Genomic DNA, 461373 nt, shown 5'->3' with positions numbered 1-461373 from the left:
CTTCTTTCGCCATTTCACGAATTTGCGGTTTCTTTAATTCACCTAACGGGAACATTGTTTTTGATAATTGCTCTTGGCTTAATTGATTTAAGAAATATGTTTGATCTTTATTGTCATCAACACCGCGAAGCATTTTATATTCGCCGTCCATATAAGCAACGCGTGCATAATGGCCTGTTGCCACATAATCCGCACCAAGCGCAATTGCATGCTCTAAAAATGCTTTAAATTTAATTTCTTTATTACACATTACATCTGGGTTTGGTGTGCGACCAGCTCGGTACTCATCTAAGAAGTACGTAAATACTTTATCCCAGTATTGTTTTTCAAAGTTTACTGCATAATACGGAATACCAATTTGGTTACACACTTCAATTACATCATTGTAATCTTCTGTTGCTGTGCAGACACCATTCTCATCTGTATCATCCCAGTTTTTCATAAAAATTCCGATTACATCATAACCTTGCTCTTTTAATAAAAGTGCTGCTACAGATGAATCGACGCCACCGGACATTCCGATGACAACGCGTGTTTCGTGAGGTAGTTTGTTCATCATGTCACCTCCCATACTAATTTTGTGTTAATCGCTTCACGATTTTCACTGTTTCGTACGCCGCTTTTTCAATTTGCTCTTTCGTATTTCCAAGTCCAAAACTAAAGCGTACGGATGAACGTATTTGATCGGAGTCTTTTCCAAACATCGCTACTAATACATGTGATGGATCAATCGAACCAGCTGTACAAGCAGAACCACTTGATACTGCAATACCAGCTAAGTCTAAGTTCACAAGAAACGGTTCAATGTTCATTCCTGTAAAACTTACATTAAGTACATGCGGTAAGCGATGTTCTAAGTTTCCGTTTACCTCGAAAGTAATGCCTTCATTTTTGAAGACAGATACCATTATATCTTTAAACTCTTCATATTGGGCATTTTTTTGCTCACGAGTTTTTTCAGCTATAAGAATTGCATGCTGAAGCCCAGCAATACTAGGCACATTTTCCGTACCAGCACGGCGTTTTCTTTCTTGCTCTCCGCCTATTAATAACGGTTCAAATTTCACATTTGTACCAGCGTATAAGAAACCTACACCTTTTGGCCCGTTAATTTTATGAGCTGAAATTGATAATAAATCAATACCAAACTCTTTCACATTAATTTCTACTAAACAGTAAGCTTGTACCGCATCTGTATGGAAATACGCTTGATGCTCTTTTAACAGCTTTCCTATTTCCACAATCGGTTGCATCGTCCCTACTTCATTATTCCCAAACATAACAGATACAAGAATCGTCTCTTCTGTTAATGCCTTTTGTATGTCAGAAACTTGAATGCGCCCTGTTTCATCGACAGGTAAATATGTCACTTCAAACCCTTCACGCTCTAACAATTCGCACGTATGCAAAATCGCATGATGTTCAATTTGCGTCGTTATAATGTGGTTACCTTTATGACGGTTCGCACGTGCTACACCGATAAGCGCTAAATTATCAGCTTCTGTACCACCGCTCGTAAATATAATTTCATTCGGATTCGCATGAATGCTGCGTGCACACACTCTTCTCGCCTCATCTACTGTGTGACGAGTTTGACGTCCATAAAAGTGAATACTAGACGGGTTCCCGAATATTTCTGTCATATATGGAATCATCTTTTCGACCACTTCTGGGTGAGTCGGAGATGTCGCAGCATGATCTAAGTAAATGCGTTCCATTAAATCTCCTTCTTTCCAAATCGTTTCACAAGGAATTAAATGTAAAACATATAGCCCCCGTGATTTTCTTCCTCATAACGTACTAAATCTTCTAACGTTGTACTATCTAACACTTCTTGCACCGCATCACGAACACGCATCCATAATTGGCGTTGTGCTGGTTCTTCTTCTTCTATCATTTCTACAACACTAATCGGACCCTCTAATACACGGATTACATCTCCAGCTGTAATGTTAGCCGGCTGATCTGATAGTACATATCCCCCATATGCTCCCCGCGTACTCTTTACTAGACGCGCGTTACGAAGTGGTGAAATTAATTGCTCTAAGTAATGTTCCGATAAGTCATGTGCCTGCGCAATTGATTTTAATGAAATCGGACCTTCACCAAACTTTTTTGCAAGATCAATCATAATTGTTAAGCCATAGCGGCCTTTCGTTGAAATTTTCATCTATTTTGCACCTCTTTTCAAATTTTCACTTCTATTGGTTATATCTTATTTATAAAAAGAACACAATTTAAAATCCTATGAAATTATAGCATAATATAGTATTATAAGAAATTTCAACTTGTGTATCAAAATGATAACATAAAATCGCATTGAAAAACTCGGGAATTATTACAATTGAAAGAAAAATGAAAATATTATCATTTATTTTTCCCATAAAACAGCATCCTATTTCAAATTTCGTAGAAAAAAATGATACGATAGAACGAGATTATATATTAAGGGAGACGGTCCAAATGAAACAACCACTCGCACATCGAATGCGCCCTACAAATATTCAAGAAATTATTGGGCAACAACATTTAGTTGGTGAAGGAAAGATTTTATGGCGAATGGTCCAAGCCAATCATTTTCAATCTATGATTTTATACGGTCCTCCAGGTACAGGAAAAACATCCATTGCCAGTGCAATTGCTGGAAGTACCGGTACCCCGTTTCGTCTATTGAATGCTGTTACTCACAATAAAAAAGATATGGAAGTTGTCGTACAAGAAGCGAAGATGCATCGACACCTCGTTTTAATTTTAGATGAAGTTCACCGTCTAGATAAAGCAAAGCAAGACTTTCTATTACCTCACTTAGAAAGCGGACTTCTTACTTTAATTGGTGCAACGACAAGTAATCCATTCCATGCAATAAACTCCGCTATTCGAAGCAGGTGTCAAATTTTCGAATTACACGCACTAACAGAAGATGATATTTTAATTGGGTTAAAAAGAGCTTTAGAAGATAAAGAAAAAGGCCTTGGAGAATATGCTGTAACGGTAACAGATGAAGCACTACATCACTTTGCAAACGCCTCTGGTGGTGATATGCGTTCCGCTTATAACGCACTTGAGCTTGCTGTATTATCTAGCTTTACTACAGACGATCAAGCGGCTGAAATCACACTCGAGATTGCAGAAGAATGCTTACAAAAGAAGAGCTTCGTTCACGACAAAGGCGGCGATGCTCATTATGACGTATTATCAGCATTTCAAAAATCAGTGCGCGGAAGTGATGTAAATGCAGCGCTCCATTATTTAGCACGCCTTATTGAAGCAGGTGATTTACAAAGTATTGGCAGACGCCTTCTTATTATGGCTTATGAAGATATTGGACTTGCTAGCCCACAAGCTGGACCACGTACACTAGCTGCAATTGAATCAGCTGAACGAGTTGGATTCCCAGAAGCACGCATCCCACTTGCAAATGCCGTTATCGAGCTATGCTTATCACCAAAATCAAATTCAGCTTATAAAGCACTTGATGCTGCATTACACGATTTACGCAACGGTCAAACAGGTGACATTCCAAGCCATTTAAAAGATAGTCATTACAAAGGCGCAGAATCACTTGGAAGAGGCATTGGATATTTATATCCACACGACCATCCAAACGGCTGGGTAAGGCAACAATACTTACCTGATAAAATAAAAAACAAGCAATATTATAAACCGAAAACGACAGGGAAATTTGAGCAAGCACTTTCTACTGTTTATGAAAGATTACAAACTTCGAATAAAACGAAAAATAAAGGGTAACATAAACGAAAACGTCACCATTATGGAGGCTTCGCTTATGAAAACACGTCAAGATGCATGGACAAAAGAAGATGATCTCCTTTTAGCAGAAACTGTTTTACGACATATTCGCAGCGGAAGTACACAAATAAAAGCATTTGATGAAGTCGGCGATACGTTGAACCGGACTTCAGCAGCTTGCGGCTTTAGATGGAATGCTGAAGTAAGACCGAATTACGAAGATGCTGTGCAGCTTGCGAAGAAACAACGTAAAGAATTAAAGCGCTCTGAAGCTAAAATAGAAAAAAATCAGTTCACGAAAACGAAACAACTCGTAATCGATGCTGAGTTTTCTGAAGATATTACGCCAAGTAAACAAGAACTTACGATGCAAAATGTCATCTCATTTTTGCAAAACTTGGAGCATAATAACCCTTCACTCGCAAAGTTGCAAACTGAAAATGATGTATTACAAGCTCAGCTCACTTCTCTGCAAAAAACGAATCATGAACTTGAAACGAAATTAGCGGTACTCACAAAAAAACAACAAGCAATCGAAGAAGATTACGCGATGCTTGTTCGAATTATGGATCGTGCTCGAAAACTTGTTTCAGTCGAAGAGCAAGAAGAGCAAATTGCCCCGATTTTCAAAACCGATCAAAACGGGAATTTAGATATTATTTATTCTGCTGAGAATTAAAAACAGGGATGTCACTTTTTTAACTGAGTGACATCCTTGTTTGTTTTCGGTAAATCATATATATACATGTCGGTAAATGAAATTATATTAACGATTTTTCGAATATATCTATCGTAACTTGCAATATATCAACGATTTTTCGAATATATCTATCGTAACTTGCAATATATCAACGATTTTTCGAATATATCTATCACAACTTGCAATATATCAACGATTCAATAAAGGATATCGATTTAACGACAAAGATTGACAATAACATTCCTCCTTGTCATACAAGGAAACTCCTAAAACGGATTAGATATTTTTTACTAAAATATTATTATAAACATATACCTTTAAAGGGGGATGGTTGCTATTTCATTAATAATCTTCAAAATAACTCTTGGCCTTCTCGTCCTAACTTTAGCTCTTTTCACCATTAACAGTCTAAAAAAGACATCCGCCTATAAATCAGATAAATATGATTTTTACTTACTAACCTTACTTACATTTGAACTAGTAGTAATGCAAATATCCATATTTCTTTAATACATATAAAAAAGCATATATCCAAAATGGATATATGCTTTTCTTTTATTCTTGCCCTACACGTTTCACTTCTACATTTTTAATACGTTCACGTACAACGTGACTTGCCATAATTAAGCCTGCCACAGATGGTACGAATGCATTTGATGAAGGCGGTAATTTCGCTTTACGAATTTTTGCATTTTCGTCTGGTACGATTTCTTTACGTACTTCTTCACGAATTACGATTGGGTTTTCGTCAGAGAAGACAACTTTTACACCTTTTTTAATACCCTCTTTACGAAGCTTCGTACGAATGACTTTCGCAATCGGATCTGTGTGTGTTTTAGAAATGTCCGCAATACGGAAACGAGTTGGGTCCATTTTATTTGCTGCACCCATACATGAGATAATTTTAATTTTACGACGTAAACATTGTTTAATTAAATGGATTTTGAACGTAATCGTATCAGATGCATCCACTACGAAATCTAAACCGTGTTTAAAGAACTCCTCATATGTTTCATCTGTATAAAACATTTCTAGTCCAATTACTTCACATTCCGGATTAATGTCTGCAATACGCTCTTTCATTAATTCTACTTTTGAACGTCCTACAGTAGATACTAAAGCGTGAATTTGACGGTTTACGTTTGTAATATCTACAACGTCTTTATCAACTAATACGAGACGTCCTACTCCAGAACGCGCTAACGCTTCAGCTGAAAATGAACCTACGCCGCCAATTCCTAAAATACCGACTGTACTATTTTTTAATATTTCAAGTCCTTCTTTACCGAAGGCTAATTCATTACGTGAAAATTGATGTAACATTCAGCTCTACACTCCTATTACAAAAATGGTCTACCATGTATTCTAGCGTTTTTCCGACTATTTGTATAGAAAAAGTTATAGAATTCCTAAAAATACATATTTCGAAAATGAAAACATAGACCAGAATTTCATTTCTTCCTAAATACACGTTTAAAAAAGAGGATTCAGAGAACCGAGCAGATCGAGGCGCTGAAGCCAGGAGGAGCGCAGTGTAGAAAAATACTACTCGAGCACCGGACTGGCGAAGCAACGATGAGATGCGACAGTTATCTAAACCGGACTTTTTAAACAACCTCTCAAAAAAAGTCTAGACGGTTATAGTATAACCATCTAGACCCTATTCTTACTTCTCTTCTTTTAAGCTTAATTTTAAGTTTAACTCTTCAAGCTGTGCTTCTGCAACTGGGCTTGGAGCTTCTGTTAATAAGCAGCTTGCGCTTGCTGTTTTCGGGAATGCAATTGTATCACGAAGGTTCGTACGGCCTGCAAGCAGCATAACAAGACGATCTAAACCTAATGCAATACCGCCGTGTGGTGGTGTACCGTATTCGAATGCTTCTAATAAGAATCCGAATTGCTCTTGCGCTTCTTCTTGTGAGAATCCAAGTGCTTTAAACATTTTTTCTTGTACGTCACGCTCGTAAATACGAAGTGAGCCACCACCAAGCTCATAACCGTTTAATACAAGGTCATATGCTTGTGCACGTGCTTTTTCTGGTGCTGTTTCTAGTAACTCAACGTCTTCACGGAATGGCATTGTGAATGGGTGGTGAGCTGCGAAGTAACGATCTGCATCTTCATCGTACTCAAGAAGTGGCCAATCAGTTACCCATAGGAAGTTAAATTTACTTTCATCAATTAACTCAAGCTCTTTACCTAGACGTAAACGAAGTGCGCCTAAGCTATCTGCAACAACGCTCTTCTTATCTGCTACGAATAGTAATAAGTCGCCAGCAGTAGCCTCTAATGTGCTCATTAACACATTTGCATCTTCTTCACCGAAGAATTTTGCAATCGGTCCTTTTAAACCGTCTTCTTCAACTTTAAGCCAAGCTAAACCTTTTGCACCGTATACTTTCACGAATTCAGTTAATGCATCGATGTCTTTACGAGAATATTTACTTGCGGCACCTTTTGCATTGATTGCTTTTACTTGTCCGCCGCTTTCTACAGCACTTGTAAACACTTTAAAGCCACAACCTGCTGCAAACTCAGATAAGTCTGTTAGTTCCATTTCAAAGCGTGTATCTGGCTTATCAGAACCGTAGCGAGCCATTGCATCAGCATATTTCATACGAGGGAATGGTGCACTAACTTCTACACCTTTTGCATCCTTCATAACTTTCGTCATCATACGCTCCATCATATCTAAAATTTCATCTTGTGTTAAGAATGAAGCTTCGATATCGATTTGCGTGAATTCCGGTTGACGATCCGCACGTAAATCTTCATCACGGAAACAACGTGCTACTTGATAGTAACGCTCAAATCCGCCGACCATAAGAAGCTGTTTAAATAACTGTGGTGACTGTGGTAATGCATAGAATTCACCATCATGTACACGACTTGGCACTAAATAGTCACGAGCTCCTTCTGGCGTGCTTTTCGTTAAAATTGGTGTTTCTACTTCTAAGAACTCTTCTGTGTCTAAGAAGTTACGAATTGTTTTCGTTACGTCATGACGCATTTTGAATGTGTTAAACATTACTGGACGACGTAAGTCTAAATAACGATATTTTAAACGCACATCTTCTGATGCATCTGTATCATCAGCAATGATGATTGGCGTTGTTTTCGCTGCATTTAGTACATTTACTTTCGTTGCTTGTACTTCAATACGACCAGTTGCCATATTGTCATTAATTGCGCCTTCACCACGTTCAACAACTGTACCTTCTACGTGTAATACGTATTCGCTACGAATTGTTTCTGCTACTTCTAACGCTTCTTTTGATGTTTCTGGGTTAAATACAACTTGCACGATACCTGTACGGTCACGTAAGTCGATAAAGATTAATCCACCTAAGTCACGGCGTTTTTGTACCCAACCTTTTAATTGAACTGTTTGTCCAACAGCTTCTACTGTTACTTTTCCACATGCATGTGTTCTTTCAGCCACTGTAAGTTCCCCCTATATTAATTTCTCTGCTACGTATGAAGCAAATACATCTAACGCTACTTCTTCTTGTTCACCTGTTGCCATATCTTTTAAGTTAATGATGCCTTTATCTAGCTCATCTTCTCCTAATACAGCTACAAATTTCGCCTTTAGACGATCTGCTGATTTAAATTGTGCTTTCATTTTGCGATCTAAATAATCTTTTTCAACTGACAATCCAGCTTTACGAAGATCGAACGCAACTTTTGCAGCATGGTCTTTCGCTTTTTCGCCAAGCGCCACAACGTAACAATCAATGCTATGTTCAAGTGGTAATTCAATGTTTTCAGCTTTTAGCGCCATAATTAAACGTTCAATACTCATTGCAAAACCGATACCTGGCATTTCTGGTCCACCGATTTCTTGTACAAGTCCGTTATAACGGCCACCACCGCTTAATGTAGTGATCGCACCGAAACCTTCTGCCTCACTCATAATTTCAAAAACAGTGTGTTGGTAGTAGTCTAAACCACGCACTAAGTTCGGATCTTTTTCAAACGGAACATTCATCATCGTTAATAGTTCTTGAACTTTGTCGTAGTATATTGCTGAATCTTCGTTTAAGTATTCTGTAATAGATGGTGCTGTTCCCATTAATTCATGGTTACGGTCCTTCTTACAGTCTAAAATTCGAAGTGGATTCTTTTCTAAGCGAGATTGACAGTCAGAACAGAATTCGCCGATACGTGGCTCAAAGTGTGCGATTAATGCATCACGGTGTGCTTGACGGCTCGCTGCGTCACCTAAACTGTTTAATACAACTTTAATATTTTTTAAGCCCATGCCGCGGTAAAATTCAACAGCAAGTGCAATTACTTCTGCATCAATTGCAGGGTCATTACTGCCGATTGCTTCGATACCGAATTGTACGAATTGACGATAGCGACCTGCTTGTGGTCTTTCATAACGGAACATTTGACCGATATAGTATAATTTCGTTGGTTGTGTTGCATCACCAAACATTTTATTTTCAACATAAGAACGTACAACAGGTGCAGTACCTTCTGGACGTAATGTTAAGCTGCGCTCTCCACGATCTTGGAATGAGTACATTTCTTTTTGTACGATATCTGTCGTATCACCAACACCGCGTAAAAATAGCTCAGTGTGCTCAAAAATTGGTGTACGAATTTCTTTATAATTGTAACGACGGCAAATTTCGCGTGCTTGCCCTTCGATATACTGCCATAACTCAACAGTGCCTGGAAGAATATCTTGCGTTCCGCGTGGGATTTGAATAGACATATTCAGTTCCTCCTCAAATTGTTTTAATCTTAATAAAAATAAAAAAACTCCCGCCTCTACTGTTTAAACAGTAGGGACGAGAGTATTATACCCGTGGTGCCACCCTAATTGAAGCACGTATGCTTCCACTTTTTTAATAACGCTTAAATGTGCGTTCATCCCTACTAAGCGTATATGCCGTTCAAGTTGAAACCTCTAGAGTGTCATTCAATCAGTCATCATGCAGAAATGTTTTCAGCCTAAGACATTCCTTCTCTTTCCATGTGTGTCTCATTTACTCTTCTCTATCAACGGTTATATTCATATGTAAATATAAAATTACTATACGTTTGTTAAGTAGGATTGTCAAGTGCTCTAAGAACGTTCAATCTGCTTCTTTAAACGCTTTACATCTTGAAGAGAAATCCCAAACTCGGAAGCAAGCTCCATTGAAGTATTGTTTTGCTCTTTTGAAATAAAATCATGAAAATTCACGTTAAATAGTTGATTTGCACCATTTGTAACAGAATGCCCTTTTTCATTCATACGCATACGTATATCCCTCACATTCAATATGGATGTTTTACTTTTTATTGTTCCATATTGATGGGAGAGTTATACATAACCGAAACTGCTATTAATTCCAAATAAATGAACAAAACATACAACAATGTATAAAAAAGAGAGGATTATATAACCCTCTCTTTTTTATCAACACTATTTACTTTCTACAATTAAGGTCACCGGACCATCATTGATTAAAGAAACATCCATCATTGCTCCGAACTTCCCTGTTTCCACATGTAATCCTTGTTTACGAACTTCTTCATTAAAGAAATCGTATAAACGCTCTGCATAATCAGGTTTCGCAGCATCCATAAAGTTTGGACGTCTTCCCTTGCGGCAATCTCCGTATAATGTGAATTGCGAAATAGATAGAACTTGTCCTTCTACATCAAGTACAGAATGATTCATCTTTCCGCTCTCATCTTCAAAAATACGTAAGTTTGCAATTTTTTCCGCAATGTAAGTTGCATCTTTTTCTGTATCTTCGTGCGTAATGCCAACTAGTAATGTTAAACCGAACGGAATTTGTCCTACGATCTCACCGTCTACTGTGACAGACGCTTTCTTTGATCGTTGTAAAACAACTCTCATCTTTCTACACTCCCTATTAATGCATCATGCGTCGTACTGCATAAATTTCTGGAACGCGTTTAATGCGTTCTACTACTTTTTTCAAGTGTTGTAAGTTACGAATCGAGATTGACATATTAATTGTTGCCATCTTATTACGGTCACTTCTACCAGAAACAGCTGAAATGTATGTTTTCGTCTCTGTAACAGCTTGCAGTACTTCATTTAATAAACCGCGGCGATCGTAACCTGAAATTTCAATATCAACGTTATACTCTATTTCTTTTTCAGGGCTACCTTCCCACTCAACTTCTAATAAACGTTCTATCGCTTCTTCTGTATGAACATTTACACAATCACGGCGATGAATCGATACACCTCGGCCTTTCGTAATATACCCAACGATATCATCACCCGGAACTGGGTTACAGCATTTCGATAAACGGATTAATAAATTATCAGCACCGCTTACCTTTACACCAGAATCCCATTTTCGAATTTTCATCGGTTTACGAACTTCTTTGACTTCAACAATTTCTTCTTCTTCGCGTTGCTTGCGGAACTTGTCCGTTAGTCGCGTAACAATTTGCGAAGCTGTAATTCCGCTATATCCAACTGCTGCAAACATATCTTCTTCATTTGCAAAGTTAAATTTCTCCGCGACGCGTTTTAAGTTATCAGGCGCTAATACTTCTTTCATCTCATACTCTAGACCACGTACTTCCTTTTCAACAAGTTCACGGCCTTTTTCAATATTTTCGTCTCTACGTTGTTTCTTAAAGAATTGACGAATTTTATTTTTCGCATGAGATGTTTGAGCAAGTTTTACCCAATCTTGACTTGGGCCATATGAATGTTTCGACGTTAAAATTTCAATGATATCGCCGGTTTTTAATTTATAATCCAGCGTCACCATTTTCCCGTTTACTTTTGCACCAATTGTTTTATTCCCAATTTCCGAATGGACACGATACGCGAAATCAATTGGAACCGATCCAAGTGGTAATTCCATTACATCGCCTTTCGGTGTAAAGACGAATACCATGTCAGAGAATAAATCAATTTTTAATGACTCCATAAATTCTTCTGCATTAGAAGCTTCATTTTGCCATTCTAATATTTGACGGAACCACGTGAGTTTCTTCTCTAATGTACCTGTTGTTTCTGCTGTTTTTCCTTCTTTGTATGCCCAGTGTGCCGCGATCCCGAATTCTGCAATTTCGTGCATTTCTTTCGTACGAATTTGCACTTCAAGTGGATCACCTTTCGGTCCAATTACAGTCGTATGAAGAGATTGATATAGATTTGCTTTTGGCATTGCAATATAATCTTTAAAACGACCTGGCATCGGCTTCCAGCACGTATGAATAATTCCAAGCACTGCATAACAATCTTTAATACTATTTACAACGACACGTACAGCTAATAAATCGTAAATTTCATTGAACTGTTTATTTTGCAGTGCCATTTTACGATAAATACTGTAAATATGTTTCGGTCTTCCAGAGATCTCAGGTTGAATTGCAACTTCTTTTAATTTCTCACGAATACCAGTCATTACTTCGTCTAAGTATTCTTCACGTTCTGCACGTTTACGCTTCATTAAATTTACAATACGATAATATTGTTGTGGATTTAAATAGCGAAGTGACGTATCCTCTAGCTCCCATTTAATAGTACTAATTCCGAGTCTATGTGCTAAAGGTGCAAAGATTTCTAGCGTTTCATTCGCTATGCGACGCTGCTTCTCTTGAGGCAAATGTTTCAATGTACGCATGTTATGAAGACGATCAGCTAGTTTAATTAAAATAACTCGAATATCTTGAGCCATTGCAATAAACATTTTGCGATGGTTTTCTGCTTGTTGTTGTTCGTGAGATTTATATTTGATCTTCCCAAGCTTCGTAACACCATCAACAAGCATAGCAATTTCTTTGTTAAATTCCCGTTCAATATCTTCTAACGTAATCTCTGTATCTTCCACTACATCATGTAAGAAACCTGCTGATACCGTAGCTGGATCCATGTGTAAATCAACTAAAATACCTGCAACTTGAATTGGATGAATAATATACGGTTCACCCGATTTTCTGTATTGTTCGCTATGCGCATCGCGTGCATATTCATAGGCACGTGCTACTAGCTCAATATCTTCATCCACTAAATATTGACTTGCTTTCTCGAGTACCTGTTCAGCTGTTAGTACCTGCTCATTTGCCATCGAATCACCTTTTATTGAAAATTGACTTTATCTTTATTTAATAGAATAAATTATATTCTATCATTATAACCCAATGATTGTGAATTGTGAAAAGGAAAAGATTTCACTGACATTTCACCATGATTTTTTGTTCAATTATACAAAAGTACCCGCTCCTCTCCAAGAGATTCACGGGTACTTTTTATCACCGTAGTTTTACCTATATAGTGATTAGTATTTTTCTAATACTAATACATCGTAACCATCTAACATTTTACGACCATCTAAGTAAGTAAGCTCTACTAAGAATGCAATCCCTGCTACAACTCCGCCAAGTTCTTCAACTAGCTTAATTGTCGCTTCGATAGTTCCACCTGTAGCTAATAGGTCATCTGTAATTAATACGCGTTGACCTGGCTTAATTGCATCTTTATGGATTGTTAAAACATCTTTACCATATTCTTTACCGTAGTCAACTGTAATTACTTCACGTGGTAATTTTCCTAATTTACGAACTGGCGCAAATCCTACTTCTAACGCATAAGAAACTGGGCAACCGATAATGAAACCACGAGCTTCTGGTCCTACTACAACATCGATATCTCTTTCTTTTGCGTATTCAACGATTGCATCTGTTGCTGCTTTGTATGCTTTACCGTCATTCATTAAAGGTGTAATGTCTTTAAACACAATACCTTCTTTCGGATAATCCGGTACAATTGCGATATGTTGCTTGAAATCCATATTTCTGAATCCTCCTCAGATCTAAAAGGTTTGTAAATACAAATCCTTTACCCTAACTGTTCTACTTCTTTATGATTACGAATCGTTTCAAACCATGTATATAGTTGCTGATATGTGCTATAAACCAATTCTTTTTCTAATTGTAAGTGGTTCATTTTCTCACGATATGTGTTCGATTCAATTAAATCACGCTTTTGTTTTTTGTCTGCCATAAAAATGACGCCATCTTTTATTGTAACAAATTCTAACTCAAAAAACACCTGTGTCATAAAATTTACTGTATCTTTTGACCAACCTTTATGACGACATAGTTGTTCTCCATATTGTCTTAAAGAAAATGGTGTTTTTTGGTTTAAGAAAGAATAATACCATTTAAAGTGTTCTCTCGTAGGAACTGTACTAAATAAGTGGTTATTCTCTTGATAAAATAGCGTATAAATTCGCGCTGGGAATCCTGCCTTAAATAACTCACGTAATTCATCGGTTCCTTTTGGTAAATCAAGTAACACGATATATTGATCATCTAAATGCGTTACTTCTGAAGCATGCATGAGCTTTTCTTTATAGCTCTCTAAAGAAAATTTATTCAATACCTCTTCAGAAAAATACACCATTGTTATTTTTTCTTTCGGAAGTTCTGCTAAATTTGCTTCTGCATTACGCATACTACGCCAATCAAATAATTGCCACGCCTCTACAGCAATATCTTGTACCATTAGTTGTGGCTTCTTAAAATTATTCCATTCATTGATGGATGCTTCTCCTATTACAGATACTTTTGCAACTGGAGAGATTTCTTTAGCATATGCACCAAAACCAAATCCAATTGTATCCAGTGTTGCTTGTCCATCACGAAGAGCCATTTTTAAATGAGAACCATCTGATCCGATTGCGCGAATGCTTTCTAACTCTGCATCTTTTACTGCAATACGTGGTTTCGGATTTCCAATACCAAACGGGGCTAGTTTTTGCATATCTTCAATTGCCGCTAGCGTTACATCCTCTACTTTGCAAAAAACATCAACTGCTGTAATTGGAATAAAATCTTCTTCTGTTAAAATCGCATCTGCTTGTTCATTTAATCGGCGACGTAATTCATCTACATCATTCATATGTAGCGTCATTCCCGCTGCCATCGGATGCCCTCCGAAGTGTGGCAATAACTCTCTACAATCTGATAAGTTTGCAAACAAATCAAATCCTGCAATACTACGTGCTGAGCCTTTTGCTGTTTCTTTTATAGGATCGATGCTTAATACAATCGTCGGACGATAAAAACGTTCAACTAATTTAGAAGCAACAATTCCAATTACCCCTGGGTTCCAGCCTTCTTTTGCAAGTACTAATACTTTGTTTTCTTCTGGCGGGAATTTATTTTCAACTTCAGCGATAGCTTCTTCTGTAATTTGCTTTACAATATCTTTTCGCAGTTTGTTCAGCTCATCAATTTCTTCGGCCAACTCTTTCGCTTCCTCTGGATCATCTGATAATAAAAGGTGTACAGCCGGCGCAGCATCTTCTAAACGCCCAACCGCATTAATACGAGGTGCAATTGAGAAGCCAATACTCTCTTCTGTAATTTCACTTTGCGAAACGTTAGCAACTTTAAACAATGCCTTCAAACCAATATTTCTCGTCATACGCATATGTTTTAAACCGCGTTTCACTAGCAACCTATTTTCACCATGAAGTGATACTAAATCGGCTACTGTACCGATTACTGCAATCTCTAATAAATGTTCTGGTACACGGCCTAATAGTGCATGCGCAACTTTAAACGCAACACCTACACCAGCTAAATAGTGAAACGGATATACGCCACCTTCTAATTTCGGATGTATAATCGCAAGCGCTTCTGGCAATTCTGGCGGTGGCTCATGGTGATCTGTAATAATTAGATCTATTCCAAGCTCTTTCGCTACATTCGCTTCATGTACTGCTGCGATGCCAGTGTCGACAGTAATAATCAGTGAGAAACCTGCACTATGCGCCCAACGAAATGCTTCTTCGTTCGGTCCATACCCTTCTGTAAAACGATTTGGAATGTAAAATTCTACTTCTGCACCTAATTCTTGAAGAGCAAGATATAAAACCGTCGTACTACTTACTCCGTCCGCATCGTAATCACCAAATATTAATATTTGCTCTCCATTTTGAATCGCCTTATTTACACGTTCTACCGTTCTATCCATTCCTTCTAATAAAAATGGATCATGAAATTCTTGATTTTCTGTATTTAAAAAATCTAAAATCTTATCTTCTGTATCTAGTCCTCTACCGAGGAATAATGAAACGACAAGTGGCGATAACTGTAATTTACTTGCTAATTCACTCACTCGCTCGTCATTATATTCTTTTTCTTTCCAACGCGTCTTCGGTTGTAACACGAAATCACCCCTTAACCTGTTCATTATACAAGACAGATTAAGGGGTGACAATATAATGCAAACTACGATGCAATATCTATATACTAAAATGTTAATGATGTTTAATTTGGAGAATACGGATTTATATGTACGAATACATTTTGTACATTATCTTGTTTCATAAGTATTTCTTTCACATGTTTTCCAATACGGTGTCCTTCTTCTACGGTAATGTATGGATCTACAGACACTTTAATATCGACAATAACATAATGACCATGCTCCCGTGCATATAAAGAACCAATTTTTTTCACACCATCTACTTGAAGAACGGCCTCTCTAAGCGGAATAACATCCTCCTCATGAAGAACATGGTCAAGCGTTGCATGAATTGCTTCCGCTCCAATGCTCCATGCCATTTTTACAACAAGAAGCGAAACAACTAATCCTGCAATCGGATCAGCATATACAAGCCAGTCTATACCAAGCTTACCACCGAGTATAGCTGCACAAATACCGATTAAAGCTGCAATTGAAGAAAACACATCCGAACGGTGCTCATATGCATTTGCAATAATTGCATCACTATTTACCCTTTTCCCTAATCGGAATTTATATTGAAACATTCCTTCTTTCACGACGATTGAAAGAACAACAGCAAATATCGTAATTCCTTTCGGCGGTTCTAGTTCTTGCGAAAAAGCTTTTATAGATGAAATCGCGATTTCAAGTCCCACAATAAATAATAATACCGCAACAATAATCGCTGAAATCGATTCCGCTTTACCATGACCATACGGATGATCTTCATCAGGTGGCTGCTTTGCCGCTCGCAATCCAAAAAGTACAGCTAGCGAACCAATTACATCTGATGCAGAATGCACGGCATCCGCTAATAGCGCTTTACTGTTCCCAATATAACCAATTACCGCCTTTACAATCGCTAATATAATATTACCAACGATCCCGACAATGGCACCAAACTCGGCCTGTTTAAAACGTTCATCTTTTTCCATAATTAAAATCCCTTCTTTTCTTAACCTATCTTTTTATTTTAACAAAAACAGCGATAACACCACCACTTTCTTCCATCTTCTTTCTGTTAAAAAGTTGCTATCTTATTGTATCCACAAACGAAAAAAGAGATGCCTCATAAAGAGACATCATCTTTTCTATACTTGCGGTTCAGATTCTACTTTCTCAACCTTCTTCTTGTTTTTTCCCTTTTTCAAACGACGGTTTTCAAGCATTAACCAAATTTGAGAGGCAACGAAAACAGAAGAGTACGTACCTACAATTAATCCAACAAGTAACGCAAACGAGAAGTTACGTAGTGACTCACTACCGAAGATAAGCAGTGCAATTACTGGGAATAACACTGTTAATACGGTATTAATCGAGCGACCAAGCGTTTGGCGAATACTTGCATTTACGATTTCTTCTAGATCTTTTATATCGCGCACTCGTTTTTTCTGTTTGTATAATTCACGGTTTCTATCAAATGTAACAATCGAGTCATTAATAGAATAACCGATGATTGTTAGTACTGCAGCGATAAACGTTAAGTCTACCTCTAGTTGGAAAATACTAAACATAACAACCATAACGAAAGCGTCATGTAATAATGCAAGTACTGCAGATAACGCATACGTAAATCGGAATCGAATACTTACGTATAAAATGATAACCGCAGAAGCAATCAGTACAGCGATAAATGCATTTCGTGCAATTTCTTTACCGATTGTCGGTGAAACTGTACTTATGTTTGGATCTGTACCATATTTATCGTGGAAGAATGTTTTTGTTTTCGCAATTTCATCTTTTGATAAAACACCTAATGTACGAACTGCGAAACCTTTATTGTCATCTCCAGTCGGTACAATATTTTCTTCCTTCACATCAATGTTCAGTTCTTTAAAATCTTTATGAACATCAGACACCGTAACGGCTTGTTTTGATTGCAAGTCAATACGTGTACCACTTGCAAAGTCAATACCAAGATTCAATTTGAAAATTGGTAAGATAATTGCACCCGCAATTACAACTACAATCGAGAAGATAAGGAATTTATGACCGATATTTACGAAGTTAATACGATCAAATCTCGTTGGCGGATGTACTACACCTTTTGTTAATGGAATAATATCCTTTTGTTTCACACCAAAATATCCTGGTTTTTTATCAAAGTAACGGCTCTTTACAAGTAAACCTAGTAAGAAACGAGTACCGAATACGTTCGTAATAAAACCAACTAAAATACTTACGATTAAACTTGTTGCGAATCCTTTTACAGAGCTATTACCATAAACGAATAACACACCAGCTGCCGCAAGAGTTGTAACGTTTGCATCTAGAATTGTTGCTAATGAACGATGGTTACCAGCGCGGAATGCCGACATCATGGACTTACCAATTTTCAACTCTTCTTTCAGTCTCTCGTACGTAATAATATTCGCATCAACTGCGATACCTACTCCGAGCACTAACGCCGCAATACCTGGCAACGTAAGAACTGCATGCATCCAGTTAAAGACAAGTAATGTAACGAAAATGTATAAACCTAACATAATAACCGCTACAAGTCCTGGTAAACGGTAGAATACAAGCATAAATAAGAAAATAAGAGCGATACCAATCGCACTAGCGAAAATCGTTTGCTCTAACGCTTGTTGACCAAACTTCGCTCCAACAGATGTTGAATACATTTCTTTTAAATCAACAGGAAGTGCACCTGCATTTAATAAAGATGAAAGTTGTTTCGCACTTTCAACTGTGAAGTTTCCACCTACGATAGATACTTCAGCTTGGTTAAATACTTGGTTTACTGTTGCTGCTGATAAGAACTTCGGATTCGGTTTTGCAGATTCTGCTTTGTACGAATCTTTTCCTTCTTCAAAATCAAGCCAAATTACCATTAAATTCGTTGGTGGTGGCATTTTTGAAATTTTTTCAGTTACTTCACGGAATTTTTCAGCGCTCTTTAGTGTAAGACCTACGCTCGCACGGCCTTGCTCATCAAATGTTTGCTTCGCTCCGCCGCCTTTTAAATCCGTTCCGTCCATAAGAAGATTATCATCTACATCACGGAATGTTAATTTCGCTTGTGTTGATAACATTTCACGTGCTTTTTGCTGATCTTGTACACCAGCAAGCTGTACACGAATTCGATCTTGCCCTTCGATTTGAATGTTCGGCTCACTTACACCGAGAACATTGACACGATTCTCAAGAGCACCTACTGTACTTACAAGTACGTCTCGATCGATTTTGTCCCCTTTTTTGGCTGGTTTTACTTCATACAGAATTTCAAAACCACCGCGAAGGTCTAGTCCTAGACTAATTCCTTTTGCTATGTCTTTTCCTGCCGCACCAATTACTCCACCGATTAATAAAACGATGAGGAAAAAGGCGGCAATTCTCGTACCACGCTTTGCCATATGTACCCTCTTTCCGCTACTAACACTTTAAATAAATCTCTTACGATTCACTTTTACACGTGTGCATACGTCTAGTTAGTAGACTTCCTTTCTATAATTTTGCTAGCTCATCACTAGCTGTGCCGGTACGTTTTCACGATACCTGCACTTTCATTATTTGTTTTCTCTCTTCACTACCTCCTTTATATATGATCTTAGACATAATTATTTCCTGATTATCAATACCTATCATTATACTGCAAAAGGAAGAACAAACCAATTGCAGTCGGTTATTTATTTTCATATTCATCAAATGACCAAAGTGGCGCTTGATATGCTTCAACAGTTAAATATGTCATATATTCATTAGCACTTACTGTTAATACGTCATTAACTAATTCATACAATCTAACATCGCTGTCTATCTTCTTCCACTTTTTCACTTTAAGAAACTTCCAAATGTCATCATCTGTCACTCTGTCGTAGCCGAACATTTGAAACTCTTCTACTTTACTTTCTAAAACGACTTGTAACTGTCCGCGGTATGATTCTACCAAAGCCTCTCTATCTAACATCTATAACATCTCCTTCTTATTTCGCACGAAAAGTCGCTTTTATTCCCGCTCTAATGGACAGCAATAACTACTTTCAAGAGCACTATCATATTTCACTCTCTTAAATGCTTGTCATTCTTGTCTCGTACGTGCATATAAATTATTGTAAATCATTCCATTGATTTTGAGAAGGTAGGAGAAGAACATGACGAGACAAAGCTTTTTAAAAGGCGCATTTATTTTAATGATAGCCGGCTTTATTACAAAAATACTCGGCTTTATCAACCGCATAGTAATGGCACGTATTTTGGGAGAAGAAGGCGTTGGTCTTTATATGATGGCCGTTCCTACATTCATTTTAGCAATTACATTGACACAAATTGGTCTTCCTGTCGCAATCGCAAAATTTGTAGCAGAAGCGGAAGCTGTGAACGATAAACAAAGAGTTAAAAAAATATTAACCGTATCACTAGCTGTTACATCCGTTATTAGTATCATTTTAACAATCGGAATTATGTTCCTCACACCTATTTTAGCAAAAACATTATTAACCGACGAAAGAACGTACTATCCATTAATGGCCATTTTGCCCGTTGTTCCTGTTATTGCTGTTTCTTCTGTTTTGCGTGGTTATTTTCAAGGGAAACAAAACATGAAACCTAGCGCTTATGCGCAAGTTCTAGAACAAGTCGTCCGCATTACCATTATCGCTATATGCATTCAATTATTTTTACCTTACGGCATAGAATACGCTGCAGCCGGCGCTATGTTATCAGCTGTTCTCGGTGAAGTTGCATCGTTATTATTTTTACTCACGTTATTTCAGCGAGAAAAACATTTATCAATACGCTCTGGATTTTTCACTACTGTAAAGGAAAGCAAAGGGACATTTTATTCTCTGATGGATATTGCCCTTCCAACTACAGGAAGTCGTTTAATCGGCTCCGTTTCATATTTTTTTGAACCTATTGTCGTTATGCAAAGCTTAGCAATCGCTGGTGTCGCTGCTTCTGTTGCAACCCAGCAATACGGTATATTAAACGGTTATGCATTCCCGCTTCTATCACTACCCGCCTTTATTACATACGCTCTCTCTACAGCGCTCGTCCCTTCTATTAGTGAAGCAATGGCAAAAAGACAACATAAATTAGTGGAGCACCGTTTACAACAAGCACTTCGAATTTCATTAATTACCGGCGGATGGTCTGTCGTTATATTATACGTATTCGCTTCTCCTGTTTTAACTCTTATGTATGGATCAGACAGCGCAACAGCATTCATTCAACTTCTTGCGCCTTGCTTTTTATTTCATTATTTCCAAAGTCCACTTACCTCTGTTTTGCAAGCTTTAAACTTAGCAAGAGCTGCAATGATGAATACATTTATTGGAGCCATCGTGAAATTAATCGTTATTTTTGTACTAGCATCCAGGCCAGAATTTCAAATGATGGGGGTTGCTCTCGCTATTGCAGCAAATATTGTAACAGTAACATTTCTTCACTACGCTACTGTTTTAAAAAAGATTACATTTACCATTTACGCAAAAGACTATATTTTCGGCGGACTTGCCATCGGTATCGCAGGCGCCTTCGGTTTTTATCTTCATAAATATATTATTTTCTCTCATGCCCTTGGCATACAAACATTATGGGAAATCACTTTAACAACAATTGTTTATATCGTACTTCTCTTCACTTTCAAACTCATTCGAAAAGAAGAGTTAAGTCGTCTCCCTATCATTCGTAAACTTTCATTTTTGAAATAAGGTGAAACTTTAATCAGTGGGGTAATCTCCACTGATTATTAGTTACACTAATCATTCTTACTCTTTCAAAGAATAAGTCTCTAATTTTCTTTTACATCAACAAAAAATTTTCCGTTTTGAAAACTACAGTATAAAATTTGTGTTACATCGTTATAACCTAAGTTTTTTAATTTCTCAATAAGCCATGCATCTGTATGTTCAATCATTTGTAAATGACTAGATTGAATTTCTCCATCAATAATAAGAGGAAGCGTAAACTGCAATGTATCTTGTTTATTTTTTTGTTTTTGAAAGACAGATAACTTCCCAGACGGTTCCAAAATAGCATATTCTACATCCCGAATATCTCCAACTCCTTGTTCCCTTAATTGCATCATTAAATCATCTATATTATAACGTTGCTTTCTCATCTTCTTTTCATCAATCTTTCCCGCGTTTACAAGAATAGCCGGCTCACCTTCTATTAAATGCCGAAAGCGTTGATACTTTAGGGAAATGACTGACAAAATAATTTGGATGCACATAAGAAAAGTCATCGGAACTAATTGATGCCAAAGTGATTTATCGGTATTTTCAATTGCCACTACAGCCATTTCTCCAAGCATAATAAATACGACTAAATCTAATACACTTAGCTCTCCTATCTCACGTTTACCCATAAGACGAAAAATAATTAAGATGATGATATACAAAAGCATTGTCCGTCCAATTATTGATATCCATTCCATTTCTACATCTCCTCGTATATTATATTTAAGCTGTAATTCAAACTTAGGTTTTCTTCCTACTATGAGACTTATAAATAATCCTTGGACGTCTCAAGATATTTCTAGATAATGGTCTTAGGATCATTTGGGACAATTCTTTCTTCTCCTGTGGATTTACCACATAAAAAGAGTGTTTCTCAGTGAACGTGCGGGACTTCCTACTCGCAGGCTGAGCAGCCTGACCCTCGAACTTAGATGTTAGTAGCTCTAGGGCGGCTTTCGATTCAGGACTAGCTCTCATACACGAGGTTGTTGATCGGCGTGCACACTAGAGATATCTCGAGACGTCCAAGCAATGATTCTAAATCGAAAGGAGGTCTCTTACATGAGATTATTTGTTGGATTAGATGTAAGTTCGTTTGATATAAAAACTTGTATTCTAAATGGTGACGGAGAAAAGCTAGACTCCTTTTCAGTCAATAATGATTTACCAGGTGCCATAGCGCTAAAAGAGCGATTATTACAGCGTATAGCCAATCAAAAAGTAGAAATTTTTAAAATCGGTTTAGAATCTACATCTGTTTATAGTTTTCATCCATCTATGTTTCTTCATTATGATAAAGAGTTACAAAGTTTTGGAGCAAAAGTATTTCTAATGAATCCAAAACAAATTACGAACTTCAAGAAAAGCTATTCTGACATGGATAAAACAGATGAGATTGATGCCTTCGTCATCGCTGACTATTTACGGTTCGGACGAAATCAAATGTCTATCGTAAAAGAAAGCCAGTACGTAGCACTACAACAATTGACAAGATCTCGTTATCAGCTCGTTAGAATGTTGACAAAGGAAAAGCAACATTTTCTACAACACCTAAGTTATAAGTGTAATACGTTCTCACAAGAGGTGGATTCTTCTATATTCGGCAACGCCATGATGGAGCTATTCCTTGAAAAACTTAGTCTAGAGGAATTAGCTGACATGCCTTTAAACGAACTCGCTGAGTTCCTACAAGCAAAAGGAAAGAATCGGTTCGGTGATCCAAAATGTGTTGCGTCAACCATTCAAAAGGCTGTTCGCTCTTCCTATCGTTTAGATAAGGTAGTGGAAGATTCAATCGATGTCCTTCTCGGAACATCAATTGCGGTCATTCGTACCTATCAACAACAAATTAAGGAAATAGAAAAGTCCATTAAGCAAATCATGGCTGGATTACCTCAAACACTTGAATCCATTCCTGGAGTGGGTCCCGTATTCGCTGCTGGTATTATCGCTGAAATTGGTCAAATCGAAAGATTTGATGATGAAACTAAGATTGCAAAATATGCCGGATTATATTGGCGCAAACATCAATCTGGTCGTTTCATTGCAGAAAACACTTCATTATCTCGTAATGGAAATCACTACTTACGTTATTACCTAGTTGAAGCCGCCAACTCTGTAAGAAAGTATGTATCTGATTACCAAGAATATTACGTAAAAAAATATAATGAAGTACCAAAGCATCAACACAAACGTGCACTCGTTCTAACCGCAAGAAAATTTGTGCGATTGGTGGATGCGCTACTACGCAATCACCAACTCTTTACGCCAGAAAGGTGCGTGAAAGTGTGACATAAAACCTGTCATCGCTACCTTTCAAATATTTTCCAGTAAATTACATACATTACTGGTCTAGTTTCGTAATGTCTTTTTTCAACAAAATGTCCTTTGATAACTTTGATTTCTGTTGTTTTTCCGTTGACATACTACCGCAGGTCTTTTTTACGTATAGACTCCCCTATAAAAAAGAAACTAGTCTAACTTAGACAAAAGGAAAATATGCTTGTATTAAAAAGGGGGAATGCATAAATGGATGGAACGAAAAAATTATCAACTGCAATTGGCTTCGGTATTGTTACACTACTAATTCTCGCATCTATTACTAGTATGATTATGGCTCTTTTATTAAAGTTTACGAATATAAACGAAGGGACATTAACCGTTACTATTTTTATACTCGCTCTTTTATCTATGCTTATGTCTGGATTTACTGCCGGCAAAAAGGCTCAAGGAAAAGGTTGGCTAGTAGGTCTCACAACAGGTCTCACGTTCACTATACTCGTTTTTCTAGTTAACTATTTAGGCTTTTCTCAAACTTTATCGAACTCACAATTACTTTATCAATTAGCATTAATGGGGGCGAGTACACTCGGTGGTATTTTCGGTGTAAATATGTCAAAGCAAAGTAACTAAAAAAGGCCCTGCATATTTCATGCAGGGCCTTCCAAATTAGTTTTTCACAACTTCACGAATCGCATTGCGATCGAACGTTAAGTGTGAACCACCAGATTTAATAACAATTTTCGTCTCATCTACTGATTCGATTGTACCGTGTAAACCACCGATTGTTACGATAGCATCACCTTTTGCTAACTCACTTTGCATTTGAGCAACTGCTTTTTGACGTTTTTGTTGCGGGCGAATTAATAAGAAATAGAAAATCGCAAACATCGCAACGATCATAACGATATTCATCATACCTGCATTCATCTTTTGTTCCTCCTTTTAAATTATGTATTAGAAGTTTTTAGCATTCGGTTTATTAAAGCCATACTGTTCAAAGAACTCTTCGCGGAAATCGCCAAGACGGTCTTCACGAATAGCTTGTCTCACCTGCTCCATTAAGTTTAACAGAAAATGAAGGTTGTGATAAGACGTTAAACGAATTCCGAACGTTTCATCACATTTCATTAAGTGACGAATGTACGCACGAGAGTAGTTTTTACATGTGTAGCAATCACAGTTTGGATCAAGCGGACCGAAGTCTCTTGCGAATTTCGCATTTTTTACAACGAGGCGACCTTCACTTGTCATACATGTACCATTTCGAGCGATACGAGTTGGAAGTACGCAGTCAAACATATCAATACCACGAATTGCGCCATCGATTAACGAGTCAGGAGAACCTACACCCATTAAGTAACGAGGCTTATTATCTGGAAGAAGTGGTGTTGTAAACTCAAGTACACGGTTCATAATATCTTTCGGTTCGCCTACAGATAAACCACCTACAGCGTAACCAGGGAAGTCCATTGAAACAAGATCTTTCGCACTTTGACGACGAAGCTCTTCGTACTCTCCCCCCTGTACAATACCGAATAAACCTTGATCTTGCGGACGTTCATGCGCTTTTAAGCAACGTTCTGCCCAGCGGCTCGTACGCTCTACAGATTTCTTCATATATTCAAAAGTAGCTGGGAATGGTGGACACTCATCAAATGCCATCATAATATCTGAACCTAATGCATTTTGGATTTCCATCGCTTTTTCTGGTGATAAGAATAATTTATCTCCATTTAAGTGATTGCGGAAGTGAACGCCTTCCTCTTCAATACGACGGAAGTCACTTAAACTGAATACTTGGAAACCACCAGAGTCTGTTAAGATTGCACGATCCCAGTTCATAAATTTATGCAAGCCGCCTGCTTCACGAATAATTTCATGACCTGGACGTAGCCATAAATGATACGTATTACTTAAAATAATGCCAGAATCCATTGCTTTTAATTCTTCTGGTGACATTGTCTTAACTGTTGCAAGTGTACCAACTGGCATAAATGTTGGTGTATCAAATGAACCGTGCGGCGTATGCACACGACCTAAACGGGCACCCGTTTGTTTACATGTCTTAATAAATTCATAACGAATTGCTGTCATAACTTACTCCTTTTATTTGTTTCTCATTTTAGCGTGAGATGCAACAAACATTGCATCACCGAAGCTAAAGAAACGATATTTTTCTTTTACTGCTTCATTATAAGCATGAAGTACATTATCTCTATTTGCAAATGCACTTACAAGCATAATTAATGTTGATTTCGGTAAATGGAAGTTTGTAATTAAACCATCAATTGCTTTAAATTCATATCCCGGATACATGAAAATATCTGTCCATCCAGAAGCGGCGCAAAGCTTACCTTCATGATCTGTTGCAATTGTTTCTAACGTACGAGTTGATGTCGTACCTACAGTAATAATACGTCCACCATTCTCTTTCACACGATTTAATAATGCCGCTGTCTCTTCAGACATATGATAATATTCTGCGTGCATATGGTGTTCTTCAATCGTGTCTGCAGAAACTGGTCTAAATGTTCCAAGTCCTACGTGAAGTGTAATGAATGCTAACTGAACGCCTTTTTGCTTTAACTTCTCAAGTAACTCTTCTGTAAAGTGAAGTCCCGCAGTCGGCGCTGCTGCTGAACCGATTTCTTTCGCATATACTGTTTGATAGCGATCGCGATCTTCTAGCGTCTCTTTAATATATGGAGGAAGTGGCATTTCCCCAAGTTCATCTAAAATTTCATAGAAGATGCCGTCATATGAAAATTCAAGCTGACGTCCACCTTGATCTGCAGTTCCTGTGCAAGTTGCTTTTAATTTCCCTTCGCCAAAAGAGATAACAGTTCCTTCTTTTACACGTTTCGCTGGCTTTACAAGCGTTTCCCACTTATCACCTTCTTCTTGTTTTAAAAGAAGTACTTCAATGTGCGCGCCTGTATCTTCTTTCACACCGTGCAAACGAGCAGGCATAACTTTCGTTTCATTTAAAACTAAGCAATCCCCCTCATGTAAGTAAGAAAGAATGTCCGTAAAATGTTTATGCTCAATATCACCTGTTTCACGGTCTAACACCATTAATCTTGATGTTTCACGCTCTTCTAACGGGACTTGTGCAATAAGTTCTTCTGGTAAATGAAAATCAAACAGATTTATATCCATAGCTATATCCACCTATTTCTTATTTAAATCGATTTATTATATACATAATAAAAGATAATACAATACTTAACACAATACATGTAATGATAGGAAAATAAAAGGTAACGTTTCCTTTTTTCACAAAAATATCGCCTGGAAGCCTTCCAATGAACTTCCAAGCTAATCCAACAACGATGAGTAAGATCCCGGCTGTAATAAGCAGCTTTGGCATCTCCGTCATACTTTTGGTATCTCCATTCCGAAATGTTCATACGCAAGCGGCGTTACAATTCGGCCCCTCGGCGTTCGTTGTAAAAAGCCAATTTGTAATAAATACGGCTCATACACATCTTCAATCGTATGAGATTCTTCTCCAATTGTTGCTGAAACCGTTTCTAATCCAACTGGACCGCCACGGAATTTCTCAATAATACCAAGCAGTAATTTATGATCAATATGATCTAGACCTAATTTATCTACTTGCAGTAGCTCTAATGCCATTTGTGTAATTTCCATCGTAACCGTTCCATTACCACGAACTTGTGCGAAATCACGTACACGTCTTAAAAGACGATTCGCAATACGAGGTGTACCACGAGCACGTCTTGCAATTTCTAATGCAGCTAACGAATCGATTTCAACTTCAAATACTTCTGCTGTACGTTCAACAATCGCAGAAAGCTGATCTACTGTGTAGTACTCTAACCTTGAAAGTACACCGAAGCGGTCACGAAGCGGTGCCGATAATGCTCCAGCACGTGTCGTTGCTCCAACTAATGTAAATGGCGGTAAATCTAGGCGTACAGAACGTGCTGAAGGCCCTTTTCCAATTACAATATCAAGGCAAAAGTCTTCCATCGCAGGATACAATACTTCTTCAATTGATCTATGCAAACGATGAATTTCATCAATAAATAATACATCACCTGGCTGAAGCGCTGTTAATACAGCAGCTAAATCTCCTGGTCTTTCAATTGCGGGACCTGAAGTTGTTCTAACATTAACGCCCATCTCATTGGCAATAATATTCGCAAGCGTCGTTTTACCAAGACCTGGTGGTCCATATAAAAGCACGTGATCTAACGTTTCTTCACGCATTTTCGCCGCTTCAATAAATACTTCTAAATTATGTTTCGCTTTATCTTGGCCAATATACTGACGGAGCGTCTGTGGCCGTAATGAATATTCTAAATCCGCATCTTCATATGCAGATTCCCCTGAAAGGAGACGTTCGTCCATTATACTCACCTCTTACCATTTAGTAAAAGACTAAGTGCCTTTTTAATATACTGATCCGTCGTTAATGCTTCTTTTAATAACTCTGGTACAACACGAGAAACTTCGCGTTCTGCGTATCCAAGTGCGCGCAGAGCTTCCAGTGCCTCATCAAGCTCAGCTGATGAACCTTTATTCTCATCAAAACGTTCTGTGTCTGAGAATAAATCAACAAATGCATCTGGTACGACATCTGCTAGTTTTCCTTTTAAATCTAAAATCATTTGGCGTGCTGTTTTCTTTCCGACGCCTGGGAATTTCACTAAAAACTTCTCATCTTCATGCTCAATCGCTTGAACGACCTGTCCTGTTTGACCAGAAGCTAAAATTGCAAGAGCGCCTTTTGGCCCAATGCCAGACACGCCTAACAACTTTGTAAATAATAAACGCTCTTCACGTGTTTTAAAACCGTAAAGTGCCATAATATCTTCTCTCACATAATGATATGTATAGACACGGATTTCTTGCTTACTTCTTTGAAATACATACGGATTTGGTGTGAAAATTTGATAACCAATTCCATTATGATCAATTACGACATATTCCGGCCCTACATACTCCACGTAACCTGTAACATATTCAAACAAAATACGATCTCTCCCTCTTAAATCATGTATTCCATTTTAACATATTTAATGATAGAAAAGCGAGACTGCCCCAACAAATGTTCTCCACTTGAAACTTCTGTTATTTTCCATTGACAGAAAGGTTAAAGCACCTTAATATACAGAAGTCGATAATGATTATCAATACTAATTAAAGGGGTTACATCAGGATGAAACGTAAGCTATTTATTTTATTTACTATTATGCTTGTTGTTCTTTCTATCGTTGGCTGTTCTTCTCAAAAAGAAGAATCGAAAGCAAAAGAACAACCGAAAACAAAAGTTGTAAAACATGCTAAAGGTGAAGCTACAATTCCAGTAAATCCAAAGAGAATTGTTGACTTATCTGGATCAACAGAAGAACTATTACTTCTTGGACATAAACCTGTTGGTACAGCAAATACATATAAAGATAAAATCCAAAATCACTTAACAGACAAGTTAGATGGAGTAAAAGCAGTAGGTTGGTACTGGGCACCTAAAGTTGATTTAGAAGCTGTTACTGCTTTAAAACCAGACTTAATTATTTTAAACAACCGTCAATTAAAAATTTATGATCAACTAGAAAAGGTTGCACCTACAGTTGTTCTAGAAACAAACTTAGAAGACTGGCGTGGTAAGTTTAAAGAAGTAGGTAAGCTATTTGACGAAGAGAAGAAAGCAGACAAATGGATTGCAGACTACGATAAGAAAGCAGACTCTTTATCTAAAAAAATTAAAGAGAAAACAAAAGATGAGAACTTTATGTTCGTTGCAGTTACACCACAAAACTTCCGTGTATACGGTAGCTTCGGATACGGTGACATCATCTTTAATGACTTAAAACTTCCAGCAACAAAAGGTACGGATTTAAAACAAACGATGGCGCAAGTATCACTAGAAGGTCTAGTTGCATTCCAGCCTGACCAAATGTTTATTGTAAACTTCGGCGGCGAAGCTGATAAAGTTTACGAAGACTACAAAAACAGTGCCGTTTGGAAAGACAATAAAGCAGTTAAAAATAATCACGTATATGAAGTATTAAATGAAGTCTTCAATACGAAAGCATTCAATCCAATCGGAAAAGATATGCTAATTGATGAAATCGCAAAAGAAATTTTAGCTAAAAATAAATAAGAAAAAAAGCAGCTCACCATGAGCTGCTTTTTTTCTTACTTTGAACTGCGTATTGCTTCATTTTTTCAATCGTCTTCACAAAACCTTCTTTTGATTTAATACGAATGCCACGTTTCAATTTCGCACGTTCATAGCTCTCAAGCTTTTTCATATCAATTTGAAAGAAAGAATGGATCGCATTATCATTTTTTGGCACACCTTTGAAAATTTGTAATATCCCTTCCTCTGAAACACCAAAATACCCGCTCGTTTTCAATAACGGGGAAATATCATCAACTTTCTTTTGCAATACAATTTGTACATCATCACGATCAACGAGCTGCCATTCTTTATACTGCTGTAAAAACTTTTCTAAATCCGTCACTTTTTCTGTAAGTATTTCTTCGCTTACTTCGCCATCAACATACATACGCTCTAATAAAATTGTAACCTCAGGTTCTTTTTTCGTCACTTCTGGTACTGGCCCTTCCGCCTTCACATTCGTTTCATAAACGAAACAAAACATTATAACGAAAGCTTGCATCGCAATCAGTATCCATTTCATTTCCGTTCACCTCTTTTAGGCAAGATCATACTTTCATTAGTAGTTTTTCCGGAAATGGGGGTTTTATCCATATTATATTTCTTTCGAAAATATAAAAAATGCAGATAAGGATTCACCTCATCTGCATGTATCATTTACTTTTATATAAAATGAAAGACGCCTGCAAAGCAGGCGTCTTGATGCGTTTACGGCGAGAGACCAGGCGACCACATTCGCGTGTTTAGCACTTAAGCATATCTCTCGTCTTACGTAAATTAGCTCATCGCTTTGCTAATATAACATTAATAAAGTATAAGTGCAACATGTTTATAAAAATATTTTATTTCCTCTTTCATCTAAACAAATTATATGTAAATTATAAATTGATAAATGTAATGTATATGTTACAATTAATGTAACAGCGAAATCATAATAAACAGGAGATGGGTAGTGTGAAAAAAATAAAGGATGAACGTCTCATTCTGCAAACGTTAAAAAACGTACGTATTGCTTTTCTTTTTCAATCACTTGGTATAATCGGTATTTTAGGCTATATCGGATTCACTGAAGGAATAGATCAAATTACGAAATCTCCATTATGGCTAGTATTTATTCTTACGAGTATAATCCTTAGTTATTTACAGTTAAGTGTTTCAATTGATGTAGAAGAAAGTGAAAAGGAGATAAAATTAACTCCTTATTACAAAATTGTTTTACGCTCTCTTATTGTAGGAATCGTTATGGCTATTATTTATATCATTTTCAGTCCAGAAAGCCCCCTATTTGAAGCTATTTTAACAGGTGGTATTCTCTTCATATGCTTTTTAGGTTCTTATTCCGTTAGTTATTTTATTAAAAAACGTCGTTTACAAGACGAAAATGAATAAAGAGGAAGGGCTCCCCCTTCCTCTTTTGTTTTGCTATCGCACTGTACCAGTTAAACCGTAACGAATGTCTCTGAACATATTTCCTATATCACGATTAAAATCGTTTGTAACTGTACCGTTACGTAGACGCGTACTCATTGCATCGACACGAGTAAACATATCATTTCTTACAGAAACATATACGTTTCTGTTTCCAACTTCATTTGCAACAGCTTGACGAATTTCGTTCGCCATCGCCGTTTCATTTGTCACTGTGTTACGTGGTTTTACCGCAATCGCTACATCGTTTCCATATACAACTGTAGACACACGGTCTACGTTATTCATACGTTTCACACGATTTGTTATTCTTTCAGCTGTTTTACCATCATTGTTAATGTATGAATTGTTCATTGTAATATTACGAGTTGGATGCGGATTAGCAATTTGTCCATTGTAATTTACATCACGGTAATAATTGTATCCTGTATCGTTACGACCATTTCTATATGTTACATAATCTGTATAACGATCATTACGCGTCACATTATCACGATACTGGTGTGTATCATTATAAGATGTACGCTCGTAATTGTAGTTACGTCCATCCATTGCATTGTTTTTTGGTGTACCACATGCAGCTAATGCACTAGTAACTAACAAAGAAGCAGCAATCACTTTTACTTTCGTATTCAATACAAAAACCCCCTCTGTTAGAATGAGCTTCTCTACTGAAAAGCTCCCTCTTATGATGAGTAACAGAGAAGGTTTTTACACTGTTAATATTTCACTGGGAATTTTCTAGCACTTCATAAAAAAACTGCCTTTTCTTAATTAACAGGAATGCAAAAAAGGCGGGAATACTCCCGCCTTTTTAAACTTCTTCTTCGTCCTCTTCTTCTGAAACGGGCTCTCCAAATACATTTGGTGGATCTGGTTGATAATACATCGTTCCTGGCTGTGGTGCATATGCAGACTGAGTTGGTTGATAATATAAAGGATTCGCATATTGCGGACCGCCTGGTTGTGGACTATATAGTCTACTTTCTCCTCCGCATCCACAATCTTCCTCACCCTGCACAAGCGGCGGCATGTTATTATCCATTGGCATCATATTCGGGTTTGGCATAGACGTATGTTGCGGTCCAAACGGCGCTCCTTGCTGATATGGCATTTGATATGGATTTGGTTGTTGATAATACGGATTCGGCGGCATCATGGGCATTTGATAGGGCATCATATTTGGTGGTTGATTGTTATCCATACTCGGCATCATATTCGGCATTTGATTGTTATCCATAATTGGCATTATATTCGGCATTTGATTGTTATCCATGATTGGCATCATATTCGGCATTTGATTGTTATCCATAATTGGCATCATATTCGGCATTTGATTGTTATCCATAATTGGCATCATATTCGGCATTTGATTGTTATCCATGATTGGCATCATATTCGGCATTTGGTTATTATCCATAATTGGCATTATATTCGGCATTTGATTGTTATCCATAATTGGCATCATATTCGGCATTTGATTGTTATCCATGATTGGCATCATATTCGGTGGTTGATTGTTATCCATAATTGGCATCATATTCGGCATTTGATTGTTATCCATAATTGGCATTATATTCGGTGGTTGGTTGTTATCCATGATTGGCATTATATTTGGCATTTGAATATTTGGCGGTATGACTTGTGGAATAACTACATTTTCTTTCGATACATTTGGCGATACTATATTTCCTACATTCTCTTTCTTCACTTGTGGTGACACTATATTTCCTACATTCTCTTTCTTCACTTGTGGTGACACTATATTTCCTACATTCTCTTTCTTCACTTGTGGTGACACTATATTCCCTACATTTTCTTTTTTCACTTGCGGCGACACTATATTTCCTACATTTTCTTTTTTCACTTGCGGCGACACTATATTTCCTACATTTTCTTTTTTCACTTGTGGTGACACTATATTCCCTACATTCTCTTTCTTCACTTGCGGCGACACTATATTCCCTACATTTTCTTTTTTCACTTGCGGCGACACTATATTCCCTACATTTTCTTTTTTCACTTGCGGCGATATTATATTATTTTTTTTCGTTTGCGGAGAAATGATATTGTTAGGTTTCATTTTACTAATTTGAGGAGCAATTAACTCGCTTCCTTTTTTTATTACATCTGAAATTTTATATTCTTTTTTCGGTTTTATTGGTGGTTGTGGCGGCTGCGGTAATACATTTACCGAAAACTTCGTGTTTTCTTTTTCCGCCGGTTTTTGTTTTTCTATCACAGGTGGTTTTTGAATAACAGACGGTTTTTCTTTTTGAATTGGCTGTTCTTTTTGCACCTCTTTTTGCGGTTTCACCTGTACTTCTTTTTGCGGCTTTACCTGCATCTCCTTCTGTGGTTTCACCTGTACTTCTTTTTGTGGCTTTACTTGCAGCTCTTTCTGCGGTTTTACTTGCACTTCTTTTTGTGTTTGTTGCATAGCTGGCTGCTGTGTAATTGGTGCTGATTGATACGTAACTTCTTCCTCATCTTCTATTCCAAGCGGAGTTGGTGTTGCTGCAAATTCTTTTTGCTGCACTTCTTTTACGTATTGCTTTGGAGGCGCTGAACCTGCTCCAGCCTGTTGTTTCATGTGAACACTCTTTGATGGCACTTTAATTTTCATACCTGGCATGATTAAATCTGGATTACTAAGTTGTGTATTTGTTTTTTTCAACGTGTCAAAATCCACTCCGTACTTTTTCGCAATTTTCCAAAGGGTATCCCCTTTTTGCACGATATGAATTTTCAAATTTTCCCCCTCCTGTATAACTTATCTATAAGTAACAAATCTCTTGAAGTAACTCTTTCTAAATAACATTAACTTCTTTTCACTTTTATCACTTCTTCGATTTTCAATATCATTCGAAGTGGAATAAGCATAAAGAACCACAATGATTTCTTCAAAACAATGTATGCCCATTTCGTTCTCGTTATGATTATATGTATGAAAAAAAGCAACGGGAATACCGTTGCTTTACACACGCTCTAACATACGATTTAATGCAAGAACTGCTTCTGCCGTTACTTGTTTGTCTACGCTAATAACGTTAATTTCTTCTCCTCTTTCTATCGTTTCAAGTGTCCATAATAAGTGAGGCAGATCAATTCGATTCATCGTTAAGCACGGACACATAAATGGATTAAGCGAAACAATTTCTTTATCTGGATGTTGCTTAATAATTCGATTTACTAAATTCATTTCTGTACCAATCGCCCATTTGCTACTAGATGGCGCTGATTCAATCATATCAATAATATATTTCGTTGAGCCTGCATAATCTGAAGCAGCTACAACTTCATAGCAACATTCTGGATGTACAATAATATTCATATTAGAATGATTTTTTCGTACACTCTCAATATTCTTCACTGTAAAATTTTGATGAACAGAACAATGTCCTTTCCATAAAATCACTTGAATTTCTTCTATATCCCCATCGTACTCTAATGAATCTGTGTGTGGGTCCCATACTGCCATTTTATCTAACGGGATACCTAGATTGTGCGCTGTATTTCTCCCTAAATGTTGGTCTGGTAAAAAGACGAGACGTTCTTTTTGAGTAAACGCCCAAGATACCATTTGCTTTGCATTAGAAGAAGTTACTGTTGCTCCTCCGTTACGACCACAAAACGCTTTAATTGCAGCTGTAGAGTTCACATATGTTAACGGAATCATCGTATCTCCAAATAATTTCGTGAGCTCTTTCCATGCTCTTTCTGTTTGTTCAATATCTGCCATATCCGCCATCGAACAACCTGCACGCATATCTGGTAAGATGACAACTTGATCATCTGTAGTTAACATATCTGCTGTTTCCGCCATAAAGTGCACCCCGCAAAACACAATATATTTTGCATCTTTATTGCTCGCTGCAACTTGCGCAAGCTGAAGTGAATCCCCTGCTGCATCTGAAAATTGTACCACTTCATCTTTTTGATAATGATGCCCTGGAATGAATAACATTTTCCCCATTTTCTCTTTAATTTCACGAACACGCTTTTCCATATCTTCCGTTGACATCGTGTAATAACGCTCTGGTAACATCGTTTCAATTGACTGTACTTGTTCTAAAATACTCATATACGTTTCTCCCCCTCTAAGCCACTTTCCTTACTCTTCAATATTGAAACTAATATCAAGTGCTTTCACTGAATGTGTTAACGCTCCAAGTGAAATATAATCTACCCCTGTTTTTCCGTATTTTGATAAATCTTTAATTGTAATGCCCCCTGAAGCTTCTGTAACGATAGCGCTTGGTACAATTTTTGAAAACTCCCGGATTTCATCTGGCGTACGATTATCGAACATAATAATATCCGCACCAGCAGCAACAGCCTCTCTCACCTGTTCCTCAGTTTCTGTTTCTACTTCTACTTTCACCATATGTCCTAACTTTTCTTTCACTGATGTAACAGCTTTTGTAATAGAACCAGCAAACGCAATATGATTGTCTTTAATCATGACACCATCATATAAACCGAAGCGATGATTAAATCCACCGCCGCACACGACTCCATACTTATCAAACATACGTAGTCCTGGCATCGTTTTTCGTGTATCACAAATGCGAGTATGACTGCTATCTAAAGCAAGAACCGCTTTACGCGTCATCGTCGCTATTCCGCTCATACGCTGAATAACATTTAATATAACGCGCTCTGCTGTTAATAACGATGCGATTGGACCTTGCACTGTTGCAATAATTTCTCCTTTTTCTACAAGATCCCCATCTTTTTTATGAAGCTCTATTTCAATTCTCTCATCAATTAATTTAAATCCTGATTCAATTACTAAACATCCTGCAAAGACCCCTGTATCCTTCGCAAGAAACGTTCCTTTCGAAAGCAAGTTATCTGGAAAAATAAGCTGAGATGTTACATCTCTTTCTCCTATATCTTCTAAAAAAAATCGGTTTAATGCTTCTTTAACTTTTATCGTGTTCATAAAGCCTCTCTTCCCCTCATCACACAAGTTGTAATTTTCTCTTTACTCGAACAATCTCTTTCTTTCCTATATTTCTATCTGGATAATCACTCCGGTAATGCCCGCCAATACTTTCTTCTCTTTGCAAGGCTGACACAACTATAAGCTCACAAGCCGTTAACATATTAATAAGTGTTATCTCTTCATTCGTAAGAACATCATGTTGTAATATCATATTTCGAACACCATACTTACTAAACCATCTCTTCGCATAAGATAAACTTTGCTCTGTTCGCACAATCCCAACATATTTCATCATGCATTTTTGTATTTCTTCTTTCGTCGGTAAATGATTCAGAACGATGAACTTTGGTTCCTTTTCAGCTAGCATGTTCACCTTTTCTTTTGTCTCTCTAGATAAAATGTGTCGTCCGGTTCTTTTTCCAAACACAAGACCTTCTAATAATGAATTACTAGCTAATCTATTTGCACCATGAACTCCGTTACAAGCTACTTCACCGACTGCGTATAAGTTCGGAATAGACGTCTCTCCATCACAGTTCGTTTTCACGCCGCCCATGTGAAAATGAGTACCAGGCACGACTGGAATAAGTTTTTTATTTATATCGACTCCATTTGTTTTACATATCGATGACACGGTCGGAAAGCGTTGTTCAAAGTTTTGAATCATTTCGATGTTTAAGTACACTTTTTCACCCGCAAGTAGCTGTTCATGAATAGCCCGTGCGACTACATCACGAGGTGCTAGATCCTGTTCGGAATGTATATCCATCATAAAACGCTGCCCTTTTCCATTTATAAGGACAGCTCCTTCTCCGCGAACAGCTTCGGACACGAGGCCGGAACAACGCCCACCCGCGTATAACATCGTCGGATGAAATTGTATAAACTCTAAATCTACAAGCTCTCCGCCTGCACGGTACACCATTGCAAGTCCATCGCCTGTAATCGTCTCATCATTAGAAGTAAAGGCGTATAAACCGCCAATACCGCCTGAAGCTAACACCGTACAATCTGCATTGTAACGTTTCAATTCTCCTTTATTGTTGCGAGTTAAAGCCCCAACACATTTATCTTTTTCTATAATAAAATCGAGCACCATTTCCTGTTCCACTACCGTAACGTATGGAGCTACTTCTTGAATAAGATGCTCTAATAAATTCTTTCCTGTTGCATCGCCACCTGCATGTAAAATACGACGTTTTCGATGCGCTCCTTCTTTTCCAAGATGAGGACCTGTTTCATCTCCATCAAATTTCATTCCATTCTCAATAAGGTTATTAATTTCTTTCGGTCCTTCCTCGACTAAATAACGGACCACTTCTTCATTGTTATAATGACACCCTGCTACTAATGTATCTTCAAAATGATCATTAGGATTGTCATATGTAGCTACCGCTGCGGCAATTCCACCTTGAGCTAAATGTGTATTATTATTACGTTTCGTCTCCTTTGTGATAATAATCACATTCTTTTCGTGACAAATCTCTTTTGCAACACGAAGTGCCGCAACGCCACTTCCAATAATTAAGACATCTGCGCTTGGCATAATTGTTGCCTCCTACTTTACACTTTTCAACTGTCTTGACACCTATATTTACATAATTTTAAAATAATGACAAGAGTTTTTTTATAATTCTTATTTTCACTACCATTTAAAAAGTAAAAGAAATGTAACTCTTACTAGAGAGAGGAACTTACATGATGATATATCTTGACTATGCAGCTACTACACCTATGAGCGAGGAAGCGTTACAAACATATATGAAAGCAGCGTCGCAATACTTCGGAAATGAACAAAGCTTACATGATATTGGAGGAACGGCTTCTTCTTTATTACAAGTTTGCCGAAAAACATTTGCGGAAATGATTGGAGGAAAAGAACAAGGAGTATTTTTCACAAGTGGTGGATCGGAATCGAACTATCTTGCGATCCAATCACTTCTAAATGCCCAAAATAAGAAGCATATTATTACGACACCTATGGAACATGCATCCATTCGAAGTTATTTTCAATCTCTAAAATCAAAAGGCTATACGATCACTGAAATTCCTGTTGATAAAAATGGACTCATTTGTTTAGTAGATTTAGAGGCAGCTATTACAGAAGATACTGTGCTAGCAAGTATACAGCATGGAAACTCTGAAATCGGAACCGTTCAAAACATTACAGAAATTGGGGCACTTTTAAAAAAATATAATGTTTTATTTCATACGGATTGTGTGCAAACGTTTGGTAAACTGCCTATCCATGTTTTTGAGATGGGGATTGATAGTCTTTCTGTTTCAGCACATAAAATATACGGACCAAAAGGTGTCGGCGCTTGCTACATAAATCCGCAATCGCGCTGGGAGCAAGTATTTCCAGGAACTTCTCACGAAAAGGGATTTCGCCCAGGTACAGTGAACGTTCCCGGCATCGCATCTTTTTTAACAGCTGCTGAAAATATATTAAAAACTCAATGGGAAGAAAGTTTACGTTTTAAAGAGTTACGCTCCTACTTTTTAGGGCAAATACAAACACTTCCGCTAGAAATTGAAGTAGAAGGTCATTCTACTTCTTGTTTACCACATATTGTTGGGGTTACAATAAAAGGAATAGAAGGTCAATATACTATGTTAGAATGTAATCGCCATGGTATCGCCATTTCCACCGGAAGTGCTTGCCAAGTCGGTAAACAAGAACCTTCGAAAACTATGCTTGCAATTGGAAAAACGTATGAAGAGGCCAAACAATATGTCCGCTTCTCTTTCGGACAACAAACAACGAAAGATCAAATTGATACTACTATTCATGCACTACACACAATTGGAAATCAATTTTATAGAGGTGTTAAATCATAATGAAACAAAATGAACAAAAAAAGATTTTAGGCGAAGAAAGACGACAGCTTATCCTTCAGTGGCTTCTCGCTGCAAATGAGCCGTTATCTGGGAATGAACTATCGAAGAAGACAAACGTAAGTAGACAAGTTATCGTGCAAGATATTTCCTTGCTTAAAGCACGAAACGAACCAATTATTGCGACTGCCCAAGGCTATTTATATTTAAAACCACAAGAGAAACAACAAGCTTTTGAACGCGTAATCGTATGCCAGCACAAACCAGCAGAAGTACGTCAAGAACTTACAATGCTTGTTGACCATGGCGTTACAATTAAAGATGTAAAAGTTGAGCATCCTGTATACGGCGACTTAACAGCATCAATTATGGTAAGTAATCGATTTGATGTAGAGCAATATTTACAAAAAATCGAAAACACAAATGCTTCCTATCTATCGCAACTAACAGACGGTATTCACTTACATACAATTGAAGCAGATTCTAAAGAAAAGTTAGATGCTGCTTGTGAGGCGTTAGATAAAGCAGGATTTCTCGTTTATTAATGTAAAGCACAGAGTTTTTTATCATCCTCTGTGCTTTTTTAATGCTATAATATTGTAATCAATCGTAAAGGAGATCAAACATGGGAATTGAACTCGTTCACTTTAGCATTGGCAAACCGAAACAAATGAAATATGGCGAAGATAAAGAAATGATAACAGGTATATGTAAAGATCCTACAGAAGAGGCCTTTCTCTCAAAAGACGGATTTCTTGGTGATGACGTAGCGGATTTAAAACATCACGGCGGTCCTGATCGTGCTGTTTGTGTGTACCCACACGAGCATTACGCACTATGGGAAGAGGAATTTCAAACTACGCTTCCAGCTTCCACATTTGGCGAAAACATTACCGTAACAAATATGTTAGAGCGTGATGTTTGCATCGGAGATACATATCAACTAGGTGAAACAATCATTCAAGTGACACAAGCAAGAGTACCTTGTAGCACAATTTCAAAACGTCTTGGCATCCCTGGCATACTGCCACGCATTGTAGCAACTGGATTTACAGGCTACCTATGCCGCGTTCTTCAAGAAGGTACTGTACGTAAAGATTCTAAAATTACATTACTAGAACGTCAACCGAGCAATGTTTCTGTCTTGTTCTCTAACGAAATTTATTTTCATAATAGAAAAGATAAAGATGGCATTGAAAAAATTCTTGCTGTTCCAGAACTAGCTGATATTTGGCGTGGTCAGTTAGAAGATCGTCTTGCGAAGTTAAAATAAAGAATCCCACCTTCTGCAGGTGGGATTTTATTAATCTATTAAAAAATATATTAGGCAATGAAATGATATTGACGATTAGACAAATACCAACATTCCATCTACATCTTACAACCAATAAGAAGAATAACTCCCCAGCACAGTAACAGAAAAACCGAGTGCTTCAAGTTCCATCGTTACGCCTGGCAATAATACGTCATCGTATGCTTTATCAACATCAATTAAGAAAAAGTAATTTCCAAGACCTGTTTTCATCGGACGCGATTCGATTTTTGATAAGTTTAATTTTCTCCATGCGAAAGCTGATAACACTTGATATAGGGCACCTGCATAATCTGCAGGTAACGTTATCATAAGCGTCGTTTTCTCTCCGCGATTCTCTCCGTTATTCGGGAGTACTGCTTTCTTTTTCTTATGGAGTACCAAGAAACGTGTGTGATTATTTTTATGCGTATGAATACTACGTCTCACAATTGTTAATCCGTATTTTTCTGCAGCCGCTTCATTTGCAATAGCGGCAATTTTCTCTTCAGGATGTTCTTTCACATATTGCGCAGCAGCACTTGTAGATGTCATATCTCGAACAGTTACTCCTTTTAATTCTTCATTTAAAAATTTATGGCACTGTGCAATGGCATGCGGATGAGAATGCACTGCATATACTTCATCCCACACTTCTGCATACTGCGGATGTACAAGTAAATGCTGCTGAATTGGTACTGTAATTTCTCCTACAATGGAAAGCGGCTGCTCATGTACAAGGTAATCAACCGTTATATTCACTGAACCTTCTATTGCATTTTCTAACGGTACAACTGCGAAGTCTACATTTTCATTTGCAGCTGCATCTATACAATCTGGAATCATTCGATATGGTACATGCTCTGCTTCCGGAAAAAAACGACTCACCGCCATATTTGTAAATGTTGCTTCTGGTCCTAAATATCCTACTCGAATCATCGTCTTTTCCCCTCTTTTTCGTTTTCTTACTGTTATACCATACTTTTTTATATTCTTCTATGTAAATTTCGAATATTAAAAAAAGACTAGCGTTCGCTAGTCTAAATGTTTCTTATATTCTCTTTGAGCGAAGAAGAAATAAATGATACATGCTGCGATATAAAACAGAATGAACAAACCTACTTTTCTTAATGATCCATCCATAAAAAGCGTATTATGAAACGTATATAACGCAACTGCACTATGCATACTCCCTACTATAATTGGCGCAAAAAATAGCATACATAATTGCCAACGAGAAATTTTCCATACTTCTTCCTTCGTCATTCCAAGTTTAGAGAGTGCACCATACTGCTTTCGGTCCGATGCAATATTATGGAACCATTTAAAATAAACGATACTACATGAAGTAAGAAAGAATAATATACTAATAAATGAGCCTACAAATAGAGTAATATCGCCGCCTTCTTTCACATTTACATACAACTCCATATTGCTTCGAAATGCATTATTATTATCTTGTTTCATATGTTTCCGTAAATCTTCATTTAATTTCTTCGTCTTTTCGATATTTGGTAATGTGTAGCCTCTATATATCATTTTTTCAGAATCAGGAACCTGATTTGCTATACTATCAAAATCTTCATCATTCATAACGAAGAACAGACCATTAATGTACGAAGGGTGATGGTTAAATTGAACCCCTTCTTTCTGACCGTTAAATACGAATTGATATGGTTGATTCATTACTTGCAATTCAATCTCTTTTTGATTATATACATTCGAATTATTGTATTTATTATAATAAACAAGTGTCACTGTACCTTTTTTAGGACGATACATTTTTTGTTTTTGTTTCCTTGCTTCTTGGTTATATTCACTTTCTTTTATAAGCGGTACTATTGTTGTTTCTCCTTTACTAGACTGAAAGGATGCATACACTCCAACAAAACTCATATATTGAAAATCGTCATACCCATATTGATGCAGTAATTTTTCAACCGCACCTTCCTCAAAGACTTCATGAGTAGAAATACCTTTTTCTATGTACGAAAACGAGTGTACCCCTCCAGTTCGCCACATATCTTGCATGCTAGAAAAATATAAGAACACCGTACCTGTTGCTGTAACTACAAACGTCGTTGCCATAGACATCAGAAAGAAAAAGCGACCATTTTCCTTCATTCGATGTGACAATTGATTCACTATAAATAAATAAGGATATGTATACATAATCTTTTTATTTCTCTTTATTATTTCTAACACTTGGGTAGCTCCATGTGTAAAAGAAAAGTACGTTCCAAAAAAGACAAGTATAGACACAGGGAAAAAGTATATCGCTATCGTAGCCATCGTCACTTGTAGCGCCAATGCATACCCGCCCACTAAACAAGCAAAACCGAATAAACAGAGCCACTTTGATGTTTTCTTCTCTTTTTTATCTGTTCGAAATTCTTTCAATAACCGAATGATTTTTATATTCCATATACGTAAAGCACTTATAAAAGATAACAAAATAAAAACGACCATATATGTAATAAATGTTACACCAATCGCCCTTACGTCAAATATGACAGGGAGTTCTTTCGGAAGCCCCAGTAACATACTAAATACCATAAAAAAGAGCTTTAAAAATATCATACCAAGCCCAATACCGAAAATATTCGCGAAGACCCCGATTAAAATTTGCTCGGTCATAATCACTCCTATTACGTTAGACTTCGTTGCTCCCATTAACATATATAACCCTAATTCTTTCTTACGTGCTTCTATGAAAATAGAAGTAGAGTACAAAATAAATATGACGAAAAAAGAAATGATTATAACATTACATATGATAAGTCCCCAGCGTACGTTTTGATACCACATCGTCTCTTGCATATATGGATGCACAATGACAGACATATATGCGTAAGAAGCAAATATTGCAAAACAACTACTTAAGAAAAACACTTTATAATTACGCCAATTTCCTTTTATATTTTGCAGCGCTAGTTGCCGAATGTTCATCTATCGTCCTCCTGTAACTTACTACATAGGCAAAAAGCTAGAGGTTCCCCTAGCTTTTTACGTGTTTTAAATATCCTCTTTGCGCGATCATAAAGTAAATGGCAGAAGCTAAAATGTATGCTCCAATTACAAGCGCACCTGATTTCCATAAATTAATATAAAGCATTTTCCCTAACGTATGAAGAGCAAATCCACTATGAATGGAACCGATTAAAATTGGGATAAAGAAGATAACTCCCATTTGTCGAATCGCAATTTTGCGAATTTCTTTATCTGTCATACCAATTCTCTTTAACGATTTAAATTGAATACGATCTTGTTCTTTATCGTTAAACCATTTAAAGTATGTCATACTACAAGCGAAGAAGAAGAACAGTACCGCTACGAAGAAACCGATGAACATTGTAATTGCTCCACCTTCTCTTATATCCTTATACGCAAACACTGAATTTCTCAATTCCCCTTGCTTTTCTGGTACAATTTCATTTTTCAAATCTAATACAAGATTTTCTGTACTTTTCCAATCCTCAATATAATAACCGTAATATTTCGACTTTTCTTCATCTGGTACGAGTTTTGCATATTTCTCAAAATCTTGATCATTTACAATGAGATATTCACTATCATTAAAAACAGAATACTGCGTTGGATTATTTAATTGAACAGACTGCTTTTGTCCGTTAATTGTAAATTCATACGGTTTCGTACGATCTATCTTCATCAGTTCATTTGACATATCAACCATAACCATCGTTGCACTACCTGGTGCATTATGAACTTCTGTAGGTTGCTCTCTCTTTTGTTTGCGCACTTCTGCATTATATTCTTTTTCTGAAATAATCGTCATCGGTACTTCATGTTCACTATTAAACAACGTTATTTTCTGTGTTGCCGGTAGTTTAACGTATGTTACTTTTCGCGCATCTTCAAACCCGTGTCTCTTCACAAGCTCCTGTACCTTTTCTTCATTAATAAGGTTATGCGTATTTAACCCCTTTTCCTCATATGAAATAGCATGTGGTGTAAGTTCTACCGTTTTCGCACTCATATTTTCAAAATATACGTACAGTGTACCCACCGCTGAAGATACTACCGCCGTAATGATAGAAATTACAAATAGAAAACGAGCATTATCTTTCATTTTATAAATAAGGTTGCTAAGGACGAACATATTTGGGTACGTATAAAAAGATTGCTTTCTTTTTTGTAATGCTTTTAATACAACTGTACTACCTTGTGTAAATAGTAAATACGTTCCGCCAATTGTCAGTCCCACCACCGGTAAAAAAAGGATGAGGAAATTCAGAAACGTTACTTGGAAGCTAAGTACATATGCAACAATAATACATCCTATACCAACTACACATAACCATGTAAATGCAAACGGCTCTACTTTTTGCTTTCTTGCCTCTCTTAATAAATCAATAATTTGCAAGCGTCCTACTGTCCAAACACTAAACAATGATAGGATTAAAAATAGAATAAAGTATACACCAGCTGTAATAAGAACTGCTTTACTATTCCAAACAAGTGGAAGTGTCTTATCTATTTTTAATAATACGCTTAACGCTTGGAAAAATAATTTTGAACAAAGCATCCCAACCCCAATACCAACTACAATTGCAATACTACCTAACATCAGTTGCTCTAATATAATCATTCGGCCGAGCTGCGATTTCGTTCCGCCTATTAATGTTAGTAGACCAAACTCTTTTTTTCTTGCTCGTAAAAACGTTGAATTTGCATATAAAATAAAGAGTGCCGAGAAGATGACCACAATATAATTCATCGATTCTAATCCTTTTGTGATCATCTTTCTCATACTAATATTACCGCTTACGACATCTGGATGATAAATAAAAGAAGCATACATGAAAAATACGACAATCGATAAACAACTACTTATAAGAAACGCTTTATAGTTACGCCAATTTCCTTTTACGTTATTAAGCGCGAGCTGGCGAAAGTTCATGATATTCTCCTCCTAGCATCGCAAGTACGTCCAGGATTTCTTGGAAAAAGGCTTGTTTCGTTCTTCCTTTATGTATTTCCGAGAAAATTTCTCCATCGCGTATGAAAAGGATACGTTCACAATAACTAGCCGCTACTGGATCGTGCGTAACCATTGCAATCGTTACTTTCTTTTGCTCGTGTAAATCTTGCAGAGCGCCCATTAGCGATTTTGCTGACTTCGAGTCTAAGTTTCCAGTTGGCTCATCTGCTAAAATTAACGTCGGTTCATGAATGATTGCTCTCGCTGCTGCTGCACGTTGTTGTTGTCCCCCAGATACTTCGTATACTTTTTTATTTAAAATTTCTTCGATGTTTAAAAACTTCGCAATTTCTAGTACTTTCGCATCGATTTCATTTACAGATTTCTTCGCCATTACAAGTGGTAAAATAATGTTTTCTTTAATGGATAACGTATCAAGTAAATTAAAATCTTGGAAGATGAACCCTAAATGTGTACGGCGAAACTCCGCTAATTTTGCAGCACGCATTTGATTAATTTCTTCACCATTTACAAGCACATGACCTGAAGTTTGCTTATCAATTGTTGCTAATAAATTTAAAAGCGTCGTTTTCCCACTTCCTGAAGGACCCATAATCCCTACAAATTCGCCTTCTTCTATTTTAAAATTTATATCGTTTAAAGCAGTCGTCGCTACTGAACCTTTTGATTGGTACACCTTCGTTAATCCTTTTACTTCAAGAACACTCATTTCTAATCCCCCTACGTGTTTTCTTCTTACATTTACTATAAGAAAAATAAGAAAAAGAAACGAGTGATTTCCCTTACAAAACGTTTTGTTATCTTACAGTTTTGTCATTTTTCTCATCAATGTATGATATTCTTCATCTTTTGCAAATTGGAACGTGAATGTTGTCCCTTCTCCTTCAGCCGATTGGACATACATTCCATGATGTAAATTATCGCAAATTTCCTTCGTAATATATAAGCCCATCCCAGTCGCTTCTCTCGTTTTACGTCCATTTATTCCCGTAAAAAATGGATCAAATATGCGCTTTACGTCTTGCTCTGGAATACCAATTCCATTGTCCTTAATATGTAATAACACCTTTTGATTTTTCTCTTCAATTTGAAATTGAATTTCTTTTTTCTCTGCCGCTGAAATTTTTGTATACTTGATTGCGTTTACAACAATTTGACCTATAGCAATACTCAGCCATTTTCTATCAGATGCAACCATACAAGTATCTTCTTCAAACATCACTTTCGGAAATACAGACGATTGAATAAAGGATTTCCGATTTTCATTAATAATACCTCGCACGACATCTATAACATTTACTACTTCTATCTTATAATCTTTCGCAAACTGCTCTAGTCTTGCCATATGTAACGCTAAATCTAAACCATTTAGTATACGGTTATTTTCTTCACGAATACTTTCAACTGTTGCTCTTGCCTCACGATGCTCTTTGCCAAACTTTTGCAGCAATAATTCAATAACAGATACTGGTGTTTTCATTTGGTGAATCCATTGGTTCATAAATATCATTTGCTGTTGCTCTTTCGCATGCTGTTTATGAACTTCATTCATATATTGCTGTCTTAATAACGTAAAAGATTCAACGACCATTTCTTGCTCTGATGTATAAGATTCATCAATAAGTAAAGAGTCATGTAATGTATTTCCATCAGTAACATACTTTTCGATCCTCTTTAAAAACACACTCCGTTTTCGGTAATCGTAAATGAGGTATACAGTAAACACAACTGTTCCTAATAAAAGTCCATATAACCACGTACTCCAATCAATGGATTTCTTTTCTAAAAGACTTTGCAGCTGTAAAACGAGCCCAAATAAACAAAGGCTAACAATATAAGAAAGAATTAAAGAAAAGCGGCCCATAAGGTAATTTTTAACCTTCATGCCCTTCGCCCCACTCCGTAAAAAGCGCATAACCATATCCACGTTTCGTTACAATTGCATTTTTAATGCCTAACTCCTCTAGTTTCTTCCTTACACGTTTTACATTTACGGTTAATGTATTATCATCCACAAATGCTACTTCATCCCATAGAGCTTCTAACAGTTCTTCGCGCGTTACATATTGATTCACCTGTTTCATTAAACACTCTAATAAGTAAAACTCATTTTTTGTCAGTTCAGTTTGTTGTCCTTGCCACTCAACAATATGCTGAGACGGGAATAACAACAGTCCATTTACACCTAAACAATCACTCTCAGCGGCAGAAGCATACTCTCCGTAACCACGGCGAAGTGCACTCTTCACCTTTGCCATTACGATATCTAAATGGAATGGCTTCGTAATATAATCATCGCCGCCATTTTCAATCGCCATTACTTGATCCATTTCTCCTGTTCTTGCAGAAACAAAAATAATTGGTGCATTCGATACAGTACGAATTTGACGACACCAATAAAAACCGTCAAAGTACGGTAAATTAATATCAAGTAACACGAGATGAGGATTCACTTTTACAAACTCATCTTTTATTTGACGTAAATCACTTGCTCTAAATGATTGATAGCCATACCTTTCTAAATGCTCTTCTAATATTCCCGCGATTTTCTCATCATCTTCTACAATTAATATTTTATACATGTTCGTTTTCTCCCCATAAAAAAATTCTTCTAAAACCACTCCCCTTTTTATTATAAATTGAAAATTTAATTAGTGGGGATTTTTTCCTATATAAATCCGATTTTTACGATATAAAAAAAGACTGCCGTATTTCGGCAGTCTTAATCGATAAATTCAAATTCATATTCAAGAATTTTTACAATATCTCCGTCTTTTGCACCACGTGCACGAAGCGCTTCATCAATACCCATTCCGCGCATTTGACGAGCGAAACGACGTACAGATTCATCACGTGAGAAGTCTGTCATCTTGAATGTTTTCTCAATATCGTAACCAGAGATAACAAACGTGCCATCACTTTCACGTGTAATTTCAAATTTAACACCTTCAGTATCAAATTTGTACATTACACTTGTATCAGACTCATCCGCAACTTCATGTATTGGGAATTCTGGTGTTGTTTCTATTAAGTTCGCTACTTCAAACAATAAGTCACGAACACCTTGTCTTGTTACAGCTGAGATTGGGAAGATTTTTACTTCGTCTCCCACTTTCTCTTTAAATGCTTGTAAGTTTTCTTCTGCATCTGGCATATCCATTTTGTTTGCAACAACAACTTGTGGACGCTCAGTTAAGCGAAGATTGTATTCTTTTAATTCATTATTAATCGTTACGTAATCTTCATATGGATCACGGCCTTCTAAACCAGACATATCAATAACATGCACGATTACACGTGTACGCTCAATATGACGTAAGAATTGGTGTCCAAGTCCGACGCCAGCATGTGCGCCTTCAATTAGTCCTGGAAGGTCAGCCATAACGAAGCTGCGGTTATCACCAGTTTCAACAACACCAAGATTTGGAACGATTGTTGTGAAGTGATACTCTGCAATTTTCGGACGCGCTGATGATACAACAGATAATAATGTAGATTTACCTACACTTGGGAATCCAACAAGTCCAACGTCTGCTAGTACTTTAAGTTCTAGAATAACATCACGCTCTTGACCTGGTTCCCCGTTCTCAGCGATTTCTGGCGCTGGGTTCGTAGCTGTTGCAAAACGTGAGTTACCACGGCCACCGCGGCCACCTTTTGCAATTACAGCAGTTTGTCCATGCGTTACTAAATCGGCAAGAATTTGACCAGTTTTTTCATCTTTTACTACTGTTCCTGGTGGAACCTTTACAAGTAAATCTTCAGATTTACGTCCGTGCTGACCTTTACTCATTCCGTGCTGACCGCGATCAGCTTTGAAATGACGTTGGTAGCGGAAGTCCATTAATGTACGTAAGCCTTCCTCAACTACGAAAACAACATCTGCACCTTTACCGCCGTCGCCACCTGCTGGGCCACCTTTTGGTACATACTTCTCACGACGATACGCAACCATACCGTTACCACCGTCGCCGCCTTTTACATATATCTTGACCTGATCTACAAACATTATTTCACCACACTTTTTTCAATTGGTTGTAATATAACTGAGACTTCTTCGTCTCGCACTGTATAAGAAATGGAATACCATTTATTGTTTTGGGTCGCAAGCCAATTCTGTAGTTCTTCTACACTCGTTAGCTTACCACGAAAATCAAAAAAGAAACGAGCATTATCCGCGTCACATTCAATTGTGATACAAACATAATTTTCAACATATACGTCTAAACTATGCTGAAGCATCGAGAAAAATTGATTCGTCCATGTACATACAGTCTCATCTAAGTGAGATAAGTTATGTAATTTCCCTAATACTTCGTACTCCAATAAGCACGGCTGCTGTTTCCAATTATATGTTAAAATCCACTCTGAAAATAAAGGCATTGATAGCCCCATCAGATTGGATTCTTGTCTCGCTTCTTGGACAAAACGATCGATGAGACTATGAATTTCTTCCACTTTTCCAAGGGAAAGGTTTCCTTTCACCATCTGCATACGATTGAGCCAATCATGTCTTGAATGGCGCAATGCATCTATAATTGTCCATTTTTCATTCATTTAGATACCCCTTAATATAGAAAAACTCTAACCTGCACTCAGGTTAGAGTTTTCCGTGAGTTCTTATGCTTCTTGAGCAACAGGATATACGCTCACTTGTTTGCGGTCACGACCAAGACGCTCAAAGCGTACTACGCCGTCAACTTTCGCGTATAAAGTGTCATCGCCACCACGACCAACGTTAACACCTGGATAAATTTTTGTACCGCGTTGACGGTAAAGAATTGAACCACCTGTAACCGTTTGACCATCTGCGCGTTTAGCACCAAGACGTTTTGACTGAGAGTCACGACCGTTCTTTGTACTACCTACACCTTTCTTAGATGCGAAAAACTGAAGATCTAATCTTAACATACGTTACACCTCCTGCACTTTTTCTATTAAACGGATATACTTTCCGTAATCAAGTTCGATCGTCTTAAGCGAAACAACTAATCCTTCTAAAAGCGTTTGTGCTTTTTCTGCTGTATGAACGTCTAAATCATTAGGCAATTCATATGTTAAGAATCCGCCATCACTTCCGAGTTCAATAGTTGCTTGCACATTACAAAGTTCTTCCACTGCATTTATAGAACCAAACACAACCGCTGTAGTTCCAGCACAGACAAGGTCTTGTCCATGTGGCGCATAATCGGCATGTCCAGTCATTTTAAATGATTGGATACTTCCTAATTTCGTGCGACTTATCGTAATTTTAATCATGTTAACCAGAATTAAGCGTTGATAGCTTCAACAACTAGCTTAGTGTAAGGTTGACGATGACCTTGTTTCTTACGATTGTTCTTTTTCGCTTTGTATTTGAAAACGATAATTTTCTTAGCGCGACCTTGTTTTTCAACTTTCGCAGTAACTGTTGCACCTTCTACAACTGGGCTACCAACTTTAACGTTTTCGCCACCAACGAAAAGAACTTTGTCAAAAGTAACAGTTTCACCAGCTTCAACATCTAATTTTTCAATGTAGATTGCTTGACCAGCTTCAACTTTAATTTGTTTTCCACCTGTTTCGATAATTGCGTACATACTTGCACCTCCTCTTAATTACTAAGACTCGCCAAAAACGAGGTAGACATAAATGCCTTTAGGGAACCTGTCTTGTGCGGTTGTAGCATATAGCCGTTTAGGTGCTATAAACTATAACATAAAGATGTTATCATGAATCATAGACGGTTGTCAATAAATGTTCTGCTAACTATTTTTTCCGCTCTACAATTTCTTTTTTACTTCCAAAACGAACGATAGCATACTTTTCGATATTATCATCTTTGAAATAAATTTCAAATGGAATATTTTTTTGTAATTCTTTTTGCAAAAACTGTTTTTGCAGTTCTTTAGGCGCAGCGATTAATACCGCTTCATCTTCTATATTGCCATATGTGATTAGTTCTCTCTCTAACTCATACGCAATTGTTTCATGCGACATCACATAACCCGTCGCTTTGCAAGGTACACACTCTTTTAATAATACGTCCCGTAAAGAATGCTTTTTACGTTTACGTGTCATTTCCAAAATCCCTAGCTCCGTAAAGCCGAGCACCCTTGTATATGTGCGGTCATCTTGCATAGCAGCTATAAGACATTCTCTTACCTTTTCTTTATCTTCTCTTTTTTTCATATTAATAAAATCAATTAATATCATACCACCAATATCACGAAGTCTTAATTGGCGTGCAATTTCTTCAGCTGCCATCTCATTTGTGCGAAGTACTGTATCTTGTAAATTTTGTTTTCCCGTAAACTTGCCCGTATTCACATCAATTACAGTCATCGTCTCCATTTGTTCTACAATTAAATAAGCACCATTTGGAAGCCACACAATTTTTTGGAGTGCTTTCTCAATTTCACGCTCTATTCCAAAATGGTTAAACATCGAAGACTTTTCATTATAAAAAGATACTTTTTCTTTTCCAACTTTGTCTTCTAATTCTTTTACTATACTTCTTGTATCTACAACTACTTTTTCAATGGTTTCAATTGGATTCTCTTGAAATACACGATCTAAAAAGGTCGCCGGTCGATGAAGTAATAACGGCGCCTTTCCTTGGCCCTCTTTTCTTTTTAACTCTTCATACAACTGTTGTAACCCTTGCATTTCAGCTTGTATTTCTTCAATTGCTCCTTTTTCAGAAGCAGAGCGGAAAATGTATCCCCCCGTTCCCTCTATTTCAATTTGGAGTAACTGTTGTCTTCTTTTATTATTTTTTATTTTTCGAGAAACAGCGCGCATCTCATCAAACGGCATATAAACGACATATTTCCCGGTAAATTCTATATTCGCTGTCAATTTAGGCCCTTTCGTATCAATTGCCTCTTTCACAACTTGTACGAGTATCGCTTGCCCTTCATGTATACGATAAGAAGATGGTACATCATCGTATGAAAGGTAAGCATGTTTTTCTAAACCGATGTTTACAAAAGCTGCATTCATTCCAGCAATTGTTCTTACGACACGTCCAACATAAATATGCCCAACAATCTCTTGCTCTTCATTACGTTTCCATAAAAACTCAACAATTTTTTTCTTCTCTTCAATTGCAACGCGCTTTTCCGAACCAGCGTAATTCACATATAACGTTTTCAAAATTATTTCCTCACTTTATAATCTTCTTTGCTTTTACAATAATAAAAGGTTAGTGCTATCGTCAACACTAACCGATTAATTCTTCAACTGATGAAGTTGTTCGTTTTTCAGTAAAATATGCATAGAGCAATTCATTTTCATCCAATGTGTAATGCTCTTTATATTTTCCACGGACGATAATAGAATGCTTATATCCTCTACGAAATTTTGTAAAGATCGTATATAAACGATCTTCCGTTTGCACTTCAATAGGTGCAATCTTTTCGATTCCTCTTTTGTTTCCATAATAACGTTCTAATAAAAAACGCATAAATGCATACCGTCTTTGTTTCCACTCTTGATATAATGACACTGCTAAAAATATGAGTAGTATCCACATCATAATATTGTTACTATTCCAGAGTAACTGCCATCCTAATATTACACCAAAAAAAACACATGACAATTGCATCATCTTTTCATGTGCTTGTAAATAAGGGAAACGATATGATAATACATTAAACAATACTTTCCCGCCATCTAACGGCCAAATAGGGAGTAAATTAAATGCTAAAATAATTATATTATTCCACATAAAGAAATAATATAAATCTGTATTCAGCCAACCGACTTCGAACAACATATAACCTACCAGCATCATCCAAACATGTTGAATCGGTCCTGCAATTACGACAACAAGTTCCTCTTTCAATGACTTATTACCATGTTCCTCAAGCTCGGCCACGCCACCAAACGGCAAAAGTTGAATTCTTTTTATACGCCAATTATAGTGTGCTGCTGCAAAAGCATGCCCAAGTTCATGAATAAGAACAATACAAAATAACAGTAGTAACTCTTTAAAACGCGCAGTAAAAATACCAATGACAATAATAACCCAAAATAATGGATGCACGGAAATTTTCGTTAAAACGTCCCTATATTTAATCAAATGATATCACCTGGATCGGATCAATAAATTTTTCATTCTTTTTTATCGCGAAATAAAACTTTCCGTTTTTATCATTTGTATCATTACTCACCGTTCCAATTTTTTGTTTCTTTGAAACGTAATCATATAATTTCACTGACATATCGTTTAAGTTTGCATACCATGACTCCGTACCATCTGCATGTTGAATTTGAACTGTATTTCCAAGTTCCTCTTTCTTGCCTGCAAAAACAACTAACCCTTCATTTACTGACTCCACTTTTGCATTTGTAGCTGTTTGGACAAATACACCTTGGCCATTTTTTTGAAACCCTTGCATTACCTTTCCAGAAGCAGGAATTGCATAATCCTTTTGCTGAATACTTCCTTCTTTTTTCTCGTTCGGCGAATGGAATACGAGCGGTTTTCCAAATTGCTTTTCATACCATTTCGCTACAGTAGCAAACTGAAATTCCTCTTTCATCACTTTTTCTGTAACAGCTTTAGCTCCATTGAATGAAGAAGGAGCATTCTTATATAAAATAGCAACCGAAAGAACTAATATTGCTGATAATAAAACTTTGAAGAAAAAGACTTCCTTTCGAAATAAAGGATGCATTTCCTTTTCTCCATCTTCAATAAATACCGCTTCACTATCGAAATTCCCTCCGTTAAAATACTGCTCTTCCTCCATCCTTTCTTGCTCGGCCTTCCTTTTTGCAATCCGCTTTTTAATTTCTTCTACGCGTCTATTCTTCATACTGTCTCCTTTCTTTCGTTAAGCTAATTTCATTAGAAACAGTTGTATACAGTTTGTACATATGTATGAGCTAAGAAAGAAAGATATTCGTGTGAAGAAAAAAGAAAGCACCTCGCATATGTGCGAAGTGCTCTTAACGGATTCCAAAGAAGTTTTTCACCTTTGCAAATACCGATACCTTTTCTTGTTCAAATGCTTGTAATGGTACATTCTCACCTAACAAGCGTCTTGCAATATTACGATAAGCCAACGCTGCTTTTCCGCTTGGTTGCAACGCCACAGGTTCACCTGTATTTGTAGCTCGAATAACTTCATCGTCATCTTCGACAACACCAAGAAGCTCGATTGACAATGTACGTACAATTTCATCAACATCTAACATATCCTGTTCATGAAGCATATGACTACGTACACGGTTAATAACAAGTTTCGGTGGTTCAATATCCTCTTTTTCTAAAAGCCCAATAATACGATCCGCATCGCGCATTGAGGATACTTCTGGAGTCGTAACAACGATTGCTTTATCCGCACCAGCTACCGCATTTTTAAATCCCTGCTCAATCCCCGCAGGACAATCGATTAATATGTAATCATAATCTTGACGTAATACTTGTATTAATTCATCCATTTGTTCAGGTGTTACCGCTGATTTATCACTCGTTTGTGCTGCAGGTAATAAATAAAGATCATCAAAACGTTTGTCTTTAATAAGAGCCTGAGGTAAACGGCAACGCCCTTCAACGACATCAACAAGATCAAATACAATACGATTTTCCAGCCCCATTACTACGTCTAAATTTCGAAGACCGATATCTGTGTCAATTAAGCACACTTTCTTTCCAGATAACGCTAGGGCCGTACCAATGTTCGCAGATGTAGTAGTTTTACCTACTCCGCCTTTTCCAGATGTAATTACTATTGCCTCTCCCACAGCTATACAATTCCCCTTTCTAACTTTGTTAAATTAGGTCTGAGATGAGTGAGAAGTTGCAGGCGATCGACAACAATGTGATTGTTCTCATTAATATACGCACATTCTGCCGCCTCCGCTCCGTCTTCTTTCTCTTCCGGAGCCCGCATTGCCACATCACTAATTCGAAGTTGCATCGGGTTCATAACAGATGCAGCGATTACAGCATCCGAATCCCCATAATACCCAGCATGTGCAATTCCTCTTAATGATCCTACGACAAAAATATTCCCCCCAGCGATAACCGTTCCGCCTGGATTAACATCTCCAATTAACAACAAATTTCCTTTTACATGTAAAACTTGTCCAGAGCGAACAATTTTGGAAATAGGGACAATTTCTGTTTCTTCTTTCCAAGCTATTGCTTCTGCTTTAGTGATAACATCACTTTCAATTGAATCCACAACAAGATTCTTTTTATTACGAATTAACGTACGAATCTCTTCTTGTTGGACTTCTGTTAAATAACGATTTCCTACTTTCACATGCACTTCAATTAAAGAGCGCCCATCACCATCGTAGTAATGTGTAGAAAGTTTTTCGTCTAATTCCACCAATAATTCTGAGAATGAACAACAATCATCTAAATGAAGCGTTATCCCATCTTTTGTCCCTTTTATCGTTACATTTTGTTGCTTTTTTTCTTCCACTAAAGTTCACCCCACCGATTCAATTCGACATAAAATTAGAAAATCCTTTTTTCTTTTTCTTCCATCGCTTTTGAAAGACGCACTATATATCGTCTCAGTGGGAAACAAACTATCAATAAGAAAATAGCATTTAACAATAAAGTAGAAAGGAGACGATCTGTGAAAAAGACATACGCTGGCATATGAGTACGTCCTAATAAAGTTAAGAATCCATACACATAATACTCTAGTGCTACAACGCTAGCTAATATGATAGAAACAACAATAAATAAATTCAATTGTAGTACTTTCATCACACTATATACTAAATAAGCTAAAATCGGATAAGCAAAAATATATATCCCGACAAGTTCTGTGTATACGGTATCAAATAAGAAGCCAAATAATAGTCCGTAATAAATCCCTTGGACCGGACTATAATACACTGTAATAAAACATAAGACGATTATAAAGAAATGCGGTGCTGCTATGCTGTCTTTCCAAAACACATCCGTTGGAACAACAGTAGCAAACATATTTTCAAATAGAAACACAAAAAGGAGCAAAAGAGGAAGAGCTGCTCTTTTTAATATCTTCATCATCTCTTCTTCTCCTCCTATTCTAATGGCGCTGAAGGTGTTGCACGTTTAGCAACCGTAATATGCTCTACGTCATTTAAATCAGCGGCAGGTTTTACATAAGCTGTTTTTGTTAAGCCATATGCATCTGGCTGAACTTCAACGATTTTTCCAATTACAAGACCTTTCGGGAAAATATCACCCAGTCCAGATGTTACAACTAGTTGATCTTTCACTACCGGTGCATCAGAGCCAATCTTTGTGAAAAGAAGTAATTGCTTTTCTTTGTCATAACCTTCAATCAATCCAAAGATTTTCTCTTGCCCTTGTACAATAGCAGAAACACGATTTGTTCGGCTCATAGAACTTAGTAATTCTACTGATGATGTAAACTGAGATACACTTTTCACTCTTCCAACTAACCCTTGTGAAGTTACTACAGCCATATCTTTTTTAATTCCTTGCTGTGCCCCTTTATCAATTCCAATTAAATCGTACCATTTATCTGGATTACGAGAAACAACAGTAGCTGGAATTTCAGTATACCCGCTATTTAACTCTTTTTTACCAGTTAGCTCTTGTAGCTTCTTGTTATCATCTTCTAATTGTTTTACTTTCCCTGATAGACCTGCATAATTATCTAATTTTGCTTTTAATTCTTTATTCTCTTCATACGTGCGCTTTACATCCTCTACATTTTCGAAGAATCCAGCTACGTATTTCGCTGGCTTTTGGAATACACGTTCTACAACACCGACAGTATCTTTAACAAACTGCTCTGGCCATGTTAAACTGTTCCGTTCTTTCAATGAGATTCCAATCAATGCCACGAGAAGAATAATACTAACCAACAAAACAATTAATCTTTTGTTTAAGAAAAACTGTGGCACGTTCACACCCTCTTAATTTCACTGATTTTTATTTTGCAATATTATCGAGCAGCAGTTTTGAAAAGATCGATATTGTCTAATGCTTTACCTGTTCCAATTGCTACGCAATCTAATGGATCTTCTGCAACAAGAACTGGCATTTTCGTTTCTTCACTAATTACTTTATCTAAATTACGTAGTAATGCCCCGCCACCTGTTAATACGATACCGCGGTCCATAATATCAGCCGCTAATTCAGGTGGAGTTTTTTCTAACGTATTTTTAACTGATTCTACAATCGCATCTACTGTATCTTTTAATGCATCTGCAATTTCTTCTGGCTGAATTAGTACTGTTTTTGGTAAACCACTTACTAAATCACGACCGCGAATTTCCATAGGCTCGATACCTTCTGGCTCGCCTGCAGAACCAATTTCTAATTTTAATGCTTCAGCTGTTCTTTCACCGATCATTAAGTTATAGCTTTTCTTAATGTACTGAATGATTGAATCGTCCATATCATCACCAGCAACACGGACTGACTGGCTTGTTACAATACCACCTAGAGAAATAATTGCAACTTCTGTTGTACCACCACCGATATCAACAACCATACTACCAGTTGGTTCCCAAACAGGTAAGTTTGCACCAATCGCTGCTGCAAATGGCTCTTCGATAGGATAAGCATCACGAGCACCCGCTTGACGAGTCGCATCGATTACTGCACGTCTTTCTACAGCTGTAATACCAGATGGTACACATACCATTACATACGGCTTACGTGAGAAGAAACCGTTTGATTTTTGAGCTTGTTGAATGTAATATTTCATCATTGTTGCAGTTGTTTCGTAATCAGCAATTACACCGTCTTTCATCGGGCGAAGTGCCACAACGTTCCCTGGTGTACGACCAATCATTTGTTTTGCGTCGCTACCTACAGCAACGATTTGTTTCGTATCAGTTTGTAACGCCACTACTGAAGGTTCACGTAAAACTACACCTTTTCCTTTTACATATACAAGCGTGTTCGCAGTTCCTAAGTCTATTCCAAGATCGCGAGTAAATCCACCAAATCCAAACATATTATTTATCTTCCTTTCTTGTTTTCACGGACTCATTTTTTCTTAATTTATATTATAAAAACAGTACGTTTTTTATATCTTTATCCTTTTTGTAGATAAATTTCTACAAAAAACTCATAAATCACATTATAAAACAAAATAAGTAAAAAGCATAGTCTTAAATATGACCTTTTTCCTTTAAACTCACGAATTTATGGTCACCTATTATAATATGATCAAGCACTTCAATTCCGATAATCTGGCCGCATTCTACTAAGCGTTTTGTTACTTCAATATCTTCACGGCTCGGCGTAGCCCGTTATCAATAGTAAATTTCGAAATAATTATTAAAATCAACGTTCTTACGTTAAGTACATGTATTTAAAGTGGGCAATCATTAAATTCTCCTATATATCTTACTTACATTTAAATATACATTGGAAAGTTATATTTTCATCAAAAATATTATTCGAAAAATTCAACCACTAACCCCCCCCGAAAATATCCAATTCTAATAAAGTTTTGGTAAAGTCATCTCTATATATACCGGATTTTTATTCAAAACAATTTTGCTATGATAAAAGAAAATAGTTTTGAATACTGGGACTAATAATAGTTGCCTTTTAATCAAAACTTATTTTAAAGTTATAAAAAGGAAGTTATTTATCTACAAAAATCAAAGCCACATCCATGAATACAGCACCTGTGCTAACGATCAATATCTTTCTTAAGACTAACCTTTGTAAGGATGTATTTATATTATTTAAGGAGATGAAGTAATTGTATTCACCAAAAATCAAGGAATTTATAAGAACTTATGTAAAAGCCATTGAAGGTTCAAATGCAGCTGTATTTGCTGGAGCTGGCTTATCTCAGCCAGCAGGGCATGTGAATTGGAAAGAATTAATGCGCGAACTTGCTGATGATTTAGGCTTAAATGTAGATTTAGAAACAGATTTAGTAGCTTTAGCCCAATATCACGTTAATGAATTTGATGGTAGAGGAAAAATCAATCAAATACTAATAGAAGAGTTTACCAAAGGGGTCCAAACAACAGAAAATCATACACTACTTGCAGATTTACCGATTTCTACGTACTGGACCACCAACTATGATTCCTTAATTGAAACCACTTTAAAAAACATGGGAAAAAAGGTGGATACTAAGATAGTTCCTGAAAACCTTGCTCATACAACTCCTAAAACTGATGCTGTTATATATAAAATGCATGGTGACAGCTCCTTGCCTCATCAAGCAGTTTTAACTAAAGATGATTATGAAGGCTATAATATTACACGTCAATTATATAGTACGGCGTTACAAGGTGACCTAGTATCTAAAACTTTTTTATTTGTTGGTTTTAGTTTCGACGATCCGAACTTAACTTACATTCTTAGTAGAATAAGACTATTATTAGGTGAGAATTCCAGAACTCATTATTGTTTTATGAAACAAATAGAAAGAGAGGACTATGAGTCTGAGGGAGAATTTCACTATGCACAAATTAAACAACAATTAAGAATAAATGATTTGAAGAGATATAAAATAACTGTTTTATTAGTAGATTCCTATCAGCAAATAACTGAAATCTTAAAAAAAGTACACGATATTGTTAAACGTGGTGGCATTTTTATATCCGGAAGTGCTACTTTCTTTGATAATTGGGAAGAACAACAAGCACTTCAATTCAGTACAAATTTAAGTAAATCTATAATTCAATCCGATTATAATATTGTCTCTGGATTCGGATTAGGAATTGGTAGTTGTATCATTTCTGGAGCGCTTGAAGAATTATACAAAACCCCAAATAGAAAAGTGGAGGAGCGCTTAAAAGCTCGACCTTTCCCTCAACAAACTACGGGAGACTTATCTTTAGGAGAACTTTGGACTAAATATAGAAATGATATGCTCTCTTCCGTGGGTATCGCTATATTTATATTTGGAAATAAAAAAGGTGCATCCGGTGAAAAGATAGATGCAAATGGTATGATTGAAGAATTTGAAATTGCTCTTACAAAAGGCGTAATCCCTATACCTATAGGAGCTACAGGAGACGCCTCATTAACTATATGGACCAAAGTAATGGAAAACTTCGATGATTATGTAGGAATAACTGAATTAAAAGGTCTATACGAACAATTAGGAGATACAAACAAAACGCCAGAAGAATTGATAACCATTACTATACAAATAATTAAACATCTAAAAAAATAATATATCTTTCACAAATATACAAAGGAGAGTGGGGAAGTATGGGGAGAAAAATATTTGTCTCATATAAATACGCGGATAGCGATGTATATCCATTAGAAGGCTTGGATTATACAACAACGGTACGGAATTACGTAGATGAACTTCAAGGGAAATTAAAAGATGAAGATCATATTAATAAAGGTGAAGCTGATGGTGATGATTTAAGTGATTTCAAGGATGAAACGATATGGACCAAATTAAAAGATAAGATTTTTGATAGTACCCTTACAATTGTCTTGATTTCTCCAAATATGAAAGGAATTTTCACTAATGAAGAGGACCAGTGGATCCCCTGGGAAATTTCATATTCTTTAAAATCACAAACAAGAAACGGTAAAGTTAGCGGAACAAATGCAATGCTGGCTATAGTATTACCAGATCAAAATAATAGCTATACTTACTTTATTGAGGATAATTCTTGTCAAAGTTGCAATTGTAGAACTCTAAAGACTAATACTTTATTTACAATACTCAAAAAGAATATGTTTAATATAAAATCTCCCACTTTTAACGATTGTGATAATCACAGCGACGACAATAAAGTTTATTTAGGAGAAGCATCTTATATTCGTTCTGTTAAATGGGAGGATTTTATTAACAATGTCGAGGGAAATATTCAGTCAGCATACGATATCAAAGATAATATAGACAACTATGAAATACATAAAAAAGTTTTATAGGAATACCTCTTTTTAATTTTATCGAACCTTTTCCTAAAATACTAAGCCTGTATCTAAGGTTACTAGCTTTCTCTAGATACAGGCTATTATTGCGTATTAGAAATAATATACAATCATGTATTAAAATTTAATATCAAATTTTAATACGAATTCCCTTTTACTTCTTGCTAAATTTTTAAATATTAGCCTTAAAAGAGTATTCCTGATTAAACTTTATTCAAAATTAATCCTTTTCTTTTACTGTAAAATACGTATTTATAATACATTTTTATCAAACCTTTTTCAGCGAAACATTAAAAACAAATAATATTTCATTGTAATTCGATATAGATAGCTCCTATTTGATAGTATTCTTTAATTTAGCTAATTCAAATAGAATAGCGACGCGGTAATCAAATACAGGATATAACCTTTCCTTTGTGTGTACATTATACCAATATGCTCCATCGGAAAATAAATGAGGAAAAGCCTTACTTATGTCTACTTTTTTAGACATTATTTCCCCTTTCATATGTCCTATTCCAGCTGCGATAGAATGGTTTCCGCTTTCAATATGGCAAACATCTATAGGAGTATAGTATGTAGATTCATGATTATATGGATCGAAGATAAAATCTCTTATATATATTTCTTTCACAGCATCTTTCATACGTTTTCGATTCCATGGTATTGGTATTACACATTCATCTTGAAGGTTTATATTTATGGATTCTTTATTCGATGGATCATGAATTTTCAATTCCTCACCATTCTCATTGTAATAGGACATCGGAAAAAACATTCGACGATTATAATCTTTAAAGTGTTCCTCTCTATAAAAAATAGTAGTTATTACACTAGTTTTAAAATCTTTTCGGATAACATCCATCATATAGTTTAATATTATGTTTTTTTGTGATAAGTCATTTTCTTTTTCTAACCAAATATGAGCAATTTCCATCGTGTACAAGAATCGCTGCTGTGGAGTCGGTTCGAGGTTGGGACTATTTTTTTCTTTACATAGGATATTTTTAAACATGCTTACGCTCTCCTTGTAACAATTTATTTGTAAAAAATCTACGATATTTTACATCTTTCAATAAAACGATTCTAAGTGAGTTTTAATCAACCTTTATTCTAAAACTACAATTATTGCACACAATTTTTTACCCTAACTCCATTGTTAGCAAAATTACTAACACTGTTAACTTTATAATGATTATGTAAACTCACAAAATCATTTTATTAAATTTAGAAAGTGGTATTGTTCGAATATTCATCTGCTCTGCCTTTTCTAAAAGTACGTAGTCGCCTCCATCGGCATAAACAATTAAATCCACCTTGTATCCATTTGCACCTTTGTTTATTCCCCTAACTTCCATATCATTCAGAAGAATTTGTTCTACTTGAGATTGAATTCTAGTTGGCATACATGCAATATTAACAGTTGTATCTTTAAACTCTGGCAACTTCTGAAATGATGTATTTGAACTTTCAATAAAACTCTTTTGAACTGGAATTTGATTTCTTTCAATTGAAACGGTATTTAAGTTAATTTCCTCCGAGACAGCATCCAGAAACCAGACATCTGTCCGAACTTCAATATCTAATTCCCGCGCTTTCTCCAATTTACTTCCAGGATTTTCACCACAAATCAAAAAGTCTGTTTTTGAAGATACACTTCCAGTTACCTTTGCCCCGCACTTCAATGCAATTTCCTTCATAAGTGCTCTGGGAAATGGGCTGGCACCTGTGAAAACAATTGTTTTCCCTTGAAAAATAGTGCTAACTCCTTCTATTTTTGCAATAGATTCAACAAAATGATTTAACTGTTTCGGTTTCACTTTATATAGAGGTATCCAAGTGGTAGGGTTTGCTCTTTTAATAACTTCAAAAAGCGCTTTCACATCATCTAAAGCAATATGATTCAGTGGTTGATCTAATTCATAAAATGAGACTAAGTATCCTAAAGAATAAGAAAATAAATTAGAATTTGCATATTTAATAGCTCTTATTGAATCATAACATTCATACTCAGCATCCAACCACCCATAATAAACCAGAAATTTCCTGTCAAAAGATACGTTGTGCGCAACAATTGGATAATTATATTGAGCCAATACACTAATAAAGGATTCTTTTTTTGTTGAATCTTCAGAAATATCCAAGTATCCTTTCCCCATACCCAAATGTATAGAAGATAAATCCTCTATTTCAGCTAGATGCACTTCCTTAACAATTTTACCATTCTCCACAACAAGTAAGGCAACTTCCAAAATTCCTGAATCTACATCAAATCCCCCTGTTTCAATATCAACTAAAATCATATTTTCCATGTTTTAATCCCCCCTTACTCAAAAATTTAAACTTGCTCCAAATTCTTCTTTTAAGAAATTTGTAATCAATTCTTTACTTTCAAAAACTCGTGACATTTTTTCACTTAAAAAGTGATAATGCTTACTATATACACTTTTTCTAATAGTAAATGTCATAGAAGTACTTTTCCCATCTTGGTTATCGTATTTAATTACACTTTTATACACTGGGATATATTGATATTTCCCTATTTCTTTTCCATCCTTCATAACAATAATTAAAGCGCTATTTTTAATGTTATGAAAATTCATTTCATGAATATCATACAGACCCTTAAAACTCCAATTTTTTTTATTATTATTTAGAAAAGACAATAACATCTTTTCACTTTTAAAACCTGTTACATGAACTCTATCTCCATCAAGATTTAAAATGCCACTTTCCAATTCATTAATTCTTTCCTGTAACATTACAATTCCCCCTTACTTTCTTATTAGCAAAAACAATATTTATATTTAACTATTCTTTATTGTACAACTCTCCATATAATTTTTGAATTTGATTCTTTAATTTTGTATTTTCTTCTTCTACTTCCTTAATTCTCATTTTTAAAGTTTTAATTAATACTTCTTCAGATCGGGAACTTTTTTTGGTCACAGGTCTAGTGCTTAAGTGATTATATTGTTGCTTACGGAGCAATTCAATTCTTTTTCTAATATCTGTTTCCTTGTAAAGCCATGACTTAGAAACATTTGCTTCTTTAGCTACAGTATTAAAATTTATAATCCTCCCTTCAAGTGATAACTTAGAGATTGCTTTGTCTACACTTTCTCTAGTTTGAGTAGCCTTTAGCTTGGCCAAACACACAATTTTCTCGGTATTCCGCACTTTCTTCCCCATATTAATCACTTACTCCTTTAAGCTACCTATTATTTGTTCTAAGCGTTCTTTTACACGGCTATTAGTTTCTATTTGCCTTTGCCATTGTTTGTCCTTAGCAATAGCTAATAACTCCTTTGTATGCCTTAAATGTTCCTGGTGCTGTGGTAAGAATTGTTTACTAGTACAAAAATGTGTACAATCTAAACATGCATTAGCATGGGGACACGATCCCGCTATTACCGGTAACCTGCAATATCCATTAGGAAGTACTTGGGCATTTATATTTTTTTTGAACCATTGAAGGTCAACGTCATCAACTTCATTATCATTATTCAATTCTAGTACATCACCGTGATTAGTGACTAACTTCTCCTTAAATTTCGTAAATTCCACTTTGAGAGTTTCGTCAAAAATATGTGCGTACCTACTTGTCATTTCAGGGCTTTCATGACCTAAAAATTTTTGCACAATGTGTTGAGGAACTCCATTGTTTATCATTCTTGTTCCTACTGTATGACGAAAAGCATGAGCATGAAACCTAAAAATAGCTCCCTCTCTGTCAACAATCGTACATTCATAAGCCAATTTGTTTAAATCATCTCTAAATGTACTTTGTTTTAATGGTGATCCATCTTTTCTAGGAAATAGATATTCACTATTAGAAAAATCCTTTGAAACTTTATTTTCTTGAACCTTAATTAATAAAGCCACTTCTTTTGAAATAGGAACAACATGCTCCTTTTTCATTTTCCATTGATAGTACTTTAAAAAATAATCTCCTTCTTTGTCCTCTAATAAACAACCCTTTTTTAAAGTGCATAATTCACTTACTCTCATCCCACATTCTTGAATAATCATTGTCATCGTTGCGATGTAAGGCGGAAGTTTATCCAGATGACCATTTAATTGTTCTAGTATATATTCATCTATAAATCGTGGTTTTGCATTTGGCACTTTAGGATAATCCTCTGGATAAATTAATGCCTTTGAAGGGGCATCGCCCCATTCTACTCTTAAAAGAGTACTAAATAACCCCTCCAATGTAGAAACTCTTCCAGTTATAGTACTAGGTTTTAATCCCATTATGTTTATTCTACTTAAATATGCTTCAATCTCTATTCTTGTTACTTGATGTATTCTCTGAACATTTTTAAAATTCATGTCTAAAAAATTAAAAAACTCTTTAAGCTTCTGAGCAATATCATTAACATGGGAAAAACTATTTGTATTCAACTTTAATTTACAATACCTTTTTGCAAGGTTTTTAAAATACGGATTACGATAATCCTTAAAGGAGACTAGATATTCATACGAAGTAGGATTAACTTTATCCTCTGGGATTGATAATTTACGTCTATCCCAAACATCTTTATCCCACTCCTCACCATCAAAATAATAGTCCTCATAAAATTCCATAAACTACTTTAAGTTAGTAACATAATATGAATTAGCTTCCACGGCTATTTTCTCTTGATTGGCATTAATCTTATAATTAGTAATTGTAGCCTTAACCCCTTGTTCAATCAGATATGTTCTATATTCATTCATTGCTTTTTCGATTGGCACTTCAGTTATTGAGCTAATGTTGGGATATTTAAAATCTAAAAATCCTAACATTTTACTTATCACTGTACCTTTTCTTATCCATACTGTTTTAGCTCCCCAAATCCCCTGTATTATGTGATAGTAATAGAAATATTTCAGTTCTGTTTTTAGCCATAAATTCTGAACACGATCAAAATGGACATAGCGATTTCTTAATTTAGGACTTTTTGCTAATTCTATAGCTGAAGGTTCAGGACATTGATGAATATCCCATTTATCCTTCGCCCAAAATCCTTGTAATTCATTATTCATTTCTGCTATTTTCTTACTAATTTCACTACTACTAACAATTCTCCTTCCATGATAAGCAGTCATAACTTTCCTTCCTTTCTCTCAAGATATTTTTTAAACTCGTTCTTCATATCTTGATTTGAAAGATGAACATACGTATTTAATGTAGTTTGAACGTTCGCGTGCCCTAATCTCTTTTGAACATAGGCTACATCCCAACCATTTCTGATTAATTCTGTCGCATGAGTATGACGCAATACATGTGGTGTAAACTTTATCCCAGTCCTCTTAGTTATTCTTCTAATTAGATCAAGAACACTTTGGTATTTTAGGGGGATTCCATAAAAATTTTTTTTCAAAGAGATAAAAACATAATCGTGCTCAATCTCTTCACTATACTCGTATACTAAATATTCTGTATATAAAGCCATTAATTCTTTACTTACATGTATCGTTCTTGCTTTCCTCAATTTTATATAAGCTCCATTTTCATTTACATCTCTAGGAGTTAAACAAATTTGATTATCCCAAGTAACAATATCTTCAAGTCTCAATGATAATACTTCACCAATTCGAAGCCCACCTTCATACATAAGCATTATAATTAATTTATCCCTAGTAGTACGACAAGCATCCATAATCCGTTTGACTTGATCTAATTCTAAAGTTTGTATCTGTTTCTTTTTTGCTCTTAACTTTAATACATTTTTTTGATATTTTCCTTTATTTATATGATGTAAAAAACTCTTAAAATTTCTCCCTTTTGCTTCTTTAAAAACATTTAACTCTCTAAATTCCCCGACCCTGTTTAAATACTCAATGTAGCTCATCACCGCATTTAAGATAGCATTTACTGTTGTCTCCTCTCTAACAGCATCCTTTAACTTAATCTCAATTACCTTATTTACAGTGGGGTACCTTAACCACCCCACAAAATTAGCTAATTCTTCAAAACTAATTTCATTAAGATTAATCTCCCTTTGGTCCATAAACTCATAATAGAGTTTTAAATGATAACAATATGTCTTAATGGTATTTGGTGATTTCCCAGTATTGTCTAAGTATTTGACAAACCTCATAACCGGTTCCACTAATTGGTATTCTTTATTTAACAGTATATAGAGTGGATAGGGCTTATTATCCACTTTTATCTTTTGAACTTTCACCAATTCCCCCTCCTTAAATACTTTAACAACTTTAAATTAAACCTATAATTAATAATAATTTAAAGTAAAAAAATATCCTAGCTTTCTTTCTTTAATTACTTTCAATACTATAGTTTATTGTACTATGGATAAGGGATCTCCTGAGGGATGGTTATGAAGACATATGATAGAGGCTGCTGCACGACGGAAGGCTTCTTTAAAAACCTCCCTCGGGTGTACAATTGACGTGTTTAAACTTCCAATAAAGATCGTTTGCCTATGTATAACTTGATTTTTTGTATTTAAATATAAACATATAAAGTTCACGTAAATACGAAAAATTACAAAACAAAAGAGCACAGCGTGTATAAGTAGTGCTACCAACACTCTTATACCGTTCACCTGAGCTGACCAGGTAAACACTTGCTATACTCTCATGAGTTATTGTACATCATGCAGGGTCTATTAAGCAACGTTTACCAAATTATTGGTGACGTTGCTTTTTTGTTTCCTAGAAGGAGACTTATAATATGGAAAAGAAATGCATAGATGTTATAGCAAGTGAAGAATCATTCCGTAACTTATCACCATTTATAGAATTAGAAGAATTGAACAAAACTATACGTACATATAGAGACATTATCCGTATGTCTATTAAGCGTACCGACGTAAAATCTAAACTAATTGCATTACTTGAAATTTTAAAACGCCACAGCTGCAAATATGTAGGTGTTAGTTTCCTATGTAAAAATTCAATTGCTCACATGATGGAAGTTTCATATAAAACTGTACAACGTTTAATGAAGAAACTTGAGGGTTTAAAGATGATTAAGCAAGTAGCGATGAAACGTAAAAAAGATATGCTTCAAACTTCTAATGCTATTATCATTCAACCAATTGTGGAAGTGTCCAACAAGAAACCTGGTAAAATGTCCGAGAAGTGTCCTACCATTAAAACAAAACCTGTTTTATTAAAACAAAATATAAAAGATATAAACAAACGTAATAGTAATGAGAATAGCAATACTCCAGAAGAGAATATGGAACAAGCTGACTTTGTTGCTCATTGGGTACCAGAACGTTTTATTTCTTTAGTTAACTTTTTTTACAGTGAATCTAAAACAATTCAAGAACTGTGGAAGGTCGTAAGACAGTGCAATAAAATCGTTAACCATACAACAGGTGATACAGCATTTACTAAAGAACAAGAGTTAACTATTGGCTTAAAAGCTATTAAAGAATTTGTTATGAAAATTAAATCCGGAGTAAAAATGAAAAAAGGTAAATTCGCTTATTTCAACGGGATTGTAAACAACTTAATGGACAAGTTCTACTTCGATAAAGAATTTATGGCCATATAAAAAACACCTAGCTAAATTAACTAGGCGTTTCGATTTTCAAAATATCCATGAATTGAATTTTATGTATTGCATTCGGTCCATCACTCACTACAATTCTATTCAGTTGTTGTTCCAGTTTGATTATTTTACCTTGGATAACATCTGGTTCTTTATATTTTCGATACACAGTAAATACTAATTCTGTATCATCTTGTACTGCCAATTGAATTAATTCAGCAGCCTCTTGTTGTTCGAATTCATCCATGTATGGTCTAGGTTCTTTTTTAGTAGCCTTTTTCTTTGGTGGTTTTGGAATTGCTGTTGACATATGACCTCACCTCATTATTTATTTTTAAGCATATTGATAGTTATTTCTTACTTTATCAACAGAAAGTATATTAGCTAATTTCAGCATTCTAACTTGTTGTTTTTGCATGCAATACACTAATACACGATCTTCATATATCTTTCTAACAATCACAGTTCTTTGAGAGAAATCTCCTGAACCGTTTAAATAAATTAATTCAATTGGTAGTTTTTGATTGAACGAGCATTTAAGTAAATGATTCATAAGATGACCTCCAAAAGAACGTTTGTTTGTATAAATTATAGAACAAACGTTCTTTTTCGTCAATAAATTACAAACGAACATTTACAGTTGTTGCATGAAATTGGTATGATTTAGGTATTATTTTAAGGAGGTTATTCCATGAGTTATGACACGATTGCATCACTACAACGCATGCAGCAATTAGAACAAGCTCAGGCTGCTGCGGGAAAAAGATTAGTATTACAGAGAGATCATAAAACTGATAATATACTAGCTGCACTTGCAATTATCTTAGCTATTCCAACATTTTGTTTATCTCTTATATTAGGAGTGATTATTTACTATATAAGAGAATTCACATGCAAAACATACTTAGTTAAAAATGTAGCTACAGGTGAAAAATTTCATGTGGATAAGCAAGAATTTAAAGAATATAAAAGGAATTTTAAGAAGAAGAAAAAACAAGTTAGAAGAATTTCTGATTTATAATAAACCCTATCCTTATTAAAGTTGACGGTGATTATATTGCGACGTACAAGTTTACTCAAGGAAAATACTTATCAAAAGATTGTTTTAAGAGCTGACTCAGAAAAGAAATTAATTGAGATTAAACAAGAATATTTTAAAACACAAAGCATAAATGAAATTAAAATGACTTATGATGAATATATTGAAATGGATAAATTAGTAAAAGAATGCGTTGATAATTCTTTAAGGCAACAATACAAATCAAATCCTAATAATATTTTTTGGGGAATGGGACCACATCTAGTGGACGATGAAAAAAGAATTGTCACAGTGACAGATAATAAAAACCGAAATTTATCTGTACAAATAACTAATAAACATGTTGTAAATGTAATTGAGACCTTTAAACATGAAAATCAAAGTTTTGTTCTAAAAATAAACTTTGACGAACTTAGAGGTATTTTTAGAAGACTCCATTACTTTTTTAATATACTCAATAAAAAAAGCCGACTCAATTAAGAGCCGGCACTTTTTATGTTTACTATTTAATTTCTACATAATAAGAACTAGCTGTAATATAGTACACATTACCTCTACTATTCTTTACTTTATATTGTGAAGAGCCATTTACAGATACTTTATCAAGGATAGCAAATCCTAATCCTTTATCGACAGTCCCTACTACATCCCTATCTAACCAGGAAGGTTTTGAATAGAATCGTAAGTCATTCACTTTAGAAACAACACGTTTACCTTCCACAGATGAAGATTCCTCTTTATAGCGAATGTATGATGAATCATTATAAACCCACTGATTCCCTCCAAGATTCAACCAATTTCCTACTTTACCCCAGACTTTATATGCCTCACCTTTTTGTAATTTACGAATAACACTATTTGTTGTGGATGGACCAGAACGAAGGTTTACATTGTATCCATCAATATACGCTACTCCCACTTCATTAATAACACCAGGTACTTCATTTGGTTGCTGTGGCTTTGGTTTAACTGTAACTGTTTCGCCTTCATACGCCTTTTGTACATCCGCTCTAAATTGTGATTCTGATACACCATGACTGTGAAGATAGTCAATCGGATCTTCGTGATCTGTGCCACCAAGCTTATACGTAATATCTTTATGCGTCCACAATCCAATGCTTGGATGGATATTTCTATCTTTTAAAATTTTAGCAAGTAACTTTACATATCTTTCATATGATTTTTTAAATTTAATAGAGTCACTAGTTTCAGAGAGCTCTACATGAACAAATCGCTTATTGGCCGCTGGACCTGCTCCCCATGCTTGATACTTAGTAGAAGCAATTTGGATTGTTTCATCCCAATCTGTCGCATAATGTACAAATGCAGAGCGCCATGTTCTTGCCTCGTAGTTTCGGATATTAATAGCAGGCGCTTCAGGAGTTGCTGTAGAATGTGCTACTACACCTTCATACGCTCCATATCCATTGCGATATTCAACTTTAGGTAACCCTGGAATAATCATTTCTCGATCAGCAAAAACACTACCTGTTGAAGTAAATGCAATGATAGCTGCCGTAGAAATTGAGGCTAATAATTTAATAGATTTTTTCATTTGTCGTCACCATTCCCCATAATTTTTTGTTTAATGTCTGATACATCCTTTGCAAGTGAACCGAATGCTTTTGCTTGTTCTTCGATGACTGCCTGGTTTTTTTCGATTACTTTTTGATACTGTTCTTCACGCTGTTCATTCTTTTTTTGCGTAGTAAAAAGCATCCACACAAATAACGCTGCGAATGCTCCTTGTTGAATCATTGAATTGAAAATCTGTTCCTCCACCGTACTCATCTCCTTTTTAGCAAAATAAAAAAGACCAGCTTATATCTGCTGCTCTGGTTTTTTATTTCTTATTTATTATTTTTCTAACATTACATCAAATGTTGAATGTAGCTGACATGTGGACAGTAGCATTTGTAGATAACCCTTGCAATACCATTCCGCCATCACCTTTAATTGTCAACTCAACTGATTTCGACACTGATGCATCTTGGACAGGAAATACCATGTCTTGAATAGGACGGAAACCGACTGGTAAAGTAGCGAAGGTCGTTCCATTTGTAGCGTTTGCGACTGATCCGGTAATTGTAACTATACCGTTGACCTTTTTATAACGCATCGGACGGCCGCCAACACTACCAAATGATGTGGATAGAGTACTCCAGTCTGTATCTGTCGCTTGTTTGATAGTACCATCCGGCCTAATTTCAACTCGTTTGGACCAATCCCAACTATCTCCTTGCTCTTCTGTTGAAGGTGCAATAATAAGGGCCCCTTGTGCTCCCTTGTGAAGAACTGTTTTAAACGAGCGGCTACCTAATACAATTGCATTATCGCTCTTAAATTCAAGAACTCCACTTATGATGTCGCCAGCTTTCTTAACAAGGTTTGTATTAGCAGAAACGCTAAACGTTTTATTGTTACGATTATAGTCCCAAACACCTTGATCACCCTTAACATCCCTAATCCCGTAATATCCATCGCCAGTTTGGTAGAAGTTGAGCTCTTCCACTCCTGCCGTAGAGAATGCTATTTTATTCGTCTTGTCTGTACTTGACCTGTCAAACAAAAGATTGCCAGGCATGGTGTCTCCACTTTTCTTAACGACATCCATTGTATTTAATTTTCTCTGTAACTCGTCTATCGTTTTCTTAAGAATCTCAAAATCAGAAATGTAATTTTCGATTTTAATATTCCCTTCTTTCACATCACGTCTTAATGTAATACGAATGTCTGGTGTACTCATTCGTTCTGTACTTTTTTCCATCACAAAATAAGCTGTCCAATCATCCGATGTAGAAACAGCTTGAGATGTAAATGTATATGAAAACACACCATTCTTTGCATCAACTATTTGAGCATCATCTCGAATGAACACTCCTGTATGATTTGTCGCTTCATATTTAACCGCATATCCTGTTAAATCCACCTTCTGTCCTTTTTCTCTTACGTACACAGTAAGCTTCAATCCATTCTTGTCATTCTGCCGAGAGCGAATTGTTTTTGTAAACACAGGATCTGCCAAATCTATCATAATTTCCTCATTTCGCATGACTACACCCCTTTCTAGCTACCCCTTTTTACGTGTCTAGACGGTCTTCTCTGACGTTTCACCCTGTTCCTATGCTTTATATTCCCTTTAGGTTTTAATGGCTCTAATTCTTCCAATCTAGCATCCGTTTTTATCACATGCTCTTGAAATGCGCTTGTCAATTGTGAAAGCATCCCGTATAGGCCTACACCATTTTCTTCTGCTTCCTTTGGAATAACTAAACCATAATGTGTAGGAATTGCATCTGTAGTAATTGTGGGATCTCCTTCTTTACGATTCATACGCATCTCATATAGTTTTGGAATATCAGTTTTCAAATTGTACTGTTTAATTTCCCATTCCATTACCTTTTCAAGTGCACTGAATGCAATAGGACGGATATTGGTTTTATAGGTTTCTTTAGAAGAAACTTTAAAGTCTGAGGCAATTACTCCTTGATAATATGATCCAAGTGCTGTCTTTATTTGAATATAACCATTTTCGTAACTCGAATTTCGTATCATCGCATTTGGAAGTATGACATCTGTATCCCCTCCAGATGAAACCCCAATACTCGCAATCCAATTGTCATTACGATAAAAGCGGAACTGATCTTTGACTTTAAACCTCATATCACTTTGAGCATTTAGGACAATCATTTTGTCAGCATCAAGCATTGCATTCCCTGTTTGCGAAAAGTATAAAGAAGCTGCATTCAAGTATCCATTGCCATCGAGTCCTTTTGTAATTCCAATTCCACCAGATTTAACACTTGTATCTGAGAATTGGTATACCATAATAGCTCCATTTGCACCTGTGGAATCTGAATCCCCACCTAAAATAAGAGTAGGTTGTATTTCATTTCTACTATTTTTGTAATACCCTACAAACACCCTTGTTTTAGATGACTCATACAAGCGTATAAATTGCTTTGAGATATTTACATAGTTCACACTATCTGAAGTTCGTAATGTTGAACCTGTTATTTCTCCACCTTGAACAAAGTTCCCACTTAACGTACCTGCAGTAATAAAATCAGCAACAATTCTGCCGTCACTTGTAATTGCAGTTCCATATGGTCCATTCACACCTGTGGAAGAATACCCTAATCCATTCAAGTTCCATTGCCAAACCTTTTTAGCACTCTTTTCATCTTTCGTGTCCATAATTAAAATACGATCTGGATAAATACGGACATGTCCTCCGAATCCTGAATTAATAAGACTTGTAGCATTTGCTTTTGCTGCATCCAAAATAGAGCCTGGCATATTGGATAACTCTTCTTGTACCAGATCAACTCTACCGGAAACGTCCGTAAAGGATTCTTTGAAGTTACCAATGGTTATATCCAGATACTCTTTTTTTATTGGATCATATTTATAAGCAATTACCTTCGCCTTTATATCAATACCATCTTCTTGATGCTCAACCGTAACCGTATCTGCCATATAAACACTTTGTAAATGCTTATAATCCTTATACTCTTCCGTTTGTGATAACTCCTGAAACTTAACGTTATAATTTGCTTTAGGCTGATCAACCTTTTGAATAGCAAACATATCCTTAGCTGCCTGGCGTAATAACCTATATGCTTCTTCTAACGGAACTGCATCTTCATCATCTGCATTTTCACCAATAGCTGCTTTAATATGTTTAAATTCAACCACTTTGATTTTAGGATGAGGATACTTATTTATAAGTGGGCTATCCACATACTTTTCAGGAAGAAATAACCCATCAAAACCTTGTGGCATGATTCTAGTTATGGGACTTTTCCAATCCACATTACCTTCATATCCTAATAAATCTTTCTTATGGCGAATCACTACCCCACGATCCATACCACGATTTAGTAGCATCTTCACATCAAAATTATCTCGTTTTAATTCGCCGCCCCAACGATTAACAAATGAATTGTCTTGACTAGAATCCAATAGTGCTTCCACAGGATTTTTTCGGACAATACGTGCACTCGCTATCTTTGGTACATCTGAATAAAACTGAAAAGGATGCTTATATTGGCATCCTGCTGACATACGATTCATTGCACCATTCCCATTTGTTGTTTCAGCAAAAATATCTTCAATTAGATTTTCTGTTAAGTCATAAAAAATGTGATAACATTGCGCTGTAATCTCACCCATACTGACCTTAGGCGCTGCCACTCGAAACAGTTGTTCACCATCAGGAGTTGGAACTTTAATGATGCTCATTCCCTCTATTTCCAGACCACGTGGTGCAAACAATGGATAACTAAATGAAAATAAAAATAAACCATTGAGTTCTTCCTCAACAGTTGCGTTATAAATATTTTTATCTAAAGCCCCTATACCATTGTGTGTAAAATCAGTCTCATTTGGTTTATATAAAGTAATCATTTATATCTCCACCTAGGTCGAATTTCCATAAATTGAATTGCTCCTGACCACTCTATTGTATTTTCTCCTACGTTGAATATAGGGAACTGCCCAACCATTTTATGATTCATTGATATGGTATCGGTATATGATTCAAGTATTTCTGAGTCTATGACAACAGAACCATTCACATCTTTTATTTGAAAAGAGACATTATTGATTGTTATACGGAAAGTACCATTTCCCACAATCCAAAACTTAGGATCAGACTCAATTGTACCTGGATTATAAATTACACCAGGTTTGGTGAGCTTTAAATTTACATCCTCTGTATACTCAAAGGGATCTAACTTAAAATCCACTTCAAATTCACCGTGTTCTTCAATTTCATTTACAATATCACCTACTACAACATGTTTAATTTTTCGATACACATCATCATCAGTAAAATATAATGTCTTTCCATTCATCAACCAAGCCTTCATACGTCGCACTAACGGCTTAATATTTTCTTCTTCAAGCATATTAAACTTTATTTTTAAAGGAACGTCTTTAAACGCCCCTTTTTTTGTAAGTGAACCATGTCTACCAGACACTTCAATATGTTCTACTTCTTGTTCTGCTGTAGGAATAACAGGGCGCTCTACCATACATATTCCATAGTCACTTGCTAACTGATTATCGATACCTATGTCTAGCAATTTAAGTCCTCCCTATTCCTATTTTTGAATTACGCCCTTTTTGAGCAAGTGCATCATCTATTTTTCCGACCATACGGTCGATATCACGATCATCCCTCACTGAAGGATTATAAATATTAATTACAGTTGGTTCAGTAGACATCGTTGCTGCAATCCCTTCACCAATCTCACCTAATGTCTTTTTATTCAACGGTAAAACTGCTTCTCGCCCCGCTTCTCCTGCACCTTGTAACTGACCATTACTCATACCGAAAATGGTAGGTCTAGTAAAGATACCTCCTTTTGCACGCCATTGCACATCGATACCGGATGGGAAAGTAATGTCTTTACCCAAAATATTTTTCGTACTAGTTTGCAGGCTAAAGTGTGGCATTTTTGGCATTTCTGGTTTTGGAATCTTTAATTTCAAATCACTGAAAAACCCTTTGATTTTATCAATGAATCCCTTTACTTTATCTACCGCATCTTTTATCGGATCAACGATAAATCTCTTTGCTGCATCAAATTTTTCTTGCGCTGCATTCTTTACAGAATCAAATTTTTCCCGTGCCGTATTGTACATATCATTGAACTTCTCTTTTGCAGAATTATAAGCTGAAATCACTGGATCAATAATATATTTATAAACTAGATTCCATGCCGTAAGTGTATAAGATTGGATTTTGGCCCAATTACCTAGTATCCAATTCGCTAAATCATTCAATTTTTCTTTCGTTGCATTCCACAATTCCTGAACAGGCTGAATGACATATTGTTTTACTAGATTCCACGCTGCGGAAGTATATGATTTCAATGTCTCCCACTGTGAATTTAACCAAGAAACAAGCGTACCGATCTGTTCTTTAACCCAATCCCATGCTTCTTGAACAGGTTGAGTAATATATTGTTTAAATAAGCCCCAAGCAACTTGTGCAGCAGCCTTTATAAGTTCCCACTGCGTACTAAGCCATGTGACTAATTCGCCAATTTTTGCACTTATCCAATCATACGCTTCCTGGATGGGTTGTATAATATATTGAGATATTGCAGCCCATGCAATTTGTGCTCCAGCTTGTATTAATAACCATCCAGCCTCAAGAACTGTAGAGATTAAAGAAATAATTGGATCTAAAACCGTAACAATGGTATTCCAAGTTTCTTGCCAAGATTGTACGAGTGTCCCCCATAATGCAGAAGCTGTTTCAACAATACCCGTCCACAATCCACTAAAAAATTCACCTAAAGGCGACAATATACTATTTGCTAGTTCAATGAATGAAGACCACGATTCTGAAAAATAATCAGTAATACCTGTCCAAATTTCAGATGCCGTATCAGAAATTCCCGTCCATAGATCCGTAAAAAATTGACCAATAGGTTCAAAGAATTCATTTACCATATTTAAAAAATCTGACCAAGCTCCAGAAAAGTAATCAACTGTGGATGACCAACCATCTTCACAAGTTTGAACTATGCTATCCCACAATTCGCCAAACCAATCTTTAAATTCCGACCACTTTTTTGAAAGCCAATCGGTTATTTCTCCCCAGTTTTTCACGGCCCAAATAACACCTGCAATTACAGCTGAAAGACCCAAGATAATTCCCAAAACAGGCCATAATGATAAACTCAGTGCACCAAACGCAAAAGATAACACACCTATCGCAGCCCCTATAGCTGTAATAGCAATTGTCAAGCCTGCAGAAATGGCAACAAAATCTTTAACTGGCCCAGGTAACTTAGAAAACCATTCAGCAAGATCAGAGATTCCTTTTGCAGCTTTCGGAAGAACATCTGCAGCTAAATCGGCAAGTTGTTTTCCTAACGGTTCCAGTGCTGCTTGCGTTTCTCGCAATGCACTTTGAAACTTTTGTCCAAGTGATTCTTCTTGAAGTTTTTTCATTTCATCCATACGTCCATTTACATCACCAAGTCCACCGTTTACATCAGTAAGCCCTAATACCGCTTTCGCGCCCATATCTTCCCAACGAGTGGCGAACAATCCAACACCAATTTGATTTTGTTTGACTTTGTCGTCCATACTTCCTAAATCGCCTATTACAGCTTTGAACACATCAGCGGCTGTTGCTTTACCATTGTTAAAAGCTTCCCAAACACCTTGAGTCTCTTTTGAAAGCCCAGCAAAAGCATCTGCAGTTCCTTTTGAACCGTCTTGTACTTTCTTTCCAAATTCAGCAACTGTGTCATTGATATAATCCAAATTATAAGCGCCGTCACGTGTCCCGTTTGCTAAGATTGTAAACATTTCATCCGCAGTAAAACCTGCCTGCTTAAATAACGGTGCATATTCTGAAAGGTTATCAAACAACTCATCCGAATAATTTAGACCTGCTTGAGCACCGGCAGCAAGTAAATCAAAAGTATGTTGTGTTGATAAACCAAATTGACTCATTAATTGTCCTGCACCACGTGTCGCTTCGTTTAAATCAACATCATACACTTTAGCTAGGGTTAAGACATTCTCCGATGCACCTTTTAATTCTTCATGTGGAACATCCCGCATATTTTGATAGACTTTTATCAGTGAATTATCGACCTCTTCAAGACTTTCACCAAATCCCTTTTTCCACACTTCCTTTGAAATCTTACCCAGGTTTTCAGCACCTTTTTGGGTCAATCCTAATGAAGATTGTATTTTTCTTTGCGATCTATCAAAGTCTATCGCTATACCCACGGTCGCTTTTCCGAGCTCAATTAACTGTTGCGATACTCCTTGTAGCATTTGAGTAGCTTCCATCATATTGTGCAAATCTAATTTCTTTCCTAGTTGCTCCATACCATCTGCGGCTTGTGAACCACTTTGACCGACACTATGCAACGAATTCTCAAATTGCTTCAATGTCGTTTTCGCTTGATTTAATTTCGTTTCAAGTTGCTGTACTTCTGTGGAATTTTCACCATACACACGCTTTGCTGCACTCAATTGTTGTTCTAAGTTGTGGACGACCCTATCAGTCATTTCCATTTGCTGACGTAGTTGTTTCTGCGCTAATTCCAACTTATCCGCTTCACTAGCATTTTGACCTAATTCAGCATTTTGAAGTTTGAATGAGCTTGTTAGTTTCTTTTGTTCTGCTTCAAGTTTCTTAGAATTCTCTTGTAAATCCAGTAAAGTTCCGCGTGCTTCCCTGGCTTCAATTGCTTGCTCGGAAAGACCTTCATTCACTCTTTTCATTGCATTATCAAGAGAAGTTTCAGCACGTTCTGCATCAAGCAACCTCCCGTACATCTTATTGAGTTGTTCGGCGGTTGTACTTGTGTCCTTAGACATAGCTTGATATTCAGCACGTAACATAGCTGTACGTTTCTTGGCTGCTTCCATTTGAATTTCAAGCTTCTTCTTTTCAGCAAGAAGTTTATCAGTCATTGTCGCATCTTGTCCCATTGCTGCAATATGATTTTTATATTCTTTCGCTGCATTATTCATAACCATATTGATTTGTTTCAATGTATTTGCATACTGAACTTGGCCATCCATTTTAAAATTAAGAACAACGTTTCTTTCTTTACTATTCCCAGGCATTTTCTCACCTCATTTCTTATAGGAATGGTGTTTGATCTAGCGTGTAGATTTGTTTTGTTTTCTGCTCATGTAATGCATCCGGATTGTTGTATCTGAGATGCATAATGAATTGTTTCAAAAAATGTGCAGGTGTTATTTTCCAGAAGTCATTCATACTTAAACCAAGCAACGTATTACCAACATAAAAATAAAAATCCCAGTCCAATTCGGACTGAGATTCCTCGTTTTTAGTCAGTATGTTTTTTACTTTTTTTCTTGCTTCAACTTCTCCATATCAGAAGTTTGGAAAGTTTGGCCACTGAAAATTTCGTATACAACGATGAAGATATCAGGTAAATCATTCATAGGAATGGCACCTTTCAATTCAGCTAATGTACATTCTGTACCGCCGCTACGTACCATCGCATAAATTAATGCACGCATCAATTTCGCTTCATTTTCTCCCAGGCTAAATTGACCTTTTCCTAACATATCATTCATTTCTTTTTCAAATTCATGATAGGGTGTTCCATACGCCTCTTCCACATAAGGAAAAGATTCAAAAGTGAAAATAACAGGGATTGAAACATCCTGTATCTTAATGCTGTTTCTAGTTATATTTACATTCACTAAATCACTTAAACGTGCCATAATTGCCCTCCTTATTTACCTGTTTGAGTTGTTCCACCTAGCTGCGCTAGTTGAGATTCATCACAAATTACTTGTTTTAGGAAATCTTCAGCTTTAATTCCTTTTGCCTCTGGATCACCAGTATCTAATTCAGCTTGTGTTACATCATTAAATAACAATGGATCTGCTGTAATTGTGTAAGCAATGTCATCCACAGTCATTTCATCACCTTGTGTTTTCCAAGATTCTTCTACTGGAGCAACCGTACATTTTGGATACCAACGTAATATTTTTGTTCCATCATTTAAAGGAAATACAACACCTACTGCGAACTTGGGATACGCCTTTGCCTTCGCTGTTTCAAAAGACACACCTTTTTTACGTGTTTTGGCAAAGATTTTATCTTTTACTTCACGATTTAGACCAGCAAGATTAAAAGCTAATCCAAACGCTGTATTTTTGACAATGTTAATAATTTTTTTGTTAGATGCCCACTTTGTAAAATTAGTAGAAGTAGTGGAAATCGTTAAATCAGAAATATTCGTTTGTCTATAAACGATATCCTCATAAGTTGGTAGTGCACTAGAAGTTTCATTTCCCTTCATCAAGCACAGATATAAATCTTCTATCCCTACCGAATATTGAATTTCTTTATTTTCAACTGTCATGTATATCATCCTCACATTCTATCAATTATTTTTTGTGCCATAATATCAGCAATTTTGTCACCTTCCGCATCAAAGGTATTCTGGACAAAGTGTTTTCCTTTCACACGACCCTTACCATTTGCTTTTTTATGGCCATGTTCAACTAAATACCAATACCAAGCTTCATCTTTAAACTCCACAGATACACGATCATCTTTCACAACAACCTTTAGGCTATCTCTTAAATGTGTCCGCTTGTTTTTACTGGATGCTTTGATTTTCGGTTTTAATTTACTAGCAAAATACTTTGCTGCTTCATCTAACACATCCAAACTTACTTTTTTATTCACACGTAATAGCGTATTGATATCTTCTAAGGCTTCAGCAAAACCATTGTTATTTGAAGCCATTACTGGATACACCTCACATACGTTATAAACTGCGTGATAGTGTCGTCGTTCTCGTCATAACCCATTCCATCAAATTGAGAATAAGACACGCCTGCTTCGTTAAAGACATCCTTTAATGGCTCATAATCTTTTTCAGTTCCATTTGTGATAACTGCAATTTGATAAAGTGGCATATCCTTTATAACCTTATTAGAAGCTCTTTTCTGTTGCTCATTCACAAATTCATACACAATATAAGGGTAATCTACCCCTGTAGGAGCACTATCACGAGAAACTGGAATTCCAGATTTCTTCATAAGACTTCGCAACTGTTCAAAATTAATTTGCATACGATAGTGACACCTCCATCAATCGGTCTTCTTCCTTCACATAAATGCGCTCGATATTATAAATACGGCCACCAACTTTTACACGGTAATCCTTTTGATTGTTTTCAATCTCCCGATCAATACGAACTTCAATTTTCTTTACAATTTCATTCGTATCTTTCGTTGTAAATTTATCAGTGGCCGTAACTCCAATGTTGTTATAACGAATATTACGTTCTAACGGATATCCCATCACAACTCGATCTGTTTCTGGATCAATTGTTTCTCCTAATTTAAGTAGCTCTCCTATCCATTTGAGTTTATTCGTCTTTCTCTTCATCGGCATAAACCTCCTGGACAAACATCGGTGTTAAGGCATCAAGAGCTTGTTCTAATTCTTTTTCAGCGACCCTGTAATCATAGTAAATTCCAGCGACCATAATAATTAAATACTCGGTCTGTTTGCCTGTTGCATTCTTTACATAAGTCTTTGCTTGAGTGATATAAAAAGAGAGCATGGTTTCATCCATACCCTCTTCCCAATGAATATGAGATTTTAATTTCTCAATTAATTCATTCATAATCAATTAACCTTGAGTTGCTGCTTTTACTTCAAAACGGTAAACAGCGGGTTCAAATGGAGAATAAATCAATTGACCATCTAATAAATTATAGATTTGGAAACCAACTTTATTTGTACCAGCAAATTTTTCAATCAATTTTTGTAATTCCATTGCACCAATAACATCTTGGATATGGAACGCTGAAAAATCACCAAAATATAATACTGGAACATCTGGTTTTCCTTTTACATCAGCCGCATCAGTGAATTCTACAGGATAGCCGGCAAGCGAATTACCAATACCACCCTCTACTTGTGTCATTGGACGTAGTAATGGTAATCCATCAGTAGTTTTCATTTTTTCAATTACTGTTAATGCGGCACGGTTAATAATCCAGCGACCTTTCTTCATTACTTCAGTAACAGGTGTATTCTTCATCTCAACTAATGCATCATACATTTTTTGACCTACATCCGCTGCTTTTAAATCCACTGGAACAGAAGGTGTGAACGCTACTGCTTTTTTTGCTAACGCACCAGGGTTTTCATTTCCAACATCATCACCATTAAACATAAAATTAATTTCTTTACGTACATAAGCCTTTTTCAGCTCGTCCACAACGATTTGTTCAATAGGAGCACCTGTCATTTTTAATAATTTTTTAGTAACAGTAGCAAGTGCATCGAATTCAGCTGGATCAAGTAAAACTTCATCAAATTCAATATCTGTTGCTACGATTTCATCACTATCTTTACGTTCCTTCTTACGTACATTTGCATCTGCTTTCTTAACAAGAACAGGATATTTCATATCACCTGCTGTCTTATGAACTGAACCATATTTACGTAATAAGTTCTCTTCTTGAGCATACGTGATGATTTCAGAAGCAATTACTTCTGGAATAGTTACTGATCCATTCCCAGCTTCAATACCAAGCGAACGAGCTTCAGCTTCACTAATTCGACCAACTACAAAATTAGCAAACGCTGAACGAATTTCTTTTTCTTTCTTTTTAGTGGTTTTATGTCCTCGAGTAGAAAGACCTGTTGCAATAGCTGCCATTGCTGCACTTCTTTGTTCAGGCGTTAATCCATTTCTATTTTCTCCACCTTCAGTATTGCTAGCACGCCCTTCTCCGCCTTCTCCAGAACCTTCAGTACCAGATCCCTCATCACCTTCTTCATTATCTTCGTTTCCTTCTTCACCTCCACCATCATCTTCAAGATTTGCTAAAGCATCCGCAACTTCTTGTAATTGTTTGTTAATTTCATCAATTTCTTCTTGAATTGCTGGTAAGTCTTCAGCACGTAACTCAGGATTTTCAACCTGTGTACGTAATTCTACTAATCTTTCATTGCTTCTTTTTTGTAATGCTAATAATAATTGTTTGTTCATTTTACTTTTCCCCCAAGATTTGATTTATTTGTTTAATCATTTTCATTCGCTGTTCTACTTCTTTACCGATTTCTTTACCACGAACTAATGATGCTTCAGTATCATCATAAGCTGGTATTGAAACGACTGATATTTCATAAAGTTCTACTTCTTTAACAGTCCTTAATGCTGGCTCAACATTATAATCCCATTCTTCTTCAGTTACCCAAAATCCAAATGAACACTGATTAATATCACCTCTGGACATACTTTCTGCTAAATCACGACCAGTAGAAGTGTTAGGTAATTCAACTTCAAATTTCAATCCCTTTGCATCCTCTTCTAATCGTAAAGTTCCGCTTTTGGTTCTACCCAAAACGTTATCCCAATTGTGATTAAATAAGGCTCTAATATCCCCATTCTCAGAAAGAGCACGAGCAAATGCCCCAGGGGCAATAATTTCATCAAACCAGCCACCAATAGATGTTTTTGAATTAAAAACGGCTGCATAACCAGTTATCATAGAAGGTTGTTCTTCTGTAGCATCTCTAGTATTTAATTTGGTGATGTCAAATGTCCGTGTTTCCTTTGTCTTTGCCATTTCCATCACCTCCCTTCAATGAATCATCAGTTGCGTTTTTCTTACCAATTTCAGTTAAATCATTAGAAATATAGATTGCTTGTGATTCAGGTGTATTTTGTTTTGGGAATCCAAGCATATCTGCAACATTATCTGGTGATGTAATACCAGTTCGAACAATGTTGTAAGCAATATTTGTTTTCATGCTATAAGTAACAAAATCAAGAATATTAATCTTGAATTTAATACGTTTATCCGAATTTTTTCCGAAAAAAAGAAGACTCAAATGGTCTTCAAAATTTTTCATTATTGGTCTAACTGCCTTGTTATGCAAATACATCATAGATTTCTCAAGATCTTCTTTAATTAAAGCTGTATATGTGTCCACATTTATTCCTAAAAACTTACCTAAATCCTTTTTGTATACATTTAGATATGCAAGAGTCTTTTCATCGTCTAGTGGACTTTTAAGTGTTTCTATTGAATATCCTTTTCCAAGTGGAATCATCTTAACAGACCTTGATTCATCAATTGACTCCAATTGATCTAAAATAGCTTTGATTAATATAGACTGTGCACCATTCTTAGGATTAATATGCGCATCCATCTTTAACATAAAGGCTAATAAACCGCCTTTTTTATATTTATCCGTTAAAGTTTTCTCGGCTGACATAACCCCTTCAAGCGTATCCTTCCCTAAATCAAGAATGCCTTTTCCTTTTAAGTGATCTGCACCAATGTTTTTTACATGACGGATCATAAATGATGAAATTTCTTCTCCACCTACTTTAAAATGCTCTATCAATCTATCATCTAATTCCGTATAAACATTTGAAGCTAAATGTAATTGATCTCCATCCAGAACCGGAAACGTTTCACCCTGGAGCAAATAGGTATTAGTCATTAACTTAATGAATTCTGATTGCGTAAGATAGTTATTCGGATTCTTCAACACTTTAAGAGCAAAATCATCTTTAATTTCTTTGCCTTCTTTATCTTCCACAACTATCTCAGCTAACATCATTTGATTACTTATATCTTGTAGCAACTCATAAACATCGCTAGATTCTAAAATATTTTCACTGCTTACATATCTACCACCATAACGAATGCTATTACCTAAAATGGTATCAAACAAACCGCGATTCTCTAACTTTCGATACAAATAATTTGAAAACCGATCTCGTAAACCCAATTTCTCACCGCCTTCCTATCTATAAATCTCACCAATTAATTCATCCATTCCCTCTTCACTCACATCATCCATAATCATCATGGTTTCTTTATGAGCAACTAAAAAAGCAACAAATCCATCAATCTTCTTTTTGGACTGTCGCTTACTAGGGGCTTTCATCCCGTTAATATTTGTAACTACTACAACATTAAGAGCACAATAAACAAATAAAGGATTGTCAGTAATTAAACGCTTTTCATAAATTAGTATTTCTGAATCATCAAGCATTGCATTCATAACGTTTGGATACTGATTTACTGCAATACATTCTAAACCAAGATTTTCAAGCTTCTCTATTAACTTTTGAGACATAGCTGGGTCATAGTTTATTTGTTGCACATCGTATAAATCCATGCATTCAACGATATATTCCATAACTTGATCTTGGTCAATCATCTTCCCATCACAAAACGTAGCAAAACCACGTTCAACCATATCGGTATATGGGACATTATCCTCTTTTTCTTTAAAATCAATGTTTTCATTAGGAAGGAAATACATCTGTTTCACTTTTATAATTGACCTTCCTTCGTCATCGTGTGAAGGAAAGTTTAAACTTACACATGTTAAATCTGTTGTTTTAGATAAGTCTAATCCTAAATAACAAGTTTCACCTGTAAGATCACCCAAATCTTCTACAAGAACATGTTGTACTTGATCGTGCTCAAAATAATTATCAGCGCCATTTACGAAAACATTTAAATGCTTGGAAAGAAATTCAGCTTTTGAATGTGCAGACTGCTTCGCCTTTTTAAATTCAGTCTCAAGTTGTTCCATCGTAACGGAAACACCAATATTCGGGTTAACCATTTCCCAAACTTTACGATCTTCCCAATCATAATTTTTATTCGGTTCCCAGATTGCAACAAATAAGGAATCATCATCATCATTTTCAAGAACAAGTTTCGCATATTTATAAACACGCATACCAACAGATGAAGCACCCTTACCAGCCGTTGAAATATTAAGCATCATTGGTTGTTCACGAGAAATTTGAGCTGACTTTAAGTTATCATACATGTCCATATTTTCTTGTGCATGGAGCTCGTCATTCAACACAAAATAAGGGTTCTTTCCTTCAAGACCCTTCGTGTTTTTCGTTAATACTTTGAATTTATTTTGATATGCAATTCCATTGATGCTATATCGATACATAGCACCACTAACTGTTCCATTCACACCTTTATAAATTTGTGTATGTCGTGCTAGAGGTTCGGAGTTTTCTATTGCTTGTGCAATTGGTTCAGCTGCATTTTGCGCTTGTTCATAATCCGATGCCGCACAATAACAATCCGCTCCAAGTTCAAGTTCTCCATACATAGCATAGAGCAATGCACCTGCTGCAATAATTGTTTTTCCGTTCTTTTTTGGTACTTGAACATATGATTCACGAATAACACGGACTGTTTTTCCTTTTTCGTTTTTATGATACCAACCATACATATTCGCAAAAACAAACATTTCCCAAAGCTCTAATTCCATCAATTGACCTGCAAGTGGTCCTTTAACATGACGGATGAACGATTGAACGAAGTCTAACATTTCATTCGCTCGATCTACATCAAACCAAATATCTTTACGCTTTTTCCACTTCTTATAACGTTCTACAGCAAGAATGATCGATTTCGGGTATTTCTTTTTGTTACGCATGACGTTATTCGCGTACTTATCAGCATAATTAACGCCTGGTGTAATAATCATTTAGATTTCCGCCATTTATTCCGATGAGCTGCTAATTCATCTTTAGGCTCATTAGTTTTGATATTCTCTGCATTTTTAGGTGTTTTTTGTACACTTTTCCCCTTATTCGTCATTCCAAGAGATTCTAACATTTTATTCTTCTTATCATTCCAAGTTTCAACTTGTTGAGCAAGTGGATGTTTCATTTCATTTGTTGCTCCAGCTTTGTTCTTATGCGTTTTTGTGGCTGCAAATCCATCAGCTTCCCACTCATCAAACATAGTTTTATAAATGATAAAAGCATCTAAATAATTTTCGATTAATGGTTCGAGTGAAGGTGTGAAATTATCCTCATCAGTCAATAATTTTATGATTCTATTTCGTTCTTCATCCCTTGCAATATCTAGCATTTCTAACTTTTTCTTCTTTGACATTCGAGCCATTTCCACACCCCCCTTCATTTTTTAAAAACGGTGCAACTATTGATGTGCCCCCTACGCTACCTATCCTCCCCAGAGGACAAATTTTAATTTTTGATAGGGGGGCTTCCAAAATAACTCGGAAAAACTTTTTTCGGTTTATCTTCATTTTCTTCAATTGTATGGCAAACTGGACAAAGTAACCTTAAGTTATTCTCTTCTAATTTAAGAGTTGGGTCTTCCTTGATTGGTATTACATGATGAACATGAGCACGCCTACCAAAGACGAACCTTCCACATCTTTGACAGCAGCCATTCTCTCTTTCATATACCTTTGACCTGACATACTTCCATGCATCAGTACGATAGAATGGTTTGTTCTCATGGTGATAGATATTCTTCTTATCTTTCTTCTTCCTTGGTTTGTTACGCTTATGCTCTTCACAGTAACATCCTTTACTTATCTTGTTATGGCAGCCGTTAAAGTCACAGTACTTCATGATAGTAATTCAATGATATCTTCTTTCTTTTTAACATCAGCTGGAATCTCAACGCCTAGCTCATCAGCATACTCACGTAACTCTTTTATTGTCTTATTACTCAAGATAAGTTCTGTACCTGCTTCACCAATAGCCAACGTATCTTTAGTCAAATATCCTCCTGTTGCAAATCCTTTATCAGCAATCATACTCTCAGGATTAACAGTTACTTCAAATCCTGGTTCTTCACCTGTAGGAACAAATAGACTCTTCTTCTTTTCATTATCCCAATACTCTGTACCTGATATTGTTTTTCTTGTTTCAGTAATCAATTAGATTCACACTCCTTATAATTATTTTCTTTCTTCCAAGTCTCGAACTCTTCTTTAGCAAGACCCAGGCCTTTATCTAACCATTGCAACTGTATCTTGTTTTGTTCCACAATCTCAGAGCTAGTTTTAATTGTTACTACAATCTGTTCTCTTCTAGCCTCTTGTTCTTTAATCCACGCATCCATTTGCTTTACATACATCTCATCTGGACTCATCTACTTAACACCATCCTTTTTAAATGCAACACGTTTGCGCTTATCTTTACCTAGATAACCTCAAGAACTCTCTCATGCCATCTACAACCTCTTTATCGTTTTCAATAAGCTTGCCTTTGACATAGATATCTCCATTACTCTTCAAAGATACAATCTCTTGTTCACCAACTTTTAAAATAATACTGTCATGTGAAGTATCTCTTGCCAACTTATTTAAATCTCCATTATGAAATATAAGACTCATCTCTTCACCACCTATGTAAATTTTATATAATAAAAAGCACTCCCTAAGGAATGCTTTCAACAACTTCAATATTAACTTAAATTATAATCCTAGCTTTTCGCCAAATGCTTCACGTAGATAATCTTCCAAGATCTCTATCGTGAACTTTTCATTTCGATCTAAAGCAACTAATTCTCCATCTTGTACAATGATTGTATCAATAGGAGTACGCTCTCCATCAATCTCTTTCGTTACCTCAATTGTATTCTTTTCAGTATTCACATTTGTTTCAAAAGTAATATTTTCCACTGTAAACTTTGAACTATATACATGCGAAACTAAATAATAGTTAGGATTTTTGACTGAACCAATCTTTTCTTTTAGTGATGAAAAATAAGGATATATTTGATTTAAATGTCCCTCTTTTAGAATCTTTTCATCTAAATCTTCACCTAAATATTGTTTTGCTCTTTCAGCTAATTCTGTTTGAAAACTCATGCTCTCAGCACCCTTTCTACAATTAATATTGGAATTATAAACCAATATAATTATAGCATAGCAGGACTTGTATTTTGTCAAAACCTTTACTCTTCTTTGAACTGACACTATAGGTAGGCATGTATCAGCTCAAAGAAGAGCAAAAGCTCTCCTAGACCGTTTAGACTAATAATCTAGTAATTCTAATTACGAATTAAGAAATCAAGAACATTTTATTTGCATAAGGTTCGTAACATCTTATACAGGTAGATTTTTTCTAATGGTTGCCAATTGAACTGCTGAGGTGAAAAACAACGCTCATTCAATCCTTTACCATAGAAACTGGTTTCGGCTTTCATATATAGGTGGCATTATGATGACAAATTTAATCGTTTCAAAAAAGAAACTCCCATCAATTCATACAAAAGAGACTTCCATTTACTTGTTGTGCGATTTTTCTATCCGCCCTACGCAAATTCTGTTGAACTGTCGACCTTGTAACACCTCTCATTTTAGCGATTTCTTCCTGTGTAAACATTCCCGCTTTATACATTACAAATATTTCCTTTTCTGTTTTAGTCAAAGTAGACAGAGCATCATCTAACTGTATCTTTTCCCATGTTGTAATTGCATTCTCTTTTTGTTCTTTATCCCATTCATACTCTGTTTCTTTACTTCTTAAATATCGTTGTATTAACAAGGGATTTACTTTTACTTCTCTTTGATAAGAAGCTCTCCTCTCTATCCCTCGTTTTAATCCAGGTTCTTTTCCTATACGCATCCACTTTAGAGAGTCTTCAATATCACTTATCATTCCATTTATGATTTTCTCATCTCTTTCATTTTCTTGGGCTTTTGCTTTTTCTTTTGCAACTAATAATTGATTCAACGTTTCTTTGTATTGCTTGATTAAGTCTATCATGCAGTTTGTCCTCCTTAGAATAAAAAAAGGACGCTGATTAGTTGTAAGAAATATTTTTTCTTACAGTTAATCACCGTCCTTTAATGTGGACTATTTCCTTTTTATTTTTAACTCTTATTTCGGTATATGAAATTATTTATTTTAAACCTCTCTTTTTCATTTGTATATGTAAGTTACCTGTAGTTATACTATATTTCTTTGCTATTTCAACGTATGTAAGTCCTTTATTACTAAGTTTTACTGCATTCTTACATATTCTATTCCATTCTTTAGCTGTTTTTGGTTTCTTTTGTTCAGTCCCTATCCGACCACCTAATAGAACACCTAGTTCATTGATTCGTATTCCTGTTTCACAATTTGTCCAACAATGCGCTACATCCCTACTATATCTATAAGCGCACCCTACACAGTGTTGCTCTTGTAAATCTAAAATTTGAATACGAGCTTCTTTTTTATTCATATTACAGACCACTTCAACTTATCAACATAGTGTAGGTAATCTACTAACGCTCTATCACTCGGCTTTACTAAATAAGATCTATCATCAAATACTGCTCGTGGAATTGATTTTCGTCCACCTAATTTTGCATCATGAATGTATTCTTTGATTACTTCAAATGGAACCAAGAAAACAGAATGCTCTATACTAAATTCAATTAAGAAGAAACATATTGCTCCGAGTTTTTCGGCTTGCTCTAAGTATTCAATTTGATGTGGTGATATATTCTTTAATGCGAAGCTTGTCTTATTTATTGTTGCTTTTGCTTCAAATGCTATCATTCTACCTTTATATATTCCGTCATAATCAACAGTTGATTTCTTTTCAAAATAACCTTCTTTAATTCTTCCATCTTTAAATAATTTTGTAACAACTACAGGTGTTGCCCGTTTTGTAATTAATGCTATGTTTTTTCGTTTATACATCTCGTTTGAAAAATTAATCAAGGTTTCAAACGCAGCTCCATGATCTCCACTGTATGCCATTTTCATTAACCTCACTTTCTAATACAATAACTATTTTGTTTGGTTTTTTGACTTTTCAAATGCTTTTTTCTCACAATCTACACATGCTACAATGTCGCCATCCTCATCAAATTGATAAATAGACTTTTCTTCAATATCCTTATTTAAAAAGCAAATATCACAATTGAATTGTCTTTTCTTATCCACTGACTCATCATTGATTTTCTTAGTTAATTTAACCGTTCCGATATCCTCATAAGGCTGAGCGATATATCCTTTACCATGTAGAACTTTAACAACTTCTTGCATATCCTTCCAAGCTTCTGTACCTTGGCCAAATTTAATAGTGATTGTATTCATTTTCCATTCTCCTTTACGAATAATCTTTTTTACATTACAAATACTATCTACGAGTCAGCTACACTCTTTCAAAACGGAGCTTTACCCCTCCGGACTGTTTAGGTTTAGGCACATGGCAGGTGATTTGGTCAATTACCTGCCATTTCCGATTAAAATAACGCTTTTGTTTAGTTTCATTACCAACCAAAATTAGTAGGAACATACACTTGTTGTTGCGTTCTAATGATTTGTCTTAAATCAGTTTGCGGCGGCATATGATCCGTTTCTGTTACTCGAATTAAATATCTCCATTCATGTTTCGTTGCTTCAATTCCACGATGAATATCGAACCAATCAAATTCAATTGGCGTACATGTAGGAGCTGTAAATACTTCTAATTCCCCTGCTGATACTTTTCCCCTCACTTGCTGATTCACCATGCTATATAGCTTTGTATTTGGTTCTTCCGGCACATCTAGCTCTACAGGTTGTCCAATAAATTCCGTTAAGCATCCTTCACCTGTAACAAGTAAATGGAATCTGCTGTCAGTTAAGTAATCTTGCGAAAAAATATTAGGAACTGCTTTTGCTTCTGGTCGTAATTCTTTTCCTCTTGGAACACCATCACTATGCCAATTAGGAATCGCTGGACACATACCAGGCATTAACATATGCACTTTTGTATCTACTACAATGTACTTACGGTCATGTCGCAAATTCATAGATCCAATGGCTGCCTTTGTTAGTTCTCCCCCGTACTTCAGTGCATCATCTAATGAAGCGTTCCATAATGCTGGTGTATTCTTTAATACATCAATACTTGGCTGTTCAATTGATTTATCATTACCTATATGAATTGGATTTCTATTGAATTGAAATTTAACTGTTTTCATCTTTCATTCCCCATTTCTATACAAAATTCTAATTTGGTCTTAATATCCGCTAACAAGACGATTAAAGTTTTCCTGATTTTTTTCTTTATACATTCTCACAACGTCATCCCATGTAAAACCTGCAAATTCAATAATTTTATAGAATAAATCCATCATCATTATTAATGGTCTTTTTGCGCCAATAGAGTCTTTGTATTCGGCTTTTCCAATAAGATGATTTGCATTCTTATCCATATGGAAGAACGCTTTATTAAAACCGTTTATTTTAGTTTCTGTAATATAAATTGTTCGAAGTAGATTTTTGATTTTAAAGTCCATAGCAACCGACAACCAAAAATGCAAAATATCAACCATTTCTTCTAAAAATGTATTTTTAGGTTGCTCAAATTTCGTGGACCACATTTTAAAAGAATTTGTTGCATTCCAGGCTTCATTCACTTCATTTTTTAGTGCATAAACCTTGTTATACAGCATGTCATAGCGAGCATAATTTTCTTTATGCTTCGCTATGATATTCTTATCTAAAACCCTTTGCATTTGGAATAGTTCCGTTAAATCTATAAATCGATTTTCCATGTAATTTCTCTCCTACTCTTGAAATTTATTTATCTGAACGATTTCTTTTGTTAACCTTACCTACCAATCTGAAGACAATCATAACCACCAATACACAGAATATTGAAACTACAAATCCCATGATTTAACCAGCCATATCTTCAGCAAAGAATAGAATTTCTAAATTTTCTATCGCAACCTCATATATTTGATGCGAGTTCATGATTTGTACAGTCGCTCTATCGGCTATTACGTGTAAAACACGAGATGCATACACATCATCAGTTACCACATCACCAGAACGATACTCACTCGGCTTACGTCCCTTTTGAGCAAATACACGTCTTAAACTTTCTTTGTTGATTTCTTCTACTGTTGCATATCTACATTTATTTGCATGATTATAGCCCCAATCACCATGTATCGCTCCTTCACATCCCCATGTTCCCCATAACTCTACTTTGTTGTTAAATGTATCTTTAATCACTCGTTTCACTTGTGCAATAAATTTGTTATCCTTCAATTCGCATACAACCCATTGACCAGCAGTTACTTTCTTTTCATCAATCTGTAAATTCATTTTCTATCTCTCCTTAATTAAAGATTTATGAATTCAAACTAATTAGCCATATAAGTTAACTTCCTGCGCTGCATCATCTCTTCTCTTGATGGAATAACCAACTTTGACCAAGGTGAAGCTTCTTTTGCCTTCTTTCCACATTGTGATCGTGTTAACACTGGAGTTGTTATGGCTTCTTCTACAGTCCACTTCAAACGTTTAACTCTGTCACGTGCCGTACTATAACTAATACCATTTAATTCAGCTTGTTCCGCTTGTCCATCAGTTAACACTTTATTTTTACATTTTGAATTGGCTTGTTCCGCCAATTTTAATGCTTGATATTTATCTATAGGTGGCTTACTGATTGCATCAATCAATCTCCAACCTTTTTTTATTCTTGCTGTATAAGTTGAATGAGAGATACCATTTTTCAAAGCTATTTCTTTAATGTTTTTCCATCTATTTGCGTTATATCTTGATGGTTTTGTCATTGCAATTTCTTTGTCCCATCCCAAATTTCTAATCCTACGTGTCAGTAATTCATTACTAATTCCATTCTTTGCAGCCGCCTCATATTCTTCTGGAGTTATATAATAATCATATGGATTCCGCATGAGTATCTTCTCCTATTCAATTGTTAGTTAAGTTCTTGAATTTCTTTTAACGATCTATTCGAAACTTCAATACTACGAATCTTAAAACTATAATTCTTACGATATTTTTCACGAATTTTTAACGCCGCTTCTTCTTTCGTTTCAGCTTCACAAAATTCTAATTTAAATCCTGATTCTGTAACAATATCCACCATGTATGTATCTATAAGTGGCTCATAAATAAAATCATGATCTATTGTGATTTGTTCAGTCATTTGATTCACCTTCTATCGGTGAAAGCGTAATAATCATTTGTTGATCTAACACATTCCCTATCACCGCATTCATCCATAGATTAGGATTCATTTTTCTCATTAAAAATTCGATGACTGTAATTAACTCTTTGGTAGATAAGGAAACACATTCACCTAAAGGTTCTTGATTAAACTTGCCACCACGTTTTTCAATCATTAGATCTACTCCGTTGTCAATCACGTATCTTTTTGCAGTTACTAAATCAAATTGACGGACTTTCTCGCGGCCGAATCCTTTTATTAATTCCTTTAGAACATCATGAATGACACGAAAATCTAACACTTTTACTTTCTGTTCAAGCTGCTCTCTACACTGCTTGCATAAAGTCCTTTCCAAACCAGAAATATATATTTTACTCATATCAGACTCAGGAAAAGGATTTTCGCATTTATAACACTCTTCTCCAATTACATCTTCAAATGGATTTAACATGTAAATCGCTCCTATGATTTATATTTGTTTAGCATTTCTTGCAATCTCTCACGCTCTTCATCAATAGATTGCGAGTTTTGCTTTTCAATTTCTTTTTTAGTTGGCTCAACATCTTCACGTAACCAATCTGGAACAATTTCTTTTCTATTTGAATGACCTGGTCCCGAGCCATTCAATCGCTTGTTCTTACTCATTTCAAAGCGTCTGTCTAATGCAGCAACATCATCTAATGTTTTTACTTTTTGCTTTTCCCAGCTTTTCAAAATGGCCTTAATGTAATTCCATTTTGGCTTATTTTCATCAATAGCTTTGTGAGCAGCATGTTTAATTAATTCGCTACCAAACGAATCACAAAACTCTCCTAATTCCGTAATGGCAATTTCACTTAACGGAATTCCTTCACCTTTTAAAAAGTTATAACTGATCTTAAATTCTTCATCGACTAATACATGTGATTTCGATTCTTTATTATCATCATGATAATAATTAGTATTTTGTATATTAGTATTTAATTTATTAGTACTTAGTATATTAGTATTTAGTAGTGTCGGATTTTCCACATGTAGGTTTCCCACAAGTGGCTTTTCCACATGTGGTTTTTCCATAAGTGGCTCTTCCATATATGGCTTTCCCATATCTGGCGTTTCATAAATTTCAGTTTCCCAATTTGTTATCTTCTTGCTCTTTTCATCACGAACAGGGTAACGCTTTATATACCCTAGCGCTTTTAACTCTTTAAACCCTGAACGTAACGAGTCTTCCCCGTCCTTGGCGTGTTGAGATAACTCACTTATATGAAAAGTCCAATTATCAGGTAATGTAAGCGCATAAGCTAAAATCCCTTTTGCCTTCCAAGACAACCTTTCATCTTTTAAACCGGTATTATTTATGACAGAATAATTGCTGTCTTTTTTCACTCGGATAATTCCCATAAAAGCCACCTCATAAATTCTCAAGAACTATATTTAATGCTATACTTATCAAGTAAATTTTTTTCTAATAGGACCCGTTGCAGCGGGTTCTTTTTTATGAATTACGTCGAATACTATCGACAACTTCTTTTCTTCCTCCCACTTCTTCCAAACGATCTGCTACTTGTAAAACCTTTTTTCTTTCTTTAGAAGAATCGTTTTTTATTTTTTTGAAGTACATGGCTGATAACTCCTTTGATATTTCTAAATCTCTGCTATTTTGCTTTTGATATAAATCATGAAGTTCAACATAAGCAATTTTGTCGCCGTTTCTATTGGCTTGCTCCATTTGTTTATATAAAAGTTGTCGGTTCTGTATGCATTCCTTACGCTCTTTTTCTAACTCTGATGCCATCATCAAATGTTCTGGAAGCACTCTGCTTTCGGTTCCCATTGTTTAAACGCTCCCTTTCTAAACGATCACTTTCATCAAACTTTCGTTCAATGAAAGTACCGCCTTTATAAACTCCATACGCAAGTACCGCTATCCCTAATCCAAAGATACAGACATTCGTTGTACTTTCTACCGTTATAATGTCCATTAGGCTAAAATAAACACCTTTTTAGATTCCACTTCTTGCGATAATGCTTTATTTAAGTACTCTTTAATGTTATTCATTGCTTCTAATTTCCAAGCCCCACCATCAGCTTCAAACAAACCACAACGAGCACCTTCACGCATCCTGAATACAAACTTACTTTCTGGTTGTTCTACTTCAACAAACGTTCTATATGGACTTAATTGAACTGGATTTGGTACTTTTGCATTCCCTCTACTAGCAACCCCTGTTTTCACAGTTACAGCTTGTGATACACCGTCATCTCCAATTTCCTTTACATCTTCTTCTACAACGGTACCAACTACCTGTAAAACGATGTCGCGATGATTGTTTTGTACAAAACCTGATTGCAATGCAATATTAAATTCTTCTCTGTCATAAAAATTTCCAAAATTAAAACGTGGAATGGATGCTTGTGCTTCGATATAAGTACTTCTAGCCTTATCTCCATTAACCGCAGTAAAGCAACTTACCGTTGTTGGATTTACAATATGAATCATTACAGGTTCAGTTGTGTCAAATTCTGATTTCACGTAACCTACTAAACCAGATAAACTACGAACAATAATCTCTGCTGGTGTTGGTTCTTGCACAAGATGTAATCGTTGTGTTGAATAAGTTTGTTCCCCAATTTTATGTGTTTCAATCGTTCCAATCTCTAATACTTTTTCAATTGCTTCTCTTGTCATAGTCATTTTTATTTCCCCTTTTCTTAATTAGATTTACTTTTCATATAATCGATTACTACTGTTTGCTTCTCAGCAGCCTGATTTTGTTCTTTTTCTTCTACTTCTTCTACAGGTTGTCCAACATCTGTTTTCACATCACCCTGTAGATCCATATAAAACTGTCCCTGGATCCCGGAAGCTAACTCTTGACCAACTAAATTTCCGTTTTGGTCCATATCTAATAGAATCTTAGACTCTACCGCTTCTGTTGGTGCTAGTTTCGAAGTGGCTTGAACCTGACAATTCCATACATCACGCTTTTTATCACCAGCAAACGAAAGTGTTAAAACAATCTTTCTTGCTTTTTTAGGATCAGTATTTAAATCCGCCATATTTTCCATTACACGCTCAAACTCTTGATGAAATCTTTCAGCAAGTGCTCCATCAGCAAATGTATTTAAATCAATCATGACTTCCATATTAATTGCCTCCTACATTCTTTTAACAATCTAGATCAACATTGCATTTTATAAATGCTATATCGTTATTTTTACTGTAAAATATACCTTTGAAGGGTGGTGATACATATGATAATCATAAATATGCTTGACGGTGAGAAAATTAAAATCCATGAAGATACTATCTTAGTTGGAATTAATAACTCATCGAAAACTGAAAAACCTAGTGAAACACAGTTTTATCTTCAACAAGCCTACATAGGTAATAGGCAGGGCGATTTTGAAAAAGAAGGATCTGCATTAGAGACAGTAGATGAAAGATTGGGAATTGGTGGATTCCTACTTTCACATGATATGTTCGCAATCAGCGATAGCCTCGATGCTGATTTCTATTTCACATCCGCTGTTAAGTCAATTAGCGTAGTCTAAAATTGTATTTGTGTGCTAGTTTACGAGCTAGCACACTATTTTCTTTTTCTAGCCTTTCCAATAATTCCGTACAATTTCGCACAAACTCTTGATATAATTGCACTTCATCCTCTGGCACTAAAATAACTACCTGATAATCTTTTTCGTACTGATATTGAACTGCAGAATAAATATCTCTGAATTTATCGTTTGCTTCTGGAACTTGACCTGTTAAGGTTTTAAATCGAAAAACCTCAATCATCTTTTTCTCTTCCATTGTTTCTTCTCACCTAAACCTTTCTAAATCTCAACATCTACTTGTATTTCAATATTCATAGGGATTTCTTGCGTTACACGAATTGATTTGGGACTTACACCTTTTTGAATCAACTTTTTAACTTCTTCTTTTGCAGCTTCTTTTGTGTGAAATTCACTGATACCTGGAAAACCTGCGAAATTACTAGTAATTACTAAAATCTTTTGTTGCATGATTGCTCCTCCTACTGAACTTCCGCCATATTTATTTGTGCATTTGTAGCTGTAATTTCTTCTTCTAAAATAATTGGAAGTGAATATTCTTCATTAATGATTTGAATCGCTCTATCTAAATGATGACGTTTAATAGCTTTATAACTACTAATTCCAAACTCTCTATGTAATTGACTATAAATATCGCTATATACTTTTTTTCTAAGGCTAACATCCCTATAAGCATTAGATTCCTTACCACCTAATAGAAGAACCCCTAACTTTCTTACAACCTTTGATACTTCATCACATTCGATAGCATATAAAGGAGCGTTTTCTCTTAAATCCTTCACATCTGATTTAATATCTTGAATTTCTTGTTTTTGACCTTCTAAAACATTAAATGTGAGTTTCAGAATACTCATCGGATCTTTAGGAAGTTGTTGCTGATTTTGTATGTGTTGTTTCATTCGTTTAAACTCTTCAATAAACTTAATTTTCATTTGAACAGCTTCTTTTGTGTTGTAACTCATTGCAACTAGCGTGAAAGCTTCTTCTGTTAAGTTGTACTTAAGGTATTTTCGCCCACGCTCATTTTCATAATTTGACTCGTGAAAATTTACGAGTGAAAATTCAGGTCCCGCATATTCAATTTGTTTTCTAATATCTTTTAATACATTGTCATGTGTCTTTTCGAACATTTCAGCAATCATTAAACTATCTGTTACTACTCTTCCGTTGTTTTCAAATACTAATGCTTGTTCGTTTGCTGCTGTTAATTGATTCATGCTACGTTCCTCCTAATTAATATACTTTTGCAATTACTTTAGTTGTATTTGTATAACGATGTAATAAATGTAATTCGTTACTTACTTTTTTAAAGATTAACCAATGTTCAGGATTTAAATTGTATGATTCGATATGCATTTTTTCCTTTTTTGTTGGATTTTTACCGTTTTTCATGATTATTCACCTTCCTTATCTAGTTTTTCTTTACGTTCTTCTTCTAAAATACGAGGGATAGATGTTTTCATGAAAAATTCCACCATTCTTAACTTTGTTTCTTCACTTGGTGGATTATCCAATACAGTTCGTTCCATTAATAGCACCATCCGTCTCTGAAACTTCATGTTTCATGAAGTTTGTTGGTAAAAAAATTTCTTCAATACCTTTGCCTAGCTTTTGAGCGATCAAGAACATTTCATTGGCTTTAAATTGAGTAACTCCATGCTCTTTATTAACATATGTTCTTTTATCAGTTCCTATTAAATTAGCCATATCTTGTTGTGTTAACCTATTATACATACGCAATGATACTAGTTTGTTTTGCAAAATAATCCACCTCACTTTCGACAACTTCATATTACATGAAGTTGTGACATAATTCAACAATTATTTTCATATTTTATGAAATTTATTATTTATTTTCTTGTTATATGAAATTTTTAGTTTAAAACTTCATGAAATATGATATAATGAAATAAGACAGGAGGTGAAACTTCATGAAACAAGATGTTTCTAAATATGTTGGTCAACAAATTAAAAACTTTAGGAAACTAAAGAAAATGACACAAAAAGAATTAGGTTTACAAATAGGAAAAAAACATAATACAATTTCATCTTATGAAAATGGCACAAATGAACCTGAACAAGATGTGCTATTCGCAATTGCACAAGCATTAGATATATCAATTAATGATCTGTTTCCATCTACAAATGAGGTGTATAAGACTACTAATCAAATTATTTCTTTAGTAAATGAATCTGATTACACTTATTTCCCAACTTCAATTTCAGCTGGTTTACCTATACAAGTTGACGGAATGACAGAAATGGATTTGGAAACTATACGTATTCCTGATTCATTAATGGGGAAATGGGCAGGTAGAGAAGATATTTTTATGACTCGTGTTAATGGTGATTCAATGAATAAAGTCATACCTCATTCTTCTTTAATTGCTGTAAAAGAAGTGACATTAGAAGAACTTTATGATAATGACATGGTTGTTTTTAGTAACGGTTGTGATTATTGTGTAAAGCGTTTCTTTAATGACAAGGATAATAAACGTTTAATATTCCGACCAGATTCTTATGATAATTGTTTCTTTGATTACACAGTATCTTACGAAGATGCCACGAATATAAAAATACACGGTAAAGTAGTAATGTACTTCGTTTCATTAGACTAATACAAAAGTAATTAAATCCTTAGCGCTAGGAATTTAATGGACAGCCCGTACAGCTGTCCTATTTTTTAAAAGGAGAGATAATAGTGACTGTTGGGATTTATATAAGAGTAAGTACAGAGGAACAAGCACGAGATGGTTTTTCTATCTCAGCTCAACGCGAGAAATTAAAAGCATATTGTGTAGCACAAGACTGGGATAATTTTAAGTTTTATGTGGATGAAGGTGTATCAGCAAAGGATACCAATCGACCACAATTAAGTATTTTATTAAATCATATTCAGCAAGGCTTAATCACTACTGTTCTTGTTTATCGTTTAGATCGTTTAACTCGTTCTGTTATGGATTTGTACAAGTTACTTGATACATTTGATAAATATAACTGTGCTTTTAAATCTGCAACAGAGGTGTATGATACTTCTACAGCAATGGGACGAATGTTCATTACAATTGTTGCTGCACTTGCTCAATGGGAACGAGAAAATTTAGGCGAACGTGTACGAATGGGGCAATTAGAAAAAGCTAGACAAGGAGAATATTCAGCAAAAGCTCCTTTTGGATTCGATAAAAATAAACATAACAAACTTGTAATAAATGAGATTGAGAGTAAAGTGGTTTTAGATATGGTAAGAAAAATCGAAGAAGGTTACTCTATCAGACAGCTCGCCATCCATCTAGACAGCTATGTTAAGCCTATAAGGGGCTACAAATGGCATATACGTACCATATTAGATATTCTTTCTAATAACGCCATGTACGGGGCTATAAGGTGGTCTAACGAAATAATTGAAGGTGCACATGAAGGAATCCTTACTAAGGAGCGGTTTATACAATTACAAAAAATATTATCTAGCAGACAAAACATAAAAAAGAGACAAACGCATTCAATTTTTATATATCAAATGAAATTAATATGCCCTAATTGTGGGAATCGTTTAAGTAGTGAACGATCCAGATATTACAGAAAAAAAGATGAGCAACATGTGGAGTGTAATCAATATCGATGCCAGTCGTGCGCATTGAATAAACATACAACTAAACCTTTTGCTACTAGTGAAAGAAAGGTAGAATCTGCATTAATGAATTACATTTCAAATTTACAATTTGAACAAGTACCTAAAATAAATAATGAAAATAACGAATTAGAAATACTAAAGAAACAAGTTAAAAAAGTGGAAAAACAAAGAGAAAAATACCAAAAGGCTTGGTCAAACGACTTAATGACAGACGATGAATTTACAGAACGGATGAATGAAACAAAAATATTATTGAATTCTGCTAAAAAAAAGTTACAAACTTTAGAGGTGAATAACCATCAAGAGATAGATGTAGATGTGATAAAAGAAAAAGTGAATAATATCAAAAAGAATTGGTTTCATCTATCTCCTGATGAAAAGAAACAATTTATGAGTATGTTTATAGAGAATATCAAAATTGATAAAAAAGACGGAGTTACAGAAGTATTAGATATAGAATTTTATTAGTGTTTATGTTACATTTACACAAACAAAATGCTCTTGTTGTAAAAAACGCATTTCTTCCATCATGTATTTCGCACAATCTTCTGGACTTCGAATACTATATCTATTTTGATATTCTAAACGTACCATTCTTCTGCCTAGTTCAAAGGCTGCCATAAGTTGCGATGCCTTTGAAATCCCAATACCATGTATACTAATTAGCTCCTCTAATGTTGCATCTTTCAACATACGTAAGCCATCAAATTGGTGTAAAATTTTATCTGACAACTTTAAAACTGTTTCTTCTTTAGAACCTGTTCTGAGTAACACTGCGAGAAGCTCTCGATTTGATAAACTTCCAGCACCTTCTAACAATAAACGCTCCCGTGGCTGTTCTTCTCTTACAACATCACGAATACCGTTCATCTCTCCACCCCTTTATTTGTTCTCTCAAAGAAAACCCCATGCAATTTTACGCATGGGTTACATCAATATCAAATTGTTTTAATTCCCGAACGAGGCGTGCGATTGGTAAGCCAACTACACTATAGTAGTCCCCTTGAATATTTTGAACGAAAATAGATCCTTTACCTTGAATCCCATAACTACCGGCTTTATCAAGAGGTTCTTTCGACGCGACGTATGTATCAATTTCCTCTTCTGTTAACTCCCAAAATGTAACTTCTGTACGCTCATAAAAAGTAACCGTTTTTTCTTTTGCTATAATCGCAACACCTGTATACACTTCATGTGTTTTCCCTGATAGTAATTGTAACATCTCTTTCGCCTCATCCTCATTAGAAGGCTTACCAAGAATACGCGACTCATATGTAACAATTGTATCTGCACCTAACACAATGTGATCACTATTATTTTCTGCCACCGCTGATGCTTTTTGCAAGGCAAGCGACATTACAATATCAGAAGGCGATGAATATGCACCAATTGTTTCCTCTACTTCACTTACAACGATTTCAAATGGCACACTAGCTAACTCAAGCAATTCCTTCCTCCGAGGTGATCCTGAAGCTAAAATTATTTTTCTCATATTTTCTCCTTCCTTTCTCACATGAAGCAGAACAATTTATATTAATCGTATCAAAGGAATAGTTTGCCCACAAATGAAAGAAATATTAATTTCTCTAACTAAAATAACACTTCTTTATTGCATACGATTATATTCCCATCATAGAGAAAGCACTTTGCTCTAAATTCAAAAGAAAAGAAAGAAGTACATGTACTTCTTTCTTACTCATTTTATTATCCTATCATTTCACTTTCTACGAAACAATTTTTTCATACGAGAGTAAACCATCAATAATAACTTGATTTAATTTCGCCAAAGATTCCTTATCCATCTTCCCATCTTTTACTGTTTGTACAGCTACCGACGTATACATATACAGTTTCTTTGCTTCTTCTCGTTTCATACTTTCCCCTTCTTTTTCAACCTTTTTCCATTCTTTTTCAATTGCTTCTATATCTTTTGGGCTGCTTTTTCCACCAACTTGTACGCTAGAAGCATATTTTGCTAAATGAGTGTATAATGGCTGCACTTTTGTTAAAAATGTCCCTACTTCTTTATCATCTTTCAGCAATGCTTTATCTGTTATATCCCAGCTCTTTTTTAAAACGGAGACACCATCATTTTTATACTTAGTCATTAATTGATTTATAGACTGTTCATCGCTAGCAATACCAACAACTATTGCATACTTATCACCGCTCGGTCTCAAAGCACCAATGCCCCCATTGCCTTTCCATTCTTCAAGAGCTGCCTGTCCCTTTTCTTCAGAAGAATAAAGCCCCCCTTGAACAAAAAATAATTTCATCGGATCCAATGACGTTCCTGCCTGTGCTTTTTGTTTTTCTTCTTTCGGTGCTGGTGTTTGTTCTGCCGTTCCACCCACCCTTGATTCTCCATTTCCAGTCGGCCTTGAAGCTGTCACTTCACTTCCTCCTGTCGTTCCTTGTCCAGTAAGTAAATGAAGCATCCCCATTCCAAACGCCGTACCGATAATGATTGCAGTTGCAACGATTACAATTAATGTATTACTCCACTTCTTTCGGTATTTTTCCACAGACATTGATTTCGCTTTTTGAAACGGAACAACATTTTTCGGTCGTTCACTTTCTACTACCATCCATTCAAATTCATCTTTCTTTTTTTCCTCATACTTCGCTTCTGTTCCTTTCACTTTCACTGAGATCGTTCGTGATTGCTTGTCCATACACTCACACCTCACCTCTTATCGTTGTCCGCATCATATCATATTCATTTCATAAAAAAACGAGATATTTGTCAGAGGAATTCGCCAAATAACCCTATATATTTATCTTATATGTATGCATTTGACTTCATTTGTAGAACAAAAAAACTAGATAGCAAAGACTATCTAGTTTTTCTCGCGAATATATTTTCGTACTTCAGAAATGAAATAAAGAGAACCCGTTATGATAAAAACATCATTTTCTGCTATCATTTCAACTTTTGTATCAATTGCCTCTTTCCAATTTTCAAAAACTAATTTTGATTCTTTCTGTGAATATGATGCAAGCTTATCAGCAGAAATAGCACGATCAAAGGCGAATGTTGTAAAAATAATTTCATCTGCAATGGTTTCTAATTGGCCTACCATGTTATGTAATTGTTTATCACCAAGAGCAGTAAATAACACTATTACATTTTTATCTTTGTAATGCGCTTCTACTGTTTTCACAAGGCTTTCGATACCTTCTGGATTATGAGCACCATCTATAATAATATCCGGGTTACTTTGCAACTTTTCAAAGCGCCCAATCCAATATGCTTCCAGTAATCCCGTTCTTATTTCCTCTTCTTCAATTAAAAATGATAAATATGTTTTTACATACATTACTGCCATAAGTGCTAACGCTGCATTTCCTACTTGATGAATGCCTTTCATTGAGATTTGCAAATCTTCAAATGCGGAAAAAGGACAAGTAAAATCAAACTGTTCCCCATCTTCATTAGACTGTTTATGTAACGCTGTAAAATGCTTGCTAAGTTCGTATAAGTTTGCATGGTTTTCCTTTGCAACATTTTGAATGACTTGCAAAGCTTCTTCATCTTGTACACCAGTAATTACCGGCACGCCAGACTTAATAATCCCCGCCTTTTCATATGCAATTTCCCCTAGTGTATTTCCTAAAATATGCATATGATCGTGACCGATATTCGTAATAATCGTGAGGACAGGGTGTATAACATTGGTAGAGTCAAAACGTCCACCAAGCCCTGTTTCAAATAAAACAACATCACAGAAATTGACTTTACCGAAATAGCAAATCGCCATAACAGTAATAATTTCAAACTCTGTCGCTTCCCCTAAATCCGTTTCATCTAGTTTTTCAACGACTGGTTTTACCATCTTTACAAGTTCAGTAATCTCTTCGTCTGCAATTGGTGTTCCATTCACACTAATGCGTTCATTAAATGATTCGATGTAAGGAGAGGTAAACGTTCCTACCTTATATTTCGCGCCTTCTAACATGTAACGCATATATGTTAACGTTGAACCTTTTCCATTTGTACCAGCAAGATGAACACATTTTATATGACGCTCTGGATTTCCAAGTTCTTCTAACATCCATCTCATTCTTTCTAATCCTGGTTTAATTCCAAATTTCAATCGGCTATGGATCCACCCTATCGCTTCTTCGTATGTATGTATCACGTATGTTTTTCCCCTTTCAATAGACAACTTTCATAGTTCTATTATACGCAAAGAAAAGAGACTCACCAATATAGTGAGTCTCTAAAAACATTTTTACTTTTCAAGATCTGCTAGACGTTGACGAACTGCTTCGCGTTTTTCTAGGTAATCTTGCTCTTTCGCACGCTCTCCTTCAATAACCGCTGCAGGAGCTTTCGCTACGAAACCTTGGTTAGAAAGTTTCTTCTGTACACGTTCTACTTCTTTATCGAACTTCTCAAGTTCTTTCTCAAGACGAGCTCTCTCTTCATCAAGATTGATAAGATCAGCTAACGGTAAGAATAACTCTGCACCTGATACGATTGCAGTCATTGCCTTTTCTGGCGCTTGTAAGTCTGTTTGAATTGTTAATTCGCTTGGGTTACAGAAACGCTCAATGTAAGAGCTGTTTTTCGTAAGTTGAGCAAGTACAGCCTCATCTTTTGCTTTAATTTGCATTTGAACTTTTTTGCTCATTGGCGTATTTACTTCTGCACGGATGTTACGAACAGAGCGAATGATATCAACTAGAAGGTGCATTTCTGCCGCAGCTTCCGTATCTTGTAAATCTTCGCGAACTGTTGGCCACGCAGCTACTGTAATAGACTCGCCTTCATGCGGTAAATGTTGCCAAATTTTCTCTGTTACGAATGGCATGAATGGGTGTAATAGACGCATTGTTTGATCTAATACGTAAGCTAAAATAGAACGAGTTGTTTTCTTAGCTGCTTCATCTTCACCGTATAGTGGAAGTTTCGCCATTTCAATATACCAATCACAGAAATCGTCCCAAATGAAGTTGTATAATGAACGACCAGCTTCACCGAACTCATATTTATCCATGTTACGTGTTACGCTTTCGATTGTTTCGTTTAAGCGCGTTAAGATCCACTTATCTGCTACTGATTTTTCACCAGTTAAATCGATTTCTTCATACTTCATATCATCCATGTTCATTAATACGAAACGTGATGCGTTCCAAATTTTATTAATGAAGTTCCAAGTAGATTCTACTTTTTCCATGCTGAAACGTAAATCTTGACCTGGTGCACTTCCTGTTGATAAGAAGAAACGCATTGCATCTGCACCGTACTTCTCGATAACATCCATTGGGTCAATACCGTTACCAAGAGATTTACTCATCTTACGACCTTGCTCGTCACGAACTAAACCGTGAATTAATACATCTTTAAATGGACGCTCTCCTGTAAACTCTAAACCTTGGAAAATCATACGAGATACCCAGAAGAAGATGATATCATAACCCGTTACTAGTGCATCTGTTGAATAGTAACGTTTGAAATCTGCTGAATCTTCATTTGGCCAACCAAGTGTTGAGAATGGCCATAACGCTGAACTGAACCATGTATCAAGTACGTCGTTATCTTGATTCCAGTTTTCAATATCTGCTGGTGCTTCTGTACCTACGTATACTTCACCAGTTTCTTTATGGTACCAAGCTGGAATACGGTGTCCCCACCATAATTGACGAGAAATACACCAGTCATGAATATTTTCCATCCAACGTAAATATGTGTTTTCAAAACGCTCTGGTACGAACGTTACTTTTTCTTCTTCTTTTTGTTGAAGCGCTACTGCTTTTTCAGCAAGTGGAGCCATTTTTACGAACCACTGTGTTGATAAATAAGGCTCAACAACTGCACCGCTACGCTCACTATGACCTACTGAATGCATATGTGGCTCGATTTCTACTAATACGCCAGCTTCTTGTAAGTCTTTTACTAATTCTTTACGGCATTCGAAACGATCCATACCGTTATACTTACCAGCTTTTTCGTTCATTGTTCCATCTTCGTTCATTACTAATATGCGTGGTAAGTCATGACGGTTACCTACTTCAAAGTCATTCGGGTCATGAGCTGGTGTAATTTTTACAACGCCCGTTCCGAAATCTTTTTCTACGTACTCATCAGCAATAATCGGAATCTCACGGCCTACGATTGGAAGTGTAACTGTTTTTCCGATTAAATGTTTGTAACGATCGTCTTCTGGATGAACTGCTACTGCTGTATCACCAAGCATCGTTTCTGGACGAGTTGTCGCAAGACGAATGTGACCAGAACCATCTGTTAACGGATAGTTCATATGGTAGAATGCACCTTGAACTTCTTTATGAATTACTTCAATATCAGAAAGAGCTGTACGTGTTGCTGGATCCCAGTTGATGATATATTCACCACGGTAAATTAAGCCTTTTTCGTATAATTGAACGAATACTTTATTAACCGCATCTGATAAACCTTTGTCTAATGTGAATCGTTCACGAGAATAGTCTAGTCCTAAACCAACTTTCCCCCATTGTTGACGAATGTGAGAAGCGTACTCTTCTTTCCACTCCCAAGCTTTTTCAAGGAATTTTTCACGGCCAAGATCGTAACGTGAAATACCTTCTTCACGAAGTTTTCCTTCTACTTTCGCTTGTGTTGCGATACCAGCATGGTCCATTCCTGGAAGCCATAGTACATCGTATCCTTGCATACGCTTCGTACGAGTTAAAATATCTTGAAGAGTTGTATCCCAAGCATGACCTAGGTGTAACTTACCAGTTACGTTCGGAGGTGGAATTACAATTGTATACGGTTGTTTCTTCTCGTCTCCTGTTGCTTCAAAATATTTGCCTTCAAGCCACCATTGATAAAGGCCTTCTTCAACGGACATATGATCATATTTAGTTGGTAAATTCTTTTCCGTGTTTGACATTATTTTCCCTCCTTAAAATAAAAAATGTCCCTCATCCAAAAAGGACGAGGGACATCGCGGTACCACCTTTATTTACAAACAAATTCATAATTTGCTTATACTCTTAATTTGATAACGGACAAATCCGTCTTTTCCTAATAAGAACTATTCCGTTCAGAAAAGATGCTCCAGGGCTACCTTCTAACATAACTATCTAGAGAATCTCTCAGCTAATGATTCTCCTCTCTGAAGACGTTTCATGTTATACTCTTCCCCTTCAAGGCATTTATATGATTGTTAATAATTATATACAATAGTGTAAAAAACGAAACCTTATTCGTCAAGATAAATTTAAAACTACAGCTTTTCGTGCAAAAAAAAGAAGATAAGTAGAATCCTCTACTTATCTTCTTTCCCCCGCTATTTGCGGGCAGTAAGACCTTCACCTCAAAACTCAGCTGAAGCAAAGAAGTTAGATGGGAGCCCTGCTGCCCGTAAACGCCCAATTGGTGAAGGCTAATCATCAGCGGAGAATGCCTTTACTTTATCCGTTCCCTTGCTGGGCAGCTTGTAATTGCGACAGGAAATATTCTATATTGCTAACGAGCCAATGCGATTGTTGCAAACTCTTTACTCCGCGCAGTTCATTTTCCTCGTTGCGATTATCTCTTCTTTTCTTATAAGACTGGATTTGCCGAATAAATTGCGATGGATACGTCATATACGCAAACATAAGTAGTTGCTCTTCTTTCGTAAAAGGGAAATTTTTTTGATACATTTGAAACCATTCAAACCGATCACTTCTTGCGATTGGATATGTGTTTAAAGACCGTGAATAAAAACCTACTATATCTTGCACAGGCGTTGCAAACTTCGATTTTTCTAAACTAATAAAATAGCCATTCCGCTCATAGTCAAATAAAAAATGATTAAGTGACACATTACCATGCACAAAAGTAATACGCGTTTTCTCTTTTTCTTTCATCGCATCGTTCCACTCATTTAATTGCTTCGTTGCAAATTCACGCGCTCTCATTACATGATGATAGTACGTACAATATTGCAATTCAAACGGGGACATATACCATTTTGATTCAGATTCTACGAGAAACTCTTCTAACATCTCACCATCATTTTCCCAACGATCGGATATACTTGTATAATGTTTTTCTAAATCTTCTTCCGTATACGTTTCTTCCTTCACAGTTTTTTGATGCAACGTTCCAAGTGTCTGAAACATTTTATGGTATTGATCATTGTCATCACCGTTTCCTTCTGCACGTTCTAACCAAGGCATTAAATAATAATTATACGTCCCGTCACTTAAAATATAACTTCCATCCGTCGCATGATATATAGGTACATAATTTGAAAAACCTTTCTCCTTCAAATATTGAATATGATGCAGAAAGTTATTCCGCTCTAACTTTCTGCCTTCTATTTTCTTGAGTGCATATGGACCTTGATTCGTATAAATTTTCATTACATTTCCGTGCTCTTCCATATGCTGCGTATCCAATCTATATTGCCTCACGATAGGTTCATAGTGATTTCGCAACTCAATATCCATACGAATAACCCTTTCTATTCAAAACATAGCCTCTAAGAAAGGAAGTGAGTGAAAACACTCACTTCCTTATTTCGTCTTTACCCTTGAAACGGGAATATAAATAATTTGCCCCGTATTTAAAAATATATCTTCTGTTTGATTGACACGGTGTAAATTTTGTACAGACGTTTCATAACGGTCTGCAATAGATTCAATTGTATCCCCTTCTTGCACGAAATACATTCTTAACTTTGTAAATTCTTCTTCCGGTTCTTTCGTAAATAGTTTTGTTAAATAAAGCGCATTTTCATCTCGCTGTGAGTACTCTTCTTCTTGTTCTTCCTGCTTTTTTGCTTTTTCTTTCTTGAAATCTTTTCGTCCGAACAGTTCAAATTGCGGCGTTGTTTCTTGCTCCTCTTCACGTTCCACAAATTCATGTTCTTCTATTTTCTCTTCTTCTAATTCCTGCTCTTTTCTTTCCTCTAATTGGAACGGTTCAAATGCGTAATCTTCCCACTCATCTGATTCCTTATATGCTGGTTCTTCTACATGCGGCGCCGGTCTATTTTCATCCTCTTGCGCTGAATCTTCTTCTAACTCAGCATACACCGTTTCTTCCTCTTCAACTTCATCCTCGCTTCTCTCTTCATCACACAAACCGGTAATAGATATATCCGCTAATAATTGTAAGCAACCATTTTCCTTTAATTCATAATCAAATTCCTCGATTGATACATATAGCTCTTCAATTACTTTCACTCGATTTCTCGGAATTGATATTTCAAGTGGAAAGGAATGAACAAGTTCATTAACCCCATCTTCTCTTGTTTCTACATAATCAATTGACTTTGCTGGCGATAGTTCTCTTAATGAATACGCTGAATCATCTTTTCGTGCAACATACTCTCCCGTTAAATCTAATTGTCCTCTCACGATTACTTCATGATCAAGCTCTTCTATCTCAACGTCTGGATCTAACGAAATTGACAAAAGTTCTTCGACTTCCTGTCCTTTTTGGAACCACACAGATTCTTTTAATGAAAATCGTAATGAATGATCTGCAGCCACTTCTTTTCCCCCTCCCAAACTATATGTCATTACAGATTTATGTGCGGAAAGCTTACTTTATGAATAAAAAAAATCGCTCCCCTTATGGAGAGCGATTTTCTCTAATACATTACGCTTTTAATTTTGACATTGCAATTTCAGCTGCTGCAATCGTCGCTTCAATATCTGCATCACTATGTGCTGTCGATAAGAATAAACCTTCGAATTGAGATGGCGGTAAGAATACACCTTGTTCTACCATTTCACGATAGTAAGCCGCAAAGAATTCTAAGTTTGAAGATTTTGCTGCATCGTAATTAATAACGGGTTCATCTGTAAAGAAAATACCAATCATAGAGCCTGCACGGTTAATATGGTGAGGAATGCCATGTTTTTCAGCTGCTTTACGTAATCCAGCTTCTAACATTTCAGCTTTACGCTCAAATTCTACATATGATTCTGGCGTTAACTGTACTAACGTTTCATAACCTGCCGCCATTGCAAGTGGGTTACCTGATAAAGTACCAGCTTGGTAAATCGGTCCGCTTGGCGCAACTTGGCGCATAATTTCCGCTTTACCACCGTATGCTCCTACTGGTAAACCACCACCGATTACTTTACCTAAGCATGTTAAATCAGGCGTTACGCCATAATAACCTTGGCCACAATTATAAGCTACTCGGAACCCTGTCATTACTTCATCAAAAATAAGCAATGCACCGTTTTGTTCTGTTACTTCACGAAGACCTTCTAAAAATCCAGGCTGCGGAGGAACAACCCCCATATTTCCTGCTACTGGTTCTACAATTACACAAGCAATATCATCACCGAATTGTTCAAACGCGTATTTTACACTTTCTAAATCGTTATAAGCTACTGTAATCGTATTTTTCGCTACACCTTCTGGTACACCAGGACTATCTGGTAAACCTAAAGTCGCCACACCAGAACCAGCTTTAATTAATAACGAATCACCATGACCGTGGTAACAACCGATAAATTTCAAGATTTTATTACGACCTGTATAACCACGAGCTAAACGTAGTGCACTCATTGTTGCTTCCGTTCCAGAGTTAACCATACGCACAATCTCAATTGATGGCACGCGCTCAATAACAAGTTTTGCTAATTTATTTTCAATTTCTGTTGGTGCACCGAAGCTTGTACCTCTTTCAGCAACAGATTTTAACGCTTCTACAACACGATCATTTGCATGACCATGAATTAAAGGACCCCATGATAATACGTAGTCGATGTATTCATTCCCATCGATATCATATACTTTAGAGCCTTTTCCACGCTCCATAAACAACGGATTCATCCCAACAGACTTAAAGGCACGAACCGGGCTATTTACGCCACCAGGCATTAAGTCTTGCGCCTCTTCAAACGCTGCAATTGACTTATCAAACTTTTTCATTATTTAGCGCCTCCTTCTTGTAACCATCTTGCTGCATCTTTTGCATGATACGTAATAATTAAATCTGCTCCTGCACGTTTCATACTAATTAATTTTTCAAGAACAACTTCTTTTTCATTAATCCAACCATTTTGCGCTGCCGCTTTAATCATCGAATATTCACCACTTACATTATAAGCGACAACTGGTAAATTAAAGTTATTTTTCACATCACGAACGATATCTAAGTAAGAAAGCGCTGGTTTTACGATTAAGAAGTCTGCACCTTCCATTACATCTGATTCTGCTTCACGGAATGCTTCCATACGGTTTGCCGGATCCATTTGATATGTTTTACGGTCACCAAATTGCGGTGCACCGTGCGCAGCATCGCGGAATGGTCCATAAAATGCTGATGAATATTTCACAGCGTACGACATAACTGGCACGTGTCCAAAACCATTTTCGTCTAATGCATGGCGAATTGCTGTTACGAAGCCGTCCATCATGTTTGATGGCGCAATAATGTCCGCTCCTGCTTTCGCTTGACTTACAGCTGTTTTCGCAAGAACTGCAAGAGACTCGTCATTTAAAATAATACCATCTTCAATTACACCGCAATGACCATGGCTTGTAAATTGACATAAACATGTGTCTGCAACTACTACTAGCTCAGGGAAATCACCTTTAATTTGCTGAATAGCACGTTGTACAATTCCATGATCACAATATGCTGATGATCCAACTTCATCTTTTTCAGCAGGTAAACCAAATACAATAACAGAACGAATACCTAAATCAACAACTTCTTGCATTTCAGCTTGCAATAAATCTAAAGACATTTGATATACGCCTGGCATAGAAGGAACTTCATTACGAACATTTTCACCTTCTAATACAAAAATAGGGTAAATAAAATCTTCCGTATGTAAAAACGTTTCACGCACAAGCGCACGCATGCCCCCGCTTTGTCTTAAACGACGATGACGATTAAATTGTAAAGAGTTCATAGATTTCTATCCCCATTCTTTCATTTTATAGATTCACAAACACATTGTAGTAATGCTTCTACAGTGTACTCTTTCGGCACAATAACAGACGGAAAATAAAGACTTGCCTCTTTTTCCGTAATAGGTCCTATACAAGCAATTGTACATTTTTTTGTCCATTCTCTCCAGTTTGTACCCTTAAGTAAACGAACAAAACTAGTAACAGTTGAAGGGCTCGTAAATGTAATAATGTCTACTTTCCCTAACTTCAATGCCGCTATAAGCTCTTGCTTTTTTTCTATATTCACTTTCGTACCGTATACGGTTAGCTCATCTAGAGAAATACCAATTTCCCGTAGGGCAACCGGAATTACCTCTCTTGCTAAATTCCCTTTCGGAAATAAAATACGTTCATTTCCACTTAATTCTTTTAGAAACTCTTCTGCAAATGCTTCTGCAACAAATGAAGTGGGAACAAAATGAACTTGATAGCCCCTTTTTTCTAACTCTAATTTTGTTTTCACACCTACCGCAGCGATTTTAATGGTTAGTGGTAGTTTCTTTTTTAAACTATCTATAAAAAAAGCTACACCATTTCTGCTCGTAAAAATAACCCAGTCGTATGAATGTAGCTGCTCTTCAATATGTTGAATTTGCCTATGAGACATACCTTCCATACGCAAAAGCGGAATTTCCAATGGAATTCCGCTCTTTTCTTTCACTGCTACACTCATTTGTTTCGCTTGATGCTGGGCACGTGTAATCAATACCGTTTTTCCAGCGAGAGCGTTCATATTTATTGTTGCTCCTTATTTGCAGCAAGAATGAGTTCTTTGGCGCCTTGCTTAATTAAACGGTCCGCGGCCTCTAATCCTACTTCCTCAGGATTAGTACCCACTACTGTCTCTTTTAATAAAACAGAGCCATCCATAGAGCCGACAAGAGCTGTTAATTCGATTGCATCGTTTTCTGTAAGGGTTGCATATCCAGCAATTGGAACTTGGCATCCACCTTCAAGTTTATGAAGAAATACTCGCTCCGCTGCCACTGTTCTTTCTGTTATCGTATCATTAATATGCGCTAACAATTGCAATAAATCCTTATCATCCTCACGACACTCAATCGCTAATGCACCTTGTCCTACAGCAGGTACACATAACGCTTCATCTAAATGTTCTGTAATAACTTCATCATCCCAGCCCATTCTTTGTAATCCAGCTGTCGCTAAAATAATCGCATCGTAATCTTCTTCTTTTAATTTACGTAAACGTGTATCGATATTCCCGCGAATCCACTTAACTTGTAAATCTGGTCTCGCAGCGAGTAGCTGTGCACTACGTCTTAAACTACTCGTACCTAAAATAGCACCTTCCGCTAACTCTTTAAACGATGCTCCATTTTTTGAGATAAAAGCATCACGAGGGTCAACACGCTTTGGTGTACAGCCAATCATTAAACCTTCTGGAAGTACGGCTGGCATATCTTTCATACTATGTACAGCCATATCGATTTCTTTCGTAAGTAGCGCATGTTCAATCTCTTTTACAAACAAGCCTTTGCCGCCTACTTTTGAAAGAGTAACATCTAAAATAACATCACCTTTTGTGACAATTTCTTTCACTTCAAATTCATATGGTAGACCTAGGGCTTTTAACTGATCAATAAACCAGTTTGTTTGCGTTAATGCTAGTTTACTCTTTCGTGATCCTACAATAATTTTGCGCATAATTCTCTCTCCTCATTATAAATACCAAAAGTGGAAATTGGATAAACTGCTTAATAGAAAAATGTTTACTAGCATTACGAGAAACGATCCGATATTCCACTGTACAATTTTCTTACCTTGCAACACATCTGCCGCTCGTAAATATAAACCTGTGCAATACACAAATAGAACGACAAAAGATCCGATTACTTTCGTATCATACCAATGGAAATTATCCAATTTTGTATATCCCCATATACATCCTAATAAAATTGCTAGTAAGAAAAATGGAACAGAAAATAAATTTAATCCGTAAGACATAGATTCTAGCTTCGGTAAATTCCCTAACCTTCTTAATCTCGCATTCCATTTTTTCTTTTTTAATAGGCGATATTGTAATAAGTACATAATAGAAAAAATGAACGATACAGTAAACGTTGCGTAAGAAATAATTGCCATACCGACATGCACGTATACAAGTTCTGAAACTAATTGTTCCGCAAGTACTGGCGACATCTTTCCGAGCGGTGTAAAAATAGAAAAAGCGCTTACGCCAAATGCAACAACATTTGTAAAAAAGACTAAAAAGTCGATTCTCATAAATCGATTAATGACTAACGACATCGTAATCAATAACCAAACATAAAAATAAATCCCTGATAATAAAGTTAAAATAGGATTCGTTTCTGAATCTGTAGCCCTAAGCAACATAAAAATAGACTGCAGGACCCATACAATCGCAAGTAACCAAAAAGCAAATCGGTTCGCCTTTCGGTTACTTTGGAAATAATCTATAAAATATAAACTAATGCTACAAGCATATAAAATAATTGCAATATGATAAATAATACTGTTATTTAAAAAACTCATCCGATCATCCTTCCAAATTATAAAGATGGAACGGATGGTGTCCACACTTTTTTATGTTCTACTTCTTCCGCACAACTCTCTACGTCTTCCGTTTCTAAATCGAAAATCTTCGCAAATAACGCTAATTTTTCGCTCGCTCCCTCTTCAGCAGCTATTTCTTTCGCTACTAAAATTGGGTCTTTTAATAATTGATTAATAATACTTTTCGTATGCTTACTAATGACTTTTTTCTCACGATCACTAAGGTTTGGTATTTTTCGCTCTAGGCTTACCATCGTTTCACTTTGGATTGCAAGTGCCTTATCACGAAGAGCTGATATTAATGGAACAACACCAAGTGTACTTAACCACGTTTTAAATAGAACAATTTCCTCTTCAATCATAAATTGAATTTTCTCTGCTTCTTTCAAACGCTCAGCACGGTTTGCCTCCACTACTCCTTGTAAATCATCAATATCATACAAGAAAGAACCTTCTAGCTCATCAATCGCTGGATCAATATCACGTGGCACTGCAATGTCAACCATAAACAAAGGGCGACCAGAGCGCATTTTCTCTACCTTCGTCATCATCTCTTTCGTAATGACATACTCCGATGCACCAGTTGAACTAATTAAAATATCTGCTTCTAATAATGCACATTGTAATTCGCTTAACGATTTTGCATGTCCCATATATTTCTCAGCCATTACTTCTGCTTTCGAAAGCGTCCTATTCATAACTGTTACTTTACGAGCACCACTTCCATATAAGTTTTGCAGTGCAAGTTCGCCCATTTTACCAGCACCAAGAATAAGCACATGACAATCTGTTAACTCGCCAAATATTTTCTTTCCAAGCTCAACAGCAGCATAACTAACAGACATCGCACTTTCCCCGATTGTTGTTTCTGAGTGGGCACGTTTTGCTAATGTAATGACTTGCTTAAACAATTCATTAAAAATTGTGCCTGTTGCTTTAACTTGTTGCGCTTCTAAAAAGCTATCTTTTATTTGACCTAAAATCTGCGTTTCTCCGACTACCATAGAATCTAAACCGCACGTTACGCGGAATAAATGATCTATTGCACCATCTTGTTCAAAAATAGTTAAATATGGCGCGACTTCTTCTATTTCAAGCTGAAACCAATCAGCTAAAAACTTCTTAATATAATACCGTCCCGTGTGTAATTGATCGACAACAGCATAAATCTCAGTGCGATTACAAGTTGATACAATGACATTCTCTAACACGCTCTTTTGATTTTGTAATGTAGTCATCGCTCGCTCTAGTTCTGCTGCCTGAAATGTGAGTTTCTCACGAAATTCTACAGGGGCTGTTCGATAATTTACACTAACAACAAGAATATGCACGCAGCATGTCCCCCTTCACCCGTTTTATCACTTTATCTACTATCATAATACAACTTTCCTCTTATGAATCTGACAATCGTGTGAACAACCGATTATTTTTTAATTATTCTCCGTATGTAATAAAGGAGATTCAGTAACACTAATAAAAAAACTTCTACTTTATAATGATTATAAATTAATAACTCTATTTGTACGTTACCAAAAAAAGCCCTCATAATCAAGTGATGGAAACTATTCCATATAAATTATAACATCATCTTCCCTATCTTCTTTCATCATGAAGGAAAATATGTATGATTGTTCCAAAATGCAACAAAGACTTTCTCAATACAATGTATTTGACATTGTATTTCTTTTTCGTTATATTGGTTTTACAAAATTAAATTGTGCACAACTTAATTGGAAGGGAGTTATTTATGACAGAGGACTCTTTGCATCTAGATAACCAACTTTGTTTTTCTATTTACGCCTGCTCTAGAGAGGTTACTCGTTTTTATCGACCTTATTTAGAAGAAATGGGTATTACGTATCCCCAGTACATTACTTTACTCGTACTATGGGAGCAAGATGGACTAACAGTAAAAGAAATTGGAGAACGTCTATTTTTAGATTCTGGTACGTTAACACCTATGTTAAAACGCATGGAATCATTAAAACTTGTAAAACGTGTTCGTTCCAAAGAAGACGAGCGAAAAGTTTGTATTGAATTAACAGAACAAGGCAACGATTTAAAGGAAAAGGCTTGTTCATTACCGACAACGATGGCTACAAACTTAGGAATTACAGAGCAAGAATATCGCTCTTTATTAATTCAACTAAATAAACTAATTGACACAATGAAAACAATTAATGATGGAAAAGGGGAATAAATATGGATAAATTATATACTGCTTCAGTAACAGCAACAGGTGGAAGAAATGGGAAAGTAGTTTCAGATGATGGCATATTAAATCTTGATGTAAAAATGCCGAAAGCACTAGGTGGTGCAGGCGGAGAAGCAACAAATCCAGAACAACTATTTGCAGCTGGTTATGCAGCTTGTTTCGATAGTGCATTACAACTTGTCATTCGTACAAAACGTGTGAAAGTAGAAAGTACAGAAGTAACTGCTCACGTTTCTATCGGAAAAGATACAGATGGTGGTTTCGGTCTATCTGCTGTACTTGATGTACATGTGGCTGGCGTTTCACATAGCGAAGCACAAGAACTTGTAGAAGCGGCTCACGGTGTATGTCCTTACTCGAAAGCAACACGAGGAAATATTGAAGTTACATTAAACGTACGCTAAAAAATTTAGCAAAACAAAAACGCGCGACATTCGTCACGCGTTTTTTGTTTTTGTAAATTTATGAATTGCTTTCCACGCTTCTTCTTTTCCAAGTCCTGTTTCAGAAGAGAATAGAACAATTTCATCGCCAATTTCAACAGCAAGCGTTTCTTTTACAACTTTTAAATGCTTTTGCCATTTCCCTTTCGGAATTTTATCGGCTTTCGTCGCAATAATAATTGTTGGGATTTCATAATGCTTTAAGAAATCATACATCATCACGTCATCACTTGTTGGTTGGTGACGTAAATCAACTACTAATACAGCTGCGTCTAATTGCTCACGAGTTGTAAAGTACGTTTCAATCATTTTCCCCCATGCAGCGCGCTCTGATTTAGATACTTTTGCATATCCATAACCTGGAACGTCAACAAAGTGCATCATCTCATTGATTAAGAAAAAGTTCAGCGTTTGCGTTTTTCCTGGTTTAGAAGAAATACGCACTAACTTTTTACGATTTAAAATTTTATTAATAAAGGAAGACTTCCCCACATTTGAACGACCTGCTAATGCAATTTCTGGTAAATCACTGTCTGGATATTGTTCTGGTTTAACAGCACTAATTACAATATCTGCTTTTGTTACTTTCATTGTTTCACTCCTACTAATGCGTGCTCCAATACTTCATCTAAATGAGATGCAAGCACAAACGTAAGGTTTTCTTTTACGCTCTCTGGAATATCATCTAAATCTTTCTCGTTTTCTGCTGGCAAAATAATTTTTGTTAAGCCTGCGCGGTGAGCACTTAATGTTTTTTCTTTTAAACCACCAATTGGTAATACACGACCACGAAGTGTAATTTCACCTGTCATACCCACTTCTTTACTTACAGGAATACCTGTTAGCGCAGAAATAAGTGCCGTTGCCATCGTAATACCTGCTGACGGTCCGTCTTTTGGAACTGCTCCTTCTGGAACGTGAATATGAATATCATTTTTCTCATGGAAATTCGGATCGATCTGAAGCTCTTCTGCACGAGAACGTATATAACTAAACGCAGCTTGTGCTGATTCTTTCATAACATCCCCAAGTTTCCCTGTTAAAATTAGTTTCCCTTTTCCTGGCGCTACAGAAACTTCAATGGCAAGTGTATCGCCGCCTGCTGCTGTGTAAGCTAGACCTGTTGCCATACCAACTTGGTCTGTTTTTTCAGCTTGCCCATAACGGAATATGTGTTTACCAAGTAAATCAACAATCTTTTTCTCTGTCACAACGATACGTTTACGTTCTGCTGTAACGATAATCTTCGCTACTTTACGGCAAACTTTTGCAATTTGGCGCTCTAGCGTACGAACACCAGCCTCACGTGTATAATAACGAATAATCTCAAGCAGCGCTTCATCACGCACTTGTAAATTACCTTTTCGTAAGCCATGTTCTTTTAATTGTTTCGGCAATAAATGCTCACGAGCAATGTGTACTTTTTCAAGTTCTGTATAGCCAGCAATCGAAATGATTTCCATACGGTCAAGTAATGGACCTGGAATACTTGAAAGTGTATTAGCAGTTGCTACAAACATAACTTTTGATAGATCATATGGTTCTTCAATGTAATGATCACTGAAGTTATGGTTTTGTTCTGGATCTAATACTTCAAGTAATGCCGCTGATGGATCTCCACGGAAATCGTTAGACATTTTATCAATCTCATCTAATAAGAAGACTGGATTAACTGTTTTCGCCTTTTTCATACCTTGAATAATGCGTCCTGGCATTGCTCCAACATATGTACGACGGTGACCACGAATTTCAGATTCATCACGCACACCACCAAGAGATACACGGACGAAGTTACGATTCAATGATGTTGCAATTGAACGCGCTAACGAAGTTTTGCCGACCCCAGGAGGGCCTACTAAACAAAGGATAGGTCCTTTTAATGAATTCGTTAACTTCTGTACAGCTAAATATTCAAGTACACGCTCTTTCACTTTTTCAAGACCGTAATGATCATTATTTAAAATCTCTTCCGAATGAGCAAGATCAATTATATCTTCTGTTGCCTCTGTCCACGGAAGCGCTAATAACCAATCAATATAATTGCGAATAACACCACTCTCCGCAGAACTTGCTGGTAACTTTTCATAACGATCTAATTCTTTCAGGGCAGCCTTCATTGTTTCTTCCGGCATTCCCGACTGTTCAATTTTCTCACGAAGTTCTTCTACTTCTCCGCCCTTGCCTTCTTTGTCGCCAAGTTCAGTTTGAATCGCCTTCATTTGCTCACGTAAGAAATATTCTTTTTGCGTGCGCTCCATGGAACGTTTCACTTTTTGCCCAATTTTCTTTTCTAGGCTAAGTAACTCTTGTTCATCTTGAATAATTGAAATAAGTGTTTGTAATCGTTCTTTTACAGATACAATCTCTAAAATCTCTTGTTTCTGCTTCGTTTTAATCGGCAAGTGAGAAGCAATTAAATCAGCTAATCTCCCTGGTTCTTCCACATCAGCTACCGTTGCAAAAGTTTCATTTGAAACTTTTTTCGAAACTTTAATATATTGTTCGAAATGCTCCAGTAACGTACGCATAAAAGCTTTCTCTTCTAAATCATCTTCTACTTCTTCAGTTACCGTTTTAATAGACACTTGTACTACATTTTCTTCTTCGATAAACTCTATTACTTCTGCTCTATGTAAACCTTCCACAAGGACACGAAGCGTACCGTTCGGCAATTTTAACATTTGCTTCACTTTCGCCACTGTACCTACACTATATATGTCATCTTCTTTCGGATCATCGATATTCATTTCTTTTTGCATTGCTAAAAAGATGATATTTTCATCCATTGCCGCCTGCTCTAGTGCTTGTATCGATTTATCACGTCCTACATCAAGATGCAAAACCATCGTTGGATATACGAGAACGCCTCTTAATGGTAGGAGGGGCACGATTCTTTCGTTCGTATTCATACTAGACATAGCACCTCCATAATAAATTAAACTCCTGTTCAACTATTTTATATTACAATACACCTAGATGCAATTGCTGAGATTCCGCGCAATTGTAAATAGCTTGTTTTTCTACCTCACGAAAAGAAAAAGACTCCGATTAAGCATACAAACTTAAACGAAGTCTGGCAAATTTTATTATTGTTTATTTTTACATAGATTGTGCATCTGTTTCGTCTACGTTAGTATGTACATCTAGCTCTCTATGCATATTTCCTTGCATAAACGTTAACTCAAATACTTCTTTTAACTTACGGACAGGAATAATTTCAATTCCCTTGATCGTATACAAAAATGGTTGCATATTTTCAGCAGGAATAATGACTTTCTTAGCTCCCGCTTTTTTCGCAGCTTTTATTTTTGCGTATACACCACCAATAGGCTTTACTTCTCCGTGTATACTTATTTCACCTGTCATCGCTACTTCATTATTTACATACGTGCGATGCACCGCAGAATATACACCTGTTGCCATAGCGATTCCTGCAGAAGGGCCATCAATTGGGATACCCCCTGGAAAATTAATATGTATATCGTATCCTTCTGGCAACACATCTAAAGAACGAAGTACTGTTAATACATTATCAACAGAGCCTTTCGCCATACTTTTACGACGAATAGATTTCGTTTGACTACCAATACTTTCTTCTTCCACAATTCCGGTAACATTTACCGATCCTTTATCTTTCGCCGGAATTGCTGTTACTTCAATTTCTAATAACGCACCTGTATTTGGTCCGTATACAGCAAGACCATTTACAAGACCAATCCTTGGAATCGGATAAATGCGCTTTTCATATTTCGGTGTAAGCTGACTTGAGTGAACAACCCACTCTATATCTTCATCCTTAATGAAAGAACGTTCTTCATTTATCGCCATACCCGCAGAGATTTGCACGAGATTAATCGCTTCTCGTCCATTCCTTGCATACATCCCAATCATCTCAATACCATTTTCACCTATTTGCATTTCCACTTTTTCCGCGGCATTTTTCGCTACTTTTTGAATTTCTTCCGTATCTAATTCACGGAAAAATACTTCTAAGCAACGTGACCGAATAGCAGGAGGAATTTCCTCTGGCGAACGTGTCGTTGCTCCAACTAAGCGAAAATCTGCCGGTAAGCCTTTTTGGAAAATATCATGTATATATGTTGGGATCATTGTATTTTCTTCACTATAGTACGCACTTTCTAAAAATACTTTTCGATCTTCTAACACCTTTAACATTTTGTTCATTTGAATCGGATGGAGCTCGCCAATCTCATCAATAAACAAAATACCACCATGTGCATCTGTTACAGCACCTTTTTTCGGTTGCGGAATACCTGCTTGCCCCATCGCCCCAGCACCTTGATAAATCGGATCATGCACCGAACCAATTAAAGGGTCTGCGATACCACGTTCATCAAACCGAGCTGTTGTCGCATCAAGTTCAATAAATGTTGCATTCGTACGAAATGGAGATTTAGGATTTCGTTTCGCTTCTTCTAATACAAGACGTGCTGCCGCTGTTTTCCCAACACCGGGTGGGCCATATATGATTACATGTTGCGGATTCGGACCACAAAGAGCCGCTTTTAACGACTTAATCCCGTCCTCTTGCCCTACAATATCTAAAAAGGTTGTAGGACGCACCTTTTCTGCTAGCGGCTCTGTTAAAGAAATCTCACGCATTTTACGAAGCTGTTCTAATTCTTTTTTCGATTCTCGATCAATTGAAACTTTTTGTGTTCGTTGATTTCGAAGTAAATGCCAGAAATACAATCCGACAATTACACCAAAAACAAGTTGAACAACTAAAAATATATTTGTCCAGCTCATTATTTATTTCCTCCCGCAATATTTTATCTCTTAGTATTTCCGCGGAGGAACGTAGCTAAACATAAAGAAAAACAGCAATTATAAAAATTGCTGTTTCCCTTTCGCATTATGCAGATGTTTTTGTATCAAGTACAGTACCGTCTTGTAACACCAATTTTGGCGGCTCATTATCAGCTACTGTTTCTTTTGTAAGAATACACTTCTCGATATCTTTACGAGATGGAAGTTCGAACATTACATCAAGCATTAAGCCTTCAATAATAGAACGAAGTCCACGAGCACCCGTTTTACGTTCAATTGCTTTTTTCGCAATTTCGATTAGTGCACCTTCTTCAAACTCTAACTCAACATCGTCAAGCTCCAATAGTTTTTGGAATTGCTTAACAAGTGCATTTTTCGGTTTCGTTAAAATATCAACAAGAGCATCTTCATCAAGTGGCTCTAGGTTCGCAATAACTGGAAGACGACCGATAAACTCTGGAATTAAACCAAATCTTAAAAGATCCTCTGGTAATACGTGAGATAAAACATGCTTCTCATTTACATCAGCATTTTTCTTCTCAGAACCAAATCCAATTACTTTTTCACCAAGGCGACGTTTAATAATCGGCTCAATGCCATCAAACGCTCCACCACAAATGAATAAGATGTTCGTTGTATCAATTTGAATAAACTCTTGGTGCGGATGCTTACGACCACCTTGAGGTGGAACGCTTGCTACAGTACCTTCTAAAATTTTCAGAAGTGCTTGCTGCACACCTTCACCAGATACATCACGTGTAATTGATGGATTTTCGGACTTACGTGCCACTTTATCAATCTCATCAATATAAATGATTCCTTTTTCCGCTTTCTCTACATCATAATCAGCTGCTTGAATTAATTTTAGTAAGATATTTTCTACATCTTCTCCAACATATCCAGCTTCTGTTAAAGATGTTGCGTCCGCGATTGCAAATGGAACATTTAGAATACGCGCTAACGTTTGTGCAAGTAATGTTTTACCACTACCTGTTGGCCCGATAAGTGCGATATTACTCTTCGCTAATTCTACATCATCAATTTTGCTGTTAGAATTAATGCGTTTGTAATGGTTATATACCGCTACCGCTAGTGCTTTTTTCGCGCTATCTTGCCCGATGACATACTCATCTAAGATTTCACGAATTTCTACCGGTTTCGGTACATCTTTGAATTCTACTTCTTCGTCCTTCGCAAGCTCCTCTTGTACAATTTCAGTACAAAGTTCGATACACTCGTCACAAATGTAAACACCTGGACCTGCCACTAACTTTCGAACTTGCGTTTGTGTTTTACCACAGAAAGAACATTTTAATTGCCCTTTTTCATCATTAAATTTAAACATATTTTCACACCCCTTACAAAGTGCTAACCTCTTGCCTTCGTATGTACACGATAAATGTATCGTATGTAAATACATATTATGTCACTACGTGGCGAGAAATACAAATAATATGACTAGTTATGTACAAATAAAAAATTTTTAAAACTTTTGAAATATGTATATTCGACTTGTAAAGGAACTTTTCCTTCTCCATCGAAAAGTTTTATAAATATATTTCTATATTTATAAAACAAGGCACGATTTTAATCGTGCCTTGTTATTTTATTATGCAGCGTTTTCTACTAAGAAGTCTACAGCTTTACGCACTTTAAGATCTTCAGCTAAAGCGTCTACGCTTCCAAGAGCTTGCTTGATAGCGTCTACTGGCATACCGTACATTTCAGCCATTTTTTCAACTTCTGCAGTTACTTCTTCTTCAGTAACTTCGATGTTTTCAGCTTCAATGATAGCTTCAAGAACAAGATTGATTCTTACACGTTTTTGTGCATCTTCTTTCATTTGCTCTTTTAATTTGTCAGCATCAGTACCTGTGAATTGGTAGTAAAGCTCAAGGTTCATACCTTGTTGGCTTAAACGTTGCTCGAATTCACGAACCATACGATCTAACTCAGTGTTGATCATAGCTTCTGGAATTTCGATTTCAGCGTTAGCAGCAGCTAATTCTACTACTTCGTCACGTACTTTGTGCTCAGCTTCGTGCTTTTTGCCTTCTTCTAAGTTTGTGCGAAGTTTTGCTTTTAATTCATCAAGAGTTGCAACCGCTTCGTCTGCTTCTTTAGCGAACTCGTCGTTTAACTCAGGAAGTTCTTTTGTTTTGATTTCGTGAATTGTTACTTTGAATGTTGCTGGTTTGCCAGCTAATTCAGCAGCATGGTACTCTTCTGGGAATGATACTTCAACGTCTTTAGACTCACCAGATTTAAGACCGATTACTTGCTCTTCGAAACCTGGGATGAATGTACCAGAACCGATTGCTAGAGAGTAGTTTTCGCCTTTTCCGCCTTCAAATGCTTCGCCATCAACGAAACCTTCGAAGTCGATTACAGCTGTATCACCGTTTTCAACAGTTCCTTCTTCTTTAACAACTAGTTCAGCTTGACGCTCTTGTAAAGATTTTAATTCGTTCTCTACATCTTCGTCAGTTACAGTTGTTTCAACTTTTTCTACTGCCAAACCTTTGTACTCACCTAATTTAACTTCAGGTTTCACTGTAACTTTTGCAGTGAAGATAAGGTTAGCATTTTTTTCGAACTTCTCGATGTCGATTTCAGGATGATCAACTGGGAAGATACCAGCTTCTTCAATCGCTTCACCGTATGCTTTTGGTAAAATGATATCTAAAGCATCTTGGTATAAAGATTCAATACCAAAGCGTTGTTCGAATAATGGACGAGGCATTTTTCCTTTACGGAAACCTGGTACGTTAATTGTTTTTACTACTTTTTTGAACGCAGCGTCGATAGAGTTGTTTACTTCTTTAGCATCAACTTCGATTGTTAAAACGCCAACGTTACCTTCTAATTTTTCCCATTTTGTAGACATTTATTCTTTCCCTCCAACTATAATAATGTATGCACATACCTCTATAGATTAAGATCTTCATTATCTCTTTTTTGAAATAACAAATACACAAATAATCCTCTAGCAAAAGCTTTCAGATATAATGTTCCAATCTACTAATTGCCCAGAAGACAACTACGGTATATTTTGTTCGAGAATAATATGAAACATATTAAGTAAGAGAATTACACTTCTCTTCTCTTACAAACAGGCAGTTTTCTGCCTTTTGCAACCCTTACATTATAACATAGAATATGCTCGTTTCAAGAACTGAACGATTCTTTTTCATAATTATACGGGCAAATATCCTTCTCTTTCAACACGTAATAACCATTGATAGGCAATATGAAACTCTTCCAATTCGATATTGTATGCTGCCATAAGCTCTTCTTCATCAATAGCCAATCCGAAACGCTTTCTTCCAATTCTCTCTAAAACAGCTGACCAAATCTCTTCTTTATCCATTAATAGAGCGAATGGGAAAATGCTAATTTGCAATTCTTTCCAATATGTAACCATCGCTTCAAATATATCGGGATATTTTTGCTCTAATCGACTTGATAATTTATGTATAATGTTATTGGATTGCTCCTCATTATGACCTGTAAATGCCGGAATTACCTTAATTGCATTCCCAAACTTTTCCACCTCTATTTCCTCTTCTACCTGACTTTCTATCATTTTATACAAAATAGAAGTTTTCAAATAGGGGTGTTGCTCTTCATCTATTAAAAATTTCTTTAAAACAGGTAATGCAAGATCTAAGTCTTTTAATGAAAGTCGCTGAATCGCTCTTAGCTTCTGTCCAAAGTTTTCTCCAAAAATTTCATTAGTAAACTCATTCAACTCAAAATTTGAATCCACTAGCGATGCGTCTCCCTCATTTAGCATACCTTCTGCAAATAAAGCAAGCTGCGCTAATTTTTCCTTTTGATCAGGCATTATATCTTTCGTTTGTAAAACCTTTTCAACAGTTTCAATAACACCTTCATAATCATTTGTTTGAACTAAAATAGTCACGTACGTTTCAAGAATATCACCAAATAAGACAACTCCTGTTTTAAGCAACTGTTCACATTTGTCTTTCGCTTCTTCCATACGTTTTAATTCGAGTAAACAAATAACTGAAGCTAATTCCGTTTGTTCCGTTTCCGCATTATACTGACGTAATATTTCAAAGCAGCGCAATGCATCTTCGAACTTCCGCTCTTTCAACGCTAAAAAACCTTCATCAATATAGCGCTCTGATAGCTGCGGAAACAATACGACCGTATTTTCTTTTTTATCCATACGTCCGCCTCTTTTTCTTGATTTTAATTATGTTCAAAGTAAATATATCAAATGCGTAATGAGAACACAACATCCCCAAATTATTTGTTTGAAATATAAAAATATTTAATTTTTACATTCCAATACAAATAAATCTCTACTAAAAATTAAAATTGTACAAGTAAAAATCCCCAGCAACAAACGCAGAGGATTCATCATTAATGGAAAGCTTTTATAATTGTGGGGTATATTACAAGGGTAATAATTTGGAGAACAATAATTGCCATAACAATCATGCTAAAATAGAAGATTGGTTTACTTCGCTTCATTAAAAACATAATAATAAGCATCGTACAAGCAAACAAACTTAAGAAGAACAAACTTGTTGTCGAACTAAGTATACCACTTGGGACAAAGAACAATAACACTACACTACAAGTACCTATAATTCCAAATAACCATTCCATTCATTCACTCATTCCCTTTCCCTCTCATGGCTGTTTTCTCTAAGCAATCAAATGTTTCACAACATCAACTACATACGTTAATTTCTCATACGCTACAAATCCAAAAGCAACCGTCAAGCCCGTTACAACTAATCCTTTCATCATTTCTGCCTCCTCGTTTTATCGTTGTTATCTTCATTATAAAAGATTAGCAATTTCTTACCATCGAACTACCTTACAGTTACCTTACAGAATTGTAAGATTTCAAAAAGAGATTGAAAAACACCTCATATCGCTTGAGGTGCTTTCACGGAATTTATTTATAATCACTTGCAAAATTAACTTTTTTCTCTTGGTTATTTTTCGGAGAATCCACTCTTAAACTAATAGATTTACTAAATAATTTAGGATCAAAATAATTATTCATTACTTTTCTTAACTTACCTTCAGATATTTTCGTATTACAAGAAAACAAAGGATGAAGATCATGTTAATATATTTTTGTACAATTAAGACTTTAATTTACAAGGGGGATTATATATGTTTAAAAAAATGGCCGCAGATGTATTAGGACTAAGCGATGTAGGTTCTGTTATTACACCTAAAGACTATGATAAGGTCGATGCCGATGATTATGTAATGCATGAAGATGGGGAGAAAATTTACTTTCTAATTAAATCGAAATCAGATGAATATTGCTTCACAAACAAAGGGTTAATTCACTTAGACGGTACAAGCGCAACAAGTAAAAAACGTACACTACGCCGCTTTAGCTATAGTAAATATCAAATTAAAAACGTAGCGCTTGAAACTGCGGGAACGATTGATTTAGATGTAGAAATTAAGTTCCAAATGGGCGATGAACACTATTCAATTGATGTCCATAAAAAACATATTGAAGAATTAAAAGATTTATATAAAGCTTTACTTAAAATTGAAGAAATTTCATACGACAACGATATTACATTACAATATGCACACAAAAGTTTAGATATGGCATCTAACGCTTTCAGCCGTATTTCAAACGCACAAGTAAACTTAGCAGAGCAATTTAAAGAGATGAACGAGATTGCCTTTAACTGGCTCGTTGATACGAAGAAACAATATAATGTGAAAGATTATGGTTTTGTCTTTGACAAGTTTATTAACAACTAATTTAAAACAAACAAAAAACCTTGTTATCAAAAGATAACAAGGTTTTCTTGGCGCCCCAGGAGAGATTCGAACTCCCGCTCCGCCCATTTCCGTACTATTTTATATATTTTGATCGCAGTCTTAATATATCTTCTCCTTCGCGAATGCCTGCCGATCCTTTCCTCACATTTTTTACGACAGTCCAATTCGGGTTAGTTTCATCACCGATGTTCTGTACTGTAAAATTGCCATCACCATATTTCCGGTGACCTTCCGCCAATTTCTCCGTTAAATCATTCTCATTTGATCTCGCCATCTTTGCGCCATCTCCCTTTTTTATACGACCTTCTTAAACCATCTAACCAATCACAGGTCCAGTCAATTGGAGATTCTCGTTTTCCGCTTCTATTAATTGTAACACACTACCGGGAATAAGTTCCGATAACTGCTGCTGAATTGTACTAGAATGGTAAAGAGTTTTATAATATTGTAAGTAAACAATTAAGAGAATCTGGATATGGATTTGAGTTCCATCATAAACCTATTGATTCTTTAAATTAAATAAGAGGAATAGGGCGCATAAATGGCGCTCTTTTTATTTAAGAAAAAGAAGTACATATGCAACTACTTAATATCAAAGGAAAGGTCGCAAATATCAAGAATGAACTACACCTATAACCCAAACATCAAATTTTAGACAAACAAAAAACCTTGTTATCAAAAGATAACAAGGTTTTTTTAGCGTCCCAGGAGAGATTCGAACTCCCGACCCGTCAATTACCTATGATATATAAACGATTCTTTCATCGCTTGCTGAACGTTCATTTGTGCGGTCAACTGACCGTTTTTGTTAATTAATATTATACGCTATATAGTAGTTCTGCGTCAATGTTGAAAGCACTCTTATTCTATCGATTCCCTCTCGAAGACTCTGATGCATTTAGATGACAACTATATACACGAGAGAAAAGATAATCCGCTTAAAATGCGAATCTCGGCGAATCTTTACGCAATTACAGCCGAAAAAAGACGCAGATTATAAATCCCACGTCCCTTTCACCGCTATTACACCTTATATTTCTCAAAGAACTCACGAAGTGCAATCTCTATAATATCATCGCGATTGATTCGAAGCACATCTTCGGCTATACCTAATTTCGAACATGTCTCCTTACCGAGATACACCGTCCTACTAACCTTTTCTTTCGACCCACTTTCCCTAATACGCTCATTTAACGAATGAATCGAATTAGTATTCTTCTGTGCCAAAACCTTTTTCTTTTGTTGCATTTTCCGTAGCCCACTTACCTCTTTTTTCTTAAGAGTATTATCTGTATTTTCCGCCTGCGCATCGTCAGTGCCTGTTATAAATTCTCGGATATCCGCTTTTAAAGGTGGTTCGCCTGCACCCGCAAAATACCAACCTCTACCACTTTTTCGACTATATTCATAACCTGCGGCTTTTAATGCTTTACGCAACTTTTTGTCATTCATATCAATTTTTTCCGCCACTGCCACAGTCCCATTCGCTTTCAATTCATTCACTATATATTCCACATTCATATTTATTCCTCGTTTCTTTTTAGGATTATATTTAAGTATATAATTTCGCAAATTGCTAAATTATTATATTATTCAAATAATTAATTTCATTTTCTAAATATACCACATAAAAATATAAAATGTAACGAGTCTGCCGTCCCCTCAATTTCATCATTCTCCTAATCTATTTAAATCGCCATAGAGCGCATATAGGCGTATAAACTGTTCATCACATTAAATCTAATCGCCTAGAATTGCGTTTCTCGACATCGTAGTTTTTGAATGTAAGATATAAAAAGAAAGGCGATGCCATTAAACACCGCCATTCGTTTCACGCAAGTCTATTAATTCGAATTCAGATGCCTAGACGTCGCCATACCTCGAACAATAGTTTTCTCTCGTGGTGCGTCGTTCCCTTTCGGCTGAATATCTCTCGATGTCATTTGGGTCGTTACCTTTTGCGCATCTTGTTTCTTCATATTATCTCTCCCCTTCGCTTAGCCGTTTAACTTCTTTTTCTAACTCTAGCACTCGCCCAACCGCTTTTAGTAGTACAACATCTGAAAGCGATGCGCCTTCGTCCTCTTTTGTGATTCTATCTATTTCCGTGTGTGCCGATGGTACTAACTCTATCTTGCTTCGTAATGCTTCGCCGATATCCTCGACAATGTCCACATTATGTAATCTTAGCGTTGTTTTGTTTACTTTCGTCATGTTATCTCTCCCCTTCTTTTTCCAGCGATCCGTTTTAGATTTAGATTGCGAAACTTAATTCGTTGCTTGTATAAGCTCGGTGACGTCGTTCGTATTTGTCAATCCCCGCATTTCCTTTATTGACTCTCTTTACTATTTGCCACTCGTTAGTCTTTGCGCATCGAATTAAATTAAATCCATCACGCCCGTACAAATGCGCTCCTACTCGTAGCATTATGTTTACGTCTTCTTTATCTGATTTCGTTAGTTGGTGGAGATTATGTAGAATTGCTTCGCCTTTTCTTTTGCTCATTCCGTTTCCCTCCGATTAGTAGAATAGGTGGGGCGATATTGTCCGCCCCGTTACGTTTGTTATTTCGCATTAACTACGACTTCGTTTGCCGTACCACTCGCCGAGAATTTAACCGTAATATCATTACCGTACTTCTCGTTTAGTGCGTACATTTGACGCTTAATGTTGTCGTGATTGATTTGCTCGCCTTTTGTTGCTTCGATTTCGATGATAGTTTTCATAGTTTTGTTTCCTCCGATATGTTTATATTTTTTATATTGTAAGAGTCGAGGGCATAACGCCCCCTTCTCGCTTGTTACTTGATAATTTGACCGAAGCGTTGCGCTTGCTCGTATTCCTCTACTCGGTCGGCGTGGGCTGATACATAGCCTTCGATGTTGTTAGCGTATTTTCGTGTTTCTTTGCTGATTTCCATTAATGCATCACCTAGTACTGCCGTGTTAACGAATTCCATCGCAAGATGACCTTCAATCGACTCTAGTAGGCTACTCGCTTCTTTTTGGTCTTCGCTAAATGCATTCGCTTCTATTTTCGTGTTTAGTCGTCCTAGTGCGTGAGTTAGTTCCGAGCGGTCTTCGGGTCTTGATGCGTTTACCATCGCTTGTTGTGACATCGCAAGGAAATCACCTTGAATTTGTTGTGCATAGGCTTGTCCTTTTTCGCCTAGTTGCGCGAATTCTGTTAACGCCTTGATTTTCTCGCCCGTTGTAGGTGCAAACATAACCGCCGATTGTAGCTTGTTCTTTTGCATGTCGAATAGTTTCTGACTAGTTTCGTCAGGTTTCTCGATGTCTTTGATTAGGATCGCTTCAGCCGATGCCTTTGCGTCCTGTAATAGTGATGTATACGTTTCTTTAGCTTCTGAGATTTCACTAAATAGTTTCACTTCTTGTTGCTTAGTGAATTTATCTTTCTTCTCGGCTTGTCCTTTAGTCGTTAAATTCGCATCTTTTCCGATTTTATAGCGTGTGCTTCGTACTCGTGGCATTACCTCATGAGCCATATGTCCAGTAAGCGCGTTACGTACTTCTCTCGCATCTAGTAGTCTTTCCTTGATTTCTGATACCGTTAGTTTGTTGTTGATAGTTTTAGTCATTTGAATTCCCCCATTAGTTGGTTTGGTTTGGTTTGGTTTGGTTTGGTTTGGTTTGGTTTGGTTTACTTCGCTGCGGGCGATCCGTTTCGCCTTTTACATTCGTTAATGCGTTTCTTAATGTCCTCCGCCACTTCCAGTAACGGTAAATTATGAATAAGTGTCGATTGTACGACTTGTAGGTTTTTCGCACCCACTAGCGATTCAATCCGCTTAATGCTCATTCGTTTTGGTTGTACGTGACCGCCCTCCCATCGATTGACGGTTAATTCGGACACTCCGATTAGTTGGGCGAATTCACTTTGTGATAACCCTATGAGTTGGCGAAGTGCCTTTATATCATACGCTCTCATTTTCCATACCTCCTGGTGTTGTTAATTGCATATTGAGTATTTGTGTTTTCCATACTTAGCGAGTAAATAAAGGAGAATGGACGGGTTATAGGGACGCCCGCCTATGCCAGTATAATCGCACCCGCTCGATAGTCGCTTCTTCGTAGCCTTGTTACTGGGACTTCTATTTGTTTGTACCCCTACGTTCTATATACAGGGCTAACGGTATGTAAATTGCATACATGTCCGTATTTGTAACAATCCTGTAATAGTAGTTTCTGTATTTTGCATCTTATTGCGTTGTGTGAAATTATTTGCGAAGAAGGCTAGGTATCATTTTGATACTCAGCCTGCATTTTCGTGATTTTAGCCGTATTCATTATGACGGTGGCTAAATTATTCACACCTTCTCGCCCCTTTTCGGCTGATTTTACGCATTTATTTCCTGTGCTTGCATAACCTCGTTATATAATTCAGTGATTTCTTTACGCCCCTTTGTCGTGATGTACGTATGAGTGTATGTGAAGTCGCTCCACTTCGATTTCTTCGTCAGTGTGGTGAACCATTTCATACCTTTGTACTTTCCGATTGGTCGATATACTTCACCTCTCGACTTTTGAGCCAATACGCCGTGCGTTTGTAAGAAGTCTCGCAATGCTTGTGCGGAAAGTCCGTCGATTTCTTCTCCAACTTCGCCCATCGTGTAAGTCTCGTCGGATTCAATGAATGCCGATACGGTTTCGCTTAATTCATCTCTTTCCTTTGTCACTTCGTTTAGTTTCGCTTCTACCTTTTTGATATGGCGGTTTTTATATTCGACTAGCTTCGCATTAGCTATGGCAAGCCCTTGAACGTCACCAGCCATCATTGCCCGCACCGCTTCCGTAGTTAATTCCTCTTCTTTATTGATTTCGGCAATCTTCGTAGACGCTTCTGCCTTCTCTTCGAGGTTTAATAGTTGCGTTCGAACTTCCCTAGCAACTTCACTATCTCGCAATAACATGCCGATTCGTAAAATCGAGCGTTTCGGATATAGTCCCACGGTTGCGTATGGTAATTGCGTTTCATGTCCATCATATTTTAGTAAAAGATGTCCATTTCCTTTTGATACGGTGGTGTGTGAATTTACTTCACATACCAACTTTTCCGCCAAACTCTTTCCCGTCATTGTTATATGCCCGTCTTCCTTTAATTCTTGTAAGTGCCTAACGTGAATCTGTCGAATTACCTCGGGTTGCACTTCGTAATATTCTGCAACCTGCCTTGTCGTTGCGAATTCCATGTTAGGAAGTAATAGTAACTTTCTGACCTTCTCTAATACGCCGATACGCCCCGCCAGTTCGTCACGTTGCGCCTTTGATTCGATTAAGTCGATTACTTCTGCATTCGGCTTTGTAGTATCTTCGACCCCGCTCACCATTTGATTATTAATCTCTAATACTAGTGTTTGCCCTTTGTATTTACCTTGCATGATTGATTTCGTCATTTCTCATTCTCTCCTTTAGTTAGTTGAATTTAGTAGTTTGTTACTTTCATAATCCCAGTTACTCAGTGCCTTCCCACCGTTCCACTCGATATTTATTTCGAGTTTTTTCGATTTCCTATACAAACAATGCTTCGTTTGTTGCTGGGAAATCTCTTCGGTAACTTTGCGAGTATTTTTGTGATTCTTTGCGACTTTCTTTTTCGGCTCATTTGTCCTCTTGTTAACTCTCACCGTATTATTTCCTTCGATGATAGTCACGCCTTCCGATGAGTTTTCAGCGGTGCTTCTCGTATTACGACGCCGTCGGCGACGTTTCTTCCGCACCTTTTCCGATTCAGGTAAATCAAGATAACGATATTCTGACTTCGGTATCTCTACGTATCCGTACATACTGCGCATTGCGAATCATCCTTTCTCGGGCGACTGTTTTCGGGGCGATCTTGTGGCGTGGAATTATTGGAAGTGCATGTTTTCGTAGTCTGCACCATCTTCCTGTTGGCGTTCAGCCTTCTCCTCTTGGCGCTTCTTGTTCGACTCAATCGTTGAGCGGTCAATACCTTCGTATTTGTCGATAAGTGCTTCATGTTCCTCAGCGAATTGCTTCGCTAGTGGGAAGCGCTCGTACATCGCGTGTTTATCGAGTGGTTTTAATGGAAGATACAGATTACTACGACCGATACCACGTGATTGCACCGCAATAAGTCCTACACTTCTCAGCGCTGATATATGTTTCTTGACAGTGGCTACACTTTTTCGGATTCTACGAGCGATAACGTATTGAGAAGGATATGCCGAACCATCTTCACGGTTGTACCAATCGACAATTAACTGATACACCCACATTGCGTCGGTTGTGATTCCATACGGGTACAAGTCCGTGTAATGCTTTAGTTGGGCTGGCGTCTTAATAAAACCCTTTTCGTCCGTGAAGTCATTCTTGTCGTATATTGGTTGTTGGGGATTCTTTTCTGTTAATTCCCTAGCTAACTTCCCATTTGCTGATATTTGCTTTACTGTTAATTTCATTTCGATTCCTCCCAGTTTATTTTAGGTATATGGACCATAGTCATTATGTTAGCTACGTAATAGCTAGTATGTTGACTTTATCATCGCTAATATGTTGGCTCTAAGATGGCTAGCATACTATACGGAATTCAGCTTTACTTCATTCAGCTTTATATTATTCAGCTTTACTTAATCATTTGAGTTTCGAGTATGAAAAGACTACTCTCACTCTGTTACGCATTAGTAGTTGATAGAATAGATAAGAAGAAAGAGGGAAGGGCGACGGGAAAAGCGCCCTATCCAGTGTTAGTAATTGACGACGTACTGTATTGCATCGTCTACGTTTATATAGGGGCGTGGCACTCGCTAAAAAGGTTAATACGATATAAGTCGTTTTCCTTCATCCCCTTACGTATCTATTGGCGCAACGTATGAGCCTTTTTGGTACACGTACATAAACGCTGATAACATTGCGAATCGGTTAAAAGCGTTCTCGCAAACATAGGCACGAATAAAAGAGTTATCGGGTATTACATCGACAAACTCGAATATACTTTTTCGATATTGCGGTGATACCTACACGTACATAAGGGCGATACGGCTACGCAATAGAGCGTAATGTTTTGACTCGTACGAAGAGATAGGCGCTAGTGAGGTCGTTTATTGGTGTCATTATGCGAAATAAAATTAAGAGTCGTTATACGGGACGATAGGGGCATTAAAACTCACGATAGGACTTGATAGGATGCGGGATTAACACATTAACAACACCTAGAATGCGCGTGAGGACACTCAAATTCACTTGTAACGTGTTTCGCTGCCATTCAGGTGCAATTTTCATTGATAAGCGTCAGGAGGACGATATAACCCCCCTGAGTTCCGCAACAATGCGCAAATATTTTTCGGAATACAATCGGCTGGAAACGACTTGCCTTGGGTAGATGCGTCAAACACCCCGAGTCAAAAATGGTGCGCGCTATTTCTAGACTACTGCTGACGGTGGTATTGACCCCCGCTTGGAGGGTTTGGCTAAAATTTCGATTTGGAACGACGACTCGGCTTCGGTTCTTGCTTCGTTCTTGATTATCAGCGGACAAAAGTGAGTCACAAAAGAAAGAAGATTCTTTTCTCTCGCAGAAGAAGAAACAAAGAAAGATTAAAAGAAACAATTCATTCAATTCGATGCGAACAATTTAATAGAAGAAACTAATTTGATTCCCTTTCATTCTCTTGATTAAGTTAGATAAGAAAGAAGACAGCAACAATAACGAAGAGCAAAGACAACCAAAGAAGACAATCAGAAGAAGAACAACTGAAGAAGTTGCAAGACTTTCAATATCTTTTCTCTCGCAGATAATAAACAGAATGAACAACGAACAACTTACGCTTTCCTCATCGACTGCTCACAACACTCTCACGCTGTTACCATGTGACATAGTGTAGCTACTGCGATGTATGGTGCGCTGGCTTATGATCGCCTGTATCCCTATGACCTCTCGTCTTCATACGCTTAGTCTTCGAGTAGTTAAGATGAATAGATACTTAATGTATTACGAATTATGTAACGACTATGTATGCGCCTTGTATGATGGCATAGGCATGCCGTGGTGTACGGATTAGGTATCGGGCTGTTGGTAATATGTATCTGCCTGTTGGTCGAAGGATATAAGCGCTTGGTAAATACGAAACATATGGCGGGCTATCCGTGGATATAGTAGCGCCTTGGTCAATAGATGCGCTGTCATATGTCACCACACTTATGTCATAACTCTCGAGATTTGACACAGATTTTAAAGTGTAGTAATATAGCATCATCTTGTTGTGTCATAACTTTATATCAAAAGTGGTGACGCAGAAAGGACGGATTAATTATGAAATATGGATACGCTCGTGTCTCAACGGTAACTCAAGATTTAGAATCACAATTACAAACGTTAAAAGCAGAAGGGTGCGAGGTCATTTATTCGGAAAAGTTCACGGGAACGACGACAGACCGCCCCGAACTATCCAAGGTACTCACAGTATTAAGCAAAGGAGATACACTGACAGTAACGAAGCTAGATCGCCTTGCACGTAATACAAAGGAAGGTATCGAGATAATTGAAGCGCTATTCAAAAGAGGTATAAGGGTTCACGTTCTCAACGTAGGACTACTAGAAGATACGACAATGGGGCGATTCTTCTTACAAACGTTATTAGCAGTCGCAGAAATGGAACGTAACCTAATCTTAGAAAGAACGCAGGAAGGTAAAATAGTAGCTAGACAGAATCCGAATTACAAGGAAGGTCGCCCGAAGTCACATTCAGATAAAAAACTAGTCGAAGCTATGCGTATGAAAGAGAAAATGGGCTACTCATTCCGCCAGTTATCGGACGCAACTGGTATTAGCATGAGTACGCTACAACGATTCGCTAGAAAGCAACGTGACCAGCAAGAAGCATCGGCAGAATAGGTCGGTGTCTTTTTATTATGCGCCGATTTCTTCCCCCCCTGAGTTCCGAAGTCGACGCTCTTCCTACCCTTTCAGCAGATATATAAGCGAAATAAAATCGTTAACCTACCGTAATTCATGCACATATACCCTCGGATAATTCCCGAATCGCAAACAAATGCAAACAAATGCACACTCATTTATATGCGTCTGACGCCTACTCTCGCAAGGGTTTCGGTTACTTACCGTTAAATTATCGCATTGTTTACATTTCAATTCATTTCACTACACTTGGCTACACTTTTATACAAACTAATACCCTTATACGATTCATATTGCGGCTAAATCAATGGATAATCCTTCATTTCACTACAGATAAATTCATTTCAATTCATTCGGATACAAATAATCAATTTCACTTGGAAAAATTAAGCATATGCAGTTATTATAATACTAAGAAAAAATGTATAATAATCTTAAATGAGGAAAGCCAGTGAACTATTAAACTTATAATTAAAGGAGGTGAAATGAATTGAAGCAGTTCTTAACTTTTATTTTCACTATACTACCTGCGTTTGCTGGAGTTCTAGGCTTCATTAATCCTTCATGGAGCATTACTGCAAAGTTGCTCTTAACATTCATATTCTCCACTGTTTATTTACTGGGAATAATAATATATTTGCACATAAAACTAACTAAAGTTCAAAAAAGTTCAACTTCTGTAAATACTGAACTCACCCAACTAAAAAACGAAAAAAGAGATTCCGATGAATCAATTGATAAGTATAATAATTTTGTACATAAAAGAAAGTTATTTATACATCATGACTTACCCGAGTTAGGTGTATTAATCACTGAATTTGATGCGTATGTAAAAAATACATACAGAGGGCAGCAACATCAAGAAGTAAGAACTATTGCAACACAAGTAAAAAGCAAAACAAACGAGATAATAAATAAGGAAAAGAGGGATTTTGATGAACAGTTATATAACATTCAAGGTGATTAAGATTATTGATGAATATAGCCTTGTAATAAATAGTGGGCTAAAAGATGGTATTTCAATAGGAGATAGTATTGAAATATTTTTGGAAGGAGATGAAATAGTTGACCCATTTAATGAAGGTAAGGTGCTCGGGACACTTGACTTCATAAAAGATACACTAGAGGTAACTGAAGTGTATTCAGAATTTGCAGTTTGCAAAAAAATAATAACTAACGAAGTACATATCCCTTCCCCTCTTCAGAAGGCGCTTTCTCATAGTATGTCTGGACTTAGTGGAATTACAGGAACTACAGAAACAAGGATAACAGTAAAAAAAATTAAAATAGATGAAAGTGAGATTACAGGGAGAAGAAAAGGCGATAGAGTTATACGGATTGGTGATATAGCCCGAATCGCTCTTAGTAATTAAGTATTGATATAACACTATTAATTAAGATTAATACCGAGGGCGTTGTGTACAGCGCTCTCTCTTTTTAATAGACACACTATACCTCTACTCTACCACTTGCAAACCAATGTCTTTCCACTTCTATATTAAAACTTTAACAATTACTCATGCCCTTTTGCATATAAAATCGGCGATCATATCCGAAACAGGCAACGCCACAAGTACGTATGTTATTACGTGATAGCAAATATGTTCATATGCAACAGTTAAATATCGATAAGAAGACGAAGACAGACGTTAAAACTGCGTATATTAACGAAGAATTAACGCTACAGGCTAACATAGGCAAAGCATTATATCATGCGCTATATTATCAGCTAGTGTACAGTCGATTAGTGTACGATATCCCAACGATTAACATACGTATTTGCATCGCTTATCATATAAAATTATACATATACGAAGTCATAAAAAGACGCTAATGTGGTTAGCCCATTCGCCGTTTCACCGAAAATATTACACGAGTTTACATTGAGGTTAGTACCAACGAAATGCTGACGCTCCTTTGTGTATATTATAGCAAATAAAAAAAGTACTCTTACGAGTACCTTTTCTAAAATAGACCTTAATCAAACCAACTATCAAGGCGGTCTTTTATATCATAAGCATTAAGTTGAATTAAGCGATGTAATTTAGAAATTGCTAATGTAAAAGCAACTTTCTTAGAGACCTCATCATCTTCTGTAAAAGTTACAGGATTTTCAAAATTGGAATTAGTAATTGAAAGGAAGAAATAATCTTCTATATAATATTCATCCTCACTATAATAATGTCTAACTTGATACTTCCCAATAATAACTCTACCTTTCGGGCTATCCGCATAGAATGCACCTTTAATGTTACCATCTGTGATTGTGCGGTCGAAAATTTTCGAAAAATAATGAGAAGAGACAAGATTCCAAGATACTTCGTTCTTCTTTGTTTTTTCTTCTAAATTATCAATAAAACCTAGTATGTCAATATTATTCATTTTGAAACCTCCTCTATAAATCGTGTATGTTCATCTAACTCGTTTTCTAAACGTTTTATAACTTCATATAACAGCCTTCTGATTTCGTCTTTTTCATCAGACGTTTTACTATTAATTTTTTTATCAATCTTTTTTAGTTTACTTTTGGTTGTGCGAGTAAGAATATCTTCATAAATACTTAAAGAAATAATAGATTCCTCGATAGCATGTACGTCTAAACGTTCATCCTCTTTTAACAGACGGTACGAAGTATGTAGTTGAATAATAATACTTCTTTTGGATTTTCGATATTTTTCTTCAAGGTGTTTATCCATGAATTTCTTTTTTATTTTTGCTGTATTATTGCTAATCCATATTGTAAAGAAGAAACCAATTACACCGATAACCGTTCCAAAAACGGTTATCCAAAACCCCCATATTGTCATTGTATCAGCTGACATAAAACCATCCACCATTTTTTTTAGAATAAAATAATTTTATATCAATTTGATACTTACGGTCAATTGTTTGCGAAGCTATTATCATTTGTATAACAAAATAATATATACGATATACATACGTGAAGGGGGAGTTTCGGAGGATGGACGTGCGTCACGAGCGGTCGGCTGGTGATATGTAACGTAATGTATAACGGCGAGCATGCACTTATTTGTTAAGTTTCGTTAACTATTCTTCATTTATATCAACTTAGTGTTACTTAATTATTAGTTATATAATTCTATTATTGGTATAATTTAAAATACAATTCGATATCGCTATACATTAGGAGGATAAATTAATGAGATTTTCTGAACGTATGGGATTTACCCCAGTAAAAGAGTTAATTCAAGTCGATTCGATGGACGACGATCTAAGAGTCGGTCTATGGAACACATTTAACTCTGTAATTATCGACTCGTACACAGCACGTGTACCATTTCCTTATATACAAACATCCAACCACAGAGACTTTTTTGAAAAGTTTATTGTACATCAATGGGGCAATTACTTTAAATATCCTTTGACTCAATTACCAGGGGAATTTCACCGTTGGTTCGATAACATTCACGAATACTTTTTTAGTACAGAATGGTACAACGTTTATGATTTCATGGAATTCCTTGTTCAAAATTATGAAATTGAATATATCGTTGATGAATTTAAGACGGAGTGTAATAAAATTTTAGAGCGTGAGTTATCTGCATATAGATTTGTCCAGAATACACTTGTTAGAATAAATTCACAACAAGAAATGGATTCTATCGAAAACGCCATAAACTTTAACAGTAGTAAAACTTTCGTAGATATGCACATAGCGCAAGCTTTGCGCTTGATGGCGAATCGAGAGAATCCCGATTACATAAACTCAATTAAAGAGTCAATAAGTGCCGTTGAATCTATTTGCAAAGTTATCGCAAATGACGAAAAAGGAACTCTCGGACAAGCTTTAGGTAAACTAGAACAAAAAGGAGTAGTAATTCACGATACATTAAAAGAAGGATTTAAACGAATATATTGGTATACAAGTGATGGCGACGGTATTCGTCATGCCCACAAAGACGTACCTAATGTTTCTTTTGAGGACGCTCAATTTATGCTCGTAACTTGTTCGGCATTTTGTAATTATCTAATTGAAAAAGCAAACAAAGTCGGTATTGATTTATCATAAAAGTAACTTAACAACCTAAAGGACGCTCTTATACAGCGTTCTTTTTTATTTAAATCTACACTATTATTTACATGCGGTGAATGTTCAGTATTTAGTTATGATTTAATTTCGTTATATAGGCGAGTGGTGTCGTCAGTTTTCGTTCGATGCGCATTGGATGGTTAGTTCCTCCGCCACGGCTTTGTCTTCTGCTGATTTTAGATTACGAGCCATTATATCTGTCCTCCGTTTTATTTATTAAATCACTCTCGAGTATCTCTATCTCTTCTTCTCAGTATAATTTCGGTTAAACACGCCAAGCCTACCGATAACGCGAATACAACACCGAAAGCTGATACGTATAGATTACCGAATGCCTTCGTTGCCCACATAAATAAAAATGCGAATATAATTAAATACCTCTCTTTACGCTTCCTCATAGCATAATTCCTCCGTCTTTTCCGAACCTTTATACATCTTCATCTTCTTTCCTCTTCCGCATAAACTCTCCAATCCTAGCAGTAATAACCGATGCGAGTACAGCCATTGCAAATGCTACTGCTAGCCCACCTATAACGGCGTTTCCAATTATCTTCGTAACAACCAGCAATACAAATGCAACTATTAACAGGTTCACCCTTGTATTTTTCTCTTTCTTTCTATCCTTCACACCTTATCTTCCTTTCTACTATTTCTTTTTCGGATTCTCTGCTTAAATCCCCTCACCGTACTTCTAGCAGAATCAAATGATCGCCCTGTCTTCTTCGATAATGCTCTAGAAATCGCAACCTCCGTAACTTTTTCATTATTCTCTACCGTATGTATCATAGTATCTAGTACAATGAAATCTATTTTCTTCTTGCATATGTTTTCATATAGCTTTGCGTAAGTATCTCGGTTAGTCATTATATTGCAGATCGCTTTCTCTTCCGCAGTTTCTGCACAACCCTCTAGTGTTTCAAGTACGTTTATATCACTTATAAATTTTAATACCGTTCTTCCTTTTCCTCTTTCTCCGCAATATTTACGTAAAGCTTGATAAATAAAACACTTAACCCTCTTATCGAAATCGCCCTTATTTATATCAAACGTTCTAATCGCATACCTTATTCTCCGAAAACAATCATCAATAAAATGTACCTCGTTATTTATCTTATACCAGTTATCTTTAGCTAAGCGTTCAATCAACGGTATGTAATGCGCTTCAATTTTTTCTACATACTTATTATCGTATATTCCAGTGTAATAATCTTCCACTTCTTCTTTAGCTAGTATCGCTATTCTATTTAATGTTTCTTTTATGTCCTCGTCTTTATTTGCGTATCGTCTTATAGTAAGTCTGCTTTCCATACGTAAGTCTTCCACCTCTTATAGCACCTGCATCCTCCGATATTCAACCCACTTCCGCTAGTGGCATTCAATATCGAATTTATGCTATTGACGATTGGCGGACGACGACTAGCCGAGGTGAGCGAAGCTAGGTTGAGTTGGGCGCAGTTTTCACCCCTATTCACATCGATAAAAAACAACAAAGCGTTTAAACTTTTTCATAATTTCGTAGTATCTATGCAAATAAGGGGTAAGGCGTTTTACTAGCGTCGGATCGCTTGTAGTGTATCGTAGTAACGCCCCTTCCGTCCCTGCACTTTCGCACACACTATCTCATATCCATACGTCCCAATATGCGCCCAATCTTACGATTAAGCCCGATAGTACACCCTGTTCCTTAGAACAACGTATTGCCACTCCTTGCCGTTAATGGTCGCAATCACCTAGCCTATACGCATGCGAAAGGGGATACATGTTGGTTGTATAGCGCTGATTTATTTGCGTTGGCTCTCGCTCACCTTTTACGTTTTTTAAGCGGTACGGCTTCCGCTTTTTGACTTACCGCATCAGTACCTAAAAAAGACATTACTAAAGACGCCTTGCAATCTTCGAATTTTTTCGATAGAATGCAAAGTAGATGGTCGAACTGATACGGCTCGTCCGTTATTTAGTTTCGATGTGTATAGTTTTGAGTCTCCGATTGCCGTCGGGGACTTTTTATTTACAAGAAATTCCGTAGACTTTCCGCTACTTCATTTTTATCTAAATGCAGATAACGTGTTGTAACAGATATGTCGCTATGCCCTAGCGCTTTAGATATCAGCGCGACATTTGCACCCTTCTTTAAGAGATTCTTCGCAAAACCTCTACGTATGGCGTGTGGATTAATATTTTTAAGCCCGTATTCCTTCGCATGTTTAGTCATTCGTTTTGATATAATGTTATTCGTCGGACTAGTTAAAACACTTCCACCGCTCTTCGTAATAAAGAGATAATCATTATTCTCTTGGTACTCTCTGCGAATAATTTCGTTTTGTTTCATAAGAACGTCTAGCAATCGTGCGAGAGCGTCATCAAACGGTAGATATATCGATTCATGATTCTTAATAATACCACCATCGACACTTAATACTTTCGCTTCTAAATTGACGTGTTTATGTTCGAGTTGCGCTAATGTACCGACCCGTATTCCCGTCTGATACATAAGTAAGATAGCGGTAGCATCTCGTAAATCTAAAAATCGTGTTAAATCGAGCACCGATAACAAGATATTAATTTCACGGTCTGTCGCACCTTCTTTAACAGGCGTATCCACTTTTATCTTCACATTGCGCCAAAAGTTAATATCAATCCATCCATTATCATGGCAACGTCCTAGAAATGCCTTTAGACACTTCAAACGGGTTAATTTCGTTTGATTACTAACATTCATAGACGACAACCACTCGTAAATATGATTAACGTTCAACTCTTCTATATAGTGCGTGTCTGTTATTTTCGCAAAATGACTAACGTGTATGTAATAATCGTTTATCGTACGCTCGCGTAAGCCTGTCGCTTTCATTTGACGCACAATTATCTCGAGCGCTTTGTCGATTGTTAAATTGAACGTATAACGATTTTCTGCGGTCTCTTTCTTTCGCTGATCGCTTTTCAATCTATCGCCAAAAACATTCGATAAATCCTCACTAATCGTTAAAGAATCGCGTTTTTTTGACATAAAAAAAATAAGCCCCCTAACTCGTTAGCGACCGCACATTGTACGATTCAACTTACGAATTAGAGAGCTTATATATTGCGGACTTTGACGTCACCGCAAAAGGTTTTTTTAGCGTCCCAGGAGAGATTCGAACTCCCGACCGTACGCTTAGAAGGCGTATGCTCTATCCGGCTGAGCTACTGGGACATGGAGCGGGTGAAGAGAATCGAACTCTTGACCAGAGCTTGGAAGGCTCTTGTTTTACCACTAAACTACACCCGCATATGTTATTTTCTTTTCTTCGTTAGCGCCGTTTCCCTATCGACAATATTTATTATATGTATAACCACACATAAAGTCAACACCTTTTTTAAAAGAGGATAAATTTTCTTATCCTCTTTTAAAAACTGCTTGTTCAACTAGTTGTCCGTCTAACGTTTCAAAACGAACTTCCATTTGATTTCCATCCATTTCTAATAAAGCAAATGTCTTTTCTACACGCTGACGTGGTAATAAAATACTGCCTGGATTAATAAATAAAACGCCCTCGATTAATTCAGCACCTAATACGTGAGAATGTCCAAAGCATGCAACTTGCGCTCCCACTTCTTCAGCATGGTACGCTAGCGTTTGTAATGTCATTTTCACATTATGGCGATGTCCATGCACAACTAAGAAGCGAATTCCATCTACATCAGTTACAATTTCATCTTGAAAGTTAGCATAATCACAGTTTCCTTTTACAACACGGAAACCTTGCAGTTCTTCATGAGCAGGCGTTAGCTCTGAATCACCGCAATGAATCATGATATCTACTTTCCCTTCATATTTCTCTTTCAACTGCTGTAATTCCTTCACAGAGCTATGACTATCACTTACGATTAAAGCTTTCATCATTCTCTCTCCCTTATTCTCCTAAAAACCATTCCGGGATTTTTTCTTCTAATTTACGAAGAGCACGGCCACGATGGCTAATAGCATTTTTCTCATCTGAACTTAGTTCCGCCATCGCTTTTTTATATTCTTCCACATAAAAAATCGGATCATATCCAAAGCCGTTTTCCCCGCGGCGTTGTTCTAAAATAAATCCTTCACATGTCCCGTTTACAATGACAGGCTTTTTATCACCTTCAGGGAAAGCAACTGCTAATGCACAATAGAAACGAGCTTTACGCTTTTCAAACGCTACTTCATTTAATTCTTGTAACACTTTATCAATATTCGCTTGATCATCTTTCGGCTCTCCAGCAAAACGAGCTGAATACACGCCTGGTTTCCCGTTTAACGCATCTACAATAAGACCTGAATCATCCGCAATTACAATTGCATTCAACTGTCTACTCAAACTATCCGCTTTTAAGATCGCATTTTCTTCAAATGTTTCACCAGTTTCTTCGACTTCTTCAATATGAGGAAAATCGTGTAATGATTTCACTTCTAAATCAAATCGCTCAAATAACTCAGCAAATTCACGTACTTTCCCCATATTTTTTGTCGCTACAACAACTTGTTTCATTTTTTCCACCTCTACTCTATATGAGATACGATGTCACCTAACGCTTCTTTTTGCATATCAATCAGTTGGAAAATGCCTTGTTCTGCTGCATCAAGTAGTTCATTTAACTGCGCTCTACTAAACGTCGCTTCTTCTCCAGTTCCTTGCACTTCAACAAACTGGCCTTTTCCAGTCATAATCACGTTCATATCAACGTCTGCTTTAGAATCTTCTGCATAGTTTAAATCTAAAACAACACCTTGTTCTTCAACAATCCCTACTGACGTTGCTGCTAAATAATCTTTTACTGGAATTTTAGATACTTTTTCTACTTGTAATAACTTCTCAAACGCTAATACCATGGCTACATATGCACCTGTAATAGAAGCTGTTCTCGTTCCACCATCCGCTTGAATAACATCACAATCAATCCAAACCGTTCTCTCACCAAGCGCTTCTAAGTCAACTACCGCACGTAATGCTCGTCCAATTAAGCGCTGGATTTCCATTGTACGTCCTGTTACTTTCCCTTTACTTGACTCCCTAATTGTACGTTGTTCTGTCGCACGTGGAATCATCGCGTATTCAGCTGTTACCCATCCTTTTCCTTCTCCACGCATAAATGGCGGTACACGCTCTTCAATTGTTGCTGAGCAAATCACCTTTGTATCCCCAACTTCAATTAATACAGATCCCTCTGGATGTTTTAAATAATTCGTATGAATATGTATATGGCGTAATTCTGTTTTCTCTCTACCATCTACTCGCATAAAAATAACCTCCTCTTAATTACTACTCGTTAGTATAGCCAAATTTAAATGTATGATATGTATACAATAAAAGAAGGAGAACCCAAAAAGCAATTCTCCTTTCTTACTTAAGTATATCAAATTATTCAAGATTAAAAACTACCTGTATTCACGTTTTCTGGACGATCTACAGGTTTTATTAACTTTCCGCCCTTTTCATCTATAAGATTTGCTTTTCCATTTACTTCAATAGAAATATTTTTCACACCTTTCTTTTCTGTTAAAGATAAAACTAACGACTTCAATACGTAATTTGAAATCATATTTTTATCTGGGTTTACAAATATATTTTCATTAAAGTTTAATGTAAGGTTTCCGTCTTGTAATTTCGGATTCGTAATAAGCTTAACGCCTGGATTAAAATCATTTAGGAGCGATTGATGGATCGGACCTTTTACAAGCTCATCTATAATTGCTGCATAGTCATTTTCTTTACCTTCCGCAACGCGGCGTGTGACTGGTACGTAGTATTGCTGTTTATTATTATTTTGCGCCATAAAATACAGTGTGACTGGTTTTGTATTTGTTACATCTGTTACTTGTTCATCATCGAAGTTAATACCATTTGCACGGCTCACTCCTTCACCAAGCGGTGTACCACCAACCGGCATTTTTGCCAATTTCTCACCATTTATTTGGAACTGCACTTGTTTTATCTCTGTAAATTGCGTCAACGTCCAAGCTATAGATTCAACAATTTGACGCTCTTCTTCTTTCGCATAGTTTTTCATTTCTTTAGAGAAATCAATAACTGCCGTTCCGTCCTTTTTCAAATCTAAGGTCATCGTTGTATTCGCCGGAATGACTGCACGAAACCCATTTGGTAATAAATTCGTTACCGGTCCATCTTTCACAAGGTATTCTAACGTTTGCTTCACAGTCTCATTTGCTTTCGGAGTAGGTATAGCTAACGTTTGTGGTACAACATAACCATTTTTATCAACAAGGTATAGTTCTCTATTTACCATTTGCCCTTGCTTATCTTTTTTAGCTACTTCTTTCTTCCCACCCTCTGTATACGTAACTTGTTTTGGTGGATCAATTTGTTCAGTTGCTTTCTCTTGATTTATAAAGCCACACCCTGTTAGTAAAACAGCGCTCACAGTAGCACCAACAACCCATTTAAAAGTGGATTTAGGCATGCCATTCCCCCCTAAAATCTAAGTTTGTACTATTATGTATACGAGCTGTTTCACGTTTTAGAACAAGCTGTGCCTCTTATAAATTGAAACTTTAATCAGCAGGGGTCTTACTACCCAGCAAATAGCAAGATAAAACAAAAGCTCCTGATTTCTCAGGAGCTCACTTATATAAATTCTACTATTATTCTTTTTCTAAATGAATATGCTTCACATTTTCAATCGGTTGACCGAACCATTTTGATGCAATTTCTTTAAACAAGCCTATTTTTCCTGTTGTTAAGAAGAGATGATCGCTTTGTTCTTCTCCTTCATTCAACATTTTACTATGATATAAGATTGTACTTACTTCACGTGCTGTTTCATCACCAGAACTAATTAGTTGCACTTTATCTCCCATTACTTTTTTAATAACAGGTCCTAAAATCGGATAATGTGTACACCCTAATATAAGTGTATCAATATCGGTACTTTTCAGTGGTTGCAGCGTTTCTCTTACAACTTCATACGCCATTTCACTTTCGAAATTCCCACTCTCTACAAGTTCAACGAAAGGTGGACAAGCTAAACTTTCTACCATAACACGGTTATTAATAGACTTTAACGCCTCTTCGTATGCACCACTTTTCACCGTTCCAATCGTTCCAATAATCCCAACGTGATACGTGTTTGTCACTTTTAAAGCTGTACGTGATCCTGGGTGAATAACTCCTACTACTGGAATTGGTAATTGTTTTTGCATCTCTTCTAATACAACTGCAGTTGCTGTATTACACGCAATAACTAACATTTTAATATTTAAATTTAGTAAATGCTCCGTCATTTCCCACGTAAATCGACGTACTTCTTCTCGAGAACGTGGACCATAAGGACAACGTGCTGTATCTCCTAAATATATGATACGCTCTTTCGGCAACTGACGAATTAATTCCTTCGCTACTGTTAAACCGCCAACTCCTGAATCGATAACACCGATTGCTCTATTCAACTTCATCACCCGTTTTCTCATTCATCATCTTTTATGTTTATCATTATATTTTACACACTTTAAGTTCGCTCACTTCAAATGCTTCTGTATGAAAATTTTCATTTGCCCATGTATAGACTAGGACCTTTTTTATTTTGCTCCTTTTTTTCGTAATTTGCAAGATAGAAAAATAACCGACCTTCTATAAGAAAGTCGGTTTCTTCTATATAAAGTGCATATTCATTGCTCCATCTTTTTTTGAAAAGAAGACATTCCCGTTAATAAGAAGAAATGAGCAGAAATTAAAATGACGATAATTTATTTACAGCCCTTTTTATAGCCTTACCTATTTCCACGCTAGACTGTGGATTTTGTCCTGTAATTAAATGACCATCTACTACTACATGCGGCGTAAAATTGGGGGCTACATAAAACAAAGCTCCTTCTTCTTTCAACTTACTTTCTAACAAAAACGGAACGCGCTTTTCTAAATGTACAGCTCTTTCTTCATCGTTTGTATAACCTGTTATACGCTTACCCGCAACAAAAAACGAGCCATCCTTATTTTTCACACCGACTAAAGAGCTTACTCCGTGACAAACAGCCGCTACAATCCGGTTATTGTTATACATATTCTCAATCAAATTTGCTACATATGGATTACCTGGAAAATCTACAATCGCCCCGTGCCCACCACCAAATAAAACCGCATCATAATCCGAAAAATGAACATTTGAAATCGGCCTCGTATTTTGCAATAAAGAAGCTACATGCTTGAATTCGCGAGGTATACCATTCGGAATAGACACTCTATCTATAGGTACTCTCCCACCTTTTATTGACACAATATCAACATCAAACTTAGCCTTTTTAAATACATGATAAGGAGCTGCGAGCTCTTCCAGCCACAAACCAGTCGGGTGTCCATTCATATCATGAGCACTTGTTGAAACTAACAGTATCCTTTTCAACATATCCCCTCCTTATTACCTATTTATGTATGGAGTGTTCTTATCATTCATATAGCAAGTGAAGCAAACAAAAAATAGCCGACTTTTATATAAAAGTCGGCTGCTTTCTTATAATTCGAGCTCTCCCATACGAAGAAGCTCCACAACTGCTTGTGAACGTCCTTTAACCCCTAGCTTTTGCATTGCGTTTGAGATATGGTTGCGAACTGTCTTTTCACTTATAAAAAGTTCACCTGCAATTTCCTTCGTTGTTTTATCTTGAACCAGCAATTCAAATACTTCTCTCTCTCTCTTTGTGAGTAAAGGTTTAGATTGATACGCTTTTTCCTTCAACTGGTATAACCCTCCTTGCTTAAGCCAGAGCTGTGTATGTGTAAGTTGGGTGTTTATTTAGTCAAGATATTGTATGAACGAAATGTGCAGGTGGTGAATGAAAATGGGCTTTATTTCCTATGTTATTTTAGACTTTTATACAGTGCGTACACTCTTTTTATCCACTTACTTTCCAACGCGCCATATTTGTTCTAGCAATATACTTACAACCGTACCTACAAATAAACCATTACCGAATATATATTGCATAACAGACGGCAAGGATTGGAGTGCTCCAGACGGTAAAAACATAACGCCGCTGCCAAATAATACTGCAACGCCTAAGATCGTTACATTCCTTTCACTCATCGGCACTTGTTTTATATTATTAAATCCAATTCCAATTAACTGTACGAACGAAGCCATTAAAACAGCCGATGCGACAGCTGATGGTAAAGATGCTAAGTAACGAATAATACTTGGAAAAAGAGACATTACGACTAGTAACGCACATGCCATTAAGAACGATCGTATATACTTTTGTTTTGTTAAACGTATGAATCCTGCCGTTGCTGGTAACGGAACGACACCTACAGTTGAAAATACAGAAGAGATGAGATGCGAAATCCCCCCAACCCATGTTCCATCTTTCAACTGTTTTTGTTCAATAGTCGCTTTATGAATAGTTGCTTGATTAATTGCTATAATAGCTGCCACCGTATTCGAAACTAAAATACATACCATAACGAAACTTGATACAGCCATACCTGTATTCCATTTTGGAAGTCCCCAAGCAAATATATGTGGAAGTTGCACAAAATGAGTTACTTGAGATGGGATTGTCACTTTTCCTGCAATGAGAAAAATAATCCACCCACTAATTAATCCTATTAAAACTGCATAACTTTTGACAAAGCCTTTTCCAAAATTAGATAGTATAATAACGAACAGAAATATACTAAACGCGATCATTGCTGTAAATCCGTCGATTTGAGAAATAGTAGCTGTAATTCCTAACATTCCTTTTAAAAATACACCACTTAATTGTAAACATAATAAAAGTAAAAACGTCCCTGTCACAAGCGGCGTAAATAAAAATAAAATACGTCCTATAAAACCAGTTACTCCTAATCCTATTAAAATAACACCGGAGATTATCATTCCTAATTCTAAAATTTGCAGTGTACTATGTAATTGATCCTGTCCGGCCGTTGCATAAGCAAGTACGGTAAATACACCAACCCAAGATCCAGCCGGCCCATCCGCAATTGGCAGTCTATGCCCAAGCCACCCTTGTAAAAAAGAAGATATACCAACTACAAAAAACGTACGCTGCATTAAATAAAATATTTCTTCCGTCGTAAGATGAAATAATCCGCCAACGACAATTGGTAGTGCTATTGAATTTGCTAATAAAAATATAAACCATTGCAAAGTTCCCATAATATGATTTTGGTTATGTTGATTGTCCAATTTTTTCATCCCTTCTAGCTTTCCTATAAAAATATATTGTAAGAATAAAAAAGAAGAGTTCTATACTCACCATTAGAACCCTCCTCAAAATATTTAAACGATTCTTCTACACAAGATTATTTAATTCCACCTCATTTAAACTTCCAACAACAATATTTCCTTTATACACGACTAAACGTTTTTCTGTTTGACGCGCTACTGCTTCAGCAGCGCATGTCGCATTCGTCAAAACAAAGCTCGCTTCATCCCCTACATTCGGCCATACTCGCTTCCCTTCATTATTTAACGTTTCTTTTCCCCCTGTAATAAAGCGGAGTGCTTTTCCTAAAGACCTTTCGTCACTCCACCCAAAACGCTCTGCTAATCGATTCGCCTTTTGAAGCATATCACCTGTTCCAAACGGTGACCAATGATCTGTAATGCTATCATTGCCTAATGCAACCTTAACACCTTTTTTATCTAATAACGGAATTGGGATTACTTGTTTACCAATTGGCACTGTTGAAGTAATATCAATATTTACATTTGCGAGTCTTTCTGCCACTTCTTCAGCCTCTTTACCAGTAACACCACCAAGTCCAAGTGCATGACTAATCGTTACACGGCCTTGCCATCCTGCTTCTTCTGTTAAACTTGCCAATCTCTTCATCGTAAACGTTCCAAGATTATTCGCATCGTGCAAATGAATATCAACATCCGCATTAAATTCTACTGCGATATCCATAATTGTATGTAATGACTTTTCAATGTCATTATCTACTGTAGCTGGATCTACTCCTCCGACTAGATGAGCACCCATACGCATCGCATCTTTCACGAGTTGCACAGAATCACTGCGCAATAATCCATGTTGCGGAAACGCAACAATTCTACTAGACACTCGATTTTTATATGTTTCTAATGCCGCTAACGTCGCCTCCAGATTACCAAGCCCAATAATCGGATCGACATTACAATGCGTTCTAATATTCGTTGCACCATTTTGCAGTAGTAACTCTAGCATATTTTCCGCTCTATTTCGGGCAGTCGCTAATTGCTTTGGTAAAATTTTTTCTTCTTCATTAAAACGTGTAAAAATACTTTCTGCTGGCATACAAGCTTTCCATGGGCCACTATAATATGTTTTATCAATGTGAATGTGCATCTCTTTGAAAGCTGGCAACATTAATAAGTTCTTAGCATCAAAAGTTACTATATCTTCCTCTTGAACAATCCCTTTTATAATTTTTTTAATTCGACCATCTTCAATAAGTAAACTGCATAATTCTGTTTCTGTTTTTGAAATTCTCTCTTCTTCATATGTATATCCTGATTCAAGCATTACGTTAGCCAACCAATATACTGTCATCTCTATTTCCCCACCCTTTATTAAAAATCACCTCATAACTACAATTTTAATATCCACTGAAAATTAAGACAATTAATACGATCACTTCTCACAAAAAAATGTAATACAACCCCATAGTCTTCTCATAAATTTCCATATAGAATAAAAGTATGCAGTTTGATATAAAAAGGAGTTGATTGGAATATGTCAAAAAAGTTATGTAAATCCGAAACTGATAAAATGCTATTTGGTATATGTGGTGGTTTAGGAGAATATTTTGATATTAGCTCTACTCTTATTCGTATCATTTGGGTTATTGCTGTTTTATGTTTTGGGACAGGATTTTTAGTTTATTTCATTTGTTTATTACTTATGCCACGTTCGTACTAACGGCATTATTTCACATACTTAAGAAGAGCAAATCACCTATAGAATCCTATAGGTGATTTTTTCATGAAGAATATTTCATCGTTAAATGTAATACCGCTACTTCTTCTTCTTCATTTTTATAAATATGCTTCTTATTCGCTTCAAATTGAATGGAATCAAACTCATTTAATTCGTATACATCATTCTCCACTTGAATAGACACTTTCCCTTTCATTACCGTTACAAGCTCAATCGCACCTTCATGATGAGCTTCTGGCTCATATATACTATTTGATCGTAAACAAGCACGGTGCATTTCCATCCCTGTTTCTTTCGTATAACGGAACATCGTTTCTAAATGCCACGCTTGTCCTTCATCTACTGCAAATCCTTCTCCACAGCGCGCAACAGCTACAGGTTCTCCAACAACCATTAATCTGGATAAAGGAATTGATAACCCTTTCGTTATTTTCCAAATGACAGCTAGTGTCGGATTTGTTTCCCCTCTTTCGATCTTTCCTAATGTTAATTTACTAACTCCTGTTTTATGAGCTAATTCTTCTAAACTTAATTTCTGTTCATTTCGAATTTGTCTCAATAACTGTCCAACTTGTTGAATGACTTCTTTCGTTTGCATATCTTCATTTTCTTTCATATATAAAACCACCTTAAAGTATAAAATAGTTTACTTTTAATAATTAAAAGTATATCATACTATACATAATTATTTATTTTCGAAAGGAGTGTTATACTTCATGCGCGCAATTTTATTAGGTCTTTTATCATCGGCCTTTTTTTCTGCAACCTTTATTATTAATAGAGCAATGAATGTATCTGGAACGAGCTGGGCTTGGACAGCTTCCTTCCGTTTTTTATTTGCTCTTCCTATTTTATTCCTTATCGTTTTATTTCGCAAAAACTTTAGGGGATTATGGGAAGAGTTAAAAAAACATCCATTGGCATGGATCGGATGGGGTTCTGTTGCCGGTATTGGTTTTTATTCTTTATTAAGTTTCGCAGCTGTCTTTTCTCCAGCTTGGCTCGTTGCTGGAACTTGGCAAGTTACGATTTTAGCTGGTTTACTACTATCACCACTATTTTTCGTGAAAATAGAAACAAAATCAGGTACGAAACTTGTACGTGGAAAAATTCCACTTCGTAGCTTATATGTTGCATTATTTATTTTACTTGGTGTAATTTGTATGCAAACAACTGCCGCAGGCCATATTACAATGACTCAGTTCATTTCAGGTTTTTTACCTGTCGTATTAGCCGCTTTCTTATATCCGTTCGGTAACCGAAAAATGATGGAGCTTGTTGGTGGACGCCTTGATACGTTCCAACGTGTATTAGGAATGGCAATTGGAAGTCTTCCTATAACAATCTTGCTTGGTATATACGGATTTTCTACTACTGGCATTCCAACATCCAACCAAATGCTTCAAGGATTTCTGTTAGCATTATGTTCCGGTGTTATTGCAACGATGACATTTTTCTTTGCTACTGACTTAGCAAAAGATAACCTCTCTCTACTTGGAGCTGTTGAAGCAACACAAGCTGGAACGATGGTCTTTACCGTGCTTGGTGAAATCATTTTCTTAAATGGTTCACTCCCTGGAGGACTTTCTCTCATCGGAATGATTATTATCATGTTAGGAATGGTTGCAAATAGTATTTTAAACCGTTCTGTTCCAGTCGTTAAACAGAAAAAATCAGCATAAAAAAAGAGTATGGTTCTATAGAGATGAACCATACTCTTTTTTATTGTCCCCCTATTTCGCCTTATCAGAATAGTATTTCATTGGCTCTTTATACTAAAACTTATGTTATAATACGTTTCATGCGCATTAATAGGAGGTAAATTATGTTAAAAAAAGCAATCGCTGAATTTATTGGTACATTTGTACTTGTATTATTCGGAACTGGAGTAGCCGTCACTGGCGGCGGAATTGAAGGAATTGGAACATTAGGAATCGCTATGGCTTTCGGTCTATCTATTGTAGCTATGGCATATAGCATCGGAACAATTTCTGGATGTCACATTAACCCAGCAGTATCAGTAGCTATGTTCATCAACAAACGAATGAACGCTATGGAACTTTGTTATTATGTATTAGCTCAAATTTTAGGTGGTTTATTAGGAACTGCAACGTTAGTAACAATTTTAAAATCTGCTAAAACACCTTTAGATAATTTAGGACAAAATGGTTTCGGAACTCTTGGTTTATCTGGAGCATTTTTAGTTGAGTTCATTTTAACTTTCGTATTTATTTTAGTTATCGTTGCTGTAACAGGTAAAAAAGGAAGTTCTTCTTTAGCTGGACTAGTAATTGGTTTCACATTAGTTTTAATTCACTTATTAGGAATTCCGTTAACTGGAACATCTGTTAACCCAGCTCGTAGTATCGCACCAGCTTTATTTGTTGGTGGAGAAGCACTTTCTCAACTATGGGTATTCATCGTAGCACCAATTCTTGGTGGTATCTTCGCAGCTATCGTAGGTAAATTCATTTTAAATACTGAAAAATAGAATTTTCAATATTTCTGAATAAAAAAAGGCGAGCCCTCATTATGAGGAAGCTCGCTTTTTTTTATTCTTTCATTTTAGACTTTAAATTTGTAACTAATTGATCTACCGTTACATTTGCAAGTACGTTTTCCATCGCTTCTTGCGCTTGCATTAAAATAATTTCTAATACTGATTGAATATTAGCTCCTACTGGACATTCAATGTTGGGATTTTCATGGAAGGAAAATAGCTGTCCTTCTTCTACAACTTCCACTGCTTTATATACATCAAGTAATGTAATTTCTTCTAAATCTCGAGCAAGTGTCGTACCACCTTTACCAGCTTGTACATCAACAAGTCCTGCTCTCTTCAACATTCCTGTAATGCGACGAATCACAACTGGATTTGTATTCACACTACCGGCAATCCATTCAGAGGTACAGCGAGAGTTTCGATCTATCGCAAGTAATGTCAGCATATGAACACCTACTGTAAAACGACTACTAATCCCCATCTGCACACCCTCCTTTTTATTCATTCTATTAAAAGACGACTCTTATCATTATATACTATTTTTAATTTATACATAAAGAAAAAGCATGATTTCAATAGGAAATCATGCTTTTCTCTCATTATTGACGCTTTATAAATTTCGCTAAATCTTTAAATTTCACTTTATCTGAGTAATTCATTACGCCGTTTACGTAAATGCGGCTTGTAACAGCATTTAATACCGCAATTGTCGCCAATAAGACTGCTAATGTTATCGTAATTTCTAGCATACCTGCTTCACCAGCTACAATACGTGAGAAGGTAACCATCGGTGTAAAAAAGGGAACGTAAGAACTTACAACGACGATAGTACTATTCGGATCACTTAATGATTTAATACTAATAAAGAATGCAGCCATAATTAAAATCATTACCGGGAAAGATACAGCTTGTAAATCCTCCGTCTTAGACACGACAGCTCCAGCAGCAGCATACATCATCGCATAAAGTAAATATCCCGTAATGAAATAAACAAGAAACATGCTGATAACCTTTGCATCTAATTTCGTAAAGTCAATTGGAATACCAAGTAGTGAGGCACTTTCTAAATCGACCCAACCTAACAAATATGGAATAAGATAACCACACGCCAATATGACAAGTTGCAATAACGCCGTTGAAACAACCGCTAAAATTTTCGCATACATCATCGTAAGAGGCTTCACTTTCGGAAGCATTACTTCCATTACACGTGACGCCTTTTCAGATGCAATATTCATTGCGATTGTATTTCCGAACGCTACAATAAACATATATAAAGCAAATGTAAAGAAATAGGCAATTCCGAAAGAAGATGTACGATCTTTTATCGCTTCTTGCTTTACTTGAATTTCTGTTTGTAATTGCTGTGCAATTTCTGGTGAAACATTATTTTTGGCAATCGTCACCATCGTATATTGTTGCTTTAAATATCCTGCCATAATTGCAGAAGTTGCTTGGCTTGGAAATCCATTATACATATATGTAATCGATGGAGCCCCATCCTTTTCCGTCACATGGAATAGACCATCTAAATCGCCTTCTTCTACTTGCTTATGCAGTTTATCAAAATCATCCTTTGAACCAATTGTTATTTTTGCTGATGGCAATAGCTTATTTAGCTCATCTTTTTGTACTTTATATGTGGAACTCTCTACTACAACTGCAATTTTATCTTTATCCTTATTTTTATCATCGCCTGAAGTAAAATGATTAAATGCAAAAATCCCAAACACAACTAAAAATAAAATCGCACTCGTAATTAATGATTTTTTAGATAAAAATGCTTCCCTAAAATAAAATGAAAATACGTGAGAAAATTTACGCATCGTTATTTCGCCCTCTCTACAAAGATTTCGTTTAACGTCGGCTCTAACATTTTGAATTGTCGTAAGCTAACACCTTGCTCTTGCAACTGTTGCAAAATCTTGAGAGCTTCCGCATCGTCTTGTACTTTCACATAAAGAAGGCCTTGTTGTTTTTCATACGATACATGTATAGCTTCTAATCCCTTTTCATTCTCTACTGTATCTTCAATCGTTAAATTACGGAAACCGTATTCTTTCTTAATATCACTTAGCTGTCCTTTTACGACTGCTTCACCTTTTTTCAAAATACATACATGTTGGCAAAAAGCCTCTACTTGTTCCATACGATGACTTGATAAAATAATCGTCTTTCCGCTCTGTACTTGTTCTTCAATAATACTAGCTAACATCCCAGCATTAACTGGATCAAGGCCGCTGAATGGTTCATCTAAAATGAGAAGTTCCGGATTATGAAGAAGAGCAGCAATTAATTGGATTTTTTGCTGATTCCCTTTTGAAAGCTCTCCAGCCGTTTTAAATTTATATTCTGGTATCGCTAAACGCTCTAACCAGTGATCAATAGCGTGATCCACTTCTTTCTTCGACATTCCTTCTAATCTACCAAAATATCGCAGCTGATCTATTACTCTACTTTTTGTATATAAACCTCTTTCTTCTGGTAAATACCCAATTGTTACACCACTATTTCCAAATGCTTTTCCATCCCATGTAATCGAACCTTCATTAGGCGTTAATAATCCGAGAAGCATTTTGATTGTTGTTGTTTTCCCTGCACCATTTCGTCCAAGTAACCCTAGTACTTCACCTTTTGGTAACGAAATTTGCAAACCGTTAACTGCTTTTGATTCCCCAAATTGTTTCGTTAAGTTTTGAATTTGTAAACTCAAGTATAAAGCCTCCCCTTTAGTATCATTCGTACTCTCTTTCAAAGACTATGTTTATTCAAGACAAAATATAGCACCGCGCTTCATCCTCTTATATGTAAACATCGTCATTAATCCATCATTTGTTCTATTTAGTTAAAATTGTAAATAACAAAGTTCTTTTTGTCAATTATAATTGTCATTACGACAATAAAAATTGTCAAAACAACTATTATTATTTTGCTCATCTTTCTAATATAGGACATACTACTATATATACAAAAGACAATATGCAAATGTTCATATAAAAATATTATATTTTAATATATAATATAAAATGATTTTCTAACATCAAGGAGGATACATATGAAGATGAAGAGGGGCATTACCACTTTATTATCTGTAGCGGTTCTATCTACATCACTTGTAGCATGTTCAGGAACACCAGAGAAAACAGTGGCAAAAGAAGAGAAAGTAAAATTAACAGAACAACAATTAATGGCTGATTTATGGTATCAAACAGCCGGTGAAACGAAAGCACTTTACTACCAAGGGTACAACATTGGTCAATTAAAGCTTGATACAATTCTTGCAAAAGGGACAGAGAAAAAACCTGCTATCGTGCTTGATTTAGACGAAACTGTTTTAGATAACAGTCCTCATCAAGCAATGAGCGTAAAAACAGGCAAAGGCTATCCTTACAAATGGGATGATTGGATTAACAAAGCTGAGGCTGAAGCCCTTCCAGGCGCAATTGATTTCTTAAAATATACAGAGTCTAAAGGTGTAGATATTTACTACATCTCAAATCGTAAAACGAATCAACTAGATGCGACAATTAAAAATCTTGAGCGTGTAGGTGCTCCTCAAGCAACGAAAGAACATATATTACTACAAGATCCGAAAGAAAAAGGAAAAGAAAAACGCCGTGAACTCGTTTCTCAAACTCATGATATTGTCTTATTCTTCGGTGATAACTTATCTGATTTCATAGGTTTTGATGGAAAATCTGTAAAAGATCGTAACCAAACAGTAGCAGATTCAAAAGCACAATTTGGTGAGAAATTCATTATTTTCCCGAATCCAATGTATGGCGATTGGGAAGGCGCTTTATATGATTATGATTTCAAAAAATCAGATGCAGAAAAAGATAAAATCCGTCGCGACAACTTAAAATCATTTGAAGTAAAATAAAAGAGGATGGCATTCGCCATCCTCTTTTATTTTACTTTCTCTGTTAAAGGCAAGATAAATACTTCCACACGTCTATTCTTTGCCTTTCCTTCTTGTGTATCGTTTGGAGCAATTGAACGGTATTCTCCGTATCCAATCGCACTAAATTTTTCTGGTTGTAATTCTTTATTTTGCAGTAATACTTGCATAAAATTAACTGCCCGCTGCGTACTTAATTCCCAATTCGACGCAAACTGCGCATTGGCAATAGGGACATTATCCGTATGACCCGATACTGTAATTTCACGAGGTGACGCTGAAACAAGTAAGCTAGACATCTCTTTTGCAATCCCTAAAGATTCTAATTTCACATCTGCTTTCCCCGAATCAAACAGTATATTTTCTAATATTGTCACCATTAATCCCTTTTCAGTTAATTTAGTTTGAAAAGAAGAGGATAATTGTTTTTCATTAATATATTGATCAATCTTTTTTTGTAATGCTTTCAATTCATCCATCTCTTTTTTTTCTTTAGCTCTAGCTTCTTCTTGTTTTTTTGCTTGTTCTGCCTCAAGGCTACTTGCTGATAATTCTTTTTCATCATTTGGCTTTTGATCACTTAAAAATTCTTTGTTACCTGTTCCCCCAGCTAATTCACTTCGAAAAGCAACTGCCATCTGTTTAAACTTCGCAGCATCTATACTACTCATTGCGAATAAAACGATAAACAATGCAAATAACAACGTTAACATATCAGAATATGGGATTAACCACGTTTCATCGATATGCTCATCATGTTTTTTCTTTTTGCCTCTTCTATTTTTCTTACTCCGCATTTTTTTCTGCTCCTTTTTCTAGCTTTTTACGCTCAGTTGCAGAAAGTGCACCTAAAATGCGGTTCTTCATAATAAACGGATATGTACCTTCTTGTAACATTAATAAACAATCAATGATTAAACGTTTTTTCTCAATTTCAGCTGAAGATTTTTGCTTTAACTTATTTGCAAATGGATGCCATAATACATAACCTGAAAAAATACCAAAAATCGTTGCAATAAACGCACCCGAAATAGCATGACCTAACTTTTCAATATCAGTTAAGTTACCAAGCGCAGCTACAAGACCGATAACAGCACCTAAAACTCCTAATGTCGGTGCATACGTACCAGCTTGTGAAAAAATAGCAGCTCCCTTTGCATGTCTTTCTTCAATTGCCTCTAATTCAGATTCCAAAATCTGCTCCAAATCTTCTGCGGATACGCCATCAATCACAAATTTCATACCGCGCAAAAGAAATTCATCTTGAATTTTGTCTAATTGTTGCTCTAAAGACAAAATACCGTATTTTCTACTTTCAGATGTCCAATGAACAAATAATTCTAGCAACTGTTCATAACTTAAATCCTTTTTATTTGAACCAAAAAGAACTTTAAATAGTTTTGGAACCCTTTTTAGTTGATTCATCGGAAATGCAATACATACTGCAGCAAATGTACCGATAAAAATAATTAATGCTGCGGCAGGATTTAATAAGGCTGTTATGTCAGCGCCCTTGACGACCATCCCTACTACCACTGCTACAAATCCTAAAATAAGTCCAATAATTGTTGCAAAATCCATTCCCATTCACTCCCAGTCTATACAAGAAGTTCTCTATTCTCGATAATCGCTACATCTTCTTATGTATATATATTACATAAAAAATGCATTTCATGAAAGATAAGAAATGAATTATATAAAAAAATACTACAAATTCACACATTTTCTGACATTTTCTTTGCATTTCTATTACGTTATGACTCTTATATTCCTTTTCCAACAAACTAGATTTATAATAAAAAAACATTACACATTTTATTAAGAAGGGACTGTGATTACAAGGCATCATGAAAAAGATAATAATTATTTCTGCCACTACTATTGTAATCGGGATCACATCTTTCGCTTACTTTGGTTCTAAAACACCACTACATAATGAAGCAAAAGCTGTCGAAAGTCAAAAGCATAATAACCATAAAAAAGAAGAGATTCCTGCTTTTCCAAAAGCTGATCATAATGCAAAGAAAATAGACAATGACTTTTCAGTGGTAACAAATCCCAAATCTAATCTTGTCTTAATTAATAAACATCGAAAACTACCAGATGGATACATTCCTGAAGACTTAACGAGACCAAATGTACCATTTATTAGTCCAAAAGATAAAGAAAAAACATTGCTGCGAAAAGATGCTGCAGAGGCACTTGAAAACATGTTTAAAGCTGCGAAAAAAGAAGGGCTTGATCTTACAGCTGTATCTGGTTATCGTTCATACAAACGCCAAAAATCGTTGCATGATACATACGTTAGACGCCAGGGAAAAGCCGAAGCTAATTCGGTAAGCGCAATTCCTGGTACAAGTGAACACCAAACGGGTTTAGCAATGGATATTAGTTCAAAATCAGCTAAATTTCAATTAGAGCCTATCTTCGGGGAGACAGCAGAAGGAAAATGGGTCGCAGAACACGCTCATGAATTCGGCTTTGTCATTCGTTACTTAGAAGATAAAACAGATACAACAGAATATGCATATGAACCATGGCACTTACGCTACGTTGGTAATCCATACGCTACATACCTATATAAACATCACTTAACATTAGAAGAAGCGATGGAAGACAAAAAATAAGAGAGCAAATTGCTCTCTTATTTTTCTTTCACTCTATTATTGTAGTAATTTCTTCTTCCATTCTTCAGGCCATGGTTCGCCTCTTCCTGTTTTTTTCGACGCTTGAACCATCATTCCACGACCTACTAAACAAACCTCTCCTGCTGCATTCTTCACCATATAATGTAAATCTAAAGAAGAATTCCCGACCGATCCTGCCTTTACATACACCTTCAGCTGTTCATCAAAATATATTTGCTTAATAAAATTACATTGTAAATCCGCAACAACGATCATCGTTTCTGATGATGCATGTGTCCACTCTTGCATAAATCCAAGTTCTTTAAACAACGCAATACGAGCTTCTTCAAAATAAGTAAAAGCAACGACATTATTTACATGTCCAAACATATCTACTTCACCAAAACGAACCTTTACAGGGTTGTAAAACGAAAAACCACTTTCCCATTGCTCAAAGTCTTCAATATAAGAAATCCTCTTCATTGTTATCTCCCCTTTTCACCTTTAAATAAACAGAATAAACAGAAAAATAAAGTTATAAATATTGCCTCTTCGATATGAAGAGGCAATATTTATTAATAGTTATTATCGCTACCAAAGAAATCTTTGAACGATTGAATTGTTGTATCACGGTTTAATGCCGCAATTGAAGTTGTTAAAGGAATACCCTTCGGACATGATTGCACACAGTTTTGAGAGTTACCACAGTTTGCTAGTCCTCCATCTCCCATAATTGCACGTAAGCGATCTGCTTTATGCATTTCACCCGTTGGATGTGAGTTGAATAAGCGAGCTTGTGATAACGGTGCTGGTCCAATAAAGTCAGACTTACTGTTTACGTTTGGACATGATTCTAAGCAAACACCACATGTCATGCATTTTGAAAGCTCATAAGCCCATTGACGCTTTTTCTCAGGCATTCTTGGTCCTGGACCTAGGTCATACGTACCATCAATTGGAATCCACGCTTTAACGCGTTTTAGAGCATTAAACATGCGACTACGATCAACTTGCAAGTCACGTACAACCGGGAATGTCTTCATCGGTTTTAAGCGAATTGGTTGCTCTAATTGATCGATAAGTGCCGTACATGATTGACGTGGTTTTCCGTTAATCACCATCGAACATGCACCACATACTTCCTCTAAGCAGTTCATATCCCATGCAATCGGAGTTGTTTGGTTCCCTTTTGAATCAACAGGATTACGACGGATTTCCATAAGTGCTGAGATAATATTCATATTCGGACGATATGGAATTTCAAACTCTTGGTCAAACGCTTGCGCATCTGGCCCGTCTTGTCTCGTAATGATGAAGCGGATTGTTTTCTCAGACATGTTGTTTATCCCCCTTCTCTTCACCCTTAGCAGCTACATCGTGTTTTGAAGAATAATCACGTTTACGTGGTTTAATTAACGAAATATCAACGTCCTCGTAATGGAATGCTGGTGCATTTCCTTCTCCCTCAAATTTTGCCATCGTAGTTTTTAAGAAGTTTGCATCATCACGATTTGGGAATTCAGGTTTGTAATGCGCCCCACGGCTCTCATTACGGTTATATGCGCCAATTGTAATAACACGTGCTAACTCAAACATATTTGCAAGTTGGCGTGTAAATGAAGCACCTTGGTTACTCCATCTTGCTGTATCGTTAATGTTAATACGTTTGTAACGAGCCATTAATTCTTCAATTTTCGCATCTGTTTCTAATAATTTTTTATTTTCACGAACTACTGTAACGTTATCTGTCATCCATTCTCCAAGCTCTTTATGAAGAACATACGCATTTTCGTTACCATCCATCGTTAAAATATTGTTAAATTTCTCTGTTTCGATTAATTCATTTTGCTCATATACAGTAGATGAAACAGCATCAGATGATTTAGAAAGACCTTTCATATACTCAATTGCGTTTGGTCCTGCTACCATACCACCATAAATTGCTGATAATAGTGAGTTTGCACCAAGACGGTTACCACCGTGCATAGAATAATCACACTCACCTGCTGCAAATAAACCTGGAATATTTGTCATCTGTTTATAATCAACCCATAGTCCGCCCATTGAATAGTGAACAGCTGGGAAGATTTTCATCGGTAGTTTACGAGGATCATCCCCTGTAAATTTCTCATAGATTTCAATAATTCCACCTAGTTTAATATCTAGTTCTTTTGGATCTTTATGAGAAAGATCTAAGTACACCATGTTTTCACCGTTAATACCTAGTTTTTGCTCTACGCAAACATCAAAGATTTCACGCGTTGCGATGTCACGAGGTACAAGGTTTCCGTAAGCCGGATATTTTTCTTCTAAGAAGTACCATGGTTTACCATCTTTATATGTCCAAACACGTCCACCTTCACCACGTGCAGATTCACTCATAAGACGTAATTTATCGTCTCCAGGAATTGCCGTTGGGTGAATTTGAATGAACTCACCGTTTGCATAATATGCGCCTTGTTGATATACAGCAGAAGCTGCTGTACCTGTATTGATAATGGAGTTTGTTGATTTTCCGAAAATGATACCAGGGCCCCCTGTTGCCATAATCACGGCATCTGCTCCGAAACTTCTAATCTCCATAGTTTGTAAGTCTTGTGCAACGATTCCTCGGCACACACCTTCATCATCAACAACAGCTCGTAAGAAATCCCAACCTTCATATTTCGTTACAAGTCCTGCTACTTCGTGACGACGTACTTGCTCATCTAATGCGTAAAGTAATTGCTGTCCAGTTGTTGCACCAGCAAATGCTGTACGGTGATGTTGCGTTCCACCAAATCGACGGAAATCAAGAAGTCCTTCTTCCGTACGGTTGAACATAACACCCATACGGTCCATTAAATGAATGATACCAGGTGCTGCTTCACACATTGCTTTAACTGGTGGTTGGTTCGCTAAGAAGTCCCCACCATAAATTGTATCGTCAAAGTGGATCCATGGAGAATCCCCTTCACCTTTCGTATTTACGGCACCGTTAATTCCGCCCTGAGCACATACAGAATGTGAACGTTTTACTGGTACTAAAGAAAACAGTTCAACATTTACTCCTGCTTCTGCCGCTTTAATCGTTGCCATTAAGCCAGCCAAGCCACCGCCGACTACTATAAGTTTCCCTTTCATGCTCTCCCACTCCTTACTGGTTTGCTAGCTGTGGATCGATGAACGCTAATAATGCACTCACACCTACATAAGATAAACCTAAGAAAATAGCTAATGTTACATAAGTAGAGATTCTTTGTGAACGTGGAGATACTGTAATTCCCCAGCTGATGCAGAATGTCCATAGTCCATTTGCAAAGTGGAAAATTGTTGAAACAACACCAACTAAGTAGAATGCAAACATAGCTGGATTGTTTAAAATATCTGCCATCATATCATAGTTTACCTCTTTACCTAACATTGCTTGAATACGAGTTTCCCAGACGTGCCAAGAAATGAAGATCAGCGTAACGATACCTGAAATTCTTTGGAAAACGAACATCCAGTTACGGAAATAACCGTAAGAAACCGCATTGTTCTTAGCTGTAAATGCAATATATAAGCCATATATAGCATGGTACAGTATCGGTAAAAAGATGATGAAAATTTCTAGCGCATACCGGAATGGAAGGAGCTCCATAAAGCCTGCAGCTTTGTTAAAAGCCTCTGCTCCTCGTGTTGCAAAGTTGTTTACAATTAAATGTTGCGTCAAAAAGACACCAACCGGGATGACCCCCATTAATGAGTGCCACTTACGAAACGTATACTCGCGGCCTTTCATGTCCCCATTACCCCCCTTGAATGTTTGACTGCTGTTTTCAGATTAGTTTATGACAATAATGTTTTTTCACTATTGGCATAAGAAAAACTGAAAAAATTATTCGAAATATTTCAGCATAATTTGATACCAAGTTCATTTTACTCCTATTTTTGTCGAAGCGTCAAGAAAACGTATACATAATTTGCATATAATTTGCCAATTCTTTTTTTCTTCTTATATATTCAGATTTTCCTAAAGAAAAATCTGTTTTTATAAATGTGAAATGTTATATAATAATCCCTATAGAAAGAGGGGAATATTGTGAGTAAAAATACAATCGATACAACATCTTTAGAAGATGTTTCATTGAACGCCTTCGCTTATGAATTGCTACGTGAAGAATTACTACCTGATTTAATCGGCAACGATTTAGATGGTATTTTATACTGGTCTGGTAGAAACCTTGCAAGAAAATATCCGCTAGAAACAATTGAAGAAGTCATTCAGTTCTTTGAAAAGGCTGGCTGGGGCACTTTAAGCATTGTTGAACATAAGCGTCGTGAAATGCAGTTCCAACTTAAAGGCACACTCATCGCAGAACGTCAAAAACAAAAACGACATTCTTCTTATCAACTAGAAGCCGGATTCATCGCTGAACAAATCCAAAAGCAACGGAACGTCGTTGCAGAGTCATACGAAGAAAAGAAAAAACGTTCTGACTCTATTACATTTCTTGTAAAATGGGATATAAAAGATCTCATTGAAGTGTAAGCATTACCTACAGTCAACTAGACATATCAGTTTAGTTGACTTTTTTGTATTTTCATTCAGATGCATTTATTTTAAATCTTCAGAAATTATACCAAAAAACAGAAGACGTTGTAAACTACAACGTCTTCTTATCTGTTAAATACGTATAAATCGTCTCCGCGACATTTTTCGGCATACCCGCTTCGACAAATTCCTCTATAGAAGCTTCTTTCATCTTCTTTAATGAACCAAAATGTTTTAACAATACCTTTTTCCGTTTATCACCGATTCCTGGAATATCATCCAATGCTGATTGAATAACAGATTTCCCGTGTAATTGACGATGGAATGTAATCGCAAATCGATGCACCTCATCTTGAATACGCTGCAATAAATAAAATTCTTGGCTATTTCTCTCAAGCATCACAGGTTCCGGTGGATCCCCAATAATTAAATGGGAGGTTTTATGTTTATCATCTTTTACAAGACCTGCCATCGGAATATATAATCCGAGCTCATTCTCTAAAATATCACTTGCAGCCGCTAGATGGCCTTTTCCTCCATCAATAATAATCAAATCAGGTAAAGGTGAATTTTCTTTAAGCGCCCTTGTATAACGGCGCCTCACAACTTCTCTCATAGACTCATAATCATCTGGTCCTTGAACCGTTTTAATTTTATATTTTCGATACTCTTTCTTCGCCGGTTTCCCATCGATAAAAGCAATCATTGCAGAAACGGGATTTGTTCCTTGAATATTTGAGTTATCAAACGCTTCAATACGATATGGCGTTTCAATCCCAAGCTGCTTCCCTAAATGATCTACCGCTTTAATCGTTCGTTCTTCATCACGTTCAATTAAGTAAAACTTCTCTTCAAGAGCAATCTTCGCATTTTTATTTGCCAATTCTACAAGGTCTTTTTTCTTACCACGTTTCGGCTGCGTCGCTTCCACTTCTAAAAAGCGCTCTACTAATTCCGAGTCTATACTTCCTGGAACGACAATTTCCTTCGGCTTAAAATGACTACTGTTTTCATAAAATTGGCCGATAAACGTTAAAAAACCCTCTTCTGGTTCATCGTAAATTGGAAACATAGAAACATCACGTTCAATTAGCTTTCCTTTTCGAACGAAGAAAACTTGAACACACATCCATCCTTTATCCACTGCATATCCAAACACATCACGATCCACTAAGTCACTCATAATCATCTTTTGCTTTTCCATAATCGCATCAATATGAGCAATTTGATCACGCAACTCTTTTGCACGTTCAAACTCTAGTTTCTCTGAGGCCTCATACATTTTTATTTCTAGTTCTGAACGAACTTCTTTATGTCCACCATTTAAAAACTTAATAATTTCATCTACAATTTCTTTATTTTGTTCTTCCGTCACTTCTTTCACACAAGGCGCTAAACATTGACCCATATGATAATACAAACAAACTTTATCTGGCATATTCGTGCATTTCCGAAGTGGATACATACGATCTAGCAGTTTTTTCGTTTCATGAGCAGATTGTGCATTTGGATAAGGACCAAAATATTTCCCTTTATCTTTTTTTACGTTTCGAGTAATGAGTAAGCGAGGTTGCTTCTCCGCTGTAATTTTAATAAAAGGATATGTTTTATCATCTTTTAATTGAATATTATATTTCGGATCATATTTTTTAATTAGATTTAACTCTAAAATAAGTGCTTCTAAATTCGAAGAAGTTACAATATATTCAAAATCAACAATTTCTCCTACAAGCCGCAGTGTTTTCCCATCATGTGAACCAGTAAAGTACGAGCGCACACGATTTTTAAGCACTTTTGCCTTTCCGACATATATAACCGTTCCTTGCTTATCTTTCATCAAATAACAACCAGGTTGATCTGGTAAAATAGCCAACTTCTCTTTCAAATGTTCGTGCACTCGTCTCCCTCCATTTCTACATACTTAGCATTTTTATTTTCCCTTGAAAACATACTATGCCCAAACACCCAACATACGTTCTTTTATTGTAACGGAAAGACTGTAAAAAAGAAAATAAAAAAAGCTACCAAATGGTAGCTTTTTTTATTTTAGAAGTGTTTAGAAACTAATTCTACTAACGCTTCTTTCGGTTTGTAACCTAACGCTTGATCAACTACTTTACCGTCTTTTAATACGAAAAGAGCTGGAATGCTCATTACTTCGAATTGACGAGCAGTTTCTTGGTTTTCATCAACGTCTACTTTTACTACTTTTACTTTTTCGCCTAGTTCTGCATCGATTTCCTCTAATACAGGAGCGATCATTTTACAAGGTCCACACCAAGGTGCCCAGAAATCTAATAATACAACACCTTCGCTAGTTTCAGCTGCGAAGCTTTGGTCATTTGCGTTTACAATTGCCATTTTATTTCCTCCTTCAAGTATATTCTACCAAGAGTATATCATTAACTTATATACGTGGCGAATAATATGTATCGTTATGTATTGTAACAAAAAAATGTTCCTTTATACTATATAAAAATACGGATTAAATACTAAAAAGATGAGAGACAGGGGATCTCTCACCTTTTTCTATATATAGGGGTACTTCACTTGGAACTCAAGGGTACTAAAATCATGAATGTACTTTTAACTTTTTAAACTCTTCTGTTAAAAGAGGTACAACTTCGAATAAGTCACCGACAATACCGTAGTCAGCTACTTTAAAGATACTTGCTTCTGGATCTTTATTAATCGCAACGATTATTTTTGAGTTAGACATACCTGCTAAATGCTGAATCGCACCAGAAATACCACATGCAATGTATAAGTCTGGGGTAACAACTTTACCAGTTTGACCAATTTGTAATGAGTAATCACAGTATTCAGCGTCACAAGCACCACGAGATGCCCCAACAGCGCCGCCTAGTACGTCAGCCAACTCTTTTAATGGTTTAAAACCTTCTTCACTCTTCACACCGCGTCCACCAGCGATAATAACTTTCGCTTCAGAAAGATCCACACCTTCTGCCGTTTTACGGACAACATCTTGAATGATTGTACGTAAATCTTTCACATCAACTGTAATAGAAGATACGTCACCGCTGCGAGACTCATCTTTTTCCAGAGTTGCAATGTTATTTGGACGCACTGTCGCAAATAAGATGCCGTCTGTTACAATCTTCTTCTCGAATGCTTTACCAGAGTAAATTGGACGAGTGAAGATAACATTTCCACCTTCAACCTCTAAAGCAGTTACGTCAGAAATTAAACCAGCTTCAAGCTTCGCTGCTAATTTTGGTGATAAATCTTTGCCAAGTGCTGTATGTCCCAAGACAATACCTTCTGGATTTTCTTCAGCATGTACAGCTAAAAACGCTTGTGCATAACCATCAGATGTATATGATTTTAATTTATCATTTTCAACTGTCACAACGCGATCTGCACCGTAATGAATCAATTCATTTGCAAAAGAGGCAACGCTGTCTCCAATTAGAAGACCTACTACTTCACCGCCTTCTGCAATTGTTTTTGCTGCTGCTACCGCTTCAAAAGAAACGTTACGTAGCGATCCATCACGAACTTCACCCATTACTAATACTTTACGAGCCATAGATTTTCCCTCCTGCATATATAATTTCGTATTTTATTAGATTACTTTCGCTTCTGTATGGAGCAACGATACAAGTTCTTTTACTTGATCTTGCAGCTCGCCTTGTAACACTTTTCCTGCATCTTTCTTAGGAGGCAAATAGATTTCAATTGTTTTTGTCTTTGCTTCCACATCATCTTCTTCTAAATCTAAATCATCTAATTCTAATTCTTCTAGCGGCTTTTTCTTCGCTTTCATAATACCTGGAAGCGATGGGTAACGCGGTTCATTTAAACCTTGCTGTGCTGTTACTAAAACTGGTAATGAAGTTGCAATCACTTCTGTATCACCTTCAACATCACGCTCAATCTTCACATTTGTACCGTCAATTTCAAGTTTTGTAATTGTCGTTACATACGGAATATTTAACGCTTCAGCTACGCGTGGTCCTACTTGTCCAGATGCACCATCAATTGCAACGTTTCCGCCTAAAATTAAATCTGCATCTTTATCTTTTAAATATTCAGCAAGCACTTTTGCTGTCGTGAACTGGTCACCATTTTCTACGTCATCTTCAATATTAATTAATACAGCTTTATCACAGCCCATTGCTAATGCAGTACGAAGTTCTTTCTCACTATCTTCGCCACCGACTGTTACAACTGTAACTTCTCCACCTTGTGCGTCTCTTACTTGAATTGCTTCTTCAATTGCATATTCATCGTAAGGGTTGATGATGAATTCCGCTTCGCCATCGTAAATTGCACCGTTTTTAATTACGATTTTTTCTTCTGTATCAAATGTTCGTTTCATGAGTACGTAGATGTTCATTCCATTTACCCCCTTGTTTTTCAGAAAGATTCTATCAATTTTAATTTTCTGTTAATTTATATTAAAAAAATAATTGAACTACCTGCCACTAAATGAAGGTTTACGCTTTTCTAAAAATGCAGCTACACCTTCTCTTCCATCTTCACTCGTAAATACTTCACCAAAAATCTGTGATTCACGTTGTACACCTTCATAGTAATGAGACGATTTTGTCGTTTGCAATAACTCTAGTACAGCACGAGTTGTTGCTGGACTTTTTCCAGCAATTTGTTTTGCAACTTTAAGCGTATCATCTAAAAGAGATTCTTCAGAGAACAATCCGTTAACAAGTCCCCACTTTAATGCTTCTGCACCAGTAATTGGTGTGCTTGTTAACATCATTTCACAAGCTTTCGCTTTCCCAACATAACGTGGTAAGCGCTGTGTACCTGCAAAGCCAGGAATTAATCCAAGTGTTAATTCAGGTAAACCAAGTTTTGCACTTTCAGTTGCAAAGCGCATGTGGCAAGACATAGCAAACTCAAGGCCGCCGCCCAGTGCCGCTCCATGAATTGCCGCAATAACTGGTTTTGAACATTTTTCAACACGCTCAAACGTAACTTGTCCAAGCTGTGCTAATTCTGTTGCTTGCTTCGCTTCAGTAACAGATGTAAATTCTTTAATATCTGCTCCCGCTGAGAAGAAACGTCCTTCACCATGAATAACAACAACACGAATGTTATCATCCTTTTCCACTTGATCAATTAATTCAGTAACGTCATGCATAACTTGTGAAGACATCGCATTCGCTGGTGCGTGATTTAACGTCGCCACCGCGATATGATCTTCAACTCTTACAGATAGGAATTTCAACATGATCCCTCCCATTATTGACGATAACCACAAGCTGCAATAAGTAGCCCGTGTACCGTTTTTGAAAGTGCGACCAGATCATACTTATGATCGCTCATTACCCAATTGGTCACAACTTCATCCACTGTTCCAAAGATCATTTGTCTTGCCACGCGAACATTTAAATCTGCTTGAAATTCACCTTGTTTTATACCAGTCTCTAAAATCTCATCCATAACTTGTAAGTAGCCTTTTAATACTTCATTTATTTTAAGGCGCAAGTCTTGATTGGACTGCCTCAGCTCTAATTGCGTAACGATAGCAAGAGGATCATTTTGCGACAACAGCAAGAAGTGCGTTTCTACCAACATGAATAACTTCGATACAGCGCTTTCAATTCCTGCTGTTTTTTGACGAATTGTTTCGACAAATTCTCCCATCTTCTCTTGGAATAAGGATATTAATATATCTTCTTTATTTTTAAAATATAAATAAATCGTGCCATCAGCTACCCCAGCTTGCTTTGCGATTTTAGAAACTTGCGCTTGGTGGTACCCATTCTCCGCAATCACAATGACTGCCGCATCAATAATTTGATTGTATTTCGGTCTATTTTTCTTCACTTTACTGTCCCCTTCAAGAAGATGACTGAATGAATAGTCATTCATATTCTTATAATACTGACTATTTAGAAAAGTGTCAATCCTATTTTTTCAAAAAGAAAGGGCCTTAGCCCGTTTGCTCATCCTCATTCTTTCTCTTCTCTTCATCTATTAGAACACGGCGCAAAATTTTCCCTACTGTCGTTTTCGGCAATTCATCTCTAAACTCATATACTTTCGGCACTTTATAAGCCGCTAAATATTTACGTGCAAACTGATTTAATTCTTCCTCAGAGCACTCCGTACCTTCTTTTAACACAACAAATGCTTTAACTGTCTCTCCTCGGTACGGATCTGGAACTCCAATTGTCACTACTTCTTGCACTTTTTCATGCTCATATAATACTTCTTCAACTTCACGAGGATACACATTAAATCCACTCGCGACAATCATATCTTTCTTGCGATCTTTTACATAGAAAAATCCATCTTCATCCATGTAGCCAACATCACCTGTATGGAGCCAGCCATCTTGCAATACAGCCGCTGTTTCCTCTGGCTTATTCCAGTATCCTTTCATAATTTGAGGACCTTTCACTACAATTTCCCCTATTTCTCCTGGCGGTAATGCCTCACCAGTCTCAAGTGACATAATGATTGCTTCTGTATCTGGCCACGGAACTCCAATGCTACCTGGCACTCGCTTTTCCCATAAAAAATTACTATGTGTAACTGGAGAGGATTCTGTTAAACCATATCCCTCTACTAGTTTACCACCTGTAACTGTTTCGAACTTTTCCTGTACTTCTACTGGCAGTGGTGCTGATCCACTAATACAAGCACGAATAGAAGAAATATCGTATTCTTTTAAAAGTGGGCTATTTAAAAGAGCGATATAAATAGTTGGTGCCCCTGGAAATAGTGTCACTTTATGCTTCTTAATCGCTTCAAAAACCATTTTCATATCAAACTTTGGAATAAGGACCATTTTGTATCCTTGCATAACACTCAAATTCATAACAGCCGTCATGCCGTACACGTGGAAAAATGGAAGAACCCCAAGAACGACTTCTTCTCCTTCTTTGCAATTATATAACCATTGAACTCCCATTAACGTGTTAGAGACGAGGTTTTTATGCGTTAACATAACGCCTTTCGGAAATCCGGTTGTTCCTCCTGTGTACTGTAAAAGAGCTAGATCATTTTCAGGATCACAAGGCTCCTCAACATCCGTATTCACTTCTTTTTCTACTGAATTCCAAAGATGAATCGTTTCACTCTCTGATACTTTCACAACTAAATTTGACTGTTTTTTCTGCACAAATGGATACAATAGATTTTTAGGGAATGGTAAAAAGTCCGCAATACGAGTTACGATAATATGCTCAATTTTTGTAGCAGATTGAACATTCGTTACTCTTGGAAACACTAAATCGAGACAAAGAATTACTTTTGCTCCCGAGTCATGAAGCTGATATTCTAATTCTCTCTCTGTATACAGTGGATTTGTTTGTACTACGATACCTCCCGCAAGTAATGTGCCGTAATAACCAATTACAGCTTGCGGACAATTCGGCAACATAATAGCAACTCGATCACCCTTTTCCACACCGAGCTTTTGAAGATAATTTGCAAACCTCTTCACCTTATCATGGAAGTCCGAAAACGTAATATCCTTCCCTAAAAAGTGAAGCGCTTTCTTTTCTGGGTAGCGAGAAGCCATCTGTTCTACATATCTATGAAGCGGCTGAATATCATAAGAAATCGTACTCGGAATTTCCTCTGGATAACTTTTCAACCATGGTTTTTCCACCTTCATTCCCCCTTCAAATACATAAAAATAAATGAATGTTCATTCATGATGGTTATTTTCATTATATTATAGTCACCATAGCGTTACAATCATAATATTCTGACTTTTGTATAACTATGCTTTACTTCATTAACTTCTTATTATATGTAGAAACTCTCTTAATCTTAAAAGAGTAAGAGAGTTATAGTTTAACTTAATCTTATTATCGTTAACACTGCTCCTGGAGTAGTTGTTGATAATGTTGCGACAGCTAACAAACCAAATAATTGCAAGCTAATAGCATCTCCTGCTGCAAGAGTTGTAATGATTGTTGCACTAAATGATGTGGTTGCTACCGCAGGAGCATTAATCGTCCCAGCAAGTGCCCCTCCATTAATTGTAATCCGTGAACTGACTAATAATGAAGCCGTTATATTAATTGTATATGAAATATAATAATTACCAGCATTTGCAACCGTAAATACTGTGTTTCCACCAGAAACAGTAATTCCTGGACCGATGTTTTGATTATTTGGAAGCGGGACATTCGTTCCACCAAGAACTACAGATATCGCTGTTCCCGACGTATTATTTGCAAATGCATATGTCGCCGTGATACTTGTACCTGTTGCTCCGGTTGGACCTGTTGAACCCGTTGATCCCGTTGGACCTGTCGCTCCCGTCGGACCTGTTGATCCTGTTGAACCCGTTGATCCCGTTGGACCTGTTGATCCCGTCGGACCTGTTGATCCCGTTGATCCTGTTGGACCTGTTGAACCGGTTGAACCCGTTGCTCCCGTTGGACCTGTTGATCCCGTCGATCCTGTTGAACCTGTTGCTCCCGTTGATCCTGTTGGACCTGTTGCTCCCGTTGGACCTGTTGGACCTGTTGAACCGGTTGAACCCGTTGCTCCCGTCGGACCTGTTGAACCCGTCGGACCTGTTGCTCCCGTTGGACCTGTTGATCCCGTCGATCCTGTTGAACCTGTTGCTCCCGTTGATCCTGTTGGACCTGTTGCTCCCGTCGGACCTGTTGATCCTGTCGCTCCTGTTGGACCTGTTGAACCCGTCGGACCTGTTGCTCCCGTTGGACCTGTTGCTCCTATTGGACCGGTTGAACCCGTCGGACCTGTTGCTCCCGTTGGACCGGTTGAACCTGTTGAACCCGTTGAACCGGTTGAACCCGTTGATCCCGTTGGACCTGTTGCTCCCGTCGGACCTGTTGCTCCCGTTGGACCTGTTGAGCCTGTTGAACCCGTTGGACCTGTTGCTCCTGTTGATCCCGTTGATCCCGTTGGACCTGTTACTCCCGTTGAGCCTGTCGCTCCCGTTGGACCTGTTGAACCTGTTGAACCTGTTGAACCTGTCGCTCCCGTTGGACCTGTTGCTCCCGTTGATCCTGTTGGACCTGTTGCTCCCGTCGGACCTGTTGAACCTGTTGAACCTGTCGCTCCGGTTGAACCTGTTGAACCCGTCGGACCTGTTGAACCCGTTGGACCTGTTGATCCCGTCGATCCTGTTGGACCTGTTGAACCCGTTGGACCTGTTGATCCCGTCGGACCTGTTGAACCCGTCGGACCTGTTGCTCCCGTTGGACCTGTTGCTCCCGTTGGACCTGTTGATCCCGTTGGACCTGTTGGACCTGTTGGACCTGTTGAACCGGTTGAACCCGTTGCTCCCGTTGGACCTGTTGATCCCGTCGGACCTGTTGAACCCGTTGGACCTGTTGATCCCGTCGGACCTGTTGATCCCGTCGGACCTGTTGCTCCTGTTGAACCCGTTGCTCCTGTTGCTCCCATTGCTCCCGTCGGACCTGTTGAACCTGTCGCTCCGGTTGGACCTGTTGAACCCGTTGCTCCTGTTGAACCCGTTGCTCCCGTTGGACCTGTTGGACCAAGCTTAGGGACTGTCCCATCACAACTAAAACAACACGAATCAACATGTACACCATTTTGATTATTACAACTACAATATCCATTTGTATTATTGAGCCATGAAGACATGTTGATTCCTTCCTTCAAATTCAATCTTATAAGTACAAGTAAGAAATTAAAAAACATTTATCAAATCAGACCGAAAGCTTTATTCAGTGGAGATAAATATAGATTTATCCCGTACATTCTAATAATTATTACATGCGATACTATCTCCTTTTGCTTGTACTTTCGCCTCTCTAGTTAAATGAAATTCCTTTTCTAAATTCTTCATACACATATGGATTTTAATCTTACATAACGATATTCGTATAATTCGTTATTTTTCAGCAAAATTTTAAAAATATAATTACGAATAAAAAACTTATTTTGGGAAAGAAGATGAAGAAAATTCTTAGTATTTTCATGGTTGTTCTTCTATTCGCTGTTGAATGCGGACAGCAAAAAAGAGGAGAAAAAGGTAACAACGATAGAAGATAAAAAGCAAACTATAACAATTAAACATACTGAAGGGGAAACAAAATTAGATAAACCGGCGAAAAAAGTTGCTATACTTGGAACACCTTATTTCTTATGGTTGATGAGGAAAAGTGGGAAGAAAGTTAATTAAAAGACGGCTTCATATATGTGAAGCCGTCTTTTCCTATTATGGCAGAAAATTAATATAGGCTTTGTACATAATATATATAACAAGTAAATACATGATTATATTGAATACACTTCGTTTTAAAGTTAACTTTCTCTTTAATTTCTTATCTTGTAATCTCAATTCTATTCCATTTGCTATTTTCAACCTACCTACTATTTGAAATAACTCTCTGTAATCATCAGCATTTCCCAATAATACGTATTCCTTATCATTTTTATACTTTATATGCAGAAACTCGCTTCCACCTTTACGGTCTAATATTGTTTTCATATAAGCTACTTCATTCAATACACATACCTTTAAATCAACTTCATTATAATAACGATCCATAAAAAACACATACAACCGTTTATTTGTAACGATTAACACATTATTAATACCGAAGTTCATTGCAAGAACGCCTACCCCTAATGTCATGGCTGTGCCTGTCTGCCAATTTTTCACATGATGATTTTCGGCAAGCATACTATATAAAATCTCTTCGCTTCCCTGTAACTCTTCTTGTACAACCTCATAACAACGTTTCATTAAAATTGTTTTGGTTACAGTTTCTTTTGTACGATCTATTTTCGTTTTATCTATTTTCTCATCATTTCTATAATCATCTACAAAATTATCGCTATACTGTAAGTTATTTAATTCCTGAAGTAACTTTTCTTTATTCATTGCTTTTCCCCCCCAACAGCTTCTTCAATTTCTTTCTCCCTCTTGACAGCCTGCTATATACCGTATCTCGTGTCATACCGAATTCAAGCGCTATTTCTTGTACGCTATATTCATCTAAATACCTTTTTATAAAAATTTTCTTATCTTCTTCATTCAATTCTTTAATTAAAACGTAAAAATTATAATCTCTCTCTTCTTTTGTTAAATTGACATTTTTTCTATCTTCATATCTTTCTTGCTGAAACTCTTGTAATTGATAAGCCTTATTACTTTTTCGTTTATAATCAATGGCTTTAAACTTAGCGACAGATATAAGCCAGTTTCTAAACTTCCCACGATTTTCATCATAACTACTAATGTTGTACCAAACGATTAATAAAATATCGTCAACACATTCATCCACTAACACCTTACTATGTGCCGTATCTAAAATACTATGAACTACCTTATAAATTAAATCTCCATATCGATCAATCGCTGTATGTAATGCTAACATATCTTGTTTTCGAAGACCTTCTACTATTTCTATATCCTTCACCCTTATCACCACTCTTTATCCCATTCTTTATTCATTATATATACGAATGAGCACATTCGTTTCCTGACACTTTTACAAATATTTTCTAATTGTTTTCATATTGTAGCAATGCTTAATTAATTATTTCTTGTGGAACAGGGATTATATTATCTCTCACGAATTTAATCTATGAACAAAAATAGGAGGGATAACTATGTACCAAACAATTGAAGGCTTTTTACAATCATGGACATACGAGGCTGAGTCTACTCAGAAAATGCTTGATTCATTAACCGATGCATCTTTATCACAGGAAATTGCACCTGGGCACTGGACGTTAGGAAGAATTGCTTGGCACATCGTGACGGCAGTTCCTGTGATACTATCTGGCACAGGGCTAAAGTTTGAAGGAGAAACGAAAGATTATCCTGTTCCAACTTCTGCAAAAACAATTGCAGATGAATACCGTAAAGTAAACGCGGCTTTTGTTGAAACACTTCAAAGTAAATGGACTGATAAAGACTTAGCTACTATTAATGACTTCTTTGGTCGCCCTATGCCGAATTCTATATTTTTAATGACACTCATTAATCATCAAAATCACCACCGCGGACAAATGACGGTTTTAATGCGACAAGCTGGCTTAACAGTTCCTGGCGTATATGGCCCCGCAAAAGAAGAATGGGCTGCGGCTGGAATGGAAGCTCCTAAAATGTAACGACAAAAAAGACAAGATGTTTACATATCTTGTCTTTTTCTGTAACTTGTTTCATGTGAAACTATTTTTTCTTAATAGTTGTTTTATGGAAAAGATAGGTTAAAATGAATACATACTATGAAGAGGAGTAACCAAATTGAATACAAAGAATAAAAAAATAGCTATGGGCACTATTTTATTAACTTCTATTATTGGAGTTATTAGTGTATCTCTTTATTTCACCTATTATGGTACCCCTTGGGGAAAACAAGCAGCAATTACGGAATCAAAAGAATATATTACAAAATATTTTAATCTAGATGCAGAAGTCAAAAACACTTCTTACGATGCTAAAATGAATAGCTATGCAATCGCCTTTGAAACAAGTGGAGACGGAGAGTTTACTATCGAATATAAAAGTCCTAATAACTTTAACATTTCTCCAGGAGTGCAAGAGTATTTAAGTAAACACTATAAATTTACAGAGTAGTACCGAAGCATACATATACAAAAAAAGAGTTGGTGTAACGCCAACTCTTTTTTTATTTATTCTTGTCAAACTGTTATATCTTCCTTCTCTATATTTTTAATTCCGTAATATGCAATCACAGCTCCAATTGCTGCGAGTGCTAGTTGAAGGGGAAGTAAAGTTGCTGTAGGAAACTCTGGGTTGGTATTCATTGCAATTGCTACAACGATAAGAGATGAAACAATTGTAGTTGGCACTGAACGTTTACGCATTCCGAAATATAATGGGATTAAACTCATCCCCGCAGTTGCAATGGCTAAAGGAACTAGTTTTATTCCTTCTTGCACCAATTGATCTACTGTGAATGAATGAGGAAGAATTGAAAAACAACTATCTATCCCAAAGAAAATTCCTACTACTAAAATGTTAGATACAATAACTGTTATAAATGTTACTATCGCTGTAATAGCCAACTTACTAGCCATCATTTTCTTTCGATTAATGGGATAAGAAAACATGAGTAGTATTGTTTTATTTTTATATTCGTCAATTATTAACCTTGCTATTAATACACTACCAAAAATAATAAATGTTGCTCTTACTACTGTACTAGCCATTAACAAAATCATCTGCGGATCTCTTATTTCTGGATCTCCTTCTATTTGTGCAATGAAACTAACAAAGATTAATAATGCCAGTATAATAATATTTGCAATAACTGCTCCCCTCACATACCATCCAAACTTAAATTTCTTCAATTCTAACTTCATAAGACGTAGCATGATATTCCTCCTTCCTCCTTGGACTTAATCAATATAAATGACTCCTGTTTCACTTAAAATCTTCGCTTCATTTTTTGCATCACCAATCGTTCCTACTTTTATTTTGTCTGTATTTTTATCTTTCTTAAGTCCTTTTAAATCCACTATTACGTCAGCCGAATTACTTTTAGCCATAAGCTTCAATGATGCAGGGACACCTTTATACCGTACGCCAATATCACCTGATTTTGTTTCTATAAATAATGATTTTCCTTCTGTCATATCTTTCAGTAATACTTCCCCAGATGTTGATGTGATGTTCATATTTGAGTTACTTACATTTGTTATATAGTTATCACCAGTCGTAGACTTTATATTTAATTCTTGTACTGAACTACCTTTTAAAACTAACTCTCCACTTTGCGATATAAATTCACCTTTCTCGGCTGATAGTCCTGTAATCATTTCATCTCCAGACTTGCCTTTTGTCATGATATTTTTTACTACTATATCTCTTATTTTCACATCACCCGATTTATTATTTACTACAATTTTATCTATTTCTTTCTTCGGAATAGCTATAGATATACTATTTTTCTTCCTAAACGTGAAACCATTAAAAAATCTGTTCATCTTTTGTTTTTGCTTAATCACAATTTTATTTTCATCATTTTCTATTTTGACAGGATCTATCTCTTTATCTGCTTGTTCACCTTGAGCGAAAATTACTATTTTATTAGCGTCTGTACTTTTAAATTCAAGATTCCAGTTTTCATTATCTACTTCTATTTCTTTTATATTATTTATCTCAAAAGACTTTTCTTTCTTAAAATCTTTCCCCTGAAATACCTTAATACCAAAAACTACACTAGCAATTGTAATGAATAATATTGCAATTACTATTATCTTTTTCACCATTCATACCCCAGTTCATTGTTGTTTTAAGCTTGCTTCACACCACATCAATCTTATCGATTTTACGATATGAAAGATAACTGATGAAAATTCCTAATAAACAGAGCACTATTGGGATAGCTATAAAATTAAACAGACTTACTTGACCGTTTCCAGGACCAAAGTTACTACTAATTAGCATTCCGATTATTACTGCAGAAGTAATTGTTGTGGGTGTCGATTTCTTTCTCATCCCAAAAAATAAAGGAATTAAACTTATACCAGATATCATAAATGCACTTATAAAAGTAGTTGGAACGATAGATATTATTTCACCTATCGTAGCTGGTGTTTCAATCAGTCCCATCATTGGACTCACAAAATATACAAGCAAACTGATACTGAAAGTAGCGATAATCGTGCTCACAAAACAAAAACAAAAAACAATTGTTAATTTCGCCCTCATTAGCATTTTCCTTTGCAGCGGGTACATAAACGATAATTGCATCGTTTTGTTCTTATACTCATCAATTACTAAACGTGATAAAATGACCGAACTAAAAATAATGAATGTTATCCTAATAAAAGTGTTTATTAAAACCATTTGTTGCGTGAAGTCAAAGAAGAGCACGTCTCCCTCGGCTTTCATTCCCAACGCCATAAGGCTTACTGCAGCGAAAATTGCTATAATACAAATTGCTACCCCTTTAAAGTAACTAGATAATTTATGTTTCTTCCATTCGAGCTTCATTAATCTAAGCATACAAACCACTCCTCCATTCTTTATATAACTGTCTTTATGCTGCTAACATTCTAATTCCAGCAGTAACGAAGCTTAACATTCCTATTACTATTAGAATTAACAACCATTTCCGCTCAGGTTTTCTATAATATAAAATCCCACTTATGAACATTACGATCAATCCACTTAGTAGATTCACTAACAATCCATTAAGCATGAATGCCCTCTCCATCCATTACATTTAAGAAATATTCTTCTAAGGAACTATGTTTCTTATTAATACTTTCAATTTCCACATCGTTCATAATAAGTGCTTTTGAAATGGCCTGCTGAGACGCTAACGTATCATACACACGAATCATGGTTCCACTCATTATTTTGTAGTTTTTTATACCAAGTTTATCTTCTAAAATATAAGCTGCACGTTTCACATCAGGAACAGTGATTTCAATGTACTCTGTTTGTTTTCCGTTAATACTCTTCATTGAAACTTCTTTTATTAGTTTTCCATTTTGAATCACACCAATTGTATCGGCCATTAGTTCCATTTCACCTAAAATATGACTAGAAACTAATAATGTAATGCCATATTCTTTGCAGAGCATTTTAAATAAGTCTCGTAACTCTTTAATACCAATTGGATCTAAACCGTTAATTGGTTCATCTAAAATGAGCAATTCTGGCTTTGTCACGATTGCTCTTGCAATACCGAGTCGTTGTTTCATTCCTAATGAAAAATCTTTTACTTTTTTATTATCTACCCCTTGTAGTTTCACTAAATGTAAAGCATGGTCAATTGCATTTTTATCGTAGTAGCCCATGTATTCACAATGTAGGTCTAAGTTTTCTTTCGCCGTTAATTTATCATAAAAGATTGGGTATTCAATAATTGTCCCCATTCTTTTTAATACTTCATAAGATGTATCTGTTAATTTCTCACCGAAGATTTCAATATCACCACTCGTCGGTTTTATTAAATTTGTAATCATTTTCATAATCGTTGTTTTACCAGCACCGTTTGGTCCTAAAAAACCGTAAATTTCTCCTTTTTTCACATGCATGTTAACACCGGAAATAACTTCTTTCCCTTTAAACACCTTCGTTAACTGGTTTGTTTTTAATATATATGTCATGTTACTTTCCCCTTTCGCAATACTCTATATTTCTATAATAGACAACGGAAATCTCTTTTTTCTTACCCGTTTCTTACAAATTCCTTACGCTGAAAAAAAGCTTGTAGAATCTACTGCTCTACAAGCTAAAACTGTATCTTTATTAATGCAATTGTAAAAATTGTTTTTTCATACGGTTTACTAGAAAGATGAATTTTTCCGTCCATCGCTTCCACAAGCCGTTTCGTAATCGTTAATCCTAGACCGCTTCCTTGGTACAATCTATTTCTTGAATCTTCAAGTGTGTACATACGCTCAAACACTTTATCAATATGAGATTCATCAATCCCTTTTCCTTTATCCCATACATCTATATACACGCCCGTGTCATCATCTCTTAACGTCATACCGAGTGCCTTTCCATCGTCTCCATATGTAATTGCATTTGATATTAAATTATTCAATACCCTACCTAATACTTCTACATTTCCAAGTGCATATATATTTCTTTCTGGTATATCAATATGAACCTGAAAACCTTTCGTCGTCACTAAATCATAAAATGATAAAATCTTCTCGCGGCAAACTTCATTCATATTTATTTTTGTCATTTCAATTGCTTTGTCACCAGATTCTAATTTCGCTAAATCAAAAAACTTATGAATTAATTCCATCACTTCTAGTGTTTTCGTATGCACTTTCTCAAGTAATATTTGTTGTTCTTCTTTGTTTATCGTTTTATCCTTATTTAACATTTCTGTATATCCAAGAATAACTGTTAGTGGTGTTTTCAAGTCATGCGAAATATTTGAAAGCATTTTTCTCATCGAAATTTCTACTTTTGCATGATCTGCATTCGTTTTCTGTTTTGCATCTAATAATTGATTAATCGCCACTAATAATTTTTGCAATTCTAGATCATCTGTCATAACGAGTAACGTCTCACCTGTTTTTTCATTTACAATACTTTCTAACTTTTCATATGTGTATCGTAAATTTTTACTACTATTTTTTCTCATTTTATATTGCATATAAATAACACATAACAATATAAAAATAATACCTATTAACAAATTGATCATATTACATCACTTCCAGCTTATAGCCGATGCCCCATAGCGTTTTAATATATTCTGGATTAGATGGATCACTTTCGATTTTCTCACGCAATCTTCTCATATGAACATTAATAACGTTATCGTCACCGTAATACTCTTCATTCCAAACTAACGTATATATTTGCGCTTTCGTAAATACACGATTTTGGTTCTTTACGAATAGCTTTAAAATCTCAAATTCTTTTAAAGTAAGTTTGAGAGGCTTCCCGTTTTTTTCTACAGTAAAATTAATTGGATCAATTGTTAAATCACCAATTTGAATCATTTTTTCTATTGTTTCTGTAGCCGAGTATTTCGTAGACCTCCGAATACCTGCTTTTACACGTGCAGCCAATTCAATCATAGAAAACGGCTTACAAATGTAATCATCTGCTCCAAGTCCTAATCCAACAGCTTTATCAACATCTGTATCTTTTGCCGACATCATTAAAATCGGAACTGCACTTTTTTCTCGAATGATTCGTACAACCTCTAAGCCATCTAGCTTTGGCATCATAATGTCAAGGATAATCAAATCAAATGAACCTTTTAAATATGTGTTCACGCCTTCTTCTCCATCAGACGCAATCGTAACTTGAAAGCCTTCCTTTATTAAATACTTTTCCACCATCTCTTGAATTGAGATATCATCTTCAACTAATAAAATATGATGTGACATATGTCTATCCCCTTTTTACAAACGTTAACAATCCAATTGTATCGTAACTACTACAGACTGGAAACAATTATATGAATTTTCAAACCAACTTCCCTTCCTTCCTTAACAATGATATGATGAAATTCACTACGATTGTTCATAATTAACTTTATATAAAGGAGACTTATCATGTCAGAAAACAAAAAAGTAAGCTTAGCTGATTTAATGCGTGAACAACTTGCTAAGAAAAAGCAAGGAAATGGAAATGGTCAAAATGCAAAAAATCAAAGCCAAGAAACAAAAAAATTACAAAACCAACAAACAAAGAAAACAAACAACCAACGTAGACGTACAGGTGTATAAATGAACGGACAAAAACGTTCTAATATCGCCCCCGGTCTTGAAGTTGATATTGTATTAAAACAAGATCAACGAACAGGCAAATTAACACGTGGAATTGTAAAAGATATTTTAACAAACTCCCCTTCCCATCCGCATGGCATTAAAGTGCGATTGCAGGACGGGCAAGTCGGTAGAGTACAAAATATCGTTCAATAAGAAAAGGAGCTCAAGTAAACTCGAGCTCCTTTTCTTTATTAACCTTTAATTTTCTCGATGAAAACTACTTTTAAGTAGTCTCCTTCTTTAAATTGATCAATGGTACGGAAATCTTCTGGTAAAGAATGTTCTTCTAATATTTTATATTTGCCATTCATTTCTTTAAAGGCTGTATCGATAAAGCCTTTAAACTTTTTCATATCGAATGCGCTACAATTTGTAGAAGCAACGATAATACCGTTATTTTCTGTAATAGCAATTGTTTCTTTTAATAAATTTTTATAATCTTTTGCTGCACTAAATGTATATTTTTTTGAGCGTGCAAAGCTTGGAGGGTCAAGTACGACCATATCAAATTTCATTTTTTTCTTCGCTGCATATTTGAAGTAAAGAAATACATCTTCTACAATAATATCTTGCGCTTCATAATCAACTTCATTTACACTAAACTGCTCAATCGTTTTACTTAAACTACGATTTGCAAGGTCAACACTCGTCGTTTTACTCGCTCCGCCAAGCGCTGCAAATACAGAGAAAGCACCTGTATAAGAGAACATATTTAACACTGTTCTTCCTTTTGCATATTTATCACGAATTTGTTTTCGAACGTTACGTTGATCTAAAAATACCCCAACCATTGCCCCATCATTTAAATAAACCGCAAAGTTTACACCATTTTCTTTTACGATAAGTGGGAACTCGCCGCGCTCTCCTGCTACGAAATCATCCCCCTCAATATATTTCCCTTTCGTATCAAAACGCTTTTTCTCATAAATACCTTTAAAGTTTGCTACTTTTTGAAGAGCGGCTATAATCTCATCTCTGAAAGTATAAATCCCTTCACTATACCAACTTACTACATAATAGCCATCATAATAATCGATAATTAGTCCTCCAAGACCATCACCTTCACCATTCACCACACGGAATGCTGTCGTATCACTTGATTTGTAAAATTGCTTTCGTTTATGTAAGGCAGATTTGATTTTACTTTCAAAGAAAGATTGATTAATTTGTTCACTCTCTTTTCTCGTTAAAATCCAGCCGTACCCTTTATTTTGTTTTCCATAATAGCCTTTTCCGATAAATTGGTTCTTCTCATCTACTACTTTAATGATTGTTCCTTCTTCACGAACATCATTTAAATTTTGAATCGCATCTTTTAAAATAAGCGGATATCCACTTTTAATTTCTTTTATAAATTTCGGTTTTATTTTTACAGTTACTTCTGATCGCATATAATAACTTCCTTTCCATTTGCATGCTTTCTCTACAGGAAGCATTTAAAAAACGAGACTGAAAAAACAGCCTCGTTTCACTATACCATATTATTGCTTTGCTAGTACAACTCGCTCATTCTCTCGCTTAACTGCCACATATTTACTACATTTTGAACTGGAAATCTTACTGTCCAATATAATATAAAAAACTTTTATATTTCACATTTAGCATTGACAATGATAATGATTTTCATTATCATTTAATGTATATGAGTTCTCGAAAATAAAGGCTATATTTATAGGAGGAATAAACATGATTATCGTTACAAATACAGCTAAAATTACAAAGGGAAATGGATATAAATTAATTGAGCGTTTTAATAAAGTAGGTAAAGTTGAAACGATGCCAGGCTTTTTAGGTCTAGAAGTTCTTTTAACGCAAAATACAGTTGATTATGATGAAGTAACAATTAGCACTCGCTGGAATGCAAAAGAAGATTTCCAAGGTTGGACAAAGAGCGCTGCATTTAAAGATGCTCACTCACATCAAGGCGGAATGCCAGAATATATTCTTGATAATAAAATTGCTTACTATGATGTAAAAGTTGTACGTATGCCAATGGCTGCAGCACAGTAAAAACAGTCCTTTTTTAAAGTATAGAATATGAGAAGCGTTATCTATCACTTCTCATATTCTATACTTTTTTCTTTAATTTCTTTTTATTAATTTTGCGTGTACAACTAGCCTTCCAGCCTCTGGATCAAGCGCATAGTCACAAGTAGAAAGTGTTACGATTTCATCATTAGCCGTCAATTCCGTATCCGTTTTGTACAGTGATTTTTCTTGAATTTCCTTTAAGAACGATGTATATGCTGCATCATTTTCAAAATCCGTTTCAATGTAATAAAAGTCCGTTGTTGTCGTGTATACTGAAAAAACTTCCACGTCGTATCCTTCAAATAATGTATCGTAATATAATTTACGATGAGACATAAAAAAGTCTTCATCCAACATCTTTTTTAAACTACCAAACATAGAACCGTCTTTCATACGATGGCCATATAAAATCGTATTTCGATTTTGAGATTTCACATCATTACGATGGTCCATAAAAATGCTTCCCGCTCTCATATCTTCACCTTTATAATTACGAAATAAATAGTAATCATTATCTTTTGCTTGAACGATTGGATAATTAATTTGTGTATCATCCATCGTAATCCATCCGACTATCTCTGGATTAATTTTCTGGAGATCCTGAAACTGTTTACGTACCTCTCCATCTTCTGATTTTTCTTCCATTGGACTTCTTTTATAAATATGTTGTGCCTCAGCCATTACTTTACGATTTTCATAATAATCCATGAAAATCCCGCCCAACTCATACATTGAATAGAAAAAGATTCCTAAAAACACAATTGTAAGTATGCGTTGAAAAAAAGAATTCTTTTTCCGTCCTTTCTTACTATTCAAATTATCACCTCAAAACGGATTATGCTCAGCCTTTAGATTCCCATAGGTACCATGTACAATCCGGTATCTTCATCCTGCTTTACAATGACATCTACACCATATATTGCTTTAATCATTTCTTCTGTTATTACATCATTAGGATTACCTTTCGTAATGATTTCTCCATCTTTCATAACGATAATATGGTCGCTATAACGAATGGCTTGATTAATATCATGTAATACCATTACAATCGTTAGTCCATGCACTTCATTTAACTCTTTCACTAACTCTAATATTTCTAGCTGATAGTAAATATCTAAATATGTGGTCGGCTCATCTAAGAAGAGCATTGGTGTATTTTGAGCTAATGTCATTGCGATCCAAACTCGCTGCCTCTCTCCACCAGATAAAGCATAAATTGGCTTATCACGCTTACTTTGTAAATTCGTACATACTAGCGCACGCTCAATCGCTTCTCTATCTTCATCTGTTTGCGGAGAGAATATATTTTTATATGGCATACGCCCGAAGCTTATTAGCTTTTCCACTGTAATATCTGCTGGAGCCTCATTTTGTTGATGGACAACCGCTAGTTTTCTAGCAAACTCTTTCGGTTTATATTCACTAATCGCTTTCCCATCAAGTATTACTTCTCCACTGCTAGGAGCGTGGTTTCTAGACATGACACTAAGTAATGTTGATTTCCCACATCCATTCGGTCCAATGATTGTTGTAATTTTCCCAATTTCTATTTCACTACTAACAGACTTTAATCGATTTGTTACGTTATCGTATGAAAAGGTTACATTTTTAATTTCCATGAACTTTATCACTCTTTCCAAGCAAGAATATTAAGAATGGACCACCAATAACCGCCATAATTGTTGCTGCTGGAATTTCGTTAGGTGGCACAATTAACCTTCCAATCGTATCTGCCGTCAAAATTAATAACGCCCCTGCAAGAGCAGAAAATGGAATTAATACTTTATGGTCTGAACCGACTAATTGTCTTGAAATATGCGGAACTAGTAATCCTACAAAAGCAATAACACCTGCAATCGCTGTTGATACTGCCGCTAAGAGTACTGCAATGGCAGAAATAATAAGACGAACTCTCGTCACGTGCAAGCCTAAGTTTTTCGCAGTCTTATCTTGTAGCGATAATAAGTTACACCAAGCTCCTACGAACAGAGCAAGAATAAGACCAATCGTTCCATAAGTCACCATTATTTCTACATCGCCCCACGTCTTCATTGTTATGTTAGAAGTCGTCGTTTGCTTAATACTCTTAATAAAATATCCACAAATCGTAACGAATGATTCATTTAATCCAGTAAACATTGCATTAATGGCAATACCAATTAAAATAATGCGAAGCGGGCTTAATCCTGATTTCCATGAAAACGAATAAACGAGATAACATGCAAGCGCACCACCTAAAAAGGCGAATACGGGTGTCCAGAAAAAGAATTGCGGGAACAACGTAATAATAACGAGTGTCATAAAACTTGCTCCTGAAGATATACCGATTACCCCAGCATCAGCGAGTGGATTTTTCATAACAGCTTGAAAAAGCACACCTGAAACAGCGAGAGCCGCTCCAGTGAACAACGCAATAATAATACGCGGAAAACGTAAATCTTTAATGACTTCAACATCTTCATTTCCACCTGTAAATATCCCTTGTACAAGTTCAACAATACCTACTTCTAAACTACCTTTCATCGCTGACAATGATGTCATAACAATAAGCAATGCAGTAACAATGAGGAAACTCCAAGTTTTTTTATTCATTCTACTCTTCCTTTATATTAAAATGCATCACGGATACATCATTTTTTTCAATTCATCTAATGCTTCAATTGCTGCTAAATTACCTGTCGTTCCAAATAAACGCTCTTCTAAATCGTAAACACGGTTATTTTTAACCGCAGCAAAGTGTTTCCAAATATCATTTGTTTTAAATTCTTTATCAAACATTTTTACAACTTCATCAGGCATACCATGAGCTGCTCGTAAAATAATATCTGGATCAGCTTTCTTTAAATACTCTGTATTAGAAGCTAAATATTCTACTTGTTCACCTTGCACAATATTTTTACCACCTAGTTGTTTCACTAAATCTCCAATATAAGAATGCTCTGTTGCTACTAAATAACTTCCCGGCACACCTAATAAAATAAGCACTGTCGGTTCTTTCTTTCCTTTTACTTCTTTTTGAATGCTAGCAACCTTTTTATCTAATTTAGTTACTACTGCTTCGGCCTGTTTTTCACGCCCATATTTCTTACCTAAATCGCTAATAGAACTTTGCATATTTTTCAAACTCGTTAAATCTAAAAAGTTTGCTTTCATACCCACACCATCAAAAACTGGCTTTAATTCATATTCAAGTGTTGTCACAGATAACACTTCTGAAGGCTTTAATGACTTTACCTTTTCCATATCTGGACTCATTGGATTCCCAACTTCAGGTAAACCTTTATATCGCTTCGGTAAAGTTTTAGAACTTGTTGGAACGCCGACTAAATCTACTTCTAACGCATCCATAATTTCAGTAACAGCCACTGTTGTTGCAACAACGTGCTCTTTACTTTCACTCTTTACCTGCTTTGCTGATTCTTTTTTTGGTGATGAGCACCCGGCTATACCCATTAACAAAATGATAGCCATTAGTACACTTGCAATTTTCTTCACTCTCAATCACCACTCCTTTCCATACAATATGAAACAAGTCTTGATGCACGCGAACATGCATCAAGACTCCAAAAATTACAATCTACCTGCTCTATATTTACGAACTAGTAAAGCAAGTGAACCTAGCAGTAACACCATGTATAAACCAAGTTGTGCTGTATCTGCAGTTTTTGAGTTTTTCTCTTTTTTTGAATCATTTTTTGTATCTTCTTTTTTCTTCTGACCATCTGCATTTCGGTTAAAATCAGGAGTACCTACTGTTTTTACATTATCTACTTTCGGTGTAGTCACTGGATTTTTCGGTTCATTTTTCGGTTCCTCTTTAATAGTTCCTAACGCGCCGATATTATTTGTATCAAATTGAATTTGTACATCGTAGAAATGATGGTAGTTCATCTCATCGATGTCTACCTTTACTTTTGCGTTTAATTTTTTAAATAGATCTTCTACTTCAAACTGTACTACTCGCGTATTTGCATTTTTATCTTCGCTTACTACTTTCGCATCAGCGAATAGTTCATTGTTTTCCGCTTGGAATTTCGTAATCCACGCACTATTTTTCAGCGTCATCTCAATATATTTTTTACCATCTTTTACGATTAATTTCGCTGGATTTACAACATAGTCATGCATCTTTGAAATCTCATCTGTTTTATCTTTTAATACTTTAAATGTAATATCATATTGGCCATCTACTAAATTTTTCGAATCAACTATTACTCTCGGTTTATTATTTTCATCTTGGTTGTTGTTTCCACCTTGGTTGTCGTTTCCGCCTTGGTTGTTGTTTCCGCCTTGGTTGTCGTTTCCGCCTTGGTTGTCGTTTCCGCCTTGGTTGTCGTTTCCGCCTTGGTTGTCGTTTCCGCCTTGGTTGTCGTTTCCGCCTTGGTTGTTGTTTCCGCCTTGGTTGTCGTTTCCGCCTTGGTTGTCGTTTCCGCCTTGGTTGTTGTTTCCGCCTTGGTTGTCGTTTCCGCCTTGGTTGTTGTTTCCGCCTTGGCTATCTAACGGCTTAATGCTACCTTTATCAAATGCAAATTGAATATCGTAAAAATGGTGATAATTCATTGAATCGATATCTACTTTTACTTTTGCATTTAACTTTTTTGATAAATCTGGTACTTCTACTTCCACTACGCGTGTATCAGCTTTTTTATCTTCACTTATTACATGTGCATCAACAAACGAACCATTTTTCTCAAATTCAAATTTTGTAATCCAAGAACTGTTCGTTAACGTAAATGATACATACTTCTTACCATCTTTTACTTTTAGCACACCTGGACTTTTTGTATATGTGTTCATCATTGAAATTTCGTCTGTTTGATCTTTTAATGCTTTGAAATTGATGCTGTATTCACCATCTTTAATTGTTTCAGCATCTGGTTTTTTATTTTCATCTGGTTTTTCTACTTCCGGTTTTTCTGCTTCCGGTTTTTCTGCTTCTGGTTGTTTCTCTTCATTTTTAATTTGTTCAAGTTTATCTTGTTCAAATAAAAGTTGTACATCATGCGTTTGCTTATAATTTCTTGATGCCATTTCGATAAATACTTTTGTATTTAGTTTTTTAGATAAATCGTTTACTTCAAACTCTACTACTCTTGTATCTTTTTCCTTATCCTCACTCACTACTTTTGCATCAACAAATGCGCCATCTTTTTCCGTTTGGAAATTTTTAATTAATGAGCTACTTTTTAGTGTTACAATTGCTTTTTTCTTACCGTTTTCTACTTTTAATACTCCTGGATTTACCATGTAAGTATTCATCTTAGATTCTTCATCTGTTTGATCTTTTAATACTTTAAATGGAATGCTGTACGTACCATCTGTAATTGTGTTAGAATTTGGTTGTTGATCTGGGTCAGGCTTTTGGTCGGGCTTCTGACCTGGATCGGTAGTTTCATTTGGATCTGGCTTATTAGCTGGGTCCTCTTTTTCATTTGGTTTTTCTACATGAATTGGTGTAATGCTATTTTGATCAAATGCAATACGAACGTCGTACTCATGATGATAATTTAAAAAATCAATATCTACTTTTACTTTTGCATTTAATACCTTCTCTATATCTTCTACATCAAATTCTACTACTCTTGTATCTTTTTCTTTATCTTCACTAATTACATTTGTCGCAACTAGCTTACCTGCTTTTTCTGTTTCAAACTTCGTAATCCATGAACTATTCGTTAATGTAAAGGATACTTTCTTTTTCCCATCCTTCACTTTTAAAGTTCCCGGACTTACTGAATATTGATTCATCATTGATTCTTCATCTGATGTATCTTTTAAAACTTTGAACCCAATTGAATATTCACCGTCAGCCAACTTGGTAGCTGCTTGAACTGCAAGTGGTTGTAATGTTGATACGAATGTAAATATCATTAAAAACATAGCAACAATAATTTTTGTATACCTGTTCAATGGAACGACTCTCCCTTTTGAAAATTATTTAATACTGCTCCCATCAAATACAAAGCGAATATCATATGAAGCATTATAATTAATAATTGGAATATTAATTTCCACCTTTCCATTTAGTTTTTTTGACAAGTCAGCAACTTCAAATTCTACTACTCTAGTATTATCTTTTTTGTTTTCACTTAACACGTTTGTTTCTACAAATTGACCATCTTTTTCTACTTGGAAACTTTTAATAGAAGCACTATCTTTCACTTTAAATGAAACATATTGTTTTCCATTTTTAACTGTTAATGTTGCTGGGCTTTCAAAATAACTATTCATTCTAGACGATTCATCTTTATCGCCTTTCCATACAGTAAAAGCAATATTATATTTTCCATCAGCTAGTTTTGTAGCAGCCTTTGCATCTTGTAAACCTAGTGTTGCGATAAACGTAAATAAAACAGCAAATACAGCAATAATCATTTTAAATTGTTTAAACATATATTCATCCCCCTTCAAAAGATTTATTTACTCAACTTCACTTTACGAATTAAGAAAGCACCTGAAATAAGAATTAACGCTACAAACAATCCAATACGTGCTTCATCGCCTGTTTTTGGGTTATCTGTTTTTTCAGCTTTTCCATTTTCATTTTTTGTTTCTTTGTTCACTTCTTTAGCTGTTTCCTTACTCTCTACTTTTGTTTTCTCTTCTTTTACTTGTGTATCTGTTTTCGCTTGATCATTATTTTTTGTTGTAGCAGCTACGCCGTTATCGCCACCTACAGCTTTTACATTTGCATCAAAAGCAAAACGAATTGTGTAGTGGTGGTCATAGTTTGCATTTGGTACAACAACATGAATTTTTACAGCTGCCGGTTTGGATAAATCATCTACTTTAAACTCTACTGTTCTTTTATCTGCCGATTCATCTTTACTAACAACTTTCGCATCAACAAAATCCCCATTCTCTGGTGCTTTAAATTCTGTAATCCAAGCACTATGATTCATCGGAACTTGTACTCTCATCTCACCGTTTTTCACTATTAATTTTGCCGGCTTTTCAAAATAGTCATTTGCCATTGAAGCTGAATCATTTTCCGCTTTTTGAATTACGTAATTAATATCGTAAGTACCATCAGCTAGTTTTGCTGAAGCATTCCCGTATGGCATTACAAGAAAAGCTAGCATACATACGAACGTTATAATAAAAGCGGGTAATACAGAAACCTTTTTCATTTTTCTTGTTTCCTCCTTGGTTATCTTTCATTTCACTTTTTGAAAATGATAATTATTCTCAATTTATAAGAAAAAAAATAATCTCTTCTACCTATTATTTAATTAGCATTCTTTTATGTAACATAAGTATTATTGATTATCATTCTCATTGAATATTAAAAATAATATCTCACCCTATTCCTTATACGAAGGCATAGAAACTGAGAAAAAATGATAAAACGCATTTATTGATTATCATTCTCAATGTAAATCAAAAAAAAAAAAAATAAACTATCTCTTCTCCTCTTCTTTCACCTCTTCCCACAACAACACTATAGTTATAGAAACCCCTTTTCCCTCACTTCCCTTCCAATATTTCCACAACTAAGTCAATCTTAGCCTACTCATAAATTTTTTGTCAACTATATTACGTATAAAATTTTTAATATCTGAATTTCTCTATATACGGCTTTTTTTACAAAAAAAGAGACTTTCTATAATAGAAAGCCTCTTTTCTCTATTTTTCTACAGCAATTTCCTGCTTTTGAAACTTAGAAACTATATAACCAAATCCTATACCGATTATGCCTGGAACTAACCAACCAATTCCTACACTATATAATGGAATCTTATCTAAAATAGGTGCTAGCGCTGCAATTTGAAGGTTTGCATTGTGTAATCCATCAAAGAAACTTATTGCAAATGCTCCTACAATCCCGCCCACATACATCGCTAATGGAAGACGAACGTAGTTTTCAACAAGTGATAATACGATAAGTACGATTCCAATTGGATAAATTGCGATTAAGATTGGTAATGCTAATGCATTTAACTGAGTTAACCCAAGGTTTGCTACCATAAATGCTAATACACAGAAAATGAAAACGACTTTTTGATAAGAAAGCTTTGGTAATAAGGAAGAGAAGTAATCACCACAAGCTGCAACAATACCTACAGAAGTTGTTAAACATGCTGCTGTAATTGCGATCCCTAGTAATAAAGTTCCGTAGCTACCAAATAAATGATTCACGACATTTGTTAAAATAATTCCTCCGTTTGCGCCCATTCCAAGTGACACACTAGAAGCTCCAAGATAAGCAAGTGCTAAATACACAAGTAGTAGACCAAGTGCTGCAATAAATCCTGCAAAGATTGTTACTTTTGCAATACTGTTTTTATTTGTAATTCCTTTTTCTTTTAACGCATGAATTACAACATTTCCGAATACCAGTGCTGCAAGTCCATCTAAAGTTAAATATCCATCAATAAATCCTTTAAAGAGAGGAGCACTATACGCTTCTGTCGGTGCACCAAATTCTCCAATTGGTGTAATAAGTGCTTTACCTACGATAATTGCAATAACAGCTAATAATATTGGAGTTAGCACCTTACCAATACGACCCACTAATTTCGAAGGATTTAAAGCTAAATAGAAAGTGACTGCAAAGAAAATAAGTGTAAAGATAACAAGTGGATATGACTGACCAGCTATCTCACTTGGTAAAAACGGTGCAACACTCATCTCATAAGCTACTGTTCCTGTACGCGGTACACTTACGAATACGCCTAAACATAAATAAATTGCAGTGATAAAAACAAGTGCGAATATAGGATGTACACGTCCTGCTAGCTCATTAATATCTCCCTTTAAAGCTATAACAATTACTCCTAATAAAGGTAGTCCAACGCCTGTTACGATAAAACCAAACAGCGCGATCCATACGTCCGTTCCAGCACCTTGCCCTAACGCTGGTGGAAAAATCATATTACCTGCACCAAAAAACAGTGCAAATAACATTAAACTTATTGCAAACATCTCCGAAAACTTTAAAGATGATTTCATTCCTACTAACCTCCTAAAATAATTAATTAACAAAATATTCTGAATTAAAATCCGTCACATATCCTCTTTCAAGCATACTTCCCCGTAAAAGAACGCAAAAAACACCCGTCCCTAACAAAGGGACGAGTGTTGAAATCGTGGTTCCACCCTTATTCTAATAAAATGAATTCATAACGAAATAAGCTCATTTTATAGCTCGTGTAAATTGATAACGGTTTTATCCGCCAAGAATTACAATGCATCATGTATGCAGTTCACTCTTGAAGTTTAGAGGTGGTAAGCTTGTCTTTTCGTATTAGGAAGCTCACAGCCTAAGGCTTCCCTCTCTGAGAATCGTAAAATACAACTCATGTCCTCATCATTACTTTTATAAAATATCTTGTCGAAACTTGTTGTTTTTTATTATATGGGCTATTTTTTAAAAAATCAATAGTTTTATTTTTTCTGACAAAAAAATATAGGGAGAAAATTTTCCCTCCCTATAACTGCCCTATTAAAATTTCTAACTCTTCAGCTGTAACGCTCCGCCACTTTCCAACTTCAAGCTCATTTAGCTCTATATTCATAATGCGTACTCGCTTTAGCTTTATTACAGTAAATCCGAAAGCACGACTCATTCTACGAATTTGCCTGTTCATTCCTTGCGTTAAAACGATACGAAATGTTGATTGATCGACTCTTGTCACTTTGCACGGCTTCGTCATTCCATCTTTAATCTTTACACCGCTGGACATCTCATTAATAAACCAGTCCGTAAAAGGTTTATCGACTGTGACAACATATTCCTTCTCGTGCTCATGATCACCATGTAAAATTCGATTCGCAATGCCGCCGTCATTCGTTAATAAGATAAGTCCTTCCGATACTTTATCTAATCGTCCAACTGGAAAGATTCGCTCTGGATAATTGATATAATCAATAATATTATCTTCAATATGATCAGCTGCTGTACAAGTAATTCCGACTGGTTTATGAAAGGCTATGTACACCTTTTCTTTCTCTTCTTTTACAATAACTTGCCCATCAATCGTTACAACATCACCATCGCTCACAAGTTCACCGTGCGTACATATTTCACCATTAATAGCCACGCGTCCAGCTTTAATGAGGCGATCTGTTTCACGTCTGGAGCATGATTTTGCTTCGCTTATGTATTGGTTGATTTTCATGTTCTATTCCTTTTCACATATATTAAAAGCGTCAATCTATGGCAATATCATTCTGCCACGATTGACGCTTTTTCACTTCGCAAAAACAACTAAATAAATAACCCCAATCACCAAAAATATTCCGCAACAAGCTAACAATACTTTTGCAAGTTTGTCCATAAACATATAATGGTTTCCCCTTTGTTTCGTTGTTTTCTATTTTAATTCGACAACTGTTACGCCTAGGCCTCCCTCGCCCATGTCACCGTAACGGAAGGTTTTTACACCGCGATGCTTCTTCAAGTAATCTTGTACACCTTGGCGAAGTGCTCCTGTCCCTTTACCGTGAATAATTGATACGCGAGGATAGCTTGCAAGCTGGGCATCGTCTAAGTATTTCTCAACGCGCGCCATTGCATTTTCAAATCGCTCACCACGAAGGTCAAGTTCTAATGAAACGTGATAGTCTCTACCTTTTACCGTTGCAACTGCTTTTTTCTCTGTTTGCTTCGGTGTGTTAATGTATTCCATGTTAGATTCTTTTACTTTCATCTTCAGAATACCGATTTGTACGCTCCACTCAGTATCGCTTACTTTTTCAAGTAATTGACCTTTTTGACCGAACGTTAATACTTTTACTTCATCACCTGCACGTAACTGTTGTTTCGGCGCAGTGTTTTTCACGTTTACTTTTTGTTTCTTAACAAGCTCTGGTGCTGCGCCTTCTAGACGGCTCTTCGCTTCAATTAACTCGTGGTCTTTCACGTTTGCAAGCTGTGCTTTACGCAATTGACGAAGTTCTTGAATAATGCCTTCTGCTTCTTTCTTTGCAGCTTCAACTTTTTCTTCCCCTTCTTTTTGCGCTTTTAATAATCGTTCATCGCGATCTTCGTTAAATTCAATAATTTGACGTTGTAATTCACGATGAAGTTTTTCAGATTGTTTGCGAAGTGCTTCTGCTTCGTTCCAGTCACGCTCTGCGTTCTTCTGGCTTTCTTCTAACTTCGCAATCATATTTTCAATTTTATTCGTATCTGTACTAATGTGGTTGCGTGCTTGGTCAATAACGCGATCAGATAATCCAAGACGTTTCGAAATTTCAAAGGCATTACTACGGCCTGGTACACCGATTAATAATTTATAAGTTGGACTTAATGTATTTACATCAAACTCAACACTCGCATTAATAACTTGCTCACGGTTATATCCGTATGCTTTTAATTCTGGATAATGCGTCGTTGCAACAACGCGAGCACCGCGATTACATACTTCATCTAAAATCGAAATTGCTAGTGCAGCCCCTTCTTGTGGGTCTGTTCCAGCACCTAATTCATCGAATAAAACTAAGCTTTCAAAATCAGCTTTTTCTAAAATATCAACGATGTTCACCATATGTGAGGAGAACGTACTTAAACTTTGTTCAATCGATTGCTCATCACCGATATCAGCAAATATATTTTTAAACACACAAATCTCTGACTCATCCATTACTGGAATGTGAAGACCAGATTGCGCCATTAAAACACAAATACCAACTGTTTTCAGCGTAACTGTTTTACCACCTGTATTCGGTCCTGTAATAACAATTGTCGTGAAATCTTTACCTAACATAATGTTATTTGGCACAATAATTTCTGGATCGATTAGCGGATGGCGAGCTTGTCTTAAATCCATATAACGCTCGTTATTTACGATTGGTTTCGTTGCTTTAATTCGCTTTGCATAAAAAGCTTTCGCAAAAATGAAATCAAGATTCGCAACTACTTCTACGTTTGATAAAACGATATCGGCTTCTACTGCCACTTCTTCTGTTAACATCAATAAGATGCGTTCGATTTCTTGTTTCTCTTTCACACGAGCTTCTTGCAGTGCGTTATTTAATTCTACAATGACTTGCGGTTCAATAAATAACGTTTGTCCAGAAGCTGATTGATCGTGAACAATACCACCATATACGCCGCGGTATTCTTGTTTTACTGGGATTACGTAACGTTCGTTACGAATCGTTACAATCGAGTCAGACAGCATCTTTTGCGCATTTGAAGAGCGCGTCATATTTTCTAATTTTTCACGAATACGGCTTTCCGCAGTACGAATTTGAGTACGAATACCACGCAGTTTATCACTTGCGCTATCGACTACTTCACCGCCGTCACCGATACAATTTGTAATTTTCTTTTCTAAATCATATAAAGATACAATTTGAGCGACGTGAGTTTCTAAAATCGGAAGCTCGACACCGTTATCAGCCATATCTTCAATGAAACGTTTCATATTACGACTACCATACATCGTATTCGCAATATCAAGTAATTCATTTGGACTTAACATACTCCCAATTTTTGCACGCTTCACATTTGAGCGAATATCCGTAATACCACCTAATGGTGCACTACCTTTTAAACGAATAACTTTCGCTGCTTCATCCGTTGTATCTTGCATTTCTACAATTTCTTCAAAATCAGTGCTCGGCACTAAATGCTTCACTTTGTCACGGCCAAGTGAAGAGGCTGTATGTTCAAGTAATTGTTCTTTTACTTTATTGTATTCTAATACACGCAACGTTCTTTCTAACATGTTGCAGGTCCCCCTTGCGTTACTTATTACGTTTAATATAGTCTAATAAACGTTCAATATCCCATGTGTTAATCACGTTATCTTTTTGAATCCAACCTTTACGTGCTGCTGCTACACCTGTTTCCATATCTTCTAACATTTCAAGTGTATGAGCATCTGTATTAATCGCTACTTTTACACCAGCATCTTGTGCTTGTTTTAATAATTTAGCGCTTAAATCTAGACGGTTCGGATTCGCATTTAATTCTAAAACTGTATTTGTCTCTTTTGCGAGTTCAATTAATAAATCTGTATCTACATCATAACCCTCACGGCGCCCGAGAAGACGTCCTGTCGGATGAGCAATCATTGTGACATGTTTATTCTCAAGTGCAGTACGCAGACGCTTCATGATCGTTTCACGGTCTTGTGAGAAGCTAGAGTGAATCGCTCCAATAACATAGTCTAATTCTTCTAATACTTCATCATCAAAATCAAGCGAGGCATCTGGTAAAATGTCCATTTCAATTCCGCGTAAAATTGTAATGTCTGGATACTTTTCATTCATACGTTCAATTTCTTTCGCTTGCTCACGAAGACGCTCTTTCGTTAAACCATTCGCTACTTTTAAGTATTGCGAGTGATCAGTAATCGCCATAAACTTATATCCACGAGCACGGCACGCTTGTACCATTTCTTCAATAGAAAAAGCACCGTCACTCCAAGTTGTATGCATATGTAAATCACCTTGTATATCGGAAAACTGAATTAAGTTCGGATACTCTTTAATTAATTCAATTTCTTTTCCATCTTCACGCACTTCTGGCGGAATAAATGGTAGACCGAAATGAGCAAAGAAGTCTTCTTCAGTCTCAAATGTTTTCACTTCACCTGTTTCTAAGTTCTCTACACCGTACTCACTAATTTTCTCGCCTTTATCTTTTGCGATTTGACGCATTTTTACGTTATGGTCTTTTGATCCTGTGAAATGGTGAAGTGTTGTAATAAACTCTTCTGGTTTTACTAAGCGGAAATCGATTGAAATATCATATTCATATTGAAGACGAACAGAAACTTTCGTATCCCCACTTGCGATTACCTCAATCATATTATCGAATTGTAGTAAATGCTCACGTACCGTTGCTGGTTCTGTCGTTGCAATGATAAAATCTAAATCTTTCACTGTTTCACGAACACGGCGCAAACTACCAGCGCGAGAGAAACGAATTACTTCAGCAATATTCGACAATTTCTCCTCTATTTCCCCGGCAATAGGCAATACCATCGCAATTGGTAAACGCTCTGGACGAGAGCCTACTTGATCGATTGCTTCTAATATTTTCTCTTCTGTCTTCTTACCGAAACCAGCTAAAGCTTGTACTTTATTTTCCTCACAAGCAGCTTTTAACGTCTCCATATCAATAACGCCTAGCTCTTTATATAACTTAGCCACCTTTTTACCACCAAGACCTGGTAGTTTTAATAACGGCAATAAGCTACTCGGTACTTCTTTTTCAAGTTCTTGTAATACTTCAGATGTTCCCGATTCTATATATTCTTGAATAACGGCTGCTGTTCCTTTTCCGATGCCCGGAATCTTTGTGAAATCTTCAATCTCAGAAAGACTACGATCGTCACTTTCTAATGCTGCTGCCGCTTTACGAAATGCAGATATTTTAAATGGATTCGCACCCTTTAGTTCCATAAAAAGCCCGATTGTCTCTAATAATTTGATAACTTGTTTTTTATTTACTTTCATCATTACCCCGCCTTTCTTTCATAGAAAAAAACTTCTCTTTCCGAAAAAAGAGAAGTTATACTCTGCTACCTGTCTGCCATAGTTCCTTCACCTTTTCAGATAGAATCGGTGTATCGTCTACAATTATTTTGCTAATTGATGATTTTTGTAATGGTGTTTGTACTTGTTCAATCGGAAGAATGTTTCCAATGATAATTAAGACAAACAAAACAATATATACTTCTAAAAATCCGAGGATTGCCCCCGCAAACGCATTTACTTGCTTTAAAACCGGTATTTCTGCAAACATATTTAACAAATTACCAAGTAATGAAAGTGCTATTTTTGTAATAATAAACAATATGATAAACGCAAGCGCTTGATAAAATACTGTCTCAATATTATTTGCATCAATCCATTCTGGAACAGATACGTTTTTATCAAATGGATACGGAATAAATTTCGCAAGTGCTGGCGCTAAATCTTTACAGTACCAGTATGCAACAAGGTATGCGATAATAAAGCTTGTTAACTTTACAAGTTGCAGAATAAACCCTCTGCGTAAGCCGAGGAAAAATCCCATAACAAGCAGTAAAATGATAATAATATCAATCATGTTATTCCATTCCTTTTTTTGTCATACTTTCTTTCAATTTCTCATGTTCTTCTTTTAATTTTATGTAATCGTGTATGACGTTTACCGCCGTCAATACCGCTAGTCTACTCGTGTCAAGCGAAGGATTCTTGGCATTGAGTTCGCGCATTTTATCATCCACAATCGCTGCTACCATGCGGATATGACTTGTACTTTCATCGCCAACAACTGAATATTGCTGACCATAGATTTCTACATTAATTCGACTTTTCTTTCCCTTTTGTTGTGACAACTCACCGGCCTCCAATCACGTACAGAATCCTAAAGTTTATCATACCATGAACCTTCATAATATGGAAACAGAAAGAACAATCCGATATGATAAAAATAACAATATAAAAAAAGGGGCGACCATTATGTCAAATTCTATCGTAATTCAAACAAATTCTACAGTAATTGAAGACATGAAACAACAATATAAACATTCACTTAGCCCGAAAATTCCGCAAGGCGGTATCTTTATGGCTAAGGTGCCATCTTGCACGATTACAGCGTATAAATCTGGAAAAGTAATGTTCCAAGGAGGCCGCGCTGAAGCAGAAGCTTCTCGTTGGCAAACTGTCTCTCACGCGCCGAAAACAGCTGTAAAAAAATCTGTCGATTCCCATCGTTATGCGCCGCCTACTTCCATCAGTACAATGTCTATTGTAGGGTCTGATGAAGTTGGTACGGGAGATTTCTTTGGACCGATGACAGTCGTTGCTGTATATGTGGATGCGAAGCAAATTCCACTACTAAAAGAACTTGGTGTAAAAGACTCTAAAAACTTAAATGACGATCAAATTATTGCCATTGCGAAACAACTTCTACACGTTGTTCCTTATAGCTCTCTTGTCCTTCATAATGAAAAATATAACGAGCTATTTGATAAAGGAAACAACCAAGGTAAGTTAAAAGCCTTGCTACATAATAAAGCTATTACAAACTTATTAGCGAAAATGGCACCTACAAAACCTGAAGGCGTCTTAATCGACCAATTCACACAACCTGATACATACTACAAATATTTAGCAAAACAAAAACAGGTACAGCGTGAAAATGTTTATTTTGCTACGAAAGGTGAAAGCGTCCATTTAGCAGTAGCCGCTGCTTCTATTTTAGCTCGCTACTCATTCGTAAAACAGTTTGACGAACTAAGTAAAAAAGCTGGTATGCCACTTCCGAAAGGTGCTGGTAAACAAGTTGATATCGCTGCTGCTAAATTAATTCAAAAGCTTGGTAAAGAACGATTACCCGAGTTTGTGAAACTGCATTTCGCTAATACGGAGAAGGCGCTTCGCTTATTAAAATAGTATCGACAAAAACAGGAGCCTACAAACTCCTGTTTTTTGTTTCATCCTACTATTGTCCTTATAGTTTTGTTATAATTATAATATACAGATTATTCTAACATAGGAGGAGATCTACATTGCTACTTCTACAAATGATTCTAAATATTTTACTAGGCGATCCACACGAAAGACAGTTCGAAATTAGAGAAAACATTCAGCTACTAAGTGGACAACCAGCGTTCAACGATTTAATAGAACGTTATGGTCGATCTTTCTTATTAAACTTTCGGATTCGAAGATTTATCGGGAAACACGATGCACGCTTGTTAATACATAATCCAGCAAAACTACAACACTTCTGTGAAGAACTTGAATGTATGATTAGAAAAAGGAGGTTTTTCATATGAACGCTGTAAAAGTTAAAAAGGTACGATATGCTTTCGTACACCTCGTAGGTCCACTTTCTTACCTCACTATTTCTATCATTTGGGGAGCTTTTTTCACTACTAAATCCACATTCGAAAATATATATGATAATCTTGGCGTGATGGCCATCTATTACGTGTTCATGAGTTTACTGTGGTTTTTCTATTTAGATCGATTAGACAAAGACATAAATAAGATTACAAAAGAAATTAACGATAATAAGATGTAACACATAACAAAGGAGAGCCCTTAAGACTCTCCTTTGTTATGTTAGCTTCGTTTCTGCTTCTTATTTGATGAAGATACTTTATGAGAACCTGTTTCATGTGTCGTCGTTCCTTGTCCTTCAACTTCTGGAGAACCTAGGCCCGATCTTGAATGATCTTTTTTCACTTTTTTACTCATTTATATTCACCCCTTCGCGTTACTTTTTGCTACGAGGGAATAAACTATACAATATGTAAAATAAAAAGCGAGAGGAAATCCTCTCGCCTTTTTTCATATTTTAGAATTCAGAAGAACCTGGAGTTCTTGGGAATGGAATTACGTCACGGATGTTAGCCATACCAGTGATGTACATTAGGAAGCGCTCGAAACCTAGACCGAATCCAGCGTGTTTTGTACCGCCGTATTTTCTAAGTTCTAAGTACCACCAGTAGTCCTCTTCGTTCATACCTAATTCTTTAATTCTGTCTACTAAAACGTCCATTCTTTCTTCACGTTGGCTTCCGCCGATTAATTCGCCGATGCCAGGAACTAGAAGGTCAGTAGCAGCTACTGTTTTACCGTCTTCATTTAAACGCATGTAGAATGCTTTAATGTCTTTCGGATAGTCAGTTACGAATACAGGGCGTTTGAAGATTTCTTCTGATAAGTATCTTTCGTGCTCTGTTTGTAAGTCAATTCCCCATTCTACTGGGTATTTGAAGTCAGCACCTGATTCTTGAAGCACTTTAATTGCTTCTGTATAAGTGATGCGACCGAAGTCAGAGTTAATTACGTTGTTCATGCGCTCAAGAACTGTTTTATCAACGAAGCTGTTGAAGAATTCCATTTCTTCTGGTGCATGCTCTAATACGTATTTCATTGCATATTTCAGCATATCTTCTGTAAGGTTCATTACGTCCCCTAGTTCAGCGAATGCAATCTCAGGCTCAACCATCCAGAACTCAGCAGCGTGGCGAGTTGTGTTTGAGTTTTCTGCACGGAATGTAGGTCCGAATGTGTATACGTCACGGAATGCTAATGCATAAGCTTCAGCGTTCAGCTGTCCACTTACTGTTAAGTTTGTTTCTTTACCGAAGAAGTCTTTTGACTCATCAACTTTTCCGTCTTCACCTTTTGGTAGGTTATTTAAATCTTGCGTTGTTACGCGGAACATTTCGCCAGCACCTTCTGTATCACTACCAGTGATGATTGGTGTGTGAACATGTACGAATCCACGCTCTTGGAAGAATTGGTGAATCGCAAATGCTGCGATAGAACGTACGCGGAACGTTGCAGAGAATGCATTTGTTCTTGGACGTAAGTGAGCGATTGTACGTAAGTATTCAAACGTATGACGTTTCTTTTGAAGTGGGTAATCAGAATCTGATAAACCCTCGATATCAATTTTTTCTGCTTTAATTTCAAATGGTTGCTTCGCTCCCGGCGTTGCAATTACTTTACCTTCTACTTTAACTGAAGAGCTAAGTGGAAGTTTTGCAATTTCTTTGAAGTTCTCTAATTCTGTATCGAAAACGATTTGAACGCTTTTAAAGAAGCTACCGTCGTTTAATTCGATGAAACCAAATGCTTTTGAATCACGTAAGTTACGAATCCACCCTGATACTTGTACTGTTTGATCTGCATACTTTTCTGTATCTCTATACAGACTTTTTACTAATGTGTTTTCCATAGTGAAATTCTCCTTTGCTCATATATTTAAATACAAAAAAACCTTTCATCCATAAAGGGACGAAAGGTTAAACTTCGCGGTACCACCCAATTTGTCATAAAGACCAACTTTAACTCGTATGTAATACATACTTCCCGGTTTGTAACAGGCCGGATTCCCGTCTAAGTCTACTCTTGAATACAAAATTCAATTTCGGTTAGCAACTCCAAGGTGTTCTTCACATATACCGCCTCATCAGGCTCTCACCGTCCCTGACTCGCTTTGGATTATAGTATATACTACTTTTCCTTATCATCGTCTTTCATTTTGTTAAACTAAAATTAATGTACTACATTCGAGAGAAAGATGCAAGGTGTCGGAAAATATATGAGCGATTTTTGTAATATATCGACTTACCGACAGTGTCCGACAACCAATCCAATAAAAAAATTGCCGGAATGAATCCGGCAATTTTCTAATTACTTACGTAACTCCGCACCGAATTTCTCTTCTACCGTTGTTAGTACACGGTTATGTGCTTCTGTTACTTCTTCGTCTGTTAATGTACGTTCTGCATCGAAGTAAGTCATAGAGAATGCAAGTGATTTCTTGCCTTCTTCCATTTTTTCACCTTCGTATAAGTCGAATAGTGTTACGTCTTTCAGAAGTTCTCCGCCAGCTTCAGCAATGACTTGCTTCATTTCACCAGCTTTTGTTTCTTTTGTTACTACAACAGCCATGTCACGTGTCATAGATGGGAAACGTGGAATTGCTGAGTAGTAAGTTTCCTCAGCGTCTGCACCGAATACTTTTACAAGAGATAATTCAAATACGAATGTATTTTTCACATCTAATTGTTTTTCTGCTTCTGGGTGCAATTGACCGATGAAACCAATTACTTCGCCATCTAATACGATGTCAGCTGTACGGCCTGGGTGCATACCTTCACGTTTTGCTGGTGCATATGTGATTTGATTTGAAACGCCAAGCACGTCGAATAGTCCTTCTAGTACACCTTTCACAACGAAGAAGTCTACTACTTTCTTCTCACCTTGCCATGCATGGTGAACAGCAAGACCTGTCATAACACCTGCAAGATGTTGTTCTTCTTTCGGAAGTTCTCCTTCTTCTGTCGGTAAGAAGATAGAACCTACTTCGTATAAAGCAACGCTGTCGTTTTTACGAGCGACATTGTATGAAACTGCTTCTAGTAATTGCGGTACTAAGCTTAAACGAAGTTGGCTACGTTCTTCACTCATTGGAAGTGCAAGACCTACAGGCGCCTTTTCGTTTGGCTCAACCATATATTGTTTCGCTTTGTCAGCGCTTGTTAATGAATACGTAATTGCTTCATATAAACCAGCACCCTCTAAGAAGCGGCGTACTTTACGACGTTTCGTTTGTGCTGATGTTAATTTACCACGAGTCATCGTTCCAGAAGGTAATGTAACTGGAATGTGGTCATAACCGTATAGACGGCCCACTTCTTCTACTAAGTCTTCTGAAATTGTAATATCAGGACGACGTGCTGGTACATTTACATGGAATGTTCCTTCTACTTCTGTAAATGGGAATTTCAAGTTTGTGAACATTGTACCCATTTCACTCGCAGAAATATTTGTACCTAATACACGGTTTACTTTTTCAGCAGTAACAGATACTGTACGCTCTTGTACTTGTAAGTTGTCAGCTTCTACTACACCTTCAAGTGCTTCACCGCCAGCATATTTCGCCATTAAAGCAGCTGCGTGTTGAATTGCTTCAAATGTACGTGTTGGATCGATTCCTTTTTCGAAACGTGCACTTGATTCACTACGAAGACCTAAGTCTTTTGATGTACGACGTACTGTTTGACCTGCAAAGTATGCAGACTCAATTAGAACGTTTACTGTCTCATTTGTAACTTCAGAATCCGCCCCGCCCATTACACCAGCAACAGCTAAAGCTTTCGTGCCGTTTGTAATTACAAGATGGTGGCTTTGTAATGTACGCTCTTGATCATCTAACGTTTCAATTTTTTCGCCTTCTTTTGCAAGACGAACAACGATTTCTTTTGAACCTAATTTATCGTAATCGAATGCATGTAACGGTTGACCGTATTCCATTAAAATGTAGTTTGTAATATCAACTACGTTGCTAATTGGACGAATGCCAGCTGCCATAAGACGAGTTTGCATCCACATTGGTGATGGACCAATCTTTACGTTTTTAACCATTTTTGCAATGTATAACGGGTTTTCTTCTTTCGCTTCTACACTTACAGAAATATAATCAGAAGTTTTTTCTGCTGTTTCTTGTAAGTCGATAGCTGGAAGTTTTACTTCGCGGCCATAAATAGCAGCTACTTCATATGCAACACCTAACATGTTTAGGCAATCTGCACGGTTTGGTGTTAAACCAAGCTCAAGTACTTCATCGTGTAAGTTTAAAATTTCAAGTGCATCTGCACCAACTTCAGCGTCACTTGGGAAGATGAAGATACCATCTGCATATTCTTTTGAAACTAACTTTCCATCAATGCCAAGCTCTTGAAGAGCACAAACCATACCGTGAGAAGCTTCACCACGTAGTTTTGCTTTTTTAATTTTGAAGTTACCAGGAAGTACAGCACCAACTTTTGCAACTGGTACTTTTAAACCTTTTGCAATGTTAGCAGCTCCACAAATAATTTGAACTGGCTCTTCTTCACCGATATCGATTAAGCATTTGCTTAATTTATCAGCTTCTGGGTGTTTTTCACATTCTAATACGTGACCAACTACAACACCTTTTACACCTTTATTTAATACTTCAACGCCTTCTACTTCAATACCACTTTTCGTGATTTTGTCTGCTAGTTCTTGTGCTGTTACATCTTTAATATCTACATACTCTTGTAACCAACGATATGATACGAACATATTTATCCTCTCCTTCCCTTACGCTCGTTTGAATTGTTGTAAGAAACGTACATCATTTGTATAGAAATGACGAATGTCATCTACTCCGTATTTCAACATTGCGATACGCTCTGCGCCCATACCGAATGCGAAACCTTGATATTCTTTTGAATCATAACCAGCCATTTCAAGTACGTTCGGGTGAACCATACCTGCGCCTAGAATTTCAATCCAGCCAGTTCCTTTACAAGTGCCGCAACCTTTGCCATGACACATCATACAAGAAATATCCATCTCTACAGATGGCTCTGTGAATGGGAAGAAACTTGGACGAAGACGGATTTCACGATCTTCACCGAACATCTTTTTCACGAATACTTGCAGTGTACCTTTTAAGTCACTCATACGAATGTTTTTATCAATTACAAGACCTTCAATTTGCATGAACTGATGCGAATGCGTCGCATCGTCGTCATCACGGCGATACACTTTACCAGGACAAATAATTTTGATTGGGCCTTTTTCTTTATTATTTTCCATCGTACGTGCTTGCACAGAAGATGTATGTGTACGTAGTAACGTTTCTTCTGTAATGTAGAATGTATCTTGCATATCACGCGCTGGGTGATCTTTCGGTAAGTTTAGTGCTTCGAAGTTGTAGTAGTCTTTTTCTACTTCTGTTCCTTCAGCTACTTCATAACCCATACCGATGAATACATCTTCAATTTGCTCAACAACAGCTGTTAACGGATGGTGACAACCTGTTTCAACAGGACGACCTGGCAGTGTAACATCGATTGTTTCAGTAGCTAATTTCGCTTCGATTACTGCTTTTTCTAAGTTACTAATTTTGTCATCTAAACGCGTTTGAATCGCTTCACGCACTTCATTTACTAATGCTCCCATACGTGGACGCTCTTCTGCTGACAATTTTCCCATGCCGCGTAATACTTCTGTAATTGGGCCTTTTTTTCCTAAATACGCTACGCGTACGTCGTTTAAGCCCTTTAGCTCTTTCGCTTCTTCAATAAGCTCTAACGCTTTTTGCTTTAGCTCTTTTAAACGTGCTTCCATTTTGGAACCCTCCTAATTTTAAAAATAAAAAAACCTCGCTCCCAAAAAGGGACGAGGTAAATTCGCGGTACCACCCTAAATTGACAGAACAAGTCTGCCCACTCATTAGTTATAACGATCAATTCTGACCGGAACGCCTTTACATATACATGGTCCTGGCGTCAACTCCAGAGGTGAATTCACTTCCGTCTACCATAAGAATGCTTTCAGTCTACGGCACTCTCTCCCTATATGGCGATTTTGTAAGTTACTCTTCTCTATCAACGTTTTTCGTTATTTAACTTTTAATATAATGTACTTCAACTTATTATAAGAAGTTTTTTATTTGTTCGCAACCGGGCTTTGCAAATAATACGTTAAAATCCCTGCTGCAACCGCAACATTTAATGATTCTGCCCCGCCGTAAATCGGAATATACAAGTTTTGATCCGTTTTTGCAAGAATTTCTTGGCGTACGCCATTTCCTTCATTTCCTACAATTAATGCAAAACTGCCAGCCGGCGTTACTTCACCATACGGAACTCCATTTTCAAGAGCTGTTCCATATACAGGAACGTTGTTTTCTTTTAACTTGTCTACCCATTCTTCTAAGTTCCCTTTTACAATTGGTAAGTGGAAAATAGAGCCTTGTGTAGAGCGGAGTACTTTACTATTGTAAACATCAACACAACCTTCTCCAAGCACAACGGCGTGAATACCAGCTGCATCAGCTGTACGAATAATTGTTCCTAAATTACCTGGGTCTTGCAGGCCATCTAATAAAAGGAATTTCCCATCAGTAAGAGCTACTTCTTTCTCATGCTTCTCACAAACAGCAAATACACCTTGTGTCGTTTCTGTTTCACGAAGTATTTTGACAATCGCCTCAGGTACGATATACATTTCCACATCATTAACTGTCCAATCTTTCGGAAGGTCTGTCTGATCTGAAACGATAAGTTCTGTTACAATTCCTGCCTTCAAAGCTTCCTCGACTAAGTGGAATCCTTCTACAAAAAATAAACCTTTTTTATCGCGTTCTTTTTTCGTTTGCAGCTTTTTCCACTGCTTTACACGCGGATTTTGTACTGAATCAATGTTTTTCATAATATGTATTTCCCTCTCTTCTTGTCTTATCATTATAGCCTATTTTTCATACATATTTACATAAAAAAGAACAAAAACTAACGTCAGTTTCAATTCTGAAGAAGAGGTGAAAGCAATGAGTTTTAATTTACGCGGTGCTGTATTAGCGAATGTATCTGGAAATTCACAAGATCAATTACAAGAAACAATCGTCGATGCAATTCAAAGCGGTGAAGAAAAAATGCTTCCAGGTCTTGGCGTTTTATTTGAAGTCATTTGGAAAAACGCTGATGAAAATGAAAAGCACGAAATGTTAGAAACACTAGAGCAAGGATTAAAAAAATAAGCAATTTGAAAATCACCTTTGCATAAGCTAAGGTGATTTTTTTGCAGAAAAATTTTTTCTTCTCCTAAACATTTCTACTTTACTAACGAACTATGATGGAGTACAATGTTCAAAATACATTTAAACCGATCGATTTTTCTTCATATACACCATAAGATAAAAGGAGTGAATGTTTTATGCACCGTATTACGCTTGAACAAATTTTTAAACACCACATTACACAAAAATACGTAAACCGTTCTGGAATGGTCCACGCGATCGCTGTCGCTTACCATGCGTTTCACCTAGCCAAAAAGCATCACGCCTCAGTCGATGCTGCCACAAAAGCTGGCTTCCTTCATGATATCGGACATCATACGTGGTACACAGGCGGTGAATGGGATTATGACTTATATAAAAAGAATGATATACACGCAATTAAAGGCGCTGAAAGAGCACATAAATTACTTATTAGATTAGGAGAACATCCAAAACTAGCAAAAGAAATTTCTATTGCAATTCTTCTTCATACAGATTCTTTCTTAGTGGAACAAGAAATTGAAAGAACATCTCTTCAAAATATTATTAAATGGGCAGACGAAGCAGATGAAGAACCGGGCGGAGCGCATCATTATCGAACAATTTCTTATGAAAAAGCACTTAAAGCAATTCAGCAATTAGATCGATTGGTAGAGCGTGAATTGCAAATAGAGCAAGCAAAATTGAATAACAAGACAGAACATAGTTATCAATGAGAAAGAGGCATCACTACAGGGTGATACCTCTTTTATTATTTTATGGAAAATACACCTTTATATGTAATATTTAAATATTACGCCTGAAAACAAAATGCCTTATAATTAAATATACAAATATAAAGAGGTGATTCTACATATGCAACCCGCTACACAACTTTCTAATGAACAGAAATACTCTATGTCATGGGGACAATTTATTAGCTCCGTTGTATTCGCTTTTTTCGGAACCGGACTTATTACTGTGTTCCTCGCAATGCCCTTAACAATTTATACAGCCAGTCTTACAGATAAAAAACAAATTGCCCTGTATGAATCTATCGTAAATACTGCAAGTATTGTATTACAGCTAGCCTTGTTGTTATTCTTCATTTTTAAATTCGAACCCGCAAAAAAATTACTACTACAATCATTTAACTTTAAAGCACTGAAAGAATGGCGTACATACGTATACTTACTTCTTTTCTTCGCTATAAACATTTTACTCAATTACATCTTGTTAAATTATGTGTTCCAAGACGCTACAAAGCAGCAATCTTCCGCACTAAACTTAGATGTCTTTAAGCAGTATCAAATATTATTACTTCTCGGCTTTGCAATACTCACACCAATTTTTGAAGAGCTTATTTTCCGTGGCTTTATACTTCGCTTTTTCTCAGAACGCTTTCCATTTTGGATTGCAGCGATTATAACAAGCTTCTTCTTCGGTATCGCTCATACATACTCACTTGGCGTAATGGTCATTACTTTCTTCATGGGATTATTAATGGCTATTTTATGTAAAAAAACAAAATCCATTATTCCAGCTATGTTATTTCATATTATGAATAATATGTTGGCATTCTTGAATTAGAAAGAGGTATCCTCACGATACCTCTTTTATTAATTCGTATAATCACTTCTCATTTCCATCAATTTATACATATTTATTAATATTATCCAAAATAAACTTCATGTAGTAAAATATAACTTAATTCATATAAAGGAGTTTACATATGTTTAGTGTTATTTGGATGCTTTTCACGCCACTTCTCTTACTATGCGGGATTGCTGGTGGTATTTTTTTAATAGTAACAGGAATTAAATATCGGAAATTACTCGTTGGTTTAATGGGGCTACTTAGCCTATCCTTTGTCACACTACCTTTTGTTTTTTTAAGTATAGGAATTAATATGGATACAATATTCCCCATTCCAACTGCTCTTTACTGGACCCTATTTTCTTTAACTGGATTATTAGCAGGGATAAGTGGATTCCAAGCAAAAATTAAAAGTATACGTAATATGGGGTTCATTATTTTTACCATTGGAATATTAGGGGTTATCTTCTGGGTACTCATGTCTGTAGGTGATTGATTCTATATAACTTTTTTCGAAACCCACAAATCGGAGGTAATACAGAAATGTTCGGAATATTAATTTGGATGATTTTAGCTTTTACTTTAATGTTATGCGAATTCATCGTCGGCATTTTTTTAATTATTGCTGGTATGAAATGTCGTAAATCATTTACTATTATAGCTGGTTTAATTAGCATATCTCTTATCGTTGTTCCTATCATTTGTATAGGTTATGGAATAGACTTAGAGGGGATGATTCCAATTTCAGGAACTTTATATTGGGGTCTCTTCTCTTTAGCTGGACTATTAGCTATAGTAAACGGAAGACACATATCGAGTATTCGTTCTATGGGGACGATTTTATTTATAACAGGATTATGCTCTGTAAGTGGTTATTACCTTTTATTTCTTACTCTTTAAAAAGACAAAAAAAGCAGGGAAATTAATTCCCTGCTTTTCTATTTGGTTTATTGCCTGATGGTAAGAAGAACGATAACACCCAAGCGATACCTGCTAGTATCGTTGCGATTAAGAAGGCATCGTTAATACCGTTAATTGCAGATAGCTTTGAAATTTGTCCATATAATAGTTGTGTGCTCATCGCGTCTCCTGCTTGAGCTGATCCAGCTAAGGCCGCTAAACTTTGCCCCATGCCATGTATTTTATCAACTAAAATTGGGTTTGATGTTGTTAACATGTTGCCGTAATCTGCTACGTGAGCAGTCGTTTGTTGCGTCATAAGTGTAATTAAAATCGCTGTTCCGATTGAACCCGCTACTTGTCTTGACGTATTTTGCGTTGCTGTACCGTGAGAAATTAATTTCATCGGCAGCGCGTTCATACCAGCCGTCATAATTGGCATCATAATGAATGACATACCAATTGAACGTATAATATAATCCGTCATAATAACGCTATACGGTGTATCCATCGATAATTTTGTAAATTCATATGTCGCATACGTCGTAATTGCCAATCCAATTATCGCTAATGGACGAATGCCATATTTATCGAATAATTTACCCGCTACTGGTCCCATGATCCCCATAATTAATGATCCTGGAAGAAGTAGTAAACCAGATTCAATTGGCGTAAAGCCACGAATGTTTTGCAGATATACTGGAAGCAATAACATACCTCCGAATAATGCCATCGTAACGATTGCGTTAATTACTAAAGTGAAAGTAAATACTGGATATTTAAATACTTGTAAATCAAGCATTTTATTGTCCGTTGTTAACTCTCTCCAAATAAATAACGCTAAACCAATTACACCAATGATAAGTGAAATAACAACTTCTGCACTAGTCCAACTATTATTTCCAGCCTCACTAAATCCGTACAGCAAGCTTCCTAGCCCAATACTTGAACTAACAACACCAAATACATCTAATTTTGTTTTAGACACTGGCTGAGCTAGTGTAAAGAATTTTAAAGATAGGAACGTAATAATTAAACCGATAATAAACATCGCATAGAACATTAAGTTCCAGCTGTAATTTTCAATTACCCAACCTGTTACAGTCGGTCCGATAGCTGGAGCTAAAATCATCGCTACACCTAGTAACCCCATCGCTGCTCCGCGCTTATGAGGCGGGAACAATGTCATAAAGATATTCATACCAACCGGCATTAAAATACCCGCACCAACTGCTTGAATTACGCGGCCCGTCATCATCATCGTAAAGTTTCCGGAAGTAGCACAAATGATAGATCCTACCGTGAAGAATAACATTGCTGCTACGAATAATTTACGATACGTAAATCGTGAAACTAAAAATGCACTAATCGGTACTAAAATACCATTTACAAGCATGAAGCCTGTAATTAACCATTGTGCTGTTGAAGTTGATACGTTAAATTCATTCATTAACGGAGGTAATGCAACGTTAATGATTGTTTGGTTTAAAATAGAAACGAACATGCCGAGAATTAATACAGCTACAACTGCTTTTACGTTCACATTCTCTACAGGCGTAGACATTTGTTTTTTCGGCACTTCTTTTTCTTGTTTTACTTCTTCTTGCTTTCCTGTTTCTAACTCAACTACATTAGAAATTTCCGATTCTTGCTTTCGTTCAATTTCTTTCTCTTCTGTTTCAACTTTACTTATTTCTATTTTACTTACGGCTGGGACTTGTTCTTCTCCCATTTTCGTTTTTTTCTTTCGTAAAAGACGATTTACAAGGAAGAAGACGATTATACAAAATAGTGCATATCCTGCAATTACAATTGAGGACATCTCATCTCCCCCTTACTTATGAATACGAACTGTCACATTCATGCCAGGAACAATATTTACTGATTTGCTATGATCTAAAGAAATTTTAACTGGTACTACTTGTGTTACTTTCGTATAGTTCGCTGTTGCGTTGCTTGATGGCAACATAGAGAATGTATTCGCTGTTGTTAAGCCAACTTGTTCTACTTTTCCTGTTAACGTTGTATCTGGGTATGCATCTACATACACATCTACATTTTGACCTTTTTGAACATCATCAACATCTGTTTCTTCAATGTTTGCTGTTACCCATAAATTGTTCATATCAAATGCATAAGCAATCGGGCTACCTGCTCCAACGAAAGCATTTGTTGTCGCGTTTGATTGTACAACTGTTGCATTTTGTGGAATTGTTACATCTACTGTTTGTTCTCCATTAGCTGCCGCTACAGTAACAGTACCTAATTTATCGTTCTCATTATAATTTTTTCCTACTTCAGCTTTCCATTCAGTTAGTTTACCTGCTACTGGTGAAGCAACCGGAATTACCTTTCCATCAATCTTTGCATTGTCTGTTTTTAAGTAATTTTCCGTTTGATTGTAATAGTAATAACCGCCAATACCGCCGCCAACTAGTACAATTAATGTGATAATGTTGATAATTACCCTTCTTCGAAACTGATTCATTGCATTCCTCTCCTTATATCGCATATAATTTTTTTCTAAACTATTTATGTCCTTATTGTTTAGATTGTTTAATTGTTAATTATATTAACCTTTTAACAAAAAAATCACACCATTTGCAGCGTAAATCGAAATTTATCTACCTGCGAGCGGTGCTGATTTCTGAAGGACTATCGTTTATAATTATAAATAATTATTTTGAATCTACAACCGACAATTTATGTATGAAATGTCGGTTAAACAACAATATAATACCAATATGTTGTTTAAGTATAGAAAATTAAACGAGGGGAAATAAAAATGTCTATTAAAAATACAAATGATCCACGTGTAAAACGGACGAGACAACTCATACAGGATGCTTTTGTCGCTTTAGTAGGCGAAAAAGGTTTTGAAAATGTAACTGTTCAACATATTGCAGAACGCGCTCCTGTAAACCGCGCTACATTTTATAGCCATTACCACGATAAATATGACTTACTAGACAAAAGCATTGAAGAAATGTTAGAAAAGCTAACTGAAGTAATTAAACCAAGAAATAGAAATAAAGAAGATTTCCAACTAACATTTGATTCGCCACATCCAAGTTTTTTGGCCTTGTTCGAACATATTGCAGAAAACACTAACTTCTATAACGTCATGCTTGGTGATAAAGCGGCCGGAAACTATACGTATAAGATGATGAAAGCAATTCAAACGCATTTAACATTAAGCCTCTCTATTTCACAACCTAACGATGAAAAACTAATGGTTCCACGCGATATTCTCATTAGTTATGTTACTGGTGCCCATCTAGGGATGATTATGTCATGGCTAAAAAGAGGGATGATATATACCCCGCATTTTATGGCGATGCAATTAACTCGTTTAATTATTTTAGGTGCTCATACTGCAGCGGGATTAGAACGGCCTTTTTAAAACATAAAAAAGCGAAGGAGAATGTCCTTCGCTTTTTCTATTAATTAAATGTAATGTTATGTACAGCCTCTTTATCAAGACGTTTAATAACTTCTACAATTAACTTTACTGCATTTTCATAATCATCACGGTGTAACATTGCCGCATGAGAATGGATATAGCGCGTTGCAATTGTAATTGCCATAGAAGGAATACCATTTACAGCAATGTGAATCGCACCCGCATCCGTTCCTCCGCCCGCTACTGAATCATATTGATACGGGATTTGTAATTCATCAGCAACATCAACTACGAAATCACGTAAACCTGTATGTCCAATAACAGAAGCATCATATAAAATGATTTGTGGTCCATCGCCCATTTTACTTTGCGCTTCTTTTGACGTTACACCCGGTGTATCTCCAGCGATACCAACATCTACTGCGAACGCGATATCTGGTTTAATATAATTCGCAGATGTTTTTGCGCCACGAAGACCAACTTCTTCTTGTACAGTTCCAACGCCGTATACAACGTTTGGATGCTTTTCATCTTTTAATTGTTTTAATACGTCAATTGCAATTGCACAACCGATTCGGTTATCCCATGCTTTTGCAAGTAACATTTTTTCATTCTTCATCACTTGGAATTCAAAGTAAGGTACAACTTGATCTCCTGGTCGTACGCCCCACTCCATTGCTTCTTCTTGGCTAGAAGCACCGATATCGATGAACATGTCTTTAATTTCAACTGGCTTTTTACGAGCTTCTGGAGGTAAAATGTGCGGTGGTTTTGAACCAATTACACCTGTTACATCTCCTTTACGCGTTACAATCGTCACGCGCTGCGCAAGCATAACTTGTGACCACCAGCCACCAACCGTTTGGAAGCGAAGGAAACCTTTGTCATCGATTTGTGTAATCATAAATCCAACTTCATCTAAATGACCTGCAACCATAATTTTCGGACCGTTTTCTTCCCCTACTTTTTTCGCAACTAAACTCCCTAAATTATCAGTAGAAAGTTCGTCCGCAAACGGCTCGATATATTTCTTCATTACTTCACGTGGTTCACGCTCGTTACCGGCAATACCACGTGCATCTGTTAATTCTTTTAGCATTGTCAATGTCGCGTCTAATTTTGTCATTGCCAACACCCTCCTTTTTCTTCAGTCAATTTATTATACAATAATTAAATTGAAATATTCAAAAATTAAATTAGTATCCTTGTGTTTGACGCTGATGATTTACTTCATTTTTATCTAAATATGCTTTTTCAATCTCTTCTTGCTCAAATTCAAGTGCTTGTCCAAGTCGAAGATAGCTCGTAAATAATTCAATATAGTTTGTAATAGATGGTTGATCTGTAAAACGAATTACTTTCGCATATGTGTCTAAGAAAATTTCCACTTGTGTTTTATTCGTTTGTGCACATTTATAGAATAGGAAGTTTTTATCAATACCTAAATCAATTCCGATTGATAAAATAAAATGCAAACCATCTACGTACTCTTCTAATATTACTTCACGTTCCGAAGCTGGTTTGTTGCTCCAATATTTAAAACAACGTGTTTCATTTGCAAGTTCTCCAATTTCTACAAGAAGAGCTAACATTTTTTCTTTTAACAATTTTTTCGGTTGTAAGTCATGTTCTTTTGCAATACGGTCATCTAATTCTTTTTGTAATTTAAATAGTTGTAGTAAGTCCATTCTATTGTCCTCCTCCAACATCGCATTTTTCGCAACAATGTTGTTTCATCTCAAAGTTCATTATTATGTTTCAGTTCTTATGAATAAGTCAGCTATCTACCTCTTTATAAAATAGCTTGTCCTTAATTTACAAATACGTTTCAGTCATCGCTCTTAAATTGTTCATCTGATGAAAGTTCCATATCATCTTTCCATTATAGCAGTGTCGTTTCGGCTAGGAAAGATACTCTTCTTTCCAAAAGAGCAGAATTAAAAAAAGCCAGGAGTATTCTCCTGACTTCATATATATATTCTTCTATACTGCTATAACTTTTATATTGATTTTGTCATATTGATAATGACATAGTCGTTAATCTTTAGAATTTCTTTTCACTTCTAACTTCTCTTTGAATACAAATAAAAAACCTTAGAAGAAAATTCTTCTAAGGTTTTAACTAATTAATTAGTTAATGTTGTTTTTTGCAACTGTTGCTAATTCAGCGAAAGCTTTTTCGTCATGAACAGCTAAGTCAGCAAGCATCTTGCGGTTAACTTCGATGCCAGCATTTTTAAGACCGTGCATTAAGCGGCTGTAAGAAAGACCATTCATACGAGCTGCTGCGTTGATACGTGTAATCCATAATTTACGGAAGTCACGTTTCTTTTGACGGCGGTCACGGAATGCATACATTAGAGATTTCATAACCTGTTGGTTAGCAACCTTGAATAATGTATTTTTTGAACCGTAGTAACCTTTTGCTAATTTAATTACTTTTTTACGACGTTGACGAGTAACTGTACCACCTTTTACTCTTGGCATAATATTACCTCCTAATTGTTCTATATATCAGCCGAACTTATTTTAAGTTGTCAAGCATTTGACGAATGCGTTTGAAGTCACCAGCGCTTACTACACCAGCTTTACGTAGTTTACGTTTAGCTTTTGTAGATTTGTTAGCGAATAAATGGCTTGTGTAAGCGTGAGAACGTTTCAGTTTACCTGATCCAGTCTTTTTGAAACGCTTTGCAGCGCCGCGATGAGTTTTTTGTTTAGGCATAGGTATTTCCTCCTCTATCTATTACTTATCGTTTTTCGGTGCTAAAACTAAGAACATACTGCGTCCTTCCATTTTAGGCTTAGATTCAACTGTACTAACTTCAGCACAAGCTTCTGAGAAGCGATCTAAAACACGTTGACCGATTTCTTTATGAGTAATGGCACGTCCTTTAAAGCGAATTGACGCTTTAACCTTGTCGCCTTTCTCTAAAAACTTGATAGCATTACGAAGTTTTGTGTTAAAGTCGTGTTCATCAATTGTTGGACTTAAACGAACTTCTTTCATGCTAATTACTTTTTGATTTTTGCGCTGCTCTTTTTCTTTCTTCTGTTGCTCAAAGCGGAATTTACCGTAGTCCATAATGCGGCATACTGGCGGTTTCGCATTTGGAGCAACTAATACTAAATCAAGATTAAGATTTGCAGCTAAGTCTAAAGCGTCATTACGAGACTTGATTCCAAGTTGATCGCCATTTGCGCCAACTAAACGTACTTCACGTGCACGAATTTGCTCGTTAATCATCATATCCTTGCTAATAGTAAGCCACCTCCAAGGTTTTCTCAGAACATATTTTGTAGTCATAGAACCCGAACAAAAAAAGTGCGGGCATACGACACCCACACTTGTAAAATCTTAAGTAAGAAATACATTTACCTGTTAACTGCGAATGCGTCCATCAGGTGAGAAGCGGGTGCTTCTACTTGTTCCACAAAACAATATTCTATTATCCTTGATGAGTTTATCATAGGACATGACGTCTGTCAAGAAGACGCGATGTGTTTTACTAACAACAAGAAATATTGTAACAAACAACTAACATACTTGCAATACTTTTTTATGATAAGTGTCACATGGTTATTTTTTCTAATTTCTCTCGAGTATATTACATAAAAAAGCCGCGGTATACCGCGGCTTTTTCTTATCGTTTTCCTTCTACTTTAATCATGTCAACAAAAGCATCTAATGCGATTGTTTCTGATTTTTGTTCACCATATTTACGTACGTTTACGCCGTTTTCAGTTACTTCATTGTCACCTACTACAAGCATGTACGGAATTTTTTGCATTTGTGCTTCACGGATTTTGTAACCGATCTTCTCTTCACGAGTGTCTAATTCAACACGGATACCAGCACGACGCAATTCGTCTTGTACTTTCTTCGCATAGTCTAAATGTACTTGCGGAGAAACTGGAATTACTTGTACTTGAACTGGAGCTAACCATGTTGGGAATGCACCTTTGTATTCTTCAATTAAGAAGGCTACAAAACGTTCCATAGTTGATACAACACCACGGTGAATTACAACTGGACGATGTTGTTTACCGTCTTCACCAACGTATGATAATTCAAAGCGTTCTGGAAGTAAGAAGTCTAATTGTACAGTTGAAAGTGTTTCGTCTTTTCCAAGAGCAGTACGAACTTGAACATCAAGTTTTGGACCGTAGAATGCCGCTTCACCTTCAGCTTCATAGTAATCAAGACCCATTTCATCCATAGCTTCTTTTAACATACCTTGTGCTTTTTCCCACATCTCATCATCCGCATAATACTTTTTAGTATCTGCTGGGTCGCGGTAAGATAGACGGAATGAGTAGTTCTCTAAACCGAAATCTTTGTACACTTCTAGAGTTAAGTTTACAACACGTTTTAACTCTTCTTTAATTTGATCTGGACGAACGAAAATGTGCGCATCGTTTAAAGTCATTCCGCGTACACGTTGTAATCCAGATAACGCACCTGACATTTCATAACGGTGCATTGTTCCAAGTTCTGCAATACGGATTGGTAATTCACGGTAGCTGTGAATATCATTTTTATAAACCATCATATGATGAGGACAGTTCATTGGACGAAGAACTAATTCTTCGTTATCCATTTCCATTGATGGGAACATGCCATCACGGTAGTGGTTCCAGTGACCAGAAGTTTCATAAAGCTCTCTGCTCCCTAGTACTGGAGTATATACGTGATCATAGCCTAAGCTTGCTTCTTTATCAACGATGTAACGCTCGATAATGCGGCGGATTGTTGCACCTTTTGGTAACCAAAGTGGTAAACCTTGTCCTACTTTTTGGCTATTAGTAAATAGTTTTAATTCTTTACCTAATTTACGGTGATCGCGCTCTTTCGCTTCTTCAAGCATACGTAAGTGCTCATCTAATTCTGCTTTCTTAACGAATGCAGTACCGTAAATACGTTGTAGCATTTTATTATTGCTATCGCCGCGCCAGTAAGCACCTGCAACGCTTAATAATTTAAACACTTTAATTTTCCCTGTAGATGGAAGGTGAACACCACGACAAAGGTCGAAAAATTCGCCTTGCTCATAGATTGAAATAACTGCATCTTCTGGAAGATCGTTAATTAAATCTAATTTTAACTCATCGCCGATTTCTTCAAAGCGACGAATTGCTTCTGCACGTGGTACTTCATGACGAACGATTTCTAAGTTCTCGTTCACGATTTTTTGCATTTCTTTTTCGATTTTCTTGAAGTCTTCAACTGTAATTGCTTCTTCCATATCAATATCGTAGTAGAAGCCATTTTCAATTACTGGACCAATGCCAAGCTCAACCTTAACATCTTTATATAAACGTTTTAACGCTTGTGCTAAAAGGTGGGCTGTTGAATGGCGTAAAATATATAGGCCATCTTCAGAATCTAATGTAATGATAGAAACTGCACCATCTTCTTCGATTGGTGTAACAAGATCGATCATCTCATCGTTTAATTTTCCAGCTACAGCTTTTTTCTTTAAGCCTGGGCTAATAGAAGCTGCGATTTCTTCAGTTGTTACGCCTTTTGGAAACTCCTTCACAGCTCCATCAGGGAAAGTAATTTTAACTACATCTGCCATCACTGTTCACTCCTCTTTTTCTCAAAATAAAAAACACTCATCCCGTAAAAAGGGACGAGTGTTGAATTCGTGGTTCCACCCTTGTTCCAATTAACATAATTGTTAATTGCTCAAGTTCAACATAACGGTGTTGTCCGTTAGCAATTACTAGAAAAACCGTTCACTGCTAAAGTTTAGAGGTGGTAAGTAATAATCCCGTACTAGGAAGCTCACACCCTAAGGCTTCCCTCTCTGAAAATCGTAGAAAACTACTCATGTCCTCATCATGACATTTCAATATATTTCATTTATGTAGGTAATTATATGCTCAAAAACTTAGAAAATCAAGGGCGTTACCTTTATTTTTTAAATTTTTCACATTGCGCTCAAAATCATGTAATCCATGTAATTGGACCCGTTCTTGGAACACATTTCGCAAAGTAATAATCATATTATGGTCTTGTTCTTTCGTATATAAATAAATCTTTTTAGGCGAAATAGAAAGAAGCGGCGCAATTACTTTCGTATCAATATATACATCATTTTGCTTTAATAATTCCTCATCTATATATTGGACCAACTTCTCCTGTTTTAAACGTCTACCTTTATCATCATAAAAGATAAAGCTTTCATCAAAAATAAGATGCACGCAAGACAAACGTGATTTACGGCTACTTACTTGTTGCCGAAGCGTCTCAATGAACATTTGGTATTCTTGCTCCATCTTATATTCATCAATTGCCACTTCCGCAAGTTTAGTCACCATTTCCCTATATGTACGAAGACGAAAACGGATATATGATGAAAACGAGAATGAGAGCGGATCACAAAGCCAATTATTTAAAGAAGACTTAATATATGACTCAAATGCGTTACGCGTTAAATCCTGAGCTACACCTTTTCTTCTTCCCTTTAAAATCTCATGTGCCATGTGCAATATTTGATGACACTCTTCTTGTTCTTCATAAAAAAACTTTTCTTTTAAAATCGTATAAATCCACTCATTTTGTTTCACATTCACAATGAAATACACCATTACTGGCAATAAGATTTTTTCAATATAATTCGATTCACGTACTGGTATGTGAATCACCACTTTTTGTTCCTGTAAATACACACTCGTTTCCTTATATAACACTTCCGCTCTTTTCAGCAATTGTCTATATACGTGCATAGCATCATTTTTTTCTTCGAAGCAAATTTCAATCACTTTTGTCCCCCCTTTTATCCCCGCTCTAAAGGACTGTATCTATACGTTACAAATCCTATAAGAGTCCGTCCCGCGTGAATTTCACTCTTAGTAGAATCACATTTCCTATCGTTAGAAAATCCACTCAATATGGCTTGCTAATTTTATATATATTAAGGGAGGGAGAAAAAAATGATACAAGCTACTATGAATTTTTATTGTATACTTTACTTATCAATAAAAGGGGGTATCTGAATGTTTGAATATAAATTCGTAAAAGTCGAATTACATTGGGGGTTCACTCGCTCAAAACCAGCTGAAGACTACCAAGAAATTATTCAAGAACATGCTAGAGATGGCTGGAGGTTCGTACAGATTGTTGCCCCTACGTTTGGCAGTTCTGGACAACCTGAATATTTCGATCTCATATTCGAAAAGAAAATATCACTATAATACAAAAAAAGAGCAAGCTGAGAAGCTTACTCTTTTACTTATGACGACGGTTTTTCCCACCAATTGGAACTGGTTTCGCTAAATATTTAATTCTTTCCATAATACGTGCTGCTTTCATTTCTTCAGCCTCACCACGCTGCGTATACGTTAAATGGTGTTCCAGTTGTTTAAAATCAAAATTAGACGTAAAGAACGTCGGTAAGTTTTCTAACATACGGAATTGCAAGATTGCACCAAGCACATCGTCACGCACAAAGCTTGACATCGCTTCTGCCCCGATATCGTCTAACATTAAAACTTGTACGCGTTTAACCGCATCAATCTTTTCACCAATCGAATTATCTTGAATTGAACTTTTAATTTCACGTAAAAATTCCGGGAAGTATACGAGCATCGAACTTATTTTCTTTCGAGCAAGCTCGTTCGCTATTGCTCCTAAAAGGTACGTTTTTCCTACACCAAATTTACCGTACAAATATAAACCTTGTGCTTTTTTACCTGGTTCATATGTACTTAAAAATTCATTCGCTGCACCAATTGCATCGATACGTGCATTTAAATCAGAAGGGTCTAAGTTTTCCATAGTTGCCTGCAAAATATCCGTTGGCATATATACACTTTGAACGAGTTTTTCATATTTCTTTCTCTCGTCATGCGCTACTTTTCTAACGCAGCGATCGTATTGAATATCAATCATCTTCCCTTGAATAACAAGCTTTGGCTCATAACCTTGTAGCATATTTTTACATGAACCTAAATCCGGACAATCCACGCAACCTACACTTTGTCCAATATATTCATATAACTTCACAAGACTGCGCTCAATCATAGAAGTCGTTACTTCACCCTTATGTTCGTCTATAAATTCTTTCACCCGCGGATGCGCCATTACTTCTGCCTTTAGTACTTCATATCTATTTTTAAAGTTTTCATTTTCCATTAATTTTGCAAATGAATTTTGAATATGCTCCATTTTCTCACCTCAAAGAGCGTTCATTCTCTTCTATTAATCACGCTTATATTTTTTTAACACTTCTTCTAGTCGTTTTCTTTCATCTTCTAGCGTACTTGCATCTTTTTCTACACTTGTATCTTTCTTCTCTGTTTCTTTCTCTTGTTCTTTCGGCTCTTCTTCCTTAAGCCAATCTGGCACCATTTCTTTCCGCACCGTTTTCTTCGCCGTACGGCCTTTTTTCTTCGTCTCAGCCCACTCTTGATATTGACGGTTCTCTTCTTTCGCTAACGCCATCGCGTCCGCTACTGTACCGACCTTTTTACGTGCCCAATGCCCAGCAATCTTCTCGACATACGTTTTCGCAAGTTTCATATCTGAGCGTAGCATAACGTAATAAATAAGTACATTCACAACTCCTGGTGTCAATTTTTGATTAATCATGACATCTTCAACGATCTGCAAGTCCGCTTTCGTTGCCTCTGCACCACCAGAAATCTCTTTCAATAGTTGTTTTGGCGAGATTTCCTCTAGCTGCTTTATTAACATCTCCTCTTGCGATGAAGGCTCTTTCTCTTTCATCGTACGTGCAGCATGAGGCTGTACTCTTTCACTTAATACCGGTAATGCTTGACCATTTTCAAATTGATACCAATCGCGCGCTCCTTTTCTAAGCCTTTCCGTATCAATTGTTTGCATCTCTGTCACTGCACCAAGAACGATATTTTGCATCGATAACACATCTACACCATACACGTAAGCAAGTGTTATAACGCAGTCTCTCACTTGATCTGTAATCGCCTTTTTAGGAACAAGAGCGGACAATCCATCTACAAATAAAGAGAAATCAAAGAAATCATTCCAAACTTTCGGAGCGTCTCCCTTCTCGTTACTTGGCATAGTTGTCGTTTTTGGAATACGAAGGTCTTCTTGCGCATGCTCAAGCTGTCCTGGATTAAACGAACCAAACACATCATTGAAAGAACGCGTAACATTTTCATAAGAAGCAAAATCAAATTCTTCTTCTAAGAAATATTGCTTTACTTGATTATATTTTGTCCGGCTCAATCGATTGTATAAAAAGATACTTAAAACAATATCATCAAAAAACTGCTTCGGAGATAAAGGTGGTTGCAACTCATATATGAACATTCGAATATCTTTTTCTTTCTTAATATATACCTTCAATAGCCCAATTGCCTCTAACTTTACTCGTTCCTCATATATTTCAGGAAGTTGCATTTGCATAGTCACCATAAGGGAATGATGCGTATTCTCTTTTCCAAATACACGATCTTGCTCTAGCTCTCCCCATAGTGTCATGTATAAGCTAAAAGCTCTACTACCTATTAACGGCTGATACAACATCGTTAACACTTTTCGGTCGTAATTGTGCAGTAGCCCTTTCGCACTTACTTTATAACGATCAATCGGCAATAGCTCCATCCATGACTGTTTTTCCATTCTTGCTTTTCCTTTCTCTCATCCAATCTATCCTCTACTTCATTCGTTCTATCTTCATTATATAAATTCTTAGTGAAAAAGAGCTATTAGCTTGCGCTTCTAGCTCTCTTATCCTATTATTTACGGTATGTAAAGAGAATAAAATACAACTTCTACTCTCTTTCTTTTTGCAGTATATCTTTTAATTCTTCAATAAATACATTTAAATCTTTAAATTGACGATATACAGAAGCAAAACGTACGTAAGCAACATCATCAATATCGCGAAGTTCTTCCATGACAATTTCACCAATCATATCACTTTTCACTTCTGATATACCTAAATTACGCAGTTCACGTTCCACGCTTTGTGTTACTTCTTCTAATTGTCTTAAAGATACTGGTCTTTTTTCACACGCTTTAATTAAACCACGTAAAATCTTTTCTTTATTAAACTCTTCTCGTGTGCCTTCTTTTTTTACAACGATAAGAGGTGACTCTTCTACCCTTTCAAAGGTCGTAAAGCGACTTAAGCAGCTTTCACACTCTCTCCTTCTTCGAATAGAGCGCCCCTCGTCTACCGGACGCGAATCTAACACTCTTGTACCATTATGAGAACAGGATGGACAACGCAATACATTCACTCCTTTACACTATACTCTTTATTTTTCTCTACTCACTTCACCTAAAATATATATACAATATTATATAACTCATTCTAACTCTCTTACCACTTTAAGTTTCAGCGCATCACTTTATCATCTCATCCTTAAAAATAAGATGGTATATAGAGCACTACCTCATTTGCAAGAATCCAATTTATTCAACTAACGAGTACGTTATATTTTTCCTTTTTTATAAACTAAAAAAGAGGTGCATTATACACCTCTTTACATTTTAAATCAATTATGTTCTTTTTTAAAGAGCTTTTGTTTCTCTCTGCTTAATTTCGAAGCTACCAGTTCCTCGAGGAAGCTCGATGCTCTCACGCGTTTTCGCGTTTAAACCTTCTGCAATATATTCTGCAGCAACATTTGGATCAATACGATCCCCACAAGTATAAACATCAATACTTGCGTAACCGTGCTCCGGAAAGCTATGAATTGTTAAATGTGATTCCGAGATAATTACTACTCCACTTACACCTTGTGGTGCAAATCTATGGAAAGCAACCTCACGCACTTCAGCACCAGCTTTTAGTGCTGCATCCACAAATAATTGTTCAATATACGGCATGTCATTCAGTTTGTCGAAATCGCAATCCCAAAGTTCAGCAATCACGTGACGACCCATCGTATCCATAGTATCCATTCTACAGTTCCCCCTTGTAAATTTATTCTAACTGTTCGAATTGAAAACTAATTTGCAATTTGGCTTGCTCCACTACCACGGGGGAAAGTTAGTCCAGAGAGGTCCTAACCCTTTAAGTAGTGACTACGTACCTCAGCTCTTAAGTTTACGAGTGTTAGTATACTTTGTTTATTTTCATTTTGCAACAACAGTTTTTTCGATTTTCTGTCATATTTTCCTCTTTACTTTTCCCTAAAAAAAATAAACGATTCACAAATGCAGTAATCACAACGCTTCGTGGTATGTCCACTTTTTTAAATATACTTATATAATTTTTTTCCTTTTCAGAAAAAATTAAAAAAAGAGGGCAAATGTTGCCTTGCCCTCTCCTCCCTTATTCACTTAAATGTGTTGCACATTTTCTTGTTTCGCTAACTCTTCAACAACTAACGTTACAAGATCTACAACACGACGAGAGTAGCCCCACTCGTTATCATACCAAGCAAGTACTTTCACTTTACGATCACCCATTACCATTGTAGATAAACCATCAATAATAGCTGAGTGTGTATTTGTATTAAAGTCGATAGATACTAAAGGCTCTTCGCTGAATTCTACAATACCTTTTAACGCACCGTTTGCAACAGTTTTGAATGCATCGTTAATGGCTTCAACTGTCACATCGCGTTTTACATCTACTACTAAATCAACAAGAGACACGTTTGGTGTTGGTACACGAAGTGCCATACCATGAAGTTTTCCGTTTAAATGTGGAAGAACTTTTGCTAGCGCTTTCGCAGCACCTGTCGTTGTCGGAATGATTGATTGTCCGCAAGCACGTGCTCTTCTTAAATCTTTATGTGGGTTATCAATATTTTTTTGGTCATTTGTATAGGCGTGAACTGTCGTCATTAAACCGTTTTCAATTCCAAACTGCTCATCTAACACCTTCACAACAGGCGCTAAACAGTTTGTTGTACAAGATGCATTTGAAATAACAGTATGTTTTGTAATATCTAATTGGTCTTCGTTCACACCAACTACAATTGTTACATCTTCATTTTTACCAGGCGCTGTTAAAATTACTTTTTTCGCTCCAGCTTCAACGTGAAGAATTGCTTTTTCTTTTGAATTAAATTTACCAGTTGCTTCAATTACAACTTCAACACCTAAATCTGTCCAAGGCAATTCCTTTGGATCGCGGTTGTTTAAAAGGCGAATCATTTTCCCATCAACTAATAAGTGATCTTCAAATGCTTCTACTGTTCCGTCAAACTTGCCATGAACTGTATCATATTTAATTAAGTGTGCTAACGTTTCAGATGGATAGCTTGCATTGATTGCTACAATTTCGAATGCGCTTTCTTTTATTGCTTGACGAAATACCATTCTCCCAATACGTCCAAATCCATTAATTGCCACACGAGTCATAATATGTTATCCCCCTTGAATGCGTTATACTATTTATCTCCAATCCCAATAATAGTATAACACAAAAAGGGGATATGTCACTAAGCATTTTCATTAATTTCACAATTTTTTAGTCAATAATGTTCCACTTCTTTAAAATTACCTGCAATTGTGTTTTCGTTCCCATAATTGTGCCATCATTATTTATCACTTCATCTGCATTTTTCACTTTTTCTTCTAACGGCATTTGAGATTGAATACGAGCTGTTGCTTCTTCTTCTGAAAAGTTATTTCGTTTCATTAAACGTTCTAATTGCGTATGCGGCTTAACCGCTACAACTAAAATTCGGTCAACGAGACTTGTTAATTTGCTTTCAAATAAGAGAGGAATATCTAACACAACCGCTTGCATACCTTCTTTTATGTACATTTCCTTTTGCCTATTCATTTCCTCACGCACTGCAGGATGAACAATTTTATTTAACTCCAATCGTTTTTCTTCATTATAGAAAACGACACTTCCTAGTTTTGGACGATCTAGTTCTCCATCTTCTTGTAACACTTCCGTTCCAAATACTTCTACTATTTTGTTATATGCTGGTTTTCCTCGCTCTACAACTTCTCGTGCAATAATATCTGCATCAATAACTGGTATGCTCAGTTCACGAAACATTTGAGACACTGTACTTTTTCCACTTGCAATGCCTCCTGTTAATCCAATTACTACTGTCATCATAATCCTCCTCATAATAAAAGGCGCGAAACTAATGTTCCACGCCCATACTTACATTTTCCAAATTCCAATAATAATGAGTAATACTCCAGGCAGGAATGTAAATTTTTGTAACCACTTCATATTCGATAAAACCGTTCCAAGTTTCATTCCAATAAATAAAAACAAAGAACTCATAATTGCAACTAATATCGCCATCATAGCGGGTACATACCCTAATAAAGATGCACCAATTCCGGCACCAAATGAGTCTACAGAAAGAGCGATACCAAGAAGCAATGCTTCTCCTGCAGAAATGGTTCCTGATTTATCAAAATCTGCTACAGTCGGTTTCCGTAAAATTTGAATCACTAGCCCTAGCGAGGCAATCTCTAATTTCCAGACCTTCTCCTCTTGCTTCGGTTCTTCTTTTTTCTCACTTCGAAAAAATTGATATAATACCCAAATCCCTATTCCAATAAGAACAAGCCCACCGATACGCGTTGCGATAACAGGTGAAAATACTTTCGCGATCATATGTCCAATTCCCATTGAAACAAGCATAACAGCCGCTGAACACATTCCGATAATTATAATTGATCTTAGTGGAATTCTTACGCTTCTTAAACCATATGTTAGCCCTACACTACAGCTATCCAAGCTTAATGTAAAAGCTAATAAAATAAGAGATAAATAAAGGTACATCGGTAAGCTCCTCCCTTATACATAGCTCTGCTGTATGTATATGACAAATGCCTATCCGATGTTATCTCTTTTCTATATTCTAGGCTGACAAATTGGGCAGTAATGCGTTCCTCGCCCGCCAACAACTGTTTTTTCTAATATCGTGCCACAAGTTACGCACGGCTCTCCTTTTTTCCCATATACATTTAGGAGTTCTTGGAACGAACCAATTTGCCCTTGTGAGTTGATATACGTCCGAATTGTACTTCCGCCACGCTTTACTGCTTCGCCTAGCGTTGTAACGGTAGCCTCATAAATTCGCTCAATTTCTTCTACTGTTAAAGACGAAGCTTCTCGTTCCGGATGAATTTGAGAACGGAATAAAACTTCATCTACATATATATTTCCAAGCCCTACTAAAAGACGCTGATCCAGTAGCACAACTTTTATTTTACGATTTGTCTTTTGTAATCTTTCTTGTAAATACTGCGGTGTCATTTCAGGATCAAATGGCTCCGGACCTAAGTCCGCAAGAGGCATTTGGTTCATTTCTTCACCTTTCTTAAAGAGATGCATCGTACCAAACTTTCTCACATCTTTATAATGTAATTCCGTTCCATCTGTAAATAAGAAACGGACGTGCGTATGTTTATCAATCGGCTCATCCTCTTGATGTAGTAAAAACTTACCTTCCATACGCAAATGTGAAACAATAACATAATTCGTTACATATAAAAGCAAAAACTTTCCTCTTCGCTTTATATTTTCAATCTTCTCGCCTTTTAGCATTTCTTTAAAGATTTCTGCATCATCCGGTCGTTTCACTATTTTTGGATAAGTAACAATAACATCTTCAATCGTTTTTCCTGTTACAAGATTTTCAAGTGTCCGTCTGACGTTTTCAACCTCTGGTAATTCAGGCATTTCATCACTTCCTTATTTTGCGTCGTACCAAGTTGGACCGTAAGAATAATCAACTTTCAGCGGAACTGCAAGTTCAATTGCATGCTCCATTACTTCAGGTACAAGCTTCTCTAATTTTTCAATTTCTTCTTTTGGCGCTTCAAATATCAATTCATCGTGTACTTGCAGAAGAAGACGTGCTTGTAATCCTTCTTCTTCTAAACGATCCGCCATAATAATCATCGCTTTTTTAATAATATCTGCGGCAGTACCTTGAATTGGTGTATTCATCGCTGTACGCTCAGCGAAGCTACGTAAATTGAAATTACGACTCGTAATTTCTGGAATATAACGGCGACGATTTAATAATGTAGCCACATATCCTTTTTGTTTCGCATCTTTTACGATGTCCTCCATGTATTCTTGTACACCAGGGAAACTTTCTAAATACTTTTCAATAAATTCCGCTGCTGCTTTTCTTGTAATTCCTAAGTTTTGTGAAAGACCATAATCACTAATACCATATACAATTCCGAAATTAACAGCTTTCGCTTGTCGTCTCATATTTGAAGTTACTTCATCTTTTTTAACGCCAAATACATCCATAGCTGTTTTCGTATGAATATCCATATCATGTTGGAATGCTTCAACTAGCCCTTTATCATTTGCAATATGAGCTAATACACGCAGTTCGATTTGTGAGTAATCAGCCGCATACATAATCCATCCTTCTTCTGACGGAACAAATGCCTGACGAATCTTTCTTCCTTCTTCTAATCGAATTGGGATATTTTGCAAGTTCGGATCCGTTGAACTTAATCGACCTGTTTGCGTTAACACTTGATTAAAGCGAGTATGAATTTTAGATGAATCTTCATGTACAACTTTCAGCAAACCTTCAATGTAAGTTGAATTTAGTTTCCCTAATTGACGATAATGTAAAATATTTGGAATAATTTCATGGTGATTCATAAGCTTATCTAGTACATCAGCTGACGTAGAATAACCTGTTTTCGTCTTTTTAATAACCGGCAAGTTTAAGTTCTCAAACAGAATAACACCAAGCTGCTTCGGTGAATTAATATTAAATTCTGTTCCCGCAAGCTTATAAATTTCCTGTTCCATTTCCTTTAATCTACCCGCAAGTTCTTCTCCCATATTACGAAGACGCTCTGTATCAACTTTTACACCCTTTACTTCCATATCAGCTAATACACGTGCAAGCGGCAATTCTAACTCTGTAAACAGTTCATATTGCTCATTCTTCTTTAACTCTTCAACGAATGTTTGCTTTACATCATATAATACATGCACTTTACGAGCCACATGCTCCGCTACTACCTCTAACTTTGGAACAGCACGCTTCGCACCTTTTCCGTAAACTTCTTCATCAGATTTCACAGCATGCGTTTCTTTCATTTTCGCTACAGTACGGAAGTCTTTATCCGTATCAGCTGGATCAAGTAAATAAGCAGCGATTAATAGATCAAAGTCAATCCCTTGCATATCTATCCCATTCCATTTCAGTGCAACGATTGCACGCTTCGCATCAAATGTATGCTTTCTCATTTCTCCATCTGCAAGCCACTCTTTAAAAGCATCTGACTTAAGAGCAATGTCTGTCTGAATAAAGTAACATCCATTTTCATTTTGAATACCGAAACCTTGAATGTCTGCTTTATGATAGTTATCTTCTTGTACTTCAACGATAAGCGCACTATCTTGCTGAAGCATTTCTTCTGTAACTTCTTCCACAATATCAAATGTAATATCATCTAATTCAGCTGGAGCAGTTTCTTCTGGCGTAACGCCTAATTTATTTAAAAGGGATGTAAATCCTAAACTCTCGAACATTGGAATGACATCACTTGCTTCATATCCTTTATACGCCATATCATCCACACGAACTGTAATCGGCGCATCTGTAATAATAGTTGCAAGATCCTTACTCATAAGAGCTTGTTCTTTATTTTCTTCCAGTTTTTCTTTTAATTTCTTCCCACTTACTTGATCTATATTTTCATACACCGCTTCAACCGTTCCAAACTGTGTTAACAATTTAATTGCCGTTTTTTCACCAACTCCTGGTACACCCGGTATATTATCTGACTGGTCTCCCATTAAACCTTTCATATCGATAATTTGCTTTGGTGATAAGCTGTATTTTTCAAATAAAGCTTCTTTCGTATATTCATCCACTTCTGTAATCCCTTTTCGCGGAATACATACAAGCGTGTTATCAGAAACAAGTTGAAGTAAATCTTTATCTCCTGAAATAACTTTTACACTTGCCCCTTGCTCACTCGCTTCTTTCGCTAACGTTCCCATGATGTCATCCGCTTCATAATTTTCTAATTCATAACGCGGTACATTGAACGCATCCAGCATCTCACGAATAAACGGGAACTGCTCTGATAATTCAGGTGGAGTCTTTTGACGCCCTCCTTTATACTCACTATACGTTTTATGACGGAACGTTGTTTTGCCTGCATCAAACGCCACTAACATATGAGTTGGCTTTTCTTCCTCTAATATTCTCATTAACATCATTGTAAAACCGTAAATTGCGTTCGTATGTATACCTTTGTCGTTATTTAAAAGCGGTAGTGCAAAGAATGCACGATACGCGATATTATTACCATCTACTAATACGACCTTTTTTTCCAAAATTGAAACCTCCCCATACAAATTTGAAATGATTTTTTTCACAGAAAAAAACCGTTCCTTTCCTCTCTCTATATTAACATGACTAATAGAGAGAAGAAAAATAACGGCTATTTTCTTTCATATATAAAACAGACTTATATTGGCATAAAGGGAAGTGACGAGAACAGCTTAACTATTCTCGTCCAAAATTACTCCTTGGATGAAGGGGTTTTCATGTATTATATTAACAGAGCTTTATTAATATTTAATTAAGCCATTGTTAATATATTGTAAACATCCTTCATCCTATTTTTCAGTTGCTGATTTCGGTAAAACAACTGTAAACGTTGTTCCTTCTCCAACTTCACTATCTACTGTAATCGTACCTTGATGCGCCTCAACTAAATGCTTTACGATCGACAATCCAAGGCCGGTACCACCAGTATTTCTACTTCTTGCTTTATCCACCCGGTAGAAACGTTCAAAAATACGCGGAATTTCCTCTTTACTAATACCAATTCCAGTATCCGATACTTTTATATAAGCATTATATTTATCTTCCGCTAACTCTACTGAAACAACGCCTCCAGCCGGTGTATATACGATTGCGTTATTAATTAAATTAATAAAGATTTGTTTCAAACGACTTGGATCTCCAATAACAGAGGCACGTTTTAATACATTCACTTGTAAAGAGATTTCTTTTTCTCCTGCTTTATTATCAAGCACCATATGAATATCTTCAAGCAGCCCCTTCATGTCAACGGTTCCCATATTTAATTTAAATCCTTGTTGTTCGATCTTCGACAAATCTAATAAATCTTCAATTAATCCTTGCATGCGCTCACTTTCTTTTAAAATAATGTGCAAGAAATGTTCGCAGAATTTTTTATTATCCATCGCTCCGTCTAAGAGTGTTTCTGAAAAACCTTTAATAGAAGTAATCGGTGTCTTTAATTCATGAGAAACATTCGCTAAAAAGTCTTTTCTCATTTGTTCTAATTTCTTTAACTCTGTTATGTCATGGAATACGAGAACAATCCCTTTCCATTCATGGTTTGTCCCGATAATAGGCGCTCCATATACTTCGAAATGCTTCCGTTCAATTCCAAGTGGTAATAACATTTGTTTACGCACTTTCACTTCTGTCATAAAGATTTCTTCTACAAGCTCAATAATTTCTGTATGATGAAACGATTCATAATATAAGCGATCTAAATATTCTTCATCTGTTACGTGGAAAGTTTCCTTATAAGAGCGGTTTACAAGGTTTATATATCCTCGGCTATCAATTAAAATCATTCCGCTTCCCATATTTTCAATTAACGTATGCAGACGATCTTGCTGCATTTCTTGTTCAAGTGTCATCTCTTGTAAATTTCGTGCTAAAATATTAATCGCTTTACTCAGCATTCCTATTTCATCCGAATGACTTTCGTATGCACGTGCTTTATAATTACCCTTTGCCAATTCAATTGCAACTTTCGTAACCGATTCAATTGGCCTAATATATTGCCCTGTAATTTTCATACCTAAAAATACAACTACGAGACAAGCAATGACAAATCCGATAATTAATAATCCCCACGTTTTTTGATGTACGTCTCTTAAAGGATCAATTATACTTTTCACCAAAATGTATCCTTGTTTTCCTTCTACATCTTGAACGAACACCGCATGATAAAATTCATTCTTTCGATCCGTTTCTTTCGTAATTACTTTACTTCGTTGTTTTGCCACTTCCGAAGAAAGTTCTTTAATCGTCTCTGGACTAAATGCCAATTCTTGTCCTTTTCTATATTGAACTTTCTTTTTTTCATCCAAAAATACGATAGAAGCTGGTATTTTTTCTTCTAACTTTTCAAATACGTATGGATTTTTTAAGACATTATCAAAACCTTGCTCTTCTGCTAACGTCGCAACATACTCCGTCTCTTTTACCATTCTCTCTTTAGCATGATCTATATAGTAGTTTTCAAACACAGTTTCTAGTAATAAACCTAGTCCAACTAAAATAAATACAATAAGAGAAACAAATGTAAAAAGAAGCCTGGAACGAAATTTATTCATTCCCTTTTGGCTCCTCTAATTTATATCCTAAACCACGTATCGTTTTAATGTACGTCGGTTTTTTCGTATTTTGTTCAATTTTATCGCGCAAATGGCTAATATGAACATCAACAATTCGTGTATCACCAGCAAAATCATAATTCCATACAGCACTTAATAATTGATCACGTGTCAACACGCGACTTTTATTTTTCGCAAGATACACAAGTAGTTCAAATTCTTTTGGTGTTAATTCAAGCTTTCTTCCTTGGAAATAAGCCTCATAAAACTCCGGTAAAATTTTAAGTTCTGCAATTGTGATGCTATCTTCATCTGGCGCTTCTGCAACTTGTTCTTCTTGTTGTAATTTCGTACGGCGCAAAATCGCCTTCACACGAGCAACTACTTCTCTTGGACTAAATGGCTTTGTCATATAATCATCTGCCCCAAGTTCAAGGCCTAGCACCTTATCAAACTCATCATCTTTTGCCGTTAACATTAAAATCGGCGTCATAACGCGCTGCAATCGTAATTCTTTACACACTTCCATACCATCCATTTTCGGAAGCATTAAATCTAATATAATTAAATCTGGGCGTTCTGTTGTCGCTTTTTGAAGCGCCATTTCTCCATCCATCGCTGTTATAACTTCAAACCCAGCTTGTTGTAAATTAAATTCGATTAAAGTTAAGATAAATTCCTCATCATCAACTACTAAAATACGATTGTTCATTCTTTTCCTCCAAGTTATAGACTTGAAACCTTCTTCATCCTAGTATTTTCCCCGTTATTCTCATCATACTAGAAAACAAGGTCCCTCTCAATATAATTGTCTATTCATGGATTCGGATTGTGCTATTGTTATTCCTAAAAACAATTACGTTCGCCTCAATTATGTTTTGTTATCCATACTTTATATACTTCCATATCGTTATTAAATTCTACTTCCGTATGAATATTGAGTTCTCGATTTTGCGCTAAGAGAAAAGATAAAGCATACGCTATTTTATAATCTGGTGTTTCATATCCATCAAATACTCTCCCGTACATTTCATTCACAAACCCGTCTGCCCACACTTCAGCTTCTCTTACCGTTTCAAAGATCGCGTCTTCTCTTTTCCACCTCACCTAAAAAATCACTCCTTTAATTGACTTCAATTACCGATAATAATATTATTAATCTTAATATATAAATTAATAATATTCGGAGGTCTATTATGCGACTAATACTATCCATTCTATCTTTAGCAATCACATGTATCCTTGCTTTTAACGCTCCTAGCTGGGATACGATTAAAACGGGTTGCTCAGAATTTGCTGAAGGGTTCAAAGAAGGGTTTTTCAACTAAAAATAGCGCTAGCATCCTTATTAAAGGTATGCTAGCGCTATTTTTATTTTCATCTTTTAAAAGTTATCTAATGCTTTTTCCATAATGGAAACAGATTTATAAGGTGGCGTTACTGTTAATGAACCCTTTACAACAGTTTCTCCTTTTTCATCATGAGCAGATACAAGCATATCAATTGTATGTTCCTCCTCAGAAACAGCCACAACTTCAAAGTGGATTTGTAACGTTTCATAATGGTGAACATGTTTCACGAATGTAAGGTCCTTTCTCGTAATATGACTTCCTGGACCCGGTAAATATTTCGTAACCGCCGTTGTAATCATTCCCGTTAGCATAATGCTTGGTACAATCGGCTTTTCATACGGAGTTTGGGATGCGTAATCATGCTGAATATATAATGGATTGGCATCATTCGTTAACCCTAAGTACAATAACAAATCTTTATCCTCAATTTTTTCAGTGATAGATAATTTCTCTCCTACTGTAATTTCATCCATTTTACGACCAATTTGAACTTTTTTCTTTAACATGTTACAACCCCCTCCGATTTTTTCACCTTATTATCCTACTAAAAGCGATACCTTATCCGAAATTTACTATGATGAGGGCAATGTATAGTATAAATCTACAGTTTCATTATAGGATATTACAAATGATAGCGTTTTCATATTATTTCAAAAAAACAATTCGGTAAATAGTAGAAAAAGATTCGGAATCCCGAATCTTTTTCACTACTATTCAATTATTAAACAAGAACTTTCATTACGTTACGTACAGATTCTACAGAGCGATCTAACGCTTCTTTTTCATCTGCAAGAAGTTCTAATTCAATAATTTTTTCAATTCCGTTACCACCTAGAATTACTGGTACCCCTAAGTAAAGGTCACTATAACCATACTCACCTTCAAGGTACGCAATAGCCGGTAATACACGGCGTTGATCTTTTAAGATTGCTTCTGTCATTTCAACTAAAGAAGCTGCTGGTGCGTAATATGCACTACCGTTTCCTAATAAGCCTACAATCTCACCGCCACCTTTACGTGTACGTTCTACGATTGCTTCTAAACGCTCTTTCGGAATTAACGTTTCTAACGGAATACCGCCTGCATATGAATAACGCACAAGAGGTACCATGTCGTCACCGTGTCCACCAAGAACAAATCCTGTAATATCTTTTACAGAAAGATTTAATTCTTGTGCGATGAATGTACGGAAACGAGCTGTATCTAATACACCCGATTGACCGATAACACGCTCTTTCGGGAATCCTGCTTCTTTAAATACAGAATATGTCATTGCATCAACTGGATTTGTTAACACAACAATAATTGCATTTGGTGAATGTTTTGCAATGTCGCGCGTAATACTTTTCATAATTTTAGAGTTTGTTGCTACTAAGTCATCACGGCTCATACCAGGCTTACGTGCAATACCTGCTGTAATAACGACAACGTCAGAATCAGCAGTATCTGCGTAATCAGATGTTCCAATAATGTTAGCATCAAAACCTTGTACTGGGCTCGCTTCTAACATATCTAACGCTTTCCCTTTTGTTGGATTTTCCAGTTGTGGAATGTCCACTAATACAACATCTGCCAGTTCTTTTTGTGCTAATAAGAATGCCGTTGTTGCTCCTGTAAATCCTGCACCGATGACTGAAACCTTCTTGCGTTTGATTGTCATAATTTACCCCCCGCTTTAATTATGCGTTTTTGATTATCGCTACATCCATGTTTTTAATAAGTTCATTAGCGAACTCAGAACATTTCACTTCTGTTGCACCTTCCATTAAGCGTGCGAAATCATAAGTTACTACTTTTGAAGCAATTGTTTTCTCAACAGAAGCAGTTACTAATTTCGCAGCTTCGTTCCATCCTAAGTGTTCTAATAATAATACACCTGAAAGAAGAACAGAAGATGGGTTTACTTTATCTAAACCTGCATATTTTGGAGCTGTACCGTGTGTAGCTTCAAAGATAGCATGTCCAGTCACATAGTTAATGTTTGCACCAGGTGCAATACCAATTCCACCTACTTGTGCAGCAAGTGCATCAGAGATATAGTCACCATTTAAGTTCATTGTTGCAACAACATCGAACTCACGTGGACGAGTTAAAATTTGTTGTAAGAAGATGTCTGCAATAGAATCTTTTACGATGATTTTTCCAGCCACTTCAGCGTCTGCCATCGCTTTATTCGCTGCATCTTTACCATCTTTTTCAACGATACGATCGTATTCAGCCCAAGTAAATACTTTGTCGCCGAATTCTTGTTCCGCTACTTCGTAACCCCAGTTTTTGAAAGCACCTTCTGTAAATTTCATAATGTTTCCTTTATGAACTAATGTAACAGAAGAGCGTTTTTCGTTAATTGCATATTGAATTGCAGCACGAACAAGACGCTTTGTCCCTTCTTCTGAAATCGGCTTAATACCAATACCAGATGTTTCTGGGAAGCGGATTTTATTAACACCCATTGCTTCTTTTAAGAAAGCAAGAACTTTTTCTGCTTCTGGAGATCCTTGTGCATATTCAATTCCAGCATAAATGTCTTCTGTATTTTCACGGAAAATAACCATATCAGTATCTTCCGGACGTTTTACAGGTGAAGGAACACCTTCAAAATAACGAACTGGACGTAGACATACATATAAATCTAATTCTTGACGAAGTGCTACGTTTAGAGAACGAATACCACCGCCAACTGGAGTTGTAAGTGGACCTTTAATCGCGATTAAATATTCACGAATTAAGTTTAAAGTTTCTTCTGGTAACCACTCGCCTGTTTGGTTGAATGCTTTTTCCCCTGCAAGCACTTCTTTCCAAACGATTTTCTTCTCACCATCATAAGCTTTTTCAACTGCTGCTTCTAGTACGCGAGATGCAGCCGCCCAAATATCAGGACCAATTCCATCTCCCTCGATAAATGGAATAATCGGATTGTTTGGTACATTCATAACACCATTAGTTACAGTAATTTTTTCACCTGTCGTCAATGTGATAACCCCCATGTTTGAAATTTCATATGTATGAAACTGAGGGAATAACCCCTCAGTTCAAACCGTTAGTCAAATTAAAATATTCTAATCATTACATCTTTCCGAAAAAATCAGACTTTTGAAAGCGTATTTTCACTATCAAAATAGTGTTATTCGCTTATCGTTGTGCAATTGGAACATACACTTGATGCGTTGGTCCATTATAATCAGCACGCGGACGAATTAAACGGTTGTTTTCATATTGTTCTAGAATATGAGCTAACCAGCCTGACATACGGCTAATTGCAAAAATAGGTGTAAATAAGTCATGGTCAATTCCTAAACAATGGTATACAGAAGCTGAATAGAAATCAACATTTGGTGGAAGACCTTTTTCTTTTGTTACAATGTCTTCAATTTTGATAGACATATTATACCATTTCTCTTCTCCTAAAAGCACGCATAATCTCTTAGACATTTCACGTAAGTGTTTTGCACGTGGATCACCCTGCTCATACACACGGTGGCCAAAGCCCATGATTTTCACTTTATTTTGAAGAGCATTATGAATATATGACTCTACATTTTCTTCTTCACCAATCTCAGTTAACATCTTCATTACATTTTCATTTGCCCCACCGTGAAGAGGACCTTTTAATGCACCGATTGCTGCTGTAATACCAGAATATACATCTGAAAGTGTAGCTACGCAAACACGTGCAGTAAATGTAGAAGCGTTTAACTCATGATCTGCATGAAGTACAAGCGCCTTATCAAAAGCTTCAATTTCAACTTCATTTGGCTCGCGATCATTTAACATGTACAAGAAGTTTGCAGCTAATGATAAATCCTTTCTTGGCTCAACAACATCTAAACCTTTACGGATTCTCGCGTAAGCAGCAACTAAAGTTCCGACTTGCGCCTGTAATTTAACCGCTTTCAAATAATTGGACTTTTCATCCATAATTTCAGCGCTCTCATCGTATAATGATAGCATGGAAATTGCAGTTCGTAAAACAGACATCGGATGTGCAATTTTTAAATCTACTTGTTTCAAATATGTTAAAATCTCACCTGGAACTTTATAGTATTCAGATACAATTTCATTAAATTCCGCTAGTTCTTTTTCATTAGGAAGCTTGCGGTGCCATAATAAGTACACTACTTCTTCAAACGTAGCATTCTCAGCTAAATCATCAATATTATACCCAACATAAGTTAATGTATCATCAATAATAGAGCTCACAGATGATGTTGTTGCTACTACCCCTTCTAAACCTCGAATAACAGTCATGACATTCTCTCCTTTTCCTGAAAATTCTCCCAATCTTGCTCCTTATATCTATTTGCTCCCCTTATGAATTATGAACGCCCGTTCACTCTTTAGGCAAGCAAAATGCACGATCATGCAAATTTGTTGCGATGTTCCCCTCTTATTGTCCATTGTTTACATGGAAAGCATGAGCGTGAATGTCTCCCCGAATCCTCACGCTCAAAACAACAAGTTAGTGAGGAAAATACATTCCGAAGAGTTTTATGATAAAAACAACATAAAACAATATCATTATAAAATTGTTTTATGTTGTTTTTATTTTATCTGGTGTAAAGTCTCTGCTGTTATGTAACTTTTCAAAGTTTCTAATCCTATTATAAACAATTATCTGACTTTTGTGAACAGAAAGAATTCAAAAATTTTATATTACTATAAAATTCCTTATTTAAACATCTGTATAATACTCATAACCGCATAGGCAATTCCAGCCCCAATTAACGGACCAACAGCAACCCCATTAAATAGCGCAACCGCTATAATTGTCCCAAAAACAAGCGCAGTTGTAATGTGAGGATCCGTCGTCAACAATTGTACGCCGCCTTTCGCTAACAAAGCGACCGCTACACCTGAAGCTAAAGCAATCCACGCATAATAAGATTTCGCCGCTTCTCCAAGTTGTTTAAAACCTATTTCCCCTGTCGCAATCGGTACGAGCACCGCTATTGTAATGACCGTTACACCTAGGTTAATTCCTTTCGTTTGTAAATAAGGAAAGACCTTATCTCCTAAAAACGTAAACTTCAATAAAAATAACACACCAATAGCTACAGTAAGCGATTGGTTTTTAGCAATAAGTCCTATAATAAGTAGTATGAATAAAAATAACGTTGACTGACTAATCATGTTTGCACTTCCTTTCTGAAAATAATGAACTCATTTCCAAACAAAAATACCTTTAAACCTATCGTTATACATGCTATATCGATGCCTATTCAACATGAATCACTTCATTTTTTATGTATTTTAAAATGACAAACTGAGACTTTCACCATCAAAATTTAAGCATGTATACATTTTAAAAAACGGGCGTCTCTTCTTTCTTTTCTAATTAGAAACAGGTAAAATAAAAAGAAGAGAAAATGAAGTTTTTACCATATAGTAGAAGCATCAACACCAAGCTTTCACAGTCACTCATATACTGAAAAAGCAGGAAAAATCCATCATTCCACTATAACATAAAGTGAAACTTTAATCAGTGGGGCATTTTCCACTGATTATTAGCCTTCACCAATCGGGCTTTTACGGGCAGTTTATCTCCAGCTAACTCCTTTGATCCAGCCGCACTTCGGGTAGGAGATTTACTGCCCGTTAATGCGGGGTAAAGTGAAACTTTAATCAGTGGAGCACACTCGTTATAAGTTGAACGAATTAGGATAATCCAAATTGGAATGGGAGGTATACATCTTTGAACCGAAACTTACTATATATGATATTGCGACTCATATTTGTCATTGTAGCAACGGTAGCTGGGTTCTATGTATTACTATACATGTCAGGGCTTATCTATCCTTTTATTATCGCTTTTGCATTTGCTTATTTGATTAATCCTGTCGTCAATTTCCTTAATCAAAAACTACAATTTCCTCGCGCACTAGCAGTACTCGTTAGCTTAATTCTCGTATTTGGAGCTATCGTTGGACTTGTTACATATCTTGTGACTGAAGCAATATCTGCCACAACATACTTACTACAACTTGTTACAGTAAAGTTTCCAGATATCGTTACATTCGCTCAGCAATTTGCACTTAATCATATTATGCCTCTCTACGATGATTTAATCTCTAAATTTAATCATCTTGGAGAACCACAGCGCTATACAATTACACAAAACATTCAAAACTTAGGAACAGAAGCAACAACACAAATGAAAGAACTTTTAACCGCCATTATAAGCGGGTTAACGAATTTCATTAGTGCACTGCCAACAACTTTAACTGTTCTTGTATTCATTTTATTAGCCACTTTCTTCATTAGTTACGATTGGCACCGTCTTGCTCAGAAAGCAAGAAAATTGCTACCGAATCGTGTACATGGCTATGGAAAAACTATTTTTGTCGACTTAAGAAAAGCTTTGTTTGGTTTTGTGAAAGCACAACTTACACTCGTATCTATGACAACCGTCATTGTACTAATCGGACTTTTAATATTACGCGTACCATACGCCATTACTATTGCGATTATTACAGGAGTTGTAGATTTACTACCATACTTAGGAACAGGCGCAGTCTTCGTTCCATGGGTTATATACGTATTTTTCACTGGCGATACCGCATTCGCCATTGGTCTTCTCATTTTATACATCGTCGTGATTGTCCAAAGACAAATTATGGAGCCGAAAGTACTTTCATCTAACATCGGTCTCGATCCATTAGCAACACTCGTCGCTCTATTTGTCGGCTTTAAACTTTTTGGCTTTTTAGGATTAATCATCGGCCCAGTCACCTTAGTACTACTTAATACATTACACAAAGCTAATGTCTTCCATGACTTGTGGAAATATATTAAAGGTTCACCTTCAAAATAATAGTTTCTAATTCATACACAACAAAAAACTTACATGTAATCAGTGGGAATTTCCCACTGATTATTCCTTGTACTTATTTTTCATACTCATTACATAAAACAAGAGAATTGCACTCAAAAAAGATAATTCTCTTGTTTTTTTGCATGAAAAACGCATATTTCGTGGTGTTTTTACATATTTATTCTATTTATTTTATAATTATCATTTACATTTATTACTTTTTATGTAAATGAATAAATATACAAAATAGCATAAAACAAGACTTCAACTAACAATCTCCGCCTTTTTATATGAATTTTTTACACCAATCGTTCCTTTATATGAGAAAGCAAAAATTTAATTCAGCAGCGTTCCCTCCATCTTATTCATCTAAATTAATAGCACTAAAAAATCACAAGTTTAATCGAAGTACACACAAGAATTCAAACGAAAATTATATAGCACATATAATAAGCGAACGTTTTGTTCATCCCCACTCATCATTCGCCCCACACCAGACACTTACGAGCAGCCCAGCTTTGAGATAGAAATTCCACCCCACAAATAGCGCGGCAAAGCAAAGCTTCAACCAGAAAGTTCCTCTCCTCTTACAACACAAAAAATAGCACTTAGATTTCTACAATCTAAGTGCTATTTCTGAATAATAATAGTAGAGTTCTTTCTAAATTTCCATTCCATCCACTTCATAACAAACGGCTTCAATAAAGCTCTCGTAATAGGGATCACGCAGATAAACCCTAGCACATCTGTCACATACCCAGGAAGCACTAAGAGAATACCTCCTACAAATACAAAAATACCATCTAGTACCGCCTCACCTGGCATTTCCCCTCTATTCAACTTAGATTGAATCTCTCCAAGCACTTTAAACCCTTGTCTTTTCGCCAAATACACACCTACAACACCTGTAAATACAATCATAGCGAACGTAGACCATAAACCTATTACATGACTTGATCCAATTAAGACCGTAATCTCAATCGCCGGTATTAAAATAAACAAGAATAGTAACCACTTCATAGTTCTACACCTCTCTCACAACTCACTTTTAACGTCCTCACAACGCCTATATACATCATATGAAATATAGATACTCTTTCATATTAAAACACATAACAAACAGCTTTTAAAAGCAATTCTAGGCGCTTTAAGCTAATTCTATCTCGTTTTTGTGTAAAAAAAAGAGAAGGACTCCGATCCTTCTCTCCGTATTACTTATAGCACTTCCGCATGTCCATTATAAACAATTCCGCGTGCTGCATCAACTGTTACTTCTTGGCCATTTTTTAAAGTTGCTGTTACGCAGTTTACACCAACGATAACAGGAATACCGATTGATACGCCTACAACAGCTGCATGGCTTGTTAAGCCACCTTCTTCTACAACTAAAGCCGCAGCTTTTTCGATTGCAGGAATCATATCTTTATCAGTGCTTGTTGTAACAAGGATATCACCTTCGTTTACGTTCGCTACAGCTTCAGCAGCTGTTTTTGCTACAACTACTTTACCTTTTGCAGCTTTACGACCAATTCCTTGTCCTTTAGCAATTTCTTCACCAACAACGTGGATTTTCATTAAGTTTGTTGTACCAGTTTCAGCAACTGGTACACCCGCAGTAATCACTACAGTATCTCCAAGTCCAATTAGACCCGCATCCATGCCTGTTTGAATTGCTGTATCTAACATTTCGTCAGTTGAAGCTGCGCGCTTCTCAGCCATAAATGCTTGTACACCCCAAACAAGTGCAAGACGACGTCCTACTTGCTCGTCAGATGTTACAGCTACGATTGGAGATTTTGGACGGTATTTAGAGATCATTTTCGCAGTATATCCACTTTCTGTTGGAGCTACGATTGCAGCTACATCAAGAGCAAGTGCTGTATGCGCAACAGATTGGCTAATTGCATCTGTAATTGTTGGAGTGAACTCTTTAATACGTTTTTTGAACATATCTTCATATTGTAATGATTTTTCAACACGTACCGCAATGTTAGCCATCATTGTTACTGCTTCTACCGGATATTGTCCAGCAGCTGTTTCACCTGAAAGCATGATTGCATCTGTACCATCGAAGATTGCGTTAGCTACGTCACTTGCTTCCGCACGAGTTGGACGTGGGTTACGTTGCATAGAATCTAACATTTGTGTTGCAGTAATAACCGGTTTACCTAACACGTTACATTTTTTAATTAGACGTTTTTGTACTAACGGTACTTCTTCTGGTGGAATTTCTACACCCATATCACCACGAGCTACCATTAAACCGTCAGAAACTTCTAAGATTGAATCGATGTTGTCGATACCTTCTTGGTTTTCGATTTTTGGTACGATTTGGATGTATTGAGCGTTATGCTCTTCTAATAATTCACGGATTTCTAATACGTCAGACGCTTTACGTACGAATGAAGCTGCAATGAAATCAACTTTTTGCTCGATACCGAAGATGATATCTTTTACGTCTTTTTCAGTGATACCAGGAAGCTTAATGCTTACGTTTGGTACGTTAACACCTTTTTTATTTTTTACAGTTCCGCTGTTAAGAACTTTTGTACGGATGTTTCCATCAGCTTTTTCGATTACTTCTAGTTCGATAAGACCGTCATCGATTAGAATACGAGAACCTGGGTCTACATCGTCATAAAGACCAGCATAAGATACAGAGAACTTCTCTGCAGTACCTAATACTTGCTCAGTAGAAAGAACTACCTCTGCACCTGTTACAAGCTCAGCTTGTCCGTCTACGAAGTCGTGAGTACGGATTTCTGGACCTTTTGTATCAAGTAAGATACCAACTGTTTTACCAGTTTTCTTTGAAGCTTCACGAATGTTTTTAATACGAGCTCCGTGCTCTTCATGGCTACCATGAGAGAAGTTTAAACGAGCAACGTTCATACCTGCTTCGATTAATTGCTCTAATTTTTCAATACTTTCACTAGCAGGACCTATAGTACATACAATTTTAGTTTTACGCATATTGCACCTCCGAAAATTATGAAACCGTTCCCAAATATCTGACATTACGCCGATTAGATGGATAATTCTTTAGATAATTGATACATATCTTTATCGATTGTATGCTTTTGAGCTAACGCTTCGATAATGTCATGATCAACAAGTTTATTATCTTGAATACCTACACAACGTCCACCTTTACCAGCAATTAACAACTCAACTGCTCTTGCACCAAGACGACTTGCTAATACACGGTCTTGTGCACTTGGTGATCCACCACGTTGTACGTGACCTAATACAGTTACACGAGTATCAAAGTTTGTTGCTTCTTCAATGTGCTTACCGATGTCAATTGCACTTCCAACACCTTCAGCTACAATGATAATACTGTGTTTTTTACCACGTTCGCTACCACGTTTTAGACGAGCGATTACATCATCCATGTCATACTCTTCTTCTGGAATTAAGATTGTTTCTGCACCATCAGCTAAACCAGCCCATAATGCGATATCTCCAGCATGACGTCCCATTACTTCGATAACATATGTACGTTCATGAGATGTAGCTGTATCACGGATTTTATCAATTGCATCAATAACAGTGTTTAAAGCTGTATCGAAACCAATTGTGAAGTCTGTTCCAGGGATATCATTGTCGATTGTACCTGGTACACCAACACATGGGAATCCTTGTTCAGTTAATTTTTTAGCGCCTTGGTAAGAACCATCTCCACCAATAACAACAAGTCCTTCGATACCATGTTTCTTTAATTGCTCGATACCTTTTAGTCGTACTTCTGGGTCTTTAAACTCAGGACATCTTGCTGTATATAATTTCGTACCACCGCGGTGGATAATATCGCCAACAGAACCAAGTTCTAATTTTTCAATGTGACCAGAAATTAATCCAGCGTATCCATGGTAAATACCATATACTTCAATATCATGGAAAATCGCTTTACGAACAACTGCACGAATGGCAGCATTCATACCAGGTGAATCTCCACCACTTGTTAATACACCAATACGTTTCATTTGTACTCACCTCATAAAGATTATTTGCCTTATAATAAAATAACACGAAAAAATATAAAAACACAATGGAGAAGATGTGTCTTTTCATAATAAAAACGTGCATTCGCGAAGAGGAACGCACGCTTTTCTTATTTTATCCCAATGGAAGCGTTTGAAAACGAAACTTGCCCAATTTTCATATATTTTTCATAACGTTTTTCGATTAATTCATCTTTCGAAATTCCGTTTAATTGTTCAAAAGTTTTTCTAATTATTAAGTCTATATTTTCTGACTGTTTCAAAATATTACGGTGAGCTCCACCTTTTGTCTCTGGAATAATTTCATCAATTACACCTAATTCTTTCAAATCTGCTGCTGTAATTTTCATTGCCTCTGCAGCTTCCTTTGCTTTTCCTGCATCTTTCCAAAGAATTGCCGCTGCACCCTCTGGTGTAATAACAGAATAAGTGGAATTTTCTAGCATATGAATGTAATCTCCTACTCCAAGGCCTAGCGCACCACCACTACCGCCTTCACCGATAACGATACAAATAACTGGTACCGTTAAACCTGCCATCTCAAATAGGTTGCGGGCAATAGCTTCACTTTGTCCACGTTCTTCAGCTGCTTTACCAGGATAAGCTCCCTTCGTATCGATGAAACAAATAATAGGACGATTAAACTTTTCCGCTTGTTTCATGAGACGCAGTGCTTTTCGATATCCTTCTGGATGAGGCATTCCAAAGTTACGGCGAATATTTTCTTTCGTATCTTTTCCGCGCTGATGCCCAATTACAGTTACAGGCATCCCTTTATATTTCGCAATGCCGCCGACAATCGCTGCATCATCGCCAAATAGACGATCTCCATGACATTCGAAAAAATCAGTAAATAAGTGCTCAATATAATCGAGCGTTGTCGGTCGTTCTGCATGACGAGCAATTTGAACACGGTCCCATACTTTTAGATTGCCGTATATATCTTCCTCTAAATTTTCTAGCTTTTCTTCCAAAATACGAATCTCCTCACTGAAGTCCATCTGGCTGTTTTTCGTATAGTCTTTCAGTTCACGAATCTTATTTCTTAGCTCAACAACTGGTTTTTCAAATTCTAGCTCTGCCATACAGCCACTTCCCCTCCTTGATGAACTTCTAAAATCTTACGAAGCGATTCTCTCATATCATCACGATGCACCACCGCATCTAATTGACCATGATCTAGTAAGAATTCTGCCGTTTGGAAATCTTCCGGTAGTTTCTCACGCACCGTTTGTTCAATTACACGTCTACCAGCAAATCCGATAAGTGCACCTGGTTCTGCAAGATTATAATCACCAAGTGAAGCGAAACTCGCTGAAACCCCGCCCGTCGTTGGGTGAGTCATAACAGAAATAAATAATCCTCCTGCATTACTATGCTTTTTCAAAGCTACGCTTGTTTTTGCCATTTGCATTAAACTTAATATACCTTCTTGCATACGGGCACCACCCGAAGCAGTAAAGATAATAAATGGAACTTGTAAGTCGTACGCCTTTTCAACCGCACGGGCGATTTTTTCTCCTACTACAGAGCCCATGCTCCCCATTCGAAAACGAGAATCCATTACTGCAACAACAACAAGCATGTCATCAATTGTTCCTTCACCAGTTACAACCGCTTCGTTCAATTCAGTCTTCTTACGATCGCTCTCTAGTTTCTCTTCATAACCTGGAAACTCGAGTGGATTTAATGAAACCATTTCTTTGTCATACTCACGGAATGACCCTTCGTCCAATATACTATCAAGACGTTCCCATGCATTCATAGGATGATGATATCCACAATTCACACATACTTTTAAATTTTTTAGAAGTTCTTTCGTATACATGATTTTTTTACATTCCGGACATTTTGTCATAACGCCATCTGGCACATCTTTTCGTACTTGTTCTGAAGGTATTGCAGCGTACTTTTTCTTTTTCACGAATAAATCTCTTAGCACAATTTGACCCCCTTCGTTGAGAGCTAAGGTTAGCGTAAGAAGAAAATGGGGCTAACACCAAAGTTTGATGTTAGCCTTATCTTCTCAATCTGTCTAATAACCTCACTCTTTACGTTTAACTTTAACCGCTACGCGGTAGAATGTTTGTCATAACGTGTCATGGTCATTTCGACAAATTTTATACATTACGAGTGAAACTGTATATTCTCTACTAATTCATCGTAAATTTTTAGTGCATCATTTTCTTGTTTTTCTTCCAAAGTAGCGTAAAGCTTTCTATACATATCGATAGAATCTCTTGAAACTTTACAAGAAAGCGTTGATACGTAATCATTTACGATCATCCAAATGCGATATAGTAAATAATTATCGACTTGTTCAATAAGTGTTTTAAAGAACGTTTGATGAAGCGTTGGGATTGAGTTTTCATTTCCTTCAAGTACTTGGTGTAATTTACTTAGCACTTTAGAAAACGTTTCTTTCGGTAAATTACATACAATTCGAATCATATCTTTCTCGAGTAATCGTTTCGTTTGTAATAAATCACGAATTGTTTTCTCATCTTGCAATAAGAACGGAGCAATTAATTGTACAAGACCGTTATCATAAAAGTTTCGAATAAACGTCCCTTCACCACGTCTCGTTTCAATCAATCCTACCAGTTCTAAAGCACGCAATGCTTCTCTTACAGAGGAACGTCCTACGTTTAAGCGTGAACTTAACTCACGCTCAGACGGCAAACGATCTCCCGCCACCAATCCATCCTCTTCCATAATGGAACGGATTTTTTTTACAATTTCGAGATATACTTTTGTATTTGATGATGTCAATGGAATTTCCTCGCTTATTCTTTACCAATCAGCGCTAATTGTTTTGTTTTTTCAGCGATCTCATTTGGATCTACTTGACGGCGAGCTACTCCTGTCTCCATTGCTGCTTTTGCAACGTAAGCCGCTACTTGAGGCGCTACACGCGCGTCAAATGGTGCCGGAATGATATAGTCTGCATTTAACTCATCTTCTGCTACAAGCTCAGCAATAGCCTGTACAGCTGCCATCTTCATTTCTTCGTTAATTTGTGTCGCATGTACGTCAAGTGCACCGCGGAAAATACCAGGGAACGCCAGTACATTATTTACTTGGTTCGGGAAGTCAGAACGACCTGTTCCAACAACAGCTGCGCCCGCTGCTTTTGCCAATTCTGGCATAATTTCTGGAACTGGATTCGCCATTGCAAAAATAATCGCATCGTCATTCATTGTACGAACCATCTCTTCTGTTAATGCACCTTCTGCAGATACACCAATGAATACGTCTGCACCTTGTACAACATCAGCTAAAGAACCTTCTATACGATTCTTATTTGTATATTTTGCAACTTCATCCTTCACCGGATTCATACCTGTAGGACGACCATCATAGATTGCCCCTTTACGGTCACACATAATAATGTCGCGTACACCATAGCGATATAAAAGTTTAATAATTGCAATACCTGCTGCACCTGCGCCATTTGCGACAACTTTAATGTCAGACATTTTCTTTCCAACTAATTTCAGTGCATTTACAAGACCTGCTACTGTTACAATAGCTGTTCCGTGTTGATCATCATGGAAGATAGGAATATTTGTTTCTTTTTTCAAACGCTCTTCAATAATGAAGCAGTTTGGTGCTGCGATATCTTCTAAGTTAACGCCGCCAAAAGTTGGCTCCATTAATTTTACAGTTTCAACAATTTTATCTACATCGTTTGTATTTAAGGCAATTGGGAATGCATCTACACCAGCAAAGCTCTTGAATAATACAGCTTTACCTTCCATTACTGGAAGAGATGCTTCAGGTCCAATGTTACCAAGACCAAGTACAGCTGTTCCATCTGTCACAACTGCTACCATATTTCCCTTCATCGTATATTCATATACCTTACTTTTATCGTCATAAATTTCTTTACAAGGTTCTGCAACCCCTGGAGAATATGCAAGACTTAAATCTTTTGCATTTTCTACTTTTACTTTTGATACAGTTTCTAATTTTCCTTGATGCACTTTATGCATGTGAAGTGCTTCTTCACGAAGTGTTGACAAACTATCCACTCTCCTCAAATTATTCTTGCTGATATCAATTTCTCCAAGTGGTCTGACCACGAACACTACTACTATAATAATCGAAGTGTAGGGAAATTGTCCATTATATTTTCACAACTACATTTTCTTCCCCGACAATTTCACGAAGTGCTCCTAAACATTCTTCACTTGGATGAATCGATAAACTCCGAGATAATTGTACCATTTTATGTTCCTTTTCATAATAAATTAGTACTTTCGCAAAACCTGAATAGTCGAACAATATTTTCGTAACCCGATTTAAAAGCTTTTTCTCATACTGAGATGGCAATTTCACGTAAACAGATGCGTCTTTCTTTTCTTCATAAACATCCATTTCCTCTAGCGGATATAGTCCATTTACAATCCATTGCAGCTTATGATTTCTTAGCTCAATCGTACCGTCAACTAAAACAATTGCTCCTTCTTGCAACTTATCCGAGAAATGTATATACGTTTCCGGGAAGAGGACCGCTTCCATTTCATCATTTTGATCACAGAATGTAATAAATGCCATCTTTTGAAACTTTTTCGTACGAATCACTCTAACACTTGTTATATACACAATAGCTCTTTGTACTTTTTTCTTGTGTCGCATCGCCTGAGCGAGAGATGGAATTTCTAATTCTTTTGCTAACTTCACATATTGCGCTGTCGGATAACTTGATAAATAAAAGCCAAGTACTTCTTTCTCTTTATTTAGTTGTTCAATAAAAGATAGCTCTTCTCCTTGTACATATTTTGATTTTGGAACAGCATCTCCTAAATCACGTGCGAGATTCGCGTACTCTAACGCCCCTTTAATACTTTTCCATAAATTCGTTCTCGAAACACCAAAATCATCAAAACATCCCGACCAGACGAAAGCTTCTAAATTACGCTCCGTTACGAACTTTGACGGCATACGGAGACAAAATTCAAATAAATCTTCGAACATTTTTTTCTCTCGTTCTTCTAATAATGCCGTCACTGTAGCCATTCCAATATTTCGGATCGAAAGTAAACTGTAACGTATCGCATTCCCTTCTATTTGGAAGTTATAACCACTTCTCTGAAGAGACGGCGGCAAAACGTGAAAACCTTTCCGCTTCGTTTCTCGTATATACTGTACAATTTTATCTTCATTTCCAATTGCGCTTGATAATAATGCCGTCATAAATTCCAGCGTATAGTTCGCTTTCAAATAGGCAAGCTGATATCCGATCATACTGTAAGCTACAGCGTGACTTCGGTTAAAACCGTAATTCGCAAATCTTACAATTAAATCATAAATTTTTTCAGCAGACGTCTCATCATATCCATTTCGCAAACATCCCTGGACGAAATGCTTACGTTCCTGATCTAAAATATCACGATTTTTTTTACTCACTGCACGGCGCAGTAAATCTGCTTCTCCAAGCGAAAACCCTGCTAACTTCGATGCAATTTGCATAATTTGTTCTTGGTATACAATGACGCCGTATGTTCTTTCTAAAATTGGCTTTAAATCCGGATGTAAATATTCGATTTTTCTTTTTCCATGTTTCGATTCAATAAAAGTCGGTATCTGTTCCATCGGTCCTGGTCTGTATAACGAGTTAACAGCTACGATATCTTCAAACTCATTCGGTTTTAACCCGCAAAGTACATTTCGCATACCGCCTGACTCAAGCTGGAATACACCTGTTGTATCTCCTCTCCCTAATAATTGGAATGTCTTTTCATCTTGAAGAGGTAAGTTTCTTATATCGATTTCTTTCCCAGTTTTGTTCGCGATAAATTTTATAATATTTTCAAGTAACGTTAAATTACGTAATCCTAAAAAGTCCATCTTAAGCAACCCAAGTTCTTCTAGCGCATCGGCTGGATATTGCGTAACATAAACATCGTTATGTCCTTCTTGAATTGCTACACTGCCTGTTAGCGGTTCTTGACTCATAATAACACCAGCCGCATGAATAGACGTATGACGTGGTAAACCTTCTACACGTTTTGCGATTTCAAACACACGCTCATGCAAAAGATTCCCTTGTATAAACTCACGAAGTGATTGTGATTCTTCATATGCATCTTTTAACGTTATACCAAGCTTTGATGGGATAAGTTTTGAAAATATATCAATATCTCGCGGCGGAAGCCCCATTACGCGGGCAATGTCTCTAATTGCCGCTTTTGCTGCAAGCGTACCAAACGTTACAATTTGCGCAACACGGAGCTGACCGTATTTATCTTTCACATAGCGAATCATCTCATCACGTCTTACGTCTGGAAAATCAATATCAATATCAGGAAGCGTCACACGTTCAGGATTTAAAAACCTTTCAAATAATAGATCGTATTCAATTGGATCAATATCTGTAATTTCTAATACGTATGAAACGAGTGAACCAGCTGCCGATCCACGACCTGGTCCTGTTAGAATATGATTTTCATGTGCATACTTCATAAAATCCCATACGATGAGGAAATAATCACTAAATCCCATACGAGAAATAACATTTAATTCATGATCCAAACGCTTTATATGCACTTCTTTCGGTTCACCATATCGTTTCCGCAAACCTTCTTCACAAACACGACGCAAGTATATATCACTCGTTTCATTAGACGGAACAGGAAACTTCGGAAGTTGATTTACATGGAACGGTATTTCTACTTGGCAACGCTCTGCAATTTTTATTGTATTTTGGATTGCTTCCGGCGCATGGGAAAATAGTGCTTCCATTTCATCCGATGACTTTAAATAATACTGATCTGTTTTCAGCCTCGGCCTATCTGGATCAGTCATTTTCGTTCCACTTTCAACAGATAGTAAACATTCGTGAACAAGCGCGTCACTTTGATTGATATAGCGCACATCATTTGTTGCAACGACTGGAATATTAACCCTACTAATAAATTCAGGTAGTTTCTCTTGTAAAAGCAACTCATCTTGAATTGCATGATGCTGCAAACTCATATAAAAATGGCCGAACATATTTTGATACGTGCGAGCTACTTCTTCAGCCTGACTCTCATTGTCTTCTAGTAATAATTGCTCAATTTCGCCATCTTTACCTGGCGAAATAGCAATTAATCCTTTCGCATAATGCGCAAGCCACTTCTTAGGAATACCTTCTTTGGACTTTGTCATAATACTGCTAGAAATCTTTAATAAATTTTGGTAGCCTATTTCATTCTCAGCAAGTAATACAAGCGGATAAGACCTTTCTTCTTCTTCACTAAAAATAGAAGCGGTTAATCCAATAACAGGCTGTATACCATGTTTCTTACATGCTTTATAAAACGGAATAACACCATACATAACATTTTCATCCGTAATAGCTAGCGATGAAAAACCAAGTTCTTTCGCCCTGACTACAAGCTCATCAATTTTACAAGCACTTTTTAATAAACTAAAAACGGTTTGACATTGTAAATGCACAAACTTCACTGTTGTACCCTCTCTTTACCTATTTGACTACTTTTATTATAGGTGATGAGGAAAGCGGAAATCAAAACATACTTCTTATACTTTGTCCATATATATGAAGAAGAAAGGGGAATGACGATGGATGTAAGAGAACATACTTTTTTCTCTCTGCTTATTATTAGTTATTTTATTGCCTTTGGGGTTATACTTGGCGGTTCATTAATTGGTGGATTTGGTGCGTTTCTTATCGGAAAACCAGCTCTAACTTACATTAATCAATTCGCCCAAAATTTAAGGATTTGGGCACTCGTTGCAGCAATCGGCGGAACATTCGATACCTTTTATAGCTTTGAAAGAAGTTTCTTTGGCGGAGATATGAAAGATATCGTAAAACAAATTCTCCTTATTTTTTTCGCAACTGGTGGTATGCAAACAGGTCTCATTATTATTAAATGGCTAACGCAGGAACATGTATGAGAGTACCAAGTGCCAATACAGCAAAAAGATGGTACTTAGTATTAGCTGGTGCTGCTGTTGGAGGCGTGTTGAGCTGGTTTATTTTTTTGTACATATACGGTGTTTTTCAACAAGAACAAGCTAGTAAAATAGCAGAACAAAGAGAAATTATAGAAAAACAAGAAGCAAAGCTCCACGTCCTTCTCGAAGATCAAGAAAAATTGAACACTGAAAATAAACGGCTCTTAACCATTCAAGAGATTAAAATAAAACTTATCAATCGAGAAAAATACGATTTAGACAATCTTACACTCGAAAATATGACTACATCTATTCATAATGATCTCCAGCATCTTTTAACGAAAAACATTCAAAGTATCGCAAAAAATAAAGACCTACTAAAAAAGGTAATCGAAAATAAAACATACAAACATTACGATCGCCTATACCGTTTTAAAGTCGATACAATATCTTTTGATACAGTGCTTGAAATTAGCATTACTATAGAGAAAGAAAAATAAAGAAGGAGGGCTTTAGCGCCGCTCCTTCTTTTCGTTCTAACATATAGTCTTTTATTTACAAATCTCACGTAAATCAGCAAAAAGACGATCCGCTTCTTCCCAAGAAGATGCCTTGGCACCAGAAGCCATCGGATGCCCTCCGCCGTTATATTGCATTGCCAATTTGTTTATAACTGGTCCTTTTGAACGAAGACGAACACGAATTACGTCATCTTCCTCTAAAAATAGAACCCACGCCTTTAATCCATCAATATTGCCAAGCGCTCCAACAACACCAGATGCTTCAGAAGGAAGTACATCAAACTCTTCTAATACTTCTTTCGTTAATTTAATGTAAGCTGCTCCTTCTTCTACCATCGTAAAGTTTTGTAAAATATAACCGTTTAAACGAGCAATTTTTTCTTTTGTCTTATACATTTCATTGTATAAATCTGTGAATTTCACACCCATATCAACAAGCTCACTTACGTAACGAAGTGTTTTTGCTGTCGTATTTGGGAATAAGAAACGACCTGTATCTCCAACAATTCCTGCTAAAATAAGGCGAGCTGCTTCTTTTGTTATTTTTAATCCTTTATCTTTTCCATAGTTATAAAACTCATAAATCATTTCACTTGTAGAACTCGCTGTCGTGTCTACCCACGTAATATCTCCATATGGATCTTCATTTGGATGATGATCAATTTTAATTAACATCTTCCCTTTTGTATAGCGTTGATCGTCAACCCGTTCTTGATTCGCAGTATCACAAACAATAACAAGCGCATTTTCGTATACACTATCTTCAATATCATCCATTACTCGTAAGTATGCTAGTGACGGTTCATTGTACCCAACCGTATAAATATTTTTCTCTGGAAACGATTCTTGTAGAATTGTACCAAGACCACCCTGTGAACCTAACGCATCTGGGTCCGGACGCACGTGGCGATGAATAATAATTGTATCAAACTCTTTAATTGCTCCTAAAATTTGCTCATGCATATGTATAATCTCCTTTTTAATCAACTTCTTCACTTTATCCTCCATTATAACGGAAAGTATTTCATTCATGCGAACAATTGCTTTATAATAAAAGTTAGAAAGTTTAGATATTTCTTTTTCTTTTCTATTATTTTTCACAAAGCGATGGGAGTGTTCACTATGCCAGTATTAGTCTTCTGTATTATCATCTCATTTATGTTGTACCTCTTTTACAAAACAAAATACTTTCGTACAAACCGCCCAATGGAGAAAGGTTGGCTCTCAGGAAAATCCGCAATGGCACTCGGTTCATTCGTTTTATTTTTCGGGATAAACCAATTCTTTTTAGAACTTTCAACCGCTCGTATTATCGTTGGTGTTTTATTCGTTCTATTTGGTAGTGCAAGTGTATTTAACGGGTTTCGCCAATACAAACATTTCTTGCCATTAGCAGTTAAAGAAGCCGAAGTCTATGAAGCAACATAAAAAAGCATCAATATTGTGATGCTTTTTTACGTCCCTTAACTTTCAAAATCATATATGCAACAAACGCAGATGGTATATTAAATGGGTTACCTTGTACATGAAAATGTAGTTGTTCTTCTCCAAAAGACATTTTTTCATATAGCTCTCGCTGAGATAATCCTGTCTTTTCCTTTTTTTCATGTAAACCTTGTAAATATAAATATTGGATCGGTATCATTACAAGAAAGTAAAATAGTGCGATACTACCAAAAAAGAGTACGGCTGACGACATAATGCATACCACCTTTCAGAATTCCATTTTCTTACAATATAATCATAACACAATATACAACTAAATTGAATTACTATTCTGTCTTTTCTTACGTTACTTTTCCACTCCACTCCATACATATTTCACTAAAACTCCCATCTAAAATCATGCCTTTCAAATTTAAAACAACAAAAAAAGATGGAACAAATCAAAACGATTTGTTCCATCTTTTTATTTATCGATTAACTGCACCATAAGTAATGCCTTTCCAACAACATTACCTTCATGATGCACCTCTACATCGACCTTACCAAATTTACGCCCAATTTCTAATACTTTCGGATGAACAGATACAACATTATCAATTTGAACCGGCTTTACGAAATAAATCGTTAAGTTTTCAACAATTAAATCGCTTTTCTTTTGCGCACGAATGACGCGATTTGTCGCTTCTGTCACAATTGTTGCAAATACACCGTACGATAACGTTCCGATTGAGTTCGTCATTTGCGGCGTCACCGAAAATTGATATAGATGCTCATTCTTCGCTTCTTTCGGCGTCATAAATTGATTCGTTACAATATCATCAATGGTTTCTCCAACTTGTGGCTGCCGTTGAATCATTTGCAGTGCCTGAAGTACATCTTGACGGCTAATAATACCTTGTAGTTTATTTCCTTCATCAACAACAGGAAGTAACTCAATACCTTCCCACACCATCATACGTGCCGCAGCTGCGACAGACATTTTACCGTTCACTGTAATTGGGTGTTTTGTCATCACTTTATCAATTGGTGTTTCTTTCGCTACACCGATCATATCTTTTGAAGTCACGATTCCTAGCACTTTGTTACTTTCATCAACAATCGGATACCTTCCGTGCATCGTCTCTTCATTATAGGCATGCCATTGCTGCACTGTATCATTTGGCTTTAAATATAACGTTTCTTCAATTGGCGTTAAAATATCTTCAACGAGTACAATTTCTTTCTTAATAAGCTGATCGTAAATCGCACGGTTAATTAACGTTGCAACTGTAAAGGTATCGTAACTACTTGAAATAATCGGCAGTTTTAATTCATCTGCTAATTTCTTCACATGATCTTCCGTATCAAATCCGCCCGTAATTAATACAGCGGCTCCAGTTTCTAACGCTAATTGATGTGCGTTCGTACGGTTACCGACAATAAGTAAGTTCCCAGCTTCTGTATAGCGCATCATCGCTTCTAATTTCATTGCCCCGATTACGAATTTATTTAACGTTTTATGTAGTCCTTCTCTGCCTCCAAGTACTTGACCGTCGACAATGTTAACGACTTCTGCATATGTCAGTTTTTCGATATTCTCTTTCTTCTTTTGTTCAATTCGAATTGTTCCGACACGTTCAATTGTACTAACATACCCTTTATTTTCTGCATCTTTAATTGCACGGTAAGCGGTCCCTTCACTTACACTCAAATCTTTCGCAATTTGTCTTACAGAAATTTTATGGCCTACTGGCAGGCTATTAATATGTTCTAAAATTTGGTTATGCTTGGTAGCCAAATGGTTTCACCATACTTTCTTTTCCCTAAATTCTTCATGTGTTGTACTTTCAGTATACTATATTTTCAAAACTGTTACACTCTCTCTTTGCATACCTGTACTATTTTTTTTATAACAAAATGACTCTTACATTCCACCAGTCATTCTATTACAACAATGTAATGCTATTGTCATCTCATTCGATAGTTCGCACACTTGATTACCTATACAATTAAGACAAGAAATAAAACAAAGGAGCGAACACATGATGAAAAAACTTTTAGAGGTTGTAGGTGCTGTATTTTTAGCTTTCGTAGATGGGAAAAAAGTTACAATGGAATTGAATGAAACACCTGAGCAGCCACGTACCAAAAGAAAAGAATCACCAAAACAAATACAAGTATTAAAAGCTGTCCTACACACGTAAAAACCCTTCACTTTTCTTTTCAAATGAAGGGTTTCTTTTCTATAGTGTAATACTTTCTCCAGCTTCTAATACTTTCCCTGTACAATTTTGTAGCTTTTCTACAAATTGATATGGATCTTGTTCAATAACTGGGAACGTATTGTAATGCATCGGTACAACAGTTTTCGCATTAATCCATTTTGCCGCTAGTACAGCATCTTCTGGTCCCATTGTGAAATTATCACCAATTGGTAAAAATGCTAGATCAACTTTATTTAATTCCCCAATTAACTTCATATCAGAGAATAGTGCAGTATCTCCTGCGTGGTATACAGTTCTCTCTTCTGCTGTAAATAAAATACCTGCTGGCATACCTGTATATGTAATCGTCTTATTTTCTTCATCAATATAACTAGAGCCGTGGAATGCTTGTGTAAACTTCACTTTTCCGAAGTCAAATTCATGTGAACCACCAATATGCATCGGGTGTGTATTTACACCTTGCCAACTTAAAAATGTTGCTAGTTCAAATGGCGCTACAACAACTGCATTATTTTTCTTCGCAAGCTCTACTGTATCTCCAACATGATCACCGTGTCCATGCGATAAAAGGATTGCATCCACTTTTACATCTTCAGCTTTTAAATCTGTTTTCGGATTACCTGTTAAAAACGGGTCAATTAAAATAACTTTTTCATTCGCCTCAATTTTCACAACTGAATGTCCATGATAAGATACTTTCATTATTACATTCCTCCCCTATTCACATTCTCACTTTTTATTCTACATGATTTTTCAATTCCCTGTCTTTTCTAACATCTATTTACTTGTCATAACACTTTCTTCCGAGTTAAAGTTATATTTGTAATTAAATATCTCGGGGGTGCCAATCGATGAATGCTAGATTAGAAAATTTAATGCAATGGCTAAAAGAAAAAAACGTAGAAGCTGCGTTCTTAACTTCTACACCGAACGTCTTCTACATGACAAACTTCCACTGTGAACCACACGAAAGATTACTTGGTATGTTTGTATTCCAAGAAAAAGAACCTATTTTAATTTGCCCTAAAATGGAAGAAGGTCAAGCGCGTAACGCTGGCTGGGCACATGAAATTATCGGATTTACTGATACTGACAGACCATGGGATATGATTGCAAAAGCAATTAAAGACCGCGGCATCAATGCAAATGCAGTTGCAATTGAAAAAGAACATTTAAACGTAGAGCGCTACGAAGAATTAACGAAATTATTCCCAAATGCAGCTTTCAAATCAGCTGAGGAGAAAGTTCGCGAACTTCGTTTAATTAAAGATGAAAAAGAACTTTCTATTTTACGCGAAGCAGCTAAAATGGCGGACTATGCTGTTGAAGTTGGTGTAAATGCAATTAAAGAAAACCGCAGCGAGCTACAAGTATTAGCAATTATTGAACACGAATTAAAAACAAAAGGCATACATAAAATGTCATTTGATACGATGGTATTAGCAGGTGCGAACTCTGCTCTTCCACACGGTATTCCTGGCGCAAACAAAATGAAACGCGGCGATTTCGTACTATTTGATTTAGGCGTAATCATTGATGGTTATTGCTCTGATATTACACGTACAGTAGCATTCGGTGAAATTTCTGAAGAGCAAACTCGCATTTACAACACTGTACTTGCTGGACAACTACAAGCAGTTGAAGCATGTAAACCAGGTGTTACACTTGGCGCAATCGACAACGCTGCTCGTTCTGTTATCGCAGATGCAGGTTACGGTGACTTCTTCCCACACCGCCTGGGTCACGGACTTGGAATTAGCGTACACGAATATCCAGATGTAAAAGCTGGCAACGAGTCTCCATTAAAAGAAGGTATGGTCTTCACAATCGAGCCAGGTATTTACGTACCAAACGTAGGTGGCGTTCGTATTGAAGATGATATTTACATCACAAAAGACGGATCAGAAATTTTAACGAAATTCCCGAAAGAATTACAATTTGTAAAATAATAAAAAAGGCAGCGGGATTGCTGCCTTTTTCTATTTCTCTACTATTTCAAATTTAGCACCATCTTCTCCTCATACTTATCATCCCATTTAATCACAACTTCTATAGGTTCATCTTTAGAGATAGGCGCGCAACTTACACAAGAAGACTTCATTTCAATCTTTGCTCCTCTATGAACTTCTGACGTTTGTGTCATTGTACTAAAGGCTCCATTAATAGCAATCTCTAAGTTTTTAAATTCTGTCTTTCCATCCCCGCCCTTATATTGAAACGTAAACATCCCATCTTCACTGTCATCCTTAATATGCCCTTTATATTGTCCAGTCCAACTTTTGCTCTCGCTAGAAAAAGTAACATACGAAATGGAACAGCTTCCTAAAAAGAAAATACTAATGAAAAAGAATAATGCTCTCTTCATAATGCCCCCCTCCATTCAAAAGCATTTATTTATTGTCTATTTCTTCCTCTTATTATACTATTAAAATACAGAATTTTCTAAAATAGGTGGTTTATATGTTACAACAACAGTTAGAAGAAATTCGTAATAATCATTACGTAATGGATACAATTAACATGGATTCTTTAATTTCCAATATGCTTAAACATATCGGTGTTACCGATAGCTATTTAAGGGACAAACTTATTTGCTCTACTTTTTACCATCTCATCAAAAAGGACTACCTTTCACACACACAATTACAGAAACTATTATTAGAAAGCATCAGTGACAAATATTTATTGTATAAGATTCATTCGGATGACGAAGATGCGGTATTTACCCGTGCATTTACAACATTATTAATTGCACTCATTATTGATGCCGATACAAATCATAATTTCTTATCACAGGCTGATCTTTTACATGTAAAAGATCGATTAGTGTTATATATGAACAACGAGCATGATTTCCGCGGATATGTGCAAGACCACGGCTGGGCACATAGTATCGCTCACGCTTCTGATACATTTGAGGCGCTTGTTCGTAGTCCTAAACTGGAAACTTTATATTACGAAGAAATATTACAAACTTTATTAAACAAAGTTTGTGTCCATTCTATTTACTACAAATATGAAGAAGACGAACGTCTCGTTTATCCGATTGTCGCAATGCTACAAAATGGTCTAAAGGAAGAGGTACTCCTATTAGCCCTTCATGAATTAGTAGCTCAATTACCCGTCAAAAAACAGACATTACATACTGAATCGTACGAGTACCTATACGGAAATATAAAATCTTTCTTACGTAGTTTGTTTTTCCGACTACGCACACTGTCTATATGTGAAGAAACCGAATGCAAAATTGAAAAATTGCTGCAAGACCTTCCAAAATATTATTAAAAAAAGAAGGCCACTTAGAAAGTGCCTTCTTCTATTTCACTAATATTTAATTGAAATTTCACGATCCAAACTGAGAAAAGGTGGACAAGAAGCGCAAACGCCATACATGCTCCGCTTAAAAAAGTTAGTATAGGATGCGAATACACGTGCCCCAATCCATAGGATATCGCCACGAAAAACATTGTTATGTAAATATAAATTGCTCCATGTATTTGCCTCATATAAACCTCCTTTTCCCATATTATAACATAAGTTTTCTGATTATTCACATTAATTACTCGTAATCAATATTTCTCAACTGTTACACCTCTTACAGCAGCCTTAATATACGGTGACCCTTGTAAACTTTGTAAATCCTCTGTTTTCCTGTTACGACTACACCGTATATTGGTAAGTCTTTTGTTTTGGTGTTTTTTATTTCTTTATCCCGCATTAACAGGCAGTAAGACCCCCACATCAAAATTCAGCGGAAGCAAAGAAGTTAGGGGGGGGCGGACTGCTCGTAAAAGCCCGATTGGTGAGGGCTGATAATCAGTAGGGGATGCCCCCCCCACTGATTAAAGTTTCACTTTATAGTTTATCCTAAAATATTCTCGATATCCCTCTTTATTTTCACTTAAAGATATCCAAATACAGCTTTTATAAATTTTTCCATAATAAAAAGCACATTTATTTTGATGTGCTCTTCACATATAATTTAGTAAAATATGAACCATTTTTTTGAAACAAAAACTCCCACTCATCTCTCCCCATACTATCGTTATGACTTAGTTGCCATAATAATTGAACGAGGATAAAATCCCAGCTTTTCATAAAATGATACAGCTTCATTTCCATACACTACTGTTAATTCAATTTCATCTATCTTTTTCACTTTAAACCATTCCACTGCACTATTCATTAATTTCAAACCAAATCCGTTTCTTCGGTATTTTTCATCAACAAATAAAACTTCAATCTTTCCGCTTACGCTTTTACTATACGCTATACAAAATCCTAATATATTATCTGTTTCTGACTCAATCAATAATTCAATTCTATATTCTCCGTACTTTGAGTTCTTTTTATAATTTTCAATACGTTCCTCAAATGTCATTCTTGGGTAATCGCCAGAAAAATATTTTGATTTATTATTATGATATTCATGCAATTTATTTAAGGATTCTCTTATTATCTCTATTTCATCGAGAGTGATATATTTATTACTAATTCTCATCCTATAGCATCTCCAATAATATATATTTCAGCAAAAAAATAAGACTGTTTTTTGTTCACAAAATATTACTCTATTACTCCATCGCTTCCCTCACAACATCTTGAATCATAACAACTTCTGTTTTCATATCAATAGACATTGCTTCTTCATCAATACATTCATACCAAAACGCTAAGTGCTTTTTATCGATTTCATAATGAGAATTTTCGACAAGAGCCCCGCCTTCTCCTTGCACAGAATACCAATATAAGTACTCTTCTCCATCTCTTATTTCCCGGAAAATTGTCTCAACGTACATCTTTTCGTCGTTTAATGTCAAAAGGACTTCTTTCATATTGTCATTAAGAAGCTGCATCCATTCATCTACTCGATGACTCTTACCAGGCTTAACTTTAAATCTCGTTAATTCCACATTCATTTTTATTCCCCCGTTTTCTTACTTACAAACAATCTATATTCTATCGGATTATGAAAACTTAATTTACTAGCTAGTTTTTGCGAAGGAATATTGTCTACATAACAATCCCAGCACGGTGTAATATCATTTTGCATGCAATGCTCAACGAACCGTGTCGCAACAGCTTGAGCTAATCCTTTTCCTTGATATGCTTCATGTGTTGCGATATCTATTTCAGCATAACCATTCCCGCTAAATATTGAGACACATTCAGCTACAATTATCCCATCTTGTTCTATACAAAATCCAAAACCACTATTCAAAAACGTTTCTTTTGATCCCCAATATCCTTTGTAGTACTCCTCTGTAAATTCACTGCTTCGTTCTATATCACTTTTATCAATACGCTTCACTGCATATGTATTTTTATTTGCATCTTGTGTTCGCTCTTCAAAGATTTCTCTTTGGAATTTCATTCGTGGCATATTCCGAAGTACATTACTAAAACACCCTTCAATCATCATTTCCCACTCTTCACTTGAAGCGAATAGTGTAAATCTCTTCTCTGTTTTTTCAATAGCCATTTTTAAATACATCAATAAATCTTCATTATAATTTTGATCATCCGTATGACCAAATAAATAATAGATACCGTTAACTGTACGAATTAATCCTGCTGTTAACTTCTCGTTGGCAAAAACCTCACCATCTACCATTTGATCACATACCGCATAAGCAAATGTCGTCGTTCTTGTATTACTTTCCAAAATCGGAATGATTTTTCTATACTCGGCTACAGATAATTTTTTCATAATTGCTCCACTATAATCGTATCAGCCTCTATATGTTCAAAACAAAGATTTACCGTCCTCTTTAATGCTCTCGTTCTATGAATCGTACATGCTGGAATTAAAATAGAATCATTTGGCTTTAAAACCGCCGTTTCTCCATCTTCAAAATCAATAAGTAACTCTCCCTCTAGCACAATAAATAATTCATCCGAATTAGAATGATAGTGCCAATCATATTCACCAGTAAATACAGCGATGCGTAAGCAATGACTGTTTATGTTTGAAACGACGAAGTTTTTATGTTGATCTTGAATGTCTTTTGTTAATTCTATTAAGTTCACAGTTTCCATATTTCATCCCATCCTTCCATTAGTCGTTCTTCTGAAAAACCAACTTAGTCTCCACCACCTCCGCAATCTCCTCCGCCATCACTTGAGCTGCTACAATCGTTGCTACTGTAGTCACCGAATCCACTTGATGAGCTTGAATTGGATGAAGATTTTTTGCTTCTTTTTCTATCTTTTTTACTTTCATGACTAGGCCAAACCTTATCAAATAATATAAAGAATAAGATTCCTTCTACCATAACAAGCATAACGCCAAAAATACCTTCAATAACATTAGGTGTTATCCCCAAACATTTAACCATCCCACATAAAAACACACAAAAAATCACATACAAGAACATACAAATATATCGAAATACTTTTTCTATCATAAGGACTACTTTTTGTGAAAAAGGTATGTTCTGCTCCTGTTTTTTCTTTATGTACTTTTGTCTCTTTGCTTGCTTTTTCTTCCTCTTTTTACTCCCCATTGAATCCCCTCTTTTTATTATATAATTCTAAATTATCATAATAAAAAATGATTTACACCAATAAATAACAATTATTCACATGTTATTTCTCCATAAAAAAAGACCCTCCTCATAAAGGAAGGTCTCGAATGTATTTCTATTATGATAAAGCAGGAGCTTTTTCAAGAAGCTCTTTCGCATCAGCGTATTGTAAGCCGTGCGCTTCTGCAACTGCTTCGAATGTTACATAGCCATCTAATGTGTTAATACCTTTTAGTAATGCAGTGTTGCCTAAGCAAGCATCTTTGTAACCTTTGTTCGCAATTTGTACTGCATATGGTACTGTTACGTTTGTTAATGCAAGAGTTGACGTACGTGGAACTGCACCTGGCATATTAGCAACTGCATAATGAACAACGCCGTGTTTTTCGTAAGTTGGGTTGTCATGAGTTGTAATACGATCAGTTGTTTCGAAAATACCACCTTGGTCAATCGCGATATCTACAACGACAGAACCTGGTTCCATTGATTGAATCATTTCTTCAGTTACAAGTTTTGGCGCTTTTGCACCTGGAATTAATACTGCTCCAATAACAAGGTCAGATTCTTTAACAGCTTCTGCAATGTTGTATGGATTAGACATTAATGTTTTTACTTGGTTACCGAAAATATCATCTAATTGACGAAGACGTTCTGCACTTAAGTCAATGATTGTTACATCTGCACCTAAACCTACTGCAATCTTAGCTGCGTTTGTACCAGCTTGACCACCGCCGATGATTGTTACTTTGCCGCGTTTTACCCCTGGAACGCCTGCAAGTAAAATACCTTTACCACCTTTGTTTTTCTCAAGGAATTGTGCACCGATTTGTGCAGACATACGACCAGCTACTTCACTCATAGGTGCAAGTAATGGTAAAGAACGATTGTCTAATTGTACTGTTTCGTATGCGATTGATGCAACTTTGTTATCGATTAATGCTTTCGTTAATTCTGGTTCTGGAGCTAAGTGTAAGTATGTGAATAAAATTAAACCTTCACGGAAATAGCCGTATTCACTTGCTACTGGCTCTTTTACCTTCATAACCATATCTTGATTCCATGCTTCTTCAGCAGTTTCTACAAGTTTCGCACCAGCTTGTACGTATTCTTCATCCGTAAAGCCAGATCCTAAACCTGCTCCTTTTTGAACAAAAACTTCATGACCATTTTGTACTAAATGTACTGCTCCCGCTGGCGTCATTGCCACACGGTTTTCATTGTTTTTAATTTCTGTTGGAATACCGATACGCATGATTAGTTCCCCCTTGAGTTATGAAATGACCCCTGAATCATTTTTTTAAAGCGCTTTCTACGCTCTTATATTTTAACATAATATCTCAATATTTGACAAAAAAATAACACGAGTTTTCCGATAGATTTAATTTTATATTAAAGGACAGTATTATCCGCACCTCTCAGCACAATGGATAAACTGTCCAATTATTCGAAACTTCATCTTATTTTATTCTATCGATGTCTATGAATAACATCCACTGCACCAGTCACTTCAATAATTGTACCGGTAATCATATCGGAATCGTCCTCACATAAAAACGAAATGGTTCTTGCAATATCTTCACCTGTTCCAGATCTACCAATCGGTGTGTTATGCTCTTTCAGCTGACGTGCTTCTTGAATAGTTGCCTCTTTCATCTCGCCTATAATATCACCAGGACATACCATGTTCGCAGTAATACCATACTCCGCTTCTTCATAAGCAACTGTTTTCGTTAATGAAACAAGTCCTACTTTCGCTGCGGCAAAAGCTGAACGATAAATCCATCCCGGTGCACTATCCGCCCCTTGAAATCCGTAATTAATAATACGGCCAAAGTTCTGTTTTCTCATGACCGGGACGACAAGTTTTAATAAATGAAATACCGCTGTTAAATTCCCCTGAATCATTTCATTCCATTCATCTTCTTCATAATCAACTAACTTTTTTCGTTCAAATACATATGGACCAGCATTATTAATTAAAAAGTCAATTTTGCCAAAATGGCTCATCGCTTCTTCTACTATTTTATGTAAATCTTCCTTTTTCGTGACATCCGCTTGCACGAATTGTAGACGCTCTTCCACATCTTTATATGTTTCTTTCATCGTTTCCATAGCCGTGGTATCGCTATGGTACGTTACTGTTACTGAATAGCCTTTAGCCAATAACTTTTCTGTTACTTGCTTTCCTAAACCTTTCGTACCGGCTGTAATGAGCGCATGTCTCACAAAACTGCCCCCTTTTAAATTGCTATACTTCATATGTAACAAGTTCTCGCTCCAATTACAACTAAAATGAATTGAAACAGAGTTTTCAAAATTCTGTAACGTTTCTGGCAAGCACGTTACCAAAATTTGTTTTATAATTAAGTTGTAAACAGTTATAAAACAGATTGGGAGGAATTTACTATGAATAATACATATACAAATATTTTAATCGCGGTGGATGGTTCTAAAGAAGCAGAAAAAGCCTTTAAAAAAGCAATTCAAGTCGCAAAGCGCAACAATGCAACATTAACAATTGCTCATATCGTTGATGTAAAAGCATACTCAGCAGTAGAAGCTTATAGCCGTGCAATTGCTGAACGGGCAAATCTATTTGCAGAAGACTTATTAGAAGACTACAAAAAAACTGCGCTTGAAGCTGGTCTTGAAAAAATTGAAACTGTATTAGAATTCGGTAATCCTAAATCAAAAATTTCAAAAGAAATCGCTCCAAACCATAAAGTAGATTTAATTATGTGTGGTGCGACTGGTTTAAATGCTGTTGAGCGTTTCCTAATTGGTAGCGTCTCTGAACATATTATTCGCTATGCGAAATGCGATGTCCTTGTTGTTCGTGGTGATGAAGAGCAAGGTGAGCTTTAATTTATAGATAAAACACCAAGTCCACATAGGCTTGGTGTTTTTCATTTCATAAACTTCACTATAAACACAAGACATGCTACGACAACAACGGTAATTGCCAACACATAAGGCGGAAGAAACTTCAAAGACCATAACGCCATCATGATTGTCGCGATCGTTAAGTACGTTTGCTTTGCACCCTCTGTCATTTTTTTACGAAGTAAGAAGACGTACAAATAGCCGATTGGCGGCGTAATGAAGCAAAGAACATATATGATTTTTGATTTTAAATACCATTTTTGTTCTCCAAGTTTCTTTATATCTCCTTCAATTCTCTTACTCTCTTGTTCTTTCGCTTCTTCTACAAGCGGATTTTCCTCTTCTCCTCGCTTTTCTTTCATATAAGGAAGAAAGTGCATAAAAAAAATAGTATGCGAATACGAACGCTCCAAATCCAATATTTAATCTTTCTAATGGAATATGTTCACTAAAAAAAGCAGCAGTAAGCACTAAAGACAAACAGTATGTCATCATCCAAAATGAATGTTTTCTCTTTTTCCGTTCCATTTCTTTTTCACCTTGTATATCTTTTCTTTTCGAAATCCATATAGAAATAAAGCAATCTACTACAAATAGAGCAAAAATAAATATCGCAACGTGTACTGTTTCTAAATCCTCAAATGAAAAGATATTTGGGAATGCAACGTGTAATACAATTAGCGTGTACAAAATTAACCCTATAAAATAAATACGTCTCATTTTTCATCCCTTTCTTATTTCCTAACATTACGTTAACATACATTTTTTAGAAATAGACGGACAAAATATATATGTGTAAAAAAGGAGGATGCAACATGGATGATTCTGAACGTATTATTTTAGATGTGAATGGGAAAGAACTCGAAATGCTAGATACGATTCGTACTCATTTTAAAGAGAAACATGGCGTTGAACTAAGTAACGGTGCATTACTTAGAGATTTGATGGATATTGAGTATATTCGAATTACGGAAGAACGACATAAGTATGATTAAAAGAAAAACGACTGCAGGCGAATGCCATCAGTCGTTTTCTTTCTTTATTTAAGCTCTTGATGCTTCCCGCCCATACCACCTTGCTCATTGCTATCTTGGTGTACAGTTAGTTTATTTGTTTTCGTATCTTTTAAAACTCTATATGTATATGATTCATTTGGTTCATCTTTAAACTGCACATTCATTCCATACGAATCCATTTTGCTATAAAAGGCCGGTTTTATATATAAAATATCACTTTCTTTATATCCTTTATCTTGCAAATGCCACATCGTTGCGATAATCGCTTCTTCTCGCTTTTCTTTTTCACCAACATACATATATTTGTCCAAAAGAAACACTTTAGCATTTGCAATTAAACTAATTACCAGTACAATGATAAACACTATTTTTTTCATAGACTTCCCCTAAATTGTTATTTTTTACTATATTGTAACTTAAATATTATTAAAAAACAAAGTACGCCAGACTTTACTAGACTGGCGTACTTCCCAACTCAATTCTTAATAAATTCTTTCGTTAACCCCTTCGCCTTCTCCAAAGCGTTTTTGATTTGTTCAAATCCTGTTCCACCCGAACTATTACGACGCTTTACAGCCGCATATGGTGAAAGAACTTCATACAAATCCTCTTCAAATAAAGAGCTCATTTCTTTATATGTTTCAAGCGAGACATCTAATAAATAAATTCCTTTTTGTGTGCAATATAGCACTAACTTCCCAACAATTTCATGAGCTTGACGGAATGGTAGTCCTTTGTTTGCTAAATAGTCGGCAATTTCTGTTGCATTGGAGAAATCTTGCGTCACAGCTTGCCCCATTTTTTCTTTGTTTACAGTCATCGTTTCAAGCATGCCCGCCATAATATGAAGGCATCCTTCTACTGTTTTTACTGTATCAAACATTCCTTCTTTATCTTCTTGCAAGTCTTTATTGTAAGCGAGCGGTAATCCTTTCATTACTGTAAGTAAACTGAATAAATTACCGTATACTCTGCCTGTTTTACCACGGATTAGTTCCGCCATATCCGGGTTTTTCTTTTGCGGCATAATGCTGCTTCCAGTTGCGTATTGATCGCTCATTTCAATAAATTGAAACTCTTGGCTACTCCATAAAATAAGTTCTTCACAAAAGCGCGATAAGTGCATCATAAGCATAGATGAGTTACTTAAAAACTCCAAGATGAAATCACGATCGCTTACTGCATCTAAACTATTTTCATATATTCCATTAAATCCAAGAAGCTCCGCACTATATTCTCGGTCAATCGGGAATGTCGTCCCAGCTAGCGCTCCTGCTCCTAATGGGGAGATATTAATACGCTTTAACGAATCTTCATAACGATTTACATCACGCTCTAACATCCAAAAGTAAGCGAGAATATGATGAGCAAATGAAATCGGCTGAGCACGTTGCAAATGCGTATAGCCAGGCATAATCGTTTCAATATTATTTTCTGCTTGATGAACAAGAACAGTTTGCAATTGTTTTGTAGCTTTTATAATATGTTCTACCTTTTCTTTTAAATACAAATGCATATCTGTCGCTACTTGATCATTACGACTTCGGCCAGTGTGAAGTTTTCCTCCTACTTCGCCAATTTGTTCAATTAACATTTTTTCGATGTTTAAATGAATATCCTCTGCTTCTACTAAAAATTGTAGCTTATTCTCTTTTGCTTCTTTCAATAAATATTGAAGACCTACCTTTATTTTCTCTGCTTCTTCTTTCGTAACGATGCCTTGCTTTGCTAGCATCGTTACGTGTGCAATACTCCCGTTTATATCTTGATTTACTAATTGTTGATCGAAAGAGATGGATGCTCCAAACTCTTCAACCCACGCTTCCGCTTCTTCAGTAAAACGTCCGCCCCAAAGTTTGCTCACGCTTCCACCTTCTTTTGATTCACTTGGCTGTATACTTTCGTCGGTAAACCAAATAATGAAATGAATCCAACTGCTGCATCATGATTAAATTCGTCCTGGGCAGTATATGTTGCTAATTTTTCATCGTATAAAGAGTATTCAGATTTACGTCCTTCTACAATCGCATGACCTTTAAATAATTTCACACGCACTGTACCTGTTACATTCTTTTGCGTTTCTTGTAAAAATGCATGAAGCGCTTGTTTTAAAGGTGAGAACCATAAACCGTTATAAATAAGTTCTGTTATTTTCTGTTCAATCACTGGTTTAAAATGCGCTACTTCTTTTACGTGTGTTAAATCTTCCAACTCTTTATGCGCAGTGATTAACGTCATTGCTGCTGGGCATTCGTATACTTCACGAGATTTAATACCGACAAGACGATTTTCTACGTGATCAATACGTCCAACGCCGTGTTTTCCAGCAAGCGCATTTAACGTTTTAATTAATTCTGCAAGTGAATATGCAGTGCCATTTAAAGTAGTCGGTACGCCCGCTTCAAATCCGATTTCTACAAACTCTGGTTTATTCGGTGTATCTTCTAACGCTAATGTCATCTCATATGCATCTTCTGGCGGCGCTGCCCATGGATCTTCTAAAATTCCACATTCGTTGCTGCGTCCCCATAAGTTTTGATCGATTGAAAACGGGCTATCTAAATTAATCGGAATTGGTACATCGTTTTCTTTTGCATATGCAATTTCTTCTTCACGTGACCATTTCCATTCACGTACAGGCGCAATCACTTCTAAGTAAGGATTTAATGCTTGGATAGAAACTTCAAAACGAACTTGGTCATTTCCTTTTCCTGTACATCCGTGTGCAACTGCAGTTGCGCCTTCTTGTTCTGCGATTTCTACTAATTTCTTCGCAATAAGCGGACGAGATAATGCAGAGACAAGAGGGTATTTTCCTTCGTATAATGTGTGTGCTTGCATCGCCATCAATGCATATTCGTTTGCAAATTCTTCTTGAACGTCAATCATATATGATTTAATTGCACCTACTGAAAGTGCCTTTTCTTTTACAAATGCTAAGTCTTTACCTTCCCCTAAGTCTAAACAAAGCGCGATAATATCATAATTCTTCTCTTGTAACCATTTAATTGCAACGGAAGTATCAAGACCTCCGGAATATGCTAATACAACTTTTTTCTTCTCCATTTTGCATCCCCCTAAAGAATAAATATTCATTTTCTTTTATAATAATTCACACTTTAACACCTTTCACAAAATGTATCAAGAGTCATTTTCAAATTTTTTCAAACAATTTCGTCGAACTTCTTTCTGTTTTTCTGTACAATATAAGCAGGAAAACGGGGGTGAACTTATGGAAAAGTATTTCTTATACGATGAACATCTAGGAATTGAAATTCCACATTTACAAGAAGACTGGGAAGAAATCCCCGAAAAAATGCAACATGCTATTTTACTAAAATGGGAACAAGTTCGCGGGAAAATTCCTGATCGTATAAAAGAACTTGAGCACTATATTAATAAAAAACAACATTATTTAAATAACGAAGAAGACTTCGAAGTTTCTTGTAAACTAAATTCAGAAATTGCCGATCTTGCTTCCATCATTAATGACCTTTGGCTTTGGTATCGACTCACTCAAAATGTATCTGAGGGGAAAGCACACCAATGAAAAAAGCATGTCCCTCAATTACTTTGGGTCATGCTTTTTTTGTCGTAACATGATTTACAATATATCTCTTGTGCTGTTTTTGCCAAACACACATCAAAAGGGCCAACTAATATACTTCTTTCTTTCGGCAACTTTACAAAAGCAACAAGCTCTTCTTCATATTGAATTTTTTTCTGACATGAAATACATATTAATTCTTTTCTTTTGAACATTTCTTTTAGCATACCTTCACTCTCCCCTTCATCTATCTATATTAATATACTCTCATAATAGTTAAGACTTGTAAAAAAATGACACATTCCGAATCGAATGATTCATATACTATGTACAAAAGGAGGTCTACAGCTTATGCGTGCTTTCGTTATTATCGCTTTAACTTTTTTAAGTGTGATTAGTTGGGATGCGTTTTTCAAAGATAAAAGTGATGAAAAGAATACAACGGAATAAAACCTTTTTTTCTTACTTATTGGACAAACCGTTACAAACTGTCCAATCCTCCGAAATAACTTAGGCTTTTCTACAAAAATATTTAAACATAACATTTTTTGTAGATTCCCTCCGTTTATTGTCGGTTTCCATCCGCATACATTTTTTAAAAGTATGATATAATAGTATAAATCTTGAAGGAAGGGATTTTGATATCATGATCGCTCGAAGGAGCATGTGGCATCGTATTGACGAATCATACACGTAGCGTATTTTTCAGCTCAGATACTTTAGTCTAGCGAAAAAAATACGAGAGTGGGGAAATTATGATTGCCCGAAGGATAATTTGGCAAAAAAAAGACTCTTCTTACACATAGCGTTTTGTTTAGGACTTAATTGTTACTAACTAAACAAAACAAAGAAGAGCAGGATTGCTAAATGAAGAATCCTACTCCACGTTTTGTTTAGTCGTTTTAAGACTTAAACTAAAACGAAGGTAGGGAGAATTGATGGACGAGAGGATTATTCGTTATTTCTTCAGCGACATATAGCGTAGTTAGTTTTTTCGTAAACTAACTGAAAGCTACATGTGAGCTCGTAGTTAGTTTACAACACAAAAAGGACTACTAACTACGGAAAGAAGGAATAACGATGAGGAACATCCAAAGTCGGCAAATTATTAAAGAAATTTTTATGGTTTTAATCGGTTCATTTATTTTAGCAGCAGCGCTATATCACATTCACTTCCAAAACCACTTAACAGAAGGTGGCTTTGTAGGAATTGCACTATTCATTCAAAACTTTTATGATATTTCACCATCTATTTCAACTGTATTAATGGATATCCCAATTATTTTACTGTGTGCTTCATTTTTAGGTAGAAAAATGGTTGGCTATTCATTCCTAGGTTCAATTTCATTCGGAGTATTTTATTCCTTTATGGAAAATTATTCTCCATTTACGGTAGATTTATCAAATAACTTATTTATAGCTGCAGTAGTTGGCGGTGCGTTAGCTGGTATTGGACTCGGTTTTATATTGCGATTTGGCGGTGCAACCGGTGGAGACGATATTTTAACAATTGTATTAAGTAAACGAACTCGTTTTACAATTGGGCAAATTTTCTTCGTCTTTGACGCGATTGTTCTTGCGCTTTCATTATATTATTTAAATTGGACAGAAATTGCTTTTACTATTCTTTCGATTGCCGTACAGGCAAAAACATTGGATTTAATTTATTATCCAAAAACAGAAAAAACAGCAGAAAAGCAGCCAGTATCTGTTCCAATGTCTAAAAAACATGCAACAAATTAAAAAAGCGAAAGGCTTCGGCCTCTCGCTTTTTTTATGCTCTTTTTTCTTTCTCGACTATATGGCGCACTTGATAAAATCTATTTGCAAATTCAGTAACGTTTCTTGTTAAACGATAATTCACTGTAGATCCAATTGCCATTCCAATTACCGGTATACCTTGGAATAATTTACGACGAAGAGCATAAATCGAAAATGTCTTCAAAATTTGTTTTAACACAACCTCAGTAGAAGCTGTTTGTAGCACTGCTTCGTCTCCTTCGTAGAAGAACGAATCTTCTTGCTCCAGCTCTTGCAATAAATTGTACCATGCGTATTGCTGAAGTCTTCCTGGTAGTAATGACGCATGAAACACCTTTAACGCAAGCATCATTTCATACGGCTTGTTCACATCATGTCCAAATGATGTTGCAATAAGTTGGACTGCCTTCACATTTAATGCGATCATAACCGGAAAATCCGCCGTTAATAATAATAAACCTCCAGCACCTGTTGCCCCGCCTTGTACAAATGAATATAGACGATGACGTGCTGTTTGCTGCTCTGCTATGTATGTTAATTGATCAATAGATAATGCTTTCAAATCTTCAAGCTGTTCAATCGATTCATCAAATAATCTTGATGTTCCTAAAATCCGATTACGTGCATCTAACTGTGCTTGTGAACTTTGAATAAATGCATGCAAATGAAAGAGCCATCCATCTGCTTTCGTGAAGAATTCTTTTCGCTTTTTCTCAGGTAATTTCGCAACTGTAGTATGTAACCATTTATCAAACACTTTTTGAAAATCGGTCGCTTCTTGCTCAACTAATTGCGCTTCCCATTCTTTTATATTGTCTAAAATGGCTTGTTCTCGCTTCGATCGCATCGTAACAACCACCTCGTTCGATTTTTTTCTATTGTAACATATTTCTGCTTATTCTTTGCAAATATGCTTGTCTATCTTTATTCACATACCATTTTTGAATGGCATAAAATATTAACAAAAAGGATGAGATAAATCACATGAATCTATCCGATATAAAAAAAGAATATAATGCGGTATTCAGCTTAGGACAAAACTGCTGGCCTGCTTGGGCATTATATCAATTAGAATTATCACCATTTTTTGGCGTTATTGATTTTATGCTAAGCCCCTCATTAGAAAAAGTGAATGTATTATTACAAAATCGATTTGACCGCTTTTTAAATTTCGAAAATTTATCCTTCATCTCATTTTGGGATGATGATGCAAAATTAAGATTAAGGGACAACCTTTATGAAATTGACTCCTGTCATGACTTTAAAACAGATGTAAACACACCAACTTCTTGGCCTTCTTATACAGAAATTAAGTTAAATTATGAACATCGTATTAATCGTTTTCTAGCTACAATTGAAACGGCCGAATCCATATTATTTATTCGAACTGGAGGAACATATGAAGAAGCATGTTCCCTAGAACAAATTTTATCTCAAATCGTTACACATACATTCTCTGTCCTGTTACTAATTCCTGCCGATATACCAACTATCACCCAAGAAGATTGGGGATTACAACGTGTTTGCGTTATGAAATGTCCTATTATGGATGTATACCAATACAATGAAGCATTTTGGAAAGACTTATTTGATGGAATTACGATTAGACCACATTCTTAAATACATGACACCTTTACTACAAAACATATTATAATCTTCCTTATACAAAAAAATAAGGAGTGATTGTATATGTATCCACGTGCAAAGGCTTTTGGCATTGCTATACATCACGGGCGTCTTCTCGTACAAGAATATCATTCAGCCGATGAAACATTTTACCGACCTCTTGGTGGTTCAATTGAACTTGGTGAACAATCAGCACATACCGTTATTCGTGAATTTAGGGAAGAGCTTCATACAGAAGTGGAAATCACCAATTATTTAGGCTGTTTAGAAAATGTCTTTCATCTAGATGGAGACATTGGTCATGAAATTATTCAACTATATTCTTTGCGTTTATTAGACACGTCACTATATGAAATGAAAATATTAAATATACAAGATGAGGAAACAGTAGCATATGCGAAATGGATTCCTATTACGGCATTCATTCAGAAAGAAAAAATATTATATCCGGATGGAGTTTTAAAATACATCTAAAAGAAAAAAGACGAAATCCTATAGGATCTCGTCTTTTTTTTCATATATTAACCAATATCTCCAAGACGTAGTACGTCACGAGCAATCATAACTTCTTCGTCAGTTGGAATTACGATAATTTTTACTGGAGAGTGTGGGAAGCTGATGAATGCTTCTTCACCGAATACGTTATTACGTTTTGCATCGAAGTATACGCCCATGTACTCAAGGCCTTCTAATACGCGCTCACGAATAATCGCACTGTTTTCACCTACACCAGCTGTGAAGATGATTGCGTCTACACCTTTCATACGAGCAGTGTAAGAACCGATGTATTTGTGGATACGGCTTACGAATACATCAAGTGCTACTTTCGCACGGTGGTCGCCTTCTTCTTCTTTCGCAATGATGTCACGTAGGTCACTAGAGTAACCAGTAAGACCTAACATACCACTCTTCTTGTTTAATACGTTAACTACTTCTTCTACTGTTTGGCCTGTTTTTTCCATGATGTATGGAATTAACGCAGGGTCAAGGTTACCAGAACGTGTACCCATTGTTACACCAGCAAGTGGAGTGAAGCCCATAGAAGTATCAATAGATTTACCGCCTTCTACTGCTGCGATACTTGCACCGTTACCTAAGTGACAAGAAAGTAAGCTTAAGCTTTCAATTGGACGACCTAATAATTCAGCCGCACGCTCAGTTACATATTTATGAGAAGTTCCGTGGAAACCGTATTTACGGATGCCGAATTTTTCATAGTACTCATATGGTAAGCTGTATAGGAATGCAGATTCCGGCATTGTTTGGTGGAATGCTGTATCGAATACTGCTACTGCTGGTACGTTTGGTAATACTTCTTGGAATGCTTTAATACCAACAACGTTTGCTGGGTTATGAAGTGGTGCTAAATCGCTTAATTCTTCGATATCAGCTAATACTTCATCAGTAATTAAAACAGAGTCAGCAAATTTTTCGCCGCCGTGAACAACACGGTGACCGATACCGCCAATCTCATCTAGAGATTTAACGATTCCGTTTTCAGTTAACTTTTTAAGAAGCATATTAACTGCTACTGCGTGATCTGGAATGTTTGTAATTTCTTTTTGTTTTTCGCCATCTACAGTAATAGTGAAGATACTATCTTCTAAACCGATACGTTCTACTAAACCTTTTGTTAATACTGTTTCACTTGGCATTTCAAATAATTGGAATTTTAAGGAAGAGCTTCCTGCGTTAATCGCGATGATTTTTGACATCTAGTCTTTCGCCCCTTTTTCTCTTGGTAGTTGTGTGGATGTTTCCACAAACCGCTCGATTTTATCTGATCAAATTCACTAAATATGAAAACGTTTCATCATTAGCAAATTTTATACTCACGATTTTAATTTAAACATCGTCCGACATATATTTCAAGTAAAAAAATTGTAACACCAAGAAAAAATATATATTACAGATTTCAAAAAAATTCAGTTAAATCTTGTATATATTTAAAAATATGACATATTATATAAAACTGTACTACATAAATCACTAATGCTGTTACATATACCTAGCTTTATTTATGTGTTGCAAACCAAGTATTTAATTGATCCATAATGTCTTCCATCGCCTTCATATTAGAGAATTTAGGCAACTCCACTAATAACGCCTGTTTTGGCATTGTTACATTAGCGCCTTTCTTTTGGAGAACAAATATACTTTTTGCATTTTTCTCGTTTTTAAACATGGAAACAGGAAGCTGTAATAACCCTTGAATAAAGCATGTTTCTTTAATAAATGCATGTAATTTCGGTGCTTGGTCACTTTCAAAAATGAAGTTTGGTACTAAGAAGAATAAGTAACCGCCCTCTTTCGTATGTTTCACACTTTGTTCAATAAATAAGTGATGGGCATACGACATTCCTTCATCTGCTTTTAATTTATATTCACTTGCACCGATTTCGTTTGGATAATAACCAACCGGTAAGTCTGAAACGACTGCATCAACTGGATCGATATAAAGTGGTGCTAGTCCATCTTGATGGAAGAATTCGATTGCATGCTTTTGTAAATTTGCATTTACTAAAGCAAGTTTAATTAGCACTTCATCCACTTCTACACCAAATCCACTCATTGTTAGTCCTTCTTTAGCGCTATTAAACACTGTAGTCATTAAGTTACCTGTTCCAATTGCAGGATCTAAAACTGTAATTTCATTTTGACCTTGCATAAATTTATGGAATAAGTAACTCATGAACATCCCAACTGCATCAGGTGTCATTTCGTGATTCGCTTGTACGCCTTCTTTCATTCCTTTTAAGATGGCTAACTGAAATGCTTTACGAATTTCTTCACCTTTATATGTTTCTTCATTAAACGTACTATATTCACGATTCAGCCTTTCAATTGCTGATTCGGATAATTCCTCTTGTAAAATCGCTCCCTCAAACAAGTTATCACCTGTTTCTACAAGCGCCTCTAAATATGTTACATCTAATTCTTTACGTAAAACTACCGCAGAAGAATCAAAAATAGAAAATAATGTTTCTACTGTCTGACTCACGTACATTCCTCCTTCTCTCTTTTACACATAACTTATATCATACCACAAAGTGATTTTTTCCAAAAAGAAAAAGCGACCTCCTGTAAAGAGCTCCCCTTTAGTTATATATGATATAACGTTTTTTCTCATATATCGATGCCGTTACAGAGCAATATATGAGAAAAAACGACCTCTTTATAAGAGGTCATTTTCTTCACATTACTTCGCAGATTTAGCTGCTTCTAATGCTGCTTCATAGTTTGGATGGCTTGTACCTTCGCTTACGTATTCTACGTAAACTACTTTGTCATTGCTATCTACTACGAATACTGCACGAGCAAGTAAACGAAGTTCTTTCATTACTAAGCCGTAAGCTTCACCGAATGAAAGGTCGCGGTGGTCAGAAAGTGTTACAACATTTTCTAAACCGTTTGCTGCACACCAGCGTTTTTGAGCGAATGGTAAATCAGCGCTAATTGTTAATACTTTCGCGTTTTCAATACCTGCTGCATCTTGGTTAAAACGACGTGTTTGTGCATCACACACACCTGTGTCGATTGAAGGTACAACACTAATTAATTTCACTTCGCCTTTGTATGTTTCTAAACTTACTGGAGATAAGTCGTTTGCTAATACTTGGAAGTTTGGCGCTTGATCGCCAACTTTAACTTCTGTTCCAACTAAAGTCATTGGATTACCTTTAAAAGTTACGTTTGCCACTTGAAAATCCTCCCTTATTTAAACAAAATATGTACAATGTAAATGATAGTTTGTCCCTATCGATAATGCAAATAAAATCGCTTTATTTACAAAAAAATTAAAGAAGCTAACCTATTGATTAGCTTCTTTATTCGTTAAATTTGAAATTCAGGATCATCTTCTTTTCGTTTATCCATCATTTCTTTCACTTTATCAACAGCTTGTGGCGCTAATTCAATTATTTTATCGATGACATGTGTTTGTTTATCTAAGTGCAATACTTTCACACCATCTCCATTTATAACAAGAAAGGCAACAGGATTAATAGAAACTCCTCCACCACTTCCCCCGCCAAATGGATGGCGGCCTGAATGTTCTACTTTACCAAATTCACTTCCACCAGCAGCAAACCCGAAACTTACTTTCGAAACAGTAAGAATTACACTTCCATCTGCCGCTTTAATTGGGTCACCAACAATTGTATTTACATCAGTCATTTGTTTTAAATGCTGCATTGCTGTTGTCATTAAACCTTGAATTGGATGTTCCATTCTATATCCCCCCTATGCTTGAACAGATTTTTCTGTCATACCAGATCTTTGCTTCCTCATAAATATGAGCAATTTCACCGCTGTTTTTATAGTGCGGAATATACGAAAAGATGCTGTTAACTCACATCTTGATGCAAATCCTTTTCCTTGAAAAACTGGGGTAATTTCAAATTCTGGTACGTCGACAATATGCATATATTGTCCGACAACTCCAGCAGCCATACCTTTTGTCCCCCATGCATATCCAGTGACAATTCCAGTACTAGCTGCGTCGCCTGCTCCAATTTGTGTATGCCATTTCCAACCATTGATTTTCACTCGTTTGAGAAAATCTTTAACAATAGTATGAACTTCTTGAAGCTTTTTTATCAGTTCACCAATGCTGTCAAGTTGCGCCATAATTTTATTATCGAGTCCGCCGTCCTCTTCAGCTTTTTCGATTTTCTGTCCTGTCTTTTTCTGCTGTTTTTCAATTCTTTCCAACACATCAAATGTATATCGAATCATCCATATTTTCACTTGAAGCAAACATTTCTTTTCCATTTCTGAATATAAAAATGTCACCTTAAGCTTTATTTTTGACAATAGTATAAACAAAATAAAAAGAAGAAGAATTATTATTCCAATTACGAGCCACTTCATACGTATCATCCTTTCACTCCGTACCCATTATCGACAACTTTATTCATCATTAAACAGAGTTCTATAAGATTGAATATAAAAATTTTTCTAAAAATAAAAAGGTGTTTTGACATTTTATATCGAAATATATTATTTGAACATATCATCAGGGAACGGACTCTAATGATATGTAGCACGAAAAACAGAAAATTTAACTGCAGTGGAGGGATACATAATGGCAGATCGTCGCAATTTATTTTTCTTTTATGGTGATGACAAAGCAACGCTCGTTGAAAAAATGAAACCAATCTATCGTATTTTAGAAGAGAATGGATTTACCATATTAGATCATCCAAAAAATGCAAACGCTATCGTCAGTGTTGGAGATGATGCAACCTTCTTACAAACCGTTCGTAAAACTGGTTTTAGGGAAGATTGCTTATACGCAGGGATTTCTACGAAAGATGAAACTTCGTTCTACTGCGATTTCCATATTGATCACGTTGATACAGCCCTTCAAGAAATTACAAAAAATGAAATTGAAGTGCGTAAATATCCAACAATTCAGGTAGATGTAGATCACAGTACATCTTTCCATTGTTTAAATGAGTTCTCATTACGTTCTAGTATTATAAAAACATTCGTTGTAGATGTTCACGTTGATGATTTATATTTCGAAACATTTAGAGGTGACGGTTTAGTAGTTTCTACCCCAACAGGAAGTACTGCTTACAATAAATCATTGCATGGCGCAGTTGTTGACCCACTTATTCCATGTTTCCAAGTAAGCGAACTAGCATCTTTAAACAACAACACTTACCGTACGCTCGGTTCACCTTTCATTTTAAATCACGAACGTACATTAACTTTAAAACTAAGACCAGACGGTAACGATTATCCTGTTATCGGCATGGATAACGAAGCGCTTAGCATTAAACAAGTGGAAAAAGCTGTTGTACGCTTAAGCGATAAACAAATTAAAACAGTTAAATTAAAAAACAATTCTTTCTGGGAAAAAGTACAGAGAACGTTTTTATAGGATTAAAATAACCGCAGAATTATGGAATTCCATAATTCTGCGGTTATTTATTTACCCCGATTGGCGCGGACAATACTCTCTTACTATCCACCCGTTATTCTTGTCAGTTTTTGTCGGTAAGTCGATATATTTTAATAATCGCTCATATATTTCGAGTTACGATAGATATATTTCAATAATCGCTTATATATTTCGAGTTACAGTCGATATATTCCGAAAATCGCTGATATATTTTTACGCATTTTTTCTATAGACAACTTGGCCATCTATTACGGTCATTTCTGCTTCTACTTCTTTTATTTCTTCTGCCTCAATTTCAAAAATATTGCGGTCTAATATTGTAAAGTCTGCTTCATATCCTTTTGTAATTTGCCCTCGCTTCGCTTCTTTTCCGATTGCATAGGAACTTCCTGTTGTAAATAAAGAAACAGCCTCATATACCGTTAATCTTTCCTCAGGCATATAGCATACACCGTCAATAAAACTTCTACGTGTAACAGCGCTATATATACCTAGAAACGGATTTACTTGTTCAATGGGGGCATCTGAGCCACCATTACAATGTAGCCCTGCTTCCAGTAATGTCTTCCAAGCATACGCATAACGAAGACGGCGCTCTCCTAGTTTTTCAATGACTGACGGAAAATCTGATGAAAGAAAGACTGGCTGTATATCTATAATGACTTGCAAGTTTTTCATTCTTTCAATTAACTCCTCACGAGCAAGCTGACAATGAATAATGCGGTCACGTAACCCTTTTGCTGGTGGATATAATTCGAGTGCATCAATGACATATTCAAGCGATAAATCACCGATAGTATGAATCGCAACTGGCATATGTAAATCTCGTGCTTTCTTCACTAATTCTGCAAGTTCTTCACATGAGAAAATCGCAACCCCATTCGTTTCCTTCGCATCTTCATACGGTTCACTTAATAATGCTGTTCTTCCGCCAAAAGAACCGTCAGAAAAAATTTTCATTGCCCCAAATTCAATATAATGTTCATTTTCATATTCTTTTCGTTCATGTGCTACTTCATGGTGAACGAGCAAATGGGCTTTAAATGGCATTTCTTTTATCACATGAGAAAACGCATTATGCGTTTTTCTAAAACCACCATAATAATTTAAATCTTCCGTATGCCCGCCAACAAGTCCGTATTTCCAGCAATCTTTAATCGCTGTTTGCAGAGCTCTTTGTAAATAAGCTTCATCAATTTCTGGCTGAACATGTTTAATTAATTCTTGCCCTTGTTCATATAAAAGTCCTGTTAACTTATTTGATGAATCTCTGCCAATTTTCCCGCCTTTTGGATCTTCTGTCGCTTCTGTTATATTCGCTTCTTGCAGTATGTATGAATTCACCCATGTAACGTGACGACAAACTCTCTTTAATAAAATAGGATGGTCTTTCGAAATTTCATCTAAATCACGCGCGTGAACATCTTTCGTATCTGTAAAGTTATTTTCATTCCATCCTTCTCCAATAATCCAAGAGCCCTTTGGAGCTTCTTCCACTCGCTTCTGAACAAGAGTCAGTACTTCGCTATAAGATGTACAATTTGATAAATCTAGACGGAGTAATCTCTCTCCATGCCCAATAAGATGCATATGGCTATCAACGAGACCTGGGATCATTGTTTTTCCTTTTAGGTCATGTAACTTTACGTTTGAATATCTGCTTTCTAATTCTCCCTTATTACCAGCATCAACAATTATGCCGTTTTCAACGTAAACAGCGTCCACTTTTTCATTTTCTTCTCTCATTGTGTAAATGGTGCCGCCATACCAAATTTCTCCCATATATCCCATCTCCTTTATTTTTTATTGTATAAAAAAAAGCACCATTTCAAAACATGGTGCTTTTCTAAAAATTACTTTTGTTCAGTAGTAGACGTTGTAACTTGCCATTCAATATTAAATTTATCTTTTACTTGTCCGTATGCTGGGCTCCAGAATGTTTCTTGAAGTGGCATGATAACTTCTCCACCTTCTTGTAACTTATCGAATACTTCTTTTGCTTTTTCTGCATTACTAATTTGAATTGCGATTGTTACTTGAGATCCGTTTGCATGTCCTTGACCTGGGAATGTATCAGAAATCATAAGATCCGTATTACCAACTTTTAAAGTAGCGTGTAAAACGCGCTCTTTCGCTTCAGCTGGAATCGGGTATTCTGGATTTTCAGGCATGTCACCAAAAGTTTGCATGACTTCTACTTTTGCATCTAAAGCCTCTTTATAAAACTGTACAGCTTCTTGCCCACTACCATCTAAAACTAAGTACGGATTAATACCTAAAATCATACGGACACCTCTTTTTTAAGTTTATAAAATCGAACTTGTGTTCGTTTTTATATTATCATTGTTTTGCATTTCATTCAACTATTTACTTCACTGTTTTCAAAATTATTTTGACGGAATCTCCATCTCTTGTTTTCTAAGTTCAATACGGCGAATTTTTCCAGAAATCGTTTTTGGTAGTTCATCTACAAATTCAATTTTGCGAGGGTATTTATATGGTGCAGTGAGTTCTTTGACGTGTTGTTGGAGTGTTGGAATTAATGTTTCTTCGTTCTTTTCTATATTCTCTCTTAATACGATAAATGCCTTCACGACACTTCCACGAATTTCATCAGGACTTGCGACAACTGCACATTCTCTTACGTAAGGATGTTTTACAAGTGCATCCTCTACTTCAAACGGCCCGATTGTATAACCAGAGCTAATAATGATATCATCACCGCGCCCTTCAAACCAGAAGTAGCCGTCTTCATCTTTCTTCGCTTTATCACCTGTAATATAATAATCACCGCGGAATTGCATCGCTGTACGTTCATCGTCTTTGTAATATTGTTTAAAGAGGGCCGGCGTTTCAATGTGAACTGCAATATCACCAACTTCGCCTACTTTAACTGGAGTACCTTCCTCATTTACGATATCGACGTGGTTACCTGGCGTTGGTTTCCCCATTGAACCTGGTCTAATATCCATCCCTTTCATTACACCAACAAGTAATGTATTTTCCGTTTGCCCATAGCCGTCTCTCACTGTAATATGAAAGTGCTTTTGGAACGTTCCAATGACTTCTCTATTTAACGGCTCACCTGCTGATACAGCGCTATGTAATGCCTCTAAATTGTACTGACTTAAATCTTCTACCTTTGCCATTAATCTATACTCAGTCGGTGTACAACAAAGTACATTCACCTTATTATCGTCTAATAAGTTTAGGTACGTTTCCGGTTCAAACTTACCGTGATATACAAACCCTGTTGCCCCTGATCCTAGCGTTGCTAAAAACGGGCTCCAAATCCACTTTTGCCAGCCTGGACTAGCTGTTGCCCATACAATATCATTCTCTTCAATTCCGAGCCAATTTGGAGCGCTCGTACGTAAATGAGCGTATGCCCAAGCATGTGTATGAACGACACCTTTTGGATTTCCTGTCGTTCCTGACGTGTAAGATAAAAAGACCATATCTTCTTTATCTGTCTTCGCCATTTCTAACATGTCACTCTCTGTTTCTAACGCTGTTTTTAAATTAATCCATCCATCTACTGACTGCTCGCTCAGGACAAATTTCCGAAGAGATTCCATCGCTTCTATATCATCAAACTGCCTAATATACGGCTCATAGCTTACTATCGCTTTTACTTCTCCATGTCCAATTCGATATTCTATATCTTTTTTACGTAACATTTCCGAGCTTGGAATTACGACAAATCCTGCTTTAATAGCAGCAATATACGTCATGTACGCTTCAATTAAACGCGGCATCATAATGAGAAGCTTGTCCCCTTTTTGCAAACCACTTTTTATAAAAGCGTTTCCAATTTTATTCGCACCTTGCATTAATTCAGCGTATGTAACTTCCCTTCGATTCCCTTTATCATCTTGCCAAATTAAAGCTAATTTCCCTTTATCACCCGTATATTTCTCTATTTCAGAAACTAAATTATAAGACGGTGGCGCCAACAATTCTTCTCTCTTCATAAAATATCCTCCCTTTTCTTTATGCCTCCTTTATATAATAAAGAATTTTCTGTTAATTTTGAACCCTCTTCTTTTGACAAATTTTTCAGTTCTGTCGAATTACTAAATGAAATTACATCAACTTACCGACAAATGGCAACACAAAAAAGAAAGAGCGGGAGAACCCGCTCTTTCTAAGCCATCATATGGGATTATTTTTGGTAACCGCCTAATTGTTGCTCAGCTAGTGAAACTAGACGTTTAGTGATTTCACCACCAACAGAACCGTTAGCGCGAGCTGTTGCATCAGCTCCAAGTTGAACACCAAACTCTTGAGCGATTTCGTATTTCATTTGGTCTAATGCTGATTCAGCACCAGGAACCGCTAATTTATTTGTGCTACGTGACATGTTATATCACCTCCTTGTGAGTATAGAGTGTGATAAATAACATGACTTCATACACGTTTTAAATATGGTAATTTATGGTTTTAGAAAAGTTCTTCAAATTTTTCTTCTTCCGCCACTACTTCTACCGTTTGTAATACCATTGTTTCTTTGTTCGCTACAGCTTCATCGATTAATGGTGTGAAATCGTATTTCGCTTCAAAACGATTTGCTTTTTCACGTTTCGGCTTCGTCGCTGGGCTTGCTGGTGTAAATACAGTACAGCAATCTTCATATGGACGAATTGAAATATCATACGTGCCGATTTCTTCAGAGATTTTAATAATCTCTAATTTATCCATCGTAATAAGCGGACGAATAACTGGGTAGTTTGTTACTTCGTTAATCGTATGCATACTATCTAACGTTTGGCTTGCTACTTGTCCAAGACTTTCACCAGTCGTAATTGCAAGTGCGTTACGCTCCTCAGCAATACGTTCTGTAATACGCATCATCATACGGCGCATAACCGTCATTGAATAGCTAGATGGAATTTCTTTATTAATCGTTTTTTGCACTTCTGTAAACGGAACAAGGTGAAGCGTTACTCGTTTACAATACTTCGTTAACTCTTGCGCTAAATCGATTACTTTTTGTTTTGCACGCTCACTTGTGAAAGGTGGACTATGGAAGTGAACTGCTTCCACAGATACGCCGCGTTTCATCGTTAAGTAAGCTGCTACTGGGCTATCAATACCACCAGAAAGAAGTACCATTACTTTTCCGCCAACGCCAACTGGTAAACCGCCAGCTCCCATACGCTCATCACACATAATGTAGCTATAACCACTGCGAATTTCTACGCGTACATTTACATCTGGATTATGAACATCTACTGTAATATCTTCTGTGTTTTCTAGAATGTGTCCGCCAATCTCAGGTAATAATTCCATCGTTCTCATTGGGAAATGCTTATAAGAACGGTGTACAGTAATTTTAAATGTTTTCACATCACCTTTTACTTGTAAGAAAGCTGCTAATGCACCTTCTTTAATGTCTTCTAATTCTGATGGTACTTTCATCGCTAAGTTAAATTTATGAATACCGAATACATCTTTCAATCTTTCAGAGACTGCTTCATGATCTTCACCATTTAACTGGATGTACATACGATCATGTGTTGCATCGATTTTAATATTTGGGAATTTTTTCAGTTTGAACTTCACGTTATCTTTTAATGTGCTTACAAACTTAGAACGGTTCTTACCTTTTGTCGTCATTTCTCCGTAACGCACTAAAATATATTCATATTTCAACATAATTTCTTTACCTCATCACTTCATATAATTTTGGCATCGTCTCTTTTACAATACCTTCAAATTGTTTTACTTCTTCCATTGTGTTTTCTGGTGCTAAACTAATACGAATAGCGCTTGCAGCTGCTGCATGCGGCACTCCCATTGACACTAACACTCTGCTCACTTCATTTGCTTTTGAAGAACAAGCAGATTTCGTTGACACATATACACCGTGTTCTTCTAAAGCATGAACGACTACTTCTGGTTTTAAACCAACAAATGATACATTTAAAATGTGCGGTGCTGCATATGCAAGCGACGTGTTAATCGTTACATCTTCCATCTCTTTAAAGAAACGAACAAGCTCTGCTTGTAAACTTTGCAAATGAGCTACCTTTTCTTTCACTTGTTCCATTGTCATGCGAAGTGCTTTCACCATCGCTACAATGCCAGGTAAATTTTCTGTACCAGAGCGATACTTAAGCTCTTGTTGACCACCTGATAAAATCGGATCTAATCTTACGCCATCGCGTACATAAAGAAGACCTGTTCCTTTTACACTGTGGAATTTATGTCCAGATATTGAGCAAAGATCAATATGAGAAGCATATAAATCAAGCGGTACTTTTCCTATCCCTTGTACATGATCTACATGGAATCTTATTTTCGGATGATTCGATAATAACGTTCCAATTTCAGCAACAGGCTGAATTGCTCCAGTTTCGTTGTTCACATGAATAATTGACACAAGAATCGTATCTTCACGAAGCGCTCGTTTCACATCTTCTACCGATACAACACCATGCTCGTTAACCGGTAAGTATGTTACATCAAACCCGAGTTCTTCTAATTGCTTATATGCTTCAAACACAGACGCGTGTTCAATATTTGTTGTAATGATATGTTTACCACGCGAACGATTCCTCATCGCTATCCCTTTAATCGCAAGGTTATTCCCTTCCGTTCCACCTGATGTAAAAATAATTTCAGAAGGTTTAACACGAAGAAGCTGCGCTGCAATCGTTCTTGATTGTGTTAATAGACGCTCTGCCTCTCCTCCAAGCGAATGAATAGAAGAAGGATTACCAAAATATTTCCCAGCAACCGTCACGTACGATTGAAGAGCTTCTGGATATGGCTTAGTCGTCGCACTATTATCAAAATAGATCATCGTTCTTCCCCTTTCAGCGCTATCACATCGTATAATCATATCATAAATACGTGTCATTACGCTAAGACTACGCAAAGGTTCCGTTTTATCTCGATTGGTGAAGGCTAATAATTGGCGAGGATGCCCTCCTATTACAGTTTCACTTTATCCCGCGTTAACGGGCAATAAGACTCTCACCTCAAAATCCAGTTAGAGCAAAGAAGTTAGATGGGAGATTAACTGCCCGTAAATGCCCGATTGGTGAAGGCTAGTAATCAGTGGGGATGAATCTTCCCACCGATTACAGTTTCACTTTATTTTGAAACGAATAACCTTGCTGTATTCCGCTATTCATTATAGCAACATCGCCTGCAAAATTACATAAAAAAACAAACCCTTTTATGAAAGGGTTTGTTCATTGTCTACATATTCAGCTATTTTTTGAACAACGCCAGGTTCAAGTTGCTCTAACACTGAAGCCGCTTGTTCTAAAGCTGCATCGTATTGGTATTCACGGAATAATTTCTCAGCATAATTTAAACTTTCTGCTAGGTTTTCATCATGACTACGGTAACGGTTACCGTACTGAATTAATTTTTCCACTAAATATGCTTGTCCAATTAACTCTTCTGTCATTTCAGCTACACCGTTCACAGTTGTGTATGCTTCTTCTAAACTGCTATTTACAGCGTTCATATTTAACGGCTTCACTTCTAATTGTTCATATACAGCTTGCATTGCCATTTGCCCTCTTTTTAAATCTTCCATAATACTCTCTGGAAGACCTGGCAAATTCGACTTTTGCATAAAGCGTTTCGTTTCGAAAATAATATTTCGCATTTCTTGTAACTTCTCACGTGCTTCAAATTCTTCTTTGCGCATCGCTTGCAGCATTTCTTTATATTCTGCATGAAGTACTTTTAACGTTTCACATTGCTCATAAACCTCTTCTAGTTCCTCACGAATAATAGAGAAGGCAATATCTTGTTCTGCAACGCGTAATTGCAGCATTTCAAAACGTTTCGTTAAAATGTGCATTTGCTTTTCAATTACTTTTTGAGACTCAATGTCTTTATCTTGTAACTGATAGCTTTGTTTCACAAGTTGTGTTTCTGTTTTCGTTTCAATCGTTTCGATACGCATTTCTTCTAAGTCATCGTAAACAGAAAGTGTTTTTTGCTCCACATAATGTCTCGCATGTACTTCTTGTTCCAATTGATCGTAGAAGCCATCTAAACGTGTTTTTAAGTTTTCTACTTTTTCAGCCGCTTCTGTTATATGAAGCTCCTGTATATCCATTAAACATGTTTGTAGTTGTTTCGTCATATCGCGAACTTCTTTAGGGACTTCCAAATAATCTAATACATAACCTTGTCTTACCATATCATTATGTCCGTGTAATAAATCTTCCAGCTGAACTGGTAACGTCGCTTGGCACTCTACCAATAAATCTGGAATTTGGTGAATAATGATTTCTAAATCTGCTAAACCTTCTTCCAAACTAATAACAATTTCTCTCGCTTTTAAATAGTCGCCATTGTTTGTTGCTTCTTCAAAGGTTTTAAATTTCTCAGATTCAGCGTCTAGCATCTCTTCGATTTTCTGCTCTGCTGCTCCATACATATGTCTATGAGCAAGAACACTCTTTTTCATACTACGATATGTATCACGTAACCCTTCAATTTCCGAGCTATTTTTCTCATGGCTTTCTAACAATTGCTGTAATTCATTTAAAATGTCCGTAATACGATTATCAGCGTCATCTAAACCACTTATGGATTCGTTCATCGCATGCTTTGCTTTTCGGAAGGAGAATTGCGAGGCGAATTTTCGCGCTTGCGCTAAATCTTTGTCAGCTTTCGGAAGGGTTGTTGATACAATTTCATCCCATTCTTCACGCCATTTACCAAACAGTTCTTCTGTTTGACCCGTCATGTTTAAATCTTTTACCCGTTTTAATTCATCTGCCACAGGTTTATCTTTTATCTCTTGTTTCCACTGCTCCAGTGCTTCAATATCTTTATATGAACGATTTCTTATCACAAGCTCTATCATGAGCAGCACTAGAATAGAGCTTACTACAATGATAACGATCGTCAGGATAGAATCCATGCAAAAAAGCCTCCTAGTTATATCTCTTTTTTTGTCCGTTCCGTTTATGAAATGGAAGGCATTATGTATAAAAAGGGAATTCCCCTATATTTAACAACTAACAATGTACTAATCATACCATGTAATGGTTTGTTTTTGACCTAGTTTTTTTAAAAATTTCATGTTCCTTTCAATGTGATTGTAATCTTTCTCAATATTCCGCCTACCTCACTACCTATCCTCAAATGATTGTAATAACAAACAATCTTTCGTATGGGATACGAAATAAATTTTCCGCATGAGTGGTGGTTCAACAGAGATTACATGTACATTTCCTTGCCTTACAGACTGCTCTACTGCCCTTTCTGGAAGTAACGTGATACCAAGGCCAGCTTTTACCATTGCAAGCATCGGTTCTGCGTAAGATGTTTCCACAGCTATAGTTGGTTTTACACCTATTTCATGAAACATGTTCATAATCATTTTCCTTACATCACATATTTCTGGATATACAATTAATTTTTCATTGTGCAGCTCTTCTATTTGAATGACTACCTTCTCTTTGTACGGATGATTATTTGAAACGGCACAAACAATTTTCTCTTGTTGCACTTCTTTTATATACGTAACACCTTCTACTACTGAATCGATGAACATCGCGTCAATCTCCCGCGCTTTAAATAAATCTCTTAATACTTCCGTATGACCGATTTGCCATTCCACTTCGAACTCATCACCTAATATATCTTTACATTCTGATATGTAATGCTCCGCTAAACTCGGTAGTATACCAATTGAAAACTTCCGGTTCTCTTGATACCCCCTCATTTCTGTTTTCACTTCATTTATTTGCTCCAAAATCGGTAACATTCTTTTTATAAATAACTCTCCTGCCTCCGTTAACTCTACTCCTTGCGCCGAACGCTTAAGTAAAGTAACCTCTAAATCCGCTTCTAACTTTTGAATTTGTTTACTAAGCGCTGGTTGAGATATATGTAAAATCTTACTTGCCTTTGATAAACTTCGCGTATGCTTCACTTCAATAAACGATCGTACTGCCTCCAAATCCATCGTACACACCTCTAACAAAAAGTTATAACCGTTATAAGAAATCGATATTTCCTCCTATAAACAATTACTCTTTATACTTATTTCATCAACTTACTATAACGAAATGTAAAGGGGAAAGATACTCTTGAACAAAAAACAAATGCTACTCGGATCCTTTCTATGCTTACTCGCCGTCACTGCCTGGGGATTTATGTTTCCTGTAATGGCAAATGCTCTGCAATTTATCGATCCATTCTTCTTCACAACGCTTCGCTATGGATCAGCAGCTATTATTTTTCTTATTTTGCTATTAATTACTGAAGGAAAGACTTCACTCCGCTTAGAAAAAAGAACACTTTCTCTATTCTTTTACGGGACAGTCGGTTTCGCGGGGTATGGTTTTCTCGTTTTCTACGGACAACAACTTGCCGGACCTTCCGGAGCAATCCATGCAGCTATGATTCAATCCCTTATGCCACTGATTGCCTTATCACTGCAATGGATAACGAAAAATCGCCGCCCACAAAACTATACATTCCTTTGTATGTTCGTTGCATTACTTGGTGTTATGCTTGTCATTTCAAAAGGAAATATTGAATTACTATTTGGAGCTGCAAGCCACTTATCAACAAATATATTGATGCTATGCGGCGTTACTTGCTGGGTCATTTATACAAACGGGGGTGCTCGTTTTCAATCTTGGTCACCACTTAGGTACACGACATTAACTTGTTTATTTGGCTCCATTTCACTCATCGTTATTGTTACTTTCTTAACGTACACAAATATAGTTACTATGCCGTCACTGCGTACAGTTGTGAGCGTTCGTTTTGAACTCTTTTATATGTCGATTATCGCAGGCGTTATCGCTGTATTTTGCTGGAATATGGGAAATCGCTATATTTCATCTATTAACGGCATATTATTTATGAATTTAGTTCCTATCCTTGCACTGATTGGTTCTATCTTTCGAGGTTATACAGTCGATAAAATTGAAATCGCTGGAGCTGCATTAACAATTATCGCGCTATTATGTAACAATTTATGGCAAAGAAAAGTAAACATAAAAATCCCCACCTCAGTTCGTTAGGTGGGGATTCTTCACATATGAACAGCTCTTGGCCATTCATGGTACATATTCGCTTTACATAATGCTTGTTCCATCCATTGCTCAATCTCTTTCGTGTACATCTCTATAAAAAATGTCTCAGACGGGAAAGAATGGAGTACTTCTGATATATATTGTGGATATAAAAACGGCATATTTATCATACCTTTTAATTGCGTCATAAACATTGTAAATGATACTTTCTGAAATTCTTGTTTCATTTGTCCTTGTCTAATCATTTGTTCTATATAATATCTTTCTTTAGAAAAATAAACGGTCATCACTTCACGAATTAATGTCGTATCAAGCGAAAGCTCTCGGTAGAAGAAACGTGTTAGTTCTCTATTTTCAAATTGATATCGTAAAATCCCTCGCACCATTTGCACCATCACATCTTTAGCCGACAAATACTCTCTCTGTTCAAACGACATTTCAATCACATGAATATATCCTTCTAAAAAATCAGTAATAAGCTGTTCTAATAAACCTTGCTTCCCAGCAAAATAATATGAAATATTCGCTACATTCACATCCGCTCGCTTTGCAATGTCTCGCACCGACGTTCCATCATAACCTTTCGTATTAAACAACGATATTGCCGCATCAATTACTTTTTGTTTCGTCTGCTTCATGCGCTCACTTCCCTTCAATGAACAGCTATAGTTTAAATTTCTTGACTTTTAAGACAAATTCCTTTAATTTTCTATCGACAAAGTCATGTGAAATACATCGTATTTTGCTAATATTTTACACATCTCGATAAAAAAGGAGCTGTTTCCATGTTTACTAAAGAAAGTTATGCAGGATCTCGCGTGCAGCAATATGAGACAGTAATTAAACAACTGGATGCGTTATTAACTGGCGAATCAAACGTAGTCGCAAACTTATCAAATGCGTCCGCATTATTAAACCAATTTTTAGATCGCGTTAATTGGGTTGGCTTTTACGTAACAGAAGGAAATCAGCTTGTCCTTGGACCGTTCCAAGGAATGCCTGCTTGCGTACGCATTCCATTTGGACGAGGCGTTTGCGGCGTAGCAGCTGAAACGAAAACAACGCAGCTTGTAGCGGACGTTCACCAATTCCCAGGTCACATCGCTTGCGATAGTGCTTCTAATTCGGAAATCGTTGTACCGATTGTGAAAGAAGGAGCTGTCATTGGTGTACTGGACATTGATAGTCCTGAAAAAAATCGTTTTGATGAATTAGATCAGCGCTATTTAGAAAAGTTTGTGGAAACACTCCTAAAACATATGTAAAAAGAAAAGAGCGAGTTATCGATTTAGTACGTCCTGTACAAAACCGATAGCTCACTCTTTTTTCATTGATTAACAGTAGATATTTTCTTTAATGCCTGCTCTAAATCAGAAACGATATCCTCCCACGATTCTAAACCGACCGATAAGCGTATTAAATTATCGAAAATGCCCATTTCTTTTCTTAGTTCCGCTGGAATCGCAGCGTGCGTCATCGTTGCTGGATGCTGAATTAACGTTTCTGTATCTCCTAAACTCACCGCAATTGTAATAAAGTGAAGATCATTAATAAACGCTTGCGTCTCTTCTTTTCCGCCTTTTACTGAAAAAGAAATAACACCGCCCCCGCGTTTCATTTGACGAGATGCTAACTCCCCTTCTGGATACCAAACACCTTCTACCGCATCATGTTTTCTTAAGAACGATACAATTTTTTCTGCATTATCACAATGACGATCCATTCTTACTGCTAACGTCTTTAACCCACGTAATAATAACCACGCATCAAACGGCGCCATAATACCGCCGATATCCTTTCGCATCGGGCGAATCTTTTCAGCTAATGCTTTCGTTTTACAAATTGTTACACCTGCTACAACGTCACCGTGACCACCAATATATTTTGTCGCACTATGCACAACAGCGTCACAGCCAAGCTCAAGCGGCCTTTGTAAATAAGGTGAACAAAACGTATTATCAACAATAACAAGTAAGCCTTTTCGCTTCGCAACCCGAATCACTTGTTTTAAATCAATTAATTTCATTGTCGGATTAATTGGTGTTTCAACGAAAATAAGCTTTGTATTTGGGCGAATTTTATTTTCAATATCAACCTCTGTCTCCATATCACAAAACGAATGCGTAATCATAAATTTTTCTTCTAACACTTCTAAAAAACCGTACGTGCATCCGTATAATCCATTTGAACAAATAATATGATCTCCAGCCTTTAAAAAACCGATTAAAGTCGCTGAAATAGCTGCCATACCAGATCCGAAGGCAAGTGCCTCTTCTCCTCCTTCTAACACCGCCATACGTTCTTCAAATAATTTCACAGTTGGATTTCCAAGCCGTGAGTAAATATAAGATGGATCCACTCCCGCAAAACTCGCCTCTCCTTGCTGCGCAGTCTCAAATGTAAATGTAGAAGTTTGAAATAAAGGTGGTGTTAAACTTCCTTTATGTTCCTCAGATGTATAACCGTGATGAATTAACGCTGTCTCCATATGCTTCTTTTTCATAAAAACATCCCCCTTATGTTTTTATTGCCGCATATTCATCCATAAAAATTTGATGAACATTTTCCTTCATTTTATGTAAGCGCTTTATTTGTGTTTCTATCTCTTCTTCTATATTGTTTTAAATTCCTTCTTATATTAATTTCCAAAATTTATATGCATAAAACAAAAACGTACTCGCTTGACGAAACTCTGGGTAAAAGATATAATAGCGTTTGTGTAAAATAAAAAGGCAGCCTTGTAATGTGAGTTTATCGTTTGTATTTTGTTCCTCTACGGAGGTGTATCTCGTAACTCCCTGCTGCTGGAGCGAAGGTACATGAAAACAAAATGCCCGTAAATATCGATTACGTCTGTTTTTATTTTACGTAAATAAAAACATTTTTAAAGGAGGAGTCAACTATGGCTCGTTATACAGGTCCAGCTTGGAAACTGTCTCGTCGTCTTGGAATCTCTCTAAGCGGCACAGGAAAAGAATTAGAAAAACGCCCTTACGCACCAGGTCCTCACGGTCCTAACCAACGTAAGAAACTTTCAGAATACGGTTTACAATTACAAGAGAAACAAAAACTTCGTCACATGTACGGCATGACTGAGCGTCAATTCCGTCGCACATTTGACCAAGCAGGTAAAATGCCTGGTAAGCACGGCGAAAACTTCATGATCCTTCTTGAAGCTCGTCTTGACAACTTAGTTTACCGTATGGGCTTAGCTCGCACTCGTCGTGCAGCTCGCCAATTAGTAAACCACGGTCACATCATGGTTGATGGCGCTCGCGTAGATATCCCATCTTACCGTGTAAAACCTGGTCAAACTATCAGCGTTCGCGAAAAATCTAACAGCCTTGTTGTTGTTAAAGAAGCGATCGAAGTTAACAACTTCGTACCAGAATACTTAACTTTCGATGCTGACAAATTAGAAGCTACTTACACTCGTCACGCTGAGCGTTCTGAGTTACCAGCTGAAATCAACGAAGCATTAATCGTAGAGTTCTACTCTCGTTAATCTCGGTACTCTGAAAAGAGTCGTATTAAAAGCCTTAGGAACCTTGTTAATTCAAGGTTCCTGGGCTTTTTTTATTTATATAAAGCATAAAAAAGAATGTACTGGGGGCAAAAAATAATATGGCTGGCGTGTGTATAGAAATGGATAAGTGTAAGTAAAATAATAAAACCTCTGTAGGTCCGTAGTACATTCATCTTATTAGTAATTAATAATTATTAGCCCTTCTTTCTTTAAAATTGTTCATTGTTCTTTTATCTACATAAGAAGAAACTTTTCCACTTCTAACGCTGAAAAATACCACTTTCCATCTATTTTAAATTTCGGGAAACGTTCATCATAAAAGCAATTTTCTCTGATGGAATTTCCACTCATACATGTTTGTCTACACAATTCTTTCATATCCCAAAACATTTTTCTATGTTCAATATGATCTAGCCGTTTTCGTAACTCTTCTAAGAAAAGTTCTTCAATCTTTTGTTCATCTATTTTAATATCAAGAATGTTGTTATTCACCTTCTTTCATACTTTCATTTTGCTTATTTCGTTGTTCTACTTTCCTTTTTATAATTAGCTCCCGTACAGCTGGTATTAACGGTGTTAAAAATTTCTTCCGCTGTTCCTTTGTAAGGATTACTTTCACCACATACTCATATTCATCACGAATAATTTGTTCTTCACTCATCCTCTATCACATCTTTTCTTTTTATTCCCTTTGTAAGTGAGTATCGTACACAATTTTCCATCTTCCAGAAAAACCTTTCTGTCATAATCCGCCAGAATTTCCTCACGATTTATTCTTTCTACTTTTTCACCAACTTCCCAATATCCAGCACGAAGCAGAAACTCAGAATCCCCTTCTGGAATCGGTAATTCATACCATCTAAAGTTATTCTAGTTACTTCAATACCTTCTCTAATAATCATTTCATCACCCTTTCATTATGAATATGGATAAGTTCGCTTTGAGTTTTATTAATACCCTTACAAAAATAATCAGTTACGTAAACAACTTCTTTGATAAAGAGTTTATGAAAGCATAAAAAAGCCCCCAAACGCTAAGGAATTTATAAAGGAATTTTTTAAAAGTATACGGAGTGGGATTCTCCACAACCGTAATACATGTTTTCATATTGTTAAAACCCTCTTAAGGATGAAATATCTATATATCTTATTTATGTAACTTATGTTATAGTTTCATATGTTAATTAATTACAATTCTTTTTAAAAGGAGTATACGCAATGAAAGCAAAGAAACTAATATGTTTTTTAGCATTACCACTTATGTTAGTAGCGTGGGTAGGATGTTCTAAGAACAATACAGAAGAGAATAAGACTGATAGCTTAAAGATTTCAGAGTCAGAAAAGAAGAAAGACGAGTCAATAGACAAAGAAGCAGATAAGCTAAACAAGGAAAAAGAAGAATTGCTTGCTAAAAAGGAAGAATTGCTTGCTGAAAAGGAAAAATTGCTTGCTGAAAAGAAAGCTAAGGAAGAAAAAGAGGTAACGAAAAAGAAAGAGGATACAGATAAAAATGAAGTCTCAAACGATAAAACAGTAAAAGAAGCTGTAATTGGAGAAGGTAGAACACTAGCTGAGGAAAGAGAGTATAGAGATAAGCAGTTAACTAAAGGTTCTAGTGCATCTTCTCCTTTAGAGAAGTATCAAGAAGATATTAAGGATACTTCTAATGACTTAAAGACGGCAGTTCAATCTATTAAATCCTTAGCTGAAAAAGATGGAACGTGGAAAACAACTCAAACAGGATTAAAGGGAGAATTAAGTAGAGTAAGTGGGAGAGCTAATAGACTAGCAAGTATAGAACCTCCTAAGGAGTATGATTACTTCAAAGTTCAATTAAGAGACGATGCAAGAGCAATTAAACAAATGGTAGACCAAGCATTTATAGCTTTAAATGAAAATGATACTGAAACAGCCAAGTTAAACATAGGTGCTATGATAGATTATGTAGATATAATGTCTTCAACATTGAATGAAATACAAAATGTACAAAATGGAGTTTAAAGGGGTATGTGCCAAAGAAGCAAAATATTGAGATCGGCAAATTACTAGACTCAGAATCAATAACAAGTATTTTAGCTAACTTTGTAGGTGGAAAAACAAAATCAGTTGATTATGATGACGAAAAAGATAAAGATAAAGATGTAGTTATAATTAATAAACTTACATTAGTTGTTTTAGTCACCTAATGCTTCCAAAATGAGGATGAATAAAACATTTCAATAGAAAAGCTGCCAAAGAAACTAAAACCTTTCTCTGGCAGCCTTTATTTATATATATTAAAGTTATTTATTTTCCTCTTTCTGAACATATACATAAGCATCTTTCTGCTCTTTATGTACATCCACCTTCGAATTCTCTGCAAGCTGACCCGCATTTAGCAAAGAAAAAATAATGAGCGCTTCTAGTGACATTTCGTTTTACCACTCCTTTCTAGTTGTTATACATTTATCATACCGCTTACATGTGATTTCCGTATGAACTCGAAAAGGAGATTACAACAAAATGGTTACAAGCATATGAATGCACGTTATAATAACCATAAAATGGGAGGTGGATTCTTTTTGACAATAAATCAAATGGTTCAACTCGGAAGTTCATTTATGCTATTTATTACTTCCGCACTGATGAGTTGGTATCAGGGGAGTAATTTAATAGATAATCCTGATGAATGGAAATATAGCGCTAAGTTTACAAATTACTTTAAAGGCACCGTTTCAAATTACCAAGATATTTATCAAATCGATTTCTTTATATATGCGGCAAAATTTTATCCAACAGCATTTATCGTTATGCTAGTTAGTTTACTTTATATGCTCATATTAATTCTTTATATTCTATTTAAAAGAAAAGATCCGGCGATTTAAATCCATACATAAAAACCCCGAATCATAGACTTTTCAGCCTACAATTCGGGGTACTATTTGTTTACATTCGTTTCTAATTAGTAACGAATTAAGAAATATTTCTTCTTACCGCGGCGAATGATTGTGAATTTACCTTCGATGCGGTCGTTTTCTGTTACAACGTAGTCTAATGCTTGTGTACGCTCACCGTTTACGTAGATTGCGCCATTCGTTACATCTTCACGTGCTTGACGTTTTGATGGAGAGATTTTGCTTTCTACAAGTAAGTCGATTAATACTGTATCTTCTGCAGTACGTTCTACAGATGGTACGTCTTTGAATCCTTGCTCGATTTCGCTTGCAGTCAGTTCTGCTACAGAACCGCTGAATAATGCAGCTGAAATTTTAATCGCTTGCTCTAATGCTTCTTCACCATGAACAAGTTTTGTCATTTCAGAACCTAATGCTTTTTGTGCTGCACGTTTTTCTGGCGCTTCAGCTACTTGCTTTTCAAGCTCAAGAATTTCTTCATGAGATAAGAATGTGAAGTATTTTAAGTATTTAACAACGTCGCGGTCATCTGTGTTAATCCAGAATTGGTAGAACTCGTAAGGAGTTGTTTTCTCTGGGTCTAACCAAATTGCGCCGCCTTCGGTTTTACCAAACTTCGTACCGTCAGATTTAGTAACTAGTGGAATTGTTAAACCGAATGCTTTCGCATCTTCTTCTGATTTACGGATTAATTCAAGACCAGCTGTAATGTTACCCCATTGGTCACTACCACCGATTTGTAGACGGCAATTATGTTGCTGATATAAGTTTAAGAAGTCGTATGATTGTAAAATCATGTAACTAAACTCAGTGAATGAAATACCAGTTTCTAAACGAGATGCTACTGTATCTTTTGCTAACATATAGTTTAAACCGAAGTTTTTACCGATATCGCGTAAGAATGAAATTACATCTAAGCTACCAAGCCAGTCGTAGTTGTTAGCCATCGTTGCTGGGTTGTCCACGTTTTCAAACTCTAAGAAGTTTGAAAGTTGGTTTTTAATGCTTTCTGTGTAGTAAGCAACTGTATCTTTCGTATTTAATGTACGTTCTGCTTTTTTACCACTCGGGTCACCGATCATACCAGTACCACCGCCAACAAGTGCGATTGGTTGGTGACCAGCTAATTGGAAACGACGTAACATTAATACTGGTAACATATGACCAATGTGTAAGCTATCCGCTGTCGGGTCGAAACCACAGTATAATTTAACGCTTTCTTTTTCTAATAATTGCTCAAGGCCCTCAGCATCTGTTTGCTGATTAATTAGACCGCGAAATTCAAGATCTTGTAAAATACCCATATCCTACATACTCTCCTTTAAGTTCATTACTGGCGTGAAGGTTGAAAACATAAAAAAATCGCCCCTTCAAATAAGGGACGATTTTGATTATCGCGTTACCACCCTAGTTGCAGGCAAAAAAGCCTACCACCTTATTTACATAACGGCTTAGCACCGTCTTTTCCCTTTTGAATAAAATTCAATCGAAAAAAGATGCTCTAGGGGCGTAATTCGCGATCATCTATGTGCTGATTTTCACCGGCCATCAGCTCTCTAAAACAGGGAAATGATCACTACTTCTCCCTTTCCACGCTCAATTATTCATATACTTTTCTTTATACCATCATTTATATAGGCATGTCAAATAGAGGTCAGGTTTCCCTTCTTGTCAATCCTTTACAACACCATAAAGAGTATCGTAATAAGAGAAAGAATTGGAACCCCAACTAATAACGATACATGAAACACAATCGATAAATCATTCCCAATGGTCGCCTCCACAGGATCTTTCGCTGGGGAACCAAGAAACCCGATTAATCGATCGAATCGACTTACCGTTTTTGGAAAGTCTGGTATTTCTACATGATCACTATCTAAATGTTGCTTTAACTTATATTCACTCTTAAAGGGATTTTCGCTCAATTTCGTCCACCTCCAGCAATTGTTTCAATTTCTTTATCCCGTTATGAAGTCTCGATTTCACCGTTCCAATCGGAATGTTTAATATCTCTGCAATTTCTTTTTGCTGCATGTCATGATAATAAGAAAGGATTAGGACCGCTCTTTGCTCTTCTGGAACTTTCAAAATTGCTTCTCTTACTGTGAGCCGATCTTCGTGAGAAAATTCTTTTTCCGGAATCGGCACTAAAAATGGCAAAAGCGTACGCCACTTTTTTCTCCTATTTAATTTATTAATCATAAGACGATAACCAATTTGAAATAAATACGTTTTTATTTTACCTTTTTCAAGTTCATACATATGTTTCTTACGCTCTAGCGTCAAAAACGTATCTTGCACAAGATCGATACTTAATTGTTCATCTCGGTTAAATCGATATAAAAATGTGTATAGCGCTGGTTTGATTAAAACATATAGTCTTTCTCCCGCTTGTTTATCTCCACTTTGATACGCAAGCATGAGCTCCTCCTCAATCCCAATCTGCGCCATGATTTTTGATCTCCTTTATTCCTTTTAACGTTAATGAAATACGGGAAATTAAATATGCAATCGCAATAAAAATCCACAATTGTGATTGATTTGTAAAAAATTGCACATATGGGTTTTGAATCGTAAATCCCATAGTAACTAAAGTATTTAACGCTTGCACACATATGCATGCATACAACGCAAGGCAGATAGAAATAGTGTCAAATACATTCCAGCGAAAATACACTTTTGTTTTTGTAAAATCAATTTTATATCCATTTTTCCGTACTATATGTTTTCTATCAAATGGAATAATGATTGAAAACATAACACCCATTATAACTCCAGCTGTAAGCATTGATACTCTATATCCAATTGGTATCGGTAAGAAAAGACCACAAGAAAATACAACTATAATTCCAATTACAGCAAAAGTAAGAAGTAATTTATTAGACATATAAAAGCCTCCCTCATCTATTCTTTCATAAATGTATACAGACGAGGAAGGCACTTCGTTCAAATATTATTTTAGTTTTTTTATAATCTTTGCAGGATTCCCGCCAACTACTACATTATTAGGCACATCTTTCGTTACGACAGCACCAGATGCGATCACCGCATTGTCTCCAATTGTTACACCTGGATTAATAATTGCTCTTCCGCCAATCCATACGTTATCGCCAATTGTAACTGGTTTTCCGTATTCTGATCCGCTTATGCGCTCTACCGGATCAAGCGGGTGCGTTGCTGTATAAATGTGAACACCTGGAGCTAACATACAGTTCACTCCGATTGTTACTGGACATACATCTAAAATGGTACAGTCAAAGTTCGCGTAAAAATTTTCACCCACATGAATGTTATAGCCGTAATCACATCTGAAAGAAGATTCAAGATGAATGTTATCTCCAGTCGTTCCGAATAGTTCTTTTACGATTTCGCTACGCTCTTTTAATTGTACTTCTGGCGTTTCATTTAATTTTCTCGTTAATATACGAGCTTGCTCCCTCTCTTGAACTAAAACTGGATCAGCTGGTATGTACATTTCACCTAGTATCATCTTTTCTTTTTCTGTTTTCATCATACTATCCCCTTTAACTTATATATATAAGTTCATGATATCATAAAAAAGAAAGGCCTGAACATTTTTCGTTCAGACCTTTCTCTCTTAATCTTCCATCGTTGATAAGTCACCTGTTGGTAAGTTTAACTCCCACGCTTTTAATACGCGGCGCATAATTTTACCACTTCTCGTTTTCGGTAATTTATCTCTAAATTCAATTTGTCGTGGCGCTGCATGAGCTGCTAGGCCTTTCTTTACAAATTGACGAATTTCTTCTTTTAATTCATCAGATGGTTCGTATCCTGCTCGAAGTGCGATAAATGCTTTAATAATTTCGCCGCGCACCGGATCAGGAATACCAATTACACCAGCTTCTGCAACAGCAGCGTGCTCAATTAATTTACTTTCTACTTCAAACGGACCAACGCGCTCACCTGACGTCATAATTACATCGTCAATACGCCCTTGGAACCAGAAGTATCCATCTTCATCCATATAGGCAGAGTCACCTGATACGTACCAATCTCCCGGCATGAAATAAGATTCATATTTTTGCTCGTTATTCCAGATCCCACGCATCATAGATGGCCAACCTTTCGCAATTGCTAAGTTACCCATTGTGTAAGGAGGCACTTCATTTCCTTCATTATCAACAATCGCTGCTTTCACACCTGGAATTGGTTTACCCATTGAGCCTGGACGGATTTCCATACAAGGGTAGTTACAAATAACTTGTCCACCTGTTTCTGTCATCCACCACGTATCATGAATACGAAGTCCAAATGCGTTCATACCCCAGCGAATTACTTCTGGATTTAACGGCTCACCAACGCTTAATACGTGGCGCACTTGTGATAAGTCATATTTTTTAATTGCGTCTTGTCCAGCTCCCATTAACATACGGAATGCTGTTGGTGCGCTGTACCAAACCGTCACACCGTAATCTTGCAGTGCTTCATACCAAGCTTCTGGACTAAAGCGTCCACCTAAAATAACGTTTGACGCTCCAACTAACCACGGTGCGAAAATACCGTAAGCTGTTCCAGTTACCCAGCCCGGGTCAGCAGTACACCAATATACATCGTCTTCTTTTAAATCTAATACCCACTTCGCCGTTTGATAGTGCTGAACCATTGCGTTTTGCGCATGAAGCACACCTTTTGGCTTACCAGTAGAACCAGACGTGTAATGTAGAATCAAGCCGTCTTCACGGCCTAACCATTCAATATGTAATTCTTTTGAAGCTTGTTCAAATAAAGGATTGAACGCTACCGTTTTACCGCCTTCTTCTACATTATCTCCAACAAGGAAAACTGTTTTTAAAGCCGGTAAATCATTTAATGGTACGCGCTCTAACAATTCAGGCGTTGTAATTAACACCTTTGCTTCGCTATCTTCTAAGCGATCGCGAACTGCGCCTTCCATAAATGCTTCAAATAGCGGTCCAACAATTGCTCCTAATTTCACTGCACCTAAAAGTGCGAAATATAACTCTGGAGAACGTGGCATAAAAATAAAAACGCGATCGCCTTTTTCTACATCGCCATAATTCTTAAGGACGTTTCCTGCTTTATTAGAAAAATCCTTCATTTCCTTAAATGTATATTTCTCTTTTCGCGATCCATCTTGATAATAAAGAGCTACTTTATTCTTTCGATCGGATTTCGCATGCTTATCAATTGCCTCATACGCCATATTTACTCGGCCTGTTTCATTCCAAGTAAAGTTTTTATTAACCTCTTCCCAGTTAAAATTCGCGTATGCCTCATCATAATTCGGCAAATTATTTTCTCCTTTAATGACAGGAAGCGTTTCTACTTTCATACTTTACATCCCCCTCCTATGTATTCTATTATCTATTATAATGACATTATTTAAAATTTTCAGTATATTTGTTGATTTTTAGACAAATTTTTAATGACAAATTTCGATTCACATCGCATATATTATAAAGTACGATATTAATAGATTCACAAACCCTCAAGGTGGTGAGCAATACATTGATTCATAAAAAAATATATAATGCTAGAAACTTAAAAACGGCGAAAGGCACTTTAATTATTGAAGGTCCTGTCTCTACACATAACTTAGAAATGTATGAGTTTCATCCAGACTTAATTGCGTTTCGTCCTGCCGAGCAACAATATAAAGCAATTGTCGAAATTTCTAAATTACCAGAAGCTCGTCTCATTATTGCTAGACATGACCAAACAATTGTTGGATATGTTACATACTTGTATCCTGATCCACTTGAACGATGGTCAGAAGGAAAAATGGAAAACTTAATTGAGCTTGGGGCAATTGAAGTAGTCCCAGCCTTCCGCGGGAGTTCTGTCGGAAAGAACTTACTAGAGGTTTCTATGATGGACGATTATATGGAAGATTACATTATATTGACGACTGAATATTATTGGCACTGGGATTTGAAACAAACAGGATTGAATGTGTGGGAATACCGAAAAGTAATGGAGAAGATGATGAATGCTGGCGGGTTACAATGGATGGCTACAGACGATCCTGAAATTTGTTCACATCCTGCCAACTGTTTAATGGTCCGCATCGGTAAACGCGTTGATACGGATTCTATTCAAGCTTTTGATCGTCTACGTTTTCACAATCGTTTTATGTATTAATAAAGGGGGCAACTGGAATGATTGTAGAAGAAATTATGAATCAAAATGTAGTTACATTGCATCCAAACGATACAATCGAAACAGCAATCCGAACGATACGCACGAAAGGCATTCGGCACATTCCAATTGTCGATCAAAATAATCACGTCGTAGGCATTATTTCTGATCGGGATGTAAGAGATGCAAGTCCGTCTATTCTAGATGAACAAGTTTCAATCGATATGCTACAGCAACCGCTCGAACTTATTATGAAACATCCTGTTATGACTTGCCATCCTCTCGATTTCGTTGAGGAAATTGCTACTTTATTTTTTGAAAATAAAATTGGCTGTCTTCCTGTTACAAAGGCCGGGAAGTTAGTTGGAATCATTTCTGAATCTACAGTACTGCACACATTAGTAAAATTAACAGGAGCACATCAACCAAGTTCGCAAATTGAAATTCAAGTAAAAAACGAACCTGGTATTCTTGGAAAAGTCGTTGCTATTTTTAGTGATTTACAAATAAATATCGTGAGCGTTCTCGTCTACCCAGCAAAAGACGAGAATGATAAAGTACTCGTTTTCCGCATTCAAACGATGAATCCTCTAAAAGTGATTGATGCACTTGAAGCAGAAGGTTACCGCGTATTATGGCCAAACATCATGGGGATGCAAGCATGAGTAGCGCGTTTATTTATTCGGATGACTTTCGGGGCTATTCATTTAGCCCTGATCATCCTTTTAACCAACTGCGCGTCACACTTACGTATGATTTATTACAAAAGGGCGGTTTCATCTCTCCCTCTCAAATCATCTCACCACGGATGGCTACAGATGAAGAGATCGCCTACGTTCATACAGAGGAGTACATAAATGCGGTAAAACGTGCTGGAGAAGGAAAGTTAGAAAAATCAATTGCAATGACATATGGACTCGGAACAGAAGATACACCGATGTTCCCAAATATGCACGAAGCAAGCGCATTGCTCGTTGGCGGTACGTTAACAGCTGTCGATGCTGTTCTTTCCGGAAAAGTAAAACACGCACTTAATTTGGGCGGCGGCTTACATCACGGCTTTCGCGGCAAAGCATCTGGCTTTTGTATTTATAACGACAGTTCTATCGCAATAAAATATATTCAAAAGAAATACGGTTTACGCGTCTTATATATTGATACAGATGCTCATCACGGTGATGGCGTACAGTGGTCGTTTTATGATGACCCTAACGTATGCACCATTTCACTGCATGAAACTGGTCGTTATTTATTCCCTGGAACTGGCGCTGTAAACGAACGTGGCCAAGGTAATGGTTATAGTTATTCTTTTAATGTTCCACTCGATGCTTTTACAGAAGATGAATCGTTCTTAGAATCATATCGAACTGTTGTAACAGAAGTTGCAGCGTACTTTAAACCGGATATTATTTTAACGCAAAATGGTGCTGACGCACATTATTATGACCCACTTACACATCTTTGTGCGACAATGAATATTTACCGCGAAATACCGAAGCTCGCTCGTGAAATTGCTAATGAATATTGCGAAGGTCGCTGGATCGCTGTCGGCGGTGGCGGCTATGACCATTGGCGTGTCGTACCAAGAGCATGGGCACTCATTTGGCTCGAAATGAACAACATCCAAAACATCTCAGGTTATCTCCCTCCAGAATGGATTGAAGCTTGGAAAGGACAAGCAGAAACAGAACTTCCCCTCACATGGGAAGATCCAGACAACATGTATAAACCTATCCCCCGTAAACCAGAAATTGAAGAAAAAAACGCATTAACTGTAGCGAAATCCCTTGAAATTATTCGGAATAATATGACAAAATCTTTATACTAAACGAAAAGGAGGCTCGTTTTTGAATAGCCTCCTTTTATTTAAAGCTTGCTATTATTGTCGTTTTCTGTCGGTAAGTCGATATATTTTAATAATCGCTGATATATTCCGAGTTACGCCGATATATTTTGATAATCGCTGATATATTCCGAGTTGCGCCGATATATTCTAATAATCGCTGATATATTTTCATTTTATAACAGTCTGGCCCAACTTTTATGAGAAAAGGTCGTGATATTATGTGGACACAACAAATAATCAACACGAAACGCGGTACATTTGAACTCTTTACAAAAGGAAATGGCGAATCGCTTTGTATTACACATCACTATTCACAATTTAATGAAACTGGTGATTACTTTGCGGATGTTTTTACTGCTACGCATCGTGTATTTCTCATTAATTTACGAGATACTGGTCGCTCTGTAACCGCCCAGTCAGAAAACGAATTAAGCATGATTGAAACAATCCACGACTTAGAAGCAATACGAGAAGCATTACAACTTCCAACATGGCATTTCGCCGGTCATTCAACAGGTGGTATGCTTGGACTTTTATATGCGATTACATATCCAAATTCCTTACAATCATTAGTCGTAGCAGGAGCTGCAGCAAGTAACTATACCGAAACACCATTTTGCATTTATCACCCAGCACATCCACAGTTTCATTATATGCAAAAACACATCGAAAACTTAAAAAGCCCTCACCTTACAAGTGAAGAACGAAAAGAACTATCTACTGAGAGAACAAAATTATCATTGTATAAACCAGAAAACTACAACTCTTATTTTTGTAAACCAATCAATAAAACAATGTCCGTTAGCCGGATGAACGCTTTCGCCAATGAATATCCTTCATTTGATTTAAGAGAGTATTTACCTTTCATCCAAACAAAGACACTTATTATATGCGGAAGATATGATGTGCAGTGTCCAGTTCAATATTCTATCGAGATACATGATGGGATACGTAACTCTATCTTCATTCCATTCGAAAACAGCAACCATTATCCTTTTTTAGAAGAAGCGACCCTGTTTACTTCTACTACTCAAATATTTTATAAATCGTTACGCCAGTACCGTTATTATTAAGGAAAGCTCACAGTCTCTATAAGACTATGAGCTAAATTTTCAGAAGAAATATTTCGTACTATATAAAAATAAAAGATAAAAGGAAAAGAGCACCAAACCTACATCAAACAACACTGACTTTTTATCTCCTTCTTTTAAACCTATCGTAATATTAAAAATGCTTCTAACTATCCAACCTAATACTAAAAATAACCAGCCGAAATGATCATTTGTATAATCTTTATCATAAAACATTTGTATTGCACCAATAATTAATAAAATAATTATAATATTAGTTCCAATCCTTAAGACCTTGTTTGATTTATTATCTTGTAATGTATCTCCCAAAATGTAGCACACCCTCTCATGCTCTACTATGTTTTATCTCTCTTTATATCTTAACACAAATTACCTATTATTTCCTTTTGACAAATAACATAAAAAACCTGCCAATTACTCGGCAGGTATATTACACGTTAAAACGATAACCAGCTCCCCATACTGTTTCAATATATTGCGGGTGAGCAGGATCTCTTTCAATTTTTTCACGTAGCTTTCTAATGTGGACGACAACAGTGGCTAAATCACCAGCGGAATCTAATCCCCAAATGCGTTCAAATAACTGTTCTTTATTTAATACTTGGTTTGGATGTGTAACAAAGAATGTTAATAAATCAAATTCCTTCGTTGTAAACGCAACTTCTTCATTGTTTATAAAAACTTTTCTCGCTCGTTGATCGATAGAAATTCCGTGAATATATAACGTATCACGTTGCTTACTTACATTTCCTAATAATCTTTCATAACGGGCAATATGTGCTTTTACTCTTGCGACTAATTCACTCGGGCTAAACGGTTTCGTTATATAATCATCCGCTCCTAATCCGAGTCCGCGAATTTTATCTATATCTTCTTTTTTTGCTGAAACAAGTAGAATCGGAATATCTTTTACAGCACGTATTTGTTTACAAATTTCGAATCCGTTCATTTTCGGAAGCATAATATCTAAAATAATTAAATCATAGTCTTCTTGCAGAGCTGTTTGTAAACCTATTTCTCCTGAATGCTCTACATCAACTTGGAAATCATTAATTTCTAAATAATCTCGCTGTAATTCTGCAATACTTACTTCATCTTCTATTAATAAAATTCTTTTCAATTTACTCACCACATTCCTCTACTTTTTCCAATGAGAAGAAAATGCTTGTGCCTTTACCAAGCTCGCTTTCCGCCCAAATTTCCCCGCCATGTTCTTCAACAATTTGCTTCGCTATTGCTAAACCAAGTCCACTTCCACCTGTGCTAGAATTCCGCGATTGCTCTGCACGATAAAAACGTTCAAAGATATACGGCAATGTATCAGCTTCTATACCTGATCCGTTGTCCATCACTTTCACAATAACTTTATTATTATCACTCGATACTGTTACAGTAATTTTCTTCTCTTCTTTATCCATGTATTTCACACTATTATGAACTAAATTTGATATCACTCTATTTATTTTTTCACAATCAGCCGTTACATATAGTGTTGATGCATGTAATTGTAAGTTAACTTCTATACCTTCTTTACTTAAATCCATCTGCATCTCTTCTATTAATTCTTGCATAAACGTATTTAATTCAACTGTTTCAAACTGGAATGGAACTCGATTCAAATCGAGCTTCGAAAACAAAAAGAGTTCATCAATGAGTGTGTCCATATGTTTTGCCTTCGTATGGATAGTTGTTAAATACTTATCCATTTTTTCTGGCGTATTTGCTACCCCGTCCTTTATTCCTTCTACATATCCTATAATTGATGTAATCGGTGTTTTTAAGTCATGAGAGATGTTTGAAATAAGCTCTTTTCGATTTTCTTCATACTGTGTTTGCATCTCTATCGATTCTTTTAATCTCTTCCTCATTTCCTCAAACCCTTGATTTAATTGCCCTATTTCGTCGTGTGATGTAATTGGTATTTGAAAATCTAAATTTCCTTCTTTAATTTTCTCCGTTGCGCCTTTCAATACAAAAATTGGTTTTATTACACTTCTTGAAACGAGGTAACTTAATAATCCAATGAGTAAAATGGCTAGTAGTAAAAGCGATACGAATAAGATTGGAAATAATTTTTGTGTAAGATCTACAAATGAACTTTGCTTTTTTAATACAAATATACTTCCCTCTTCTTCCTGAGGAAAATAAAAATCAAACTTTACATATCGATAAAATGTATCGCCTAGTTCCGTTGTACCACGACTATTAATATTTGCTGATTCAAATTTCGGAAGGGCTTCTTTTAAAGATACACTTTCAAATACGTTTGAAGCATATGAAAGTGTTTCTCCTTTTCTTACTACTATTTTCACACCCTCTTTTTCTATTGCTGAGACAAACGACTCATCTAGCAATTGAGATTGATGCTGTTTGGCTGCTGACTTCAACTCAAGATAGGCATTCTCTTCTTCTGGTGTAAGCGGCTTTTGAATGTAAGAACTTTTATAGAAATTTTTCACTGCTTCCAAGTCACCTGTTATCGAAAAAACGATTAAAAATCCCGCGACTAATATAAGCGTAATGGAAACGAGGATAACAGCAATATAAGAAAATAAAAACCTTGTTTTAATAGACATATCTTAAATCCTCACTTTATCAAACCTTATTATTTATAAGCATAAAAATATATGTTCAATTACTCAAGCGATTTTATAGTAATTTTAGCGTCAGTTTATAAAAATTTAATGTTCCTATTTTACAGTTGAAATTAGGAGGTTGAAATTCCATGTTCAAAAAAACATTCAGTATGATATGTTGCGTAATTTTTTTACAAGGATGCTCGCAAGAACAAGAAGTAAAAAAGGAGATGATAAACATGGAGACTGCACTACTAGCAGCCACTGAAAAAAATGAAACGAATACTGTTATATCTTTACTAAAACAAGGCGCAAATATAAATGCGACGGATAGTCAAGGACGCACTCCGCTTATGATTGCTACATACAAAAATGATGTAAAAACCGCAAAGGCACTTATCGAAGCTGGTGCTGACGTAAATATCCAAGATGACATGAAAAATAATCCCTTTCTATACGCCGGTGCGGAAGGTTACTTAGACATTTTAAAATTAACAATTGATGCTGGTGCAGATCCTACGATTACAAATCGTTACGGCGGAACAGCTCTTATCCCAGCCTCAGAACATGGCTATATTGACGTTATAAAAGAACTCCTCACTCGAACAAATATTGATGTAAATCATGTAAATAACCTGGGATGGACAGCTTTAATGGAAGCCATAGTACTAAGTAACGGAAACGAAACACAGCAACAAGTCATTCGCCTTCTTATTGAGCACGGTGCAGATGTAAATATTCCAGACAATGATGGTGTTACCCCGCTAGAGCATGCTCGCACTCATCACTTTGAGGAGATAGAGAAGATTTTGTTAGAGGGGAATAAGTAAAAAATGTACTAAAAAATCCGAAGCGCTCATCACTTCGGATTTTTTAACAACCTTATTTATCCATAACAACAGGAAGCTGGAATGAAACAATCGTTCCTTTTCCAAGTTCACTTTTTATTTCTAATCCAGTTCCGTATAACTGTTTTAATCGTGCATCCGTATTCAATAAACCTATTCCCTGTTTTTGATTCGGTTTTTTCACTAATATTTCTTTTATTTTTTCATCTGACATGCCTATCCCATCATCCGCAATCGAAATGTTTATAAATCCACTCACACTCTCTATTTTTATATGAATGCTTCCACCCTTTGCTTTTTTTAATATACCATGACGCACAGCATTCTCTACTAATGTTTGAATAGAAAACGGTGGTACTACACATTCTATTCCATCTTCGACTTCCAGCACGCTCTGTATTCTCTTTCCAAATCGCTCTCTTTCAATATAAAGGTATGATTGAAGTAAATCTAATTCATGCTGTATAGGTACGGTTTCCGCTAACACTTCTTCACCAAAACTGGCTCTTAAATACGTTCCAAACTCAACAATTAATTTCTCCATCCTAACAATATCAATTTCACCTAATGCAGCAATCGTATTTAGTGTATTAAACAGAAAATGCGGCTGAATTTGCGCCTGAAGCCAAGCACCTTCCATTCTTATTCGCTCATGAATTGATTGCTTTAACTCTGTTAATGCATTAATTCTCACTTTTAATTCCAGTGCATCTATAGGCTTTACAATGTAATCATTCGCCCCAGCAAGAAATCCTGTATAAATATCTTCTGGCTGCGACCTAGCGGTTAACAGTACAATAGGCAACTCTGCAATAGAGTATTGGGTACGAATCATTTTTGTTAATTCATAACCTGACATTTTCGGCATCATCACATCTACTAATATCATATCCCACTCCATATTTAACCGCTCCAAAACCTCTCTTCCGGTTGTTACCGTTTCAAGTTCATATTCATCTTGTGGTAATATACTCTTTAATACTTTTAAATTTATAGGATCATCATCAACAGCAAGAATTCTCCTTCTATTACCGACTCGATTATCCTTCATTTCAACTTGTTTTAATTCCACTACTTTTTCAATTGTTTCTTTTGACACAATTAGCATCTCTTCTCTTTCAGCAAGTGGTAATGTGAATGTAAAAGTAGAGCCTTTGTGTAAAACGGATGTAACAGTAAGTGTTCCCCCGTGCATTTCCACTAATTGTTTACAAATACTTAGCCCAAGTCCAAATCCTCCACTTTCACCATATGAATCACTACCTTGTTCATATGGAAGGAAGATTCGCTTTTGCGCTTCTTTATCAATTCCAATACCAGTATCTGTAACCTGAATAGCCGCGTAATTTTTTCGTTTTTCAACATCAATTGTAATAGCCCCTTCATCCGTAAATTTAACTGCATTATGAAGTAGGTTAAATAAAATTTGAATAAGACGATTTTGGTCAGCTAATACAAATGGAAACCGTTCAGGGATATTCGCGATAATTTGTAATTTCTTTTCTTCTCCAATAAACTTTTGCATATCAATCACCATTGTAATAATTGGTTGCAAATCAACCGGTCTCTTATGAATCGGTATCCCTTTCTGCTCCATTCTTGTAACATCTATTAAATCGTTCAACAAATACGACATACGCCTTCCTATTGTCATTAATAGTTTTAGATGTTGTTTACTTTCACCATTTATCGCTTTCTCTTCATCCATTACACTTTGTGCAATATTCATCATCCCATGTAACGGATTTCTAAGTTCGTGCGCTGTATTTGCTAAAAATTGATCTTTCTTATGATGCTCTTCTTTTAATTTTCCAACCAGTTCACTATTCTCATCACTCGTGCGAAAGAATCGGATAAACCAAAAAGTCGAAAATGATACCATTGCTAAAAAAATATCAAATGGATAAAAATCCGCATCAAATATCCTCGCAAACCCTATGCTATACATGAACGCAAACTCTTTAAAACTCGCACACAATACTCCAGAAGTAGCACTAATCACTGTAAAAAGTAAAAAGATTAAATCATACTTTCCACTTTCCACCACTCGTAAAACAATAATTGCTGTTAAAATGAATGGAATAATAATTGTAAAAAATAATATAAATCCAAAATCTTGCACTAGTCTAGGTGAAGAAAACAATACTACGAAAACATAAATTCCACATAATACGATGGTAAATAAAATAAATTTATTGTCCCCATAACCTCGTAAAAACCTTTTCATATACAGTAAAATAAATAAAGCGAAACCTACAAACGATGTATATATAATTTTCATATATGTTGAAAATTCAAATTCATACAAAGAGAACAAAAAACGTTCATCCGTAATTAAAAATATAATACCTGCAAATATACTACCAAGTGAAAAATATAGAATCTCAACATTTTTCGGCTTCATCACAAAAATGATAAATGCATATATACCATGTAAAAACACTATTGTCGTTGCAATAATTTGCATCATAAGATTGTTAAAGCTATCCTGTACAATAGCATTTTCACTGCCAAAACGCACTCCACCTGTAATCCCGCCATGTTTCGATTCTTGTGTCGTTTTCGTAACAGGAATAAGAAGATTAATTACCCCTTGTTCATTCGCTTTTACCTTTATGACAGTTGGTGTAAGTGAAGTTTTATGTACATCATTCGGTTTAAAAATACTTCCTCTTTCCTGTACAAGTTCTCCATTTACATACAAATCGAACTGATTATGAACACGCTGTATTTTTAAGCCGTAATTTTCATTCGAATTCTTCACTTTGATAGATAGCGCATATGTGCCATATTCTTTTTGATGAGTACGATCAACTCTTTCTTTCCAGTTCCCCGGAACATTAATATATTCATAATCTTTATTATTTTCCTTCATTTGATCCGGGGTAAGTAAAACATTCGGATAAAATTTCCATTCACCATTTAACGTAACTAAATTTTTTTCGCCAAATGTTATATCTGATAAATTTACTATCCCTTCTTCAGCATGTGGTTGATTTATATAAAGAGATTGTTTAAACCAAATGGAACGAAAACCGACAATACAAAGGATAAATAAGAATACTACTATCAATATTTTTCTTTTAGACATACTTATTCCCTCTTTATAAAATTACGGAATCTTTTCAAATATTTACCATAACATATCACACTTTCTTTATCGAGTGAATAATAACTATATTCTAAAAATATTTCCATCACTCGTACTTTAACGTTTTTTCACTTTAAAATAAAGAAACATTCCAATGAAAAATAATAGAACGATTACTATTCCAATCATCCACTTTTCTACTACAAATGGATTCACTTGAGCCACAACTGCTTCCTTTTCTTCCACTTCAAAAGGAACCCGTTCCCCTCGAACTATCAATCTATGTGTATTTACTCCATAAGGTGTGCATGTAACTAACGTAACGTAATCTTTATTTTTCACAACTAATAAATCATTTGTTTCATTTGGTAATACAACTTTTATTTGATCCACCTTATAAGCAAGCACTTTATTTAATGAATGTATGTAAAAAGTATCTCCCTTCTTCACCTTATCCAAGTCCGTAAATAATAAAGCAGAAGGCAAACCACGATGCCCCGTTAAAACAGCATGCGTACTTTCTCCCCCTACTGGCAAAGAAGAAGCATTAATATGTCCTACTCCTCGGCTCAAAACATTTTCAGATGTGCCAGCATAAATTGGAAGCTTTACATCAATTGTAGGAATTTCAATATACCCCATACTCTCACCTACATTTAATACATCTGCATATGAACGTCCACTCTCGTCGCCCCCTTTTTCATTAAATGGATCCGAAAATGACTGTGACGTCGTCTGGACATTTTTATTATATTCATTCGCTTCTTTCTTCCTACGTTCAATTTCTTTTTGCTGTAACTCTTTTACTTTTTTATCATACGAACTAACCGCTGAATAATGAGCTCGTGTTGCTAACCAATTACTAACTGTTGGATATAAGAAAATACAAAGTCCCAATAAAAAAATAGCACCAAATATAATGTTACGTTTCATCATATCCTCCTATAAAGTGAAACTTTAATCAGTGTAGGTTTTGTTCACCCCACTGATTGTTAGCCCTCAAATAACGGGCTAAAATGCCGAAAAAGAGGAAAGGCCTCCCTCTCCTCTTTTCATTACCGTTTAAATCGCTTATTAATTATTTGTTGCTTTTTTTCTAAAGAAAACAAATGCTGCTATTATCATTAATACAAGACCTACTACAGTAAATAAGATTGTACCGATACCACCTGTTGAAGGTAAAATCCATCCACTCTTATTATTTTCTACAGTAAGTGTAACTGTTTTATGATCAGCATCAATCTTTACATGAATTGGCTCTCTTAATTGTTGATAACTACCTGTTGTACCATCTTCTTTTTCATAAGTTGGAGCTTTCGTTTCCACAACTTGATACTCACCGTAAGGTAGCTTATTCCATGTAATTACACCATTTTTATCAGATGTACCTACTACTTTCTTTCCATCGATTTCTACTGGATTTCCTTTTGTATCTTGCAGCGCAAATTCTGCACCTTCTAATTTCTTACCATCCTTCCCATCAACTTTCGTTAATGTAATACCACCAGTCGTTGGAGTAACGATAACTGGTTTTGTTGCCTTCTCACCTGTTACATCATCTTTGTTTTTAAATGTAATTGTTGCCGTATTCGGAATCTCTACTCCTGTTTCTACGCCATCTCTAATTTGTGCTTTAATTTGCAAATGAAACTCTTTTTTGTTATCTAATTTAGAGAAATCTTTTACAGTAGCCGTTACTTTTTGACCGTCTACAACTACTTCTACAACACTTGCATCTACTACTTTACCATCAATTTTTACAACTGGTTGATCTTGAATTTCTAATCGACTATCTAATACATCTGTTACGACATAATATTTATAATCCTTAATATCTTCTGGAATTAGTGTTTTAATATCATAGTTATAATCCGTCTTCGTATTAATTGGTAAATTGTTTAAATCTCCATTAATCTTCTTATCAATTGTTGGTTCTTCATAGTTTTTCACATCAACTTTAACTACTTCACCAGAAGTAACTGTACCATCTTTATTAATTACACCAGATTCTTTAATGAAGAATTCATATTTTTTCGGATCCAACACATAACCATCTAGCGCTTTCGTTTCTAAAAAGTAATACTTCCCGTACGATAAGTTACCGACACGAATTTTACCATTTCCATCTGTCTCCAAACCTTTTTCTAACTCTGTTCCATCTTCTTTATATAAAGAGAATTGAACACCCTTTAACGCTTTATTTTCCACACCAATTTTTGTTAATTCTACTGCACCACGTTTCGTTTCATTTTTCGGATAAATTTTAACATCATATGTTAATACTTTCCCATCTTCACTTGTCATCGGGATATCAACTTTGTATGTTTTTGTGTCTATATTTACATGTGGTGGTCCAGAAATTTCTTTCACTTCGTAACGACCTAGTGGTAAATCGCCAAAAAATGCAATCCCATCCGCATTCGTTTCAACTTCAATTGGAACTCCATTTACTGGTTTGATGTCTTCTTTAACAATTTTCCCATCGTTTGAAATTGTTCCAAATGATTCAACTTGTTTAATTTGATACACAACTCCTGCTAAAGGCTTCGCATCTTTAGGAATTTCTACTCCTTTAGAGCTACTTTCTTTTAAAGCTGGATTATTAAGCGGCTCTTGTTCAAATTTATGGATTGTTAACGTGCCTTTTTTTTCACTTTTCGATTCCGCTTTTATTAACATACTTGGCAATGAAGCAAATGCTAGCAAAAAGATTAAAAACATACTTAAAAATTTTTTCATTTCTCGTTCTCCTCTTCTACCAATTTAATATTCTAGTAATTACTATTTCTCTTATGGAAAAACAAAAATACAACTACAATCATTAAAAAAGTACCAATTAAATAAAATACATTTGTTCCAGCACCGCCTGTGTTTGGAATTTCCCACTCGCTTGTTTTGTTTTCTACTTTTAACGTTTGTGTAGGTGTCGCTGCCGTTACCTCGACCTCAATTGGATCACGGAGCAACATATATCCATTCGGCGCTTTCACTTCTTTAATCGTATATTTTCCAAACGGTAGTTTCTCTAAGCTAGCCTTGCCATTTTCATCTGTAATTAACTTTCCAACTTCTTTTCCTTCTTGGTTAAAAACTTGAAATTCCGCATGTTGCAACTTAATATTTTCATCAGCTGCATCTACCTTTTCAATTTCGATCTTACCTATAGATGGCGGAATAACAACTACTTTATTCGAACTAATTGGCGTATTATCAAATATGAGCTCTGCTATATTTGGCACGCCGCCATTTGCAATATATTTCGCTAACACCTCTACTGGTGTACCTTCTGCTATTTTGCTTTTAATATGCATCGTGTACTTTAAACCAGCTAAATACGCATATGAACCATCTTTCTTCTCTAACTCAATTGTCACTTTCTTTGTTTGCTTATCAATGTTCGGTGTTACTTTTACAACTTCACCTTTTTCATTCATAAGCTTCACATCTAAAATATCTAGAATATCCTCTAAGTCATCTTGTAAGGTAACCTTCTCTAAATTTGCTGTATCATTACCAAATTGATATGCTACATTCCAAGTAAACTCTTCATTTCTCTCTTGCAATGTACCCTTTTCCACTTCTTTCTCATTTTGAGTAGAAACGGTTTTTGTTACTTTCGGTTTTTCCTTCGGAGGAACCACATACACTTCGTTAGATTTCACTGACTTATTATTTAGTACTAACTCTGCTGTATTTGGGATTCCACCTTTTACTATATAACGTGCTAATTCTGATTGATTTACACCATCAGCAATTTTAGATGTAATTTGCACCGTATATACTTCACCTGTTAAATACACATAACTTCCTTCTTGCTTCGGTACTTCAATCATTACCTGTTTCTTAGCAGTATCAATTTTGGGTTTTATATTTACGACTTCACCTTTTTTATTGATGACCTTCACATCTAATATGTCTAAAACATCTTCTAAATCATCTTGTAATACGATAGAATCGTATCCACTTGGTGAACTTCCAAATTCATACTGCACATTCCAAACAAACTTCTCTTTTACATTGGATAATGTAGCCTTTTCCACGTTCTTTTCATCATCATCCGATACAGTCTTGCGTAATTTCGGTTCTTCAATTGGTGGCTTCACAATGACTTTATTAGAAACAACTGGATTGTTATCTATAATGAGCTTTGCCGTATTCGGAACGCCACCTTTATCTAGGTACCCTTTGATCACATCGATATTTGTACCAATCTTTATCTTCGCTTTAATCGTTAATCGATATTGTCCACCAGCTAAATACGCGTACGAATCATTTTGCTTTGGCAACTTATACGTTACAATTGACTTTTCTTTATCTATAACTGGCGCTATATTTACAACTTCGCCTTTTTCATTTACTAATTTCGTCTCTAAAACTTCTAAAATATCTTCCAAATCATCTTGTATAACGATTTCTTGTTTTGACTCCATATCAAATCCAAAGTTGTAATTGACATCATATACAAATTCTTCATGCAATGAATTTAACAATGCCTCATCGACCAGTTTTTGATCTGAATCAGAAACTTTTTTCGTTACCGCCGTATTACACTTAGTAGCATTTTCATTCGGAAGTGCCTTGACGGCTTGAATATCAAACTTTTGATCAAAGAACATAAAATATCCATCCGCAACATTAAATTCTTTCGATTGCGGTGTTTTTTCCTTCACCTTATAAGTGACTTTATACGTTCCTTCTGGCTGTCCGTCTAAATCCCAAATGATCTGATTCCCTTGTATAACAGGCTTTGTATTAACACCATTTGGACCAGACCCTTGCACACCTGTTACGAGCAAATCATTATTAATATTTAAAATCAACTTATCTTTTTCTTTTTTTGTCACTTTTGTAACGGTTTCAATTAAATTTTTTGTAAACTCTTCAATATCATTTGCCAGTACAAACCATTCCGGTTTTGTTGCCATCTTTTTTAACTCTTGCCTTGCATATGGACCTACTTCTTTATCGTACTTAGTATAATATTGGTCAGATGCTGCTAGTATACTTTTATCTTCCCAAAAAGCTGTAACAAGTTTATATCCCGCGTTTTTTATATTTTGAGCCTCTGTAGTTACTTCCTTCAAAGCACCTACATAATCTTGCCCATATTCATTCGACCTATAACCTGTGCCCTGATCCGTTAGTTGATTTGTTAATTTGTAAATATAGCCATCCTTTCGAATGTTAGCAACACCATCTGTAACAAGCAGAAAAACTGTTTCTCGGTCTGGATCATTTTGTCCCTTCGCTTTCTCATACTCAGCTAACGCAAACTGAAGACCACTGGCAGTTGGTGTACCGCTATCTGGAGTTATTTTATTGATGCCATTCTTTGCTGAGGTAAAGTTATTAGTTAATCCTGCTTGCAAGGTTGTTTTAATCCCATTACCTCTACTTTCAAGTACACGACCGTCACTAGCTTTATATCCCTTATAATCTTGATAACTCGTTACCATAATCCGATCCGTCGCAGGATTTAGTTCATCTACGATATTGCTCAATGCTTTTTTCACATTTGGCATTGTGCCTTTGAAACTTCCACTTGCATCTTGCACAATAACAAAATCAACTTTCTTTTGTTTTGGTGCTGGCCACTTAAAACTTAGCTCCCCTTCATGCTCCCTTAAACACATATTCCCTGTCGATTTAGTTGTTACCTTATGCTGCACCGCTTCCACCGTATTAGCAGCAACCGCTATTATCCCTGGGCTAATCACTTGAAATACGAGTAGAAGCAACATAAATAATGTGACGTTCTTCTTCATCGTTCCATCCTCTCACTTAACATAAATTTATCTCGCCTCATTTCCCCCTTTTTCGCTAAATTACTTTTACGCTCAAAGTATAAATTGGGACACTGAACAAAAACTGAACAAAAAATCAAAAAATATAAATATTTAAATAATTTATCGTATATAACAATTAATAAGAATCATTTATAATAGTAATTACAAATAATTACCATGTAATATTTATGGTTATTTATGGAGGAATGAAAAATGTCCTATTTTGTCTAAATATTTATTGGTGATATGACTTGAGTTAAATCATTAAACAAGATTGTAAGAAAGAGGTAATGAACTATGAGGGCAATTATTGTTGATGATGAACCATTAATACTCCAAAGACTTGAAAAGATGTTAAAAGAACTTCAAATTTTTAAAGATATCGTTTGCTTTGATGATTGTGAATCTCTTAGTTTTTATAGTAAAGATCATACAATTGATGTCGCATTTCTTGATATTGAGATACCTGAAAAAAATGGCGTTATGTTAGCCCGCGAACTACAATCAAAACATAAAAATATAAAAATAGTTTTCATTACAGGACACGACCGTTATGCGGTTGAAGCATTTGAAATTTATGCATTGGATTACATTATGAAACCTATTACGAGGGAAAGATTGCATAACACTATTCAACGTCTTATGCAAAGCATGACGATTGAAACAACTAATTCCTCTACAATAGAAACTTCGATACTCAATTGCCTTGGTGAGTTATATTATGTAGATCATGAAAAAGACAAAAAAATCCCCCTAGAAAAATGGCGCACAAAAAAAGCGAAAGAACTATTTTTATTTTTAGTTCATAATCGAAATAAAGTTATTAATAGAGATACTTTAATTGAATTACTCTGGTCAAATACTGATTTAGAACAAGCAAGAGTAAATCTACATTCAGCCATATATCAAATTCGAAGAACCATCCATGCTTACGAAATGAATGTAAACATTACTCGAGTGAATGACGGATATAAACTCGATTTACAAAACATTTTGATTGATGTTGATCTATTCGAACAAGCAGCAGCCGCTCTTCCAAAAGAAATATGTAGCGATACATTAGATAAATACATTGCATGCCTCTCTTTATATACTGGAGATTACCTTATTGATATGGACTATTGGTGGAGCGAAGGAGAAAGAACAAGATTACAAAACTTATATTTTCAACACGCCTTTTCCCTTATTCGTTTTTATATAGAAGGCGCGAGTTACACTGAAGCAATTGATATTTGCATGCGTATGCAATCTATGAATCCATTTGAAGAAAATACGTATCACCATTTAATTTCCTTATACGCTAAAACAGGGAATAAAACAGCTAAACAAAATCAAGAAAAAATGCTACACAAATTATTAAGCGACAGCGAACTTACTATGATATAAAGAATCTCTCAATATAGATTCTTCATTTTTGCCATTCTCAGCTATCCTATGCTACATTTATTCCGGCATATAAATATTGAATAATAAGGCGGAGATAAAATGAATATACCTAAAATCGGAATGATTGGACTTGGAAGTATTGCGCAAAAGGCCTATCTTCCAACACTTACAAAAGAAACTGATTGGAATTTTGTAGGGGCGTTTACACCTAATGCAGAGAAAAGAAAACAAGTTTGCCAGCAATACCGAATTCAAGACTTTCATTCTATTGAAATGTTAGCTTCGGAATGCGATGCAATCTTCGTTCATAGTTCAACTGCATCGCATTATGAAATCGTTTCTGAACTTCTAAAAAAAGGGATCGACGTTTATGTTGATAAACCGCTAGCAGCTACAGTGGAACAAGCTGAGCAACTAGTCGAGTTGAGCGAGAAGTATAACCGAAAATTAATGGTCGGATTTAATCGCAGATTCGTTCCTATGTATGTCGCTGCCAAAGAACAGGCTAATGATATTTCATGGATTCGAATTGAAAAGCATCGTACAAATAAAGTCGGGCCATATACGTACGACTTCACTATGTTAGATGATTATTTACACATTGTAGATACCGCTCGCTGGTTAGCTAATGATGACCTTAACGCCGTTCACAATATGATGCAAATCAATGAAAAGAATGAACTTCTTTACGGACATCATACATATACAACTCCAAGTGGACTGTTACTTTCTACTGCAATGCATCGCCATGCCGGTACTAATTTAGAACAAATTGAACTTGTAACGCCAGGGAAAATCATTCGCGTAAAAAATATGAATACATTTGAAATTGAACAGGAAAACTCAGTTTCACAAAGTGGTTCCCCATCATGGGATACGACGTTAAAACAACGTGGTTTTGAAGATGCTGTTCATCATTTTATTGAGTGTGTACAAGGCGATACAAAGCCCGTTGTAGATGGATTAGAAGGATTAAAAACACAGCAAATGCTACAATCTTTACTAGATGATGTAAACAAAAATTAAAACAGATACATTTTTCAGAATTTACTTTCATTCCCATTCCCTCTTTATTTCTCTCGTAAATTTCTATAGAATATGTTGATAGGAATTATAAATTTCATAATGAATCGTGGAAAGGATGGGATTAACACATGTGGAACGAGTTTAAAAAATTCGCTTTCAAAGGGAATGTCGTTGATTTAGCTGTCGGGGTTGTAATCGGTGCTGCATTCGGTAAAATCGTTAGTTCTTTAGTAAAAGATATCATCACACCATTACTTGGTATGGTATTAGGTGGCGTTGACTTTACAGATTTACACTTTGGATACGGTAAATCTGCTGTTATGTATGGTAACTTCATCCAAACAATTTTTGACTTCTTAATTATCGCAGCTTCTATCTTTATGTTTGTTAAAGTTTTCAACAAACTAACATCTAAAAAAGAAGAAGAAGAAAAAGAGGAAGAAATTCCAGAACCAACAAAAGAAGAAGTTCTTCTTGGCGAAATTCGCGACTTACTAAAACAGCAAAACTCTTCTAAAGATAGAGCATAATTGAACGGATAAAAAGGCATGTCCCTCGGGACATGCCTTTTCTATATGCTATAACGTTTCCGAATTCATATGAATAAATAAAATAATACCAGCAACCATAAGTACCATAATGCTACCTGCAAATAGTGTAATACCAATAAACATTAAACTTGTGCTCATATCTACTGATACACTTTCAATAAAAATAGAAATTACATACGTGATAAGGGCAATTCCTGCAAGAATACTTCCTGGAACAAATCGCTTTAAACCATTTTGTTTTAACGTCATATATGCAAAAATAGCAGTCATACAAAGCGTAATTATCCAAAGAACGATCATCTCTTTTCCCCCCTCACAAGCCTTTTCTTTCTATTATACATGACATTGCCCTATAATAGTTAAATTTGCACTTATGTGACATATAACAAGGAATAGCCCCATCTATAGCGAAGGCATTATAACATACACTTATACAATAAGGAGGCTTTCATTTGGACTATACTACTACATGTAAATTAGAGCTATCCGAACGATTCGATTATGTTACGATTGACTTAGACAAACAGTTTTTTTACATAGAAGTTGTAAATTTACAAAGTAATATAACTGTACTAAAAATATCAATTAACTTGCAAAAAGACGAAACGATGGTAGAGGGAAATATAATTCATTATGATACTTTGCACGTAGATGCATTATTACAAGGATTGAAATATGTTGCTCGAACATGTATTGATCGCAATTTAAAAAACCAAAAGGAACTGTTCGCATTTTTAGAAGAAAATTAGCCCCACTAAAAATGGTTATTTTTTCTTTTTATTGATATAATTGTTATAGAGAAATATTCTTTGTAAGGGAGTGTTCATAATGATTTGGATTTCACTAATCGTATTAGCTTATTTCATCATTCTCGTCCCAATACAGTACAACTACATTAAAATGCTCAAAGAAAAACAGAAAAAATTGAGTGTCTCACAAAACGAACTATATGATAACATGTCTTATGAAGAATCCCAAGTACATTACCATTATCAAAGTAACGTATTTACAATACCTGCTTCGCTTGTCGCAAGTATTATTTATAAAGTGAAACATGCAGCATAATATGTACGCTGTAAAATTATTGTTTGAATCTGTTCATTGTAGTGAGCCTGATCCTACGAAAATTGATGAGCATTATGAAGAGAATCACGATACACTTTTTGAAGAAAGTATTATTCTTGTTAAAGCAAACAATTTAGAAGATGCTCACGAACTTGGTAAAAAAATTGCTATGCAATCTGAAGATACGTACGATAATATGTACGGTAAGCAAATAACGTGGAAGTTCCGAAAAGTGTTGCATGTGTTTGAATTAGACGATACACCATTTGAAACCGGAAAAGAACTGTACGCAAGATTTTTACACGTTAAGAAAGACGAAATGGTAAATGCAGTCGTACAAAAATACTATCCTGAATACGAATAAAAGCTCACAGCAATCGCTGTGAGCTTTTTTATACTTACTTCGTTGAATCTCTAAATTGGATACGGTGAGGTAAGATAACAGTGTGATCTTCCACTTTTTCTTTGTTCATATACTTTGTTAATAGACGCATTGCTACTGCACCGATATCATACATCGGTTGAACAACTGTTGAAAGCTGCGGACGAACCATTAATGCAAGACGTGTGTTATCGAAACCAAGTACTTCTACGTCAGTTGGTACGTTTAATCCAGCGTCTTGTGCTGCATGGATTACACCTAGTGCCATTTCATCAGAAGATACGAAGATTGCTGTTGGCTTTTCATCATTGCTCCAAAGCTTTTCGAATGCTTCGATACCTGAGTCATATGTGTAATCTCCATCGATTACAAGATTTTCATCATATGAAATACCAGCTTCTTCTAAAGCTTTTTTATAACCTTGTAACTTCTTCGCACTTCCCGCTTTATCAATGAAAGGACCAGAGACGAAACCGATACGTTTATGTCCTTGCTCGATAAAGTGCTTCATTGCATCATAAGCTGCTTGTGTATAATCAATATTTACTGATGGCGTTTCATTTTGCTCATCAAATGACGCTGCTAATACAATTGGTACTGGAGATTTTTTAAATTCTTCAATGTGAATGTCTGTAATATCTTCACCCATGAAAACAATTCCGTCCACTTGTTTTCCAAGCATCGTATTTAATAAATGGAACTCTTTCTCTTTGTTTTGATCAGAGTTACTTAAAATGATGTTATATTTGTACATTGTTGCGATATCTTCAATTCCACGTGCAAGTTCTGCATAAAACGTATTTGAGATATCAGGAATAATAACACCTACTGTAGTTGTCTTCTTACTTGCTAGTCCACGTGCTACCGCATTCGGGCGGTATCCTAAACGATCAATTGCTTCTAATACTTTCTTTCTTGTTGTAGGCTTTACATTTGGGTTACCGTTCACAACACGAGATACGGTAGCCATTGAAACGTTTGCTTCGCGCGCTACATCATAGATTGTTACGTTCATCTCATCGCACACTCCTTCTATTTTTGTTATCTATTTTTATGTATCGGTTACTTGAATGAAAAAAAGACATCAACTCTATTTGCAGATGCCACCAATCGTCCCGAGTTCTTCCTTTTACTAATGATACGATAAAAACGCAGGCTCATACAATATTTTCCCGCAAAAGTTTCGAAAAAATTCGCTTCTTTTCTCGTATTTTCGTATTTTTTATGAAAAAAGGGCATTTTTTGTAAAAAAATAGATGTTTCCTAAGTAGAAATCTTATTTTAAGCAGTACGATAGTAAATGAAATTTATATCGGCGATTTTTCGAATATATCGACTGTAACTCGAAATATATCAGCGATTTTCCAAATATATCGACCGCAACTCTAATTATAGCAGCGATTTTTTAAATATATCAACTTACCAACAAAAATCGACAATGACAGTCGCTATACAATAAGAGAAAGCTGTTCCAAAATCCCTTTTTGGAACAGCTCATTAAAAGTTTTTATAATTTACTTCCAAATGATTTTAATTCATTCATAAAATCATTGAACTGCGGTATATTCATTTGCTGCGCCGCATCTGATAAAGCTACAGCTGGATCTGGATGTACTTCAGCCATAATTGCATCTGCACCAATTGCCATCGCTGCTTTTGCAGTTGGTAAGAGAAGGTCACGTCGCCCTGTAGAATGCGTTACATCGACAACGACAGGTAAATGTGTTTCTTTCTTTAAAATCGGCACAGCGGAAATATCAAGCGTATTACGCGTCGCTCTTTCATACGTGCGAATACCTCGTTCACATAAAATAATGTTCCCATTTCCCTTTGCCATAATATATTCTGCCGCATTAATGAATTCTTCAATCGTTGCTGATAGACCACGTTTTAATAATACTGGTTTATTTACAGCACCAGCTGCCCTTAGCAAATCAAAGTTTTGCATATTGCGAGCACCAATTTGAATAACATCAACGTAATCTAATGACATCTCAATATCATTCGGATTTAAAATTTCACTAATAACAGCCAAATCATATTCATCTGCTACCTGGCGCAAAATTTGTAATCCCTCTAACCCAAGACCTTGAAAATCATACGGTGAAGTACGTGGTTTGAACGCACCACCACGCATTAATTTCAGACCTTGCTCTTTCATTGCTTCAGCAACTTGACGTACTTGTTCATAACTTTCCACTGCACACGGTCCCATAATAAAATGCTGATTTCCGTCACCAATTTTTTCACCTTTAATTTCAACAATCGTATCTTCTGTTTTTTTCTTACGAGAAACAAGTAATGCTTTACGATGATCATCTTCTTGTAATTCTAAACCAGCTTGAAAAATTTGTTTGAAAATATGTTGTAAAGTCGAAGTTTCAAATGGACCATTATTATTCTCTGCAATTAAATCCAGCATATTTCTTTCACGTACAGGATCAAAACGTTTCACACCTTGTACTTCTTTTAAATTACCAACTTCTTGTACGAGACGACCTCTTTCGTTTAGTAACTCTAATATTTGTAAATTAAGTTGATCAATTTCAGAACGTAAACGACCTAATTGTTGTGATGCCATAAGAAAGCCACCTCTTTCAAATTCCTATATGTTACTTTTTTAAGATAACTTATTATAGCTGATACATATACGATTGTCACACGATATACAGCAATGAATTACCATCAAAAAACGTTGTATATTTTCATTTAAAATAAAAAAAGACAGTTTACATACTGTCTTTTTTACAAGAAGGAAACAAACGGTTTATCACTGTTTTTCTCTTTTATAATCACAGCCTCGATTTTACTTTCGGACTTGATCTGTAATTGTACTTTCGCATCTTTAGGCAATTTGTCTAACATACCTTGCGCAGCCAATTGGGTAAGAGCCATTAATTCTGTTTTACCGTTATATTTAATAACAATATTCATATTTAATGTATCCATTTGATCTTTCTTATAAGAAACTTTAGCGTTGACTGGAATAAAATCTCCATTAGAAAAACCTTTTATTTCCTTAGCAAAGTTATTTATTTTTGTATTATCTTCTCCATGTGCTTGTGTAAATTCATCAGAAGGATATGAATACGACTTTTCATCAATTGTACTCCAATTTCCAAGGTTCGTATCATTCTTTTGAACAGTAGCACTAGCAATATACGTACCATTTTTTAAAGAACTAGTACTTTCTTGCTTAAAGATAGCAAACGTAATTGGAGATTTGTTATACTTATCATTTTTGTTAATAGCTTCAATAAGTTGTTTAGCAACTTCAGACCCTTTAGACATAGCTTCTTCATTCGATACACTTGAAGACATAGCTAAGCCAATCATAACACCAGATAAACTTAGTTCATTTGAATTCTGTTTTCCGAAATAGTCTTGTTCTATAATATTCGTCAAAACTGGCGCTTCTACTTTCGCAACTAGTTCATCAATTAGTTTCTCTGGAATATACTGGTTTAATTGCAGTACGTGACTCTCTGTATCAAATTGCTGCTTTGCAATATTTATTAAACCATTTTCATACTCTGCTAAATCTAATTTAGAATTTGTTTTTATATTAGCTGTATTAATAACCTTTTGTTCTTTTAAAGGAATAACAGTTCTATAATAATCTTTAGAAACAGCAGTTCTCGGAATCATACTTTTTTCTTTTGTATCTTTTTGTATAACTTCATCCTTCTTACTAATCGTATTACTATTGTTACTACAAGCTCCCAGTAATAAACTTACGACTGCGAAGGATAATGCCATTTTCTTCATTACTTAAAACCTACTTTCAACAATCTAGTTATTTAGTTTGAACTATTAATAGTGTACCACTAAATATATTTCAACAAAAACAAAAAAAAGAAGCAAGCACCTTTAGCTTGCTTCTTTTTACTTTATATTCTCTTCTAAAGCATCTTTTTTAATATTCCAATGAGATGTATTCCATACTACCATCCCATCTTTTATGTATAGCACTTGCGGTGATTCATGTCTAATACTGTATTGTTCTGCAACACGATTTGACACATCTCTCGCATCTTGTACGTATAAGTAATACGCTGGCACTTCTCTTTCTTCGCTGCAATACGCTTGAAATTCTGTGTATGCACCGTGACTAATCGGGCATGTCGTACTATGTTTAAAAAGAACATACGGCTCGTTCTTTTCTACTAAGACTTCAAGCTCTTCAATTGTTTCAAGTTTTGTCATATTCATCACGATTCACCTCTCATACGAAATCTAGAGCGCTTCTCTTTCTTTTCAGCTTTTTTCTCAATTCTTTCTAATTTACGCTCTTCTTTTTCAACCTTCTTCTCTTGTCTCGACGCACGGTAATGATTGTATACTTCAATCGCCGCACTGCTCCACTGTACAACTTGCGCTACTTTATCAGCGTTATTTTCAATTTCGTCCGTTACAGAGTCCGATACATTACGAAGCTTCGTATTTAAAGATTGGATTGTCGTTCCAATCCCATCTACACCCGCTACCACTTTATTTAATGACTGTGACTTCTGTTGAATATCATCAGCTAACGCATTCGTTTTATGTAATAATTGCTCTGTCTCTACGCTAATTCCTTGCATTTGCTTTTCTAAACCTTCTAACGTGCTTGCAACGTTTTCCAACGTCTTCTGAACCGATAACAACGTTCTGCATACATACACTACTAATACTGCGAAAGCAACCGCGATAATAGCCGCACTTACATATAAAAGAACTTGCATTTCATCACTTCCTTTATCTTTTTCATACTTTCCCCTATTATACAATCATTTTCCGTTTCATTCTAATCCCTATCTCATCATTAGAATTTTCATACTTATTCGTTAACTGTAACATAAATCATTCAACAAATTCCACTAAGTAGGTTACAATAGGAGAGGATACATAATTAGTAGGGAGGCTTTACATATGAAAGATCCACGTATTGAAAAGTTAGCATACAATTTAATTAACTACTCTATCCGCTTACAAAAAGGTGAAAAAGTATTAATTGAAAACTTTGGCTTACAAAAAGAACTTGTAACTGCACTTGTAAAAGAAGCATATGCAGCTGGTGGTTTCCCATTCGTCTCTTTAAAAGATCATCAAGTAGATCGCTCTTTATTAATGGGTGCTACTGAAGAACATTTCGAACAAATCGCTGCATATGAAGCAAGCGTAATGAAAGACATGGACGCTTATATCGGCCTTCGCTCTGGTGATAATATTAATGAACAAGCTGATGTTCCAAGTGAGCGTATGAAAGTTCATGGCCAAACAGTTGGTAAAAAAGTTCATAGAGACATTCGCGTTCCAAAAACACGCTGGGTTGTTCTTCGCTACCCAAATGCTTCTATGGCACAGCTTGCTAAAATGAGTACAGAAGCTTTCGAAGACTTCTACTTCGAAGTATGTAACTTAGACTACGGTAAAATGGATAAGGCAATGGATAGCCTTGTTACATTAATGAATAAAACAGATAAAGTTCGTTTAACTGGTCCTGGAACTGACTTAACATTCTCTATTAAAGACATTCCAGCAATTAAATGCTCAGGTCATTTAAACATTCCAGACGGTGAAGTATACTCTGCACCAGTTCGTGATTCTGTTAACGGTACAGTTTCTTACAACACACCATCTCCTTACAACGGTTATACATTTGAAAATGTACAACTTAAGTTTGAGAACGGTCAAATCGTTGAAGCAACTGCAAACGATACAGAGCGCATTAACAAAATCTTCGATACAGACGAAGGCGCACGCTACGTTGGTGAGTTCGCAATTGGCGTAAACCCATACATCTTACATCCAATGGGAGACATCCTATTCGATGAAAAAATCGATGGCAGCTTCCACTTCACTCCTGGACAAGCTTACGACGATGCATGGAACGGCAACAACTCGAACATCCACTGGGATTTAGTATGCATCCAACGCCCTGAATACGGCGGCGGCGAAATTTACTTCGACGACGTACTAATCCGTAAAGACGGACGCTTCGTTGTACCTGAACTAGAAGCTTTAAACCCAGAGAACTTAAAATAATAATAAAAACGCTCGGAATTTTCGCCGAGCGTTTTTATTTCTTTCCTACCATTTCTATTTTCACATGTGGATTTTCTTTCTCTATAAGCCCCAAGAATTCATCCATATTTTGCGGCATCGCAACCATATGTACTTTATATGCATTCGTCGTAATTTCAAGAGACTTTCCGACCTGACGTATAATTCTCACATCTTTTAATACAATATCATCATTTAAAATACCGTACTTTAATACGCCATTTTCTACTTTATGTTTTTTAATAAATACTTCCCAAACGAGTGGTACATTTACAATGAAGCATAAACCCATCCCAATCAACGCTGACATCCAATGCGCTTTATTGGTGAAAAGCATGACAATTGGATATATAAACATAAACGCTAACGTAAGACAAACGAAAATGACTACTGACTTACTTCTTTGAATTGGAAAGTTCATACCTACACCCCCTAACCCAAATTATACCACTATTTCCATTTTGCTTCATAGAAAAAGGCCATTTCTAAATGACCTTTTTCACAATGTACCTATAAAATTTCTTATCTACCTGTAGCACCGGAAAGTTTTTCGGCAACTCGTCTATACTCACACTTTCAAAACCATTCTTTTCATAAAAACGATGTGCCGCTAAAAATTTTACTGTTGTTCCTAAGTAAATATCTTTCAATTTTTTATCCTCAGCCCATGAAATTGCTGTTTGAAGCAACATATGTGATGCGCCCCATTCTTTTCCGCGAAACTCTTTCTTCACGAACATTTTTCTTAACGCTACTTGATGATTCTCAATATCTAATAAAGCTACTGTTCCAACTACTTTACCATCATAAATTGCTATCCAAAAGTTTCCGTAATCCTTTTGATAGAATGTTTCTATTTCAAGTAAATCAGGTTGCTCTTCTTTCGTAATTGAAACATTATACTCTTTTTGCTGAATATGAACGATAAGATCTACTACTTCCTCTTGAAACGTACTTTCATACGGAATAATGCGTATCTTCTCGTTCATCGAATCTCCTTCCACTCTGAAGCTAGTAAACTATATACAGCGATATCGTGAAAATGATCATATAGCCATTCATCATCTCTTAAAATGCCATCTAACTTAAATCCTAAACGTTCTGGAATAGCGCGGCTTTTCACATTTTCAACACCGCATCTAATTTCCATTTTATTTAATTTTAAATTCTCAAATGCATAGTGAAGTACAGCCTTCACACTACGCGTCATAATACCTTTCCCGCCAGCATCTTCTGCAAGATAATACCCAAGACTCGTCGCTTTCTTCCCCCAGCTCACTGGATGAATACCTACCATCCCAACGAGCTTTCCTTTGTAACGTATGCCACTTTCAAAACCATCTCCCTCTGCAAATTTCTTTAACCACATCGGAAAAATCTCATCATAAGCATCAGCAGATTTCGTCCCATCTACCCAAGGGAGCCATTTTCGTAAATGATTACGGTTTTGATCTAATAATTGATATAATTCCTCTTTATGATGTTTTTCTAGTAATTGTAGTTCGATTTCGTCATCTACTCGGAGTGTGAACATGTTTTTTAGTCCCCTTTTTAGTTTTCTTATTATTCTAACACTTATATTTCAAAACGCGTACCAATATATCAACGATTTTTGAAATATATCGAACACAACTCCATATATATAGACGTTTCAACATTAATGCATAACCACGACAACATAAAAAAGACGCACAGCTAAGCTATGCGTCTTTTCTATTACTTCTCTGCAACTTGAACTTCTTTTACGTAAGCTGCTTCGAATTTTTGGATGTCACCTGCGCCCATGAAAATTAGAACGCCGTTTTTATGTTTCTTTAATACATCCGTTGTTGTATCTGTAATTAGCTCTGCACCGTCAATACGCTTTTGCAGATCTTCGATTGTTAATTCACCTTTATTTTCGCGCGCTGATCCGAAAATATCACATAAGTATACTTGATCAGCTTTGCTTAGGCTTTCTGCGAACTCATCTAAGAACTTTTCTGTACGTGAGAATGTGTGTGGCTGGAATACAGCGACAATTTCACGCTCTGGATGTTTTTGACGAGCAGCTTCAATCGTTGCATTAATCTCTGTCGGATGGTGTGCGTAGTCATCGATGATTACTTGCTCTCCCATCGGCTTTTCATTAAAGCGACGTTTTACGCCTTCAAAAGTTGTTAATTGATGTTTTACTGCTTCTACATCAACATTTTCATAATGGCAAAGCGCGATTACTGCTAACGCATTTAATACGCTGTGATTGCCGTATCCTGTAATTTTGAACGTATCATAGTACGTGTTACGAACGAATACATCGAATATCGTGCCATCTGTTCTCTTTTGGATGTTGCGTGCTTGGAAATCATTATCTTCTCCAAATCCATAGAAAATAACAGGTACTTTCGCTTGAATTTTTTGAAGTTCTTCATCATCTCCACATGCAATAATGCCTTTTTTCACTTGCAATGCCATCTCTTGGAATGCACTGAATACATCATTGATGTCTGCAAAATAATCTGGATGATCAAAATCAATATTCGTCATAATTGCATAGTCTGGATTATAAGACAAGAAATGACGACGATACTCACAAGCTTCAAATACAAAATACTTACTATTTTCTACCCCATGCCCTGTTCCATCTCCAATAAGGTAAGATGTCGGGTGTGCACCTTGCATTACATGGGCTAACAAACCTGTTGTTGATGTTTTTCCGTGTGCACCAGTTACAGCAACACTTGTGTATTGGCTCATCAGGTCACCTAAGAAATGATGGTAACGATGGACTGGGATGTTTAATTCTTTTGCTGCTACGATTTCTTCATGCGTATCAGGAAATGCATTTCCTGCAATAATCACTTGTCCTTCTTCTACATTATTCTTATCAAAAGGAAGGATCGAGATACTACGCTTTTCCAACGCTGTTTGTGTAAAGAAACGCTTTTCATAATCAGACCCTTGAACAGTATGCTTCATATCATGAAGAATTTGCGCTAATGAACTCATTCCTGTTCCTTTAATTCCTACAAAATGGTAAACTGTCATCTTAAAGAACCTCCAACATTTCGAACTAATACAACGGCCTATCTATAAGACAGTATATGAATCTTTTCTTATTTTGGTAATCATCATACATTTTTGATGTAGTGAAGTTATTTTTTCCCTTCACTTATCAGGATAAACTCGTACGTACTTCTTTATATGTCCATAACAAGTCCATTATAGCAAAAAAGAAGCCGCTATACTATGATAACAGAAAAACTGATAGGGTCAATCACCTATCAGTTTTTCTCTCTTTTACATCTCTTCTCTTTTTTCTAATTGAACACGCTCTAAACGTGGGTTTGGACGATATTTACGACCAGCTTTTGCTTCTGGTTTCCCATTTAATTCTACATTATCACCAGTAAAGCCAATATTCATTTTTAATAAGCTACTTCCTACCCCGTATATGTCAACAGGTACGTTTTGAGCTTCAAATTCACGAATACGCTTCTCATCAAATCCACCAGTTACAACGATGTCTACATGCTGGAATCCTTCTTCATCAAGTGCTTTACGAAGTGCGAATACAAGCGATGGGTTTACACCACGTGGATCGAATGTTCCAAGTACTTCTGGGTGGCGAATGAAGTATTGATCAATCATCGTGCGGGACGTATCTACACGTACACCTTTTAATGTTGATCCAAATTCACGCGCTACGCGAAGTGCATCTGTAATGACATCATTGTTGTAATCAATTAATACAACTAATTCATCTTCTGGGAATTTCTTATGATATGCTTTTGCCGCTTCCACAACATCACCATTAAACATTTGAATTAATGCGTGAGGCATCGTCCCCATACCACTTTTGCCCCACCATTCATTCATCGCATGCGTCGCTTGTGCGCTCATACCTCCGATGTATGCTGCATAACCGTCACCAGCTTGTTGTGTATAATGATCGTCACGATCTCCCATGAAAATAACTGGTTTTTCTTTATCTACGCTACGCGCAGCTTGGACAACGTTATATACGTTTGTCGCAACCGATGTACGACGAGCTAAAATCCCATCAATGACACCTTCTAAAAATCCGAAATTTTCATAAGGACCATGAATTGTTAACACTGTTTCAAATGGACTAATTTTATCGCCATCTTTTAAAGAATTAATCTCAAGTTCCTCAGGATTTTTAGCGAATGTTTGTAGCAATGCAATTACTTCATCCGTTCCGCAAAGAACTGCATTTTCCTTTTGGAAAAATTGCATCGTTACAACACTTTTCGGGCGAAATTCTTCGATGATTTCTCTAGTCTTTAAAAAGTAAACGGCAGAGAACCACCCTTCTCCAACACGTTCGTCAAATTTAAATGTTTTATTTGTTAGTCTATTTATTTCACCTTTTAATTTTAATTCAATTTCTTTCATGTCGCTTTACTCCCTACTTTACTATCCAACATTTTCTCTTAGTATACAGCAAAACCGTTTACTATACATTCGTTTCCTGCATAGCGGCAAATTCGTCCTCAGAAATAAGGACATCTCTCGGTTTCGTTCCTCTACCTTCAGAAATAATTCCTTGCGATTCCATCTCTTCAATGAGACGTGCCGCGCGATTATAACCGATGCGGAATTTTCGCTGTACAGAAGATGTGGACGCTCCCCCTTGTTCTACAACAAATTGACATGCATCAAGGAACAATTCGTCTTCCGACTCAGCTTGTTCTGTTTTCGCTAATAAATCCTCTTGCTTAAATAAATAATTCGGCTTCATTTGCTTTTTCACATGATCAACTGTTTTTTCAATCTCATCATCCGATACATATACACCTTGTACACGAACTGGCTTAGATGTACCGTTCCCTAAGAATAACATATCACCACGGCCAAGTAATTTCTCCGCGCCCCCAATATCAATAATCGTACGCGAATCAACTTGAGATGATACAGTAAACGCAATACGCGTTGGAATATTTGACTTAATTAAACCTGTAATAACATCTACAGATGGACGCTGCGTTGCTACTAATAAATGAATACCACAAGCACGTGCTTTTTGCGCAATACGACAAATCGCTTCCTCAACATCACCAGGTGCTACCATCATTAAATCGGCTAACTCGTCAATGACAATAACGATATAAGGTAATGTCTCTCCTGGAATTTCTCGCTCACTTACAATCGTATTGTAGCGAGTTAAATCACGAGCACCAGCATGCGCAAACAATTCATAACGGCGTTCCATTTCCTCAACTGCCCATTTTAATGCAGCTGTCGCTGCTTTTACATCCGTAATAACAGGTGCTACAAGATGTGGAACAGAATTGTATGGTGCAAGCTCAACCATCTTCGGATCGATTAACATTAACTTCACTTCATGTGGTTTCGCTTTATATAAAATACTCGTTAAAATCGCGTTAATACACACACTTTTACCTGAACCCGTCGCCCCCGCAATAAGTCCGTGCGGCATTTTTCGAATATCCGTTACAATTGGATCCCCTGAAATATCAAGCCCCAGCGCAACAGTAAGCGGTGATTCACTCTTTGTGAATACAGGACTTCTTAAAATTTCACGAAGAAATACTGGCTTACTTTCTTTATTTGGAACTTCAATTCCAATCGCACTCTTCCCTGGAATCGGTGCTTCAATACGAATATCTTTCGCAGCTAAGCTTAACTTAATATCATCACTTAAATTTGTAATTTTATTTACTTTCACACCTGGGTCTGGCTGCACCTCAAAACGAGTGACTGCCGGACCTTGCGATACATTAATAACATGTGCTCCAACGTGAAAATTATTAAACGTTGTATCTAATAATTCTTTCTGCTCCTCTAACCATTCAGTATTATCTAACGCTGATTGCTGTGGAATCGACAACAGCGCTAATGGCGGAACAGTGTATGTCGGTGGTGTGTGCAATACATTTCGCATATCGTTCTCTCTTTGATTTACAACATATGCTTTCTCTTGTACTTCCGTACTTGAAATTGGCTTTTGTACTTGCTCTACCACTACTTGCTGTATTGGTTGTTCTTCCACTTGTGGCTCTGCTACTACTTGCTGCACTGGGTGCTCTTCCACTTGTGGTTCTGCTACTACTTGCTGCACTGGGCGTTCTTCCACTTGTGGCTCTGCTACTACTTGCTTCATTGTTTGCTCTTCCACTTGTGGTTTTGCTACTACTTGCTGCACTGGGTGCTCTTCCATTTGTGGTTCTGCTGCTACTTGCTGCACTGGGCGTTCTTCCACTTGTGGTTCTGCTACCTCTTGTTGCACTGGCTTATTCTCTACTCGTACATTAGCAGAAGGCTGCATTGCATTTGCTCTAGCTGCATGTCTTTCCATTAATCGTGTTCTATCTTGTTTCAACATAACAACATTAAATGGTACATGACGCTTTTTCTCACGTTTTGGTTCTTCTTTTTGTACAACTGGTTGTTCTTCTGCGACTGGTGTTTCCTCGGCAACTGGTTGTTCTTCTACGACTGGCGCTTCTTCTACAACTGATTGCTCTTCTACGACCGGTGCTTCTTCTACAACTTGTTGCTCTTCTGCGACTGGCGCTTCTTCTACAACTCGTTGCTCTTCTGCGACTAGTGTTTCCTCGGCAACTGGTTGTTTTTCTACGACTGGCGCTTCTTCTACAACTGGTTGTTCTTCTGCAATTAAAACATCCGCAAAGCTTTGAACATCTTTCTTCGTTTGTTCATCAGCCTCAGCAACATGTATGAATTCACTCTTTTGTTCAATTGCTTCATCTTCTTGCTGAATTTCCTCAAGTGCTACAAATGTCTCTACTACAGGCGCGTTTATTTCTGCAATTACTTCAGCTTCTTCTGACTCTTCTGCTTCCGCAATTACTTCCACTTCTTCTGACTCTTCTACTTCCGCAATTACTTCAGCTTCTTCTGACTCTTCTGTTTCTGTGATTACTTCCACTTCTTCTGACTCTTCTGTTTCTGTAATTACTTCCACTTCTTCTAGCTCTTCTGTTTCCGCAATTACTTCTACTTCTTCTAGCTCTTCTGTTTCTGTAATTACTTCTACTTCTTCTGACTCTTCCGCTTCCGCAATTACTTCTACTTCTTCTAGCTCTTCTGTTTCTGTAATTACTTCTACTTCTTCTGACTCTTCTGCTTCCGCAATTACTTCAGCTTCTTCTGACTCTTCTGTTTCTGTAATTACTTCCACTTCTTCAGGTGCCTCTGTTTCCATAACTACTTCTTCAAACTCTTCCGTTTCTGCAATTACTTCTACTTTTGACACTTCTTCTGGTATTTCCACAATGATTGTTTCTTCAAGTTTTTCTTCTGCTTTGACAATCACTGATTCTTCTGGAGCTTGCTTTTCTACTTCAATAGTAGGTTGTTTTATTTCTGTATTACGTTTAATTTCTTCTGATAATATTGTATCCTCGTGCTCTACTTTAGAAGCTACTAATTCTTCTTGTAGATTGTTTTCGTTTAACACCACTACATCTTTTTCTAGCTTAGCACTTTCCATCTGCTCAGCTACTGTTTTATGAAGTAATTCATCCGCTGAAACTTCCTGCGGTGTACTCATTTCTTGAATCACTTCTTTTTCTTCTACTAAAGGCACTTGGCGTTCAATTTCATAACCGTTTTTCTCTAGCCATTGATCAACTACTGACTTTTCTTCCTTTTTATTCTCTTTATATTGTTGCTCTCCTTGCTGGTTAGCAGCTCTATGACTAGAAGAAGTTGGTGCTTGTCCTTCTGAGAAATCAGATAATGTATATCCTTTTTTCTCTAACCATGCATCAACGACTGATTTACCCTCTACAGATATTTCAAGGTCTTCTCTTTCCTTTACTTCCTCCTGCTTTTCTTCCTTTTTCTCTACTGAAGGACGATTATATCCATAAATTGGCGAAATCATTTCTGTTGGCCGAAATGGTCTACGGTTACTCTCTTGCGCTGGTGTAGATGCTTTCTTTACGACAGACTCCCGCACCGGTTCATATTGCACTTCCGGCTCTTCATATGTAGAAACTACCTTTTCCACATACGGTCGTCTGCTTCTTTCCACCTTTATTCCTCTTTGGGCAGTCGGTTCTTCATATGTTACTCCTTGAACAGGTTGTTCTTCGAAGCGATTTACTTCGCTTTCATCCTCTTCATCGAACCCATTATCCGGTACTAAAGGAAAACGGCATTTACCTGCATTCCTACTTGCCATTTGTGCTTCTCTTGCTTCAGTGTAGTGGTTTACACGAGGAATTTTCGGCTGACTTTCAATTTGCTTTGGTACTTCTTTATTCATCGCTGTTTGTTCTTCCTCTTTGTTAAACAGCTTTTTCATCCAATCTAACATGCTTACCACTCTTTCTACTAAATAGTAACATCCTTTATTGTATCAGCATTCGGCAAAAAGTGCAGGTAAAATTAAGCATGTCATATTTATCCATAATATTCTAATTTACGAGTGTTTTCATATAAAAAAACGCAGTCTTTCATGTAAGACTGCGTTTAAGCTTTACTCTTCCGATATTCATCTACACTATCCGTTACACTTTGCAACAAGGAATTTACATACTGCGAGTCAGATAATTTTTTATCTTCTTCAGGATTTGACATAAACCCAAGTTCTAATAGTACACCAGGTACTTTGGACCAATTAAATCCAGAAAGATCATCCCTGAATTTAATTCCATTCACTTTCACTTGTTGATTCTCTCTCATTTTATTTACAATCGTTTGAGAGATTTGAAGACTTTCCGCATAAATCTCTTTCGTATACGGACTTCCTTCTGCCGGCGTCAATACAGCGAATCCACTTTGGTTTGGATTTTCAGAACCATCTGCATGAAGACGTAAAAATAAATTAGCCTTATGATTATTTGCGAATGTCGCCCTTTCTTTATTACTTATATCAACGTCTTGTGATGTTCTCGTCATTAATACTTGTATCCCTTTTGCTTCAAGCTTTTCTTTTAATAAAAAAGCCATTTCTAATACAAGTACAGCCTCTCTCTTTTTCGTCACAACACCTGTTGTACCGTCTGTCACTTTATATTTTTGCGTTGTTGCCCCTGGTCCAATCGGCTCTAAATTTAAATTCGCTTTTTGTTGATGCCCTGGATCAATAACGACGAGAAACTTCTCTTGTTTTTCATTACTCTCTACTTTTTGTTCATTATTTTGCACTGGTTGCTCAGTCGGCTGCACTGGCGTAGTTTCTTCTTTCTTTTCATCAGATGATACTTCCTCTTGCTTATGTTCTACTTGCTCATTCGTTTGAATTGCTTGCGATTCTTCGTTCTTTTCTTGTTGCTTTTCTACCGGTGCGTCTTCTTTGGTATCTTTGTTTTTCTCTTGTATAGAAGATGTAGTTTCTTTTTTCGGCTGCCCTTGTGAACAACCGGCCATATATATTCCAATGAATGCAATCATGCTCATTATTTTTATATACTTCATACTTCTCTCCCATCACTTTGCACCGGATTCAAAGTTTTTCTTATAATTGCCCTATAATCTCATCTATATTTCCAATATAAACTGGTTGCCATTTTTCTGTACCACGTTCTGCAGTATAAAGCGGATAAGCGGCATCATCTATATTTACGAAAACTGGATCGCCCATATCCGTTTCATATCCAATTGTAATCCATTCTTCTTTCCATTTTCCGTGTTCTTCACTTATTAATGAATTTTTATGTTTATCGTATCGGTAACCGATTTGTCCTTTTTCCAATTCACTTTCACTAAACAAATATATTTCATAAGTACCTAGCTCAACATCTTGCTGTTTTGAAGTTTCAATTCGTTTTAGAAGTTCTGCGATTTTTGGTTGCTGTTTCATACTTCTATCCCCTTCTACTTTTCTAAATTTTAACTAGATTGTTTATAAAATACAATATAGATTTTAAGAAAAAAAGTGACATCCTTATCATATTAACGATTTTTTAAATATATCTATCACAACTCTCAATATATCAACGATTTAACACGAAATTTCGATTTACCGACAAAGAATGACAAAAAAAGAGAGGCTGTCCAAAAGGACAACCTCTCTTTTCTTATATCAATTAAAATTTAAACTCTTGTCCAACTTCAAAGCTATCTTCTAATACAAGAATACCTTTTTCTTGTGGAGCATCTGGAAGCTCTAATTCACGTGCAGAGCAGATCATTCCAGAAGAAGGAACACCGCGAAGCTCAGCTGGCTTGATTAACATACCGCTTGGCATTACAGCGCCGATTTTTGCAACGACAACTTTTTGTCCTGCATCAACGTTTGGTGCACCACATACGATTTGTAATGTTTCTGTACCGATTTCTACTTTACAGATGTTTAACTTATCAGCATTTGGATGTTTTTCTTTTTCAGCTACATAGCCTACAACAAATTTCGGAGAAAGATCTGCTTCTACTGTTTCTTCAAAGCCATTCTTCGCTAAAATTTCGTTGATTTTCTCTACAAGCTCTTTCGTTAATGTAAGGTTGCCTGTTTCTTTTACTTCTAAGTAAGAAGATGCATTAAAGATGTTGAATCCTGCTGTCTCGTTGCTTTCACGATCGTATACGCGTGCAACATCTCCTTTGCGATCAAAAGTACGGTTCTCTAAAGTAATATCTTGTAAGGCAACAATTAAAGTGTCACCAATTCCTTCAAGGTTGTAAAAAACGTTCACTTCGTTCATCCTTTCTCTTTTCCATCTGTCTTCTTCCGATTTTTCGCTAAAATAAAGATTGGTTCAAATTCTCCATCTTCATATACGAATGAAAGTGATGTAATCGGAACATGCCCTTCGGCAAAAAATTTCATTGTCATTTGTGCAATAATATCATAACCGATTTCGTTGACGATATCAGCAATAATTAATACATCTTGGTGAGGAACAGCAACAACCATGTCACCAGAAATCTTTTCACGCATCGATTGTAGTAACGATTCGTTTAAAATACGAGTCGCGTCATACCCATCATTTGTGTTTAAAAAGTAGAATGTATTACCCGCTACTGTGTCTTGTTTAAATTCATAACCTAATGAGCGTGCGTTGAATAATGCCATTTCACGCACTTGCTGTTCTGTAAGTTCTAATTTTTGTAATAGACGCTCGTCAATTAGTCGATACGTTTTATTCGAATCTAACGCATAGTAAATACGTGTTTCCGCCGTATGATCCGTCATAATAAACGGATTTCCTTCTTCTGCTTGTTTCGGGAAAGAAGTAGAGCGAATAACAGGTAAAATTTTCGCTCCGCTATTTTCTTCTTTATGCATCGCAATTAGCGCTTCTTGTACGTAATAAGCAACTTCTTCAATTGCCTTTTCTTTGTTCACTTCCCATTTTGCCACAACTCCTGGAAGCGATACGTTAATACCTTTTTTGGAGTCTTTTTGTTCAATACGTAAAACTTCTTTCTCACTATCATACTGAAAGTCCCATTCTGGGCGAGATAATTTCTTTATTAGCTCATCTTTCATCTTTTTACTTGTCATCTTCATCTCTTTTTCCTCCCTTCCAAAAAAATAACCTCCCCCGCGAAGGTAGAGGTTGTTTTACAATTCAATTGGCAAATTGCCTTATTTTAAACCTTCAATGAACTCTTCGATTTGTTCTTGTGTTTTACGATCTTTGTTTACATAGCGACCAGTTTCTTCACCTTTATTGTACGCTACAAAGCTCGGAATGCCAAATACGTCTAATTTTACGCATAGATCAATAAACTCATCGCGATCTACATAGTAAAATGAGAAATCACTATATTTCTCTTCTACTTCTGGCATAAATGGGTCTACAAAGCGGCAGTCTGGGCACCATTCTGCTGAGAACATAAAGACTACATTCTCTTCATTTTTTAACTGTTGGAATTGCTCCATGCTTTCTAATGACTTCATCTATATTTCCTCCTCTAACGGGTACATTTTTCATGTTATAATCTTTCTTTTATACTACCATACATCGCGCACGGTGCAAGGTTTATGCTTGCTTTTTGTCATACTTATATTGCCCAACTAACAACTTAACAACGTGTACAAATAATTCCGTACGGTCGACATAATCATCTGTAAAAATACCGATCGCACCTTCGTGACTACGAATATCTTTTCGCTGCACAAACTCTTCCATCACTTCGCTTAATTCCTTACCATCTTCAAGAGGTGCTAAAAAATCGTCTGGTAACGTAATACGCGCTCCTCCGGCCACAAATACTTTCCCATCACTTGTTGCTAGCGCGCCCCAGTTACACATAAATAAACCGTGCTCCGTTTTCATTACGCCGCCTTCTAGCCCAATCCCAATTGGAGCTTCTCCGTCCTCTAGCGCTCGCTTCGCTCTATTGATCGCTCCTTGCATCGTCTCTTCATCTGAGAAAGGCTGAGCTGATACTCCTGACGGAACAGAAAGAGATGTAATTTCAGCATCTTTCCAAACCTTCTCCACAGCGCCAACCTTCGTTTTATTCTTCGATCCAACTACTACTTTCATTTCGTTCACCTCTATAAAAATTCATCATTCTATTCTAATATCCGCTTCGGCACAAATTAAGTACCAACCACTACCACACACCATCAGGGAATTCCTTCTCCCCATAAAAGAAGGTCGCTTTCTAAAATATTACTGGTCCTAAACACAAAAACAGGCTTCTTCTTTCTTCCTACCCGCGGTCTTAATACATCATTCGAGCACCCATTAGGCACTAACCGCCACCACTCATCGCTGGGTCATCTATTCAACCTAAAAAAAGAAGGGTTTTTCGCCCTTCTTCTCTACGCGTTATTCTTAATTGTCTCTAACGTCGTTTTATCTGTTGTTCTTACAAGCTTCGTAATTAATTCTTTCGCCGCTGCATAATCATCAACATGTAAAATTGAAGCATGTGTATGAACGTAGCGTGCACAAACACCAATTACTGCTGATGGGATACCAGAGTTACTTGTATGTACACGGCCCGCATCTGTACCACCTTGTGAAATAAAGTATTGGTACGGAATGTTGTTTGTTTCTGCTGTATCTAAAATAAATTCGCGTATTCCTCTATGTGTTACCATCGTGCGATCGTAGATACGAAGAAGAGCACCTTTTCCTAATTGACCGAACTGTGTTTTGTCACCAGATGCATCGTTTGCTGGACTTGCATCAAGCGCATAGAAAATGTCTGGTTGAATCATATTTGCAGCTGTTTGCGCTCCGCGGAGGCCTACTTCTTCTTGTACAGTAGCACCAGAATATAATGTATTTGGTAATGTTTCATCTTTTAATTCTTTTAACAATTCGATTGCAAGACCACATCCGTAACGGTTGTCCCAAGCTTTCGCCATAATTTTCTTTTCGTTTGCCATCGGCGTGAATGGGCAAATCGGCACGATTTGTTGTCCTGGTTTTACACCAATTTCAATCGCGTCTTCATAACTATCTGCACCTATATCAATTAACATATTTTTTATATCCATCGGTTTTGCACGTTGCGCGTCACTTAATAAATGAGGAGGAATAGAACCAACAACCCCAATAACAGGACCATTCTTCGTCATAACTTGTACACGCTGTGCTAATAAAACTTGACTCCACCATCCGCCTAACGTTTGAAAACGAAGCATTCCGTTTTTCGTAATTTGCGTAATCATGAAACCTACTTCATCCATATGACCTGCTACAAGAACACGCGGACCAGTTTCGTCCCCTTTTTTCAGACCAAATACGCTACCTAAACCGTCTTGTACAATTTCATCCGCATATTTGCTTAATTCTTGTTTCATAAAACGGCGTACATCATGTTCAAAACCTGATGCACCTTGTAATTCTGTTAACGTACGAAATAATTGTAATGTCTCTTTATTCACGAAGTCCCCTTCTTTCAAACCTTAGTAGAATACCTCTTTTATTGTAACGAAATTTTCGAAATGTTTCTAGTTTCTTCTTTTTTAGCTGTATTTGCTTTATAATTATTATCGGTACACTATTTTTATTTTATAGAATTGAGGTGAATATATGAGCTGGAAAGGTTTAGTAGCAGGTCTTGGCGTTGGGTTCGCAGCTGGTTATCTCGTTGCAAACAAAGTACAAGAACAATCCCATATTTCTTCAGAAAAAGCATTGAAAATGGTGAAACAAGCATTAAGTCATAAAGGTGAAATTACTGGCTCTTGGGTACATATGGTTCCAGAGACATTTGAAAAATATGATGTCGCATATGAAGTTTATCGCGGCGGTCTTACAACAATGTTAAATGATATACAAGAACGATTTGAATTTTTAGTTGATGCTAAAACAGGTACTGTTTTAGAGGTTATAGCAGCATAAAAAGGAGGGTTCCCATTAGGTGAACCTCTTATTTTTTTGAAATTGCGGGTATTGATTAAAATTATATCAGCGATTTTCCGAATATATCGGCGCAACTCAATTTATATCAGCGATTTCCCAATTATATCGGCGCAACTCAATTTATATCAGCGTTTGTTTAAATATATCGACTTACCGACAAAACCCGACAATAAAAAAGAGGCTGCTCCAATAAATATGATGGAACAACCTCCTATTTTTATGCTTCTATACTCGTTTTCCGTTCTACTTTTTCTACGATATGCCCTTCCTCATTCCACTTCACAGCGCGATAATATGCGTCATGGTAAAACGTAAACCATGCCTCTTTTTCAGCACCATACTTCATCCACTTTTGTTTATTTTCAATCGAGGTCATCGGATAATCGTCGTATGCCATTACCCATAATACATTTTGATGTGCGTGCGTCGGTAATAGGTCTGCTAAATGAAGCATCGTTTCCCCATGGCTTTCTAAAGCAATAACTGCATGTCCATCACTATGACCACCTGTATGCACCATTTTTATTTCATCTGTAATTTCTATTTCTTGCTGGAACGTAACAACTTGATCTACAATCGGCTCCCAATTTTCCTTCCAATATGTATTACGGGATCTAATATTTGGGTTCCTCATTTCATTCCACTCTGTTTCACTTACGTAAACTTTCGCGTTCGGAAACGCTGGTACAAGGTGATCACCTTCCCATTTTGTTAAACCAGATGCATGATCAAAATGAAGGTGCGTCATTAAAACATAGTGAATATCTTCTGGCTTTAATCCTAGTTTTTCTAATGATTCATAAACCGATGATTCTTCTGTTACACCTTGATTCCGCTTCATCTTCTCATTCAATTTACCGTTTCCTATTCCGGAATCAATGAGCATATTTCCGTCTTTCGTTTGCAAAAGTAACGGATCTGTTCGTAAATAAATATGATTTGTATCATTATGTTTATACTTACGTGACCAAAGTACTTTCGGCACAACACCAAACATCGCTCCCCCGTCTAAATGTGTATTCCCGCCTTTTAACCACGTTACTTTTATATCTCCAATTTGTAACTGTTCCATTACACATCCCCCTTTCAATTAATCTTAACATAAAATTCTGATTATTTTAGATGTAAAAAAACCTATGCATTACTGCATAGGCTCTGTACGATATTTTGCTTCAACTCGGTAAATACGATGACCTTTACTAGAGAATTTCTCTTCGTATTCAGTCATGATGTTACCTTCAAAGTCGCTGTTATGAAGATCTAAGCTTAAGTACGTTAGTAACATACCATACTCAGCCATACTCATAAGAGAATATTCAAATAGACCTTGGTTATCTGTTTTGAAATGAATTTCTCCGCCTTCTACTAACACTTCTTCGTAATTACGTAAAAATGTTTTATACGTTAAACGACGCTTCGTATGACGTTTCTTTGGCCATGGATCTGAGAAGTTTAAATAAACGCGATCAATTTCACCTTTCGCAAAGAAAACTGTTAAATCTTCAGCATCTTTATTAATTAACTTTAAGTTTGGTAATTCTTCTTCAATTAATTTATCAAGTGCATCTACAACAACACTTGTGAATTTTTCAATTCCAATATAATTAATATGTGGATTCGCTTTTGCCATATCATACATGAAGCGGCCACGACCTGTACCTACTTCAATGTGAATTGGTTGTTCGTTTCCAAATACTTCTTTCCAGCTACCAGCGCGCTCCTCTGGGTTTCCGATTACGATATGTGAATATTCATTAATTCGATCCATTGCATACGGTTTATGTCTTAAACGCATAGATGTTTCCCTCTCTTTACATAGCTATTTTAAAGGAATAATTCCTTCTTTCTTTTTTAATCAATCTACCAAACAAAAAACCAAGTACGTACGAGCACTCGGTCCGTTTCTTTCAAGTATAAGATGTACCATTTTGATAAAAACTACATACAGCATTAAACATTCCATGACGAAACAGCTTTTTCTCTTACATTTGAAGAGAAAAACAATCGAAAGGATGATCCGTTCATGCCAATTAATCAACAACATCAATTAGAAGTGCTGAAAGATATTTTAGTCAACCACCAAAGTGATTGCTGCGGGACAGTTTCAGAATGCGAGCAATTAGAGCGCCTCATTCAATCGTTACTCGCAAACGATAATATAAGTAGTGACGCTAAAACAATGCTAAACGATGTATATTCTTATAGTCAATCGGGTAAATCTTCCTCTAATTTGGACAACCATATTTCCAATAATCAAGAACAACTTACTCAGTGGATTGCTGGAATGGACAATTTTTCTTAAGTATTATTCTGAAGCAAGTAGTTGCTGTAAATATTGATGCCAATATTCAGCTTCTGCTTGCTGTTTTTTTGTTGTATGCCATTGAATAGACAAAATCGTTTGTGCTATCACATACCATCTCATACGCCTAAGCAGCGATTCATCCATTTCAATATCATAATAACCGAGCCACTCACTCCACTCCTGGCGCGGAATGTACCAATATAATAACATACCGAGGTCTAGAGCTGGGTCAGCAATTACAGCTCCATCCCAATCAATTAAAAACAATTCATCTTCATCCGACAATAGCCAGTTGTTATGGTTTACATCACAATGGCATACAACGAATTCATTGTATTCAATAGCTTTTAATGAATCCATTAAATATTGAAGGCCTTGCTGAATTGTTTCATCATCCCTTATATCTCCTCTTAAAACGAGTTGCAGTTGTTGTAATAACTCTTGTGCGTGAAGCGGCTGCTTCCCAAGTCTTTGAATCATCTGTACAAGCGCTTTAGAGGAGTGTATTTTCTTTAAAAGTTTCGCAACACGTTCTAGTTTCATATCCTCTGGCTCTAGCTTCTGTCCCGGAAGCCATTTTTGAGCAGAAATTACATCACCATTCGTTACCCTTCTTGTCCAAAGTAATTTTGGAACAATTCCTTCTGCTGACAATACCGCTAAAAAGGGCGATGTATTCCGCTTTAAAAATAACTTCTGTTGTCCGTTTTGCGCAATATATGCATCGCCCGTTACTCCACCAGCCGGTACAAGACTCCACTCTTTTCCTAATAATTGTTCCAACCATTCCATATTCATTACCCGTTAACAAATCCTTATCTTTTATAGTTATGAAAAGAAAAACCGCAACATTTCTACACATGTTGTGGATTCATATATTTTACTGTAAATGAAAAGAAAAATTAGCCTAAGCCAAAAATCCTCTATTTTATTTTACAAAACCTGTCATAGAATGACAACTTATCAAAATCGTCACCTTTGTCAATTCTACATTTATTACATTCTCATCGTCAAGTAGCGATTTGTCACATTATCGTCAATATATACGTGCTAATTGGAGCGAGCCTAAGTTCCTTTCCTCTAAATGAAGAAATTGGCTCTATTTTCGCTTCGTTTTCGTTTACTAACACATGCCACGTTGCTTCTTTCGGAAGTTGCACAGTTTTAGCTTCTAAACCGCTATTAAATAAGACGATAATCTCTTTCCACGGCCCAAACGATTCTGCATGCTCTAGGTGATATGCAAGTACTTCTGTAGATGTTTGTAAAAAAGTCATATGTTTTTTTATAAGGTCTGCATTTTGTAATCGGAATGCCCCATGCTCTTTACGAATCGCAATTAAACCTTTTATATAGTTAACGGTCTCTATCTCTTTCTCTTTTTGATCCCAATCTAATTGATTGATCTCATCATTTGCATTATAACTATTTTCATTTCCTTTCTTCGTACGATAAAACTCTTGCCCTGCGTGTAAGAAAGGAATGCCTTGTGAAAGAATAACCATTGCGCTCGCTAATAGGTGACGTTTTTTCAAAATCGTTTCTGATTCTTCATTACTGCGCACTAGTTTATCCCACATCGTCATATTATCATGACATTCTACATAGTTAATGCTTTGCGCCGGCTCTAAAAACAGCCCTGTTTCTTTCATACTTAAAAGACTTCCTGCTGCAATATACTGCAAATGATTACAGTCTACATGCCCACCAAATGCAAAACCACGCTTATTTATATGAAATGTACTCCCTTTTATCCCATCACGAAATTGATCATTAAACTGCGCGATATGTGGCATTTTCTTCGCATTATTTAACGTTGCTTTTTCCTCAAGAGGAAGCGGTGTTTGTAAATCCCATCCTTCTCCTAATAACAAAGCATCTCGTTTTATGTTTCGCACTTCTTTCTCTATCATATTCATTGTATCAACATCTAAAATTCCCATTAAGTCGAATCGGAATCCATCGACATTGTATTCAGTAAGCCAATATAAAATAGACTCTACAATGAATTTCCTCATCATTTTCCGTTCAGACGCTACATCATTTCCGACTCCCGTCCCATTAGAAGGCATACCATCTTCACCATGACGAAAATAATATCCTGGAACAAGCTTCTCAAATGATGATAGCTCTCTTTCATAAACATGATTATATACAACATCTATAATCACCCTAATACCTTGTTCATGAAATGTTTCAATTAGTTGTTTGCACTCAACTATCCTGTTATACGGATCAGAGGGGTTTGTAGCATAAAATCCTGTTGGTGCATTGTAATATAATGGATTATATCCCCAATTATAGGCGGACGAAGGATTCGCCTCATCTACACCACCGAAACAATATAAAGGTAATAATTCAACATGCGTAACGCCTAAATCTTTTATATGAGACAAACCTGTCAATGTCCCATTTCGTCCTGTTGTTCCTTCTTCCATTAGCCCTTTATACGTCCCTTTTTTACTCACTCCACTGTTCGGATGAATAGTAGCATCACGAATATGCAATTCATACAATATGGCATCTGTCATTGCTTGTAATGGTGGTAATTGCTCTCGTTTCGTTACAGTCGTCTTTTCTAAATCGATAACAATGCCATACTTTCCATTTACAGTCACTGACTTTGCGTAAGGATCCACCGCTTCGTTCCATATTAAATTAATACAAACAAGAAATGTATAGCGTGCTCCGTCTAAATCACCTTGTAATGTTTGAATCCAAACTCCGTTTTCTCCCCTGTACATTTCATGATCGGTATATTCTTTATCACTCTTATAAATTCTTACTTTCGCAAGCCTTGCAGTTGGGGCCCATACTTTAAATGTCGTTTCTTGTTTTTGATACACAGCACCTAAATCTGTACCTTCGTAATAATACTTTTCATCGAAAATTTTTGTTCGAATAACAGCACCTATTTGTAAATCAGTTTCTTCATTCCGTTCATCTCGTACTGTATAATACTTCCCCACATCTAGCGGCTCTTCTATAAAGCACTCATACTTCGTTGCATCTGGAAGCGCAATAGTATGAGCAATCGGTAAATCTTTCACATTACTTCCTTCTTGCAAACGAAATGTCCGACTTGTTCCATACGCATGTGGGAGCAAAATTGTAATTTTATTCATTTCATCTAAATAGGCATCAAATGGACGTTTTACTTTCAACATAAAAAAATCACCATCATTCTCAAAGTTAAAATAAAGTGAAACTTTAATGAGCGAGAAAATTTTTCCATCCTCACTTATTATTAGCCTTCACCAATTAGGCGAGATAAAATGAGCTGCAAATGATAAGGCTTTTCTTATCAACAAGACTCTATACAGTAACTCCATTCTTCTCTATAGTATATTCACCTGCATAAAAAACGTTTTCAACATTCTATTTTTGTAATTTTATTTCAGCAATCGATTTATACTTCGGGGTTTCTTTCACGTGGGATTCGTATAAAGTAATTGTATCTGCTTGAAATGATATTTCAGGCACTTCTTTTATACTTTCTAAACGAAACTTTTCTTCTCCTATCCATTTACGAGCAACGGTAATATGCAGGTGATACGGGCGTATTTCTAGAGAAAATCCATTTTCTTCACAAATGGCATGTACTTGCTTTTGCAACTGAAACAAATCGTGATTCTCACTTACCTTCGCCCAAAAAATACGGGGCTGATTTTCCCTACCAAACGTTGAAAAACCTTGTAACGTGAACGATAGTTCTTTTGTTTCTGCAACTGTTTGTAATCCATTTTTTATTCCCTCTAATTGTTCCTCCGTTGCACTCCCTAAAAATGAAAGGGTAATATGATAGTCTTCTTTATGTACCCATGAACGAAATTGTAATTCCTCTTGCATGTCCTTTTTATAGTTATACAGCATTTCTTTTATATGATTCGGTAACGTAATTGCGACAAAATAATGCAGTTCCATGTACATCTTCTCCTTCTTTCTATTGTTGCTTTTCTTTCTTATCTCATTCAGGTAAAAAGAAGCCGCTCTCCAAAATAGAGAGCGGACATTATTTATATATCCATTACTTCGCTAATTCATGAATTGCTTGCGCGTAAATTGCTGTTGCTTTTAATAAGTCTTCAATTTCGATATACTCATCTTTTTGATGTGCAAGTTCTTCTTTTCCAGGGAATAGCGGGCCAAATGCCACACCAGCTTTTAATGAACGAGCATAAGTACCGCCGCCGATTGCTAATAGTTCTGCTTTTTCACCTGTTTGTTCTTCATACACACGTTGTAACGTACGGATTAATACGTGATCTTTATCGACGTGATGTGGGCGAGAATTAGAATAGTCAGCCACTTCAAAACCATGCGTACCAACATATTCTTTCAACTTCACAATTGTTTCTTCAAAGTTAGTTGTAACTGGGTAACGTACGTTTAGCCCTAAGTTACCACCGTTTTCTTTCGTATAAGAAATGCGACCGACATTCACTGTTAACGGACCGCTAATTTCATCTTTATAAGCAATAGTAGCTTTTTCACCAAAAATATCACCAGTAAATGTTTCTGTTGCAAATGTCGCAAATGCAGTTGCTTTTCCATCAAGTGAAACTGTAGTTAAGAAGTTTGCTAATAATAAACCTGCATTTTCTCCTTTTTCAGGAGTAGATCCGTGCGCTGAAATTCCTTCTATTTGCAACGTCACTGCATTTCCTTCTATAGTCGATTTCCCTATTTTTTTAGCAGTTTGTAAATACTCTTCATATGCTACTGTAAGTGCATTTACATCTTCTCCTGTAATAACCGCTTCTGCAAAATCAGGAACCATATTTAAACGGCGCCCTGAATCAAATGAAACAAGTTCATATGTACCTTTTTTCTCTTCACTACCATTTTGCACAACTTGTATGTCAGAAATTCCTTTTTCTGCATTAATAATTGGAAAGTCTGCATCTGGTGCAAAACCGATTGTTGGCATTTCTTCATTTTTAAAGTAGTGATCTACACATTTCCAATTACTTTCCTCATCTGTTCCTATAATCATACGAACACGTTTGGAAAGAGGTAAGCCTAATTCTTTCACAATTTTCATCGCATAATATGCTGCCATCGTTGGGCCTTTATCGTCAATTGCACCACGTGCAAAAATCTTTCCATCGCGAATATCCGCACTATATGCAGGAGTCGTCCAGCCATCTCCTTCTGGTACAACATCAACGTGACAAAGAATGCCTACTAACTCTTCTCCTTGTCCCATTTCAAGATGACCTGCATATCCTTCTAAATTTTTAGAAGCAAAACCTTCAGTTTCTCCTTTATGTAACATGAAAGATAAAGCTTTTTCTACACCTTCACCGAATGGTGCGCCCTCTTTCGCCGATTCTTCTTCCCATACACTTTTAATTTGTAAAAATTGTTGTGTATCACGAATTAAATCATCTTTTCGTTTCGCAACTTCTTCTGTCCAATTAATTGCTGACATCACGCATCCATCCTTCACTATATTGTTTCTTTCATCATAACAAACCGAAATCTCTTATGCCATACACGAAAACTAAATACCGAACAATTGTAATATTTCAGATATTTCTTATTAGTTTTTCTTTTATTTTTTCAAAAAAATTTGCAGGAATTTGGCGTTTTACGTAGAATTTTATGTGTTAGTTGACTGACCATATATACAATGTCAACTACCAATATTTTTCTATATGAATATTTGTTAAATTTCTGTAAAATTTAAGTAGATTAAAGCATGAATTTTATCATGTAGAGTACAATGGTAGTAACGACCTTCTTTCCTGAATGGGGTCAAAAAAACTAGTAGAGGAGTGGTTTTCTCTTGAAACCTACAACTACTCGTATGCTAACACGCATTAAATCAATTTATATGTACATCAATGAAAACGGAACGGTAACGACGAAAGACCTTGTAGATGAGTTCGGGATCACACCGCGAACGATACAACGTGATCTAAATGTGTTGCAGTTTAATGAACTCGTGTATAGCCCTTGCCGCGGTAAGTGGACAACAACAGGAAAGAAAGTGAGAATGACCTCATAATGAAAAATAATTGTATGTAAATAAATACATACCCCTTTCTAATAATTAGAAAGGGGTCTTTTCTGCGCCTATAAAGGTACTACTTTTCAGTATCTACTTGATATGTTTTTAACATTTCTACTTCTTCATCTGTTAGCTCTCGGTATTGTCCAAGTTCTAGTTCTTCATCTAATACTAACGGACCCATCTCTGTTCTCTTTAGGTAGACTACTTTTTTCCCTACCGCTTCAAACATACGCTTCACTTGATGGAATTTCCCTTCCGTAATCACAAGCTCAATTTCAGAAATATCATCGCTTTTCAATATTGTAAGTGCACCTGGCTTCGTTTCATAGCCATCATCTAAAATAACACCTTTAGCAAACTCTTTTACATCCTCTTCTGTTACTACTCCTGCAACGTGTGCATAATATTTTTTCGGCACATGCTTTTTCGGAGATAATAATTGATGTGATAACTTCCCATCATTTGTTATCAATAAGAAACCTTCCGTATCGATATCAAGTCGTCCAACTGGGAACGGATCAAAGATTGCATCTTCTAATTCTAATAAATCTATTACTGTTTCATGATTATCATCTTCCGTCGCTGAAATAACACCTTGTGGTTTATGCATCATTAAGTAAACAAATTCTTTGTATTCCACAACTTCACCGTGAATCATAACTTCTTGCTCTTCTACATTTACATGAACTTTCGCATCTTTTACTGGCGTTCCATCAATTTTCACAACGCCGTCTTTCAATAATTTCTTTACTTCTTTTCTACTTCCATATCCCATATTTGCTAATAATTTATCTAATCTCACGTTTTTCACCTTCTTTATTTATCATAGAAAAGGGGACGTAATTACGCCCCTCTTGATTTCAACTTTATTTTAAATCTACTACCAAGTTTACGTTGAATTTTATCTAATGCTTCTCCGCCAAATACTCTTTCAAGTACTCCTGTGCGAATTGCTAACAATCCGTAAACAAGACCGCCAATACCTGCACAAATTGCAACTGTTATAAGAGCACCAATACGGCCATCAGGCGAAATCATGAAGGATAGAAGCCATTGTGATAGTTTTACAGCAACGACCATTATAAGTGTTAGTACTGCAATTTGGAATGTTCTTTTATATACAACACCGAATGAATAGTGTGCGTATTTTTTAATTTGTTGATTTGTGTACCAAACAGAAGCTAAGAAACCAACTGCTGTTGCTAGAATTGCTCCTACTGTACCGAAATAACGAATAAAGATTACGTTACATACAAATTTCAAAATAACGCCCATTATAAGCGCAATAATCGCATGCTTCTGCTGGTTAATACCTTGCAGGATTGCCGCTGTTACTGTAAATAAAGCGAATAACAACGCAACTGGTGCATACCACATTAATACTTGTCCACCTAGTGGATCTGAATCGTAAAACGCAGTATAAATTGGATATGCCAGTGAAGAAATACCGACAACTGCTGGCAATGTTAAAAACATATTCGCCTGGAATGTTTGTGTAATTTGCAATTTCAAATAGCGGTATTGTTTTTCAGTAAATGATTTTGTAATTGCTGGTACAAGCGTTAAACTAAACGCTGTTGCAAGTGATACAGGAATCATAATTAACTTATGCGTCCACATTGTGAAAATACCGAGAGCTCGCTCTGCGATATCACCTTGACCAATCGCCTGCATAATTGAGTTAAATGTCAATGTATCAATTTGTTGATATAAAGGAATTGTTAACCCAATTACAACGTAAGGAATCGCATATGCAAATAACTCTTTAAACAATTGAACGGTGCTTACTGTTGATTCTGGTACAGTTTGTTCAATTAGATATTGATCCAAATATTTTTTACGTTTTAACCAGTACCAAATTAACACACCGAGTGCTCCAACCGCTGAAACGAACGCAGCAAATGTCGCTACTCCAACTGCTGTTGCAACTGTACCGCCAAGTACTTTAATAACGATAAAACTACCTGCTAATAAAAAGACGATACGAATAATTTGTTCAATAATTTGTGAAACGGTAGTTGGTCCCATAGACTGGTGACCTTGGAAATAACCACGAATTAAACTCGCTGCTGGTACAACAATAAGTGCGAAACTTACAAGACGAATAATCGTCGTAACTTCTCCTACATTATTGTGTATACTTTGTTTACCAAGCATCGCTTCTGCAAACAATGGCGCCGTCATGTACAGTACTAGGAACGAAAGAACTCCTGTTACTATCATCATAACCATTCCCGAGCGGAACATTCTCCGGCTCGTTTTATAATCGCCAAGCGCATTATATTTGGAAACAAATTTTGAAACAGCAAGTGGCACACCTGCCGTTGCGATACTTAAAAAGATCGTATATGGAATGTATCCATATGTATAGAGCGTTCCGCCTTCTGTTCCTACTAATGCATGAAACGGAAAGACGTAAATCATGCCTAAGAACTTTACTAAAAATGTCCCTAGCGTAACAATAAGCGTTCCGCGCAGAAATTTCGAATCGGACATACAAAAATCCTCCTACATCTACATAAAGTGAAACTATAATTAGTTGGAGACTTCTCTCCTACTCCTTATTAGTTGAACCATTCGAGCATTTACAGGCTAACAGACTCCCTATTTACTTCTCCTAAATCTTGAGGTTTTAGTCTTATCGCCTACAAATGGCAGGATAGTGCTGAACTCTAACTTTTGTATTGTACCACAATTCTCTCATTAAGCAGTACTTCACTCTATTTTTCTTTTAAGGGAAAACATGCTATTCTTTTAGGCAGGAAATGTAGAAAATGAGGTCGATATATTATGCATTATGATGTTATTGTCATCGGCGGCGGTCCTTCTGGGCTAATGGCTGCAATTGGTGCTGCAGAAGAAGGCGCAAATGTCTTACTTCTTGATAAAGGAAATAAACTTGGGCGTAAACTTGCAATTTCTGGTGGCGGACGCTGTAACGTAACGAACCGTCTACCACTTGATGAAATTGTTAAACATATACCAGGAAACGGTCGCTTCTTATACAGCGCTTTTTCTATTTTTAATAATGAAGATATTATTACATTCTTCGAAAATCTTGGTGTTAAATTGAAAGAAGAAGACCACGGTCGCATGTTCCCTGTGTCAAACAAAGCACAATCTGTTGTAGACGCACTTTTAACACGATTAAAAGACTTAGGTGTAAAAATTCGTACAAATACGCCTGTTGAAACGATTGAATATGAAAATGGTCAAACGAAAGCAGTTATACTGCAAACAGGTGAAGTGTTAGAAACAAATCACGTCGTTATCGCTGTTGGCGGAAAATCAGTTCCTCAAACTGGATCTACTGGAGACGGATATGCTTGGGCTGAAAAAGCGGGTCATACAATCACAGAATTATTCCCAACAGAAGTACCTATCCTTTCAAACGAGCCGTTTATACGTGACCGCTCATTACAAGGCCTTGCTTTACGTGATATAAACTTAAGTGTATTAAACCCGAAAGGAAAAGCTATCATTTCTCACAAAATGGACATGCTCTTCACTCATTTCGGCCTATCCGGACCCGCTGCTCTTCGCTGTAGTCAATTCGTCGTGAAAGCACTGAAAAAGTTTAAAACGAATACAATACAAATGAGTATTGATGCATTGCCAGAGGAAAATAGTGAGCAACTATTTCAGCGCATGCTGAAACAAATGAAAGAAGATCCGAAAAAAGGAATTAAAAACGTTTTAAAAGGTTATGTTCCTGAACGTTACTTCCTATTCTTATTAGAAAAAAATGAAATTGACGGTAGCGAACAAGCTGGACAAGTTTCTCACGAAAAGATTCGTGCACTTGTGAAAGACTTTAAAGAGTTTACTGTGAATGTAAATGGTACGCAGTCAATTGAAAAAGCATTCGTTACTGGCGGCGGTGTATCCGTGAAAGAAATTAACCCGAAAGAAATGTCTTCTAAATTTACGAACGGCTTATATTTCTGCGGAGAAGTTCTTGATATTCACGGTTATACTGGTGGCTATAATATTACATCAGCCCTTGTTACTGGTAGAATTGCCGGAACGACAGCTGGAGAAAACGCGAAAATGCAGTATTAAAAAAAGAAACAGGGATTCCTGTTTCTTTTTTTATAGGTACATGAAATTATATGAGCAATTCCACAAATATATCAGCGATTCCGCAACTTATATCGGCGATTCCCCAAATTTATCAGCGATTCTGCAACTTATATCGGCGATTTTCCAAATTTATCGACTTACCGAGAAGAAACGACAAATATCTGCTCCATGTAACTTTCCATTGCTTTTTTGTTGCTTTATTTACCTTAGTACCTTTATATTTTATATTGTTGAATATTTAAAAAAGGGTAAGGGGAAAACAAATGAGAAAAAAAGTCATGATGTCTTTAATGTTAATGACGTTTCTTTCTGCGGTAGAAGGAACGATTGTTAGTACAGCAATCCCTCGTATAACGAGTGATTTGTCAGGCGTCGAACTTGTTAGTTGGGTATATGCAATTTATATGCTTGCAACAGCTGTTTCGACTCCAATATACGGAAAGCTCGCTGATTTATTTGGCCGTAAAAAAGTTTTACTGATCGGAGCTACAATCTTTTTAGTCGGTTCTGCACTTTGCGGAGTCGTTACATCGATGGAACAATTAATCTTTTTCCGCGCGCTTCAAGGTATCGGTGCTGGTGCTGTTATGCCAATCACAATGACGATTATTGGAGACTTATATAGCGAAGCGAAAGACCGCGCGAAAGCACAAGGTTGGATGAGTGCCGTTTGGGGTGTATCCGGTGTTATCGGACCGTTAGTAGGTGGATTTTTAGTTGATTCCCTTTCTTGGCGCTATATTTTCTTCCTAAACGTTCCATTCGGAATTATCGCTTGCTTAATGATTGCAATTTACTACAAAGAATCTATTAAAGCTGCTAAGCATCATATCGATTATCTTGGTGCAACAGTCTTCTCATTAAGTACAATCGCTCTACTATATGCATTATTAACAGGTAGCAGTAAGCAAAACTGGGGAGACATGACAATTATCGGCCTATTAATCTTTGCCGCGATTTCATTTATTATTTTCTTATTCATCGAGAAAAAATCTCCAGAACCATTAATTCCGCTAGCACTTTTCTCTAACCGCACATTATCTACGATAAATATATTAACTCTTATTGCTGGCGCAATGATTATTAGTATTACAATGTACCTTCCAATTTGGAGCCAAGGTGTATTAGGGAAAAATGCTACAGAAGCTGGACTTATTTTAATGCCAATCCCTGTTATGTGGACATTTGGCGCTATTTTCTCTGGTAACTTAGTAGGCAAATTAAAAACGAAACAAATCATTTTACTTGGAGCTAGCATTTTATCAGTCGCTACGTTCTTATTATTTACACTATCAACAAATTCACCATCGTTCCTTATTTATGTAGCAGTCGGATTATTCGGCTTAGGAATGGGGCTTGTGACACCGATTTACATGGTAACAATTCAAGCAGCCGTACCAGCTCATACACGCGGAACAGCCGTTGGTTTAAACACATTTATTAATACATTCAGTCAAACGTTAGGTGCTGCAATCTTTGGAACAATCTTTAATACGATGATTCATGCACGCGGCATTAAAAACCTTGATCTTGTATCTGGTGGACACGGCGGGACTACAGCAAGTGTAGCCACTGAATCACAATCCGCATTAGCTGCAAGTGTACACGTTATTTATATGAGCACTTTCGTATTAGCAGTATGTACATTAATTATCGGTTGGCTTTTATTAAAGCCAGCTACACAAACAAGTGAGCAACAATAAAAAGGATGACCATTTTGGTCATCCTTTTTTTATTCTTCATTCTCCACAATATGTTTCAGCATGGATAATTTATTATCCCAAAAACGTTCATAATATGAGAGCCACTGTTGTAATTCTTCTAATGGTTCTGGATGCAAACGATATATCTTCTCTCTTCCGCTTTTTCTTCCACTTACTAAATTCGCTTCCGAAAGAATATGAAGGTGCTTTACAACCGCAGTACGACTCATCGGAAAATGATCCGTTATTTTGGAAATCGGTAACTCTTTGTCACTTAATAACCGTATTACTTCTCGGCGGGTTGGATCAGCAATTGCTTGAAATACATCATATTTCGCTGCTGACGAGGACACTTAGCCTTCGACAACCTTTTTCAGTTTTTCATTTACAATTGCTACCCAACCACCGCTCATTCTATCGCGAATAATAGAGCTCTTCGCATTTGCTTTCGGAAGAATTTCATCAGGATGTTTCCAGCCGCCGTGAATTAACGTAAATTCTGTTTTGTTATCTCCTAAGTCTTTCAAAATAAATGAAACAACCCAGCCATCTGTATCCCATGAGAAAGACAAATGGTTTGGCTCATCAATTTCTAACACTTTACATGGTGATGGCCCAAATGGTGATTGCACATGAAATTCATGTCCTACCTCTAATACAAAATCATTTGGCATAAACCATGACGCAATCCCTTCTGCAGTTGATACTACACTCCATACCTTTTGAATAGACGCGTTAAAAACGATTGTTTGTTTAATATCATTTAATGTATTTTGTTGTTCCATTTTCATTCTCCTTTACTCGGCGTTACAACATAACACCTTTTGGTTATACTTCGATAATATAACACCTTTTAGTTTCATGTCAACGCCAATTCTTTTACTGTTGAGAAATTCTCAACATTTTTTCAACAGGACAAACACCCTCTTAGCATTCCCTCATAATATACTCACAAAGGCAATACAAAATAAAAACTTCTCTCAACATGAAACTCCATCATTCATATTGAAAGAAGCGCCTTACTTATATCATGCGTACTTCGTCTCTCCTCCTTCCCTCAAGGGACAATACGCGAGATATGACAAATCAGAAGGAATATGCCCACCATTTGAGTAGGTAGTTATTTCTCTTCTCCTCAACATTTCCTCAGGAGCGAAATGACTACCGACTCACTTTTTTCAAACAAAAATAAAAAGGGGATGAAAGCTATGTTCTATTGCATTAACTGTTCTGATATTCATCATGAAAAACATCCGAATGATAAAGTATTCAAAAACGGTTTTTATATTGATCCATTTTTAGGTGATCGTTATCACCTTGGTATGTGTAAAGATGCCCAAAATCATGAAACAGGGGAGCCTCTTTTAACGACAAAGAAATTAGGCACACCCCAATCTATTATGAACGTATTACCGACACATGTTGTCCCAACATAAAACATAAAAAAGAGCTGGGTGAGCCAGCTCTTTTTTATGCTTTATAAACGATCATTGCTGAAAAACAATAAATTTGGTTTTCATCGTCGTTAATGGAAACACCAACTTGATACTTAATATCTACAAAGTTGCTATCATCAATCTTTTTCAAAAACACATTCACAGCGTCTTCTAAGTCTTTTTCGTGACTTTCATCAAACACTTTCACACGAATCATGTTAACACCATCCTAGATCGCAGCCCTCCGCCGCTTGATTATTGCCACGGTGCGTATCTATGATGCGATAAAACTTTCCATTCTCATATATATATCCGTCTTCTAACACATATTTTTTATCTTCAGTATAGACATAAAACTTACCTATCATAAATTTACTCGTATATAATTCCAAATAATTTGGTCTAAATTTAGCTACAACTTTATTTGTAATATCAATTTTTATTGTGCGCCCCACCTTCTCTCCCTCCTTTGCAAAGAACGGATTTAGGTATATTGTATTAGCGCTTTTACATTTTATGCTTAAAAATAAGTGGATATGCCCTCTTTCTCACCTGTACTATTTTTCTAAAAAAATCACTATAAAGTGAAACTTTAATCAGCCCGACCACCCACCTAACTTCTTTGCTTTCGCTGAATTTTGAGGTGGGGGTCTTATTGCCCGTTAATGCGGGATAAATAAGTTCAAAAAAAAACATAAAAAAGCACTTTATCTTATTGACTCGAATATAAATATTATGTTACCATATAAAATTTGACATTTTTACATACGTATGCTATCATTAAAAGTGGTTACCACATATGGAGGTGGATGATTTGTTTCAAATTGGTGATAAAATCGTTTATCCAATGCACGGTGCAGGAATCATCGAAGCAATTGAAGAGAAAGAAATATTAGGTACTTCACGTCAATATTGTGTGATACGCATCATTAGTAAAGATATGCAAGTAATGCTTCCGATGGATCAATTAAAAAAATCAGGTATTCGTTATATCGTTGATCGAGGTACGTTAGATGATATACTTCTTGAATTTCAAAACGGGGAGTCAGACCCATCACTCTCATGGAAACAAAGATATACAATGAATATGGAAAAAATGAAAAATGGCAATTTACAAGATAGCGCAGAAGTGGTTCGGGATTTACTTCGCCGTAATAAAGAGAGAACATTAAATGCGAGCGAAAAACAAATGCTAGATAATGCACGAAAAATGATGATCAGCGAAGTCGCGCTCGTACAAAATGTTACTGAACATCAAGCAACAGAATTTCTTCAAGATACAATTAATCACTAAATTTAAAATAGCTGGCCGCTATTTTTTTTTGTAAAAAAAGGACGAAGAGTTTTATCTCTTCGTCCTTTTATATTACCCACGCCCAGCTTGAAACGATGGATATAACGTCATTCCACCATCTGCAAATAGCGTAATTCCCGTTACGTAACTCGCCTCTGATGAAGCAAGCCAAGTTGCTACTGCTGCGATTTCTTCAGGTTTTCCAATATAGCCCATAGGTATCATACTTTCTACGTCAGCACGTTTTTTAGGATCAGCAAACTTTTCTGCATTGATTGGCGTATTAATTGCACCTGGTCCTATATTATTTACTCGAATACCTTTTGGCGCATATTCTAGCGCTAACGTTTCTGTCATCAGTTTAATGCCACCCTTACTTGCTGCATAGTGCACAAATAGTGGCCACGGAATTTTCTCATGAACACTAGACATATTAATGACAGACCCTTTAATATCATGTTCTACAAAATATTTAATCGCTTCACGACTTCCTAAAAAAGCACCTGTTAAATTTGTATTAATTACCCTATTCCAATCTTCAAGCGGCATTTCATGCGACGGTACCGCGTTTTCTATCCCTGCATTATTAATCATAACGTCAAGCGTACCAAACTCTTTCACAGCAGATTGAATGAGATTCACAACATCTGATTCGACGGTTACATCACCTTTTACAGCAATCGCTTCGCCGCCTACCTTTTTAATTTCTTCTAACACATCATTCGCTTCTGATTCTCGTGAGCGATAATTAATAACCACTTTCGCTTTTTCCTTAGCAAACCTCACTCCCATCGCTCTTCCGAGACCAGTTGCTGATCCTGTAATAACGACAACTTTCCCTGCTAAATCACTATACATTTCCATACCTCCTTTAACTTTTGGCTATACCTAACATAATTCCGGCTGCGATAATAAAAACGATACCGACAACGATACCCGTTAATTGACGTTTCGTTTTCTTTTCACCTAATATAAGGATCCCACCAAGCGTGGAAATAATAATTCCCATTTGCGATAGCGAGAAACTTGTTGCAACTCCAACACGCGGCTGTGAAATGAATAAAAACATATTTCCAGCTGCCCAAATTAATCCTGGAATAATATTGCGAATTGCATATTTATTAAATGGATGATGTTTAAAGGTAAGCAAAATCCCACCTAACACCATACCAACTGCTTGTGGCAACAAAGCCGACCAGCCATCTACGTTAAATAACCTAATTACTACTACGTAAACTAAATAACCGACTGTTGAAATTAATAAAATTACGATACCTCTTTTAAAGTTTGCTGCTTGCTCTGCATTCTTTTCTTCTTCACTTTGAAGCGATGTTAAAATAACACCGATAATAATACAAACGAGCGCTAAAATCCCAAGGACGACCGATATTGTCGTGGACCATTCATGAAATACGATAACGCCAAATAAAGTCGTCGCGACTAATTGAAGTCCTGTTGAAATTGGCATCGTCCTCGAAACACCCATTAAATCAATACTTTTCAATTGATTTGCCTGACCAAGCGCCCAAAATAAACCTGACACAACTCCAACTCCGATAACGGTAGGTGTTAATACTGGCTTCATAAAAATATAAACAACAATTGAGAAAATAAGTGCTCCAAACGTTGTTCCGAGCGTTTGACTATACGGGCCCCCGCCCAGTTTTACGTTAAATAGCACAATACTTCCCCAAAATATAGCTGGTAAAATCGCTAAAAATATATCCATCACTCATTACCTTTCTTTACTAAATGCCATAGATTATCACTCTAAGTCGTTAGAGTGAGCTTTTATTTTTTCTTTTTCCCGTTCACAAACTTTTTCTGCAATAACGTCAGAAACATTCTTTTCTCGCTCCACTTTCTTTATCTTTACGTGATCTAAATGGTCTTCCAAAGTAAGCGTAACTTTATCGTTCGGCGGATTATGCGCTCCTTGAAATGTAAGAAATTGTAGCTTCACTTCGTATCTAGGAACAAATTCATCTTTCTTGCCGAGACGCTTTATATCTATAACTGAAGCACATTCATATTGATCTTCTGTCACTTGTCTAATAACTGAATAGTACCTATTTGATAATGCACTCTCTAAAAGCTGTTCTCTTGATTCTTTCGCGAAAGAATCGCTTGGAGAAGAGAAAAAGGCCACACATAGCATTGTGATAACTACACATATTTTTTTCATAGTTCCCTCCTTGTTCTATAGATTAGTGTTCTCAAAACTGCCATAAAAAAACGACTTTCCCTATGTAGGAAAGTCGTTTTAATGAATCCAATATTAACCACCGCTCACTGGTGGAATTAGTGCAACAACATCACCAGATTGGACCCTGTCATCTTCATTTGCGTATTCTTCATTAATCGCAACCATAATTGGCTCTGAAACTGGTACATTATATTCGTTCGCAACAACATCTTTTAACTGTGCAACCGTAATATTTTCTTTCTCTATTTGTAATTCACTTGTCCCTGCTTCTTCTTGCAAGTGCGCAAATAACAATACTCTAATCATACTTATAGCTCCTTCCCAGGCTCTCCCGCCGGATATGGTGTTTTTTCTAATTGATCACCAATCCATGAGTCACCATCTTCCCAAAACTCCTTTTTCCAAATCGGAACAATTTGTTTTATGCGTTCCATAATATATTCGTTCGCTTCATAAGCCGCTTTACGGTGTGGTGTTGAAACAGCAACAACAACCGCTATATCAGAAATTTGCAACGTACCGATGCGATGTGTAATCGCAACATATGTACCTGGCCATTTCTCTTTCACTTCCAAGCCAATTTTCTCTAGCATCTTTTCTGCCATCGTCTTATAAGCAACATACTCTAAGTATAATGTACGACGCCCTTTCGTAAACTCTCTAACCGTTCCAATAAATGTTGTAACAGCACCGCATTCACGTCGAATTACTTTCTTCGTTACTTCTTCAATTGAGATTTCTGTATCAATTACTTCATAATATGTATTTATCATTTCGCACTCCTAACCGTTTGTAAAAACCAGTCTATGTACAACTCTTCTTCTGTTATATGAAATACTTTATATTCTTCTCGTATATTTGCCGGAACATCATACCACGTAATAACCGCCACAATATTTTCTACTTTATGTAAAAGCTCAATGTCTTCCGCAGAACGAAGTAACACTACTTTCGAGTAATTCTCTTTTTTATAGCCTTCTATTAAAATTGTATCCACTTCAAAAAACTCATATAAGCGAATAATTTCTTGCAAGGACCATTTCTTTCTTAGTGAAGAAAGTGAAAGCAATCCAGCACCTTCTACACTACTTACGACAGCACCAGCTTTACGGTGTCTTTCGCTATCTTTTTGCGCTACTTCTGGAAAGCCTCCGTGCCCGTGATGTTTAATTGTAGCAACTTTCATTTTTCGTTCAGCTAATGCATGCACCACTTTCTCAACAAGTGTTGTTTTCCCGCTATTTTGATATCCTACTATTTGTAAGATTGAAGTGGCTTTGCCCATGGCCAATCACATCCCTCAGAGTGCTCTAACAATAATACGGATACTTTCATTCCGGTCTCAAATCCTCTCGTTCCTCCAGGTAACACGATAAAAGCATTCGCATCTGCAAGTGAAGATACCGCACTCGATTTATCTAAACCAACTGGCATCGCTTGTAACGCCCCGTCCACAATTGTTACGTTCGCTCTTACGAAACGAGTAAATGGATTTGGCTTTGGAAAATCTTTTTGTAAAATAGCATCCGCTCTATATACGTGAGGTTCCTTCGCATACAAATACGTTTTTATAATTGGATGCACAAATAATTCAAAGCCTACATAACAAGCAGACGGATTTCCTGATAAACCAAAGAGTAACTTTCCATCAACTTCAGCTACTGTCGTTACACTTCCGGGCCTCATGGCTATCTTATTAAAGAGTACATTTGCCTGTAACCTTTCATAAATAGCTGGTAAGTAGTCATAATCTCCTACTGATACACCGCCTGTTGTAATTAAAATGTCGACCTCATCCACCGCTGATTGAACAGCTGTAAAACATGCATCTAACTCATCCGCGAGTTGACCATAATAACGAACTTTCCCGCCAGCTTTCATAATTTGAGCTGCGATCATATACGAGTTACTATTTCTAATTTTCCCCGGTTCTAACGGCTCATGTACTTCTAATAATTCACTTCCTGTCGTTACAATACCGACAACAGGCTGTTTTACAACTTTCACAGTGCTATATCCAAACGTTGCTAATAAGGCGGCAACACCTGGATTAATTGCAACGCCTTTCTGAACGAGAACTTGATTTTGTTTTATATCTTCTCCTTTAAACGACACATTGTCACCGTTATTAAAAGGGCGTTTTAACTTCATATATGTTTTCCCGTTCTTCTCAAACCCTTCTGTCAGCTCTAGCATTACGACTGCATTGCAATCTTTTGGAATAGCTGCTCCTGTCATAATACGAACCACCTGAAAAGATCCTACTTCTTCTGTAAAAACAGAACCTGCCCCGATTTCTCCTATTACTTCAAATTCAACTGGATTCTCTTGAGTTGCTTCTTTCGTATCTTCTGCTCGAATGGCGAAACCATCGTAAGGGGAACGATCAAAATGAGGAACGTCATGATCTGAGACAACATCTTCCCCGAGAATTCTCCCGTAACTTTCCGTAATAGAAATTTCTTCTACTTCACCATGCTTTGCATATTTCATTACCCGTTCTACTGCCTCAGCAACTTGAATTGGAATTCGTTTTTCTACCATCGTTTCTCACCTCATATTTGCAATTTTTTTTATCTCGATTAAACTTTATATATTCAATAGAAATTACTTCAAGGAGGAATTCCATGTCTTCATTTACACACTTTAATGACCAAGGACGCGCGAAGATGGTTGATATAAGTGACAAAAAAGCAACCGTTCGAACAGCAATTGCGTGCTCTAGCATTGTCGTTACGAAAGAAATTTACGATAAAATCTCTCACAATGAAATTGGGAAAGGTGACGTATTAGCAGTTGCGCAAATCGCAGGCATTATGGCTGCGAAACGAACTTCTGATATTATCCCAATGTGCCATCCTTTACTATTAAAAGGTGTTGACGTTTCTTTCGATTGGAAACAATCAGAAGAACAATATCGTTTACTCATTGAAGTAAAAGTTAAAACAGAAGGTAGCACCGGTGTTGAAATGGAAGCTTTAACAGCTGCTTCGGCTACCGCTCTTACTGTGTATGATATGTGTAAAGCTGTCGATAAAGGTATGATTATCGGCGAAACGTACTTACTTGAAAAAACAGGCGGAAAAAGTGGAGATTATACGAGAAATTCATAATCCTTTCTCCGTTGAACCTAAAGGATTCCCTTTAGGTTCAACCTATATATCTTGCATATAAACTTTTCGCTACATTTATATCATTCGTCCCATGAATGAAAGCTCTGCCATCTGTAAATAAAACAAAACGATATTCTTCTACTGGAAACGACAATAAATAAGGTGTCGCCTTTATCTCTACGCTTCTTTGTAAGCGCTTTTTAATTTCTTCCAAATTAAAATTCTTCCGCACACCTGGACGAATTTGCACTGTATTTCGCCCACATAACACTTCTGTTTTCGTTTGTGCTTCAAATGTTAAACTCGGATATGTACGTAACCTTCCGCAAGATAAACAAGTATCTTTTTTCTGCCTATTCACTTTAAATGCCATCTGTTGATTATTCCAAAGATCAAATGATAACATCGTTTCACGAAGCGCTCCGTAGTCTTCTACTAATATTTTCAGCGCTTCCGTAGTTTGATGCGCAACTACTAATTGTACTGCCGGTTGTATAATACCAGCTGTGTCACATGTTGCTCCGCTCGCCGGATGCTCCATTAAACAGCGAAAACACGGTGTTTTCCCTGGTAAAATTGTATACGTTACTCCATAGCTTCCAACGCACCCACCATATATCCACGGAATATTATACTTTTGTGAAATATCATTAATGAGAAGACGCGTTTCAAAATTATCTGTCGCATCTAATATTAAATCTACATCATTCACTAATTCTTCCATTTCTTGCACCGTTACATCTGTCACAACCGGAGTTATTTCCACCTCAGAATTAATCGCTCTTAAATGCTCTGCTGCCGCTACCGCCTTCGGTTTATACTGCTTTGCATCTTCTTCTGTATATAGTTGTTGTCTTTGTAAATTACTCCATTCTACATAATCACGATCAGCAATCGTTACTTTTCCAACACCCGCTCTAACAATCGCTTCTGCATTTGCCGCACCGAGAGCACCAGCACCAATAATAAGCACATGCTTCTCTCTTATTTTTCTCTGCCCTTCTTCTCCAACACCAGAAAATAATATTTGTCTTGAATATCGCTCCTGCATGCGATAGCCCCCTTTCTTATCCTCCTATATAAGACATTTCGATTTTTGGACGATTTTTTGCACTTTCTTCTGTTCGTTCATCCGAATACCTATCTTTTCTATTCATCCATACATCTTGTATAACACTTAATAACTCCTCATCCGAAAGATTTCCTCTAAGAAGTTCTCTTACATCCAAACCCTCTGTCGCAAATAAGCACGTATAAAACTTTCCATCTGCCGAAATTCTCGCCCTCGTACAAGAGACACAAAATGACTCAGAAACAGATGTAATAAAACCAACTTCAACATTTGTTCCAACATACCGATATCGCTTCGCAACTTCACCAAAGTAATGCGCTTCAGCTGGCTCAAGCGGATACACCTTATGAATCATCTCAATCAATTCTCGTTTTGTAACGACTTGATCAAAATTCCACCCATTTGTACTACCAACATCCATAAACTCAATAAACCGAAGCGTGATTCCTTGCTCTTTAAAATACGCAGCCATCGGTAGTACTTGATGATCGTTCATCCCTTTTTTCACAACCATATTTACCTTTACTTCCAAGCCCGCCTCTTTAGCTGCTATAATTCCCTTAATTACCGGTTTCGTATTAATATTTCGACCATTAATATTCTTAAATATGTCATCATCTATCGCATCTAAACTAACATTCACTCTATGTAATCCAGCTTCTTTTAATGCCTTCGCTTGTTTCGTTAAATGAATAGCATTTGTCGTTAACCCTATATCTATTAGCCCATCAATTTTCACAAGACGTGCAATAGGTTTTGTTAAATCTTTACGAAGCAGTGGCTCACCGCCAGTAAGTCTAATTTTCCGTACACCGATGCTAACAAATAATTTTGCCAAACGCTCAATTTCATCAAAAGTTAGTAAAAACTCGTCTTTCAAAAAAGCATATTCTGGCCCAAATATTTCCGCTGGCATACAATATGTACATCTAAAATTGCAACGATCAATGACAGATATACGTAAATCTTGAAGTGGGCGTCCAAAAAAATCTTTAACCATCTCCTGCATCGCCACCCTCCCTTTCTGCCAAATTTCTTTCTTTTCATTCTATTATAATATATTTTCGAACTGCGATGTTTTTGCTCAAGTGAATAAAGTGAAACTTTAAATAATTAGAGGGGATTCACTCCCCCTGGTTAACGAGGTTTACTTACAAATACAAAGATAAAAAAACCTTGAAACATAAAAGCTTCAAGGTTCTCTGCTTATTAACTTAATCTAATAATAGTCAGGGTAGCCCCTGGCGTTGCTGTAGATAATGTAGCTATTGCAACTACTCCAAATAACTGTAAGCTAACAGCAGCTCCAGCAGGCAAGTTAGCAATTATTGTTGCACTAAATGAACCAGTAGCCACTGTCGGGGCGTTTATCGTTCCCGCAAGCGGACTGCCATTTACAGTTATACGAGAACTTACAAGTAATCCTGCCGTTAAATTAATTGTATAAGCTATATAATAATTTCCTGCATTCGCAACTGTAAATACAGTATTTCCACCACTAACGGTTATTCCTGGACCAATATTTTGATTGTTCGGTAATGGTACATTCGTACCACCTAATAAAACGGAAATAGCGGTTCCTGATGTATTATTCGCAAATGCATACGTTGCAGTTGTACTAACTCCAGTCACCCCGGTCGCTCCTGTGGCTCCAGCTCCGGTTGGACCTGTATCTCCAGTTGGACCTTGTGAACCGGTTGCTCCTGTAGCCCCCGTTGGACCTTGGATTCCTTGCGGGCCTTGAATTCCTTGGGGACCTGTCGCTCCGGTTGCTCCTGTAGCTCCCGTTGGACCTTGAATTCCTTGCGGGCCTTGGATTCCTTGGGGACCTTGAATTCCTTGGGGACCTGTCGCTCCGGTTGCTCCTGTAGCTCCCGTTGGACCTTGAATTCCTTGCGGGCCTTGGATTCCTTGTGGACCTTGAATTCCTTGGAGACCTGTCGCTCCGGTTGCTCCTGTAGCTCCCGTTGGACCTTGAATTCCTTGCGGGCCTTGGATTCCTTGTGGGCCTTGAATTCCTTGGAGACCTGTCGCTCCGGTTGCTCCTGTAGCTCCCGTTGGACCTTGAATTCCTTGCGGGCCTTGAATTCCTTGGGGGCCTTGTGGGCCGGTCGGGCCTATATCACCTTGCGGGCCTTGGATTCCCTGTGGGCCTTGTGCCCCGGTTGCCCCTGTCACTCCTTGGATTCCTTGAGGACCTTGTGGACCTTGAATTCCTTGGGGGCCGGTTGGACCTATCTCTCCTTGTGGGCCTTGAATTCCTTGTGGACCTTGTGCTCCTGTTGCCCCCGTTACTCCTTGGATTCCTTGGGGACCTTGAATACCCTGTGGGCCGGTTGGACCTATCTCTCCTTGAACACCTTGGATTCCTTGCGGGCCCTGTAAACCCGTCACTCCTGTTGCTCCCGTTGCTCCTGTCGCTCCAGTTGAGCCTGTCGCCCCGGTATCTCCTGTTACTCCTGTCGCACCTGTTACTCCTGTCGGGCCAGGTGGTCCACCTGATGGACCTGTCACTCCTGCCGGACCTGATGGCCCCGTCGGGCCGGTCGGTCCTGCTGGTCCTCCTGACGGGCCAGTCACCCCTGTTGGACCAGTTACTCCTGTTGGGCCGGTAGTTCCTTCTCCCGTCGCTCCGGTTGCCCCCGTATCTCCTGTTGCTCCCGTCGGACCTTGTATCCCTTGAATTCCTTGTGGTCCTTGCACTCCTTGTGCACCTGTTGCTCCTTGAACCCCTTGTATTCCTTGCACTCCTTGTGCGCCCATCGGACCGGTTGGACCAATCGCCCCTTGTATACCTTGCACTCCTTGGGGGCCCTCTGGACCCGTTGCTCCAACTGGCCCTGGAACACCTTGTATTCCTTGCGGGCCCTGAAGTCCCTCTGGGCCTTCTGGACCTGTTGGTCCTATCTCTCCTTGTATCCCTTGGATTCCAGTTGGACCTTGTGACCCAGTCGGACCTATGTCACCTTGCGGACCTTGGATTCCCTGTGGGCCTTGTGCTCCTGTTCCCCCTGTCGCTCCTTGGATTCCTTGAGAACCTTGTGGGCCTTGAATTCCTTGGGGGCCAGTTGGACCTATGTCGCCTTGTGGGCCTTGAATCCCTTGCGGACCTTGATCTCCAGTGGCCCCCGTTACTCCTTGAATTCCTTGGGGACCTTGAACACCTTGGGGACCCGTCGGACCTATCTCTCCCTGCACTCCTTGGATTCCTTGCGGACCTTGTAAACCCGTCACTCCGGTTGCTCCCGTTTCTCCTGTCGCTCCTGTTGCTCCCGTTATCCCTTGCACACCTTGTATTCCCTGAATCCCTTGTGGACCTTGTGGGCCTGTTGCTCCTACCGGTCCTTGAATACCTTGTATCCCCTGAGGACCCTCTGGACCCGTCGCTCCAACTGGCCCTTGAACACCTTGTATTCCTTGCGGGCCCTGAAGTCCCTCTGGGCCTTCTGGACCTGTTGGTCCTATATCACCCATCGGACCTTGTATCCCTTCAACTCCCTGTGGCCCTGTTGCTCCTGATGGCCCTGGTACTCCTTGTATTCCTTGTGGACCTTGATCTCCTGTTACCCCTGTTGCCCCTTGTGGTCCTATAGCCCCTTGTATACCTTGCGGACCTTGATCTCCTGTTGCTCCCGTTACCCCTTGAATACCTTGAACTCCTTGTATTCCTTGTTCACCAGTTACTCCCGTCGGACCAGGAATACCTTGAATACCCTGCGGACCTTCTGGACCTGTTGGCCCAATTGGCCCTTGAATCCCTTGAATCCCTTGGATTCCTTGCAAGCCCTGTGCTCCCGTGCTTCCAGTAGGACCTGTACTTCCCGTTGCTCCTGTTACCCCTGTACTTCCTGTAGCTCCAGTATTCCCAGTTGCTCCAGTCGCACCTGTACTTCCACTCGGTCCACCGCCCGGACCTGTCGGACCAGGAGGTCCTCCAGATGGTCCAGTTATCCCAGTTGGACCTGTTATTCCAGTCGGGCCTGTTATCCCCTGACCAGTTGCTCCCGTTAACCCCGTACTTCCAGTTAGTCCTTGTGCCCCTTGAATTCCTTGAGCTCCTTGAATTCCTTGAGGACCAGTTACCCCTGGCACTCCTTGCACACCTTGGATTCCTCGAGGTCCCTCAGGTCCAGTAGCTCCAATCGGACCTTGTAATCCCTGTACGCCCTGTATCCCCTGCGCTCCAGTTGCTCCTGTCGAACCAATCGGACCTTGAATTCCTTGCACCCCTTGTAAACCTGTCGCTCCTGTTGCTCCTTGTGGCCCCCTTAACCCTTGTGGTCCCTGCTGTCCTTCTGGTCCAGTTGCACCTATTGAACCAACTGGTCCTTGTATCCCTTGCACACCTTGAGGTCCTGTCGGGCCCATCTCCCCCATCGGACCTTGTAACCCTCTCGGTCCTTGAGGACCAGTTGGACCCCGTGGACCTGTTGGGCCAGTAATCCCTATACCTGTAAATCCAGTTGGAACAGGAGGGAAAGTAGGTCCAATAAGTTCGGGTGGAATTCTAAAATTAGAGCTTAACGAATTTTGCTTCCCATTATTATCACGTTTCTTCACACTTTCACCACCTACAAACCTTCTTTTTCATAATAAATAAACCTCTTCTTAATCTATTTTCAAAAATAATTTCCAAGACTATTTTTATTTTAAATAATAAAAACTCCCTTAATTCCTTAAGGGAGTCCAGCAACTGAATCCATATTATCTATATTTGGCACCGCCTGCATAGTACTCGACACATTTGCACCTTGCCCAGTATTCGTTCCTGTTACAGTACCAGCAGGAGTACCTCTCGTATACGTTGTTGTGACAGAATCTCCTGGCTGTAAACAAAGCTTTGTCTCCGTCCCTATTACAGTAACAACATCAATCCAAGTACACCCCATTGAACCACTATACGATTTCGAAGCAGTAAATGAAGTGTCTCTTAAATTATCGCCCGTAAATATATTTCCTGTATTATTAACGATAACAAACTCTTTTATATGTGCCGGCATACTTACACACTACCTTTCCTTTACGAACCTAACGTACGTGTACTTGTTGCTAATGGTGGAAGAAATACTGATGTTCTAATTACCGCTTCTGGCTGCCTTTTCCCATTTAAAAAAATAGCCGCACTCGCCCCTCCGGCACCCGCATACGCTTTTGATACAGCAAAAGGTGAGAGATCATAACAATCGCCAACATTAACAGCTCCTGTATTATTTATAATTTTTACTTTACGCATGTTAATTCCCATCTTCTCCATCCTCCTTTTATATACTGTATGCAAAAGAAAAAAAACTTGAAACATACTCGTTTCAAGTTTTTAACTATTTACTATTTCGTTTCACCTTCATATTGAAGCATACCGCCGACCATGTTCACTGTTTTAAATCCTTGCTCATTTAAATAATGACATACATTTTCACTGCGCATTCCTGAACGACAAATAAAGATATATTCATTCTCTTTATTAAAGAAATCTACTTTATGTGGGATATCACCCATTTTAATATGTACAGCTTCTGGAATTTTCCCTGCCGCTACTTCTTCATCTTCTCTTACGTCCACTAAAAATAACGTTTCTCCATTTTCTAAACGCTCTTGCACTTCTTCTGTAGTAATTGTTTTAACTTCTGTCATATGTAGTTCCTCCTTATATACAATAAAACCTTTAGTTTCTTTTTCACAAACATTCTCTACCAATTTTAGCATGCAAAAGAAAGAACGCAAAGAATCGAAAAACTATTTCTCAATTTTCCCGCAAAACTTATTCTTTACAAACATAACTCTTGCATTGTATCCTCAATATACTTGTTTTATGAAAGGAGCCAATGAAAATGACACTTTCCCTTTTCATTATGGGCATCATTTTCTTAATCGCTGCAATTATTACTCTCAGTATGAAAAATAATAAAAAAATAAAATCCTCACAAGAAATGTCATTCTTATTTCTATTGCTTAGCATAGCGTTCTTTGGTATAGCAATAGCTACATATATTTTCCGTCTACAAATCATGTGAAAAAAGGTGCCTACTACAAACATTGCACCTTTTCCCCATCATTTTTCTTCTACACAAAACTAGATACTTTCCGATTCAAAAATTCATAAACTTTTTTTTCAAATAAATAAATATCAAGTGCTCCTGCCATATGCCCATTTATACTTTCTATCTCATATACTTCCGCATATTTCCCTTGTTTTTGCAAAATATCTACCATTTTATAATTATAACGAGACGGCTGAAGCAAATCTTGTTTACACGGAATCATAAGCACATTCGCTTCTATGTTAGAAAGAGATTCTTCTAGTGAAGAAAACCCATGTGCAATATCATGCAATAAAACTGCCTTCGCAGTATACATCCATGAATTTGCATCTACTAGCTCTAAACTTGTATATGTCGCTTTATTTATCTCTTTTTCAAATGATGTTAGTGTAGAAAACTTTTCATAAGGTTCTACCTCTATACTATTACGAGGAAATGTCATTTCATAAAAATGCTCATCAAACGCGTTCATAAACATCATTCTATTTGCTAAATGAAGCCCCTTTATCGGTTGCTGTTCTCCATATTTTCCATCTTTCCAACTTGGATCCAGTTGAATTGCTTCAATCGCATTTTGCGCTACGTTTACTGACGTAATAATTGGATTTTGTGGGTTCGTAATAACGCCAATCATCCGCTCTACCATATGTGGATAGTGAACCGCCCATTGTTGTGCAATCATTCCCCCCGCCGACGGTCCGATTACAGCGTGTAACCTTGAAATTCCCATACCTTTTATTAACTCATATTGCATACAAGCTACATCAAGAAATGTAAAAACCGGAAACTCCATAGCATATTCTTCTCCAGTTTCTGGATTAATTGATTTCGGTCCTGTTGTAATCACATATGGATTCCTCACCTGCACATTACAAAGATTATCCGTACATATAACAAAATACTTATTTGTATCAATTGCTTTCCCAGGTCCAATGAGCCCATCCCACCAACCAGACTCCTCATCATGCACTGTATATTTTCCCGCCGCATGACTTGTTGCACTAAAATAATGACAAACCAAAATCACATTTGACCTTTCTCTATTTAACGTACCATATGTCTCGTATCCCATTTGAACAGGAATTTCCCTGCCATTTTCAAACGTAAACTCTTTTAAAACAAACTTCTCTTTTTTTACAATTTGCACAGACTCTCCCTCTCCCCGTTATAGTATGAACTGCTTACTAAAGATTTTTTTCCATGCAACTAATCTCCTTCTTCTTTTCATAAATAAATGAATAATATACAAAATTAGCCACAAAATAGCACTATATTACAAGATTAAAGAGGGCATACATATGATTTGGAATTGGTTACGTAAGAAAAAAAAATTAAATAAACCAGAAGCAAACGAAAGAGATAACCAGGAGCAGCATTCTAACAATGAAGAGGATGATAACAAAGAACAGACTAGAAGTATAAAACATAATAAAGGTAAAAATAACGAGCAAAAAGATTCTTCTCAGGATAAACAACAAAGCGCTAAACAAGATGAATCTTCTCAGGATAAGCAACAAAGTTCTAAGCAAGATGAATCTTCACAGGATAAACAACAAAGCTCTAAACAGAATGATTCATTTCAAGATAGGCAACAAAGTGCTAAACAAGATGATTCATCTCAAGATAAACAACAAAGTGCTAAACAAGATGATTCATCTCAAGATAAACAACAAAAATCTAAACGAGATGAATCTTCACAGGATAAACAACAAAGCTCTAAACAGAATGATTCATCTCAAGATAGGCAACAAAGTGCTAAACAAGATGATTCATTTCAGGATAAGCAACAAAGCGCTAAACAAGATGATTCGTTTCAGGATAAGCAACAAAGCTCTAAACAAGATGATTCGTTTCAGGATAAGCAACAAAGCTCTAAACAGGATGATTCGTCTCAAGATAGGCAACAAAGTGCTAAACAAGATGATTCATCTCAAGATAAACAACAAAGTGCTAAACAAGGTGATTCGTCTCAAGATAAACAACAAAACGCTAAGCAAGATGAACCTTCTCAAAGTAAGCAACAAAGCTCTGGAGGTAATAGTATTTATGACTTTACAAAACCAGAAAAAGACCGTATTCATTCTCTACAAGATTTAATAGAGAAACTTAAAAAGTCTAGTGATTTTATTAATTACCATACATCTGACGATGAAACGATGCCTTATTGGATTTCTTACTATCGCCCTTCACTTGATGGGGAGAAATTACAAAAATATTTAATGCCTACTCTTTTAGAGAGACCTTGTACTTCGCTAGAAGAACTAAAAGAACATATTCCGATGAGTGGCATTACAATTACGAACGACTTGCAAAAAATTGAAGACATGGTTTTAAAGGGACATGCGATCATTCAATTGAATCAGCAAGATCAAAAATGTATGCTTGCAAACATTGCAATTGATAATTATCGTGCACCAACCCCTCCTTTAAACGAATCAACTGTTATTGGTCCGCAAGAAGGTTTCGTAGAGGCTATTGATACAAACATTAATTTAGTTCGAAAACGTCTGCCTGTTTTAGATTTACAAACAAAAGAAATGATTATCGGCGAGTTTTCCAAAACGAAAGTTGTCATGATGTATTTAGACAACCTCGCTGAAAAAGATAATGTAGATTTTCTCGAGGAATCATTACGCGCTCTTGAATATGATCAAATTAATGATAGTGCTTATATACAAGAATTGATGGGTGAAAAATCAATTTTCCCTCTATATATCAATACAGAACGTACTGATAGAGTTACAAAAGCGCTTATTGATGGGAAAATTGCTATTTTTGTTGATGGTTCTCCGAGTGTTTTACTAACACCGGTATCCTATTTCGATTTTTTCATTTCACCAGAAGACTATAACGTCTCCTGGATGTACGCTACATTTTCAAGGGTTTTAAGATTAATTGCCGTTCTATTTTCAATTTGCGCTACACCGTTATACGTTGCAGTTTTAAATTATCATTATGAACTTATTCCGAGTGATTTACTTGAAACTTTAATTTTATCAAGAGCACAAGTACCGTTCCCGCCTTTAATTGAAGCTCTCTTTTTAGAACTTGCAATTGATTTATTAAGAGAAGCCGGCGCAAGGTTACCGATGAAAGTTGGTCAAACGCTCGGTATCGTAGGGGGTATCGTAATCGGGCAAGCATCTGTACAAGCAGGTTTAACGAGTAATATTTTATTAATTATCGTTGCCTTATCAGCACTCGCTTCCTTTATTACACCTATTTATAAAATGGGTAATGCGGTTCGATTACTACGTTTCCCGTTTCTCATATTTGCAGAAATAGGAGGACTTTTCGGTATTTCACTTGGATTTATCTTTTTATTCACCCATCTGTTTAGACTTACTTCTTTACGCAAGCCGTACGCTTTGTTCTATCCAACAAGACAACAATCTGTTAAAGATTCTTGGATCCGTTTTCCTTTAACAATGATTGATACAAGAGATGTACAAGCAAGACCACAACATGTAAAAAAAGCTGCGAAAGGAATTTCAACAAAACATAGATCGGATTTTGATGATTAAGAAATGAGGTGCATTGATGAGTAAAGTTCAAGAAAAATATCAAATATCTCCTGTCTTTGTTTTCTTCTTAATTCACGGTGCACAGTTTGGTGCTGGCGTTCTCGGCTTCGCTCGAATCATCGCAAAGGCCGCTGGATACGACGGATGGATGGGCGTTCTAATCACGGGACTCTGTATCCATCTCCTTATATGGATGATGTATTTTTTATTAAAAGAAACAAATGGAAATTTAATTGATTTACAAAGGCAAACGTTCGGAAAGTGGATAGGGAATATCTTTAATATCATCTTTGCAGCTTATTTTTTAAACGTCAGCATTTCGGTTATTCGAACATATGTTGAAATTATTCAAGTATGGATGTTTCCTACCGCTTCCACCTTTATGTTAACACTCTTTTTATGCTTAGTTAGCTATTACATTATCTCTTCTGGATTTCGTGTCATTACTGGCATTTGTGTCATCTCTGTTGGTGGTACATTAGGATATTTATTTCTAAGCTTATTCGTTTTGAAATATTCACATTGGGATAATTTACTACCTATATTCACACATTCTTTTTCAGACATTTTAAAATCCGCTCAACTGTCAATCTACAGTATGACCGGTTTTGAGATTTACCTCATGGTATATCCATTTGTGAAAAAGCCTATGCAATCTCATAAATACGCTCAGCTTGGAGCACTATTTTCAAATCTTCTATATTTATTTAGCACCCTTTTAGCCTTTGCATTTTTTAGTGAAAAACAATTATTAAAAACGATATGGGCACAACTTTCTATGACCCAAGTCATTCAATTACCATTTATAGAAAGACTCGAATATATTGCAATTTCAGGCTACGCACTCGTTATTATTTCAAGTTTTATCCTCCCTTTATGGGCGTCAATGAGAGCAACTCATGAAATATTCCGTGTAAAACAAAGAGGGGTTTTAATCGCTTTTATCCTTATCACCCTCATTGTTTCACAACTTTTAACAAACAGACACGATATTAATAACTTTATTAGTAATGTATCAAAGGTTAGTTTTTGGCTCATTTATGTATACATCCCAATCCTATTTATTATTGTGTGGGTGAAAAGAAAATGGAAAAAATCAAAAGCACAAGCAAATTAATACTTATTTCTTGTATAACATTCTTCAGTCTAATTGGATGTTTACAAAAAAATATTATCGACGATGTACAACTTATTCAAGGATCCGTATTTGACGTTGCAAAAGGCAACAAAGTAAAAGTGACATTCGTTTGCCCCATTCAGAAAAAAGGAAATAAAGTTCAAGTTTTTGAAGGAACTGCAAATGCGGTAAAACAAGTAAAAGCAGATACATCATTAGAATCTTCTCAACCTTTTGCTAGTGGACAAATGCGTGTCGCTCTATATACGATAAGACTTGCCAAAACAGGAATGTCTACTTCATTCGATACATTACTTCGAGATGTGAATATAGGGAACGCTTTATATGCCGCTTTATTAGAGGGGAATGGTACTGAACTTTTAAAAGGCAAATATTCCACTTCATACAACGTTGCAATTTATATAAAAAAGTTGTTAGAACATAATATGGAGACCGGTCCTTTACCAACGGATAATCTGCATGTAGGAGCATTTCGTTATTATCAAGAAGGGCAAGACTACTATATTCCCATTCTAAAGAAGCATGGTGATAAAATAAAAATCACTGGAATTGGTCTTTTTAAAAAGGATAAATATATCGGTAAAATTGCGGAAAAAGATATGTTCATATTTAAAGGACTATTAGAGAAACATAAATTAGATTCACATGAATTTAAAACAGATTCTGCGTACGTAATGATTAATAATATTCGTTCTGTTCCAACTTACGATATAAAAATTAAAAACGGAAAGCCTTCTTTTTTCATTCACGTTCGTCTTGACGCACGTATTCAAGAACTATCAAAGCAAATTAACTTAGAAAATAACAAGAACACAAAAAACATTGAAAAAGATGTCCAAAAACAATTAGATAAACAAGCTGCTAAGTTAATTAAGCAATTTAAATCTTTAGGCGTCGATCCTCTCGGGCTAGGTGCAAAGTATAAGCAACATTATCGCCCATTCAAATTAGAAGAATGGAGACAAATGTATAAAGATGTTCCAGTTCATATAAAATACACCGTGAATATTACAAATTCTGGTGTAATTGAATGAGAAATGATTGAACTCCTCTCTCCAGCATGATACAACGGAGAGAGGAGTTTTTATTTTAGATAGAGAGAGAAGATATTTATGGGGGAGCTTATGTCTAAAAAATTAGTAAAGCCTATTTTAAATGGTATTTTATTTCTCGGCGTCTTTTTATTTGCTCATACATACTTAAAAAATGTTTCCTTCACACGTTACTTGCTTGTCGTTATACCAATGTTACTCGTCGGTATTTTTGGCATCGATCTTATTTCATCGCTTTTAATAAAAAAAGAAGAATAACGAGCGAACATCTTATTTCAATAAGATGTTCTTTTCATTTCATAATCACCTTATGTTACAATAAACTTCGGCATAACGTAAGAAAGGATGAAACAACATGACAAACGAAAAAGGTTTAGATAAAGGATACGAACTTGTTGCGAAAATGCATGAAGTATTCGGACATCCTGTGACAAATACTCCAACAAAATTAACAGAAGAGCGTGCAAAAATCCGTGCAAGTTTTATGCAGGAAGAACTAGAAGAATTTCTAGAGGCAACGACTGTTGAAGATCAATACGATGCACTAATTGACCTTATTTACTTTGCATTCGGAACGTTTGCCGAAATGGGTGTACGTCCAGATAAAGGATTCGAAATTGTAAACAACGCCAACATGGCAAAACTATTCCCTGATGGGAAACCTCGATTCCGTGAAGGCGACGGTAAGATTCTAAAGCCAGAAGACTGGCAAGCACCGGAACCACAACTTCGTGCTGAAATTGAACGTCAGCGTCAAGAAGCTGAAAAAAACTGCTAGGATTTCCTAGCAGTTTTTTATTATGGCTTTTTTTCTGCCAATCATTAATGACCCACGTGCCCTGCGTGTCCTGCTGCTCCACTAATACTAGCTGCTCCTGCTGCTGCCCCTGCTCCTCCTGCTCCAATTCCACCTGTCCAAGGAGAAGATTGTTGTTGTTGTTGATATTGCTGATATTGTTGGTGCTGTTGGTGCTGTTGACCTTGGTATCCATGATGTTGACCTTGGTGTCCATGATGTTGACCTTGGTGTCCATGATGTTGACCTTGGTGTCCATGATGTTGACCTTGGTGTCCATGATGTTGACCTTGGTGTCCATGATGTTGGCCTTGTTGCCCATGATGACCGTGTTGGCCTTGATGACCTTGGTGATGGTGGTGACCTTGGTGTCCATGATGTTGGCCTTGGTGGTGATGTCCATGGTGACCATGTTGGCCTTGGTGAGTTTGATAAAGAACAGCTTGCGGATGAATGTGGTGGTGACCGTGGTGATGTACTTGTTGCCCCTGATGACCATGTTGACCTTGATGATAGTGATGACCATGATGGCCGTGTTGACCTTGATGGTGGTGATGACCTTGATGGCCGTGTTGACCTTGATGGTGGTGATGTCCATGATGGCCGTGTTGACCTTGATGGTGGTGATGTCCATGATGGCCGTGTTGACCTTGATGGTGGTGATGTCCATGATGGCCATGTTGACCTTGATGGTGGTGATGATGACCATGGTAGCCGTGAACTACTTGCGGATATCCACCTACTCCTCCTGCTACAACACCTACTCCCGGTACAGGAAATCCTGTCTGTACTCCTCCAACGAAAGATGGAAATGCAGTTGGTACGCCTACTGGTACTCCTCCCGCTGCTCCGCCAACAAATGTTGGGATTCCAGTTTGCACTCCGGCTACCGATGATGGAAATCCTCCTGTTAATGTTGGAATTCCAGTTTGTACACCCGCTACTGATGTAGAAAACCCTCCAGGTGTTCCGCCCATCCAGCTCGGAATTCCACCGTATCCTTGTTGTCCTCCTCCCATTAACATCATTTGTTCATAACTATCCGATCCACTCCCGAAGAAACCATGTGGTGCATTATTGTCCATCCCTTTCATTCCTTTCACCTCTTCTACTCAATTTAGCCTACCTTTTTTATCATATTTCCTATAGAAGAATAGGTGTTTGTCTGCACTAGAATTCCGCTTCTTTTTCTTCATTCATGATAAAATTAATTAACTGAATATTTTTTCTAGGAGGTATTTATATTGAAGAATGTAACAAAGGCTTCTATCAATGATTTAGATTCAATCGTCCATATAGATATTGACGTAATTGGAAACGATAGTAGACGAAATTATATTAAGCACACTATCCGTGAAGGCAGATGCATCATTGTAACAGAAGAAAATTCTATCTCTGGCTTTCTAACATACGATACAAATTTCTTTGGTTGTACTTTCCTCTCATTAATCATTGTTTCACCAACTAAAAGAAGGCAAGGCTATGCAAGCTCGTTAATCTCATATATGTTAAGTCATTCTCCTACTCAAAAAATATTTTCTTCAACGAACGAATCGAATGAAAGTATGCAGAAAGTATTTAACTCGAATGGTTTTATACGTAGCGGAATAGTTGAAAACTTAGATGAAGGTGACCCTGAGATTATTTTCTATACAAAAAAGCTCAGAACATAAACGCTCTGAGCTTTTTCAAATGATTTAGTTTGCAACAACGTTAACAAGTTTTCCAGGAACAACAATTACTTTACGAACTGTTTTCCCTTCAATTTGGTCTTGAATTGCTTCAAGTGCAAGTTGTTCCATTTCTTCTTTTGATGCGTCTTTACTCATTGTTAGTTTTGCGCGAACTTTACCCATAACTTGAACAACGATTTCAACTTCATCTTCTACAAGTTTAGACTCATCAAATGTTGGCCAGCTTGCATATGTGATTGTTTCATTGTATCCAAGTTTGCTCCATAGCTCTTCCCCGATATGAGGTGCAACTGGTGCAATCATTTTTACGAAACCTTCTACATATTCTCTTGGAAGTGTTTCAGCTTTGTATGCATCATTGATGAATACCATCATTTGAGAAATCGCTGTGTTGAAGCGAAGCTCTGCATAGTCTTCTGTTACTTTCTTCACTGTTTGATGGTAAGCTTTTTCAAGCTCTTTATTTGGTGCGTCAGTAATTTTCTCACTTAATTCACCGTTATCTTGAACGAATAGACGCCATACGCGGTCTAGGAAACGACGAGCTCCGTCAAGACCATTTTCAGACCAAGCGATTGAAGCATCTAATGGTCCCATGAACATTTCGTATAGACGAAGTGTATCTGCACCGTGGCTTGCTACGATATCATCAGGGTTTACAACGTTACCTTTTGATTTACTCATTTTCTCGTTGTTTTCACCTAGAATCATACCTTGGTTGAATAATTGTTGGAACGGTTCTTTCGTTGGAACTACACCGATATCGTATAATACTTTATGCCAGAAACGAGCATATAGTAAGTGAAGTACAGCGTGCTCTGCACCACCGATATAAATATCAACTGGAAGCCATTGTTTTACTTTTTCAGGATCTACAAGTGCTTCGCTATTGTTTGGATCGATGTAACGTAGGTAATACCAACAGCTACCAGCCCATTGCGGCATTGTATTTGTTTCACGACGACCTTTTTTACCAGTCTCAGGATCAACAACATTTACCCACTCGTCAATGTTAGCAAGTGGTGATTCACCTGTACCTGAAGGACGGATGTTTTCTGTTTTCGGAAGAACTAATGGTAATTCCTCTTCTTTCACAGCTGTCATTGTACCATCTTCCCAGTGAATTACTGGAATTGGCTCACCCCAGTAACGTTGACGGCTGAATAACCAGTCACGTAGACGGTACGTTACTTTTTGATTTCCTGCGCTCGTTACTTCAAGCCATTCAATCATTTTTGCGATTGCTTCTTCTTTATTTAAACCATCAAGGAATGCTGAGTTTACGTGTGCACCATCACCTGTGTACACTTCTTTCGTAATATCTCCGCCTTTTACAACTTCCTTCATTGGAAGATTAAATACTGATGCGAATTCATAGTCACGCTCATCGTGAGCTGGAACTGCCATTACAGCACCTGTTCCGTAAGTTGCAAGAACATAGTCAGCAATCCAGATTGGTAATTTCTCACCGTTTACTGGGTTAATTGCGTAAGCACCAGTGAATACACCAGTTTTTTCTTTCGCAAGTTCTGTACGCTCTAGATCACTCTTCATTTTTACAGCGTTAATGTAAGCTTCTACCGCTTCTTTTTGTTCTGCTGTTGTAATTTCTGCAACAAGTGCATGTTCTGGAGCTAGTACACAGTATGTTGCACCAAATAATGTATCAGGGCGTGTTGTGAAAACTGTGAATTTCTCGTCTGTACCATCGATGTTGAAGTGTACTTCTGCACCTTCAGAACGACCGATCCAGTTACGTTGCATATCTTTTAAGCTTTCAGGCCAATCAAGCTCATCTAGATCTTCTAATAGACGATCTCCGTAAGCTGTAATTTTTAACATCCACTGTCTCATCGGACGACGCTCAACTGGATGTCCACCACGCTCACTCTTACCGTCAATGATTTCTTCGTTTGCAAGTACTGTACCAAGTGCTGGGCACCAGTTTACAGGTACTTCATCAACGTAAGCTAAGCCTTTTTCAAATAGTTTTAGGAAGATCCATTGCGTCCACTTATAGTAGTTTGGATCTGTTGTATTTACTTCACGGTCCCAATCGTAAGAGAAACCTAATGATTTAATTTGGTTACGGAACGTATTAATATTATGCTCTGTAAATTCAGCTGGGCTGTTTCCAGTATCAAGTGCATATTGCTCTGCTGGAAGACCAAATGCATCCCATCCCATTGGATGAAGAACGTTATATCCTTGCATACGCTTCATACGAGATAAAATATCTGTCGCTGTATAACCTTCTGGATGTCCTACGTGTAAGCCTGCACCTGATGGATATGGGAACATATCTAGTGCATAAAATTTTGGTTTTTCTGTCTCATCTGGCGTACGGAATGTTTTATTCTCTTCCCAGTACCCTTGCCACTTCTTCTCAATTTCTTGATGATTAAAGCTCATGAGATACCCTCCTTGAAATTCTATTTATTTTCACCGCCCAAAATACAAAAAACCTCTCATCCCTAAAAAGGGACGAGAGGTTATAGATTCCCGCGGTACCACCCTAAATTAATGTACAAATATACATTCGCTTAGATCCGTAACGTGGATTAACGGCAATTGCTACTATTAGTTTCACAACTGCAACTCAAAGGCGAGTTCATAACGAAACGTGGATTGACTTGCACCGACCGTCAACTCTCTAAACCAGCTTCTATTACTACTACTCCTTCTCACTGTTATTACACATATAAGTTACGTGAACTATCCTTCACCTAGTATCTCTTAAGAGCTTACTTAAAGCGAGGACTTCTCGGTTAATCGTTACTCTTAATAACTAACGAATTCATCTTAAGACAGCCGAGCTATCTCCCTTGTTCTAAAGGTTGTTTTATTTAAATATATTCTAAAACATGTTACATGTTCCGTCAAACTAAACTGCAATTTTTTCTTCAACTGTTTCTTCTACTTTTACTCGTTTATCATAAATGCTCGTTGCTATAAGCGCTACTACAAGCATTACCATGATTGCTATAAACAATACTTCCATATTGTATAAATCCACAATTGCTCCGCCAACGACTGGCCCGAACATTTTCCCTACAGTCGCCGCACTATTTACAACCCCTTGATAAAAACCTAATTTATCTTTTGGTGCAAGTATATTTGCAATCGTTGGAACCGCAGGCCATACAAATAACTCACCTATTGTTAATGTTACCATCGCAACGAGGAACATCGTAAATTGTTGCGCTTGACTTAACACAATGAATGAAGCTGCAAAAATGAAGATTCCAATCATAATTTGCTGTTTTAAAGAACGCTTCATCCAGCGAATTAGCATACTAACAAGTGGCTGCGCACAAACAATCATCGCTCCGTTTATCGTCCATAATAAACTATAGTGACGAAGGCTAATATTCAATTCTTGCATATGTGTTGCAATCGCTCCTTGCCACTGTACGTATGTAACCCAGCATAAAGCATATGCTACACACACGATAAGAAGTGCTTTAAATCCAGGTGTAAGTGACCACCCTTTTTTCGTTTCGACTTCTTTTTGCACTCCTGGCTCTTTCTTGTCTTCCATACCGCGGAATCCAATAAAAGCAATTAAGAAGAAAACAAAGTATAAAATAAAGTTCGCTAAGAAAATATAATCAAAACGATACGATGCAACTAATCCACCACATGCTGTTCCGATCGCAATACCAACATTTTGTCCAACGTACATCGCATTAAATGCCCGTCTTCCGCCTTCTGGCCAAACCGTACCAACCATCGCATACATCGATGGGAAGACCATTCCAGAACCGAAGCCGATTAACGCTAGCCATACAACATATAACGGCCAACCGTGGAAGAACACAAGACCTAAAATTGATACAAGTGTAATCACAATCCCTACTAAAGTTGATTTATAACCGCCCCATTTATCAAATAAAACACCGCCGAGCAAGTTTCCGATTACACCAGTAAGCGAGTTGATCATTAATACCATTCCGGCCACAGATAAAGATTTTCCCAAGTGATCATGTAAATAAATTGTATTAAAAGGCCATAAAAAAGAAGCACCCGTGACATTAATAATCATCCCAGCTACTAATAGCCATACTTTCCTTGGCATAGCTTCCCCTCCTATTCTATTTTTTTCGTTCATATATATAACAGTAAAATTGTAGTCGTTTTTAAATAGGAAGGCAACTGATTAATAGTTGATGAAATTCAGATAATAGTTCGTCGGTAAATGAATTTATATTGGTTGCTTCTTGGATTATATCAGCGATTATCAGAATATATCGGCGCAACTACAAATATATCAGCGATTATTAAAATATATCGACTTACCGACAAAAAACGACAACAGTAACAATATATAAAAGGGTAGACTGCATGAAATTTTCATGCAGTCTACCCTTATTTGTACTATCCAACTTCCTTTTCTCGCTTCACACGTTCTTTAGCACTCCATTTAAACACCTTATCTAGTAGCGAGTATATTCTCCCAGATTCTTTCGTTAACAAAGGTCCTAACGATGCTAATATTAAAACATACAAAGCTGAGAACGGTTTAATCGCTGCCATTAAGCCACCCGCAATTCCAATATTCGCGACGATAATAGAAAATTCTCCGCGTGATACAAGTGTTAAACCGATATTCGTAGAAGCCTTATGCGATAACCCAGCTTTACGCCCCGCAACCATTCCAGCAGTAAAATTACCGATAAGAGTAATGAAAACTGCTCCTAATGCCAACCACACTGCTCCGCCAAGTGAAAATGGGTCTATACTTAAACCGAAGCTGAAAAAGAATATAGCTCCAAAGAAATCACGAAACGGAACGACAAGCTGTTCAATTCGATCACTATGCTCTGTTTCAGAAAAAACGAGTCCTAGTAATAATGCTCCAATTGCCTCTGCAACATGAATCGTTTCTGAAAATCCTGCTACAAAGAACAAAATAGCGAATATTACAATAATAAAAATTTCATTGGACGAAATATCTAACATTTTATTTAAAAACCGTGTAGCTTTCCTAGCAACTACAAAGAATAGTAGCATATAACCTACTGCGATTAAAATAGATGTAAGAGCACCTACAAATGATGTTGCCCCTCCAAGTACTAATCCTGAAACGACTGATAAATATACCGCTAAAAAGATATCATCAAACATAATGATTCCTAAAATTAGCTCCGTCTCTTTATTACCAGATCTTCTTAAATCAACAATTACTTTCGCAACAATTGCACTCGATGAAATTGTTATGATCCCAGCAATAATTAATGTTTCTAATAAGGGGAAACCCATTATATATCCGTAAAGTAAACCTAATATAAAATTAAGCGATATATGAACAGTTCCCCCAAAAGCAATTGATTTTCCTGATTTAATTAATTTTTTAATTGAGAATTCTAAACCTAAGTAAAATAGGAGGAATATGACGCCAACACGGCCGAGGAAGGAAATAACTTCTCCACTTTCAATAAATCTTAAATCGATAAGCCCTAAATCTGGGGCATGAGGCCCCACTAGCATACCGAGTATAATAAGAAACGGAATAATCGAGAACTTTAACTTTGCAGCGAGAATAGCTGCAAAAGCGACTAATACTAACGCAGTTCCAACTTCAAAGATTAAAGTATCCATCGATTATGAATCCCCTCCTACTGAAAGCAACTCATTAATAATTCTTTTCACTTCATGTCTTTCACCTGATAATACGAGCATATCGCCAGCTTCAATGATAGAATCTGGGCCTGGATTAAAGAACTTCTTCATATTCTTTTTCAAAATGGCAATAATCGTTACGTTATATGTGTTTCGAACATGTAAACTACCAATTGTTTTTTGTACAACTGGTGCATTATTTTCCACCTTAAACCACTCAATTGATAATCCCTCAAAAGCCATTTCAATCGTATCTAAAGCTTGTGGCCTATATACCATTCCGCCCAATATAGCTGCAATTTGTCTCGCTTCAGAATCACGAAGAGAGACGCTTGAAATACTCTCTTCATGATCAGCATCAAAATGGTACATTTCTCTTCGGCCATCATCATGAATAACGATAACCATCTTTTCATTACCTTTTGTAATCACTTCAAACTTACATCCAATACCCGGCAGTTCACTCTCTCTAATATTCATATTTTCCGCCTCCTAATTTTTTAGTTACGGCTTTTATAAATCGACATCAATCTCCGTTTTAAAGCTCTCATCCTTTGAGATACCTAAATACTTTAGTGTCTCTGATGGAGTCGCGTGATGAAAATGTTTTTGCAATAGCGCAATCGCTATCCCTCTTTTGTACGCATGAAATCCGAACGTTTTTCGCATTGAATTCGTTCCGATTTTACCAACAACTCCAACTGCTTCTGCAGCATTATGAATTACACGATACGCTTGTTGGCGCGTAATTGAATTTGGCGTTTTATTAGATTGAAATACGTAATTTTCTCTTTTAACGCCAATAGATTGTACGTAATCTAAAAGCGCTTCTTTTACTTTTGTATTTAAATAAATATCTTGTTTAAATTTTTCATCTTTCACAGGAAGAGCATAAAACTCTTTAACAGTCCCGTCTTCATTTAATACATCTTCAAATTTCATGCTAAGTAGTTCTGTAATTTTTAATCCTGTGTTAATTCCAATAACAAATAAAAGATAATCTCGCTGGGAGTGCTCTTTTAAATATTTTTTCATAGCCTCAATTTGGCTTATATCTTTTAATGCCTCTACAACTTCCATACATGTATTCTCCTCATCTTATGAACGGTAATTTTCTCATTATGTTGTCCATTTTACCTTATCATGCTATGAGATTTCCATGTGTTATCCATTATTTTCACAATATACTCAGGTGGTTCTGAAAACTTTCAATGTGGAAACTTACGATTGTATAAATACGTTGCGGTAAAAAAATGTGGGGATAAAAGTTCAGCTTCTTTCTACAGATTGGATTCCTCCTTTCCTTATACAGCTACTTCTACTTTTATATTACGTTACTTACTTACATTATATTATACATTTCAGTAACATTAAAGTATTTTTTCTGAAAATAATAAAAACCGAGCGTTTTTGCTCGGTTTTTATTATTAATCTTCTTTCGGAAGAACAATTCCTTTATACAATTGAACTGTAATGAAGTAATAAATCGCATAAATAACTACGAAAATTACAATTGGTACCCAAATACGGAAGTACGGATCGATTAAAATAAATCCGAAAATATTCATACCAACTAATACGTGAGCGATACCCACAATTGCTGGGAATAAGAATACTAAGAATAGCTCTTTATAAATCGATTTCGTTAGTAACTCACGGCGCACACCGATTTTACGCAGCATTTGATAACGCGTAATATCTTTTGATGCACCAGAAAGAATTTTAAACATAAGGCAGCTTGCCATCATTGCTAAGAACGCAATTCCAAGGAAGAACCCCATAAATACTGTTCCACTCGCAATGCCATAGAACCCACTATAAGCTTGATATTTACTATCCATTTGTTCAACTTTTACATTTTTATATTTATCTAGCTGCAACTCGTCAAGTTTTTTCCATTCTTTTTTATATGTTAAAAAATCATCTGTTTTTCCGATAAATGCTATACCTTCTTTACCATTTATCCCATCGTACATTTTTTGATCTACAATTTTAATTGCATGATCATTGTATAAATAATATGGATGGATTGTACTAAAAGCATCTGTCCATTCCGCTGAAAGTTCTTTAGTATTCGCATCTTTTTGATTCATCTCTCTAGAAACTGCACCTACCGGTAGTTCCTCTGAAACTTTTTTCGTATTTACTAAATCCTTCATAGACTTCATCTTTGCCATATCTTTTACGAAAGGACGATTTTTCTCTAAATCTTCTTTTACATAGTAAACGTATTTATCATCAACTTTATAACGATATTCGCTTTTCTCTTTAAATGTAATACCATCTAAAATTTTCTTTTCTTCAGCTGTTGGATTATGAACTACTGAATCATATATTACTAAACCATCTACCATTTTTATAACGTTATTTTTGAACGCCATACCGCCCGAAATTGCACCAGCTCCAAGTGCAACTAACATTGCCACTGTTGCAAGTACTTTTGTTAAACTATTAATTCGGAAGTTTAATTGTGCAAATGTAAAAGCATTAAGTCCTTTTTCACTACGCTTTTTATTACTTTTTAACTTTTTAATAATGACTGGAAGAAGTGAGCCAAATAGCATGTAAGTACCAGCTGTCGTTGTAATTAATGCAATAAGGATTCCCATCTCTTTTAGTTTTTCCATATAGATCATAGATGCATAACCTATACCTAATAAAATAACAGCAAGGAATGCCACTACAACTGTCTTTTTACCTTTTACTGCAACACGCTCTGTTTGTGCATCTGCATGTACTAGTTGCAATACAGAAATACGTGACAATTTAATACTGTTCATAATTGCTGATAATACAAATAGTGCAAAGAAGAAGATGCAAGTAACAGTCATAGATGGTAGATAAAATGCTTTATACCCTTCACCAGCAAATTCAAGCTGTTTCATTAATAACTGTCCAATACCTTCTGCAAGTCCTACTCCAACTGCAATCCCAATTGCAAGAGACGCAGCACCTAATACGATTGTTTCAATAAACATAAGTAATGTAACTTTATGTTTTTTCGCACCTAACATCATATACATACCGAACTCTTTTTGACGAAGAGATAATAAGAAAGAGTTTGCATATAAAATGTAGAAGAACGTTATAATTGCTAATAAAAATGATCCTGCTTGGAATACGAATCCAATAGATTTAATCACTGAATTAGATTCTAAAAATGCTTTATTCAGTGCTAACGTTTGGAACATGTAAAAAATTGAAATCGACATGACAAGACCGACAAGTAAGACGATATAATCTTTCAGCTTACTTTTCAGCCCCGACATGGAAAGTTTAAATAACATACTGGAACCTCCTTTCTTACGCCTTTTGTGTACCTAAATCTGCAAGTACATCTAAAATTTCTTTGTAGAACTCTTCACGCGTACCACCGCGATGAATTTCTTTATATAGCTCACCATCTTGAATGAATAAAATACGCTGACAGTAACTTGCGCTATATGGATCATGCGTAACCATCATAATCGATACGCCTTGATCTTTATTTAAGTTTGTCATCGCATCAAGTAAACTCGTTGCATTTTTAGAATCAAGCGCTCCTGTTGGCTCGTCCCCTAAAATAATTGCCGGCTCATGCACTAAAGCACGCGCTGCTGCCGAACGTTGCTTTTGCCCACCAGATACTTCAGATGGGTACTTTTGAAGTATTTCTGTAATTCCTAACATATCCGCTACTTTCTCGACTTTTGGTCCAATGTTACGTGATGCGACACCTTGAAGAGAAAGTGGAAGTGCAATGTTTTCATAAATAGATAAGTTCTCTAATAAGTTAAAATCTTGGAAGATAAATCCTAATTTTTGCGAACGGAAATCTGAAAGCTCACCTTGCTTCATTTTTGTAATATCCGTTCCCGCAATTTCAACAACGCCGCCCGTTGCCTTATCTAACGTTGAAATTACATTTAATAATGTCGTTTTACCAGAACCAGATGGTCCCATAATTCCAACAAACTCACCCTCTTGAATTGAGAATGACACACCTTTTAACGCGTGTGATTGGTTCTCACCTTTTTTACCGTACACTTTTTGAACGTTTTTCACGTCTACAACTGGTTTCGTCATATATATCCTCCTACGCTTGTTTTTCCATTACCTATTTTGCGCTTTTTAGAAGTGAACTGCTATTTGTTAACATTACAATTACCTTACACTTTTGTAAGATAGAAAATGGATGCGTGTAAGGTTGGCTTTTCATACTAGTTCACATTTCGACATAGTAAATCGGTAAATGAAATTATATCGGCGATTGTTAAAATATATCAGCGGTTCTTACACTTTTATCAGCGATTTTTCAAATATATCGGCGATTCTTACACTTTTATCAGCGATTACCAAAATATATCGACTTATCGACAAAAGATGACAATAAAAATAGGCTGTTCCGCGAAAGGAACAGCCCACTGATTAAAGTTTCACTTTATTTCTTTAAAGGTGTTACCGTCCAGTACGTAATAACACGCCAAACCCATTCTAATGGACCCATTTTAAAGATTTTCATCCAAATTACACTAAACACAATTTGAATTGCATAAATTGCGATACATACATATAGCGTCTGCATGTATGTTAAGTTACCTGCAAAGTTAAATACACTACCAGCAATTAAAATCATTGCCGTTTGTCCGATATAATTTGTTAAAGCCATACGACCGTAGTATTTCAATGGTGCTAATAATGTTTGAACTGGTTTTAACTGAAGTAATAAAATTAATGCTCCTACATAGAAAGCTGAAATAATTGGCCCAACATTAATACCAATTTTTAGAAACTGGCTTGCAGCATCCATTGTTCCATCTTCATTCATCAATATCATATTTACAAATGGGCCAGCAGGCACGTGTCCATATTGATACCATACAGCTGCCACACTTAAAACAAACATAATGCCTGTAAAAATAGCGACTTGCTTTATGTTTTTTGAAAGATTTTCAAATACACGATATTGTCCTGCAGCAAGTCCTAATAAAATTAAGCCAAGTGGTAATAGTTCTTTAACTCCCATTACACTGAAGGCAATTGTCAAAATAAGTCCTAGTGCTAGGTTCACTTCTTTTTTCGCTTTATAAAACGGCAAAACGATTAACCCACAAATTGCGTATAACGCTAGTGCTTCTCCAGGCTGAAACATTTGATGAATTAAACCAAAAATAAATAATGCAACTACGCGGTGGAAAAATAGAACATATCCATTTTTCCCTTTCGCAATCGCTCTTGTAATGAAGATATAGAATCCCACTCCAAATAAGAATGAGAAAATCGAGAAGAAACGACCTTCTACAAATAAGTATAGAAACCTTTGATAGCTAGCATCTACTGTATTAGGATCTGGAGTTTTAATATTAAGTAGTGCTAAAATATTTACTAAAATAATCCCCAGTAATGCGAAGCCACGAATGTAATCTAACTCATCAATTCGTTTGTTTGTAATATTGTTCCCCATAAAGCAGCTCCTTGTCCAAAATTTAATCCTCCCTTACTCTACTGGAAAAGGACAATTACAACTATCGGCAAACCTTACAGAAATCTTACACTATTGTCATATAGCAAAATAAAACCAGGTCATATTTCGACCTGGTTTACTCTGATTGTTTTGATTTTTGAGGTTGTCCTTTTTTACTATTACGCTGTTTTACTTGAACAATGGGATCAAGTTCATTCGAAAACTCAGCGTTATGTCCATTTTGTGTTTTTTGCTCTGGGTTATTTTGATCTGAACGTTTCGCCATTACATTCACTCCTTATTAGTGCGGTGTAATAATCATTTGATGTTGCAATTGGCGAATTGCCATACGTGCTCTATTTAATTGCTCACGTTGCTCATCATTCGCATGTTGTTGCATCGTTTGTAAATCGTTATACGCTTGTTCTAATTGTAACTGTGCATCTGAATACTCCATCGTATTGTAATGCTCTTGTCTCATGCCTTGTTCTAATTGTTCTTTTGCATATTCCACCGCTTGTTCCGCTTGTGTAATATACGATTCAAGTGATTGACGCTCTGCCATAATTGTCCCTCCTTGCTTCAATTCCCCTTTAGTGTGTCCCTTCCATCTCTACCTTATGAGTATGTTATAATGGATTTTGTTTCATTTTGACTCGGCTTAGGAGGGAAAATAATGAAGGTTCAAAACCCTTTTCCATATACAAACGACAATAAACGTTATCATACATGGAATTACCATTTACGAAATGAATTTGGTGAAAAAATCTTTAAAGTTTCATTAGATGCTGGCTTCGATTGTCCGAACCGTGATGGTACAGTTGCTTACGGTGGTTGTACATTTTGCAGCGCTGCCGGATCTGGCGACTTCGCTGGTGATCGCCGCGATGATGTTATAACACAATATCATGAAATGAAAGAAAAAATGCGCTCAAAGTGGAAAGATGGAAAATGTATCGCTTATTTCCAAGCGTACACAAATACACACGCACCACTTGAAGTGTTAAAAGAAAAATTCGAACCGCTTCTAGCAGAAAAAGATGTTGTCGGTCTTTCTATCGCAACTCGTCCAGATTGTTTACCAGACGATGTCGTTGAATATTTAGCGGACTTAAATAAACGTACGTATCTTTGGGTTGAACTTGGACTACAAACCGTTCATGAACGCACTGCAAACCTTATTAATCGCGCTCACGATTATCCGTCTTACGTGGAAGGCGTAAATAAATTACGTAAGCACGGCATTAGAGTTTGCTCTCATATTATTAACGGTCTTCCACTTGAAGATTACGACATGATGATGGAAACAGCTCGTGAAGTAGCGAAACTTGATGTACAAGGAATTAAAATCCACTTACTTCACTTATTAAAAGGAACGCCAATGGTGAAGCAATATGAAAAAGGACAACTCGAATTCCTTTCTCTTGAGGATTACGTAAGTCTTGTTGTTGACCAACTTGAAATTATTCCAGAAGACGTAATTGTGCACCGTATCACAGGTGACGGCCCACCTGATTTAATGATTGGTCCAATGTGGAGCTTAAATAAATGGGAAGTATTAAATTCCATCGATGCAGAATTTGTACGCCGCGGAAGCTGGCAAGGAAAATATGCAAATGAGGAGAAACAACAATGAAATTAGAACGTGTATTACCGTTTGCTCGCACACTGCTGCAAACGGCTGTTAAAGAAGGCGACTACGCTGTAGATGCAACACTTGGAAATGGTCATGACACTTGCTTCCTAGCTGAAATTGTTGGGGATAGCGGAAAAGTATTTGGATTTGATATTCAAAAAGAAGCGATTGAAAGCTCAACAACTCGTCTAAAAGAAAAAGAACTTTTTGAACGTACTGTTTTAGTTCACGATAGTCACGATACACTTCTATCCGTACTACCAGAAGACGCAAAAGGAAAAGTAACAGGCGCTATCTTCAACTTAGGTTACCTTCCTGGCGGTGACAAGCATATCGTTACAAAACCGAACTCAACAATTTCGGCAATTGAACAATTACTAGAAGTAATGGCACCTGAAGGTATCATCGTCCTCGTCATTTACCACGGACACCCAGAAGGACAAGTAGAACGCGACGCTGTTCTCAAATTTGCAGAAGAGCTAGACCAAAAACAAGCTCACGTACTGCGATATGGCTTCATTAACCAACAAAACAACCCGCCATTTATTGTGGCGATTGAGAAACGATAAAGTGAAACTTTAATCAGTGGGGGGAATCCCCACTGATTATTAGTTGAACCAATCGGGCATTTATGGGCAGTTTATTTCCCAACTAACTTCTTTGCTCCAGGCGAATTTTAAGGTGGGAGTTTTACTGCCCGTTAATGCGGGGTAATATATCAACGATTTTTCAATTATATCTATCGTAACTCGGGATATATAAACGATTTTTTCGATATATCTATCATAACTTACAATATATCAACGATTTCTCGGATATATCGACGATTCGACAAAACATAACAAAAAAAGACGTGCACTCACTGCACGTCTTTTTGTTATTCTCCTATATAATGGATATAAACATTCTTAAAGGAGACGAGACAATGATCGGAATACTAGCAGGAATGGGGCCAAAATCAACTGGACCATTCGTCGATACAGTTGTAGCAGGGTGCCAAACAATATACGGAGCAAAGCATGATATGGACTTTCCTCATATGATGATTTATTCGTGCCCAACACCGTTTTACATGGATCGCCCTATTGATCACGAAGCGATGAAAAAAGCGATTATTGAAGGAGCACAAAAACTTGAAAGTACTGGCGCAAGCTTTATCGCTATGCCGTGCAATACGGCGCATCTTTATTTTGAAGAATTACAGCGTTCTCTTTCTATCCCGATTTTAAATATAGTTGACGAAACGTTACAAGCAATTCCTGAAACTGCAAAAAGAGTCGCTCTTCTTGCAACGGAAGCGACAGTTCAAGCTGGTATTTATCAAGACGGGATTGCAAAACGGAATATAGAATACATTCATTATGAAAAATGGCAAACGATGATTAATCAAATTATTATGTATATTAAAAGCGGAGAAGTTGAAGAAGCTCGCAAATTATGGAGCGCGCTCATTGTGCAGTTGAAGGATGAAGTAGATACCGCAATTATCGCATGTACTGATTTGAATGTTGTGGCTAGTGAGGATTTTGTTGATTCTTCTCAATGTCTTGCGAAAGCGGTTGTTAGGATGTACTTATCAAATATAAAGAGATCTTCATAAACATAGAAAACACTCCTTCTAAAATGTGTTTTATGTTTAATAAAAATCCCACAAACTTTTAACTTTCTTCACAATTCTTTCAAAGTAATCACACTTAATCTCGCTATATTAAATAAGTAGTTATTCATATAGGGAAGGTTAGGGGAACTGAAAGTATGAAAGTAAATCGTTCGCTTCATTACATTTTTTGGCGTTGGCATTTTTATGCTGGGCTTTTTATTACGCCACTTCTTATTACGTTGTCACTGAGCGGAATTGGGTATTTATTTCGAGAGGAAGTTGAAGATTTCATCTATAAAGATTTATATTTTGGGAAGAGCGCTCAAACAGAATCTATTTCGATGGCTGATTCTATTTCGTTAACAGAGAAAAAATATCCACATTATAGTGTGGCGAAAATTAGTGAGTTTAATGGGGATTATAATACGAGACTTACCATTGCAAATGAGTATACTGGACAACAAAAATATGTGTATTTAGATAGTAATAATCAAATTGTTGGGGATCAAAATGCAAGTGAAACGTTTGCCAATATAATGAGGGAATTACATAGTTCTCTTTTAGTTGGTGGCACTGTCGTCAACTATACTGTAGAACTTGCGGCATGCTGGACTATCTTTTTAATCGTGACTGGGTTGTACATGAGTATACGCCAGTTCAAAAACAAACCGGCATCCAATAAGCGAGAAAAAGCAAAACGACGTCATTCTATTATCGGTATTATATTTACAATTCCACTCGTTCTGCTAGTCGCATCTGGATTGCCATGGTCAGGATTTATGGGTAACCAAATTTATAAAATTGCGTCGTCGAATGAATCGCTCGGATATCCGAAATTGTATATGGCGCCGCCTGAATCAAAGGTAAAAGAATTGCCGTGGGCAACAAGAAAAGAAGCTCCGCCTGAATCGAATTCAAATGAACCGAAAGCAATTTCTGTCGATGAATTACAAAAAGGAATTGAAATAAAGAAGCCATATGTTATTTCACTACCAGCTGATCCAAAAGGTGTATTCACCGTTTCGAAATCGAGCGGTTCTGGTATTACAGGTATGCATGTTGCACCAAATGAAGAGATAACAGCTTACTTTGATCAATATAGCGGGGAATTCATTTCAAAAACGGACTATCGTGATTATGGATTACTTGCACAATGGTTCACTTACGGCATCCCGCTTCATGAAGGACATTTATTCGGATGGCCAAATAAAATATTATGCTTACTAACGACATTATCTCTACTACTTCTTATTTATTACGGAGTAAAAATGTGGTTAGCAAGAAAGCCGAAAGGAAAATTAGCAGCACCACCAAAGCAAAGAGATAAGAAAAGCATAATCGTTTTCTTTATCATGATGGTTATACTAGGCGCTGCCATGCCTTTATTCGGACTATCTGTATTAGTGATTTTTGCGATTGAACTTCTTATATATGTATTTTCAAAAATACGATCATAATAAAAAGCATTTGTACACGCGTTGTACAAATGCTTTTTATTTCTCTCTAGATCACTTATCTATCTTCAATGGCATTTTCTTTTTTATTAATAACTTTTTTATCTTTCCAGCCAATAACACACTTCCCACCATTAAAATTAAATCCCCCCAATGTATTCACCACAATTTGTACTTAAAACAAATTGTGTACAGCGATTAATAATAATATAAATCCACTTAAAGCTGTGCTAAATTGTCCTAATGTCCAAGATCCAATTTTTACATTTGCAACTTTTTTTCCTAATTTAACTCCTAACCAAACAGTGAAAAAACTGAATACAGCTGCTGATAATGAAATAGCAAATGGAGATAATTTTAATAAACCTGCACCTAGTCCATTCGTTAGAGCATTCATCGATATAGCAATACCAAGAACAATAGATTCAAAAAAACTAATATTCCCTGATCTATCAAGGTCAGCTTTTTCAGGAGATTTTAAATATCCAGTAATAACATTCGAAACAGATTCATCTTCATCAAGTACTTCTTGATTAGCCTTCTTTTTTTGTGGAATTGTCATTAAAATAATTCGTAAACCAATTACAAACAAAAACAATGTACCAATAACGTCAGATAATGTACCTGGAAAAACTTTTGAAATATATTGCCCAAACAAAATACCCATTTCACTAAAAATAAAAGCAATAATTGCAATTATAAAGTTAGCTAAAAAACCTATTCGAATATTACGAATCCCATAAGATAGCCCTACTCCAAAATTATCTATACTAGAAGATAACGAAAGTAATAAAATGGTAATTAAAGCTACTATAGTCATAATTGTCATACTCCTTTTCACAAAAAACAGCAAGTTATTTTCTGGGTTATTGTATGATAGGTGAAAAAAAGTGTTCCTACTTAAGATGAGGCTACTGAAAAAGCCCACCACCTACTATATACAACAGATCGTGGACCCTTTTTATTTTCTGTATACTGATAAAATACGCCATTTTCAAAATAACAAAAAAGACACTCATAAGAGTGTCTTTAACTAAATTAGTGGTTTTCTTCATCACTGCGCTGTTTTCTTTCGGTACATCTTCCCGTTCCAATAGAAGAATCGTGAAGTGAGGCCTCCGTACTTTACAATGCGCCGTGCCATTTTGTGCATATTCTTTTGTGCTGATACTTTTTGATCTGATAAATAAATACCAAGTAACCCTCTGCTTATGAGACGATGAAACTTCGCATGAGGCAAATCACCAATGCTCTTCTCTGCTTCTTCTACAAAGTGTTTCATCCGATCTAATATCGCTTGCTCGTTTTCGTAATAACTACAGAAATTCAAATCTCCGCCTATACGGTCTTCTTCTTGATCAATGAAATAATCAAGCAAAATATGAAGTCCTTGTACGTAAGGGAAGTATCCTTGTCTAATTTTCGCAATATCTTCATCATGTAATTCATCATGAAATGCATATGCAACAAGACAGAAAATTCCAAGTGTAGAACCGGCACATGCTGAAAATTCAAACCAACTCATCTCAGGTAAGTTTTCTTTATGTGCTTCAAACCAATTTTTCAGTCGCGGCTCTCTTTCTTCTAATTTCACGTGTTTATGAATTTGCAAATCACAATAATAACAAGCAAGTTCATGAAGAACAGGAGCAATTTTGTCATAGTGCTTCGTTTTCTTTAAAACATCTTGGCATGTTTCAACAAGTTCATCTAAATAACCACCATCATCTTGATCATCACGATAACGATAATAATTACCGCCACCTTCTACTTCAGGTGATAATGCCATTAACATCGATTCATGCAGTGCGGCAAAATCATTTGGATCAAGTGATGTACTGCGATCACATAAATTATCTAAATAGTCGCTGATCGTTTGATACGCTACGATAAAACGAATACATTCTTCTCGGTGTTCATTTGCTAGCAGAGCTAAAATGCCACCGCCCTCACAATGAAACGTTTTATGCTCAATACTTGCGATTGCCTGACTATGAAGCTCATCATTCGGAATATGGTAGGCACGCTCTTTCCACATCGCTAGCTCATGGTGTACAACCGGAAACACATCACGGTATACTTTCGCCATGAGCGTTATGGGATTACTCGGTACGTTCACTTCTTCCTTCATCTCCTCTATTAAATGTACAAATAATGATTTATTTGTTTGTTTTTACTATATTATTGACATGCATTTCAGTAAATGACTGAATATAACTCAAAATTTCATCACGCTCATACTCATTTAATAGCTCGTGATAACAATTCGGCCATTCTTTAAAAGCCTTATCACTTATTTTAACATTATCAAACCAAGTGCGGACACGTATTTTATCTACAAGTTTATCCTCACAAGCTTGCATTAGCAAGAGCGGAACATCTGGAAAATCATCTATTTTTTTATGAGCAATTTCGATAGACTTAATCAATTCACTATACCAACGTACTGATACTTTGCGCAAGAACAAAGAATCATTCTCCATTGCATCTCTCACTTCATGGTTACGTGTTGACATTTCCACCGTAAGATTCGTTGCAAATTGCAATTTTGGAGCCACAACATTTAATATTCTTGAAGCAAATTGAAGCGGAGCAGAGGGTCCAGTCACTACCCCTAAACAAGGCGAACTCAAAATAATACCCTCTACATCTTCTCTCTTCGTTTCTTGCATCATACGAATGACAATAAGACCACCCATACTATGACCGAATAGAAAAATAGGTAACCTATACTTTCTTGCTTCTTTCACCCATAATTTAACTTCCTCTATGTATTCATCAAATGAATCAATATGTCCCCTATTTCTTGAAGTCGTTCCATGTGACGGAAGATCCCCCATCACGACGTGGTAGCCGATATGATTCCACATTTCCGCAACGGCTTCGTAACGTCCGTGATATTCCATTGCGCCGTGCACAATAACAATGACAGCTTTTGCTTCCTCCGCTTCATAATTCCACATACGGCTCTCCTCCATTTCACTCTTTCTCATAATTTGATACACTAAAACTAGTCTCTAGGAAAGGAAGACTTTACATGATATATCCTTACAAAGAAAAAAAACCGAAAATTGCGAGTAGTGCTTTTATCGCTGACTATGTTACGATTACAGGCGATGTTTCCGTTGGCGAGGAATCAAGTATTTGGTTTAATACAGTCATCCGTGGTGATGTGTCACCGACAATCATTGGAGACCGAGTAAATGTACAAGACCAATGTACACTTCACCAAAGCCCGCAGTATCCTCTTATTTTAGAAAACGACGTAACAATTGGGCATCAAGTCATTTTACATAGTTGCCATATTAAGAAAGATGCTTTAATTGGAATGGGATCTATTATATTAGATGGTGCTGAAATTGGCGAAGGAGCTTTTATCGGCGCTGGAAGCCTCGTTTCACAAGGAAAGAAAATTCCGCCGAACACGTTAGCTTTCGGTCGTCCCGCGAAAGTCATTCGTGAATTAACAGAAGAAGACCGTAAAGATATGGAGCGTATTCGCACGCAATACGTTGAAAAAGGTCAATATTATAAATCATTACAGAAGTAAATTTCCGCTGCCATAAGATGGGCAGCTTTTTTTATATAAAATCTAACTTTTTCTTTACAAAACATTATTACTCCCTCAACAAAATCTTATTAAAATAAAAGCTAATATCTCCATATATATGTAGATGAGGGAGGAGAATTTTCATGAAGGTCAGTGGATTATATAAAATAGAATGTTACATTTTCAGAGGAATTAACCGCTACTTTGATCAAAAAACATTAAATATCTTTTTCAGCAATATTACTCATATCGGTGGCGCGACTTTCTCCATCGGACTCACACTTTTCTTTTTAATTTTCGCAAAGGGAACTTTGCATCAAGCTGCAATTGCAACTGCTATTTCGTTAGCAATTAGCCATATTCCTGTGCAAATATTAAAAAGGTGGTATCCGCGAAAACGTCCTTATTTAACAATTCAGGATGCAAAATATCCAGTCCATCCATTAAAAGACCACTCTTTCCCGTCTGGTCATACAACAGCCGTTTTCTCTGTCTTCATTCCATTTATTTGCTATAATCCAAGCTTACTTGCTTTCCTATTACCGTTAGCGTTATGCGTCGGTATTTCACGTATTTATTTAGGCCTTCACTATCCGTCAGATGTATTCGTCGGTATGTGCCTTGGCACTTGTTCTGGCATCATCTCTTTTTATCAATTCATCCCACTTTTCACATAAAGGAGTGATATGATGAGAGTCGCCATTTTTACCGATACTTTTACGCCACAAGTTAACGGGGTTGCGAAAACGTTAGAGCGATTAACACAATATTTTCAGAAAGAACAGATCGCCTATTCTGTTTTCGCCCCTCAGCATACAGCTGAAGATAATTTTGTAGCGAATGTGAATAAGATGAGAAGTATCCCGTTAACAATATTATATCCAGAATGTCGTTTTTCTTTTCCTACTCCGCGCATTAAACGGGAACTACTTTCCTTTAAACCTGACATTATTCACATTGCCACACCTTTCAACATGGGACTTTGTGGATTGTATTATGCAAAAAAGTTAAACATCCCAGTTGTCGGTTCTTATCATACTGATTTCGATGCCTATTTACGTTATTACAAAATCGAATTCCTCTCCAATATGCTGTGGAACTATTTAAAATGGTTTCATAGTCATATGCAAAAAAATTTTGTACCTTCCTTTGAAACATTACATCAATTAAAAAACAAAGGCTTTCAGACCCTCTCTATATGGGGACGTGGTGTAGATTGCACACTCTTTCATCCTGCTTACAATACAGACCTATTCCGAAAAAAATATAATATTACAGCGAAGTATGTCCTTTCCTATGTTGGACGAATTGCTCCTGAAAAAGATATTGATACGCTGCAACACCTTATCGTTAAAACAGCACATACTCGAAACGATATTCATTGGCTCATTGCAGGAGACGGTCCTCTAGCAACAAGTTTACGTGAAGCTGTTCCGAAAACAAATATCACTTTTACTGGCTATTTACAAAGTGCAGATTTAGCTGAAGCATATGCTTGTTCTAACATAATGGTGTTTCCATCAGCTACTGAAACATTCGGAAATGTCGTACTTGAATCACTCGCATGCGGTACACCTGTCATTGGTGCAAATAGTGGCGGGGTTAAAAATATTATTACAGATGGAAAAACGGGAGTTCTTTGTCCGCCTAAAAATGAAGATGCATTTCTATCATCCATTTATTTTTTATTACAAAATGAAGAAAAACTTGAGCAGATGGGAATATCAGCTTCATCTTTTGCGAAATCAAAGAGCTGGGATGAGATCTTTCGCGGTTTGCTTAACCATTATGAAGAAGTCCTGCAGCATAACGCATCAGAGTTGCTTGCTTAAATAGAAAAACTCCCTTCAAAAAAACGAAGGGAGTTTATTACATGGTCATAAATTTTAGTTTAATAAATGATACATAAGGTTAAACATTGTTTTATTTCTATATTAATTATATCAAAAATAAACATAACTAAACAGACTTGTAATAAAAACCCATAAAAATTAATATATGGTTATACAGTATTTTAAACTGTATAATGATTTTAAGAATTCCCCTTAAAATCAACTTACTCACATACCTTTATACAGTAATTGTTCCCCAATTCTGTATATCAAAAAACCTTTCATTCATTTGAAAGGTCTTTTTGAGCCTGCACATATTCTTCTTTCGTATTTACATTTATAAACCAATCCGCATTCGCTTGTACATCTTCTCCAGAAACATACTTCACATTACATTGTGATAAAAGCTGGCCCATACTTCTTTTTTCTTCCTGAAGTAAAGCATAAATCTTTTCTTTCACGCGGTTATGATACGCCGCAAGTAGCGGTTGTTTTCTTCCATTAATAATAGGTACAACCGCATCATATTCATTGCTCGTTTGCTCTAGTAAAATGGCAAACCATTGATGCGAAACGTTTGGTGCATCGCAAGGCATAATAGCGTACCAATCTGCTTCTATGTATTCCATACCTGATACAATGCCCGCAAGCGGTCCATTTCCTTTATAGTGCGGAATGTCTTCTATAACAGGAACTTGTACGAATTGCTCTACTCGCTCTTTTATATCAGTATGGCTAATTACTACAATGTCTTGCAAAGTAGTTCCCATCACTTTCACAATATGCTCAACAAAAGTAGTTCCCTTCCAAATTGCTAACGCCTTCGGCTCACCAAATCTACTCGACATACCGCCCGCTAATACAATTCCAGCATACTTACTCATTGGCGATGCAGCTCAAATGTAATATGGCCTAATTCCGGTAAAATTAATTTATTCATCGCAAGTCGAACCGCTCCGCTAGACCCTGGCATCGAGAAGACTACTTTGCGCCCAATTGTACCACCAATCGCTCTACTTAACATTGCGCTGCTTCCGATATCTTCTAAATAACTAATCATACGGAACAGCTCACCAAATCCAACAATTTCTTTATCTAATAACGCTGATACTGCTTCAATTGTGACATCGCGTTTCGTAATACCAGTACCGCCATTTGTTAATACAACATCTACATCTTCCTTATGATAACCAGCTAACACCGCTTGCTGAATACTTTCTTTATCATCTTTTACAATTTCATAAGAAGTTACTTTATGTCCCGCTTCTTTTAACAATTCATGTAATAGTTGTCCGCTCTTATCTGTTTCTTCCGTACGTGTATCGGAAATTGTAACAATCTTGCAACGCACTTCTTTTGGAGCTTGTTTTTTATGTTCAGTTACACTCATTTTTTATCTTTCCTTTCTTAAAGACTTTTCTTCATTTTATCATACATACCTTTACACAATTATGTATGAAGCCAATCATGCGCCATGATACAATATAAGTATAATAACCCACAAAAAGGAAAGTGTACTTTCTTATACTCCTAGACTACACATCTTTAGCTACTCTTTATATTTTCTACATAATAGAATTCAATTTTAAAACTTGTACTAAAAAATAAATTGGAGGTCTACATTGTATGGAACTTTATAAAAAATTAACAACAACATTTATCCTCTTATTCATCGCTTCAATCACTGTCGGCTTTTCCTTAAAAGGCGCAATTCCATACGCTACATTAGTAAGCATTATATTCGCGACACTATTTTTACTAAGTAGTGCCTTTTGCGCAAGTAAAGCACGTCAAATGAAAGGTTGATCACATATGTTCAAAAAGAAATCAATCTTTTGTAAATCATGTAAAACAGAAATACAAACGTATGAAAAAGCGTGGATTCATATGCCCTTTCCGGCGAATGACATGACGAATATGAAAAAGTATATTGAATTAGAAGGACAAATTTATTGTAGTTCGTGTGTTGAGATAATGAACAAAAACCAGTAAATACAAAAGGGGTGTTTACATTGTTTGAATCCAACCGTATCCAGTTACGAAAGTTTTCCGAAGATGATATTCTAACATATTATAAATGGCATAATGATATAGACGTTATGAGTTCAACTACACTCACTCTTGATAAATATTCCTTTCAAGACACAGAAAAACTTTGCCGGCAATTTATTCATTCTTCGAACTCTAAGACCTATATCATTGAAGAAAAAGCTACGCATCTTCCAATTGGTATTACTTCTTTAATTCATATTGATTCGTATAATCGAAACGCTGAATGCATTATTGATATTGGTAAAAAGGATTACTGGGGGCAAGGTTATGGGCAGGAAGCTTTAACCCTATTATTGGATTATGCATTTTTAGAATTAAATTTACATCGCCTTTCTTTACGAGTATTTTCTTTTAACGATAGAGCAGTTAAATTATATAAATCACTTGGTTTTCAACATGAAGGAACTTGTAAAGAAGCTATATTCCGCAACGGCACTTGGCATGACATTGAACTCTTCGCTTTATTCCAACGTAATTATAAATAAAAAAAGCTTTGCGCTCACCGCGCAAAGCTTTTTTTCATATATTATAGACCAGCTTGCTCTTTTAAAGCTGCAGCTTTGTCTGTACGTTCCCATGATAGATCTACATCAGTACGTCCGAAGTGGCCGTAAGCTGCTGTTTGTTTGTAAATTGGGCGACGTAAGTCTAACATTTTAATAATACCAGCCGGGCGAAGATCGAAGTTGTTACGAACTAGTTCTACTAGTACGTCTTCAGATACTTTACCAGTGCCGAATGTATCAACTGAAATTGATACTGGTTGTGCTACACCGATTGCGTATGCAAGTTGTACTTCTGCTTTTTCAGCAAGACCAGCTGCTACGATGTTTTTCGCAACATAACGAGCTGCATATGCTGCAGAACGGTCAACTTTCGTTGCATCTTTACCAGAGAATGCACCGCCACCGTGGCGAGCGTATCCACCGTAAGTATCAACGATGATTTTACGTCCTGTTAAACCAGCATCACCTTGTGGTCCACCAATTACGAAGCGGCCAGTTGGATTAATGAAGAATTTCGTTTCTCCATCCATTAATTCTGCTGGTACTACAGCTTTAATTACGTGCTCTTTTAAGTCGCGATCGATTTCTTCCCATGTAACATCTGGATGATGTTGTGTAGAAATTACGATAGTATCAACACGTACTGGTTTACCATTTTCATCATACTCAACTGTAACTTGCGTTTTTCCATCTGGACGTAAGTATGATAATGTATCATCTTTACGTACTTCAGTTAAACGGCGAGCTAATTTGTGAGCAAGCGAGATTGGAAGTGGCATTAATTCTTGTGTTTCATTACATGCAAAACCAAACATTAAACCTTGGTCTCCTGCACCAATTGCCTCAATCTCAGCGTCAGTCATTTGACCTTCGCGTGCTTCTAGCGCTTGGTCAACACCCATAGCGATGTCAGCAGACTGCTCATCGATAGATGTTAAAACAGCACAAGTTTCTGCATCGAATCCGTATTTTGCGCGTGTGTAACCAATGCCTTGAATTGTTTCACGAACGATTTTCGGAATATCTACGTAAGTAGAAGTCGTAATTTCCCCCGCTACCAATACTAAACCAGTTGTTACAGTTGTTTCACAAGCTACACGTGCATTTGCGTCTTTTGATAAGATCGCATCTAAAATTGAATCAGAAATTTGGTCACAAATTTTATCTGGATGTCCTTCAGTTACAGACTCAGATGTGAACAGATGACGTTTTTTTGTCATGTGGTAAACCTCCCTACAGTAATTGTATATATTGTACGGAACTCATCCTTAATTTGCCACAAACTGCGACATACATTTATTCTCCCACACAAGCATACAGAAAAACCTTTCCTACTTTACATAGAGGAAAGGTTTAATTTGCTACTTGCATACTGCTTTTTGCCCTTCGCTCTTATCGTTCGAGACCTGTAGCCTCGCACAGGTTTTAGCACCTATTCACCTGCATTTATCAATACAAGTGAGGTTGCTGGGCTTCATCGGGCCTGTCCCTCCGCCAGCTCGGGATAAGAGAGTATCCGTCCCAACCTATACTAAAGAAATGATATTCATTTGTCAATTAATATTCACATTTTCCTGAAAGTTTTTCTCAATACGCCTGAAATGAAATATTAATAAGGAAATAATGCATTCACACAAACAAAAAGAAATAAATAGTATACATTATTTATATAATTGTGTTATACTCTTGTTGGGGATTACGAGAAATATTTCATTAAATGAAAAGGATGGTATATAAATATGAGTACTGTGAATGTCCAAATTGGTTTACACGAATTATTGAACGGAAGCAATGCACAGATTCAACTAAGTGTTCCGCAATTAGTGGAAAAAGTATTAATGCGAAATGAAGGGAAATTAACTTCTACTGGTGCCGTTTCTGCTTCAACAGGAAAATATACAGGACGTTCTCCTAAAGATAAATTTATTGTGAAAGAAGCATCGGTTGCTGACAAAATTGCTTGGGGAGCTGTGAACCAACCGATTTCTGAAGAACATTTTAATAAATTATATACTAAAGTTTTAGAATACTTAAAAGAAAAAGAAGAGTTATTCGTCTTCAAAGGATTTGCAGGCGCTGACCGCAATTACCGCCTACCAATTCAAGTTATTAACGAATATGCATGGCACAATTTATTTGTACATCAATTATTCATTCGTCCAACTGAAGAAGAATTAACGACTCATGAATCAGAGTTCACAATTGTTTCTGCACCGAATTTCAAAGCTGATCCAGCTGTTGACGGTACAAACTCTGAAGCATTCATTATGGTTTCATTCGAAAAACGCATCGTATTAATTGGTGGTACAGAATACGCTGGAGAAATGAAAAAATCAATCTTCTCTATTATGAACTTCTTATTACCTGAACAAGATATTCTTTCTATGCACTGTTCTGCAAACGTAGGTGAAGAAGGCGATGTAGCATTATTCTTCGGTTTATCTGGAACAGGTAAAACAACATTATCTGCTGATCCAAACCGTAAATTAATTGGTGATGATGAGCACGGTTGGTCTGATAACGGTGTATTCAATATTGAAGGCGGTTGCTACGCGAAATGTGTAAACCTTTCTCACGAGAAAGAACCACAAATTTTCGATGCAATCACATTTGGATCTGTTTTAGAAAACGTTATCATTAATGACCAAACGCGTATCGCAGACTATAACGATACTACTTTAACAGAAAATACTCGTGCTGCATACCCTATGCATGCGATCGACAATATCGTACTGCCAAGTGTTGCTGGACACCCAAATACAATCATTTTCTTAACTGCTGATGCATCTGGCGTATTGCCTCCAATCAGTAAGTTATCAAAAGAACAAGCTATGTATCATTTCTTAAGTGGTTACACTAGTAAACTAGCAGGAACAGAGCGCGGTGTTACATCTCCGCAAGCAACATTCTCAACTTGCTTCGGTTCACCATTCTTACCACTTGATGCATCTCGCTATGCTGAAATGCTTGGTGAAAAAATTGAGAAACACGATGCGAAAGTATTCTTAGTAAACACTGGCTGGACTGGTGGCGAATACGGCGTTGGTAAACGTATGAACTTAGGTTACACTCGTGCAATGATTCAAGCTGCATTAAACGGTGAACTTGCGAAAACTGAAACAGCTAAACATGACATCTTCGGTCTTGAAGTTCCACTTCACGTACCAGGTGTACCTGACGAAGTGTTAATGCCTGAACAAACTTGGGCTGATAAAGCTGCTTACAAAGCAAAAGCAATCGAACTTGCAAATGAATTCAAAGCTAACTTCAAAAAGTTCGACAGCGTATCTGAAGACATTATTAACTTAGGCGGTCCAATCGCTTAAATTAAAACTTTCTGTTGGAATAACCCTTTACTCATATGAATAAGTGTCGTGTAACCGTAAAGTTTCGCGTACTCACCGACAAAACCCAATGCGGCTTAACGGTTACACACACTTACATAAAAAAGAAGCTTACGTGAAAACGTAAGCTTCTTTCTATATCTTATATAAAGTGAAACGCTAATCTCTTCATCTATGACCTAGATTATAAAATTACAGCTTCGAATATATACATTATATCCCTACTGGGTTTCACATCGTATGGGGCTAAAAAAGGCCCTGACCGCTTCTATCCGTGGCTGGATCATCTATTCCATCTAAAAAGAAGTCTTTTATCTTTTTTAGCTCTTTGTTAGTTCTTTCTCATCTTTCATGCTATAGTATCCTAAATTAACAACAATTAAGAAATACCCACCCAAAATCCCTACTGCAAATGCCCACATAACCATGTGGTGCTCAATTTCGTACATAATAATAGCACCCAAAATTGCAGCTGCAAAACGGTTAAACATACCGAGTGTCGGTGCTTTCGTCTTCTTTACAATACTATCTCCAAGCTTCTCAATTCGTCTCCCTAAAAGCCAAACGCAATACATACTTACAATAAGCCCAATTCCAGCACCTAGAAAATGAGCTGAAAACGGCGTTAACATCCAGCCTAGTAAAAGAAAACCTAGTAAATAATACGATTGAATTTTAAACGATCTTAATGACATACTAATCATGCTGTTCTCCTCTTCAGTAATTTTTATCTATCCAACAAAAAATTTCTTTCAAATTCATATTCCTTACATCCATTTCACTCAAATTAAAAACAACATAAACAGTATGTTTATGTTGTTTAAATATTTTTAGGAAATAATATTATACAAGATTTAAAACATCATATTCTCATATTTTGTGACGGTTTTTCAAACTTTTTTCGTCCATTTATGAAAAAAATGATATCAATCTATGAACATACGGATATGATGTAATAAGCACACAAATAAAGGGGGCGTCTAATGATTTATTTTTTAATGGCTCTCATTCACCTCATTATCCCTGCACTTATTGGACTTTCATTGTATTGGTACACGAAAAACCATAGCATTTTTTACGCTGTCCTCGGTGTTCTTCTTCCAGGTATTATTCTTATTACACTCTTCCGTATTCCATTTTTAAACTTAATTCCACTTATTACTGCTATCTTATTTCTCATCTTCTTACCAAAAATAAAAAAATAGGAAAGCAGATCATAGGTGATCTGTTTTCCTATTTTGATATAGGTTCCCCTGCAATAGAATGAACTTTTACTTTCTCCGATTTCACAAACCATAGACCGACAAAAATGATAATTCCACCGATGATTTGTTGAAACGATACATATTCATTTGCCCAGACAGCTGCAAATAAAACAGCTACAAGCGGCGTTATATACATATATACCATCGTATGTGACGCCCCAATTTTTTGAACACCAACATACCACATTACTAGACCAAATACTGTTACAAAGAAAATAGAATATAGTAAAGCAAATAGTGTCATTCCGTGAGTAATGTGAAATGGCATGACAAACACATGTGGACCACTTAACAATAATAGCGGAATCGCACCCACTAATGCAGACCATGCTGTAACACGTAATGCTGAATATTTTTTAATTAATGGTCCTGCTAAAACAGGATAAAGCCCCCAGCATATTGATGTAATAAGTCCAATTCCATTGCCATAAAAAGAACTAGTAAGCGAATGTCCTGCTACTAAAACTAATGCTGCACCAACAAAGGCAGTCATAGAACCGATTAACTTTCGAGAAGAAAACTTTTCTTGTTTCAAGAAAATCGCAAATACAGTTGTAAAAATAGGTGAAATAGAAATGAGTAAAGAGGCATTTGTAGCAGATGTATATTTGACAGTTTCCATAAATAACGTTTGATACAGTACAATACCTACAATGCTAACGATAATTAATCTAGGTATATCCTTTCGCTCCATATAAACCGACTTTTCAATAAAAAAGGTAAGGAGTAACAGAAGCGGTGCCGCCGCCATCATGCGAAGTGCAGTAAACTCAATTGCTGTAAATTCTAAAAGTCCATACTTCGCAATTGTATAGTTAATCCCCCAAATAATAACAACACTTAAAATTAACAACTCAATTCCCCATCTTCTCATGCGTATCCCCTCCGCAAAGAAGATTATACAGAAAATTCAATCACATGTACATTTCATTATGTGAAAAAATCTTTTTACTTTTGAAACGTTTTGGTAAATGAAATTATATCGGCGATTTTCTGAATATATCGGTGCAACTCCATTTATATCGGCGATTTCCCAAATATATCAGCGCAACTCCATTTATATCAGCGATTTTTTCAATATATCGACTTATCAACAAAAATCGACAATAATAGCGACTTATAAAATAAAAAAGGTGATTCCAAAATACATTTTGGAATCACCTTTCCTTTACTATATTCGAACGTGTAACTTCATATTTGGATTATAAAACTGGCTTGGGCTCTTCAACTGAAAAGTTCCTCCACCTTCATGCCAATCAACCGTTAACTTATCGTCCATAAATACAAGCTTTGTACGATCAGCGATAAAGTTCATTGTGCTTGATTCAATATCCACATCGCGCTCATCTTTCTCTGCTACAGCTACTAAATCGATGATTCCGCTCATGACACAACCGCAACCCTCATTATCGTAAAATAACTTTATATATTTCGCTTCACTTGGAATCGTATCCATAATCTTTTTATATGCTGCTTCTGTTACAGTAACGTACATATGTTAATCTTCATCCTCTCTTCTCTTATCATTCATATATTGTATCATCATTTTTCTTAAAAGTTATATACAGAAAATTAAGACTAATATACAATGTATGTGATAAAGTTTCAGTAATCGAGCTTTTATGAGTAGTTCATGCAGGAGAAAGGATGTTTACTATCCGTGTTCAAACTACAACGATATCCCATGTTATTAGGTCTATTTAGTAGTTTCTTCATTTCTAGCGGAATGCTATTACAGCATGTACTTCCCTATTCTCCTTCTATTAGCTGGATCCTAGGTTTTATTTGTTTCCTATCCGCTTCTTATTTTGCTACGAAGAATACAAACAACTCATAAAGCAAGAATCATCTTAAGGAGGATTATCAAACATGCCAGCCTTAAAAAAAATAGAGCAATCACTCGATCACTTATTCCAAATTGAAAAATACGGAAAAGATAGTGCCTTTAGTCGATTTATCCCAGCCATATATGATCCTATCAAATTTCCTTGGCAACAATTTTTCGAAGCAAATTTTGTAGATTTATTTAACGGCCTTATGATGCACGGATCTGAAAATGTAAACAAAGTATTTTTAGCTGTATTCCCTACAGATGACATTCTTGAAACATTCATTTCACAATCCACACCTGGTGATTTACTCTTTATGCACCATCCCCTTGTAATGGAGTGTGGTGATCCGCTTGGAAGATCAGGTCGCGGTTTCATACCAATTCCTGAAAAATATTTGCAAGGAATAAAAGAAAAACAACTTTCTATATATACATGTCATGTACCAATGGATTTTCATCAAACGCATGGAACGAGTATTTCAATTGCAAAAGCATTAAACGCTACTGTAGTGGACGACTTTGCATATGGAGGTCCAGAACAAGAACCAATTGGCCTTATTTGTGAAATAGATGAAACATCAACAGAAGCACTCCAAAAACATCTAAAACAACTCTTCCAGATTCCTTACACAGACTTCGAAGGTAAACGACATGATTCCATTAAAAAAATCGCAATTATCGCTGGGTGTGGCGATGTTGTATCTTTAATGAAGGAAGCAGAAGAAAAAGGTGCTGAAGCATATATTACAGGAGAAATCCACTGCCATATCGACAATGATTACGGCCGACATAAATACTCGCTCATTATGGATTATGTAAAAGAAACGAATATGTCTCTAATTGGTGTGTCACACTCTGCCTCTGAATATTTAGTGAAAGAGACATTGATGTATGATTGGTTTAAAGAAAATTTTGATGTGGATATTATTTTGCTTCCGCAGGAGAAATGGTGGTTATAAATTTTTAAAGAGATAGCCAATTTAGCTATCTCTTTTTACTAAACTTAAAATTTCATGAGGCGTTTGAAAAATATAATCAGCCACCTCGAATCCTTTCCTTGTTTTCGCTCCCCACAGGGCTAAACCAAATTTTGCTCCCGCTTGTTTTGCGCATTGTAAGTCATATACTGAATCACCTATGTATATCGCTTCTTGTGCATCTATATTCAATCTTTTTAGACATGTCACAAGTGGCTCTGGATGTGGTTTATGTTTTATTGTATCTTCTACACAAATAGAGTGTTCAAAATATGAATGTAATCCAAATGGCTTGAAATCATTGATAAACTCTTGGCGTGTTTTTGAAGTAACAATACCTGTTCGAATCTTATATGAAGATACTATTTCAATCACTTCCGCAATTCCTTTAAATACTGTAATTTCATTCTTAAAATCTGCCATATTACGTATCCATTTCTCATGAACTGCTTTCATATTTTCCACACCAATTTCTTGTAACGCAGCCATACCAGGAATACCTAATGCAAAATGTAGCTTTTCTAATGAATAATTCATCCCTTCATCTCGCAACGTTCTCTGTAATGAATATAAAACTGCTTTTTCCGTATCTAACATTGTTCCGTCAATATCAAATATAATTCCCTTCATTTTTGCGTCCCCCTTTACTTCACTCCAGTGATTAGCTCAATTCCATATTCTTTCACTACTCTTTCTAAATTGCCGGGAATAACATCATTCGTAATAATTGTATCTATTGATTCTAATGACAGTGCCTTAAAGTTTTGACGTTGATTCATTTTTGTCTCATCGGCAAGTAAAAACACTCCATTCGTTTGTTTAACAATTTGACGCTTAAAATGAATATCTTCCTCATACGCATAATAAACACCATCTTCTGTAAGGCCGGGTGATCCAATAAAAACTTTATCAAAATGATAATCTTTTAGTTTCTCCATTGCAGAAAAACCCGCCATATAACGTGAGTGTTTATTTAATTCTCCACCCAAAATATGAATATTTACATTCTCCATATCCATTAAATGATTTACTGTATCAATTGAATTTGTAACAACCGTTATATTACTTGCTGTCAAAAATGAAGCCATACAGTTAACAGTTGTTGAAACATCAAGATAAATAATTTCATTATCTCCTACAAAAGAAGCAGCTTGCTTTCCAATAGATATCTTATATTCAATTTCTTTTTCCTCACGATTTACATAATCCGATATTTTACGGTGGAAAGATGATAAAGCTACACCACCATGAGTTCGTATTATTGTTGTTTCATTTGTTAACTTTACAATATCTCTTCTTGCTGTATCTCTGGAAACTTGAAATAGCTCACACATCATCTTCAAACTCATCGTCCTATGTTCATTCAAATAATCCATTATTTTTATTAAACGTTCCTCTTGATTCATACTCTCACCCATTTTCATTTACTTTTAAGTACTTTTAAGTTATTTTAAGTATATCACAACAAAATCTCTTAAATAAACCTTAAAATAACTTAAAACGGAAGTGAGAAAATGCTACGTACAATTATTTTTGATTTTGATGGCACACTAGCTGATACTTTACCTTTATGTTATTACTCGTTTCAAAACGTTTTTTGGCAATTTGATAATAAAGAAATTACTGAAGCAGAGATTCTTTCTATGTTTGGTCCAAGTGAAGTTGGTATTATTCATGAGAACTTACTTTCTGAAGAAAAAGAAGTAGCAGTTGAAAGATACTATGAATGTTATGAAGAAAAGCATCATGATTACGTAAAGCGAAATCATGAAATAGTAGACCTTTTAATACATTTAAAAAAACAAGGGTTTCAGTTAGCTATCGTAACTGGAAAAGCAAAAAGAAGCCTGGATATTTCTCTAAAAGCATTAGGATTAGTTTCTTTCTTCGACTGTATAGTAGCTGGAGATGATGTAATGAAGCCAAAACCTGACCCTGAAGGTATTCTTCTTGTATTAAATACATTAAATGTAAATGCAAACGAAGCAATTTTTATTGGGGATAGTGATGCTGACATACTTGCTGGAAAACAGGCAGATGTACGAACGATTGGCGTACAATGGTTACCAAACTATCAATCTGCTACATTTACTGTGCAACCAGATGATTTTATTAAGAAAACAGATGATTTTCTCATCTCATTAAATACTAGATTTTCAAAATAAGTAATGGATATTTTATAACTACTTATTATTCTGTATTTATAGAAAAAAATTCGATATACAATACACTCTCACCCTATTTTTGAAATCTAGACACAAAATACGATCCGCCACACAAAAATATAGAATTCATAATATATATATTAAGTTATATTTTAAATACTAGATTTTCAAAATATAGAAAGGAGAACGTATATGTACCACTTAATTGCTTTAGTTGCGACGGCAGACGCAACAGCAGTTCTAACGGAAACACCAGAACTATGGTATTTTCCATTAAACCAACGGATAGCGGAGTAGGACAAATTCAAGTATTTAATCCTACTCCGGCAGTAGGTTCCGCTACTGTAACTTGGACTAGTATTACAACTGGAAACCCAGTTGCAAGAGGAGATGCTATATCCCTTTATATTACCCCTGGAATTACTGCAAGTGCTGTATATTCTATTTTTCTAATCACTGACATATAGCAATTCATTTCATAAAAAAAAGACCCGAGATTCGGGTCAACAAATAGAAATATAAATGAACTACAACAAATAACAGACAAAGCCATTATATATTTTTCATAGTAAAACATCCATTATTTTCTTTTTACACTATCAATATATTATTTTTCGTTATCGTCCTCTTTTTTAGAACGTCTACCTAAGAAGAACACAAAAGCATTACTTCCAAATAAGTGATGTTTTTTCTATTTAATGCAGTGGTAACATAACCTCAACCGTTGTTCCAACCCCAACTTCACTTTCAAAACTCATTTTACCATTGTGGTCTTTAATAATTTTTTCTGTAACTACTAAACCTAGACCAGTTCCTGTTTCTTTCGTTGTATAAAAGGCTTCATTTAACTTTGGAATTTTATCTTTTGGAATACCACATCCCTCATCTTTCACTTGAACGATGATTCCATCTTTTACAGTAACTTTAATCGTAATTTTTCCCCCAACTGACATTGCTTCAATTGCATTTTTGATTAAATTAAAAAAGACCTGTTTTAATCGTTTTTCATCACATGTAATGGACGGTAAGTCTTTACTGTAAATACCTTGTATGTGGACTCCTTGTTTTAAAGCAGGCTTTTCCATAACTCGAATAACATAAGAGATAATTTCTTGTATGTTATGAGTTTCTGATTCTAGTGATTTAGATTTCTCAAATCCACTAAGTTCTGTAGCAATTATATGAATCCGATCTACTTCTTGTTTCATAATATCACTATAAATTTTATCCTCTGGATGCTTGTCGGCTTGTTTATTCACAAGTTTTTTTAAGTTTGCTAAAGGTCTTCTAATCTTATAACCAATAACCGTTGCCATTTTTCCAACAGCTGCTAGTTTTTCTGTCTGTTTTATTTCTTTGTCCATCATCTCAAGCGTACGAACGTAAGACTGAACCCTCAAAAATATAATCCAACATATAATAGTAAATACACTATATAATGCCATTGGGATTAAAACGAGAGAAGATTGAATAATGATTCCTGTAAGAGCGTACTTCCCGACAAGTATCGCTGGAACTAACCAGAAATATCTTTTGTTCACAAAGATTGGTGCAAACAAAATAAAAAATACTTCTACTATATTTCCACCGTCAAATTCCGCATCGCTACCATAATAAATCATAATGTTATGGATACAATCTAATACATTATAGCCAATTAGAATAATATACTTTACCACAAAAACATTCTTCCATTTCATAAAGTATATTCCACTGCAAAACAATACTACCGTCAAAAAGTAAAGCCATAAACCTAAACCATCTTCAAACTTTCCTACGCCTTCTTGCTCTCCCGCGATTAAAGGTACGATAAATTCATAGGCAAGATCATACACAAAAAATATAATAAAAAATAAACTTAAAAATACTTTCAATGCCTTTATTTCTTCATTTTTAAATATATAGCCTTTATTCATATGGTAACTCCTAGCTTTTCTTCCACTTGGATTTCAGTATTTCCACACTTCCTTGGGAGAATGATGTCTATTCTCGTTCCAGTATCTCTTTCACTTGAAATATGCAGCTCACCAAGGTGCTCGGCGACAATTCGATTCGCTACCGTAAGTCCCAGACCAATTTTATCTTGTTTCGTTGTATAAAAGGCTTCTGTAACACGGGTTAAGTTTTCTTGCTTAATACCATGACCATTATCGATTACGCTGATTATTATATATTCTTTCCCTTTATTCTCTAATTGCAAATGTAATATGCCACCTTGTTCCATTGCCTCTAAAGCATTTTTTATCGTATATAAAAAGACTCCTCTTATTTTTCGTTCATCACATTCAACTTCTATTGTTTTTTCTTCCACATTAGAAATAAACTGCACGTTTAATTCATTCATTTTTCCGCGAAGACTTGTTATTACTTGTAATACAATTTTTCCTACATCATGTTTCTTATAAATAGAAGGTTTGCATGTAGCAACTTCCATCAACTCACTTATCATATTATTCATATTTTCTATTTCAAAAATCATACGTTTATAAATAGGATCCTCTTCATGCTTCTCTCGTTGTAATTGCGTAAATCCTTTTAATGAAGCCAGTGGATTTTTAATTTCATGTCCAACAGTCGCTGCCATTTTTCCGATTACTGCTAATTTTTGTGATTCACTAGCAATCGCAATACTTTCCTTTACGGCTGAAAGATATTGTAAAAATCGATTTAAAATGATATATACAACTATTAACATAAGTGTACACATAATAAGGAACATAAATGCTTTTATTTCCTCTAATACAAATAAATAAATTAAATATTTTCCTACAATAGAGGAAAGCAAAAACACATAAAATTTTTTATTTAAAAATATGGGTACAAAGAAAATGAGAATAATTTCTATTATATTTGTCGCATCAAACGCCGCCTTATTATAAAAAATATACGAAACTATATTAGCGATTTCTATCCCTATGTATGCAAATATCCATGCATATTTAACAAGGTTTGCCTTCTCTTTTTTCAGTAAATATATATTCACGCATAGTATTGCTACTCCGCAAATAACTTGCCATATTATGTTGTATCCCTTATCCATTATTGATTTATCTTCTAATACGATTGCATAGAAAATTTGATATACAATAACAATGACATATAACACCCATAAAAGGAGTTTTGCATTCCTTTCTTCTTCTTTATATGATAGAAAACTTTCTTTCACTTCAACACCCCTTCAAAATAACATCTCAAAGAATACCATTTATTATAATAAATGATTTTCATAGACAAACAAAGATAAATCGAACATTTGAGGAAAATCGTACCAAAAACGCAATATATTTAGACTATATACAGAGCATAAAATCTATGATCATTAATACGTATATTATGGAGGATGTTTTATATAGACGGCCTAAAAAGTAAAACAAAGCTTTTAGAATGGAGCCTATTGATAGAACAGGGGGAGTTTTATGTTTGTTACTGTCGAGAAAGATGTGCATATTTTTGTGCAAGACGTTAATCCTGGTCCAGGTAGTAAGACTGTTTTCTTCGTTCACGGATGGCCTTTAAATCATCAAATGTATCAATATCAACTCAATGTTTTACCAGAGCATGGCTTTCGTTGTATCGCCATGGATATACGAGGGAATGGGCAATCTGATAAGCCATGGACTGGTTACACGTATGATCGATTAGCCGATGATATCGCAATTGTTCTAGAAGCACTCCAAGTAGAGAACGCTACATTAGTCGGTTTCTCAGTTGGTGGTGCTCTTTCTATTCGCTATATGTCTCGCTATCATGGGCGCCGCATTTCTAAGCTCGCATTAATTGACGCTGTCTCCCCCTCTTTCGTTAAAAATCAAGAGTCCCCTTACGGTGTACCGAAAGAACAAGCAGATGCTCTCATTAATCAAATGTATGCTAATTTACCAAAATTTTTAAATGACGTATCTTTATCCTTTTTCAATAGAAACTTAGGGGCTGCAACCCTTGAATGGTTTTCTTATCTCGGTATGCAGTCCGCTTCTTATGCCCTTATCAAAATTTTACAAGCAGCTGCAAATGAAGATGTAACGAAAGATTTAAATAAAATTAACGTCCCAACAAAAATCTTCCACGGCGTTCACGACCAACTAATTCCTTACAAAAGTGCTGAGCTTACGCAACAACGAATTAAAAATTCTCAGTTACATGCTCTTACAAATAGTGGTCATGGTTCACCAATCGATCAAGCGGATGAATTAAATAAAGAACTGATAAAATTTTTACATGCATAACAACTGCAATACAAGAACGAAAGTTAATATAATAGATTTTTCACAAAACATAAAATTCACATATTTCTCACAAATACACAAATAAAACGATTACATTTTCATATATACTAAATGTACAGGTAATACTCCCTAAACCCAGCTTGTCTGGTTACCCCGTTAAATACTATGAAAAAAGAACTTGTATCGTTATACAAGTTCTTTTTGTTTCTTTTATTTAAAGAGGATATCTGTACTATATTGATTTCCAACGAGTAAATCATATTGGAGCATTTTATATTGCTCTAACATTTCTTTTTGTTTCTTTGTTAAATCATTGATTACTTCTCCATTTTTATCAACTTTTAATTCATCTCTAAGCACTGGTATTTCCTTGTAAAGTTCCGATAAAAATTGATAAAATAAGGATTTATTTAATCCTGCATAATCAAAAATAAGATTAGAAAAATGAATTGGGCTTACTAAACCTAAATTATCATTTGGCATATCAAAGTTTGCATACATTAATAGCGGCGTTTGCGCCATCGCTAAACGTTCACTCGGTGTTTTTTCATTCGTTATATACCCGTTTTCTTTATAAAAAGATTTATTTGTTCCTAGTGATGGAAGATGATCTCCAAAGAATACTAATAATGTAGGTCTATCTAAATTATCTAGTTGCTCTATTAAATATTGAAGTGCCTCATCTGAACGTCTTAACCCTTCTGTATACGTCTCTAATTCTCCCTTTGATTCTTCATTTTCTAGCCCGCTAATTTCTATTAGGTTTTCACCAAATCGGCCCTCTGTAAATGGAAAATGATTTTGCATCGTAACTGCATGAATAAATGTAGGCTGTTTTTGTTCCTCTAACTCAGCAATTATCTCTTTACTCATCGCTAAATCACTAATATAATCTCCATCAATATCCACATTTTTCATCGTGTCCTCTGCATTAAACTTATCAAATCCTAACACCTTATATACATCATCACGTTTAAAGAATGTGCGACCAAATGAATGAATTGCACTTGTGTAATACCCTTCTTTTTTCAACGCCGTAGGGATTGATGGAATTTCTTTCTTATTTGTAATAACCTGCTGATATGGTATAGAACCTGGCTTTAACAAACTCATTGAATAACTTGTTAATGCCTCAAATTCAACGTTCGCCGTATTTCCCCCAAATGTAGGAGAAATAGTTTGTCCCCCAGGAAAGTTTTCTATATAATGATGTAAATTTGGTACAGGATCTTCACTAAAAGAAAGGTTGGTTACTTTCGTCGGATCCCAAAACGATTCACTCATTACAAAAATAATATTCGGTTTCTCTTTTTTCTTTTGACTCCCTATATTTCCACTATATTGTTTTTTTATATCGTTTGCTATTTGAAGCATATTTTCTTTAGAATAATTTTTTGGTTTTTCCATAACTGTTGTATCTAAATTGCTAATAAACCCAAGTATAAAACCATTTGAAGCGTAGTTCTCATTTTGATTCCACAAAACAAAATCTACACCTGATTTTTGAAATACTTTATTCATAAATGTATTCGCAAAATTGCCATACGCATATAGAACAAAAATAGATCCTACTACTAATAAGGCTCTTATTCCTAGATGAATCTTTACATTTTGAATATACCTTCTCATATATATCCCTGCTACAATACAAGCTACGATACTTAAGATAATGACAAAAATATAACTCCAACTAAAATAGTCCATCACCATCGGTATAACAGATTGCATATGAGTAATTTGTGTGAAATCAGAAGGATATAACGGATCACCTCTAAAAATAAGCTTCAAATAATTCACAATACATAAAATGACTAACGTACAGCTCGTTAAAACCATACTTAGAAAAACCTTACCTATTAAATTATATACAAGAATATATATCGCATAAATTACTACAAAACTTAATATAAACTGCATATTATAAAAGTAAATCCAATTCATTGCCTCTATGAAACTCATATTAACTTGCATGACAATATAAAATAACGCTACTGTATGAGCTAATAAAAGTAATATAAAATGCACTCGCAGGGATGCTCTAAGTATAGACATCTCTTTTTTAATGAAATGCGTAATATAAAACGTTATGCCCCATATGAACATCATCATAACACTTAAAACAAGCTTTTGATTTAAATGATCTTTCATCATGTCTAAATTAAAAACCTTTAAAATCATAAACAGCATAGTTATTACTAATAAAGTCACCATACTACTTATAATGCTAGAAATTAATATATTTCTTTTTGGAAGATGAAAAAGTGTAGAACCATACTTCAATTCATTCCCTCGTTTCTATGTCTTAATTTCCCCGCATCGAAAGAACTATTTCTATTAAAATAACATATATTACATATTTCGTCAGCATACTTGCTTCTACCATAAATGTATTGTCTTAATCTTCCCTTAATCAACAGTTAAATTGTGGTATACAAATTACTCATTCTTGAAAAACTTAATTTCAGCATTCCACTTTATGATATAATAACTATGTTTTGGAAATCCTTAATACTATTAAAGATTTCACATAAAATTACGAAAGAATTAATAAAAAAGGAGTTGCTCATTTTTGCTTACTAAGTTTAAGAGTTTGCCTAAAGCGGTATATGCAATTTTGGCGCTTTCTTTCCTGTTGCACGTTTTTTGTTTAGTAAAACAGCCAGGATTAGATGGAGAGTTAGTCAAAGTAACATATGGTGCAAATGATGCCTTTAACTATTCGTTAACAGCTGAACAACTATTAAAACATGGTGTATTTGGTTATGTGTATTTAGAACCTAGTGAAGTTCCAGGGAAAAATGCATATATTACACCAGGTCAGCCATTACTATTAGCTGGCGCTATGATTATTTCTGATATTACATCAATTCCTTACTATTACGTAGCAACTGTTATTAACATGATCATGAACCTTTGCACAGTGCTATTAGTATTCTTAATAGGAAAAGAATTGTTCGAAAAAAACATTTATGGAATTGTTGCAAGTATTTTATATGCTATTTATCCAAGTAACTATACATACTTCCGTACATTGCTAACAGAAGTTCCATCCATATTCTTATTGGCGTTATGTGTATATGTATTTGTTCTCGCATGGAAATACAATAAAGTGAAATTCCATATATGGTTTGGAATTGTCGTTTCAATTTTACTTATGTTCCGTCCAAATCCAGCTCCAATGATGCTCATTCCTGTTCTTGTTGTGTTATTTACATATGGATTTAAAGAATCCATTCGAATCGGATTGTTATGGTTTATCGGACCTTTCTTTATTATTGGCGCATGGGTTGTTCGTAACTACTTAGCACTCAACCAATTTATTTTATTCTCAACCCAAGGTGCAGATCCACTAATTGCCGGTGCAGATCCATTTAATAAAATTGGATATGAAAATATAGTAAATGAAATGAGAGCTAAAGGCTTAGATGACAAAGGTGCATACGCAAAAGAATTAATTAAGAACGGATTTAAGACGGACTTCACTTATTGGTTCTCTTGGTTCACTGTCGGTAAAACAATTGAATTATTCAAAACAGCTCCTGCTGTAGACCAATATCGTATTCACAACTTTATGCAACTATGTCATAGAGTGTTTATCATCGGTACATTCTTGAGCAGCTTCTGCTTCATGCTAAATTCATTTAAACATAAACGCGTTATGATGCTAGTAGCAAGTTCAATTATTTACATTATCTTCTCAAACTTATTCTTAGCAATTAATCGCTATGGATTTTTCATTAATCCTCTTATGTGCTTAATTCTTGCATACGGATTAATTCACATTGTGCAGAAGCTTCCATTCTTCCGCACTAATCAAGCATAATAAGAAAGAGGTCGTCCACCGTTGGACGACCTCTTTCTTATTCCCCCACACTTTACACACGGCCAATTTGTCCATTCTGTAATCACACTTTAATTCCGTATGTATGTGTGTCTGTATTTGTCAAAATATCTTTCACAACACCACTCACTGTTTTACGTATAAATGCAAGTTTTTTACAACTATTACTATAACGAAAAGAGAAAATGATTAGTATGTGTATTATATAAAAGGGAGCAGCCATATTTTCCATACGATACATACGAGCACTATAACTACAAAATCAAAAAAATCTAATCTCGGTCCTTTTTTCATATTCATATGTAGCCACATATGAAACCATTTTATTTTTGTATATTTATGGATGTTTTTCTTTGCAAATCGGTAAATAAGCATTTGCATAATAAAAAATCCGGCCACAAAAATAAATAATAAGATGAGAAATCCAATCACAAAATTCCTCCTATTTTTGTAGCGTTTTTTCTACTATCCGATTTTTCAAAACCCACTCTTCAAACTGGGCACTTCCAAATTCCCAACTAAGATCGCGAGCATGTACAGAAAAAACGTAATAACCGGCATATTCGTCCATAAACCTACCTAACTCTACATCGTCTTTCTGAATACCGTATACTCCAAAATTAAAATACACATCCCATACGTCTTCATTCTTCCTCTTATAAGCGATCGATTCCATATCACATTCTGTCCCGAAATAATCAAGATGTAAATGTACGCTATCATCGTATTCGTACTCCATTTTATCACCCCTTATATTTGTACTTCTTTACCACCCAAAAAATTCCTGCTATCTACACTCACATATGGGCACTTACCTACATATCATGCTTGTAGAGTGACTTCTAGGAGGTGTTATATAGTGAAAAAATTAATCGCGATTTTTTGCATCATGTTACTAGCTGTTTTTACTTTTGCTGCTTGTAGTAGTAAAAAAGAAAGTACGAAAGAACAAACTCAAAACATTCGCGTTGGCGAAGTTACCCATTCTCTCTTCTATGCCCCATTATATGTCGGGATTGAAAAAGGATTTTTTAAAGATGAAGGACTAAATATTGACCTACAAACAACAGCTGGTGGCGATAAAACGATGACCGCCCTATTATCTGGCGGAATTGATATTGCTCTCGTCGGTTCTGAAACGTCTATTTACGTTCATCAACAAGGAGCGAAAGACCCTGTCATTAACTTTGCACAGCTTACACAAACAGATGGGACATTTTTAGTTTCACGTAAAAAACTAGACTCTTTTAATTGGAATGACGTAAAAGGTGTTACATTTTTAGGACAGCGTAAAGGCGGCATGCCGCAAATGGTTGGGGAATACGTTTTAAAGAAAAATGGCATTGATCCTCGGAAAGATACGAACTTAATTCAAAATATCGAATTTGCTAATATTGCAAATGCCTTTGCATCTGGTACAGGAGAGTTTGTGCAGCTCTTTGAACCGACTGCAAGCATATTCGAAAAAGAAGGTAAAGGTTATATCGTCGCTTCATTCGGAAATGAATCTGGTACTGTTCCTTATACAACGTTCATGGCAAAAGAAAGTTTCTTAAAGAAAGATAAAGCTGCTGCTGAAAAGTTCACACGTGCGCTCTATAAAGCACAGCAATGGGTTGATACACATAGTCCAGAAGAGATTGCTGATGCTGTTTCTCCGCTATTTAAAGACACTTCGAAAGACATTACAGTAAAAGTAATTGAACGGTATAAAAAACAACATTCTTATGCGACAAATCCACTACTAGATGCGGAAGAATGGAAACAGCTCCAAACGATTATGAAAGATGCTGGTGAATTACAAAAAGAAGTCCCACATGAAGCGCTCGTCAATACAAAAATTGCCGAAAGCGTTATTAAGAAATAGAGGCGAAGTGTATGAGTTTTTTACAAATACGTAACGTTTCTCACTGTTTTTTCGCAAAAGAGAATGCCAAACTTATTCTCGAAGATATGAGCTTACAAGTGGAAGAAGGCGAATTTATTTCTATACTCGGCCCAAGTGGTTGCGGTAAAACAACGCTCCTCTCAATCATTGCTGGACTACTTGATCCAATTGATGGTATCGTCTTTTTAGATGGTGAACCAATTACAACGAAAACTTCATCTATGGGATATATGTTGCAGCAAGATTACTTATTCCCGTGGAAAACAATTGAAGAAAATATTATGCTTGGACTTCATATTCGAAAGATTTATGATGAACAGATGAAAGAACATACTTTAAATCTTTTAAAACAAGTCGGTCTACATGGGGTAGAAGGACAATATCCTCGTGAACTATCCGGCGGTATGCGTCAACGTGCTGCTCTCGTTCGAACGTTAGCAACTGATCCGAAAATTTTATTACTAGATGAACCATTCTCCGCACTCGATTATCAAACGAAATTAAAACTAGAAGAACTCGTTTTCAACTTACTAAATAAATATAAGAAAACATCACTACTTGTTACTCACGATATTGAAGAGGCGATTGCGATGAGTGATCGTATTTATTTACTGCAAGCGAATCCTGGAAAAATCGCAAAAACCTTTATCGTCCCGGAAAGTATCCGTTCTTTATCACCGTTAGAAGCACGCCATCACTACGATTTCCCAGCCCTCTTTCAAGATATATGGAAGGAGCTGGAACGACTTGGATAATATAAAACAACTACATGAACAATTTCGAAAGAAAGAACGCAGGCGTGCTTGGATTGCTCGCTCATTACAGCTTTTACTACTTATTCTTTTCTTTGCACTATGGGAAATAGCTAGCAAAAAAGAATGGATCGATCCTTTACTCTTTAGTTCTCCTTCGAGTATTTGGGATCTCTTCTTAACGAAATGGATCGACGGTTCACTTTGGGTCCACATATGGACGACATTGCTGGAAACAGGAGTAGGCTTCATTCTCGGAACGGTACTCGGTGCTATTATTGCCACATTTCTTTGGTGGATGCCACTTCTAGCCCGCGTACTTGATCCTTACCTCGTCGTCCTAAATGCAATGCCAAAAGTTGCACTCGGTCCAATCATCATCGTTATTTTCGGTCCAAACATTTCATCTTCTATCGCAATGGGAGTAATCATTTCCATCATCATTACCATTCTCGTTATTTACAGTGCATTTCAAGAAGTCGATTCTAACTATATAAAAGTGATGGACACATTTGGCGCAAATAAATGGCAATGTTATAAGCAAGTCGTTCTCCCTGCATCCTTTCCAGCAATTATCTCAACGTTAAAAGTAAATGTTGGTTTATCCTGGGTCGGTGTTATTTTCGGAGAACTTCTCGTTTCCAAACAAGGACTTGGCTACTTAATTAGCTACGGATTCCAAGTCTTTAACTTCACACTCGTCTTACTTAGCGTACTACTCACATGTGTTCTTGCAACTCTTATGTATGTATTTGTTGAGGCATTTGAAAAAATTCTAATTGGAAAAAGAAAAAGAAGCTGACTCAAAACAGTGCGCTATAGTCAGCTTCTTTCTTTTACCTTTTATCACACATTTTCGTTTCATTTGTAATGTTTCCATCCGCAACCGTAACTGTATGGAAACAGTCTTTCACACGTACTGTAACGACATTATCTTTTCGATCTATCACATGATAATCATTAAACTTTTCATTCAAAGCACTACGAATTTGCTCCCCTTCAAAAATCGGAAAACCGTGAGACATTACCCAAATGAGACCAGCAACAGCAAGAATCGTTTTCATACGTTTCATTACCTCCTCGAGAGTAAACTTATAGTCCCTACAACACGCGCATTATAATTGTGTCTAAATTGTGACATTTTTATACTAATTCTATTTTATACCGAAAGTTCCTTCTTCTTTTTAATAAAAATACAGAATTTTCAATTTTATCAACATAAAAAAACGCAAAGAATTAAAAATTCTTCACGCTTTTCTTTAACGAAACTATATCGAAAGCATACCTCACATTAGTCTCCACTTTGTTGTTCTATCGTTTTTGAAACATCATATAATCCCGACAGCACTTCCGCTCTCATTTTTACAAGCTCAGGGAACTGATAGAAGAAAGCAATTTTTTTATATTTTAACTCTGTTCCTTCTTTCACCTTTTTTGAATCTTGTAAAATGAACGCTGTAAATGTATCTGCGATATCCTCCGTTACATTTGTTATTCCATACAGCGATACAAAATCATCATGCTTTTCTTTATAAAATTCAATTTGTGCCTCTTCACTTTCTTCTACTTTCTTTTCTGTCCACTCTTGCTCAATTGGTTTCCAAAATTCATTATAAAATTGGTTAATATACGAAGTTTTTCTCGCACATCCATTTTTCAAGAACACCGTTTTACATTTATTTCGATATGATGAAATGTCTTTCTCTTCATCAAACGCCTCTAAATATTTCCTATCCACTGGTACTTGTTTATGCCCAATCGTTAATACGTGAGCCGTTTCATGAATTAATGTTTTCATCACTTCATCTATATTCACCCCAGAATCGAGCACGTCTAAACTAAGCAACCAATCTCTCGGGTCATCCATACTTGGCATGACATGGGCAACAACGCCGTCATAACCATCCGTTATTAAATCCAACCCTGTTATATTCTCACGATATTTCACTGGAATGAGAGTGCGGTACATGTCCCATAACGTTTCATGATACTCTCTATCTTGCCGCTGGCTTAACAAATCATCTTTTGCTACTTTGTCATCTGCAAAAACTTTATTCAATCTCTTACGATCCAATTTCTCAAAATAAGGATCTACAATTTCATCATCATCGATATAATAAGAAGCTAAAAAGAAGTAATTGTCATCCTCTTCTTTTTTCTGTTCCGCCTCTTTCATATTCATACTTTCATACTCTTCTATGTCATAATCCTCTACTTTTTCAAGTTCTGAAAGTCCCTCTATCTTTTTATATACTTTTTGTAATGTTTTATCTCCTATTTGCGTGCACTCTTCTTCTGTTTTACAAATTTCTTTTTCTTTCGTAACCTCGATAGCACTCTCGCATCCTGCAACTAAACTGCTTGCTATAATACAACACACTAACTTGCCATACAGTTTCTTCATACAATCCCCCATTATTCCATTCTACAAAATATCATAATCATTTTTTTACGAATATGCGATAATTAATTATAAAAACTGCAAGGAGGCTTCCCATGATTCGTGCAATCTTATTCGACTTAGATGGAACACTATTAGATCGGCGCCAATCTTTAGAACAATTTATTTGTGAGCAATATAATCGCTTCGCCTCACATTTGAAGAGCATAGAGAAATCAAAGTATTGTTCTCGATTTCTTGAACTCGATAATAATGGCTATACGTGGAAGGATAAAGTATATGCTACTCTCCTTTCCGAATACAACATTACTACTTTAACGCAAGAACAACTACTACACGACTATATTACAAACTTCCAACATCATTGTATTCCTTTCAAAAACACGCATGAACTACTTCAACAGTTAAAACAGCGAAACATTAAAATTGGTATTATTACAAATGGTTTTACTGAATTTCAGATGAGCAACCTTCGAGCACTACATATACATACGTATACAAACACCATTCTCGTTTCAGAAGCTGAAGGAATTAAAAAACCTCATCCTGAAATTTTCGAACGTGCTTTGCAAAGACTAGATGTGAAGGCAGAAGAATGTCTTTATGTTGGAGATCATCCAGAAAACGATGTGCTTGGTTCTGAACAAGTAGGGATTCTTGGTGTTTGGAAAAAAGATTCGTTTTGGGGGAATTTTAAGCATTCACGTATCGTAGATGATTTGTTGGAGGTGCTTTCGTTTTTAGAGGTGGAGATAAAGTGAAACTTTAATCCGCCCCCACCCGAAAGAAATATATGCAAATAACCAATTCCAAACGACAAAGCAATTATTATAAAAAATAAAGAAAAGTTTAATTTAACCATCGAAACAGTAACAGTCGTTTCTTTTCTTTTATCCATCTTTCCCCTCCTAAAATGTAAATATATCTTTACAAAATTGTATAATATACCCAAAATAATATAAAGATATATTTACATTTATTCTTACATACAAAAAAAAGAAACCGGCTACTTTACTTCGTAAAACAGCCGATTTCTTCTATATGTTTCATCGTACGCGCTAATACGTCATCGCGCATTATAAAGCTAAATTTTCTATTCGTTTTAATGTTGTCAGGAATGTCTTTTAATAAAACAGACCCTTTCGTTTCTTCGTAATGCGTATGTTCTTCTACCGCACTAATTGTTGCAAAATAAATGTTTTTAATGATTATTTTGTCTTTTCCAGATACTTTGTATTGTCCTAAGTAAGTTAAATCAGAAACTATGCCGCCGGTTTCTTCATGAACCTCTCGAACTGCCGCTTCTTCCGGTGTTTCCCCTAGTTCTACTTTACCACCTGGAAATTCAAGACCGCGACGTAAATGATGCGTTAATAACCATTGATCCCCGTACCGGCATACAACCCAAACATGCTTTGGCTCAGGAGAAAATGGATAACGTTCAAACGATAATTGTACAGTGTTGTGGTAATAATCTTTAAATTTGTACATGCCATTACTCCCCTATTGATGGTTACAAGTTTTTCCTACCACAAATTGTAGCATATTCTCGCTTTTCTGCATAATATTATCCAATTACAATCCATTGATTATTCCCATTTGCGCGACTAATTCTTTCGTCTCATGATTTCCTAAATCGTAAATCATTTTATATGCTTTTTGTAGTTGTTCATCATATCGGTCATTATTTGAATCGTGATGATACTCAACAAATGGAACGTGGGAGCGTACAAATGACCCTAAATCTTCTACATATGCTTGATCAAAGTGCTCTCTTAATTCCGTAATTTCCTCATCATTTGCGGAAATCTCAAAATTATACGTATCCGCCGTCTTCACTTGTGAAATTTGACCATTTCCTATTGATATATAATATGTTTTTTTCGTCTCCATGTAACACCCTTCTTTCATCCTTTTATTTTCTATTGTTTTCATCAATTACAAAATTATGTAAAATAAAGAAAAGGAGGGAGTTTATGTTCAAAATATTAATTATCGGTATTATCATCGTCGTACTCTCCATCATGACAATTAATAAAGGCTATGCTTATAAACATTCCGTCGATAAACTAGAAGACAATCCTTATACAAAAAAGAATAAGGAGAATTCCTAATATGCTTCGTATACTTCGCATCATAGTAGCACTCACTGTGATCGTTATGTCGGCAATTGGATTATATACAGGTCAAAATAATTTTTTACCTCTTTCACAATTTCTATTAGGGGCTTTAATGTTTCTCATCGCATTTGAACAAATAAAGAAAAAGGAATTAGCAACTGGATTTATTTGTATTATTGCCGGTGCTTTCATTTGGATAGTTCTCATTATTACCTACATAAAATAGAGGAGGTCTTTTATGCTAAAAGGGGGTCGGATTACTTTATCACTTATTGCCTTATCTATAGCAATCTATGGATTTTTTACTGGTAGTAGAGAAATAATGCCTTATATGTTCATCTTTTTAGGAGGTATGGCCCTCACCATAAGTTTAGAGGAAATATTAAAACGACAAACAGGAGGTAGTCTGCTCGCTCTACTAGCAGGGGCCGCTGCTTTATTTATTGGTTTCACAGAAATATTCTAGTAAATGGTCTAAAGGAGGCTATACAATGCTAACTCTAACTATATTACGGAGTTTTTTAGCATTTCTCATGCTTCTCTTACTCATTCTAAGCACTTATATCCATGTTACCGATAATTTTTCACTTCTCCCATACGTACAATTTATTCTCAGTTGTTTCTTTATTCTTCTAGGAATTAATGAATTGAAATCCGGACGAAAATCAATGAGTATCCCGTATTTTTTCGTTTCCAGTCTCATATTCTTCTTTTTAATATCAAACTACTTTCGTTATATGTAGAATGAAATTTTGACCAATTTAGCATTTATAATTATTTTCTCTCAGTAACTATTTCTTTCTACTTAAGGGGGATTCCATGTTAAAAAACATTCAAATTATAATCGCCACTATCGCTCTTTCTCTCGCCCTATTTAGCTTCTTTGCAAACTTCACTATTCTTTTACCTTACGTGTCTATCCTTTTAAGTATTATGTGTATCCTTTTTGGAATCGATGAAATAAAGAAGCAGCAAAAAGCGAAAGCATTTGTTTATTTTCTCTGTTCTGCCTTTATTTTATATGTTGGAGTATCTAATATATTTTCATACAAAAGAAGAGTATAGTCGCTCTTAGCACAATAAAAAAACTGCCCTTTCACAGGCAGTTTTTCTTTTTATCCAAAAACTTTCTCAAGTTCATCTTTATCTTGGCTTAACCAGAAGTTCATTAAGCGTTGTGCTCCTTCTAAGTCGTGAAGCTTCGCTTGACCACATTGCGTTTCATTTGCAGCCGGAATTTCTGTAATTTGAACCGCATCTTTTAATGTTAGTTCTAATAAATCAATGATTTCTCGTACTGTCGGTGTTCCGCTTACTACAAGATAATATCCTGTTTGGCAGCCCATCGGTGAAATATCGATAATATCAAAGTGCGGATAACGATCAATATATTTACGTAAATTAAATGCTAATAAATGCTCTAACGTATGAATAACATCTGGTTTCATTGCTTGTTTATTCGGTTGGCAGAAACGAATATCGAATTTATTTACAATACCGTCACTACCTACATTGTGAACTCCGCAATGTCTTACATAAGGTGCCTTTACAATCGTATGATCTAATTCAAAGCTTTCTACTGATGGCATACAACATCTCTCCCGCTTTTAATTTAATTCCGTTATATCCAATATGATATAACGGAAATGCACATTAGTAAAGTATTATGTACAGTCGTGCTATAATACTTTAAGAATATGCTGAAAAGGAGACCGTTATGAAACAGATTTTTATTGGGATTATACGCTTTTATCAAAAGTTCATTTCTCCGATGACACCACCAACATGCCGTTTTTATCCAACTTGTTCTCATTATGGATTAGAAGCGTTTCAAAAACATGGTGCATTCAAAGGCTTTTGGCTTACTTGTAAGCGTATATTAAAATGTCACCCTTTCCACCCGGGAGGATTTGATCCTGTCCCAGATAAAAAGGATGACAAAGTAAATTCTTAATTGTCGTAACCATTCACAACTAAATCTAATTTTCCTGTATCAGGATCTATAACAAGACCGTGAACAGGTACTTCTTCCGGAAGTAATGGGTGGTTGCGAAGTACTGATACGCTATGTTCTACACTTTCTTCCACACTAGAGAAACCGCGCAAGAATTGTTCTAAATCGATTCCAGAATAACGAAGCATATCTAATTTCTCTTCTGTTATACCGCGTTCTTTCATTCTCTCAATCGTACTACTTGCTTGAATTTTTGCCATACCACAATCATGGTGACCAACTACACATACTTCATCAGCGCCAAGTTCGTATACAGCGACTAAAATACTACGCATAATACTTCCAAATGGATGTGAAATAACAGCGCCTGCTACTTTAATAATTTTCACATCACCGTTACGCATATTCATCGCTTTTGGTAATAGTTCAACAAGTCGTGTATCCATACAAGAAATAATTACCATTTTTTGTTTGGAAATTTCCCCGCTACAAACTCTTCATATTTTTTCTCTTCAACAAATTTCTCATTGTACTGCAAAATCTCTTCTAATGACTTCATAGTAAAGGACCCTCTTTTCTCTCGTTTACACTACATAAATAGTGTACCAAAATATGAAAAACTCAAAAAGGATATCGCTTTATAGTAAAAATAAGATATTTTCAGATAATCGACATAATTCTTTCAAAATATACACACATCTTTGTAACAAGTTTCACATACTTTAAACGTATTTTCACTATAAACTGATTGTAGATAATGTAAAAAAGGAGTGAATATTTATTATGTCCGACGTTCTGTTACTGAGTCGTTTTCAATTTGCAATTACTATTTTTTATCACTTTTTATTTGTACCTTTGACAATCGGACTTGTCATTTTAGTAGCATGTATGGAAACTCAATACGCCCGCACATTGAATCCAACATACCGTAAAATGGCAAATTTCTGGGGTAAATTATTTACAATTAACTTCGTAATGGGGATTATAACCGGGATTACGATGGAATTCCAATTTGGAACAAACTGGTCTGAGTACTCCAAATATATGGGAGACATTTTCGGATCCCCTCTCGCAATCGAAGCACTCGTTGCCTTCTTCTTAGAATCTACTTTCATGGGAATATGGTTATTCGGTAAAGACAAAATTTCACCAAAGTTCCGTGCCTTCTGTATGTGGATGGTTGCACTTGGAACAAACATTTCCGCCCTTTGGATTATTACAGCAAACGGCTTTATGCAAAACCCTGTTGGATACGTCGTGCGTAACGGCCGCGCTGAATTAAATGATTTCTGGGCACTCGTTACGAATCCATACGCTTGGAACATGTTCTTCCATACTGTAGTTGGTTGTTATATCGTAGGTGCTTTCTTCGTTATGGCAATTAGTGCTTATCACTTATTACGTAAAAATGAAGTAGAATTCTTCAAAAAATCATTTAAGTTTGGTTTAATGTTAGGCTTATTCGCCGCAACAATTACACCGTTTATGGGACATCAATCTGGTGTATCAGCAGCTAAATATCAACCCGCAAAAGGTGCTGCGATGGAAGCAGTTTGGGAAACTGGAAAAGGACAAGGCTTCTCAATTGTTCAAATTCCTGATGTAAAAAATGAGAAGAACTTTGAATTCCTTACGATTCCAAAACTCGGAAGCTTCTTCTACACAAATTCATTTAATGGCGAAATTGTTGGTTTAAAAGATATTCCGAAAGATGAACGTCCAAATGTTAACCTCGTGTATTATAGCTTCCGCTTAATGGTTGCACTCGGCATGTTCTTTATGGCATTAACTTGGTATGGCTTCTATTTAAACCGAAAAGGAAAACTAGAAAACTCAAAACGTTATTTGAAAATTACAATATGGTCTGTCTTACTTCCTTATATCGCAATTAACGCAGGATGGATTGTCGCTGAAGTAGGTCGTCAACCATGGACAGTATATAAACTAATGCGTACAGCAGAATCTGTATCACCTATATCTGTCCCGCAAATTTGGTTCTCATTAATTAGTTTAATTTTATTCTACACTTTACTTTTAATCGCAGACGTATACTTAATGCTGAAGTTCGCGAAAAAAGGACCTGCCGCATTAGAAGAACCTGCTACTGAGGGAGGTGTAGCTCATGTCTCATGATATGCTTGCAATCATCTGGTTCGGTTTATGGGGCGTGATTTGGACAGTTTACTTCATTCTTGACGGGTATGCACTTGGTAACGGAATGATTTTTCCTTTCGTTACGAAAGATCGACAAGAACGAAATCAATTACAAGAAGCAATTGGCCCGTTCTGGGGCGGTAATGAAGTATGGTTAATTACAGCTGGTGGCGCAACATTTGCTGCCTTCCCAGTCACATATGCTAATATGTTTAGTTATTTATATACACCGTTATTCTTAGTATTACTTGCACTATTTGCTCGTGCCGCTGGACTGGAATTCATGCATAAAGATGATTCACCAATTTGGCAAAAAACTTGTAAATGGGCATTTGCAATTGGCAGTTTCCTAATCGCCTTCTTATTCGGTGTTACATTCGCTAATCTTTATTACGGACTACAAATCGAAAAAAATGGCTATGAAGGAAATTTACTTAGCTTACTAAACCATTACGGTATATTAGGTGGTCTTTTCTTCACTGCTATATTTGTCGTATCCGGTGCCCTTTGGGTCATGATTAAAACGACTGGTGAAGTATCTGATCGTGCTTATAAAATCGCAAGACCATTTTCAATGGCAGCTGCTATTATTTTAGCTATCTTCTATGTAGCAACTGCTAATCGGACAAACTTATTCCAAAACTTTACGGAATATCCGGTACTATTCATTCTTCCAGTACTTGCAATGCTAATGAGTGTACTCGCACTTATTATGGTGTACAAACATAAAATTGGCCTTGCATTCACATTCGTTTGCCTAACAATCGCAATGTTTATGACAACTGGCTTTGCAGGTATGTTCCCAAGAATGTTACCATCTCGTATTAACGATGCATACAGTACAACGTTATATAACGCAGCTGGTAGTCAATTAAACTTAAAAATTATGTTCTTCGTTGCAATGGTTATGGTACCAATCGTTATTGGATATCAGCTTTGGAGCTACAGTATTTTTAAAAATAAAATTCATAAAGACTCTGCTAAAGGGTATCACTAAAGTAAAAAAAGACACTTCGTTTTGATATGATCCCCTTATAGTAGACAGTAAAAAGAAAGCACATTAATCTGTTTACTATGGAGGGGATTTTTCTATGGGCAAAATTAGAGTAACTTATGATATAGAATTTAAGAAAAAAGCAGTAAATTTATACTTGAAAGAAGGAATGGGATACAAAACGGTTGCTAAAGAATTAGGAATTGATCACTCGGTAGTAAGACGTTGGGTGAAACACTTTGAAGCTGAAGGTATCAAAGGACTAGAAGAAAAACGTGGTAAAACGAAAGGTCCAGGTATAGGTAGACCAAAAAACAATCCAGAAGATCCAGAAGCTAAAATGAAACGATTAGAAGCGGAGAATGCAATGTTAAAAAAGCTCTTAGGGATGTAAAAGGAGGAGTGGAATCTGTACCAAAAACGAGGAAGTTTGAAGCCATCAAAGGGCTATCAGAAAAAGGTTATGCAGTTACCATTCTATGTGATATCGCTGGAGTAACTAGAGGTGGGTACTACAAATGGATTAAGCGACAGTTGACGCCTTCTGAAAAACAATTGGAAGATACCGAAATAAAAAAGAAGATATTGGAGTGTCATAAAAAACTTAAAGGGATTTATGGATACAGGAGAGTACAAGTTTGGCTGAAAGCCACTTATAACCTTCATTTTAATCACAAACGTATACAAAGGTTGATGGGTGAACTAGGTATCAAAGCTATTATTAGGAGAAAACGACCTTATTACGGGAAGAAAGAAGCTTATGTGATTTCAGATAACCATCTGAACAGGGATTTTCAAGCTTCCAAACCAAACGAAAAATGGGTAACAGATATTACCTATTTGATTTTCAATGGACAGAGATTGTACTTATCCGCTATTAAAGACCTATACAACAATGAAATTGTTGCCTATGAAATTAGCCGTAGAAATGACCTAAAACTAGTACTAGACACACTTAAAAAAGCAAGAAAAAAACGAAACGTGAAAGGGATTCTCCTGCATAGTGATCAGGGGTTCCAGTACACATCTCGTCAATATAATCAACTACTCAAAAAATATCAGATGAAGGCTAGTATGTCCAGAAAGGGAAACTGTTGGGACAATGCTTGTATAGAAAGCTTCTTCAGTCACTTTAAGTCAGAGTGTTTTCATTTATACTCTTTCCGCACAGCTGATGAGGTTAAGTTTGCTGTGCGCAAATATATACACTTTTATAATCACCAAAGGTTCCAAAAGAAACTAAATAACCTGAGTCCATATAAATATAGAACTCAGGTTGCTTAGTTGTGTTTTTTGAATACTGTCTACTTGACAGGGGTCACTTCAGTTTGAAGTGTCTTTTTTTTGTACGTATGATTTTCGATAAGATGTTATATTTCTAATCTAACAACTATAATACAGAAGAATCATTAACAGCTCACAGCTAGAGTGTAACATACAACAAACATGTTACTTTATGCAATTTTGCATTTTAAAATTATAACGTTGATTGAATAACTTGATCATACGCATCATTATCCCTTACATCCGCCGTACTAATCCCGCTAAACGTTTGTACTTTCATTCCTGTATTTGATGATCCCGATCCATTATAAGCTTTCGTCTTTTCAATCGGCTGTACGTTATATTTATCCCCTACATTAATTGTTCCATTGCAGTTTTCAATAATAACACCTTCCACAACTGCCGGCATTTTGTCACCCACTTTCATTTCTTTACTTTTATTTTATGAAAATCGCCTAGAAAAATAGCATGTTTCAATAAGAAAAAGCACTCAATTTGAGTGCTTTTTCTTTAAGCATAAAGACAAGTTTGGAGACAGTTGACTTCTTCAAAATTTTATTAGGGGTAATATTTTGAAAAAGAAAGCCTTTCATATGTAGGTTAACACCACTGGAATATATAGTAAATTGATAATATTTATACGGAAGATTGCTAATGTTTAGTATAGATAGTTTACACTATGCTAACAGTGAAAACTATCTATACTAATAAAAAAAGGTGCCTTCAAAAAAGACACCTTTCAAAAACAGACACTATAAAACAGAATTATTTATTGTTATACGATTGTTAGATACAAAAAGTAGAGGGAAATGTTTGTATTAAATTCTGCTTTATAAAGTCTGTCTACAAATTATATTGTAATCCTCTTCATTTGAAAAAAAATATAATATGCACAATTGCATACAAAAAGAAAAAGCACTCTATTGAGTGCCTTTTCAACCATTTTACTTTTAATATATCGCTTTGAATATATTGTAACATATGTATCCATATATTTTATTGAGAAAATTCAAAATCCTTTTTCTTTCATTTTCACTTATAAAATCATGTAATATAAAAGGTATGTCAAATTCTTATACAAATTGAGGTGTACTATATTTATGATGTATTTCGGAATTATTCCTCTTATATTATTTATTATTTTTCTTATCTCATATTTAAAAGATCCGCGAAAAATAATAAACGGCTTTTTATTTAATTCCTTTGTCTGTTTTTTCCTTCTTTTTTGTGTGATTATATCTGTAAATTCAAGTAGTGATGTCCTACGCTATATTATAATTTTACCTATTTTAGCACTTCTTATTATGCTTCCTTTCGGTATTGTTGCTTTAATGTTTGGGCTATTTCTTAATGCTAGAATTTTAATGAAGCGAGAAGGAAGACGGTTCACTAACTGTTTAACACTCCTTGCTGCTTTAGGGATGTTATTCTTTATGTTACTCCCTATTATAAACCCAGCAAGTTTGGTCTCATCGCATTTAGAGCCTATTTTTGCAGCTATTTCTCTTATAAGCTTCTATTTCTTTATACACTTATCTAACTTCTTAAGCGCATATTTTTTATACCAATTCAACAGACCAAGACGTAATCAAGATTTCATTATCGTTCTTGGTAGCGGCTTAATTAATGATAAAGTACCACCATTACTTGCAAGCCGCATTAATAAAGCTATCGACTTCTATTGGAAACAAGCAGCTGTAAATACACCACCAACAATTATTTTCTCTGGTGGTCAAGGTCCAGATGAAGGTCTTCCAGAGGCAGAAGCAATGCAAAATTATGCTGTTGAAAAAGGAATTCCTCTTGAACATACGGTGCAAGAAAATCGCTCTGTAAACACATATCAAAATATGTTGTTCTCTAAAGAAATTATGGATTCTTTAAAACCTGAAGGTAAATATAAAAGTATTTTTACCACAAATAATTTCCACCTTTTCCGCGCTGGCATATACGCTAGACAAGCTGGTCTTAATAGCCAAGGAATCGGGTCAAAAACTGCATTTTATTACTGGCCTAACGCAATGATTCGCGAATATGTTGCGATTGTCGTAATGGGACGTAAGCGCCATATGAAAATATGTGGAACTATTTTAGGTTTCGCTTTATTCGTATCAGTACTTAGTTTTATATTTTCTTAATAGCATCCCATCCTTTGAAAGGATGGGATTTCTTATACTGATTTCAAAAATATTTTAAAGATAATATGGTGATAATATTCCCTGCATACATCCATTAAAGGAGAATTTTTTCAAATTAAATGTTAAAATAAAATTTAGGTGTGAATTACGTAACAAATAAGAAACTAGTTTGAAACGAGGAAATTATATGGAGAAAATTATCAAAAACAAGCCCAATAAGCTAAAAATTGCTTCAAAAGCTTTGATGATTATTATTGGGGCATTTATCACAGCGTACGGATTAGAAGCAGTATTAATTCCAAATAACGTATCAGACGGTGGTGTGACTGGTTTAAGTATCGTTAGTTCAAGATTATTTGGATTGCCATTAGGAGCTCTAATCGCAGTTATTAACATTCCTTTCGTTTGGTTAGGGTATAAGCAAATCGGTAAAAGCTTTGCGATTTATTCTATTATCGGAATTGCTTCATTAGCAGTAGGTACCGTTGTCATGCACGGAATACCAGCTATTATTGAAGGCGATACATTATTAGTTACAGTTGTTGGTGGTATTATCATCGGTTTTGGTATGGGACTAGCATTACGTAACGGTGGGGCATTAGATGGGATCGATATGCTTGCTGTATTGCTTTCTCGTAAGTTACCATTTGGAACGAGTGACCTTATTTTATTCTTAAACATGTTCGTATTTATTTTCGTATCAACGGTATTCGGTCTTCAAGGAGCTATCCTTTCGGCAATTGCTTACTTTATCGCTTCGAAAGTGATTCATATCGTTGAAGTTGGTTTAAGTGGTTCAAAAGCATTTAAAATTATTACAAAAGAGCCTGAATTAATGGTAGAAACAATTCGCGATCGTTTAGGCCGAAGTGCAACATATAACGAAGTATACGGTGGTTATTCAAGAGAGAAATTCAAAGAAATTTCTTGCGTAATTAACCGTTTAGAAGAAAGTAAAATGAAAGAACTTATTAATGAAATCGATCCACACGCCTTTATTACAGTTTATGACGTAGCAGAAGTAAAAGGCGGTAATTTCAAGAAACGTGATATTCATTAATCGTTATATAAAAGAGGGTGTGCCAAAATTTTGGCACACCCTCTTTTTATTATTAAGTTGCTATCGTTGTCAGTTTTTGTCGGTAAGTCGATATATTTCAATAATCGCTGATATATTTTGAGTTGTGGTCGATATATTCTAATAATCGCTGATATATTTTTACTCGCCCCCTTATGCCTAAATCGTACCAACTGAAAGGGATTAATTCCCATAACACGAAAAAAGACCAAAAAGCAAATTCCACTTTTTGGCCTCTACACTATCTTCTCTTCGTAATCTTTCCTGAACCACCGACCCTCGTTTTCGGAGGAGATGTATTCCTTGGCGGCGTTTTAATAGATGATTTTGGCTTCACATCTGATCCGCTTGAACCGCCTGGTGTTTTCGTAATTTTCCCCTTGCTTCCAGTAGAAGGTGGGGGCGTCGTATTACTTCCTTTTTCAGTAATACTTCCCTTATCACCTACTGATGGTTTCGAATCTACATTATCGCCTCGCTTAATGATAGACCCTTTCCCTTCCTTCGTAATTGGAGGTGGGGTTTTCTTTTCTTCTTTTGTAGGTGGTCTTTCTGGAATAACTGGTTGATGATTTTGTCTGTCATTATATCCTCGGTAATCACCGGATGATGATCTTTTTGAACCGAATATATCGTTTAATATGCTACCCATAATATATCCTTGCAAGAAGGACGGTTGGTAATTTTGACGGACAAATTCTTTATTACTTATTTCAATTAACGTATCAGATGGTTTCTCTTTATCCTTTTGCAGGTTATAAATCTTATCAGAATAAACGAGGAACATTTGATTTTCGTCTTCTTTAGATGCTTGCTTCGGTTCTCTTTCGTTAATGAGTTCCTTCGCTACTTCAGGAACTGACCGATTGGCGGCCCTATACACGTAAGATTCTTGTTTACCTTCCTTGGCAACAGATTCAAGTGGATAACGGTCTTGAATCGACTTTGTCTGCCCGCCTTGACAACCTGATAAGGCATAACCAGCAACAACAAGTAATATAACGATAGCAAGTATAGGGATTACAAACGATTTAATCATGGTAAACAATCGGTTTGACATGATTACGCCCCCTTACGTTGCTCTTATAATTTGTACATCAGCAGGAATGATTGCTTCTCCCTCATACATCATTGTGCGACCATTTTGCCATTCAATACGCAATAATTTTCGATTGTCTGATTGGAATTCCCATACGTACTGTTCTTCTGAAGCTGAGAATGGAGTTTTTCCCATCACAACAACACGTCCGTTATATTGTTCTTCCATATGGTACTCGGTATCATCCATTTCAATTGTCGTCGGAATTTCATCAATTGAATCTAAGCGACCATCAATTGGTGTATATAATTTGTAATACGTATTTTCACGATCTTCAATTTTTAAATAACGAATGTCTTTTCCATCTTGCAATGTCAAAACAATTTCCTTACGCGAATGCATACTCGTTTTCCCAATTAATTCATACATAACTAATGACACTTCAATCATATCGCCAGGAGCTAACGTTAAAAGACTCTTTTCCGGCTTCGGTGGCTCTGGGCTTTTCATTATATTTTTAATTCGTTTAAATAAACTCATGATTTACCCCTCCTTTTCTCTTTATAAACAAGCACCTAAAATAAGTGCACCAACAATATGTAATGATCCAGCTAACATCGCATGTGCAACGCTGCCTTCTTTCGTACCTTCTTCTAAATCAAGACCAGACATTTTCTTTAATACGAATTCGATAAACATTTCTACCACTAATAAAATAACGAAAGAAACTGCTGATGCAAGAAGTGCTTGCCATAAGTCATTTGCTTTCGTAATTGATTGAGATAAAATGTACCCTTGTGCAAATAATTTCATAATAAAACGAGTTGTTACAGCTGTATTTCCATTTTTGATTTCTTTTAAATCATTGTATTTTGTAAAAATTGAATCAACCCACATAATTGCAAATAAAAGTACTGCACTCGCTCCAGTCCATACAAGCATGGCTAATACATTTGTCCATGTCATTGCAAAACCTCCTCTAAATATAATAGAAAACCGACATGAATATATTTAGACATGTCGGTTCATTTGTCTCTATTCTATATTATTTCTCATACTGCTTCATAATACGAGCTAATTCATCGTCAACAGCAGAATTTTTGTTTAAGCTTGCGAATTCATCATCTAATGATTTTTCTTTCTTATAAACTTCACCGCTCGCTTCTGCTTCAGCCTCTAATTGAAGAGCTTTCTCTTCCATACGGCTTAAACCAGCTTTTGCTGAGTTTGAATCAAATCCAGACATCGCCTGATTAATATTCTTTTGTGCTTTCGCCGCATTTACACGCGCTACAAGTGTCTCACGTTTATTTTTCAGCTCATTTAATTGCTTACGCATTTCTTCTAGCTTTAGGCGCAGGTTATCAGCAGCAGCTTTATTTTGCTCATAGCTTGCTTTATACTCATTCATCTTTTGCTCCGCATTTTGTTTTTCTTCTAGTGCACGGCGCGCAAGATCTAAGTTATTAGCTTGAACAGCCATATGAGCTTGCTCTTCACGTTTTTTCACAAGTGCTTCTTGCTCTTCAAATAATATTTTGAATTTCTTCTCAAGCGCGATTTGAGCTGCTACACTTTTCTCAGCTTCTTGTACATCCGCTTGCATATCGCGTAAATATTGATCCGTCATCTTAACTGGATCTTCCGCTTTCTCAATTAACGAATACACATTTGACATTGTTAAATCTCTTAATCGTTTAAATACAGACATCTAAATTCCTCCTATGATATACCTCATATTTCAAATTCACTACTTGGAAAACTGAAAAATCTCCCTTTACAGTAAAGAATATTCATTTTTACAGCCTATGTGTTTATTATAACAAAACTAATATGTCCTTACATGTTATTTCCAAAATACATCCATTATAATATGACATTCTATATACGATATTGTATTTCTAATATATTCTCATTATTCCTCTTTGAAATTAACTTACTTTTGTGCAATTTCACTAAATTACATAAGTGTAATGTTACTGTAAGCTAACTCGATAGTTGCATTCTAATATTTCTTATACACTAATACCAGAAGCAACAAACAAGCTTCTTCACTTGTAAGCAATAATACAAAAATTGTATTTAATATAAAACATATAAAAGGAGAAATCATCATGAAAAAATTAGTAGGAATCGGATTAGCAGCAGCAATTTCACTTGGAGCATTATCAGGTTGTTCTTTATTAGGAGAGAAAGCGAACGGTTTTGTACTGTACGGCTCAGAAGAACAAGTTCAGCAAATTACAGATAAAAACAAAAAAGAAGTGAAAGAAAAAGACTTCTATAAAATGAAAATGACAACATTAGATGGTAAAAAAGTTCTTGTAATGGATAAGAAAACTGGTGAGGAACTAGTGAAAAAAGAGTTACTTAGCAAAGTTGATGAAAAAGACAACACGAAACCACTTGATAAATTACCAGCTATAACAACAGAACAAGGTGTATTATTTGCAAAAGAAAAAGTAAAAAATGCTACACTTGATGGAGCGAAATTAAAATATGAAGGCAACACAATTATCGGAAGTGGCCGTGCATATACAGATATGTATGCGATTGTCGATGACGCAACTTACAACAATGTAAAAGGTGATGAAAAATCTGTAGGTGTATTAAAATTTGATAAAGACCCAAGTAAAGAATTCCCTGGTTACAACGGCGTCGAAGCTTCTCAACTTGTAAAAATTAAAAAGTAAAACAAAAAAGCTTTGCGACATTCGCAAAGCTTTTTTCTATTTATTATGAGCAACTTGTTCCATATCTGGACTACAAGTTTTCGACTGACATGACTTATTTAAAGAACATGCTGCGCATTTTCCCTTTTTACTTCTCTTTACAAAATTAACTAACGTGTATGCTGCATAACCAAAAATGATAGCTCCAATTATAATATTGACCATCATCGTAATACATCTCCTTCTAGAATCCGAGTAAGGATCCAACTTGATATATAATGAGCGTTAATACATAAGCAACTACGAGTGGATAAACGACTGAGAAAATCGTCCATTTCGCTGATCCTGTTTCACGTTTAATAACAGCTACCGTCGCTAAACACGGAACATATAATAAAATAAAGAACATAAATGCATAAGCTGATAATGCTGTATAATGTACTCCCATTACATTTCCAAGCACATCTTCTTTAACTGCATAAATAATTGCCATTGTAGAAACGACAACTTCCTTCGCTAAAAATCCTGTTAAAAGGGATGCTGCAGCTTGCCACGTTCCAAAGCCGAGCGGTGCGAATAGCGGTGCGATAAATCCACCAATCATCGCTAAGTAACTGTCTCCCATATCAACACCAAATCCTGATGGACCTGCATAGTTTAATAACCAAATGACAACCGAACCACCAAAGATGAATGTACCAGCTTTACGAACAAATCCTTTTCCTTTCTCCCACGTGCTCAGCCATAATGTTTTCGCTTGTGGCACACGGTAAGGCGGTAATTCAATTACGAAAATAGACTTTTCCGCTTTCAAAATCGTAAGAGACATAATTTTTGTAACTAATAACGCAAGAACAATCCCTGCAACATATAAAGAAAATACAACAGTCGCCTGACTATGCGGGAAGAATACGCCCGCAAATAATGCATATACAGGTAATCGTGCTGAACAAGACATAAATGGTGTTACTAAAATGGTAAGTAAACGTTCTTTCTCCTGTTCAATCGTTCTCGCAGCCATAATACCTGGAACGTTACATCCAAAACCGATAATCATCGGAATAAAAGCTTTTCCGTTTAAGCCGAAAAACTCCATAATTCTATCCATAACAACTGCAATTCGCGCCATATACCCTGAGTCTTCTAATAATGAAATGAAAAAGAATAGTGCAAAGATTTGTGGTACGAATACTAATACAGCACCAACACCGGCAATAATACCTTCTGTAACGAGTGCTTGAATAAAATGAGAAGCTCCAATACTTGTAAGTCCAGCCGTCACCCAATCCGTAAGCTGGCCACCAAAAAACTCATCTAACATATCAGATAAAGGTGTACCAATCCACGTAAACGTAACCTGAAAAATAAAAAACATAACTGCTAAAAAGATTGGAAGTCCTAAAATTTTATGTGTAATTAATCTATCAATTTTTTCTGAAAAAGGAATTTTTCCTTCTTTCTCATGCTTCATAACATTTGTTTTTAACTTTTCAATATACGCTTCACGAGTTTTGTAAATGTGCTCTTCTAACGTACAATCAAGTTTTCCTTCTAAGCGAGATCGAATGGCTATGAGTTCCTTATAAATTGGTAATGCTTTCATTTCTTTTTCTACTACTTCGTTATTGCTTAAAAATTGAAGTGCTAACCATCTCGGATGCTCGTAATTCACTGTCTCTAAAAGAGCAATTACTTCTCCAATTCCTTCATCCATTTGTACACCATATGAAATAAGGAATGGCTTTTTCTCTTTTTTGTCATTTTCTTTAAGAGTCGTAAGCAGTTCTTCACAGCCTTTTCCACTCCTTGCAACAACAGGAACGACTGTTACACCTAATAGTTCTGATAATCGTTTTACATCAATGACAATTCCTCTTTGCTTCGCCACATCAACCATGTTTAAACCAATTGAGACTGGCTTACCAAATTCAAGTAACTGCAACGTTAAATGCATATTTCTTTCAAACTGCGAGGAATCTACGATATTTAACATATGATTAAATTCTTCTGTTAATAGAAAGTTTGTTACAACACCTTCATCACGTGAAACTGGATTTAAATCATAAACACCTGGTAAATCAATTAATGTTCCTTGTCTATCTTTTAATTTACCAACCTTCTTTTCTACTGTTACACCGCTCCAGTTTCCTACATACTCATAAGAACCAGTAAGTGCATTAAATAATGATGTCTTCCCTGTATTCGGATTCCCTAGCAAAGCTACCTTATTCACGCTAATTCCACCTTTATCATTTTCGCGTCACAATGACGAATACTAATTAACTGTCCACGACACTCCAATGTACAAGGACCTTTAAACATCGCTTTCTGTTTCAGGCGAAGTTCGCTTCCTTCAGCAAGACCGAAAGCAGCTAGTCTACGCTTTAATAGCTGATCTAAAGACTGAATACTTTTTACTAACACTTTCTCTCCAATTTTAATATCTACTAAACTCATAACCTTCCCCCTCAGAAGAGAATGATAATTATTTTCAAAAAAATTATACCACACCCAATTTCTCTTGTACTATACCCTTTTGCTTCATATTTATTAACATTTCGCTACAATTCTATTTCAATTATTGTCATACTGTATTCGTTTGCCATTCTCATCCATTTCGCTTACAATAAACAATAGCAAATAAAGAATCTCGTTATCACTGGGGGAGCCATGCCGCTGAGAGGGAACACTTCGTTCCGACCCTTCGAACCTGTTAGTTAATGCTAACGCAGGGATTGTGCAAACGTCCGAAATACATACCTCATTTTTATTTACGTATTTCGTATCCTCCTATGATATCTATTCTTTTTTGTACAACTTGGATTTAGGGGGAGACAACATGCGTAACACTAATTTACAAGCGATGATCGAATCTGCTATTCTTGCAGCCTTCGCCATGATTATCGATATTTTACCATTATCACTTAAACTTCCAACAGGCGGTTCTATCTCATTCGCTATGATTCCTATTTTTATTATCGCTTACCGCTGGGGCTTTAAATCAGCTTTCTTAGGTGGTTTAGTTTGGGGACTATTACAAATAGTCGTGGGGGATGCTTATATTTTAACACCTGTTCAAGCATTCATTGAGTACTTCATTGCCTTTGCTTTTATCGGATTTGCTGGCTTATTCTATCGTCCAATTCAAAAAGCACTTTTAACGTCTAATGAAAATAGTGAAGAACATTCAAGTTTAGGTAGTCGCAATGAAAAACCTTCAGCAAAACAAAACCATGGTAAGAAAATCCTTGTTTACATTATCCTTGCTACATTTGTCGGTAGCTTTGCTCGCTATTTCTGTCACTTTATTGCCGGTATTATTTTCTGGGGACAATATGCGCCGAAAGGTCAATCAGCTGTGTTATATTCATTAATCGTAAATGGAAGTACAATGCTTGGTTCTTTTATTTTATGTACAGTTTTACTTATATTTTTATTCCTCACTTCCCCACGCTTATTCAAAAGCATCAGTGCTTATCAAATGAATACACAAAAAAAGGGCGCTTAATGAGCGCTCTTTTTTCATATCGTAATATTAATTAAAAATACAATAAATGCGCAAAAGAAAATAAATACCATTATACTTAGCCAATTGCTATGCACGGTTCATCGACTCCTTACATAACCTCATTTTCTAACCAGATTATATCGCTTAAAAATAAAGATTAGGTAAAGATAATATGAAAATAAATTAAAAAAAGCGTAGCATGCTAAAATGTACCCTATAGAATAGACACTTGAAAAAAGTCTATTCTATAGGGTATTTCTTGTATAATAAAAGGAAAATTGGGATCGGAGAATGTTGAAAATGACAAAAAAACTATTTACAGAAAGAGAAATTCAAATTCTATCAAATAACCTATACGTAAAATCTGTAAGTCAGAAAGGTATCACTTATACAGAGGAATTTAAGCATATTTTTATTGAGGAAAATGAAAAAGGAAAGCTACCTCGAAATATTTTTGAAGAATGTGGTTTTGATATAGATATGATTGGAATGAAACGAGTTATGTCATCGGGAAGTAGATGGCGTGCTGCTTATAGAAAAAATGGTGTATTGGGTTTAAGGGATACACGTATCGAAAACGCTGGAAGAACTCTTGAGAGAGAGCTTACGTTAGAAGAAAAGTATGCCCGTTTAGAAGCCGAACGAAACTTACTAAAGGCGGAAAACGAATTGCTAAAAAAAATCAAACTTATGGAAGGGAGGATGAGAAGGAAATAACACTACCACCTAGTCAGAAATTCATCTTGATTCGTTCTGTCATCATGAAATACAACTTAAGGAATATGGTCAGTCATTTGTGTAAAGTAGCTGGTGTATCCCGTTCGGGATACTATAATTACTTTTCAGTTTCATCTCAAGAACAACGGAAACAAAAGAGTGATCGAGATGAAATCTTGAAGGAAACCATATTAAAAGCACTTCGATTTAGAAATAGAAACAAAGGGGCTCGTCAGATAAAGATGACATTGGCGGGTCAGTTTCAAGTTGTCTACAATTTAAAGCGTATCCGTAGAATTATGAAGAAATACGAGATTATCTGTCCGGTTCGCAAAGCGAATCCTTATAAAAGAATGCTTAAAGCTACAAAAGAACATCGAATAGTACCAAATCAATTAAATCGGGAATTTAAACAAAATACCCCAGGGAAAACACTTCTTACAGATATCACCTATTTAGTTTACGGTAAGAATCAAAGGGCCTATTTATCTACAATTTTAGACGGCTCAACTAATGAAATTTTAGCTTACCATGTTTCAGAACAGATGACATTAGAGCTCGTAACGACAACTCTCCATAAACTAAAAAGGAATCCGCGGATTCGATTGACTGAAGGTGCTTATATTCATTCAGATCAAGGATCCCACTACACAAGCCCTACCTATCAAAAGCTAGTTAAAAAGCTAAACCTAGGACAATCCATGTCAAGAAGAGGAAACTGTTGGGATAACGCCCCACAAGAATCATTTTTTGGTCATCTGAAAGATGAAGCTCATATAAAACCTTGCGTGTCCTTTAATGAATTGAAACAAGAGATTAAGAAATATATGACGTATTATAATCATTATAGATATCAATGGAATTTAAAAAAGATGACTCCTGTTGGATACAGAAACCATCTTCTTGATGTTGCCTAACTTTTTTCAAAATGTCCTTTACAAAGGGTACAGATTATGCATTATCTACGCTTTTTTCGGTAAGTAAAAGTAAAATAATACACCGTCTTCTGTATTTTTCACTCCATATTCAGCATCGTGTAATTCTAAAATATTTTTAGAAATAGCAAGCCCCAGTCCCGTCCCACCTTGTGAACGCTGACGAGCTGTATCCACGCGATAAAAACGATCCCAAATTTTATCTAATTGTTCTTCTTCAATGTGAGTACCTTTATTTTCAATACAAACTTTTATACGATCCTTCTCATCTATTGCAGAAATAATAATATCTTCTTTATTTGGTGTATAACGTATGGCATTCGTAATGAAGTTAACGATGACTTGTTCAATCCGGCCTTGATTTGCAATCACTTCAAATGAATGTATATTTTTATGAACATGAAGTTCTTTTTTCTCTATTTCCACAGATAGATGTTCACATATATCTTCAATTACTGTATCAATATAAAACGCAGACTTTTTCATTTTATATGTACCAGATTCAAATTTAGCTAGCTCAAGCATATCCAAAATTAAAGTATCCATTTTGTCTACTTCTCTCTCCATCGCTTGAAAATAATACTCTTTTTTATGCTCAGCTACCCCGTCTTTTAAAATGGAAATACAACTTTTCATAATACTTAGCGGTGTTTTTAATTCATGCGAAACACCAGAAATGAATTCTTTCCGTGTATTTTCTAACTTTCTTTCCTTTTCAATATCTTCTTCTAACTGTCCAATATGTGAATGGAGTTTATTTGATAGCACATTAATATTTTTCGACAAATCTCCAATTTCATCTTTTGAAGTAATCGGTATTTTTTCTGTAAAATCTAATTGTGCTATTTTCTTCGTCGTATCATTTATTTTTAATAACGGTTTGGCAATTTGTTTTGAGTAATAGAACGAAGCTAAAAAAATAAGAACGACTACAAATGCAATGATATAGATGTAATAATCTTGCACCATTTGTACAGCTTCATCTACGGGCTGTAAAGAAGCCATCGCATAAATATATGTTACTGATCCGTCTTTTTCTATTGGCTTGATTAATAATTTATATTTAATATCATTTTTTTCATAGTCCATTGTTTGTGTTGTATATTGTATGGGCTTGCTCTCTTTTAATAATAAATTAGTTTGAAATTCTTTTATGCTATCTAAGAAGATGCCATTTTTATAAATTGGATTCACAGGACCTTTTACATCTGGTAACTGTACTTTTGTAACACGTCCTCCTATGTAAACGCCTAATTCCTGAGCAGCTTGCTCCTGAACAGCTGGTTTCTTTTCCTTAACAAGTTGTTCCTCAACTGCTCTCTTTTTCTCCTCATTTAATTTGCTCATTTTCTCATTAAATGCTTTTTCTAACGGTTTATTAGATCCACTTAAATTCTGCTTAGATAAAGAAAAAGAGAATGGAATAAAACTATCTTCTTTTCTCACTCCAGAAAAATAAATTTCTTGCCCTAAAAACTGCTCTGATAATTTATTATCAATTTCCTCTATATTGACGAGATTACCTAAGGGAATTTTAAATATTTGTTGTCCAAAGCTCTTTTGTTGCCTACGATCTATCGTTACTTCAAAATAAAAATCATCTGCATGTTTTAAATTCCCGTTCTTATCTAATGTCGTAATCCACGTATTATTTTCTCTTAAAAAGTCTTGCTCTAGTTTCTGAATTTCTTCTGCATTTCCTGCATAATTTAAATAATTCTTCTCAAAAGAATTTAAATTCACTTTAATATCTTCCACTTTTCGATTCGCATAATATTGTTTAAAAAATATCGTTTGTCCAATAAATATCGTCGCTAAAATCAACATACATAATGCTGTTGTAAGAGTAAATAATTTTAGTACAATTCCTTTCTTCATACATTCCCCTCAAATTTATAACCAGTTCGTACTACAGTTGTAATATACTTTGCTTTCTCTCCTAATTTATTTCTTAAATTACGAATATGGCTATTCACCGTTCGATCATCGCCAGCAAATTCATATCCCCAAATTCTTGAAATGAGTTGCTCTCGCGTTAAAACGATTCCTTGATTTTTCATGAAATACACCAATATTTCAAACTCCGTATGCGTTAAACTAACATCTGCCTCATCAACAGTAACAGTACGCGACGGAAAATGGACATGGATGCCATGAATCGATAACGTATCATCTTCGTTCTCTAAAGGTTTCTTCGATGCTTTTCTACTTTCTAATAATCGTTTCGCTCTTGCTAATAAAATTGGAGGACTATACGGCTTCGTCACATAGTCATCTGCTCCAAGTTCAAAACCAAGTAACGTATCGTCTTCATCTACACGCGCCGTCAGCATAATAATAGGCACCTCGGACGTCTTCCTAATCCTTCGGCAAACAGACCATCCATCGAGTTCTGGCAACATGATATCTAAAATAACTAAATCAACCTCTTCTTCTTCAAATACAACTAAAGCCTCTTTCCCGTCCCTCGCTTCAAACACTACATATTGTTCACTTAAAAAATAATCTTTTAATATTTCGCGTAATATGTCTTCATCTTCAACAATTAAAATGTTTTTTGACATAACTTATATATCCCCCTCTCGCTTTCAGAAACTATAATTTCACTTTGAATAACTGCCAGTTAACTTCGCCTCGATAATATATCTATCTGGTGCATCCCCTATATAATCAAATGGGTAACAAGTTGTCAGTGTTAATATCGGTTCTTCTTTTTTTATAATAACAGTACGATCATCCGCATGAGTAATCCATGTCTTTTGAATTTCATATGTGTACGTTTTATTATCATACTCTAAAACAAGGGTATCCTTTTCTTTCAACTCTTCTAAATCTGTAAATACAGTATCTCGATGTCCACTCAGTACAGTATGTCCCCCTCCAGATGGAGTTGTCGTTAAATCACTAACGAACATACCCACTCCTTTTTTCAAAGTCGTATCATCTGCTCCCCAATATATAGAAAACTTCTTCTTTATTTTCGGTATGTTTAACATCGCTACCTTTTCTCCTTCTTTATGTTCTGTTTGAGAAGAAGGCACTTGAGAAGTTACAGGTGTTTCATGAGAAAGTTGAGTATCTTGTATATTTTTAAGGCTCTTTATTTCTTCTGCCGTTAATTGCCCGGCAGAGCTTCTTCCTTTATACCATTCCACAGCATAATAGGATCCCATGAATAGCCCTATAGCCATCAATATGATACCGATATAATTGAGTAACTTCATTCTTCATTCCTCCATGCCAAAAATGGTAGGAGTAACCTACCATTTTTAATATATGAAATTATCCCATTCTTTATAGGAAAATATTTTATTTACGCTTTAATCTTATTGCGACGATTCAAACCAAATAATGTACCTACCGCTACAAGACATGCACTTAATCCCATCATTGCTACATTATTTGATGCTGTATTTGGTAATTTTTCACCTTGTACAACTGGCTTTGCTTCTTCTTTTTTAGCTACTTCATTCTTTTGCTCGGCTTTTATCGCTGCTTCTTTTTTAGCCATATCGTTTTTTAACTGTTCTTGCGCTATTCTCTTTTTCTCTTCTTCACTTTTTTTCTCAGCTTTTATTGTTTCCTCTTTTTTAGCCATATCATTTTTTTCTTGTACTTGTGCTGCTTGCTTTTTCTCTATTTCACTTTTTTGCTGTTCCTTGATTGCTTCTTCTTTTTTAGCTTTATCCTGTTGTACTTGCGCTTCTTCTTCCTTTGTTACTGTTCCAGTATCCGCACTCGCTACTGAAGAATATCCTACTGTTAAAAGTGCCATTGCACAAATTGGTAATAGTTTCTTTTTCATTTTCACTCTCTCCTTATATTTTATTCACATCTACTCGCATCGGATGTATTACTAGAATAAGCAAGAGATATAAATATAAGATGCAGATGAAATATATTTCATTTAAAGATTTCATTGTAGAAAAAGAAAAAAACATCGCAATATGTACGATGTTTTTTTCGGGTGTGTGTCTCAATTATTTACATGTTACTTTCGCGTGATTTGGAAGTAGAACGGGCCGGAGCGATAACTAATTGTCTCGGCTCAGTTTTCTTGAAGTGATTTTTGACGTTACACTTACGACGTTGAACAACCCACGCTTTAATAGGGTTTGTTAAAATAATCTTTTGCTCTTCGTTAGGGGCCTCTTCTTCAAACCTACAACTCTCGCTCCATTTATTCCATTTCATTGTAAATTTAGAAGAAGAATGATCATCTTCACGATCAAACAAGTGCAAAAAATCCATTTTTCCATCTAGCATTACGGTGTTACTAGTCGCTAAAAAAGAAAAGGTCGTCCAACGTTTCTCCATGCCCTCCTACTCCTTTTTCACATATAGAGTGCCTAAAACTTAATTTACCTAAAATATGCTTGCCTTTTACCTTACACCCATAGTTTATCCAAAATGCTCTTATGCAACTATCGATTTGCCTTACAACTACCTTACATTTTTGTAAGAAACAAAAAAACCTTCACTCTATATAATGAAGGTTTCTCACTTTTTATCTATATGATCTCTCATATCATCAAGTCCAGCTTCTTTTAGCTGCGACATCATACCATGCGAAATTGCTCCTAACACTAAAGTCATTCCAATTAATGAAATACGAATCACAGGTACATCAATTACGTAAGCCAACAGGCCAAGAACAATTGTTAAAAGTAATGCTTTTATAAATGTTACACTTGTGTACTGTTTCTTCTTCATCATATTCACCCTTTATGGAAGCGTTTTCTTAATATACTTAGTATATCATATCATCAGATGATTTTGTCGTTATCTTTGTAAAAAATTACTATCTCCTTTGACTTTTTCTATTCTATCCTTTACAGTCGAAATGTTCGTAAGTTTTACACTGTAGGAGGATTACAATGAATATTGAAATAAAAGACACTTTAATTTCTGAAGAACAATTACAAGCAAAAGTTAAAGAATTAGCACTTCAAATCGAACGTGACTTTGAAGGAGAAGAAATCGTAGTTATCGCAGTATTAAAAGGTTCATTCGTATTTGCTGCTGATTTAATTCGTAACATCAAAAATGATGTAACAATTGACTTTATTTCTGCATCTAGCTACGGAAATCAAACAGAAACAACAGGAAAAGTGAAACTACTAAAAGATATCGACGTAAACATTACTGGGAAAAACGTAATTGTTGTAGAAGATATTATCGATTCTGGTTTAACACTTCATTTCCTAAAAGACCACTTCTTTATGCATAAACCAAAAGCACTCAAGTTCTGTACATTACTTGATAAGCCAGAACGTCGTAAAGTAGACTTAACAGCTGAATATGTTGGCTTCCAAATTCCAGACGAATTCATCGTTGGATACGGTATCGACTGTGCGGAAAAATATCGTAACTTACCATTCATTGCTTCAGTTGTAACGGAATAATCGTATAACTTAAAAAATCGATAGTACATAAAATGTATATCGGCGATTTTTTTAATATATCGACTTACCGACAATAACTGACAATCTTAGCACCCAATTAATAGGGAGAAGCTGTTCTAAAATACATGGGAACAGCTCCTTTCTTTCCATTACAAACTACAGGGAGAGATGAAATATGACAAAGACAAAATTTGAAAAAGTACTCCTCATCGTAAATCCGAAAGCTGGTCAAGGTGACTTACATACAAATTTAACGAAAATCGTACCACCTCTTGCCGCAGCTTTTCCTGATCTACATATCCTTCATACGAAAAAACAAGGTGATGCAACAAAATATTGCCAAGAGTTTGCTAGTAAAGTAGATTTAATTATCGTCTTTGGTGGTGATGGAACAGTATTTGAATGCACAAATGGCTTAGCACCTCTCGAAACTAGACCTACACTTGCAATCATTCCAGGTGGAACTTGCAACGACTTCTCTCGCACACTTGGTGTTCCGCAAAACATTGCAGAAGCGGCAAAACTTATTACAAAAGAACATATAAAACCAGTTGACGTTGCAAAAGCAAATGAACAACATTTCTTAAACTTCTGGGGCATTGGACTCGTATCTGAAGTATCAAACAATATCGATGCAGAAGAAAAAGCAAAGCTTGGTAAAATCGGTTACTATTTAAGCACAATTCGAACTGTAAAAAATGCTGAAACATTCCCAGTAAAAATTACTTATGACGGACAAGTATATGAAGACGAAGCTGTCCTTGTCATGGTTGGAAATGGTGAATATCTTGGTGGTATTCCATCCTTTATTCCGAACGTAAAATGTGATGACGGAACACTTGATATTTTCGTAGTCAAATCAACAGGTATTCAAGCATTTAAAGATTACATCGGAAAGAAACTATTTGAAGACTCAAATGAAAATGACATCTTCCACGTAAAAGCGAAATCCATTCATATTGAAACGAAAGAAGAAAAAGAAGTAGATACAGATGGAGAAAACTCGCTTCATACACCTTGTCACATTGAATTATTACCAGGACACTTTACGATGATTTATAATCCTGCGGTTGTGTAATAAAAAAACGAGTGCTAGCACTCGTTTTTTCTCTTCTAATCTAGTTATATTGTTGGATCATTTCCTCTATTTCTTTAACTCTCTCTAAAGTAATTCCATTTCTTTGTTCGATCGCTAAAGGATGGTCGGTTGGCTCTAATTCAACATACGGTGCCGTTCCTACTTCTCTTATATGTACATTTGTTTTTAAATTTAATGTTTCTGGATAAACTGGTATCTCTACAGATAACCATCCAAAATAAAGATCACTATTTTCCCTGCCTCTTTCATCCCACTTTTCTAATACTTCATCACAACTTTCTTTACTAAGTGATACCCACACAGTCCATATGAAATTTTTGTGGTAGTCAATTATAGGAATCTCTAAACATCCTCTAATAAAATAATGTTCACCATCCATTACACAAAGATCTGATGTTAAATGGAAGCGTTCCTCTCTTTCATGGGGCGCTACCTCGTAATAATAATATGGTGCTTCACTTCCGTAGCATAGAGGTAGTGCAAAACGATGCATTTGTACTTTTTCTCCGGATTTTCTTCTTCTTTTCATTTGTCATTCTTTCTCCTATCCTTTTCAGTCACAATCAAACTCTACCCAATTTCTCCAATGCGTATTAGCATTTTCATTCACAATAACACTTGGATCTTTCTTCTCTATTGCAGCGGCTACTGATTGGAAGAATTCATTTTCACTTACTTTTTCGTCTTCAACATGTTTCCATTCTTCCGTTTCATACGCTACTTCCCAGTCGCCTTCTAAACCGAACTCTTCTAAAATTTCTCCTTTATCCCACCACAATAATTTTTGAGCTTCCTCATTAGTAGCGAGCATACGCATAAAGTATGTTGGATAATGCTCTGTCGTTTGTACTTCTATTCCATTATTTATATAATCCTCTTCTGTAAATTCATATTCAAAATGATGCTCGCGAATTTTTAAACTGCCGTTATAAATATTCGGTATAAATTCACCTTCATCATCAAACAACTCATAATCGCCATTATTTAATTGTAAAATGCAATCATCACCCATTGAATGAGTAATTCTATCGCCATATACTTGAATATCATTACATACACCTAATGAACCTACACCCACAATTTGAAACACCATTAGCCAATCCTTAGCATCTTTAAAGAAAAGAGAGAATTTCACTTGTGAAATATCCATATATTCATTATCAAAGGCAGGAAATTCATAGTTACTTTGCTTTTTATCTAATAACCTTAAAATCTCTTTTTGCACATGTATCACCTTTTCATTAATATTATCTAACGTTTACCGTGCTCTCATGTAGCTAGAAAAATTCCTCTTTCATCACTATTCGTATACTCAATCTATCTTAACAAAAATGCTTTTCCTACTTCCATCATATATAGGCCGTACACCGATTCCATTTCTCTTACTTACGCATATATTGGAATATTGTTGCTTCTAATGCAGTGTGTTTTATTTTTGCTCGGAGGTGTTATAAATCGTGTTCGAATGTAAGAACGAACTAAGTCTCTCTAATATAGAAAACTTAAAATATAATTCAAACATTCCTATAATAGTAATAGCCTTCAATAACCTTACTTATGTGAAAAATATGTTAAAACAATTAGAAAACAAAAAGATAAAAAGTGAAGATATATGGATTTGGGACAATAATTCAACCGCTCCCGCTTTGCTTGCTTTTTATGAGCAAATATCAACTAAATATAATTTAGTGAAAAATAATGCCAACTATGGACCACGTTTTTTTGCCGTTCCTTATATTTTCGATTTACTTCCAGATTTTTTTGCTGTAACTGATCCTGATTTATCTTTTAATGAAAAAATGTCAGATAACTTTTTAGAGTATTTAAAGCAGTTAACAATCGAGCTTTCACTCTTTAAAGCCGGCCTTGCTTTAGACATTATACCTACTTCTAATTTCAACAGAGAGCTCATGTCAAATGAAAAATGTACAGTAACAGAATGGGAAATGCAGTATTGGCTTTTTCCTATAACTAAATACAATAACCCTAAAGTTTTCAACGCTGGAATTGATACAACTTTTGCTGTTTACAATAAAAAATTTATTAGTAACGGTTTTTATAATGCCGTAAGGGTAGCTGATAATTTCACCTGTAAACATTTACCCTGGTATAAAGACAATATAATTTCAGAAGAAGAAAAAAATATGCTAAATACGAAATGGGCTAACTGGCACTAATAAAACGAAGCGTTATTCAGTAGCAGATATTACTACAAATCGAAAACCTACTTTACAGCATATGTAATAATTCAAAAATAGCTTAAATGGTTTCAAGCTATTTTTTATCAAATTTCCTCAATACTATCCAATTGAGTCTTATAACATTCATCACACTCTGGCCTAGTAGGAAGAATCCCCCTGTCATCAGGTAATAAAACCCTCAAAACTTCTCAATCCATCTCTACGAAAGACTTCATAATAATGGGATATCCTTCAATAATATTCGTATACTCAATCCCTTGTTCATATATATCAATTTCAAAGCCAATCTCTTTCTCCTTATGGTGCATAACATTTCCCGCTAATATATAGTTACTTTTATTCACAACTTCTTGTATTAATTCTGTTCTATCTTTCCATAAACCAGGTACTCCAATAACGATTTGTGTCTCCATCATATGCACTCCACTTCTCATCTATTTTCAATCTATTCTTTCAATCTTCCAAACTAAATTAGCTGGGATATCTTTCTCTAAAAAGGTTAACATCCATACAGTTTAGGCATCCTACTATGATTAAAA

General features: G+C 36.2%; 494 protein-coding genes, 2 tRNA genes, 14 pseudogenes, 2 riboswitches and 10 other annotated features (1 of these 522 cut by a window edge). Of the genes and pseudogenes, 134 read left to right on the top strand and 376 right to left on the bottom strand.

The window, feature by feature from the left end; translation table 11 throughout:
- The 3 genes in view from mnmA to cymR are tightly spaced (at most 35 nt apart) and all read right to left on the bottom strand, a layout consistent with a single transcriptional unit that may run on beyond the window.
- Positions 1–556, bottom strand: partial view of a tRNA 2-thiouridine(34) synthase MnmA gene (mnmA, locus tag QCI79_RS20075; protein WP_001038010.1) — the 5' end (the start) only. 560 nt of this gene lie to the left of the window's left edge; the window shows 556 of its 1116 coding nt (coding positions 1–556); its start codon is at positions 554–556; its stop codon lies beyond the left edge, outside the window.
- A 16-nt stretch (positions 557–572) separates the two neighbouring features.
- Positions 573–1718, bottom strand: coding sequence for a cysteine desulfurase family protein (locus QCI79_RS20070; RefSeq protein ID WP_021727839.1), 1146 nt, complete (start codon positions 1716–1718; stop codon positions 573–575).
- Positions 1719–1753: 35 nt separating this feature from the next.
- Positions 1754–2170 (bottom strand): cysteine metabolism transcriptional regulator CymR, encoded by a 417-nt coding sequence (gene cymR / locus QCI79_RS20065; protein ID WP_000704116.1) that lies wholly within the window; start codon positions 2168–2170, stop codon positions 1754–1756.
- A gap of 293 nt (positions 2171–2463) precedes the next feature.
- On the opposite strand from cymR, the gene QCI79_RS20060 reads away from it, so the two are divergent.
- Together QCI79_RS20060 and QCI79_RS20055 are read left to right on the top strand one after the other, a co-directional pair.
- Positions 2464–3750 carry a replication-associated recombination protein A gene (locus tag QCI79_RS20060; protein WP_000812919.1) on the top strand — a complete coding sequence of 429 codons (1287 nt, stop codon included), beginning with the start codon at positions 2464–2466 and terminating at the stop codon, positions 3748–3750.
- A 37-nt stretch (positions 3751–3787) separates the two neighbouring features.
- The gene (locus tag QCI79_RS20055; protein WP_000857722.1) at positions 3788–4429 is read left to right on the top strand and encodes an RsfA family transcriptional regulator; all 642 of its coding nucleotides are present in this window, start codon (positions 3788–3790) and stop codon (positions 4427–4429) included.
- 576 nt (positions 4430–5005) lie between these two features.
- Here the strand turns inward: QCI79_RS20055 and QCI79_RS20050 are convergent.
- The 11 genes from QCI79_RS20050 to QCI79_RS20000 form a co-directional block, all read right to left on the bottom strand.
- Entirely contained in the window at positions 5006–5773 is a 768-nt protein-coding gene (locus QCI79_RS20050; protein WP_000903182.1) for a tRNA threonylcarbamoyladenosine dehydratase, read from the bottom strand.
- A 343-nt stretch (positions 5774–6116) separates the two neighbouring features.
- The gene (gene aspS / locus QCI79_RS20045; protein ID WP_000840898.1) at positions 6117–7892 is read right to left on the bottom strand and encodes an aspartate--tRNA ligase; all 1776 of its coding nucleotides are present in this window, start codon (positions 7890–7892) and stop codon (positions 6117–6119) included.
- Positions 7893–7904: 12 nt separating this feature from the next.
- A complete protein-coding gene (gene hisS / locus QCI79_RS20040) occupies positions 7905–9176 on the bottom strand; it encodes a histidine--tRNA ligase (protein WP_000027082.1) in 1272 nt (423 codons plus the stop codon).
- Positions 9177–9245: 69 nt separating this feature from the next.
- Positions 9246–9476, bottom strand: a binding site (T-box leader).
- A gap of 54 nt (positions 9477–9530) precedes the next feature.
- Positions 9531–9707, bottom strand: a complete 177-nt coding sequence (locus QCI79_RS20035) for a hypothetical protein (RefSeq protein WP_001242605.1) — start codon at positions 9705–9707, stop codon at positions 9531–9533.
- Between the two features lie 165 nt (positions 9708–9872).
- Entirely contained in the window at positions 9873–10313 is a 441-nt protein-coding gene (locus QCI79_RS20030; RefSeq protein ID WP_001266965.1) for a D-tyrosyl-tRNA(Tyr) deacylase, read from the bottom strand.
- Between the two features lie 16 nt (positions 10314–10329).
- Complete coding sequence (relA, locus tag QCI79_RS20025) at positions 10330–12513, bottom strand: GTP diphosphokinase (RefSeq protein ID WP_001262811.1); 2184 nt, start codon at positions 12511–12513, stop codon at positions 10330–10332.
- Between the two features lie 210 nt (positions 12514–12723).
- A complete protein-coding gene (locus tag QCI79_RS20020) occupies positions 12724–13236 on the bottom strand; it encodes an adenine phosphoribosyltransferase (RefSeq protein WP_000346215.1) in 513 nt (170 codons plus the stop codon).
- A 47-nt stretch (positions 13237–13283) separates the two neighbouring features.
- Positions 13284–15623 (bottom strand): single-stranded-DNA-specific exonuclease RecJ, encoded by a 2340-nt coding sequence (gene recJ / locus QCI79_RS20015; protein ID WP_000941236.1) that lies wholly within the window; start codon positions 15621–15623, stop codon positions 13284–13286.
- 101 nt (positions 15624–15724) lie between these two features.
- Positions 15725–16618: a cation diffusion facilitator family transporter gene (locus QCI79_RS20010; RefSeq protein WP_000409746.1), complete on the bottom strand. Its 894-nt coding sequence runs from the start codon at positions 16616–16618 to the stop codon at positions 15725–15727.
- Positions 16619–16774: 156 nt separating this feature from the next.
- A complete protein-coding gene (gene secDF / locus QCI79_RS20005) occupies positions 16775–19039 on the bottom strand; it encodes a protein translocase subunit SecDF (protein ID WP_001119065.1) in 2265 nt (754 codons plus the stop codon).
- Between the two features lie 269 nt (positions 19040–19308).
- A complete protein-coding gene (locus QCI79_RS20000) occupies positions 19309–19593 on the bottom strand; it encodes a post-transcriptional regulator (protein ID WP_000886978.1) in 285 nt (94 codons plus the stop codon).
- A gap of 184 nt (positions 19594–19777) precedes the next feature.
- Between QCI79_RS20000 and spoVB the strand changes: the two genes are divergently transcribed.
- Positions 19778–21337 carry a stage V sporulation protein B gene (gene spoVB / locus QCI79_RS19995; RefSeq protein WP_000198300.1) on the top strand — a complete coding sequence of 520 codons (1560 nt, stop codon included), beginning with the start codon at positions 19778–19780 and terminating at the stop codon, positions 21335–21337.
- An 80-nt stretch (positions 21338–21417) separates the two neighbouring features.
- Here the strand turns inward: spoVB and QCI79_RS19990 are convergent, their stop codons facing one another.
- Positions 21418–22065 (bottom strand): DUF421 domain-containing protein, encoded by a 648-nt coding sequence (locus QCI79_RS19990; RefSeq protein ID WP_000454818.1) that lies wholly within the window; start codon positions 22063–22065, stop codon positions 21418–21420.
- 364 nt (positions 22066–22429) lie between these two features.
- On the opposite strand from QCI79_RS19990, the gene QCI79_RS19985 reads away from it, so the two are divergent.
- Positions 22430–23659, top strand: coding sequence for an IS110 family RNA-guided transposase (locus QCI79_RS19985; protein ID WP_021728073.1), 1230 nt, complete (start codon positions 22430–22432; stop codon positions 23657–23659).
- A gap of 237 nt (positions 23660–23896) precedes the next feature.
- The gene (locus tag QCI79_RS19980) at positions 23897–24280 is read left to right on the top strand and encodes a TIGR04086 family membrane protein (RefSeq protein ID WP_000349150.1); all 384 of its coding nucleotides are present in this window, start codon (positions 23897–23899) and stop codon (positions 24278–24280) included.
- A gap of 36 nt (positions 24281–24316) precedes the next feature.
- Here QCI79_RS19980 and yajC read toward each other — a convergent pair whose 3' ends face one another.
- From yajC to ruvA, 6 genes are read right to left on the bottom strand one after another with little or no spacing between them, the layout of a single operon-like run.
- A complete protein-coding gene (yajC, locus tag QCI79_RS19975) occupies positions 24317–24577 on the bottom strand; it encodes a preprotein translocase subunit YajC (protein ID WP_000991115.1) in 261 nt (86 codons plus the stop codon).
- A 27-nt stretch (positions 24578–24604) separates the two neighbouring features.
- Entirely contained in the window at positions 24605–25744 is a 1140-nt protein-coding gene (gene tgt, locus QCI79_RS19970) for a tRNA guanosine(34) transglycosylase Tgt (protein ID WP_000125365.1), read from the bottom strand.
- 12 nt (positions 25745–25756) lie between these two features.
- Positions 25757–26809: a tRNA preQ1(34) S-adenosylmethionine ribosyltransferase-isomerase QueA gene (gene queA, locus QCI79_RS19965; protein WP_000354034.1), complete on the bottom strand. Its 1053-nt coding sequence runs from the start codon at positions 26807–26809 to the stop codon at positions 25757–25759.
- A 19-nt stretch (positions 26810–26828) separates the two neighbouring features.
- On the bottom strand, positions 26829–27029 hold the full coding sequence (locus QCI79_RS19960; protein ID WP_000138162.1) for a DUF2905 domain-containing protein: 201 nt from the start codon (positions 27027–27029) through the stop codon (positions 26829–26831).
- On the bottom strand, positions 27026–28027 hold the full coding sequence (ruvB, locus tag QCI79_RS19955) for a Holliday junction branch migration DNA helicase RuvB (RefSeq protein WP_000344449.1): 1002 nt from the start codon (positions 28025–28027) through the stop codon (positions 27026–27028). The genes QCI79_RS19960 and ruvB overlap by 4 nt, the downstream gene beginning before the upstream one ends.
- Positions 28028–28032: 5 nt before the next feature.
- Positions 28033–28650: a Holliday junction DNA helicase RuvA gene (ruvA, locus tag QCI79_RS19950; protein ID WP_000464513.1), complete on the bottom strand. Its 618-nt coding sequence runs from the start codon at positions 28648–28650 to the stop codon at positions 28033–28035.
- 188 nt (positions 28651–28838) lie between these two features.
- On the opposite strand from ruvA, the gene QCI79_RS19945 reads away from it, so the two are divergent.
- Positions 28839–29783 (top strand): iron-hydroxamate ABC transporter substrate-binding protein, encoded by a 945-nt coding sequence (locus QCI79_RS19945; RefSeq protein WP_000823605.1) that lies wholly within the window; start codon positions 28839–28841, stop codon positions 29781–29783.
- 13 nt (positions 29784–29796) lie between these two features.
- Here the strand turns inward: QCI79_RS19945 and QCI79_RS19940 are convergent, their stop codons facing one another.
- A complete protein-coding gene (locus QCI79_RS19940; RefSeq protein WP_000871169.1) occupies positions 29797–30327 on the bottom strand; it encodes a BofC C-terminal domain-containing protein in 531 nt (176 codons plus the stop codon).
- A 431-nt stretch (positions 30328–30758) separates the two neighbouring features.
- Here QCI79_RS19940 and QCI79_RS19935 point away from each other — a divergent pair, with 431 nt between their 5' ends.
- Positions 30759–31193, top strand: a complete 435-nt coding sequence (locus tag QCI79_RS19935; protein WP_000721242.1) for a hypothetical protein — start codon at positions 30759–30761, stop codon at positions 31191–31193.
- 33 nt (positions 31194–31226) lie between these two features.
- Here the strand turns inward: QCI79_RS19935 and QCI79_RS19930 are convergent, their stop codons facing one another.
- From QCI79_RS19930 to nadB, 5 genes and pseudogenes are all read right to left on the bottom strand, one after another.
- Complete coding sequence (locus tag QCI79_RS19930) at positions 31227–31868, bottom strand: YhcN/YlaJ family sporulation lipoprotein (RefSeq protein ID WP_001093541.1); 642 nt, start codon at positions 31866–31868, stop codon at positions 31227–31229.
- A gap of 1959 nt (positions 31869–33827) precedes the next feature.
- Positions 33828–33984: pseudogene (safA, locus tag QCI79_RS35045) on the bottom strand (SafA/ExsA family spore coat assembly protein); the annotation flags it as partial.
- A 225-nt stretch (positions 33985–34209) separates the two neighbouring features.
- Complete coding sequence (nadA, locus tag QCI79_RS19920; protein ID WP_000025344.1) at positions 34210–35316, bottom strand: quinolinate synthase NadA; 1107 nt, start codon at positions 35314–35316, stop codon at positions 34210–34212.
- A 30-nt stretch (positions 35317–35346) separates the two neighbouring features.
- Positions 35347–36180 (bottom strand): carboxylating nicotinate-nucleotide diphosphorylase, encoded by an 834-nt coding sequence (gene nadC, locus QCI79_RS19915; protein ID WP_001092208.1) that lies wholly within the window; start codon positions 36178–36180, stop codon positions 35347–35349.
- 19 nt (positions 36181–36199) lie between these two features.
- A complete protein-coding gene (nadB, locus tag QCI79_RS19910; RefSeq protein ID WP_001138529.1) occupies positions 36200–37729 on the bottom strand; it encodes an L-aspartate oxidase in 1530 nt (509 codons plus the stop codon).
- A 152-nt stretch (positions 37730–37881) separates the two neighbouring features.
- On the opposite strand from nadB, the gene QCI79_RS19905 reads away from it, so the two are divergent.
- From QCI79_RS19905 to QCI79_RS19895, 3 genes are all read left to right on the top strand, one after another.
- The gene (locus QCI79_RS19905) at positions 37882–39024 is read left to right on the top strand and encodes an IscS subfamily cysteine desulfurase (RefSeq protein ID WP_000973772.1); all 1143 of its coding nucleotides are present in this window, start codon (positions 37882–37884) and stop codon (positions 39022–39024) included.
- Positions 39024–39566 carry a transcription repressor NadR gene (locus tag QCI79_RS19900; protein WP_000812272.1) on the top strand — a complete coding sequence of 181 codons (543 nt, stop codon included), beginning with the start codon at positions 39024–39026 and terminating at the stop codon, positions 39564–39566. Before QCI79_RS19905 ends, QCI79_RS19900 begins: the two co-directional genes overlap by 1 nt.
- Positions 39567–39646: 80 nt before the next feature.
- Positions 39647–40294, top strand: a complete 648-nt coding sequence (locus tag QCI79_RS19895) for an MOSC domain-containing protein (RefSeq protein ID WP_000510665.1) — start codon at positions 39647–39649, stop codon at positions 40292–40294.
- A gap of 105 nt (positions 40295–40399) precedes the next feature.
- On the opposite strand, the gene pheA is transcribed toward QCI79_RS19895, so the two are convergent.
- From pheA to QCI79_RS19795, 20 genes and pseudogenes are all read right to left on the bottom strand, one after another.
- Positions 40400–41251 carry a prephenate dehydratase gene (gene pheA, locus QCI79_RS19890; protein WP_021728722.1) on the bottom strand — a complete coding sequence of 284 codons (852 nt, stop codon included), beginning with the start codon at positions 41249–41251 and terminating at the stop codon, positions 40400–40402.
- Positions 41252–41347: 96 nt separating this feature from the next.
- Positions 41348–43261: an ABC transporter permease gene (locus QCI79_RS19885; RefSeq protein WP_001026366.1), complete on the bottom strand. Its 1914-nt coding sequence runs from the start codon at positions 43259–43261 to the stop codon at positions 41348–41350.
- 49 nt (positions 43262–43310) lie between these two features.
- Positions 43311–45233, bottom strand: coding sequence for an ABC transporter permease (locus QCI79_RS19880; protein WP_001011422.1), 1923 nt, complete (start codon positions 45231–45233; stop codon positions 43311–43313).
- Complete coding sequence (locus tag QCI79_RS19875; RefSeq protein WP_000114529.1) at positions 45208–45984, bottom strand: ABC transporter ATP-binding protein; 777 nt, start codon at positions 45982–45984, stop codon at positions 45208–45210. Before QCI79_RS19875 ends, QCI79_RS19880 begins: the two co-directional genes overlap by 26 nt.
- Before the next feature lie 93 nt (positions 45985–46077).
- On the bottom strand, positions 46078–47160 hold the full coding sequence (locus QCI79_RS19870) for a HAMP domain-containing histidine kinase (protein ID WP_000865415.1): 1083 nt from the start codon (positions 47158–47160) through the stop codon (positions 46078–46080).
- Positions 47150–47857: a response regulator transcription factor gene (locus tag QCI79_RS19865; RefSeq protein ID WP_001986640.1), complete on the bottom strand. Its 708-nt coding sequence runs from the start codon at positions 47855–47857 to the stop codon at positions 47150–47152. The genes QCI79_RS19870 and QCI79_RS19865 overlap by 11 nt, the downstream gene beginning before the upstream one ends.
- Positions 47858–47997: 140 nt before the next feature.
- Positions 47998–49284 carry a GTPase ObgE gene (obgE, locus tag QCI79_RS19860; RefSeq protein ID WP_000497128.1) on the bottom strand — a complete coding sequence of 429 codons (1287 nt, stop codon included), beginning with the start codon at positions 49282–49284 and terminating at the stop codon, positions 47998–48000.
- Complete coding sequence (locus QCI79_RS19855; RefSeq protein ID WP_001003584.1) at positions 49284–49832, bottom strand: sporulation initiation phosphotransferase B; 549 nt, start codon at positions 49830–49832, stop codon at positions 49284–49286. Before QCI79_RS19855 ends, obgE begins: the two co-directional genes overlap by 1 nt.
- 63 nt (positions 49833–49895) lie before the next feature.
- A complete protein-coding gene (gene rpmA / locus QCI79_RS19850) occupies positions 49896–50186 on the bottom strand; it encodes a 50S ribosomal protein L27 (RefSeq protein WP_000944958.1) in 291 nt (96 codons plus the stop codon).
- A 3-nt stretch (positions 50187–50189) separates the two neighbouring features.
- Entirely contained in the window at positions 50190–50534 is a 345-nt protein-coding gene (locus tag QCI79_RS19845; RefSeq protein ID WP_002001054.1) for a ribosomal-processing cysteine protease Prp, read from the bottom strand.
- Positions 50535–50545: 11 nt separating this feature from the next.
- Complete coding sequence (gene rplU / locus QCI79_RS19840) at positions 50546–50854, bottom strand: 50S ribosomal protein L21 (protein ID WP_000270907.1); 309 nt, start codon at positions 50852–50854, stop codon at positions 50546–50548.
- 14 nt (positions 50855–50868) lie between these two features.
- Positions 50869–50946 (bottom strand) — a sequence feature (ribosomal protein L21 leader region).
- A gap of 77 nt (positions 50947–51023) precedes the next feature.
- Positions 51024–52412, bottom strand: coding sequence for an Rne/Rng family ribonuclease (locus tag QCI79_RS19835; RefSeq protein ID WP_000855488.1), 1389 nt, complete (start codon positions 52410–52412; stop codon positions 51024–51026).
- A gap of 67 nt (positions 52413–52479) precedes the next feature.
- On the bottom strand, positions 52480–53340 hold the full coding sequence (gene spoIVFB, locus QCI79_RS19830; protein ID WP_000599055.1) for a stage IV sporulation intramembrane metalloprotease SpoIVFB: 861 nt from the start codon (positions 53338–53340) through the stop codon (positions 52480–52482).
- Entirely contained in the window at positions 53333–54079 is a 747-nt protein-coding gene (gene spoIVFA, locus QCI79_RS19825) for a stage IV sporulation protein SpoIVFA (RefSeq protein ID WP_021728721.1), read from the bottom strand. The genes spoIVFB and spoIVFA overlap by 8 nt, the downstream gene beginning before the upstream one ends.
- A gap of 133 nt (positions 54080–54212) precedes the next feature.
- Positions 54213–55010, bottom strand: a complete 798-nt coding sequence (gene minD / locus QCI79_RS19820) for a septum site-determining protein MinD (RefSeq protein WP_000503309.1) — start codon at positions 55008–55010, stop codon at positions 54213–54215.
- A gap of 2 nt (positions 55011–55012) precedes the next feature.
- Complete coding sequence (gene minC, locus QCI79_RS19815) at positions 55013–55699, bottom strand: septum site-determining protein MinC (RefSeq protein WP_000391525.1); 687 nt, start codon at positions 55697–55699, stop codon at positions 55013–55015.
- 35 nt (positions 55700–55734) lie between these two features.
- Positions 55735–56280, bottom strand: a complete 546-nt coding sequence (gene mreD, locus QCI79_RS19810; protein WP_000975766.1) for a rod shape-determining protein MreD — start codon at positions 56278–56280, stop codon at positions 55735–55737.
- 14 nt (positions 56281–56294) lie between these two features.
- The gene (mreC, locus tag QCI79_RS19805; RefSeq protein ID WP_001135490.1) at positions 56295–57146 is read right to left on the bottom strand and encodes a rod shape-determining protein MreC; all 852 of its coding nucleotides are present in this window, start codon (positions 57144–57146) and stop codon (positions 56295–56297) included.
- Between the two features lie 41 nt (positions 57147–57187).
- Positions 57188–58207, bottom strand: coding sequence for a cell shape-determining protein MreB (gene mreB, locus QCI79_RS19800; protein ID WP_000466736.1), 1020 nt, complete (start codon positions 58205–58207; stop codon positions 57188–57190).
- A 157-nt stretch (positions 58208–58364) separates the two neighbouring features.
- Positions 58365–58499, bottom strand: a pseudogene (locus QCI79_RS19795) (JAB domain-containing protein); the annotation flags it as partial.
- A gap of 467 nt (positions 58500–58966) precedes the next feature.
- Between QCI79_RS19795 and QCI79_RS19790 the strand changes: the two are divergent.
- Entirely contained in the window at positions 58967–60400 is a 1434-nt protein-coding gene (locus QCI79_RS19790) for an SIR2 family protein (protein WP_021728720.1), read from the top strand.
- 38 nt (positions 60401–60438) lie between these two features.
- The gene (locus tag QCI79_RS19785; RefSeq protein ID WP_021728719.1) at positions 60439–61119 is read left to right on the top strand and encodes a TIR domain-containing protein; all 681 of its coding nucleotides are present in this window, start codon (positions 60439–60441) and stop codon (positions 61117–61119) included.
- A gap of 337 nt (positions 61120–61456) precedes the next feature.
- Here the strand turns inward: QCI79_RS19785 and QCI79_RS19780 are convergent, their stop codons facing one another.
- The 7 genes and pseudogenes from QCI79_RS19780 to QCI79_RS19750 all read right to left on the bottom strand — a co-directional run.
- A complete protein-coding gene (locus QCI79_RS19780) occupies positions 61457–62137 on the bottom strand; it encodes a DUF6710 family protein (RefSeq protein WP_021728718.1) in 681 nt (226 codons plus the stop codon).
- 190 nt (positions 62138–62327) lie between these two features.
- Positions 62328–63434, bottom strand: coding sequence for a 3'-5' exonuclease (locus tag QCI79_RS19775; protein ID WP_021728717.1), 1107 nt, complete (start codon positions 63432–63434; stop codon positions 62328–62330).
- A gap of 18 nt (positions 63435–63452) precedes the next feature.
- Positions 63453–63884, bottom strand: coding sequence for a hypothetical protein (locus QCI79_RS19770; protein ID WP_021728716.1), 432 nt, complete (start codon positions 63882–63884; stop codon positions 63453–63455).
- 49 nt (positions 63885–63933) lie between these two features.
- Complete coding sequence (locus tag QCI79_RS19765; RefSeq protein ID WP_021728715.1) at positions 63934–64314, bottom strand: DUF6262 family protein; 381 nt, start codon at positions 64312–64314, stop codon at positions 63934–63936.
- Between the two features lie 9 nt (positions 64315–64323).
- Positions 64324–66216: pseudogene (locus QCI79_RS19760) on the bottom strand (tyrosine-type recombinase/integrase).
- Positions 66213–67298: a tyrosine-type recombinase/integrase gene (locus tag QCI79_RS19755; RefSeq protein ID WP_021728714.1), complete on the bottom strand. Its 1086-nt coding sequence runs from the start codon at positions 67296–67298 to the stop codon at positions 66213–66215. The pseudogene QCI79_RS19760 and the gene QCI79_RS19755 overlap by 4 nt, the downstream one beginning before the upstream one ends.
- 132 nt (positions 67299–67430) lie before the next feature.
- A pseudogene (locus tag QCI79_RS19750) lies at positions 67431–67601 on the bottom strand (JAB domain-containing protein); the annotation flags it as partial.
- A gap of 206 nt (positions 67602–67807) precedes the next feature.
- On the opposite strand from QCI79_RS19750, the gene QCI79_RS19745 reads away from it, so the two are divergent.
- On the top strand, positions 67808–68638 hold the full coding sequence (locus tag QCI79_RS19745; RefSeq protein ID WP_048556221.1) for a hypothetical protein: 831 nt from the start codon (positions 67808–67810) through the stop codon (positions 68636–68638).
- A 16-nt stretch (positions 68639–68654) separates the two neighbouring features.
- On the opposite strand, the gene QCI79_RS19740 is transcribed toward QCI79_RS19745, so the two are convergent.
- Together QCI79_RS19740 and QCI79_RS19735 are read right to left on the bottom strand one after the other, a co-directional pair.
- Positions 68655–68945 (bottom strand): YolD-like family protein, encoded by a 291-nt coding sequence (locus QCI79_RS19740; protein ID WP_000100788.1) that lies wholly within the window; start codon positions 68943–68945, stop codon positions 68655–68657.
- 24 nt (positions 68946–68969) lie between these two features.
- Positions 68970–69188, bottom strand: coding sequence for a hypothetical protein (locus QCI79_RS19735; RefSeq protein WP_001016124.1), 219 nt, complete (start codon positions 69186–69188; stop codon positions 68970–68972).
- Positions 69189–69326: 138 nt separating this feature from the next.
- Here QCI79_RS19735 and QCI79_RS19730 point away from each other — a divergent pair, with 138 nt between their 5' ends.
- Together QCI79_RS19730 and QCI79_RS19725 are read left to right on the top strand one after the other, a co-directional pair.
- Positions 69327–69656 carry a hypothetical protein gene (locus tag QCI79_RS19730; protein ID WP_000119474.1) on the top strand — a complete coding sequence of 110 codons (330 nt, stop codon included), beginning with the start codon at positions 69327–69329 and terminating at the stop codon, positions 69654–69656.
- A gap of 36 nt (positions 69657–69692) precedes the next feature.
- A complete protein-coding gene (locus QCI79_RS19725) occupies positions 69693–70154 on the top strand; it encodes a hypothetical protein (RefSeq protein WP_021728101.1) in 462 nt (153 codons plus the stop codon).
- Between the two features lie 22 nt (positions 70155–70176).
- Here the strand turns inward: QCI79_RS19725 and QCI79_RS19720 are convergent, their stop codons facing one another.
- The 38 genes from QCI79_RS19720 to QCI79_RS19535 all read right to left on the bottom strand — a co-directional run bounded on the left by QCI79_RS19720 (position 70177) and on the right by QCI79_RS19535 (position 97088).
- Positions 70177–71229: an N-acetylmuramoyl-L-alanine amidase gene (locus QCI79_RS19720; protein WP_050062591.1), complete on the bottom strand. Its 1053-nt coding sequence runs from the start codon at positions 71227–71229 to the stop codon at positions 70177–70179.
- Complete coding sequence (locus QCI79_RS19715; protein WP_000392439.1) at positions 71226–71456, bottom strand: BhlA/UviB family holin-like peptide; 231 nt, start codon at positions 71454–71456, stop codon at positions 71226–71228. Before QCI79_RS19715 ends, QCI79_RS19720 begins: the two co-directional genes overlap by 4 nt.
- Positions 71457–71550: 94 nt before the next feature.
- On the bottom strand, positions 71551–72726 hold the full coding sequence (locus QCI79_RS19710; RefSeq protein ID WP_021728574.1) for a BppU family phage baseplate upper protein: 1176 nt from the start codon (positions 72724–72726) through the stop codon (positions 71551–71553).
- 14 nt (positions 72727–72740) lie between these two features.
- On the bottom strand, positions 72741–75083 hold the full coding sequence (locus QCI79_RS19705; RefSeq protein ID WP_093998175.1) for a phage tail spike protein: 2343 nt from the start codon (positions 75081–75083) through the stop codon (positions 72741–72743).
- Positions 75080–75763, bottom strand: a complete 684-nt coding sequence (locus tag QCI79_RS19700) for a phage tail domain-containing protein (protein WP_087973145.1) — start codon at positions 75761–75763, stop codon at positions 75080–75082. Before QCI79_RS19700 ends, QCI79_RS19705 begins: the two co-directional genes overlap by 4 nt.
- Position 75764: 1 nt before the next feature.
- On the bottom strand, positions 75765–79286 hold the full coding sequence (locus QCI79_RS19695) for a phage tail tape measure protein (protein ID WP_042991581.1): 3522 nt from the start codon (positions 79284–79286) through the stop codon (positions 75765–75767).
- A 16-nt stretch (positions 79287–79302) separates the two neighbouring features.
- The gene (locus QCI79_RS19690) at positions 79303–79491 is read right to left on the bottom strand and encodes a hypothetical protein (RefSeq protein ID WP_000383691.1); all 189 of its coding nucleotides are present in this window, start codon (positions 79489–79491) and stop codon (positions 79303–79305) included.
- A 38-nt stretch (positions 79492–79529) separates the two neighbouring features.
- Positions 79530–79916 (bottom strand): hypothetical protein, encoded by a 387-nt coding sequence (locus QCI79_RS19685; protein ID WP_042991582.1) that lies wholly within the window; start codon positions 79914–79916, stop codon positions 79530–79532.
- A gap of 11 nt (positions 79917–79927) precedes the next feature.
- Entirely contained in the window at positions 79928–80563 is a 636-nt protein-coding gene (locus QCI79_RS19680) for a major tail protein (RefSeq protein WP_000215488.1), read from the bottom strand.
- Positions 80564–80574: 11 nt separating this feature from the next.
- On the bottom strand, positions 80575–80952 hold the full coding sequence (locus tag QCI79_RS19675) for an HK97-gp10 family putative phage morphogenesis protein (RefSeq protein ID WP_006929817.1): 378 nt from the start codon (positions 80950–80952) through the stop codon (positions 80575–80577).
- The gene (locus tag QCI79_RS19670) at positions 80952–81281 is read right to left on the bottom strand and encodes a hypothetical protein (RefSeq protein ID WP_021728173.1); all 330 of its coding nucleotides are present in this window, start codon (positions 81279–81281) and stop codon (positions 80952–80954) included. The genes QCI79_RS19675 and QCI79_RS19670 overlap by 1 nt, the downstream gene beginning before the upstream one ends.
- A complete protein-coding gene (locus QCI79_RS19665) occupies positions 81271–81600 on the bottom strand; it encodes a hypothetical protein (RefSeq protein WP_021728172.1) in 330 nt (109 codons plus the stop codon). The genes QCI79_RS19670 and QCI79_RS19665 overlap by 11 nt, the downstream gene beginning before the upstream one ends.
- Positions 81581–81841: a head-tail connector protein gene (locus tag QCI79_RS19660; RefSeq protein ID WP_021728171.1), complete on the bottom strand. Its 261-nt coding sequence runs from the start codon at positions 81839–81841 to the stop codon at positions 81581–81583. The genes QCI79_RS19665 and QCI79_RS19660 overlap by 20 nt, the downstream gene beginning before the upstream one ends.
- 6 nt (positions 81842–81847) lie before the next feature.
- Positions 81848–83218, bottom strand: coding sequence for a phage major capsid protein (locus QCI79_RS19655; protein ID WP_021728170.1), 1371 nt, complete (start codon positions 83216–83218; stop codon positions 81848–81850).
- 1 nt (position 83219) lies between these two features.
- Positions 83220–83798, bottom strand: a complete 579-nt coding sequence (locus tag QCI79_RS19650) for an HK97 family phage prohead protease (RefSeq protein WP_021728169.1) — start codon at positions 83796–83798, stop codon at positions 83220–83222.
- Positions 83767–84972, bottom strand: a complete 1206-nt coding sequence (locus tag QCI79_RS19645) for a phage portal protein (protein WP_021728168.1) — start codon at positions 84970–84972, stop codon at positions 83767–83769. Before QCI79_RS19645 ends, QCI79_RS19650 begins: the two co-directional genes overlap by 32 nt.
- Positions 84973–84987: 15 nt before the next feature.
- The gene (locus QCI79_RS19640) at positions 84988–86712 is read right to left on the bottom strand and encodes a terminase large subunit (RefSeq protein ID WP_209291811.1); all 1725 of its coding nucleotides are present in this window, start codon (positions 86710–86712) and stop codon (positions 84988–84990) included.
- The gene (locus QCI79_RS19635; RefSeq protein WP_021728250.1) at positions 86709–87134 is read right to left on the bottom strand and encodes a P27 family phage terminase small subunit; all 426 of its coding nucleotides are present in this window, start codon (positions 87132–87134) and stop codon (positions 86709–86711) included. Before QCI79_RS19635 ends, QCI79_RS19640 begins: the two co-directional genes overlap by 4 nt.
- An 83-nt stretch (positions 87135–87217) precedes the next feature.
- Positions 87218–87610: an HNH endonuclease gene (locus QCI79_RS19630; protein ID WP_021729795.1), complete on the bottom strand. Its 393-nt coding sequence runs from the start codon at positions 87608–87610 to the stop codon at positions 87218–87220.
- A complete protein-coding gene (locus QCI79_RS19625) occupies positions 87607–87921 on the bottom strand; it encodes a Rho termination factor N-terminal domain-containing protein (RefSeq protein WP_048556157.1) in 315 nt (104 codons plus the stop codon). Before QCI79_RS19625 ends, QCI79_RS19630 begins: the two co-directional genes overlap by 4 nt.
- Positions 87918–88136: a hypothetical protein gene (locus QCI79_RS19620; protein ID WP_048556264.1), complete on the bottom strand. Its 219-nt coding sequence runs from the start codon at positions 88134–88136 to the stop codon at positions 87918–87920. The genes QCI79_RS19625 and QCI79_RS19620 overlap by 4 nt, the downstream gene beginning before the upstream one ends.
- Before the next feature lie 46 nt (positions 88137–88182).
- Entirely contained in the window at positions 88183–88380 is a 198-nt protein-coding gene (locus tag QCI79_RS19615) for a hypothetical protein (RefSeq protein ID WP_043937348.1), read from the bottom strand.
- Between the two features lie 81 nt (positions 88381–88461).
- On the bottom strand, positions 88462–88857 hold the full coding sequence (locus QCI79_RS19610; RefSeq protein WP_021728310.1) for a DUF3942 family protein: 396 nt from the start codon (positions 88855–88857) through the stop codon (positions 88462–88464).
- 391 nt (positions 88858–89248) lie between these two features.
- A complete protein-coding gene (locus tag QCI79_RS19605; RefSeq protein ID WP_021728311.1) occupies positions 89249–89758 on the bottom strand; it encodes a sigma-70 family RNA polymerase sigma factor in 510 nt (169 codons plus the stop codon).
- Positions 89759–89894: 136 nt separating this feature from the next.
- Entirely contained in the window at positions 89895–90218 is a 324-nt protein-coding gene (locus QCI79_RS19600; protein WP_021728312.1) for a hypothetical protein, read from the bottom strand.
- Complete coding sequence (locus tag QCI79_RS19595; RefSeq protein WP_021728313.1) at positions 90215–90742, bottom strand: Holliday junction resolvase RecU; 528 nt, start codon at positions 90740–90742, stop codon at positions 90215–90217. The genes QCI79_RS19600 and QCI79_RS19595 overlap by 4 nt, the downstream gene beginning before the upstream one ends.
- 30 nt (positions 90743–90772) lie before the next feature.
- Positions 90773–91081: a DUF8088 domain-containing protein gene (locus QCI79_RS19590; protein ID WP_021728314.1), complete on the bottom strand. Its 309-nt coding sequence runs from the start codon at positions 91079–91081 to the stop codon at positions 90773–90775.
- A gap of 176 nt (positions 91082–91257) precedes the next feature.
- The gene (locus QCI79_RS19585; RefSeq protein ID WP_021728315.1) at positions 91258–91953 is read right to left on the bottom strand and encodes a hypothetical protein; all 696 of its coding nucleotides are present in this window, start codon (positions 91951–91953) and stop codon (positions 91258–91260) included.
- A 39-nt stretch (positions 91954–91992) separates the two neighbouring features.
- Positions 91993–92529, bottom strand: coding sequence for a dUTP diphosphatase (locus QCI79_RS19580; RefSeq protein ID WP_021728316.1), 537 nt, complete (start codon positions 92527–92529; stop codon positions 91993–91995).
- A gap of 124 nt (positions 92530–92653) precedes the next feature.
- Positions 92654–93088 carry a hypothetical protein gene (locus QCI79_RS19575; protein ID WP_021728317.1) on the bottom strand — a complete coding sequence of 145 codons (435 nt, stop codon included), beginning with the start codon at positions 93086–93088 and terminating at the stop codon, positions 92654–92656.
- 38 nt (positions 93089–93126) lie between these two features.
- Positions 93127–93684, bottom strand: coding sequence for a hypothetical protein (locus QCI79_RS19570; protein ID WP_021728318.1), 558 nt, complete (start codon positions 93682–93684; stop codon positions 93127–93129).
- A 23-nt stretch (positions 93685–93707) separates the two neighbouring features.
- Complete coding sequence (locus QCI79_RS19565; RefSeq protein ID WP_000139235.1) at positions 93708–93938, bottom strand: hypothetical protein; 231 nt, start codon at positions 93936–93938, stop codon at positions 93708–93710.
- Entirely contained in the window at positions 93931–94410 is a 480-nt protein-coding gene (locus QCI79_RS19560) for a hypothetical protein (RefSeq protein ID WP_021728134.1), read from the bottom strand. Before QCI79_RS19560 ends, QCI79_RS19565 begins: the two co-directional genes overlap by 8 nt.
- An 11-nt stretch (positions 94411–94421) precedes the next feature.
- Positions 94422–95342: a DnaD domain protein gene (locus QCI79_RS19555; protein WP_048549491.1), complete on the bottom strand. Its 921-nt coding sequence runs from the start codon at positions 95340–95342 to the stop codon at positions 94422–94424.
- A 94-nt stretch (positions 95343–95436) separates the two neighbouring features.
- Positions 95437–95736, bottom strand: a complete 300-nt coding sequence (locus QCI79_RS19550; RefSeq protein ID WP_021727969.1) for a hypothetical protein — start codon at positions 95734–95736, stop codon at positions 95437–95439.
- Complete coding sequence (locus QCI79_RS19545) at positions 95708–95923, bottom strand: hypothetical protein (RefSeq protein WP_021727970.1); 216 nt, start codon at positions 95921–95923, stop codon at positions 95708–95710. Before QCI79_RS19545 ends, QCI79_RS19550 begins: the two co-directional genes overlap by 29 nt.
- The gene (locus QCI79_RS19540) at positions 95923–96636 is read right to left on the bottom strand and encodes a hypothetical protein (RefSeq protein ID WP_021727971.1); all 714 of its coding nucleotides are present in this window, start codon (positions 96634–96636) and stop codon (positions 95923–95925) included. The genes QCI79_RS19545 and QCI79_RS19540 overlap by 1 nt, the downstream gene beginning before the upstream one ends.
- Before the next feature lie 17 nt (positions 96637–96653).
- Positions 96654–97088 carry a hypothetical protein gene (locus tag QCI79_RS19535; RefSeq protein ID WP_000453492.1) on the bottom strand — a complete coding sequence of 145 codons (435 nt, stop codon included), beginning with the start codon at positions 97086–97088 and terminating at the stop codon, positions 96654–96656.
- A 108-nt stretch (positions 97089–97196) separates the two neighbouring features.
- Between QCI79_RS19535 and QCI79_RS19530 the strand changes: the two genes are divergently transcribed.
- Entirely contained in the window at positions 97197–97496 is a 300-nt protein-coding gene (locus QCI79_RS19530) for a hypothetical protein (RefSeq protein ID WP_000583967.1), read from the top strand.
- Here QCI79_RS19530 and QCI79_RS19525 read toward each other — a convergent pair.
- The 6 genes from QCI79_RS19525 to QCI79_RS19500 are packed head-to-tail and all read right to left on the bottom strand — an operon-like array spanning position 97483 to position 99275.
- Entirely contained in the window at positions 97483–97752 is a 270-nt protein-coding gene (locus tag QCI79_RS19525) for a hypothetical protein (protein WP_021728136.1), read from the bottom strand. The genes QCI79_RS19530 and QCI79_RS19525 overlap by 14 nt on opposite strands.
- Positions 97753–97775: 23 nt before the next feature.
- Positions 97776–97964: a hypothetical protein gene (locus tag QCI79_RS19520; RefSeq protein WP_001186273.1), complete on the bottom strand. Its 189-nt coding sequence runs from the start codon at positions 97962–97964 to the stop codon at positions 97776–97778.
- An 11-nt stretch (positions 97965–97975) separates the two neighbouring features.
- Complete coding sequence (locus QCI79_RS19515; protein ID WP_048549490.1) at positions 97976–98731, bottom strand: Rha family transcriptional regulator; 756 nt, start codon at positions 98729–98731, stop codon at positions 97976–97978.
- Positions 98732–98747: 16 nt separating this feature from the next.
- Positions 98748–98906: a DUF6906 family protein gene (locus QCI79_RS19510; RefSeq protein WP_021727682.1), complete on the bottom strand. Its 159-nt coding sequence runs from the start codon at positions 98904–98906 to the stop codon at positions 98748–98750.
- 2 nt (positions 98907–98908) lie between these two features.
- Positions 98909–99043 carry a hypothetical protein gene (locus tag QCI79_RS19505; RefSeq protein ID WP_000442628.1) on the bottom strand — a complete coding sequence of 45 codons (135 nt, stop codon included), beginning with the start codon at positions 99041–99043 and terminating at the stop codon, positions 98909–98911.
- Entirely contained in the window at positions 99021–99275 is a 255-nt protein-coding gene (locus tag QCI79_RS19500) for a helix-turn-helix transcriptional regulator (RefSeq protein WP_001180112.1), read from the bottom strand. The genes QCI79_RS19505 and QCI79_RS19500 overlap by 23 nt, the downstream gene beginning before the upstream one ends.
- Positions 99276–99445: 170 nt before the next feature.
- Here QCI79_RS19500 and QCI79_RS19495 point away from each other — a divergent pair, with 170 nt between their 5' ends.
- Positions 99446–100132, top strand: coding sequence for a helix-turn-helix domain-containing protein (locus tag QCI79_RS19495; protein WP_021727681.1), 687 nt, complete (start codon positions 99446–99448; stop codon positions 100130–100132).
- Positions 100133–100215: 83 nt separating this feature from the next.
- Complete coding sequence (locus QCI79_RS19490) at positions 100216–101613, top strand: recombinase family protein (protein ID WP_021727680.1); 1398 nt, start codon at positions 100216–100218, stop codon at positions 101611–101613.
- Positions 101614–101628: 15 nt separating this feature from the next.
- Here the strand turns inward: QCI79_RS19490 and QCI79_RS19485 are convergent.
- From QCI79_RS19485 to hemA, 13 genes and pseudogenes are all read right to left on the bottom strand, one after another.
- Positions 101629–102015: pseudogene (locus QCI79_RS19485) on the bottom strand (UPF0758 domain-containing protein); the annotation flags it as partial.
- A 46-nt stretch (positions 102016–102061) separates the two neighbouring features.
- Entirely contained in the window at positions 102062–102637 is a 576-nt protein-coding gene (locus QCI79_RS19480) for a Maf family protein (RefSeq protein ID WP_001226291.1), read from the bottom strand.
- Between the two features lie 232 nt (positions 102638–102869).
- On the bottom strand, positions 102870–103820 hold the full coding sequence (locus QCI79_RS19475) for a hypothetical protein (RefSeq protein WP_021727679.1): 951 nt from the start codon (positions 103818–103820) through the stop codon (positions 102870–102872).
- A gap of 165 nt (positions 103821–103985) precedes the next feature.
- Entirely contained in the window at positions 103986–105287 is a 1302-nt protein-coding gene (locus tag QCI79_RS19470) for a bifunctional folylpolyglutamate synthase/dihydrofolate synthase (protein ID WP_000582068.1), read from the bottom strand.
- A 93-nt stretch (positions 105288–105380) separates the two neighbouring features.
- Positions 105381–108026 carry a valine--tRNA ligase gene (locus QCI79_RS19465; RefSeq protein WP_000072250.1) on the bottom strand — a complete coding sequence of 882 codons (2646 nt, stop codon included), beginning with the start codon at positions 108024–108026 and terminating at the stop codon, positions 105381–105383.
- Between the two features lie 37 nt (positions 108027–108063).
- Positions 108064–108295 (bottom strand) — a binding site (T-box leader).
- Positions 108296–108549: 254 nt separating this feature from the next.
- Positions 108550–109575 carry a spore coat protein YsxE gene (ysxE, locus tag QCI79_RS19460; protein ID WP_000350653.1) on the bottom strand — a complete coding sequence of 342 codons (1026 nt, stop codon included), beginning with the start codon at positions 109573–109575 and terminating at the stop codon, positions 108550–108552.
- 66 nt (positions 109576–109641) lie between these two features.
- Positions 109642–110652, bottom strand: coding sequence for a stage VI sporulation protein D (gene spoVID / locus QCI79_RS19455; RefSeq protein ID WP_003285397.1), 1011 nt, complete (start codon positions 110650–110652; stop codon positions 109642–109644).
- Positions 110653–110731: 79 nt separating this feature from the next.
- Complete coding sequence (gene hemL / locus QCI79_RS19450; protein WP_000712943.1) at positions 110732–112021, bottom strand: glutamate-1-semialdehyde 2,1-aminomutase; 1290 nt, start codon at positions 112019–112021, stop codon at positions 110732–110734.
- Complete coding sequence (gene hemB / locus QCI79_RS19445; protein ID WP_001087065.1) at positions 112021–113010, bottom strand: porphobilinogen synthase; 990 nt, start codon at positions 113008–113010, stop codon at positions 112021–112023. Before hemB ends, hemL begins: the two co-directional genes overlap by 1 nt.
- A 20-nt stretch (positions 113011–113030) precedes the next feature.
- Entirely contained in the window at positions 113031–113783 is a 753-nt protein-coding gene (hemD, locus tag QCI79_RS19440; RefSeq protein ID WP_000992340.1) for a uroporphyrinogen-III synthase, read from the bottom strand.
- A gap of 2 nt (positions 113784–113785) precedes the next feature.
- The gene (gene hemC, locus QCI79_RS19435; RefSeq protein WP_001226396.1) at positions 113786–114715 is read right to left on the bottom strand and encodes a hydroxymethylbilane synthase; all 930 of its coding nucleotides are present in this window, start codon (positions 114713–114715) and stop codon (positions 113786–113788) included.
- 15 nt (positions 114716–114730) lie between these two features.
- Positions 114731–115564, bottom strand: a complete 834-nt coding sequence (locus QCI79_RS19430; protein ID WP_000008991.1) for a cytochrome c biogenesis protein — start codon at positions 115562–115564, stop codon at positions 114731–114733.
- Positions 115565–115581: 17 nt separating this feature from the next.
- Positions 115582–116916, bottom strand: coding sequence for a glutamyl-tRNA reductase (gene hemA / locus QCI79_RS19425; protein ID WP_000547867.1), 1335 nt, complete (start codon positions 116914–116916; stop codon positions 115582–115584).
- A gap of 416 nt (positions 116917–117332) precedes the next feature.
- Here hemA and QCI79_RS19420 point away from each other — a divergent pair, with 416 nt between their 5' ends.
- Entirely contained in the window at positions 117333–117785 is a 453-nt protein-coding gene (locus QCI79_RS19420; protein WP_000133917.1) for a MarR family winged helix-turn-helix transcriptional regulator, read from the top strand.
- Between the two features lie 2 nt (positions 117786–117787).
- Positions 117788–118204, top strand: a complete 417-nt coding sequence (locus tag QCI79_RS19415; protein WP_000359781.1) for an organic hydroperoxide resistance protein — start codon at positions 117788–117790, stop codon at positions 118202–118204.
- Positions 118205–118237: 33 nt separating this feature from the next.
- On the opposite strand, the gene ysxC is transcribed toward QCI79_RS19415, so the two are convergent.
- The 7 genes from ysxC to QCI79_RS19380 all read right to left on the bottom strand — a co-directional run bounded on the left by ysxC (position 118238) and on the right by QCI79_RS19380 (position 127675).
- Positions 118238–118834, bottom strand: a complete 597-nt coding sequence (gene ysxC, locus QCI79_RS19410; RefSeq protein ID WP_000869116.1) for a ribosome biogenesis GTP-binding protein YsxC — start codon at positions 118832–118834, stop codon at positions 118238–118240.
- The gene (lon, locus tag QCI79_RS19405; protein ID WP_000097285.1) at positions 118831–121161 is read right to left on the bottom strand and encodes an endopeptidase La; all 2331 of its coding nucleotides are present in this window, start codon (positions 121159–121161) and stop codon (positions 118831–118833) included. The genes ysxC and lon overlap by 4 nt, the downstream gene beginning before the upstream one ends.
- Positions 121162–121342: 181 nt before the next feature.
- Entirely contained in the window at positions 121343–123013 is a 1671-nt protein-coding gene (gene lonB, locus QCI79_RS19400) for an ATP-dependent protease LonB (RefSeq protein WP_000119180.1), read from the bottom strand.
- Positions 123014–123119: 106 nt separating this feature from the next.
- Positions 123120–124379, bottom strand: a complete 1260-nt coding sequence (clpX, locus tag QCI79_RS19395) for an ATP-dependent protease ATP-binding subunit ClpX (RefSeq protein ID WP_000472289.1) — start codon at positions 124377–124379, stop codon at positions 123120–123122.
- A 264-nt stretch (positions 124380–124643) separates the two neighbouring features.
- Entirely contained in the window at positions 124644–125921 is a 1278-nt protein-coding gene (gene tig, locus QCI79_RS19390; RefSeq protein ID WP_000105215.1) for a trigger factor, read from the bottom strand.
- Between the two features lie 309 nt (positions 125922–126230).
- Positions 126231–127229, bottom strand: a complete 999-nt coding sequence (locus tag QCI79_RS19385; protein ID WP_000358278.1) for a hypothetical protein — start codon at positions 127227–127229, stop codon at positions 126231–126233.
- A 197-nt stretch (positions 127230–127426) separates the two neighbouring features.
- Positions 127427–127675 (bottom strand): hypothetical protein, encoded by a 249-nt coding sequence (locus QCI79_RS19380; protein WP_001983650.1) that lies wholly within the window; start codon positions 127673–127675, stop codon positions 127427–127429.
- Positions 127676–128194: 519 nt separating this feature from the next.
- Here QCI79_RS19380 and QCI79_RS19375 point away from each other — a divergent pair.
- Complete coding sequence (locus QCI79_RS19375) at positions 128195–128809, top strand: PH domain-containing protein (RefSeq protein WP_000473868.1); 615 nt, start codon at positions 128195–128197, stop codon at positions 128807–128809.
- Positions 128810–128903: 94 nt separating this feature from the next.
- Here the strand turns inward: QCI79_RS19375 and QCI79_RS19370 are convergent, their stop codons facing one another.
- On the bottom strand, positions 128904–129104 hold the full coding sequence (locus QCI79_RS19370) for a hypothetical protein (protein WP_000124460.1): 201 nt from the start codon (positions 129102–129104) through the stop codon (positions 128904–128906).
- A gap of 152 nt (positions 129105–129256) precedes the next feature.
- Between QCI79_RS19370 and QCI79_RS35040 the strand changes: the two are divergent.
- A pseudogene (locus QCI79_RS35040) lies at positions 129257–129349 on the top strand (DUF6572 domain-containing protein); the annotation flags it as partial.
- Between the two features lie 504 nt (positions 129350–129853).
- Here the strand turns inward: QCI79_RS35040 and QCI79_RS19365 are convergent.
- From QCI79_RS19365 to QCI79_RS19325, 9 genes are all read right to left on the bottom strand, one after another.
- Positions 129854–130351 (bottom strand): hypothetical protein, encoded by a 498-nt coding sequence (locus tag QCI79_RS19365; protein ID WP_021727677.1) that lies wholly within the window; start codon positions 130349–130351, stop codon positions 129854–129856.
- A 459-nt stretch (positions 130352–130810) separates the two neighbouring features.
- The gene (locus QCI79_RS19360) at positions 130811–131044 is read right to left on the bottom strand and encodes a hypothetical protein (protein WP_021727676.1); all 234 of its coding nucleotides are present in this window, start codon (positions 131042–131044) and stop codon (positions 130811–130813) included.
- A 40-nt stretch (positions 131045–131084) separates the two neighbouring features.
- Positions 131085–131336, bottom strand: a complete 252-nt coding sequence (locus tag QCI79_RS19355) for a hypothetical protein (RefSeq protein ID WP_021727675.1) — start codon at positions 131334–131336, stop codon at positions 131085–131087.
- Between the two features lie 59 nt (positions 131337–131395).
- Complete coding sequence (locus QCI79_RS19350; protein ID WP_021727674.1) at positions 131396–131557, bottom strand: hypothetical protein; 162 nt, start codon at positions 131555–131557, stop codon at positions 131396–131398.
- A 74-nt stretch (positions 131558–131631) separates the two neighbouring features.
- A complete protein-coding gene (locus QCI79_RS19345) occupies positions 131632–132324 on the bottom strand; it encodes a hypothetical protein (protein WP_139252698.1) in 693 nt (230 codons plus the stop codon).
- A gap of 170 nt (positions 132325–132494) precedes the next feature.
- A complete protein-coding gene (locus tag QCI79_RS19340) occupies positions 132495–132782 on the bottom strand; it encodes a helix-turn-helix domain-containing protein (protein WP_021727672.1) in 288 nt (95 codons plus the stop codon).
- Between the two features lie 409 nt (positions 132783–133191).
- Complete coding sequence (locus QCI79_RS19335) at positions 133192–134247, bottom strand: phage antirepressor KilAC domain-containing protein (protein WP_021727671.1); 1056 nt, start codon at positions 134245–134247, stop codon at positions 133192–133194.
- 15 nt (positions 134248–134262) lie between these two features.
- On the bottom strand, positions 134263–134646 hold the full coding sequence (locus QCI79_RS19330; RefSeq protein ID WP_021727670.1) for a hypothetical protein: 384 nt from the start codon (positions 134644–134646) through the stop codon (positions 134263–134265).
- Between the two features lie 54 nt (positions 134647–134700).
- Complete coding sequence (locus QCI79_RS19325; RefSeq protein ID WP_021727669.1) at positions 134701–135273, bottom strand: helix-turn-helix domain-containing protein; 573 nt, start codon at positions 135271–135273, stop codon at positions 134701–134703.
- Between the two features lie 1850 nt (positions 135274–137123).
- Between QCI79_RS19325 and QCI79_RS19320 the strand changes: the two genes are divergently transcribed.
- The 3 genes from QCI79_RS19320 to QCI79_RS19310 all read left to right on the top strand — a co-directional run bounded on the left by QCI79_RS19320 (position 137124) and on the right by QCI79_RS19310 (position 139099).
- Positions 137124–137705, top strand: a complete 582-nt coding sequence (locus QCI79_RS19320) for a recombinase family protein (RefSeq protein WP_021727668.1) — start codon at positions 137124–137126, stop codon at positions 137703–137705.
- Positions 137706–138216: 511 nt separating this feature from the next.
- Positions 138217–138693 carry a hypothetical protein gene (locus tag QCI79_RS19315; protein WP_021728097.1) on the top strand — a complete coding sequence of 159 codons (477 nt, stop codon included), beginning with the start codon at positions 138217–138219 and terminating at the stop codon, positions 138691–138693.
- On the top strand, positions 138662–139099 hold the full coding sequence (locus QCI79_RS19310; protein ID WP_021728096.1) for a hypothetical protein: 438 nt from the start codon (positions 138662–138664) through the stop codon (positions 139097–139099). Before QCI79_RS19315 ends, QCI79_RS19310 begins: the two co-directional genes overlap by 32 nt.
- Before the next feature lie 604 nt (positions 139100–139703).
- On the opposite strand, the gene QCI79_RS19305 is transcribed toward QCI79_RS19310, so the two are convergent.
- On the bottom strand, positions 139704–140108 hold the full coding sequence (locus QCI79_RS19305) for a hypothetical protein (RefSeq protein ID WP_021728094.1): 405 nt from the start codon (positions 140106–140108) through the stop codon (positions 139704–139706).
- On the bottom strand, positions 140105–140548 hold the full coding sequence (locus QCI79_RS19300; RefSeq protein WP_021728093.1) for a hypothetical protein: 444 nt from the start codon (positions 140546–140548) through the stop codon (positions 140105–140107). Before QCI79_RS19300 ends, QCI79_RS19305 begins: the two co-directional genes overlap by 4 nt.
- 338 nt (positions 140549–140886) lie before the next feature.
- Between QCI79_RS19300 and QCI79_RS19295 the strand changes: the two genes are divergently transcribed.
- Positions 140887–141756 carry an AbiJ-NTD4 domain-containing protein gene (locus QCI79_RS19295; RefSeq protein WP_021728092.1) on the top strand — a complete coding sequence of 290 codons (870 nt, stop codon included), beginning with the start codon at positions 140887–140889 and terminating at the stop codon, positions 141754–141756.
- Between the two features lie 242 nt (positions 141757–141998).
- Here the strand turns inward: QCI79_RS19295 and QCI79_RS19290 are convergent, their stop codons facing one another.
- The 15 genes from QCI79_RS19290 to QCI79_RS19220 all read right to left on the bottom strand — a co-directional run bounded on the left by QCI79_RS19290 (position 141999) and on the right by QCI79_RS19220 (position 153277).
- Complete coding sequence (locus tag QCI79_RS19290; protein WP_021728091.1) at positions 141999–142175, bottom strand: hypothetical protein; 177 nt, start codon at positions 142173–142175, stop codon at positions 141999–142001.
- 29 nt (positions 142176–142204) lie between these two features.
- A complete protein-coding gene (locus QCI79_RS19285) occupies positions 142205–142405 on the bottom strand; it encodes a hypothetical protein (RefSeq protein ID WP_021728090.1) in 201 nt (66 codons plus the stop codon).
- Positions 142402–143085, bottom strand: coding sequence for a hypothetical protein (locus QCI79_RS19280; protein ID WP_042991574.1), 684 nt, complete (start codon positions 143083–143085; stop codon positions 142402–142404). The genes QCI79_RS19285 and QCI79_RS19280 overlap by 4 nt, the downstream gene beginning before the upstream one ends.
- Before the next feature lie 700 nt (positions 143086–143785).
- On the bottom strand, positions 143786–144784 hold the full coding sequence (locus QCI79_RS19275) for a tyrosine-type recombinase/integrase (RefSeq protein WP_021728729.1): 999 nt from the start codon (positions 144782–144784) through the stop codon (positions 143786–143788).
- A 112-nt stretch (positions 144785–144896) separates the two neighbouring features.
- Positions 144897–144970: transfer RNA gene (locus tag QCI79_RS19270), tRNA-Arg, on the bottom strand.
- Between the two features lies 1 nt (position 144971).
- Positions 144972–145045: transfer RNA gene (locus QCI79_RS19265), tRNA-Gly, on the bottom strand.
- A gap of 108 nt (positions 145046–145153) precedes the next feature.
- On the bottom strand, positions 145154–145657 hold the full coding sequence (locus QCI79_RS19260; RefSeq protein WP_000645506.1) for a metallophosphoesterase: 504 nt from the start codon (positions 145655–145657) through the stop codon (positions 145154–145156).
- A gap of 13 nt (positions 145658–145670) precedes the next feature.
- Positions 145671–146279: an XTP/dITP diphosphatase gene (locus QCI79_RS19255; RefSeq protein WP_000815943.1), complete on the bottom strand. Its 609-nt coding sequence runs from the start codon at positions 146277–146279 to the stop codon at positions 145671–145673.
- Positions 146280–146290: 11 nt separating this feature from the next.
- Positions 146291–147028, bottom strand: coding sequence for a ribonuclease PH (gene rph, locus QCI79_RS19250; protein WP_001261771.1), 738 nt, complete (start codon positions 147026–147028; stop codon positions 146291–146293).
- A 131-nt stretch (positions 147029–147159) separates the two neighbouring features.
- On the bottom strand, positions 147160–148209 hold the full coding sequence (gerM, locus tag QCI79_RS19245; RefSeq protein WP_001126749.1) for a spore germination protein GerM: 1050 nt from the start codon (positions 148207–148209) through the stop codon (positions 147160–147162).
- Between the two features lie 181 nt (positions 148210–148390).
- The gene (racE, locus tag QCI79_RS19240; RefSeq protein ID WP_000774010.1) at positions 148391–149200 is read right to left on the bottom strand and encodes a glutamate racemase; all 810 of its coding nucleotides are present in this window, start codon (positions 149198–149200) and stop codon (positions 148391–148393) included.
- A 275-nt stretch (positions 149201–149475) separates the two neighbouring features.
- Positions 149476–150147: a type 1 glutamine amidotransferase domain-containing protein gene (locus tag QCI79_RS19235; RefSeq protein WP_000919605.1), complete on the bottom strand. Its 672-nt coding sequence runs from the start codon at positions 150145–150147 to the stop codon at positions 149476–149478.
- 105 nt (positions 150148–150252) lie between these two features.
- Complete coding sequence (gerE, locus tag QCI79_RS19230) at positions 150253–150477, bottom strand: spore germination transcription factor GerE (RefSeq protein ID WP_000659484.1); 225 nt, start codon at positions 150475–150477, stop codon at positions 150253–150255.
- 165 nt (positions 150478–150642) lie between these two features.
- The gene (locus tag QCI79_RS19225) at positions 150643–151938 is read right to left on the bottom strand and encodes a purine/pyrimidine permease (protein ID WP_000732141.1); all 1296 of its coding nucleotides are present in this window, start codon (positions 151936–151938) and stop codon (positions 150643–150645) included.
- 97 nt (positions 151939–152035) lie between these two features.
- Positions 152036–153277: an amidohydrolase family protein gene (locus QCI79_RS19220; protein ID WP_000219550.1), complete on the bottom strand. Its 1242-nt coding sequence runs from the start codon at positions 153275–153277 to the stop codon at positions 152036–152038.
- A gap of 183 nt (positions 153278–153460) precedes the next feature.
- On the opposite strand from QCI79_RS19220, the gene QCI79_RS19215 reads away from it, so the two are divergent.
- The gene (locus tag QCI79_RS19215; RefSeq protein WP_000038411.1) at positions 153461–153646 is read left to right on the top strand and encodes a PspC domain-containing protein; all 186 of its coding nucleotides are present in this window, start codon (positions 153461–153463) and stop codon (positions 153644–153646) included.
- 61 nt (positions 153647–153707) lie between these two features.
- On the opposite strand, the gene QCI79_RS19210 is transcribed toward QCI79_RS19215, so the two are convergent.
- Positions 153708–154280, bottom strand: coding sequence for a helix-turn-helix domain-containing protein (locus QCI79_RS19210; RefSeq protein ID WP_000661924.1), 573 nt, complete (start codon positions 154278–154280; stop codon positions 153708–153710).
- 100 nt (positions 154281–154380) lie between these two features.
- Between QCI79_RS19210 and QCI79_RS19205 the strand changes: the two genes are divergently transcribed.
- Positions 154381–155346 (top strand): DMT family transporter, encoded by a 966-nt coding sequence (locus QCI79_RS19205; RefSeq protein ID WP_001201633.1) that lies wholly within the window; start codon positions 154381–154383, stop codon positions 155344–155346.
- Between the two features lie 143 nt (positions 155347–155489).
- Positions 155490–156155 (top strand): aquaporin, encoded by a 666-nt coding sequence (locus QCI79_RS19200; RefSeq protein WP_000913213.1) that lies wholly within the window; start codon positions 155490–155492, stop codon positions 156153–156155.
- A gap of 61 nt (positions 156156–156216) precedes the next feature.
- Here QCI79_RS19200 and QCI79_RS19195 read toward each other — a convergent pair whose 3' ends face one another.
- The 3 genes from QCI79_RS19195 to QCI79_RS19185 all read right to left on the bottom strand — a co-directional run bounded on the left by QCI79_RS19195 (position 156217) and on the right by QCI79_RS19185 (position 158880).
- The gene (locus tag QCI79_RS19195) at positions 156217–156648 is read right to left on the bottom strand and encodes an Rrf2 family transcriptional regulator (RefSeq protein ID WP_000512998.1); all 432 of its coding nucleotides are present in this window, start codon (positions 156646–156648) and stop codon (positions 156217–156219) included.
- Positions 156649–156766: 118 nt separating this feature from the next.
- Positions 156767–157993 (bottom strand): ABC transporter permease, encoded by a 1227-nt coding sequence (locus QCI79_RS19190; RefSeq protein WP_001224976.1) that lies wholly within the window; start codon positions 157991–157993, stop codon positions 156767–156769.
- Between the two features lie 2 nt (positions 157994–157995).
- Complete coding sequence (locus tag QCI79_RS19185) at positions 157996–158880, bottom strand: ABC transporter ATP-binding protein (RefSeq protein ID WP_000058117.1); 885 nt, start codon at positions 158878–158880, stop codon at positions 157996–157998.
- Positions 158881–159222: 342 nt separating this feature from the next.
- Here QCI79_RS19185 and QCI79_RS19180 point away from each other — a divergent pair, with 342 nt between their 5' ends.
- Positions 159223–160050 (top strand): 5'-nucleotidase, lipoprotein e(P4) family, encoded by an 828-nt coding sequence (locus QCI79_RS19180; protein WP_021728731.1) that lies wholly within the window; start codon positions 159223–159225, stop codon positions 160048–160050.
- A 26-nt stretch (positions 160051–160076) separates the two neighbouring features.
- Here the strand turns inward: QCI79_RS19180 and motB are convergent, their stop codons facing one another.
- Both motB and motA read right to left on the bottom strand, forming a co-directional pair.
- The gene (gene motB, locus QCI79_RS19175; protein ID WP_001256734.1) at positions 160077–160865 is read right to left on the bottom strand and encodes a flagellar motor protein MotB; all 789 of its coding nucleotides are present in this window, start codon (positions 160863–160865) and stop codon (positions 160077–160079) included.
- Positions 160855–161649 carry a flagellar motor stator protein MotA gene (motA, locus tag QCI79_RS19170; protein ID WP_000344853.1) on the bottom strand — a complete coding sequence of 265 codons (795 nt, stop codon included), beginning with the start codon at positions 161647–161649 and terminating at the stop codon, positions 160855–160857. The genes motB and motA overlap by 11 nt, the downstream gene beginning before the upstream one ends.
- Positions 161650–161915: 266 nt before the next feature.
- Between motA and QCI79_RS19165 the strand changes: the two genes are divergently transcribed.
- Positions 161916–162695, top strand: coding sequence for a M15 family metallopeptidase (locus QCI79_RS19165; protein ID WP_000720201.1), 780 nt, complete (start codon positions 161916–161918; stop codon positions 162693–162695).
- Positions 162696–162731: 36 nt separating this feature from the next.
- On the opposite strand, the gene QCI79_RS19160 is transcribed toward QCI79_RS19165, so the two are convergent.
- From QCI79_RS19160 to sdhC, 4 genes are all read right to left on the bottom strand, one after another.
- Positions 162732–163178 carry an acyl-CoA thioesterase gene (locus QCI79_RS19160; protein ID WP_000822734.1) on the bottom strand — a complete coding sequence of 149 codons (447 nt, stop codon included), beginning with the start codon at positions 163176–163178 and terminating at the stop codon, positions 162732–162734.
- Positions 163179–163270: 92 nt separating this feature from the next.
- Entirely contained in the window at positions 163271–164032 is a 762-nt protein-coding gene (gene sdhB, locus QCI79_RS19155) for a succinate dehydrogenase iron-sulfur subunit (protein WP_001291824.1), read from the bottom strand.
- Positions 164025–165818: a succinate dehydrogenase flavoprotein subunit gene (gene sdhA / locus QCI79_RS19150; protein WP_000676750.1), complete on the bottom strand. Its 1794-nt coding sequence runs from the start codon at positions 165816–165818 to the stop codon at positions 164025–164027. Before sdhA ends, sdhB begins: the two co-directional genes overlap by 8 nt.
- Positions 165819–165831: 13 nt before the next feature.
- Complete coding sequence (sdhC, locus tag QCI79_RS19145; protein WP_000678354.1) at positions 165832–166458, bottom strand: succinate dehydrogenase cytochrome B558; 627 nt, start codon at positions 166456–166458, stop codon at positions 165832–165834.
- Positions 166459–166758: 300 nt separating this feature from the next.
- Between sdhC and QCI79_RS19140 the strand changes: the two genes are divergently transcribed.
- Positions 166759–167208 carry a YslB family protein gene (locus QCI79_RS19140; protein ID WP_000042226.1) on the top strand — a complete coding sequence of 150 codons (450 nt, stop codon included), beginning with the start codon at positions 166759–166761 and terminating at the stop codon, positions 167206–167208.
- A 115-nt stretch (positions 167209–167323) separates the two neighbouring features.
- Here QCI79_RS19140 and uvrC read toward each other — a convergent pair whose 3' ends face one another.
- From uvrC to QCI79_RS35035, 8 genes are all read right to left on the bottom strand, one after another.
- On the bottom strand, positions 167324–169108 hold the full coding sequence (gene uvrC / locus QCI79_RS19135; protein WP_000544296.1) for an excinuclease ABC subunit C: 1785 nt from the start codon (positions 169106–169108) through the stop codon (positions 167324–167326).
- Positions 169109–169257: 149 nt separating this feature from the next.
- A complete protein-coding gene (trxA, locus tag QCI79_RS19130; RefSeq protein ID WP_001018943.1) occupies positions 169258–169572 on the bottom strand; it encodes a thioredoxin in 315 nt (104 codons plus the stop codon).
- 211 nt (positions 169573–169783) lie between these two features.
- Positions 169784–170761 (bottom strand): electron transfer flavoprotein subunit alpha, encoded by a 978-nt coding sequence (gene etfA, locus QCI79_RS19125; protein ID WP_000101949.1) that lies wholly within the window; start codon positions 170759–170761, stop codon positions 169784–169786.
- A gap of 36 nt (positions 170762–170797) precedes the next feature.
- Complete coding sequence (gene etfB, locus QCI79_RS19120) at positions 170798–171571, bottom strand: electron transfer flavoprotein subunit beta (protein WP_001029028.1); 774 nt, start codon at positions 171569–171571, stop codon at positions 170798–170800.
- 78 nt (positions 171572–171649) lie between these two features.
- Positions 171650–172426, bottom strand: a complete 777-nt coding sequence (locus QCI79_RS19115) for an enoyl-CoA hydratase (RefSeq protein ID WP_000911292.1) — start codon at positions 172424–172426, stop codon at positions 171650–171652.
- 11 nt (positions 172427–172437) lie between these two features.
- Positions 172438–173025 carry a fatty acid metabolism transcriptional regulator FadR gene (locus QCI79_RS19110; protein ID WP_000742223.1) on the bottom strand — a complete coding sequence of 196 codons (588 nt, stop codon included), beginning with the start codon at positions 173023–173025 and terminating at the stop codon, positions 172438–172440.
- Positions 173026–173131: 106 nt separating this feature from the next.
- On the bottom strand, positions 173132–174817 hold the full coding sequence (locus QCI79_RS19105; RefSeq protein WP_000414742.1) for a long-chain-fatty-acid--CoA ligase: 1686 nt from the start codon (positions 174815–174817) through the stop codon (positions 173132–173134).
- Between the two features lie 188 nt (positions 174818–175005).
- Positions 175006–176799: a collagen-like protein gene (locus QCI79_RS35035; protein ID WP_042991575.1), complete on the bottom strand. Its 1794-nt coding sequence runs from the start codon at positions 176797–176799 to the stop codon at positions 175006–175008.
- A 312-nt stretch (positions 176800–177111) separates the two neighbouring features.
- Here QCI79_RS35035 and QCI79_RS19090 point away from each other — a divergent pair.
- Positions 177112–177298 (top strand): annotated as a pseudogene (locus QCI79_RS19090) (ABC transporter substrate-binding protein); the annotation flags it as partial.
- A 78-nt stretch (positions 177299–177376) separates the two neighbouring features.
- Here QCI79_RS19090 and QCI79_RS19085 read toward each other — a convergent pair.
- Positions 177377–178045, bottom strand: a complete 669-nt coding sequence (locus QCI79_RS19085; protein WP_001031137.1) for a hypothetical protein — start codon at positions 178043–178045, stop codon at positions 177377–177379.
- Positions 178038–178592 carry a sigma-70 family RNA polymerase sigma factor gene (locus tag QCI79_RS19080; RefSeq protein ID WP_002101375.1) on the bottom strand — a complete coding sequence of 185 codons (555 nt, stop codon included), beginning with the start codon at positions 178590–178592 and terminating at the stop codon, positions 178038–178040. Before QCI79_RS19080 ends, QCI79_RS19085 begins: the two co-directional genes overlap by 8 nt.
- Before the next feature lie 184 nt (positions 178593–178776).
- Here QCI79_RS19080 and QCI79_RS19075 point away from each other — a divergent pair, with 184 nt between their 5' ends.
- Positions 178777–179280, top strand: coding sequence for a DinB family protein (locus QCI79_RS19075; RefSeq protein WP_000284977.1), 504 nt, complete (start codon positions 178777–178779; stop codon positions 179278–179280).
- Positions 179281–179416: 136 nt separating this feature from the next.
- Positions 179417–179749 carry a YfjL-like protein gene (locus QCI79_RS19070; protein ID WP_001093292.1) on the top strand — a complete coding sequence of 111 codons (333 nt, stop codon included), beginning with the start codon at positions 179417–179419 and terminating at the stop codon, positions 179747–179749.
- Positions 179750–179814: 65 nt separating this feature from the next.
- Here the strand turns inward: QCI79_RS19070 and QCI79_RS19065 are convergent, their stop codons facing one another.
- The 7 genes from QCI79_RS19065 to QCI79_RS19035 all read right to left on the bottom strand — a co-directional run bounded on the left by QCI79_RS19065 (position 179815) and on the right by QCI79_RS19035 (position 185013).
- A complete protein-coding gene (locus QCI79_RS19065; RefSeq protein WP_000945179.1) occupies positions 179815–180510 on the bottom strand; it encodes an ABC transporter permease in 696 nt (231 codons plus the stop codon).
- A gap of 24 nt (positions 180511–180534) precedes the next feature.
- The gene (locus QCI79_RS19060) at positions 180535–181407 is read right to left on the bottom strand and encodes a DUF4097 family beta strand repeat-containing protein (RefSeq protein ID WP_000239297.1); all 873 of its coding nucleotides are present in this window, start codon (positions 181405–181407) and stop codon (positions 180535–180537) included.
- Positions 181408–181441: 34 nt separating this feature from the next.
- A complete protein-coding gene (locus tag QCI79_RS19055; protein ID WP_000945212.1) occupies positions 181442–182146 on the bottom strand; it encodes an ABC transporter permease in 705 nt (234 codons plus the stop codon).
- A 34-nt stretch (positions 182147–182180) separates the two neighbouring features.
- Positions 182181–182342 (bottom strand): hypothetical protein, encoded by a 162-nt coding sequence (locus tag QCI79_RS19050; protein ID WP_000931763.1) that lies wholly within the window; start codon positions 182340–182342, stop codon positions 182181–182183.
- Positions 182335–183258, bottom strand: coding sequence for an ABC transporter ATP-binding protein (locus tag QCI79_RS19045; RefSeq protein ID WP_000221066.1), 924 nt, complete (start codon positions 183256–183258; stop codon positions 182335–182337). Before QCI79_RS19045 ends, QCI79_RS19050 begins: the two co-directional genes overlap by 8 nt.
- A gap of 125 nt (positions 183259–183383) precedes the next feature.
- Positions 183384–184319: a HAMP domain-containing histidine kinase gene (locus QCI79_RS19040; protein WP_000609140.1), complete on the bottom strand. Its 936-nt coding sequence runs from the start codon at positions 184317–184319 to the stop codon at positions 183384–183386.
- Between the two features lies 1 nt (position 184320).
- Positions 184321–185013 (bottom strand): response regulator transcription factor, encoded by a 693-nt coding sequence (locus QCI79_RS19035; protein ID WP_000018029.1) that lies wholly within the window; start codon positions 185011–185013, stop codon positions 184321–184323.
- Positions 185014–185181: 168 nt separating this feature from the next.
- On the opposite strand from QCI79_RS19035, the gene QCI79_RS19030 reads away from it, so the two are divergent.
- Both QCI79_RS19030 and QCI79_RS19025 read left to right on the top strand, forming a co-directional pair.
- On the top strand, positions 185182–185355 hold the full coding sequence (locus tag QCI79_RS19030) for a hypothetical protein (protein WP_001293578.1): 174 nt from the start codon (positions 185182–185184) through the stop codon (positions 185353–185355).
- Positions 185356–185550 carry a YwbE family protein gene (locus QCI79_RS19025; RefSeq protein WP_001014310.1) on the top strand — a complete coding sequence of 65 codons (195 nt, stop codon included), beginning with the start codon at positions 185356–185358 and terminating at the stop codon, positions 185548–185550. It abuts the gene before it with no gap.
- Between the two features lie 38 nt (positions 185551–185588).
- On the opposite strand, the gene QCI79_RS19020 is transcribed toward QCI79_RS19025, so the two are convergent.
- Complete coding sequence (locus QCI79_RS19020; protein WP_001255971.1) at positions 185589–186788, bottom strand: class I SAM-dependent rRNA methyltransferase; 1200 nt, start codon at positions 186786–186788, stop codon at positions 185589–185591.
- Between the two features lie 295 nt (positions 186789–187083).
- Here QCI79_RS19020 and isdG point away from each other — a divergent pair, with 295 nt between their 5' ends.
- Positions 187084–187407, top strand: coding sequence for a heme oxygenase (isdG, locus tag QCI79_RS19015; RefSeq protein ID WP_000587826.1), 324 nt, complete (start codon positions 187084–187086; stop codon positions 187405–187407).
- Positions 187408–187479: 72 nt separating this feature from the next.
- On the opposite strand, the gene srtB is transcribed toward isdG, so the two are convergent.
- The 13 genes from srtB to zapA form a co-directional block, all read right to left on the bottom strand.
- Complete coding sequence (gene srtB, locus QCI79_RS19010) at positions 187480–188244, bottom strand: class B sortase (protein WP_001086121.1); 765 nt, start codon at positions 188242–188244, stop codon at positions 187480–187482.
- Between the two features lie 32 nt (positions 188245–188276).
- The gene (locus tag QCI79_RS19005; RefSeq protein ID WP_000403760.1) at positions 188277–189047 is read right to left on the bottom strand and encodes an ABC transporter ATP-binding protein; all 771 of its coding nucleotides are present in this window, start codon (positions 189045–189047) and stop codon (positions 188277–188279) included.
- On the bottom strand, positions 189037–190020 hold the full coding sequence (locus QCI79_RS19000) for a FecCD family ABC transporter permease (RefSeq protein WP_001036847.1): 984 nt from the start codon (positions 190018–190020) through the stop codon (positions 189037–189039). Before QCI79_RS19000 ends, QCI79_RS19005 begins: the two co-directional genes overlap by 11 nt.
- Before the next feature lie 27 nt (positions 190021–190047).
- Positions 190048–190929, bottom strand: coding sequence for a heme ABC transporter substrate-binding protein IsdE (gene isdE / locus QCI79_RS18995; protein ID WP_002101379.1), 882 nt, complete (start codon positions 190927–190929; stop codon positions 190048–190050).
- A 69-nt stretch (positions 190930–190998) separates the two neighbouring features.
- The gene (locus QCI79_RS18990; protein ID WP_087988186.1) at positions 190999–193338 is read right to left on the bottom strand and encodes an NEAT domain-containing protein; all 2340 of its coding nucleotides are present in this window, start codon (positions 193336–193338) and stop codon (positions 190999–191001) included.
- A 24-nt stretch (positions 193339–193362) separates the two neighbouring features.
- Positions 193363–193821, bottom strand: coding sequence for an NEAT domain-containing protein (locus tag QCI79_RS18985; RefSeq protein ID WP_000476162.1), 459 nt, complete (start codon positions 193819–193821; stop codon positions 193363–193365).
- 23 nt (positions 193822–193844) lie between these two features.
- Positions 193845–194558 carry a heme uptake protein IsdC gene (gene isdC / locus QCI79_RS18980; RefSeq protein ID WP_000757941.1) on the bottom strand — a complete coding sequence of 238 codons (714 nt, stop codon included), beginning with the start codon at positions 194556–194558 and terminating at the stop codon, positions 193845–193847.
- Between the two features lie 496 nt (positions 194559–195054).
- Positions 195055–196380, bottom strand: a complete 1326-nt coding sequence (gene brnQ6 / locus QCI79_RS18975) for a branched-chain amino acid transport system II carrier protein BrnQ6 (protein ID WP_000842650.1) — start codon at positions 196378–196380, stop codon at positions 195055–195057.
- A gap of 115 nt (positions 196381–196495) precedes the next feature.
- Positions 196496–196751 (bottom strand) — a binding site (T-box leader).
- 108 nt (positions 196752–196859) lie between these two features.
- Complete coding sequence (locus tag QCI79_RS18970; protein ID WP_000700747.1) at positions 196860–197549, bottom strand: 23S rRNA pseudouridine(2604) synthase RluF; 690 nt, start codon at positions 197547–197549, stop codon at positions 196860–196862.
- Between the two features lie 195 nt (positions 197550–197744).
- Positions 197745–200105: an endonuclease MutS2 gene (locus QCI79_RS18965; RefSeq protein WP_000893713.1), complete on the bottom strand. Its 2361-nt coding sequence runs from the start codon at positions 200103–200105 to the stop codon at positions 197745–197747.
- A gap of 19 nt (positions 200106–200124) precedes the next feature.
- Positions 200125–201843, bottom strand: coding sequence for a DNA polymerase/3'-5' exonuclease PolX (gene polX, locus QCI79_RS18960; RefSeq protein WP_000867520.1), 1719 nt, complete (start codon positions 201841–201843; stop codon positions 200125–200127).
- 55 nt (positions 201844–201898) lie between these two features.
- A complete protein-coding gene (locus QCI79_RS18955) occupies positions 201899–202438 on the bottom strand; it encodes a CvpA family protein (RefSeq protein WP_000565412.1) in 540 nt (179 codons plus the stop codon).
- A 1-nt stretch (position 202439) separates the two neighbouring features.
- On the bottom strand, positions 202440–202709 hold the full coding sequence (gene zapA, locus QCI79_RS18950; protein ID WP_000082701.1) for a cell division protein ZapA: 270 nt from the start codon (positions 202707–202709) through the stop codon (positions 202440–202442).
- Between the two features lie 124 nt (positions 202710–202833).
- Between zapA and rnhC the strand changes: the two genes are divergently transcribed.
- The 3 genes from rnhC to QCI79_RS18935 all read left to right on the top strand — a co-directional run bounded on the left by rnhC (position 202834) and on the right by QCI79_RS18935 (position 204403).
- Positions 202834–203769: a ribonuclease HIII gene (gene rnhC / locus QCI79_RS18945; protein ID WP_000071568.1), complete on the top strand. Its 936-nt coding sequence runs from the start codon at positions 202834–202836 to the stop codon at positions 203767–203769.
- A gap of 116 nt (positions 203770–203885) precedes the next feature.
- Positions 203886–204155: a hypothetical protein gene (locus tag QCI79_RS18940; protein WP_000925549.1), complete on the top strand. Its 270-nt coding sequence runs from the start codon at positions 203886–203888 to the stop codon at positions 204153–204155.
- Complete coding sequence (locus QCI79_RS18935; protein WP_000994764.1) at positions 204152–204403, top strand: hypothetical protein; 252 nt, start codon at positions 204152–204154, stop codon at positions 204401–204403. Before QCI79_RS18940 ends, QCI79_RS18935 begins: the two co-directional genes overlap by 4 nt.
- 41 nt (positions 204404–204444) lie before the next feature.
- Here QCI79_RS18935 and QCI79_RS18930 read toward each other — a convergent pair whose 3' ends face one another.
- The 5 genes from QCI79_RS18930 to QCI79_RS18910 form a co-directional block, all read right to left on the bottom strand.
- Positions 204445–204579, bottom strand: a complete 135-nt coding sequence (locus QCI79_RS18930; RefSeq protein WP_000039590.1) for a YuzL family protein — start codon at positions 204577–204579, stop codon at positions 204445–204447.
- A gap of 100 nt (positions 204580–204679) precedes the next feature.
- Positions 204680–206071: an asparagine--tRNA ligase gene (gene asnS, locus QCI79_RS18925; RefSeq protein ID WP_000432177.1), complete on the bottom strand. Its 1392-nt coding sequence runs from the start codon at positions 206069–206071 to the stop codon at positions 204680–204682.
- A 52-nt stretch (positions 206072–206123) separates the two neighbouring features.
- Positions 206124–206375 (bottom strand) — a binding site (T-box leader).
- A 154-nt stretch (positions 206376–206529) separates the two neighbouring features.
- The gene (pheT, locus tag QCI79_RS18920) at positions 206530–208950 is read right to left on the bottom strand and encodes a phenylalanine--tRNA ligase subunit beta (protein WP_021728744.1); all 2421 of its coding nucleotides are present in this window, start codon (positions 208948–208950) and stop codon (positions 206530–206532) included.
- Between the two features lie 18 nt (positions 208951–208968).
- Positions 208969–210003, bottom strand: a complete 1035-nt coding sequence (gene pheS, locus QCI79_RS18915) for a phenylalanine--tRNA ligase subunit alpha (RefSeq protein ID WP_000388219.1) — start codon at positions 210001–210003, stop codon at positions 208969–208971.
- 44 nt (positions 210004–210047) lie between these two features.
- Positions 210048–210276 (bottom strand) — a binding site (T-box leader).
- Positions 210277–210324: 48 nt separating this feature from the next.
- Entirely contained in the window at positions 210325–211122 is a 798-nt protein-coding gene (locus tag QCI79_RS18910; protein WP_001986644.1) for a TrmH family RNA methyltransferase, read from the bottom strand.
- Between the two features lie 82 nt (positions 211123–211204).
- Between QCI79_RS18910 and sspI the strand changes: the two genes are divergently transcribed.
- The 5 genes from sspI (at position 211205) to QCI79_RS18885 (ending at position 213907) form a co-directional block, all read left to right on the top strand.
- On the top strand, positions 211205–211414 hold the full coding sequence (sspI, locus tag QCI79_RS18905; protein ID WP_000009509.1) for a small acid-soluble spore protein SspI: 210 nt from the start codon (positions 211205–211207) through the stop codon (positions 211412–211414).
- Positions 211415–211590: 176 nt separating this feature from the next.
- Positions 211591–212148, top strand: coding sequence for an HD domain-containing protein (locus tag QCI79_RS18900; protein ID WP_000554786.1), 558 nt, complete (start codon positions 211591–211593; stop codon positions 212146–212148).
- A gap of 139 nt (positions 212149–212287) precedes the next feature.
- Positions 212288–213001, top strand: coding sequence for a CPBP family intramembrane glutamic endopeptidase (locus QCI79_RS18895; protein ID WP_021728743.1), 714 nt, complete (start codon positions 212288–212290; stop codon positions 212999–213001).
- Positions 213002–213143: 142 nt separating this feature from the next.
- A complete protein-coding gene (locus tag QCI79_RS18890; protein WP_000493175.1) occupies positions 213144–213503 on the top strand; it encodes a hypothetical protein in 360 nt (119 codons plus the stop codon).
- Between the two features lie 47 nt (positions 213504–213550).
- Positions 213551–213907, top strand: a complete 357-nt coding sequence (locus tag QCI79_RS18885) for a hypothetical protein (RefSeq protein ID WP_021728742.1) — start codon at positions 213551–213553, stop codon at positions 213905–213907.
- A gap of 22 nt (positions 213908–213929) precedes the next feature.
- On the opposite strand, the gene QCI79_RS18880 is transcribed toward QCI79_RS18885, so the two are convergent.
- Both QCI79_RS18880 and QCI79_RS18875 read right to left on the bottom strand, forming a co-directional pair.
- A complete protein-coding gene (locus QCI79_RS18880; RefSeq protein WP_000095272.1) occupies positions 213930–215729 on the bottom strand; it encodes a DHA2 family efflux MFS transporter permease subunit in 1800 nt (599 codons plus the stop codon).
- A gap of 12 nt (positions 215730–215741) precedes the next feature.
- Positions 215742–216395 carry an HlyD family secretion protein gene (locus QCI79_RS18875; RefSeq protein ID WP_021728741.1) on the bottom strand — a complete coding sequence of 218 codons (654 nt, stop codon included), beginning with the start codon at positions 216393–216395 and terminating at the stop codon, positions 215742–215744.
- A gap of 297 nt (positions 216396–216692) precedes the next feature.
- On the opposite strand from QCI79_RS18875, the gene QCI79_RS18870 reads away from it, so the two are divergent.
- The gene (locus tag QCI79_RS18870) at positions 216693–217310 is read left to right on the top strand and encodes a TetR/AcrR family transcriptional regulator (protein WP_000023672.1); all 618 of its coding nucleotides are present in this window, start codon (positions 216693–216695) and stop codon (positions 217308–217310) included.
- 40 nt (positions 217311–217350) lie between these two features.
- Here QCI79_RS18870 and QCI79_RS18865 read toward each other — a convergent pair whose 3' ends face one another.
- The 7 genes from QCI79_RS18865 to ytxC form a co-directional block, all read right to left on the bottom strand.
- Complete coding sequence (locus QCI79_RS18865; protein ID WP_000163555.1) at positions 217351–218436, bottom strand: M42 family metallopeptidase; 1086 nt, start codon at positions 218434–218436, stop codon at positions 217351–217353.
- Between the two features lie 70 nt (positions 218437–218506).
- Positions 218507–218998, bottom strand: a complete 492-nt coding sequence (locus QCI79_RS18860; protein WP_000365050.1) for a dUTP diphosphatase — start codon at positions 218996–218998, stop codon at positions 218507–218509.
- A 442-nt stretch (positions 218999–219440) separates the two neighbouring features.
- Positions 219441–219797: a 50S ribosomal protein L20 gene (rplT, locus tag QCI79_RS18855; protein ID WP_001138362.1), complete on the bottom strand. Its 357-nt coding sequence runs from the start codon at positions 219795–219797 to the stop codon at positions 219441–219443.
- 37 nt (positions 219798–219834) lie between these two features.
- A complete protein-coding gene (rpmI, locus tag QCI79_RS18850; protein WP_001125945.1) occupies positions 219835–220035 on the bottom strand; it encodes a 50S ribosomal protein L35 in 201 nt (66 codons plus the stop codon).
- Between the two features lie 21 nt (positions 220036–220056).
- The gene (gene infC / locus QCI79_RS18845; RefSeq protein WP_000973215.1) at positions 220057–220560 is read right to left on the bottom strand and encodes a translation initiation factor IF-3; all 504 of its coding nucleotides are present in this window, start codon (positions 220558–220560) and stop codon (positions 220057–220059) included.
- A gap of 63 nt (positions 220561–220623) precedes the next feature.
- Positions 220624–220744 (bottom strand) — a sequence feature (ribosomal protein L20 leader region).
- Between the two features lie 210 nt (positions 220745–220954).
- A complete protein-coding gene (thrS, locus tag QCI79_RS18840; protein WP_000786083.1) occupies positions 220955–222892 on the bottom strand; it encodes a threonine--tRNA ligase in 1938 nt (645 codons plus the stop codon).
- 47 nt (positions 222893–222939) lie between these two features.
- Positions 222940–223168 (bottom strand) — a binding site (T-box leader).
- 31 nt (positions 223169–223199) lie between these two features.
- Positions 223200–224081 carry a putative sporulation protein YtxC gene (gene ytxC, locus QCI79_RS18835; RefSeq protein WP_000569630.1) on the bottom strand — a complete coding sequence of 294 codons (882 nt, stop codon included), beginning with the start codon at positions 224079–224081 and terminating at the stop codon, positions 223200–223202.
- A gap of 234 nt (positions 224082–224315) precedes the next feature.
- Between ytxC and QCI79_RS18830 the strand changes: the two genes are divergently transcribed.
- A complete protein-coding gene (locus QCI79_RS18830) occupies positions 224316–224513 on the top strand; it encodes a DUF4177 domain-containing protein (RefSeq protein ID WP_000464456.1) in 198 nt (65 codons plus the stop codon).
- Positions 224514–224547: 34 nt separating this feature from the next.
- On the opposite strand, the gene dnaI is transcribed toward QCI79_RS18830, so the two are convergent.
- The 12 genes from dnaI to QCI79_RS18770 form a co-directional block, all read right to left on the bottom strand.
- Entirely contained in the window at positions 224548–225486 is a 939-nt protein-coding gene (gene dnaI, locus QCI79_RS18825; RefSeq protein ID WP_000400105.1) for a primosomal protein DnaI, read from the bottom strand.
- A 33-nt stretch (positions 225487–225519) separates the two neighbouring features.
- Positions 225520–226929 (bottom strand): replication initiation and membrane attachment family protein, encoded by a 1410-nt coding sequence (locus QCI79_RS18820; RefSeq protein WP_000415029.1) that lies wholly within the window; start codon positions 226927–226929, stop codon positions 225520–225522.
- A 152-nt stretch (positions 226930–227081) separates the two neighbouring features.
- The gene (gene nrdR, locus QCI79_RS18815; RefSeq protein ID WP_001203687.1) at positions 227082–227543 is read right to left on the bottom strand and encodes a transcriptional regulator NrdR; all 462 of its coding nucleotides are present in this window, start codon (positions 227541–227543) and stop codon (positions 227082–227084) included.
- A gap of 283 nt (positions 227544–227826) precedes the next feature.
- On the bottom strand, positions 227827–228210 hold the full coding sequence (gene speD / locus QCI79_RS18810; protein ID WP_023901171.1) for an adenosylmethionine decarboxylase: 384 nt from the start codon (positions 228208–228210) through the stop codon (positions 227827–227829).
- 390 nt (positions 228211–228600) lie between these two features.
- Positions 228601–229629, bottom strand: a complete 1029-nt coding sequence (locus QCI79_RS18805; RefSeq protein ID WP_000198974.1) for a glyceraldehyde-3-phosphate dehydrogenase — start codon at positions 229627–229629, stop codon at positions 228601–228603.
- Positions 229630–229738: 109 nt separating this feature from the next.
- Complete coding sequence (gene coaE, locus QCI79_RS18800) at positions 229739–230341, bottom strand: dephospho-CoA kinase (RefSeq protein WP_000219309.1); 603 nt, start codon at positions 230339–230341, stop codon at positions 229739–229741.
- Between the two features lie 51 nt (positions 230342–230392).
- On the bottom strand, positions 230393–231025 hold the full coding sequence (gene ytaF, locus QCI79_RS18795) for a sporulation membrane protein YtaF (protein ID WP_000281745.1): 633 nt from the start codon (positions 231023–231025) through the stop codon (positions 230393–230395).
- 72 nt (positions 231026–231097) lie between these two features.
- Positions 231098–231928 carry a DNA-formamidopyrimidine glycosylase gene (gene mutM, locus QCI79_RS18790; protein WP_001114479.1) on the bottom strand — a complete coding sequence of 277 codons (831 nt, stop codon included), beginning with the start codon at positions 231926–231928 and terminating at the stop codon, positions 231098–231100.
- A gap of 12 nt (positions 231929–231940) precedes the next feature.
- Complete coding sequence (gene polA, locus QCI79_RS18785; protein ID WP_000412807.1) at positions 231941–234574, bottom strand: DNA polymerase I; 2634 nt, start codon at positions 234572–234574, stop codon at positions 231941–231943.
- Positions 234575–234859: 285 nt separating this feature from the next.
- Entirely contained in the window at positions 234860–236623 is a 1764-nt protein-coding gene (phoR, locus tag QCI79_RS18780; protein WP_021728739.1) for a sensory box histidine kinase PhoR, read from the bottom strand.
- Positions 236616–237335 (bottom strand): two-component system response regulator PhoP, encoded by a 720-nt coding sequence (phoP, locus tag QCI79_RS18775; protein WP_001065220.1) that lies wholly within the window; start codon positions 237333–237335, stop codon positions 236616–236618. The genes phoR and phoP overlap by 8 nt, the downstream gene beginning before the upstream one ends.
- A 155-nt stretch (positions 237336–237490) precedes the next feature.
- Complete coding sequence (locus QCI79_RS18770; protein ID WP_001267373.1) at positions 237491–237730, bottom strand: hypothetical protein; 240 nt, start codon at positions 237728–237730, stop codon at positions 237491–237493.
- A gap of 89 nt (positions 237731–237819) precedes the next feature.
- On the opposite strand from QCI79_RS18770, the gene QCI79_RS18765 reads away from it, so the two are divergent.
- Positions 237820–237951: a hypothetical protein gene (locus QCI79_RS18765; RefSeq protein WP_001237020.1), complete on the top strand. Its 132-nt coding sequence runs from the start codon at positions 237820–237822 to the stop codon at positions 237949–237951.
- Positions 237952–238007: 56 nt separating this feature from the next.
- On the opposite strand, the gene QCI79_RS18760 is transcribed toward QCI79_RS18765, so the two are convergent.
- The 5 genes from QCI79_RS18760 to QCI79_RS18740 form a co-directional block, all read right to left on the bottom strand.
- The gene (locus QCI79_RS18760; protein WP_000914181.1) at positions 238008–238481 is read right to left on the bottom strand and encodes a MaoC family dehydratase; all 474 of its coding nucleotides are present in this window, start codon (positions 238479–238481) and stop codon (positions 238008–238010) included.
- A 215-nt stretch (positions 238482–238696) separates the two neighbouring features.
- Complete coding sequence (gene mdh / locus QCI79_RS18755) at positions 238697–239635, bottom strand: malate dehydrogenase (RefSeq protein ID WP_000153232.1); 939 nt, start codon at positions 239633–239635, stop codon at positions 238697–238699.
- Between the two features lie 19 nt (positions 239636–239654).
- The gene (icd, locus tag QCI79_RS18750) at positions 239655–240947 is read right to left on the bottom strand and encodes an NADP-dependent isocitrate dehydrogenase (RefSeq protein ID WP_000206898.1); all 1293 of its coding nucleotides are present in this window, start codon (positions 240945–240947) and stop codon (positions 239655–239657) included.
- A 160-nt stretch (positions 240948–241107) separates the two neighbouring features.
- Positions 241108–242256, bottom strand: a complete 1149-nt coding sequence (gene citZ, locus QCI79_RS18745; RefSeq protein WP_002101388.1) for a citrate synthase — start codon at positions 242254–242256, stop codon at positions 241108–241110.
- A gap of 387 nt (positions 242257–242643) precedes the next feature.
- Positions 242644–243105: a DUF441 domain-containing protein gene (locus QCI79_RS18740; protein WP_000625507.1), complete on the bottom strand. Its 462-nt coding sequence runs from the start codon at positions 243103–243105 to the stop codon at positions 242644–242646.
- Positions 243106–243667: 562 nt separating this feature from the next.
- Between QCI79_RS18740 and ytvI the strand changes: the two genes are divergently transcribed.
- Positions 243668–244786, top strand: coding sequence for a sporulation integral membrane protein YtvI (ytvI, locus tag QCI79_RS18735; RefSeq protein WP_001081388.1), 1119 nt, complete (start codon positions 243668–243670; stop codon positions 244784–244786).
- A gap of 630 nt (positions 244787–245416) precedes the next feature.
- Here the strand turns inward: ytvI and QCI79_RS18730 are convergent.
- From QCI79_RS18730 to dnaE, 8 genes are all read right to left on the bottom strand, one after another.
- Complete coding sequence (locus tag QCI79_RS18730; RefSeq protein WP_000871630.1) at positions 245417–245806, bottom strand: FxsA family protein; 390 nt, start codon at positions 245804–245806, stop codon at positions 245417–245419.
- Between the two features lie 195 nt (positions 245807–246001).
- On the bottom strand, positions 246002–247759 hold the full coding sequence (gene pyk, locus QCI79_RS18725) for a pyruvate kinase (protein ID WP_001232671.1): 1758 nt from the start codon (positions 247757–247759) through the stop codon (positions 246002–246004).
- A 53-nt stretch (positions 247760–247812) separates the two neighbouring features.
- Positions 247813–248772, bottom strand: a complete 960-nt coding sequence (gene pfkA / locus QCI79_RS18720) for a 6-phosphofructokinase (protein WP_000821156.1) — start codon at positions 248770–248772, stop codon at positions 247813–247815.
- A 128-nt stretch (positions 248773–248900) separates the two neighbouring features.
- The gene (gene accA, locus QCI79_RS18715) at positions 248901–249875 is read right to left on the bottom strand and encodes an acetyl-CoA carboxylase carboxyl transferase subunit alpha (RefSeq protein ID WP_000818807.1); all 975 of its coding nucleotides are present in this window, start codon (positions 249873–249875) and stop codon (positions 248901–248903) included.
- Positions 249863–250732: an acetyl-CoA carboxylase, carboxyltransferase subunit beta gene (gene accD / locus QCI79_RS18710; protein WP_000942857.1), complete on the bottom strand. Its 870-nt coding sequence runs from the start codon at positions 250730–250732 to the stop codon at positions 249863–249865. Before accD ends, accA begins: the two co-directional genes overlap by 13 nt.
- A 185-nt stretch (positions 250733–250917) precedes the next feature.
- Entirely contained in the window at positions 250918–251562 is a 645-nt protein-coding gene (locus tag QCI79_RS18705) for a FadR/GntR family transcriptional regulator (RefSeq protein WP_000204440.1), read from the bottom strand.
- 14 nt (positions 251563–251576) lie between these two features.
- Positions 251577–252785, bottom strand: a complete 1209-nt coding sequence (gene ystJ / locus QCI79_RS18700; RefSeq protein ID WP_161508111.1) for an NADP-dependent malic enzyme — start codon at positions 252783–252785, stop codon at positions 251577–251579.
- Positions 252786–252918: 133 nt separating this feature from the next.
- Positions 252919–256245, bottom strand: a complete 3327-nt coding sequence (gene dnaE, locus QCI79_RS18695; protein ID WP_021728738.1) for a DNA polymerase III subunit alpha — start codon at positions 256243–256245, stop codon at positions 252919–252921.
- Between the two features lie 42 nt (positions 256246–256287).
- On the opposite strand from dnaE, the gene QCI79_RS18690 reads away from it, so the two are divergent.
- Complete coding sequence (locus tag QCI79_RS18690) at positions 256288–256701, top strand: YtrH family sporulation protein (RefSeq protein WP_002005839.1); 414 nt, start codon at positions 256288–256290, stop codon at positions 256699–256701.
- On the top strand, positions 256698–257201 hold the full coding sequence (gene ytrI / locus QCI79_RS18685; protein ID WP_001265740.1) for a sporulation membrane protein YtrI: 504 nt from the start codon (positions 256698–256700) through the stop codon (positions 257199–257201). The genes QCI79_RS18690 and ytrI overlap by 4 nt, the downstream gene beginning before the upstream one ends.
- A 51-nt stretch (positions 257202–257252) precedes the next feature.
- Here ytrI and QCI79_RS18680 read toward each other — a convergent pair whose 3' ends face one another.
- Complete coding sequence (locus tag QCI79_RS18680) at positions 257253–258185, bottom strand: DHH family phosphoesterase (protein WP_000545136.1); 933 nt, start codon at positions 258183–258185, stop codon at positions 257253–257255.
- A 159-nt stretch (positions 258186–258344) separates the two neighbouring features.
- On the opposite strand from QCI79_RS18680, the gene QCI79_RS18675 reads away from it, so the two are divergent.
- Entirely contained in the window at positions 258345–258650 is a 306-nt protein-coding gene (locus tag QCI79_RS18675; RefSeq protein WP_001144753.1) for a YtpI family protein, read from the top strand.
- A gap of 7 nt (positions 258651–258657) precedes the next feature.
- On the opposite strand, the gene QCI79_RS18670 is transcribed toward QCI79_RS18675, so the two are convergent.
- Positions 258658–258921 (bottom strand): DUF3949 domain-containing protein, encoded by a 264-nt coding sequence (locus QCI79_RS18670; RefSeq protein ID WP_000093045.1) that lies wholly within the window; start codon positions 258919–258921, stop codon positions 258658–258660.
- A 210-nt stretch (positions 258922–259131) separates the two neighbouring features.
- Positions 259132–260445 (bottom strand): CBS domain-containing protein, encoded by a 1314-nt coding sequence (locus QCI79_RS18665; protein ID WP_000201590.1) that lies wholly within the window; start codon positions 260443–260445, stop codon positions 259132–259134.
- 244 nt (positions 260446–260689) lie between these two features.
- Here QCI79_RS18665 and QCI79_RS18660 point away from each other — a divergent pair, with 244 nt between their 5' ends.
- Positions 260690–260851, top strand: a complete 162-nt coding sequence (locus QCI79_RS18660) for a hypothetical protein (protein ID WP_000976306.1) — start codon at positions 260690–260692, stop codon at positions 260849–260851.
- Positions 260852–260890: 39 nt separating this feature from the next.
- On the opposite strand, the gene QCI79_RS18655 is transcribed toward QCI79_RS18660, so the two are convergent.
- Positions 260891–261574, bottom strand: coding sequence for a metal-dependent hydrolase (locus QCI79_RS18655; protein WP_000868920.1), 684 nt, complete (start codon positions 261572–261574; stop codon positions 260891–260893).
- 149 nt (positions 261575–261723) lie between these two features.
- Here QCI79_RS18655 and pepQ point away from each other — a divergent pair, with 149 nt between their 5' ends.
- Complete coding sequence (gene pepQ, locus QCI79_RS18650; RefSeq protein WP_021728737.1) at positions 261724–262821, top strand: Xaa-Pro dipeptidase; 1098 nt, start codon at positions 261724–261726, stop codon at positions 262819–262821.
- A 41-nt stretch (positions 262822–262862) separates the two neighbouring features.
- On the opposite strand, the gene QCI79_RS18645 is transcribed toward pepQ, so the two are convergent.
- Positions 262863–263237: a hypothetical protein gene (locus tag QCI79_RS18645; protein ID WP_000816708.1), complete on the bottom strand. Its 375-nt coding sequence runs from the start codon at positions 263235–263237 to the stop codon at positions 262863–262865.
- A gap of 95 nt (positions 263238–263332) precedes the next feature.
- Here QCI79_RS18645 and QCI79_RS18640 point away from each other — a divergent pair, with 95 nt between their 5' ends.
- Positions 263333–264157, top strand: coding sequence for a DUF2785 domain-containing protein (locus QCI79_RS18640; protein WP_000941455.1), 825 nt, complete (start codon positions 263333–263335; stop codon positions 264155–264157).
- A 14-nt stretch (positions 264158–264171) separates the two neighbouring features.
- Here the strand turns inward: QCI79_RS18640 and QCI79_RS18635 are convergent, their stop codons facing one another.
- From QCI79_RS18635 to QCI79_RS18595, 9 genes and pseudogenes are all read right to left on the bottom strand, one after another.
- Positions 264172–264378: a hypothetical protein gene (locus QCI79_RS18635; protein WP_001248905.1), complete on the bottom strand. Its 207-nt coding sequence runs from the start codon at positions 264376–264378 to the stop codon at positions 264172–264174.
- Positions 264379–264441: 63 nt separating this feature from the next.
- Positions 264442–264581 (bottom strand): annotated as a pseudogene (locus tag QCI79_RS18630) (anti sigma factor C-terminal domain-containing protein); the annotation flags it as partial.
- A gap of 336 nt (positions 264582–264917) precedes the next feature.
- On the bottom strand, positions 264918–265373 hold the full coding sequence (locus QCI79_RS18625; RefSeq protein WP_001222923.1) for a GNAT family N-acetyltransferase: 456 nt from the start codon (positions 265371–265373) through the stop codon (positions 264918–264920).
- Positions 265374–265446: 73 nt separating this feature from the next.
- Positions 265447–265791, bottom strand: a complete 345-nt coding sequence (locus tag QCI79_RS18620; protein ID WP_001100208.1) for a DUF6176 family protein — start codon at positions 265789–265791, stop codon at positions 265447–265449.
- 2 nt (positions 265792–265793) lie between these two features.
- The gene (locus tag QCI79_RS18615; protein WP_000736729.1) at positions 265794–266582 is read right to left on the bottom strand and encodes a GNAT family N-acetyltransferase; all 789 of its coding nucleotides are present in this window, start codon (positions 266580–266582) and stop codon (positions 265794–265796) included.
- Positions 266579–266911 (bottom strand): cupin domain-containing protein, encoded by a 333-nt coding sequence (locus QCI79_RS18610; RefSeq protein ID WP_000450931.1) that lies wholly within the window; start codon positions 266909–266911, stop codon positions 266579–266581. The genes QCI79_RS18615 and QCI79_RS18610 overlap by 4 nt, the downstream gene beginning before the upstream one ends.
- 44 nt (positions 266912–266955) lie before the next feature.
- Positions 266956–267378: a hypothetical protein gene (locus QCI79_RS18605; RefSeq protein ID WP_000534936.1), complete on the bottom strand. Its 423-nt coding sequence runs from the start codon at positions 267376–267378 to the stop codon at positions 266956–266958.
- Positions 267379–267517: 139 nt separating this feature from the next.
- Positions 267518–268651 carry an alanine dehydrogenase gene (gene ald, locus QCI79_RS18600; RefSeq protein WP_001219402.1) on the bottom strand — a complete coding sequence of 378 codons (1134 nt, stop codon included), beginning with the start codon at positions 268649–268651 and terminating at the stop codon, positions 267518–267520.
- 215 nt (positions 268652–268866) lie between these two features.
- Entirely contained in the window at positions 268867–269658 is a 792-nt protein-coding gene (locus QCI79_RS18595) for an SDR family oxidoreductase (protein ID WP_023901173.1), read from the bottom strand.
- A gap of 147 nt (positions 269659–269805) precedes the next feature.
- On the opposite strand from QCI79_RS18595, the gene QCI79_RS18590 reads away from it, so the two are divergent.
- The gene (locus QCI79_RS18590; protein WP_001066673.1) at positions 269806–270264 is read left to right on the top strand and encodes a universal stress protein; all 459 of its coding nucleotides are present in this window, start codon (positions 269806–269808) and stop codon (positions 270262–270264) included.
- A gap of 41 nt (positions 270265–270305) precedes the next feature.
- Here QCI79_RS18590 and QCI79_RS18585 read toward each other — a convergent pair.
- Positions 270306–271002, bottom strand: a pseudogene (locus QCI79_RS18585) (hypothetical protein).
- Between the two features lie 95 nt (positions 271003–271097).
- Here QCI79_RS18585 and QCI79_RS18580 point away from each other — a divergent pair.
- Positions 271098–271277, top strand: coding sequence for a hypothetical protein (locus tag QCI79_RS18580; protein WP_000342766.1), 180 nt, complete (start codon positions 271098–271100; stop codon positions 271275–271277).
- 44 nt (positions 271278–271321) lie between these two features.
- Here QCI79_RS18580 and QCI79_RS18575 read toward each other — a convergent pair whose 3' ends face one another.
- From QCI79_RS18575 to QCI79_RS18565, 3 genes are all read right to left on the bottom strand, one after another.
- The gene (locus QCI79_RS18575) at positions 271322–271675 is read right to left on the bottom strand and encodes a DUF3139 domain-containing protein (RefSeq protein WP_000724675.1); all 354 of its coding nucleotides are present in this window, start codon (positions 271673–271675) and stop codon (positions 271322–271324) included.
- Positions 271676–271773: 98 nt separating this feature from the next.
- Positions 271774–273162 (bottom strand): argininosuccinate lyase, encoded by a 1389-nt coding sequence (gene argH / locus QCI79_RS18570; RefSeq protein WP_000041287.1) that lies wholly within the window; start codon positions 273160–273162, stop codon positions 271774–271776.
- Positions 273159–274364 (bottom strand): argininosuccinate synthase, encoded by a 1206-nt coding sequence (locus tag QCI79_RS18565; RefSeq protein WP_000412315.1) that lies wholly within the window; start codon positions 274362–274364, stop codon positions 273159–273161. The genes argH and QCI79_RS18565 overlap by 4 nt, the downstream gene beginning before the upstream one ends.
- 166 nt (positions 274365–274530) lie before the next feature.
- Here QCI79_RS18565 and QCI79_RS18560 point away from each other — a divergent pair, with 166 nt between their 5' ends.
- On the top strand, positions 274531–274848 hold the full coding sequence (locus tag QCI79_RS18560; protein ID WP_000417216.1) for a hypothetical protein: 318 nt from the start codon (positions 274531–274533) through the stop codon (positions 274846–274848).
- A gap of 14 nt (positions 274849–274862) precedes the next feature.
- On the opposite strand, the gene QCI79_RS18555 is transcribed toward QCI79_RS18560, so the two are convergent.
- Positions 274863–275072: a hypothetical protein gene (locus QCI79_RS18555; protein WP_000910674.1), complete on the bottom strand. Its 210-nt coding sequence runs from the start codon at positions 275070–275072 to the stop codon at positions 274863–274865.
- An 853-nt stretch (positions 275073–275925) separates the two neighbouring features.
- On the opposite strand from QCI79_RS18555, the gene QCI79_RS18550 reads away from it, so the two are divergent.
- Positions 275926–276588, top strand: a complete 663-nt coding sequence (locus QCI79_RS18550; RefSeq protein ID WP_001244515.1) for a YitT family protein — start codon at positions 275926–275928, stop codon at positions 276586–276588.
- A gap of 31 nt (positions 276589–276619) precedes the next feature.
- Here QCI79_RS18550 and QCI79_RS18545 read toward each other — a convergent pair whose 3' ends face one another.
- Entirely contained in the window at positions 276620–277453 is an 834-nt protein-coding gene (locus QCI79_RS18545) for an EcsC family protein (RefSeq protein ID WP_001256853.1), read from the bottom strand.
- 137 nt (positions 277454–277590) lie between these two features.
- On the opposite strand from QCI79_RS18545, the gene QCI79_RS18540 reads away from it, so the two are divergent.
- Positions 277591–278226 (top strand): DUF1796 family putative cysteine peptidase, encoded by a 636-nt coding sequence (locus QCI79_RS18540; RefSeq protein ID WP_001053732.1) that lies wholly within the window; start codon positions 277591–277593, stop codon positions 278224–278226.
- Positions 278227–278295: 69 nt separating this feature from the next.
- Positions 278296–278706 carry an NUDIX hydrolase gene (locus QCI79_RS18535; protein WP_000283467.1) on the top strand — a complete coding sequence of 137 codons (411 nt, stop codon included), beginning with the start codon at positions 278296–278298 and terminating at the stop codon, positions 278704–278706.
- A gap of 47 nt (positions 278707–278753) precedes the next feature.
- Here QCI79_RS18535 and ackA read toward each other — a convergent pair whose 3' ends face one another.
- The 5 genes from ackA to QCI79_RS18510 form a co-directional block, all read right to left on the bottom strand.
- A complete protein-coding gene (ackA, locus tag QCI79_RS18530; RefSeq protein ID WP_000034575.1) occupies positions 278754–279947 on the bottom strand; it encodes an acetate kinase in 1194 nt (397 codons plus the stop codon).
- A gap of 299 nt (positions 279948–280246) precedes the next feature.
- Positions 280247–281233, bottom strand: coding sequence for a class I SAM-dependent methyltransferase (locus QCI79_RS18525; protein WP_000084367.1), 987 nt, complete (start codon positions 281231–281233; stop codon positions 280247–280249).
- A gap of 198 nt (positions 281234–281431) precedes the next feature.
- Positions 281432–281932, bottom strand: a complete 501-nt coding sequence (tpx, locus tag QCI79_RS18520) for a thiol peroxidase (protein WP_000024529.1) — start codon at positions 281930–281932, stop codon at positions 281432–281434.
- 134 nt (positions 281933–282066) lie between these two features.
- Entirely contained in the window at positions 282067–282462 is a 396-nt protein-coding gene (gene ytfJ / locus QCI79_RS18515; RefSeq protein WP_000400935.1) for a GerW family sporulation protein, read from the bottom strand.
- Positions 282463–282474: 12 nt separating this feature from the next.
- A complete protein-coding gene (locus tag QCI79_RS18510) occupies positions 282475–283113 on the bottom strand; it encodes a DUF2953 domain-containing protein (RefSeq protein ID WP_002101410.1) in 639 nt (212 codons plus the stop codon).
- A 205-nt stretch (positions 283114–283318) separates the two neighbouring features.
- Between QCI79_RS18510 and QCI79_RS18505 the strand changes: the two genes are divergently transcribed.
- Entirely contained in the window at positions 283319–284122 is an 804-nt protein-coding gene (locus QCI79_RS18505) for an NAD kinase (RefSeq protein ID WP_000785187.1), read from the top strand.
- Between the two features lie 234 nt (positions 284123–284356).
- Here the strand turns inward: QCI79_RS18505 and QCI79_RS18500 are convergent, their stop codons facing one another.
- From QCI79_RS18500 to QCI79_RS18465, 8 genes are all read right to left on the bottom strand, one after another.
- A complete protein-coding gene (locus QCI79_RS18500; RefSeq protein ID WP_000503989.1) occupies positions 284357–285925 on the bottom strand; it encodes an amidohydrolase in 1569 nt (522 codons plus the stop codon).
- 71 nt (positions 285926–285996) lie between these two features.
- Positions 285997–286428, bottom strand: a complete 432-nt coding sequence (locus tag QCI79_RS18495) for a VOC family protein (protein ID WP_000600356.1) — start codon at positions 286426–286428, stop codon at positions 285997–285999.
- 102 nt (positions 286429–286530) lie between these two features.
- On the bottom strand, positions 286531–288117 hold the full coding sequence (mbcS, locus tag QCI79_RS18490) for an acyl-CoA synthetase MbcS (RefSeq protein ID WP_000817765.1): 1587 nt from the start codon (positions 288115–288117) through the stop codon (positions 286531–286533).
- 191 nt (positions 288118–288308) lie between these two features.
- On the bottom strand, positions 288309–288506 hold the full coding sequence (locus QCI79_RS18485; protein ID WP_000091640.1) for an alpha/beta-type small acid-soluble spore protein: 198 nt from the start codon (positions 288504–288506) through the stop codon (positions 288309–288311).
- 80 nt (positions 288507–288586) lie between these two features.
- Positions 288587–289801: a tRNA uracil 4-sulfurtransferase ThiI gene (gene thiI / locus QCI79_RS18480; protein WP_000922338.1), complete on the bottom strand. Its 1215-nt coding sequence runs from the start codon at positions 289799–289801 to the stop codon at positions 288587–288589.
- 7 nt (positions 289802–289808) lie between these two features.
- A complete protein-coding gene (locus QCI79_RS18475) occupies positions 289809–290951 on the bottom strand; it encodes a cysteine desulfurase family protein (protein WP_000638992.1) in 1143 nt (380 codons plus the stop codon).
- A gap of 378 nt (positions 290952–291329) precedes the next feature.
- Positions 291330–293042 (bottom strand): septation ring formation regulator EzrA, encoded by a 1713-nt coding sequence (gene ezrA / locus QCI79_RS18470; RefSeq protein ID WP_000377299.1) that lies wholly within the window; start codon positions 293040–293042, stop codon positions 291330–291332.
- Between the two features lie 210 nt (positions 293043–293252).
- Entirely contained in the window at positions 293253–294092 is an 840-nt protein-coding gene (locus tag QCI79_RS18465; protein WP_000362530.1) for a LysR family transcriptional regulator, read from the bottom strand.
- Between the two features lie 124 nt (positions 294093–294216).
- Here QCI79_RS18465 and QCI79_RS18460 point away from each other — a divergent pair, with 124 nt between their 5' ends.
- Positions 294217–295161 (top strand): DMT family transporter, encoded by a 945-nt coding sequence (locus tag QCI79_RS18460; protein WP_002101415.1) that lies wholly within the window; start codon positions 294217–294219, stop codon positions 295159–295161.
- 11 nt (positions 295162–295172) lie between these two features.
- Here the strand turns inward: QCI79_RS18460 and refZ are convergent, their stop codons facing one another.
- Positions 295173–295811, bottom strand: coding sequence for a forespore capture DNA-binding protein RefZ (refZ, locus tag QCI79_RS18455; RefSeq protein ID WP_000814921.1), 639 nt, complete (start codon positions 295809–295811; stop codon positions 295173–295175).
- A gap of 147 nt (positions 295812–295958) precedes the next feature.
- On the opposite strand from refZ, the gene QCI79_RS18450 reads away from it, so the two are divergent.
- Positions 295959–296438 (top strand): GAF domain-containing protein, encoded by a 480-nt coding sequence (locus tag QCI79_RS18450; RefSeq protein ID WP_000494337.1) that lies wholly within the window; start codon positions 295959–295961, stop codon positions 296436–296438.
- A 62-nt stretch (positions 296439–296500) separates the two neighbouring features.
- Here the strand turns inward: QCI79_RS18450 and megL are convergent, their stop codons facing one another.
- Positions 296501–297676, bottom strand: a complete 1176-nt coding sequence (megL, locus tag QCI79_RS18445) for a methionine gamma-lyase (RefSeq protein WP_000726606.1) — start codon at positions 297674–297676, stop codon at positions 296501–296503.
- Between the two features lie 399 nt (positions 297677–298075).
- On the opposite strand from megL, the gene rpsD reads away from it, so the two are divergent.
- Positions 298076–298678, top strand: a complete 603-nt coding sequence (gene rpsD / locus QCI79_RS18440) for a 30S ribosomal protein S4 (protein WP_000135317.1) — start codon at positions 298076–298078, stop codon at positions 298676–298678.
- Between the two features lie 255 nt (positions 298679–298933).
- On the opposite strand, the gene QCI79_RS18435 is transcribed toward rpsD, so the two are convergent.
- From QCI79_RS18435 to QCI79_RS18425, 3 genes and pseudogenes are all read right to left on the bottom strand, one after another.
- On the bottom strand, positions 298934–299191 hold the full coding sequence (locus QCI79_RS18435) for a hypothetical protein (RefSeq protein ID WP_001063531.1): 258 nt from the start codon (positions 299189–299191) through the stop codon (positions 298934–298936).
- The gene (locus QCI79_RS18430) at positions 299184–299360 is read right to left on the bottom strand and encodes a hypothetical protein (protein WP_001288257.1); all 177 of its coding nucleotides are present in this window, start codon (positions 299358–299360) and stop codon (positions 299184–299186) included. Before QCI79_RS18430 ends, QCI79_RS18435 begins: the two co-directional genes overlap by 8 nt.
- Positions 299357–299601, bottom strand: a pseudogene (locus QCI79_RS18425) (hypothetical protein). Before QCI79_RS18425 ends, QCI79_RS18430 begins: the two are co-directional and overlap by 4 nt.
- 315 nt (positions 299602–299916) lie before the next feature.
- Here QCI79_RS18425 and QCI79_RS18420 point away from each other — a divergent pair.
- Both QCI79_RS18420 and QCI79_RS18415 read left to right on the top strand, forming a co-directional pair.
- Positions 299917–300699, top strand: coding sequence for a DUF6376 family protein (locus QCI79_RS18420; RefSeq protein ID WP_000644808.1), 783 nt, complete (start codon positions 299917–299919; stop codon positions 300697–300699).
- A gap of 8 nt (positions 300700–300707) precedes the next feature.
- On the top strand, positions 300708–300884 hold the full coding sequence (locus QCI79_RS18415) for a hypothetical protein (RefSeq protein ID WP_002101421.1): 177 nt from the start codon (positions 300708–300710) through the stop codon (positions 300882–300884).
- Between the two features lie 96 nt (positions 300885–300980).
- On the opposite strand, the gene QCI79_RS18410 is transcribed toward QCI79_RS18415, so the two are convergent.
- Positions 300981–301109 carry a hypothetical protein gene (locus QCI79_RS18410; RefSeq protein WP_000050944.1) on the bottom strand — a complete coding sequence of 43 codons (129 nt, stop codon included), beginning with the start codon at positions 301107–301109 and terminating at the stop codon, positions 300981–300983.
- Positions 301110–301274: 165 nt separating this feature from the next.
- Between QCI79_RS18410 and QCI79_RS18405 the strand changes: the two genes are divergently transcribed.
- Positions 301275–301562, top strand: a complete 288-nt coding sequence (locus QCI79_RS18405; RefSeq protein WP_113623466.1) for a YjdJ family protein — start codon at positions 301275–301277, stop codon at positions 301560–301562.
- 77 nt (positions 301563–301639) lie between these two features.
- Here QCI79_RS18405 and tyrS read toward each other — a convergent pair whose 3' ends face one another.
- The 6 genes from tyrS to acsA all read right to left on the bottom strand — a co-directional run bounded on the left by tyrS (position 301640) and on the right by acsA (position 306909).
- Positions 301640–302896 carry a tyrosine--tRNA ligase gene (gene tyrS, locus QCI79_RS18400; RefSeq protein ID WP_000512092.1) on the bottom strand — a complete coding sequence of 419 codons (1257 nt, stop codon included), beginning with the start codon at positions 302894–302896 and terminating at the stop codon, positions 301640–301642.
- Between the two features lie 70 nt (positions 302897–302966).
- Positions 302967–303194: a binding site (T-box leader), on the bottom strand.
- A 77-nt stretch (positions 303195–303271) separates the two neighbouring features.
- The gene (locus QCI79_RS18395; protein WP_001293778.1) at positions 303272–303517 is read right to left on the bottom strand and encodes a hypothetical protein; all 246 of its coding nucleotides are present in this window, start codon (positions 303515–303517) and stop codon (positions 303272–303274) included.
- Complete coding sequence (locus QCI79_RS18390) at positions 303498–304043, bottom strand: RNA polymerase sigma factor (RefSeq protein ID WP_000057201.1); 546 nt, start codon at positions 304041–304043, stop codon at positions 303498–303500. The genes QCI79_RS18395 and QCI79_RS18390 overlap by 20 nt, the downstream gene beginning before the upstream one ends.
- A complete protein-coding gene (locus tag QCI79_RS18385) occupies positions 304024–304479 on the bottom strand; it encodes a hypothetical protein (protein WP_000066457.1) in 456 nt (151 codons plus the stop codon). Before QCI79_RS18385 ends, QCI79_RS18390 begins: the two co-directional genes overlap by 20 nt.
- A gap of 66 nt (positions 304480–304545) precedes the next feature.
- On the bottom strand, positions 304546–305106 hold the full coding sequence (locus QCI79_RS18380; RefSeq protein ID WP_002101427.1) for a maltose acetyltransferase domain-containing protein: 561 nt from the start codon (positions 305104–305106) through the stop codon (positions 304546–304548).
- Between the two features lie 84 nt (positions 305107–305190).
- Complete coding sequence (acsA, locus tag QCI79_RS18375) at positions 305191–306909, bottom strand: acetate--CoA ligase (protein ID WP_000862048.1); 1719 nt, start codon at positions 306907–306909, stop codon at positions 305191–305193.
- Between the two features lie 176 nt (positions 306910–307085).
- On the opposite strand from acsA, the gene acuA reads away from it, so the two are divergent.
- From acuA to QCI79_RS18355, 4 genes are all read left to right on the top strand, one after another.
- Entirely contained in the window at positions 307086–307718 is a 633-nt protein-coding gene (acuA, locus tag QCI79_RS18370; protein WP_000581388.1) for an acetoin utilization protein acetyltransferase AcuA, read from the top strand.
- A 17-nt stretch (positions 307719–307735) separates the two neighbouring features.
- Positions 307736–308380 carry an acetoin utilization AcuB family protein gene (locus QCI79_RS18365; protein WP_000634578.1) on the top strand — a complete coding sequence of 215 codons (645 nt, stop codon included), beginning with the start codon at positions 307736–307738 and terminating at the stop codon, positions 308378–308380.
- The gene (gene acuC / locus QCI79_RS18360; protein WP_000092819.1) at positions 308377–309543 is read left to right on the top strand and encodes an acetoin utilization protein AcuC; all 1167 of its coding nucleotides are present in this window, start codon (positions 308377–308379) and stop codon (positions 309541–309543) included. Before QCI79_RS18365 ends, acuC begins: the two co-directional genes overlap by 4 nt.
- 215 nt (positions 309544–309758) lie before the next feature.
- On the top strand, positions 309759–310634 hold the full coding sequence (locus tag QCI79_RS18355; protein WP_003285496.1) for an alpha/beta fold hydrolase: 876 nt from the start codon (positions 309759–309761) through the stop codon (positions 310632–310634).
- A gap of 39 nt (positions 310635–310673) precedes the next feature.
- On the opposite strand, the gene QCI79_RS18350 is transcribed toward QCI79_RS18355, so the two are convergent.
- From QCI79_RS18350 to QCI79_RS18340, 3 genes are all read right to left on the bottom strand, one after another.
- On the bottom strand, positions 310674–310961 hold the full coding sequence (locus QCI79_RS18350; protein WP_000502934.1) for a hypothetical protein: 288 nt from the start codon (positions 310959–310961) through the stop codon (positions 310674–310676).
- Positions 310962–311082: 121 nt separating this feature from the next.
- Positions 311083–311772 carry a response regulator transcription factor gene (locus QCI79_RS18345; protein WP_001986686.1) on the bottom strand — a complete coding sequence of 230 codons (690 nt, stop codon included), beginning with the start codon at positions 311770–311772 and terminating at the stop codon, positions 311083–311085.
- 1 nt (position 311773) lies between these two features.
- The gene (locus tag QCI79_RS18340; protein ID WP_000023867.1) at positions 311774–313228 is read right to left on the bottom strand and encodes a sensor histidine kinase; all 1455 of its coding nucleotides are present in this window, start codon (positions 313226–313228) and stop codon (positions 311774–311776) included.
- Between the two features lie 149 nt (positions 313229–313377).
- Here QCI79_RS18340 and QCI79_RS18335 point away from each other — a divergent pair, with 149 nt between their 5' ends.
- Positions 313378–314058 (top strand): ankyrin repeat domain-containing protein, encoded by a 681-nt coding sequence (locus QCI79_RS18335; protein ID WP_000474111.1) that lies wholly within the window; start codon positions 313378–313380, stop codon positions 314056–314058.
- Between the two features lie 52 nt (positions 314059–314110).
- On the opposite strand, the gene QCI79_RS18330 is transcribed toward QCI79_RS18335, so the two are convergent.
- From QCI79_RS18330 to QCI79_RS18315, 4 genes are all read right to left on the bottom strand, one after another.
- Positions 314111–317167 carry a hybrid sensor histidine kinase/response regulator gene (locus tag QCI79_RS18330; RefSeq protein WP_000044276.1) on the bottom strand — a complete coding sequence of 1019 codons (3057 nt, stop codon included), beginning with the start codon at positions 317165–317167 and terminating at the stop codon, positions 314111–314113.
- A gap of 117 nt (positions 317168–317284) precedes the next feature.
- Positions 317285–318100 (bottom strand): class C sortase, encoded by an 816-nt coding sequence (locus tag QCI79_RS18325; RefSeq protein ID WP_000827772.1) that lies wholly within the window; start codon positions 318098–318100, stop codon positions 317285–317287.
- 141 nt (positions 318101–318241) lie between these two features.
- Entirely contained in the window at positions 318242–319906 is a 1665-nt protein-coding gene (locus QCI79_RS18320) for a SpaH/EbpB family LPXTG-anchored major pilin (RefSeq protein WP_000714168.1), read from the bottom strand.
- A gap of 32 nt (positions 319907–319938) precedes the next feature.
- Positions 319939–322932 carry an isopeptide-forming domain-containing fimbrial protein gene (locus QCI79_RS18315; RefSeq protein ID WP_021728736.1) on the bottom strand — a complete coding sequence of 998 codons (2994 nt, stop codon included), beginning with the start codon at positions 322930–322932 and terminating at the stop codon, positions 319939–319941.
- A gap of 318 nt (positions 322933–323250) precedes the next feature.
- Here QCI79_RS18315 and QCI79_RS18310 point away from each other — a divergent pair, with 318 nt between their 5' ends.
- From QCI79_RS18310 to mscL, 3 genes are all read left to right on the top strand, one after another.
- Positions 323251–324339, top strand: coding sequence for a response regulator (locus tag QCI79_RS18310; protein WP_001201607.1), 1089 nt, complete (start codon positions 323251–323253; stop codon positions 324337–324339).
- Positions 324340–324438: 99 nt separating this feature from the next.
- Complete coding sequence (locus QCI79_RS18305; RefSeq protein ID WP_001025050.1) at positions 324439–325365, top strand: Gfo/Idh/MocA family protein; 927 nt, start codon at positions 324439–324441, stop codon at positions 325363–325365.
- 128 nt (positions 325366–325493) lie between these two features.
- Positions 325494–325895 (top strand): large conductance mechanosensitive channel protein MscL, encoded by a 402-nt coding sequence (gene mscL / locus QCI79_RS18300; RefSeq protein ID WP_000267010.1) that lies wholly within the window; start codon positions 325494–325496, stop codon positions 325893–325895.
- A gap of 48 nt (positions 325896–325943) precedes the next feature.
- On the opposite strand, the gene QCI79_RS18295 is transcribed toward mscL, so the two are convergent.
- Entirely contained in the window at positions 325944–326216 is a 273-nt protein-coding gene (locus QCI79_RS18295; protein ID WP_000636589.1) for a DUF3917 domain-containing protein, read from the bottom strand.
- 152 nt (positions 326217–326368) lie between these two features.
- Here QCI79_RS18295 and dhp61 point away from each other — a divergent pair, with 152 nt between their 5' ends.
- The 3 genes from dhp61 to QCI79_RS18280 all read left to right on the top strand — a co-directional run bounded on the left by dhp61 (position 326369) and on the right by QCI79_RS18280 (position 327345).
- Positions 326369–326665 (top strand): protein Dhp61, encoded by a 297-nt coding sequence (dhp61, locus tag QCI79_RS18290; RefSeq protein ID WP_000386755.1) that lies wholly within the window; start codon positions 326369–326371, stop codon positions 326663–326665.
- 79 nt (positions 326666–326744) lie between these two features.
- Complete coding sequence (locus tag QCI79_RS18285) at positions 326745–326981, top strand: DUF3949 domain-containing protein (RefSeq protein ID WP_000637897.1); 237 nt, start codon at positions 326745–326747, stop codon at positions 326979–326981.
- Position 326982: 1 nt separating this feature from the next.
- Complete coding sequence (locus QCI79_RS18280; RefSeq protein ID WP_023901177.1) at positions 326983–327345, top strand: DUF4288 domain-containing protein; 363 nt, start codon at positions 326983–326985, stop codon at positions 327343–327345.
- A 34-nt stretch (positions 327346–327379) separates the two neighbouring features.
- Here QCI79_RS18280 and ccpA read toward each other — a convergent pair whose 3' ends face one another.
- The 5 genes from ccpA to QCI79_RS18255 form a co-directional block, all read right to left on the bottom strand.
- Entirely contained in the window at positions 327380–328378 is a 999-nt protein-coding gene (gene ccpA, locus QCI79_RS18275; RefSeq protein WP_001103297.1) for a catabolite control protein A, read from the bottom strand.
- Positions 328379–328870: 492 nt separating this feature from the next.
- Complete coding sequence (locus QCI79_RS18270; RefSeq protein WP_000168203.1) at positions 328871–329944, bottom strand: bifunctional 3-deoxy-7-phosphoheptulonate synthase/chorismate mutase; 1074 nt, start codon at positions 329942–329944, stop codon at positions 328871–328873.
- A gap of 164 nt (positions 329945–330108) precedes the next feature.
- Positions 330109–331131: a CamS family sex pheromone protein gene (locus QCI79_RS18265; RefSeq protein ID WP_021728734.1), complete on the bottom strand. Its 1023-nt coding sequence runs from the start codon at positions 331129–331131 to the stop codon at positions 330109–330111.
- Between the two features lie 117 nt (positions 331132–331248).
- Positions 331249–331575 (bottom strand): bacillithiol system redox-active protein YtxJ, encoded by a 327-nt coding sequence (gene ytxJ / locus QCI79_RS18260; protein ID WP_001057469.1) that lies wholly within the window; start codon positions 331573–331575, stop codon positions 331249–331251.
- Positions 331575–332087, bottom strand: a complete 513-nt coding sequence (locus tag QCI79_RS18255) for a DUF948 domain-containing protein (protein WP_001197720.1) — start codon at positions 332085–332087, stop codon at positions 331575–331577. Before QCI79_RS18255 ends, ytxJ begins: the two co-directional genes overlap by 1 nt.
- A gap of 187 nt (positions 332088–332274) precedes the next feature.
- Between QCI79_RS18255 and QCI79_RS18250 the strand changes: the two genes are divergently transcribed.
- Positions 332275–333390 (top strand): aminopeptidase, encoded by a 1116-nt coding sequence (locus tag QCI79_RS18250; RefSeq protein ID WP_000654731.1) that lies wholly within the window; start codon positions 332275–332277, stop codon positions 333388–333390.
- 34 nt (positions 333391–333424) lie between these two features.
- Here QCI79_RS18250 and QCI79_RS18245 read toward each other — a convergent pair whose 3' ends face one another.
- From QCI79_RS18245 to QCI79_RS18185, 13 genes are all read right to left on the bottom strand, one after another.
- Entirely contained in the window at positions 333425–333829 is a 405-nt protein-coding gene (locus QCI79_RS18245; protein ID WP_001010629.1) for a PH domain-containing protein, read from the bottom strand.
- Positions 333830–333893: 64 nt separating this feature from the next.
- Positions 333894–334397, bottom strand: coding sequence for a GNAT family N-acetyltransferase (locus QCI79_RS18240; protein ID WP_001003150.1), 504 nt, complete (start codon positions 334395–334397; stop codon positions 333894–333896).
- Positions 334394–334942 carry a GNAT family N-acetyltransferase gene (locus QCI79_RS18235; RefSeq protein WP_000494682.1) on the bottom strand — a complete coding sequence of 183 codons (549 nt, stop codon included), beginning with the start codon at positions 334940–334942 and terminating at the stop codon, positions 334394–334396. The genes QCI79_RS18240 and QCI79_RS18235 overlap by 4 nt, the downstream gene beginning before the upstream one ends.
- Positions 334943–335124: 182 nt before the next feature.
- Positions 335125–336435, bottom strand: a complete 1311-nt coding sequence (gene murC / locus QCI79_RS18230) for a UDP-N-acetylmuramate--L-alanine ligase (protein WP_000219468.1) — start codon at positions 336433–336435, stop codon at positions 335125–335127.
- A gap of 252 nt (positions 336436–336687) precedes the next feature.
- Entirely contained in the window at positions 336688–337806 is a 1119-nt protein-coding gene (locus QCI79_RS18225) for a nicotinate phosphoribosyltransferase (RefSeq protein WP_000658370.1), read from the bottom strand.
- 61 nt (positions 337807–337867) lie between these two features.
- Positions 337868–341719, bottom strand: a complete 3852-nt coding sequence (locus QCI79_RS18220) for a DNA translocase FtsK (protein ID WP_021728733.1) — start codon at positions 341717–341719, stop codon at positions 337868–337870.
- Positions 341720–341874: 155 nt separating this feature from the next.
- The gene (locus QCI79_RS18215; RefSeq protein WP_000874054.1) at positions 341875–342822 is read right to left on the bottom strand and encodes an N-acetylmuramoyl-L-alanine amidase; all 948 of its coding nucleotides are present in this window, start codon (positions 342820–342822) and stop codon (positions 341875–341877) included.
- A gap of 40 nt (positions 342823–342862) precedes the next feature.
- Positions 342863–343207 carry a hypothetical protein gene (locus QCI79_RS18210; RefSeq protein ID WP_000813342.1) on the bottom strand — a complete coding sequence of 115 codons (345 nt, stop codon included), beginning with the start codon at positions 343205–343207 and terminating at the stop codon, positions 342863–342865.
- Positions 343208–343433: 226 nt separating this feature from the next.
- Positions 343434–344048, bottom strand: coding sequence for a YtpR family tRNA-binding protein (ytpR, locus tag QCI79_RS18205; RefSeq protein WP_001006761.1), 615 nt, complete (start codon positions 344046–344048; stop codon positions 343434–343436).
- Positions 344045–344857 (bottom strand): DUF1444 domain-containing protein, encoded by an 813-nt coding sequence (locus tag QCI79_RS18200; RefSeq protein WP_000784588.1) that lies wholly within the window; start codon positions 344855–344857, stop codon positions 344045–344047. The genes ytpR and QCI79_RS18200 overlap by 4 nt, the downstream gene beginning before the upstream one ends.
- 78 nt (positions 344858–344935) lie before the next feature.
- Positions 344936–345250, bottom strand: a complete 315-nt coding sequence (locus QCI79_RS18195; RefSeq protein ID WP_000838193.1) for a thioredoxin family protein — start codon at positions 345248–345250, stop codon at positions 344936–344938.
- Between the two features lie 82 nt (positions 345251–345332).
- Entirely contained in the window at positions 345333–345842 is a 510-nt protein-coding gene (locus QCI79_RS18190) for a DUF84 family protein (protein ID WP_000869937.1), read from the bottom strand.
- 281 nt (positions 345843–346123) lie between these two features.
- Entirely contained in the window at positions 346124–347197 is a 1074-nt protein-coding gene (locus QCI79_RS18185) for a M42 family metallopeptidase (RefSeq protein WP_001031507.1), read from the bottom strand.
- A 148-nt stretch (positions 347198–347345) separates the two neighbouring features.
- On the opposite strand from QCI79_RS18185, the gene QCI79_RS18180 reads away from it, so the two are divergent.
- Positions 347346–347657, top strand: a complete 312-nt coding sequence (locus QCI79_RS18180) for a PepSY domain-containing protein (RefSeq protein ID WP_000118543.1) — start codon at positions 347346–347348, stop codon at positions 347655–347657.
- Positions 347658–347895: 238 nt separating this feature from the next.
- On the opposite strand, the gene QCI79_RS18175 is transcribed toward QCI79_RS18180, so the two are convergent.
- Together QCI79_RS18175 and trmB are read right to left on the bottom strand one after the other, a co-directional pair.
- Positions 347896–348750 carry a YtnP family quorum-quenching lactonase gene (locus QCI79_RS18175; RefSeq protein ID WP_000436862.1) on the bottom strand — a complete coding sequence of 285 codons (855 nt, stop codon included), beginning with the start codon at positions 348748–348750 and terminating at the stop codon, positions 347896–347898.
- Positions 348751–348819: 69 nt separating this feature from the next.
- A complete protein-coding gene (trmB, locus tag QCI79_RS18170) occupies positions 348820–349473 on the bottom strand; it encodes a tRNA (guanosine(46)-N7)-methyltransferase TrmB (protein WP_001239385.1) in 654 nt (217 codons plus the stop codon).
- A gap of 228 nt (positions 349474–349701) precedes the next feature.
- Here trmB and QCI79_RS18165 point away from each other — a divergent pair, with 228 nt between their 5' ends.
- Positions 349702–349980 carry a YtzH-like family protein gene (locus QCI79_RS18165; protein WP_001122235.1) on the top strand — a complete coding sequence of 93 codons (279 nt, stop codon included), beginning with the start codon at positions 349702–349704 and terminating at the stop codon, positions 349978–349980.
- A 3-nt stretch (positions 349981–349983) separates the two neighbouring features.
- On the opposite strand, the gene QCI79_RS18160 is transcribed toward QCI79_RS18165, so the two are convergent.
- From QCI79_RS18160 to pepV, 4 genes are all read right to left on the bottom strand, one after another.
- Positions 349984–350781, bottom strand: a complete 798-nt coding sequence (locus QCI79_RS18160) for a phosphotransferase family protein (protein WP_001986674.1) — start codon at positions 350779–350781, stop codon at positions 349984–349986.
- A gap of 227 nt (positions 350782–351008) precedes the next feature.
- A complete protein-coding gene (gene pulA / locus QCI79_RS18155) occupies positions 351009–353150 on the bottom strand; it encodes a type I pullulanase (RefSeq protein ID WP_000921745.1) in 2142 nt (713 codons plus the stop codon).
- A gap of 211 nt (positions 353151–353361) precedes the next feature.
- The gene (gene thpR, locus QCI79_RS18150) at positions 353362–353907 is read right to left on the bottom strand and encodes an RNA 2',3'-cyclic phosphodiesterase (protein ID WP_000419000.1); all 546 of its coding nucleotides are present in this window, start codon (positions 353905–353907) and stop codon (positions 353362–353364) included.
- Between the two features lie 103 nt (positions 353908–354010).
- Complete coding sequence (gene pepV / locus QCI79_RS18145; RefSeq protein WP_001274251.1) at positions 354011–355417, bottom strand: dipeptidase PepV; 1407 nt, start codon at positions 355415–355417, stop codon at positions 354011–354013.
- 357 nt (positions 355418–355774) lie between these two features.
- On the opposite strand from pepV, the gene QCI79_RS18140 reads away from it, so the two are divergent.
- Positions 355775–355996 (top strand): DeoR family transcriptional regulator, encoded by a 222-nt coding sequence (locus tag QCI79_RS18140; RefSeq protein ID WP_000805512.1) that lies wholly within the window; start codon positions 355775–355777, stop codon positions 355994–355996.
- A gap of 79 nt (positions 355997–356075) precedes the next feature.
- Here the strand turns inward: QCI79_RS18140 and QCI79_RS18135 are convergent, their stop codons facing one another.
- Together QCI79_RS18135 and QCI79_RS18130 are read right to left on the bottom strand one after the other, a co-directional pair.
- On the bottom strand, positions 356076–356804 hold the full coding sequence (locus tag QCI79_RS18135) for a pseudouridine synthase (RefSeq protein ID WP_001234947.1): 729 nt from the start codon (positions 356802–356804) through the stop codon (positions 356076–356078).
- Positions 356805–356845: 41 nt separating this feature from the next.
- The gene (locus tag QCI79_RS18130; RefSeq protein ID WP_001284029.1) at positions 356846–358498 is read right to left on the bottom strand and encodes a putative polysaccharide biosynthesis protein; all 1653 of its coding nucleotides are present in this window, start codon (positions 358496–358498) and stop codon (positions 356846–356848) included.
- A 294-nt stretch (positions 358499–358792) separates the two neighbouring features.
- On the opposite strand from QCI79_RS18130, the gene QCI79_RS18125 reads away from it, so the two are divergent.
- Positions 358793–360064: a BaiN/RdsA family NAD(P)/FAD-dependent oxidoreductase gene (locus QCI79_RS18125; RefSeq protein WP_000558859.1), complete on the top strand. Its 1272-nt coding sequence runs from the start codon at positions 358793–358795 to the stop codon at positions 360062–360064.
- 284 nt (positions 360065–360348) lie between these two features.
- On the top strand, positions 360349–361788 hold the full coding sequence (locus tag QCI79_RS18120) for an MDR family MFS transporter (protein WP_001228008.1): 1440 nt from the start codon (positions 360349–360351) through the stop codon (positions 361786–361788).
- Between the two features lie 29 nt (positions 361789–361817).
- Here the strand turns inward: QCI79_RS18120 and QCI79_RS18115 are convergent, their stop codons facing one another.
- Positions 361818–362141, bottom strand: a complete 324-nt coding sequence (locus tag QCI79_RS18115) for an ArsR/SmtB family transcription factor (protein WP_000098837.1) — start codon at positions 362139–362141, stop codon at positions 361818–361820.
- Complete coding sequence (locus tag QCI79_RS18110; RefSeq protein WP_000437767.1) at positions 362142–362573, bottom strand: SRPBCC family protein; 432 nt, start codon at positions 362571–362573, stop codon at positions 362142–362144.
- Positions 362574–362996: 423 nt separating this feature from the next.
- Between QCI79_RS18110 and QCI79_RS18105 the strand changes: the two genes are divergently transcribed.
- A complete protein-coding gene (locus tag QCI79_RS18105) occupies positions 362997–363224 on the top strand; it encodes a DUF3973 domain-containing protein (protein WP_000498988.1) in 228 nt (75 codons plus the stop codon).
- 34 nt (positions 363225–363258) lie between these two features.
- Here the strand turns inward: QCI79_RS18105 and QCI79_RS18100 are convergent, their stop codons facing one another.
- Entirely contained in the window at positions 363259–363441 is a 183-nt protein-coding gene (locus QCI79_RS18100) for a sporulation protein Cse60 (RefSeq protein WP_000621751.1), read from the bottom strand.
- Between the two features lies 1 nt (position 363442).
- Entirely contained in the window at positions 363443–363679 is a 237-nt protein-coding gene (locus QCI79_RS18095) for a DUF2553 family protein (RefSeq protein ID WP_000533804.1), read from the bottom strand.
- A gap of 344 nt (positions 363680–364023) precedes the next feature.
- Between QCI79_RS18095 and QCI79_RS18090 the strand changes: the two genes are divergently transcribed.
- Complete coding sequence (locus QCI79_RS18090) at positions 364024–364518, top strand: CarD family transcriptional regulator (RefSeq protein ID WP_000451444.1); 495 nt, start codon at positions 364024–364026, stop codon at positions 364516–364518.
- Positions 364519–364590: 72 nt separating this feature from the next.
- Here the strand turns inward: QCI79_RS18090 and QCI79_RS18085 are convergent, their stop codons facing one another.
- The 7 genes from QCI79_RS18085 to moeA all read right to left on the bottom strand — a co-directional run bounded on the left by QCI79_RS18085 (position 364591) and on the right by moeA (position 369268).
- Positions 364591–365376 carry a glucose 1-dehydrogenase gene (locus QCI79_RS18085; RefSeq protein ID WP_000286673.1) on the bottom strand — a complete coding sequence of 262 codons (786 nt, stop codon included), beginning with the start codon at positions 365374–365376 and terminating at the stop codon, positions 364591–364593.
- Positions 365377–365389: 13 nt separating this feature from the next.
- Positions 365390–366247 (bottom strand): glucose uptake protein GlcU, encoded by an 858-nt coding sequence (gene glcU, locus QCI79_RS18080; RefSeq protein WP_000350861.1) that lies wholly within the window; start codon positions 366245–366247, stop codon positions 365390–365392.
- 36 nt (positions 366248–366283) lie between these two features.
- Entirely contained in the window at positions 366284–366703 is a 420-nt protein-coding gene (locus QCI79_RS18075) for a DUF3888 domain-containing protein (RefSeq protein WP_000717679.1), read from the bottom strand.
- A 93-nt stretch (positions 366704–366796) separates the two neighbouring features.
- Complete coding sequence (gene moaD / locus QCI79_RS18070) at positions 366797–367030, bottom strand: molybdopterin converting factor subunit 1 (RefSeq protein WP_000621778.1); 234 nt, start codon at positions 367028–367030, stop codon at positions 366797–366799.
- Positions 367031–367032: 2 nt separating this feature from the next.
- Positions 367033–367497, bottom strand: coding sequence for a molybdopterin synthase catalytic subunit MoaE (gene moaE, locus QCI79_RS18065; RefSeq protein WP_000611226.1), 465 nt, complete (start codon positions 367495–367497; stop codon positions 367033–367035).
- The gene (mobB, locus tag QCI79_RS18060; protein ID WP_002101454.1) at positions 367494–368015 is read right to left on the bottom strand and encodes a molybdopterin-guanine dinucleotide biosynthesis protein B; all 522 of its coding nucleotides are present in this window, start codon (positions 368013–368015) and stop codon (positions 367494–367496) included. The genes moaE and mobB overlap by 4 nt, the downstream gene beginning before the upstream one ends.
- Positions 367979–369268 carry a molybdopterin molybdotransferase MoeA gene (gene moeA / locus QCI79_RS18055; RefSeq protein ID WP_000229696.1) on the bottom strand — a complete coding sequence of 430 codons (1290 nt, stop codon included), beginning with the start codon at positions 369266–369268 and terminating at the stop codon, positions 367979–367981. Before moeA ends, mobB begins: the two co-directional genes overlap by 37 nt.
- 83 nt (positions 369269–369351) lie before the next feature.
- Between moeA and moaC the strand changes: the two genes are divergently transcribed.
- Positions 369352–369837 carry a cyclic pyranopterin monophosphate synthase MoaC gene (gene moaC, locus QCI79_RS18050; protein WP_000094146.1) on the top strand — a complete coding sequence of 162 codons (486 nt, stop codon included), beginning with the start codon at positions 369352–369354 and terminating at the stop codon, positions 369835–369837.
- A 37-nt stretch (positions 369838–369874) separates the two neighbouring features.
- Here the strand turns inward: moaC and QCI79_RS18045 are convergent, their stop codons facing one another.
- From QCI79_RS18045 to QCI79_RS18020, 6 genes are all read right to left on the bottom strand, one after another.
- Positions 369875–370888: a molybdopterin-synthase adenylyltransferase MoeB gene (locus QCI79_RS18045; protein ID WP_001158106.1), complete on the bottom strand. Its 1014-nt coding sequence runs from the start codon at positions 370886–370888 to the stop codon at positions 369875–369877.
- Between the two features lie 16 nt (positions 370889–370904).
- Positions 370905–371918 carry a GTP 3',8-cyclase MoaA gene (gene moaA, locus QCI79_RS18040; RefSeq protein WP_021727837.1) on the bottom strand — a complete coding sequence of 338 codons (1014 nt, stop codon included), beginning with the start codon at positions 371916–371918 and terminating at the stop codon, positions 370905–370907.
- A 200-nt stretch (positions 371919–372118) separates the two neighbouring features.
- The gene (locus QCI79_RS18035) at positions 372119–375469 is read right to left on the bottom strand and encodes a BclA-related collagen-like exosporium protein (protein ID WP_071699935.1); all 3351 of its coding nucleotides are present in this window, start codon (positions 375467–375469) and stop codon (positions 372119–372121) included.
- Between the two features lie 116 nt (positions 375470–375585).
- Positions 375586–375909 (bottom strand): hypothetical protein, encoded by a 324-nt coding sequence (locus tag QCI79_RS18030; RefSeq protein ID WP_001110847.1) that lies wholly within the window; start codon positions 375907–375909, stop codon positions 375586–375588.
- A gap of 20 nt (positions 375910–375929) precedes the next feature.
- Positions 375930–376154, bottom strand: coding sequence for a spore germination protein (locus QCI79_RS18025; RefSeq protein WP_000512596.1), 225 nt, complete (start codon positions 376152–376154; stop codon positions 375930–375932).
- 80 nt (positions 376155–376234) lie between these two features.
- The gene (locus QCI79_RS18020; RefSeq protein WP_000141207.1) at positions 376235–376540 is read right to left on the bottom strand and encodes a rhodanese-like domain-containing protein; all 306 of its coding nucleotides are present in this window, start codon (positions 376538–376540) and stop codon (positions 376235–376237) included.
- A 197-nt stretch (positions 376541–376737) separates the two neighbouring features.
- On the opposite strand from QCI79_RS18020, the gene QCI79_RS18015 reads away from it, so the two are divergent.
- Entirely contained in the window at positions 376738–376920 is a 183-nt protein-coding gene (locus tag QCI79_RS18015; RefSeq protein WP_002101457.1) for a hypothetical protein, read from the top strand.
- A 49-nt stretch (positions 376921–376969) separates the two neighbouring features.
- Here the strand turns inward: QCI79_RS18015 and QCI79_RS18010 are convergent, their stop codons facing one another.
- Entirely contained in the window at positions 376970–378094 is a 1125-nt protein-coding gene (locus QCI79_RS18010) for a homoserine O-acetyltransferase family protein (RefSeq protein WP_001167627.1), read from the bottom strand.
- A gap of 151 nt (positions 378095–378245) precedes the next feature.
- On the opposite strand from QCI79_RS18010, the gene QCI79_RS18005 reads away from it, so the two are divergent.
- From QCI79_RS18005 to QCI79_RS17985, 5 genes are all read left to right on the top strand, one after another.
- Positions 378246–380471: a spore germination protein gene (locus QCI79_RS18005; protein WP_021728748.1), complete on the top strand. Its 2226-nt coding sequence runs from the start codon at positions 378246–378248 to the stop codon at positions 380469–380471.
- A gap of 16 nt (positions 380472–380487) precedes the next feature.
- On the top strand, positions 380488–381588 hold the full coding sequence (locus QCI79_RS18000; RefSeq protein ID WP_000049083.1) for a spore germination protein: 1101 nt from the start codon (positions 380488–380490) through the stop codon (positions 381586–381588).
- On the top strand, positions 381558–382643 hold the full coding sequence (gene gerHC, locus QCI79_RS17995) for a spore germination protein GerHC (RefSeq protein WP_000411390.1): 1086 nt from the start codon (positions 381558–381560) through the stop codon (positions 382641–382643). The genes QCI79_RS18000 and gerHC overlap by 31 nt, the downstream gene beginning before the upstream one ends.
- Before the next feature lie 90 nt (positions 382644–382733).
- On the top strand, positions 382734–382919 hold the full coding sequence (locus QCI79_RS17990) for a hypothetical protein (RefSeq protein WP_000038781.1): 186 nt from the start codon (positions 382734–382736) through the stop codon (positions 382917–382919).
- Positions 382920–383016: 97 nt separating this feature from the next.
- Positions 383017–383439 (top strand): pyrophosphohydrolase domain-containing protein, encoded by a 423-nt coding sequence (locus QCI79_RS17985; RefSeq protein WP_021728749.1) that lies wholly within the window; start codon positions 383017–383019, stop codon positions 383437–383439.
- Between the two features lie 44 nt (positions 383440–383483).
- Here the strand turns inward: QCI79_RS17985 and QCI79_RS17980 are convergent, their stop codons facing one another.
- On the bottom strand, positions 383484–384551 hold the full coding sequence (locus tag QCI79_RS17980) for a hypothetical protein (protein WP_048549224.1): 1068 nt from the start codon (positions 384549–384551) through the stop codon (positions 383484–383486).
- Between the two features lie 150 nt (positions 384552–384701).
- Here QCI79_RS17980 and QCI79_RS17975 point away from each other — a divergent pair, with 150 nt between their 5' ends.
- Positions 384702–385130 (top strand): GNAT family N-acetyltransferase, encoded by a 429-nt coding sequence (locus QCI79_RS17975; protein WP_000800325.1) that lies wholly within the window; start codon positions 384702–384704, stop codon positions 385128–385130.
- A 24-nt stretch (positions 385131–385154) separates the two neighbouring features.
- On the opposite strand, the gene leuS is transcribed toward QCI79_RS17975, so the two are convergent.
- The 10 genes from leuS to QCI79_RS17925 form a co-directional block, all read right to left on the bottom strand.
- Positions 385155–387563: a leucine--tRNA ligase gene (gene leuS, locus QCI79_RS17970; RefSeq protein WP_000009458.1), complete on the bottom strand. Its 2409-nt coding sequence runs from the start codon at positions 387561–387563 to the stop codon at positions 385155–385157.
- Positions 387564–387628: 65 nt separating this feature from the next.
- Positions 387629–387848 (bottom strand) — a binding site (T-box leader).
- Between the two features lie 187 nt (positions 387849–388035).
- Entirely contained in the window at positions 388036–389229 is a 1194-nt protein-coding gene (locus tag QCI79_RS17965) for an MDR family MFS transporter (protein WP_001137561.1), read from the bottom strand.
- Positions 389230–389528: 299 nt separating this feature from the next.
- Positions 389529–390752, bottom strand: a complete 1224-nt coding sequence (locus QCI79_RS17960; RefSeq protein ID WP_000380174.1) for a cation:proton antiporter — start codon at positions 390750–390752, stop codon at positions 389529–389531.
- 3 nt (positions 390753–390755) lie between these two features.
- The gene (locus QCI79_RS17955; RefSeq protein WP_001026053.1) at positions 390756–391253 is read right to left on the bottom strand and encodes a cation:proton antiporter regulatory subunit; all 498 of its coding nucleotides are present in this window, start codon (positions 391251–391253) and stop codon (positions 390756–390758) included.
- Positions 391254–391286: 33 nt separating this feature from the next.
- Positions 391287–391853: a tyrosine-type recombinase/integrase gene (locus QCI79_RS17950; protein WP_000454205.1), complete on the bottom strand. Its 567-nt coding sequence runs from the start codon at positions 391851–391853 to the stop codon at positions 391287–391289.
- 347 nt (positions 391854–392200) lie between these two features.
- Positions 392201–394060: an FtsX-like permease family protein gene (locus QCI79_RS17945; protein WP_000897800.1), complete on the bottom strand. Its 1860-nt coding sequence runs from the start codon at positions 394058–394060 to the stop codon at positions 392201–392203.
- A gap of 16 nt (positions 394061–394076) precedes the next feature.
- A complete protein-coding gene (locus QCI79_RS17940) occupies positions 394077–394838 on the bottom strand; it encodes an ABC transporter ATP-binding protein (protein ID WP_000165837.1) in 762 nt (253 codons plus the stop codon).
- 355 nt (positions 394839–395193) lie between these two features.
- Positions 395194–396216 (bottom strand): DUF418 domain-containing protein, encoded by a 1023-nt coding sequence (locus QCI79_RS17935; protein ID WP_021728758.1) that lies wholly within the window; start codon positions 396214–396216, stop codon positions 395194–395196.
- 136 nt (positions 396217–396352) lie between these two features.
- A complete protein-coding gene (locus QCI79_RS17930) occupies positions 396353–396502 on the bottom strand; it encodes a hypothetical protein (RefSeq protein ID WP_001129340.1) in 150 nt (49 codons plus the stop codon).
- Positions 396503–396517: 15 nt separating this feature from the next.
- Entirely contained in the window at positions 396518–396781 is a 264-nt protein-coding gene (locus tag QCI79_RS17925; RefSeq protein ID WP_000840871.1) for a YtzC family protein, read from the bottom strand.
- A gap of 111 nt (positions 396782–396892) precedes the next feature.
- Here QCI79_RS17925 and mnmL point away from each other — a divergent pair, with 111 nt between their 5' ends.
- From mnmL to QCI79_RS17905, 4 genes are all read left to right on the top strand, one after another.
- Positions 396893–397852, top strand: coding sequence for a tRNA modification radical SAM protein MnmL/YtqA (mnmL, locus tag QCI79_RS17920; RefSeq protein ID WP_000868034.1), 960 nt, complete (start codon positions 396893–396895; stop codon positions 397850–397852).
- Positions 397849–398421: a tRNA 5-(aminomethyl)-2-thiouridylate-methyltransferase MnmM gene (mnmM, locus tag QCI79_RS17915; RefSeq protein WP_000764497.1), complete on the top strand. Its 573-nt coding sequence runs from the start codon at positions 397849–397851 to the stop codon at positions 398419–398421. Before mnmL ends, mnmM begins: the two co-directional genes overlap by 4 nt.
- A 356-nt stretch (positions 398422–398777) precedes the next feature.
- Positions 398778–399452, top strand: coding sequence for an aspartate/glutamate racemase family protein (locus QCI79_RS17910; protein WP_000579324.1), 675 nt, complete (start codon positions 398778–398780; stop codon positions 399450–399452).
- 155 nt (positions 399453–399607) lie between these two features.
- Positions 399608–400909, top strand: coding sequence for a PepSY-associated TM helix domain-containing protein (locus tag QCI79_RS17905; protein WP_000867805.1), 1302 nt, complete (start codon positions 399608–399610; stop codon positions 400907–400909).
- Positions 400910–401081: 172 nt separating this feature from the next.
- Here QCI79_RS17905 and ytaF (QCI79_RS17900) read toward each other — a convergent pair whose 3' ends face one another.
- The 3 genes from ytaF (QCI79_RS17900) to QCI79_RS17890 form a co-directional block, all read right to left on the bottom strand.
- The gene (gene ytaF / locus QCI79_RS17900; RefSeq protein ID WP_000156906.1) at positions 401082–401726 is read right to left on the bottom strand and encodes a sporulation membrane protein YtaF; all 645 of its coding nucleotides are present in this window, start codon (positions 401724–401726) and stop codon (positions 401082–401084) included.
- Between the two features lie 234 nt (positions 401727–401960).
- Complete coding sequence (locus tag QCI79_RS17895; protein ID WP_001102461.1) at positions 401961–403025, bottom strand: tetraprenyl-beta-curcumene synthase family protein; 1065 nt, start codon at positions 403023–403025, stop codon at positions 401961–401963.
- Between the two features lie 40 nt (positions 403026–403065).
- Complete coding sequence (locus QCI79_RS17890) at positions 403066–403869, bottom strand: alpha/beta hydrolase (protein WP_000267423.1); 804 nt, start codon at positions 403867–403869, stop codon at positions 403066–403068.
- A gap of 74 nt (positions 403870–403943) precedes the next feature.
- Here QCI79_RS17890 and QCI79_RS17885 point away from each other — a divergent pair, with 74 nt between their 5' ends.
- From QCI79_RS17885 to QCI79_RS17875, 3 genes are all read left to right on the top strand, one after another.
- Positions 403944–404456, top strand: coding sequence for a gamma carbonic anhydrase (locus tag QCI79_RS17885; RefSeq protein WP_000640186.1), 513 nt, complete (start codon positions 403944–403946; stop codon positions 404454–404456).
- Between the two features lie 143 nt (positions 404457–404599).
- The gene (locus QCI79_RS17880; protein ID WP_000868595.1) at positions 404600–405133 is read left to right on the top strand and encodes a phosphatase PAP2 family protein; all 534 of its coding nucleotides are present in this window, start codon (positions 404600–404602) and stop codon (positions 405131–405133) included.
- A gap of 12 nt (positions 405134–405145) precedes the next feature.
- Complete coding sequence (locus QCI79_RS17875) at positions 405146–406288, top strand: glycosyltransferase family 4 protein (protein WP_001261604.1); 1143 nt, start codon at positions 405146–405148, stop codon at positions 406286–406288.
- 281 nt (positions 406289–406569) lie between these two features.
- Here the strand turns inward: QCI79_RS17875 and QCI79_RS17870 are convergent, their stop codons facing one another.
- Together QCI79_RS17870 and QCI79_RS17865 are read right to left on the bottom strand one after the other, a co-directional pair.
- On the bottom strand, positions 406570–407172 hold the full coding sequence (locus QCI79_RS17870) for a molybdenum cofactor guanylyltransferase (protein ID WP_000049598.1): 603 nt from the start codon (positions 407170–407172) through the stop codon (positions 406570–406572).
- Positions 407169–407678 carry a MogA/MoaB family molybdenum cofactor biosynthesis protein gene (locus QCI79_RS17865; RefSeq protein ID WP_000117124.1) on the bottom strand — a complete coding sequence of 170 codons (510 nt, stop codon included), beginning with the start codon at positions 407676–407678 and terminating at the stop codon, positions 407169–407171. The genes QCI79_RS17870 and QCI79_RS17865 overlap by 4 nt, the downstream gene beginning before the upstream one ends.
- A 236-nt stretch (positions 407679–407914) precedes the next feature.
- Here QCI79_RS17865 and QCI79_RS17860 point away from each other — a divergent pair, with 236 nt between their 5' ends.
- Genes QCI79_RS17860 through QCI79_RS17850 form a run of 3 tightly spaced genes read left to right on the top strand, consistent with a single transcriptional unit; the run spans position 407915 to position 408825 of the window.
- Complete coding sequence (locus QCI79_RS17860; protein ID WP_000424800.1) at positions 407915–408094, top strand: hypothetical protein; 180 nt, start codon at positions 407915–407917, stop codon at positions 408092–408094.
- A 6-nt stretch (positions 408095–408100) separates the two neighbouring features.
- Positions 408101–408280, top strand: a complete 180-nt coding sequence (locus tag QCI79_RS17855; RefSeq protein WP_000473616.1) for a hypothetical protein — start codon at positions 408101–408103, stop codon at positions 408278–408280.
- 20 nt (positions 408281–408300) lie between these two features.
- Positions 408301–408825 (top strand): GNAT family N-acetyltransferase, encoded by a 525-nt coding sequence (locus tag QCI79_RS17850; protein WP_000464121.1) that lies wholly within the window; start codon positions 408301–408303, stop codon positions 408823–408825.
- A gap of 41 nt (positions 408826–408866) precedes the next feature.
- Here the strand turns inward: QCI79_RS17850 and metK are convergent, their stop codons facing one another.
- On the bottom strand, positions 408867–410066 hold the full coding sequence (gene metK / locus QCI79_RS17845; RefSeq protein ID WP_000163123.1) for a methionine adenosyltransferase: 1200 nt from the start codon (positions 410064–410066) through the stop codon (positions 408867–408869).
- A 169-nt stretch (positions 410067–410235) separates the two neighbouring features.
- Positions 410236–410357, bottom strand: a riboswitch (SAM riboswitch).
- Between the two features lie 228 nt (positions 410358–410585).
- On the opposite strand from metK, the gene pckA reads away from it, so the two are divergent.
- Positions 410586–412172 carry a phosphoenolpyruvate carboxykinase (ATP) gene (gene pckA / locus QCI79_RS17840; protein WP_000108802.1) on the top strand — a complete coding sequence of 529 codons (1587 nt, stop codon included), beginning with the start codon at positions 410586–410588 and terminating at the stop codon, positions 412170–412172.
- Between the two features lie 338 nt (positions 412173–412510).
- Here pckA and QCI79_RS17835 read toward each other — a convergent pair whose 3' ends face one another.
- Positions 412511–412894 carry an ATP synthase subunit I gene (locus QCI79_RS17835; protein ID WP_000624933.1) on the bottom strand — a complete coding sequence of 128 codons (384 nt, stop codon included), beginning with the start codon at positions 412892–412894 and terminating at the stop codon, positions 412511–412513.
- A gap of 279 nt (positions 412895–413173) precedes the next feature.
- Between QCI79_RS17835 and QCI79_RS17830 the strand changes: the two genes are divergently transcribed.
- Positions 413174–413395: a hypothetical protein gene (locus QCI79_RS17830; RefSeq protein ID WP_000639042.1), complete on the top strand. Its 222-nt coding sequence runs from the start codon at positions 413174–413176 to the stop codon at positions 413393–413395.
- Positions 413396–413423: 28 nt separating this feature from the next.
- On the opposite strand, the gene QCI79_RS17825 is transcribed toward QCI79_RS17830, so the two are convergent.
- Entirely contained in the window at positions 413424–414329 is a 906-nt protein-coding gene (locus tag QCI79_RS17825) for a DMT family transporter (protein ID WP_021728757.1), read from the bottom strand.
- Positions 414330–414626: 297 nt separating this feature from the next.
- Complete coding sequence (locus tag QCI79_RS17820; RefSeq protein ID WP_000289569.1) at positions 414627–414950, bottom strand: iron-sulfur cluster biosynthesis family protein; 324 nt, start codon at positions 414948–414950, stop codon at positions 414627–414629.
- A gap of 374 nt (positions 414951–415324) precedes the next feature.
- On the opposite strand from QCI79_RS17820, the gene QCI79_RS17815 reads away from it, so the two are divergent.
- Positions 415325–416245, top strand: a complete 921-nt coding sequence (locus QCI79_RS17815) for a Nif3-like dinuclear metal center hexameric protein (RefSeq protein WP_001111114.1) — start codon at positions 415325–415327, stop codon at positions 416243–416245.
- Positions 416246–416266: 21 nt separating this feature from the next.
- Here the strand turns inward: QCI79_RS17815 and QCI79_RS17810 are convergent, their stop codons facing one another.
- Positions 416267–416893: an HAD family hydrolase gene (locus QCI79_RS17810; protein ID WP_000676033.1), complete on the bottom strand. Its 627-nt coding sequence runs from the start codon at positions 416891–416893 to the stop codon at positions 416267–416269.
- A gap of 14 nt (positions 416894–416907) precedes the next feature.
- Positions 416908–417669 (bottom strand): DeoR/GlpR family DNA-binding transcription regulator, encoded by a 762-nt coding sequence (locus QCI79_RS17805; RefSeq protein WP_015382478.1) that lies wholly within the window; start codon positions 417667–417669, stop codon positions 416908–416910.
- Between the two features lie 108 nt (positions 417670–417777).
- Here QCI79_RS17805 and QCI79_RS17800 point away from each other — a divergent pair, with 108 nt between their 5' ends.
- Positions 417778–418428, top strand: a complete 651-nt coding sequence (locus QCI79_RS17800) for an HAD family hydrolase (protein ID WP_000946543.1) — start codon at positions 417778–417780, stop codon at positions 418426–418428.
- Between the two features lie 251 nt (positions 418429–418679).
- Positions 418680–418895 (top strand): annotated as a pseudogene (locus QCI79_RS17795) (collagen-like protein); the annotation flags it as partial.
- A gap of 228 nt (positions 418896–419123) precedes the next feature.
- Here the strand turns inward: QCI79_RS17795 and QCI79_RS17790 are convergent.
- Positions 419124–420344 (bottom strand): ATP-binding protein, encoded by a 1221-nt coding sequence (locus tag QCI79_RS17790; RefSeq protein ID WP_001032636.1) that lies wholly within the window; start codon positions 420342–420344, stop codon positions 419124–419126.
- On the bottom strand, positions 420341–421594 hold the full coding sequence (locus QCI79_RS17785) for an ATP-binding protein (RefSeq protein WP_000664896.1): 1254 nt from the start codon (positions 421592–421594) through the stop codon (positions 420341–420343). The genes QCI79_RS17790 and QCI79_RS17785 overlap by 4 nt, the downstream gene beginning before the upstream one ends.
- Before the next feature lie 250 nt (positions 421595–421844).
- On the opposite strand from QCI79_RS17785, the gene QCI79_RS17780 reads away from it, so the two are divergent.
- The gene (locus tag QCI79_RS17780; protein ID WP_000498275.1) at positions 421845–422654 is read left to right on the top strand and encodes an alpha/beta fold hydrolase; all 810 of its coding nucleotides are present in this window, start codon (positions 421845–421847) and stop codon (positions 422652–422654) included.
- Positions 422655–422864: 210 nt separating this feature from the next.
- Here the strand turns inward: QCI79_RS17780 and QCI79_RS17775 are convergent, their stop codons facing one another.
- The gene (locus tag QCI79_RS17775; protein WP_000873637.1) at positions 422865–424934 is read right to left on the bottom strand and encodes an LTA synthase family protein; all 2070 of its coding nucleotides are present in this window, start codon (positions 424932–424934) and stop codon (positions 422865–422867) included.
- A 289-nt stretch (positions 424935–425223) separates the two neighbouring features.
- Here QCI79_RS17775 and QCI79_RS17770 point away from each other — a divergent pair, with 289 nt between their 5' ends.
- Complete coding sequence (locus tag QCI79_RS17770; protein WP_000956220.1) at positions 425224–426477, top strand: glycosyltransferase family 39 protein; 1254 nt, start codon at positions 425224–425226, stop codon at positions 426475–426477.
- Positions 426478–426559: 82 nt separating this feature from the next.
- Here the strand turns inward: QCI79_RS17770 and QCI79_RS17765 are convergent.
- The 3 genes and pseudogenes from QCI79_RS17765 to QCI79_RS17755 all read right to left on the bottom strand — a co-directional run.
- A pseudogene (locus tag QCI79_RS17765) lies at positions 426560–426631 on the bottom strand (DUF2196 domain-containing protein); the annotation flags it as partial.
- 65 nt (positions 426632–426696) lie between these two features.
- Positions 426697–426927, bottom strand: a complete 231-nt coding sequence (locus QCI79_RS17760) for a hypothetical protein (protein WP_000578981.1) — start codon at positions 426925–426927, stop codon at positions 426697–426699.
- Between the two features lie 10 nt (positions 426928–426937).
- Entirely contained in the window at positions 426938–427234 is a 297-nt protein-coding gene (locus QCI79_RS17755) for a DUF3986 family protein (RefSeq protein ID WP_000455580.1), read from the bottom strand.
- Positions 427235–427354: 120 nt separating this feature from the next.
- Between QCI79_RS17755 and QCI79_RS17750 the strand changes: the two genes are divergently transcribed.
- The 3 genes from QCI79_RS17750 to QCI79_RS17740 are packed head-to-tail and all read left to right on the top strand — an operon-like array spanning position 427355 to position 429937.
- Positions 427355–428362, top strand: a complete 1008-nt coding sequence (locus QCI79_RS17750; RefSeq protein WP_000733151.1) for an ABC transporter substrate-binding protein — start codon at positions 427355–427357, stop codon at positions 428360–428362.
- Between the two features lie 11 nt (positions 428363–428373).
- On the top strand, positions 428374–429138 hold the full coding sequence (locus QCI79_RS17745) for an ABC transporter ATP-binding protein (protein ID WP_000009025.1): 765 nt from the start codon (positions 428374–428376) through the stop codon (positions 429136–429138).
- On the top strand, positions 429131–429937 hold the full coding sequence (locus QCI79_RS17740; RefSeq protein WP_000368771.1) for an ABC transporter permease: 807 nt from the start codon (positions 429131–429133) through the stop codon (positions 429935–429937). Before QCI79_RS17745 ends, QCI79_RS17740 begins: the two co-directional genes overlap by 8 nt.
- Positions 429938–429971: 34 nt before the next feature.
- On the opposite strand, the gene QCI79_RS17735 is transcribed toward QCI79_RS17740, so the two are convergent.
- Together QCI79_RS17735 and QCI79_RS17730 are read right to left on the bottom strand one after the other, a co-directional pair.
- A complete protein-coding gene (locus QCI79_RS17735; protein ID WP_000849112.1) occupies positions 429972–430199 on the bottom strand; it encodes a hypothetical protein in 228 nt (75 codons plus the stop codon).
- A 227-nt stretch (positions 430200–430426) separates the two neighbouring features.
- Positions 430427–431539, bottom strand: coding sequence for a hypothetical protein (locus QCI79_RS17730; protein ID WP_000737830.1), 1113 nt, complete (start codon positions 431537–431539; stop codon positions 430427–430429).
- 92 nt (positions 431540–431631) lie between these two features.
- Here QCI79_RS17730 and QCI79_RS17725 point away from each other — a divergent pair, with 92 nt between their 5' ends.
- Positions 431632–432297, top strand: a complete 666-nt coding sequence (locus QCI79_RS17725; protein ID WP_000617254.1) for an HAD family hydrolase — start codon at positions 431632–431634, stop codon at positions 432295–432297.
- 14 nt (positions 432298–432311) lie between these two features.
- On the opposite strand, the pseudogene QCI79_RS17720 reads toward QCI79_RS17725, so the two are convergent.
- The 3 genes and pseudogenes from QCI79_RS17720 to QCI79_RS17710 form a co-directional block, all read right to left on the bottom strand.
- Positions 432312–432434 (bottom strand): annotated as a pseudogene (locus QCI79_RS17720) (DUF3267 domain-containing protein); the annotation flags it as partial.
- A 113-nt stretch (positions 432435–432547) separates the two neighbouring features.
- On the bottom strand, positions 432548–433027 hold the full coding sequence (gene mutTA, locus QCI79_RS17715; RefSeq protein WP_000276385.1) for an antimutator 8-oxo-(dGTP/GTP)ase: 480 nt from the start codon (positions 433025–433027) through the stop codon (positions 432548–432550).
- A gap of 84 nt (positions 433028–433111) precedes the next feature.
- Complete coding sequence (locus tag QCI79_RS17710) at positions 433112–433429, bottom strand: hypothetical protein (RefSeq protein ID WP_000448409.1); 318 nt, start codon at positions 433427–433429, stop codon at positions 433112–433114.
- An 83-nt stretch (positions 433430–433512) separates the two neighbouring features.
- Here QCI79_RS17710 and ytzI point away from each other — a divergent pair, with 83 nt between their 5' ends.
- The 4 genes from ytzI to QCI79_RS17690 all read left to right on the top strand — a co-directional run bounded on the left by ytzI (position 433513) and on the right by QCI79_RS17690 (position 434721).
- On the top strand, positions 433513–433650 hold the full coding sequence (gene ytzI, locus QCI79_RS17705; RefSeq protein WP_016110838.1) for a YtzI protein: 138 nt from the start codon (positions 433513–433515) through the stop codon (positions 433648–433650).
- Between the two features lies 1 nt (position 433651).
- The gene (locus QCI79_RS17700; protein WP_000944457.1) at positions 433652–433882 is read left to right on the top strand and encodes a DUF3953 domain-containing protein; all 231 of its coding nucleotides are present in this window, start codon (positions 433652–433654) and stop codon (positions 433880–433882) included.
- A gap of 12 nt (positions 433883–433894) precedes the next feature.
- Positions 433895–434122 (top strand): DUF3953 domain-containing protein, encoded by a 228-nt coding sequence (locus tag QCI79_RS17695; protein WP_000911652.1) that lies wholly within the window; start codon positions 433895–433897, stop codon positions 434120–434122.
- Between the two features lie 353 nt (positions 434123–434475).
- Entirely contained in the window at positions 434476–434721 is a 246-nt protein-coding gene (locus tag QCI79_RS17690; protein ID WP_000916672.1) for a YczI family protein, read from the top strand.
- A gap of 50 nt (positions 434722–434771) precedes the next feature.
- Here QCI79_RS17690 and luxS read toward each other — a convergent pair whose 3' ends face one another.
- Positions 434772–435245: an S-ribosylhomocysteine lyase LuxS gene (gene luxS / locus QCI79_RS17685; protein WP_001141371.1), complete on the bottom strand. Its 474-nt coding sequence runs from the start codon at positions 435243–435245 to the stop codon at positions 434772–434774.
- 128 nt (positions 435246–435373) lie between these two features.
- Here luxS and yidD point away from each other — a divergent pair, with 128 nt between their 5' ends.
- Complete coding sequence (gene yidD, locus QCI79_RS17680; protein ID WP_000809330.1) at positions 435374–435610, top strand: membrane protein insertion efficiency factor YidD; 237 nt, start codon at positions 435374–435376, stop codon at positions 435608–435610.
- On the opposite strand, the pseudogene QCI79_RS17675 reads toward yidD, so the two are convergent.
- Positions 435607–436169: pseudogene (locus QCI79_RS17675) on the bottom strand (beta-class carbonic anhydrase). The gene yidD and the pseudogene QCI79_RS17675 sit on opposite strands and share 4 nt — an antisense overlap.
- Before the next feature lie 224 nt (positions 436170–436393).
- On the opposite strand from QCI79_RS17675, the gene cydA reads away from it, so the two are divergent.
- From cydA to QCI79_RS17655, 4 genes are all read left to right on the top strand, one after another.
- Positions 436394–437743: a cytochrome ubiquinol oxidase subunit I gene (gene cydA / locus QCI79_RS17670; protein ID WP_001286194.1), complete on the top strand. Its 1350-nt coding sequence runs from the start codon at positions 436394–436396 to the stop codon at positions 437741–437743.
- Positions 437733–438761, top strand: coding sequence for a cytochrome d ubiquinol oxidase subunit II (gene cydB / locus QCI79_RS17665; RefSeq protein ID WP_021728756.1), 1029 nt, complete (start codon positions 437733–437735; stop codon positions 438759–438761). Before cydA ends, cydB begins: the two co-directional genes overlap by 11 nt.
- Positions 438762–438855: 94 nt before the next feature.
- Positions 438856–439152 carry a transposase gene (locus QCI79_RS17660; RefSeq protein ID WP_000516529.1) on the top strand — a complete coding sequence of 99 codons (297 nt, stop codon included), beginning with the start codon at positions 438856–438858 and terminating at the stop codon, positions 439150–439152.
- Positions 439153–439160: 8 nt separating this feature from the next.
- Positions 439161–440042 (top strand): IS3 family transposase, encoded by an 882-nt coding sequence (locus tag QCI79_RS17655; protein ID WP_000446736.1) that lies wholly within the window; start codon positions 439161–439163, stop codon positions 440040–440042.
- Positions 440043–440235: 193 nt separating this feature from the next.
- Here the strand turns inward: QCI79_RS17655 and QCI79_RS17650 are convergent, their stop codons facing one another.
- The gene (locus tag QCI79_RS17650; protein WP_002062565.1) at positions 440236–440469 is read right to left on the bottom strand and encodes a spore germination protein; all 234 of its coding nucleotides are present in this window, start codon (positions 440467–440469) and stop codon (positions 440236–440238) included.
- A gap of 673 nt (positions 440470–441142) precedes the next feature.
- Here QCI79_RS17650 and QCI79_RS17645 point away from each other — a divergent pair.
- Together QCI79_RS17645 and QCI79_RS17640 are read left to right on the top strand one after the other, a co-directional pair.
- Entirely contained in the window at positions 441143–442180 is a 1038-nt protein-coding gene (locus QCI79_RS17645) for a YdcF family protein (protein ID WP_000990102.1), read from the top strand.
- Between the two features lie 187 nt (positions 442181–442367).
- On the top strand, positions 442368–443240 hold the full coding sequence (locus tag QCI79_RS17640) for a YitT family protein (protein WP_000411244.1): 873 nt from the start codon (positions 442368–442370) through the stop codon (positions 443238–443240).
- A 259-nt stretch (positions 443241–443499) separates the two neighbouring features.
- Here QCI79_RS17640 and QCI79_RS17635 read toward each other — a convergent pair whose 3' ends face one another.
- The 4 genes from QCI79_RS17635 to QCI79_RS17620 all read right to left on the bottom strand — a co-directional run bounded on the left by QCI79_RS17635 (position 443500) and on the right by QCI79_RS17620 (position 446008).
- Entirely contained in the window at positions 443500–444318 is an 819-nt protein-coding gene (locus tag QCI79_RS17635) for a DUF4247 domain-containing protein (protein WP_000071185.1), read from the bottom strand.
- A 12-nt stretch (positions 444319–444330) separates the two neighbouring features.
- On the bottom strand, positions 444331–444837 hold the full coding sequence (locus QCI79_RS17630; protein ID WP_000051746.1) for a DUF4178 domain-containing protein: 507 nt from the start codon (positions 444835–444837) through the stop codon (positions 444331–444333).
- Positions 444838–444858: 21 nt separating this feature from the next.
- Entirely contained in the window at positions 444859–445263 is a 405-nt protein-coding gene (locus QCI79_RS17625; RefSeq protein WP_000220321.1) for a DUF350 domain-containing protein, read from the bottom strand.
- Positions 445264–445342: 79 nt separating this feature from the next.
- Positions 445343–446008, bottom strand: a complete 666-nt coding sequence (locus QCI79_RS17620) for a PspA/IM30 family protein (RefSeq protein ID WP_000110280.1) — start codon at positions 446006–446008, stop codon at positions 445343–445345.
- A gap of 403 nt (positions 446009–446411) precedes the next feature.
- On the opposite strand from QCI79_RS17620, the gene QCI79_RS17615 reads away from it, so the two are divergent.
- Positions 446412–446990, top strand: a complete 579-nt coding sequence (locus QCI79_RS17615) for a lipoprotein BA_5634 family protein (RefSeq protein WP_000737499.1) — start codon at positions 446412–446414, stop codon at positions 446988–446990.
- 36 nt (positions 446991–447026) lie between these two features.
- Here QCI79_RS17615 and QCI79_RS17610 read toward each other — a convergent pair whose 3' ends face one another.
- From QCI79_RS17610 to QCI79_RS17600, 3 genes are read right to left on the bottom strand one after another with little or no spacing between them, the layout of a single operon-like run.
- Complete coding sequence (locus QCI79_RS17610) at positions 447027–447197, bottom strand: FeoB-associated Cys-rich membrane protein (RefSeq protein ID WP_000989593.1); 171 nt, start codon at positions 447195–447197, stop codon at positions 447027–447029.
- Positions 447198–447213: 16 nt separating this feature from the next.
- Positions 447214–449202 carry a ferrous iron transport protein B gene (feoB, locus tag QCI79_RS17605; protein ID WP_001044844.1) on the bottom strand — a complete coding sequence of 663 codons (1989 nt, stop codon included), beginning with the start codon at positions 449200–449202 and terminating at the stop codon, positions 447214–447216.
- Positions 449199–449426 carry a FeoA family protein gene (locus tag QCI79_RS17600; protein WP_000060512.1) on the bottom strand — a complete coding sequence of 76 codons (228 nt, stop codon included), beginning with the start codon at positions 449424–449426 and terminating at the stop codon, positions 449199–449201. Before QCI79_RS17600 ends, feoB begins: the two co-directional genes overlap by 4 nt.
- Before the next feature lie 194 nt (positions 449427–449620).
- Positions 449621–449722: riboswitch (TPP riboswitch) on the top strand.
- A gap of 86 nt (positions 449723–449808) precedes the next feature.
- Here QCI79_RS17600 and thiT point away from each other — a divergent pair.
- Complete coding sequence (gene thiT, locus QCI79_RS17595) at positions 449809–450477, top strand: energy-coupled thiamine transporter ThiT (RefSeq protein ID WP_001246585.1); 669 nt, start codon at positions 449809–449811, stop codon at positions 450475–450477.
- A 291-nt stretch (positions 450478–450768) separates the two neighbouring features.
- A protein-coding gene (locus QCI79_RS17590; protein WP_087942833.1) for an IS3 family transposase occupies positions 450769–452111 on the top strand; the annotation gives its coding sequence in 2 pieces (ribosomal slippage) (positions 450769–451150 and positions 451150–452111; 1344 coding nt in all).
- Between the two features lie 45 nt (positions 452112–452156).
- Here QCI79_RS17590 and QCI79_RS17585 read toward each other — a convergent pair.
- From QCI79_RS17585 to QCI79_RS17560, 6 genes are all read right to left on the bottom strand, one after another.
- Positions 452157–454007 (bottom strand): sensor histidine kinase, encoded by a 1851-nt coding sequence (locus QCI79_RS17585; protein ID WP_000715405.1) that lies wholly within the window; start codon positions 454005–454007, stop codon positions 452157–452159.
- Complete coding sequence (locus tag QCI79_RS17580; protein ID WP_000041848.1) at positions 454004–454693, bottom strand: response regulator transcription factor; 690 nt, start codon at positions 454691–454693, stop codon at positions 454004–454006. Before QCI79_RS17580 ends, QCI79_RS17585 begins: the two co-directional genes overlap by 4 nt.
- Before the next feature lie 39 nt (positions 454694–454732).
- The gene (locus tag QCI79_RS17575; protein WP_000771590.1) at positions 454733–455353 is read right to left on the bottom strand and encodes a class D sortase; all 621 of its coding nucleotides are present in this window, start codon (positions 455351–455353) and stop codon (positions 454733–454735) included.
- 89 nt (positions 455354–455442) lie between these two features.
- A complete protein-coding gene (locus QCI79_RS17570) occupies positions 455443–455934 on the bottom strand; it encodes an LPXTG cell wall anchor domain-containing protein (protein ID WP_000728022.1) in 492 nt (163 codons plus the stop codon).
- A 179-nt stretch (positions 455935–456113) separates the two neighbouring features.
- Positions 456114–456446, bottom strand: coding sequence for a hypothetical protein (locus QCI79_RS17565; protein ID WP_000415613.1), 333 nt, complete (start codon positions 456444–456446; stop codon positions 456114–456116).
- 183 nt (positions 456447–456629) lie between these two features.
- Positions 456630–456845, bottom strand: a complete 216-nt coding sequence (locus QCI79_RS17560) for a hypothetical protein (RefSeq protein ID WP_002101491.1) — start codon at positions 456843–456845, stop codon at positions 456630–456632.
- Positions 456846–457006: 161 nt separating this feature from the next.
- Between QCI79_RS17560 and hpt the strand changes: the two genes are divergently transcribed.
- Positions 457007–457534: a hypoxanthine phosphoribosyltransferase gene (hpt, locus tag QCI79_RS17555; RefSeq protein ID WP_001019298.1), complete on the top strand. Its 528-nt coding sequence runs from the start codon at positions 457007–457009 to the stop codon at positions 457532–457534.
- Positions 457535–457709: 175 nt separating this feature from the next.
- Positions 457710–458612, top strand: coding sequence for a diacylglycerol/lipid kinase family protein (locus QCI79_RS17550; RefSeq protein WP_000167894.1), 903 nt, complete (start codon positions 457710–457712; stop codon positions 458610–458612).
- A 40-nt stretch (positions 458613–458652) separates the two neighbouring features.
- Here the strand turns inward: QCI79_RS17550 and QCI79_RS17545 are convergent, their stop codons facing one another.
- Together QCI79_RS17545 and QCI79_RS17540 are read right to left on the bottom strand one after the other, a co-directional pair.
- The gene (locus QCI79_RS17545) at positions 458653–459162 is read right to left on the bottom strand and encodes a DUF2199 domain-containing protein (RefSeq protein WP_000830213.1); all 510 of its coding nucleotides are present in this window, start codon (positions 459160–459162) and stop codon (positions 458653–458655) included.
- A gap of 24 nt (positions 459163–459186) precedes the next feature.
- Entirely contained in the window at positions 459187–459858 is a 672-nt protein-coding gene (locus QCI79_RS17540) for a DUF7003 family protein (RefSeq protein WP_001168352.1), read from the bottom strand.
- Between the two features lie 232 nt (positions 459859–460090).
- On the opposite strand from QCI79_RS17540, the gene QCI79_RS17535 reads away from it, so the two are divergent.
- On the top strand, positions 460091–460810 hold the full coding sequence (locus QCI79_RS17535; RefSeq protein WP_000461061.1) for a glycosyltransferase family protein: 720 nt from the start codon (positions 460091–460093) through the stop codon (positions 460808–460810).
- Between the two features lie 212 nt (positions 460811–461022).
- Here the strand turns inward: QCI79_RS17535 and QCI79_RS17530 are convergent, their stop codons facing one another.
- On the bottom strand, positions 461023–461250 hold the full coding sequence (locus QCI79_RS17530; protein ID WP_000970752.1) for a hypothetical protein: 228 nt from the start codon (positions 461248–461250) through the stop codon (positions 461023–461025).
- Positions 461251–461373 lie beyond the last annotated feature (123 nt).

This window comes from Bacillus cereus group sp. MG1, assembly GCF_040460035.1.
GTDB classification, from domain to species: domain Bacteria; phylum Bacillota; class Bacilli; order Bacillales; family Bacillaceae_G; genus Bacillus_A; species Bacillus_A cereus.
This window is presented reverse-complemented; position numbering and strand designations above follow the sequence as displayed.

Coding starts and splice junctions, on each gene's coding strand:
- QCI79_RS19590 (WP_021728314.1), bottom strand. CDS start 91,081: ATGAATACAATCACTATTAAATTTGGCCAAGGTACAGAAGCTTGGAAG.
- QCI79_RS18430 (WP_001288257.1), bottom strand. CDS start 299,360: ATGAGTGAAGAACAAATTATTCGTGATGAATATGAGTATGTGGTGAAA.
- dnaI (WP_000400105.1), bottom strand. CDS start 225,486: ATGGAGCATATTCAAAATTCATTTGCAAAATTAATGGAAAATGAAAAC.
- QCI79_RS17645 (WP_000990102.1), top strand. CDS start 441,143: ATGATGTATTTCGGAATTATTCCTCTTATATTATTTATTATTTTTCTT.
- QCI79_RS17855 (WP_000473616.1), top strand. CDS start 408,101: ATGTTCAAAAAGAAATCAATCTTTTGTAAATCATGTAAAACAGAAATA.
- QCI79_RS19205 (WP_001201633.1), top strand. CDS start 154,381: ATGCGCGCAATTTTATTAGGTCTTTTATCATCGGCCTTTTTTTCTGCA.
- QCI79_RS17635 (WP_000071185.1), bottom strand. CDS start 444,318: ATGTCAAACCGATTGTTTACCATGATTAAATCGTTTGTAATCCCTATA.
- QCI79_RS17880 (WP_000868595.1), top strand. CDS start 404,600: ATGAAGGTCAGTGGATTATATAAAATAGAATGTTACATTTTCAGAGGA.
- QCI79_RS19615 (WP_043937348.1), bottom strand. CDS start 88,380: ATGAGTCTTATATTTCATAATGGAGATTTAAATAAGTTGGCAAGAGAT.
- QCI79_RS17935 (WP_021728758.1), bottom strand. CDS start 396,216: ATGGGGAACAATATTACAAACAAACGAATTGATGAGTTAGATTACATT.
- nadB (WP_001138529.1), bottom strand. CDS start 37,729: ATGCCAAGCGCAGATGTCTTAATTATTGGAAGTGGCGTTGCGGCACTT.
- QCI79_RS18130 (WP_001284029.1), bottom strand. CDS start 358,498: ATGTCCGATTCGAAATTTCTGCGCGGAACGCTTATTGTTACGCTAGGG.
- queA (WP_000354034.1), bottom strand. CDS start 26,809: ATGGATATAAATCTGTTTGATTTTCATTTACCAGAAGAACTTATTGCA.
- QCI79_RS20000 (WP_000886978.1), bottom strand. CDS start 19,593: ATGTTAGATAGAGAGGCTTTGGTAGAATCATACCGCGGACAGTTACAA.
- QCI79_RS19160 (WP_000822734.1), bottom strand. CDS start 163,178: ATGAAGAGGATTTCTTATATTGAAGACTTTGAGCAATGGGAAAGTGGT.
- QCI79_RS18875 (WP_021728741.1), bottom strand. CDS start 216,395: ATGAATCAGTTTCGAAGAAGGGTAATTATCAACATTATCACATTAATT.
- QCI79_RS19430 (WP_000008991.1), bottom strand. CDS start 115,564: ATGAGTTTTTTAAATAACAGTATTATTTATCATATTGCAATTATTTTA.
- thpR (WP_000419000.1), bottom strand. CDS start 353,907: ATGGAACTGCATTATTTTGTCGCAATTACGTTACCGAATCATATAAAA.
- QCI79_RS19300 (WP_021728093.1), bottom strand. CDS start 140,548: ATGTCAGCTGATACAATGACAATATGGGGGTTTTGGATAACCGTTTTT.
- QCI79_RS18015 (WP_002101457.1), top strand. CDS start 376,738: ATGACACTTTCCCTTTTCATTATGGGCATCATTTTCTTAATCGCTGCA.
- QCI79_RS19770 (WP_021728716.1), bottom strand. CDS start 63,884: ATGTTACAGGAAAGAATTAATGAATTGGAAAGTGGCATTTTAAATCTT.
- QCI79_RS19670 (WP_021728173.1), bottom strand. CDS start 81,281: ATGCAAATTAATTTTGAACAGTTGCGAAGTCTTATGAAGAAATCTGGA.
- QCI79_RS18500 (WP_000503989.1), bottom strand. CDS start 285,925: ATGGGAGAAATTTGGTATGGCGGCACCATTTACACAATGAGAGAAGAA.
- QCI79_RS19290 (WP_021728091.1), bottom strand. CDS start 142,175: ATGAGGAAGCGTAAAGAGAGGTATTTAATTATATTCGCATTTTTATTT.
- ezrA (WP_000377299.1), bottom strand. CDS start 293,042: ATGGATTCTATCCTGACGATCGTTATCATTGTAGTAAGCTCTATTCTA.
- cymR (WP_000704116.1), bottom strand. CDS start 2,170: ATGAAAATTTCAACGAAAGGCCGCTATGGCTTAACAATTATGATTGAT.
- sdhA (WP_000676750.1), bottom strand. CDS start 165,818: ATGAAAGGGAAACTTATAGTAGTCGGCGGTGGCTTGGCTGGCTTAATG.
- QCI79_RS18450 (WP_000494337.1), top strand. CDS start 295,959: ATGTTTACTAAAGAAAGTTATGCAGGATCTCGCGTGCAGCAATATGAG.
- refZ (WP_000814921.1), bottom strand. CDS start 295,811: ATGAAGCAGACGAAACAAAAAGTAATTGATGCGGCAATATCGTTGTTT.
- QCI79_RS18270 (WP_000168203.1), bottom strand. CDS start 329,944: ATGGCATCACAACAATTAGGTCGTTTACGTTCTGAAATTGATCAACTT.
- QCI79_RS20060 (WP_000812919.1), top strand. CDS start 2,464: ATGAAACAACCACTCGCACATCGAATGCGCCCTACAAATATTCAAGAA.
- QCI79_RS19045 (WP_000221066.1), bottom strand. CDS start 183,258: ATGACATATATATTAAAAACAAACCAGTTAACGAAGGTGTTTAAAGGG.
- QCI79_RS17890 (WP_000267423.1), bottom strand. CDS start 403,869: ATGTGGAATTATGAAGCGGAGGAAGCAAAAGCTGTCATTGTTATTGTG.
- QCI79_RS19785 (WP_021728719.1), top strand. CDS start 60,439: ATGGGGAGAAAAATATTTGTCTCATATAAATACGCGGATAGCGATGTA.
- QCI79_RS19505 (WP_000442628.1), bottom strand. CDS start 99,043: ATGGAACGAACTGTATTGGATAATCCACCAAGTGAAGAAACAAAGTTA.
- luxS (WP_001141371.1), bottom strand. CDS start 435,245: ATGCCATCAGTAGAAAGCTTTGAATTAGATCATACGATTGTAAAGGCA.
- QCI79_RS19520 (WP_001186273.1), bottom strand. CDS start 97,964: ATGCAACAAAAGATTTTAGTAATTACTAGTAATTTCGCAGGTTTTCCA.
- trmB (WP_001239385.1), bottom strand. CDS start 349,473: ATGCGTTTAAGACATAAACCGTATGCAATGGATCGAATTAATGAATAT.
- polX (WP_000867520.1), bottom strand. CDS start 201,843: ATGAAAGTAAATAAAAAACAAGTTATCAAATTATTAGAGACAATCGGG.
- QCI79_RS17575 (WP_000771590.1), bottom strand. CDS start 455,353: ATGAAGTTACTCAATTATATCGGTATCATATTGATGGCTATAGGGCTA.
- QCI79_RS19225 (WP_000732141.1), bottom strand. CDS start 151,938: ATGAAAAAATTGGACAATCAACATAACCAAAATCATATTATGGGAACT.
- QCI79_RS18265 (WP_021728734.1), bottom strand. CDS start 331,131: ATGAAGAAAATGGCATTATCCTTCGCAGTCGTAAGTTTATTACTGGGA.
- QCI79_RS18540 (WP_001053732.1), top strand. CDS start 277,591: ATGAATCTATCCGATATAAAAAAAGAATATAATGCGGTATTCAGCTTA.
- QCI79_RS19560 (WP_021728134.1), bottom strand. CDS start 94,410: ATGTTAAATCCATTTGAAGATGTAATTGGAGAAGAGTGTTATAAATGC.
- QCI79_RS17905 (WP_000867805.1), top strand. CDS start 399,608: ATGAAAGTAAATCGTTCGCTTCATTACATTTTTTGGCGTTGGCATTTT.
- QCI79_RS18110 (WP_000437767.1), bottom strand. CDS start 362,573: ATGGAACAACAAAATACATTAAATGATATTAAACAAACAATCGTTTTT.
- ytpR (WP_001006761.1), bottom strand. CDS start 344,048: ATGAACGAAGTGAACGTTTTTTACAACCTTGAAGGAATTGGTGACACT.
- QCI79_RS19875 (WP_000114529.1), bottom strand. CDS start 45,984: ATGAGTGTTCTTGAAGTAAAAGGATTAACGAAGGTGTACCAATCAAAA.
- QCI79_RS17710 (WP_000448409.1), bottom strand. CDS start 433,429: ATGGAGACGAAAAAAACATATTATATATCAATAGGAAATGGTCAAATT.
- cydA (WP_001286194.1), top strand. CDS start 436,394: ATGTCCGACGTTCTGTTACTGAGTCGTTTTCAATTTGCAATTACTATT.
- QCI79_RS19085 (WP_001031137.1), bottom strand. CDS start 178,045: ATGAATAAAGAAAAGTTACTTCAGGAATTAAATAACTTACAGTATAGC.
- QCI79_RS18330 (WP_000044276.1), bottom strand. CDS start 317,167: ATGTCTAAAAGAAAAATATTGATAGTAGTATTCTTATTTATCCTTTGT.
- QCI79_RS17650 (WP_002062565.1), bottom strand. CDS start 440,469: ATGAAAGTGGGTGACAAAATGCCGGCAGTTGTGGAAGGTGTTATTATT.
- QCI79_RS17630 (WP_000051746.1), bottom strand. CDS start 444,837: ATGAGTTTATTTAAACGAATTAAAAATATAATGAAAAGCCCAGAGCCA.
- QCI79_RS17825 (WP_021728757.1), bottom strand. CDS start 414,329: ATGAGAAGATGGGGAATTGAGTTGTTAATTTTAAGTGTTGTTATTATT.
- QCI79_RS18820 (WP_000415029.1), bottom strand. CDS start 226,929: ATGGAAAAACAGTCATGGATGGAGCTATTGCCGATTGATCGTTATAAA.
- ytzI (WP_016110838.1), top strand. CDS start 433,513: ATGTTCAAAATATTAATTATCGGTATTATCATCGTCGTACTCTCCATC.
- QCI79_RS18655 (WP_000868920.1), bottom strand. CDS start 261,574: ATGAAAGTATCTTATCATGGACATTCAGTTGTGAAAATTGAGGCGAAT.
- QCI79_RS17580 (WP_000041848.1), bottom strand. CDS start 454,693: ATGTCAAAAAACATTTTAATTGTTGAAGATGAAGACATATTACGCGAA.
- QCI79_RS19495 (WP_021727681.1), top strand. CDS start 99,446: ATGAAACAAGATGTTTCTAAATATGTTGGTCAACAAATTAAAAACTTT.
- QCI79_RS18760 (WP_000914181.1), bottom strand. CDS start 238,481: ATGTTAAAGAAAAAAGTTCAAATTGGTCGTAAAATGGATGAAATTACA.
- QCI79_RS17745 (WP_000009025.1), top strand. CDS start 428,374: ATGAGTTTTTTACAAATACGTAACGTTTCTCACTGTTTTTTCGCAAAA.
- QCI79_RS20030 (WP_001266965.1), bottom strand. CDS start 10,313: ATGAGAGTTGTTTTACAACGATCAAAGAAAGCGTCTGTCACAGTAGAC.
- QCI79_RS18535 (WP_000283467.1), top strand. CDS start 278,296: ATGTATCCACGTGCAAAGGCTTTTGGCATTGCTATACATCACGGGCGT.
- QCI79_RS18765 (WP_001237020.1), top strand. CDS start 237,820: ATGCGACTAATACTATCCATTCTATCTTTAGCAATCACATGTATCCTT.
- QCI79_RS18105 (WP_000498988.1), top strand. CDS start 362,997: ATGTTCTATTGCATTAACTGTTCTGATATTCATCATGAAAAACATCCG.
- QCI79_RS19540 (WP_021727971.1), bottom strand. CDS start 96,636: ATGACTATGACAAGAGAAGCAATTGAAAAAGTATTAGAGATTGGAACG.
- QCI79_RS18190 (WP_000869937.1), bottom strand. CDS start 345,842: ATGAAAGTAGTAGTTGGATCGAAGAATAAAACGAAGGTTGGCGCTGTG.
- ytaF (WP_000156906.1), bottom strand. CDS start 401,726: ATGACTATAGTAGCTTTAATTACCATTTTATTACTTTCGTTATCTTCT.
- QCI79_RS18935 (WP_000994764.1), top strand. CDS start 204,152: ATGAACGCTGTAAAAGTTAAAAAGGTACGATATGCTTTCGTACACCTC.
- pheT (WP_021728744.1), bottom strand. CDS start 208,950: ATGTTCGTATCATATCGTTGGTTACAAGAGTATGTAGATATTAAAGAT.
- QCI79_RS17640 (WP_000411244.1), top strand. CDS start 442,368: ATGGAGAAAATTATCAAAAACAAGCCCAATAAGCTAAAAATTGCTTCA.
- ysxC (WP_000869116.1), bottom strand. CDS start 118,834: ATGAAAGTAACAAAAGCAGATATTGTAATTAGTGCTGTTAAACCAGAA.
- QCI79_RS18575 (WP_000724675.1), bottom strand. CDS start 271,675: ATGAAAAAAATAGTGTTTATCATTGTACTGGTAATTAGTTTAATTGCA.
- QCI79_RS19525 (WP_021728136.1), bottom strand. CDS start 97,752: ATGGAAGAGAAAAAGATGATTGAGGTTTTTCGATTTAAAACCTTAACA.
- infC (WP_000973215.1), bottom strand. CDS start 220,560: ATGATGATTAACGAGCAAATTCGTGCACGTGAAGTACGTTTAGTTGGC.
- relA (WP_001262811.1), bottom strand. CDS start 12,513: ATGGCAAATGAGCAGGTACTAACAGCTGAACAGGTACTCGAGAAAGCA.
- QCI79_RS18310 (WP_001201607.1), top strand. CDS start 323,251: ATGAGGGCAATTATTGTTGATGATGAACCATTAATACTCCAAAGACTT.
- QCI79_RS17700 (WP_000944457.1), top strand. CDS start 433,652: ATGCTTCGTATACTTCGCATCATAGTAGCACTCACTGTGATCGTTATG.
- pepQ (WP_021728737.1), top strand. CDS start 261,724: ATGAATGCTAGATTAGAAAATTTAATGCAATGGCTAAAAGAAAAAAAC.
- rpmA (WP_000944958.1), bottom strand. CDS start 50,186: ATGTTAAGATTAGATCTTCAGTTTTTCGCATCTAAGAAAGGTGTAGGT.
- asnS (WP_000432177.1), bottom strand. CDS start 206,071: ATGGAAAACACATTAGTAAAAAGTCTGTATAGAGATACAGAAAAGTAT.
- rplU (WP_000270907.1), bottom strand. CDS start 50,854: ATGTACGCAATTATCGAAACAGGTGGAAAACAAATTAAAGTTGAAGCT.
- QCI79_RS19355 (WP_021727675.1), bottom strand. CDS start 131,336: ATGAGCAAAAGAAAAGGCGAAGCAATTCTACATAATCTCCACCAACTA.
- QCI79_RS18295 (WP_000636589.1), bottom strand. CDS start 326,216: ATGATCGTTCTTTGGATAATTACGCTTTGTATGACTGCTATTTTTGCA.
- QCI79_RS19340 (WP_021727672.1), bottom strand. CDS start 132,782: ATGAGAGCGTATGATATAAAGGCACTTCGCCAACTCATAGGGTTATCA.
- QCI79_RS19585 (WP_021728315.1), bottom strand. CDS start 91,953: ATGAAAACAGTTAAATTTCAATTCAATAGAAATCCAATTCATATAGGT.
- QCI79_RS18420 (WP_000644808.1), top strand. CDS start 299,917: ATGAAAGCAAAGAAACTAATATGTTTTTTAGCATTACCACTTATGTTA.
- moaE (WP_000611226.1), bottom strand. CDS start 367,497: ATGATAAATACATATTATGAAGTAATTGATACAGAAATCTCAATTGAA.
- QCI79_RS17875 (WP_001261604.1), top strand. CDS start 405,146: ATGAGAGTCGCCATTTTTACCGATACTTTTACGCCACAAGTTAACGGG.
- QCI79_RS19295 (WP_021728092.1), top strand. CDS start 140,887: ATGAGATTTTCTGAACGTATGGGATTTACCCCAGTAAAAGAGTTAATT.
- QCI79_RS19865 (WP_001986640.1), bottom strand. CDS start 47,857: ATGTATAAAATATTAATTGTAGAAGATGATGAGAAAATCGCGGGAATA.
- QCI79_RS19980 (WP_000349150.1), top strand. CDS start 23,897: ATGGATGGAACGAAAAAATTATCAACTGCAATTGGCTTCGGTATTGTT.
- QCI79_RS18125 (WP_000558859.1), top strand. CDS start 358,793: ATGCATTATGATGTTATTGTCATCGGCGGCGGTCCTTCTGGGCTAATG.
- QCI79_RS19685 (WP_042991582.1), bottom strand. CDS start 79,916: ATGGCACGTTTAAGTGATTTAGTGAATGTAAATATAACTAGAAACAGC.
- QCI79_RS17610 (WP_000989593.1), bottom strand. CDS start 447,197: ATGATGGTCAATATTATAATTGGAGCTATCATTTTTGGTTATGCAGCA.
- trxA (WP_001018943.1), bottom strand. CDS start 169,572: ATGGCAATTGTAAACGCAAATGACCAAAGCTTCGCAGCTGAAACTAGC.
- QCI79_RS19650 (WP_021728169.1), bottom strand. CDS start 83,798: ATGGCAAAGACAAAGGAAACACGGACATTTGACATCACCAAATTAAAT.
- QCI79_RS19375 (WP_000473868.1), top strand. CDS start 128,195: ATGTTTAAAAAAATGGCCGCAGATGTATTAGGACTAAGCGATGTAGGT.
- tgt (WP_000125365.1), bottom strand. CDS start 25,744: ATGACAGCAATTCGTTATGAATTTATTAAGACATGTAAACAAACGGGT.
- QCI79_RS17620 (WP_000110280.1), bottom strand. CDS start 446,008: ATGTCTGTATTTAAACGATTAAGAGATTTAACAATGTCAAATGTGTAT.
- QCI79_RS19780 (WP_021728718.1), bottom strand. CDS start 62,137: ATGTTTAAAAATATCCTATGTAAAGAAAAAAATAGTCCCAACCTCGAA.
- QCI79_RS19475 (WP_021727679.1), bottom strand. CDS start 103,820: ATGGACAAGCAATCACGAACGATCTCAGTGAAAGTGAAAGGAACAGAA.
- QCI79_RS18195 (WP_000838193.1), bottom strand. CDS start 345,250: ATGAAGTCATTAGAAAGCATGGAGCAATTCCAACAGTTAAAAAATGAA.
- coaE (WP_000219309.1), bottom strand. CDS start 230,341: ATGACAGTAGTAATTGGATTAACAGGAGGCATTGCAAGTGGAAAAAGT.
- QCI79_RS19005 (WP_000403760.1), bottom strand. CDS start 189,047: ATGGAAATTAAAAATGTAACCTTTTCATACGATAACGTAACAAATCGA.
- QCI79_RS19075 (WP_000284977.1), top strand. CDS start 178,777: ATGTACCAAACAATTGAAGGCTTTTTACAATCATGGACATACGAGGCT.
- leuS (WP_000009458.1), bottom strand. CDS start 387,563: ATGAGCTTTAATCATCAAGAAATTGAGAAGAAGTGGCAAGGGTACTGG.
- QCI79_RS19730 (WP_000119474.1), top strand. CDS start 69,327: ATGAGTTATGACACGATTGCATCACTACAACGCATGCAGCAATTAGAA.
- QCI79_RS18220 (WP_021728733.1), bottom strand. CDS start 341,719: ATGTTAGATTGGATGAAAAAGCTGTTTAACAAAGAGGAAGAACAAACA.
- moaC (WP_000094146.1), top strand. CDS start 369,352: ATGTCTTCATTTACACACTTTAATGACCAAGGACGCGCGAAGATGGTT.
- acsA (WP_000862048.1), bottom strand. CDS start 306,909: ATGAAAGTAGAAACGCTTCCTGTCATTAAAGGAGAAAATAATTTGCCG.
- cydB (WP_021728756.1), top strand. CDS start 437,733: ATGTCTCATGATATGCTTGCAATCATCTGGTTCGGTTTATGGGGCGTG.
- QCI79_RS18640 (WP_000941455.1), top strand. CDS start 263,333: ATGTTACAACAACAGTTAGAAGAAATTCGTAATAATCATTACGTAATG.
- QCI79_RS18805 (WP_000198974.1), bottom strand. CDS start 229,629: ATGACTCGTGTGGCAATTAATGGATTTGGACGTATTGGGAGAATGGTA.
- murC (WP_000219468.1), bottom strand. CDS start 336,435: ATGACAGTTTACCATTTTGTAGGAATTAAAGGAACAGGAATGAGTTCA.
- QCI79_RS17860 (WP_000424800.1), top strand. CDS start 407,915: ATGGAACTTTATAAAAAATTAACAACAACATTTATCCTCTTATTCATC.
- QCI79_RS18085 (WP_000286673.1), bottom strand. CDS start 365,376: ATGTATAGTGATTTAGCAGGGAAAGTTGTCGTTATTACAGGATCAGCA.
- QCI79_RS19705 (WP_093998175.1), bottom strand. CDS start 75,083: ATGATTACTTTATATAAACCAAATGAGACTGATTTTACACACAATGGT.
- QCI79_RS19420 (WP_000133917.1), top strand. CDS start 117,333: ATGACAGAGGACTCTTTGCATCTAGATAACCAACTTTGTTTTTCTATT.
- pulA (WP_000921745.1), bottom strand. CDS start 353,150: ATGTTGAAAGTAAAACGTCCATTTGATGCCTATTTAGATGAAATGAAT.
- QCI79_RS19345 (WP_139252698.1), bottom strand. CDS start 132,324: ATGCCACGAGTACGAAGCACACGCTATAAAATCGGAAAAGATGCGAAT.
- QCI79_RS17615 (WP_000737499.1), top strand. CDS start 446,412: ATGAAAAAATTAGTAGGAATCGGATTAGCAGCAGCAATTTCACTTGGA.
- QCI79_RS17545 (WP_000830213.1), bottom strand. CDS start 459,162: ATGAAAAGAAGAAGAAAATCCGGAGAAAAAGTACAAATGCATCGTTTT.
- QCI79_RS19960 (WP_000138162.1), bottom strand. CDS start 27,029: ATGACGGAGATGCCAAAGCTGCTTATTACAGCCGGGATCTTACTCATC.
- QCI79_RS19655 (WP_021728170.1), bottom strand. CDS start 83,218: ATGAACAAACAATTATTATTAGCATTACAAAAAAGAAGCAATGAAAGA.
- QCI79_RS18505 (WP_000785187.1), top strand. CDS start 283,319: ATGGCAGATCGTCGCAATTTATTTTTCTTTTATGGTGATGACAAAGCA.
- QCI79_RS19565 (WP_000139235.1), bottom strand. CDS start 93,938: ATGACTGAACAAATCACAATAGATCATGATTTTATTTATGAGCCACTT.
- QCI79_RS19620 (WP_048556264.1), bottom strand. CDS start 88,136: ATGAGTCCAGATGAGATGTATGTAAAGCAAATGGATGCGTGGATTAAA.
- QCI79_RS17790 (WP_001032636.1), bottom strand. CDS start 420,344: ATGAATAAAGGCTATATATTTAAAAATGAAGAAATAAAGGCATTGAAA.
- QCI79_RS17570 (WP_000728022.1), bottom strand. CDS start 455,934: ATGAAAAAGAAACTATTACCAATTTGTGCAATGGCACTTTTAACAGTA.
- QCI79_RS18550 (WP_001244515.1), top strand. CDS start 275,926: ATGAGGAACATCCAAAGTCGGCAAATTATTAAAGAAATTTTTATGGTT.
- QCI79_RS17755 (WP_000455580.1), bottom strand. CDS start 427,234: ATGGAGTACGAATACGATGATAGCGTACATTTACATCTTGATTATTTC.
- QCI79_RS18625 (WP_001222923.1), bottom strand. CDS start 265,373: ATGAGAATTAGTAATAAATATATCACTCTCGATGAAATAGAGATAATA.
- QCI79_RS19845 (WP_002001054.1), bottom strand. CDS start 50,534: ATGATTAAAATTACGATAAGTCGCACGAAATTAGGAAGTATCCAATCA.
- QCI79_RS19320 (WP_021727668.1), top strand. CDS start 137,124: ATGAAATATGGATACGCTCGTGTCTCAACGGTAACTCAAGATTTAGAA.
- rnhC (WP_000071568.1), top strand. CDS start 202,834: ATGTCAAATTCTATCGTAATTCAAACAAATTCTACAGTAATTGAAGAC.
- QCI79_RS19570 (WP_021728318.1), bottom strand. CDS start 93,684: ATGCGGAATCCATATGATTATTATATAACTCCAGAAGAATATGAGGCG.
- QCI79_RS18970 (WP_000700747.1), bottom strand. CDS start 197,549: ATGAAAATCAACCAATACATAAGCGAAGCAAAATCATGCTCCAGACGT.
- QCI79_RS19675 (WP_006929817.1), bottom strand. CDS start 80,952: ATGGCTTCAAATAACAATGGTTTTGCTGAAGCCTTAGAAGATATCAAT.
- QCI79_RS19515 (WP_048549490.1), bottom strand. CDS start 98,731: ATGAATCAATTAACAGCAGCAAACGAACAAGCATTAGTATTTGAAAAC.
- QCI79_RS18225 (WP_000658370.1), bottom strand. CDS start 337,806: ATGAAAGAAATTGAATTAAAATTAAAAGGTGAAATAAATAGACTAACA.
- QCI79_RS18215 (WP_000874054.1), bottom strand. CDS start 342,822: ATGAAGTATATAAAAATAATGAGCATGATTGCATTCATTGGAATATAT.
- QCI79_RS19280 (WP_042991574.1), bottom strand. CDS start 143,085: ATGGAAAGCAGACTTACTATAAGACGATACGCAAATAAAGACGAGGAC.
- QCI79_RS19195 (WP_000512998.1), bottom strand. CDS start 156,648: ATGGGGATTAGTAGTCGTTTTACAGTAGGTGTTCATATGCTGACATTA.
- QCI79_RS19680 (WP_000215488.1), bottom strand. CDS start 80,563: ATGACAGTTGAAAATAAAGAAATTCAATATTCGGTAGGGATAGAAGAT.
- mreB (WP_000466736.1), bottom strand. CDS start 58,207: ATGTTTGGATTTGGTGGATTTACTCGCGATCTTGGAATAGACTTAGGA.
- QCI79_RS20050 (WP_000903182.1), bottom strand. CDS start 5,773: ATGTTACATCAATTTTCACGTAATGAATTAGCCTTCGGTAAAGAAGGA.
- hemB (WP_001087065.1), bottom strand. CDS start 113,010: ATGAACTCTTTACAATTTAATCGTCATCGTCGTTTAAGACAAAGCGGG.
- hisS (WP_000027082.1), bottom strand. CDS start 9,176: ATGTCTATTCAAATCCCACGCGGAACGCAAGATATTCTTCCAGGCACT.
- QCI79_RS19065 (WP_000945179.1), bottom strand. CDS start 180,510: ATGCTACGTCTTATGAAGTTAGAATTGAAGAAATTTAAGTTTGGATGG.
- QCI79_RS18590 (WP_001066673.1), top strand. CDS start 269,806: ATGAATAATACATATACAAATATTTTAATCGCGGTGGATGGTTCTAAA.
- ystJ (WP_161508111.1), bottom strand. CDS start 252,785: ATGCATAAAGTGCATCAAGGAAAATTAGAAACTGTATCAAAAGTAAAA.
- rpmI (WP_001125945.1), bottom strand. CDS start 220,035: ATGCCTAAACAAAAAACTCATCGCGGCGCTGCAAAGCGTTTCAAAAAG.
- QCI79_RS18315 (WP_021728736.1), bottom strand. CDS start 322,932: ATGAAGAAGAACGTCACATTATTTATGTTGCTTCTACTCGTATTTCAA.
- thrS (WP_000786083.1), bottom strand. CDS start 222,892: ATGGCAGATGTAGTTAAAATTACTTTCCCTGATGGAGCTGTGAAGGAG.
- QCI79_RS19855 (WP_001003584.1), bottom strand. CDS start 49,832: ATGAATGAAAAATGGACAATTATAGATGCATTGCGCCATTCAAGACAT.
- QCI79_RS19380 (WP_001983650.1), bottom strand. CDS start 127,675: ATGGAATGGTTATTTGGAATTATAGGTACTTGTAGTGTAGTGTTATTG.
- QCI79_RS19605 (WP_021728311.1), bottom strand. CDS start 89,758: ATGATAGACTTAATCAAGCAATACAAAGAAACGTTGAATCAATTATTA.
- QCI79_RS19000 (WP_001036847.1), bottom strand. CDS start 190,020: ATGAATAAAAAAACTTGGAGTTTCCTCATTGTTACTGCATTGCTTATT.
- QCI79_RS19480 (WP_001226291.1), bottom strand. CDS start 102,637: ATGAGAAAAATAATTTTAGCTTCAGGATCACCTCGGAGGAAGGAATTG.
- yajC (WP_000991115.1), bottom strand. CDS start 24,577: ATGAATGCAGGTATGATGAATATCGTTATGATCGTTGCGATGTTTGCG.
- mnmM (WP_000764497.1), top strand. CDS start 397,849: ATGAAATTAGAACGTGTATTACCGTTTGCTCGCACACTGCTGCAAACG.
- pyk (WP_001232671.1), bottom strand. CDS start 247,759: ATGCGTAAAACTAAAATTGTATGTACTATAGGTCCTGCTAGTGAAAGT.
- mutM (WP_001114479.1), bottom strand. CDS start 231,928: ATGCCTGAATTACCAGAGGTTGAAAACGTCAGACGGACACTTGAAAAT.
- QCI79_RS18385 (WP_000066457.1), bottom strand. CDS start 304,479: ATGTCTAATAAATTACTTCTTACTTTTGCTGTAATTGGAATTATAGTT.
- yidD (WP_000809330.1), top strand. CDS start 435,374: ATGAAACAGATTTTTATTGGGATTATACGCTTTTATCAAAAGTTCATT.
- QCI79_RS17955 (WP_001026053.1), bottom strand. CDS start 391,253: ATGAATATTAGAGAGAGTGAACTGCCGGGTATTGGATGTAAGTTTGAA.
- QCI79_RS18740 (WP_000625507.1), bottom strand. CDS start 243,105: ATGATTAGTCAGTCAACGTTATTTTTATTCATACTACTTATTATAGGA.
- spoIVFA (WP_021728721.1), bottom strand. CDS start 54,079: ATGAAGAATAGACGCGTAGAAGAAATTAAAAAGCGGATTGCAAAAAGG.
- QCI79_RS18605 (WP_000534936.1), bottom strand. CDS start 267,378: ATGGGGAGTAAAAAGAGGAAGAAAAAGCAAGCAAAGAGACAAAAGTAC.
- QCI79_RS19535 (WP_000453492.1), bottom strand. CDS start 97,088: ATGGAAGTCATGATTGATTTAAATACATTTGCTGATGGAGCACTTGCT.
- QCI79_RS18510 (WP_002101410.1), bottom strand. CDS start 283,113: ATGATACGTATGAAGTGGCTCGTAATTGGAATAATAATTCTTCTTCTT.
- megL (WP_000726606.1), bottom strand. CDS start 297,676: ATGAAAAAGAAGCATATGGAGACAGCGTTAATTCATCACGGTTATACA.
- QCI79_RS17600 (WP_000060512.1), bottom strand. CDS start 449,426: ATGAGTTTAGTAGATATTAAAATTGGAGAGAAAGTGTTAGTAAAAAGT.
- isdG (WP_000587826.1), top strand. CDS start 187,084: ATGATTATCGTTACAAATACAGCTAAAATTACAAAGGGAAATGGATAT.
- QCI79_RS18645 (WP_000816708.1), bottom strand. CDS start 263,237: ATGAAGAGAGCATTATTCTTTTTCATTAGTATTTTCTTTTTAGGAAGC.
- QCI79_RS19600 (WP_021728312.1), bottom strand. CDS start 90,218: ATGAATAAAAAAGAAGCTCGTATTCAAATTTTAGATTTACAAGAGCAA.
- QCI79_RS18965 (WP_000893713.1), bottom strand. CDS start 200,105: ATGTTAGAAAGAACGTTGCGTGTATTAGAATACAATAAAGTAAAAGAA.
- lonB (WP_000119180.1), bottom strand. CDS start 123,013: ATGAGCTGGACAAATATATTTTTAGTTGTTCAACTTGTTTTTGGTGTA.
- QCI79_RS19880 (WP_001011422.1), bottom strand. CDS start 45,233: ATGAACTTTCGCCAGCTCGCGCTTAATAACGTAAAAGGAAATTGGCGT.
- QCI79_RS18160 (WP_001986674.1), bottom strand. CDS start 350,781: ATGAATATGGAATGGTTGGAACAATTATTAGGAAAAGAGTGGAGTCTT.
- QCI79_RS19660 (WP_021728171.1), bottom strand. CDS start 81,841: ATGAATGAATTAATTGAGAAATTAAAATCTCATATTCATTGGGAAGAG.
- QCI79_RS18200 (WP_000784588.1), bottom strand. CDS start 344,857: ATGAAGATGACAAGTAAAAAGATGAAAGATGAGCTAATAAAGAAATTA.
- QCI79_RS19575 (WP_021728317.1), bottom strand. CDS start 93,088: ATGAATTTACAGATTGATGAAAAGAAAGTAACTGCTGGTCAATGGGTT.
- QCI79_RS17930 (WP_001129340.1), bottom strand. CDS start 396,502: ATGGCGAAACGTTCAGATCAAAATAACCCAGAGCAAAAAACACAAAAT.
- QCI79_RS17810 (WP_000676033.1), bottom strand. CDS start 416,893: ATGAAGGGAATTATATTTGATATTGACGGAACAATGTTAGATACGGAA.
- speD (WP_023901171.1), bottom strand. CDS start 228,210: ATGGATACGATGGGTCGTCACGTGATTGCTGAACTTTGGGATTGCGAT.
- QCI79_RS19940 (WP_000871169.1), bottom strand. CDS start 30,327: ATGAAATGGATACTGATTGCGATGCAAGCTTTCGTTATAATGTTTTGT.
- accA (WP_000818807.1), bottom strand. CDS start 249,875: ATGGCAGAGCTAGAATTTGAAAAACCAGTTGTTGAGCTAAGAAATAAG.
- QCI79_RS18325 (WP_000827772.1), bottom strand. CDS start 318,100: ATGAAACGTAACATTATATTTGGTGCTATTTTTTTATTGGGACTTTGT.
- QCI79_RS19115 (WP_000911292.1), bottom strand. CDS start 172,426: ATGTTGAAATTCCTATCTGTAAGAGTTGAAGATCATATCGCGGTGGCG.
- QCI79_RS17560 (WP_002101491.1), bottom strand. CDS start 456,845: ATGATGAAGAAGAAACAGTACACAAGTGTAACATTTATAAAAGCATTA.
- QCI79_RS17735 (WP_000849112.1), bottom strand. CDS start 430,199: ATGAAAACGATTCTTGCTGTTGCTGGTCTCATTTGGGTAATGTCTCAC.
- pheA (WP_021728722.1), bottom strand. CDS start 41,251: ATGATTCGAGTAGGATATTTAGGACCAGAAGCAACATTTACAAATATG.
- QCI79_RS18860 (WP_000365050.1), bottom strand. CDS start 218,998: ATGGACTTACTACAACTATTTAAATTACAAAAAGAATTAGATGACCGT.
- QCI79_RS19545 (WP_021727970.1), bottom strand. CDS start 95,923: ATGGACATTATAACGGTAGAAAGTACAACGAATGTCTGTATCTTTGGA.
- ackA (WP_000034575.1), bottom strand. CDS start 279,947: ATGTCAAAAATCATCGCGATTAACGCAGGAAGCTCTTCCTTAAAATTC.
- QCI79_RS19555 (WP_048549491.1), bottom strand. CDS start 95,342: ATGGGAATTATCCGAGTGAAAAAAGACAGCAATTATTCTGTCATAAAT.
- rpsD (WP_000135317.1), top strand. CDS start 298,076: ATGGCTCGTTATACAGGTCCAGCTTGGAAACTGTCTCGTCGTCTTGGA.
- QCI79_RS18615 (WP_000736729.1), bottom strand. CDS start 266,582: ATGAAAAAATTATCTGTAGCCGAGTATAGAAAAATCATTCCGATTTTG.
- ytxJ (WP_001057469.1), bottom strand. CDS start 331,575: ATGAATATGACAAAACTTGAAACAATTGAAGAGCTTGAAGTCTTAGTA.
- QCI79_RS17835 (WP_000624933.1), bottom strand. CDS start 412,894: ATGATTAGTATGTCATTAAGATCGTTTAAAATTCAATCGTATTATTTA.
- mreD (WP_000975766.1), bottom strand. CDS start 56,280: ATGATGAAGATATTAAAAAGAGCAGCTCTTCCTCTTTTGCTCCTTTTT.
- QCI79_RS19945 (WP_000823605.1), top strand. CDS start 28,839: ATGAAACGTAAGCTATTTATTTTATTTACTATTATGCTTGTTGTTCTT.
- QCI79_RS19695 (WP_042991581.1), bottom strand. CDS start 79,286: ATGCCTGGGAATAGTAAAGAAAGAAACGTTGTTCTTAATTTTAAAATG.
- QCI79_RS19050 (WP_000931763.1), bottom strand. CDS start 182,342: ATGCTTAATGGATTGTTAGTGAATCTACTAAGTGGATTGATCGTAATG.
- rph (WP_001261771.1), bottom strand. CDS start 147,028: ATGCGAGTAGATGGTAGAGAGAAAACAGAATTACGCCATATACATATT.
- QCI79_RS17780 (WP_000498275.1), top strand. CDS start 421,845: ATGTTTGTTACTGTCGAGAAAGATGTGCATATTTTTGTGCAAGACGTT.
- QCI79_RS18340 (WP_000023867.1), bottom strand. CDS start 313,228: ATGTCTATTAAAACAAGGTTTTTATTTTCTTATATTGCTGTTATCCTC.
- QCI79_RS18955 (WP_000565412.1), bottom strand. CDS start 202,438: ATGATTGATATTATTATCATTTTACTGCTTGTTATGGGATTTTTCCTC.
- QCI79_RS18565 (WP_000412315.1), bottom strand. CDS start 274,364: ATGGAGAAGAAAAAAGTTGTATTAGCATATTCCGGAGGTCTTGATACT.
- QCI79_RS18255 (WP_001197720.1), bottom strand. CDS start 332,087: ATGCAAGTTCTTTTATATGTAAGTGCGGCTATTATCGCGGTTGCTTTC.
- pckA (WP_000108802.1), top strand. CDS start 410,586: ATGAGTACTGTGAATGTCCAAATTGGTTTACACGAATTATTGAACGGA.
- QCI79_RS19255 (WP_000815943.1), bottom strand. CDS start 146,279: ATGAAACAAGTTGTTGTAGCGACAAAAAATATGGGGAAAGTACGTGAA.
- QCI79_RS19905 (WP_000973772.1), top strand. CDS start 37,882: ATGATGATATATCTTGACTATGCAGCTACTACACCTATGAGCGAGGAA.
- QCI79_RS19595 (WP_021728313.1), bottom strand. CDS start 90,742: ATGGCATACAGTGGAGATCATGGAGCTGCGTTTGAAACCTTGATTAAT.
- QCI79_RS18405 (WP_113623466.1), top strand. CDS start 301,275: ATGGTTCAACTCGGAAGTTCATTTATGCTATTTATTACTTCCGCACTG.
- QCI79_RS19365 (WP_021727677.1), bottom strand. CDS start 130,351: ATGAATGTGGAATATATAGTGAATGAATTGAAAGCGAATGGGACTGTG.
- QCI79_RS17960 (WP_000380174.1), bottom strand. CDS start 390,752: ATGGATACTTTAATCTTTGAAGTTGGAACTGCGTTAGTATTAGTCGCT.
- QCI79_RS17985 (WP_021728749.1), top strand. CDS start 383,017: ATGACAAACGAAAAAGGTTTAGATAAAGGATACGAACTTGTTGCGAAA.
- QCI79_RS19180 (WP_021728731.1), top strand. CDS start 159,223: ATGAAGATGAAGAGGGGCATTACCACTTTATTATCTGTAGCGGTTCTA.
- pepV (WP_001274251.1), bottom strand. CDS start 355,417: ATGTCAGCAATTAATTGGACAGAAGAAGTTGCGAAACGAAAAGATGAT.
- QCI79_RS19775 (WP_021728717.1), bottom strand. CDS start 63,434: ATGGAAAATATGATTTTAGTTGATATTGAAACAGGGGGATTTGATGTA.
- QCI79_RS18090 (WP_000451444.1), top strand. CDS start 364,024: ATGGAGGTGGATGATTTGTTTCAAATTGGTGATAAAATCGTTTATCCA.
- nadC (WP_001092208.1), bottom strand. CDS start 36,180: ATGAACACGATAAAAGTTAAAGAAGCATTAAACCGATTTTTTTTAGAA.
- QCI79_RS18235 (WP_000494682.1), bottom strand. CDS start 334,942: ATGTTCACACTCCGAGTAGATGACGAAATCGAACTACAATTACTAGAA.
- ytrI (WP_001265740.1), top strand. CDS start 256,698: ATGAGAGTACCAAGTGCCAATACAGCAAAAAGATGGTACTTAGTATTA.
- QCI79_RS18560 (WP_000417216.1), top strand. CDS start 274,531: ATGGAAAAGTATTTCTTATACGATGAACATCTAGGAATTGAAATTCCA.
- QCI79_RS35035 (WP_042991575.1), bottom strand. CDS start 176,799: ATGTCTTCATGGCTCAATAATACAAATGGATATTGTAGTTGTAATAAT.
- QCI79_RS18165 (WP_001122235.1), top strand. CDS start 349,702: ATGCCAATTAATCAACAACATCAATTAGAAGTGCTGAAAGATATTTTA.
- ysxE (WP_000350653.1), bottom strand. CDS start 109,575: ATGGATATTGAGTTGCGAAATCACTATGAACCTATCGTGAGGCAATAT.
- QCI79_RS19260 (WP_000645506.1), bottom strand. CDS start 145,657: ATGAAAGCTTTAATCGTAAGTGATAGTCATAGCTCTGTGAAGGAATTA.
- QCI79_RS18900 (WP_000554786.1), top strand. CDS start 211,591: ATGCACCGTATTACGCTTGAACAAATTTTTAAACACCACATTACACAA.
- QCI79_RS17690 (WP_000916672.1), top strand. CDS start 434,476: ATGTTAAAAAACATTCAAATTATAATCGCCACTATCGCTCTTTCTCTC.
- QCI79_RS18285 (WP_000637897.1), top strand. CDS start 326,745: ATGATTTGGATTTCACTAATCGTATTAGCTTATTTCATCATTCTCGTC.
- QCI79_RS19630 (WP_021729795.1), bottom strand. CDS start 87,610: ATGAAGTACTGTGACTTTAACGGCTGCCATAACAAGATAAGTAAAGGA.
- clpX (WP_000472289.1), bottom strand. CDS start 124,379: ATGTTTAAATTTAATGATGAAAAAGGGCAATTAAAATGTTCTTTCTGT.
- pheS (WP_000388219.1), bottom strand. CDS start 210,003: ATGGAAGCACGTTTAAAAGAGCTAAAGCAAAAAGCGTTAGAGCTTATT.
- QCI79_RS19210 (WP_000661924.1), bottom strand. CDS start 154,280: ATGAAAGAAAATGAAGATATGCAAACGAAAGAAGTCATTCAACAAGTT.
- QCI79_RS19360 (WP_021727676.1), bottom strand. CDS start 131,044: ATGACGAAAGTAAACAAAACAACGCTAAGATTACATAATGTGGACATT.
- QCI79_RS19370 (WP_000124460.1), bottom strand. CDS start 129,104: ATGGCGAGATCAAATGAGAATGATTTAACGGAGAAATTGGCGGAAGGT.
- thiT (WP_001246585.1), top strand. CDS start 449,809: ATGCGTAACACTAATTTACAAGCGATGATCGAATCTGCTATTCTTGCA.
- QCI79_RS18895 (WP_021728743.1), top strand. CDS start 212,288: ATGCAACCCGCTACACAACTTTCTAATGAACAGAAATACTCTATGTCA.
- ald (WP_001219402.1), bottom strand. CDS start 268,651: ATGCGTATCGGTATTCCAACAGAAATTAAAAACAATGAAAACCGTGTG.
- QCI79_RS19165 (WP_000720201.1), top strand. CDS start 161,916: ATGAAAAAGATAATAATTATTTCTGCCACTACTATTGTAATCGGGATC.
- QCI79_RS18485 (WP_000091640.1), bottom strand. CDS start 288,506: ATGTCACGTAGCACAAATAAATTAGCGGTTCCTGGTGCTGAATCAGCA.
- QCI79_RS18880 (WP_000095272.1), bottom strand. CDS start 215,729: ATGTCCTCAATTGTAATTGCAGGATATGCACTATTTTGTATAATCGTC.
- QCI79_RS19885 (WP_001026366.1), bottom strand. CDS start 43,261: ATGAACATTCGGCAACTAGCGCTGCAAAATATAAAAGGAAATTGGCGT.
- QCI79_RS19985 (WP_021728073.1), top strand. CDS start 22,430: ATGAGATTATTTGTTGGATTAGATGTAAGTTCGTTTGATATAAAAACT.
- QCI79_RS17945 (WP_000897800.1), bottom strand. CDS start 394,060: ATGTTATTTAAACTTTCCATGTCGGGGCTGAAAAGTAAGCTGAAAGAT.
- QCI79_RS17805 (WP_015382478.1), bottom strand. CDS start 417,669: ATGAATCAAGAGGAACGTTTAATAAAAATAATGGATTATTTGAATGAA.
- QCI79_RS19215 (WP_000038411.1), top strand. CDS start 153,461: ATGTCAAAAAAGTTATGTAAATCCGAAACTGATAAAATGCTATTTGGT.
- QCI79_RS19510 (WP_021727682.1), bottom strand. CDS start 98,906: ATGAAAAACGGTAAAAATCCAACAAAAAAGGAAAAAATGCATATCGAA.
- QCI79_RS18930 (WP_000039590.1), bottom strand. CDS start 204,579: ATGAGTAAAAAAGTGAAAAAAGATCATTCAAGATCGGGCCTAGGTTCT.
- QCI79_RS19190 (WP_001224976.1), bottom strand. CDS start 157,993: ATGCGTAAATTTTCTCACGTATTTTCATTTTATTTTAGGGAAGCATTT.
- motB (WP_001256734.1), bottom strand. CDS start 160,865: ATGCGGAGTAAGAAAAATAGAAGAGGCAAAAAGAAAAAACATGATGAG.
- hpt (WP_001019298.1), top strand. CDS start 457,007: ATGAATATTGAAATAAAAGACACTTTAATTTCTGAAGAACAATTACAA.
- QCI79_RS18580 (WP_000342766.1), top strand. CDS start 271,098: ATGGATGATTCTGAACGTATTATTTTAGATGTGAATGGGAAAGAACTC.
- tyrS (WP_000512092.1), bottom strand. CDS start 302,896: ATGGGTATTTTACAAGATCTTGAATTTCGCGGTCTAATTAATCAGCAA.
- QCI79_RS19220 (WP_000219550.1), bottom strand. CDS start 153,277: ATGACAGTATATTGGTTGGCTAACGTAATGCTTGAATCAGGATATACA.
- QCI79_RS18675 (WP_001144753.1), top strand. CDS start 258,345: ATGCCAGTATTAGTCTTCTGTATTATCATCTCATTTATGTTGTACCTC.
- secDF (WP_001119065.1), bottom strand. CDS start 19,039: ATGGCAAAGCGTGGTACGAGAATTGCCGCCTTTTTCCTCATCGTTTTA.
- QCI79_RS20010 (WP_000409746.1), bottom strand. CDS start 16,618: ATGGAAAAAGATGAACGTTTTAAACAGGCCGAGTTTGGTGCCATTGTC.
- QCI79_RS19020 (WP_001255971.1), bottom strand. CDS start 186,788: ATGCGATCAGAAGTAACTGTAAAAATAAAACCGAAATTTATAAAAGAA.
- lon (WP_000097285.1), bottom strand. CDS start 121,161: ATGTCTAGTATGAATACGAACGAAAGAATCGTGCCCCTCCTACCATTA.
- QCI79_RS19330 (WP_021727670.1), bottom strand. CDS start 134,646: ATGCGCAGTATGTACGGATACGTAGAGATACCGAAGTCAGAATATCGT.
- QCI79_RS19060 (WP_000239297.1), bottom strand. CDS start 181,407: ATGGTGAAAAAGATAATAGTAATTGCAATATTATTCATTACAATTGCT.
- QCI79_RS18890 (WP_000493175.1), top strand. CDS start 213,144: ATGTTTAGTGTTATTTGGATGCTTTTCACGCCACTTCTCTTACTATGC.
- QCI79_RS19385 (WP_000358278.1), bottom strand. CDS start 127,229: ATGGATAAAAAAGAAAATACGGTCGTATTGTTTCCGCAGCTATCAGAG.
- QCI79_RS17865 (WP_000117124.1), bottom strand. CDS start 407,678: ATGAGTGTAACTGAACATAAAAAACAAGCTCCAAAAGAAGTGCGTTGC.
- ytfJ (WP_000400935.1), bottom strand. CDS start 282,462: ATGGAACATCCAATTCAAGGTTTAATGACAACAGCAATGCAGCATTTA.
- isdC (WP_000757941.1), bottom strand. CDS start 194,558: ATGAAAAAGGTTTCTGTATTACCCGCTTTTATTATAACGTTCGTATGT.
- QCI79_RS19900 (WP_000812272.1), top strand. CDS start 39,024: ATGAAACAAAATGAACAAAAAAAGATTTTAGGCGAAGAAAGACGACAG.
- QCI79_RS17965 (WP_001137561.1), bottom strand. CDS start 389,229: ATGCCAAGGAAAGTATGGCTATTAGTAGCTGGGATGATTATTAATGTC.
- QCI79_RS18410 (WP_000050944.1), bottom strand. CDS start 301,109: ATGTCACTAGAAGCGCTCATTATTTTTTCTTTGCTAAATGCGGGTCAG.
- QCI79_RS18885 (WP_021728742.1), top strand. CDS start 213,551: ATGTTCGGAATATTAATTTGGATGATTTTAGCTTTTACTTTAATGTTA.
- hemL (WP_000712943.1), bottom strand. CDS start 112,021: ATGAAAAAGTTTGATAAGTCAATTGCAGCGTTTGAAGAGGCGCAAGAC.
- QCI79_RS19200 (WP_000913213.1), top strand. CDS start 155,490: ATGTTAAAAAAAGCAATCGCTGAATTTATTGGTACATTTGTACTTGTA.
- QCI79_RS17910 (WP_000579324.1), top strand. CDS start 398,778: ATGATCGGAATACTAGCAGGAATGGGGCCAAAATCAACTGGACCATTC.
- QCI79_RS17585 (WP_000715405.1), bottom strand. CDS start 454,007: ATGAAGAAAGGAATTGTACTAAAATTATTTACTCTTACAACAGCATTA.
- tig (WP_000105215.1), bottom strand. CDS start 125,921: ATGTCTACAAAATGGGAAAAATTAGAAGGTAACGTTGGCGTTTTAACA.
- QCI79_RS19745 (WP_048556221.1), top strand. CDS start 67,808: ATGGAAAAGAAATGCATAGATGTTATAGCAAGTGAAGAATCATTCCGT.
- QCI79_RS18390 (WP_000057201.1), bottom strand. CDS start 304,043: ATGGCGCAGATTGGGATTGAGGAGGAGCTCATGCTTGCGTATCAAAGT.
- gerM (WP_001126749.1), bottom strand. CDS start 148,209: ATGCCTAAATCCACTTTTAAATGGGTTGTTGGTGCTACTGTGAGCGCT.
- QCI79_RS18320 (WP_000714168.1), bottom strand. CDS start 319,906: ATGAAAAAATTTTTAAGTATGTTTTTAATCTTTTTGCTAGCATTTGCT.
- QCI79_RS19710 (WP_021728574.1), bottom strand. CDS start 72,726: ATGCGAAATGAGGAAATTATGATAGATTTGGCAGATCCTGTGTTTACA.
- QCI79_RS17530 (WP_000970752.1), bottom strand. CDS start 461,250: ATGATGGAGACACAAATCGTTATTGGAGTACCTGGTTTATGGAAAGAT.
- spoVB (WP_000198300.1), top strand. CDS start 19,778: ATGACGAGACAAAGCTTTTTAAAAGGCGCATTTATTTTAATGATAGCC.
- QCI79_RS18495 (WP_000600356.1), bottom strand. CDS start 286,428: ATGATTTTAGGTATTAATCCGTACTTAGTTTTAGATGGTAGTGGGCAA.
- pfkA (WP_000821156.1), bottom strand. CDS start 248,772: ATGAAACGTATTGGTGTATTAACAAGTGGTGGAGATTCACCTGGTATG.
- QCI79_RS18180 (WP_000118543.1), top strand. CDS start 347,346: ATGAGCTGGAAAGGTTTAGTAGCAGGTCTTGGCGTTGGGTTCGCAGCT.
- QCI79_RS18670 (WP_000093045.1), bottom strand. CDS start 258,921: ATGTCGTCAGCCGTACTCTTTTTTGGTAGTATCGCACTATTTTACTTT.
- QCI79_RS19580 (WP_021728316.1), bottom strand. CDS start 92,529: ATGGAAAATCGATTTATAGATTTAACGGAACTATTCCAAATGCAAAGG.
- phoP (WP_001065220.1), bottom strand. CDS start 237,335: ATGAACAATCGTATTTTAGTAGTTGATGATGAGGAATTTATCTTAACT.
- acuC (WP_000092819.1), top strand. CDS start 308,377: ATGAGTAGCGCGTTTATTTATTCGGATGACTTTCGGGGCTATTCATTT.
- QCI79_RS19610 (WP_021728310.1), bottom strand. CDS start 88,857: ATGAGTTTTCAAACAGAATTAGCTGAAAGAGCAAAACAATATTTAGGT.
- QCI79_RS18250 (WP_000654731.1), top strand. CDS start 332,275: ATGAAAGATCCACGTATTGAAAAGTTAGCATACAATTTAATTAACTAC.
- hemD (WP_000992340.1), bottom strand. CDS start 113,783: ATGAACGCTCTCGCTGGAAAAACGGTATTGATTACACGTGCCCAGCAT.
- QCI79_RS18830 (WP_000464456.1), top strand. CDS start 224,316: ATGTTTGAATATAAATTCGTAAAAGTCGAATTACATTGGGGGTTCACT.
- QCI79_RS17800 (WP_000946543.1), top strand. CDS start 417,778: ATGCTACGTACAATTATTTTTGATTTTGATGGCACACTAGCTGATACT.
- QCI79_RS18610 (WP_000450931.1), bottom strand. CDS start 266,911: ATGGAAACTGTGAACTTAATAGAATTAACAAAAGACATTCAAGATCAA.
- QCI79_RS19550 (WP_021727969.1), bottom strand. CDS start 95,736: ATGGCATCAGAGTTAGAAAAAGAGCGTAAGGAATGCATACAGAACCGA.
- rplT (WP_001138362.1), bottom strand. CDS start 219,797: ATGCCAAGAGTAAAAGGTGGTACAGTTACTCGTCAACGTCGTAAAAAA.
- QCI79_RS19035 (WP_000018029.1), bottom strand. CDS start 185,013: ATGTCACATCATATTTTATTAGTTGAAGATGATATCTCAATTCAAGAG.
- sspI (WP_000009509.1), top strand. CDS start 211,205: ATGAGTTTTAATTTACGCGGTGCTGTATTAGCGAATGTATCTGGAAAT.
- QCI79_RS19350 (WP_021727674.1), bottom strand. CDS start 131,557: ATGAAAACTATCATCGAAATCGAAGCAACAAAAGGCGAGCAAATCAAT.
- QCI79_RS17870 (WP_000049598.1), bottom strand. CDS start 407,172: ATGAGTAAGTATGCTGGAATTGTATTAGCGGGCGGTATGTCGAGTAGA.
- QCI79_RS18240 (WP_001003150.1), bottom strand. CDS start 334,397: ATGAACGAGAAGATACGCATTATTCCGTATGAAAGTACGTTTCAAGAG.
- QCI79_RS18210 (WP_000813342.1), bottom strand. CDS start 343,207: ATGAAACAGCAACCAAAAATCGCAGAACTTCTAAAACGAATTGAAACT.
- QCI79_RS19765 (WP_021728715.1), bottom strand. CDS start 64,314: ATGGGGAAGAAAGTGCGGAATACCGAGAAAATTGTGTGTTTGGCCAAG.
- QCI79_RS19025 (WP_001014310.1), top strand. CDS start 185,356: ATGAACGGACAAAAACGTTCTAATATCGCCCCCGGTCTTGAAGTTGAT.
- moeA (WP_000229696.1), bottom strand. CDS start 369,268: ATGGTAGAAAAACGAATTCCAATTCAAGTTGCTGAGGCAGTAGAACGG.
- QCI79_RS18680 (WP_000545136.1), bottom strand. CDS start 258,185: ATGCATGAGCAAATTTTAGGAGCAATTAAAGAGTTTGATACAATTATT.
- mnmL (WP_000868034.1), top strand. CDS start 396,893: ATGAAGGTTCAAAACCCTTTTCCATATACAAACGACAATAAACGTTAT.
- QCI79_RS17725 (WP_000617254.1), top strand. CDS start 431,632: ATGATTCGTGCAATCTTATTCGACTTAGATGGAACACTATTAGATCGG.
- QCI79_RS18475 (WP_000638992.1), bottom strand. CDS start 290,951: ATGATCTATTTTGATAATAGTGCGACGACTAAGCCATATCCAGAAGCT.
- QCI79_RS19635 (WP_021728250.1), bottom strand. CDS start 87,134: ATGGCTCGAATGTCAAAGAAGAAAAAGTTAGAAATGCTAGATATTGCA.
- QCI79_RS20035 (WP_001242605.1), bottom strand. CDS start 9,707: ATGCGTATGAATGAAAAAGGGCATTCTGTTACAAATGGTGCAAATCAA.
- QCI79_RS18555 (WP_000910674.1), bottom strand. CDS start 275,072: ATGCTAAAAGAAATGTTCAAAAGAAAAGAATTAATATGTATTTCATGT.
- QCI79_RS18025 (WP_000512596.1), bottom strand. CDS start 376,154: ATGGGAATTAACATGCGTAAAGTAAAAATTATAAATAATACAGGAGCT.
- QCI79_RS18465 (WP_000362530.1), bottom strand. CDS start 294,092: ATGGATTTGGAGGCAGTACGATCGTTTATTGAAGTGAAGCATACGCGA.
- QCI79_RS19055 (WP_000945212.1), bottom strand. CDS start 182,146: ATGCTTAGATTAATGAAGCTCGAATGGAAGAAACATAAATTATCTAGT.
- QCI79_RS20070 (WP_021727839.1), bottom strand. CDS start 1,718: ATGGAACGCATTTACTTAGATCATGCTGCGACATCTCCGACTCACCCA.
- QCI79_RS18305 (WP_001025050.1), top strand. CDS start 324,439: ATGAATATACCTAAAATCGGAATGATTGGACTTGGAAGTATTGCGCAA.
- QCI79_RS19235 (WP_000919605.1), bottom strand. CDS start 150,147: ATGTTGAAAAGGATACTGTTAGTTTCAACAAGTGCTCATGATATGAAT.
- QCI79_RS18000 (WP_000049083.1), top strand. CDS start 380,488: ATGAGTAAAGTTCAAGAAAAATATCAAATATCTCCTGTCTTTGTTTTC.
- QCI79_RS20020 (WP_000346215.1), bottom strand. CDS start 13,236: ATGGATTTCAAGCAACATATCGCAATTGTACCGGATTATCCGAAAGAA.
- QCI79_RS17550 (WP_000167894.1), top strand. CDS start 457,710: ATGACAAAGACAAAATTTGAAAAAGTACTCCTCATCGTAAATCCGAAA.
- QCI79_RS19465 (WP_000072250.1), bottom strand. CDS start 108,026: ATGTCAAACACGGAAAAGAATTTACCAACTAAATATGATCATATGTCC.
- QCI79_RS18635 (WP_001248905.1), bottom strand. CDS start 264,378: ATGAGGCAAATACATGGAGCAATTTATATTTACATAACAATGTTTTTC.
- glcU (WP_000350861.1), bottom strand. CDS start 366,247: ATGGATATATTTTTAGCGATTTTACCAGCTATATTTTGGGGAAGTATT.
- QCI79_RS17990 (WP_000038781.1), top strand. CDS start 382,734: ATGTCTAAAAAATTAGTAAAGCCTATTTTAAATGGTATTTTATTTCTC.
- phoR (WP_021728739.1), bottom strand. CDS start 236,623: ATGAATAAATTTCGTTCCAGGCTTCTTTTTACATTTGTTTCTCTTATT.
- QCI79_RS17940 (WP_000165837.1), bottom strand. CDS start 394,838: ATGACGAAACCAGTTGTAGACGTGAAAAACGTTCAAAAAGTGTACGGT.
- QCI79_RS19530 (WP_000583967.1), top strand. CDS start 97,197: ATGATAATCATAAATATGCTTGACGGTGAGAAAATTAAAATCCATGAA.
- moaD (WP_000621778.1), bottom strand. CDS start 367,030: ATGATTAGAGTATTGTTATTTGCGCACTTGCAAGAAGAAGCAGGGACA.
- QCI79_RS19990 (WP_000454818.1), bottom strand. CDS start 22,065: ATGGAATGGATATCAATAATTGGACGGACAATGCTTTTGTATATCATC.
- obgE (WP_000497128.1), bottom strand. CDS start 49,284: ATGTTTGTAGATCAGGTCAAGATATATGTAAAAGGCGGCGACGGTGGT.
- QCI79_RS18175 (WP_000436862.1), bottom strand. CDS start 348,750: ATGGAACAGTTACAAATTGGAGATATAAAAGTAACGTGGTTAAAAGGC.
- mscL (WP_000267010.1), top strand. CDS start 325,494: ATGTGGAACGAGTTTAAAAAATTCGCTTTCAAAGGGAATGTCGTTGAT.
- QCI79_RS18365 (WP_000634578.1), top strand. CDS start 307,736: ATGATTGTAGAAGAAATTATGAATCAAAATGTAGTTACATTGCATCCA.
- QCI79_RS19720 (WP_050062591.1), bottom strand. CDS start 71,229: ATGAAAAAATCTATTAAATTATTAGCCTCAATTTCTACGGCAGCTATC.
- QCI79_RS17815 (WP_001111114.1), top strand. CDS start 415,325: ATGCCAGCCTTAAAAAAAATAGAGCAATCACTCGATCACTTATTCCAA.
- sdhB (WP_001291824.1), bottom strand. CDS start 164,032: ATGTCTGAGAAAACAATCCGCTTCATCATTACGAGACAAGACGGGCCA.
- QCI79_RS19335 (WP_021727671.1), bottom strand. CDS start 134,247: ATGACGAAATCAATCATGCAAGGTAAATACAAAGGGCAAACACTAGTA.
- QCI79_RS18335 (WP_000474111.1), top strand. CDS start 313,378: ATGTTCAAAAAAACATTCAGTATGATATGTTGCGTAATTTTTTTACAA.
- etfB (WP_001029028.1), bottom strand. CDS start 171,571: ATGAACATCTACGTACTCATGAAACGAACATTTGATACAGAAGAAAAA.
- QCI79_RS18005 (WP_021728748.1), top strand. CDS start 378,246: ATGATTTGGAATTGGTTACGTAAGAAAAAAAAATTAAATAAACCAGAA.
- QCI79_RS19665 (WP_021728172.1), bottom strand. CDS start 81,600: ATGAAGAGAAAGACGAATAAACTCAAATGGATAGGAGAGCTACTTAAA.
- QCI79_RS17730 (WP_000737830.1), bottom strand. CDS start 431,539: ATGAAGAAACTGTATGGCAAGTTAGTGTGTTGTATTATAGCAAGCAGT.
- QCI79_RS18100 (WP_000621751.1), bottom strand. CDS start 363,441: ATGATTCGTGTGAAAGTGTTTGATGAAAGTCACGAAAAAGACTTAGAA.
- thiI (WP_000922338.1), bottom strand. CDS start 289,801: ATGTTGAAATATGAATATATTTTAGTGCGTTACGGAGAAATGACGACA.
- ruvB (WP_000344449.1), bottom strand. CDS start 28,027: ATGGACGAACGTCTCCTTTCAGGGGAATCTGCATATGAAGATGCGGAT.
- QCI79_RS18620 (WP_001100208.1), bottom strand. CDS start 265,791: ATGAATGTGGAATTAACGAGATTTAAAGTTAAGCCTGGTAAGAGTCAT.
- QCI79_RS19275 (WP_021728729.1), bottom strand. CDS start 144,784: ATGTCAAAAAAACGCGATTCTTTAACGATTAGTGAGGATTTATCGAAT.
- QCI79_RS18120 (WP_001228008.1), top strand. CDS start 360,349: ATGAGAAAAAAAGTCATGATGTCTTTAATGTTAATGACGTTTCTTTCT.
- QCI79_RS17925 (WP_000840871.1), bottom strand. CDS start 396,781: ATGGCAGAGCGTCAATCACTTGAATCGTATATTACACAAGCGGAACAA.
- QCI79_RS18595 (WP_023901173.1), bottom strand. CDS start 269,658: ATGAAGTATAGCAATTTAAAAGGGGGCAGTTTTGTGAGACATGCGCTC.
- moaA (WP_021727837.1), bottom strand. CDS start 371,918: ATGCAGGAGATGGTTAAAGATTTTTTTGGACGCCCACTTCAAGATTTA.
- QCI79_RS19325 (WP_021727669.1), bottom strand. CDS start 135,273: ATGAAATTAACAGTAAAGCAAATATCAGCAAATGGGAAGTTAGCTAGG.
- QCI79_RS18865 (WP_000163555.1), bottom strand. CDS start 218,436: ATGACAAAATTAGACGCGACATTGACAATGCTAAAAGAATTAACAGAT.
- QCI79_RS19735 (WP_001016124.1), bottom strand. CDS start 69,188: ATGAATCATTTACTTAAATGCTCGTTCAATCAAAAACTACCAATTGAA.
- QCI79_RS17950 (WP_000454205.1), bottom strand. CDS start 391,853: ATGGAAGTTGTAGAGGCATTAAAAGATATAAGCCAAATTGAGGCTATG.
- QCI79_RS19305 (WP_021728094.1), bottom strand. CDS start 140,108: ATGAATAATATTGACATACTAGGTTTTATTGATAATTTAGAAGAAAAA.
- QCI79_RS17625 (WP_000220321.1), bottom strand. CDS start 445,263: ATGACATGGACAAATGTATTAGCCATGCTTGTATGGACTGGAGCGAGT.
- QCI79_RS19870 (WP_000865415.1), bottom strand. CDS start 47,160: ATGAAGGTTAAAAATTACCTTATGGGCCGCTTTTCTTTAATTCTTTCT.
- sdhC (WP_000678354.1), bottom strand. CDS start 166,458: ATGAAAGGCCGCGAGTATACGTTTCGTAAGTGGCACTCATTAATGGGG.
- QCI79_RS17820 (WP_000289569.1), bottom strand. CDS start 414,950: ATGTACGTTACTGTAACAGAAGCAGCATATAAAAAGATTATGGATACG.
- QCI79_RS19040 (WP_000609140.1), bottom strand. CDS start 184,319: ATGATCAATTTGTTAATAGGTATTATTTTTATATTGTTATGTGTTATT.
- ccpA (WP_001103297.1), bottom strand. CDS start 328,378: ATGAACGTAACAATCTATGATGTAGCGCGCGAAGCAAACGTTTCAATG.
- QCI79_RS17565 (WP_000415613.1), bottom strand. CDS start 456,446: ATGGAGAAACGTTGGACGACCTTTTCTTTTTTAGCGACTAGTAACACC.
- QCI79_RS18985 (WP_000476162.1), bottom strand. CDS start 193,821: ATGTTTAAACAATTTAAAATGATTATTGCTGTATTTGCTGTTTTATTT.
- etfA (WP_000101949.1), bottom strand. CDS start 170,761: ATGGCTCGTAAAGTATTAGTAATGGGTGAAGTTCGTGATGGATCGCTA.
- spoVID (WP_003285397.1), bottom strand. CDS start 110,652: ATGACATATAGTTTGGGAGGGGGAAAAGAAGTGGCTGCAGATCATTCA.
- nadA (WP_000025344.1), bottom strand. CDS start 35,316: ATGAGTATTTTAGAACAAGTACAGTCAATTGAAACGATGTTACCAGAG.
- QCI79_RS19740 (WP_000100788.1), bottom strand. CDS start 68,945: ATGTCAACAGCAATTCCAAAACCACCAAAGAAAAAGGCTACTAAAAAA.
- QCI79_RS19310 (WP_021728096.1), top strand. CDS start 138,662: ATGAACAGTTATATAACATTCAAGGTGATTAAGATTATTGATGAATAT.
- QCI79_RS17695 (WP_000911652.1), top strand. CDS start 433,895: ATGCTAAAAGGGGGTCGGATTACTTTATCACTTATTGCCTTATCTATA.
- QCI79_RS18545 (WP_001256853.1), bottom strand. CDS start 277,453: ATGCGATCGAAGCGAGAACAAGCCATTTTAGACAATATAAAAGAATGG.
- QCI79_RS18030 (WP_001110847.1), bottom strand. CDS start 375,909: ATGCCGGCACATATAAAAGAGTTTGTTATCGTTAATAATACAGGAAAT.
- QCI79_RS17980 (WP_048549224.1), bottom strand. CDS start 384,551: ATGAAAGGGATGGACAATAATGCACCACATGGTTTCTTCGGGAGTGGA.
- QCI79_RS19030 (WP_001293578.1), top strand. CDS start 185,182: ATGTCAGAAAACAAAAAAGTAAGCTTAGCTGATTTAATGCGTGAACAA.
- QCI79_RS18660 (WP_000976306.1), top strand. CDS start 260,690: ATGATGAAAAAACTTTTAGAGGTTGTAGGTGCTGTATTTTTAGCTTTC.
- QCI79_RS17830 (WP_000639042.1), top strand. CDS start 413,174: ATGATTTATTTTTTAATGGCTCTCATTCACCTCATTATCCCTGCACTT.
- QCI79_RS18020 (WP_000141207.1), bottom strand. CDS start 376,540: ATGACAGAAGTTAAAACAATTACTACAGAAGAAGTGCAAGAGCGTTTA.
- QCI79_RS18245 (WP_001010629.1), bottom strand. CDS start 333,829: ATGAACTTTCCAATTCAAAGAAGTAAGTCAGTAGTCATTTTCGTTTGT.
- metK (WP_000163123.1), bottom strand. CDS start 410,066: ATGACAAAAAAACGTCATCTGTTCACATCTGAGTCTGTAACTGAAGGA.
- QCI79_RS18280 (WP_023901177.1), top strand. CDS start 326,983: ATGTACGCTGTAAAATTATTGTTTGAATCTGTTCATTGTAGTGAGCCT.
- QCI79_RS18045 (WP_001158106.1), bottom strand. CDS start 370,888: ATGCAGGAGCGATATTCAAGACAAATATTATTTTCTGGTGTTGGAGAA.
- QCI79_RS18870 (WP_000023672.1), top strand. CDS start 216,693: ATGTCTATTAAAAATACAAATGATCCACGTGTAAAACGGACGAGACAA.
- QCI79_RS18075 (WP_000717679.1), bottom strand. CDS start 366,703: ATGAAAAAAATATGTGTAGTTATCACAATGCTATGTGTGGCCTTTTTC.
- ytaF (WP_000281745.1), bottom strand. CDS start 231,025: ATGTACCTTTATTTATCTCTTATTTTATTAGCTTTTACATTAAGCTTG.
- QCI79_RS18355 (WP_003285496.1), top strand. CDS start 309,759: ATGAGAAAAGGTCGTGATATTATGTGGACACAACAAATAATCAACACG.
- motA (WP_000344853.1), bottom strand. CDS start 161,649: ATGGATTTTGCAACAATTATTGGACTTATTTTAGGATTTGTAGCAGTG.
- QCI79_RS19640 (WP_209291811.1), bottom strand. CDS start 86,712: ATGATTATTACACCAGGCGTTAATTATGCTGATAAGTACGCGAATAAC.
- QCI79_RS18910 (WP_001986644.1), bottom strand. CDS start 211,122: ATGATAAGACAAGAAGAGAGGGAAATACATATTATGAAAAACATTGAT.
- mdh (WP_000153232.1), bottom strand. CDS start 239,635: ATGACAATCAAACGCAAGAAGGTTTCAGTCATCGGTGCAGGATTTACA.
- gerHC (WP_000411390.1), top strand. CDS start 381,558: ATGGAAAAAATCAAAAGCACAAGCAAATTAATACTTATTTCTTGTATA.
- racE (WP_000774010.1), bottom strand. CDS start 149,200: ATGAAGTTGAATAGAGCAATCGGTGTTATCGATTCAGGAGTTGGCGGT.
- brnQ6 (WP_000842650.1), bottom strand. CDS start 196,380: ATGAAATCATCTTTAAAGTTTTCGGAGATGTTTGCAATAAGTTTAATG.
- mutTA (WP_000276385.1), bottom strand. CDS start 433,027: ATGTACAAATTTAAAGATTATTACCACAACACTGTACAATTATCGTTT.
- QCI79_RS19415 (WP_000359781.1), top strand. CDS start 117,788: ATGGATAAATTATATACTGCTTCAGTAACAGCAACAGGTGGAAGAAAT.
- hemC (WP_001226396.1), bottom strand. CDS start 114,715: ATGCGCAAAATTATTGTAGGATCACGAAAGAGTAAACTAGCATTAACG.
- QCI79_RS18380 (WP_002101427.1), bottom strand. CDS start 305,106: ATGATGAAAACAGAAAAAGAAAAGATGATACTAGGTGAAATGTACATA.
- QCI79_RS17660 (WP_000516529.1), top strand. CDS start 438,856: ATGGGCAAAATTAGAGTAACTTATGATATAGAATTTAAGAAAAAAGCA.
- QCI79_RS18730 (WP_000871630.1), bottom strand. CDS start 245,806: ATGAAGTGGTTACTATTCTTGTTTATTTTAATACCGGCGATTGAGATT.
- QCI79_RS17885 (WP_000640186.1), top strand. CDS start 403,944: ATGATATATCCTTACAAAGAAAAAAAACCGAAAATTGCGAGTAGTGCT.
- QCI79_RS20055 (WP_000857722.1), top strand. CDS start 3,788: ATGAAAACACGTCAAGATGCATGGACAAAAGAAGATGATCTCCTTTTA.
- QCI79_RS19895 (WP_000510665.1), top strand. CDS start 39,647: ATGGGAATTGAACTCGTTCACTTTAGCATTGGCAAACCGAAACAAATG.
- mbcS (WP_000817765.1), bottom strand. CDS start 288,117: ATGAAGAGAGAAGAATTGTTGGCGCCACCGTCTTATAATTTAGTTTCT.